This window comes from Stenotrophomonas sp. CCNWLW57 (genome assembly GCF_037203925.1).
In the GTDB taxonomy this organism is placed as follows: Bacteria; Pseudomonadota; Gammaproteobacteria; order Xanthomonadales; family Xanthomonadaceae; genus Stenotrophomonas; species Stenotrophomonas rhizophila_A.
Genome location: NZ_JBBCBJ010000001.1, coordinates 684,966 through 1,056,265 on the forward strand (window position 1 = coordinate 684,966; position 371,300 = coordinate 1,056,265).

The following is a 371,300-nucleotide window of genomic DNA, read 5'->3' on the forward strand; positions in this document are numbered from 1 at the left end:
CGACCGTGGCGGTGTTCACCAGCGGGTTGCGGTAGGCCTGCGCCTGCGCCCCGCTCGCGGCCAGGGTCATCAGCACGATGCCGGCCAGCGGCAGCGCGCGGGCGCGCAGGCAGCGGGCAGCGAGCTGGGAAAGGAAGCGTCGGGCGCTGGCGGTCGACATGCAGGAATCCTCGAAAGCAGCGCGCAGGCATTCGGCCGCGCACCACGTGTTGCGACGTTGCTGTCGGCGCGCCACCGGGCGCGCCGGGTGGATACGGCTAGTACGCGGCAGGGTCGGCGCTGAAGATCACCGGCACGGTGATCGTTGCCTGCCCGCCGTTGATCAGGTCCACACCCAGGCTCACCCCATTGGTTCCCGCCGCACCGCCACTGGCGGCGCTGCAGACGCTTCCCGCCGACGCGATGCAGCTCCATGGCGCGCTCAGCGTGGCGCCGGCCGGCAAGGTGTCGGTCACCTGCGCCGCCGTGACCGGATCGGGCCCGGCATTGCTGACGGTGATGACGTAGCTGGCGGTTCCGCCGGGGGTATAGGAACCGCTGCCATCGGACTTGGTGATCGACAGATCGGCCTGGCGCGTGCGGTTGGTGATGCGGCAGACCACGTTGAGCGGCTGCGCCGACAGGGCCGGCGAGGTGAAGTTGAAGTTCTGCCCGGTACCGCTGGTCAGCGTAGTGCCGGCCTGGTCCTTGCACTCCCAGGTGCTGGCGTAGCGCGCCAGGACGGTAGCGGTGCCCGCGGTTTCGGCCAGCGTGTAGACCGAACCCGGCGTGGTGACCACTGCCGTGGTGGCCCCGTTGTTGCCGACATTGGCCACGCTGGCGAGTACCGTGGCGCCCTGCGCCACACTGAGGTTGAACAGCCCCGGGTCGGTGGTCGGCGCCAGCGTCTTGACCAGCTGCACGGTAGCCGCGCAGCTCTGCGAAATGCTTTCCACCGTGAACACGGCCTGGCCGATGCGGATGCCGAGCAGGCCCAGCAGGTTGTCCACCACGCCGCCCAGCACCGCGCTCAGCACCGGCGCCACCACCGTGTTTACGACCGGCCGCAGGACCGGCAGGAGTGTCTGCACCACCGCATTGACGATGCTGTTCACGGGCAGCGGCAGCTGCACGAGGTTGTTGACCAACCGCACCACCGGCGTGCCACTGGTAATGCTGATGTCCAGGCTGTTGACCAGGCTGGTGACCAGTGCGGTGGCACTGACGGTGCCGGCCGAAAGCGTGCGCGTCTGTGGGTAGGGTCCAGTGAACACCACCGACTGCGTCGACGGCGTCCCCGTGGCAACCGCCCGCAGCGACACCGTCAGCGGCACGTCGACGTCGGCCACCTTCAGCGCGGAAAGCAGGCTTACCGCGACGGTTACGTTGAGCGTGGTCGCATTGATCGGGGTGACGCTGGCGGGGGTCAGCACTGCGGTGCGGTTGAAGAACACGGCATCGCTGATGGTGCCGATGTACAGGTTGACCAGGCCCGGACGGGCCTGCAGGGTCACCGCACTGCTCGCCAGGTTGACGGCATTGATGGTGCCTTCGGCGCGGGCGATGTCGGCATAGACCGACAGGTGCAGCAGCGACGCGGTGATGGTGGTGCCGGACAGCGACACCAGCCCGGCAATGTTCAGCCCATTGAGTGCATTCACCAGCGGCGCGATGGTCAGGCCCTGGGCGATATCGAAGTCGAACTTCAGGCGGATCGCGGCGCTGTGGAAGCCGGTGCCGACCGGGCCGCAGTTGTACACCGGCGGCTCGATCACCTGCGCCCAGATGCGCACATTGGCCAGGCCCCCCAGGCCGAGCGGCGCGAGCTGCGCGGTGGTCAGGGTGATCGGGGTGGGCGTGGTGACCACGTTGCGGAAGTTGTACAGCTGCACGCCACCGGTGATCAGGTCCAGCACGTCCAGGTTGACGTTGGCCAGCGAGCCGGGCGGCAGGCTCACCTGCAGCAGGTCGGCCAGGCGGATGTTGCCGGTCAGGCCGCTGAGCGATGGCGTAAGCAGGTTGAGTGCGTTGGCGGCCAGCGTGTTGCCGTCAGCCTGGAGCACCGAAACCAGCGCGGCCTGCAGCTGGCCCAGGGTGATGTTGGCGTTGAGCACCTGGCTGGGGTCGCTGACCGCGACACCCCCGTTGAGGCGGGTCAGCAGGGCATTGAGATTCACATCGGCACCGGCGATGTGGTTCCAGTCCACTGCGGTGATATTGATATTCGTTCCGGGCAAAAGCGTCGTGAAAAGCAGGTTCAGGACGGGACTCTGGGTGCTGTCCACCTGCGCAAGTCGCGGACCAGCAGAAACACAAGCGCCATTCGCCGTGCACGCATCCTGGGCATTTGCGACAGTGAAAATGCTGGATAACGCGAGCCCCATCACAATTAATGCGGAGATACTGACAATCCTGAACCGCACTAACACCCTTTTCACACCTGAAACATTATCCATCGGCCATCCCCCGGTCGTGGCCGCAGCACTCCATCCCGGGTAGGAAAATGCCTACCATGGGTGACCGGATGCTGGCCTGTCTCGTTCAGATTCTGCCGGCGGACTTTCTGGCCGGCATGGAGGATTAACTACGTGGACGGGCGACAATCGTCAAACCGGCCAGTAGTTTTACTGAGGGAAGTTTGGCTGTCGCTGCGGGTTTTACGGATGGGTAACCCTGCGGTGCCAACGACGGACAGCGATTCTGTACATTCTGTTGAAAGAATTGCTGTCTCGTTAGTATCGATAACCATCCACCACTCAAGGAACGGGAAGGGGATTGCCATGCTCACGATGTCAGACCGGATCCGTGGCGCGCGGACCAGTGCAGGGCTGTCGCAATCGCAACTCGCGAATGAGACTGGCGTGAAAAGAAGTGCGGTAGCGCAATGGGAAAGAAAGGAGGGCACGCATCCGAGCGTGGAGCACCTGGCCCGCATTGCGGTGGTGACGCAGGTGCGTTTCGAGTGGCTGGCCACCGGGCGGGGCTGCGGCAAATCCGATGGCGGCGAGTTGAGCGCGGCGGCGCCCACCGCCGATTACGCGCGCAACGACCTGGAGGGCAACATCCTGTCGCTGTTCCGGCGCCTGCCGCCGCGCAAGCGGCAGGTGGCGCAATCCATCATCGAAATGCTGGGCGTGTAGGTAACGACGGTAGGTAACGACTGTTGGTCGTTACGCCGACAACGGCGGCAACGACCAGTCGATGCCGCCCAGGCCGCGTCGCTCCAGGTACTGGTTGGCCGACGAGAAGTGTCGGCATCCCAGGAAACCGCGATGCGCCGACAACGGCGATGGATGCGGTGCCTTGAGCACGCGGTGGCGGCCGGTATCGATCACCTTGCCCTTCTGCTGGGCGTAGCTGCCCCACAGCAGGAACACCAGGCCCTCGCGCTCGCGGTTGAGGGTGTCCACGACGTGGTCGGTGAACCCTTCCCAGCCGCGTTTCTGGTGGGAGCCGGCCTGCCCCTCTTCAACGGTCAGCACCGCGTTGAGCAGCAGCACGCCACGGCGGGCCCACGGCAGCAGGCAGCCATGGTCCGGGCGTGGCAGGCCGAGGTCGGCTTCCAGTTCCTTGTACATGTTCAACAGCGACGGCGGCACCGGCACGCCGGGCATCACCGAGAAGCTCAGGCCGTGGGCCTGGCCCGCACCGTGGTACGGATCCTGGCCCAGGATGACTACCTTGACCTGGTCGAACGGGGTGGCGTCGAACGCGGCAAAGATCTGTGGGCCTGGCGGGAACACGTGCGCGCCGGCCGCCTTGCGCTGGCGCAGGAAGGCCGCCAGGTCGCGCATCTCGGGGCGCAGCAGGTAATCGCCAATACGCGCCTTCCAGCTCGGTTCAAGCTGGATGGTCGGGTGTACGTCGTCGTTCATCGCACCAGGGGTTTGTCGTTGAGGCGTGACAGGCGCAGCTGGAACAGCACCTTGGTGACCAGCAGGCGTTCTTCGATCGGCTTCTGCACCAGGTCATTGGCGCCGGCCTGCAGCAGCCCGGACTGGTTGAGCGGGTTGCCGTCGCCGGTCATCACCAGCACCGGCAGGCGCCGCTTGCCGTAGCCGAAGTCCACGCGCACGCGCTCGACCACATCCAGCCCACTCAGCTCGCCCTTCAGGGTGACGTCGGTGAGCACCAGGTCGATGCGGTGGCTGCTGCGCCCCAGCGATTCGGCGGTGAGCAGTGCGAACGCCTCTTCGGCGGTCATCACGTGCAGCACGTTCAGGCTCTGCCGTTCGAGCATGCGCTTGGTCGCCTCGGCGACCACGCGGCTGTCTTCCACGTACAGGATGGTGGCGCCGGGAATGGTTTCCGGCTGCACATAGCCACGGATGAACGTCGCCAGGGCTTCATGGCCCAGCGCCTTGTCGAAATAGTCGGTGACGTAATCGGTGAAACGGCGCTGCTCAAGGTGCTGCTGGGCATCACCGGAAACCACGATCACCGGCACGTAGGCCTGCCCGGCGGTTTCGCGTACCAGCCGGGCCAGGTCCAGCCCGTCGCCATCACTGAGCGTCAGCGAGGTGGTGACCAGGTTGACCGGACCGGCGGCCAACGCCATGCGCGCGTCTTCAATGCTGGCGCAGCCCACCACCTCGACCGCCGGCAGCTCGCGCTGCAGCACGTCGGCGATGAGCTTGCGGACCAGCTTGGAACCATCGACCACCATGACGCGAGGTGCGTCGTCGACCAGGTGCTTCAGTACTTGCGGACGCATGCAGGGCAGGCCTCAGGTTTCGGTCGGACGGGTCTGGCGCAGGAAATGCCCCGTCACCAGCCACGCGCCCAGCCAGCCCAGCACGACAGTGCCGACCAGCACGAGCGAAGAATGCAACAGGTCCAGCCCATGCAGCACGAAGGGGCTGGCATAGCTCTGCGACAGCGCGGCCAGTGGCGGGCGCAGCGCGAGCCCGGCCCCACCGACCAGCGCCAGGGCCAGCGCACCGGCGCCCAGCCCGTACCACGCGCCCAGGTAAAGGAACGGGCGGCGGATGAACCCATCGCTGGCGCCCAGCAGCTGCAGCACGCCGATTTCATCGCGGCGCGCCTGGATATCCAGCCGCACCGTGTTGCCGACCACCAGCGCCGCGCCCAGGCCCAGCAGCACCGACAGCACCTGCACCAGGCGCGTGCCGAAGCCCAGCCAGGCATCCAGGCGCTTGCGCCACAGCGCATCGTGCTGGACCAGATCGGCCTGCGGCATGCCTTCCAGCGACTGCGCCAGGCGTGCGTCGTCGGTACCGTTGGCCGGGGTGATGATCAGCAGCGATGGCAACGGGTTGTCTTGCAGCGCATCGATGGCTTCGCCCAGCCCGGCGCTGTCGCGCAGCTCGGCCAGGCCTTCGTCCGGCGAGCGCAGGGTCACCCCGGCCACATCGGCGCGACCGCGCAGCGTGTCGGCGACCTGACGGGCGGCGGCGGCGTCGACGTCGGTCTTCAGGAACAGGTTGATGTCGCGCGACTGCTGCACGCTGCCGGCGAAATGCGTGAGGTTGTCCAGCGCGATCGACAGGCCCAGCGGCAGGGCCAGGGCGAGCGCCATCACCATCACGGTCAACAGCGTGGCCCACGGCTTGCGCCAGGCACGGCCCAGGCTGAACACCACGCTGTGGCCGTGGTGGTGCAGCCACACGCCCAGGCGCGACGGCGCCGCGGCTTCCTTGTTGGTGGCGGTACTCATTCGGCCAGGTCCTGCGGCGAGATGTCGTCAATGAGCTTGCCGTGGTCCAGGATCAGCACGCGCTTGCGCATGGCGCGCAGCAGCGCCAGGTCGTGGCTGACCACCAGCACGCTGGTGCCGCGCTCGGGCAGTTCGGCGAACAGCGCCATGATTTCAGCGGCCAGGGTCGGATCGAGGTTGCCGGTGGGTTCGTCGGCCACCAGCAGCTTGGGCTCGCCGACGATCGCACGGGCGATGCCCACGCGCTGCTGCTCACCCGCCGACAGCTGCGACGGCAGCGCCTTTTCCCGATGGCCAAGGCCCATGCGCTCGAGCACCGAACGCACGCGCTTGCCGATATCGCCCCGCCGGGTACCGCGCAGGATCAGCGGCAGGGCCACGTTTTCGGCAATGCTGCGGTCCATCAGCAGGCGGTGGTCCTGGTAGACCGCACCCACCGCGCGACGGTGGTGCGGGATATCGCCGCCGCGCACCTTGAGCAGGTTGCGCTCGTCGAACACCACCGCGCCACGGCTGGGCCGTTCGTCGAGGTGGATCAACTTGAGCAGGGTGCTCTTGCCGGCGCCGGAGTGCCCGGTCACGAACAGCATTTCACCGGGCGCGACATCGAAGCTGACGTCCACCAGAGCCTGGTGGCCGCCCGCATAGTGTTTGCTGACATTGTCAAAACGCAGGACGCTCATTCCTCCGATTATGCAGGAGGAGGATGGCGGCGTGGGAACGGCGTGTCGCCCGGCCACCGGCCGGGCGCTACCGTTGATCAGATCAACCGCCCGAAAGCATCCGGCGGATCTTGCGGCCGATGCGGGTCAGGAAGCCTGCACCCGGGTCGGCGGCCGGCGCGGTGTTGCGCATCGGCTTGGCGGTGACCTGCACCGGCGTGACCGACTGCGCGGCACCCTCGGCACCTTCCACCGGACGACCGTGGCGACGGCGGCGGCGCTTGCGCGGTGCACGCTCGCCCTCGGCCGCACCTTCCGGCGCACCTTCCGCGCGCGGCGGACGCGGCGCCTGGGCAGGCGTTGCAGCCTCCACCGGCGCGGCGCCTTCCACGGCCACGGCGGGCTGCTCGCCTTCCACGCGCGGCTTGCGCGGGCCACGCGGACGGCGTTCGCCGCTGCGCTCACCACTGCGCTCGCCGCGGCCACCGCCGGAACGGCTGCCGCTGGACGACCGACCGCCGCCGCGACGCTCTTCCTCGGCGGCGCGGGCTTCGCGCGCTTCGCGGAAGATCTGGCCGACGCTTTCGTTCTCGTCGCCTTCCTCGCCCGGCGCGGCCGGCGCGCGTTCCGGACGCGGCAGCGCGGTCAGGATTTCGCTGGTGACCGCTTCCACCGGGATCTTCTGCTCGATGTAGGCCTCGATATCCGGCAGGCCCATCGCGTAGCGTTCGCAGGCGAAGCTGATCGCATCGCCTTCCTCGCCCAGGCGGGCGGTACGGCCGATGCGGTGCACGTAATCTTCGGCGTCGAACGGCAGGTCGTAGTTGTAAACGTACTTGATGCCGTCGATGTGCAGGCCGCGCGCGGCAACATCGGTGGCCACCAGGATTTCCAGCTGGCCCTTCTGGAAGCGGTTGAGCAGGCTCTCGCGCTTTTTCTGCGGCACATCGCCGGAGAGCACGCCGACGCGGTAGCCGGCCTTCTCCAGCGAGCGCGCCACGCGCTCCACGAACACCTTGGTGTTGACGAACACCATGGTGCGCGCGCCTTCGCTGCGCGAGAGCAGGCCCAGCAACAGCGGGATCTTCTCTTCGTCGGCCGGGAAGTAGATGCGCTGGCGCACGCGCGCGGCGGTGATCGATTCGCTTTCCACCACCAGCTTCTGAGGCTCGTTCATGTGCTCATAGGCCAGCTCCAGCACGCGGTGGCTGAGCGTGGCGCTGAACAGCAGGGTCTGCCGGGTGGTGCGCTCGGGCATGCGGCGCAGCAGGAAGCGGATGTCCTTGATGAAGCCCAGGTCGAACATGCGGTCGGCTTCGTCGAGCACGCAGATTTCGCAGGCGTGCAGCGAGACCACCTTGTGCTGCTTGACGTAATCGATCAGGCGGCCCGGGGTGGCGATGATCACGTCCACGCCCTGCTGCAGGAGTTCGCGCTGCTTGTCGTAATCCACGCCGCCGTAGACCAGCGCAAAGCGCAGGCCGAGGTCCGAGCCGAACTTCACCGCATCCTTGTGGATCTGGATGGCCAGTTCGCGGGTGGGCGCCAGGATCAGCGCGCGCGGGTCTTCCGGCTTGCGGTCGGCCAGCGCCGGGCGGGTCAGCAGCCGGTTCACCACGGCCACCAGGAACGCCAGCGTCTTGCCGGTACCGGTCTGGGCCTGGCCGGCGACATCGCCGCCGGGCAGTGCCACGGGCAGGGTCAGCGCCTGGATCGGGGTGCAGCGGGTGAAACCAGCGCCTTCAAGGCCAGCCTGCAGGGCCGGATGCAGCTCGAAGGAGGAGAAGGTCAAATCGGTCAGCGGTTTGTCGCTCATGAGTCCGTCTTGGTAAGGCCAGCCGACAGAGATGCGGGTGGCTTGCAATCTTGGGGGGCACCGTCGCCATTGGGCCCTGCGCCTGGGAAGGCGGAGGCCGGACCGAACCGGTCCCGGGGCGCCGCACAGTGGGCCAGTTTAACGCAAAGCGGCCGGCAAACCGGGGGAGGTCGTCGCAGACCCCCCTGCGACGGCCCGGCCAGCCGTGGAGCCACGCCCTGCGTGGCTGCCTTTCACGGCCCCCACCCCCAGTTGAACGCCGGGATCCAAGGGGCTGGAACCGCCAGAGCCCCACCCGCATGTCGTTCCCGCCAGCCCCGGCAAAGCGCGATGACGGTCACAGGATGATTCTTTCCAACCGGTGTCTGTCGCCCCGCGACGATAGGGGTACACTGCCGGCCGTGAGCGTCCAGGCATCCATCGGACGCACCGCTGGCCGCACCCGCGGCCACGAGGCAGCAGACGCGGACCAGGCCCCCAGCCCTGTCCAGGTTCAACCCCTCCGGCCCTGCCGGGTGCACTCCAAAACGAGAGACCAAGATGAGCGACAAGGTTGTACATGTCGGCGATGCCGACTTCGATAGCACCGTACTGAATTCCAAGGAACCGGTCCTGGTCGATTTCTGGGCCGAATGGTGTGGCCCCTGCAAGATGATCGCCCCGGCCCTCGACGAGCTGGCCGACGCCTACCAGGGCCGCGCCAAGGTCGTGAAGGTCAACGTGGACCACAACCGTGCACTGGCGGCCAAGTACCACGTTCGTTCGATCCCGTACCTGGTGGTGTTCAAGGGCGGTGAGAAGGTTGGCGAGCAGATCGGTGCCGTCGGCAAGGCCCAGCTGGCCGGCCTGCTCGACAAGGCCCTGGCCTGAGCCACCCGGCAGCCGGCCACCCCGGCTGCCCCGCGGGCCCCACGCCCGCATGAATGACCCTGCCCCACCCGGCTTGCGCGCTGCCGCGAGCCGGTGTTAGTGTCGGCATATCCGGCCGCATTCGCGCGCCGCATCTTCTGGACGACGTTTCTTTCCAGAATCCCTTCCCAACGTTCGCCGCCCCTGCCGGGCGCTCGCACCTTCCAGCGAGGAATTCAGCACTTGTCCGATATCACTACTTCCGAACCCGGGAGCGCCGACGCGCCCGCCGAGAAGCGCGTGCGCAAGCCGCGCGTCGCCAAGGCCGCTGCCAGCAGCGCCGACACCGGGTCTTCCCCCGAACAGAACGCCCTGCCCCTGGCTGCCGCGCCCGTCGCGCCGGCGCCGGCTGCACCGGCAGCGCCGCAGCAGCCCCCCCAGGCACCGGCCGCTTCCGGCGGCGATGCCCCGGCCCCGCAGGGCGGTGGCCAGGACGCCGCCGACGGCGGCCAGCGCAACAACAACAACAACAACCCGCAGGGCGGCCAGAACCCCTACCAGCAGGGTCAGAACCAGGGCCAGAACCAAGGCCAGGGCCAGGGCAACCGCCGTGACCGTTTCCGCAATCGCCGTGACCGCGACCGCAATCGCGGCGGTGGTGGTGGTGGCTTCCGCGACGACGGCATGCCGCAGGACAATGGCGAACAGCAGCCGTTCGTGCGCAGCCAGCAGGCCAACGTGCCCGAGGGCTTCCCGGTCTATTCGCTGAGCGACCTCAAGCGCATGCCGGCCCAGAAGCTGCTGGAAATCGCCGAGCAGCTGCAGATCTCCGAAGGCGTCGCCCGCGCCCGCAAGCAGGACGTGATCTTCGCCCTGCTCAAGGTGCTCACCCGCCATGGCGACGGCGTGGCCGCCGACGGCGTGCTGGAAATCCTGCCGGACGGCTTCGGCTTCCTGCGCGCGGCTGAAGCCAGCTACCTGGCCGGGCCGGACGATACCTACATTTCGCCCAGCCAGATCCGCCGCTTCAACCTGCGCACCGGCGACCACCTGTCCGGCCGCATCCGCTTCCCGAAGGACGGCGAGCGCTACTTCGCGCTGTCGATCGTGGACACCATCAACGGTGAGCCGCTGGAAGCGTCCAAGAACAAGGTGCTGTTCGAGAACCTCACCCCGCTGTTCCCGCGCAAGCGCTTCACCCTGGAACGTGGCAACGGTTCGTCCGAAGACATCACCGGCCGCATCATGGATCTGATGGCACCGCAGGGTAAGGGTCAGCGTGCGCTGATCGTCTCCCCGCCCAAGGCCGGTAAGACCATGCTGATGCAGCAGGTGGCGACGGCGATCACCACCAACCACCCGGACGTGCACATGATCGTGCTGCTCATCGACGAGCGTCCGGAAGAAGTGACCGAAATGCAGCGCACCGTGCGCGGCGAAGTCATCAGCTCCACCTTCGATGAACCGGCCGCGCGCCACGTGCAGGTTGCCGAAATGGTGATCGAGCGCGCCAAGCGCCTGGTGGAACACAAGAAGGACGTGGTGATCCTGCTCGACTCGATCACCCGCCTGGCACGCGCCTACAACAACGTGGTGCCCAGCTCCGGCAAGGTGCTCACCGGTGGTGTGGACGCCAACGCCCTGCACCGCCCGAAGCGCTTCTTCGGTGCCGCCCGTAACGTTGAAGAAGGCGGCAGCCTGACCATCATCGCCACCGCGCTGGTCGACACCGGCAGCAAGATGGACGAGGTGATCTACGAAGAGTTCAAGGGCACCGGCAACAGCGAAGTGCACCTGAACCGCCGTATCGCCGAAAAGCGCGTGTACCCGGCCATCGACATCAACCGTTCGGGCACCCGCCGCGAAGACCTGTTGATCGAACCGGAGCTGCTGCAGAAGATCTGGATCCTGCGCAAGCTGCTGCACCCGATGGACGAAATCGCCGCGATGGAGTTCCTGCTCGACAAGATGAAGAACACCAAGTCCAACGACGAGTTCTTCGGTTCGATGAAGCGCTGACCGGCGCCCACATCGAAACAGAAAAAGGCCCCGCACTGCGGGGCCTTTTTCATGGTTTCGGGCCCCAACCGATAGGCGCTGGCTGACGGTAGGTGCCGACCGTTGGTCGGCACACGTCAAGGCCGCATCCGATCCAACAATGGCCCGAAGTGTGGCGCAACCAGCCCTGCTACCGGCTCCTCCACAGCCTCCACCGCGTCCGCAGCGGTTTCTTCCGCAGCGTCCGGAGCCGCTGGTTCCGGACTTCCCCAATCCAACCCGATCCCGGCTCTGATCACCGTGGACACCGCCACCAGGATCAGCAGCGACGCCCCACCCAGGACGTGAACAAGTGTCATAGCCGGTTCCCCGCGTGCGTATGACCCGCACACTACCCGCGATCCGGCAGGCTTTCTTTGAATCTGTTCCTAAAGCGTCACCTCTCCGACAGAGACCGCTCAGCTCGATCCCGGTCGCGCGCGCCGTTGGCCGGCCGTGTGACGCCCCTGATCCACGCATCAACCCGAGCGGCCACACCATTCTCCAAGGTTGCCTTTTCCAAGGCGGCTCAGGGAACCTCCACCGACCACACTGCCTCTTTTCCAACCCCGTAGCGCACGATCGAGAAGTCCTTATGCCGGAATACCACGGCGCTGTCAGCGCCCTCTGGCACGGACTCACGACGCGTCGGGACAGACGCACGGAATGGCACGTCGCCAGCAGGCAACGCCCAGAACGTGTCGCCGGCTCGCCCGATGATCACGTGAACCCGACCGGCAAGATCATTCACCTGGAAGTACGAGATTCCATCGCGCTCAAAGCCGTACACCTGCCAGTTCGGATCCTGGCTCGCGTTACTGGCCATCGGGTGAGATTGCCCCAATCCGTGGGACGCCAACTCGTTCCCATGATGGTCACTCAACTGAGCCGCGGCCGACATCGGCGCCATGGCGAGAAGCAGCACGGACGTCGCGCTGCAGATGGGCAAAAACCTCACGTTGACCTCCATTGGGTGAGTGGCAACAGTGCCGAATGAATCGTAGTTCCTTCAGCAGAGGGTTCCCCTGAAGATCCTCTGATTCATATGCACGATGCCCCTGCGATACAGACGCCGGGAGATCTTCCCGCCCAGATTGAAGATCGACGAGCATCACCAACAGCGTGTGACGTCCCGCAAGAGCACACGATTTCTGCAAGTCTCGTATCTTTCCTATAATTCAAGACAACCATTGCATCGCGCTTATTTCACCGATACCGTCCGCACCCGACGACCACCTGCATCCTCAGAGTGTCGTCTTCGGCAGAACGGAGAATCGCATGCAAACGGAGTGGCTGAAGAACGGACTGCATCTGAACTTTCGCATTCACCCACTGGGCCTTGCCATCGCGCTTGTCTACGCATTTGCGTACTGGGTAGCACGCGAGGTGTCGATGGATCAGTTCTATCTTCCCGCCGGCATACGAATCGCAGCACTCCTTCTCACTCCGCTGCGACTTTGGCCCTACCTTCTCGTCGGCGAGTACTGCTACTTCGCGTTCGCCCGATATCCCTTGATCGACCGCTACGGATGGACGTGGTTCGTCGTCAGCTCGGCCGTGCTGATGCCTGCGGTCATGTTGATCACCCACCTGCATCGGCGGATCATGAATTCACGAGCAGGTGTCTGGCTCATTTGTGTAGCCGCCGTGTCGACTGTCACGGTGACGACATTGAACCTTTTGATCCCATACCTGCTCTGGCCCAACCCTCCGGCGGCGGGGTTTGGTACGGACGCGGTTCGCTTCCTGGTAGGCGATTTCATAGGGATCCTCACGATCGCGCCGCTGGCGCTGCTTTGGACGCATCGGAAAGAGGCGTTTGTCCTGCAGACCGGACTGATGGTGCCGACAGTGATCTGCCTCGTTCTGATGGCCTTCGTTGGATTCGCGGCGCTTTGGATCCCAGCGGCTCCTGGCCCGGCCAAAACCAATATTCTTCTATTGCTCGCCCTGCCTGCCATCGCCTTGACGTGCATGCATGGCTGGAGGGGAGCTGCCGTCAGCGTGCCCACCTGGAGCTTGATCGTGCGCCTGACCATGCCTGCGTCGGGTATGGCGGACTCCTTCGATCCCGCGGCCTTTTCGGCCCAACAGAGCCTGGCGCTGGTTGGGATAGCGCTTCTGGCCGTTGGCACATGCTTCTCCCACTATTACCAAGAGCTCAGAATCCACAAGCTTGAGAAAGAGCGAGCCCTTTGCCACTCCAGAGCGGCTCATACCGCCACTGAGAAGGAACTCCGCTCGCGGGTGCTGGACATACGGCAGCTCAGCGAGGGTTTCGATGCCTCACTGAGCGACGTTGCTGAGTGGCTCAAGACCAAAGGCCACCAGGATCTCGCAGGCGGCCTCTTGAAGGTTACCGCTCTCCACTCCCGAAAATTCCGCGAGCAGGTCACGATGGTCTACCCAACGTCGCTGGAACACGTAGGGCTCTACCTCGCCCTCCAGATTGGCGGTATTGATGAAGCATGGAAGGCAACGGAGCGCGTGGCACCGCATCGACTGACGGGGGACCCATGCAGGCTGAGTGTCGGCCTTCAGCTTGCCGCGTACCGCACCATTATCGATGCAGTTTCCCTGCTGCTGGACCGCGAGCCGGGCCAGATACAGATCCGCGCACGCTGCGGGGCATCGGCCGATATCAGGGGGAATCGTCGTGTCGGTTGCCATACAGGACCCTCACCACAGCCTTTCCAGCGAGACGCTGGCCGCAGCCATCGAACGACTGACGGGAAGACCGCTGGCCTACGGCGGAACCATTCAGTGCCGCCGCAACCGCATCCGAATCCTGTTGCTGGAACAAGCAGACACCGACGCTGACAGCAAGGCCGTAGCAGCTCGGCGCCGATCAGCTCAGCGGTAGAGCCGGGCAATGCCCGGCTGACCCCCACGTCACCTGCACTCCACCACCCCCTCGGCCTTGTCCGCCTTCGTCGCGACCCGCACCTGGGTGAAGGCCGCCGCGAAGGGCTTGTCCGCGCTGACCACGAACGGGGCTTCCACTGCGCCCAGGTCGACTCCCTTGCTGGCGAAGCAGGCCAGCGGAATGGTCACCGTGCGCTTCTGGCCCGGGGTGAGCGTTGCCAGCGCCGGGGCGATATCCACCCCGCCCTCGCAGCCGGTGCCGCACTGCATGGTCACCATTACCGGCGAGGCGGGCGGGTGCTGCACCATCACGTCGAACTGCAACGCGCCGTTGCTGCGCGCCAGCGCGCCCAGGTTGCGCCGCGAGGTGCTGCGCCCGATCAGCTGCGCCGGGGCCAGCCAGGTCACTTCGCGGGCGTCCTGCTGGGTGTTGATCTGCACCGTGCGCACTTCGGCGACCGGCGTGGCGGTGGGCCAGCGCAGGCTGGCGTTGAGATCGTTGCCGAGTGGCTGGGTGGCACCGCCGGCCGCGATGTGCAGCGAGAACGGCGCGGTATCCACGCGGTTGAAGATCGGCAGCGTGGTCACTTCGCCGCAATGGTCCGGGTTGGTTTCGGGCAGGCGCGCGACCTGCGCGGGCTTGGCATAGCTCAGGCCATAGCCGAATTTGAACAGGTCCGGGCGCTTCGGGTCCGGGCGGTCGATCGGTGCCGGGCACGGCACGCCCGGCCACGGGAAGCTGAGCCGGCCGTGGAAGTCGTGCGCGGGCCTGCCGTCCATGCCAGCCACCAGCACGTCGGTGATGCCCTTGCCTTCGGTACCCGGCAGCCACGCGGCAACGAACGCCTGCGACAGGTTGAGCAGGTCGTTGGTGTACATCGGGCGGCCGGAGAAGTACACGGTGACCAGCGGCTTGCCGGTGGCGGCGGCGGCCTTGAGCACGGCCAGGTCCTGTGGCTGCGCACGGCTGTGGCTGACCGTGTCCGAGGCGAGGATGTCGCCGTTGGTTTCGGCGTACGGCGTTTCGCCGATCACCGCGACCACCACGTCGAACGCCGACGCATCGATGCCCTTGGCATCGGCGCTGTAGGTCACCTGCTGCGTGCCCAGTTCGGCGCGCAGCGCACCCAGCACCGAATCGGCATTGGGGAAATCGGCGTTCGTGTTCTCGGTACCCTGCCAGGTCAGCGACCAGCCACCTGCCTGGTCGGACAGGCTGTCGGCACTCTTGCCCACCACCAGCACGCGCGCATCGCGCTTGAGCGGCAGCACCTTGTCCTGGTTCCTGAGCAGCACCAGCGATTCGCGCACGGCTTCACGCGCCAGCTCGCGGTGCTGCACGGCGCTGGCGTCGCCCGCGAAGCGGCTGTCGGACGGCTTGTGCTCGAACAGGCCCGCACGCAGCTTCACCCGCAGGATGCGGGTCACCGCATCGTCGATGCGCGCCATCGGAATCTCGCCGCTCTCCACCTGGGCCATGGTGTTGGTAATGAAGGCCTTCCAGTCATCAGGCACCATCACCATGTCGATGCCGGCGTTGATCGCCTGGGCGCAGCTGTCGTTGCGGCAGCCGGGCACCTGGGCGATGCCGTTCCAGTCGGACACCACGAACCCGTCAAAGCCCATCTTTTCCTTCAGCGCGCCGGTGAGCAGCGCCTGGCTGCCGTGCATCTTGCCGTAGTCCACGCCGCCGGCACGGTCGTTCCAGCTGTTGAACGAGGCCATCACCGTCTGCACGCCTTCGCCCAGCGCACCGAAGTAACCCTGGCCGTGCACGTTGATCATGGTGGCCTTGTCCACCGTGGCCTCGCCCTGGTCGCGGCCGTTGTCGGTGGCCCCATCGCCGATGTAGTGCTTGGCCGTGGCCACCACGTTGCCGTCGCCAGTGAAGCGGCCCTGCGCGCCCTTGACGTAGGCGGTGGCGAATTCGCGCACGATGGACGGGTCGGACGAGAAGCTTTCGTAGGTGCGGCCCCAGCGCGGGTCATGTGCCACGGCCAGCGTGGGCGCGAACACCCAGCCGATGCCGGTGGCCCGGGTGGCGCTGCCGGTGGCGGCGCCGATGCGCTCGATCAACGCGGCATCGCGGGTGGCGCCCAGGCCGATGTTGTGCGGGAACAGCGTGGCGCCGAACACATTGCTGTGGCCGTGCACGGCATCGGTGCCCCAGATCACCGGCACCGGGGTGCGCGCGTCGGTGGCCAGCGAGGCGGCGTGATAGGCATCGGCCAGCTTCACCCAGTCGGCCACGCTGGCGTGCTTGTCCATGCCCGGCCACGAGCCACCGCCATTGAGCACCGAGCCGATGTAGTAGGTACGCACCTGCTCCGGAGTGATCTGCTTGATCTCCGGCTGGGTCATCTGCCCGACCTTCTGGGCCAGGGTCATCTCCGCAAGGATGCTGCGCACGCGGCTTTCGATGGCCGGGTCGGAGGCGATCGCGCTGGTTACCTTCGGCCAGTCCTGCAGGCGCTCGGCGGCGGGCGCGGCATGCGCTTGGGCGGCCAATGCCGTCAGGACACAGACGGTAAGAAGAGTCTTCCGGGCGCTGCTCACGTGCATCTACCTCCAAGAAAATGTGCGGATGATGGACCGGGCGCGGGCTGATTCGGCGCTTCCGGTGACAGCGCTGTCATATAAGCCCGGCGGGGCGCTGTCAACCGGTCGGCGAACGGCTTGTCCTGGTATCCCCGTCGTTGTTGGGCTGGGTCTTTTCGCGCACGCCGGGAATCCGCAGTTGCTGTTGCAGCGCCGCATGGAAATCCAGACCGTGCACGAATACCCCGCAACGTGGCACCATCCGCCTGCTTCGGTAATCCCGAAACGACTCAGGCGCATTACCATCGGCAGCGGCCGGCCGGGCTCTCCAGGAGGATCCATCGCACCATGCGTAGTCGTATCGAGGATGTCGCCGCCATTGCGGGCGTTTCGATCAAGACCGTATCGCGCGTGCTCAACAACGAGCCGAACGTACGGGTGGAAACGCGCGACCGCGTGCTCGCTGCGGTCTCCCGGCTGGGATACAAACCGAACCTGTCGGCGCGCAGCCTGGCCGGGCAGCGCTCGTATGCACTGGCGCTGGTCTACAACAACCCCTCGCGCAACTACCTGATGGAAATCCAGAACGGCATGCTGGAAGCCTGTCATGCCAACCACTACAACCTGATCCTGGGGCCGGTCGGCATCGGCCGGCGCACCCTGCCCGACCTCGCCGCACTGTTCGAGAACTCGAGGCCCGATGGCGTGGTGCTGATCCCGCCGCTGACCGACGATGCGGTGGTGCTGGCGTACCTGGAAGACAACGAGATTCCGTTTTCCAGCATCGCACCGCGCCATCCCGAAGGGCGCATCGGCGTGCGCATGGACGAAACCACCGCAGTGGTGGAACTGATCGGCCATCTGGTCGCGCAGGGCCACCGTCGCATCGCCCACATCAAGGGCCCGCGCGCACATGGCGCCTGCCAGTGGCGCCTGGCCGGCTACCGCCAGGCACTGCGCGAGGCCGGGATCGAGTACGACCCGGCGCTGGTGGTGAACGGCCAGTTCTCGTTCGAGTCGGGCATCGACGCGGCCAATGCGCTGCTGGACCTGCCCGAGCCGCCGACCGCGATCTTCGCGGCCAACGACGACATGGCCGCCGCGGTGTTCCGGGTGGCTGGCCAGCGCGGCCTGCGCGTGCCGCGCGACCTTTCCGTGTGCGGCTTCGATGACACGCCCATTGCCGGGCACATCTATCCGGCCCTGACCACGGTGCGCCAGCCCACCGACACGATGGGCCGGCTGGCCACCGAACAGCTGATCGAACGCATCCGCTCGCCGAACGCCGGCCGCATGGTCACCGTGGACCATGCGGTGCTGGTGCGTGAATCCACCCACGCACCCCGGCGCCGTTGAGCGGTCAGGCGTAGCGGCGCGACCCGCGCCATGCATAGAACACGATGAACAGGTAGCACAGCATCGGCAGCAGGAACGAAGCCTGCAGCCCGTAGTGGTCGGCCAACCAGCCCACCGCCAGCGGAACCACCGCGCCGCCCACGATCGCCATCACCAGCAGGCTGGAGCCCTGCCCGGTGAGCGGGCCCAGGCCGCCGATGGCGAGCGCGAAGATGGTCGGGAACATGATCGAATTGAACAGACCCACGCTGACCACGCTCCACTTGGCCAGCTCGCCGGTGCCGAGCATGGTCACCGCCAGCAGCCCCATCACCACCAGCGCGAACAGCCCGAGCAGGCGGCGCGGATCAAAGCGCGCCAGCAGGAAGGTGCCGACCAGGCGGCCGACCAGCGCACCGCCCCAGTAAAGCGACACATAGCGCGTGGCCGCCTGCTCAGTCAGGCCTTCGCCGATGCCCGGCATGGACAGGAAGTTGACCAGCACGCTGCCGATGGACACTTCCGCACCCACGTAGAAGAAGATCGCCAGCACGCCGAACGCCAGGTGTTTGTGGCGCAGCGCCGCACCGAGCGTGCCCTGCTCCTTGCTGTCTTCCACCCCGGCAATGCTGGGCAGACGGAACATCCAGATTGCGGCGGCCAGCACGAACAAGGCGATGGCCAGGCCGAAGTACGGTACCTGCACCGATTGTGCTTCAGCGGCGCGGTAGGCCAGTGCTTCGGCCTGCGGCAGCAGCGCCAGCTGCTCGGCGCTGCGCGGTTCGGCCGCCAGGATCAGCAGGCCGCCGAACAGCGGGGCGATGGTGGTGCCCAGCGCGTTCATCGACTGGGCCAGGGTGAGCCGGCTCGAGCTGGTCTGCTCCGGCCCCAGCAGCGCCACATACGGATTGGCCGCCACCTGCAGCACGGTGATGCCGGTGGCCAGCACGAACAGCGCGCCCAGGAACAGCCCGTATACATGCAGCGCGGCCGCCGGCCAGAACAGCAGCGCGCCGACCCCGGCGATCGCAAGACCGGCCACGATGCCGCGCTTGTAGCCCACCGCAGCCACCAGCCGGCCCGCCGGCAGCGACATCAGGAAGTACGCGCCGAAGAAGGTGAACTGGATGAGCATCGCCTGCACCCAGGTCAGCGAGAACGCGGCCTTGAGGTGCGGAATCAGGATGTCGTTGAGGCAGGTGATGAAGCCCCACATGAAGAAGATCGCCGTCACCACGGCCAGTGCCATGCGGGTGCTCTGTACGTGCTGCCCGCGAACCACGGTGGAAGTGTCCATTGCCTGTCCTTCTGATGGGAATGCCAGCCATGCGGCGGCCAGACATGGAACCTGCTTGGCGTCCTGTTGTCCAGCGCTGTCAGACAACCGGTCAGAACACGCGACAGTCACCGTAACCTGCCCGAAAACGGGTTTCGCGCAGTTTCGTTCTGCACTGCACAACGAGCAGACCCGACTGAATCGGGCGCTTGACGTCCCGGTAAAACAGGGCTGAAAGGCCCGCATTGCAGGGTTTGGCGCGTATACAGCGACCCGCCCCGGGACACGCAGGGACACCCACGCGCGACACCGCGAACGATGCGCTTCATGGCAGTTTGTTGACAACGCTGTCAGGCATCGGCCCAATCCGCCCACATCGTTGTTGAATCGTGTCAGACGCCGTAGGACTGCCATTACCGATTTCCCTGGGGAGGGAGCTGCAATGAAGACGTACAAGGCCGTACCCCGCAAGGCAATGCTCACTTCCGCGCTGCTCGCCGTGTTGGCCGGGCCGGCGTGGGCCCAGGACACCACCCGCGACGGCGCTGCGTCGTCGTCGGAAGGGCTGGATCCGGCCACGCTTGATACGGTGCAGGTCACCGGTATCCGTGGCAGCCTCACTTCGTCCATGAACCTCAAGCGCGACAGCCAGGGTGTGGTGGACGGCATCGTGGCCGAGGACATCGGCAAGTTCCCCGATACCAACCTGGCCGAATCGCTGCAGCGCATCAGCGGCGTGTCGATCGACCGCACCTCCAGCGGCGAAGGCTCCAAGGTGACCGTGCGCGGCATCGGCCCGGACTTCAACCTGGTGCTGCTCAACGGCCGCCAGATGCCGGCCTCCAATCTGGGCAACGGCGGCGCCGGCCTGTCCGGCTCGCGCTCGTTCGATTTCGCCAACATCGCCTCCGAGTCGATCTCGGCGGTGGAAGTGTTCAAGACCACCCGTGCCGACAACCCGACCGGTGGCATCGGTGCCACGATCAACGTCAAGACCCTGCGCCCGCTCGAATCGGCGCCGGTGGTGAGCGTCGGCCTGAAGGCCGTCAACGACACCTCCAACGACAACCTGCCCAGCACGCTGCAGGGTTCGAAGTACACCGGTGAGATCTCCGGCATCTTCAGTGACACCTATGCCGATGGTCGCGTGGGCGTGATGCTGAGCGGCAGCTACCAGGAGCGCGATTCCGGCTTCAACCAGGCCACAGTGGCCGAAGGTTGGGCCACGTTCGAAGGCGACAACACCACTGACTGGCGCGTGCTGCCGCAGCCGGGCCAGGGCTACGCGGACCGCATCCAGAACCGTCCCGGCCCCGATGACGTGTACGGCCGCCCGCAGAACACCGCCTACAACGTCAACGGCGTGCAGCGCCAGCGCACCAACGGCCAGGCCACCCTGCAGTGGAAGCCGGTCGACAACGTGACCACCACGCTGGATTACACCTATGTGGAAAACAAGGTGCAGCAGCAGCGCAGTGAGCTGTCGGTGTGGTTCAACTACGGCCCCGGCGACAGCATCTGGACCAACGGCCCGGTCGCCGCGCCGATCATCTACAGCGAAGACATGGTCAATTCGGACGTGTCGATGGGGGGTGCGCAGCTGGCCACCAGGAACACGCTGGACTCGCTGGGCTTCAACGTGGAGTGGGAGGTCAACGATGCGTTGACCCTGAACTTCGACGCCCACCACTCCACCGGCGAATCGCAGCCCGACAGCCCGTATGGTTCGGCTGGCGTGCTCGGGGTTGCCGCGTTCGTGCGCGGCAAGACCACGGTCGACTACAGCGGCGACCTGCCGATCATCAACATCGCACTGCCGCCAGGCGGCGTGCAGGCGGCCGATGCCCTGGTCACCGGCTCGGTGTTCCAGAACAGCTACAACAAGTCCGAGGTGGAACAGTACCAGGGCCGCGGTACCTTCACGTTCGCCGACTACTCCGCGTTGGATTTCGGCGTGGGCTACACCGACGTCAAGAACCGCTCGGCCTCGGCGATCATGCAGCGCAACAGCTGGGGCGGCCTCGGCACGCCGGCCGACTACGATGACAGCATCTGGTACGCCGACGACATGGCCAGGTACTTCGATGCGTTCTCGGGGCACAACGATCCGCGCCTGACCGGCCAGTTCCTGGTGTTCGATTTCGACAGGCTGATCAACCGTGCCGCGCAGGTCGGCACCGCGTCCGACCCGGCCTGCCCGACCTGCTACGTGGCTCCCACCGAGTATTCGCAGGACATCCGCACCAACGAAACGTCCAAGAGCGCGTTCCTGCAGTACCGCACCACGTTCGACTGGTCGATGCCGCTGAACGTGGCCGTCGGCGTGCGCTATGAGCAGACCGACGTGGATTCCACCGCGATGGTGCGCGTGCCCAACGGGATCAGCTGGAGTTCGGCCAACGAGCTCAACATCGAATACGCCAGCGAAAGCGGCTTCATCAGCGACAGCGGCAAGTACGACTATGTGCTGCCCAACCTGGACCTGAAGCTGGACATCAGCGATACGCTGGCGCTGCGCGGCAGCTACAGCCGCAGCCTGGGCCGCGCGGGGTGGGACCAGATCCAGAGCGGGCAGTCGCTGGCCGACATCGTGCGCACCCAGGGTGGCAGCGGGTCGCGCGGCAACCCGGCGCTGGAACCGCTGCTGTCGGACAACTTCGACCTGTCGCTGGAGTGGTACTACGGCGAATCCAGCTACGCCTCGGTCGGATTCTTCCGCAAGAACATCAAGAACTTCATCAGCAACACCATCGTCCGCGAGAATACCGGCAACCTGCACACCCCCGTGGGTGGCGCCTACTGGAACGCAGCGCTGGCAGCCGGCTGCGGGGTGAGCGACATGCCCTGCATCCGCGATTACATCTTCACCAACTTCAACGGCCAGCCGGGCGTGACCGCCACCGGCACCAACTCGGCCGGCCAGCTCACCGGCACCATCGTCGGGCAGCCCGGCGACCCGGTCGCCGGCTTCGACATCACCCTGCCGGCCAACCAGCGTTCGGACCATCTCGATGGCTGGGAAGTGGCGGTGCAGCACCTGTTCGGCCAATCCGGCTTCGGCCTGGCGGCGAACTACACCAAGGTGAAGTCGGGGCTGACCTTCGACAACCAGAGCCTGGGCGACCAGTACCCGATGGTGGGCCTGAGCGATTCGGCCAACCTGGTGGCGTTCTACGACAAGCACAACTGGCAGATCCGTGCGGCCTACAACTGGCGCGACAAGTTCCTCAACGGCATCGGCGGCCAGGGTCCCAACCCGAACTACACCGATGATTACGGCCAGCTCGACCTCAACATCAGCTACGCGGTCAGCGAGCAGTTGTCGCTGAGCCTGGAGGCGATCAACCTCACCGACGAGACCATGCGCACCTACGCACGCCATACCAACATGCTGCGCTACGCCACCCAGACCGGCCCGCGCTACATGTTCGGCGTTCGCTACAAGTTCTGAGCAGCAGCGGTGTGGCGGGTCTACACTCGCCACACCGCCACCGCCTGCAAGCGACCCTGCCATGCCTGCCACGCCCGGTCCGATCGACGAAGTGCGCGACCTCGACCGCCACCGGCTGGCCGGGGTTCTCCCGGGCTGGACCACGCCCAAGGTGATCCGCGGGCTGGTGGCGGACTGGCCGATGGTCGGCGCCGCGCGCGACTCGGCCGATGCGGCGGTCGCCCACCTCAAGCAGTACGACCACGGCACCCTGCCGGTCACCGCCACGACCGCGCCGCCCGCAGCAAAGGGGCGGATCTTCTACAACGCGGACATGAGCGGCTTCAACTTCCGCCGCGAGCAGATCGCGCTGAAAGTGGTGCTCGATACGCTGCTCAAGTACCGCAGCACGCCCGAACCGCCCACCATCTACGTGGCCTCGACCACGCTGGACAGCTTCCTGCCCGGCTTCCGCCAGGACAATCCGCTGGCGCTGGGCGTGGACGGACCGCTGGCCAGCATCTGGATCGGCAACCGCTCGCGCATCGCCGCCCACCACGACGTGCCGGACAACCTGGCCTGCGTCGCCGCCGGCCGCCGCCGGGTCACCCTGTTTCCGCCCGATCAGATCGGCAACCTGTATGTCGGTCCGCTGGATTTCACCCCGGCCGGCCAGGCAGTGAGCCTGGTGGACTTCGCCGAACCGGACCTGGACCGCTTCCCGCGCTTTGCCCGGGCCATGGCCAGCGCGCAGGTGGCCGAGCTGGGCCCCGGTGATGCCGTGTTCATTCCTTCCCTGTGGTGGCACCACATGGAAGGGCTGGATGATTTCAACGTGCTGGTGAACTATTGGTGGCGCCCGGTGCCGGCCTGGATGGACCCGCCGATGAACGCCCTGATGCTGTCGCTGCTCGCGCTGCGCGGGCTGCCGCCGGCCCAGCGCAGGCACTGGCGGGCACTGTTCGACCACTACGTGTTCAGCGCCGATGGCGAAGCCAACGCACATATCCCCGACAGCAAGCGCGGCGTGCTGGGTCCGCTGGATGAGGGCATGGCGGCCAATGTGCGCAGCGTGCTGCGCAGGCGGATGGAACGCTGAGTCCGGACCTCCCCCCTTTGGGCGGCGAATCCGTGATAATCCGCGCCGGGACCCCCTCATCCGCCCCGTTGCAGCCTCATCGGTAGGACCGGTTGGCGCAGCATCCTGCCGGTCACTCTGCCATGCCCCTGCTGTCCTCCCGCCTCAACCTGGGCAAGCTGATCCTGGCGCTTGCCCTGCTCAGCGCGCTGGTCGCCCTGGCCAACACCCTGCATGCCAGCTACCGCGTGCAGCGCGAACAGCTGATCGGCACCACGCTCGAATCCAACCGGGTGTACGCCAGCAAGCTGGCCGAGAGCACCCAGAACTTCGTGCTGTCGGCCCAGCAGCAGTTGGCCTATGCCGCCACCGGCCTTAGCCAGCGCGCGCACACCCGGGCCGAGCTGGAAGCCGAAGCGGCGCGCCTGCAGCTGCAGACCAACAGCTTCAACTCGGTACTGATCGTGGACCCGGCCGGCACGGTGCTGGCCACCTCGCCGCTGAGCCTGGCCCTGCAGGGCGTGGTGCTCAACAGCCAAGGCAACAGCGAGGCGCTCAAGCGCCGCGAGCCGTACATCAGCGATCCCTACCAGTCGGCCACCGGCCGCCTGCTGGTCGCCATCTCGCACCCGATCTTCGACCCGCAGGGCCAGTACAAAGGCTATGTGAGCGGCACCATCTACCTGCGCCAGCGCAGCATCCTGCAGAGCCTGCTGGGCAAGCACTACTACCGCGACGGCTCGTATCTGTACGTGGTCGACCGCAATGGCCGCATCCTGTACCACATCGAACCCACCCGGGTTGGCCAGTTCGCCTTGGAGAACCCGGCGGTGAAGGCGGTGAGCCAAGGCCACTCGGGCGCGCAGGAAGTGCGCAACAGCCACGGCGTGCTGATGCTGGCCGGCTACGCGCCGGTGCCCAGCGTGGGCTGGGGCGTGGTGGCACAGCGCCCGACGGAGGCCACGCTGGCGCCGCTGTCGCGCTTGATGAAAGCGGTGATCTGGAATGCCATTCCGCTGGGCGTGCTGTCGCTGCTGGTTACCTGGTGGTTCGCCCGGCGCATTTCGCTGCCGCTGTGGCAGATGGCGCGCAACGTGCAGAACCGCGACACCGGCATCGCCATCCGCCACGTGACCGGCATCAAGGCGTGGTACTACGAGGCCGCGCACCTCAAGCAGGCGCTGCTGTACAGCTTCAACCTGCTGCAGGACCGTATCGGCAAACTCAACCGCGCCAGCATGACCGACCCGCTCACCGGCCTGCAGAACCGCCGCGGCCTGCAGGAGGGGCTGGAAGACTGGCAGGCACGCGGGCAGCCGTTCGGGATCATCGCGCTGGATATCGACCGCTTCAAGACCATCAACGACCGCTTCGGCCATGCGGTGGGCGATGCGGTGATCCTGCGCATCGCCCAGCTGATGCGCGACGATTCGCGCGACACCGACCTGCTGTGCCGCAATGGCGGCGAGGAGTTCCTGATCCTGCTGCCCGGCATCGACGTCACCGCCAGCGCGGGCATCGCCGAGCGCCTGCGCCTGCAGGTGGAAGCAGAAGTGTTCGAACAGGTCGGCACGGTAACGGTATCGCTGGGCGTGGCCCACTACCCGTCCTACCACGAGGACCCGCAGCAGGCGCTGCGTCTGGCCGACAAGGCGCTGTACATGGCCAAGGAACAGGGTCGCAACCGGACCGTGGTGTATCCAGCGCCGGACGGCCCGGCCGGAAGTTGACGCTCAAACCGGATCGACGCGCGGCGCCGATCCGGTATTTCAGCTGCTTACCCGCCCAGCGGGGTCAGCAGGCGCGGGCCATTGCTGACGTCGGTCATGTACACGCCGCCGACCGCCAGCAGGCCAGCCACATCCTGTTCGCCGGGTCCGACCTCCCGCCAGGGCGCATGCGCGCGCGGACCCGGAATGTAGACGTTCCACTGGCCGTAGCCACGCGTGACTTCGCCAAAGTCGAAGCTGACCGGCACGCGCACGGACCAGAACGGTTTGTCCTTCTCGTCACCCGTGCTGGGGGCGCGGAAGCTCCAGCGATGTGCGGCGTCCACGCTCTGCTTCGCGAACGCCTCGCGCAGGCGCTCCATGCGACGCGCATCACCGAGCACGCGCAGGTTGACCTGTTCGGCGATCACATCCATGACCTTGCCGTCACGGCCGACTTTCACGATCAACATCACATCGCCACTTCCGCCCATGTTCAGTGCGACCGAGGGAAACCGCGGCGGCGCCATCTTGATCGAGGTGACCTGGTCGGTGCTTGTGGCGTCGTACCCGCCGAAGGTCGCGGCGTCGAGCGTGACCATGTCCTTGCCGTCGGGCCCAATGTTGGCGACCAGGCGGATGGACACTTGGGTGCGCGCACGCACGGGCTTGCCATCGCGCACGATCGGCTCGAAGCGCCAGGTCTGCACGGAGCGGTCAACGAAGCTGGCCAGTTCTGCCGGCACCTTTTCGCGCTGGTCCAGCACGAAGCCTTCCACCTGCCCTTCGGTACCAATGTTGACCTGCCCGGTCAGCACCATGCTGCCTTCGGCGGTCCTGCGCATTTCGCTGCGTGTCTGTGCGGCGGCGTCCGGTGCGGCGGCGACGATGCTGCCGCCAAGTGCCAGGGCCAGTGCCAGGTAAAGGGAACTACGCATTGCACGACTCCTTGTGATCAGATGCCCAACGGGGTGAGCAGGCGCGGACCGTCATCCAGGTCGGCCATGTAGATGCCGCCCGCAGTCAGCAGGTCCGGTGCGGCGTCCTCGCCGGCCTGCGAGGTGCGCCACGGCGCGCGCTCGCGCGGGCCGGGAATATAGGCTTCCCACGTGCCGTAAGGCGTGCGTTCGCCCATCATGTAGCGGACCGGGATCCGCACGGTCCACGACTCGGCATCCTTGAGCCTGCCGGTGGTCGGCGGGCGGAAGGTCCAGCTGCGCGCCGCGGACACCGATGCACGGGCAAACTCGTTGCGCACCTGCCGCATCTGGTTTTCCTTGCCCACCACGCGCAGGTTCACCTGCTCGGCGACCACATCGTCCACGGTACCGTCGCGGCCGACCTTCACCAGCAGCAGCACTTCGCCCTTGGCGCGAATGGCCGCGAGATTCCTGGGGTAGGCCGGCGAGCGGAGCTCGCTGGAGGTCACCCGGCTGGTGTTTTCCGGGTCGTACTTGCTGAAGCTGGCAGCCGCCACGCGCACGGTGTCGCCCGCGCCGCCCGGACCGGGCTGGGAGAGCAGGCGCAGGGTCACCGGCGTCTGTGTGGCGACCGCCGTGCCGTTGTCTACGACCGGCTGGAACTGCCATGCCTGCACCTGGTGCTGCACGAATGCGGCCAGATCAGCGGACAGCTCGTCGGCATGGTCCAGCTGGAAGCCGGTGACGTGCCCGTCGGTACCGATATCGATCTTGCCGGTCAGCGTCATGCTGGCTTCGGCGGTCTCACGCACCGAACGCGCGGTCTGTGCAGCGGTATCGGTTGTCGCGACCAGCCCGGTGCCGCCCAATGCGAGGGCCAACGCCAGAAAATGGGGATAACGCATCTCACCTGCTCCTTGTGGATGAACCCCGAGGATAGCCCAGTGATGTGTCAGGGGGAAATCAGGCCAGGCGATGATGGGCTGCATAGGGCGGCGTGTCGGGATAGTCGCCGGCCGCGAAACGCGCCTGCAACCCTTGCCACCAGTGCGGATCGAACAGATGCGCATGGTGTTCGCGCACGGCGGCAAGCTCGTCGGCGGGCAACCCCATGAAGGGTGCGAAGCGTTCCGGGAACACATCGCGTGGGCCCACGTGGAACCACGGCTCATCGGCCATGGCTTCGTCCGCATTGCGCGGTGTCGGCCAGGCGCGGAACACGCAGTCGCTGACGAGGCACAGCTCGTCGTAGTCATAGAACACCGCGCGCCCATGCCGCGATACACCAAAGTTCTTGGGCAGCATGTCACCGGGGAAAATGTTGTTGCGTGCCATGTCGGTGATGGCCTGCGCGTAATCCAACGCGGCGGCACGGCGGGCTTCGGCCGTCTGCTCGCGCAGGTACAGGTTGAGCGGGCGGAAACGACGCTGCACATAGCACAGCGCGATCACCAGCGAATCGCCGTCCTCACGCACGCTGGCCGCGCACTGGCTCAGCAGTTCTTCGCGCAGCGCCGGCGAGAAGCGGGCCTTGGGAAAGCGCAGGTGCCGGTAGGGTTGCGCATCCAGCAGGCGCCCGACGCGGTCCAGGTTGAATACCAGCGCGTACTTTTCCTCCACCTGGTGCCGGGTCATGGTCTTGGGCCAGGCGAAGCGGTCGCGGATCAGTTTGAACACCAGTGGGTAACTGGGCAACGTGAACACGGCCATGACCATGCCCGGTGTGCCATCGGCATGCACCAGCTGTTCGTCGGGGTGGTCCTGGAAGTGGCGGAAGAAGGTTCGGTAGCGCTCGGTCTTGCCCTGCTTGGCGCGGCCCAGCACGGTGTAGATCTCATCGATCGGCTTGGCCGGCAGCAGGCTGCGCAGGAACACCACCGCATCTCCCACCGTGGCCAGGTCGGCCTGGAAGTAGCTGCGTGACACGCCGAACAGGTGCGCCACATCGCGACGCCGGGTCAGCACGGCTTCGGCACGCAGGCCGTTGTCGTCGTTGACCAGCGCGATCACGCAGGGGGAGAAGCGGTGTTCGCCGAACACCCGCCCCACCAGGTAGGCGCGACGCTCGCGGTAGAACACGGTATCCAGCAGCTCGATGCTGCGCACGGGCTGGGTACCCCAATGCTGCAGGTCGTCCTGCAGGCGCACGGCAATGGCCGCCGCACAGCGCAACTGGTGCGCATAGGGCACATCGAAGCGATAGTCACCCAGCACCCGCATGAAGGCCTCGGCCGGCCGCGTCGCCGACAGCGCGTAGGTATGCCGCGCGACCGGATGGGTGATGGCGTCGGATGGCTCCACATCCATCGCCATGAACTCCACTGCGGCATCCACGCCTTCAGTAGCGAACAGGCGCCGGGCCAGCGTGTTGTAGAAGGTTTTGTACAGTTCTGCGTCGATCAATCCACCCACCAGGCCTGCGTAGGCCCTCCGGATCTGCAGCCACAGCGCGCGCTCACCCACGGCCTCACGCGCTGCCCGCCGCAGCACATCCACCGTCTCGGCAATGCAGCGGTCATACAGCCCGATGCGTTCCACCGCATCCTGCCGCGCCCCGTTCCAGTCACGGGTCTCGAAGCGCACCCGCGCGCGGCGGGTCACTCCGGCGAAGCGCGCGTGGTAATCCTCGAAGGCATCACGGATCAGTGCCGCCAACCGCGTGGCGAGCGCTTCGTCATCAGGGGATGGGGCAACAGGCATGCAGGGCAACCGGGAAGACCACCCCAACCATAGTGGGGCCGGCCCATGGCCGGCAAGCGATCCCATCCCGGGCTGCCACCGACCACCCGGGGTGGCCGGCAGCAGCGTCAGGTCTTACAGCGCCAGGGACGCCTCCACGTCCTGCACCCGGCGCCGTGCCAGTGCCAGGTTGGACTTGTTGCGGTCCAGCACCAGGTAGAGGAACAGGCCCTTCCTGGAGGCCACCGGGCGCATGATGTGGTACGCCTTGCCCAGCGAGATCAGGATGTCCTCGATGGTGTCGTTGAGGTTCAGCGACGCGGCGGTCTTCATCTTCGCCCGGATCACTTCGGTATTGCCCGCTGCCGCCACTTCCATGTCCATGCCCGAGCCCGCTTCGCCCAGCAGCATGCCGCTTTCATAATCCACCAGTGCCACCGCCTGCGCGCCGTCGATGGTCATCAGCGCGCTCAAGGTTTCGCTCACTCCTGCCATGTTGCACCCCATTTGGTTATCGAGCCCCTAGTTCCCCTGCGGATCGGCTCGTGATCCGCTGAGTTCGGCCATGATGTTGCGGCCACATTCCTTTGCACTCCAAAGCACCTTGCCGGTCACGCAGCGCGTGTCGCAGGCGGCCATCAGCAACAGCGGTGCGGGCGCGCACGGCAGCGCCAGCATCAGCACCTTGCCCTCGCCGGCTTCCAGCATCAGTACTTCCAGTTCGCCCAGCGACAGCTCGCGGCCCACGGCGGCGGCCAGTGCCAGCATCGCGCTGGTCATTGCCGCCAGGCGCTCGCCGTTACCGTGGCTGCCGGCGGCCGGTACCAGCGCGAAGCCATCCACGCTGGCCAGCACCGCGCTGCGCACCCCATTGAGACTGTCGGCGAACGCCTGAAGGTGCTGGGCAACACGGTCGCGCACGGCCGGTTCCAGCCGACGCACATCCTGCCCGTCAGCCATGGGCCAGCACCAGGTCGCGGGTTTCCATCTCGCTCATCAGCACGTCCATCAGGAAGAGTCCTTGTTCGCGTTCGCGTGCGTCCACCGGCATCACCGGCAGCAGGCGGTCATCCCAACCCGCGACCGTCGCGCAGGAATCGAGGTCGAAGTCCGGGGCGAGGTCCATGCGCGAAACGCCAATCACGGCCGGCACCTGCGTGGCATGCTCACGCAGCACACCCAGATAGCTCTGCAGCTCCTCCACCGCCGTGTGACGGGTGGCATCCAGCAGCAGCACCACGCCACTGGCGCCCTTCAGCAGGATCGGCCAGATGAACTCGAAGCGCTGCTGCCCGGGCGTGCCGTAGAGCCGCAGGCGGTCGCCGTTGGGCAGGTCGATATCGGCGTAGTCCATCGCCACCGTGGTAGAGGCCTTGTCGGCGCCGGCGCGGTCGCTGTTGTGCACGTCGGTATCCACCACCGCGCCTGCGGCGATGGCACGCACCAGGGTCGACTTCCCGCACCCCATGCCCCCCAGCACCACGATCTTGTGTTCGCGCATGCTCAGCCCCCGCCACGCTGGCGAACGCTGCGCCACATCCGGGCCAGCAGGGTGCCGCCGCCCTCCCCTGCACGCAGCGGCGCGCTGCTGGCCGGCGCATCTTCCAGCGCGGCGTAGCCACACAGGTACGCCGGGTGCACGAAGCTGCGTACCGCATCCGGTGCCACGTCCAGCAGGGAGGCGCACTCGTCCACGCTGCACGCGCGCTTGAGCAGCAGCGAACACAGCCGGAAGCTGTCGTGCTGGTGGCCCAGCACGCGGAAGTCGGGCCAGCGCAGCAGCTTCACCCGCGCACCGCGTTGCAGCCGGACATCCAGGTCATGCCAATGCGCGGGGCGTTGGCCCCATTGCCACAGCAGCGGGCGCAGCGGCTGGCGCGGCAGCGTGCCGCCCAGTTCCTGGTAGCGGCGTTCGGAAAGCCCGTGCAGTGACAGCGCTTCAAACTGATCTGACAGAAGCTGGGCAAGGCTGCAGGGGTCGGTACCAGGCAGCACCACCATTTGATCCTGCGCGAAATCCAACAGCAGGGTGGGCACTTCGTTGAGCACCAGCACCGCGTGGCCCTGCCGCGCAGGCAGGCGCTCGCGCAGCGCGCGGGTGATCGCCTTGGCGCCCTGCGCCGTGCACGGTTCGTCGATCCGCAGCGGCGCACCCGGCATCTGCCGCAAGGCGTCTTCGATGGCGTGGTCGTCGAGTACGCCGTAATCATCGCCCTGTCCCTGGTGCAACTGCCCGTTCTGGTCTTCCACCCAGACCTGGATGCGCGGTCGCTCGCGCACCATGCGCAGCGCGGCGTTGCGCAGTGCCGGCGTGTCCTTGATCACCAGCAGGTCGCACTCGTCGAGGTCGCGACAGCTGCGTACCGTATCGGCCGGCAACGAGGCGGCCACGCGCAGGCGCTGCAGCAACGCCCGTTCTCCCTGGACATCCGATCCGACCACCAGCACCCTGGCCATGCCCTTCCCCTGGCTTGTGAGAGATCACAGCTACTGCGGAACGCTCGCCGATAGCCTATGCCAAGGATCTCGCGCAGATCGGTGACGGATTGCTCACTTCGCGTTGGCGAAACGGTCGGATCCTTCCGGTGTGCGCGCCCTGGCAGCATGCAGGTTTCATGCCTTCTTTACCTGTTGCGGCTGGCGAGAGAGTGCCAGAACCACCCGGACGGGTGTCACGTATTTGCGGGCAAAAAAAAAAGGAACCCGCGCCAGGCGCGGGTTCCTCGGTTACTGCCTTGGTGCCGGTGGCTGAAGGCTTACAGCGCGGCCAGTGCGTCGTTGAACGTGCCGCTCGGGCGCATCGCCTTGCTGGCCTTGGCCACGTCCGGGCGGTAGTAACCGCCGATGTCGACCGGCTTGCCCTGCGCGGCGATCAGCTCACCGACGATGGCCGCTTCATTGTCCGACAGCGCCTTGGCCAGCGGGGCGAAGCGGGCCTTCAGCGCGGCATCGTCGTCCTGCGCGGCCAGGGCCTGGGCCCAGTACAGCGCGATGTAGAAGTGGCTGCCACGGTTGTCGATGCCACCGAGCTTGCGCGAGGGCGACTTGTCGTTGTCCAGGAACTGGCCATTGGCCTGGTCCAGGGTCTTGGCCAGCACCGTCGCACCGGCATTGTCGTAGCGGTTGCCCAGGTGCTCGAGCGAGGCAGCCAGGGCCAGGAATTCACCCAACGAATCCCAGCGCAGGTAGTCCTCTTCCACGAACTGCTGCACGTGCTTGGGAGCCGAACCACCGGCGCCGGTTTCGAACAGGCCACCACCGGCCATCAGCGGCACGATGGAGAGCATCTTGGCGCTGGTGCCCAGTTCCATGATCGGGAACAGGTCGGTGAGGTAATCGCGCAGCACGTTGCCGGTCACCGAGATGGTGTCTTCACCCTTGCGGATGCGGTCCAGCGAGAACGCGGTCGCTTCCACCGGGGCCAGGATGCGGATGTCCAGGCCGTTGGTATCGTGGTCCTTCAGGTAGGTTTCGACCTTGGCGATCACCTGCGCATCGTGCGCGCGCGAGGCATCCAGCCAGAACACGGCCGGGGTGCTGCTCAGGCGGGCGCGGTTGACGGCCAGCTTGACCCAGTCCTGGATCGGGGCGTCCTTGGTCTGGCACATGCGCCAGATGTCGCCGGTCTGCACGGCGTGTTCGAACACCACGTTGCCGGCATCGTCGGTGACGCGCACGGTGCCGTCGGCCGGAATCTGGAAGGTCTTGTCGTGCGAGCCGTATTCTTCAGCCTTCTGCGCCATCAGGCCGACGTTCGGCACCGAGCCCATGGTGGCCGGGTCGAACGCGCCGTGGGCGATGCAGTCGTCGATCACGGCCTGGTATACACCGGCGTAGCAGCGGTCAGGAATGACAGCCTTGGTGTCCTGCAGCTTGCCATCGGCATTCCACATGCCACCGGAGTCGCGGATCATGGCCGGCATCGAGGCATCGACGATGACGTCGCTGGGCACGTGCAGGTTGGTGATCCCCTTGTCGGAATTGACCATGGCCAGGCCCGGGCGCTTGCCGTATTCGGCAGCCAGGTCGGCCTTGATCGCTTCCTGGGTGGCTTCAGGCAGCTGCGGCAGGCGCGCGTACAGGTCGCCGATGCCGTTGTTGGGGTCGAAGCCGGCCTGCTTGAGCACGTCGGCGTGCTTGGCCAGCACGTCCTTGTAGAACTCTTCGACGACCACGCCGAACATGATCGGGTCGGAGACCTTCATCATGGTGGCCTTCAGGTGCAGCGAGAACAGGACGCCCTTGGCCTTGGCATCGGCGATCTGCGCCTGCACGAACGCGGCCAGCGCGTTGCGGCTCATCACCGCGGCATCGACGATCTCACCAGCTTTAACGGCGGTCTTTTCCTTCAGCACGACGGTGGTGCCGTCGGCCTGCTGCAGTTCGATCTTCAGGTTGCCGGCGGCGGCCAGGGTGGCCGACTTTTCGCTGCCGTAGAAATCGCCGCCGTCCATGTGCGAGACGTGCGACTTCGATTCGTTGGACCACTTGCCCATGCGGTGCGGGTGCTTGCGGGCGTAGTTCTTGACCGACAGCGGCGCGCGGCGGTCGGAGTTGCCTTCGCGCAGCACCGGGTTCACCGCGCTGCCCTTGACCTTGTCATAGCGCGCCTTGATGTCGCGCGAGACGTCGTCAGTGGGCACGTCCGGGTAGTTGGGCAGGGCATAGCCCTGGTCCTGCAGCTCCTTGATGGCCGCCTTGAGCTGCGGCACCGAGGCGCTGATGTTGGGCAGTTTGATGATGTTGGCGTCCGGGGTGGTCGCCAGCTGGCCCAGTTCGGCCAGGTGGTCGGCTTCCTTCTGGTCGTCCTTCAGGAAATCCGGGAACAGCGCCAGGATGCGGCCGGACAGCGAGATGTCACGGGTTTCGACTGCGATGCCGGCGGTGGCAGTGTAGGCCTCGACGATCGGCAGCAGCGACTGGGTGGCCAGGAACGGGGCTTCATCGGTAAGCGTGTACAGAATCTTGGGCGTGTTCGACATGGGGGACAGTGCTCTCCGGGTAACCCCCGCATTGTCGCGGTTTCAGCCCCGGGGAGCAAAGCGGGGCCATACGCGGTGGTATTGGAACGCTGTGTGGCACAAAAAAAGACGCAGCCTCGCGGCTGCGTCCATCGTGAGCCCGTGCCGGGAGAGAGTCGGCGGGACTTACTTGACCTCAAACTCCTGCGGCGTTCCGGCCGCCTTACCATCTACCGTGACCTCCGCGCGGTACTTGCCCGCCGGCCAGCCATTGGCATTCGTGAAGCTGATGTTGGTGGTCTCATCGCCGGTGGTGTTCAGCACCTGGCTCTGTTCACCCGCCACCTGGCCGTCCTGATAGGTCAGCTTGGCGCCAACGTTGGCGTTGGTGGCCGTGCCTGCGGTGCGGACCGAAATGATGATCACGTCTTTCGGAGCAAACAGTGCTGCCGACGCGACGGTCTTGTCGGCCGCGGCGGTCTTGCCGACAGTTACGCCGGAAACGTTGACCGGCGCGGCGGCCGTCATCGGCTGCGGTGCGGCGGGCTCGACCGGCGTCGTCGCTACCGGAGCAGCCGGCTGCGCGTTGTTGTCGACGGTTTCTTCTTTCTTCTTGCAACCGGCCAGCGCAACGGTGGCCAGCAGGGCAGCAAGTACCGCGGTACTGATGGACGTCTTCTTCATGGAATTCCTCCCTGGGAATCAATAATGGACAGCAGGCGGAGCGGGCTTAGTCTTTAGGCGGCAGTTTGAGCGTCTGGCCCGGGAAGATCTTGTCGGGGTCATCCAGCACGTCACGGTTGGCCTCGAAAATCTTCTTCCAGGCGTTGCCATCGCCCAGCTCGTTCTTGGCAATCTTCGACAGCGAGTCACCACTCTTTACGGTGTAGGTGCTACCCCCCACCTTTTCGGCGGTGGTATCCACCGAAGCGGTCACGCCGGAGAAATCTGCCTTTTCCACCTTCTGCGCGGTGGTATCCACGCTGGAGGTGACGCCGGAGAAATCGGCCTTCTTGTCGGTACTCATCCACACGCTCCCGTCTTGAATAGAACGACCTGGATCGCATGGTGTCACAGGCCTTGTTAATGGGGCATGGCGCAGGCGTGAAGACGCTGGACGTATTTCTGAACGGGGCGCTGGAGGGGCCGCCGGCCACGCTAAAATGGCGCCATGAATACCCCCCAGGACTCCAGCCTCGGTCGCGAGGTTGCTTACCCCTCCCAGTACGATCCCGCCCTGCTCTTCCCGATCCCGCGCCGCGCCGCGCGCGAGGAGATCGGCGTGGACGAGGCCAACCTGCCGTTCGTCGGCCATGACCGCTGGCAGGCCTATGAGCTGAGCTGGCTGGACCGGCGCGGCAAGCCACGCGTCGCCGTCGCCACCATCAGCGTGCCGTGCACCTCGCCGAACCTGATCGAATCCAAGTCGTTCAAGCTCTACCTCAACTCGCTCAACAGCACGCGCTTTGACGATGACGAGCAGGCCCGCCAGCGCATTGCCGGTGACCTGTCGGCCTGTGCCGGGGCGGTGGTGAACGTGGTGTTCGGGGTGCCGCTGCTGGTGGAAGCGGCCGAAGGCGAATCACTGGATGAGCTGGATGTGGCGATCGAGCGCTACGGCCCGCCGGCGCCGGAGTACCTGTCGGCCAATGCCGGCCAGGTGGTGACCGAGACCCTGAGTTCGGCGCTGCTCAAGTCCAACTGCCCGGTCACCGGCCAGCCGGACTGGGCCAGCGTGAGCGTGCGCTACCGCGGCCCGCGCATCGACCGCGAAGGCCTGCTGCGCTACCTGGTGAGCTACCGCGAGCATGCCGAATTCCACGAGCAGTGCGTGGAGCGCATCTTCAACGAGCTCACCCTGCGCTGCCAGCCCGAATGGCTGGAAGTAGAGGCGCGCTACACCCGCCGCGGCGGGTTGGACATCAACCCGTGGCGGGCCAGCGCCGGCATCGAGCAGCCGGCGCGGACCGTGCGGGACCTGCGCCAGTAGCGCACGACCGTTGGTCGTGCGACCTCAGCCCGGCTTCGGCGCGTTGAGGAAATCCAGGCTCACCTGCAACAACGCCCGCAGGCCTACATCCAGCGCCTTCTCATCGAGCAGGAACTTCGGGGAGTGGTTGGCCGGGGCCTTGGCCGGGTCAATCCCTTCGCTGGTGGAGCCGACGAAGAAGAACATGCCCGGCACCTGCTGGGCATACAGCGAGAAGTCTTCGGCGCCCATCTGCAGCGGCGGCTCGTAGACGTTGGCTTCGCCGACCACGGCCTGCAGGCTGGGCAGCATGCGCGCGGTCAGGCCCGGGTCGTTGACCGTGGCCGGGTTGCCTTCGGCTTCGAAGATCTCGGTCTCCGCCTTGGCACCATGCGCGGCGGCGGTGTGCTCGGCCACGTTGCGCAGGTCGGCGAAGATCTGCTGACGCATGCCTTCGTCGAAGGTGCGGATGGTGCCCACCATCTCCACTTCGTCGGGAATGATGTTGTAGCGGATGCCGCCCTTGATCGCGCCGAAGGACACCACCGCCGGCTGCTTGGAGATGTTGGAGCGGCGGCTGACGATGGTCTGCGCGGTGCCCACCAGGTCGGCGGTGGCCACGATCGGGTCGACCCCGTTCCACGGCGCAGAACCATGCGTCTGGCGGCCGATCACCTTGATCCCGAAGCGGTCCGAGGCCGCCATCAGCGGGCCACCGCGGACGGCGATCTGCCCGGCCTGGACGCTGGAGAACACGTGCAGGCCGAACACGGCATCCGGTTTGAAGTCGGCAAACAGGCCTTCCTTGAGCATCAACGCGGCACCGCCCTCTTCCGGCGGCGGCGCGCCTTCTTCGGAAGGCTGGAAGATCAGCATCACTTCGCCGGGCAGGTTTTCGCGCATCTTCACCAGCGCGTCGGCCACGCCGAGCAGGGTGGCGGTGTGGGCGTCATGCCCGCAGGCGTGCATCACGCCCACCGGTTCGCCGCGATAGGTGCTGGTGGCCTTGGAGGCAAACGGCAGGCCGGTCTGTTCGGTCACCGGCAGCGCGTCCATGTCCGCGCGCAGGGCGATGCGCGGGCCGGGCTTGCCGCCCTTGATGATGGCCACCACGCCGTGATGGGCGATGCCGGTCCTGGGCTTCAGGCCCATCGCACGCAGCTGTTCGGCCACCTTGGCCGAGGTGCGCTCTTCGCGGTTGGACAGCTCCGGGTGCTGGTGGAAGTCGCGGCGCCACTGCACTACCTGGGCCTGCAGACGAGCGGCGGCGGCGGTGACTTCCGGGCGTTCTGCCGGGGCGGTGGCGGCCAGCGCGGGCGAGGCGAGCAGCAGGGCGGACAGCAGCAGCGACAGACGGGGCATTCGGGTCTCCGACGGGGTTCCAGGGGCTTGAACCTGAATGTAGGGCATCAGGGTGGTTTTCGCTGTAACTTTCGGCGCCCGGGAACGTTGTCCGGGAAAGCAACCGTCGTCAGTTGAACCTTGTCGGCGCTTGCGGGTCTGACCGCCCGTCCCATTTGTCATGCATTAAAGGACACGGGTGGCGGGTATGCTTTGCCACTGCCAACCGGGCCCCGCCCTTCGCCAGCCTCAGGAGTTTTGAATGTCGCGTTTCTGGAAGATCGTGCTGCTGGTGATCGCAGTGCTGGTGGTGGGGCTGGTCGGCATGCACCTGCTCAACGGTGGCAAGGGCAAGGATGCCAAGCCAGGGGCGCAGGCCGAGGTCGGCAAGGACGGCGAACGCGATACCGGCCCGGTGCCGGTGACGGTGATCGACGCGGCCCGCCAGGATGTGCCGGTCTACGCCAGCGCGCTGGGCACGGTGAGCGCGATGAACACCGTGACCGTAAGCCCGCAGGTGGGCGGCCAGCTGATCAGCCTGAACTTCAAGGAAGGCCAGGAAGTGAAGCAGGGCGACCTGCTGGCGCAGATCGATCCGCGCACGCTGCAGGCCAGCTATGACGAAGCGGCGGCGGCCAAGAAGCAGAACCAGGCCCAGCTGGCCACGGCGCGCTCGAACTACCAGCGCTCCAATTCGCCCGAATACCGCCAGTACGTCGCCAAGACCGACCTGGACACCCAGCGCAACCAGGTGGCCCAGTACGAAAGCGCGGTGGCGGCCAATGAGGCCAGCATGCGCGCGGCCCAGGTGCAGCTGCAGTACACCCGCGTGACCGCGCCCATCTCCGGCATCGCCGGCATCCGTGCGGTGGATGCAGGCAACGTGGTCAGCGCCGGTACCGCGCTGGTCACCCTGACCCAGATCCACCCGATCCACGTGGTGTTCAACCTGCCCGAACGCCAGCTGCCGGACGTGCGCCAGGCCCAGCAGGCCGGCCCGGTGACCATCGCCGCGCTGGACCGCAACGACTCGCACGTACTCACCGATGGCGGAACGCTGGACGTGGTGGACAACCAGATCAGCAGCGACAGCGGCACCTTCCGCGCGCGCGCCCTGTTCGATAACCAGGACAACACCCTGTGGCCGGGCCAGTTCGTCAACGTGCGCATGCAGCTGCGCACCATTGCCGGCGGCGTGGTCATCCCCACTCAAGCCGTCATGCGCGGGCCCGATGGCGAGTACGTCTATATCGTCAAGCCGGACAACACGGTGGCCATGCAGACCGTGAAGAGTGGGGTGGAAGTGGGCGACAGCACCATCCAGATCACCGAAGGCCTCAAGGGCGGTGAGCGCGTGGTCAGCGAAGGCCAGTTCCGGCTCAAGCCGGGCAGCAAGGTCACCGCGCTGAAGCCGGGCGAGACGCCGGCCGCGCCGACCGAGGCCGAACTCAAGGCCGCCGCGCAGAAACAGGGCCCCGGTGGGCGTCGTGGCGGCGGCCCGCGCTGACCGCGCACGCCGTGTCCCCAACGCTGGCCAGGTGGCCGGCGTTCGCCTCCCGCATCGCCGTCTGACGTAACAGCAAGGATCCGCCCGTGGGCTTTTCGACGATTTTCATCCGCCGCCCCATCGCCACCTCGCTGCTGATGGCGGGCCTGCTGCTGCTCGGCATCCTCGGCTACCGCCAGCTGCCGGTCTCGGCGCTGCCGGAAATCGACGCGCCCAGCCTGGTGGTCACCACCCAGTACCCGGGTGCCAATGCGACCACCATGGCCTCGCTGGTGACCACGCCGCTGGAGCGCCAGTTCGGGCAGATCTCCGGGCTGGAGCTGATGACCTCCGATTCGTCGGCCGGCCTGTCCACGATCATCCTGCAGTTCTCGATGGACCGGGACATCGACATCGCCGCACAGGACGTGCAGGCCGCGATCCGCCAGGCCACCCTGCCGTCATCGCTGCCCTACCAGCCGGTCTACAACCGGGTGAACCCGGCCGACGCGGCGATCATCACCCTCAAGCTCACCTCCGACACGCGCCCGCTGCGCGATGTGAACAACTACGCCGACTCGATCCTGGCCCAGCGCCTGTCGCAGGTGCAGGGCGTGGGCCTGGTGTCGATCGCCGGCAACGTGCGCCCGGCCGTGCGCATCCAGGTCAACCCGGCGCAGCTGTCCAACATGGGCCTGACCCTGGAAGACCTGCGCAGCGCGCTGACCCAGGCCAACGTCAACGCGCCCAAGGGCTCGCTCAACGGCAAGACCCAGTCCTACAGCATCGGCACCAACGATCAGCTGACCAGCGCGGCGGAGTACCGCGAGACCATCATCAGCTACAAGAACGGCGCGCCGGTTCGGCTGGCGGACGTGGCCGAGGTGGTCGACGGCGTGGAGAACGACCAGCTCGCCGCCTGGGCCGATGGCAAGCCGGCGGTACTGCTGGAAATCCGCCGCCAGCCCGGTGCCAACATCGTGCAGACGGTGGAGCGCATCCGCGCATTGATGCCGCAGCTGCAGAACGTGCTGCCGGCCGACGTGCACCTGGAAGTGTTCTCCGACCGTACCGAGACCATCCGCGCCTCCGTGCATGAAGTGCAGTTCACCCTGATCCTGACCATCGGCCTGGTGGTGGCGGTGATCTTCGTGTTCCTGCGCCGCCTGTGGGCCACGATCATTCCCTCGGTGGCGGTGCCGCTGTCGCTGGCCGGCACGTTCGGGGTGATGGCGTTTGCCGGCATGTCGCTGGACAACCTGTCGCTGATGGCGCTGGTGGTGGCCACCGGCTTCGTGGTTGACGATGCGATCGTGATGATCGAGAACATCGTGCGCTATATCGAACAGGGCAAGAGCGGACCGGAAGCGGCCGAGATCGGCGCGCGCCAGATCGGCTTCACCGTGCTCTCGCTCACCGTGTCGCTGGTGGCGGTGTTCCTGCCGCTGCTGCTGATGCCTGGCGTCACCGGCCGCCTGTTCCACGAGTTCGCGTGGGTGCTGAGCATCGCGGTGGTGCTGTCGATGCTGATCTCGCTGACGCTCACCCCGATGATGTGCGCCTACCTGCTCAAGCCCGACGCGCTGCCCGAAGGCGAGGACGCCCATGAGCGAGCGCATGCGGCCGGAAAGCAGACCGTGTGGAGCCGCACCGTGGGCCTGTACGAACGCAGCCTGGACTGGGTGCTGGACCACCAGCGCATGACCCTGGCGGTGGCCGCCGGCGCGCTGGTGCTGACCGTGGTGCTGTACATCGTCATTCCCAAGGGCCTGCTGCCCGAACAGGACACCGGGCTGATCACCGGCGTGGTCCAGGCCGACCAGAACATCGCGTTCCCGCAGATGGAGCAGCGCACCAAGGCCGTGGCCGAAGCGCTGCGCAAGGACCCGGCAGTGACCGGCGTGGCTGCCTTCATTGGCGCCGGCAGCATGAACCCCACGCTCAACCAGGGCCAGCTGTCGATCGTGCTGAAGGAGCGCGGCGACCGCGACGGGCTGGAAGACATCCTGCCGCGCCTGCAGAAAGCGGTGGCCGGCATCCCCGGCGTGGCGCTGTACCTCAAGCCGGTGCAGGACGTGACCCTGGATACCCGCGTGGCCGCGACCGAGTACCAGTACTCGCTGTCGGACGTGGACAGCGCGCAGGTCGCGCTGCAGGCCACCCGCCTGACCGAGGCGCTGCGCCAGCGTCCGGAACTGGCGGATGTGGACAACAACCTGTCCAACCAGGGCCGCGCGCTGGAGCTGAACATCGACCGCGACAAGGCCAGCGTGCTGGGCGTGCCGATGCAGACCATCGATGACACGCTGTACGACGCCTTCGGCCAGCGCCAGATCTCGACCATCTTCACCGAGCTCAACCAGTACCGCGTGGTGCTGGAAGTGGCGCCGGAGTTCCGCACCAGCACCGCCCTGATGAACCAGTTGGCGGTGGCCTCCAACGGCGCCGGCGCGCTGACCGGCAGCAATGCCACCAACTTCGGCCAGGTCACCTCGTCCAACTCCTCCACCGCCACCGGTATCGGCGCGCAGAACACCGGTATTCCGGTGGGTGCGGGCAACATCATTCCGCTGGCCGCGCTGGCCGAGGGCAAGGTCACCAGCACCCCGCTGGTGGTCAGCCACCAGCAGCAGCTGCCGGCGGTGACGGTCTCGTTCAACATCGCCCCGGGCTATTCGCTGTCCGATGCGGTCAAGGCGATCGAGGAAACGCGCGCCAGCCTGGACATGCCGGCGCAGGTGCACGCGCAGTTCATCGGCAAGGCCGCCGAGTTCACCGGCAGCCAGACCGACGTGGTGTGGCTGCTGCTGGCCTCGCTGGTGGTGATCTACATCGTGCTGGGCGTGCTGTACGAGAGCTACATCCACCCGATCACGATCATCTCCACCCTGCCGCCGGCCGGCGTGGGCGCGCTGCTGGCGCTGATGGTGTGCGGGCTGAGCCTGTCGGTGGATGGCATTGTCGGCATCGTGCTGCTGATCGGCATCGTCAAGAAGAACGGCATCATGATGGTGGACTTCGCCATCGAGGCGCGCCGCGCCGGAGCCAACGCGCACGAAGCGATCCGCCGCGCCTGCCTGCTGCGCTTCCGCCCGATCATGATGACCACCGCCGCGGCCATGCTGGGCGCGTTGCCGCTGGCGCTGGGCACTGGCATCGGTTCGGAGCTGCGCCGCCCGCTGGGCATCGCCATCGTCGGCGGCCTGCTGATCTCGCAGCTGGTCACGCTGTACACCACGCCGGTGATCTACCTGTACATGGAGCGCTACTCCGAATGGTTGCGCCAGCGCCGTGAACAGCGCGCGCTGCGCAATGCCACCGCACAGGACCGCGCGTGAACATCTCCGGCCCGTTCATCCGCCGCCCGATCGGCACCGCGCTGCTGGCCATCGGCCTGTTCGTGGTCGGGTTGATGTGCTACCTGAAGCTGGGGGTGTCGGCGCTGCCAAACATTCAGATCCCGGTGATCTTCGTGCACGCCAGCCAGTCCGGCGCGGACGCCACCACCATGGCCTCCACGGTCACCGCGCCGCTGGAGCGCCACCTCGGCCAGCTGCCCGGCGTGGACCAGATGCGCTCGTCCAGCTCCGAAGGCAGCTCGCTGGTCTTCATGATCTTCCAGAGCGGGGTCGACATCGATTCGGCCGCGCTGGACGTGCAGACCGCGATCAACTCGGCCCAGGCCGACCTGCCCTCCGGGCTGGGTTCGCCGATGTTCCAGAAGGCCAACCCGAACGACGATCCGGTGATCGCCATTGCGTTGACCTCGCAGACGCAGTCGGCCGATGAGCTGTACAACGTGGCCGATTCGCTGCTGGCCCAGCGCATCCGCCAGATCAGCGGGGTGTCGTCGGTGGACATCGCCGGCGCCTCCACCCCGGCGGTGCGGGTGGACGTCAACCTGCGCCTGCTCAATGCGCTCAACCTCACCCCGGATGACCTGCGCAATGCGGTGCGTGCCGCCAATGTGACCTCGCCCACCGGCTTCCTGACCGATGGCAACACCACCACGGCGATCATCGCCAACGATTCAGTGGCGCGCGCGGCCGACTTCGCCAACCTGGTGATCAAGACCCAGGATGATGGCCGGGTGATCCGCCTGAAGGACGTGGCCAACGTCTACGACGGCCAGCAGGATGCCTACCAGGCCGCGTGGTTCGACCACAAACCGGCGGTGGTGATGTACGTGTTCACCCGTGCCGGGGCCAACATCGTGGAGACGGTGGACCGGGTCAAGGCGCAGATCCCGATGCTGCGCGACTACCTGCAGCCGGGCACCACGCTCACCCCGTATTTCGACCGCACCCCGACCATCCGCTCGTCGCTGCACGAAGTGCAGATCACCCTGCTGATCAGCCTGGCGATGGTGATCCTGACCATGGCGCTGTTCCTGCGCCGGCTGGCACCGACCCTGATCGCGGCGATCACCGTGCCGCTGTCGCTGGCCGGTGCGGCACTGGTGATGTACGTGTTCGGGTTCACCCTGAACAACCTGAGCCTGCTGGCGCTGGTGATCGCGATCGGCTTCGTGGTCGATGACGCGATCGTGGTGATCGAAAACATCATGCGCCACCTCGACGAAGGCATGCCGCGCATGCAGGCGGCCTTGACCGGCGCCCGCGAGATCGGCTTCACCATCGTCTCCATCACCGCCTCGCTGGTGGCGGTGTTCATTCCGCTGCTGTTTGCCAGCGGCATGGTCGGTGCGTTCTTCCGCGAGTTCACCGTGACCCTGGTGGCCGCCATCGTGGTCTCGATGATCGTCTCGCTCACGCTCACCCCGGCGCTGTGCAGCCGCTTCCTCAGCGCCCACACGGAGCCGGACAAGCCCTCGCGGATCGGCCGCTTCCTGGATGCCACTCACGACCGCATGCTGCGCGTGTACACCGTCTGCCTGGACTTCTCGCTGCGCCACGCGCTGCTGCTGTCGCTGACCCCGATCCTGCTGATCGTGGCCACGGTGATGCTGGCGGGCGCGGTCAAGAAGGGATCGTTCCCGCCGCAGGACACCGGCCTGATCTGGGGCCGCGCCAACTCCAGCGCGACGGTGTCCTTCGAAGACATGGTCAACCGCCAGCGCCGCATCACCGACATGCTGATGGCCGACCCGGCGGTGAAAACCGTGGGCGTGCGCCTGGGCAGCGGCCGCCAGGGGTCCAGCGCGCAGTTCAACATCGAGCTGAAGACCCGCAAGGAAGGCCGCCGCGAAACCACCGCGCAGGCGCTGGCCCGGCTGAGCGCCAAGGCCGACCGCTACCCCGACCTGGAGCTGCGCCTGCGCGCGATCCAGGATCTTCCCAGCGATGGCGGCGGCGGCAACAGCCAGGGCGCGCAGTACCGCGTGTCGCTGCAGGGCAACGACCTGGCCCAGCTGCAGGAATGGCTGCCCAAGGTGCAGGCCGCACTGAAGAAGAACCCCATGCTGCGCGACGTCGGCACCGACGTGGACACCGCCGGGCTGCGCCAGAACATCGAGATCGACCGGGCCAAGGCCGCGCGCCTGGGCGTGTCGGTCGGCGCGATCGATGGCGCGCTGTATGGCGCGTTTGGCCAGCGGCAGATTTCGACGATCTACTCGGACATCAACCAGTACAGCGTGGTGGTCAACGCGCTGCCGGAGCAGACCGCCACCCCGCGCGCGCTGGATGAGATCCACGTGCGTGCCGGCAATGGCGAGATGATCCCGATCACCGCCGTGGCGCGCCAGGTCCCCGGGCTGGCCCCGCCGCAGATCACCCACCAGAACCAGTACACCACGATGGACCTGAGCTACAACCTGGCCCCGGGCGTGAGCACCGGCGAAGGCGAGGCGATCATCAAGGCCACCGTGGACGGGCTGCGCCTGCCCGGCGACATCCGCATCAGCGATGGCGGCGGCTTCAACGTGCAGCTCAACCCCAATTCGATGCTGATCCTGGTGCTGGCCGCCATCATCACCGTGTACCTGGTGCTGGGCATGCTGTACGAAAGCCTGGTGCACCCGGTGACGATCCTGTCCACGCTGCCGGCGGCGGGCGTGGGCGCGCTGCTGGCGCTGTTCGTGACCAATACCGAGCTGTCGGTGATCTCGATGATTGCGCTGGTGCTGCTGATCGGCATCGTCAAGAAGAACGCGATCATGATGATCGACTTCGCCGTGGTGGCCCAGCGTGAGCACGGCAAGAGCCCGCTGGAAGCGGTGCGCGAGGCCAGCATCGTGCGCTTCCGCCCGATCATGATGACCACCATGGTGGCGATCCTGGCGGCGGTGCCGCTGGCGATCGGCCTGGGCGAAGGGTCCGAGCTGCGTCGCCCGCTGGGCATCGCGATGATCGGCGGGTTGCTGTTCTCGCAGAGCCTGACCCTGCTGAGCACCCCGGCGCTGTATGTGATCTTCTCGTGCCTGCAGCAGCACTGGCGCGGCTGGCGCGCGCGCCGGCGCGAGAAGGCGATGATCAAGCGCGCTGCACGCGCGTAACGCGGCGCACGACCAACGGTCGTGCGCTACCGCGTTCATGACGATCATTTGACGCGCGGCACTCAAAAGAGAACAATTCGCATCAGCCACGGTCCTGCCGCGCCTCGCGCACCGCGCTGACTCCGCCTTCGCGGGCAGTGCCCCGACTCAGCCACGCCCTCTTCTTCCGCTTTCAACTGATCGCGGACGGTGTGCTGCTGTCCGCAGAGGACCCCCACTCGATGCCTGCTTCCGTACTTCCGCTCCACGCCCTGCGCCCGGCCCTGCTTGCCCTGTCTTTGTCCCTGGCCTGCGCGGCCCACGGCCAGTCCCGCTCGGCCACCGAGCTGGACGCGGTGAAAGTCACCGCCGAACGCACCCACGCCGAGACCGGCGCCCTGGGCGACCGCCCGGTACGCGATACCCCGTTCGCGATCTCCGTCATCGGCCGCGAGGACATCGAGAAGCGCCAGGTGGTCTCGCTGGGCGAGGCGTTCCTGACCGACCCGTCGGTGGTCACCCAGGTCAGCGCCTACGCCAGTGGCTGGAGCTCGCCAATCCGCAACCGCGGCATCGATCTCAGCTACGACAGCTACCGCGTCAACGGCCTGCAGGTGTCCTCGTGGGGTACCGAGTGGCCGCTGGAAGTGATGGAACAGGTGGAACTGCTCAAGGGCCCGGGCGGCTTCATGTACGGCTTCGGCCAGCCCGGCGGCATCATCAACTACGTCACGAAGAAGCCCACCGATGCCCCCACCTTCTCCGCGCAGCTCGGCTGGCGCGAACAGGGCATCGTCAGCGGCCAGGTCGATGTCGGCGGCCGCTTCGGCAACGAAGACATGTTCGGCTACCGCTTCAACGCCTACCAGGAGAAGGGCGAAACCTTCAACGGTGGCGAAGTGAACCGCAAGGTCGGTGCGCTGTCGCTGGATGCACGCCTGGGCGATGCGCTCACCTGGACCTTCGATGGCGTGTTCCAGGAGCGCGATCTCAGCGAGGAATCGCCGCAGTACTACTTCATCGGCCTGACCGAACTGCCGCGCCCGATCGCCGGCGATGTCAACAACGCCATTCCGGGCACCTTCTACGACACCCGCTCCAGCTTGCTCTCCACTGCACTGAACTGGCAGATCAACGACGACTGGAAGGCCAGCCTGAGCTATGGCTACACCTCGTCGTGGAACGACGTGAACAAGATCTTCGCCTACATCGACGACGTCAATGGCGACTACGACGTCAACGTCTACGAGCTCGGCGGCAAGAGCGAGTGGAAGCTGGCCCAGGCCATCGTGCAGGGCCGCTTCCAGACCGGCCCGCTGTCGCACCAGCTCGTCGCCGGCGTCTCGCACCAGACCGGGCTGGGCTGGGACCGCCCATACGAATGGAACACCATCGGCCGTGGCAACCTCTACCAGCGCCCCACCCTGCGCCATGACGCCGTCGGTTCGCAGGCGCTCACCCGCGGCAGCGAAACCGTACAGCAGGCGGTGTTCGTCAGCGATACGGTGGATTTCGGCCACGGCTGGTCGGTGCTGGCCGGTGCGCGCTACAACGACTTCGAGACCAAGGGTGCCTACCACACCTACCCGGTCACCCCGACCTACGCGGTGATGTTCAAGCCGGCCGATGCAGTCACGCTCTACACCAGCTACGTCGAATCGCTGGAAGCGGGCAGCCGGGTTGGCAGCGACTACATCAACGCCGGCGACGTGCTCGATCCAACCATCAGCAAGCAGTTCGAGATCGGCGCCAAGATCGAATACCCACGCTGGAACGCCAACGCGGCTGCGTTCCGCCTGGAGCGCGGTGCCAACATCGACCGCCTGACCAGCGGCGGCAAACTGCTGGTGCAGGACGGCATCACCCTGTACGAAGGCGTGGAAGTCAGCGGTGACGTCCGCCTGACCGATGCCTTCACCCTCGGCGGCGGCGTGACCTGGCTGGACCCGACCTACGACAAGCTCTCGCCCGACAGCAGCACCCAGGAAGGCAACCGCACCGCCGGCGCAGCGCGCTGGAACGGCGTGGTGCACGCCGATTACAGCGTGCCGCAGGTGGAAGGCCTTAGCCTGTACGCCCTGGCCCGCTACTACGGCGACGTGTACTACGACGCCGACAACACCCTCAAGCTGCCCGACTACACCCTGGTCAACGCCGGCATCGGTTACCGCATGCAGGCCAACGGTCACCCGGTTACCTGGCGCGCCAGCGTCGAAAACCTCACCAACAGGAAGTACTGGTCCAACGCCGGCATCGGCCTGCCGCGCACGTTCGCGGTGAGCGTCAGGTTTGATCTGTAAGCGAAGGGCGTAACAGCCCGTCATTTCATTCGTTGCGAGCGGTGAGGCCGGCGGGGGTGGGTACCTACCAACCGGCTATGTCGGCTTCACCGCGATGACGCAATAATGAGGCGCCACCGCCCGACGAGTCCGCATGTCCGCCCGAGAATCCCGCCTGAGTCGCCTGTGGGCGCATGAGAAGGCCAGCTACGGGCTGCGGGTGTTCATTGCGTTGTCCGTGGCCATGGGCGTGTGCTGGCACCTGGACCAGCTGCCTGCGCTGCCCGGCGTATTCCTCGGCATCATCGCCAGCGCCATTGCCGAAACCGACGACAACTGGTGGGGCCGCACCAAATCCGTCGCCCTCTCCCTGCTGTGCTTCGTGGTGGCCGCCGCCGCCGTGGTCGAGCTGTTCGCCTGGCCGTGGCTGTTCATTGCAGCCCTGGCCCTGTCCACCTTCAGCCTGACCCTGCTCGGGGCGCTTGGCGAACGCTACGCCTCCATCGCCCAGGCCACCGTCACCCTGGCCATCTACACCATGATCGGTCTGGAACAGCACGGCGCCGACGACCGCGCCCAGGCCATCACCGCCGTCAGCCACCTGCTGGCCGGCGCCGTCTGGTACGGCATGCTGTCCATCCTGTGGACCGCCCTGTTCGCCAACCGCCCCGTGCGCGAACGCCTCGCCCGCCTCTACCTTGAACTCGGCCGCTACCTTCAGCTCAAGGCCGACCTGTTCGAACCGGTGCGCGATGCCGACGTGCAGAAGCGCCAGCTGGCCCTGGCCGAACAGAACCGCCGCGTCGTCGAAGCGCTCAACATCGCCAAGACCGCCATCCTGGCCCGGTTCGGCCGCTCCGGCCGCCCGGGCGTGCAATCCGGCCTGTACCTGCGCCTGTACTACATGGCCCAGGACTTCCACGAACGCGCCAGCTCCTCGCACTACCCCTATGGCGCGCTCACCGATGCCTTCTTCCACAGCGACGTGCTCTACCGCTGCCAGCGCCTGCTCGCCCTGCAGGGCGAAGCGTGTGCCAACCTGGGCACCGCCATCCGCATGCGCCGGCCGTTCCAGTACGGCGACCGGACCCGCCAGGCCACCACCGACCTCACCGATTCCCTCGCCTGGCTGCGCGCCCAGCACAACCCCCAGTGGCAGCGCCTGCTCTCTTCGCTCGAACTGCTCGGCAACAACCTGCAGAGCATCGAACGCCGCCTGTCCGAAGCGGCCCAGTCCGAATCCACCCTGGACAACGTCGACACCCGCCTGCGCGACACCAACCCGCATACCCTGCGTGAGATGGGGGTGCGCATCCGCCAACAGCTCACTCCCGGCTCGCTGCTGTTCCGCCACGGCCTGCGCATGGCGCTGGCGCTGATCGTGGGCTTTGCCGCCATCCGCCTGTTCAATGCCCAGAACGGCTCCTGGGTGCTGCTCACCATCGTGTTCGTGTGCCGCCCCAACTTCGGCGCCACCCGCCAGCGGCTGGCCCAGCGCGTCGCCGGCACCCTGATCGGGCTGGTGCTCACCTGGGCGCTGATGCAGCTGTTCCAGGACCTGCGCATCGAATTGTTGATCGCCCTGCTTTCCGCGCTGCTGTTCTTCTTTACCCGCAGCGACCGCTACCTGGTCGCCTCGGCCGCGATCACCGTGATGGCACTGACCTGCTTCAACCTCATCGGCGATGGCTTCCTGCTGATCTGGCCGCGGCTGGTCGATACCCTGCTGGGCTGCGCGATCGCCGCCGCCGCCGCGTTCCTGATCCTGCCAGACTGGCAGGGCCGCCGCCTCGACCTTGTCATGGCGCGCGTGCTTGAACGCTGCGCCGGCTACCTGCAGGCGGTGCTGGGCCAGTACGGCAGCGGCATGCAGGACGACCTGGCCTACCGCATCGCCCGCCGCGACATGCACAACGCCGATGTCGCCCTGTCCACCGCGCTGTCCAACATGCTGCGCGAACCGGGCCACGTGCGCGGCAACCTGGACGCCGGCTTCCGCTTCCTGGCGCTGTCCAACACCCTGCTCGGCCACCTGTCCGCGCTCGGCGCCCACCGCGCGCAGCTGGACAGCTATGCGCAGGACCCCCTGGCCCGTTCCAGCGGCGAACGCGTGCAGCAGGCCATGCAGCAGATCGCCGGCGCGCTGGAACGGCGCGAACCGGTGGACGAGGCCGCCAACGAGGGCGACCGGGCCCTGGCCGAGCAGCTGGAGCAGCTCAATGATGAGATGCCGCCGAAGCTGCAGCTGATCCGCACCCAGATCGGCCTGATGCTGCGCCTGCTGCCCAAGCTGCGCGCCGCCGCGAACGAAATAGGGACCGGGACCGCGTGATAGGCTGCGCCGGTTCGCAAGGAGATTCCATGTCCGGCCACAGTCAGTTCGCCCTGCTCCGCCAGCGCCGCTTCCTGCCCTTCTTCATCGTGCAGTCGCTGGGGGCGTTCAACGACAACGTATACCGCCAGGCCATCATCGGCCTGCTGTTCTACCTCGGCGTGAGCCAGGCCGAGCAGTCGCTGTACACCACGCTGGCGCCGGCCATCTTCATCCTGCCCTACTTCCTGTTCTCCGCCCTGGCCGGGCAGATCGCCGAGAAGCTGGAGAAATCGCGGCTGATCGTGATCACCACCACGATGGAGATCGGGATCATGACCCTGGCCGCGGTCGGCTTCCTCACCCAGAGCATGCCGATCCTGCTCGTTGCCCTGTTCTGTACCGGCCTGCAGTCCACGCTGTTCGGCCCGGTGAAGTACTCGGTGCTGCCCTCGGTGCTCAAGCCCGAAGAGCTCACCGGCGGCAACGGCCTGGTCGAGATGGGCACCTCCATGTCGATCCTGACCGGCATGATCAGCGGCGGCATCATCTTCACCCTGGCCGGCAGTTTCGGTCCGATCGTGGCGGCAACGGCAGTGATCGCGCTGGCCATTGCCGGCAACATCACCGCGCGCATGATCCCCAAGGTAGATGCCGGCGCGCCCGACCTGAAGATCAACTGGAACCCCATCCCGGAATCGCTGGCGGTGCTGCGCCTGGCCAAGAAACAGAAGGCCGTGGCCAATGCCATCCTCGGCGTGTCGTGGTTCTGGTTCGTCGGCACCATGCTCACCTCGCAGCTGCCCACCTATGCGGTGGTCAACCTGGGCGGCGAACCGACCCTGTACATCTTCGCGCTGGCGCTGTTTTCGATCGGCACCGGCGTGGGCTCGCTGCTGTGCGAAAAGCTGTCCGGCCGCACCGTGGAAATCGGCCTGGTGCCGTTGGGCGCCTTCGGCATGACCGCCTTCATGCTGGACCTGTACTTCGCGCGCGCCGGCACCGCCACCACGGCGGGCCTGGGCGTGGCCGCCTTCGTGGCCGCACCGGGCAGCGTGCGCATCATCGTCGACCTGGTGGGCATCGGTCTGTTCACCGGCTTCTTCGTGGTGCCGTTGTTCGCGCTGATCCAGAGCCGCACGCCCAAGTCGGAAATGTCGCGCGTGTTCGCCGCACTCAACATCCAGAATTCCGGCTTCATCGTCGCCGCAGCGATGATTGCGCTGGCCACGCAGAAATTCCTGCACTGGACGATCCCGCAGCTGTTCCTGGCGCTGGCGATCGCCAATGCGGTGGTGGCGGTCTACATCTTCACCATCGTGCCCGAATTCCTGATGCGGTTCCTCAGCTGGGTGATGGTGCGCTTCCTGTACCGCCTGCGCCCGCATGGCATTGAAGCCAACGTGCCGGATGAAGGCGCCGCGCTGATCGTCTGCAACCATGTCAGCTACATGGACGCGCTGATCCTGTCGGCAACGATCCCGCGCCCGGTGCGCTTCGTCATGTATTACAAGATCTTCAACATCCCGGTGATGCGCTGGATCTTCCGCACCGCCAAGGCCATTCCGATTGCCGGCGCGCGCGAGGACCCGGCGCTGATGCAGGCCGCGTTCGATGAGGTCGACAAGGCGCTGGCCGAAGGCGAACTGGTCTGCATCTTCCCCGAAGGTGCGCTGACCCGCGATGGCGAGATGGCCGCCTTCAAATCCGGCGTGGAGAAAATCCTCGAGCGCCGGCCGGTGCCGGTGGTGCCGATGGCGTTGCGCGGCATGTGGACCAGCATGTGGAGCCGGCGCGATACGCGCCTGGGGCGCATGCGGGTGCCACGCCGCCTGCGCGCCCACGTGGAAGTGTTCGCCGGCCCGCCAGTCGACGGCGCAGCGGCCACCGCCGAGGGGCTGGAAGCGCAGGTCAGAACACTGCGCGGTGATCAAGGCTGAAAGCGACGAGATCAGGGTATTCCGCAAAGAAATCCATTGCGGCGCTCATGTAAACGCATACATCGGCGGAAACATCGGGTAGATTACCGCCCATAGGGGGTGTCGCTTGGCGTTGGGAGATGCCAAGGGACAACCAATGGAATGGAGTCGTACTTGAATCATCTGCCGCCACCGACCCCGTCGGGCGTTGTCGTCCCCAACCATCTGGTCTGGGCGATCCTGACAACGTTGTTCTGCTGCCTGCCGTTGGGCGTGGTGTCGATCGTGTACGCGGCCCAGGTCGATGGCCGCCGCGCGGCCGGCGACCTGGCCGGTGCCTACGACGCATCGCGCAAGGCCGGTGGATGGGCATTGGCATCGGCGCTGGCCCTGCCGGTACTGCTGCTGTTGTGGTTTGGCCTGTTTGGCGGCATGGCCGCGCTGGGCGCTCTTTCCGACCTGTGAAACACCCTTCGTTCAACCCACCCAAGAAAATGGAGCTTCACTGATGAACGCCACTGCCCCGCAAGTCCCCAACCACCTGGTCTGGGCCATCCTGACCACCCTGTTCTGCTGCCTGCCGGCCGGCATCGTCTCGATCGTGTATGCCGCCCAGGTCAATGGCAAGCTGGCCTCGGGTGACATCGCCGGCGCGCAGGAATCGTCGAACAACGCCAAGAAGTGGGCCATGTGGTCGGCCATCATCGGCGTCGTGGCCATCGTGCTGTACATCATCCTGGTGGTGGTGATGGGCGTTGGCGGCGCAATGAGCGGCGGCAACTACTGATCGCCCCCTGGACGGCCCGGTCCGGCGCCCGCGCAGGGTGCCCGGCTCGGGCCGTTCTGCCGTCATGAGCCTGCCTTCCCGTTCCACCCTGTCGCGCTGGGCGCCGCTGGCCGTCACGGCCGGGCTGGCCGTGGGCGCAACCGCGGTGCTGCGTCATGTCAGCCCGTATGCCGGCAACAGCCCGCTGCCGGGTTGCCCGCTGTATGCGTTGACCGGGTTGTACTGTCCCGGCTGTGGCAGCACCCGCTGCCTGTATTCGCTGGTCCACTTCGACTGGTCCGGCGCGATGGCGATGAATCCACTGCTGGTGACCTCGCTGCCCTTCCTGCTGTTGATGCTGCTCAACAACGCAGGCGTGCGCATGCGCGCACTGGACCCGCTGATGCGGGTGCTGGCCAATCCCACCTTCTGGCTGGTGCTGCTGGTCGGCTATGCAGTGCTGCGCAACCTGCCATGGATGCCGTTCGCGCTGTTGGCGCCCTAGGTCACCCAACCGGCGATGACCAGCAACGCAAGCGCTGCCATCCACAACAACAGCATGCGCCAGACCAGGCTCATCGCATCGCGCAGCTCCGGCAGGCGGCGCCACACCGGCACCATGCCCGCGTCGCTGTAATCGTGCGCGTCTTCGCGCAGTTCGGCACTGACACTGGCACGCGCCACGGCGCCCAGAAAATCGGTGGACGCGGCCCAACTATTGCCGTGCGCCTCGCGCCAGGCCTTGAAGGCCGTGTCGAAGTTGCCCACCAGCGCCATCGACAGCGACATCAGCTGCGCCACCGGCCACTCCAGCCACGACAGCACCTGGCGTGCGCCTACCACCGTCTCCACGTCGGCCAACGAGCGCATCGGCCCCACCGCCAGCAGCGCGAGCAGGCGGTACGCCAGCGCGCCTACAGGGCCCAGCAGCAGGAACCAGAACAGCACCGCGAACCAGCGCCGCAGTGCGTTGAGTACGGTGGCTTCCACCAGCGAGGGCACGTCCTCGTGCAGGCTGCCGCCGGCGGACTGCAGCTGGCCGATAGCCGAATGCCGGGCGTGCGCGTCATCGGCGTCGATCACCGCTTCCACGTCACGGTCCAGGTCGCGCGGACCCCAGCACATCACCAGCGTGGCGATGCCCAGCAGCAGCGACGGCAACCCGAACAGACGGTCATGCAGCGCCCATTGCAGCAGGGCCAGCACCAGCACGAACGGAACCACCGCCACCAGCCAGCCGTGGCGCCCACGCCAGAAGCCGGTTTCGGCCGCGTGAGCGTCCAGCCACTGCAGCCAGCGCCGGTAACAGCCGAATCGACGCAGCGCCACGGCCGCGGCAGGCGCGACATGACCCAGGGCCAAGGCGACCAGTACTGCGACCAGGGTGGTGAACATGGCGGCCTCCGTTCGGTTTCTGGGCGCTACTATGCCTTGGGACCCGGCAATTCCCCGGGTCACAGGTAATGTATGCCGCCCCGTGTTCAGGCAGCGGCAACGTGGTGCCCGGCTCAGCTCACCTGGCTGCGGTACCAGTGCTCGATCAGGCTGCGTGAAATCGAGATCGGCGGCGACAGGCGGATGCCCACCCCATCGTCCTCGATGTCACGGGCCAGCGCCGCGCCCACTTCTTCGGCAGTGAACCAGCGCGCGTCTTCCAGCTCGCCATCCACGGTGGGCACGTCGTCTTCGGCCGTAGCGCTGAAGCCGAGCATCAGCGCGCCCGGGAACGGCCACGGCTGGGTACCGAGGTAGCGACAGCTGCGCACCCGTACCTTGCTTTCCTCAAAGACCTCGCGAACCACGGTCTGTTCCAGCGATTCGCCGGGCTCCACGAACCCGGCCAGCACCGAATAACGGCGGGGGGCCCAGTTGGCCTGGCGGCCGAGCAGCAGGCGCCCGTTGCTTTCCACCGCCACGATCACCGCCGGGTCCACGCGCGGGTAGTGTTCGGTGCTGCACGCGACGCAGCGGCCGATGAAGCCCCCCCGGGTGAAGGCCACGGCGCCGCCGCACACGCCGCAGAAGCGGGTGCGGGACTGCCAGTACGACATGCCGCGGGCATAACAGAAGGCGCTGGCATCGGCGGCGGACCAGGTGGTGGCCGATTCGCGCAGGTCCACGCGCTGGGGCGCCGCGATATCGACGGCGGCCGATTCGACCGAGAACCACGCCTGCTCGCCGCGCAGGCCGAGGAAGATGGCCGTGCCGGGGCCGCCCCCGACCTGGGCGCCGGTCAGCGCCAGCAGCTGGCCGTCGTCACCGGCCAGCGCGCGGCCATCGGGATCCAGCACCAGCACGTGCGCCTGCGGCCACAGCCGCAACAACGCATCGGCGTCGTCGCGCAGGGTATCGGCGCGTTCAAGGGGGTCGGTGGTGAAAGCAAAACCGGCAAGCGGCAAAGAGACATTGGACATCCCTGAAGCCTGCCGCGATTCAACCGGAACAGCAAGCGGTGCCGTGCGGCACCGCGGTGGCGATCACATGCTGAAACTGCTGCCGCAGCCGCAGGTGGTCTTCGCATTCGGATTGCGGATCACGAACTGCGCGCCGGTCAGGCTTTCGGTGTAATCCACTTCGGCGCCCATCAGGTACTGCAGGCTGAGCGGATCGACCAGCAGGGTGACGCCGTTGGTGTCCACGGCCAGGTCATCCTCGGCGCGGTTCTCGTCGAACTCGAAGCCGTACTGGAAACCGGAACAGCCGCCGCCCTGGATGTAGACGCGCAGGGCCAATGCATCGCTGGCCTCGTCCTGGATCAGTTCCTTGACCTTGGCCGCAGCGGCTTCGGTGAAGTTCAGGGGACGGTCCAGCGACTGGTAATTCGGCGCAGCGGCGGGGGTGGGGGCGCCGGGCAGGGAAACTAGCGTGCTCATGCCCCCAGCATGGGGGTGCATGGGCACGCTTTCAAGCACCGGCCGTTCAGGCCATGGCTTCGGCCAGCTTCCTGCGCGCGTTGCCGTCCTTGCCGTCCTTGCGGTCGGCACTGTCGTCGGCCGGCGGCGGCAGCGCCATCTGGGCGCCACCATGGATGAGACGCCCGGTGAGCTGGGCACCTGCGTTCATTTCCACCACCTGGTAGTGGACATTGCCGGTGACCCGGGCGCTGGGGGTCAGCTCGACCCGCTCGCTGGCATGCACGTCGCCATCCAGGCGGCCACTGAGCACCACCACGTGGGCGCGGATCTCGCCTTCGATGCTGCCCTGCTCGGCCAGCGTGAGGGTGGCCGTGGTCGCGCCTTCCTGGGCGATCACCTTGCCCAGGATGGTGCCTTCCACATACAGGCCACCGCTGAATTCCACGTCTCCCCGGATCACCACCTGCGCGCCGATCAGCGCGTCCACGACCAGATGCCCGTCGCGGTTGGATTTGTTGCTGCCAAACATGGGCTTACTCCCCTTCTTTTGCCGTTGCTGCAGCCGGTGCTCCGGACTGCTTCCAGTCGAATACCTGGGTGGCGCCCCCTGCGCCGCTTCCCAGCGTGACCCGCACACGTTGCGGGGTGAAGTCCTTGGGCAACATGACGCTGCCGGTGAGCTGCTGGAAGTACCGGAAGGAATACTCCTGGCCCGGCACCTTGGTGCGCTGGTGCAGCTCGTCCCAGCTGACCGAGGTCAACTTGCCGTCCTTGACGCCTTCAACCGTAAACCGCATCTGGCCCTGGCTGATCGCGCCACGGTTGAGGTTCTGGGTCAGCACTACGGCGTACTGCCAGGTGCCCGCCGTTTCCGGCGAAAATTCAATGGAATGGGTGTTCAGGCCCTTGCGCTGGCTGGTGGACCCGACCAGGCGTTCGTAGAAGGCCACGTCGGCACGCAGGCCGGCGATTTCCTCGTCGCGCTCGCCCAGCGAGGTCTGCACCTCGTTGTTGGCCGCGCGGCTGATCCGGTCCGACGCCTGCAGGGTGGCCTGGGTCTGCTGCAGTTCCACCACCTGCTTCTGCAGCGTTTCGGCACGCGCTTGGGCGGCGTCCAGCTGGCGGCCGGCGTCACCGCCGGGGCCGGCGGTCCAGCGCCCCAGCAGCGCGGCCAGGACCAGGCTGGCCAGCCAGATGCCGGCCAGGATCAGCAGCCGGCGGCGATCGGGCGCCACCGGGGTTCCGGGGCGGCGGATCTGGATGCGGGAAGGTGTCGGGTTGTTCATGGCGAATACGGCGGCACCGCAGCTTGGGCGATACCGACACGGCCCCTGTCGGGAAGAGCGACTGCTTAGTGTAAGTCAGGGTTGGCACATTTTTCGCCCCTGACACCCTGCGGGGCAGTAGCGTTCAGGGACGTCATCCCCGATAGTGTGGGCCTGTGCACACTTTCGCCGGAGCGCCTGCCATGACCGAGGCCCACCTGTTCGTGATCGGCATCCTGCTGGCCTGGCTGGCCGGCATCCGCGTGTACCTCACGGTGTTCGGGGTGGGCCTGGCCGGCATGCTGGGCTGGGTCGAGCTGCCGCCGGCGCTGCAGGCGACCGAGTCCTGGTGGGTGCTGGGCACCTCGGCCGCGCTGGCCATCACCGAATTCTTCGCCGACAAGATCCCCGGGGTGGACTCGGCCTGGGACCTGGTGCAGACCCTGGCCCGGGTACCGGCGGGTGCCTTCCTGGCTGCAGCCACGCTCTCGCCCACGGGCGAACTCAGCACCACGGCGCTGGCCGCAGGTGCCGGCGTGGCCCTGGCCAGCCATGGCCTGAAATCGGGTACCCGCGCCCTGCTCAATACCTCGCCCGAACCGGCCAGCAACTGGGTCGCCTCGGCCGCGGAAGACACGGTGGTGGTGGGCGGCCTGGCGTTGGCGCTGGCGCACCCGTGGCTGGCATTGATCGTCGTGGTGGCCTGCAGCCTGGTGGGCGCGCTGGTGGTCTGGCTGGTCTGGCGCACCCTCTGGAAGGGCATGCGCTGGCTGCTGCGGCAACCGGCGGGCAAGCCCGGGGCACTGGCCGACCGCGATGCCGCATAATCGCGCCGCAGACTGGGAGTACTGATGGCCGTCCAAGACAACGCTGTTGCATCCACCCGCGCCACCCGCGCCGAAACCCCGCCCGCCGATCATTGGCAGCGCTGGGCCAGCGCCGACGCGCCCGCCGTGGCGCCCGCGCCCAGCAACGTGGTGCCGCTCAACGCTGCCGCCGCCGCTGCCGTGTCCACCCCGCCGGTGCTGCCGCCATCGCAGTGGCAGCAGGACGATGCCACTACGCCGCCGCTGGGGAGCGAGGCGCCCTACCGTGTGCTGATCGTCGAAGACGACCGCTCGCAGGCCCTGTTCGCACAGAGCGTGCTGCATGGCGCCGGCATGGAAGCGATCGTGCACAGCGACGCCGAAGGCGTGCAGCAGGTGATCAACGAACAGCGCCCGGACCTGATCCTGATGGACCTGCACCTGCCGGGCCTGGATGGCATGCGCCTGACCGCGCTGATCCGCCAGCAGCCCGGTCAGCAGCTGCTGCCGATCGTATTCCTCAGCGGCGACCCGGACCCGGAGCGCCAGTTCGAAGTGCTCGACAGCGGGGCCGATGATTTCCTGAGCAAGCCGATCCGCCCGCGCCACTTGATCGCCGCCGTCTCCAACCGCATCCGCCGCGCCCGCGCGCAGGCGGCGCTGCAGCCGGGTGCGCAGGGCGCGCCGGCCATGAACAACCCGGAGACCGGCCTGCCGACCCGCCACCACGTGATGCATCAGCTCGGCGCGGCGCTGGCGCACGGCGAGCATGGCGGCCTGTTCTTCATCGAAGTAGCCAGTGCCCTGGGCCTGCGCGAGCGCTATGGCTATGCCGCGTTCGAACGATTGATGGTGCAGGCCGCGCAGCGGCTGGCCGACAACGCGCACCCGCACCTGCTGGCGCGCCTGAACGACAACAGCTTCCTGGTCGTGGCGCGTGGCCTGGACGAAGAATCACTGGACGCGATGGCGCACCAGCTGCGCGATGAACTGTCCGCGCGCTCGTTCGTGATCCGCGATGAGGAATCGGTGCACCTGCGCGGCGTGGTCGGGCATGCCCAGCTCTCCGGTGGCTTTGGCGATGCCGGCACGGCGCTGGAAGCGGTGGAGCGCACCACGCTGCAGGCGCGGTTGCTGCCCTCCGGCGTGGCCGCGCACGTGCGCCGCGAGGACGTCGCCGCGCAGGAACACCTGGCCATGCTCGAAGGCCAGCTCGAACCGGCCTACCAGCCGATCGTGGCGGTGGCCGGTGGCAACACCGCCCAGTACCAGGTGCTGCTGCGCCTGCGCCAGGCTGATGGCAGCGTACTCAACGCGGGCCAGGTGATCCCCGCTGCGGAAGCGGCCGGGCGCATCGCCGACCTCGACCAGCAGGTGCTGGACCATGCGCTGGGCCTGCTCGATCTGTACCGGCACGCCACCCAGCCACTGAGCCTGTTCGTGTCGCAGTCGCTGCGCACCCTGGCCCGCGATGCTTTCGCCGACTGGTTGCTGGAAACGCTGCAGCAGCGTGGGCTGCCCGGCAGCGCGCTGGTCATTGACGTGCGCCTGCCCGACGCACTGATCCACACCGTCACCCTGCAGCAGTTCTGCTCGCGCATGAGCGCGGCCGGGGTGCGCTTCTGCCTGAGCCAGTTCGAGCCCAGCGGTGAAGCCAATGCCCTGCTTGGCCAGCTGCCGCTGGCATTCGTGCGCATGGCCGCCCGTTTCTCCAGCAGCCATGCCAACCAGCAGACCCGCGATGAACTGCGTGGCGCGATCGATGCCGCGCACCGTGCCGGGGCACAGATCATCGGCCAGCAGATCGAAGACCCGCAGGCCGCAGCGGCGATGTGGATGGGCGGGGTCGATTTCATCCAGGGCAACATGGTGCAGTCGGCCGGGAGCGAGCTGAACTTCGACTTCCACACCGCGGTGCTCTGACCATGACGGCCCAAGGACGGGTTCCCTTCGCACTGTGGTTGGCGGCGATCGCGGCCGCCCTTGCCGCTACCGCCAGCGGCATGGCCGCAGCCGGCGCCAACGGCCCATGGCCGGTCATTGCCGCCGCCACCGCCGCCGTGGCGCTGATCGCCACGCTGGTGGGCGTGAGCCGCTGGCGCGAGCTGCAGGCGCAGCTGGCCCTGGGGCAGCGCCGCCACGAGGCGCTGGCCGTTGAGCGCGACCACCTGCAGCGCGCCATGCAGCAGCAGGACATGCTGGAACAGGAGCTGCTGCAGGCCAAGCAGGCGGCCGAGGCCGCCGCGCTGGCCAAGGGCGAGTTCCTGGCGACCATGAGCCACGAGATCCGCACGCCGCTCAACGGCATCCTGCCGATGCTGGACCTGATCGCGCGCGGCCAGCTGGGCACCGACCAGCGGCAGATGCTGCAGACCGCCACGGTCAGTTCGCAGCAGCTGCTGCGCATCGTCGATGACATCCTGGATTACTCCCGGCTGGAGGCCAAAGGCCTGGACCTGGAGATCACCACGTTCAACCTGCGCGAGCTGCTGGAAGGCATCGTCCAGCTCATGCAGCGCAGCGCTGAAGCCAAGGGTCTGGCGGTGTCGCTGGAACTGGACCCCGCCGTGCGCCTGTCGGTGCGCGGCGACCCGGTGCGGCTGCGCCAGGTGCTGGGCAACCTGATGGTGAACGCCATCAAATTCACCGAGCGCGGCCAGATCCGCCTGCGCGTGACCCGCCAAGGCGAGACCGCCAGCCAGCACCAGCTGCGCTTCGAAGTCATCGACACCGGCATCGGCATCGACGGTACCCTGCAGGCGCGCCTGTTCCAGTCCTTCAGCCAGGCCGATGCCTCCACCACGCGCATCTACGGCGGCACCGGCCTGGGCCTGGCCATCTGCAAGCGCATCATCGACCTCATGCACGGCAACATCGGGGTGAGTTCGACCCCGCGCCACGGCGCCACGTTCTGGTTCGAGATTCCGCTGCTGAAGGTCGTCGGCGACCTGCCGGCCGCGCCGCTCACCACGCGCGCCCTGCTGGTCAGCGAAGACCCGCTGCTGGTGCAGCGCCTGCAGCGCGTGCTGCAGCACCACGACATCCGCCTGCACACGGTAGACAGCGCATCCGCCGCGCTGGACATCCTGCGCGCGCCGGTACGCCCGGGGATCGAGCCGGACCTTGCCTGGGTGATCGCCGACACCCATGCACTACGCCACGGCGCCACCGCCCTGCACCGCGCGGTGCTGCACGATGCCCGCACGCCCACTCCGCGCCTGCTCTGGCTGCAGGGCGACGAGCAGCTGGCCGCGCTGCTGCGCGAGAACACCTGCGTGCTACCGCGCGAGGCCGGTGACGTGGACCTGCATGCGGTGCTGCGCCCGGCAGTGGCCAGCGCGCGCCCGGCACCCCTGCTGGCCAGCGTGGAGCCCTACAGCGGTCCGGTGGACGCGCCGCAGCTGGGCCTGCGCCTGCTGCTGGTGGAAGACAACAGCGTCAACCTGCTGGTCGCCCAGCGCCTGCTGCAGGTGCTGGGCTGCACCGTCACCACCGCCACCGATGGCGAACAGGGCCTGCAGCAGCTGCAGACCCGCGCCTTCGACCTGGTGCTGATGGATTGCCAGATGCCGGTCCTGGATGGCTACAGCGCCACCCGTCGCTGGCGCGAGCAGGAAGCGGCGGAAGGCCGCCCCCGGCTGCCGATCGTGGCGATGACCGCCAACGCGATGGCCGGCGACCGCGAGCGCTGCCTGCAGGCGGGCATGGACGATTACCTGTCCAAGCCGGTCAACCGCGAGTCGCTGCAGGCGTGCCTGCTGCGCTGGCAGCTCACGATGGAAGACAACGCCGCCGACGCGCGCAATACACCCACCCCATTGCCGCCGCCGCTGCCGCCGCTGGTTGGAGACAACGGCAATGACGACGTCTCGCCCGGGGTGCTCGACACCGGTGTGCTGGATGAGCTGCAGGAGGTGATTGGTGCGGAGACCGCCACCATCATCGCCGTGTTCCTGGAAGACACCCCGCCCTTGATCCGGCAGCTGCAGGACGCGTCGGTGGCCGCCGACCTGGAAACGCTGCGCGCGCTGGCGCACAGCCTGAAGTCGGCCAGTGCGAACGTGGGGGCGATGGCGTTGTCGGTGGCGGCACGTCGGATTGAACACGACGCCCGCGCCGGCACGCTGGAGCGCCCGGCCGTGGCCGTGGCGCTGTTGATTGCCGAATACGCGCGTGCACGGCTGGCGCTGGCCGGCTACCAGGCCGGCATCGGCGCCACGGCCGCGCGCTGAATCAGTCTTCCAGTTTGGTGAGCAGGTAATTCGGCTCGCCGATGCGCTCGATCAGTTCCAGCTGGGTTTCCAGCCAGTCGATATGCTCTTCCTCGTTGTCGAGGATCTTCACGAACAGCTGGCGGCTGACGTAATCGCCGACCGAATCGGCATAAGCCACCGCCTCGCGCAGGGTGACGGTGCCTTCGCGCTCCAGCGCCAGGTCGCACTGCAGGATCTCGGTGGGGTTTTCGCCGATGCGCAGCTTGCCCAGCGCCTGGAAGTTCGGCAGGCCTTCAAGGAACAGGATGCGGTCGGAGAGCACGTCAGCGTGCTTCATCTCCTCGATCGATTCCTTGTATTCGTGGTCGGCCAGTTCCTTCAGACCCCAGTTCTTCAGCATCTTGGCATGCAGGAAGTACTGGTTGATCGCGGTCAGCTCGTTATAGAGGACCTTGTTGAGGAATTCGATGACCTTCGTGTCGCCTTTCATGACCGTGCTCCTGCAGCGTGAAAACGCCGGCACTGTAGCGCGTCCCTGCAGGCAATGAGGGAACGCGAATCATGATCGATCGGTTTACGCGACCTGCGCCAACCCCAGGACAGGCAACGGCAGGTCGTGGGTGTTGCGGGCCTTGGCCAACAGGTCGGCCGCCATGTCCAGGCAGGAACCGCAGGTAGCGCCGCAGCCGGTGCGCATGGTCAGCTCGGACACGCTGGCGACACCGCTCTGGGCGGCTTCGCGGATCTGGTGGTCGGTTACCCCGTTACAGATGCAGACGTACACGTGCGGACTCGGCAGGCAGGCCCGGATCGGCCTGTGCGTATTCCAATCGAAACGAGAATGGTTGTCAATTTCGTAACTGAATCATTCTCGATACGGTTCAGCGTGCCCGTTCAGCCGGCCCGACGCGGAGCAAAAAAAAAGACCGATCTTTCGATCGGTCTCTTTCGTATTTGGCTGCCCCGGATGGATTCGAACCACCGAATGCCTGAGTCAGAGTCAGGTGCCTTACCGCTTGGCGACGGGGCAAAACGTGCGTGCAATTGTTGCACTTTCTCACTGGAAAACCAAGCGGACTTGGTGGCTATGGGTGGACTCGAACCACCGACCCCAGCATTATGAGTGCTGTGCTCTAACCGGCTGAGCTACATAGCCTTAGTGAGCCGGCAATTCTGGACATGTAAACGGAATCTGTCAACACCTTTTCACCGCGCTTGTGAGTGGGCAGCGGGCGTGTCACAGTCCTGACCAGTAGATTTTTCTAGGAGTCCGCATCGTGATCGATCCGGACGGCTATCGACCGAACGTCGGCATCGTGCTGATGCGGCAGGACGGGCAGGTGTTCTGGGCACGACGTGTGCGCCGGGATGGCTGGCAGTTCCCGCAGGGTGGCATGAACACCGACGAGACGCCTGTCGAAGCCATGTATCGCGAGTTGCATGAAGAAACCGGGCTGTTGCCAGAGCACGTCGAAGTGCTGGGTGCGACACCGGGCTGGCTGCGCTATCGCCTGCCCGCCCGTGCCATCCGTCGCAACGAGAAGCAGGTCTGCATCGGACAGAAGCAGGTCTGGTTCCTGCTGCGCCTGTCGGGCGACGAATCGCACGTGAAGCTGGACCATACCGACAGCCCCGAGTTCGACCAGTGGCGCTGGGTGGATTTCTGGTATCCGGTCGAGCACGTGGTGATGTTCAAGCGCGGGGTCTATGCGCGGGCGCTGCGTCACTTGGCGCCGTTGGCCCGGGGCGTGGCCGGCACCGGCGTGGAGTCGATGCCCAAGTCCGCCCAGGAGGCCTGGATGCCGGGGCACGCGGCGGGCCATGACCGCCCGCGCAAGCGCGCGCCGGCACCCAAGCGCGGCGGCGGGTACTGGCCGCGCAGCAAGACCAAGGGTGAGCCGGGGGCGGTGTAACCGTAACCTGCCCCGCTGAAACGACAAAAGCCCGGCCAAAGCCGGGCTTTTGCTTTCCTCCCAGCGGGATCTCGAAGGATCCCACGCCAGGCGCGATGGATCAGCGCTTGGAGAACTGGGTGGCGCGACGTGCCTTATGCAGGCCGACCTTCTTACGCTCGACTTCACGGGCGTCACGGGTCATGAAGCCAGCCTTGCGCAGCTCGGACTTCAGGGTTTCGTCGTACTCGACCAGCGCGCGGGCGATGCCCAGGCGGATCGCACCGGCCTGGCCGGTGGTGCCGCCGCCAGCGGCGGTGACCATGATGTCGAACGATTCGGTGTTCTTGGTCAGTTCCAGCGGCTGACGCACGATCATACGTGCGGTTTCACGGCCAAAGAACTCGTCCAGCGGACGGCCATTGACGGTGATGTTGCCGGCGCCCTTGCGCAGGAACACGCGGGCGGTGGAGGACTTGCGGCGGCCGGTGCCGTAGTTTTGAGTGATAGCCATGATTAGATATCCAGAACCTGGGGCTGCTGAGCGGCGTGCGGGTGCTCGGAACCCGAGTACACCTTGAGCTTGCGGTACATGGCGCGGCCCAGCGGGCCCTTCGGCAGCATGCCCTTGACGGCGGTTTCGATGACGCGCTCCGGGTGGCGCTCCAGCGCCTGGGCCAGAGTTTCGGTCTTCAGGTTGCCGATGTAGCCAGTGAAGCGGTGGTACAGCTTGTCCTGCAGCTTGTTGCCGGTGACGGCAATCTTTTCTGCATTGATGACAACCAGGTAATCACCGGTATCAACGTGAGGGGTGTAGACCGGCTTGTGCTTGCCGCGCAGACGGCGGGCCAGCTCGGTGGACAGACGGCCCAGCGTCTTGCCGGAGGCGTCGACGAGATACCAGTCGCGCTGGACGGTCTCGGACTTTGCAGTGAAAGTGCTCATGGAAGAACTCAGGTAGGTCGGGCTCATTGCGGCCATGGAGCGGCCGGAACTCTGCCACGCGTTGTGAAGAGGCGGGATTGTACTGGCCATTTGGCCCACATGCAAATCGACCGGCGGCATGGCTTGGCAGACCGGCGCCGGGGGGCGAGAATCGATGATCCCCCGCCGCGATGCCCGACCGCATGACCGCGCTCCGCCAGATCACCCCGCTCGACCACCTGCTGACCGAGGCCCAGCGCGCCCTAGACACGGTGTTCGGCAACCCGCCGGCCAGCCGCCCGTACCCGGCCGAGGCGACCCCGGACGCACCGATGCCCGCCCCGGCCCGCCGCCATGCCGCCGGCCTGATGCGGATCAACCATGTCGGCGAGGTCTGCGCGCAGGGCCTGTACTTCGGCCAGGCCGCGGTGGCCCGCGAGCCGGAAACCCGCGCCCACCTGCTCGAGGCGGCCCAGGAAGAGACCGACCACCTGGCCTGGTGCGCCCAGCGGCTGCGCGAGCTGGACAGTCGGCCCAGCCTGTTCAACCCGATCTGGTACGCCGGCAGCTATACCATCGGCACCCTGGCCGGGCTGCGCGGGGATGGCTGGAACCTGGGCTTCGTGGTGGAAACCGAGCGCCAGGTGGAAGCCCACCTGGACGAGCACCTGGACACCCTGCCCCCGACCGACCAGCGCAGCCGCGAGATCCTCAAGGTGATGAAGATCGACGAGGCCCGCCACGCCGACCACGCCGAGCATGCCGGCGCGCGGAAGCTTCCGCCGCCAATTCCGGGCGTGATGGCGCTGGCCTCCAAGGTCATGAAGACCATCGCCTACCGGCTTTAAGGTCAGCCCGAAACGAGTTTGAGGCCGATCACCCCGGCCACGATCAGCCCGATGCAGGCCAGGCGCGGCGCCGAAGCGCTGTCGCCGAACAGGAAGATGCCCAGCGTGGCCACGCCCAGCGCGCCGATGCCGGTCCAGATCGCGTAGGCGGTGCCCACCGGGATGGATTTCATCGCCTGGCTCATCAGGTACAGGCTGACCAGTGCCGCGCCGACCGTGGCGAGCGTGGGCAGCGGCTTGCTGAAGCCGTCCGAATATTTCATTCCGATCGCAAAGCCGATTTCAAAGATGCCGGCCAGCAGCAGGTAGATCCAGGGCATGGGTGCCTCCTAAACAAAAACAAAACGGCCCGGTGTCTTCACACCGGACCGTCGTCGGTAGCTTGCCGTGGAACATTGCTTCTGCGCAAAACATATGTTCCACAGGGCGGGGCGTCCCGCCTTGTGCAGCACCACCCGGGCCAAGGCCCGGGCGGGTGTCGCGTGGTGTTACTCGGACAGGTTGCGGCCGTGGAACAGCTCTTCGATCTCGCGCTTGAGCAGCGCTTCGATCTTCATGCGTTCCTTGAACGAGATGTTCTTGGCCTTTTCCTCGAACAGGTACTGGTCCAGGTCGAAGTCCTTCAGGTGCATCTTCGTGTGGAAGATGTTTTCCTGGTAGACGTTGACGTCGAACATCTCGTAACGCGACTTGATGTTCTTGGCCAGGAAGTTCTGGATCGAGTTGATCTTGTGATCGATGTAGTGCTTCTTGCCCTTCACGTCACGGGTGAAGCCACGGACGCGGTAGTCCATGATCACGATGTCCGATTCCAGGCTCTCGATCAGGTAGTTCAGCGCCTTCAGCGGCGAAATCACGCCACAGGTAGCCACATCGATGTCCGCGCGGAACGTCGCGATGCCTTCCTGCGGGTGGGTTTCGGGGTAGGTATGGACGGTGATGTGGCTCTTGTCCATGTGCGCTACCACGGCATCGGAGATCAACTCCTTGCCCGCCAGCTTCTTGTCGATCACCGGCTCTTCGGAGATCAGGATCGTCACCGACGCGCCCTGCGGATCGTAGTCCTGGCGCGCGACATTAAGGATGTTGGCGCCGATGATCTCGGCGACATCGGTCAAGATTTGAGTCAGCCTATCGGCGTTGTACTCTTCATCGATGTATTCAATGTAACGCTGACGCTCCTCTTCGGTGCGGGCGTAACACACGTCATAGATGTTGAAGCTCAGCGCCTTGGTGAGGTTGTTGAAACCCTGCAACCTCAGGCGAGGCAACGGCTTGACCACGGCGGTCGATCCTGTGTGTGGTGGGAAAGGATCAATTATGGGGCAAAGTGATCGGGGGCGAAACTTGCATTGAAACAAGTTGCTGTGTTGGGGTTTGCCCTTCACAACCCTGATCGTTAAGCTCGCGGCACATAGCCGTGAATTGTTCATGAGCAAAGGGAGCGCCTCAACGTGTCATCTGTGCGCCTTGCCACAAGTCCATTGGCCCTGGACATCGCCACCATTGACCGCTTTCTGGCCCACAGCCACCGACGCCGCTACCCGGCCCGCACGGACGTTTTCCGCCCCGGCGACCCCGCCGGCACCCTGTATTACGTGATCAGCGGCTCTGTTTCCATAATTGCTGAAGAGGAAGACGACCGCGAACTGGTCCTGGGCTACTTCGGCTCCGGGGAGTTCGTCGGCGAGATGGGCCTGTTCGTGGAAACCGACCGCCGCGAGGTGATCCTGCGCACCCGGACCCCCTGCGAGCTGGCCGAGATCAGCTACGAGCGGCTCCACCAGCTGTTCCTTGGCCCGCTGTCCACCGACGCGCCCCGGCTGCTGTACGCACTGGGCCAGCAGGTCTCCAAGCGCCTGCTCGACACCAGCCGCAAGGCCAGCCGCCTGGCGTTCCTGGATGTCACCGACCGCATCGTGCGCACCCTGCATGACCTGTCCCGCGAACCGGAGGCCATGAGCCACCCGCAGGGCACCCAGCTGCGCGTGTCGCGCCAGGAGCTGGCCCGCCTGGTCGGCTGCTCGCGTGAAATGGCCGGCCGCGTGCTGAAAAAGCTGCAGAGCGATGGGCTGCTGCATGCGCGGGGCAAGACCGTCGTCCTGTACGGCACCCGATGACGCCGGATGCCGGCCACCGGCCGGCGCCAACGTCGGCATGACAGCGCCTTTCACGCGCTGCCGCTAGGCTGACGGCATGGCACCTGGCAGCGAATTCTACTGGTTCATCCTGATCGGGCTTGGCGCGCAGCTGGTGGACGGCGCGCTCGGCATGGCCTTCGGGCTCGTCTCATCGTCGGTCATGCTCAGCATGGGCCTGCCGCCGGCGGCGGTCAGCGCAAGCGTGCACACCGCAGAGGTGTTCACGACAGGCGCCTCGGGTGTTTCGCACCTCGTGGCCGGCAACGTGGACAAGCGGTTGTTCCTGCGCCTGGCCCTGCCGGGCGCGGTCGGCGGCGTGCTGGGCGCCTATGTGCTGACCCAGCTGCCCGGTGATGCGATCCGTCCCTTCATCTACGGCTACCTGCTGATCCTGGCGGTCTTCATCCTGCTGCGCGCAGCCGGAAAGCTGGTGCCGCGCCAGGAAGTAAAGCGGGTGCCGGTGCTGGGCTTCGTCGCCGGGCTGCTGGACGCCAGCGGCGGCGGCGGCTGGGGTCCGGTGGCCACCTCCACCCTGCTCGCCCGGGGCGGCCAGGCCCGGACCACCATCGGCACGGTCAACGCGGCCGAGTTCGTGGTGACGCTGGCGGTGTCGATCACCTTCCTGCTCTCGATGGGCCTGCAGTACCTGAACATCGTGGCCGGCCTGCTGATCGGCGGCATGATGGCCGCCCCGCTGGCCGCGGTGCTGGTGAAGCGGGTCAAGGAACGCTGGGTGCTGGTGGCCGTAGGCGTGCTGGTGCTGTCGATCAGCCTGTTCCAGATCAGCGGCGCGGTGCGCGGCTGGCTGGCGGGGTAAAGCGCGGCGCTGTGCGCCGCCGCCCTACCAACGGTAGGGCGCTACCGGCGTGTGGCGCGCCAACGGTAGGTATCGACCGTTGGTCGATACGCCTCAGCGGTCGCCGCCGCGATCCACGCAACCCCAGTTGAGGATCCGCGTGCCGGGCTTCAGCACCTGCCGGAAATACGCGACCTTGGACACCTTCGGGTTCACCACCACCGGCTCCTTGGCTGCCAGCAGCAACGGCAGGTCCGCGGTGCTGTCCGAATAGGCCACATCGATGTCGCCATAGCCGCGCTCGCGCAGCATGCGCATCTTCTCTTCGTTGTGGCAATGGCGCGTGGCACCAACCGCACCGAAGCGCGGCCCCACTTCGCTGCCGATCACCGGCACGCCCTGATGGGCGACAAACGCCAGGATGGCGCGGGCCAGCTCCGGCGGCGCGCCGGTCGCCACCACTACCCGGTCGCCCTGCGCCCGGTGCGTGGCGAATACCGCCAGCGCCTCCGGCAGCAGCTTGGCGCGCAGCTGTGCCTCGTGGGTGAGCACGTAGGCGTCGATCACGCGGTTGAACTCGCGTGCGCGGTGCAGGCCGAACGTGGCGATCCACACATACACCGAAATGCCGGCGCGCCGGGTCGGCAGCATCGCCGCCATCGGGCCGGCAATCGGCGTCACCAGCAGCGCGGCCAGCAGCCGCAGCGGATTGCGCTTGATCAGCGAGGCAAACAGGTGGCTGCCGGAATCGCCGTCATAAAGGGTGTGGTCGAAGTCGAAGACCACCAGCGGCGCGTCGTCACGCGGAGTCGGGTAGATCGCAGTCATGCGCTGAAGAATAGCTGACGCAGGCCCTCGCCGGGCTCTTCGACCCGCATGAAGGCCTCGCCCACCAGGAACGCATGCACGCCGGCGTTGCGCATCAGGCTCACGTCGTCAGCGCCCAGGATGCCGCTCTCGGTCACCAGCAGGCGGTCGCGCGGCACGGCCTGGCGCATGTCCAGGGTGGTCTGCAGCGACACCTCAAAGGTGCGCAGGTTGCGGTTGTTGATGCCGATCAGCGGCACCGGCACCTGGATGGCGCGTTCGAGTTCATCGATGTCGTGCACTTCCACCAGCACGTCCATGCCCAGCTGCATGGCCAGGTCGGACAGCTCAGCCAGCTGGCGGTCTTCCAGCGCGGCCACGATCAGCAGGATGCAGTCGGCACCCAGCACGCGGGCCTCGTAGACCTGGTACGCATCGATCACGAAGTCCTTGCGCAGCACCGGCAGCGTGCAGGCGTCGCGGGCCTGCTGCAGGTAGGCATCGTCGCCTTGGAAGAAATCCACGTCGGTCAGCACCGACAGGCAGCTCGCCCCACCGAACTCGTAGCTCACCGCGATATCGGCCGGGTGGAAGTCCGGGCGGATCACGCCCTTGGACGGGCTGGCCTTCTTCACCTCGGCGATCACCGCCGGGTTGCCGGCGGCAATCGAGGCGCGTAGTGCATCGGCGAAGCCGCGCACCGGCGGGGCGCCGGCCAGGCGTGCCTGCAGCGCTTCCAGGGGAACCCGTGCACGGCGCTCGGCCACTTCAACGGCCTTGCGGGCCAGGATGGTCTCGAGGATGTCGCTCTTGTCGCTCATGTCGTTCAGGGTCCTTCAGGCCGGCCATTATCGGCCAGCCTGCAGCAAAGCGTGAAATCGGGCTCAGCCCGCGCGTCGGATGCGCTGGGTCGCATCCACGTAATCCTGCATGCGCTGGCGTGCGCTGCCGTCGGCGATGGCCGCGCGGGCACGGGCCAGGCCGTCGGCGATGCTGCTGGCCACGCCGGCCACGTACAGCGCCGCCCCGGCGTTGAGCGCCACGATGTCCAGCGCCGGGCCGGGCTGGTCGTCGAGCACCCCACGCAGCATCGCGATGGATTCTTCCGGCCCGCTCACCTTGAGGTTGCGGCTGGCCGACATGGCAATGCCGAAGTCTTCGGGGTGGATCTCGTATTCGCGCACCTTGCCGTCGCGCAGCTCGCCGACCAGGGTACCGGCGCCGAGCGAGATCTCGTCCATGTTGTCGCGGCCCCACACCACCATGGCGCGCTCGGCGCCCAGCTCGCGCAGCACGCGTGCCTGGATGCCGACCAGGTCGGGATGGAACACGCCCATCAGCACGTTGGTGGCGCCAACCGGGTTGGTCAGCGGGCCAAGGATGTTGAAGATGGTGCGCACGCCCATTTCGCGCCGCACCGGGGCCACCACCTTCATGGCAGGGTGGTGCATCGGGGCGAACATGAAGCCGATGCCGGTTTCACTGATCGCGCGGGCCACCTCCTCCGGACGCAGCTCGATGATCGCGCCCAGTGCTTCGATCGCATCGGCACTGCCGGACTTGGACGAGACGCTGCGGTTGCCATGCTTGGCGACCTTCGCGCCCGCCGCCGCCACCACGAACATCGCGCAGGTGGAGATGTTGAAGGTATGCGAGCCGTCGCCCCCGGTACCGACGATGTCGATCAGGTGGGTGCGGTCTTCGACCGGCACGGACAGCGCCAACTCGCGCATCACCGTGGCCGCACCGGCGATCTCGCCCACGGTTTCCTTCTTGACCCGCAGGCCGGTGAGGATCGCAGCGGTCATCACCGGCGAGACTTCACCGCGCATCACCTGGCGCATCAGGTCGACCATCTCGTCGAAGAAGATTTCGCGGTGCTCGATGGTGCGTTGCAGGGCTTCCTGGGGGGAGAAGGTCATGCGGGGTTCCTTTGCAGGAAATTCTTCAGCAGGGCGTGGCCGTGCTCGGTGAGGATCGATTCGGGGTGGAACTGCACGCCTTCCACCGGGTGTTCGCGGTGGCGCAGGCCCATGATCTCTTCCATGGTGCCGTCCTCGTTCTCGGTCCAGGCGGTCACTTCCAGGCAGTCAGGCAGCGTGGTCTTGTCCACCACCAGCGAGTGGTAGCGGGTGGCCTGGTAGCGGTCCGGCAGGCCGGCGAACACGCCCTTGCCCAGGTGGCGGATCGGCGAGGTCTTGCCGTGCATGATGGTACCGGCGCGGATGACATCGCCGCCGTACACCTGGCCAATGCCCTGGTGGCCCAGGCACACGCCCAGGATCGGCGTGGTCGGACCCAGCCGCCGGATCAGCTCCAGCGACACACCCGCTTCGTTGGGCGTGCACGGGCCGGGTGAGATCACGATGCGCTCGGGCGCGAGCGCGGCGATCTCGTCAACACTCAGGGCGTCGTTGCGCACCACCTTTACATCGGCACCCAGGGTCTGCAGGTACTGCACGAGGTTGTAGGTGAAGCTGTCGTAGTTGTCGAGCATCAACAACATGGCAAATTCCTGGAATCAAGGATGCAATACGGAATCGGTAGCGCCGGCCGTTGGCCGGCAACCGGGTGAATTACAGGCCCTTGGCGGCCTGGGCGACGGCGCGGAACAGTGCGCGACCCTTGTTCATGGTCTCGTCCCATTCCTTGCCCGGGTCCGAGTCGTAGACGATGCCGGCGCCGGCCTGCACGTGCAGGCGGCCGTCCTTGATCACCGCGGTGCGGATCGCAATGGCGGTGTCGGCATCGCCGTGCCAGCCGATGTAACCGATGCTGCCGGCGTAGACATTGCGCTTGATCGGCTCCAGCTCACGGATCACTTCCAGCGCGCGGATCTTCGGCGCGCCACTGACCGTGCCGGCCGGGAACGTGGCACGCAGCACATCGGCGTAGCTCAGGCCCGGCTGCAGCTGCCCGGTCACTTCGCTGACGATGTGCATCACGTGGCTGTAGCGTTCAATCACGAACTGCTCGCCCACTTCCACCGTGCCGGCCTTGGACACGCGGCCGGCGTCGTTGCGGCCCAGGTCGATCAGCATCAGGTGCTCGGCGCGTTCCTTCGGATCGGCCAGCAGTTCGGCTTCCAGCGCGTTGTCTTCCTCCACCGTGGCGCCGCGCGGGCGGGTACCGGCGATCGGGCGCACGGTCACTTCCCCGTCCTGCAGGCGCACGAGGATTTCCGGCGAAGAGCCGACCACCTGCACGTCGCCGGTGTCGAGGAAGTACATGTACGGGGAGGGGTTCAGCGCGCGCAGCGCACGGTACACATCCACCGGGCGCGCCTTGAACGGCACGCTCAGGCGCTGGCTGAGCACCACCTGGAAGATGTCGCCGGCGCGGATGTATTCCTTGGACTTGTCCACGGCGGCAATGAAGCCTTCGCGGGTGAAGCCGGACACGAAGTCGTTTTCGTCCAGCACGTCGCGGGTGATCGGCACCGGGTAGCCCGCGCCCGGGGCGCGCAGCTTGGCCACCAGGCCGTCCAGCCGCGCCTGCGCCTCGTCCCACGCACCGGGCTCGCCGGGGTCGGCGTGCACGATCAGATAGAGACGGCCCTTGAGGTTGTCGAACACCGCCAGTTCTTCGGAGTGCAGCAGCAGGATGTCCGGGGTGCCGAGCTCGTCGCGGCCGCGCGGCGGGGCCAGGCGCGGTTCGATGTAGCCGATGCACTCGAACCCGAACCAGCCCACCAGGCCGCCGGTGAAGCCCGGCAGGCCGGCCAGCTTGGGCACCGAATGGGCGCTGCGCAGCGCCTCCACTTCGGTGAACGGGTCGGCGACCTCGCGGGTTTCCACCACCTGGCCAGCTTCGCTGACGGTCAGGGTGTGGCCGTGGAAGGCGTACACGCGGCGGGCCGGCAGGCCGATGATGGAATAGCGCCCGAAGCGTTCGCCGCCTTCGACCGATTCGAACAGGTAGGTATGCGGGCCGTCGGCGAGCTTCAGATAGACCGAAAGCGGCGTGTCCAGGTCGGACAGCACTTCGCGGACGACGGGGATGCGGGTGTGGCCTTCAGCGGCCTGCTGCTGGAACTGCTCGAGCGTGATCAAGACGACTTTCCTTCCGGGAAACGGCGGTGGCGGGACGGACGACGGCAACAGGCCACCATCGCCACCAACGGCGAGCGGAAGAAAGGGTATGCGGGGTCGTCAGAATGGACACCCGGGGACTGTACCGCATTGGCGGCACCGGATGGAACCCGGGCCGTGGCGCGGCCGGATGGACAAAGGCCTCAGGCGGAGGTGGCGGAGGTAGCGCCGACTGTTAGTCGGCTGCCCGGTCAAGCAGCCGACTAACAGTCGGCGCTACCCTCGTTCCAGCCGTTCCAGCGGCCGCCGCCGGTTCCAGCACCCACCCGTCCCGCCTCATCCCATCCGCCGCGCGGCCTGCTGCTCCTGCTCGCGCTGCTGCTCGGCGCCCAGGTCGGCCACCAGCGCCGGGGCAGCGGCCGCGCGTTCCTGCTGGCGGTTGACCTCGGCCACCTGCTCGGTGCTCACGCTGAGCGGCTGCTGCCGGCCAGCCACCACGTCCACCTGGGCCAGGTGGCGGTGCACGGAGGTGAGGTCCTGGGTATCTACCGCGAACACGCGGGTGCGGTCCTCGCTGAGCACGACCCGCTCGATGCGTTCAAGGCCTTCCTGCGTGGCCTTCGCCGCCAACGCACCGGCCAGCTGGTCGCTCTGCAGATCGGGCACGCGGTTGTGGGCGGCATCAATGCCGTGCACGCCTGACTGGGCACCCTGGAACATGTGGTACTGCCTGTGGCCGGGATCATTGATGCCGACCACCAGCGTGGAGGGCTCGGGGGCGACGGCGGCGTGCTTCTCCGCCGGGTGATGGATGCGTTCGTGCTGTTCCAGCAACGCGCGGGCCTGCGCTTCCTGTTTGATGAGCTCGGCGTCCAGGCTGGGAATGACCGTTTCCTTCATCCCGTGGCGCTGCACAGCCTCGCCAAATGCCGGGCCGATGTTTTCGACCAGGCGCTTGGTCTCGATGATGTTGCCGATGTTCTGCGGCGTCAGCGCCGTGGGTACGTAGGTAGCGGCCGCGCCGCGAAGGCCCGCCACTGCCCCGCCAACCGAGGCAAACACCGCCGGCGCCTGCGCCGTGGTGTTCTTGATGTGGTGCGCCGCAAAGTCATAGCCCTGGTCGACATGGGCGCCGGCCGTGGCATACCCATTCTGAAGCTTACCGGCCACCCATTGGCCGTCACGGTCGATGCTCTCGGCGGTGCGCTGGCCGGCGGCGCGGGCCGCATCGGCGTCCTCCCGGGCATCGCGCGTTGCGGCGGTGGCACGCGCCTGGCCCGCGGCGTGTACGGCATCGGCGCGGCTGTCGAGGTCCTTGGAGACGTTGTCGAACCCCAGCTTGCCCGCTCCCCATGAGGCCACCGACAGAATCCCGGACTGCGCGCGAGATTCCACGCGATGCGCCGTGGACTCGATCATGCCGGTCAGTTCGCGGCCCTGGGCGTACACGGTGGTGGTGGCTTTGGCGCTCACCTGCAGCGTGGCCGATCCCATGTCGACTACCTTGCCCACCACCATGCCCTGCACGCGGGCGACCTGCTCGACGGCGTCGCCGGTGCGGTCAAGGACGTGGGCGGCGGTTGCGCCGCCCTTCTCCACCACTTCGCCCACTACCCGGCCGTTGTGCATGCCATGCGCGGCCGAGTGCAGCACCTTGGACAACGGTCCGGCCAGCTCGGCTACCTGGCTGGGGGCATCGGTACGCGCGCGATCCACCAGCCGCTCCTGCGCATCGCGGGTCTTGGGATCGAGCACCAACTCCATGCGCCCCGCCGCGACCGGGATATCGCGAAGGGCCTCGTAGCCCGGTTTGGTGGCCAACTGTTCGACGAATTGCGCGGCTGCGGTCTGCGCACCGGGCGGCAGCATCTCGCGCATCTTCTCGGCCACCTTGGCCTGCATCAGCGGCTCGCGCATCAGCATGCTGGCTTCGTTGGCCAGCAGCCCGTAGGCGTGTCGCTGTTGTTCGTTGAGGCGCCGCATCCCGTTCTGCACATCGTTGAGCACCTCACCGCTGGTCTGGTAGGTGTGTACTGTCTGCTGCGGGTTGAAGGTGGGCAGGCCGTTGTCTTTGGCATAGCGCGCCGGCGTATCCGGGTGCAGACCGGCGGCGTTGAAGGTGGTGGCGCGGGCGCCGGTGACGGCGGAGGCGGCGGAGGCCATGCCGCCGCCGAGGGAGTGGCCGGCGATTTCGAAGCCGCCCGGTAACTCCTGGTTGACGACAGAGGCAAGCTGCATGGCACGATCATAGTAATCGCTGCGCATGCCAATACCTTGCTGGCCATTGTTGAGGAAATCTTCCCCTCCAGATTCTCGCCTCCCCCCTGGAGCCGACGGATCCAAGATTTCTCCGGTGGATCCCTTGTAAACAATGACCGGTTTCGCACTCTCGCCAAAGACGCTCTTGTCTGGAACGTAGATTTCCGCGCGGAAGCCCGAGCCCTTCGGCTGCAACAGCTCCTTGAGATCGGCGTCAGGAATGTTCAGTCCCGCAGCACGCAATGCCGCCGGATTGCTACTGGCTCGTTGCCAGCCAGCAGGGGCATGCCCGTCTTCCTTGGCGGAAAGATAGACGTCAGCGGCCAGCACAGACATCTCACGGGAATGATAGGTTTCCTGAAGGCGATCTGCTTCCTTGCGATTGCCGCTGTCCCGCAGCTGTTGGACCAGCTGATTCTGTTCCTGGATGGCACGCGCACGCGCCTCGATATCCGCACCACTCATGGCAAGCTCCATTGCTCAGTGAAGGACGCGGCACTGGTCCGCTAGGCTTATCGAATAGCAGAAGAGTTTGCTAATGTCACCCAACCAGCGTTTTCACATCAGGACGATCATGCGCCCAAGTCTTCACACCTTGATGACAAAAACGCTCGTAATTGCGGCATGGGTCACACTCTCACTGGCTACCGGCTGCTCCAGCTCTTCTGCACAAGGGGCCGACGACTATTTCGACGGAAAAGCACTGAAGCTCGCGGTGGCTTCTGAAAGAGGTGACTCTGAAACCATTGAGCGCTTGGTCAAGGAAGAAGGAGTCGATCCCGACAAGATATTCGCTCGCCGCGATGGCATACCACTGATTGCGTGGCCACTACGCGCCCGCAGCCTGCCGGGGCTAAGGGCGCTACTTGAGGCGGGCGCTGATCCTAATGTGCGTGAGTCCAAGCACATGAATGGAGAGATGATTCACTTCAACAATGCCATGGTCTACGCAGCCAAAATGGACGATCCAAGCTACCTTGAGCTTCTGCTCAAACATGGCGGCGACCCGAACACACGCAACATCAACAATGAGACCCTCCTGCTTCAGGCATTCCTTAGTGGGAACCAGTGGAAGAACATCCAGACGCTGATTGAGAACGGCGCGAACATCAACGAATCCAGCCTGAGCATGGGCGATGACACGGTTCTGAGCTGGTACACAAGACGAGGGGGATTCGATTCTGCCTACTGGCTGCTTGAGCATGGCGCGGACCCCACGATTTCGAACCAGTCGGCCAGTAGATCGGATGGCACCGCCAGGCAGAAGATGGTCGAAGACATCTACTGGGAAATCACAACACCCGATCTGCTTCCGTGGCAGAAGAAGTGTCAGCATTGGCTGGTCGCACGAGGCATCCCGCGTCCACCGATGCCTGAGCACATCCGCAAGAAGCGCGAAGCCTTTGGGTTCCCAACCAAAGAAGAGGACGTCCCTCTTCTCTGAAGATTTTGGCCATCCTGATCCTTCCGAGCACCAGAGTTGAGACTACTTCCACACCCTCTGTCGACCGTTTCCGTGAAAATTGCACTTGCTGTAATGGCGCTTCTGGCTTTGCTTCTGGTCAGTGGCTGCGCGGCATCGTCTTCGTATGGCGCTGACGACTATTTCAACGGCAAGGCGTTGCAGCTCGCCGTCGCAACCGAGACGGGTGACACGGAAGCCGTCCGCCGCTTGATCAAGGATGAAGGGGTCGATCCCGACAAAACCTTTGCCCGGCGCGACGGCATTCCTCTGATTGCCTGGCCATTGCGTGCACAAAGCCTGGAGGGGCTGCGCGCGTTGCTGGAGAATGGCGCCGACCCCAATGCGCGGATGTTCAAGGAGATTGATGGGCGCAGGCTTGGCTTCAATAACGCGATGGTCTACGCCGCCAAGATGGAGGACCCCCGATTCCTCGAGCTCCTTCTGAAACATGGCGGAGATCCCAACACACGCAACTCCAACAACGAAACGCTGATGTACCAGGCGTTTCTTAGCGGAAACCAGTGGAAGAACGTGCAGCTACTGGTCGAGAATGGCGCTGACGTAAACCAGGCCAATCTTGGATCCGCAGATACCATCTTGAGCCTGTACACCGGACGGGGGGGCTTCAACTCCGCCTACTGGCTTCTGGAGCACGGCGCAGACCCAACCATAAAGACCAAGATTCTGACCGGCTCCGGAGAAGCGCCGCCTATGCGAATGGTCGACGCAATCTATTGGGAAATCACCACGCCAGATCTTCTGCCGTGGCAGAAGAAATGTCAGCAATGGCTGATCGCGCGCAACATCCCGCGTCCGCCGATGCCTGAGCACATTCGCAAGAAGCGGGAGGCGTTTGGCTTCCCGACCAGGGAAGAGGATATTCCGCTGCTCTGAGCAGCCCGGAAGGGGCCGGCTCTACCGCGAGCGGTGCGGCAACAGCCTACTGCAGGAGCGCGCTGTCGAGCGGGAGGTGCATGCGCACGCGTGCTGCCACGCAGTCGATGCGGAAGCGGCGCGCGCGAACCGGTTCGCCGTCCAGGTTGAGGGTCATCGGTTCGTCGGCGTCTATTTCCACCCACGGCGCGCGGGTGCGCTCGGCCACCTGCTCCAGCGCACCCTGCTTGCCGCCACGGATCAATGCGCCCAGCGTCGAGGCGACTTCGCCACTCAGCTCCGGGATCACGGTGAGATCGAGCAGGCCGTCATTGACCAGCGCTTCGGGGCACAGCACCTGGCCACCGCCGGCCTGGCGGCCGTTGCCGATGCCGAGCGCAATGAAGCCCCCTTCCCAGTTGAAGTCCGGGGTGCGCAGCCGGGCCTGGATGGGTTCGATCCGGCCCAGCCGGGAGATGCCCGTCACCAGGTAGGCCAGCCCGCCGAGCACCTTCTTCAGGCCCTCGTCGGTCTCCACCGTAACTTCGGTGCCAAATCCGCCGCTGGCCACGTTGGCGCACCACCACAGGTCACCGTCGGCGTCGATGCGCAGCAGGTCCAGCGGGCACGCCGGCTGGGCCAGGATCATCTGCAGCGCCTGGATCGGCTCCTCGGGAATGCCGGCGGCGGTCGCGAAATCATTGGCGGTACCCAGCGGGACCAGGCCCAGGGTCGGCAGCGCCTCCGCCGCCTCGTCGCGGTGGGCCAGGGTTTCGGCCACTTCGCTCAGGGTGCCGTCGCCACCGGCGGCGATGATGGTATCCACGCCGTGCTCGATGGCTTCGGCCACGTAACGCTCGGCGTCGCCGTCTTCCCAGGTGACCCGGGCCTCGATCGTCACCCCCTGCTCGCGAAGCGCATGCACCGCCTCGCGCAGCTCGACGTTGCCCGTGGACTTGCCATTGAGGATCAGACGCCAGCGAGGACCACGCATACCGCACTTCCATGGGAGGGGGAGGCGCAGGCTATCAGCCCGGTGGCTCAGGGGCAGTGAACGTCATCAAACGGTCACTGATCGCCCGGAGAATGGAAGTCCATAGCAGGGACGATGGATGGAGGCAGGATCAGCCTCCCGCTATTCTCAGGGCCGCATTCGCAAGGGTGCGGTCTTTTTTTTGGGGCCGGGGGCAGACCGAGCGCATCCCGTCTATATGCTCGACCAGGCCTTGCGGAATGGCGGACCACATGGGGTCCAGTACGAAGTCGACGCCTTCGCGCCCCGCCAACTTCGCCGCGGGTACGAAATCAGCGTCACCGGCCATCAGAACGATCTGCCGAACCTGCCGCTTCAGGGCGAGGGAAGAGATGTCGATGCCTATTCGCATGTCGACCCCCTTCTGCCTTATCACTGGATGGACATCTTCAGCCGCAAGATCGGCAAAACGACGACGCCCCTTCAGAAGATCATCAAGTACGCCCGGACTGGCAGACCACGCATTGAAGTCGGTCAAGTGGCCGAGTCGCAGAAAAAAGCCCCCGTTTCGGCCGTCCCGCGATCAGTAGGGGGGCGTACTTGGAGGGCTGGATGGATCGATTCTGTTACGGGAACATCTGCGTGGCAAGGCATTTCTGCCTATCGGCTACAGCTCGAACATTGATAGCCCCGATGATGGCCTTCCCCGCATATGCGTTCAATCTCCGCCGGCGAATGCCTTCAGGGCTTCGCCCTCGAGGCGGTACACCGTCCACTCGCTCTGCGGCTTGGCGCCGGCCGCCTCATAGAACCGGATCGCCGGTTCGTTCCAGTCCAGCACCGACCACTCGAAGCGGCCGCAGCCTTCGGCCACTGCGATGCGGGCGATGTGCTTGAGCAGCGCCTTGCCGGCGCCACTGCCGCGCTGCGCCGGACTCACGTACAGGTCTTCCAGGTAAACGCCGTTGCGGCCCAGCCAGGTGGAGTAGTTGTAGAAATACACCGCGTAGCCGATCGCCTCGCCACCGGCTTCACAGATCAGCGCGCGCGCCTTGGCGCCCTCGCCGAACAGGCTGGCGACGATGCCCGCCTCGTCGGTCTGCACCGACGATTCGGCCTTTTCGTAGATCGCCAGCTCGCGGATGAAGCGCAGGATCAGCGCGGCATCGGCAGCGGTGGCCTCGCGGATCTGCAGCGCCGGCGCCCCCATGCTCAGCCCCGTGCCTTGGCTACGTTGTGGCGCATCTGGTCAATCACGTCCTTGTAGCTGATCGGCGCGTTGAAGATGGCCGAGCCAGCCACGAAGGCGTCGGCGCCGGCCGCGGCAATCGCGCCGATGTTGTCGGCCTTCACCCCGCCGTCGATCTCCAGGCGCACATCGCGGCCGCTCGCATCGATCTTCTGGCGCACCACGCGCAGCTTGTCCAGCGCAGAGGGAATGAAGGCCTGGCCGCCGAAACCGGGGTTGACCGACATCAGCAGCACGAGGTCCAGGTCGTCCAGCACCCAGTCCAGGATGTCCACCGGGGTGCCCGGGTTGAGCACCAGGCCCGGCTTGCAGCCCAGCGAGCGGATCAGCTGGATGGTGCGGTGCACGTGGCGGCTGGCCTCGGGGTGGAAGCTGATATAGGTCGCGCCGGCCTCGGCGAAGTCCGGAATGATGCGGTCCACCGGTTCCACCATCAGGTGCACGTCGATCGGGGCGGTCACGCCATGCTTGCGCAGCGCCTGGCAGACCATCGGGCCGATGGTCAGGTTCGGCACGTAATGGTTGTCCATCACGTCGAAATGCACCCAGTCGGCACCGGCGGCGAGCACGTTGTCCACCTCTTCGCCGAGGCGGGCGAAGTTGGCGGACAGGATGGAGGGGGCAATGATGCAGTTGGACATGGCCGGGGCCTTCAGGACGTAGAGAGGGGGCCGCGCGCGCTCAGCGCTTGCGCAGGGTCTTGATGCGGTCGTAGGCGGCATTGAGCTGGCGCGACTTGCGCTCGGCCTGCTGGCGCAGCTCGGGGGCGGCGCCGACGACCTTGTCGGGGTGGTACTGGGACATCAGCCGCCGGTAGGCCAGGTCGATCTCGGCATCGGTGGCCTCGGAGGTCAGCCCCAGCTCCCGGTACGGGTTCTCCCTGTTCAGCCGGAACCAGTCGGCATCGAAGGCATGGCCGATCAGCAGGCCGACCACGGCACCAAACAGCGGATTGGGCCTGAAAAGCAGGGCGCCGGCGATGAATCCAAGCAGTTTTCCGTACCAGCGCATGGTCGTCGGGGCGGCCGGGGCAACAAAGGAACCTCATTTTACGTCACAGCGGCCCCAACCCGCTTTACACTAGGCCGCCCGCTGTCCCTGCGGGCCCTCCGGGTGCCCTGGACAGCCGTCTCGACGAAGCCCCAGGAGTGCCCGTGCCGACCACGTTGTTGCAATCCGATCTCCCCGGCCTGCCCTTGCGCCATCGCGGCAAGGTGCGTGATGTTTTCGACATTCCGCGCGAACGGCTGCCCGCCGGCACTCCGCCGGGGGACTACCTGCTGATGGTCGCGACCGACCGTCTGTCGGCCTTCGACGTGGTGCTTCCCGATCCGATTCCCGGCAAGGGCGAAATGCTCTGCCAGGTCTCCAACTTCTGGTTCGCCAAGACCGCGCACCTGATGCCCAACCACCTCACCGGCATCGACGTGGCCAGCGTGCTGCCCGAGGGCGTGGACGCGGCGCTGTACGCCAAGCGCGCGGTCGTGACCCGCAAGCTCAAGCCCGTACCGGTGGAAGCCATCGCCCGCGGCTACCTCATCGGCAGCGGCTGGAAGGACTACCAGCGCACCGGCAAGGTCAGCGGCATCGAGCTGCCCGATGGCCTGCGCCAGGCCGAGCAGCTGCCCGAGCCGATCTTCACCCCCTCGACCAAGGCCGCCGTGGGCGACCATGACGAGAACATCGATTTCGATGCGATGGTGAAGGCGGTCGGCGCGGACCTGGCCGAGCGCGTGCGCGATGCCACCCTGCGCATCTACAAGTTCGCCGCCGATTACGCCCGCGAGCACGGCATCATCCTGGCCGACACCAAGTTCGAGTTCGGTACCGATGCCGATGGCCGCCTGTACATCATGGACGAGATGCTGACCCCGGATTCCTCGCGCTACTGGCCGGCCGACGAGTACGAAGTGGGCACCAGCCCGCCGAGCTACGACAAGCAGTTCGTCCGCGATTACCTGGAGACGCTGGACTGGGGCAAGACCGCCCCGGGCCCGAGCATCCCGGCGGACATCATCGAACGCACCCGCGCCAAGTACGCCGAGGCGCTGCAGCGCCTGGCAGGTATCTCGGTGGATTGATGCCGCCGGTAGAGTCCGGCTTGCGCGGTAGAGCCGACTGTTAGTCGGCTTGGGCGGTAGAGCCGACTGTTAGTCGGCTGCGGTGGAGCAGCGGACTAACAGTCCGCTCTACCCGCTCCGCTCTACCCGCTCCGCTTTACCCGCCCCGCCCTACCCGTCCGCTGTCGGGAGTATTCTGTGGTCACTCCGGAGGCTCAATGTCCACGACGACCCAGCTTGTGCGGCCCATCGACCGCTATTTCGCCAGCTATTCAGACGATCACCGCAATACGCTGAACCAGCGCATCCATGTGGTGGCGGTGCCGGCGATCCTGTGGTCGGTCATTGCCCTGCTCTGGTGCCTGCCGCCGCTGATCACCTGGTTCCAGTACGGGGTCTGGGCCGGCCTGGCGATGTTTACCGCGTGGTGCTTCTACAACCGCCTGTCGCGCCGGTTGGGCCTGGGCATGCTCGCCTTCTTCTTTGTATGCGGCTGCACTTGCCGGCTGCTGGAAGCCGAGATCGGGCTGGCCAACCTGGCCTGGCTGGGGCTGGGCGTGTTCGTGGTGGCCTGGGTCGCGCAGTTCATCGGCCACAAGTTCGAGGGGCGCAAGCCCAGCTTCCTGACCGACCTGACCTATCTGCTGATCGGGCCGGCCTGGGTGATGGCCAAGGCGTACCGGAAGTTCGACCTGGCGTATTGACCGGCCCAACCTGAACGAAATGGATGCTCACTCCTGCTGCACGGCAGCGGGTCCAGCATGGCGGTGGACGCGATCCGGGGAGGGTGGTTCGTTCATCTGCGCGGTGGCTGACGCGCGGGCGGAGGCCCTGTCGTTGCTGGGCTGAACGGTAGCGAGATCACTCATGGCGCAAAGTGCCGGCAACGTTTCCATACGGCGCTGAACAACCCCGAATGGACCACCCTGCCGACAGCAAAAAGATGAATCACGCACGTTGCCTGCAGTTGGTGGCGTAATCGGGTATATCGGCGACAAATCCCCGCCTGTTAGACTGAAAGGCCTGCTCGTGAATCCCGCATTCCCTGCATGAATCCCAGCCTTCTCCTGCTGCTCGCCCTGCCCTTCCTGCTGGCGGTGGCGGTCATTGTGTTCCGCCACAGTTCCCGTGCCACGGCCGCCTGGCTGGCCGCGGCCGCCCCCGTGGGCGGGCTGGCGCTGCTCGCCACGATGACCCCCGCGATCCTTGATGGCGGGGTGGTGCGCAGTTTCGGGGACTGGCTGCCGCAGATCGGGCTGGCCTTCTCGGTGCGGCTGGATGGGCTGGCCTGGATGTTCGCCGGCATGGTGCTGGCCATCGGTGCGCTGGTGGTGATGTACGCGCACTACTACCTGAGCGCCAGGGACAACGCGCACCGCTTCTACTGCTACCTGCTGCTGTTCATGGGCGCCATGCTGGGCATGGTGCTGTCCGGCAACCTGTTGTTGCTGATGGTGTTCTGGGAAATGACCAGCATCAGCTCGTTCCTGCTGATCGGCTTCTGGTCGCACCGCCAGGATGCCCGCGAGGGCGCGCGGATGGCGCTGGTGGTCACCGGCGGCGGCGGCCTGGCCCTGCTCGGTGGCGTGCTGCTGATCGGCCGCATCGTCGGCAGTTTTGAACTGGATGCGGTGCTGGCCGCCGGCGATGTGATCCGTGCCAGCCCGCTGTACCCGTGGGCCCTGTTCCTGGTGCTGGCGGGCATCTTCACCAAGAGCGCGCAGTTCCCGTTCCACTTCTGGCTGCCGCATGCCATGGCTGCGCCGACCCCGGTGTCGGCCTACCTGCACTCGGCCACCATGGTGAAGGCCGGCGTGTTCCTGCTGGCGCGGCTGCACCCGGCGCTGGCCGGTACCGACCTGTTCTTCTATACAGTCAGCGGGATCGGCGCACTGACCCTGCTGATCGGCGCCTGGAACGCGATTTTCCAGCACGACCTGAAAGGGCTGCTGGCCTATTCGACGATCTCGCACCTGGGCCTGATCACCCTGCTGTTCGGCCTGTCCACGCCGATGGCGGTGGTGGCCGGCGTGTTCCACATCCTCAACCACGCCACCTTCAAGGCCTCGCTGTTCATGGCCGCCGGCATCATCGACCATGAAACCGGCACGCGCGACATGCGCAAGCTGGGTGGCCTGCGCCGGTTGATGCCGTTCACCAGCGCGCTGGCGATCATCGCCTCGCTGGCCATGGCCGGCATTCCGCTACTCAACGGCTTCCTGTCCAAGGAAATGCTGTTCGCCGAGGCCATTACCGCGCAGGGACCGGAACCGATGCGCATCGCCGTGTCGATCGCCGCGCTGCTGGCCGGCGTGCTGGGCGTGGCCTACAGCCTGCGCTTCGTGCATGACACCTTCTTCGGCCAAGGCCCGCATGACCTGGACCGGGTGCCGCACGAGCCGCCGCGCTTCATGAAGGTGCCGGTGGAGGTCCTGGTGGTGCTGTGCGTGGCGGTGGGCGTAGCCCCGGCGATCACTGTGGCCCCGATCCTGCACGCGGCAGCCTCCTCGATCCTGGGCCCGGCCATGCCGGCCTACAGCCTGTCGGTCTGGCACGGCTTCAACATGCCGCTGATGATGAGCATCGCAGGTGTACTGGGCGGCATCGCCCTGTACTTCGGTCTGCGCCGGCTGATCAACCTGCATGCGGTGGTCAGCCATGCCATCGGGCGCAACCTGTTCCACAAGCAGCTGGACCTGGTGTTCGGCTTCGCCCACCGGCTCACCCAGGGCCTGGCCAACGGCAGCCTGCAGCGCATGCTGATGGCGCTGGTGGTGGTGGCGATCATCGTGGCCGCCGCCCCGTTCGTGGCCAATCCGGTGTCGCCCAACTGGCCTTCGCCGCAGCCGATTCCGTTGCTGGGCTGGGCGCTGTGGGCGGTGATGATGGCCTGCGCGCTGGGCGCGCTGTTCGTCTATCGGCAGCGCCTGCTGGCAGTGCTGGTCGCCGGTGGCGTGGGCCTGATGGTGTCGCTGACCTTCGTGTTCCTGTCCGCGCCGGACCTGGCGTTGACCCAGCTGCTGGTGGAGATGGTGACGCTGGTGCTGATGCTGCTGGGCATGAACTACTTGCCGGCGCAGTCGCCGCCGGAGAAGTCGCGCTGGCGCAAGCGCCGGGACGCATTGATCGCGGTGATCGGTGGTGGCGGCCTGGCCGCCATGGCCTACAGCGCGATGACCCTGCCGCCCAACAGCATGGCCGGCGAACTGCTGGCGCGTGCGCTGCCCGAAGCGTACGGCGAAAACGTGGTCAACGTGATCCTGGTGGACTTCCGTGGCTTCGATACTTTCGGTGAGATCACCGTGTTCGGCATCGCCGCCCTGGTGGTGCACGCCATGCTGCGGCGTTCGCGGATGGCGCCGGAGCAGATCATGCCGGGCCCGCCGATCAAGCTGCCGGTACCGGCCGACCTGGCCCAGGTGATGTTCCCGTTGACGCTGACGGTATCGATCTTCCTGTTCCTGCGCGGCCACAACGCGCCCGGCGGCGGTTTCATCGCCGGCCTGGTGCTGGCGGTGCCGCTGCTGATCCAGTACGTCATCCAGGGCACCACCTCGGTGGAATCGCGCTTCGGCTTCGATTACATCCGTTGCATCGGCGCGGGCCTGCTCATCGCCATCGTCAGCGGCTGTGCCTCGATGCTGTTCGGGGTGCCGTTCCTGACCAGCGGGCACCTGGACCTGGAGCTGCCGCTGATCGGCACGGTGCCGTTGGCCAGCGCGGTCGGCTTCGATACCGGCGTGTACCTGGTGGTGTTCGGCGGGGCGATGCTGATCCTGTCGATGATGGGCACGGTGAAACCGTCGCGCACCCGCAACTCGCGCAAGGGCGAGATCGATCCCAACAACCGTTCGGCACGTACCGGGGAGACCCACTGATGGAACTGGCCCTGGCAAGCGCGATCGGCGTACTGGCTGCGATCGGCATCTACCTGCTGCTGCGCGCGCGCAGCTTCGACGTCATCCTCGGCATGACCTTCCTGTCCTACGCGACCAACCTGCTGATCTTCTCCGGCGGCCGCCTGGTGACCGGGAAGGCGCCGGTGCTGAAGGAAGGCGTGGACAGCACGCTGGGCAACTACACCGATCCGCTGCCGCAGGCACTGGTGCTGACCGCGATCGTCATCGCCTTTGCGATGACTGCCGTGAGCATCGTGCTGGCCATGCGCAGCCGCAGCGACAACCACAGCGACCACGTCGACGCGCACGAGGATGAGGCTGCAGAGCTGGCCGATACCGCGCCCGGCCGGGAGGGTGGCCCGTGAACCATGCGGTGATCCTGCCCATCCTGATTCCACTGTTCGGTGCAGCCTGTTCGCTGTTCGTCGAACACCGCCGCTACGGCCCCAAGGTGCAGCGCACGGTCGCCTGGACCACGCTGGCCGCGCTTGCGGCGTCGGTGGCCCTGCTGTTCGCGCAGACCGCCGATGGGACCATCGCGGTGTACCTGCTGGGCGACTGGCCCTCGCGGCTGGGCATCGCGCTGGTGGCCGACCGCCTGTCCAGCTGGATGCTGCTGACCACGCTGCTGCTGGCCATCCCGTGCCTGCTGCACGCCTGCTCCGGCTGGGACCGGCGCGCACCGCACTTCCATGCGCTGTTCCAGTTCCAGCTGGTGGGCCTCAACGGTGCCTTCCTCACCGGCGACATCTTCAACCTGTTCGTGTTCTTCGAGGTGATGCTGATCGCCTCCTACGGCCTGCTGCTCAGTGGCGGGCGCGGGCTGCGCATGCGCATCGGCCTGCACTACGTGGTGTTCAACGTCACCGCCTCGACCCTGTTCCTGATCGCGCTGGGCCTTCTGTATGCCTCCCTGGGCTCGCTCAACATGGCCGAGTTGTCCCAGCGCATCGCCGAGGTGCCGCCCACCCACCTGACCCTGGTGAAGGCAACGCTCGGCCTGCTGCTGCTGGTGTTCTGCAGCAAGGCCGCACTGATGCCACTGTACCTGTGGCTGCCTGAAGCCTACGCACGCGCACCGGCAGCGGTGGCGGCGCTGTTTGCCATCATGACCAAGGTCGGCCTGTACGCGATGCTGCGGGTGAGCTCGCTGTGGTTCGGCGAAGACGCAGGTGCCATGGCCGGCTATGGCTCCCAGTGGCTGTTCTGGGCCGGCGTGGCCACGCTGATCCTGGGTGGACTGGGCGTGCTTGCCGCCGCGCGCCTGCGCGTGCTGATCTCCTATCTGGTGGTGGTATCGGCGGCCACGCTGTTCATCGCCTTCTCGATCCGCACCCCGCAGGTGCTGTCGGCCGGGTTGTACTACCTGCCGCACAGCACGTTCGTGGCGGCCGCCCTGTTCCTCATCGCCGACCTGATCCGCCGCCGCCGCGGTGGCGCCAGTGACCGCAAGGAAATCATCGCGCCGATGCCCGGCAAGGAAACCCCGGCGGTGCTGTTCCTGATCGCCGCGGTGTCGGTGGCCGGCCTGCCGCCGCTGTCCGGCTTCCTGGCCAAGGCGGCGCTGCTGGCCGGCATGCCGGCCGCCTACACGGGTGTGGTCTGGGCGGCGGTGCTGGGCAGCAGCCTGATGGTGATCGTGGGCATCACCCGCGGCGGCATCCGCCTGTTCTGGCGGGTGCCGGTGCTGGAGGAGGGCGTACCCCCGCCGCGCAAGGCGCCCACCCGCACCGTGGAGCTGTTCGCCGCCGCGCTGCTGCTCTGCTACGGCATCGGCATGAGCGTGTTCGCCAACCCGTTGATGCAGTACACCGACGCCATGGCCACGCAGCTGCTCACGCCGCAGGATTACGTGGGTGAACTGCGTGCGACCACGCCGGAGATCCGCCAGCCATGAGCCGCCGCCCGTTCCTTCGCCGCCTGTTCCCCTCGACCTCGCTGAGCGTGATGGTCACCGGCTTCTGGGTGCTGATGTCCGACAGCTTCACCCTGGGCCAGATCCTGCTCGGCATGCTGCTGGGCGTGGTGGTGCCGCTGTTCGCCGCGCGGCTGGACCGCGAGTTCGCGCGCATCGGCTCGCTGCGACCGTTGCCCAAGCTGATCTGCGTGACGCTGTGGGACATCCTGGTCTCCAACATCCGCGTGGCGGTGCAGGTACTGGGCCCGGAGCGCCGCATCCACCCGGGCTTCATCTGGCTGCCGCTGGACATCGCCAACATCCACGGCATCGCCGCGCTCACCAGCATGATCACCCTGACCCCGGGTACGGTGTCGGCCGCGTTGTCCGATGATCGCCGCTACCTGCTGGTGCATGTGCTGCACCTGGACGATCCCGACGAGCTGATCCGGCAGATCAAGCACCGTTACGAAGCCCCGCTGATGGAGATTTTCCCATGACCGGTTTCACCTTCATCCAGACCACCATGGCCGTGTGCATGCACGTGGTCGGGCTGGCCATGCTGCTGGCCACCTGGCGCCTGCTGCGCGGCCCGACCGTGCCCGACCGCATCCTGGCGCTGGACACGCTGTCGGTGACCGCCATCGCCGAGCTGATGCTGTTCGGCATGTACCTCAATTCGGCGGTGTATTTCGAAGCGGCGCTGGTGATCGCGATGCTGGGCTTTGGCAGCACCGTGGTGCTCAGCAAGTTCGTGCTGCGCCGGGACATCGTCGAATGATCACGTTCATCCAGGTCGCGCTGTCGCTGCTGCTGCTGTTTGGCTGCTTCCTCATCCTGGTCGGCGCGCTGGGGCTGGTGAAGCTGTCCACGTTCTTCAAGCGCCTGCATGCGCCGACCAAGGCAAGCACGCTGGGCGTGGGCTGCGTGCTGGCCGGTTCGGTGCTGTACCACATCTTCCTGGGCGAGGACCCGCAGCCGCGCGAGCTGCTGATCACCGTGTTCCTGTTCATCACCGCACCGATCAGCGCGCACATGATGGCCAAGGCGGCGCTGTCGCTGATGATGGAAAAGCGGCCGAGCCTGCCCGGGCACGAGACCGCGAAGGAAGAGCAGTTGCCGCCGCCGTTGCCGCGCAATGTGGCAGAGGGGCGCGATGACGACGAACGCGTCGCCACGCGCACGGATCCTAGCGCGCCCCCGGAGTCGTAGGGGCACGCCATGCGTGTCCTTACCCGATCAGCGCAAGCTCCAGCGCGATCCACGCCACGAACGCCACCAGCAGGATCCCGCCCTCGCGCCGGCTGATGGCCAGGTCGCCCTTGAGCATCGGGTACAGCACCAGCACGAAGGCGATCGCTGCCGGCAACTCCAGCTTCACGAACGATTCGGGCAGCGCCAGCGGGCGCAGCGCGGCCATGCCGCCGACCACGACCAGCAGGTTGAACAGGCTGGAGCCGATCACGTGGCCAAGCACCATGTCACCCTGGCCACGGCGCGCGGCGATGATCGCGGCAGCGACTTCCGGCAGCGCGGTACCGATGGCCACCGGCAACAGGCCCACCAGCAGCGGCGACCAGCCCAGGCTGGCGCCCATCACCGGCGCGGCACCCACGACCCAGCGCGCGCCGTAGTAGAGGCACACGGCGGCGAACACCACCCGCAGCACATTGAGGAACAGGCCGGTGCGGGTCATCGCATAGCCGGCAATCGCTTCACGTACCGGCTCGGATTCGCGCCGACCGTACCGCAGCACGAAGGCCAGCAGCCCAACGAAGCCGAGCAGCAGCAAGCCGCCTTCCCAGCGCGCGATCACCCCGTCCAACCCGAATACGATCAGCGCCAGGCTGGCGACCGCCAGCAGCACCAGCAACGGCGAGAGCAGGCGTGCCCGCACCAGCAGCGGCGTGGCGAGTGCCGCCAGCGCCAGGGTCAGGCCTACATTCACGATGTTGCTGCCGACCGCGTTGCCCAGCGCCAGCTCCTCGGCGCCGACCACGAACGCGCGGGCGTTGACCACCAGCTCGGGCAGGGAGGTACCGAAGGTGACCAGCAGCAACCCCGCCACGAAAGGAGAAGCACCGAAGCGCTGGGCCAGCCCGGAGGCGGCCTTGACGATGGAGTCGCCCCCGAGTGCAAGCAGCAGCAGGCCCAACAGGAACCAGGCAGTGGCAGCGATCATCAGTGGATCCCCAGGTGGCGTGGCCCGATTCTAGGGCCAGTCATGGCGCGGCGTACAACCCGGCCCCGTGCCGTGGCTCAGGAGCAGCCTTCCACGTAATCCACCTGCGGGGTCTTGCCGACCCGCCAGGCGGTGACGTTGCCATCGCCGTTGATCTCGAAGTTGACGATCGCTCCGCCCTCGGCGGCCGGGCGCACGCGCAGGTTGTGGCCCTTCTCGTCGTACTTGTGCGGGGTCAGGTCGCCGCGGTCTGGGTACAGCGTCTGCAGCTGGCCCAGCGACATGCCGACCTTGCCACCGCCCGGCGCCACGATGCGGTCGTTGCGCACGTCGTAACGCACCAGCCGTTTGCCCTCGAGCATCAGGATCACGTCATCGGCCTGGCTGCCCTGCGGGCGCAGCGCGTGGCAATAGTCATCGGGAACGTCACCCTGCAAGGGCTCCTTCCAGGCGGTGCGGACCTCGTCCAGGCTGGCACCCAGGGTCAGCGGGCCATACCCATCCAGGCGCGCAGGACCCTGCACCGCGGCATCTGCGGCGGGTTTACTGGCCGTGGTGGCGGGTGCCGCAGCTGCCGTCGCGTCCGCGGCCGGCTCCACCACCGCTGCTTCGGCGTCGGCCGACGGGGGCTCTGGATGGCGGTCGCAGCCCGCCAATGCGATTGCGATACCGAATGCCAACACGCTTGCCAGCTGCTTCATATGCACGCCCTCCTGTCAGTGGCTCGCAGGCTAGCGTGGGGGACGTGCAGCGCGTGCATACATATCGTGCTTGTCATCACAGTTACACCTGTGGCGTTCAGGCTCGGCCTGCACCGCTTCGACCCCACGCCCATGCAACCGCGCAAGACCGACCTCGCCCGTGACGCCCTGCAGGCCCATCGCGCGCCCCTGGACATGCGCCAGCGGCGCCTGCTGATCCTGTGCGATGGCCAGCGCGACCTGTCCCAACTCACCGCGATGATCGGGCCGGAAGCATCAGCGATGGTGATCCAGCTGATCCAGGCTGGCTATCTGATGTCCACCGCGCCGCCCGAGCCCATGCCGGCGCCGGTGCCGGATGCACCGACCGCTGCGAGCCCGGTCCCGACCAGTGCTGCGCCCGTCACCGAGCGCCGCCGCTCGCTGGTGGCCGCGCGCATCTACCTGCTGGGAATTCTTGAACTGCAGCGGCACCCGCAGGCCGCCGCGGTGTTGCACACCCTGCAGCAGGCACGCAGCGACGAGCAGGTGGTGGCCGCGCTGGGCAGTGCCCTCGACGCGCTGCCCGCGCTGACCTCCGCAGGCTATTGCGAGCGCGTACGCCAGCGCCTGTTCGAGGTGCTGCCGGAGGCACATCTGGCACAGCTGGAGCAGGCCGGCGCGGTCGCCGGCTGATCGCCGCGGTCGCGTGCGTGGTTACGCCTGGAAGTTCTTCTTCAGGCCCTGCCAGCAGTGCTGATAGCCACGCTGGCGGTGCGCCGCGTCCATGGCCTGCGCGGTGGGGCGAATCACGCCACGCGTTTCGAACATGAAGGCCATGGTGTCCTTGATCACGTCGGGCCGGCTCAGGTCGGCAGCGGACGCCTTCTCGAACGTGGCAGCATCCGGGCCGTGGCCGCTCATGCTGTTATGCAGGGATGCGCCACCGGGCACGAAACCTTCAGCCTTCGCGTCGTAGGCGCCGTGGATCAGCCCCATGAACTCGCTGGCGATGTTGCGATGGAACCACGGCGGCCGGAAGGTGTCCTGGGCCACCAGCCAGCGCGGCGGGAAGATCGCGAAATCCATGTTGCTGGTGCCCGGGGTATCGCTGGGCGAATGCAGCACCAGGAAGATCGACGGGTCCGGGTGGTCGTGGCTGATCGAGCCGATGGTGTTGAAGCGGCGCAGGTCGTAGCGGTAAGGCGCGTAGTTGCCGTGCCAGGCCACCACGTCCAGCGGCGAGTGATCGATGTCCGCACGCCACAGCTGGCCCTGGAATTTGGCGATCAACTCGAAGGCGCCCTCGACGTCTTCGTACGCCGCGTGCGGCGTTTCGAAATCGCGCGGGTTGGCCAGTCCGTTCGACCCGATCGGGCCGAGGTCCGGCAGTTTCAGCAGCGCACCGAAGTTTTCGCAGACGTAACCGCGCGCCTGCCCATCCGGCAGTTCCACGCGGAAGCGCACCCCGCGCGGGATCACCGCGATCTGCTGCGGTTCGATCTCGATCACACCCAGCTCGGTCAGCAATCGCAGGCGTCCCAGTTCCGGCACGATCAGCAGTTCGCCATCGGCGTCGTAGAAGTAGCGCCCCTGCATGTCCGCAGTGGCGGCATACAGGTGGATGCCGACGCCACCATGCGCGTCGGGCGAACCATTGCCGCCCATGGTGTACAGGCCGTCGACGAAGTCGGCCGGCGCGGAGGGCAGCGGCAGCGGATCCCAGCGCAGCTGATTGGGCGACACCGCCCCCTGCGCGAAATCGCCGTGCAGGCGCGGCTGCGCATAGGGCTGGAACTCCCCATGCGTGACCGCCGGGCGGATCCGGTACACCCAGCTGCGCCGGTTGCTGCCGCGCGGCGCGGTGAACGCCGTGCCCGACAGCTGTTCGGCGTACAGGCCATGCGCCACCCGCTGCGGCGAGTTGCGGCCCACCGGCAGCGCGCCGGGAACCGCTTCACTGGCGAATTCGTTGCCGAAACCGGTCTGGTAGCCGCGCGATTCGAGGGAGGTGGGCATGGTCGGAGGTCCGTTTTCGTGGATTACAGCACGCCGCGCTTGATCTGGTCGCGCTCGATGCTTTCGAACAGCGCGGTGAAGTTGCCTTCGCCAAACCCTTCATTGCCCTTGCGCTGGATGATCTCGAAGAAGATCGGGCCGATGCAGTTGGTGGTGAAGATCTGCAGCAGTTTGCGCTGCTTGGTCTCCGGATCCGCATCGATCAGGATCTTGTTCTTCGCCAGCCGCGCCACGTCTTCACCATGGCCGGGCACGCGCATGTCGATGACCTCGAAATACGTTTCCGGCGTATCCAGGAACGCCACGCCCTGCGCACGCATCGCCTCGACGGTGTCGTAGATGTTTTCGGTGAAGCAGGCGATGTGCTGGATGCCCTCGCCCTTGTAGGCGTCCAGGTATTCGTTGATCTGGCTCTTCGGGTCGGACGATTCATTGAGCGGAATGCGCACGATGCCATCCGGTGCGGTCATCGCCTTGGACACCAGGCCGGTCTTGAGGCCCTTGATGTCGAAGTAGCGGATCTCGCGGAAGTTGAACAGGCGCTCGTAGTAGTCCGACCACTGCTGCATGTTGCCGAAGTACAGGTTGTGGGTCAGGTGGTCGATGAAGGTCAGGCCGAAACCGACCGGATTCTGGTCCACGCCGTCGATCGGAGCGTAGTCGGTATCGAACATGCTGCCGGCGGCGCCATAACGGTCCACCAGGTACAGCATGCAGTCGCCGATGCCCTTGATGACCGGGGCCGGCACCGCCTTGGTGTCCGGCTTGAAGTCGATCGCTTCGGCACCGTTGCCGAGCGCCATCTGGAACACCTCATCGCCCGGCTTCTGGAAGCGGATGGCGAAGCCACAGGCGCACGGGCCGTGCTTCTCGGCGAAGTCCGAGGCGAACGAATCGGGCTCTTCGTTGACCAGGAAGTTCACCCCGCCCTGGCGGTACACGGTGATGGCGCGCTGCTTGTGGCGCAGCACGGCGGTGAAGCCCATCTTGCGGAAGTACTCGTGGAGCTCGGCGCCACGACCGGCCGGCGCGGCGAATTCAACGAATTCGAACCCGTCGATGCCCATCGGGTTCTCGAAGGTGGTGACCTGCATGCCCGGGTTGGGGGCGTGCGACGCGGTTGCGGGCTGGCTGCTCATGACGTGGCTCCAAAGCGGCCCACCCCCGGAAAAAAACCAGGTGCGGGCGGAAGGCAGACCCGCGAGAATGCGGAGTCCGGAAAGAAGGTTATAGTTTCACATGAAACCACCATCAAGGTGCACCGCAGCATGAGCCCACCCGATCCCAGCAGCCAGACCATCCGTGCCACGCACGCCCTGCTCGACCTGGAGCAGTTCCTGCCGTACCGGCTGAGCGTTTTGTCCAACCGGGTCAGCGGCAACATCGCCAAGCTGTATGGGGACCGTTACGGCTTGGCGATTCCCGAATGGCGGGTGATCACCATCCTGGCGCTGTACCCGGGCTCATCGGCGAGCGAGGTCTCCGACCGCACCGCGATGGACAAGGTGGCGGTCAGCCGGGCCGTGGCCAGACTGCTCGAACGCGGCTTCATCAAGCGTGAAACCCACGGTGATGACCGCCGTCGTTCGGTGCTGGCGCTGTCGGCGGCCGGGTTCGAGGTCTACGAGACCATCGCCCCGCTGGTGATCGAGATCACCCGCAAGCTGATGTCGGTGCTGAGCGAGGACGAGGAGCAGATGCTGGAGAAGCTGATCCTGCGCCTGGCCGGCGAAGGCCTGCAGCGGATGGATGAAGGCTGACGGATGCGCGTACCGACCAACGGTCGGTACCTACCGAGGGCTTGCCGACGGCGGTCATGCCGTTCGGTAGGTGACGACCGTTGGTCGTCACGCCGTCAGCTGAGGTGCTTGCGCCTCGCGTGTACCCAGGGGGCGGCCAACGCGCCGATGGCGCCGGCGGCCAGGCCGAGTGATGCCGCCACCGCAGCGGCTTCCAGCGCGCCCGGAAGGGCCAGCGCGGCGATCACCAGCAGCGCGGCTGGCAGCGCGATGAAGGTGGCCAGGAAATAGCGCCAGCGCGGCGCCCAGGTGCCCACCTGGAGCAGGCTGACCGGCATCCAGGTTTCGCCCGAGGCATCTTCGGCGATCTTGGCGACCACCTTGGGCAGGTCCACTTCGACCGGGCCCTTGCCGGTCCGCGCGGTGGCCAGCGCGCGCGCCACCTCGTCGACCGCCGGATACGACGTCGGCCACGTCATAGGCGCGGTGACCCCATAGGCGGTCAGCAGCGGCACGCTCAACCACGGCGCCAGCAGCGGCCGCAGCTTGCGCCGGTCCAGCACGCACCAGACCTGGGCGATGCCATTGGCCACCACGCTGTACAGGGCCAACTGGCCCGGCTCCGGGTACGGCAGCACATGTACCCGCGCAGCCATGCTGGTGTAGCCCATATCCCGCAGGAAGCCGGGCCGGGTCCGGCCCTCGTGCGCCCAGGCCAGGCCCAGCGGCGCGACCAGGTAGGCCTCCGCCGGATCCTTCACGCCTGCCGTGGCGCGGTCGTCGCTGGCCAGGAAGAACGCCAGCGATTTCGGTTCGGCCACATCGGCCTGGCCCCAGCGGCCGCTGTCGCCCAGCACGTGTTTGAGCGGCAGCCGCGCGGGCGCGGTTTCGGCCTTGGTGGCGTTGTGCAGGTAAGGCAGCACCGAGAGCACGAAGCTCTGCAGGTCCACCCCGCGCGTGCCGGTGCCCTGCCATTCGCTGGGCAGCAGGCCCACCAGCGCCGGGTTGCGGGCCAGCTGGTCGAGCTGGGTCTTCTGTTCGACCAGCTTCTGCACTGCCGCCTTGAGCAGCACGTTGTCGGGAACCGACACCTGCGGCAGGCGGTACAGGGTGGCGGCAACGTCCGGGATGTCGGTTTCGCCAGCATGGGCCGACGCGTCGTCCAGCAGCACCTCCGCTGGCGGCAGGCTTACGCCGGTCGGTGCGTCCAGGGTGCTATCGGAAGTTCCAGGCTGCATGCGCTTCGATCCATGAGGTCCTTGGAAATAGCGGCAGGAGACCGGGCAACTGTAGAGCGGACCGGTGGTCCGCTGGCGTTGATTCATCCATTGCGCCAAGCGCAGCGGACTGACAGTCCGCTCTACCGGCGTGGTCTGCGGGGTGCGTTTTTCAGGGCGCCGTCGGCGGCGCCCATTCCTTCATGAAGGCGAAGAAGCGTTCGCGGTTGTATCCCTTCGGCTGGCCCTTGTCGGCCTCCAGCTCGCCGGTGAACTGCGAATGCAGCAGCGTGCCCTGCGCATCCAGCACGAACAGGTGCGGGTAGCCCTTGATCTGCGGGAACTGCGACAGGAACGCGGCGTTCTCGTTGTCTTCGCTGTAGTTGACCTTCATCCAGACGTAGTTGGCATCGCGGAAGCTGCGGATCTCCGCATCACCCCCGATGAACGCGTCCAGCAGGTGGCACCACGAGCACCACTCCCCACCCACGTCCAGCACGATCCGCTTGCCGCCGCGCTGGGCCTCGACCTTGGCCGTGGCCAGGTCGGCGACCGGGTCGCGGGCCGGATCGAACTGCGCGTTGAGCCCGGCGACCGCGGCGACATCCGCCGCGGCCGGGGTGTTGCCCGACGCCACCGGCTGGCTGGGATCGGCCACCGGTGCTTTCTGTTCGGTGGTGTCCACCGGCTGCGCAGGCGCGGCGGTGGGTGCCGATGGCGAACAGGCGGCCAGCAGGCCGGCCACGATCATCGGGGACCACCACGTGTTCATGCGCATGGCAGGCCTCACTTGACGCCGTGCATCAGCTTGTTGATCAGCGGGGCGATCAGGAACAGCACCGCGCCCGAACCAATCAACGCCCAGAAGCCGAAGGTGTAGCCCTTCAGCGCGGAATCGACGGTCATGCCGCCTTCGCCGCTCACCGCGCCGGCAAAGATGCCCGACAGGTTGTTGCCGATGCCGGTGGACAGGAACCAGCCGCCCATGCCGAAGCCGACCAGGCGCACCGGTGCCAGCTTGGTCACCATCGACAGGCCGATCGGCGACAGGCACAGCTCACCGACCGACTGGATGACGTAGACCATGAACAGCGTCCAGAACGGGATCTTGCCATCCACGACCATCGACGACAGTGCCAGCATCAGCAGCGCGAAGGCCGCGCCGTTGAACAGCAGGCCCAGGCCGAACTTGCGCGGAATGGACGGATTGGCACGGCCCAGCTTGATCCAGGTCCAGGCCACGATCGGGGCCAGGGTGATGATCGCCACGGAGTTGACCGACTGGAACCACGCCGTCGGGAAGGTCCAGCCACCCAGGTTGCGGTTGACGATGTTGTCGGCCAGGAAGGTGAAGGAGCTGCCGGCCTGTTCGAAGAACATCCAGAACATGACGTTGAAGGCGAAGATGATCAGCATCGCGATCACACGGTCGCGCTGCACCTTGCCCTCGCGGATGCCTTCCACCAGCAACAGCACCGCCAGCGCCACGAACAGCACCCCAAGGATCCAGGCCAGCGCGGTGGCGCCGGTGGACAGCAGGAAGTAGGCGACCGGAATGGCGACCAGCGAACCGACGAACACCATCACCACGCGGCCCATGCCTTCGGCACCGGCCGGCGGCGCACCGATCCCCTTCAGGCCGGCGCGGCCGACGTAGAACCACACCAGGCTGAGCAGCATGCCGATGCCCGAGGCGATGAACACCATCTTGTAGGACGGCATCGCTTCGGTACCGAAGACCTTCTCGGCCAGGAACTGGGTAAGCACCGGGGCGATCATCGCGCCGACGTTGATGCCCATGTAGAAGATGGTGAAGCCCGAATCGCGGCGCTCATCCTTCAGGCCGTACAGCTTGCCGACCATGGTGGAGATGTTCGGCTTGAACAGGCCGTTGCCGATGATGATCGTGGCCAGGCCGAACTCGAACACTTCCTTGTTGGGCATGGCCACCATGAACAGGCCGGCGGCCATGATCACCGCGCCGGTCAGGATCGAGCGCTGGTACCCCAGCACCCGGTCGGCCACGTAGCCACCGAAGATGGCCGCGGCATACACCAGGGCCAGGTAGGCACCGTAGGTACGGCTGGCTGCAGCCTGGCCGGCCGCGTCGCCGTCGAAGAACTGGGCCACGATGTACAGCACCAGCGCCCAGCGGATCCCGTAGAACGCGAAGCGCTCCCAGAACTCGGTCATGAACAGCATCCACAGCGGGCGCGGGTGGCCCAGCGTGGTCTTGAACTCCGGCAACGCCGGTTCGGGAACGGATTTCGCGGCGGCGTCTACGCTCATGCGGGATTCCTGGGTTCGGTGGAAGACATGCACGTCCGATGTGCGAAACAACGCGGGAGAATCCCAGAACAACGGCGTTCACGTCAAATACACACCGATGTGTGCAGCTGGCCGCATGGTCGCTGAACTTGCATCTGCAACTACCGCCCCACAGCCGCCAGCGCAGCAACGGCGGGGCTTCCCGCACCGTACGGTGGATGCCACGGGAATACATGAATAGGCCCGGGAACAGGCCCGCCGGCTCATGCGTCCGGCGGCATCGGGTCGTCGTTGCGGATCGTGGTGCGCACCTGGAACAGTTCCGGGAAGAAGGTCAGCTCCAGCGCCTGGCGCAGGAACCCCACCCCGCTGGAACCACCGGTGCCGCGCTTGAAGCCGATGACCCGCATCACGGTGCGCATGTGGCGGAAGCGCCAGAGCTGGAAGGCGGTTTCCAGGTCCACCAGGTCCTCGCACAGCGCGTACTCGCGCCAGTAGCGGTCGGTGTTCTGGTAGATCCGCTCGAACACCGGATGCAGCGCATCGTCGGCCACGTGCGGCTGCCGCCAGTCGCGGTCGATGTAACCGGCCGGAATGGCGTGCCCGAAGCGGGCCAGGTAGCGCAGGAATTCCTCGTACAGGCTGGGCGCGTCCAGCACCTGCTGCAGCTGTGCCTGGCCTTCCGGGTCGTGCGAGAACACCTGCAGCATCTGCGCGTTCTTGTTGCCCAGCAGGAACTCGATGTAGCGGTACTGCAGCGACTGGAAGCCGGACGACGGGCCGAGCACGTCGCGGAAGCCCATGTATTCCGACGGGGTCAGCGTTTCCAGCACCGACCACTGTTCGGTCAGCTGGCGCAGCACCAGCTTGCTGCGCGCCAGCACCTTCTGGCACTGCCAGACCTGGTCGCGCTGCAGGAACCCGATCGCCGCACGCAGCTCATGCCCCAGCAGCTTCAGCCACAGCTCCGAGGTCTGGTGCTGGATGATGAAGAGCATCTCGTCGTGGTGCGGCGGATTGGACAGCGGCTGCTGCGCCGAGAGCAGCTGGTCCAGCCGCAGGTAGCCGCCGTAGGTCAGGCGCCCCTCCAGGTCGGTGTGGATACCGGCTTCAAGGTCGCGTTGGTTCTTGTCGACAGACATGGCGGGGGCCGCTGGAGGGGGCCAAAAGGGTAGCGCACCACCTGCGCCTGCGGGGGGTGTCTGCCATGCGCAGGCGTGTGGTGATCGGGCGGGGACCCGATTCTGCGCGGCAGGCCGGTGAGGCCCTGCCGCCGACCGCCCTCCGGCACGGTCCGCTCATGCCCCGTTGATACAACTGAATACGTTGAAGCCATTGGCCTTCCGGGCCCCTGATGGGGTATACCGGGCGGATGTCCCCCGGGACAGTTGCTGCGCCGCAGGACGGCTTTTTCGTACGCCTTCCTTAACATGGCAATTCATATCATTTGTAACTTCCTGTCGAAGGTGCAGTACGCAATGACGGTTGCCGCTGAGTTCAAGATCGAATACCTGCAGTACCTGGACACGGACGGCACGCTCGTCCGCGATGACCTGCCCGAAGCCCTGCGCGACCCGCGCGCGCTGCTGCCGATGTTCAAGCAGATGCTGTTCGTGCGCGTGTTCGACGGCAAGTCGATCGCGTTGCAGCGCACCGGCAAGCTGGGTACCTACGCCGCCTGCCTGGGCCACGAAGCCGCGCATGTCGGCATCGGCGCTTCCATGCAGAAGGACGACGTGTTCGCGCCGTCCTACCGCGAGTACGGCGCGATGTTCATGCGTGGCGTGCGCCCGCGCGACGTCCTGATGTATTGGGGCGGCGACGAGCGCGGCAACGACTACGGCGGCAACGCGGCCAAGGACTTCCCGTTCTGCGTGCCGATTTCCACCCAGTGCCTGCACGCCGCCGGTGCGGCGTTGAAGTTCAAGCTCAACCAGGAAAAGCAGATCGCCGTGGCGGTCTGCGGTGACGGTGGCAGCTCCAAGACCGACTTCTATGCCGCACTGAACTCGGCCGGTGCCTACAAGCTCCCGCTGATCCTGTGCATCGTCAACAACGGCTGGGCCATCTCGGTTCCGCGTTCGGCCCAGACCGGTGCCGAAACGCTGGCGCAGAAGGGCCTGGCCGGTGGCCTGCACTGCCTGCAGGTGGACGGCAACGACCTGATCGCGGTGATGGCCGCCATGCTGCAGGCGCGCGAGCGCGCGCTGGCCGGCGACGGCGGCACGGTGCTGGAACTGATGACCTACCGCCTGTCCGACCACACCACCGCCGATGACGCGCGCCGCTACCGCGACGATGCCGAGGTCAAGGATGCCTGGCAGCGCGAGCCGATGCTGCGCCTGCGCAAGTACCTGATCGGTGCCGGCGTGTGGAGCGAGGAAGAGGAACAGGCCTGGACCGTGGAGTGCGGCAAGCGCGTGGATGAAGAGGTGAACCTGTACCTCAACACCCCGGTGCAGCCGGTCGAGGCGATGTTCGACTTCCTGTATGCCGATCCGCCGCAGGACCTGCTGGCCCAGCGCGCACAGGCGATTGCTTTGGAGCAGCGCCATGGATGAGATCAAGAACGGCGCGCCCGGCGCGCAGACCAACGCCGCCGACAGCGCTGCCACCGCGCGCGGAGAAGAGAGCATGACCACCACGCCCATCACCCTCATCGAAGCCATCACCCAGGCGCTGGCGTGGGAGCTGGAACACGACAAATCGGTGCTGGTGCTGGGTGAGGACGTCGGCGTCAACGGCGGCGTGTTCCGCGCCACCGCCGGCCTGCAGCAGCGCTTCGGCGCCGACCGCATCCTGGACACCCCGCTGGATGAAACCACCATCGCCGGCCTGACCATCGGCCTGGCTGCGCAGGGCATGAAGCCGGTGGCCGAAGCCCAATTCGATGGCTTCATGTACCCGATGGTGGACCACATCATCTGCCACGCCGCACGCCTGCGTTACCGCACCCGTGGCCGCCTGCACTGCCCGATGGTGCTGCGCGTGCCGTGGGGCGGCGGCATCCGCGCGCCGGAACACCACAGCGAAGCCAACGAGGCGATCTTCACCAACGTGCCGGGCCTGCGCGTGGTGCTGCCGTCCTCGCCGCAGCGCGCCTATGGCCTGCTGCTGGCCGCGATCCGCGAACCGGATCCGGTGATCTACATGGAACCCAAGCGCATCTACCGCCAGTACAAGGAAGTGGTGGTCAACGATGGCGAAGCGCTGCCGCTGGACGTCTGCTTCGTGCTGCGCGACGGCACCGACGTGACCCTGGTGACCTGGGGCGCGCAGGTGAAGGAAGCGCTGGAAGCGGCTGACAAGCTGGCCGGCGAAGGCATCAGTGCCGAAGTGATCGACGTGGCCACGCTGCGCCCGCTCGACTTCGCCACCATCGCCGAATCGGTGGCCAAGACCGGCCGCTGCGTGATCGTGCAGGAGGCCCCCAAGACCGCGGGCTTCGGCGCGGAGATCGCCGCGCGCCTGGCCGAGGAATCGCTGTACGACCTGCTGGCACCGGTCGAACGTGTCACCGGCTACGACACCCACATTCCGCTGTTCCGCCTGGAAATGAAGTACCTGCCCAGCGTGGACCGGATCGTGAGCGCGGCCAAACGCGCGGTGGCGGCGGGCTGACATGCGGGCCAGACTTCTGGGCCCGTACCGCAGCCAGTACCCCAATCCGCTCCGGTTCCGCACCGGCCAGATCGTCGAACTGGGTGTTCGTGACGAGGAATGGCCGGCGTTTGCCTGGGTACGCACCGATGACGGGCGTGCCGGCTGGGCACCGGTGGCGTGGTTGCAGCTGCTGGACGATGGTCGCGCAGAGGCGCTGCGCGACTATGACGCCCGCGAACTGGACGTGGACAGCGGTGAAATGGTCAAGCTGCATCATGAACACGGCGGCTGGTGGTGGTCCGAACGCGCGAACGGCGCGACGGGCTGGCTGCCGGCCCGCGATCTCGAACTGCTGGAAGAGAACTGCACATGAGTGAGAACAAGAATTTCCACCTGCCCGACCTCGGCGAAGGCCTGCCCGACGCCACCATCGTCGAGTGGTTCGTCAAGGAAGGCGACGTGATCACGCTCGACGAGCCGCTGGTCTCCATGGAGACCGCCAAGGCCGTGGTTGAAGTGCCCTCGCCGTTCTCCGGCAAGGTGCTGAAGCTGGCCGGCGGCGCCGGCGACATCATTCCCACCGGCAGCGTGCTGGCCCAGTTCGAACTGGACCCGAACCTGCCGCAGCGCGCCGATGGCCAGGACACCGGCCACAGCCATGGTCACGCTGCCCCGGCGGCCACGCCGAGCACCGGCCAGCCCGCCCCGGCCCAGCCCGACAAGGTGGTGGCGTCCGATGACGGTGGCGAGATCGCCAAGCCGGGCGCCGAGCGCGATGACGCCGGCACCGTGGTCGGCGCGATGCAGAGCTCCAATGCCGTGCACGCCGAACAGGCGGTGGCGGTCGGCGGGGTCAAGGCCGTGCCGGCCGTGCGTGCCACCGCGCGCAAGCTGGGCGTGGACCTGGGCCGCGTGCGCGCCACCGGTGCCGATGGCGCGGTGACCATGGCCGACGTCAAGCAGGCCGCCGCCGATGGCAGCGCCAAGGTGGGCGCCGCGCCGGCAGCACCGGCCGGTGCACCTGCCGCAGCCGCTGCCCCGGTGGCCGCTGCCGCACCGGTCTCCCGCGCTGCCGATGCCCGCGCCCCGTTGTCGGCTGCGGGCAAGCCGATGCGCACCCAGCCGCCGGGCGTGGTGGCCAAGGGCCAGCCGGAACCGCTGAAGGGCGTGCGCCGCAACATGGCGCGGGTGATGGCCGACGCGCACAGCAAGGTCGTGCCGACCACGCTGAACGACGATGCCGACATCCACGCCTGGGTGCCGGGCAACGACGTCACCGCCCGCCTGGTGCGCGCCATCGTGGTGGGGTGCCAGAAGGTGCCGGCGCTCAATGCCTGGTTCGATGGCGATGCGCTGACCCGCACCCTGCATGCGCACGTGGACGTGGGCATCGCGGTGGACACCGACGATGGCCTGTTCGTGCCCGCCCTGCGCAATGCCGACGTGCTGGACGCGCGTGGCATCCGCGAAGGCGTGAACCGCCTGCGCGAGCAGGTGGAAGCACGTTCGATCGCGGCCTCCGAGCTGAGCGGTTACACCATCTCGCTGTCCAACTTCGGCATGTTCGCCGGCCGCTACGCGACCCCGGTCGTGGTGCCGCCGTGCGTGGCCATCGTCGGTGCCGGGCGCGCCCGCCACCAGATGACCCCGGTGATGGGAGGCGTGGAAGCGCACAAGGTGATCCCGCTGTCGGTCACGTTCGACCACCGCGCTGCCACCGGCGGTGAAGCGGCGCGCTTCCTGCGCGCGATGCTGGACGACCTGGCGCTGGCGAACTGATCCATCCGCCCGGATGTGTCTGATGCGATGACGGCCACCCCAGGGTGGCCGTCATCGTTTTCGCGCATGGCGGATCACGCCAGTTGGGCGGATCCGATCACATGGACGCCAGGCTGTGGTTGCAGTGCCGCTTCGACCATCGCAGCGGCGATGCGCGTGGCGGGATTAATCCGCCATGCGCGAGGCAGCACCGGCCCCAGCGCGCCCAGTACCAAGCTGGCCAGGTGCTCGCCGGTGCGGCGCTCGCTGCGCTCGCCGCCGATCAGCCCCGGTCGCACCAGGGTCAGCGACGGGTAGCCGAGACCGCGCAGGTCCTGCTCCAGCCTTCCCTTCACCTGGTTGTAGAAGATCCGCGAGCCCGGGTCCGCCCCCATCGCCGAATTCAACACGAAGGCATGCGCGCCACGTGCCCGCGCCTGCGTCGCCACCTGGAGCGGGTAGTCATGGTCGATCCGGGCAAACACCTCGCGGCTGCCGGCCTGCCGGATCGTGCTGCCCAAGGCGCAGATCACCGCGTCCACCGCCCACCAGTCCGCATCCAGCGGCAGCTGCTCGAAGTCCACCACCGGGTTGAGCAGCGCGGGGCTGGATATCCCCAGCGCACGCCGTGTCGGCGCCACCACCGCGTCGCAGCGCCCGTCGTCCAGGAGGTGTTGCAGCACCTGCCCGCCGACCAGCCCGGTCGCGCCCACCAGCATCACCTTCATCGCATACTCCTGCCGTCCGATTCCCTACCATCGTGGCACAGCGCCGGGTTCAAGCCCGCGACACCGCCGCCGATACTGTTCCAACGTCTCCCCCCGTCCGGCGCCCGCAGCCGGTGACCCACCAGGACCCGCCGCATGAAGGACCCGCAGGACGCTCTTCCCAGCCCCAGCCCCGGCACCGCCGTGGGTCGGCTGCTGTTGCGCCGGCAGGCGAAGGACAGCGCGGCCGGCGCGGCAGCGGACGCCCCCGCGCTCAAGGGCGGCAGCAGCGCGATGCTGCAGCGCCTGTTCGCCGGGGCCGACCAGCCCGAACCGCTGCTGGCCGCGTTCGCCCACGGCATGTCCACCCTGCCCGGCGAGCTGGGCGACATGGGGCTGCGCCTGCAGTCGGCGCAGCGCAGTGCCGACTGGGTCAGCTATGGCCGCGCCATGCGCCAGCTGATCGACAAGTACATCCGCACCATCGAACAGGACAGCCCCGACGGCCAGCCCGACAGCCTGCGCCTGCGCGAGCTGCTGCGCCTGACCCTGGGCGTGACCGTGGCCAGCCTGCTGCAGAACATGCCCGAACTGAAGGACGAGCCGGTGCAGCTGGCCGCCGACCTGCGCCAATGGCATCCCGGCCAGCCACTGCAGCCGCTGGAACTGCGGCTGCGCGAACTGACCCACCAGATCGGGGTGCGCAGTGATGGCTGGCAGGAACAGCAGGAACTGCTGCTGAGCCTGTTCGACCTGCTGCTGGACAACATCGGCGAGCTGCTCGACGACAGCAGCTGGCTGCACGGCCAGGTGCATGCGGTGCGCGCGCTGATCAGCGGGCCACTGGACCGCGACTCGGTCGAACAGGCGCGCGCCAACCTGCGCGAGGTGATCTACAAGCAGGGCCTGCTCAAGCAGGGCATCGTCGAATCCAAGGCGGCCATGAAGAGCCTGATGGGCGGCTTCATCGAACGCCTGGACGGCATGGCGGTCAGCACCGGCGAGTACCACGACCGGATCAGCAGCTATGCGCTCGCGCTGAAGGAGGCGCGCAGCATCGCCGATCTCAACCAGCTGCTGCAGGACGTGCTGGAGGACACCGGGCGGGTGCAGGAGCAGGCCTTGCAGGCGCGCGACCATCTGGGCAACGCGCGCCGCGAGGTCGAGCAGGCCGAGGCACGCATTGCGGAACTCGAACAGGAACTGCGCGATGTGTCCGGGCTGGTGCGCACCGATCCGCTGACCGGCGCGCTTAACCGGCGCGGCTTTGACGAGCTGCTGGAACGCGAGCTGGCCCGCGCGGAGCGGCACTCACATCCGCTGGCGCTGGCACTGCTGGACCTGGACGATTTCCACCAGACCAACAGCAGCTACGGGCATCCCGGTGGCGACGCGATCCTGCGCCACCTGGTCACGGTCTGCCAGCTGCTGCTGCGCAGTACCGACACCATTGCGCGTATCGGTGGTGACGAGTTCGTGCTGCTGATGCCGGAAACCCCGGGCGCCGACAGCATGTCCACCGTGCTGCGCCTGCAGCGCTCGCTGGCGCAGCGGCCGGTGGAGCTGGACGGGCACCGGGTGCTGGTGCATTTCAGCGCGGGCCTGAGCCAGTGGCAGCCCGGCGAAACCGGCGAGGCCCTGTTGAAGCGCGCGGATGCGGCGCTGTATGCGGCCAAACGCGTAGGCAAGAACCGCGTCCAGGCTGGGTGAATACCACCACGCAACTGGATGGTGACCGGTGACCGTGGACCGATGGTACCGTTGGGTTGTCATTGTGTTGCGTGGTCAATGCGCCGGCGTCTTCCCACGCATCTTCTGGAACGCGGTCACCGCCGCCAGCACGATCGCACCGGCCACCACACCCACCACCAGGTTCGCGCCCGCTTCCACCAGCCAGCCCCACGGCGCGACCTTGCCGGCGATGCCCAGCACGAAGTGATGCACCGCCGGCACGTTATGCACCAGGATGCCGCCGCCGACCAGGAACATGGCCAGGGTGCCGGCCACCGACAGGAACTTCATCAGCCAGGGCGCCGACGCCACCAGGCCACGGCCGAATGCCGCCATCGCCCCACCCTTCTTCGACAGGTACAGGCCCACGTCATCCAGCTTCACGATGCCGGCCACCAGCCCGTAGACGAACACCGTCATGCCCAGCGCGATCACCACCAGCGCGGTGACCTGGTTGAGGAACGGCGCCGCCGATACCACGCCCAGCGACAATACGATGATTTCGGCCGACAGGATGAAGTCGGTGCGGATCGCCCCCTTCACCTTGTCCTTCTCCCACGCCACCATGTCGACCTTCTCGTCGGCCAGCGCCTTGAGCCGCGCCGCCTTCTGCTGCTCGTCTTCCTCCTGCGAATGCAGGAAGCGGTGCGCCAGCTTTTCCACGCCTTCGTAGCAGAGGAACGCGCCGCCGATCATCATCAGCGGCACCACGATCGGGATCGGATAGCCCTTGCCCTTGAGCCAGGCTTCCAGTGCGCTGATCGCCAGCGCCGCCGGCACCAGGATCGCCTTGTTCACCAGCGAGCCCTTCGCCACCGCCCACACCACCGGCAGTTCCCGGTTGGCATTGACCCCGGTCACCTGCTGCGCGTTCAGCGCCAGGTCGTCGCCCAGCACGCCGGCGGTCTTCTTGGCCGCCACCTTGGTCAATATCGAAACGTCGTCCAGCAGGGCGGCAATATCGTCGAGCAACGCAAACAGGCTGGCACCGGCCATGGCAATCCAGAAATCAGAGGGTGGCGCCGATTCTGACCGATCCGGGCACGTTCGTGGAAGATCGGCCGGATTCACCGCCCCACCACCGCCCTGCGGCGACACTGCCGATCTGTCCTGCCCCGGAGCCCTGCTTGAATACCACGCCCGTTGTTCCCGGCTCGCCGTCGCTGGTCAAAGGCATGAACCGCCGCAGCCAGATCCTGCGCCTGCTGCTGCGCTACCGCCATTCCGGGGTGTTTTCCGGGATGAACCTGGATTCGCGCGCGGTCCACGACCTGCCGCCGGAGGGCAACCCCGAGCAGTTCGTCACCGACCTGGAATCGCTCGGCCCGACCTTCGTCAAGCTCGGCCAGATGCTCTCCACCCGCCCGGACATGGTGCCGGTGGAATTCGCCACCGCGCTGGAGCGGATGCAGGAGAAGGTCGCGCCGATCCCGGTCGAGCGCATCTACACCATCATCGAACAGGAGCTGGGCGCGCCGGTGTCCAAGCTGTTTTCCAGCTTCGATCCGGTGCCGCTGGGCTGCGCGTCCATCGCGCAGGTGCACCGCGCGCAGCTGCATGACGGCCGCGAAGTGGCGGTAAAGGTACAGAAGCCGGAAGTGGCAGCACAGCTGCGCTCGGACCTGGAGGTACTGCGCAGCTTCGCATTGGCCGCCGACCACCTCACCCAGGTGGGACGCCGGGTACGCCTGCGCGACTGGCTGAACGAGTTCGCCAAGACGCTCATGCAGGAACTGGACTACCAGGCCGAAGCCGAGAACCTGCAGCGCTTCGGCCAGCACCTGCGTCCGTTCAAGCCGCTGTGGGTGCCGCAGCCGATCTGGGACTACTGCAGCCACCGCGTGCTGACCATGGAGCTGGCGCAGGGCGTGCGCGTGGACATGATTCCCGACGTGCGCCGCACCGAAGAGCCGATGGAACCGCTGGCGGCGGCGCTGATCCGTGGCTATATCGACCAGATCTTCGTGCATGGTGAGATCCATGCCGATCCACATCCGGGCAACCTGCGGGTCACACCCGAAGGCCGGTTGGCAATCTTCGACCTGGGCATGGTGGCGCACATGCCGCCGCGCCTGCGCGAGCGGCTGTTGAAACTGCTGTTCGCCGCCGTGGACGGGCGCGGCGAAGAAGTGGCCGACGAGATCATCGGCATCAGCACGCGACTGGAAGCCTTCGACGAAGAGCGCTACCTGCGCGAAACCGGCCAGGTCATCGCGCGCTATGCCGCCAGCGGCACGTTCTCGGAAGGGCGCGTGGTGCTGGACCTGGTACGCATCGCCACCGCCAGCGGGCTGCGCACGCCGCCGGAGCTGAGCCTGCTTGGCAAGGCGCTGCTGAATCTGGAGACGGTGTGCCGGCTGCTGTCGCCGGACCTGGATACGCGCCGCATCGTCGAGCGCCAACTGCAGCACGTCATGCGTGCGCGCCTGAAGAAGTCGCTGTCGGCCGCCAACCTGGCCAGTGAAGCAATGGAAGTGCAGCAGCTGCTTCGCGAGGGCCCGCGCAAGATGTCGGACATCCTCGCGCTGCTGGCCGAGAACCGCCTGCAGATGAAAGTGACCGGGCTGGAAGAATCCCGGCTGATGGAAAACCTGCAGAAGATCGCCAACCGCGTGTCGGCGGGCATTGTCACTGCAGCCTTGATTCTTGCTGCAGCAATGATGATGAAGGTAGACACCGGGTGGCACCTGTTCGGGTATCCGGCCATCGCATTCACGTTGATGCTGATCGGTGTATTCCTTGGGCTGGGCATCATCCTCAGTGCATTGCTGTTTGATCGGCGCGCACGTTCAAGGGAAGAACGCGGGCATCGGTAGACGCCAGCGCGCCCATGCCAGGTGATGAAGACAGCACGCGAAAGCGTGCTGTCTTCACGTGCGTTTTACCCTTTGCACTGCAATGCGGTGTAAGCGCGAACAGCGCGTTTCCAACAAACATTTCAGTCAGGTTCGTGCAGGCATGATCCAGTCATCGGCCTGTCATGCGGTTGTGGTTGGACAGCCGGTCGGATGGGAATACGCCGTCATGGCGTCCATCACCACCTGTCTCCGCTGCCGATGATGCCCATGCTCTGGATCCTGCTGCTGTCGCTGTTGCTGCTCACCTGGTTGCTGCTCGCTTCAGGTCGCTGGGCATGGTGGAAGGCAAGCCTGATGTCGCTGCTGCTGTTGACGCTCAGTACATGGTGGTTGATCAACAAACTCTCCGGCGATGGCCTGAATGCGGCCACCCTGTACCACCTCGGCGCGGACATGGAAGGCGCCGGCGTCTCCGACTTCAAGGGTTACATCGCCGGCTTCATCGCGCTGGCGCTGCTGTCACTGCTGCCCCTTCTCACTCCACGCATCAAGCGTTGGCACCACACCGCGCACGGTCGGGGCGTGTTCGCCGGTTTCCTCGCGGTGTGGGTGCTGGCGATCGGCGTGAGCCCGCTGTACCGCGACGGCCAGCGCCTGTACCAGCAGATGCGCCCGGTCGACTACAGCATGGTGGCCCCCGAATACCGCGTGCCGCAGCAGCCGCTGCGCAAGCCACGCAACATCGTGTGGATCTACGGCGAAAGCCTGGAACGCACCTATCTGGATGAAGCCACCTTCCCCGGCCTGATGCCCAACCTCAACCGCCTTGCCGGGCAGGCGCTGGATGTGCGCGGGCTGGTGTCGGCCGAAGGCGGTGGCTGGACCATCGCCGGGCTGGTGTCGTCGATGTGCGGCGTACCGCTGACCACCGCGCAGGGCGATGAGAACAGCATGGACCGCATGGGCAGCTTCCTGCCCGAGGCGGTGTGCCTGGGTGATTACCTCAAGCAGCAGGGCTACACCAACCACTACATGGGCGGTGCCAATGGCCTGTTCGCCGGCAAGGGCCAGTTCCTGGCCACGCACGGCTTCGACGCGGTGGATGACCTGGCCTGGTTCAAGCAGCAGAAGATCGCCCGGTCGCATTTCTCCACCTGGGGCGTGCATGACGATGTGCTGCTGGACAAGGCGTATGACCGCTTCATGCAGCTGTCCAAGGCTGGCCAGCCGTTCATGCTGACCACGCTGACGATGGATACCCACCACCCTGCCGGGCATCTGCCGGTGGCGTGCAAGCGAACCCGCTACAGGAGCGACTACGGCGATATAGGCCTGCTCAATGCGCTCAAGTGCACCGATGGGCTGATTTCCAAGCTGGTCGACCGCATCCAGGCCAGCCCGTATGGCGACGACACCTTGATCGTGATCGCGTCCGACCACCTGGCCATGCCCAATGACCTGAGCCACATCCTGGCCAAGCAGAAACGCGAAAACATGCTGCTGTTCCTGGGCAAGGATATCGCCCCGCGCCAGCTGGACGCGCAACACGGGTCGACGCTGGATTCGGGCGCCACGCTGCTCAGCCTGATCGAGCCGGAGATCGGCGAAATCGGGTTTGGCCGCTCGCTGCTGCAGCCCGAGCGCCCCGCCAGCGCCAGCGCGGCGGTGTTCCGCGATGACGGCAGGGACTTCCCGCGCTACCTGGCCTTCTCGCGCTCGCTGTGGCTGGGTGACAAGACCCGCCAGCTGCGTATCGACGAAGAGAACCAGGTGGTGATCGGCCTGCAGCATGTGCAGCCGCCGGTGCTGCTCGAATACGACAAGCAATGGGACCTGAAATCGGTCTACCTGGAAAACACCTCCAAGCAGTTCGACCTGGCCGATCCGGACAATACGCTGGCCTATGTGGACCGCTGCACCGCCTTCGAAGACGGTTCGGCCGATGGCGATTGGTGCGCGATGCTGGTCAACCGCGACAAGGGCATCAAGCTCTACCGCGACGACCAGCTGCGCGAGGGCTTCGCCGTCGATGCGCCGCTGGACCCGTTCAACGGCCCGCGCCCGAGCATCCGCCAGGCACACATGATCACGCAGAAGGGCCGTCGCACCCGTGCCGGCCAGTACATGCTGCAGTTCGTCGCCAAACAGTCGCCTGATCGCGGCTTCTGGATCGAAGCGGTGTCGTCCAAGCGCAAGGTGGTGGTGGCCCAGCAGTGGGTGCAGCCCGATGCGGAAGGGCGTATCAGTGTTCCGTTCGGCCTGGACCATGAAGTGGATGATCTGGAGATCCGCGCGTGGTTGAACCACGCGGAGAAGCTGGCCGTGGACAACTTCGCGCTGATCCCGTCACGTCGCGGCAACCGCGGCTGATCGCGGCAGCGCGGACCTCGCGGCTGCCTGATTCTGCGATGCCACGCACACCCCGGGTCCAGTCAGGTCGGCACAATCGTGCGCCGGCCGATGTCGATCCGGGGAGGCCCTCATTCTGCTGCCATTGCAGGCCGCAGGTCGCCTGGCGACCGCGTCCTTCGCTGCCGCCGGCGCACCGTACGCAACGCAGCACCGCTGCGTTCCCGTCCAGCTGTACAACACGACATCGCACCCTGCGACGGATCGCTGCCGACCGGATGCCCCGCTGCCGCACACGTTGACGCGGCTCCTGCGCCGATGCCCACTGCTGCCGTCGGAGCTCGCCCTGCTGGAAGCCCGTCTGATGGCCCTGCTGGTCGACGCAACACCGGATGAGCTTGCTGCGCACCTTGCCCAGGCCGTACGGGACACACCCGTAGCAGCGCGCCGGCCTGCGCTGTTGCAGGCCATGGCCGGTTGGCAAGCGGCACCCTCGCCTGCGCCCGATGCGTGGCACCGGGAGTGCACGCAGGTGGTCGCTGCCATCGTCAGCGGCCTGGGCCGCCTGCAGTGCCGGCGTGCCGCGGGCATCGCCCTGCACGGCATCGCCAACCTGGCACTCGGGCCGCAGGGCGCCCAGCTGCTGACCTGGACCCAGCAGGCCAGTGCGCTGCCCCGCCTGCTGCAGGAAGGAACCGCGCTGCCCTGGCTGTGCTGGCTCAGCCAGCTTCCGCTCCCGACGTTGCGCGGCGGTGCATGGGTGGAGGCGTTGATCGCGGCGTTTCCCGCCTGGCTGGAGGCACTGCTGCAGCAGGCCGATGCCGCGCACGCGTCCCTGCACGCCCAGCTGCAGTTGCCCGCCTCGCCCCTGCGCCTGGCGCTGCTCGCTACCGCGTGGGCACTGTGGTTCCAGCAGCGGCCCTGCGACCGGCCCGGCACGCGCACCGGACAACGGATTGCCACGCTTCCGGCCGTGCTGGAACGGCTCGACCTGCTTGGTACCGGCGCACGTCGTCTCTGTACGCCCGTGGCTGACGCCACGGCGCTGGCGCCACTGGCACGGGCGATGCAGCGCTTGCCCGCTGCGGCGTCGGGGGCGGAAACCACCCGCCTGCTGGCACCGACCCTGCCGGTTGCGGTCGCTGCGGCGGCGGTGCTTCCTGCCATCGCCGCTGCGCACCCGCAGCGACGCACGGCGGCCGTCTTCGGTACGCTGGCGGCGGCGGCACTGGGGGGCGGCCTGGTGGCCTGGTCGCGGAATCCGTCGGCCGCCGTAGCGACGGCGGGCAGGACGCCACGCGCGGTTGTGCACACCCGCGCCGCGTCAAGCGGCTCCGACATCGGGCCACGCGACGATGCAGGCCTGCAGGACCAGGCAATGCTGCTGCAGGCGTTGTGGACGCTGCGCGATACCGCCTCGGCGGCCGGGACCGCGAGCCTCCCGGAGCACGCGTTCGCACCCGTCGAAGGTTCGCCGTTTGCGTTGGCCGTGCGCGCGGTCCGCCAGCAGTTGATGTGGCTTTACCGGCAGGACGATTTCCTGCAGACCCTGTACGACGAACGCACGCCCCCCTCTTCGCTCGTGGTCGCCAATGGCAGCCTGAGCGGAACGCGTGCCACCTCCGGCATGCGGGTCGTGCTGCATGGGCAGCCGGATGCGCCAGAGCGCATCCTCTGGTCCTCGCCCACCGAAACGATGTTGAACGACCTGCAGCGCACCGTGCGCGAGGCGGGCGGCTGCTTCGACAACGCCGTCAGCGCGCGGCTGGCCTGTGCACTGGGCTTCTATCTCGACCAGGACATGCACGAAGCCGAGTACGCGCCCGCCCTGCTCGACCCGCTCATCCAGCGCCTTGAGCACCGCCTGCAGCAGCAGCCGGACGGACACATCCGCGCGACCAACGAAACCAGCACGCTGTTGCGGTTGAAGCAGCAGGTCCACGCGCTGAAGGCGATCCCGATCCGCGGCATGGAACCCACATGGTCCAGCTGGCGACCGGATCCCCGCTCACACCTGGGCCACAACGCCGCGCTGGCACGCAGCGTGCTGCTGCAGCTGTCGCAGCGCCCGGAGGTGATCGCGTTGTGCTGGCATCACCATGTGGATCCCACCCAGCTGGAGTATCCCGCGCACGGCCCGGTGCGCGCCCGTGCCCTTGGAGGAGCGCGCATGGCGACGTTGTTCGAGGCCGGGCAGCCACCGGCAGTGCTGGCCCCGCTCGACACGATGCTGCGCGGCATCGCCACGCTGCTGCACGCGCCGGTGCGCTCGGACGGTCGGCTTCGGGTGCCGGAAATGCTGGCCTACTACGCCGCGCCGCTGCCTGCGGTGCCGATGGACGATGCGCAGTTCGACGAGTGCCTGGCCGCGCTCGACCGGCAGCTCGCACCCGCGCTTCCAGGCATCCCCGCAAGCGCGCGGCTGGAGGTCGAGTGGGACGACCGCAGCGACTCCCCGCCACAGCAGGATCACCAGCGCCTGCTGGATCGGTTGTGGGAGCGCTTCGACAGCGCACCGGCGACATGGGACGACGCGCTCGCGCACCAGGGCCTGGTACCCGCCGACGGGTCGCCACTGCATGCCGCATGGCAGGCCGGGCAGCAGCGGCTGCAGCAGGTGTTCGAGCAACCCGGGGTGTGGCTGGCGATGCGACAGGCCAATGCGACGTTCCATTCCCTGCGCGTTGGCGCCGACGGCATCACCGCCCGCGTGCGTGGCTCCGGGCGCAGCGTGGTGATCGCCGACGGCCTGACCGACCCGCTACCCGGGCTGCTGCTGGACCAGCTCGACGCTTTGTACCGGATCACGGATCGCCTGGGACGCTTCTCTCCCGGCACAGCCGTGCCCCTGATCAACGCGCTGCAGTTCCATGGCGCGCTTCCCGCGCCTGCCCAGCTGCCGTGCCCAGCCCCGGTAGCGTGCACCCAGGCGCAGCTGCTGGAGGCCATCGCCCGTGTCCACGCAAGCTGGCAGCGCCGCGCCGGCCCCCTGCCGCCGTGGCGGCAGGCCAGCAACGAACTCCAGGACCTGGGCCGCTTGCTTGCGCGGCGCGCCGATGCGGCCACGGTCGTCCATCGCCCTGCGCTGGGCACCGCCACGGCGACCACGCTGCAGGCGGCCCTGCCGGCGTTCGCGCGCCTCATCGCGGACCCGGCGACGCTCGAACTGCTCCAACGCGAGCGTCTCGCTCCACGGTGGATGTCGGTGGATGCGGACGGATCCCTGCGGGTGCAGGACGCGGCAGGTACGCTGCACCTGTTCAACCAGACCCAGGCACTGGACGCGCTGCCCGTCGCACCGTGGGGCGCACTGCGCGAGGTGGCCAGCCAGCTGGGCGGCGTGGTCCGTTCCGATGGCCGGGCCAACGTCTCCGACATACTTGCCGTCCATGGTGGCTGTGGGCCACGCGAGGCCGGCCACCTTGATGGCCCTGCGCGATGCGTGGAACGCCTGCTCGGCGAACTGAGGCTGGGCATGCGCGCCGACCTGCTGCACGCGGCGGACGCGTTGGACGCAGCCGACCTGGACCAGGTAAGGCAAACCACCACCCGATTCCTCGCCCAGCGCGCGCCTGGCGAACAGACCCTGCTGGAGTACCTGGCCCGGCCCCTGCTGCAGCAGGGCGAGATGACCGTGGACCAGTTGCACCGCGCCAGCCACTACCTGGCCGCCATGGCCCGCACCCCGCGTGCGCTCGCCCTGCAGGCGGCGTTGCTGCGGGACCTGGGCTGGTACACGGGTAGCCATGGGGCACCGACCTCGCCGACGCTGCTGGCCAGCCTGACACGCGTGGCGATCGTGCTCGACCTGGGGCCGCCGTCGGATCGCGATGCGCGCGTGCTGCTGGGCTACCGCCTGCACAAGTACCCCAACTGGGGGCGCACCTTTGCCCAGATACGGCTCGATTTCCACGACTACCTGCGGAGCATGGGCCGCATTCCCGCCTCGCTTCTGGACATGGCAGGCACGCTGGCCCTGCAGGACCACGCGCCGGAGCTGCTGGCCGACGACGTGCCCGCCAACCTGGTGTATGGAAACACCATCGCTTCGATCAACTTCGTCAGTGGCGTGCACCTGGCCGAGCGCCTGCGTCGCGGCCTCTCGCAGCAGATGCGGTTCAGTGAGCTGATCACCCTCTCGGCCGAGCTTGCCGGGGACGGCGCGATACCCGACGTGGTCAGGCAGCTGACCCTCGACGCACGCCGCCTGCCCACGCTGGACTGGTATGTGTACCGGCAACTGGAACAGCACGCCGCGCTTTCCTCGCCGCTGTCGCCGAGCGCACGCATCGAGGCCGCGCTGCGTGCGTTCGACCAGCGGGTGAGCGACATCGAACAGGCCATAGGCGATGTACTGGCGCCGCTGCCATATCGCATGCCGCTGGTGGAAGCCGAAATCCGCCGGGTATTCCCACGCTTCCCTGGGGTGCTCGCCGACGAGCCGTGGAACTCCACGGAGTTCCGCCTGTGCAATGACGACAACCATTTCGGACGCAGCTTTCCGTTCCATGAAATCGTCGCGGCCGGTGTACTGCGCGGCGGGGCCGCGGCGTGGCGGCCGTGCCGCACCTTCGTTCCCGACTCCCCGCTCAACCAGGCCCAGGGCAACCCCCGCTACGAAGCGGCGCTGCAGACCGCTTACGCGCGTATGAAGCCGGGCCTGGCCCGGCTGGCTGATATCAACGCGCGTTACCAGAAGCGCTTCGATGCTTACTTCCGCAAGGCCCGACGCGGCTACGGGGTGCTTATCGAGGAGGCGTTGTACCAGCGCCCCGAGGAAGAACGCGCGGCCCTCCTGCGCGGAGATGTGCAGGTGTTCACCCTGCGCACCCACGAACCGGAGCTGGAGGCCGGGCAGGAAACCCGCAACGACACCGATCCCTACCGGGGCCGTTTCGGCGTGGTGTACACGCTGACGCTGGCGGGGCAGCCGCGCCACTTCCAGCTGTTCCCGCTGCAGAGCCGGATACTTCCCCTGCAGCTGGAGGGCGCGCTGCCGCTCGGCGGTGCGCTGCAGAACCGCAAGGTGCGGCTGCGCAGCGGCAACGTCGCCACGGTGCAGGTGCGTCGTGGCACCTCGTTGCCGGTGGACTGGGAGGCCTACGCCTCGGACAGGGCACCGGAAGCGGGGCGCTCCTCGGACGTGATCGTCGAGCCGCTGCTGGCGCCGCCGCTGGGCGGCGGCAGCGCGCCGCGCTCGCCGTTCCATGCCCTGGTCCACCCGGTGCAGGAGGGGTTTTTCTGGCTGGACGCTGCTGCCTTCCTTCGCGAAGGCTGGGCACCCACCAGTTTCGAGGACCACCTGGAAGACGCGCCGCTGTGGCTGAAGACAGTGGACTTCGTCGTGCCGTTCGTCGAAAACGTGCGCCGCATCTCCTCGAAGAACCGCAACGAATTCGCGATGGCCGCCTTCGGGTTGTACCTCGAATGGATCATCGTGGTCGGGCCGGTGATCGGCGGCGTGGCCAAGGTGCTGATGCGGCCCGGCCTGAAGATGACGATGCCGCGCTTCGCCGAGCTGTCGCGGGTGCTGGGCCGGGGCACGCTGGATGCGCTCAATCCTGCCGCAGGCAGCGTGGCACTGGTGCGGGTAGGCGTCAGCGTCGTGCAACGCACTGCGCGCGGCAACCTGCGCTTCCTGTGGTCGTTCCTGGACCCCAACCGCCCCCCGGCGCGCGCCGCGGGCGTGCGCTGGGCCATGCGCGAGGGCATGGCCATTGCCAAGGAAGGCAGCTCGCTGGCATCGCCGCTGTACGAGATCAAGGTACGCACGGTGGACGGCATTCCTGGCGCCATGGTGTCCCCGCCGCCGGTGGCCAGCGGCAGCCGCACCCTGCACCTGGTCGACCCGGCCACGCTCACCCTGTATGGCCCGGCGCTGCAGGAGCGGCTGGGCGAAGGCGGCGGTGCCGCCGGCATGCTGATCAAGGTCGGCGGCAGCCCGCGTACCCCGCATGTCTCACCCGGCAAGGCGCTCAAACCGATCAAACAGGGACCCAAAGCGTCCGACGAAGACAACGGGGACGAGCCGTCACCGCTGCAGCCGCCCGTGGTCCTGCTGCCCGATCAGGGCCCCCTGGGCGTGCCCGCGGCCCGCCCATGAGGGGGGCTGCGGCGTGGCATCACGGTGCCTGGGGCGGGGCCGGATCGCGCACCAGGTGGATGTCGGTCGGCGACGACAGCGCGATACCGGCGGCGGCAAACTTCTGCAGCATCGTGAAGTACAGGTCGCTGCGTACGCCATACACCGCGCGCGGGCCGGAGGTATAGGCGAAGCTGTTGATCGCCACCTGGCCGTTGGCGATGGAATCGATGAACACCGACGGCGCCGGGTCGGCCAGCACGCCCACATGGTCGGTGTATGCATCCAGCAGGGTCTGCCGCACCATCGCCACATCGGTACTGAGCGGCACGGTGAACTGGATCTGGATGCGCCCCTGCGCGTTGCCCATCGTCATGTTGCGGATGGTCTTGGTGATCAGTTCGGAGTTGGGCACGATCAGCGTGGATTTGTCGCCCACCTGGATCTCGGTGGAACGCACGTTGATGCGCCTGATGTCGCCTTCCTGGTCGCCGAGCTTTACCCAGTCACCGATCTTCACCGGTCGCTCGGCCAGCAGGATCAGCCCGGAGACGAAGTTCTGGGTGATCGCCTGCAGGCCGAAACCAATACCCACCGACAGCGCGCTCACCACCAGCGCCAGTTTTTCGAAGCCGATGCCGAGCGCGGTCAGGCTCCACAGCACCGCTGCGATGATGCCCAGGTAGCGGGTCACGGTGCTGATCGAATTGCGCGCGCCCGCATCCAGCTCGGTCTTGGGCAGGTAGGTGTCGGTGAGCCAGCGCTGGAACGCCTGCATCACCGCCCACACCAGCAGGAAGGCCAGCACCGCATACAGCACGCTGCTGGGCTTGAGCACCAGGTTGTCGCCCAGGCTGATGCCCTTGGACAAGGTGTCCAGGCCGCCATACAACGCGCTGAGATTGCCCAGTGGCGCGGTCAGTGCCATTACCGCAAGCAGGATCACGCAGATGCGCAGCCCGGCCGAGAGCAGCACACCGGCCTGCACCACCCGCGATTCGCTCAGCCCGGTGGTCAGCAGCACGGTGCGGCCGACGCTGCTGGTCGGACACAGCAGCCACGTGGCCAGATCGTCGGCGAACTTCATCAGCAGCGACGCCGCCAGCAGCACCACCGCGCCCCAGACCAGCTGTTGGGCCACGAACAGTGCAAGATTGAGGTAGCCCAGCAGCGTGGCGATCACCGCAGCAGCCACCACGATGTGCCCGGCCAGCCGTGCGACCACGATCCAGCCGCTGCGACGCGGCGGGCCCTTGGCCTTGCCGTCCGATTGCGCCTGTGCTTCGAGTTTTGCCTCCGCCTCGTCGGTCTGGCGCCGGTGCAGGCGCGCCAGCGAGACCAGGATGGCGATGATGAGCGCCATGTAGGTGATGGCGATCAGCCCGTCCACCGCCACCGTGGTGATTGCACTGGTGCGCGCGGCGCGGTTGAGCGCCATCAGCACGATGCTGATCCAGGTCAGCGCGGCGGCGCCCCACGCGTACTTGCGCAGGCGCCACGCGGCGGCGTCATCCAGGTTGAGCAGGCGCCACGACGGGCGCTTGGGCACCAGCAGCGCCGCACTCAGCGCGGTGATGAAAGCCGCGATATAGGTGGCCACCTGGATGCTGAACACTACTTTTTCCAGCCGCGGTGGAATCGCTCCGATGGCATCCAGCGCGCCGAAGAACACCACGCAGGCCAGGCCCGGCAGCATCGTGCCCACCACCAGCAGCCACACCGCCAGGCCGGAGCGGCGCAGGCGCCCGTCCGGGGCCCGTTCGGACTGCGCATAGCGGCGCCCAGCCGCACGCAGCCACAGGCGCAGCGGGAAGAACAGCAGCAGCGCCACTGCCAGGCCGGTCAGCGGCGCGGTCCAGCCATGCTGCGCGATCGCCTTGCGGGCCGTGGTTTCGGCCTGCCGGTAAATCTGCCCCAGCTCCTGCAGGTCGGCCGGCACGTCACGGGCGAATTTGCGCCAAAGCGAGGGCGACAGCGGTGAGTTGACCTTGCGGGCCAGGTCCTCGCTGAGCTGGGTGACGCGCATTTTCTCGATATCCGCGCCCAGCTGCTTGGCATCCACCGCGAGCAGCTTGGCCCGCGCAACGGCAGCGGCGATATCGGCACGCTGCTGGGTCAGCGACCTGCGCTGCTGGGCCACTTCGCGCGCTTCCACGGTGCCTTCCGGCACCGTGCCCAACTGGGTCAGGCGGGTATCGAGCTGGTCCAGCTCCGGCTGCAGGGCGGCCTGCGCATCGTCGGCATCGCGCTGCACGGCCATGGCCCGTTCGAACAACGGCGTGAGCGTCTCGCGGGTCTCCGCGTCCGGCAATGCGGTACGGATCGCCTTGAGCTCTTTGTCGGCCTGGTTGAGCTGGGTCTTGGCCTCGGCTGCCGGATCGTCAGGCGCCTGCGCCCAGGCCCCGGGGGCCATGAACAGCCAGGTGAACAACAACAGACCGGCCAGCGGCCGCAGCAGGGGGAAACGATGACGGAAGGACAAAACCAGCACCCAGGGTTCACGCGGACATGCCGGGGACTATAAACCGGGCCTCGTTCACACCGGGTATGCAACTCAGTACTTCAGGCGCAGCTCCTCGACCTGCGGCTGCAGGGCCGCGTACCAGTCCTGGAATTCCTCCTCGCTGATCTCCTCCGGCGCATACACCGCGATCTCGTCCCACGCATGATCGGTCGGCAGCGGTTGGCGCGGGCCGGCCCGCAGCGAGTACGTCACGCCCTCGTGGTCCACCACATCGTCCACCGTTTCCCACTGTGCGCGGGCGAAGCCGCTGTCGCTCTTGAGCAGGATCACCTGGTACATCCGCACCTCCATTGAACGGGTCCGGGCCAGCATAGCGCCGCGTCGGCGCGCCCGGCATGACGCCGCCACAACGTACCGTTCCAGCGCGCGTCTCGGCTTCACTCCGCCATGGCGGCGGCCCGGGCATGTTGGCCACCACCTCTTCGACGATGCCCCCATGACCACCCACCCCGACCTGAAGACCGTTGCCGACCTCAAGCTGCCGCGCTACCTGGGCACCTGGTACGAAATCGCCCGCCTGCCCATGAGCCACGAGCCGGTCGACTGTACCGATGTAACGGCCAACTACACCCTCATCGACGATGGCCACGTCGCCGTGGTCAACAAATGCCGCGTGGATGGTGAGATCGAAGAAGCCCACGGCGAGGCCTGCCCGGTAGACAAGGATCCCGCCCGGCTGCAGGTCACCTTCCTGCCCAAGGGGCTGCGCTGGCTTCCGTTCACCAAGGGCGACTACTGGATCATCCAGGTCGCCCCGGACTACAGCGTGGCGCTGGTCGGCAGCCCGGACCGCAAGTACCTGTGGCTGCTGGCGCGCGAGCCGCACCTGGATGCCACCACCCAGGAGCACTACCTGGCGCAGGCGCGCCAGCAGGACTTCGACCTGACCCCGCTGATCCACACCCCGCAGACCGGCCACCCGACTGCCTGATCCCCAATGGACCTCAAAAGCGGGTATCCCTTCTGGGCGGTCAGCAACGGGCTGATGCACGCCTTCCCACCGCTGCGCGAGGACCGGAGCTGCGACGTGCTGGTGGTGGGCGGCGGCATCAGCGGCGCGCTGATCGCCAACGAGCTGTGCGCGCACGGCCATGACGTGGTGCTGGTCGAGCAGCGCGACATCGGCTGGGGCAGTACCTCCGCCAGTACCGCACTGCTGCAGTACGAAATCGATACGCACCTGGTCGACCTGGCCAGGCAGTACGGAGAGCGCGATGCGGTGCTGGCCTACCGCGCCTGCGCCGAGGCGATCCCGGCGCTGCGCGAGGTGGCCGCCGGTTTCCGCGGCGTGGATTGCCAGCCCATGCAGAGCCTGTACTACGCCAGCAAGCGCCGCCACCGTTCGCCCCTGCAGGACGAGTACGCGCTGCGCCACAAACATGGTTTCGACGTGCGCTGGCTGGATGCCGACGCCGTCCGTGCCGAATATGGCATCGCCGCGCCGGGGGCGATCCTCAGCGCGCTGGCGGCGCGCGTGGACCCCTACCAGCTCACCTACCGGCTGCTCATGCGGCTGGCCAAGGCCGGCTGCGCGGTGCACGACCGCACCGTATTGCACACGCTGCAGCCCACCGCGCGCGGGGTGACCGCTACCACACCCGAGGGCCTGCGCATCCGTGCGCGCCACGTGGTGCTGGCCACCGGCTATGCCGGCCAGCGCTGGCTGAAGCAGAAAGTGGCCCGCAACCGCAGCAGCTACGCCTTCATCACCGACCCGATCGATGCGGCGGCACTGGGGCCATTGGTGGACACCATGGTGTGGGAGTCCGCGCGGCCCTACCTGTACATGCGCAGCACCGGCGACCATCGGCTGCTGGTCGGCGGTGAGGACGACGCAGTGGATATCCCGGCGCGGCGCGACAGCCGGGTGGCCGGCAAGACCGGCACCCTGCTCAAACAGGTGGCCAGGCTGTTCCCGCACCTGCCGCTGCAGCCGGCGTTCTCCTGGGGCGGCACCTTTGCCGAAACCGAAGACGGGCTTCCGTTCTTCGGCCCGCACCCGCAATGGGGGCCCCGGGTGCTGTTCGCGATGGCCTACGGCGGCAACGGCATCACCTACTCGATGATCGGCGCGGGCCTGCTGCGGGCCCGGATCGAGCGCCGAAAGCACCCGCTGGCGGGCCTGTTCGGGTTTGAACGGCTGGGTTGAATGTGGCGACCCACCGTTCCCACGATGGTTCCCCTTGCATGCGGGGCCACGACAGGCATCATTCAAGCAACGGCTGCTAGCGTCAGCGCTGTCGGCCGCCTTGCCTGCCCCGGAGCTTCCCATGATCCGCCCGCTTTCCCTGCTGCTGTGCCTGTTGGCCCCTGGTGTCGCGCTGGCGCAGTCCGCTGCCGGTGCCACCGGCCCGCAGTCGGCGACCGATCTGGACCTGTCGGTGCCGCAGAAGCCAATGCAGTACCTCAACGATCCCACCCTGCGCGGTGACCCGCCCGGCACCTTCTATGGCGACAAGAGCGGCCGCCGCGCGCTCCCGCGCGATGGCGCGGGCAACGGCATCGCGGAGATCGCCGACGACAAGCTGCGGGTCAACGGCAGCATCACCACCGGCATCGGCTACGCCAAGGGCTTTGGCAACACGCACTACAATGCGGCCGAGTTGAACCTCAACAAGAATTACACCAACGACGACGGCAAGACCCGCAACATGAACCTCAACATCCAGATCAGCGAGGGCAAGGGCCCTGGCTTCTATGGACCGTATGGGGGCGGTTACGGGTACGGCCGCGGCTACTGGGACGCCGCCGGTCCCGGTCCGGTGGGCTGGTAACCGGCTGCATATTGCGTCCTGCAGGCGAGGCTCAGTCGAACCAGCCGTCGCGGCGGCTGCTCAGCACCCGGCCATCGTGACCGCTCATGCGCACGTCCACGCGCTGGTTGCGGGCGTTGCGTGCTTCCAGCGTCCAGGTGGCGCCGTCACGCTCCACCGATTCGATGTGGGTCAGCCCGGCCTTGCCGGCCAGGGTGAGGATCTTCCCGGCATCGAGCAGCGCACGGCCATCGCGCGGGTCGAAGATCTCGCCCGTGGCCGGGTCGATGATCACATCGTCGACACTGCCGTCGGCACGGGTGACATCGGCTTCCCACACGCCGTCGTCGCGCTCCAGTTCGTGCACCTGGGTGTAACCGGCAGTGCGCAGCTTGGCCTGCACGTCGGCAGCGGACAGATCGGCAGCGAAGGCCGGGGCGGTGGTGAAGGCGGTCGCCAGGGCGGCGGCAAGGATCAGCTTGTTCATGGGGGAGTTCCTGAAAGAGGCACCGGACCATCCCGGCGCCGCCAGTCTGGCAAGCGCGCTTAAGCGAAGCATGAGCCCGCCTGTCAGGAAACGTTTAAGCACCCCGCGTATACCGTAGGCAGCCCTTTTCCTGACCGGCTTTCCATGACCGCCCTGTCGTTGCTGCTTCCCCTGCTGTTGACCGCCACCGCGCAGGACCCCATGCGGGTCCTCGATGGCGGTGTGCGCCAGCAGCAGGCGGTGCGCCAGGCGGTCGAGCAGGGTCGCTACGTGCCCCTGAAGTCCGTGGTCCAGGACGCGCTGCGCCGATATCCCGGCCAGCTGCTGGAGGTGGAGCTGGATGACGGCAAGTACGAGATCGAGATCCTCGGTGCCAATGGCGTGGTGATGGAGCTGGACTATGATGCGACCAGCGGCCGCCTGATCAAGATGGAAGAGGACTGATGCGACTCCTGCTTGCCGAGGACGATGCCCTGCTCGCCAGCCAGCTGCAACTGCTGCTCGAGGATGCCGGCTACGTGGTGGTCCACAGCAGCGAGGGCATCGATGCGGAGTACCAGGGCCAGGTGGAGGACATCGCCGCGGCGATCGTCGACCTTGGCCTGCCCGGCCTGGACGGCCTGAGCGTGATCGAGCGCTGGCGCGAGGCCGGCCGTGATTTCCCGGTGCTGGTGTTGACCGCGCGCACGCGCTGGCACGACAAGCTGGCCGGCTTCGATGCCGGTGCCGATGACTTCCTGACCAAACCGTTCCAGCCCGAAGAACTGCTGCTGCGGCTGCGCGCGTTGATCCGCCGCAGCGCCGGCCACGCCAGCCCGCGCCTGCAATGCGGACCGCTGCGCCTGGACGTCAACGCCGGCCGCTTCGAACTGGACGGCGTGCTGCTGCCGTTGAGCCCGCAGGAACATCGCATCCTGAGCTACTTCATGCACCACCCGGACGTAGTGATCAGCCGCTCGCGCCTGGGTGAGCACGTGTACGAGGCGGGGTTCGACCCGGATTCCAACACGCTGGATGTGTTGATCGGGCGCATCCGCCGCAAACTCGGCAGCACCCTCATCCATACCCATCGCGGCCAGGGCTTCCGGCTGTCGGCGCAGCCATGAACACCCGCTCGCTGCGCAGCCGCCTGCTGCTGGCCGGTGGCCTGGGCATGGTGCTGGTTTCGGCATTGGCCACATGGTGGCTGGGCGCCATGTACGAGCATTCAGCGCGTACCGCGATGGACCAGCAGCTGGGCAAGGACCTGATCGCGGTGCTTGCGCTGGTGGAAACCGATGCCCAGGGAGGCATGCAGGTGCGCGGCGAGCTGGGCGACGAACACTACCGCCGCGTGTTCTCCGGCGCCTACTGGCAGCTGCAGGACGCGCAGGGCCGCCCGCTGGGCCAGTCGCGCTCGCTGTGGGATGAGACCCTCGCGGTGCCGGCCACACTGCGCACCGGGCCGGCCCAGGCGTTCGACATCACCGGCCCGCTGCAGCAGCCGCTGCGTGCGCTGGCCCAGCAGGTCACCCTGCCCCGCGCAGGCACCCCGTTGCAGGTGGTGGTGGCCACCGACCGCAGCCAGCTCGACGCGCAGGTGACGGCGTTCCGCCAACGCACCGCGCTGGCGCTGATCGTGCTGATCGCGCTGTGGTTCGCGGTGCTGGTCACCCAGGTGCATTACGGGCTGCGTCCTCTCGCGGAACTGGGGCGCATCGCCGAGCAGGTGCGTAATGGCGAGAACGTGCGGTTTCCGCAGCAGGGGCTGGTGAAGGAAGTCGCGCCGTTGGCCGGCGAGCTCAACGCGCTGCTGGACCACCACGGCCGCATGGTGCTGCGTGCGCGGCGCAGCGCCGAGGACCTGGCGCATGCGCTGAAGACACCGCTCACCGTGCTCACCACCGAGGCGGCCGGCGATGGTCGCGACTGGCGGCGCACCCTGCGCGGCGAAACCGCACGCATGCAGGCCAGCATCGACCGCTATCTTGCCGTGGGTGTCGCCGCCGATCACCAGCAGCGCACCCCGGTGGCACCGGTCATCTCGGCGCTGTGTTCGCTGATGCAGCGTGTGCATGCCGAGCGCGAAGTGGTGTTCGCCTGCGACGCGGAAGCGGTCGGCGTGTTCGCCGGTGCACGCGAGGACCTGGAAGAGATGCTGGGCAACCTGCTCGACAACGCAGGCAAGTGGGCCGCGAAGCGGGTGGAGGTTACGGTGGCCCACGCTGGAAACCGCCTGCGCATCGAGGTCAGCGACGATGGCAGTGGCCTGCCGGACGCCGATCTGGAGCGCGTGCTCGGCCGTGGCGTACGACTGGACCAGCGCGCGCCCGGCAGCGGCCTGGGCCTGGCGATCGTGGCGGACATTGCCGAGAGTTACGGCGGCAGCCTGGTGCTGCGCAATGGCGCGCCGGGGTTGCAGGCGATGTTGACGTTGCCAGCGGGTTGACGACCCGACGGTCGATGTTGATGTTGCGAGCGGGTTGGCGGCCCGACGGGTGATGTTGACGTTGCCAGCGGGTTGACGACCCGACGGGTGATGTTGACGTTGCCAGCGGGTTGGCGGCCCGACGGGCGATGTTGACGTTGCAAGCGGGTTGGCGGCCCGACGGGTAGCGCCGACTGTTAGTCGGCTGCCTTTGGCGACAGACAACCAACGCCCGGATCCCGCGCTTCGCGCGGCGGCCGACTAACAGTCGGCACTACCGGGCTGAGCGTTATCGGGTTGAGCGCTACCGGGCTGAGTGCATCCACCAACAATCGATTGCATCCAGCACGATGTGGATGATCAACCCGATTCCAAACAGCCGCGTCTTCTTCGGTACACACAGTCCCGCATACACCGCGATGGCCGGGGCGGTATGCAACGGATGGAAACCGATGCTGCAGCGGTTCGGCGCATAGATCGGGTCTGCCAGCAGATGGTCCAGGTCGATGATCCAGCCCAGCAGCAGCAGCGCCCAGGCCGACAGGAACCGCTTGCGCCAGAACATCCACGCCAGCAGGGCCGGCACGGCCGCGTGCAGGAACAGATGGAAAAAGGCGCGGCTGCTCATCGAACAGCCGCGCCATGCGCCTTGAAGCGGCGCGCGCCGATCAGAGCAGCGGCTCGTCGGACAGGTAGGTGTAGCCGGTCAGGCCCGCCTCCAGCGCCTCGGACAGCTCCTGCGCGCGTTCCGGCGACAGTCTGGCCGCCGCCACCCGCTCGGCATAGCTGGCGCGCAGGTCGGCCAGGCTGTAGCCCACGTAGTCCAGCATCACATCGGTGGTGTCGCCGCGCCGCTGCTGGGTGATCGCGTAACCATCGGCGTCGGCCCGCACTTCGACCGCGTCGGTATCGCCGAACAGGTTGTGGATGTCGCCCAGGATTTCCTGGTAGGCACCGACCATGAAGAAGCCGATACGGTAGCTTTCGCCCGGCCGTACCGCATGCAGCGGCAGCGAGGTATCCAGGCTCTCGTTCTCGACATAGGTCTTGACCATGCCGTCCGAATCGCAGGTCATGTCGGCGATGATGCCGCGGCGCTGCGGCTGCTCGTCCAGGCGCTCGATCGGTACGATCGGGAACACCTGGTCGATCGCCCACGCATCGGGAATCGACTCGAACACGCTGAAGTTGACGAAGTACTTGTCCACCAGCCGCTCGTTCAACTCATCCAGTGCCGGGCGGTGGCTCTTCTCGTCATAGCTCAGGCGTGCACGCACGGCATGGGCGATGGCGTAGAACAGGTCATCGATGCGCGCCCGCTGCGGCAGGTCGATCTGGCCCAGCGCATAGCTGGACAGGCCTTCGGCATGGAAGTGCTGCGCTTCCTGGAACAGCTCCACCGCCGGGCGCTGGTCCAGGTCGTCATGGATTTCACGCAGGTGGCGGATCGCGGCCGGCTCGTCGTCGTGCTGGTCGGGCACGCGGCCTTCCTGCGCTTCTTCGACTTCGGACACGTTGGCGATCAGCACCGCGTGGTGCGCGGTCATCGCGCGGCCGCACTCGGTGACGATCCGCGGCGGGGTCAGGCCGTGCTCTTCGCAGGCATTGGCCAGCGGCTGCACGATGTTGCCGGCATACGAATCCAGCCCGTAATTGATCGAGCAGAAGCTGCGCGAACGGGTGCCTTCGTAATCCACGCCCAGCCCGCCGCCCACGTCCACGTGGGTGATCTTCGCGCCCAGGCGCGACAGCTCCACGAAGTAGCGGGTGGCTTCGCGCATGCCGTTGGCGATGTCGCGCACGTTGGAAATCTGCGACCCCATGTGGAAGTGCAGCAGGCTCAGGCAGTCGGCGTACTCGGTGTCGCGCAGCGACTTCCACAGGTCCAGCAGCTGGCGCGGGGACAGGCCGAACTTGGCCTTGTCGCCGCCGCTGTTCTGCCACTTGCCCGCGCCCAGCGAGGCCAGGCGCATGCGTACGCCCAGGCCCGGCTTCACGTCCAGGGCCTTGGCTTCCTCCAGCACCAGCTTCAGCTCGGAGGGCTTTTCGATGACGATGAAGGTCTGCAGGCCCAGCTTGCGGCCGATCAGGGCCAGGCGGATGTACTCGCGGTCCTTGTAGCCGTTGCAGACGATCAGCCCGCCCGGACGCGACAGCGCCAGCACCGCCATCAGCTCCGGCTTGCTGCCTGCTTCCAGGCCAAAGCCTTCACCGTGGTGGCTGGCCAGGGTGCCGGCCACGCCACGGTGCTGGTTGACCTTGATCGGGTACACCGCCGTATAGCCGCCGGCGTAGTCCCAGTCGGCCTGGGCCTGCCCGAAGGCGGCCTGCAGCTTGCCCAGGCGCTGGCCCAGGATGTCCGGGAAGCGCACCAGCAGCGGCAGCTTGGCCCCGGCTGCGCGCGCGGCGTCCACCACCTTGGGCAGGGACACCACCGGGCCGTCCTGGCCAGTCGGTCTCACCACCATGTGTCCTGCCTGATCCACGTCGAAGTAGCCATCCGCCCAATGCGGAATCGAGTAGGTCTTGCGGGCTTGGTCGAGGGACCAATCGGTCATTGCAGTCGGCCTGGTTGGTAAAAAAGGGGGTGCATGATAACGCCTATATGGCGACAGCTCCGTTATCATGCGCGCCCGCGCCCGTGCCCAGGTTGAAACCTGAACGGGCCTGCCCGGCTCCATCCCCCTCCGAACAGGACCGTTATCCCATGACTGACAACAACAACTGGTACATCGAGCATTTCGAGCGCACCGGCTCGGCCATCGGCTACCGCCTGAAGGGCAAGCTGGATGAAGTGCAGTCGCCGTTCCAGAAGATCGAAATCTTCGCCACCACCGACTGGGGCAACCTGATGACCATCGATGGCGCCATCATGTTGACCAGCAAGGACAACTTCTTCTATCACGAGATGATCAGCCACCCGGTGCTGTTCACCCATGCCGCCCCCAAGCGCGTGGTGATCATCGGCGGCGGCGACTGCGGCACCCTGCGCGAGGTGCTCAAGCACCCGGGCGTGGAGAGCGTGACCCAGTGCGACATCGACGAGCAGGTCACCCGCATGGCCGAGAAGCACTTCCCGGAACTGTGCGACTCCAACGATGACCCGCGCGCCGAACTGATGTTCGACGACGGCGTGGCCTACATGGCCAACTGCCCGGCCGGCAGCGTGGACGTGGTGATCGTCGATTCCACCGATCCGGTCGGCCCGGGTGAGGGCCTGTTCAACAAGGCCTTCTACGAGAGCTGCTTCAAGGCGCTGAAGGAAGACGGCATCCTGGTGCAGCAGTCCGAATCGCCGCTGATGCAGCTGGACCTGATCAACGAAATGCGCACCGAGATGGGCAAGGCCGGCTTCCAGTCGTTCAAGACCCTGCCGTTCCCGCAGCCGTGCTACCCCACCGGCTGGTGGAGCGTGACCCTGGCGCGCAAGGGCCAGAGCAGCTTCGACTTCCGCCAGTCCGATTCGGCCTCGAAGAGCTTCGACACCCTGTACTACACCGCCGCGCTGCACACCGGCGTGCTGGTCACCCCGCCGTTCGTGCAGGCTGCACTGAAGGGCTGATCGAACCGCAGGAAAAGAAAAAAACCCGCGCTGTCGCCAGCGCGGGTTTTTCATTCCGGCAGGTATCGACCGTTGGTCGATACGGGCCTCAAAGGGCCCAGATTCCCGCAATCACCAGCAGCACCAACCCCCACTTGATCGCGTGGTAGGCGAACGCGCTCTTGGCGCGCAGGGCCTTGGCCTTCAGACGCACCTTGTACAGGCCACCGAATGCCTTGTTCACTCCGCCGGTAGGGTCGCCGGGGAAGTTCGGCGAGGCGCCGCCGGCCAGCAGCGTCGATGCCACCGCGCGGTTGAACAGGCCCGGCAGGCCGAATCGCAGCGGGCGGGCGATGTCGCAGAACAGGATCACCCGGTCCGCATCGGTCTCGTTGTGCGCGTGGTGAATGTAGGTTTCATCGAACATCATCCACTCGCCATCGCGCCAGCTTTTGCGGATGCCGTCCACCTCGATGTAGCAGCGGTCATCGTTCGGCGTGGCCAGGCCCAGGTGCAGGCGCAGCGAACCGGCGAACGGGTCGCGGTGCGGGCGCAGCTCGCTGCCCGGCGGCAGTTGGGCGAACATCGCCGCGCGCACGTCCGGGATCGACTCCAGCAACGCCGTGGTCTTCGGGCACAGCTGCTTCGCCGAGGGGTGCGACGGGCCGTACCACTTCAGGTAGAAGCGCTTCCAGCCGCGGCGGAAGAACGAATTGAACCCCGCATCGTTGTAACTGCTCGACGCGGCGATCTTTTCCGCATCGCGCAGCGCCAGCGCCTCGTCGCGGATCATCTGCCAGTTGTCGCGCAGCGGCTGCAGCTGCGGGAACGACTGGCCCGGATCCAGGAACGGCGTGGTCGGCACCTTCGAGAAAAAGTACATGACCACGTTGATCGGGGCCATGAAGCTGGAATGGTCGAGCAGCTGGCGCGACCAGCGCGCGCGTACCTTGCCGCGGTAGTGCACGTACAGCACGCATGCCACGAACAGGGCCACCACAATAATCTTGATCATCAAGCATCCACCGGCCGCTGCCGGACGCCCATACGGGCCAAAAGAGGGGGAGAGCCGGGCGCGACGGAGACGTGCCGTCAGGTGCGGTGCTGCCGCGCAGGCCGTGTTCAACACCGCTATGGTCCGCACCCTTCCTGTCCCGGTCAAGCCGGTCGGACGGGACGTTCATGCCCACCTGTCGAAGCGCCTCGGGGCGGCCGTGGGAACGAGGCATCGGCTCAGGCAGCGGGCACGCAGATACAAGTCATTGATTTTGAATGTTTATCCATGAAGCCACGCGCTGCGCGCCGCGTGAACGCGACAAACTGTTCCACCCCCGGTTATGACATTTTTCCGACAAAGGGTGGTTTGGTGTACTCGCGAGTACTAAAATTAACGAAATCATCACCCTCCCCCATTCAGCAGCACCGGTACGCCTGACGCTTTGCGCCGACCGCCGGGTCGCCCCAGAACGTCATGAATACAATCGTTGCTTCGTGTGTCGACGACACCGCCCCCGCCGAGCTGCTCAAGCGCGGCGAACGCCTGCTTGAACCCGATGTCTACCGCACCTGCCTGAACGGGCAGCCGGCCGTGGTCAAGGACTACACCCGCTACCGCGGCACCCCGCTGTCGCCCATTGCGCGCCTGCTGGTCCGTCGCGAAGCGCGCATCCTGCAGCGCCTGGCCGGCTGGAAACACGCCCCTGCCCTGCTCGGCACCATCGGTGGCCTCGCACTGGGCATGGAGTTCATTCCCGGGCAGACCCTGAGCGCGGCCCAGTCGGTGGGCATCGAAGTGTTCGAGCAGCTGCAGTTCGCGCTCGAGCGCCTGCACGCGGCCGGCATCACCCATAACGACCTGCACGGCACCAACGTGATGGTGAACGGCAACGTGCCGGTGCTGGTGGATTTCACCTCGGCCTGGCGCAGCCCGCGCTGGCTGCCGGTGCACCCGGTATCGCGCCAGCTGCGCCGCAGCGACCGCAAGAACCTGCTGAAGATGCGCCAGCGCCTGACCGGCACCCGCCCCAGCGCCGCCGAAGCGGCCCAGGTGGCCGACCCGCGCTGGGTGGCCAGCGTGCGGGTGGCCTGGAAGCGTTTCTATCGGTGGTTCAAGGGTTAAAGCGCGTCGGCGTCCAGTTCGCCGGTGCGGATCCGCACCACGCTGCCCAGGTCGTAGACGAACACCTTGCCGTCGCCGATCTTGCCGGTGCCGGCGGCCTTGACGATGGCTTCCACCACCTCGTCGACCTGGCCGTCGGTGACTGCCACCTCGATCTTCACCTTCGGCAGGAAATCCACCACGTACTCGGCGCCCCGGTACAGCTCGGTGTGCCCCTTCTGCCGCCCGAAACCCTTGACCTCGGTCACCGTGATCCCGGTGACACCCCGTTCGGCCAGCGCTTCGCGCACGTCATCCAGTTTGAACGGCTTGAGCACCGCCATGACCATCTTCATCTGTTGGCTCCTGTCTTCGCGGCAGAGGATAACGCCTGTCCCCCGGTGAACGCGATGCACCCGCTTCGCACCGGTCCCTGCGCTGCGGATTATCCTTACCCGTGAAGCCTGGCCCGCCTGATGGTGGTTACGGCCTGCCACGCCGAGAATTTCCCCACACGCGGAGACCCCATGATTGACCTCAACCAACTCGATGATCTGGCGCGCCGCCTGAGCGACATGGTCCCACCGGGGCTGCGCCAGTCGCGCGAAGAACTGCAGGCCACCTTCAAGAGCGCGCTCCAGGCCGGCCTGGGCAGGCTGGACCTGGTGACCCGCGAAGAATTCGACGTCCAGCGCGCCGTGCTGCTGCGCACCCGCGAGAAGCTGGAAGCGCTGGAGAAGACCGTGGCCGCGCTGGAAGCCGCCGCCCAACCGCCGGCCGAGCGCCCGGCGCCGTAAGAAGGAAACCCGATGAGCCTGGCGCTGGTGCACAGCCGTGCCCGCGCCGGCGTCCACGCGCCCGCGGTCCGGATCGAAGTCCTCCTCTCCGGCGGTTTGCCGCATACCCAGATCGTCGGCCTGCCCGAAGCGGCGGTGCGCGAGTCGCGCGACCGGGTGCGCGCCGCGCTGGTCTGTGCCCAGTTCGAATACCCGCAGCGGCGCATCCTGATCAACCTGGCCCCGGCTGACCTGCCCAAGGAAGGCGGTCGCTTCGACCTCGCCATCGCGCTGGGCATTCTTGCGGCCAGCGACCAGATCGACCGACAGCTGCTGGCCAACTATGAATTCCTGGGCGAGCTCGCCCTGACCGGGGAGCTGCGTGGCGTGGACGGTGCACTGCCCGCGGCCATCGCGGCAGCGGAGCTGGGCCGGACGCTGATTGTCGCCAGCGCCAACGGCGCCGAGGCCGCGCTCGCCCAGCATGCGGATGTCCGCGTAGCCCGGACCTTGTTGGAGGTGTGCGCCTCGCTGGAAAGCCGCTCGCTGCCCCGTGCCGTGGCGGCGCCGGTGGTGCCGCTGGCGGTGCCCGACCTGCGCGACGTGCGTGGCCAGCAGCAGGCGCGCCGCGCACTGGAAGTGGCCGCTGCTGGGGGGCACCACCTGTTGTTGCTCGGCACACCAGGCTGCGGAAAGACCCTGCTTGCTTCGCGCCTGCCCGGCATCCTGCCCGATGCCAGCGAAGCCGAAGCGCTGGAAACGGCCACCATCGCCTCGTGCAGTGGGGCTGGCATCGACACCGCCCGCTGGCGTCACCGCCCGTACCGCGCGCCCCACCACACCGCCAGCGCCGTGTCGCTGGTCGGCGGCGGCTCGTATCCGCGGCCCGGTGAGATCTCGCTGGCGCACAACGGCGTGCTGTTTCTGGACGAGCTTCCCGAATGGAGCCGGCACACCCTTGAAGTACTACGCGAACCGCTGGAATCGGGAACGGTCATGGTGGCCCGCGCCGCACGCACCCACGCCTTCCCCTCACGCTTCCAGTTGGTGGCGGCGATGAACCCCTGCCCGTGCGGCTGGGCCGGCGACCGCAGCGGTCGCTGCCGCTGCAGCGGCGATGCCATCCAGCGCTATCGCGGGCGCATTTCCGGCCCGCTGCTGGACCGCATCGACCTGCATGTGGTGGTGCCACGGCTGGAGCCGGGTGAGCTGCGCAGCGACGCACCGTGCGGCGAAGACAGCGCCACGGTACGCAGCCGCGTGGTCACGGCGCGCAACGTCCAGCTCGAGCGCAGCGGCAAGGCCAACGCACAACTCCTGCCTTCCGAGCTGGATGCGCACTGCCGCCTGGAGGACAACGACCAGCACCTGCTGGAAGCCGCCGTGGAACAGCTGCAGCTCTCGGCCCGCTCGATGCACCGCATCCTGCGCGTGGCGCGCACGGTGGCGGACCTGGCCAGTTGCGACAAAATCACCACCGCCCATCTGGCCGAGGCCATCGGGTACCGGCAGGTCGACCGGGGCGGAGCGGGCTGATTCACCATCGACCTCAATCCTTGATGACGAACCCTTCGTTGAGGCCCGGCACCTTTCGGAAGCGCCTGCGGAGCCGACGGTACAGTGCGGCCACGCACCACCTTGGCCGCCATGGCTGCTTCGCGGCCTTCGCGGTGCGTGCCTGCGCGGTCATCGCCCGTCTTTCCCGTTCCACTCCCGGTCCCATGCCTGGAACATCAGGACCGGCCAGAGGTGGGTGTGGTACTTCCGGTTGCCGCCGAGGAACGATTTCCATAGTGCCGACACAACCCGCTCATCGAGGATGCCGCGGTTGCGCATGGCAACCGGGTCCAGCAGTTCCTCGGCCCAGTCCCGCAGTGGCCCGTTGAGCCACCGTGCCACCGGGGCACCAAAGCCCTTCTTCGGGCGCCGGGTGTGGTGCTCGGGAAGGAAGCGCTCAAGCGCGCGCTTCAGCACGGCCTTGGTCTCGCCGCGGTGCAGCTTGTGCTCGAACGGAGTGCCCCATGCCGCGCACAGCACCTCATGGTCGAGGAAGGGGCTTCTCGCCTGTACACCGAATGCGCCGAACGCACGGTCCGACTTGGTCATCAGCCCTTCGCTCAGCTCGTTGGTCTGATCCAGGTAGAGCAGCAGCTCACCCGGGTGGCCGCCGGCGGGATGCAGGGTAGTGTCCAGGAACGGATGCGGCGGTTCAGTCGCCGCCTTCAGCGCGCGCGACGGATCGCGCCAGCGCGAGACACGCGCCAGATAGGTTTCGGCAAGCGATCCCGACGTGGCTTCCGCGATAAGCGCCGCAATGCCGCCCAGCCGTGCTCGTTCCGGTGCACGCGAGGCATAGGCCCTGCACACGCTGCGTAGTGGCCCCGGGAGATGCCGGACCAGCCCATGGTTGCGCAGCGCCTTCACGTACGACCCGTGGCCAAAGAAGAGCTCATCGCCGCCATCGCCAGTGAGGATCGTGCTGCACGATGCGCCGGCCGCCTCCGCCGCAAGCAGTGTTGGAATGGCGGACGAGTCGGCATAGGGCTCGCAGAAGACGCGGGGCATCGTCTCGACCAGACGGATCGCATTCGCGTCGTCCATGAGCAGGCGTGTGTGTCGGGTGCCGAGCAACCTGGCCACGTCGGCGGCCCACTCCGATTCGTCATGGCCCGACACATCGAAGCCGACGGAAATCGTCTCCACGGCGTGTGCACTGCGCCGCTGCAGCAACGCTGCAATCAGGCTCGAATCGACGCCACCGGACAGCAAGGTTGCCGTAGCGCCGGCGCGTGACGCGCAGACGGCACGTTCCAGGCTGGCGACCACCCTGTCCACCGAACCGCTCAGCGTTGGCCGCCCGCGCGAGGCGATCTGCGCTTCTGCTTCCTGACGGAGGGCCCAGTAAGGTTCGAATGAGCCTGCCGCATCGCAGGCTGCATCGTGTTCGGGCACGTCGGGCAGGTGGAACACCCGCAAGGCGCCGGCGGGCAGTTTGTAGATGCCACGATAAGCCGTCAGCGGTGCCGGGATGTACCCATGGCGGAACAGCTGGGCGACCGCGCGCGGAGCAACCTCCAGGCACCCGTCGCTTTCCTGCCGGAGCGTCTTCAGCTCGGAGGAGAAGGCCAGCCCGAAGCGGGTGCGCATGAAGTAAAGATCGGATTGGCCCATGCGATCCCGGGCCAGGGTCAGCGTTCGAGCGCGCTCGTCCCAGATGGCCACGCTCACCGGCTCCTGCACGCGGCGCAGGGCATCAACGACGCCCACCGACGCAAGCAGGTTGGCAATGGACCGCGACGCAGAGGTGGGACCTGCTGCCACGCCGGATCCGCCGGTGGCCACGAGGTATCGGCCATCCGGGCTGGAGGCCAGGCAGCGTGCTTCATCGAGCGCCGATACGGTGGCCAGTGCAAGGCCAGCGCCGGGTCGCTCCACTACCTCCGAATGCCGGCCACGGTGCGCCAGGGAATGGGCCAAGCGCCGTGCCGTGGTACTCAACGCGTTGCCGCACACCTCCCTGTGGGCTGTCCAACTTCCTGCAATTGCCGACACGTACTGCTCCACCCGATCAACGCTGCTACTGCCGCATCAGAGCAGGGTGTAGGGCGCGTCCCGCCCGGGCCATGCAAGTACTTTCAAAGCAGCCTTTGGAATGGTGTTGGCGTTCAGGTGGTGGAGGCTTCTGCTCCGTTGCTGGTCATGCGTTACCGGCGGTTGCGCCGTTATCGGCGATTGTTTGGGGACCAACCCTACCGCCGGGGCCCGCGGGGCGTGTGCCGTCGCGATACCTTGGCGGCAGGGTTGGATCCGGTCCTGCTTACTGGAAGTCCAGCGACAGCTCGACGAACATCGAACGGCCGAAGGCGTTGTAGACGCCCTGGTCGTAATACGGCCAGTTGCCGTTGGTGCTGTCCACCGGCGGCCGCTCGTTGGTGAGGTTGTTGGCGGTCAGCAGCACGCTGGCCAGCTTGTTGATGCGGTAGTTGAGCGTGGCGTTCCAGGTCGTCCACGGGCCGATGTTGCGTTCCTCGCCGGTGGCATTCCAGGTCCGCGCGTTGCGCACGCCGTACACGTTGGTGCTGAAAGCACCGATGTTCCAGTTCACGCCCAGCGTTGCGCGGTACTGCAGCTCGTTGGAATAGCCACAGCAGAGCATGTCGTAGACCGGGTCGCCTTCCTGCTGCTGCAGTTCGTGCTTCAGCGGCCGGTAGTAGCCTGCGGTCACCCCGAAATCACCTGCCTGCCCGGCGCTCCAGAGGTAGTCGCCCGATGCCTGGATGCCGGTCTGGCGCTGCTTGGCCAGGTTGATCGGATAGGAGAAGACCTTGGATACGCCGTTGGGATTGAGCGGGTCGGTGGCCGGCAGGCGCTGCACCTGGGCCAGGACCTGGCGACAGGTTGGCGAGTTGATGTCGAATGCCACATCGCCATTCTCGGACGTCCCCAGGCGGCAGTTGGCCTCGGTGGCGAGGATGCTGTCGGTGCCCAGGATGGACACTTCGTTCTCGATCTTCACCGAGTTGTAGTCCAGCGACAGGTTCAGGGCATTGTCCAGCGCCGACCAGACCACGCCATAGGTGAAGGTTTCCGCCGTGATGTCCTTGAGGTCGCGGTTGCCGGTGCTGGAGGACAGCACCGACAGCGATGCCTGCGGGCACTCGTCGAAGTTTTCGGAGGTGTAGCCTGCGCTGCGGCACAGGAAGGTGTCCACGTTGGTGGTGTAGCCGCTGCTCTCGCGCGAATACAGGTAGAACATGTCCGGCGAGCGGAAGGCGGTGGCATAGCTGCCGCGCAGCAGCAGGGAATCGATCGGGCGATATTCCAGGCCGAGCTTCCAGGTCGCCTTGCCGTTGCCACCGCCGCCCTGCAGGGAGTACTTGTCATAGCGCCCCGACAGGTTGGCGCTGAACGTGTCGAAGATCGGTACCTGCAGTTCGGCGCCCACCGCATACAGGTCACGCTGGCCTTCGGCCGAGGTACCTGCGGTCTGGCCACGGAACAGCACGGCGGCATTCGGGTCGGCCGACTGGTTGAAGAACTTCTCGCGGGTGCCCTGCAGGATCATCGCGAAGCCGACATCGCCCGCCGGCAGGCCGAACAACGACGTATTGGTCACCAGCGCGGTCACGCCGGTACGCGACGCCGAAGACGCGGCGCGGTTGGTGCCGCTGAACTGGTCGTACTGCGCGCGGGTGAGGGGCTGGTACAGCACGTCCAGGTTCGGCGCATAGGCTTCATAGCCGTTGACCGTGCCCAGCTGCGGGCCAAGGTAGTAATCGTCAATACCGCCCCTGGCCAGGAAGTCGGTGGACTTGCGGGTGACGTCGGTGCTGGAGCGGTTCACGTACACGTCGTAGTCGAAGCCGGTGTCGCCCAGCCCGCCGCGTGCACCGGCGGTGATGTTCCACGAGCGGGTATAGACGCGCTGGTCCTTCGCGTCCATGCCGACTTCCTCGGGCGCGTAGATGCGCTGCCACTGCTCGTAGTTGCCGGTGGTCTGGTTGTAGAAGGTCTTGTTCCAGAACGGGCTGCCCCCGGAATAGGTGGGCCGGCCGAAGCTGAAGAGGATGTCCGAGTACAGCTCGGTGGTTTCGCTGAGGTGGTAGCGCAGGAAGGTGGTGGCGTTGACGTCCTCGCTCTTGTTGTAGAGCGTGGCGGTGCCGACGTTGTCCGGGCTGCCGCAGTAGTAGCCGGTGCCGGCCGCGTTGCGATGCGCGTAGGTGGTGCTGCCACCGAACAGGTAGGACAGGGGGGCGCAGGTGGCCTGGCCGGGGTCGATGTAGCCGTTGGGGGACATCTGCATGCGCAGGAAGGTGCGCGAGGGGTCCTGCGGCCCGGTCGGGCTGTCGTTGACGCTGTCGATGTAGCTGCGGTCGGAGGCGAAGATGGGCTTCTGCTTGGTGTATTCCAGCCCGTAGCTGAGGTCCAGGTTGCCGAAGGAATGGCCGCTGCTGAAGATGAAGCGCTGGCTGGAGCCGCCGCCATCGCTGTAGCCGCCAGCACGGTAGCGGAAGTGGGTGCCTTCCACCTTGTCCTTCAGCACGATGTTGATCACGCCCGCCACGGCCGACGAGCCGTACACCGACGACTGCCCACCGGTCAGCACGTCGATGCGTTCCACCATGCCCAGCGGAATGTTGGCGATGTCCACGATGCTGGTGTTGCCGTTGTAGGCAAGCGGATAGCTGTTGAGCGGCCGCCCGTTGAGCAGGGTGAGCGTGTAGCTCGGGTCCAGCCCGAACAGGCTGACGGTCTTTGCGCCCGGGGTGTAGAAGCCGGTGCCCTGCGAGTCCTGCACCGAGCCGTTGGCCATCGGCAGCGAGCGCAGCGCATCGAACACCGTGGTGAAGCCCTGTGCCTCGATTTCCTCGGCCGTGATGGTGGTCACCGGCGAAGGCCCTTCGATCTGCGCGCGGGGAATCAGCGAGCCGGTGACGTTCACCGTATCCAGCTGACGGGTGGCCGGCGTAGCGCCTTCTTCGTCGGAGGGGGACGCCTGTGCCTGTGCGGCCAGGGGGTGGAGCAGTACGGATGACACCAGCAACGACAGCAACGTGCGCTTCATCTTGCAGATCTCCAGTACAAGGTCTCCCGGCACCGCATCGGCGCAGGAGAGTTGGGGTGCAGGGGCTTCCGTGGGGCGTGGGGTGCAGCTTTTCTAGATCGATCTAAATGAATTGTCAACAATTTGAAATGAAACCATTTCCAAGCGCTTAGATCGAACGAAATGGCACTTGCGGGCGGCCGTCGCCGTGTTGCAGGATCAGCGCGGTTGCCCATCACGTCCTGGAGTGCCGCGTATGCGTCTGCGCCGTTGCCTGATCGTCCCTGTCGTTGCTGCAACCCTCGCGTTTCCCGCCGCACACGCCGCGGAAATCCAACAGACGCGCGATGGCGTCACCCTGACCTACCAGGACCAGAGCGGATCAACGGTTGCTGCCGTGCGCGACCGCATCATCGCCACCTTCTTCGCCACGTATCCGCGCGAACGCCGCGATTACCATCCCGCTGCGCCGTCCAGCGTGCGTATCGTCATGGACCCGTCGTACGACGGGGTTGCGTATGTAGGTGAGAAGGAGAAGTCGGCCACCATCACCATCAACCCGCGCTGGTTGGAGAAACATCCCAACGACACCGACCTGGTCACCCATGAGGCCATGCACATCGTGCAGGGCTACCCGGGCTATGCCAGCGAACAGGCGCCTTCCTGGTTGGTCGAAGGCATCGCCGACTATGCCCGCGACCATTACGGCGTGGACAACGCCGCCGGCGGCTGGGCGCTGCCTTCGCAGGTCAAGCCGGAGCACAAGGTGGACACCGGCTACCGCGTTACCGGTGCGTTCCTGAAGTGGAGCGAAGCCGGGCATCCGGGGTTGGTGAAGGCGCTGGATGCGGCGCTGCGCAAGGGCACCTATACGCCGGCGTTGTGGAAGGCGCACACCGGCGAAGACCTGGCCGCGCTGTGGGAGGCTTATGTTGCGCAGCAGGGTAATGGTGCGCGCGGCGCTTGATCCCCTAGCACGAAACGCTCGATGGCCAGGGCCACACCGTCTTCGGAATTGGTGGCGGTCTGATGCAGGGCGGTGGCCTTGACGATGTCCACCGCGTTGCCCATCGCCACGCTGGTGCCGGCGTACTGAAGCATGGTCAGGTCGTTTTCCTGGTCGCCGATGGCCATCACCTGGGTGCGGTCGATGCCCAGATGCTCGGCCAGCTTCTGCAGGCTTGGGCCCTTGCCAGCGCGGTGGTCGAACACTTCGAGGAAGAACGCCGCGCTCTTGAGCACGGCGAAGCGTTCGGTCAGCGCCGATGGCAGGCGCGGGATGACAGCGTCCAGGATCTGCGGTTCGTCGACCATCATCAGTTTGATGAAGGACATCGCCGGGTCCATTTCTTCCACGCTGCGATAGGACAACGGCACGCGTGACAGGTGCGAATCGGCCACGGTGTAGATGCTGATGTCGCGGTTGGGCGTGTACAGCCGTTCGCCATCCAGTGCCTGGAAGTGCACGCCCAGCTCGCGCGCCACCTGCTCGCAGAACAGGAAATCATCGAAGCTGAGCGGGTATTCCACCACCACCTCGCCACTGGCAACGCGGGTGACCAGCCCGCCATTGCAGGCGATGCAGTAGTCGTCCGCGCCATTGATGTCCAGTTCCTCCAGGAACGGGGCAAGGCCGGACACCGGGCGCCCGCTGGTCAACACGATCCGCACGCCCTGCGCCCGTGCGCGGGCGATGGCCTGCTTCACGCGCGGGGTGAGCTTGTGCGCCGGGTCCAGCAGCGTGCCATCCATATCGATGGCCACCAGTTCAATGGCCGGCTGGCGGCGTCCCATCTCCATCTCGATCAACCTCGTTCACTGCCAGAAACGCTGCGATGCAGCCGCACGGTAGTTTAAGCCAGGCGCGCCCCGGCAAAGAAAAGGCCAGCCGGGTTGCCCCGGCTGGCCTCCATACCACACACGCTGTTGCGCAGATCGACGGCGGGCTCAGCGGCCCATCGCCACCTTCTGCTGCTCTTCCTGCACCTGTTGCTGCTGGCTGGCGTTGTTGCTCTGCAGCTGGGCGTTGGTGTGCTCCAGCGACGGCGCCTCGCTCAGGTCCACCGCGGTGCGGTAGCCCGGGGTGGTGCCCATCACGAACGCCTTGCCATCCTGCACGGTCACGCTCTGCAGCTTCTCCGGCGAATCAATGCCGGCCTGCTTGGCCTGCAGGGTGACGTTGGCCGCCGCTTCGTTGGAGATGGCGGCCGGCAGCTGGCCACGGATCGCGTTGTGCAGCGGCGTGTCCGCGTGGCCCTTCTCGCCCAGCTGCGGGCCAGTGGCGGTGCGGGTTTCCGCCCCCTGCGCCTGGCTGGCGGCCAGCTTGCCGAAGGTCTCCCGGCCCACGATGCCGTCGTCCTTCAGGCCCTGCTGCTTCTGGAAGGCCTGCACCGCTTCGCGGGTGTTGTCGCCGAACTTGCCGTCTTCGGAAAGGCGGTTGCCGTTGGCATCGCGCACGCCCAGACGGTTCAGTTCTTCCTGCAGCTTGGTCACTTCATCGCTGCGGTCGCCCTTGCGCAGGGTGCCGGCCGGCGCGTGGTCATGGTCGTGCGCATGCCCGTGCTTGCCCGCTTCCTGCTGGATGCCCTTGTTCCAGTAGGTCTCCGGGTTGATCAGCTTCCCGGCCGGATCCTTCATCTGGTAGTGCACGTGCTGGGCGTACTGGTTGGCGCCCTGCGGGCCGCGGCCGCCCATGGTGCCGATCGGATCGCCCGGCTCCACGTGCTGCCCGACCTTCACCTTGGTGTCCTGCATGTGCAGGATCTGGTGCGAGTTGCCCTGCGCGTCCTGGATCATCACCGTGCCGTACTTGCCGCCCACCGAGGTCACGGTGCCGGCGATCGGCGCGTGGATGGTCGGGTGCTGCAGGTTGCGGCCGGTCTGGCCACCAACGTAGTTGAAGTCGCTGCCGCCATGGCTCTTCTCGCCACGGTGCTCACCGAAGTGGCCGGTGATGTGCGGCTTGACCCCGTTCTGCGGCGGCAGCATCACCTGCATGGTGTGCTCGTAGGAGCGCACCTGGGTGGCGGCGGCGCCAACCGCGGCAGCGCCGGCCACGGCAGCGGCGGCGCCCGCAACGGCATGCTGCTGGGCCGGTGCCTGCGCCTGGGTCTGGCTCAGGCGCTGGTTGACGAACTGTTCGTACTCATCCAGGTGCGGCGCGACCTTGCGCTGCGACAGGCCGAGGCCGCCGTAGTCCTTGGTCGGGCCATCGTGGTGGTACTTGTAGATGTAGTCTTCGCCCTGGCCACGGTCGCGTGCCAGGTTGCGGTTGTCGACGAAGTGCGCCACCAGCGCGTCGGATTGTGCGTCGACGTCGAAGCGGTTGGCGTTGTTCAGGCCGTAGTGCTTGCCGGTGCGGTCGATGAACTGGCCCAGGCCGGAGGCCGAGGTGGTGCCGGCGGCGGCATCCGGGTTGAAGCCGGATTCGACGCGGGCGATGGCCAGCACATACGCGGTTTCGCGCGGGGTCAGGCCGGCTTCGCGCGAGGACTCGATCAGCGAGTCGATTACGCGCGACTGTACTTCGGGGGAAGCATCGCCCCAGCGGCGCGATTGGCCGTGCAGCGCGCGGCTTTCGTCGATCGGTTCGCGGTAGTGGCTCCACGATTCGATCTGGTTGCTGCGGTATGCCGCGCCAGGCGGCTGCACCATGTTGGTGTAGATGTCGTTAGGCATGTCTGTGCTATCCATTCTATGAGAAAGGGGCTTTCCTTAAAGGGGTGTATCGACCAACGGTCGATACCTACCGGACATCGTGTCCGGGCAACGCGCATCGACGTCATGTCGATGTACTGCTCAGTCTTCGATGTAGTCCACCTCCGGGTGAGTGATGCCGAGCTTGGCGATCAGCTGCGAATACTCGTCGTTGTTGGGCGACTGCGCATCGGCTTCGCCGCGCAGGGGCGGGGTGTTGTGGGTCAGCTGCCTGCCATCGGCGTCGTACAGCGTGAACCATTCGCAGAACGCGCAGCCGAACGGCAGTTCGCCGTACTGCACCACGAAGTACGAAGCGCCCTGCTTGTCTTCAGCGCAGGCCAGGCCAACAGCGGTGTAATCACCCAGCTCTGCCGGGGTCTCGATGGTACGGCGCTGGCCGTCCTTCTCGATCTCCAGGCGGGTGCGGGTGGTGTCGCCGTCCTTGGTCGGCAACGCGGTCAGGTGCAGCGTGGCACCTGGGCATTCCTTGTGCATGCCTTTCTCTTCCTGCGGTGTGGGTGAAGGGGTAGTCGCCGCTGCGACCGCAGGCGCGGCGGCGGTTTCCGGAGTGGCGACGGTGCCGCCCTCCCCGGTGGGTGCATTGCACGCGGCCATCAACAGCACCAGTGCGGCAGTCGGAACGAAACGCAGTGTGGACATCACCCGCTCCCTGGATCAGATCGACTCATCGGCCATGCGCACCAGCTGCCAGCACGGGCGCTGGGCAAAGTAGTACGACTGCTGGTTGCTGGTATCGGGCGTGCGGATCAGCACCTTCATGCTGCCATCGGCCTCTTTGGTTACCTGCATCTCGCGGCCCACGGCCTTCAGGCCCGAGGGGTTGGGCATGACCGGCCAGGTGACCTCGCTGAGCGGGACCTTCTCGGTGATCAGGGTGGGCTCGCCCTGCCCTTCGGTGTCGTAGCGTTCGCTCAACAGCGGGTCGGCTACCGACTTCTCCTGCAGGGCGATCTTTCTGCCGAACTCCGGCAGGAACGCATCGAAGTCGGCCAGTTCGCAGGTGGCGGAGGCATCGGCGGCAGTGGCCGCTGCGGTGGGCTCGGCAGTGGCGGGTGCGGCGGCCGGGGCGGCAGCAGGTGCTGCGGCAACGGGTGCGGCGGCATCCGCCGGAGCGGTCGGGGCGGCGTCGGGCTTGCACGCGGCCAGCAGGATGCTCAGCGACAGGGCGAGCAGCGTCATGGGACGATGATGGGACAACGGATCCTCCTGATTCGTGTCGTGGCGCGCATCACACTACGCCGGGGGGCGTAGGATAGCTGCGCGCCAATGCCATGGCGTTCACATCCCGCCCACGGACCCGGGCGGTGACGACATGCGTGATGAAACGCACGTAGTTAACGTGAAGCTCATCACATTGTAAGGGCCAAGGGTCCATTCTCCCAACCGGCGATGTCAGCCTTTTGACATCACCTCCTCCTTTCGGTGCCTGGTTCCATGCGCATCCATACGCTCCAGCTTCCCGTTTCCGACGTTGCACAGGTGAGCGCCTACTTCGCAGAAGTGCTGCAGCTGCCGGTGCAGGACGACGTGGTGCGGATCGGCTGGACCAGCGTGCAACTGCGCCCGGCAGGCAGCGACCCGATCGGCGGCGTGCACCTGGCCTTCAACGTGCCGGCCGATCGTTTCGAGGCCGCCACCGCCTGGCTGCTGGCGCGCACGCCGCTGCAGCGCAATGCGAAGGGCGAGGCGCACTTCACCTTCGGCGGTCGCTGGGAGTCGGAGTCCATCTACTTCGATGGCCCCGATGGGCTGATCCTGGAACTGATCGGGCGGCGCCGGCTGCCTGCGTCCGGGCGGGTCGGGGCGTTCCACGGCAGCGAGCTGACCTGCGTGAGCGAGGTAGGGCTGCCTACGGCCGACGTGGCCGCGCTGTCTGCCCGCGCCGAAGCGGCATTCGGGCTGGGCTACCTCAGCCCACCCGTGCCGCACTTCGCTGCGCTGGGCGATGACGAGGGCCTGCTGATCGTGGTGGGTGCCACCCGCCGCTGGTTTCCGGAGGAAAAGGTGCTGCCCAACGCACGGGGCATCGTGGTGACGCTGGGCGACGTGGCGGTGGGCGCGCTGGACGACCCGGCGCAGGGCTGGCACCTGCGCGCGCACGCGCCAGCCTGATCGCCCCATTCACCTGCGCCCAGTACATTTGCTGCCTTCCGGCAGGTAGAAGCGCGGTTGCCGGGGCAGCCCGCTCCCAACACAGTGGGAGGGTGCTCAAGCCAGGGTACCGCCGTGGAAAAGGTCACGTCCCCCTCCTGCCCCGACCCAACCCAGGCGGACCCTGCGCTTGCGCCTTTACTGGAAGTGGATGCGCGGCTGGCCAAGCTTGGCAACAGGATCCGCGTGCTGTCCGGGCTGGCGTGGCCGATCGAGATGGAAACCCGCTTCCTGGCCTCCTGGCGCGCCGGAGCGCCGGAGATGCCGGCCCCGCCGACCCAGCCGGTTGACCACACCGACACCATTGCGGCGCTGGACGACATCCTGCAGCACCTGGACCGGGGCCATCCCGTGGGCGACTGGCTGTACCGCACCGCGTGGAGCTACCGCGTGGCCGCCAGCATGCTGGCCAACATCGGCAAGACGCACTTCACCGCGTGCTCCACGCTGCTGTACGGCCAGCCCAGCACCCGGTACCGCTCGCAGACCACCACCACCGCGCAGTCGGCCGCGCAGATGCTGGCCATCACCGACCAGCTGATCGGCTCGCAGTACGTGCCGCGCATCCAGTACGACATTCCAGCGCCGGACTTCTCCATGCTGCTGCGCCAGCGCATCGAGCCGTTCTTCACCGACGACGAAGTGAAAGTGGTGCTGGATACCGAGCTGGCCTCCAAGGCCGCCGCCGGCAGCAAGGTGATCCGCCTGCGCGCCGATGCGTTGTTCTCGCAGCTGGATCTGGACCAGCTGGTCGAGCATGAGGCCTTCATCCACTCGGCCACCCTGCTCAACGGCAAGCATCAGCCGTGGCTGCGCTGCCTCGGCGCGGGTGCGCCCCGCACAACGCGCACGCAGGAGGGGCTGGCCACGTTCTCGGAGATCATCACCGGGGCGATGGACATCAACCGCCTGCGCCGGTTGGCATTGCGGGTGGTGCGGTTGCAGGAAGCCCTGGAGGGCGCGGACTTCATCGAGGTGTTCCGCGCGTTCCTCGCTGCGGGTCAATCGGAGGTGGACAGCTACCGCAGTGCGGCCCGCATCTTCCGGGGCGGCGATGTACGCGGGCGGGCGTGCTTCACCAAGGATGGCGCCTACCTGGAAGGGCTGCTGCTGGTGACCGCCTTCATCAAGCGCGCCCTGCATGAGAACCGGGGCGATACGCTGCGGCTGCTGTTCTGTGGGCGGGTTGATCTGGGTGACCTGGTCACCCTGGCCCCTTACCGGGACAGCGGGCTGATTGCAGCGCCACGTTATGTACCCCCGTGGGCACAGCACCCCGAGCGGGTGCTGGCGACGCTGGCGTTCTCCACGGCCGCGCAGGCGATGCGGCTGGATACGTTCGACCTGCAGCGGTTCTCCGCGGTGGAGGATGAACTGATGGCGGGCGCTGCACTCGCTGACGCGCAATAGAAAGGCCCCGCCGAAGCGGGGCCCTCATGGTTCGGCAGTACAGCCAGCCGTCACTCTTCCTCGTCCTTCCAGCCCTGCTGCTGATTCTGGTTGCGCTGCTGCTGCTCCTGCTGCTGTTGCTGCTGCTGGTCGCGTCCGCGCTCCTGCTGCTCACCACGCTGGTTCTGGGAACTCTGATTGCGCTGCTGGGCCATGACGGGTCTCCGGATGCCGCGAGCGGTATGCCGCGGTCGAGGCAATCGTGTGCAGGGGCTCGTTAAAACCATGTGGCAATTTGCAGACAGAATTGTCAATCCGCGCGCGTGGACTGCGGGAATCCGCTTGTATTTCAATGCTTTCTGCCGCCACCGCATTGCTTATGCGAAGACGGAATCCTGATATTCCCGACGTGGAGGAAAGCGTAGTCAGTACGATGAATGTGGGCCGTTGCGACGACCCCAGACGCGATGATTTGCGCAACCTGTTTTTCGCGATTGATCCGGCCTACCCATATGCGTGGAATCAAACGCTTTGCCTCTCGAAGTTTGCGGTGCAGGTATCACTTTCCGGGGGTCCCGCTGCACCATTCCGAATGGTGCGAAACGCTCATTTGACGTTCGAATTCCGTCCGCGCATGGTCCGTTGCATGAACAACTCTCGACGCAGTGCGAAGCTCTCGGACATCGCCAGCATCCGCCAGGGACATCCGTTCCGGGGTGCAATCACCGCCTTCCCCGATGGGCCGGTCCGCGTGATCCAGTTGAAGAACCTCAGCGCATCGGGCGTGCACGATCCGTGCGACCTGCTGCGTACGCGGCTGCACCCGCGCAAGGCGCCGGACTGGGTCCAGGAGGGCGACGTCCTGCTCGCCGCACGCGGCGCCCATCCACTCGCGGTGCTGCTGTGCAACCCACCCGCCGACACGGTCTGCAGCCCTCACCTGTATGTCATCCGGGTGAGCGACCACGAACGGATCATGCCCGCCTTCCTCGCGTGGCAGCTCAACCAGGAAGGCGCACAGGAGTACCTGCGCCGGCAATCAGCGGGATCGCGTCAGCAGAGCCTCCGCAAGGCAGCCATCGAGGAGTTGCGCGTGCAGCTGCCGCCCCTGCTCCTCCAGCAACGCATCGTGTCCATCGCGCGGGCGGCGCAGCTTGAGAAGCTTCACTGCGAGCAGATGATCGCCGCAAGGCACCAGGAGGTCGCCCGTTATGCGGCGCACATTCTGGACGAGCGGCCACGATGACCGCGTGCGTCAGGGCTTCCCCTGATTATCTGAATTTTGGATATCCGAACCGTGGACATACTGTTGGTGTCCGCTCTCAATCTGTACGCGGCCATGACCCACACGATCCACAGTTCTGACCTTCCTGCTCCTCGAACCAATGTCACGTGCCGGCTGCGGCCAGATGTTCCCGCCACGCTCGCCGCCCTCGTCCACGCCCGCGACGCGCTCGATGGGGGCAAACGGCCCGACGCCGATACCTGCCTGATCCTCTCGTTGCTGTTGCTGAAAGTGGCCAGCGACGCCACGTACTACGGCAACCCGGACATTCCGTACTCGCCGGGCGAGCCGCCGCGCTGCGTGCCTTACAGCGTTCCGCTCCAGGCCCGCTTCGACACGCTGTTCCGGCAGCGTCATGCGGAAGGCAATGGCCTGAGGGTGATGAACGCGCTGCGTGTGTTCACCCTGGCCAATCCGCGCAAGCTGGGTGGCCTGTTCCCGACGTTGAAGCTGGAAGATGCGCTGCCCGACGACCCGCTGGTGCGCGATGCCGTGCTGCTGCAGGTGCTGGAGCGGCTTGCACTGCCGGCATTGGACTTCCGCCAGCAGCGCGGGGTACCCCGCCCGGACGTTGGCGACGCGGTGGACGCCCTGCTCCCTGCGCAGGTGCCCGCAGGGGTGAGTTGGCTGATGGCTGCGCTCACCCACCCCTGCGCGGATGAGGCGGTCTACGACCCCAGCTGTCGGCAGGGAGCCGTGCTGCGGGCAGCGGCCAGCTGGATGCGCGATGCGGAAAGTGTGATTGGCCCGGCAGGCCCCGCCCGCTACCCACTGTATGGCCAGGAGCCGGATGCCATGCAATGCGCGGTGGCCCGGCTGCGCCTGCTGCTGCAGGGCACGGACACCCCGCGCCTCCATGTCCGCGACCCGCTGGAGGAACCGCTGCTGCAGGACGGCGAACTGCAGCGCTTCCATGTGGCACTGGCGTGCCCGCCGCTTTCGCTGAAGTGGGCGCCAGCGCAGGCCAGCCACGACCCCTACTTCCGCTTCCTGCAGGGCGTTCCGTCCCGGCAGTGGGCGCACACCGCGCTTATCCAGCACATGTTGGCCACGCTGGAACCGGTGCGTGGGCGCATGGCGATCGTGGTGCCGCATGGCGTGCTGTTCCGCGATGGCGAGGAAGCGCGCATCCGGCAGTGCTGGCTGGATGCGAACCTGGTGGAGATGGTGATCGGCCTGCCTGACCGGCTGTTCGCCGGTGCGTCGGTTGCGACCGCGTTGCTGGTGTTGCGCAAGGTGCGCCGGCATGACGCCGTGCTGTTTGTCGATGCGCGCGGCCTTGCCACGCGTGGGAAGCGCGGTCCGCGGCTTGGTGATCAGGCGGCGCGCACCCTGCACCGCCTCTGCAGCGAGCGCAGAACCGTACCCGGCGTGGCGTATCTGGCCAGCTCCGAGGAGCTTGCCCGCAATGGCGGCAACCTGAGTGTTGCCCGCTATGTGCAGCCGGTGGCCCGCTGCCCCGCTGCGGATCTTGCGACATTGCGTGCGCAGCGTGCGGAGCTGTCCGCGCGGTTCGTGGCGCTCCAGGCGGCGTTGAATGCCGAGCTGGATGCGCTGGAGCGGGAACTGTCGGATCTGACCTGAAGCCGCCGCTTCAACCTCTCATCAATTGACCGAAGCTATCTCGATTGGAATATGCATCGAGAATGCGTTACGCGCTGCGCTCGCCGAACGCATGAAACGGAATGATGCACACAGCAACGGCAGCATTCGTTCGTCCAGACTGGTGCCATGAACATCATTCGCCAGAAATTCGACGCTCTCTGCGTGCTTGTCTTCGGTTCACAACATGGAGGGCGCGCATGAACACCCCCCACAGCAGGTTCGGCGTGCGCGATTCCGTGCTGGGTTGGCTGCGGCGGCTGGGCTGGAACCCTCTGGATGAGGGTGCGGTGGCGGCGTTACGCGGCGAACATCACAGCGCATTGCTGGAGAAGCGGCTGCTGCCGTGGCTGCGTCGCTATCGGTACGAGTGGGAAGGCGAGCGCGTGGCGCTTTCGCCCACTTCATTCGACCGGATCATTGCCGAGGCCGAAACGTGCTGCCACAGCCTGGATTGGGTGGCATCGAGCAGCGCTGTGCACCGGCTGCTGGTCCACGGCGTTCATACCGAACTGGAATTGCCCAACGGGCGTCGGATCTCGGTCCCGGTTCCGTTGATCGATTGGGAGCATGTGCAACGCAACCATTGGGATGTGGCTGACGCGGTGCGTACCGACCTGCGGTTGGCAGCGCCCGGAGATCCGTCCGACGGCCATGTTCGCGAGCTGGTCGGTTACGTCAACGGCATTCCCCTGGTGGTGCTGGCCTGCGTGGAGCGCGATGCGTACAAGCGATGGGGAACCGTGGAGGATGGTATCCGGCACCTGTTGCGCGGCCTGGGCAGCATGCCGATCAATCCTCCGGTGCAGCACGCGCAGCTGCTGCTGAGCCTGGACCGTCGTGGCGGCCGCCATGCCGCTGTCGGCACCCCTTCACATGCGTGGGTGAAATGGCGGGAGCATGGCTGGAGCCCGGCCGCGCAGACGCAGCTGCGCGATACCGCGTTGCCCTTCTCCGATGTCCCGCTGGACCCACCGTGGGCCACGCATGCCGAACTGCTGCATGGCGTGCTGTCGCCGCCCCGGTTCCTGCAGCTGATACGGCATTTCCTGCGAGAGGGCCGAAGTGGCCGACGCTGTCTGGTCCGGTCCCACCAGTTCTTTGCGGTGCAGTGCGCGCTGCAGGCACTAAGCACCCGCGACGCCAGCGACCGTCGTACCGGCGGCCAGCTGTGCCTGGCAACCGGCAGCGGGCTGCAGCGGACGCGGCAGTGGCTGTTGCAGGCCATGCGGACCGATGCGGCGTTCAGGCCGATTCGCGTGCTGCAGCCCCTGACCCGGCTCACACCGCCCCCCGAGGACCGGCGCCAGCGGCCTGGTCCACTGCCTGCTGACCAGCTCACCGAGTTCCTGGCCGGCAGGGGTCCCTCGCTGCATGAGGTGCCGCTGCGCATCCTGCGTGGTTGGGCGCGCAGGACCAGGCTGCCCGACGGCGCTGATGAAATGCCCGCCACCGACGACGACATCGTGCTGCTGGTGGATGCCGATTTCTGGGACAGCGATCCCGTCCTTCTGCGTCGTCTGCGCCGTTGCCTGCCGCAGGCGACCTGGCTGACGCTGGTGGCCACACCGGTTACCGCACCGGTGCCCGGTCTGGACCCTGGCCCGAGGCTGTACGAGTATCCGCCCGAGCATGCCGTCGCCGATGGCGTGGTGGTGCAGGCATGGCGCGACGTCGGCCCGAAGCCCGAGGGGGATTCGCCCTCCCGACGCGTGGCCCAGGTCGCCACCGCCATCAGCCAGCATTTCCACGATCTGGTCCGGCTGGCGGAACGCGGCCTGCGCGGCGCGCTTCTGGTGAGAACGGTCCACCAGGCGTTGGACTACCAGCGCGCGCTCGCGGTGGATGGGCGGTTGAAGACCCATGTGGCGGGCTTCGACAACCGCGGCCTGCCCATGGACCGCGGCTCGGAGCGCATCCCGCCGGAGGTGGAACTGGTGATCGTGCATGGTGAGCTGCCGGCAACCCAGGATGCGCGATGGGCCGTGCTGTATGTGGATCGCGCCCTCACTGCACCGGAGCGGCTGCGCGCGGTGGGCATGATCAACGCGCCGCATCCCGACAAGCGCACCGCGATGCTGGTGGATTTCCACACCGACGACCGCCCGGCGGCAGCACCACCCGAGTGGCTGCCGCTACCGGTGCAGGACAATCATCCGGCATTGGGCATACAGCGCCAACGCCTGCACAGCCTGCTGCCGGCCGATGCCGCCGAGGACTTCCACGCCTGTCGTGATTACCTCGTGCCCGACTGGGACATCGGCCCGCATGGTGATGACATCGACCTGCACCGGCACCGGCGCGACCTGCTGCATGGCCGGGTCACTGCATTCGGGCAGCGGCTGCAGGTGGCCATCTCGGCCGAGACCGCACTGACCGGCAAGCCATCGCTGCTGGGCGGACAGTACCGCGCCCTGCTGCACCGGTTCTCACTACTGCGCGATGCGGTGAGCCGGCTGGCACTGGAGGACGATCGTTTCAACGCCGAAGACCGAAGGGTGCGCCACTGGGCGCGCGAGCAGGCCGCGCAAGTGTGTGAGCAGCCGATCGATTACCAGCTGCTGGGTCCCCTCGAGCCGGTCGAACCAACGGCGGCGCAGAGCGCCAACCAGCTGTACACCCGCCTGCGCCAGCGCCTGGAGGCAGGTGGGCTGGACGCTGATGCCGTGGAACGTGGCCGCACCACGTTGCGCCAGGTGCTGGTGGATTTCGGCACCGCACAGGCGCGGTTTGCCGCGTTGCAGGCGCTGGAGCCAGCGCTGGAGAACCCACTGCAGGCCAGTGACACGGAGGCGCCGTCCTCGCGCGGCCTGTTGGTGCTGCGCAGCCTGTTCGACACCACGCTGAACGCGGAAATGTACGAGCAGCTTGGTCGCCGGATCGACGCGTTGGTCGCCATCGGGCAGCAACAACCGCTGCACCAGTTCGATGCGTACGTTCGGGACCGGCTGGAGCAGATGCTGCGCGGCCACCTGCGGGACCCGCAGCTGGCGGCCGTGGTGCACGCGGTGGTGCTGTGCGGACCGCATTGGCCGTGTCACGGCATGACAGGGGGCACGTAGGTCAGGGTCATGCCAAGCAGCCACAGCAGGCCCAGCACCAGCGGGATGTGGACCAGCAACTGGATGAAGGTGAAGCCGACAATATCCCGCGCCTTCAGCCCCAACACGCCCAGCAGCGGCAGCATCCAGAACGGGTTGATCAGGTTGGGCAGAGCTTCGGCGGCGTTGTAGACCTGTACGGCCCAGCCCAGGTGCGCATGCAGTTCGTTGGCCGCCTGCATCACGTAGGGCGCTTCGATGATCCACTTGCCGCCACCGGAGGGCACGAAGAAGCCCAGCACCGCCGAATAGATGCCCATCACCAGCGCGAAGGTGTCGGTGGTGGCGATGTGCACGAACACGGTGGAGAGCCGATGCGCCAGCGTTTCTCCGCCACTGCCAACGGCATGGGTGAGGATCATCGCGATGCCGCCGTACAGCGGGAACTGGATCAGCACCCCGGTGGTGCTGGGCACGGCCTTGGCTACCGCGTTGAGAAAGCTGCGCGGTCGCCAGTGCAGCAGCAGGCCCAGCGAAATAAACAGGAAGTTGTAGGTGTTGAGGTTGGCGATGGCGGTCACCACCGGCTTGCTGGCGAATTCGCTGAACAACCAGCCGAAGGCCAGCAGCGACAGCAGCACGGTCAACAGCGGGCTGTACTCCAGCCATTCGCCGGCGCGCGTGCGCGGCGGCAGCGGTTCCGGTTCGGCCTGCGCGGCCCCGGCGAAATCGCTGGCGGTGCGTGCGGTGGCTGGGCCGGGGGCGGTCAGCCACGCGATCAGCAGCGAGACCAGGATCAACGCGGCGGTAAGCGCGATGGACTGCCACAGGAAGATGGTTTCGGTGAAAGGCAGCACCCCGGTGATTTCCACCAGGCCGGGCGGCATGCTGGCCGGGTTGGCCTGCAGCTGGGCGGCCGAGGAACTCAGGCCCATCGCCCACACCGCGCCCAGGCCCAGGTAGGCCGAGGCGCCGGCGGCGCGGTAATCCATCTGCAGTTCCTGGCGGCGCGCCAGTGCACGTACCAGCAGCCCGCCGAACACCAGCGAAAAGCCCCAGCTCAGCAGCGAGGCCAGCATGCTGATCAGGCCGACGTACACCACCGCGCCCCGGCCGGTGCGCGGCACCCGCGCCAGCAGTTCGATGAAGCGCGCCACCACCGGGGCGGTGGCCACGGCATATCCGCCGATGACCACGAAGGCCATCTGCATGGTGAAGGGAATCAGGCTCCAGAAGCCGTCGCCGAACGCTTTGGCGGTGGCCTGCGGGGTGGCGCCGAAGCCCATGGCGGCCACTGCCACGATCACCACGCCGAGCACCGCGAACACATACGCGTCGGGGAACCATTTTTCCGCCCAGGCCGCCGACCGCAGCGCTGCGCGTGCCATCCAGCCGTCCCGTGCCGGCGCTGATGTGGTGCTGGCCATGCCCTACCCTCCCAGGTTCATTGGGGGGCAGTGTGCAGGAGAGGGACAAGGCTGTCAGTCACCTATTGGTAGCAACCCGGTGTCACGAACGCGGCCGGACCGCGGCGTCACGACCAACGGTCGTGACCTACCGGCCAGGCGCCAGCGCGCACGGATCGGGTAGCGCCCGACCGTTGGTCGGGCGACCCGGCAGCTCAACCCAGCGCCAGTGCCGCCGCAATACCCGCAAACAACGCCGCGCCCACCCAGTTGTTGTGCAGGAACGCCTTGAAGCAGGGGTCGCGCTCACGCTTTCGCGCGATCCAGAATTCGTAAGCAATCAGCCCGGCAGCCACCGCCACGCCCAACCAGTAGTAAAGACCCAGCCCGCCGCGCACGCCCACCAGCGCCATCGTGCCGAGGAACAGCGTGTACAGGATTCCCTGGATCACCAGGTCCAGATCGCCGAACAGGATGGCGGTGGAGTGCGAGCCCATCTTCAGGTCGTCGTCGCGATCGACCATGGCGTACCAGGTGTCGTACGCGGTGGACCAGAGGATGTTGGCGCCATACAGCAGCCAGCCGATCACCGGCACTTCGCCCTGGATGGCGGCGAACGCCATCGGGATGCCCCAGCCGAAGGCCATGCCCAGGTACACCTGCGGCAGGTGCGTGTAGCGCTTCAGGTACGGGTAGCTGGCGGCGAGGAAGATGCCGATGAAGCTCATGCCGATGGTCAGCGCGTTCAGGGTCAGCACCAGCGCGAACGCCACCAGCATCAACCCGGCGAACAACACCAGCGCCTCGCGGCCGGACACCCGGCCGCTGGCTAGCGGGCGGTCCTTGGTGCGCTTCACGTGCGGGTCCAGCCAGCGGTCGGCGTAGTCGTTGATCACACAGCCGGCCGAACGCGTCAGCCATACCCCGGCGGTGAACACGAACAGGATCCACAGCGGCGGCAGCCCGCCGGCGGCCAGCCACAGCGCCCACCAGGTGGGCCACAGCAGCAGCAGGGTGCCGATCGGGCGATCGGCGCGCATGAGTTTCCAGTACTGGCCCCAGCGCGAGGGCGGTTCGCCCGCGGGGGCGTCAAAACGTTCGTAAGCCATGCGCAAAGGATACCGCCAAGGCCCGTGCCCCGGCGCCGGAAGCGCTGTTTCGTCCAAGGGGGCAGACCTGCGCCGCGTTTACGGATAGAATGCCCGTCCCGCACCGCCTCATGGCGCTGCGATGCCCGCCCCGGCCCGCCGGTGGTGCGGCGGTTCTTCAAAGATGCGCCCGTAGCTCAGCCGGATAGAGTAGTGGCTTCCGAAGCCATTGGTCGGGGGTTCGAATCCCTCCGGGCGCACCATCTTCTTTGCTTTCCCGTCAGTAGGTCCCGTCGAAGGCGAAGATCGGCTTGCGCTGCTGCCACAGGCCGGCGGTGAAGTCCGGGAACTCCAGGGTCTGGAAGCTGTTGGCGATGGACTGCTCCGACAGCGGGGTAATCGCGCTCCAGGTGATGGCGTCGTAGATGTCGATCGGCATCGGGGCCTTGGCCTTCAGGGCTTCGACGAAGGCGTGGATCACGAACCAGTCCATGCCGCCGTGGCCCGCGCTGGCTGCGGTGTCGGCGTGCTGCTTCCACAGCGGGTGTTCGTACTGGTCCTGGTAGGCCTTGAACGCTTCCCACTTGTGCGGCGGGCTGCGGCCTTCGATGTGGATGGACTGGTTCACGTCCATCCACAACCCCTTGGTGCCCTGCACGCGGAAGCCCATCGAGTACGGGCGCGGCAGCGAGGTGTCGTGCTGCAGCAGGATGGTTTCGCCGTTCTCGCAGGCCAGCGTGGTGGTGACGATGTCGCCGAGCTTGAAGTTCACCTTGGTGCTGGGGTGGGTGGTGCCGCCACTCTTGGCCACGGTGTACTCATGCAGGCCGCGCGCCTTGCTGGCGAACGCGTTGATATGGGTGAAACGGTTGCCGCGGTTGATGCCGGTGTACATGGCGCACGGGCCGATGCCGTGGCTGGGGTACAGCTCGCCGTTGCGGTCCACCGAATGCTGGGTGCGCCAGCGCGCTTCGGACCACGCATGCGGGCCGAATTCCACGCCACTGTCGTACGGCTGGGAAGGATCGCCGGAGTTGAACTTCACCCCGCGCAGGTCGTGCTGGTAGCCGGCCTGCAGGTGCACCAGTTCACCGAACAGGCCGTTGCGCACCATCTGCAGGGTCGCCATCACGTCGCGGCGGTAGCAGACGTTCTCCAGCAGCATGTACGGGGTGCCCGTGGAAAGCTGGGTCTTGAGGACGTCCCAGTGGTCCTGCAGGGTGATGCCGGCGACCACTTCACAACCCACCGCGATTTTGGCCTGCATGGCGGCAATCGCCATCGGGGCGTGATACTCCCACGGCGTGGCGATGATCACGCCATCCAGGCCGCGCTGTTCGAGCAGGCGCTTCCACGCATTGCGGTCGCCGTCCTGGCCGTAGGCGGTGGGCGCCTTCCTGCCGGCCTTGGCCACCATGTCCATGCCGCGCTTGAGCATGATCGGTTCAATGTCGCACAGCGCGACCACTTCAACGTCGTCGCGGCGGACCAGCTCCTTCAGCAGCACCTGCCCGCGCATGCCGGTGCCAATCAGGCCCAGGCGCAGCGTGCGCCCGCGTGCCCAGGCCGGCGTTTCCGGCAGCAGGCTGGTGGCGGCCAGGGCCGCACCGGCGGCAATGAATTCCCTACGCTTCATGAAACGTTACTCCCTTTGGAAGCGCGCCGGCCGGGACCGGCGCGCTGGAACAATCAGAACTTGTAGCCGACCTGCAGACTGTAGCTGCGGCCGAAGATGCTGGCATAGTCACTGGAGTCACCCAGGAAACTGTTCGGGTCGTAGAACGGCAGGCGGTTGAACAGATTCTTGACCGTGAAGCCCAGGCTCCAGTGGTCATCCGGGCGCCAGCCCACGCTCAGGTTGGCGGTCCACCACGACGGCACGCCATCGCACTGGGCCGGATTCACCGGCAGCGAGCCGGCGGTGCAGGTGTCCGGGTTGTTGTCTTCGGCATCGACGCGGTCCCACGCCCACTTGGTGCCGCCCACATAGTTGACGAAGAAGCTGGTGGTGACCTGCTTGTAGGACCAGTCCGCGTTGAACGTGGCACGCATGCGCGGGTTGCCGTAGTAACCGATGGTGTTGCCGTAGTACCAGCGATCGGTGTCGTCGATGTAGGCCTCCTTGCGGCGCGCGATGGTGGCGGCCACGCCGATGTTCAGCGCGCCCCACTCACCGAGCATGAAGCGACCGCGCGCGTCGATGTCGAAACCGTCCACCAAGGTGCGGCCCTGGTTCTTGTACTGGCCCACCACGGCGGCCACGTTGCCCACGCTGTAGCCGGGCAAGGCGCCCGGGCAGCTCACGCCGCTGGCCGGGTCGGCGCACATCTGCGCAAGCGCAGCCTCGGCCGCCCGATCGGAGTCGCTGATCGGGTTGCGGGTCATCGACAGGATGTCCTGTTCCTTGCTGTAGTCCGGCGCGGCGATCTCGTTGCGGCGGTAGATGAACCAGTAGTCGGCCGAGATCGACATCCAGCTCGCCGGCTCATAGACGAAACCCAGCGTGGAGATCTTGGCCTTCTCCGGCTTCAGGTCCGGATTGGGCTGGGTCATGCGCGCCACGGTACGGCTGCAGTCGGCGTTGAGCAGCGAGTTGCCCAGGTCCACGTCGCCCGGGCGGTTGGACTGGCGCAGCAGGTTGGCGATGGCATTGGTTTCATCGCAGCGGATGTCGTCCTCGAAGCCACCGAGCTGGGCGAACACGCCGCCGGTGCCCGCTTCGGCCAGGCTGGGCGCACGGAAGCCTTCGGAATAGGTGCCGCGCAGCAGCAGCTGCGGCAGCACTTGGTACTTCAGGCCGATCTTCGGGGCCAGGTTGGCGCTGAAGTTGGGGTACTTGTCCACGCGCAGCGCGGCATCCAGTTCCAGCTTGTCGGTGAGCGGGGCCACGGCTTCGGCAAACAGCGCGTAGGTGTTGCGCTTGCCGTCGAACCAGGAGCCGCCCTGCTGGGTGATCAGGCCGTTGGCGGCGTCTTCGTTGCCCGGGGTGTAGAAGGTTTCGCGGGTGGCATTGAAGCCGAACGCGGCACGCACGTCGCCGGCCGGCATGCCGAACAGCGGGCCTTCGATCTTGCCGTCCAACGTATGCAGGCGCGTCCACGACTGGATGTCGAAGGTGGGGTATGCCTCGCGGATCAGCTTGGCGTTGGCGTCACTGATGACGCCGAACTGGTAGGCCGGATTGTCGGAGATGATCACCCGCCCGGTGCCCGGGTCGATGGTGTAGGGTCCAAACGCGCGCTCGAAGCCTTCCAGGTTCACGTTGACGGTCTGGTAGGTGACCGAATGGCTTCCGGCGGTGGCGAACGCGGTTTCCCAGTTCCAGTCGTCGCCCAGGGCACCGCGCAGGCCGGCCAGCACCCGGTAGCTCTGGTCGGTGTTGCGCTGGCCGAAGTGGCCATCGCCTACATCCTGCATCAGGTAGTTCAGGCCCACCACGCCGCCCATGAGCGCCTTAAGTTCCGGGCTGGCCAGGTTGTAGACGTTGTTCGGTCCCAGATACGGCGTGCGGAACTGGTTGACCACGTTGCCGGTGTTGCGCGAGTACCAGCTGGACGGATTGCCGGTCGTGGTGTTGTAGGCAGAGGGCGTACCACCGTTGGCAGTCAGGTCGATGTCGGTATAGGTGACTTCAGCGAAGGCTTCGGTGGTGTCGCCGATCAGGAAGTGCGAGCTGATGTACGCCGTGGCGCGCTCGGTCTTTGCACCCGCGTCGACTTCGCGGTTCATCCATTGTTCCCACGCGCAGCTCGTGCCGGCGGCCTGGGTGATGGGAGTGGTGCAGCCGGGCGCCGCTTCCTGGCGGCGCGCGTTGGTCATCGGATCGAACGCGAAGTAGGTGCCCGGGTTGAACTCACCCGGTCGGCTGCCGACGCCCAGGCGGAAGTTGCTGATGTAATTGGGGTTGTTGACGTAGAACTGGCTGGGCCGCTTGTCGTAGAAGTCGCTGATCGGAATCGCGTCGCGGCGATACAGGTTCACCGAGGCGTAGACGTTGTATCGGTCTTCGTCCAGGTCGCCGAAGCCGGCGGTGATGCTGCCCTGCTGCTCGCCGTAGGAGTCGATGCGCGAGGACTTATCGGCGGTGATGTTGATCTCCGCGCCCTGGTAGGAGCGTTTGGTGATCACGTTGATCACGCCGGCCACCGCGTCGGTGCCGTACACGGCCGAGGCGCCGTCGGTCAGCACTTCCATGCGTTCGATGGCAGCGGCCGGAATGGCGTCGATGTTGACGAACTGGGTCTGGAACCCGGCCGGTGCACCGTAGTACGACAGCCGCCGGCCATTGAGCAGCACCAGCGTGCCCTGCGCGCCAAGGCCGCGCAGATTCGCCTGCGAAGCGCCGTCGGAACCGGTGAACAGCGAGCGCGAATCCTGCTGGCCCGGGCGTGCGGCGGGCAGGTTGTCGAGCACCTGCAGCAACGTACGCGCGCCCATGTTCTCGATGTCCTGCTTGCTGATCACCTGCACCGGCGAGGAGGTTTCCACATCGCTGCGGCGGATGTTGGACCCGGTGACCTGCACGCGCGCCAGTTCGGTGGCGTTGGCTTTTGCCTTGACATCAACGGCCGTGTCGTCGTCCTGGGCAAACGCCGGACCGGTTACGGCCAGGGCAAGCCCCAGCGCGACGGACAAGGGTGTAGCGGGGATGCGGCGATGGCGATGGCGTTCGTTCAACATCTTTGGCTCCTTGTGCTTCCGCAGCGTGGGGCTGCCTGGGTGGGTTTTTTCGGCAACAGTCACCCGCACCACGGCCGGCGGGCCGTAGTCGGGAAACGGTGGGGAATTCTGTTTTTCGGTACGTCCCTGGGTTACGGCGACACGATGGTGGCGGTATCGCCCTCCTGTCCGATCAGTGCGGCGTTGGCCCAGTTGCCACACACCTGTGCGGGCTGCGTGCCTTGTGCGCCCAGCGTGCGCAGGCTCAGGCGCTGCAGGCCGCGGATATCCAGTTCTGGCTTGACCACGCCCGGTGCCTTCACCAGGCCGCTGTCGTAGAGCAGGCGGTCATCGCCCCAGACCTGGAACTGCATGCCGCCGGCGCTGCGGCACGCATCGTCGATGCCCAGGTCCGCGCGCAGCAGGCGCCACTGGCCCTGAAGCTGCAGGTCGATGCGGCTGGCTGGGCCCACGCCCAGGCCACGGCGGAACAGCAGGCCGTTCATGCGCATGGGTTGCCCGCCGTGGAAGGCGAGGTCGGCGCGCACCTGTGCGTTGGCCGCGGCCGGCAAGGTCAGTTCGGACAGGTAGCGCTGCTGCGCCGGGCGCTCTGCAACCTGGTGTTCCAGGATCTGGAACGTGGACAGGGTGATCGGACCGACATCACGCGGCTGCAGTGCATCCACCGCACGCGCGACGTTGCCCTGCGCCGCAGTGACCATCGGGTCGCTGCCAGCGGCCCCATCACCGTCCGGGTTGTGCACGCTGAGCACGCGGAAGCGCAGCAGCCGGCCGGCGCGCGCAGGGAAGTCGATCTGCTGCAGGTCCTGCTTCAGCGCCAGGCGGCCGCGCTTGATCGGCTCGCCCCATTCGCCATTGGTGTCGGCCAGATAGATCTCGTAGTCGCGGATCTGCCCGCTCTTCCAGTGCTGGTCATTGCGTGGTGCCAGTGCGATGCCGTCGATCAGGCGGCGCTCGCCAAAGCCGATCACCCATTCGTGGGCGCCGGTGCGCACGGCCTGGTTGCGCACGGTGCGGAACCAAGTGGCCGGGTCGTCGTCGAATGCCTTTTCCAGTTCGTAGCCGCGCTCTTCGGCCGGGCGGTTGACCACCAGCAGGCTGTCGGCCGGCAATGCGCGGCCCAGCACCGGTGCGGCGGGGAACACATCATCGGCAGCTGCCGGTGCCTGCGCGATATCGAGCTGGAAGGCCAGCGGCTGGCGGACATCGGTGGGTACGGTACGCACATGCACGGTGCCACGGCGTTCGCCTGCATCGAAGTACCAGCCTTCCGGCGCGGCCTGCCACGCGGCCGCATCTGTGAGCATCGGCAGCACGCGGCCATCAAGACTGACCGCTGCCGGCTTGTGCCGGCTGAGTACGCGCAGCGCGTAGCGGCGCTGTGCCAGCTGCCCCTGGTACTGACCGCGCACGCCATCAATGTTCACCTGCACCCGGCCACTGCCCTGCGCCGGCGCCTGCATGGTGACCTGCTGCTGGCTGGATTCGCCCTTCTCGTAGCGGCGCGTGTTGCCATCGTCTTCGTACAGCGTGTACTGCGAGCTGCCCTGCGGGTAGAGGTCGAAGGTGACCTCATCCAGCGGTTTCTGGCCGTCGTACAGCATCTCTGGATACATCGGCACGATGGCACCGGCCCGCACGAACAAGGGGATTGTTGCCAGATCGACCGGGCGGTCCAGCTGACGGCCTTCGGCACCGGCCTGCAGCGCGCGGCCATCCCAGTAATCGATCCAGCGGCCCTGCGGCAGGTGGATGTCGCGGCGCCAGCCACGGCTGGCGGCCAGGCTGCGGTACACCGGCGCCACGAGCAGGTCGCGGCCGAGCAGGAACTGGTACTTCCAGGTTTCGTTCCAGGCGTTGGGGTCCTGCGGGTAATCCCACATCAGCGCGCGCAGGATCGGCGCGCCGGTCGTCGCCGCGTCGTGGGCCAGCCCGTACATGTACGGGGTCATGCGCATTTTCAGCTTGAGGTAATCGCGGTTGACGCTGCGGTAGGGCTCGTCGAACCACCACGGGTGCTTGCGCGCACTGCCCGACCAGCCCGACATGCCCATCAGCACCGGGGTGAAGCTCTTCCACTGCAGGTCGCGGGTGAACGTTTCGGCGCTGCCGCCGAAGATCGCATCCACATCGCCACTGGCGTAGGCCATGCCCGAGAGGCCCGATCCGACCAGGGTGGGAATGTGCCAGCGGATGTAATCCCAACTGCTGCTCTGGTCGCCGGTCCAGGCGACCGCGTAGCGCTGGATGCCGGCCCAGCCCATCACCGTCCACAGGAACGGGCGCGAATCGGAGTTGTGCAGGATGCCGTTGAACGCGGACTGGTTGGCATCCATCGCGAACTGGTAGCCCTTGCCGGTCCAGGCCACGTCCAGCTTCTGCACGCGGCTGCCGGCGGTGTCGACTTCCCAGGCGATCTTGTCCACGCCGTTCTCGGTCCACAGCCCGGTCTTGAAGCCGTAGCCAGCCAGGCCCTTCACCGTTTCCGGCAGGGCCTTGTAGCCGCAGCCGTAGCCGTCGTTGGGGAGGATCCAGCCGCCGGGCATGTCGTGCTCGCGGTACTGTTTTGCCACGCTGTCGACCACGTCCGGGGTGGTGCCGGTGGGGCCATCGCTCCAGCCTTCGGGCACGCTGCCGGGCTTCTTGATGTTGTCGCCATCGTTGTAGCAATCTGCGTCGCCGTACGAGAACGCCCAGCGCGGCAGCAAGGCGGCGCGCCCGGTCAGTGCGGTGTAGCGGTCCAGCAGCGCGGGCAGGCCGGCGCCGACGAAGTAGTAGGCATCGAAGCGGTCTTCGCGGTGCAGCAGCGTGGCCTGGTCGGCCTGGCGCAGGTCGTAGCTGCCATCGCTCCAGGTGTTGCGCAGCATGCCCCAGCCGCGTGAGCTGAGCAGCATCGGCGCCGGGTTGGGGCGGTCGCCCTCTTCCCAGCCACCGGAGTAGGAGACCTCCAGCTCACGCCCCTTGAAAGCGAAGCGCCCGTTCTGCTGGCCACCGCCGACGAACTGTTCGTCGGCCTGGCTGCTCAGGACCTGCACGCTCTGTGCGGTATCCAGGTCCAGCGGCTGCAGTTCGCGCCAGAGCGGCACGTCCTTGCCGGCCTCGCGCCGGTCCAGTGCCAGGCGCAGCGGCTGGCGCTGGATGTGCAGCACCAGCGCGTCGGTGCGGATGCGCACCTCGTTGCCGTCTTCTTCCAGTTGGAATGGCACGGCCGCAGTAGCCTGCGGCAGCACGATGGGGGCGGCCTTGTCGCCGGCCGGCAGCAGTTTGCCGGTGCGGCTGGCCTGCACGCGCAGCATGTCGGGGCGCAGCAGGTCCACGCGCACGGTCATGCCGTTATCGGTGGTCAGCGTCCAGGCCGTGGCCGACGCGGCCGGCTCGGCACGTAGTGCGCTCAGGTTGCCCAACGGCGCTGCCAGCGCCGGTGTGGCCGCCAGCAGCGACAGAAGAGAGATGGCCAGTACGGTGCGTCGACAACGGGTAACCACTTCGCCCCCAAAGCCCGCGTTCGGCGGGTGTCCGAAACCAGTGCGGCCGACTATGGGGCAGGCTATCGAAAGATGTCAAGAAATTGAAAAGAAAAAGGATTAGGAATTCTATCAAAACGAAAGATGATGCAAAGCACCACTTTCTTTCTGCCGGCTGAATGCGATGGTTTTTCCGTTGCAGGACGCGCAGATAGACCCAGTTAATCGCGCAAGAACCGACAGCAATAGTGAAGAATGTGATCCAGATATCTTATTTTAATCTTTCGATATTTGACATTTCGAAAGAAAACACTGATCGTGCGGTCGCCCAACAGGAATAGCGAATGGACGTCACTCTGCTCCCCGATATGCCCGCCTGGCAGCGCCTGGGTGGCGCGCACACCGCAGAAGAGATCGCGCAACAACCCGCCCTCTGGTCAGCGTTGGCCGACGTGCTGGAGGCCACCCGCGACCGCATCGACGCGTTCCTGGGTGACGCGCTGCGCCAGCCGGGCCAGCGGGTCATCTTCACCGGTGCCGGCAGTTCGGGCTTCATCGCCGAGATGGTCGCCGACCAGATCAATGCGCAGTGGCCGGCAGACGTCCGCGCCATCCACACCACCAGCCTGCTCACCCACCCGGCGCTGTACCTGCAGCGCGACCGACCGACCCTGCTGGTGTCGTTCGGGCGCAGCGGCTCCAGCCCGGAAAGCGTGGCGGCGGTGGACCTGGTGCGGGCGCAGGTGGACGACGCGCGCTTCCTGGACATCACCTGCAATGCCGATGGCGCGTTGGCACAGCGCGGCCAGGGCCGCAGCGACACGCTGTCGCTGCTGATGCCGCCGGCCAGCTGCGACCGCGCCTTTGCCATGACCAGCAGCCTGAGCTGCATGCTGCTGGCCGCGTTGAGTGTGTTCGATGGCGCGCCGTGGGCCGAGCGCATCGCGCGCCTGCGCAGCCTGGCCGAGCGCGGTACGCAGGCCGTGAGCAACTGGGACGCCCCGGTCGCAGCGCTCGCGCGCACCGATATCTCGCGGGTGATCTACCTGGGCAGTGGCCCGCTGGAAGCGACCGCGCGCGAAGCGGCGTTGAAGGTGCTGGAACTCACTGCCGGCCGGGTGCTGGCGCTGGCCAACACCCCGCTCGGGTTCCGCCACGGGCCGAAATCCACGCTCAACGGCACCACGCTGGTGGTGGTACTGCGCAGCGCGCAGCCGCTGGCGCGACGCTACGAGCAGGACCTGCTGGAAGAGCTGCGCCGCGATGGCATCGCCGCCCGCGTGATCTCGGTCGGCCCGGCCGGCAGCGACAGTGCCGACGGCGATTTCCTGCTGCAGGTACCTGCCCTGCCCGATCCGTGGCTGGCCCCGCTGTGGCTGGTGATGGCGCAGTGCTTCGCGCTGCAGCGTTCGGCCGTGCTCGGCCTGACCCCCGACAACCCGTTCCCGGATGGCACGGTCAACCGCGTGGTGCAGGGCGTGACGATCCACGACCATGGCTGAGCAGCGCATGCAGACCTGGTACGGCATCGATATCGGCGGCACCAAGATTGAACTGGTGGCCTGCGACGCTGCGTTGAACGTGCATTATCGCCAGCGCGTGGCGACGCCCACGAATGACTACGCCGCCTTCGTGGCGGCGATCGGCCAGCTGGTGGATGACGCCGATGCAGCCGTTGGCACGCGTGCCGTCGCGGTAGGCCTGGGCCTGCCCGGTGTGCGCGATCGGGACAGCGGCCGCCAGTTGAGCGCCAACGTGCCCGCGCTGAGCGGCCACACGGTGGGGCATGACCTGGAAGCACGGCTGCAGCGCCCGCTGGCACTGGGTAACGACCTGCAGTGTTTTGCCCTTTCCGAAGCGCACGACGGCGCCGCCGCCGGCTACCCCAGCATGTTCGGAGTGATCCTGGGCACCGGCGCGGGCGGTGGCTACTGCCTGGGCGGAAAGCTCGTCGCGGGCAACAACGGCATTGCCGGTGAGTGGGGCCACTGGAGCCTGCCGGCCACGCTGCAGCTGCGCCATGACCTGCCGCTGCTGGACTGCGGCTGCGGGCTGCGCGGCTGCCTGGAGCGCTATGTCTCCGGCAGCGGCCTGGCGTTGATCCATGAACGCCATGGCGGCCTGGCCTGCGACGCCACCGCCGTGGTGGAGCAGGCGCAGGCCGGCGATCCGATCGCGCTGCAGGCACTGGCCATCCACCGCGACCTTCTCGGCTACAGCTTCGCCAGCCTGATCCTGGCGCTGGACCCGCACGTGATCGTGCTGGGGGGCGGGCTGTCGAAACTGGAGCAGCTGTACCGCGACCTGCCTGCCGCCATTGCGCCCTACCTGTTCAACGGGGTGCGCGTACCGCCGATCCTGCCCCCAGCCTTCGGCGATGCCGGCGGTGCACGCGGCGCGGCGCTGCTGGCGCGCCAGCACCATCCCGCGCCCTGAATCCCTTCTTTCCGTTCCGCTGCACCTGGAGTGTTGCCATGTCTGCCGTCCAATCGTTGATCGCCGCCCATCGCCAGGGCCAGCCCGTTGGCCTGTACAGCGTGTGCTGCAGCAACGAGCAGGTGCTGCTGGCCGCCATGCAGGTCGCGCGCGAACACGACACGGTGCTGCTGATCGAAGCCACCTCCAACCAGGTGGACCAGTTCGGCGGCTACACCGGCATGACCCCGCCGCAGTACCGCGATTACGTGCTGCAGCTGGCGCGAAGCCAGGGCTTCCCGGCGGAGCGGCTGATCCTGGGCGGCGACCATCTCGGCCCGAACGCCTGGCAGAAGGGGCCGGCCGACGTCGCGATGGCCAACGCGCGCACGCTGGTTGCCGCCTACGTGGCCGCCGGCTTCCACAAGATCCACCTGGACTGCAGCATGTCCTGCGCCGACGACCCGACCCCGCTGCCGGATGCGGTCGTGGCCGCGCGCTCGGCCGAACTGGCGCGCATTGCCGAACGCACGGCCGCGGAGAACGGGCTGCCGCCACCGGTCTACGTGATCGGTACCGAAGTGCCTGTTCCCGGTGGCGAAGCCTCCCTGGAAGGTGGCTTGGCCGTGACCACGCCCACCGCTGCCGCCGTCACGCTGGCGATTCACCGCGAGGCATTCTCCGCACCGGACCTGGTGCCGGCCTGGGAGCGCGTGATCGCGATGGTGGTGCAGCCCGGCGTGGATTTCGACCACAGCAGCGTGCACCACTACGACCCGGCCGCCGCCCGCGAGCTCTCGGCGTTCGTGGAAACCCAGCCGCGCATCGTGTTCGAAGCCCATTCCACCGATTACCAGACCGAAGCCGGCCTGCATGCGCTGGTGCGCGACCACTTCGCCATCCTCAAGGTGGGTCCGGCGGCGACCTACGCGTTCCGCGAGGCGGTGTTCGCGCTGGCGATGATCGAACGCGAGCTCCTTCCTGGGGAGGAAGCGTCACGGATCATCGAGGTCCTGGACCGCTGCATGCTCGACAAGCCGTCCAGCTGGGCCAGCTACTACCAGGGCGATGCGCACGAACAGCGCCTGCTGCGCGCCTATTCCCTGAGCGACCGCAGCCGCTACTACTGGGGCGAACCGGCCGTGCAGGCCGCACTGGCCACCCTGGTCGACAACCTCACCCGCCAGGCACCCCCGCTCATGCTGCTCAGCCAGTACCTGCCCGAGCAGCTGCGCGCGGTGCAGGCAGGTGAGCTGGCGGCCGAACCGCTGGCGCTGATCCGGCACAAGGTGGGGCTGCGCCTGGCGGAATACGCCCGGGCTTGCGCTCGCAATGCGTTCGGCGCGGATAACGAAGCTTTTTCTGCCACGGAGCTTTCGGAACGGTAAGCTTCGGCTTTCCTTCCGAACGGAATCGCCCCATGCGCAACACACGGCAGCGCCGCCAACAGATCCTGCAGCTGCTGGTCGAACACGGCAACGTGCAGGTCAGCGAACTGGTGGAGCGCTTCGGCGTTTCGGCAGTGACCATTCGCGCCGACCTGACCCACATCGAAGCGCAGGGCCTGGCCACGCGTACCCACGGCGGCGCCACCCTGGTGCGCAAGCCCCCGCTGGAGCAGGACATCCATGAAAAGGACACGCTGAACCTGCCGCTGAAAGACAGCATCGGCGCGCATGCCGCGCGGCTGGTACGCGCTGGCGACAACATCATCATCGATTCCGGTTCCACCACCATGACGCTGGCGCGCCACCTGCGCGAACACCGCGACGTGACGGTGATGACCAACGGGCTGAACATCGCCTGGGAGCTGGCCAATGCACCGGGCGTGGAACTGCTGCTCACCGGGGGCCTGCTGCGCAAGCAGTCACTGTCGCTGCAGGGCAGCCAGGCCGAGGCCAGCCTCAATACCTACAGCTTCGACACCCTGTTCCTGGGCGTGGACGGGCTGGACCTGCAGTTCGGGCTCACCACCCACCATGAAGCCGAGGCCCGCCTCAACCACCGCATGGTGGAGCGCGCACGGCGCGTGGTGGTGCTCACCGACGCCTCCAAGTTCGGCCACGTCAGCCTGCACCGCATCGCCCGCCTGGACCAGGTCCACACCATCATCACCGATGCCAGCATCGATGCGGAGTACCTGGAAGGGCTGCAGAAGCTGGGCATCGAAGTGATCATTGCCGAGTCGCCGCCTTGAACCCGGTTTCCACCCTGCATGGCCGCATCCTGACCCCGTCCGGGTGGGTGCGCGGCGACATAGCGTTTGGCCAGCGCATCGTGTCGATCAGCAGCGACCACGCTGACCCGCGTGGCGATGACGAGGTGCCGCTGATCCTGCCCGGCTTCATCGACCTGCATGTGCATGGCGGTGCCGGGGTGGACATCATGCAGGGCGGAAATACCGCGCAGACGGTGGCACGCGCGCACGCGCGGCATGGCACCACCGCGCTGCTGGGCACCACCATGACCGCCGAGGCAGGCGACATCGTGCGTGCGCTGCAGGGCCTGTCCACCGCGATTGCGCAGCGCGATACCGGCATGGCGCGCGTGCTGGGCGTGCACCTGGAAGGCCCGTTCATCAGCGCCGAGCGGCTGGGTGCGCAGCCGCCGCTGGTGGTGGAAGCCACGCTTGATGATGTGCGCCGCCTGCACGCCATCGCACCGATCAAGGTGCTGACCCTGGCACCGGAAATCGGCCAGCACCTTGCATTGATCCCGGCATTGAACGCGCTCGGCATCCGCGTGCAGCTGGGCCACAGCGCAGGCAGTTACGAGCAGGGCGTGGCCGCGCTGGAGGCAGGCGCCGCCGGCTTCACCCATCTGTTCAACGGCATGACCGGCGTGGACCACTACCATCCCGGCATCGCCACGGCAGCGCTGGCGCATGCCGAGTACGCCGAACTCATTCCCGACCTCCAGCACGTGCACCCCGGCGCGATCCGCACCGCGCTGCGCGCGATTCCGCGCCTGTACTGCGTGACCGACGCCACCGCGGCCACCGGCATGCCCGATGGCGAATACGCGCTCGGCGTGCAGCGCGTGCACAAGTGTCTGGGCTGCGTGCGCCTGGAAAGTGGCTCGCTGGCCGGCAGCGCGCTGACCATGGACCAGGCACTGCGCAACCTGGTTGCGCTGGGTCTGGCGTTGGATGACGCATCCAACCGCGTTTCACGCAACCCCGCCGACTATCTGGGCCTGGATGACCGCGGCCGCCTGCAACCGGGCGCGTGGGCGGACCTGGTCGTGCTCGATCATGACCTGCGCGTGCAGCAGGTAGTGGTGGAAGGCGAACGCATCACGCTTGACTGAGTGATTCCGCGCCCCGTGCGGCGCGTTCCAACGTAGACAGGACCGCACCATGAACGACGCTTCCGCCGTGATGCCCGTGCCCGCTTCCGCCAATGCGCCGCGTTGGCCGGTGCGCTATCTGCTCTTCATCGGCGGCATGGGCGGCCTGCTCTACGGCATCGACATCGGCATCATCGCCGGCGCCCTGCCTTACCTCGAGGCCACGGCCACCGCCAGCTGGCACCTGACCACCCAGCAGCTTGGCTTCGTGGTGGCTGCGGTGCTGCTGGGCAGCGTGCTGTCCTCGCTGTTTGCCGGCGCCGTGGCCGACCTGATCGGCCGGCGCGGCGCGATGGTGCTGGCCGGCGTGCTGTTCACCGCCAGCATTCCGGTGATGGCGCTGTCCGAAGGCTATGGACCGCTGTTGATGGGGCGCCTGCTGCAGGGCATCAGCGGCGGCCTGATCGGCGTGGTGGTGCCGCTGTACCTCGCCGAAGTGTTGAGTCCCGAACGACGCGGGCGTGGCGCGGCGATGTTCCAGCTGCTGCTCACCATCGGACTGGTACTGGCGGCGGTGATCGGGCTGTATCACGCCCACAGCGTGGACGCCGCCACTGCCGCCGTGCGCCACCTGCCGGGCGAGGAGCAGCAGCGCATGTTGTTCGCGGTGAAGGATCACGCCTGGCGCACCATCTTCTGGAGTTGCCTGCTGCCCGGGTTGGTGTTCACCGGCGGCGCGTTGCTGATCAGCGAATCGCCCCGTTGGCTGGTGCGGCGCGGCCGCATTGAGAAAGCACGCAGCGCCCTGCAGCGCACGGTGGCGCCGGCGGAGGTGGAAGCCACGCTGGCGCGCATGCAGGCGCCCGATGCACCGGCCAGCGATGGCAGCCCGGCCAGGCGCGATCCGCTGCTGAGCCGCCGCTATGTGTGGCCCTTCGTGCTGGCCTGCCTGGTGCTGGCCTTCACCCAGGCGACCGGCATCAACTCGGTACTGGCCTATGCGGTGAACATCCTCCACCAGGCGGGGCTGCCCGGCGCAGTGGCCAACTGGGCCGATGTCTCCATCAAGCTGCTCAATGCGCTGATGACCATCGTCGCGCTGGTGCTGGTGGATCGCAAAGGCCGCAAGTTCCTGTTGATGCTGGGCACCGGCGGCATCACCATCGCGCTGCTGGGCGCCGCGCTGCTGTTCGTTCGCAGCGAACACGGGCGGTTGGATGTACAGCCCGCGCTACAGCAGCAGGTGTATGGGCAGTCGCTGTCACTGCCAATGGATGCCGCGCAGTGGCGGCGGCTGGATGGCAACGCCGACGGTCAGCCGCTGCAGCTCACGGTGTCCTACGCCTACGGCGGCTTCAGCAACGTGCGTTCGCTGCGCAGCGACAACCCCATCGACGCCACGCTGCAGATCCGCCGCGAAGACGCGGTGTCGGCTGACAGCGTGATCGGCGCGTTCTTCCGCCGCCTCAACCTCAACCCGTTCCCGGATCCGGCCGCCGCCGTCCAGGCACCGCTGGTGATCGAGCGCGCGGTCATCGGCCCGGTGCCCTCGCCCACGCACGGCTGGCTGGTGGCCGGCTGCATCCTGTTGTTCGTGGCGTTCTTCGCGGTGGGCCCGGGCGTCTGCGTGTGGCTTGCGCTGTCGGAGCTGATGCCTACCCGCATCCGCTCCAACGGCATGAGCATCGCGCTGCTGATCAACCAGTTCGTATCCACGGTGATCGCGGCGATCTTCCTGCCCACGGTGGGCCACCACGGCTACGCCAGCATGTTCTTCTTCTGGGCCGGCTGCACGCTGCTGTACTTCCTGGTGGCCGCGTTCCTGCTGCCGGAAACCAAGGGCAAGACGCTGGAGGAGATCGAAGCGCGGTTCCGCTAGACAGCGCTACGGTCGCCCGGTGATCCGGGTAACCAGCGCGGTGGCTTCGTCCGCCTCAAGGCCCGAGGTCATCATGCTCTCGCCGAAGGGGCCGCTGAGGTTCGCCCGGGAGATCGGTTCGCCATCGACGGTGAGCACCATCGTCCGTCCGACCAGGCGCTCGGTGGCGCTGTGGATGCGGGGCGCGGCGGCGTCGGTGAACGCGTAGTACACGTTGGCCTTTCCGTCCTCGTTGACCACTTGGCGCACGCTGGCAATTGCGCCGGTCGTGAACACGGGCGGGTTGGCCAGCTTGACGGTCTCCCCGTGTGCGAAGCGGACCTCGACGCCCGGCTCGCCGACCTCCGCGACCGGGCGCATTTCGATGCGTACATCGGCGAGCGGCGGGTTGCCCTGCGCTGCAGGGTTCAACGCCGCGCCGTTGTGCTGGTTGCATGCCGTGACCAGCAGCAGGCTCGCTGCCGCCAGGCTCCATCGCCATCCGTTGCGCATTGCCGTACTCCCATTGTTTGAAGCATTGTGGCCCGAACCGGAGCCGTCAGCGCAACTTCCTGAGCCGGAACGCCACCACGACCTGCAGTACGCCGTAGATCAGGCTGCCGATGCCGATCCACAGCGTGGTCACCGCCACCCCGCCGAGCGGGTTGCCGAACATCATGACGCCCAGCACGATGGCCAGCAGGCCGCTGACGATCAGCAGCCATTCGCCTTCTATCTGCCTGCGTACGCGGATGGCGAACACGATGCGGTACACACCGGCCAGGATCAGCCAGATCGCCAGCAGCAGCACCAGCACCTTGGCCGTCACCAGGGGGTTGATCACTGCCAGCGCGCCAAAACCGATCGAGGCCAGCGCGTAGACCAGTGCCCAGCCGCGCGGCGCACCGCTGTTGCCGCTGAATACCGCGAACAGGCTGACCAGGCCTTCCACCAGCGCCATCACGCCGATGGCCCAGGCCAGCCCGGCGGCGGCGGACAGCGGCCGGACGATGGCGATCAGGCCGAAGCCGATCGCAATCAAGCCATACAGCAGCACCACCCACCAGCTGCGGCCCACCAGCGACAACAGCGACGTAGTGCGCAGTTCCGGAGCCTGGCTCATGACGGTGTTCCTGGGAGGAGAGTCAACCGCGATGCTAGGCCCAGCCCCTGTGCAGGCCATGGCAAGGTGTCACGGCGCCCGGGCGCAGACCCACAGCGTGGCCTCCTGCAGGCCAGACCGGCGCAGCGCCCTCACGCCCGCGTCCAGGGTGGCGCCGGTGGTCATCACATCGTCCACGAGGGTCAGCCGGGACGGCGGGGTGGCCCGCACGGCGAAGGCGCCTTTGAGGTTCTGGCGACGTGCGTCCGCGTCCAGCGTGGATTGAGCCAGGGTCGCCCGGCTGCGGCACAGCCCGGTCCAGAGCGGCAACTGGAGCTCCCGCGCCAACGGGCGGGCCAGTTCCCGGGCCTGGTCGTAGCCCCGCTCGCGAAGGCGGCGCCCATGCAGCGGCATTGGCAGCAGCGGGTACTCCGCGAAGTCCGGCACGGCGTGCAGCATCAGCTGCGAGAGCAGCCGCCCTGCGGCCAGGTCCTGGTGGAACTTGAAGCGCAGCACCAGCCGGTCGATCGGCGGCGCGTACAGGAAGGTCGCCGCCGCCCCGGCCTGCCGCGGCGGCTCGGCCAGGCAGCCACCGCACACCTTGGCCGGTTCATCCGGCGGCAGCGGCAGCGCGCACAACGGGCAGGCATGGTCGTTCCACGGAAGCTCGGCGTAGCAGGCGGCGCACAGATCCAGCCCGTCATTTCCCGGATTGGCGCAGACCAGGCAGCGCAGCGGCAGCGCCTGCAATGTCAGCCACGAAAGTGCATCAAGCAGTTTTGGGAACATGCAGTTGGTCCAACCTGGCCCGGCCGCCCAGCTTCTGGGCCGCGCCCAATTGGCGGTATCAGGACAGTTCCCTACCGAGCGTCACGGAGGTCCGTGCGCGCAGTCTCAACGGCGACAATCTCAGCGGTGAGGGTCGATGACAGCATCCATTCGATCGATCTCGCCTCGCGTGGCGCCGTGCGCGCGTGCCACGCTGCGCCACGTTTCTACAACGCGGCGCACTTCAGCTTCAATGCCAGCCGCTCGTTCTGAGGTCAGCTGGTAGTACGCCGCGGTCGCCATTACATGTCCCGTGCTGGGAGTAGGGTCTGCAGCATCGAGTGCAAGCACATGGGTCTCGCTTGCCGTATTCGGATTGATGTCGTAAGCCGGAGAGAGCACCCAGCCTGTCTGTCTGCGGATGAAACCATGGTTGCGCAGGTGGTCGTCGCGATTGCCGATGAGTACGTTGAACAGCACCCTTCGGAACAGTTGCTCCAGATCCTCCACGATCTGACCTTGGGCTCCACTTTCTTCGATGATACCCGCGAGATCCAGATAGCTGTGGTCTTCGCTGTGCTCGGCGTCGAGCAGGGTGTGTGCGGACGCAAAGTAGACGCGATCGTTCCCGGTCCTGTCGAAACGTTTGACTGCGAAGGTGTGTCCCCGGGGCGAGAGGTTCAAAAGCGCTGCCGGCGGCATGGCGACACCCGCTGCGGTGGCGAGTTCGTAGGTGATGTATTCCCATAGGCCAACGTCATGACCATCGTCGCGGCCGGGAAACTTTGCCAGCCACAACGAGCCGTCGGTGTCCCGGTAACCCGCCTTGGGCCGTGCCCCGCCAAGCGAAGCGCCGGGTGCGACCAGTTGCGCCAACCCGTGGTCCTCCTCGTCCCTGGCCAGCTTGGCTCCAGACTCGATCTTGCACGCAATGCTCTCCAGCCGACGCAGATCGGTGATGGGAGGTGTAGAAGGATGGACGGACGCCAACCAGGTTCGCGTGTCGGGGTCGCACAACCGGATGGCGCCCATGCGGGTCGCGTCATCCACACCCATCAGGTAGTCCCACGCACGCAGGCTTTTGAGTTTTTCACCTTCGCGACGGGCCCTTGCTGCCTCACGGCGGTCCATCAGCAGTCGCCCCCATCGGTCAGGCGCGCTGTCGTGGAAAGCCGGAGACACCTCTCCTGCATCTCTACGGGCATACTGCCGGCCCTCCACGAGCGGCAGATTTCCATCGAGCGCAAACGGGTTGATGCCCATTGCCCCACTCAACCAGAGGTCGGTGTACTCAAAGGCGACGATGTCGCCTGCCCGGCCTGCGCTCTTGCTGAGCCAGCCCAGCTGCACGGGACGGCAAAGCGCTGGCGCATCCAGCCAGACCTCCCGGTCAACCTGCTCAGACGCTGCCATCGCTATTTGCCGCCACGAGGTTTCGAGCCTCGCACGGGAATGGCCGGAACGTTGATCGGCGACGGTCTGCGGCTGGCGCGCAGTGCGTATCTTTCAGCTTCCGGCTCTGCTACCGCGTGGGTCTGGGTCAGTGGAGCTGCGGTCAGTGCCGGCGGGAGGACCGCGTGGGCGGGCTTACGCTGCCTGGAGGAGGGCCGACGCAGACTGCGGGTGGCCAGCTGCAGCCCCACGTCATCATCCGCCGCGATCCTGTCGATGTCCTGGTCGAGCCCAAGCGTCGACAACACCCGCAACACGGTTGAAAGGCTGGTACTGGGATCGCCTGCTTCAAGCTTGCCGATCGTGGTCCGATCAACGCCTACGCGTTCGGCGAGGTTGACCTGTGTCATCCCCCTTGCGACCCGGGCGGTACGAAGCCGCTGCCCCAGCGCTTCGATGCGTTTGGCGTGTTGCGGCCTGACAGGGGGTACTCGCTTTGCCATGTCAAATATATCCATCACTTAGCGCGCTTACGTTGCTTTTATCTCACATTTTTAGCGCATGAGCCAATTGACCTCGTTGATGTAGCATTAAAGCTGCATAGCATCGCTTTAGGTTGCTTTTATTCATCATACAGACACCTCCGCGCAGCCATGTAAACCATTGATGGATCTTGCAGGTTGACAGTCTGCGCTGCGTTTCACCAGACTGCCGCCCCTTCGTTCTCCAATCTGTCAGGACACTGCCATGGCTTCTGTCATCCGCCACGACTGGCACCCCGAGGAGCTGCTGGCGTTGTTCGAGCTGCCCTTCCCGGAGCTGCTGTACCGGGCGGCGGGCGTGCACCGGGAGCACTTTGATCCCACCGAGGTGCAGGTCTCGACCCTGCTCTCGGTCAAGACCGGCGGCTGCCCGGAGGACTGCGCATACTGCCCGCAGGCCCAGCGCTACGACACCGGGGTGAGCGCACAGAAGCTGATGGCCACCGACGACGTGGTCGCCAAGGCCCGCCAGGCCAAGGCCGCCGGGGCGTCGCGGTTCTGCATGGGCGCGGCGTGGCGGTCGCCCAAGGACCGCGACATCCCCAAGGTGGCGGCGATGATCCGCGAGGTGAAGGCACTGGGGCTGGAAACCTGCGCCACGCTGGGCATGCTCGACGGCGCGCAGGCCGTGGCCCTGCGCGAGGCCGGGCTGGACTACTACAACCACAACCTGGATACCGCGCCGGATTACTACGACTCGATCATCCACACCCGCCAGTACCAGGACCGGCTGGATACACTGCAACACGTGCGCGAGGCGGGGCTGAAGACCTGCTGCGGCGGCATCGTCGGCATGGGCGAAACCCGCGCGCACCGCGCCGGGCTGCTGCTGGCGCTGGCCAACCTGCCGGCGCACCCCGATTCGGTGCCGATCAACCGGCTGGTGCAGGTGGCGGGCACGCCGTTGCATGGCAGTGCCGAACTGGACCCGTTCGAGTTCGTGCGGATGATCGCGGTGGCCCGCATCGTGATGCCCAGGGCAATGGTGCGGCTGTCGGCCGGGCGCGAAGCAATGAGCGATGAGCTGCAGGCGCTGTGCTTCCTGGCCGGGGCCAACTCGATCTTTTACGGCGAAAAGCTGCTGACCACCGGCAATCCGGACACCGAACGCGACCTGGCCCTGTTCAGCCGGCTGGGCCTGCGCCCGATGGCGGTGCAGGTGGATGCGGCCGGGCATGACCACCCCGGCACCGTGCATGCCGACATCACCTGTGGCGCTGGTTGCGGACAAGCGGCCTGAGCCCTGCCCCGGGCGGTGCAGCGCAGTGCCCGGCAACCGGGTACGCTAGCTGCCCTGCCTGCCCATGACATTGACGACCATGGCCCGTACCGACCTGCACGACCGCATCCAGTCCCAGCGCAAGCTTCGCGAAGCGCAGGGCCGTATCCGCGTGCGTCGCACGGTAACCCGGCGCGATGGCGTGCGCCTGGAGGTCAATGGCCAGTGGCTCACCGGCTTCTGCAGCAATGATTACCTGGGCCTGTCCCAGCAGTTCGGCGTGGTCAGCGCGCTGCAGGATGCCGCCGCGCGCGAAGGTGCCGGGGCGGGCGCCTCCCACCTGATCTGCGGCCACCATGCGCTGCATGAAGCGCTGGAACAGGAAGTGGCCGACTGGTTGGGCTACCCGCGTGCGCTGCTGTTTGGCAGCGGCTTTGCCGCCAACCTGGCGGTGCAGCAGGCACTGCTCAGCGAAGAAGACGATGTGTGCGTGCAGGACCGGCTCAACCACGCCAGCCTGCTCGATGCCACGCGCCTGGCCGGCTGCCGCCTGCGCCGCTACCCGCACCTGGATACCGAAGGTGCGCTGCGCCAGCTCAAGCACGCACCCGACGGCGCGGCGATGCTGGTCACCGATGGTGTCTTCAGCATGGATGGCGACATCGCCCCGCTGCGCTCGCTCTCGCTGGTGGCGCGCATGCAGGAAGCGGTGTTGTACGTGGACGACGCACACGGCGTGGGCGTGATCGGCGAGCACGGCCGCGGCTGCGTGGCCGACGCCGGGCTGGGCGTGGCCGACGTGCCGCTGCAGCTGGTCACGCTGGGCAAGGCCTTGGGTGGCAGTGGCGCGCTGGTGGTGGGCGACGAGGCGATGATCCAGCACCTGGCCGAAACCGCACGCCCCTACATCTACACCACGGCGCTGCCGCCGGCGCAGGCGGCTGCGGCATTGGCCGCGGTGAAGCTGGCACGCCGCGACGACTGGCGCCGCGAAAAGCTGGCCGAACTGGTCGGCGTGTTCCGTGCCGGCGCGCGCCAGCATGGGCTGGAACTGATGCCGTCGGACACGCCGATCCAGCCGCTGCTGTGCGGGGCCGAATCGACCGTGATGGGCTTGTCGGCCGCGCTTGAAGCGGCTGGTTTCCTGGTCAGCGCGATCCGTCCACCGACCGTGCCCGAAGGCAAGGCACGCCTGCGCGTGACCCTGTCGGCGCTGCACACGGTGCCGGAAGTACGTGCGCTCACCGATGCCATCGCCCACGCACGCGACCAGGTGCTGCGCCAGCAGGCACTGGATGCGCTGAGCGCGTGATGCACGGCGGTTGGGTGTGAGCATGCATATCGAGGTGGTCGGCAGCGGGCCGGCGCTGGTACTGATCCACGGCTGGGCCCTGCATGGCGGTGTGTTCGCGCCGCTGGTCGAGCGGTTGTCGGCGCAGTTCGAGCTGCACCTGGTCGACCTGCCCGGGCACGGCAACAGCCGCGACGATGCCACCCCGCTGCGCCTGCCGTTCGTGGTCGGTGCGATTGCCGCCGCGACCCCGCCGGCCGTGTGGTGTGGCTGGTCGCTGGGTGGGCTGTTCGCGCTGCATGCGGCGGCCACGCTGCCCAAGGTGCGTGGGCTGGCGATGATCGCAGCCACACCGCGCTTCGTGCGTGGCGAGGACTGGCCATACGCCGTGGAAACCGCGGTCTTCGAACAGTTCGGCCAGGACCTGGCGCAGGACTATCGCGGCACGCTGGAGCGCTTCCTGGCCCTGGATGCGATGGGCTCCGAACACGCCCGGCAGGAACTGCGCAGCTTGCGCGCGGCGCTGGTAGCGCGCGGTGAGCCCGCCCCGCGTGCCCTGCAGGAAGGCCTTCGCCTCCTGGAAAGCGCTGACCTGCGTGGCGCCCTGCCCCGCCTGCCCGTGCCCAGCCTGTGGTTGGCCGGTCAGCGCGACCGGCTGGTGTCGGCGCGGGCCATGCAGGCTGCTGCCGCGCTCGCACCGCGTTCCAGCGTGCATGTAGTGGCCCATGGCGGACACGCGCCGTTCCTGGGCCACACCGACGAGGTGGCGGCGCAGCTGCAACACTTCGTTGCCTCGCTTTCCTGACCCACCGGCGCGCGCATCGCCGATCATGTACGCCTGTCCCCCACTACGGAACTGATGCATGGACCTTGGAATCGCCGGCCGCTGGGCCCTCGTCTGCGCTGCCAGCAAAGGCCTGGGACTGGGCTGCGCCCGCGCGCTGGCGCGCGAGGGCGTGAACGTGGTGATCGCCGCCCGGGGTGAGGAAGCCCTCGCCCACGCCGGTGAAGAACTCCGGGCGCTGCCGGGCGCCGGCAAAGTAATCACGGTGGTCGCCGATGTCACCACCGAGGCCGGCCGCGCGGCGGCGCTGGCCGCCTGCCCGCAGGTGGACATCCTGGTCAACAACGCCGGTGGGCCGCCGGCGGGCGACTTCCGCCAGTTCGAGCGCGAGGACTGGATCGCTGCGCTGGACGCGAACATGCTGGCGCCGATCGCGCTGATCCGTGCCACCGTGGATGGCATGATCGAACGTGGCTTCGGGCGCGTGGTCAACATCACCTCCTCGTCGGTGAAGGCACCCATCGACATCCTGGGCCTGTCCAATGGCGCGCGCTCGGGCCTGACCGGCTTCGTCGCCGGGCTGGCGCGCCGCACCGTGGCGCACAACGTCACGCTCAACAACCTGCTGCCCGGCCAGTTCGACACCGACCGGCTGCGCGGCAACTTCGCGTACATGGCGCAGCAACAGGGCGTGGATGCGGGGCAGATCGCCGAGCGCAAGCGCACCCACATTCCGGCCGGGCGCTTCGGCACCGCCGATGAATTCGGCGCGGCGTGCGCGTTCCTGTGCAGTGCGCAGTCGGGTTACATCACCGGGCAGAACCTGTTGATTGATGGCGGGGCTTACCCCGGTACGTTCTGAGTTTCCGGCGCACGACCAACGGTCGTGCGCTACCGCATAGTGAGCCTTACATGACCGCCAGCTTTGATCCCCAGCACGTCCGCCGCGCGTTTTCGCGCGCCGCCAGCAGTTACGACGCCGCCGCTGCGCTGCAGCGCGAGGTGGAGAAGCGGCTGCTCGAATCGCTGGACTATCTCGAAAGCCGGCAGCCGGAGGTGGTGCTGGACGTGGGCAGCGGCACCGGCCACGCCAGTGCGGCGATGAAGAAGCGATGGCCGAAGGCGCAGGTGATCGCGCTGGACATGGCCGAGCCGATGCTGCGCGAAGCGAAGAAGCAGGCCGGCTGGTGGAAGCCCTTCACCCGGGTGTGCGGTGATGCGCAGGCGTTGCCTCTGCGCGACCAGAGCGTGGATGTGATCTACAGCAACCTGTGCCTGCAGTGGGTGGAGGACCTGCCCGCGGTGTTCGCCGGCTTCCGTCGCGTGCTCAAGCCGGGCGGGCTGCTGGTGTGTTCCACGTTCGGCCCGGAAACGCTGATCGAGCTGCGCGACGCGTTCGCCAGCGCCGATGACACCTCGCACGTGAGCCGGTTCCCGCCGATTGCGCAGTTCGGCGACGCGCTGATGATGTCCGGCTTCCGCGACCCGGTGCTGGACCGCGACCTGTTCACGCTCACCTATTCCGACATGGATGCACTGATGCGCGAGCTGCGCGCCATTGGCGCAACCAATGCACGCCAGGATCGCCGGCATACGTTGACCGGGCGCGGCAGGTTCGCTGCAGCGCGCGCCGCCTATGAACCGCTGCGTCGCGAGGACGGCACGCTGCCCAGCAGCTGGGAAGTGATTTACGCGCACGCGTGGGCGCCGGATGCGGGCGCGCCGATCCGCGAGCGCGGGCAGGATGTGGCCAGCGTGCCGGTGTCGGCGATTCCGATCCGGCGCAAGACCACCTGACCAACCAGAAATATCGGTCAGGAGCCGTTCGACGACGGGAACATGTCCCGATGGAAGAAATAGATTTCCTGCGCCAGGAACTTCCAGCTGGTATGGAAGCTGCGGAACCGCGTGCTCGGCGTTGACGAGGCCAGTGCATCGATGCCCAGTTCGCGGGCCAGGCGCAGCGCGCGCGCCATGTGCAGCGGGTCGCTGACGATGATCACCCGGTGCAGCTTGTGCTGGTCCATCAACAGCCGCGCTTCGGCCAGGTTCTGGCGGGTGGTGCGCGAGGCGGTTTCAATCAGGATCGCGTCGTCCGGCACGCCCTGTTTCAAGGCGTAACGGCGCGCGACCTGCGATTCGGAAAAGCGCGCGCCGGTGCCGCCGTAGCCGCCGGTGAAGATCAGCAATGGCGCGTAGCCCTGGCGGTACAGATCCAGCCCATGCCGGATGCGCTCTTCGAACACCGGCGACGGCTTGGCGTCGTAGGCCGCCGCGCCCAGCACGATGATCGCATCGGCCTTGGCCGCCTGGTCGCGCTCACCGACCCAGACGATCCATGCGGTGACACAGAGCAGCCAGGCCGCCAACAGCATGCACAGCCGCCACAGCCAGCCCCCCAGCCCGACCCGTGCGCGCCGGGTCATGCCGCGGCCCAGGGCAGGGCATCCAGGTCGACGTTGCCGCCGGACAGCACCACGCCCACCCGCTGCCCGGCAAACCGCGCGGGCTGGGACAGGATCGCGGCCAGCGCAATCGCCGAGGACGGTTCCACCACCTGCTTGAGCACCTGCCACAGCAGGCGCATGGCCGCGACGGTGGCCGCATCGTCCACGGTGATCACCTCGGCCGCGCCCTGCAGCAGCGCGAAGTTCGGCGCGCCGAGCGTGCCTCGCAGGCCATCGCAGATCGTGTCGGGGGTGAAGTCCAGCCGGCGCTCGCCGGCGTGCAGCGAACGGGCCGTATCGGCGGCGCCCTCCGGTTCGGCCAGTACCAGCCGCGTGACCGGACTCACCGCCTGCAGCGCCAGCCGGGTTCCAGCCGCCAGGCCACCGCCGCCCACCGGGACCACCAGCGTATCGAACGGACCGTGGCTGCCCAGCAGCTCCAGCGCCGCCGTGCCCTGCCCGGCAATGACGTGGGAATCGGCATAGGGATGGACCAGGGTGGCGCCGGTCTCGGCCTCGACCTGGGCGCACATCGCCTCGCGCGCGGCGATGGTCGAGTCGCAGCGCCACAGGGTGGCGCCATGACGCACGATGTTGGCCAGCTTGGCCGCTACCGCGCCTTCCGGCACCACCACATGGCAGGCAATGCCACGGGTGCGCGCGGCGAGCGCCAGCGCCGCACCGTGGTTGCCCGACGAATGGGTGACCACCCCGCGTGCGGCGACGGCCTCGGGCAGCGCCCAGACCGCGTTGCAGGCGCCGCGGAACTTGAAGGCACCGCCGCGCTGCAGATGCTCGGCCTTGAACGCCAGCCGAGCCCCGCTCAACGCGCCCAGCACCTGCGACTGCAGCACCGGGGTGACGCTGGCATGCGGCGCGATGCGCGCGGCGGCGGCCAAAAGGTCATCGACGCAGGGCAAGGATGAATCGGTCATGACACAAGATTAACGTGCCACGATGGCAACCGTTCATCCGGCCTGGGCAAAATTAAGGGCCGATTCAATGCGGCGGCCTGAAGCTGGGCCATACCCTAGGGGGACCCTTCCATGAAAATGCGCCTCATGCTTGCCGGCAGCCTGTTGCTGACGCTGTCTGGCTGCGCGACTTACGACTACGTGGGCGGCGGTGGTGGTGGCAACGGCTACTACCATGGCGCCCCGTCGGTGGAGTACCGCTATCCGGCCGGCTATCCGTACGGCTACGGCAGCGGCTACTACGGTGGCGGTGGCTATTACGGTTATGGCGGCTACGGTGGTTACAGCAACTACCCGATCTACCGGCCGTACCCGAACTACCGCCCGCCGCACAACCACCGCCCGCCGCCCCGCCCGGGCAACGGCAATGGTGGCCAGGTGCGCCCGCCGGACCGTCCGCGCCCGCCCTACAACGGCGGTTCACCGTGGCGGAACATGGATTCGGTCGGCCGCCCACCGCGTCCGGACCGCCCGCCGCAGCAGCGTCCCCAGCCGCAGCAGCAACAGCGTCCGGTGAGCGCGCCGCAGTCCCGACCCAGCCCGCCGGCCCAGCGCAGCAATGGCTCTCCCTGGCGAAATATGAATAAGTTGAACCAGCGCACACATGAGAACTAAGACCGCTTGATTTTCACCTGCCTGGCAGGTCAATCTAGCCGGGCAGTGACGGCCTCGGTCGAAAAGTGACAAAAACGACATACGGCGTCACATTGAGCTCTATGTCGATATCCGACAGGAACATCTGGATCCCCCCTGTTCCGGCCCTGTCGGATGTCGGCACCTACAACGCAGAAGGCCCCGCCAATGGCGGGGCCTTTTGTTCTATGGGGATAAAAAAACAGGGCCGACAGTCCCCCGACTGCCGGCCCTTCTGCTTCCCCGGGATGCGCATGGATCGGCCCCTGTTCCAATTCCGATCCGTAGCGCCTTTCGGCGCCTGCCATCCTGGGTGCTATTGGGTTATCTGCAGAGAACGTGCCAACTTTAGGGTTGATTGCGAATTTTTTTGCAGGCCCCCGTTCACGGACCCAGCGCGAACGGCGCTAAAATGACCACCCTGCCCTGTCCCAGGGCGGTTCCGGGCCGTACCGGCCCTGCCCCAGAGCACCCCATGACCGATTCTTTCTACGGCTACGACGTCATCGTGATCGGCGGCGGCCATGCCGGCACCGAAGCCGCGCTGGCAGCTGCCCGCAGCGGCGTACGCACCCTGCTGCTGACCCACAACGTGGAAACCATCGGCGCGATGAGCTGCAACCCGGCCATCGGCGGGATCGGCAAGGGCCATCTGGTCAAGGAGATCGACGCCTTGGGCGGTGCGATGGCGCATGCCGCCGACCGCGCCGGCATCCAGTGGCGCACGCTCAATGCCTCCAAGGGCCCGGCCGTGCGCGCCACTCGCTGCCAGGCCGACCGCAACCTGTACCGGATGGCCATCCGTGGGATCGTCGAGGCGCAGCCCAACCTGACCGTGTTCCAGGCCGCCGTGGATGACCTGGTCATCGAAGGTGACGCCGTGCGTGGCGTGATCACCCAGACCGGGCTGCAGTTCAACGCCCCGGCCGTGGTGCTTACCGCCGGCACCTTCCTGGCCGGCAAGATCCACGTCGGCCAGACCCAGTACGCCGCCGGCCGCATGGGCGACCCGCCGGCCACCACGCTGGCCGCGCGCCTGCGCGAGCGTCCGTTCGCGATCGACCGGCTCAAGACCGGCACCCCGCCGCGCATCGATGGCCGCTCGCTGGACTACAGCGTGATGGACGAGCAGCCCGGCGACAACCCGCGCCCGGTGATGTCCTTCCTGGGCAGCGTGGCCGAGCACCCGGCCCAGGTGAGCTGCTGGATCACCCACACCAGCGAGCACACCCACGAGATCATCCGCAGCGCGCTGCACCGCTCGCCGCTGTACAGCGGCCAGATCGAAGGCATCGGCCCGCGCTACTGCCCGTCCATCGAAGACAAGGTGGTGCGCTTTGCCGAGAAGGCCAGCCACCAGATCTTCGTCGAGCCCGAAGGGCTGGACGTGGTGGAGATCTACCCCAACGGCATTTCCACCTCGCTGCCGTTCGATGTGCAGCTGGCGCTGGTGCGCAGCATCCGTGGCTTCGAGAACGCGCACATCACGCGGCCCGGCTATGCCATCGAATACGACTTCTTCGACCCGCGCGGGTTGAACAACACGCTGGAAACCAAGGCGGTGTCCGGGCTGTTCTTCGCCGGGCAGATCAACGGCACCACCGGCTATGAAGAGGCGGCCGCGCAGGGCCTGCTGGCGGGCCTCAACGCCGCCCGCCGCGTGCGCGACGAGGCGGGCTGGTGCCCGCGCCGCGACGAGGCCTACCTGGGCGTGCTGGTGGATGACCTGATCACCCATGGCACCACCGAGCCGTACCGCATGTTCACCAGCCGCGCCGAGTATCGGCTGCAGCTGCGCGAAGACAACGCCGACGTGCGCCTGACCGGCATCGGCCGTGAGCTGGGCGTGGTCGACGACCGGCGCTGGGCGGCCTTCCAGGCCAAGCAGGAGGCAGTGGCGCAGGAATCGGCACGCCTGCGTGCACTGTGGGCGACCCCGGCCAACGCGCTGGGCCGCGAAGTGGAAGCCGCGCTGGGCGTGGCGGTCAGCCGCGAAACCAACGTGCTGGACCTGATCAAGCGCCCGGAACTGGATTACGCCAAGCTGATGCAGGTGCCCTCGCTGGGCCCAGGCGTGGCGGATGCGAAGGTGGCCGAGCAGGTCGAGATCGGGGTGAAGTACGCCGGCTACCTGGACCGCCAGCGCGAGGAGATCGAACGCCAGCAGCGCCATGAGAACACCGCCATCGATGCGGCGTTCGATTACGCCGGCGTGCGCGGGTTGTCGGCCGAAGTGCAGCAGAAGCTGGAGCGGGTACGCCCGCAGACCATCGGCCAGGCCCAGCGCATCCCGGGCATGACCCCGGCGGCGATCTCGCTGCTGCTGGTGCACCTGGAACGCGCCCGGCGCAGCCGGGTGGCGTAACCACGGCGGTATCATGGTGGCCTGCCTCGTGGAGCGTCACCATGTCCCCCCTTCGTCCCTTCCTCGATACCTTCCCCGTCGTTGGCGAGCGCGCCTGGATAGACCCGGCCTGCACGATCATCGGTGACGTGGTGCTCGGGGACGATGTGTCGGTGTGGCCGGGCACGGTGATCCGCGGCGACGTCAACCATGTGCGGATCGGCGCGCGCAGCAACATCCAGGATGGCACCATCATCCATGTCAGCCACCACAGCCCCTACAACAAGGGCGGCTACCCGACCCTGATCGGTGAGGGCGTCACTGTAGGCCACGGCACCATCATCCATGCCTGCACCATCGGCGAGTACAGCCTGATCGGGATGGGGGCGTGCATCCTCGATGGCGCCACCGTGAGCCGGCACAGCTTTGTCGGCGCCGGCGCGGTGATCGGACCGGGCAAGGTGGTGGGCGAAGGCGAGCTGTGGGTCGGCAACCCGGCCCGACCGGTGCGTACGCTCAGTGATCAGGAGATCGAGTCGCTGCATTACTCGGCCGACCACTACGTGCGGTTGAAGGACAAGTACTTGGGGATGTGACCCCGCACACGGTAAAGTCGGTCTCCGACCCAGGAAGCAGTCGAGAACCGCATGCCGTTGGCAGCCGTCCGGAGGGACGCGTGCGCATGAGCGCACCCATGCTGGACACCTACCGTGAAGTGATCACGCCCGAAGGCGTGCCGCTGCACCTGCCGGCAGCCGGCCCGGTGCCGCGTGCGCTGGCCTGGGCCATCGACTTCATGATCCGCGTGGCGGCGCTGATGCTGCTGAGCATTCCGCTCACCCTGCTGGGCGAATTCGGCCAGGGCCTCTACCTGGGCCTGATGTTCCTGCTGATGTGGGCGTACACCATCGTGCAGGAGGCCTGCTGGGGCCGCACCCTGGGCAAGCGGGTGATGAGCCTGCGCGTGGTGGCCCAGGACGGCGCGCCGATCGGCTGGATGGCCTCCATCACCCGCAACCTGCTGCGCACCGTGGACATGCTGCCGTTCGGCTATGCGCTGGGGCTGCTGTCGAGCCTGTTCGACCGCAATGGCCGGCGCCTGGGCGACCTGGTGGCCGGCACCGTAGTGGTGCATGACAGCGGCCGGCCGTGGTCGGCCAGCGTGGCCATCGATACCGTGCTGGCCCCGCCGCAGCCGCTGCAGCCGGCCGAACAGGCGGCGATCATTGCCTTCGCCGAACGCGCGCCGCGCCTGTCCGGCCCCCGCCAGCAGGAGCTGGCCGCAGTGGCCGCGCCGATCAGCGGTGGCCAGGGCCAGGTGGGCGTGCTGCGCCTGTATGCCATGGCCAACTGGCTGCTGGGGCGCCGATGAGGCAGGAACAGTTCGTTGCCCGCTACCAGGCCGAATGGCAGGCGCTGGAACGTTGGCTGGCGCTGCGCGGTGACCGGCCGCGGCATGCGGGCCCTTCGCCCGATGCGTCCGCGCTCAACGATGAAGACATTCCGCAGCACTACCGCCGGCTGTGCCAGCAGCTCGCGCTTGCGCGCAAGCGCGGCTACAGCCCGCAGCTGGTGGCACGCCTGCAGCTGCTGATGCAGCAGGGCCATGGCCTGCTGTACCGCACGCCGCCGCCGCGCTGGCGCCGCGCGCTGGAGTTCCTGCTGGCCGATTTCCCGCAGCTGGTGCGCAGCCAGGCGCGCAGCATGTGGGTGGCCACCGCGCTGTTCGTGCTGCCGCTGGTGGGCAGCTTCGCGGTGATCCAGTGGCACCCGGACGTGATCCACATGCTGATGGACAACGGCGCGATCGCCTCGCTGGAGCGCATGTACAACCCGGCCTCGCCGAACCTGGGCCGCGACAGCGGCACGGACTGGATGATGTTCGGCTACTACATCATGAACAACATCAGCATCGGCCTGCGTACGTTCGCCAGCGGGCTGCTGGCCGGCCTGGGCACGGTGCTGGTGCTGCTGTTCAACGGGCTCACCATCGGTGCGGCGGCCGGCCACCTGCAGCACATCGGCCATGGCGACCCGTTCTGGCGTTTCGTCTGCGGCCATGGCGCGTTCGAGCTCACCGCGATCGTCATCGCCGGCGGTGCCGGCCTGCAGCTGGGCATGAAGCTGCTGGCGCCCGGCCGCCGCCGGCGCATCGATGCACTCGTCGAGGGCGGGGTGATTGGCGCAAAACTCTGCCTGGGCATCGCCGCGATGCTGCTGATCGCCGCCTTCATCGAAGCGTTCTGGTCGTCCATCGCCGCGATCCCGGCCTGGGGCAAGTACAGCGTGGCTGCGGTGCTGTGGACGCTGGTGTTCGTGTGGCTGTGGCGCGGTGGGCGCGGGAGCGGTCATGCGGATTGACCAGCTCAACGTCGCCCTGCGGGCGCGCTCCGAATGGGAAGCGATGGAGCTGGGCACCGCCCTGGTGCGCCGCCATGCGCGCGCCATCTGGCTGCCGGTCATCGCCGTGTCGCTGCCGTTGTTCGCCTTGATCAATGCCGCTGCATGGTGGGCCGATGCGTTCGGCTGGGCCTGGCTGCTGATGTGGTGGCTCAAACCGGTATCGGACCGGATCGCGCTGTATGTGATCTCACGCGGTGTGTTCGGCGACGAACCACGTCCGTTGCAGACCCTGCGCGCGCAGCGGCACTGGGGCTGGAGCGGGTTCTGGGGCTACCTGGGCTGGCGCCGCTTCAGCCCGTTCCGCTCGCTGCTGCTGCCGGTGAACCTGCTGGAAGGCAGCGATGCCTCGCAGCGCAGCGTGCGCCGCCGCGCCGTGCTCAGCGGCACGTTCGGGCATGCCGTGCTGCTCACCCTGATGTGCATGGTGTTCGAGCTGGTGATTGTCAGCGGCTGCATCGCGGCGATCTTCCTGTTCGTGCCGCTGGAACTGCTGTCCGATTCGTGGCGCGCGGCGTGGGAAATGGTCAGCGAAAACATGCCGGCGTGGGCACAGCTGGGGGTGAATGCCCTGTTCTGGCTCGCCGCCACGTTGATCGGGCCGTTCTACGCCGGCGCCGGCTTCGCGCTGTACCTCAACCGCCGCACGGAAATGGAAGCCTGGGACGTGGAGATCGCGTTCCGGCGCATGCGTGATCGGCTGCAGCAGGCCGCGCCGCTGCTGGTCCTGGCGCTGGTGCTGTGCTGGCCGATGGGTGGGCTGCATGCGGAAGAACCTGCGCAGGCGCCGAGCTGCGCTGCACCCGCTGGCATGGATGACGATGCTGGTGATGAGGAAGAAGAAGCATCTGATGCAGTGCCCGCCGACGATCCGTCGAACACCCCGTCCGTGATCTTCGGTGGCACGCCCGACACCGCCGGCTTCCGCCAGGCCGTGCAGCGCGCGTACGAAGATCCCCTGGTGGCGCCCACCCGCGAAGTGAAACGCTGGGAGCGCACCCTGAGCGAGGCCGAGAAGAACAAGAAGAAGGACGATGCGGACAAGAACCGCAATCCGCTCGGGCGCGGCCCGCGCCTGCCCGCGCAGATTGCCGAATGGATCCTGTGGGGCCTGGTCGGTTTGCTGGTGCTGGGGCTGATCGCCACCGCGCCGTGGTGGCTGCGCTGGCTGCGCGGCACCGGGGTGAGGCGGCGCAAGGCCACCGATCCGGTGGTCGAGGAAGCGGTGGAACTGCCCGAGGTGATTCCGCCGGATCCCGCCGCGCGCGCGCGCGACCTGTGGCAGCAGGGCCGGCCGCGCCAGGCGCTGGCGCTGCTGTACCGGGCCAGCGTGGAATCGATGAGCGAACGCGCCGAGGTGGTGCTGCCACCGGGCGCAACCGAAGCACAGTGCCTGCGCGCGTCGCGGCGCATGCCGGTCGAGGCTGACCGCACCCTGTTCGCCCGCATCGTGCGGGTCTGGCAGTACGCCGCGTACGCCGGCCGCCTGCCCGAGCCGGACGAGTTCGACGATCTGGCCACCACCCTGCAGACCCAGTTCCGGTGGCGCGCATGAGTGCCCGTCTGCGCTGGTTGGTGGTGCTGGCCGTGCTGCTGGTGGTGGGCGTGCCATTGGCGATCCTGTTCCTGCGCAGCCATGAACGCGTGGTCCATACCGAGCGCCTGCCGCCGCAGGGCGAGGCCAGCTACAACCCGCTGTACGTGCTGGGCCAGGCGCTGCGTGCCGACGGCATCACCGTGCATTCCAGCCCGCGCCTCGACCTGCCGCGCATGCAGCTCAAGCCGGCCGATACCGTGCTGTTGCTGCAGGACACCGCCGATGTGCCTGCCCCCACCGCGCAGGCGCTGCTGGCGTGGGTGGAACGCGGCGGCCACCTGCTGCTGCGCACGCCGCCGCCGTTCAAGGACGAAGACGCCGCGCAGGGGCCGCTGCTCGACGGGCTGGGCGTGGATACCGCGTACTACGAGAGCAACTGCAAGGCCTTCCACATTGCCGACGACCCGGGCCATTCCGAGTTCTGCAGTGGCCGCCGTTTCGGCGTGGACGTGCCCGAAGGCGTACGTGTCGAACGCGAATGGGGCGATGACGAGGGCCTGGTGTTCTCGCGGCTGCGCAAGGGCAATGGCACCGTCGATGTGCTCTCGGACATGGAGTTCCTGAAGGGCACCCCGCGGGTCTTCAACGCGGATGACCCCGCAGGCAGCCTGGCCGACGGCCTGCACGACATCGCGCACCGCGACCTGACCCGCCACGTGCTCGACCCGAACTACGCCGAAGGCACGGTGTGGCTGATCTACGGCTCGCGCCCGCCCACGCTGTGGTCACGCATCTTCTACCAGGGCTGGCCGGTGTGGGTGCCGTTGCTGCTGGCCCTGCTGGCATGGCTGTGGCAGCGCGCGCAGCGGCTGGGCAGCCTGCTGCCGGCACCCGCCACCGAACGCCGTTCGCTGCTGGAACACGTGCGTGCCAGCGGCGAGCACCTGCTGCGCTATGGCAAGGCACCGCTGTTGTACGACGCCACCCGCCGCGCCTTCCTGGCCCGGCTGCGGCGGCGCGCACCCACCGCTGCCGCGCTCAGCGGCGAGGCGCAGGTGCACGCCATCGCCAGCCTGCTGCAGTGGCCGCATTCCCGAGTCCAGACCGCTTTACAGGTGCCGCCATCGAAGGATGTGGTGGCCCTGCGTGAGCGCATCCGCCTGCTGATCCAGATGAGAAACCTGCTATGACCGACCACTCCGCTCCGCCGCCGTTGTCCCCGCCCGCGCTGACCGGGCAGAGCCTGGTTGAACGCGTCGATGCCGTGCGCGACGCCGTCGGCCGCGCCTTCATCGGCCAGCCCGAGGTGCTCGACCAGATCCTGATCGCGCTGCTGGCCGGTGGCCATGTGCTGATCGAAGGCGTGCCCGGGCTGGGCAAGACCCTGCTGGTGCGCGCCCTGGCGCAGGCACTGGAGCTGGACTACGGCCGCGTGCAGTTCACCCCGGACCTGATGCCCAGCGACGTCAGCGGCCACGCGGTGTACGACCCGAAATCGGAGAGCTTCAAGATCCGCCGCGGCCCGGTGTTCACCAACCTGCTGCTGGCCGATGAAATCAACCGCGCCCCGGCCAAGACCCAGTCGGCCCTGCTGGAAGTGATGCAGGAAGGCCAGGTCACCATCGAAGGCAAGGCGTTCGCGCTGACCCCGCCGTTCCTGGCGCTGGCCACGCAGAACCCGGTCGAACAGGAAGGCACCTACCCGCTGCCCGAAGCCCAGCTGGACCGCTTCCTGCTCAAGGTCATCATCGATTACCCGGCGCTGGAGGACGAGAAGCGGATGGTCGATGCAATCACTACCGGCCGCAGCGCGGCCGACTTTGACCTGTCGCAGGTACCGCGCGTGCTCAACGCCGCCGAGGTGATCGCGTTGCAGCAGGCGACCGCGGCGATCACGGTGGATCCGGAAGTGGTGGACTACGCGGTGCGCATCGTGGCGGCCACCCGCCAGTTCCCTGGCATCGCGCTCGGCGCCGGCCCGCGCGGCAGCATCGCGCTGGTGCGTGCGGCGCGTGCGCAGGCGGTGCTTGCCGGCCGCGACTTCGTCACCCCCGATGACGTGCGCGAGATCGCCCGCCCGGCACTGCGCCACCGTATTGCGCTGGCCCCGGAACTGCAGATCGAAGGCCAGTCGGCCGACGATGCGTTGACCGCGTTGCTGGCCAAGGTGGAAGCCCCGCGCAAATGAGGCCAGGCCCGCTGCTGCTGATACTGCTGGCCGGCTGGGCGCTGCTCGGGATGCCGGTGGCCTTCGGGCTGCTGCCGGTGTCGGCGTGGTGGGCATCCGCAGCGGCGATCGCGGTGCTGGCACTGGTGGATCTGCTGCGGCTGCGCGCACAGCCCTCGCCCACGGTGCAGCGCGAACTGCCGGAGGCGCTGGCGTTGAACGTCGAGCGGCGCACCACGCTGCGCTTCGAGTCCAGCCGCCGCCAACGCGTGGAGGTGTTCGACCTGGTGCCGGGAGCATGGTCGCTGCAGGGCCTGCCGCGTGCATTGACGCTCAAGCCACTGGTGGCCAGCAGCGTGGAGTACACGTTGACCCCGACCGCGCGCGGCCGCTTCGTGTTCGACGGCGTGCACCTGCGCCTGCATGCACCGTGGCGGTTGTGGCGCCAGCGCCGCCTGCTGCCGCCGGCGCTGACCGTGCGCGTGTACCCCAACTTCGCCCCGCTCACCCGCTTCGCGTTGTTCAGTGCCGAACAAGCCTCGCGCCTGGTCGGTGCGCACCTCAAGCGCCGCCGTGGCGAGGGTACCGATTTCCACCAGATGCGCGAGTACCGCATCGGCGACAGCCTGCGCCAGATCGACTGGAAAGCCACCTCGCGCGCACGCAAGCTGATCTCGCGTGAGTACCAGGATGAAAAGAACCAGCAGCTGGTGCTGATGATCGACACCGGCCGCCGCATGATGGCCAGCGAAGGCGGGCTGTCGCACTTCGACCATGTGCTCAACGCGGCGCTGGTGGTGTCCTACCTGGCGCTGCGCCAGGGCGATGGCGTAGGCCTGTTCGCCAGTGGTGGCGAAAGCCGCTGGGTGGCACCCCAGCGCGGCATGGGCGCGATCGACGCGCTGCTGCGCGCCAGCTACGACCTGCAGGCGCAGCCGGTGGCCACCGACTATCTGGCTGCTGCCACCGAACTCAGCCTGCGCCAGCGCCGGCGCTCGCTGGTGATGCTGGTCACCAACGTGCGCGATGAGGACATCGAAGACCTGCTGGTGGCGGTGCGTCTGCTGCAGCGACAGCACCTGGTGTGCGTGGCCAGCCTGCGCGAGCGCGAGCTGGACGTGGCGCTGGAGCAGGAAGTGGAGACGCTGCAGGACGCGACCCAGGCCGGTGCCATCGCGCGCTACCTGCAGCAACGCAACGACGCGCATGAAGCACTGCGCAGCCACCGGGTGATGGTGCTGGACGTGACGGCCGATGCGCTGCCCGGGGCGCTGGTGGAGCGCTACCTCGCCGTCAAGCGTGATGGGTTGCTGTAGGCACGTATCGACCAACGGTCGATACCTACCGGCGGGGTTTGGTGCGGTCGGCCGGACCGGCCGCAGCGCCGGTTTGATCCGGCAAACGGCCGCTTCGCCGGTAGGTCACGACCGTTGGTCGTGACGCCGGTAACCCATCAGACGTAAATCCGCGTTGGTGCTTCGTCGATGATGGCGTGCGGGACGAACCGGGCGCTGTCGCGGGTGATCCGGCTGTCATCTTCGCGGATGCCCATGCCGCAGGCCTGGTCGCCCACGATCCAGCTGCCGATCAACGGGTAACCGCCGTCGAACGACGTGAGCGGATGCGCGGCCTGGCGGATCGCCGGGCCGTTGTACGGACCTTCGCTCTCCTGCCAGCTGCCGTCGGCCAAATGCATGGCCACGTTGGCACCTTCGCGCGAGAACAGCGGCTTGCGCACCCAGCCGGCCGGCAGCGCGCTGCCGTCATCGAACTCGGCCGCCAGCAGGTTCGGGTGGCCACGGTGGCGCTGCCACAGCAGCGGCAGCACGCCCTTGTTGCTCAGGATCGCCTTCCACGCCGGTTCCAGCAGCTGCACGCCCGAGGTGGGCAGCGCCTGCCCGAACGATTCGGTCATCAGGTCTTCCAGCGGGTACAGCTTGAACAGGCTGCCGATCACCGTGTCGTCGAGCGCGGTGAAGCGCCCGTCTTCGGACAGGCCGATGTCTTCGATTGCGATCGCCTCGCCACGCAGCCCGGCCTGGGCCGCGCAGTCGCGCAGGTAGGCCACGGTGCCCTGGTCTTCTTCGGAACTGCCCACGGCACTGAAGTACAGTGGCGGCGGCAACTGCGCCGACAGCTGCCCGAAGCGCTCCACCAGCGCCTCGTGGATGGCGTTGAACTGGTCGGCGTGCGGCGGCAGGCGATTCTGGTTGCGCTGGTCTTCCAGCCACTGCCATTGGAAGAACGAGGCCTCGAACAGCGAGGTCGGCGTGTCGTAATTGAGCTCGTAGAGCTTGGCCGGACCGGTGCCGTCATAGGCGAAGTCCAACCGGCCGTACAGGTGCGGTTCGCCGCGGCGCCAGCTGTTGGCGATCCAGTCGCGGAACGCGGGCGGAATCGCCAGCTGGTCCATCAGCTGTTCGCTGCGCACCACCTCGTCCACCAGTTCCATCGCCATCGCATGCAGCTCGGCGCTGGGGTCTTCGATCTCCTGCTCGATCTGGCGCAGGGTGAAGGCGTAGTACGCGGTTTCATCCCAGTACGGCAGGCCGTCGATGGTGTGGAAGCGGAAACCGGACTCGGCGGCACGCGCGCGCCACTGGCTGCGCTCGTCGATTCGCACACGCTTCATTGCATCAACCGCCGTAGCTGCTGCGGCTGCTGCTGGTGTTGCCAAAGCCGCCACGACTGGCGGTGACGGCGCGGTTCGGGGTGGCGTTCACCGGGGCGAGGCCCGCCTTGCCGGCGCCGATGCCGCTGGCGGTGTTGAGGCCGCCGCTGCCGCCCGGGGCCGGGCGCGCCCAGCCCTTGGCCTTGTCCTGGTAGGCCGGGCTGGCCGCCGGGGCCTGCGCCAGGCCGGCGCCGCCACGGTTGCTGAGCATCTGCGACATGAAGAAGCCCATCATCATCGGGCCGATGAACGAATGGCCGGTGGAGGTCTTCTGTTCCACGCACTGCTCGGCGTTGTACTCGGCTTCGCATTCGGCACGCGAGGCGTACTTGGGGGCCGCATCAGCGGACTGCTTCTGCGCTTCGGCGAACGCCGTGCGGCAGGCGGACGGGTCACCGGTGGCGTCGGTACAGGCCTGCACCGAGGTGTACAGCCCCTCCTGCACCTGCACGGCCTCATCCTTCTGGCACGCGGTGAACAGCAGCGGCGCGGCGCTCATCAGCAGCAGTGCGGTGGTCCTGGAACGTTTCATGGCGGCATGCCCCCTGTGTACGGTTATCGCCTCAATCATGCCTGATCGCCGCCAACAACCAAAACCGGGAAAGTGAAAAAGATGAACGGCGTTTCAGGATCGCCCGTCCGGACGGTTGCAACAGCAACCGGAATTTTTGGGCAGAATCGAGTAGCAACGCGCCCCCACGGCCCGCCAGATCCTGCCAGCCCCCATGCCTGAATACCGCTCCCGTACCTCCACCGCCGGCCGCAACATGGCCGGCGCCCGCGCCCTGTGGCGCGCCACCGGCATGACCGATGCGGACTTCCACAAGCCGATCATCGCCATCGCCAATTCATTTACCCAGTTCGTGCCCGGCCACGTGCACCTCAAGGACCTGGGCCAATTGGTGGCGCGCGAGATCGAACAGGTCGGCGGGGTGGCCAAGGAGTTCAACACCATCGCGGTGGATGACGGCATCGCCATGGGCCACGACGGCATGCTGTATTCGCTGCCCAGCCGCGAGATCATCGCCGACTCGGTGGAGTACATGGTCAACGCGCACTGCGCCGATGCGCTGGTGTGCATTTCCAACTGCGACAAGATCACCCCCGGCATGCTGATGGCCGCCCTGCGGTTGAACATCCCGGTGGTGTTCGTTTCCGGTGGGCCGATGGAAGCGGGCAAGACCCGGCTGGCCGAGCACAAGCTGGACCTGGTGGATGCAATGGTGATCGCCGCCGATGCCAGCGCCTCCGATGAAAAGGTGGCCGAGTACGAACGCAGCGCCTGTCCTACCTGCGGGTCGTGTTCGGGCATGTTCACCGCGAACTCGATGAACTGCCTGACCGAAGCGCTGGGCCTGTCGCTGCCAGGCAACGGGTCGACCCTGGCCACCCACGCCGACCGCGAGCAGCTGTTCCGCCGTGCCGGTCGGCTGGTGGTGGAGCTGTGCCACCGCTGGTATGGCGGCGAAGATGCCAGCGCGCTGCCGCGCGGGATCGCCACGCGTGCGGCATTCGAGAATGCGATGACGCTGGATATCGCCATGGGCGGTTCCACCAACACCATCCTGCATCTGCTGGCGGCCGCGCAGGAAGCGGAGGTGGACTTCGACCTGCACGCCATCGACGCGCTGTCGCGACGGGTGCCGCAGTTGTGCAAGGTGGCGCCGAATACGCCGAAGTACCACATGGAGGATGTGCACCGCGCCGGTGGCGTGTTCGCAATCCTCGGGTCACTGGCACGCGGCGGGCTGCTGCATGTAGATGTGCCGACCGTGCACAGCCGCACCCTGGCCGATGCCATTGCGCGCTGGGATGTAGCGGTGACCGACGATGCGGGCGTGCATGAATTCTTCAGTGCCGGCCCGGCCGGCATTCCGACCCAGGTGGCTTTCAGCCAGGCGACGCGCTGGCCTTCGTTGGACCTGGACCGCGCCGAGGGGTGTATCCGCGATGTAGCAAACGCGTATTCGGCCGAAGGTGGGCTGGCGGTGCTGCGCGGCAACCTGGCCGAGGATGGCTGCGTGGTGAAGACCGCCGGCGTGGATGAGTCCATCCACGTGTTCGAGGGCAATGCGAAGGTGTTCGAAAGCCAGGACGCGGCCGTGCAGGGCATCCTGGCCGACGAGGTGCGGGCCGGCGACGTGGTGGTGATCCGCTATGAGGGCCCGCGTGGCGGGCCTGGCATGCAGGAGATGCTGTACCCGACCAGCTACCTGAAATCGAAGGGACTGGGCAAACAGTGTGCGCTGCTGACCGATGGGCGGTTCTCGGGTGGTACGTCCGGGCTGTCGATCGGGCATGCGTCACCCGAAGCGGCGGCGGGCGGCACGATTGGATTGGTGCGGGATGGCGACCGGATCCGGATCGATATTCCGGCGCGGCGGATTGATGTGCTGGTGGATGCCGCTACCTTGGCGACGCGGCGTGCGGAGCAGGATGCGTTGGGGTGGAAGCCACGGGAGGCGCGTCCGCGCAAGGTGACCGGGGCGCTCAAGGCCTATGCGTTGTTGGCGACCAGCGCGGACAAGGGCGCGGTGCGGGATCTGGGCAAGCTGTAGCTGGACAGCCGGGCTGGGCCCGGCTCTACTGGGTGCCTGTTGATACGCAGCCACGCATGGCGTGGCTCTACGCCATGGGGCCACCCCGCCAATTGTTGACCGATGCGCCGCCGCGACCCCCGCGCCAACCGCTGATCGATGCGCTGCGCGGCTTCGCGCTGCTGGGCGTGTTCCTGGTCAACCTGCGGTTCTATTCGCTGGATGCCTTGCTGGATGAGGCCGCGCAGCAGGCGCTGCGGAGTGCCACGCTGGATCATGTGGTGCGCACCGGGATGGGGTGGCTGCTGGATATGAAGGCGGTGACGATCTTCTCGCTGCTGTTCGGCATGGGCTTTGCCATGCAGATGGAGAGACAGCCCGGGCTGGTTCCGCATCTGCGCCGGATGGGGGCGTTGGCCCTGATCGGGCTGCTGCATGCCACGGTGCTGTGGTGGGGCGACATCCTGCTGACCTATGCCGTCGTCGGCCTGCTGCTGCCGCTGTTCCGGCACCTGGGCAACCGCGGGTTGCTGGTGGCCGGCCTGGTGGCGGCGCTGTTCCTGCCACCGCTGCTGTCGCCGTGGATGCGCGAGTGGGTGCTGACGCTGACGCCGCGCACGCAGATGTATGGGAATGCGCTGGATGCGCTGTCCAGCGGCACGCTCTGGCAGGCGTGGTGGCAGAACCTGGTGCTGGGCGGCTGGGTGCGGCTGACCAACTGGGCCCTGCTGCTGTTCGTGCTGGGCCGCTTCCTGCTGGGCTACTGGGCGGGGCGCCGGGGGCTGTTGCAGCGGCCCGAACAGCACCTGTCGCTGCTGTGGGGCCTGTGCGTCGGCGGCGCGGTGGTTGGGGTGGTGTTCCTGTGCATCGAGGCCGCTGCGCCCGCGCTGAAGGCGCAATGGCCGCTGCTGCGCGATGGGGTACCGGGCTATCTGCTGCGGGTGAGCTACCGGGTGGCACCGCTGGCGCTGGGCATCGCCATCGCCTGCGGATTCGCGCTGCTGTACCTGCGGCCGTGGGCCGAGCGCGGGTTGCGCGTGCTGGTGCCGGCCGGGCGCATGACGTTGAGCAACTACCTGCTGCAGAGCCTGGTGTGCGTACCGCTGTTTGCCGGGTTCGGGCTCGGTATCGGACCCTCGCACGGCCTGTGGCCAGTGCTGCTGGTGGCGGCCATCGTGTTTCCGCTGCAGCTGTGGCTGAGTGCGTGGTGGCTGCGGCGGTATTACTTCGGCCCGGCGGAGTGGCTGTGGCGCAGCCTGAGCGATGGGGAACGGCTGCCGATGCGTCGCGCGTAGCGCGTGCTCGTCAGCCGATGACGCGCTTGAAGGGCGGCAACGCATCGATGATGCGCTTGCCGTAACGGCGGCTGATCAGGCGCGAGTCGAGGATGATCACGCGGCCGGTGTCGGTGGAGGTGCGGATCAGGCGGCCGGCGAACTGGGTCAGCGTGCGCAGCGCGTGCGGAATGGCGATCAGGTTGAAGGCGTTCAACCCACGGCTCTCGAACCATTCGCTCAACGTGGAGGTCTGCGGATCGGTCGGCACCGCGAACGGTACCTGGGTGATCACCACCGTGGTGCAGGCTTCGCCGGGCAGGTCGAGGCCTTCGCCGAACGAGTTCAGCCCGAACAGCACCGAGCCCTCGCCCGCCGAGGTGCGGCGCAGGTGCTCGTCGATCATCTTCTGCTTGGCGGTCTCGCCCTGCACCAGCACCTGCTTGCGCTGCGCGGCCGGCATCAGCTCGGCCACCTTTTCCATCTTCCAGCGCGAGGTGAACAGCACGATGCTGCCCTTGCTCCAGTCCAGTTCCTTGACCAGGTACTTGGCCACTTCCTTCGGGTGCCGGTCGCGGTCGTCCGGTGTGACCGGGAAGTTGGGCACGATCAGCTCGGCCTGGTTGGGCAGGTCGAACGGGGACGCCAGCGAGACCATCTCTGCTTCGTTGGGAATGCCGTTGTCGATCGCGAGCGCCTGGAAATCGCCACCGCCGGTGAGCGTGGCCGAGGTCATCACCACTGAATCCACTTCGTCCCACAGCAGCTTTCGCAGCACGTTGGCGGCCGACACGGGCGAGCCGTGCAGGATCAGGTCACCATCGCGCGAGAGGGTGACCCAGCGCGCGAACGGCGGCTGGCCTTCCTTGTCTTCGCGGCGCCAGGCGGTCCACAGGTTGTGCTGCTGTTCGATCATTTCCAGCGCCATGCCCAGCGTGCGCTGCAGGCGCTCGCGCGCGGCGTCTTCGGGCTTGCCCTTGGCCACCTGCGACTGCGCGGCGTGGGCCCAGTTGAACAGCGCGCGGGTATCATCGGCCAGCGCCTCGATGTCGGCCATCCAGATGTCCGGCAGCCGCCCGTTCGGCGCGCGCCACATCGGTTCCTGCGCGGTCGGGTCCGGTTGCCAGCTGCGGTCGATCACGTCGCGGAACGCGCGCAGCTGCTTGCTGACCCGCGCGGCCACGTCGATGGCTTCGTTGGGCAGCAGGTTGCCCAGCTTGTCCTTGTCCACCGCGCGGTAGGCGGCGGCGATGAGGATCTGCAGGCGGCCGGTGCGCTTGGCCATCTCATCCAGGGCCAGGCTGGCCGCGCCCTGGTCGATGGCCACGTTGCCGATGTGGTGGCCTTCGTCGAGCACCAGCAGCATGTCCGACGGGGGGGCGATCAATGGCTGGCCGTTGTCGCTTTCGCCAATGGACAAGGCCGACAGCAGCAACGCGTGATTGGTGACCACGATCTGGGCGTCGCGCACGGTGTTGCGCGCGCGCAGCACGGCGCACTGGGCGGAGTAGGCGCACTTGCGTCCGGCACAGCCGGAGGCCGGGGTGGTGATGCGCGAACGCAGCGAGGGGCTGATGGTATCCGGCGCGTTGTCCAGGTCGCCGTTCCAGCGGCCTTCGATGAAGTCCTTGCTCAGCTTCTGCGCCAGGTCCATTTCAATCGGCGCCAGCGGGCGGTCGAACAGCGGCTGCTCATCCTCGAACATGCCTTCCTGCGCGCCATCGCCATGCGCTTCGGCGGCATTGCGCGTGCACAGGTAGCGGGTGCGGCCCTTGGCCAGCGCCACGGTGGCCTCCAGGCCGGTGGCCTTGAGGAAGTTCGGGATGTCGCGCTCGACCAGCTGCGACTGCAGCGCCACCGTGCCGGTGCTGATCACCAGCTTTTTCTTCGTGGCCAGCGCAATCGGCACGCCGGCGGTGAGGTAGCCCAGGCTCTTACCCACGCCGGTGGGCGCCTCGACCACGCCTACCCCGCCGCTCTGCGACAGCGCACGCGAGACCACGCCGATCATCTGGCTCTGCGAACGCCGCGTGCTGAAGCCGGGGGTATTGGCCTGCAGCTTGGCGTAGGCATCGCGGATGACGGTCTTGAGCTCGTCGTTCAGCGCGCGCGGGGCTTCAACTTTTTCGGTCACGCCGGGGAGGTCCTGCCTGGATCAGGCGGGTATTTTCTCATGCTCCGGGGTCCGGACCGGCGCGGTTTTTTCCGCGCCGGTTCAGATCCGTGACCGGGGTCGCCCGGTCAGGCCGCCGGGGCGGCGCGGTTGCGCAGCGCACGGGTCATCGCCCACACCAGCAGCACCGTGGCCAGGGCATCCACCAGGCCCAGCGCGAAGTGGCCGCCGCGCAGCCAGTACGACAGCATCTGTACGTTGCCGTAGTCGCCGGTCTGGACCAGCCAGGTCGGGACGATGTTCAGCGCCAGCCCGCCCAGGGTGCCGGCCAGCAGCAGGCCCAGCGCCCACAGGGCGACACTGCGGATGGCGCCGCGCGGGGTATCCACCACCCACACCAGCGACACCGCCAGCGCGATCAGCACCGGCAGGCGCAGCGCGGCCATGCCCAGCAGGCTGAGCAGCAGGTCCATGTTCACGCTTCACCCGCCAGCACGTAGTTCGCGCGCAGCTCGTCATAGACCGGGCCGGTTTCCGGACGCACCTCGTGCCACTGCTGGAAGCTGGTGGCGGCCTGCTCGACCAGCATGCCAAGGCCGTCGACGATGTTGCGGCACTGTGCCGCGCGGGCCCAGGCCAGGAACGCGAAGGAGGCCTCGCCATAGTTCAGGTCCACGGCGGTGGTCATGCTGTTGACCAGTGACAGCGGCAGCTTGAACTCTTCATTGCGGTCACGGCCCGCGGACGTGGCATTGACGATCAGCTCGAAGTCGCCGAGTTCGTCCATGCGGTCCCAGTACTGTGTCAGCACGCGGCCGGGCTCGCCGATCGCATCGCTCAGCTCGTCGGCACGCTCGGGGGTACGATTGACCACCACCAGTTCGCGGATGCCGGCATCCAGCAGCGCCGGGGCGACGCTGCGTGCCGAGCCGCCCGCGCCCAGCAGCAGCACGCGGCGGCCGCGCAGGTCCAGGCTGTGGCGGTCGGTGAGGTCACGCACCAGGCCTACGCCGTCGGTGGTGTCGCCGTGCCAGTAGTCGCCCTTGCGCAGCAGCGTGTTGACCGAACCGGCCAACTTGGCGCGCGAAGTGAACGTCTTGCACAGCCCGAAGGCGATTTCCTTCAGTGGCGCGGTGACGTTGGCGCCCACGCCACCGTCGGCGGCGAACGCCTCCAGCGCAGCCGGGAAATCGGCCGGCGCCGCTTCAATGGCGCGGTAATCCAGCGCGATGCCTTCCTGGCGGGCGAACGCGGCGTGGATGTGCGGCGACTGCGAGTGGGCGATGGGCTGGCCGAATACGGCGTAACGGGCGGTCATGGGTGTCTTAAACTCCGGGCCTGGATTGAAACGCAAACCCCAATGGAAGCGACTATGCGCACTCCCTTGTCTCTGCTCGCGCTGAGCCTGAGTTTACTCTCCGCACCGGGCGCGATGGCGCTTTCCGAGTTCGGCATCGAAGGCATGGGGGTGGTGTCGACCAAGGCCAACGAGGCCCAGGCGACCATCGCGCCGGATGGCAAGCGCATCATCTGGGCCAGCGACCGGCCCGGCGGCGCCGGCGGCTGGGACCTGTGGCAGGCCACGCTGCGCGACGGGCGCTGGCAGGACCCGGCGCCGCTGGCGTTCAACACTGCCGGGGATGAGGTGGATCCGTTCTTCAGCCACGACGGGGCCTGGCTGTACTTCGCCTCCAACGGCGGCAGCGGGCGCGGTGGGTTCGACCTGTATGGGGTGATGATCCGCGAGGACGGCAGCTTCGGCACCGTGCTGGCGATGCCGGTGACGGTCAACACGGCAGCCGACGAGCGCCGCCCGGCGCTGCGGCCGGATGGGCAGGTGCTGCTGTTTGCCCGCAATGGCAAGGGCACCCAGGGTGGGTTCGACCTGTTCGTGGCGACCGCGCAGGGCCGGGGTTTCAACGCCGCGACGCCGCTCCCGGCGCCGCTCAACAGCGCGGCCGACGAGCTGGGCGGTGATTGGCTGGGCAATGGCGGGGCGCTCGTGTTTACCCGCGTGGCCGGTGGGCATTCGCAGGTGTGGCAGGTGGGCTGCGACTACGGCGCGGCGGCGGTGCCGCTGGGGTTGTCGTTCAATACCGCCGACGGGCAGACCGGTGCGCCGGTGGTGGATGCGTCCAAGCCCAGCGAGATGGTGGTGGCTGGGCAGGCAAAGTCGCCGAAGGCCGGCGGGTTGGATCTGTACAGGTTGCGCACACCAGCGGTGGCTGGCTGCGGGTAAGGATGGTAGGTACCGACCGTTGGTCGGTACGCTTTTCCTTCAGTACGCGCGCAGCAAGGCGGCGCGCTGCTCTTCGTACTCGGTTTCGCTGATCTCGCCGTTGTCCTTGCGCTGGTTCAGCGCGGCCAGCTGGGCCTGCACGGCCGGCGGCAGGTTGGCTTCGCGGGCCAGGCGGGCGGCGGCCGAGGGTTGCTCGGGCGCGCGGCGGGCGGCACGCAGCACGCCGCGGATGACCAGGCCGATCACCACCGCGAACACCAGCACGCCGGTGCCCCAGGTCAGCCACTGCACCCATCCCATCGTCTGCATCATCCTGCTCCTGTCTGCGTGTTGACGCGTATTGTCAGCGTTCGCGCAGCCAACGCGCCACCTGCGGTGCGAAATAGGTCAGCACGCCATCGGCACCGGCGCGCTTGAAGCCGATCAGCGACTCCAGCACGCAGGCGCGTTCGTCCAGCCAACCGTTGGCGAAGGCCGCTTTCATCATCGCGTACTCGCCGCTGACCTGGTACGCGAAGGTCGGCACGCCGAACTGCTGCTTCACCCGGCGCACCAGGTCCAGATAGGGCATGCCCGGCTTGACCATCACCATGTCCGCGCCCTCTTCCAAGTCCAGCGCGATTTCGCGCATGGCCTCGTCGCCGTTGGCCGGGTCCATCTGGTAGGTCTTCTTGTCGGCCTTGCCGAGGCTGGCCGAGCTGCCCACCGCGTCGCGGAACGGGCCGTAGAACGCCGAGGCGTACTTGGCCGAATAGGCCATGATGCGAACGTTGACGTGGCTCTGTGCGTCCAGCGCGCGGCGGATCGCGCCGATGCGGCCATCCATCATGTCCGACGGCGAAATGATGTCCACGCCGGCTTCGGCGTGCGAGAGCGACTGCTTGACCAGCGCGGCCACGGTGATGTCGTTGAGCACGTAGCCCTTGTCGTCGATGATCCCGTCCTGGCCGTGGGTGGTGTACGGATCCAGCGCCACGTCGGTCATCACCCCCAGCTCGGGGAAGCGCGATTTCAGCGCTCGGATCGCCCGCTGCGCCAGGCCGTTCTCGTCCCAGGCGGCGGCCGCATCCAGGCTCTTGCCGGCCGGGTCGATCACCGGGAACAGGTCGATCACCGGAATGCCAAGTTCCAAGGCTTCCTCGGCCACTTTCAGCAGCTCATCGATCGACAGCCGTTCCACGCCCGGCATCGAAGCGACCGGCGCTCGGCCGGCCAGCTCGTGCACGAACACCGGGTAGATCAGGTCGTCGGTGGTCAGCGTGTTTTCGCGCATCAGCCGGCGCGAGAACTCGTCGTGGCGCATGCGGCGGGGGCGATAGTCGGGGTGGGCCATGGGATGCTCCAGACAATATTCGGTTACTGCAGCAGGTAGCGCTGCGGTTGCAGGGGTTCCGGCAGCGGGCGCACGCCCAGGCTGTCGAGCAGGTCGATTTCGATGGTGCGGACCATCGCATCCAGCGGCAGGTCGTTGGGTTCCAGCCCGAACGGTTCTTCCATTTCCTCGCCCAACTGGTCCAGCCCGAAGAAGGCATAGGCCAGCACCGCTGACACCACTGGAGTGGCCCAGCCCAGCGAACTGGCCAGGCCGAACGGCAGGAGCACGCAGAACATCCACGCGCAGCGGTGCAGCAGCAGGGTGTAGGCGAACGGCAGCGGGGTCAGCAGGATGCGCTCGCAGCCGGCCTGGATGCTGGACAACGCATGCAGGCGGGTTTCGAACTGGGCATACAGGATGCTGTCGACCTCGCCGGCATGCAGCGCGGCGGTGGTTTCCACCGCGATCATCGCCAGCAGCTGGTCCGGCACGTTCTGGCGTTGCGCGTAGCGCTCGCGGTCGGCCTCGGTTACCCAGGGCAGCCCGGCCAGCGCGGCGTCCTGCCCGCGCAGGCGTGCGGCCAGTGCATGTGCGAAGGCGATGGCCAGGCGGCAGATGCGGTCGGCGCGCGCCGGCTCTCCGGCCAGCAGCGTGCTGCACAGCCGCGCCAGGCTGCGCGATTCATAGATGAGCTGGCCCCACAGCTTGCGCCCTTCCCACCAGCGGTCGAAGCAGGCGTTGTTGCGGAAGCTCAGGAAGATGGACAGCACCAGGCCCAGCAGCGTGAACGGCGCCACCGACACACGCTCGATGCCCGGCGGGTGGGCCAGTTCGGCGAAGGTGGCCACCGCGACGGCCAGCACGAAGATGGCGGCCACTTTCGGCGCGATGGCAGGCACGATGGAGCCGCGCAGGATGTACAGCAGCTGCCAGCCGTGTGGGCGGGGACGAATGATCATGGGGCGGTCATTCTACGCCCTTGCCCGCGACATCCCGGCAGGTGCGACGGGGTGTCGCAGTCAGAGGATCCCGCCGCCGATGGACAGGCGGACGATGCCCACCACCACCACGACCGCGTTGAGCAGCAGGCCGGTCCACGCGCGGCCGCGTTTGGTCGGGTGGGTGAACAGGATGCCCAGCGCGCCGATGACCGCACCGACTGCGGCGAACGGGATCAGGAACCAGTTGCCCCAGCCCAGCAGCGGGATCAGGGCCAGGATCATCCACAACAGGGCCACGACGCCCCACAACAAACTGATCAATCCCATGCCCCGCTCCCCTTGCCTGAAAATGCTGGCGGCAGCGTAGCGACCCCCGCGCCAGTGGCGCGTGATGGCGGCGGCAAGATCGGGATGCGGCAGGCTCACCCCGGCGGTGTTAACGTTCGCCAGAACGGGGTTGGCGCCGATTCAGTGGCCGGCCCGGATGATCCAGGCGCAGGCCGACCAGGCCAAACAAGGGTGAACCCATGAACATTCGACTCCTTCCGCTGCTCGGCGTGCTGCTGGCCGTGACCGGCTGCGCCAGCACCTCCAAGGTGATGCTGGGCCAGACCCGTGCACCCACCGATCCGGCGCTGGTTCAGATCTATTCCACTCCACCGCCGGGTTCGATTGAAATCGCCCAGCTGGAGTCCACCAGCGCGGCAGGCTTCGGCACCCAGGGCCAGACCGATGCGGCGGTGATGCGGCTGAAGAAGGAAGCGGCCGCGCTCGGCGCCAACGGGGTGATCCTGATGGGCGTGGAGTCCAGCAGTTCGGGCGGCGGCCTGTCCGTAGGCGGCGGCAGCTACGGTTCGCACAGTGGCGGCGGCGTGGGCATCGGCATTCCGACCACGCAGAAGCGCGCGGCCGGCGTGGCCATCTGGGTTCCCAACCCGCCACCGGCGGAGCGCCTGCCGGTGCAGACGATCACCCCAACACGATAACGCAGCGCGTCACCGTGCCCCCGGTAGCGCCGGCCGTTGGCCGGCCCTCAGGGAACCTTCTACCGCTTGGGCCGGCCAACGGCCGGCGCTACCGGTTTTCCGGCACCGTTACCGGTGCTTGGGGATGAACACCTCGTTGACCGCCTTGGCCAGCTGGTCCGGCGGGAGCAGGCCCTGGTCGAGCAGGAAGTTGTTGAAGGCCAGGCGGTCGAACTTCGCGCCCAGCGCCAGTTCGGTCTGCATGCGCAGTTCCAGGATCCGGGTGTAGCCGTAGAAGTAGCTGCCCGCCTGGCCCGGCGACCGCACCATGTAACGGTCCAGTTCCTGGGTGGCCATGGCCTGCGACAGGCCCACTTCGTCGATCAGCACGCGCTCGGCCTTGGCCCGGTCGATAAGCCCCAGGTTGAGCATCGGATCAAGCATCGCGCGCGCGGCGCGCAGCAGGCGGAACTGCAGGGCGATCAACTGCCCGTCCAGCGGCTCATACGGCACCATTTCGGCTTCTGCATACAGCGCCCAGCCTTCCACGTTGACCGAATTGAACGCGAACATCGTGCGCGCCAGCGATACGCCGCGCTCCACCATCGCGGTGAACTGCAGCTCATGGCCCGGGCGACCTTCGTGCGCGCTCAGCGTCCACGCGGCCGAGCCGAAGTTGAAGTCGTCATACTGCGCGGCCTTGTCGCCGGCGGCCGGGTTGCCCAGCGGCAACACGAAGGTGCCCTGCTGGCCGGTGTTGCCCACCAGCGGCGCCGGCAGGAAGTGCGGGGCCGGCGAGGCAGCGCTTTCGGCGGCCGAGCCCAGCCGCATCTGCATCGGGCGCTGCGGCACGTCCACGATCTTCTGGGCGCGGATGATCGGGTCGATCGCATCGATCACGCCGCGGTAGTGGTGCTCCAGCTGGTCGTTGGCGATCTTGTCACCCTTCAGCGCGCGGATCACTGCCACCGGGTCGGTCGGGTCGGCCACCTTCAGGCCCTTGGCCTTCACCACCAGCGGGGCCAGCTGACGCATCGCCGAACGCGTTTCCATGAATTCCAGCTGCGCACGCTGCATCAGCAGCTTCGGGTCGATGTCGATGCCCACGCGCTTGAGCTGGAAGGCGTACAGCGGCTCGGGCAGGCGCGCATCGGCACGTGCCTTGGGCAGCACCTCCGCCTTGGTCCAGTCGCGGTACTCGCGCAGCTGGGTGGCGATGGTCTTCAGCGCTTCGTCGGCGCCGGCGACCTTGTACTTGTCGAACAGCTTTTCGATGCCGGTGATGTAGGTATCGACGTTGGCCAGCGACTGCTCGACCTCGATCTTCGTCGGCTGCAGCAGGGTCTTGTCGGCCAGGCGCTCTTCATAGCGCTGGCGCGACAGCGTGGTGATGGCGGTGGTGCCCGGCGCCAGGCCGGCATACGCCTTCAGGCGGTCCAGCGCCTTGGCGCGGCGCTCGGCCGGCACCTGGTCGGACAGCAGCAGGTTGATGCCGCTGAACACCGTCTGCGGGGTATCGCTCCACGGCAGCAGGTACTTTTCGTTGAGTTCGCTGCCTTCGATGTTCTCGTCGGCGGCGGCGATCATGATCGCCAGGTCCTGGCGCACGTTCGGGTCGCGCTCGCTGGCGAGCTTTGCCTTGAGCTGGTCGCGCGCCTTGGCCATCGCGGCGCGGTAGCGCTTGGCGTTGTCCGGCCCGAAATCGGCCACCTTGTCGTCGTAGCCCGGCACGCCGAAGAAGCCGGTCTCTTCCGGCTGGAACGGGCCCTGCGCATCGAGCAGGATCTGCGCCAGTTCGTTGCTGCGGGTCACCCAGGCCGCACTGGCCGGGGCCTTGGTGGCGGCAGGAGCGGCAGCGAAGGCCGGCGGCGCACTGAGCGCGGCGGGGACGGAAAGGGCCAACGCGACGGCAAGGGCAAGCGGCTTCATGCAGGACTCCAGTGAGCGGGTGCCTGCGACCCTACGCACTCGGGGAGGCAGCGGCAATCGGCCGGAGGTCATGGCCGCCGCCCGGCGGGCCCCCGCCCGCGCCCCACCGGCACTGACGGCGCCAGGTGGGGCTCCCGGAAGCGTGCGTTACGGCTTGAGGCAGCGGCCCAGGAAATCCTCGGCCAGGCGGTAACGGTGCAGCGCGTTGCTGCCCGACAGGCCGTGCTTGGCGCCCGGGTAGGTCATCAGTTCGAACGGCTGGCCGCGCTTCTGCAGCGCGCTCATCAATTCGGTGGAATTGGTGAACAGCACGTTGTCGTCGGCCATGCCGTGGATCAGCAGCAGGCGCGAGCGCAGGCCGTCGATGTGGGCCAGCACCCGCGCTTCTTCATAGCCCTTGGCGTTGCGCGCCGGCAGGTCCATGTAGCGTTCGGTGTAATGGGTGTCGTACAGGCCCCAGTCGGTAACCGGCGCGCCGGCCACGCCGCAGGCGTACTGGTCCGACGCCTTGGCCAGCAGCATCAGGGTCATGTAGCCGCCGTTGGACCAGCCCTGCACGCCGATGCGCGCCGGGTCCACCCACGGCTGCTGCTTGAGCCATTCCACGCCCTTGAGCTGGTCGGCCACTTCCACCGTGCCCTGCACGCCGTACAGCGCACCGCCGAAATCGCGGCCACGGCGCGGGGTGCCGCGGTTGTCCAGCGAGAACACCAGATAGCCCTGCTGGGCCAGGTACTGGTTGAACAGGTGGTCGCCACGGCCGGGCCAGCTGTCGGTGACGGTCTGGCTGGCCGGGCCGCCATACACGTACACCACCACCGGATAGCGCTTGGCCGGGTCGAAGCCAGCGGGCTTGATCAGGCTGTAGTTCAGCGCGGTGCGGCCGTCGGCCGCGGTGAGGGTGCCGAACTCCACCGGGCGCTGCGCATCCAGGTAGCGCGCGTACGGGTGGCTGGGATCTTCCAGGTTGTTCTCCACCAGCGTGGCGATCTTTTCGCCATTGGCACGGTGCAGCGCGATCTGCGGCGGCGTGGTGGTGTTGGACCAGCTGTCCACGTACACGCTGGCGTTCTTCGCGAAACTGGCGCTGTGCATGCCCGGTTCGCTGGACAGGCGCTGCAGCGCCCCGCCCTGCAGCGGCACGGCGTAGAGCTGGCTTTCGCGCGAGGAATCCACCCCGGCGCGGAAGTAGACCTTGCCGGCGTCTTCGTCCACGGCCAGCAGTTCGTCCACCGGCCAGTTGCCGCTGGTGAGTGCGGTCACGCTCTTGCCGTCATCGGACACGCGGTACAGGTGCTGGAAACCGCTGCGCTCGGACGACCACAGGAAACCGCCCTGCTTGAGGAAATGCAGGCTGTTGTGCAGCGGCACCCAGGTCGGCGACGTTTCAGTGACCAGGGTGCGCTGCTTGCCGCTTTCCAGGTCGGCCTGGATCAGTTCCAGGGTCTTCTGGTCGCGCGACTGGCGCTGGAAGGTGAGGTGCTGCGGGTCGCGCCAATCGACGCGGGCCAGGTAGATGTCCGCGTTGCGGCCCAGATCGACCCAGCGCGCGGCGGCATCGGCGCGCGGGGCGATCACGCCCAGCTTGACGGTGACGTTGTGGTCGCCGGCGGCCGGGTAGCGCTGTTCGATCATCTCGATGCGGTCGGCGTACATCTCATAGCGCTTCTGCACCGGCACCGGCGATTCGTCGATGCGCGCAAAGGCGATGGCCGAGTCGTCCGGCGCCCACCAGTAACCGGTGTGGCGGTCCATTTCCTCGTCGGCGACGAATTCGGCCACGCCATTGCCGATGGTCTCGCTGCCATCGCGGGTGAGCTGGATCTGGCGACCGCTGGCCAGGTCGATCACCCACAGGTTGCGGTCGCGCACGAAGCTGACGAAGCCGCCCTTGGGCGACAGCTTGGCATCGGTGGCGAAGCCCTCACCGTGGGTGAGCTGGCGCACGGCGGCCTGGCCCTGCTTGTCCAGGTCGTACAGATACAGTTCGCCGCCCAGCGGGAACAGCAGGGTGCGCGCGTCGGGCGACCACTGGTAATCCACGATGCCGGTCATGGCGGCAATGCGCTGGCGCTCGCGGCGGGCCTTCTCGGCATCGCTCAGGGTTTCATCGCCGGGCAGCACCACCTTCGAATCGACCAGCAGGCGGGTCTGGCCGCTGGCGATGTCATACGCCCACAGGTCCAGCTGGTTGCGGTCGGCCTCTTTGCCGCGCAGGAAGCTCACGCGCGAGCCATCCGGCGCCACCTTGGGCTTCATCAGGGTCGGGCCGGACAGCGGCAGCGGCCCGGTGATGGCATCCAGGGTGAGCTTTTCGGCGTGGGCGATGGTGGTCGAAGCGAGCATGAGGGCGAGCGAGGCAACAAAGTGGCGCATGGAAGGGTCCGGCGACGGCAGGCGGACATCCTAACGCAGGCGGCTGGGGGCGGCCTCGGAATCGGTCGCGCTGTCTGACGGGTCCCTTGGTTGGGGGAAAACGTCGGGACGGCGGCAGCGAGCCGCGTTGGATCGGTTTCGGATGACTTCGTCCGGCCAACGGCCGGGGCTACGAATTTTTACGGACGAATTGGGATTGGGATCAATCGACCATGGGGCCCATCAGAATCGGGGACCATCCGCCGTGACCATTGGGATCAGGGCGCATGCGCCGGTCGCGCCGGCCGTTGGCCGGCCCAGGTGGTGCCGGCCATTGCGATGTCACCCGACCCGCCTCAGCGCTGGCCGAACAGGTGCTTGCGCTCTTCGTCGGACAGCGGCTTGCCGGCATCCGGGTTGACCTGATGCTTCAGCGCGTAGGCCCGCTGGGTCGCCGGGCGCGCGGCAATGGCGTCGTGCCAGCGCTTCAGGTTCGGGAACGCGGCGAAATCGGGCGGCAGCTTGTCGTACGCGCCGATCCACGGGTAGCTGGCCATGTCGGCGATGCTGTAATCATCGCCGCCCAGATAGGGGCTGGTGGCCAGGCGCTTGTCCATCACCCCGTGCAGGCGGCGCACTTCGTTGCCGTAGCGCTCGATGGCATACGGAATCTGCTCCGGCGCATACACATTGAAATGGCCCATCTGGCCGCTCATCGGGCCCAGCCCGGCCATCTGCCAGAACAGCCATTCCAGTACCGCCACCCGGCCGCGGGTGTCGGCCGGCAGGAATTTCCCCGTCTTCTCGGCCAGGTACAGCAGGATCGCCCCGGACTCGAACACGCTCTGCGGCGCGCCCCCGTCGGTGGGCTGGTGGTCGACCAGCGCCGGCATCTTGTTGTTGGGGGAAATGGCGAGGAATTCGGGCTTGAACTGGTCGCCGCTGCCGATGTTCACCGGCTTGATGGTGTACGGCAGGCCCAGCTCTTCCAGCAGCAGGGTGACTTTGTGGCCGTTCGGGGTAGGCCAGTAATACAGATCGATCATGACAGGACCCAGCGGTTCAGGAATCCCGAGTCTAGTGCGTCAGCTGGCTTGGCAGGGTCATGCCGGCCCGCTACTCTGCGGCGTCCCCCGCAACGCAGCATCCCAGCATGAGCTCGACCGAAAAGCCCATCAGCCCCCTGTCGTCCCTGATCTTCGCCTCGCGCTGGCTGCAGCTGCCGCTGTACCTGGGCCTGATCCTGGCGCAGTGCGTCTACGTGTTCCTGTTCGGCAAGGAGCTGTGGCACCTGGTCCACAAGGCCAACAGCATGGGCGAGCAGGAAATCATGCTGCTGGTGCTGGGCCTGATCGACGTGGTGATGATCTCCAACCTGCTGGTGATGGTGATCGTGGGCGGCTACGAAACCTTCGTTTCGCGCCTGCGCCTGGAAAACCACCCGGACCAGCCGGAGTGGCTGAGCCACGTCAATGCCAGCGTGCTGAAGGTGAAGCTGGCGCTGTCGATCATCGGCATCTCCTCGATCCACCTGCTCAAGACCTTCATCGGCGCCGGCAACCTGGACGGCCTGCCGGCGTGCAACAGCCCGGAGTACGTCACCGCGGTGCTGGATGCCGTGGCCAAGTACGGCCCGGCCGTGGAAGCCTCGTTCAAGTGCTCCACCATGACCGGCAGCGGCGTGATGTGGCAGACCATCATCCACGCCGCATTCATCCTGTCGGCCATCGGCATTGCCTACACCGACAAGCTGATGGCCCACACCCCGAGCAAGTCGCTGGCGCACTAAGCGCCCGCCCTGCCCGCCCCGGCCCTGCAAAGCAGGGCGCGGGGATGCTAGATTGGGCACCTGCTGCACCGCGCCGGACGCTGGGAAACGTACCGGGGCTTCGGTCGGCCTGACCGCATCAGGCCTTACGTATCGTCGTTCTTCAAAGGGGAGTTGGATGTCGCACGTCAACACGAACGCCAAGGCGCGCCTGCTGGTGCCGCTGACCCTGGTGGTGGCTCTGGCCGCCTGCTCGGGCAAGGACGAAACGGCTCCGGCCGCGCCGACCGCACCGGCTGCCACGGCCGCCGCACCTGCCGCCGCGCCGCCGGCACCGGCGGTTTCGGCCAAGGTCCAGTCAATGGGGACCGAGGAACTGCGTGACCTCGCCAGCAAGGCCCTGCGCGAAAACCGCATGTACGGCCCGGCCGGCGACAACGCCATGGAGTACTACCTGGCGCTGCGCGAGAAGACCCCGGACGATGCCTCGATCAAGAGCGCGTTGTCGGACCTGCTGCCGTACACGCTGATTGCCGCCGAGCAGAGCCTGACCCGCGAGGACTTCACCGAAGGCCAGCGCCTGGTGGCGCTGATCGAGAAGGTGGACCCCACCGCACCGGCGCTGCCGCGCCTGAAGTCGGGCATCACCAACGGCATGCAGACCGCCCTCAAGCGCACCCAGGAAGAGACCGACAAGGTCAAGAAGGACGCTGAGAACAAGGTCAAGCTGCTGGCCGACCAGCAGCGCCAGCAGCAGGCCACCGAAGCGGAAGCGGCCAAGCAGATCGCTGCGCAGCAGGATGCCGCCCGCCGCGAAAGCGAGCGCCAGGACACCGAGCGCCAGGCAGCGGCCCGCCGCGAAGCCGAACAGCGCCAGCAGGCTGCCGCTGCCGCCCAGGCCGCTGCTGCCCGCCAGCCCACCGCCGCACCGGCCGCTGCCGCCGCCCTGCGTCCGATCAGCACCCCGGCGCCGCGCTACCCGACCGACGCACTGCGCGCCGGTACCTCGGGCGAAGTGCTGGTGGAAATCACCGTGGGCACCGACGGTTCGGTCACCAGCTCGCGCGTGCTGCGCGCCACCCCGGCCCGCATCTTCGACCGCGAGGCGCTCAACGCGGTCAAGCGCTGGAAGTTCGAACCGGTCAGCGCCCCGGTCACCACCCGCCGCACACTGTCGTTCGCACCGGGCGGTTGATCCACTGCTGATGGATACAACAAAAAACCCCGGAGCGATCCGGGGTTTTTTGTGGCCTCAACCGGAGATCGCGAGGCGCTCCTGGTGGTAACGGCGTACGGCGGCGTACCACAGCAGCCCGGCCAGGCCGAAGCCTGCCACCAGGTACACCGCCCACATCTGCGGGCTGATCGGTTCGTGGCGGATGATCTTCAGCAGCATCTGGTTCTGCGCCAGGAACGGCACCGCCAGCTGCCACAGCTCGGACTTCACCGGGTACACCATCAACGCGTAACCGGGCAGCATCGGCAGCAGCATCAGCCAGGTCATGTGGCTCTGCGCCTCCTTCATGCTCTTGGCCGCTGCCGAGAGGAAGGTCAGCAGCGAGGTGCCGATGAACAGGATCGGCATCATCACGAACAGCATCTGCAGCATCGACAGCAGGCCCATGTTGAGCTGCCGCGCGGCCGCACCAGTGGACAGCTGCGCGCTGAGCTTGAACGCCGCCAGCGTGAGCAGCAGCGACACCACGCCCACCACGCAGGCGGCGGCGATCTTGCCGCTGACGATGGCGCTGCGCCGGGCCGGGGTGGCCAGCAACGGCTCCAGTGACTGCCGCTCACGCTCGCCCGCGGTGGTGTCCATCACCAGGTAGGCACCGCCCAGGAACGAGGTGATGGTGAGCAGGATCGGCAACAGCAGCGACAGCATCACACCGCGCTTGGCCTCGGCCGTGGCCAGGTCCTGGGTAGCCACGTCCAGCGGGCGTGCCACCTGCGCGTCGATACCGCGCGCCAGCAAGCGCAGCGCGCCCACCTGCTGGCTGTAACCGCTGAGTGCCGCCTTCAGGCGTGCGGTGGGAATGTCGGCATCGCGGCGGGTGCTGTCCTGCACGATCTCCACCAGTGCCGGGCGCCCCTCTGCCCAGTCCTTGCCGAACTCCGGGCTGATGCGCAGTGCGATGTCGATCTTCTGGTCACGGATCTCCGCGGTCAGGTCCTTCGGCGGGTCCACCGCGTTGAGTCCCTGCGAGGCCAGGAAGCGCACCAGGTTGGGGGCGTGCTCGCGGCCGATGGTGGGAATGTCCAGCGGGGTGTCGATCTGGGTCTTGAACCGGGTCTCGGCCAGCTTGCCCATGCCCAGGATCAGCACCGGGTACAGCAACGGCCCGAGCAGCAGGGTGAGCGCCAAGGTACGGCGGTCACGCGAGAGGTCGCGCAGTTCCTTGCGCATGACGGTCAACAACGTGGCAAACGCGCTCATGCGTGCAGTCCTTCTTCATTGCCGATCGCCTTCACGAAGGCATCTTCCAGGTTCGCTTCGCCGGTCAGCGCGCGCAGCTCATCGGCCGTGCCGGCGGCCATCACCGTGCCCTTGGCAATGATCACGATCGTGTCGCACAGCGCGGCCACCTCCTGCATGATGTGGCTGGAGAAGATCACGCAGCGGCCTTCGTCGCGCAGCTCGCGCAGGAACCCCCGCAGCGCGCGGGTGGTCATCACGTCCAGGCCGTTGGTGGGTTCGTCCAGGATCACGTTGCGTGGGTCGTGCACCAGCGCGCGCGCAATGGCGGTCTTGGTGCGCTGCCCCTGGGAGAAGCCGTCGGTCTGGCGGTCCAGGATGTCTTCCATGTCCAGCGCCTTGGAGAGCACCTTGGTGCGCTCGCGGATGTGCGCGGCACTCATGCCGTGCAGCTCGCCGAAGTAGGCGATGTTCTCGCGCGCGGTCAGCCGCTTGTACACGCCGCGTGCGTCGGGCAGCACGCCCAGGCGGCGACGGACCTCCACCGGGTGGGTGGCCACGTCCAGTCCATCCACCAGCACCCGGCCCTGGTCGGGTGACATCAGGGTGTAGAGCATGCGCATGGTGGTGGTCTTGCCGGCGCCGTTGGGGCCCAGCAGGCCGGTGATGCGACCGTCCTCGGCCTGGAAGCCGACGTTGTCCACCGCCTTGATCAGGCCGGTCTTGGTCTTGAACGCTTTATGCAGGTTCTCGGCGACGATCATGGTTCCCATCCGTTGAACGAGGTGAAGGCCGGCACCGCGGTGAGGGTATCCAGGCAGGAGGCGTCGAGTGCCTTGGCGTCGGCCTTGTCCATGAACTGCGCCAGCAGGCGCGGCATGCAGCCGGCGCCGAGCGTGCCATGGCCCTGGCCCTTGGCCACGATGTGGCGGCCGTTGGGCAGGTGCTTGAGCACCTGTTCGGCGTAGCGCGGCGGGGTGACCGGGTCGAATTCGCCCGACAGCAGCAGCACCGGCACGTCGGTGCTCAACGGCGCGGTGAAGTTCTTCGGGCGCGTGCCCACGTTCCACACCGGGCAGGCCGCGAAGAACATGCGTGCCACTTCCGGGCCGAGCAGGCGGTCGCCGGCCGGGGCTTCCTGGTAGCGGTCGGCGTCTTCGGCGCAGATCACCGACCACTGCATGCCCTGGTTCATCTGCCCGGCCATGTTGCGGGTAGCCAGGCTGTTGAGCGACATCAGCGGCGCGTAACGGCCCTGCGCGGCTTCGTCCAGCACCACCGGCAGCAGCGAGGACAGTTCCGGCATGTACGAGAACATGAAAGCCAGGCTGGTCACGGTGTTGGCGCTGATCGGGTCGCGGCGTACTGCAGCGGTGCCCGGGTCACGGTATTCCACCTCCACCGGGGCCTTGGCAAGCGTGGTCATCACGTTGCGCAGCTGGGTGCGGGTATCGACCGGGAAACGCTTGGCGCAGGCCGGGTCCTTGCGGCATTGGGCCGACTGCAGCTCGATCGCCGATTCGAAGGTGTTGGCGAAATCGCCGCCCACCGCCAGGTCGTTCGGCGCCACCCCGTCGATCACCACCGTACGGGTGTGCTGCGGGAAGCGCGCGGCGTACTGCTGGGCCACGCGGGTACCGTAGGAACCGCCGACCAGGTTGACCTTGTCCACGCCCAGCGCAGCACGCACCGCGTCCAGGTCACCAATGGCCTGGGTGGTGGTGTAGAACCGGGTGTCGGCACGCTCGGCCAGCGCGGCAGCGCAGCGGGTGGCGAACTCGGCGATCACCTCGGGCGTGGCCGCCGCGTTCTCGTCGAACGAAAGCTCCTTGCCGTCGGCATCCACGCAGCTGAGCGGGTTGGATTTGCCGGTGCCGCGCTGGTCCACCAGGATGATGTCGCGCTTCTTGCGCACGTCGCGCAGCGACTGGTTGATGATGGCCGCCACCTGCGTGGCCGACTGGCCCGGCCCGCCGGCCAGGAAGAACACCGGGTCCTGCTTGCCCTCGCCTTCGTTGGCAGTATCCAGCAGGGCGATGTTGAGTCCGATCTTGCGGCCTTCGGGCGCCTCGGGGTTCTCGGGCACCTGCAGCGTGGCGCACTCGGCTTCCACGTTGTTGCTGGCCTGGGCGCTGGTAAGGGTGCAGGGCTTGAACGTCAGTGTTCCGTACTGGCGCTCGGCTCCTTCCGGCGGTGCATCCGGAGTGGCCTGGCAGGCCGCCAGCAGCAGCAACGCCGCACTGGTGGCCAGGGGACGGCAGGAAAGTCGCATTTCGATCGCATCCTGGATTGAAGGGTCTCAGCATGCCATGACGGATGGGCGGGCTGGATGTGACATGCCCGATTCGACGAGGGGTTTCGTCCCTGCGCCAGCGCGAGGAGACCGACCAGGATAGGGTGCTGAACTTGCCGGAGACGGGCCCGAAACCGGATTTGCAGTGGTGCGTGGTGCGAACACTTACATGGCAACGCGCTCCGGGTAGCGGTGGCGTTGCTACCTCTTCACCGGGAGCGCTGCCGGTTCGGCTGCCTCGTCGCTTCACCTTCCAGCGGGAAGCAATCGCCCCAAACCTCAATATCAAGGCCATTGAGGTTCCGATCCAGGGACACGCAGTTCTGGATCAACGACCGAAGCACGTAGCTGGGTGATCGTTCGCTGCGCCACGCGGAGAGCTGGAACGCGCGGCGTAGGGCGGGATCCAACTTCACCCGCAAGTAGACCTGCTTCTTCATGGGATGACGTCCTCGGGCAGGAACTGCCCCAAGTCGGCGTTGACCTCGCCGTGGAAGATCGTGCGTTCCACGAACCTGGGCACCCGTGGATCTTCGACTGCCGGCGTGCCCAGCAGCTTGATGGTGATGACGCCAGCGCAGGCTTCAATCTGCAGCTTGCGGCCCACGTTGAAGCCCATCTGCCGCAGCCACTGGCCGCGGATCTTGAGGTAGGGAACCTTCAGCTCTTCGTGGAAGTGTGCGGGTGGGGTGCACGGCGGGGATTGCGTACGGCGTTCGCGTGCGCGCCGGGCAATCGCGGATTGGGAAGGGTAGTCGTTGTAGCAGTCGTCGGGTAGTTGCCTTTTCATGGTCTGCCTCCAGCAGGAAGATCCCTCGCCGGGATGGCGAGGGAGTCGGGAGGTTAGAAACCGTAGACATGGAAAGCCGGCGGGCGTATTCCCCAGAGGGTGTTGTATTAGCCACCCTCCCGACACAACGCATACATTTTCCACGTCTTGGAGTTTCTACGCTCCGGAACACACCATGCGCGCCGCTGCCAACGATGGGAAATTGTTTGTGTCTCTTGATTTCGGGACTTCGGTAGACCAAACCTTCTCAATGACGCGAATGGCGCTGAAGGCGCAGCTACCAAGAGTCTGCGCATATGATGAAGATGAGTTCGGTAGGAACAATCGATCCAACTAGCTCTACGTAGGACTGAGAGCTACTGAGCGCTGCGGCGTAGCAGCCCGGCTCCCGTCCGGCGTCCATCAGACCACCTTCGGCGGACTTGATCGCCGTGCACGTCCGCTCGAACTACACAGGAGATCGCAAATAGCAGAGGGGATTCGTTAGTCGTCGCCGGTACGCACTCACGTATTCCCTGCGAACCGGCCCGCCAGGTGCATCACATCCAAGGGTTGAAGTCCTTATGACGTCATCAAGTTGCTAGTTCGGCGCAAGCCTGATTGACAGGAGGAAAACCCAGAATTGTCCGGCAAATACTCCAAGTGACAGTGATACTTGCCTGCTGCGAACAGATCCCAATCTCGTACTGCCTCCCCTGTCAGGGGATTGAGGTCCCCGCCTCCAATTCGAATGGGGTCGCCAAGCTTGGATCGCGCGACCGAGCGCGAATCGGACATCAGCAGCTCCGATGGAAGCAGAAGTGCACTGGGGCCATAGGCCGAGCTTTCGCCATGCATCTGAACAGTGTCGATTGATTCCCCGTCATCGGACACCAAGGAAAAGCCAAGGTCACCGGAAGTTACGTAAGTGCGACCTGCAATCCTGGTGGTTACTACGTCGACAGCCTCGTACCTGGTGAGGACACGATCCAGGAATGGAGCAAGCAGGGAGCCAACCAAAGTTTCAGCGGGCAGCATATTAACCTCCACGAGCGACCGCGCGTCGTTTGCCCGGTACCGGGCCAGGCGAGCGCTGTTGTAAAGAGAAAATGGCAACGACAACGTTGCCGGCGCGGCGGATCCCCGCAGCAGGAATCTCTCTACCGAATCGACCATTTCAGCCTCGCTTGCATTCAGCCATGAATTCTTTACGCCAATCAATGAATGCATCTCGACGTGGACTTCCTTTCAGCACCAAGTAGTACTGAACTCTGAGCGCCATCCCGAGAACTCCCTCGTGGAAGAAAAAGTCGTGATCCTGCACGCGCATCCCTATTGATGAGCAGAAGATCGGATCAGTGAACTTGCGGTAATACTCCCTTACCAAGTCTTCCGATTGCGACAAGCAGTAGCCAAAGCTTAAGCTCAAGCTTCCGACTATCATGTCGAAATAATCGTTGACATCCTCATCCATGGAAACACCAGGATCCATCTCACTGCCTCATGTTGAGAAATCACGCGGGGAAGGCTAACGCGACCCGGTCAGTGTCATCAGAGAACCCCACTTCCGCCTTGTTATGTGGTGTCGGCTCCGTCGTCCAGTGTCTCAGCGTCAAGAGCGATATCCGGTTTCTAAGAGCGTCAGTCAGCGGCCGCTTCATATGTACGACCTGCCGCACTTCTGCCCACCCCTCCGACACGCTCAAGATCTCGTTCCCTTCCGCGCTGGCAAGTTCGACGGCCTTGGCGATCTCGGAGGACATGATTCTTGGATGGTGCATGTAATCACCTCTTGGCCGCACGCCCCGATGAGCCGACGCTTCGGGAGAAATACCGCTGGAAAAATCGGAAGGGTCACTTGCCGTATTTCCAGTGTTCACCATGTTCACCACGTCCAGGTTTCCGTAGGGAAACATTCTGTCGCCGCATTCTCGTTCGCCCAAAGGATGCATGTCCAGCACGCATTCGCCGGCCTGATGCCCGACCGCAATCGATGGTCGCGGCACCGCCGATGATCCAGTGCAAGCGACCGCCCGTCGCCAGCTGGTCGATCGGCTGCGCGAGCTCGGCTATAAGGAGCGAAATGACAACGACAACGATTCCGGCGCGGCAGATCCGCGCCCAGTACGACGCTTCCACTCTCCGCGTTTACCAGGCCTACTCGGACGCCATCGCCGACAGCGCCCTCAAACACCAGACCTTCGTCGCCCCGCCCTTCAAGATGGAGCGGATGACGTGGATCAAGCCCTCCTTCCTATGGATGATGTATCGCGCCGGATGGGGCTACAAGGATGCGGGTCAGTCCCGCATCCTGGCCATCGACATCACCCATGAGGGCTTCGCATGGGCGCTGGCTCACGGCTGTACCAGCCACCCCGAACCGGGCATGGACGCACAGGAATGGGAGGCGCTCAAGAGCCGCTCACCGGTCCGCGTGCAATGGGACCCGGAGCGCGACCTGCATCACCGGCCGCTGGAACACCGTGCCATCCAGATAGGACTGAGTGGCGAGGCCGTGCGCCTGTACATCGGAGAGTGGACCCAGCGTGTCACCGATGTCACGCCGCTGGCTCATCGGATCTGCGGGTTGGTACGGGAAGACAGGCTGGATGAGGCCAAGGCGGCGCTGCCAAGTGAATCGCCGTACACGCCGACGTGAAGAAGTAGCCATATGACAAAGCAACTCGTAGAGACCAGCAAGTTCCTGAGCTACGTGCTGCGTCATCAGCCCGAGGCAATTGGGCTGACGCTGGACGCCGAAGGGTGGGCTGACGTTGATGCACTGATCGCCGGCGCAGCGTCCGCTGGCCGAGAGCTGGATCGGGCACTTATCCAGCAGATCGTGAGCACTAACGACAAGAAGCGCTTCACGCTCTCCGATGACAACAGCCGCATTCGTGCAGTGCAAGGCCACTCCACAGATAGCGTTGCCATACAGCACATTGCGAAGGTTCCCCCTGCACTGCTCTATCACGGAACGGCGACGCGGAACCTTGACTCGATCCTGGCTGAAGGCCTACGCCCGGGCCAGCGACACCATGTGCACCTTTCCGAAGACACCACCACCGCCACGACCGTTGGCCAGCGTTACGGCAGTCCTATCGTGCTGACAGTTGATGCGCTTCGCATGCATCATCAGGGCTATACGTTCTTCCAGGCTGACAATGGCGTCTGGCTGACCGACCACGTGCCGACGGAATTTGTAGAGCGGAGTGCGATCAAGGGCTAAGCCCCGGGTGAATGGTACGCCCTGATGCGTACAACAGTTCAACCTTCGGCACGGTTCAGCTCAGCCATGAGCCTGGATAACAATGCCCTGTGAACACCAGAGCCAGCTGTCTCGTTCATCACCGTCATGGTGTTCAGCTACCTAAGCTGCGTCTTGAGATGACATCTCACGGATCGACTTGGCTTGTTCGATGATTTCGGCATCAACCATGGATCTCGCGTGACAAGGGACAACTGCGCTTTCAAGCGGACTAATAGTGATGCTGCCGCCATTCGACGAAGGATTCATGGCCCGGTTCCAACTTCAGCACCAGGCAGTAGTAGATCCTCATCGCGATCCCGCCGGCTCCTTCATGGAAGAAGTAATCATCGTCCTGCACCGGAATACCGATGGAATGGCAGTAGTCCCGATTGCTGAACTTGACGTAGTACTCACTCGCGAGGCGTTCCGCTACCTCAATTGTGCAGCCATAGTTCCAGTACAGGGCCTTCACTATCCCGGCGAAGTACCAGTTCACATCGTCATCTGGCGACAGATCTGGTTTCACCATCTCCAGGAATACGTCAGGCAAGTCAATCAACCTCATGTTCGCAGCTCGCTCTATTCTGCGAGGCAGCAAGGTGCGCCGAAGATGGCTCTCGACTCCCTTGAGCGATTCCCTGATTTCGCGCTCGCCAAGCGCCTTCTTTCCGCCCCCCAAGCGATAGAGCGCCAACTTGTCCGCCACCTCCTGAAGGTGCACGTCATCTGGATAGAGTTCGTCCAGCAGAGCTTTGATCGCTCCTGCAGCCTCAGGACTCACGTTCGTTCGCGCCAGGAACTGCTGGACCGCGCCGAAAAGCCTCCGTACTGCTGCGCCGTTGGCGCCCATCCCGCCGATGTCGAAGACTGTCACGCTCGCCTCGGATAGTTCGGGTTAGCGAAGAATTTCCCGGTGAGCTTTCCGTTGGGGTCAACTTCCCAAGCACCGACGATGGCTTCGGGCGGAACGGCGTCATCAGGGCCGAAGCTACCCTCGATCTTGTATACGAAGCCGCCCGGGTGTTCCCGAGCCGCCTGGATCACCTCTTCGGCTACTTCGTGCTCCATGCTCCCCTCTCGGCATCCCCGCGTTACGGCGCGTTCGCGCAATCGTAGCGGAGTTGCGTTCCCCCACACAGGCCGAGCTGCAGGTGCAGGCTCACTTTCTGGAACTGTGCTCTGAGTCGGGCGCTGGCGTATCTGGCCCAACCCTTTTGCGGGAAGGGTCACAGCACTTCTCCACGAATCATGGCATCTTATGAAGGAAATCATAATTATGGTTTTGGCCATAAAGATCCATAATGAATACGCTTGCCGACATCCACTACTTCCCCCGCGAGGATCTGGTCCACACGGTCCATCAGGCGCTGGGCTCCGGGCTTACCCATGCCATCACCATGTTCGCCGCGCGGCGTATGGGGAAGACCCTCTTCGTGAGGAACGACCTCGTCCCGGCGGCTGAGGCGTGGGGCTGGCGGGCGTGCTACATCGATCTATGGGTCAGGCGGGACCATCCGGAAGTAGCTCTTGTGGAGGAGCTGGAAGCCGCCGCGCGGCCCAAGGGCCTTTTGTCCAAGGCGATCAAGCCTGACAAGGTGACCGCCAAGGCGGCTTACGCCGGATCTGGGGTACACGCGGAGTGGACAAAGACGGGTGCGCAAGCTGACCTGCAAGGCAGGCTCAGAACCGCAATGCAGAATCTGGCGCAGGCCAGCAACAAGCCGGTTCTGCTCATCCTGGATGAATTCCAGACGCTCGCTGCTGGAATGCACGAGGATTTCGTCGCCTGCTTCCGCGCTTCGATGCTTGAGCTGCAGCCGAAGTTGAAGCTCTTCTTTACGGGATCCTCCTGCGACGCACTCAATGAAATGTTCCGCAAGCGTAGAGCGCCGTTGTTTGATGCGGCGCTTTCACTGCCTCTGCCGCAGCTGGGCGACGACTTTGTGGCCAACCGCGCCCACATCTTTGCGCAGATGACCGGACGCAAGGTTGATCAGGTGGAGTTGGCCAGGGTCTTCGAACGCATTGCCCGGGTGCCGCTCTACCTCAACCAGATCATCCTGCACATGGTGGTTGGCATCACATCCGACCCGTGGGATGGCTTGCGCCGCTGGCAGCACGAGATAGGCGAAACCGGTCTACGCGAGCAGTGGCTGAGGTTGAAACCGATCGACAGGATCATCCTGCAACACCTGGCTACCCAACAGCCGGAGAGCCTGTTCAGTACGGACTTCAGCGCCATGGTCACGGATCGACTGGAAGAGAAGAACGCGTGCAACCCGCAGCGGGTTCAAACCGCCGTCAATCGACTGGTGAAGAACCTGGTGCTGGCAACCAAGGGTGAAAAGGGCGAGTACGAGATCGAAGACCGCACGTTGGCAACGTACCTCGCGAGTGGGTCGATTCCAGCCCGCTGAAGCTCCCTGCGCATATGCCCGAACGTCAGCCGCCCAGCCGCTCGTCGACAGAATCAAGCAGTCTCTTACCGTGAAGGACTGCGAGTACTGCAATCTGGTCAGCGCGAATTTCGTAAATGACTCGATAGCTGTAGAGGAAGCGCTCTCGCAGGCTTGTACTGCCAACCTCTGGCACTACCCTACCCGCAGAGGGATGGACCTCAATCACATTGCCCAGCTCAAACAGCGCTTCGATGATCCGTCTGGCGTGGCGCGGGGAGTCTCGTGCAATGAACTCTGCGATGGCGTCGATATCTTCGAGCGCCTCGCTCGTCCAGTTCAGCGGTCCAGCCATTTACCCAGCCGCTCGCGCGCCTGTTCTGTGGTGTGGACCCGGCCAGCATCCACATCCGCGCGGCCGCGCTGGATCTTCTCCAATACATAGACGTGGTACTGGATGTCTTCAAGCGTGGAATCGTCCGGCAGTTGATTCAGCAACTGGGCGACTTCCTGCTTGGCAGTCACGGGGGGCGTCATGGCGGTAGCTCCGGATCTGATGGGGCCATTCTAGCCCCCTTACTCCAGCCCAGCGTCACTTGCTGCTGACGTACTTCTCCCGCCGCACCTGCGGCGTCGGCAACCCAGCCTCCTTCAATGCCTCGAAGGTCGCATCCACCATGTCCGGGTTGCCGCACAGGTAGGCGATGTCGGTGGCCGGGTTCGGGGCGAATTCGGCCAGGTGCTGCTGCACGTAGCCGTGGCGGACGTCCGGGTGCGGGTTCTCGGGCAGCTCGCGGGACAGGCACGGCACGTAGCGGAAGCCCGGGTGGGCGGCGGCGAAGGCGTAGAAGTCTTCGCTGTAGAGCAGCTCTTCCGGGGTCCGGGCGCCCTGCAGCAGCACCACTTCCACCCCGCGCTCGGCCATGGCGGTGGCCAGCAGCGGCAGCATGGAGCGGTACGGGGTGACCCCGGTGCCGGTGGCGATGAGCAGGTAGCGGGCGTTGTGGTCGCCCGGCATCAGGCAGAACCGGCCGAACGGGCCGCTGGCGGTCACGTGGCCGCCCAGGTCCAGGCCCTCGAACAGGGCCGTGGCGGCGCCGCCGGGCACAAAGCTGACTGCAATATCAACGGCTTCGCCCGGGGCCATGGCGTGGTCGTGGATCGTGGCCAGGGAGTAGCTGCGCTTGGTGGCGGTGCCGTCGGCGTACTCGAAATGGACCTGGATGAACTGTCCGGGCTGGAAATCCAGCGGTTGGCCGTCATCACGCAGGAACTGGTAGTGGCCGACGGTGGGGGCCAGCATGCGCCGGTCGATCAGCTTGAGGGGGAATTGAACAGGCACGAATTTGGGAAACAGTGTGTAGCCGGGGCAGACCCTCGGGGGCTTCTATAATAGCCGCTCCCCCGCCCCTATCCAGCGCCGTCCCATGGGCGCGAAGGCAAGAGCTTGGCATCCCAGAACACTCCCGCGACCAGTACCGCCCCCGCCCTGCGGGTGCGCGACCTCCGCAAGACCTATGACAACGGCACCCAGGCCCTGAAAGGGGTTTCGCTGGACGTTGCCCCGGGCGACTTCTTCGCGCTGCTGGGCCCGAACGGGGCCGGCAAGTCCACCCTGATCGGGATCATCAGCTCGCTGGTGAACCTCAGCGAGGGCCAGGTGGAGGTATTCGGCAGCGACCTGGTGCGCAACCGCAGCGCCACCATGCGCCTGATCGGCCTGGTGCCGCAGGAAATCAACTTCAACCTGTTCGAGAAGCCCTTCGACATCCTGGTCAACTACGCCGGTTTCTATGGCGTGGCCCGTGCCGAGGCCGAGAAGATGGCCGAGGAGGAGCTCAAGCGCGCCCACCTGTGGGAAAAGGCGCAGGTGATGAGCCGGACGCTGTCGGGCGGCATGAAGCGCCGGCTGATGATCGCCCGGGCGATGATGACCCGCCCGCGCCTGCTGATCCTGGATGAGCCCACCGCGGGCGTGGATATCGAGATCCGCCGCGACATGTGGCGGGTGCTGAAGGAGATCAACGCGGCCGGCACCACGATCATCCTCACCACCCATTACCTGGAAGAGGCCGAGCACCTGTGCCGCAACCTGGCCATCATCAACCACGGCCAGATCGTGACCCAGGGGCCGATGCGCGAGCTGCTGGCCAAGCTGGACGTGGAAGGCTTCCTGTTCGATATCGACGGTGAGCTGCCGGCGCAGCTGCCGGTGATCGAGGGCACCACGATGGTGGCCATCGACGGGCACACGCTGGACGTGGACATGCCGCGCGCGATGGATCTGAACCGGGTGTTCGCGGCGCTGAACGCGTCGGGCATCCGGGTGCGGTCGATGCGGACCAAGAGCAACCGCCTGGAGGAGCTGTTCGTGCGCCTCACCGGCAACCAGGAGAACGCGGCATGAGCAGCACCCCGACCCCGGTCCTGACCGACGGCCAGCGCAACCGGATTGCGCTGATGACGATCGTGCGCCGCGAAGTGGCGCGCATCCTGCGCATCTGGGGCCAGACGCTGGTGCCGCCGGCGATCACGATGACGCTGTACTTCCTGATCTTCGGCGGGCTGATCGGTTCACGCGTGGGCGAGATGGGCGGCTACAGCTACATGCAGTTCATCGTGCCGGGCCTGGTGATGATGAGCGTGATCCAGAACAGCTACGGCAACATCAGTTCGTCGTTCTTCGGGGCGAAGTTCGGGCGCCACGTGGAAGAGCTGCTGGTAAGCCCGATGCCGAACTGGGTGATCCTGTGGGGCTACGTGGCCGGTGCGGTGCTGCGCGGGTTGATGGTGGGCGTGATCGTGCTGCTCATCGCGATGTTCTTCACGCCGGTGCGCATTCCGCACCCGCTGGTGACGCTGACCACGGTGCTGCTGGGCGCGACGATCTTCTCGCTGGCCGGTTTCATCAATGCGGTGTACGCCAAGAAGTTCGATGACGTGGCGATCGTGCCGACCTTCATCCTGACCCCGCTGACCTACCTGGGCGGCGTGTTCTATTCGGTGAAGCTGCTGCCGACGTGGGCGGAAGCGGCCACGCACGCCAACCCGATCTTCTACATGGTGAACGCGTTCCGCTACGGCCTGCTGGGTACGAGCGACGTACCGCTGTGGGTGGCGTACGCGCTGATGATCGGTTTCGTGGTGGTGCTGACCGCGCTGGCGCTGTGGCTGCTGAAGCGCGGCGTAGGCATGCGGAGCTGACCTGCCCCGGTAGCGCCGGCCGTTGGCCGGCCCTCGAAGTAGTTGGAGAAACGCATGCGCATACTTGTATTGGGTGCCGGTGGTACCGGCGGTTACTTCGGCGGTCGCCTGGCCCAGGCGGGGGTCGACGTGACCTTCCTGGTCCGCCCTGCCCGCGCAGCTCAGCTGGACAGCGAGGGCCTGGTGATTCGCAGCCCGCTGGGTGATGCGAGCTTCCCGGTAGCCCACGTCACCGCCGATGCGTTGCCTGCGCTTGCCGCAGAGCAGCCCTTCGATCTGGTGATTCTCAGCTGCAAGGCCTACGACCTGGACAGCTCCATCGAGGCGATTGCACCTGCGGTGTCGTCGCGTACGACGGTGCTGCCGATCCTCAACGGGCTGCGCCACTACGCGGCACTGGATGCGCGCTTTGGCCGCGATGCGGTGCTGGGTGGGCTGTGCTTCATCAGTGCGACCAAGGCCGCCGATGGGGCAGTGCTGCACCTGGCGCCAGCGGCGAAGCTGACCTTTGGCGAGCGTGACACGCCCGGCAACAGTGCGCGGGTACTGGCGCTGGCGGCGGCGTGCGTGCAGGCCGGGGTGGACCATGTGGCCAGCGATGCCATTGGGCAGGAGCAGTGGGTCAAGTACACGTTCCTGGCCACGCTGGCGGCGGCAACCTGCCTGATGCGGGCGGATGTGGGCACGATCGTGGCTACGGACGATGGTGCGGAGATCGTACGCGGGCTGTATGCCGAATGCCTGGCGGTAGCCGAGGAAGCGGGTGAACCGATTCCGGAGAAGGCGCAGGCCGTGGCACTGGCGGCGACCACGCAGGAAGGCTCGGCGCTGAAGGCGTCGATGCTGCGCGATCTGGAGGCCGGCCAGCAGGTGGAGGCCGAGCAGATCGTGGGCGACATGCTGGTGCGGGCACGCGCGGCCGGCCAGGCGGCGCCGCTGCTGGCGGTGGCGTATGCGCATCTGCAGGCTTACCAGCGCCAGCGCGCGGGCTGAGCATGGCTGCCGGCGCTGCACCGACGCGGGTTCTGGTGCTGGGGCTTGGCTACGGCGGGCGGCACGTGGCGGCGCTGTTACAGGCCCAGGGTGTGGCCTGCAGTGGGACGGTGCGGGAGCCGGAGGCGGCGCCCGACGATGGTGTTGTCCGCCACCGGCTGGTGGCGGGACAGCCTGTTGATGATGCGCTGCGTGAGGCCATCCGCAGCGCGGAGGCGGTGATCTGTACGGTGCCTCCGGATGATGCCGGTGACCCTGCGTTGCGGTTGGTGGCCGAAGCGCTGCGTGCCAGCACGGTACTTCGCTGGGTGGGCTATCTCTCTTCAACGGCGGTGTACGCCGACCGCGAGGGAGGCTGGATCGACGAGTCGTCGCTGGCCGATGCGGTGGATGACACGGCGCGGCGGCGGTTGCTGGCCGAGGCGCAGTGGCGCGGGTTCGCGCATGACAAGGGCGTGGCGTCTGCCGTGTTCCGGCTGCCCGGGATCTATGGGCCCGGGCGCAATGCGCTGGTTCAACTGGCGGAAGGCCGCGCGCGGCATGTGCTGCGGCCGGGGTTGGTGTTCAACCGGCTGCATGTGGAGGATCTGGCGGCGGTCGTTGTTGCCGCGATGGGTCGCCCGGGCGAGGCGTTGTATCTGCCCGCCGACGACGAGCCGGCGCCGCCGCAGGAGGTGCTGGCGTTCGCGGCGGAGCTGGGCGGGTTTGCAATGCCACCTGCGGTGGCGTGGGATGACCCGTCGGTAAGCCCGGCGTTGCGGCGGTTCTACGCCAGCAACAAGCGCATCAACAGCCGGGGCACGCGCGAAGCGTTGGGGTGGAAGCCGAAGTTCGCCACATACCGCGAAGGCCTTCAGGACGCCATCCGGTAGGGTTGGTTCCCAAACAACCGCCGATAGGAGTGATCGGTGCTTTGACGCATTGACCTCTCCGGCGACGTGCCTTCGGCATCGGTCATGCCTTCTACGGCCTGCCCATTGGTATCGGCGGTCGATCGGGATGCGACCCTACCAAGGCAGCGACACGGCAGGCCCGGGTCAGCGCGCGTCTGGCAGGCGGAAGAACGTGCGCGTCGCTGCGGTGGCGTTCGCTGCAGTCAGCTCCACATCCTCGCCGCGATCCCGCGCCAGTTCCTCGACGATATGCGCCAGGAACATCGGCTCATTGCGCCGATCCTTCGGCATCGGCTTCAAACTGCGCGGCAGCAGGTACGGCGCGTCGGTTTCAATCATCAGCCGCTCGGCCGGAATGTGCTTGACCAGCTCGCGCAGGTGCGCGCCACGGCGCTCGTCGCACAGCCAGCCGGTAATGCCGATGTACCAGTCCTGGTCCAGGTAATCGAACAGCTCCTGGCGCTCGCCGGTGAAGCAATGCACCACCGCGGCGCCGATGCGGCCGTCGAAGTTCTTCATCTGCGCCATGAAATCGGCATGCGCGTCGCGCTGGTGCAGGAACAGTGGCTTGCGCTGTCCATCGGCGGCGCGCACCTCGCTGGCCAGCTGCAGCTGGCGCTCGAAGGCACGGTGTTGGGCCGGGCGCGGGGCGAAATCGCGGAAATAGTCCAGGCCGCACTCGCCCACCGCCACCACTTCGGCGTGGGCGTGCAGCGCGCGCATTTCGGCATCGCATTCGTCGGTGTATTCCACCGCGTGGTGCGGGTGCACGCCGGCGGTGGCGTACAGGAAGCCCGGGTGCTGGCGCGCCAGGTCGAGGGCCATCGGCGAATGCTCGCGGCTGGCGCCGGTCAGCACCATCTGCACCACGCCGGCGTCGCGGGCGCGGGCCAGCACGGCATCGCGGTCGCGGTCGAAGGAATCGTGGGTGAGGTTGGCGCCGATATCGATCAGTTGCATGGGGCAGCTACAGGGCGATGAATCGCGCCATTGTAGCCCGGCCGGCTCGCCGGCCCTGCCGCCGGCCCGTATCCTTGCGCCATGAGTACGTCGAGTTTTCCGATTTCCGAGCTGCTGCCGCAGATCGCCACGCAGCTGGCCACGCACCCGCGCCTGGTGCTGGAAGCGCCCCCGGGCGCGGGCAAGACCACCCAGGTGCCGTTGGCGCTGCTGGACGCGCCGTGGCTGGAAGGCCGGAAGGTCATCATGCTGGAACCACGCCGGGTAGCCGCGCGCAGCGCCGCGCAGTTCATGGCGCGGCAGCTGGGCGAAGAGGTCGGCGGCACGGTGGGCTACCGCATCCGCTTCGAGAACAAGGTGTCCGCGCGCACCCGGGTGGAGGTGGTCACCGAGGGCATCCTCACCCGGATGCTGCAGGACGACCCGATGCTGGACGGCGTGGGCGCGCTGCTGTTCGATGAATTCCATGAGCGCCACCTGGCCGCCGATCTGGGGCTGGCGCTGGCGCTGGATGTGCAGGCGCAATTGCGCGAGGACCTGCGCATCGTGGTGATGTCGGCGACGCTGGATGGCGAGCGGCTGGCACAGTTTCTGGACGCCCCGCGCCTGAGCAGCGCCGGCCGCAGCTTCCCGGTGGCGGTGAGCCATTTCCCGGCCCGTCGCGATGAATCGCTGGAGGCGCAGGCACGGCGCGCGGTGGAGCAGGCCTTGGTCGAGCACCCCGGGGATGTGCTGGTGTTCCTGCCGGGCCAACGCGAGATCGCGCGCACCCAGGCGGCGCTGGAACAGGCGTTGCCGGCCGATATCCAGGTGTTGCCGCTGCACGGCGAGCTGCCGGTGGAGCAGCAGTCGCGCGTGCTGCAGCCCGATCCGCAGGGCCAGCGCCGGGTGGTGCTGGCCACCAACGTGGCCGAATCCTCGGTGACCCTGCCCGGGGTGCGCGTGGTGGTGGATGCGGGGCTGGCGCGCGAGCCGCGCTATGACCCCAACAGCGGTTTTTCGCGGCTGGACGTGGTGAACATCGCGCAGGCCTCGGCCGACCAGCGCGCCGGCCGCGCCGGGCGCGTGGCCGAAGGCTGGGCCTGGCGGCTGTGGCCGCAGTCGCAGCGGCTGGAAGCGCAGCGCCGGCCGGAGATCGCACAGGTGGAGCTGGCCGCGCTGGCGCTGGAGCTGGCTGCATGGGGCAGCGAGGACCTGCGTTTCGTGGATGCGCCGCCGGTGGGCGCGATGGCCGCCGCGCGCGAGCTGCTGCAGCGGTTGGGTGCGCTGGGCGATAGCGGCGCGCTCTCCGCGCTGGGCCGGCGCATGCTCACCCTGGGCACGCACCCACGGCTGTCGGCGATGTTGCTGGCGGCCGGCAACGGCACCGAGCAGGCGCTGGCCTGCGACCTGGCCGCGCTGGTGGAAGCGCGGGATCCGCTGCGCCACGGCGGCGATGCGTTGGCCGCGCGGTGGCGGGCGCTGGCCGCATTCCGGCAGGGACGCGTGCCGCAGGACGCCAATCGCGGCGCGCTGGCGGCCATCGATGCGGCCAGCAAGCAGTGGCGGCGGCGCCTGCGCTGCGACACCGCGCCGCCGTCTTCAGTGGAGGCCCACCAGCTGGGCGACCTGCTGGCGCACGCCTTCCCGGACCGGATCGCGGCGCGGCATCCCACCGACCCGCTGCGTTACCTGTTGGCCAATGGGCGCAGCGCGCGCTTGTTCGACCCCAGCGACCTGCGCGGTGAGCCGTGGCTGGTGGCGGTGGAACTGCGCTACGAAGCCCGCGATGCGCTGCTGCAGCGCGCCGCGCCGGTGGATGAGAACCGCCTGCGCCGGGATTTCCCGCAGCGCTTCCAGCAGCAGGACGTGGTGCGCTGGGACGCGGACAAGCGGGCGCTGGTGGCGCGCCGCGAAAGCCGCTTCGACCGCATCGTGCTGGACAGCCGATCGGCCGGGCGGGTGGATCCGGCGCAGGCCGCGCAGGCCTTGACCGAGGCGGTGCGCGAGCTGGGACTGGAGGCATTGCCATGGACCGACGGCTTGCGCCAGTGGCAGGCGCGAGCGCTCTCGCTGCGTGCGTGGATGCCGGAGCTGGACCTGCCGGAGGTGTCGGATGCGGCGCTGATGGAGACGCTCGCGACATGGCTGACGCCGGCGTTCAATGGCAAGACGCGCCTGGATGCGCTGGATGAGTCCACGCTGGGCGAGGCGCTGAAATCGCCGATGCCGTGGGCGCAGCGCCAGCTGATCGACCGGCATGCGCCGGTGCGCATTGCGGTGCCCTCGGGCATGGAGCGGCCGATCACGTATGCGCTGGAGGCCGATGGCAGCACGCCGCAGCCACCGGTGCTGGCGGTGAAGTTGCAGGAGCTGTTCGGGCTGGCCGATACGCCGCGCATCGCCGATGGCCGCGTGCCGCTCACGCTGCACCTGCTGTCGCCCGGTGGCCGCCCGCTGCAGGTGACCCAGGACCTGCGCAACTTCTGGGCCAACACCTATGCCGAGGTCAAAAAGGAAATGAAGGGGCGCTACCCACGGCACCCGTGGCCGGATGATCCGTGGACCGCCAGCGCCACCCATCGCGCCAAGCCGCGCGGGACGTAACGCCGGCTGACCGTGCGCCGCCGGTCCACCTGAATGGATCGCGCGGATTGGTTATCGTCGTGACCATACCGTGCCTGGCGGATAACACGCCCTACACGGCCCCCGCGCGACACTGGATTTCGAACCGAGGCAAAGGACCCCCCAATGAGCAGACTGACCGTGATTACCGACCGCGCCCTGGAGCGTGCACTGGATCTGGCAAGCAGCGCAGGCGATGGCCTGAAGCACGCCGGCAGCAACCTGCGCCACCTCGGCCCGCAGGCGACGGACTGGATCAAGACCGGTGCGGCGCTGGGTGCGGTGAAGACCGGCAGCAAGGTGGCCGCGAAGGCCGTGCGCCGTAATCCGGCGGCCACCATCGCCGTGGCCGCAGTAGGTGTAGGCCTGCTGGGCTACGCGCTGTACCGCAAGCAGCAGAAGAAGAAGCTGGCCAACGGCAGCGTGGTGAATGGGCAGGCCGAGCGCATCAGCGCGCGCAACCGCCGCAATACCACGGTGGTGGATGAGCACAGCGATATCGGCAGCGACGCCTGATCCATCAGGCACGTTGCAGTAGACGAAAACCGCCGGCCTGTCCGGCGGTTTTTGTTTGGATCAATCGATCCGCCGCCACTGGCCGGGCTGCAGGTCCTTCAACCCGTGCGGGCCCATCGCCACGCGGACCAGCCGCAGTGTGGGCAGACCCACCGCCGCCGTCATCCGCCGCACCTGGCGGTTGCGCCCTTCGCGCAGGGTGATGGCCAGCCAGGCATCGGGCACGGTCTTGCGGAACCGCACCGGCGGCGTGCGCTCCCACAACGTTGGGGTTTCCAGGTACTCCACGCGTGCGGGCAGGGTCGGGCCGTCGTTCAACTGCACGCCCCTGCGCAACGCCTGTACCTGCTCGTCGGTCGGCGTGCCTTCCACCTGCACCCAGTAGGTCTTGTCTTCCTTGTGGCGCGGGTCGGTCAGCCGATGCGCCAGCCTGCCGTCGTCGGTGAGCAGCAGCAGGCCCTCGCTGTCGTAGTCCAGGCGACCTGCCGCGTATACGTCAGGCGGCAGGCCGAAGCCGGCCAGGGTCGCGCGTGGCGGCTGGCTGCTGTCGGTGAACTGGCACAGGACGTTGAAGGGCTTGTTGAGAGCGATCAGCATGGGGCGGGACAGAAGTGACGAGGTGTCATTGTCCCATTACACGGCTTCGGACGCCGTGGTACCGACCAACGGTCGGTACCTACCGCTATCTCAACCGGTAGCGCACGACCGTTGGTCGTGCGCCCGCGTACCGGGCAGGGCCCGGCACTACTTCACGAAACGAAGGGTCATGCGATCGCTTTCACCGATCGCCTTGTACTTGGCATCATCGGCGGCGTCATGGTTGTTCACCGGCGGCAGGGTCCACACGCCGTTCGGGTGGTCCTTGGTATCGCGCGGGTTGGCGTTGATCTCGCTGCTGCCGGCAAGCTTGAAGCCGGCCGCTTCGGCCATGGCGATGACCTGGGCCTGGCCCACGTAGCCGCTCTTGTCGTCGGCCGGCACGTCGGCCTTGGCACGGTGTTCGACCACGCCGAGCACGCCACCGGGCTTGAGCACGCTGTAGAAGCCCTTGAACATGCCTTCGGCCTGGTTGGCGCTGCGCCAGTTGTGCACGTTGCGGAAGGTCAGCACGACATCGGCGGAGTTGTCGGGGCCGAACTTGGGGGCTTTGGGGTCGTAGCCCACGATCTTGGCCTTGTCGTAGAGCGACGGGGTGCCGGCGAACTTCTTTTCCAGCCCGTCGCGGCCGCGCTGCTGGTAATCGCGGGCCTTGCCTTCAGCAACCGCCATCGGGTCGACCACCGCCGCGACGTAGGTGCCCTTGTCACGCAGCAGCGGGGCGAGGATTTCCGAGTACCAGCCGCCACCGGGGGTGATTTCCACCACGGTCTTGCCCGGTTCCACGCCGAAGAACGACAACGTCTGCGCCGGGTGCCGGTAGGCGTCGCGCTTCACGTTGTCCGGCGTGCGGCCCTTGCCGTCGACGGCAGCCTGGACGGCGGCGGTGATGGCGGGCTGGGCGTTGGGGCCGGCTGGCTTGATGGCCATGGCGGGGGCGGCAAGCAGCAGCGTGGACACGGTGAACAGGCAGGCACAGCTGAGCGAACGGGCTTTCATCGGATCACCTACGGTGGCGGGATGCGGCGAGCCTAGCAGTCGCGATGTCAAAGGTGTTCACAAAACGTTAGTGCAGTGCAGCGAAGCGGAACACTGTTTTGTGGCCCGCGCCGCAGCGGTGTCATGGACAGGCACTTATGCTGTGACATTGGATTTGACTGGAGGATTGCCCATGACTGAACCGCGCGAACTCGGCCGTTCCGGCCTGAAAGTGCTTCCCATCGCGTTCGGCGGCAACGTCTTCGGCTGGGGCGCGGACGAGAAGACCTCGTTCGCCCTGCTCGATGCGTTCGTCGATGCCGGCTACAGCCTGGTCGATACCGCCGATGTGTATTCGGCCTGGGTGCCCGGGAACAAGGGCGGTGAATCGGAAACGATCCTGGGCCGCTGGTTCCAGCGCAGCGGCAAGCGCGACAAGGTGGTGCTGGCCACAAAGGTGGCCAAGTGGGCCGAACACCCGGGGCTGTCCGCCGACAACATCAGCGCGGCCGTGGAAGATTCGCTGCGCCGCCTGCAGACCGATGTGATCGATCTCTACCAGGCGCACGAGGATGACGAGTCCACGCCGCTGGAAACCACGCTGGCCGCGTTTGGCCGGTTGATCGAACAGGGCAAGGTACGTGCGATTGGCGCCTCCAACTACAGCGCCGAGCGGTTGCAGGCCGCGCTGAAGGTATCGGCGGACTACAAGCTGCCCCGCTACGAGACGCTGCAGCCGGAGTACAACCTGTATGACCGTGCCGGTTACGAAAGCGGGCTGGAAGCGGTGGCGCGCGAGCACGGGCTGGGCGTGATCAGCTACTACTCGCTGGCCAGCGGCTTCCTCAGCGGCAAGTACCGCAGTGCCGATGATGCGGCCAAGAGCAGTTCGCGCGGCAGCAGCGTGGTGGCCAAGTACGTCAATCCGCGTGGCCTGCGCATCCTGCAGGCGCTGGATGACGTGGCCGGCACCTACAACGCGACCCCCGCCCAGGTCGCCATTGCCTGGTTGATCGCCCGCCCGGGCATCACCGCGCCGATCGTCAGCGCGACCCGCGTGGAACAGCTGCACGACGTCCTCGCCGCTGCCCAGGTAGACCTGACCGCCGAAGACATCGCACAGCTGGAAAGTGCCAGCGCCGCCTGACCACGCCTCCGGAATAGACCGTACCAGCAACGGCCACCCCAGGGTGGCCGTTTCCGTATCACCCCACCACTGCCCCATCCTCGGCCACCAGCGCGTGATGCATGCTGACCCCGGCGCGCACGCCCTCCGCACTGGCCAGCGTGATGTTGCCCATCAACGTTGCATCACCCGCCGCGTAGACACCGGGCACCGTGGTCTGCTTCTGCGCATCCACCCGAACCAGCACACCGACCGGGCTCTCTTCCAGTTCACAGCCGAGCTGCTCCACCAGCGCCGAACCCATTTCCTGGCGCGCACTGACGAACAGCGCGCGCAGGTCGATGTGGCGTCCATCGGCCAGCAAGGCCCCACTCAACTGCGGCGGGTCGCCTTCCAGTGCCACCACCGTTTCCGTTTCGATCTGCACCCCGCGCCGCTGCAGCGTGCCCCGCTGCTCGTCGTCCAGTGCCATGCCCTGCGTGAAAAAGGTGACCTGGCCCCAGTCGGCGATCAGCGCGGCCATGATCGGCGACATCGGATGTCCCCCCAGCAGCCCGATCGCGCCACCGCCCACTTCATAGCCATGGCAGTACGGGCAGTGCAGCACGCTGTGGCCCCAGCGTTCGGCGAGGCCGGGCAGCCCGGGCAACACATCGCGGATGCCGGTGGCCAGCAGCAGCTTGCGCGCCGCCCATGTATCCCCGGCCGCCGTGCTTACCGCGAAACCATCCACGGTCGGCTGCGCGTCGGTGGCGGTGTCGTTGGCCCAGCGCACGCTGGGGTAATCCAGCAGCTGTGCCTTGGCCTGGCGCAGCAGGTCGCCGCCGGAGATGCCATCCAGACCCAGCACGCCATGCGAGTGGCTGGAGAAGCGGTTGCGCGGCAGCCCGCTGTCGATCACCAGCACGCTGCGGCGCGCACGCGCCAGCATCATGGCGGCGGAGAGCCCGGCGAAACTGCCGCCGACGATCACGGCATCAAAGGTCATGCGGAACTCCCTTGCTGTGCTGGGCCAGGTGCTGGGCAAAGGCGTCGCCCAGGGTCGCCAGCGTGGTGGCATGCAGGCGCTGTTCGAGCAGCGCCTGCGCCTGTTGGTAGCTCTCATCCAGCGCGGCATTCACCACCTGCTGCACCGGGCAGCCGCGCCCGGTTTCGCGCGCGCCGGTATGCAGCAGCGCCGGCGAGCCGATGGCGAGATAGACGTCGTGCAGGGTGATGGTGGCCGGGTCGCGCGCCAGCTGGCTGCCGCCACCATGGCCGCGGGCGGTGCGGACCAGCCCGCCCTTCTGCAGCGCGGCGAGCAGGCGGCGGATCACCACCGGGTGGGTCGGCAGGCAGGCAGCGAGCTGTTCGGAGGTGCGCGGTCCGTCCTGGCCGACCAGGTGGGCCATGATGTGGAGCGCGTCGGAGAATTGATTGCTGGATTTCATGTAACAACAATAGTTACATAATTTGACAGCGGCGGGTAGCCCCGGCCGTTGGCCGGCCCATGCACCGCTTTCAGCGGAGGAACGCCCGCCCGGTCATGGATTCGGCGAGATAGTCCAGGAAGCTGCTGATCCGCGCCGATACGGCAGTGTTGCGGTAGTACACGGCGTGGATGGGCTGGCGCACTTCCACGGTGAGCGCCGGCAGCACCTGCACCAGCGTGCCCGCATCGCGGTCGCGGTGGGTCATGAAGTCGGACAGGCAGACCACGCCCGCGCCTTCGAGGGCCAAGCGGCGCAGGGTTTCGCCGCTGGAGACCGCCACTGCCGGGCGGACGTGCAGGAGCGCGTCGGTGCGCCCGGGAAGCGGCCAGTGGTTGAGCGAATCCGGTTCGTTGAAGCCGAGCAGCGCGTGGCCGTCCAGTTCTTCAACCGTCTTCGGCGTGCCGTACTGGGCGAGGTAGGCCGGGCTGGCCAATACGCGAAGGCGGCTGTGCGCGAGCGGGCGCGCGTGCAGAGTGGAATCGGCCAGCGGGCCAATGCGGATGGCGACGTCGGTGCGGCGTTCCAGCAGATCGATGTAGCGCTCGCTGCTGTTGAGCTCCAGCTGCACGTCCGGGTACAGCGCCCGGTACCCGGCGACCATCGGCGCGATGACGTGCAGCACGAAGGGGGTGGCCGCATCCACGCGCAGGCGCCCGGCCGGGCGCTGCCGCCGCGCCGTCATGTGCTCTTCGGCCGCTTCCACCGAGGCCACGATGGCGCGTGCCTGGGCGAGGAAGGCATCGCCTTCTTCGGTGAGCTGAAGGCGCCGGGTGGTGCGGGTCAGCAGGGTGGTGCCCAGCTTTTCCTCCAGCCGGCCCAGCGCGCGGCTGACCCCGGAGGTGGTCTGGCCCAGTTCCTCGGCGGCGGCGGTGATCGAGCCGCTGTCGATGACGGCGATGAACGCCTGCATTTCGTCCAGGGTGGTCTTCATGGCCCCATTATTGACCATGAAGCAAGAGTCATTGGCGTGAAGACCGGTTTTTCCGCAAGAGTGCGGCGCGCAGACTGCGCACCTTCTTCTTCCACCGGTAACGCTCATGTCCCGTGGCATCCCCTTGGCCCTGTTGGCGCTTACGCTGGGTGCGTACGCCATCGGCACCACAGAATTCGTCATCGTCGGGCTGATCCCGACCATTGCCGCCGACCTCGGCGTGTCCCTGCCCTCCGCAGGCCTGCTGGTCTCGCTGTACGCGCTGGGTGTGGCGGTCGGCGCGCCGGTGTTGACCGCACTGACCGGCCGGGTGCCGCGCAAGACCCTGCTGGTGGCCCTGATGGTGCTGTTCACCCTGGGCAACGTGATTGCCTGGATGGCGCCCAGTTATGGCTCGCTGATCGTGGCGCGCGTGCTCACCGGGTTGGCCCATGGGGTGTTCTTCTCGATCGGCTCGATCATCGCCACGTCGGTGGTGCCGAAGGAAAAGGCGGCCAGCGCGATTGCGATCATGTTCACCGGACTGACCGTGGCACTGGTCACCGGGGTGCCGCTGGGCACGTTCATCGGCCAGCACCTGGGCTGGCGGGCGACCTTCCTGGCAGTGGCGGCGCTGGGCGTGGTCGCGCTGATCGGCAGCCTGCTGTTCGTGCCGCGCAACCTGCAGCGCAGCGAGCCAGCGACGTTCGGCCAGCAGCTTTCGGTACTGGCGCAGCCGCGCCTGCTGCTGGTGTATGCGATCACCGCGCTGGGCTATGGCGGTACGTTCCTGTCCTTTACCTATCTTGCGTCGATCCTGCAGGACGTCACCGGTTTCTCGCCGAACGCGGTGAGCGGCGTGCTGCTGGTGTACGGCGTGTCGGTGGCGATCGGCAACCTGTGGGGTGGCCGCCTGGCCGACCGCCGTGGGCCGATTCCGGCGCTGAAGCTGATCTTCGGGCTGCTGGCGCTGGTGCTGTTCGCCCTGACCTTCACCGCACACAACACTTGGCTGGTGCTGCTGACGGTGCTGGCACTGGGCGCGGTGGCGTTCGGCAACGTGCCGGGGCTGCAGGTGTACGTGGTGAAGCAGGCGCAGCGCTTTGCGCCGCAGGCCGCTGATGTCGCCTCTGGCCTGAACATCGCCGCGTTCAACGTGGGCATCGCAATGGGTGCTTCGCTGGGCGGGCTGGTGGTGGATCACCTGGGCCTGATGCATACGCCGTGGCTGGGCGCGCTGGTGGTGTTGGGTGCGCTGGGGCTGACCGTGCTGAGCGGGCGGCTGGACCGGCGTGACGGGATCGAGGATCGCGCCGAGGGCGTGGTTGTCGCCTCCCATTGAGCCTTCTCATTTGATTCGTTTAACGGTGCACGGCGTAGCCTGCACTCCCCCACTGAAGGAGTTTTCCATGAGCATTCCCGCATTCGGCCTTGGCACGTTCCGCCTGAAGGACCAGACCGTCATCGATTCGGTCCGCAACGCACTGGACGTGGGCTACCGCGCCATCGATACGGCGCAGATCTACGGCAACGAAGCCGAGGTCGGGCAGGCCATCGCCGAGTCTGGCGTGGCGCGTGAGGACCTGTTCCTGACCACCAAGATCTGGATCGCCAGCTTCCAGCACGATGCCCTGCTGGAGAGCCTGCGCGAAAGCCTGCGCAAGCTGCGTACCGATCATGTCGACCTGACCCTGATTCATTGGCCGTCGCCGAACGACGCGGCGCCGATGGCCGAGTACCTGGGCGCGCTGGCGCAGGCCAAGGCCGAAGGCCTGACCCGGCAGATCGGCATTTCCAATTTCACGATTGACCTCACCCGCCAGGCGATTGCGATCCTCGGTGCCGATGCGATCGCGACCAACCAGATCGAGGTGCATCCGTACCTGCAGAATCGGGCGTTGATTGCGTTCCTGCGTGAGCAGGGCATCCATGTGACGGCCTACATGAGCCTGGCCTATGGCGAGGTGCTGAAGGATCCGGTGATCCAGGCCATTGCCGAACGCCACGACGCCACCCCGGCGCAGGTCGCACTGGCTTGGGCGCTGCAGCAGGGCTTTGCGGTGATTCCGTCGTCGACCAAGCGCGAGAACCTGGCCAGCAACCTGCTCGCTGCGGACCTGCGGTTGAGCGACGAGGACATGGCGCAGATTGCCACGCTGGATCGTGGACAGCGGCTGGCGAACCCGGAAGGTATCGCGCCGGCGTGGGATTGACCTTTCGCTCAGGGGTCGCCGGACGCCTGGGTTGGTAGGGTTGGATCCCGATCAACCGCCGACCACGAGGATCGGCGCGGCGAACGCATGACCTCTGCCGAAGAGCGCTTCTTCGGCGGAGGTCATGCCACTACAGAACGCGGCACCGTTATCGGCGGTCGATTGGGATGCGACCCTACCAGCAGGCGAGCAACCACTCACGCATGGCAGCGCTTACTTCCTCGGGCTTTTCCATTGGCGCGAGGTGGCCGCAATCGGGCAGCACGACCAGGGTTGAGCCGGGTACCAGGGCATGCATCTCCTCGCTGATCGCCAGCGGGGTGATGCGGTCGTTGGCGCCGCAGATGATCAACAGCGGGTCGCGGTAGCCGGCAAGCACGTCGTGGCCGTCAACGCGATCGAGCGCGCTCTGGCGCAGGAACACTTCGGCACCCAGGCGTGCGGTCATGTCACGCACGCGTTGGACCAGCACGTAGTCGTCCAGCCGCGAGGCATCGATGTAGCTGCGCATCAGCTTGTCGCCGAAGCCATGGAAGGTGCCGGGCAGGCGCACGCTGGAACGCTGCGACTGGCGCTGGGCGGCGCGCTCGGGCGAGTCGGCATGGATGGAGGTGTCGATCAGCGCCAGCCGCAGTACCCGCTCCGGGGCCACGCGCAGGATCTGCTGGGCGACGAAGCCACCGAGCGAGAAGCCGGCCAGGGCGAAGCGTTCCGGGGCCTGGGCCAGTACGTCCTCCACCACCGCCTGCATGGTGTCGCCTCGGGTCTGGTCGCCTACGGTGCAGTCGGCGATATCAGACAGCGCAGCAATCTGCGCGCGCCAGAGTTCGGCGTCGTTGAGCAGGCCGGGCAGCAGCAACAGCGGTACACGATCGGTCATGCCGCTATTGTCCGCGATCCGGGTGGCCATGGAGTGTCGTGTGTGGCCCGGTGTGTTGCGCGGCGGGAGGTGAGAGCGCCACATGAAACAGTCACTTGGCGCAGTAGCGTGACTCAGTACCAGTCCGGTACCCCGGGCTGGCTAGGCTCAGGCACTTCCCTTTCCAGTGAGCCCTGCATGGATTCCATTCCCGGTATCACCGCCGCCACGCCAACCCCGGCGTCCACCAGTACGCCGAGTCTACCCTCAGCACCGACAGATGCCGGCACGCTGCCGTTGGAAACCATCATGCAGCGTGAGCTGGCCTATTACGAGGTGGTCACTCCTGCGCTGAAACCGGCGGTACAGGACGCGAAGCTGGATTCAGGCGAAAAGCGGCTGGCAGCCCTGGGGGACCAGCTGCGCTACATCACCAACCGCTGCACGGTCGGCAGCATCACGCTGGAAGCCTTCATCAAGCAGCACCCAGACGTGCTGGAGCGCGGCCGGGCGTTGATGGCTGCGTTGCCGGCGCCGGATGATGCGAAATTCACGTTTGGCTCGCTGGCCTATCAGACGATGCTGACCAACGCTGCCTTCCCGGATGACCGCTTGGGACCCATACCCCGCGAGCACTCGGCATTGTTCCTGATGCAGGCAACTGACCGGCCGGCAGAGTGACAGGCGCCGGTGTTCACTCAGTGGGTGACACCTTCGGGCGGTAACGCGACGTTGGCGTCCTTCACCGGCAGGGTCACCACCATGACGGTGGAGTCGTCGGGATCGAGCTTCGTCTTGAAGCCCAGGCTCTGGCACATCGCCAGCATGGTGCTGTTCTCGCGCAGCACCTGGCCTTCGACGATGTTCAGGCCCAGCCACTGGGCGTACTCGATCATGATGGTCATCAGGCGCCAGCCGATGCCATGGCCCTTGAGGTCGGAGCGGATCAGGATGCCGTACTCGCCGCGATCGTAATCGGCGTCCGCATGCAGGCGCACCGCGCCGAGCATGTCGCCACTGCGCGGGTCGATCGCCACCAGCGCGATGGAACGGGCGTAGTCGAGCTGGGTCAGGCGCGCGATGAATTCGTGGCTGAAATGCTTCACCGACTGGAAGAAGCGCAGGCGCAGGTCGTCGTCCGTGACGCGGGCGAAGAAGGCACGGAACAGCGCGTCGTCTTCCGGCCGCACCGGGCGTACGAACGCGGGCGCGCCGTCGGACAAGGTGATGGTGCGCTCCCACTCCTTCGGGTACGGGAACACCGCGAAGCGCGGATGGCCTCGGCCCTTGTGCAGCTTGCGCGAGGGCGCGATGGCCACGCGCGCGTCCAGTGCGATGACGCCGTCGCGGTCGGCCAGCAGCGGGTTGATGTCCAGCGTGCGCACTTCGGGAATGTCGGCGGCCAGCTGCGCCAGCTTGACCAGGATCAACGCGACGGCGCGTTCGTCTGCCGCCGGGACATCGCGGTAGGCCTTGAGGATGCGCGACACGCGGGTGCGGCCGATCAGCTCATGGGCCAGGCGCAGGTCCAGCGGCGGCAGGGCCAACGCCTTGTCGTCGATCACTTCCACGGCGGTGCCGCCACGGCCGAACACCACCACCGGGCCGAAGGTCGGGTCGTCGGCGATGCCGGCAATCAATTCGCGTGCCTTGGGCCGCACGATGGTGGGCTGCACCAGCACGCCATCGATGCGTGCGTTGGGACGCATCTCGTGGGCGCGGGCGAGGATGGAGCTGGCGGCGGCCTGCACGGACTGCAGGGTGCCCAGGTTGAGGCGCACGCCATCGACATCGGATTTGTGCGGGATGTCGGCCGAGAACACCTTAACTGCCACGGTGGCGCCCTGCTCCAGCAGCGGCTGGGCCAGGTCCATGGCTTCGTGCGGGTCGCGCGCCTGCATCACCGGCGCGGAGGGAATGCCATAGGCCGAGAGCAGCTGGTGGGTGGCGATGGGGTCCAGCCACTGCTGGCCGGCGGCGAGCGCGGCCTCGACGATGGCGCGCGCGGCGGCGGTATCCACCACGAAATCCTGCGGCAGGCTGGGCGGGGTCTCCATCAGCGCCGCCTGCGCATCGCGGTAGCGCACCAGGTGCTGGAAGCCGCGCACGGCTTCGGCCTCGGTCGGGTAGGTCGGCACGCGGGCGGCGTTGAGGGTGGCGGTGGCACGGTCGTCGTTGCCCAGCCACACCGCGAACACCGGCTTGTCGCGATGGTGGCGCGGGCGCAGGCCGAGGGTGCGGGTGAGTGCCTGCGCGGCGTCTGCCGATGAGGTGAACGCGGTGGGCACGTTGACCACCAGCACGGCATCGTTGCCGCTGTCGGACATCAGCGCGTCGATGGCGGCGGCGTAGCGGTCACCGTCTGCGTCGACCACGATGTCGACCGGATTGCTGCGCGACCAGCCTTCGGGCAACACGGCGTCCAGCTCGGCGATGGTGCCGGGCGAGAGTTCGGCCAGGCTGCCGCGCAGGGCCAGCAGCTGGTCCACGGCCAGCCGCCCTACCCCGCCGCCGTTGCTGAGGATGGCCAGCCGGCGGCCCGGGAAGGTGCCGAGGCGGCCGAGCGTTTCGGCGGCGGTGAACAGCTCATCCAGCGCGCTCACCCGCAGCAGGCCGGCGCGGTTGAACGCGGCGCCGTACACCGCGTCGGAGCTGGCCAGCGCCTGCACGTGGGTGTCGCCATCGGGATCGATTCGGATATGACGGCCGGATTTGACCACCACCACCGGCTTGGCACGCGCGGCGGCGCGCGCGGCGGACATGAACTTGCGCGCGTCGCGGATGTGTTCGACGTAGAGCAGGATGGCGCGGGTGCGGTAATCGGTGGCGAAATAGTCGAGCAGGTCGCCGAAGTCGACATCGAGCGCGTCGCCCAGCGAGACCACGGCGGAAAAACCGACCGAGCGCGCCACGCCCCATTCCACCAGGGCAGCGGCAATGGCGCTGGATTCGGAGATCAGCGCGAGGTCGCCCGCCTGCGGGAAGTGCGCGGCGATGCTGGCGTTGAGCCGTGCATGCGGGGCGATCACGCCCAGGCAATGCGGGCCGAGGATGCGCAGGCCCTTGGGCCGTGCCGCCGCTTCAACCTGCTCGCTGAGCGAACCCGGGCCGTGGCCGAGGTTGGCGGTGAGGATGATGGCCGCGGCCACGCCGCGTTCGGCGGCGGTGGCCACCACCTGCGGCACGATGCTGGCCGGGGCGGTGATGACGACGAGTTCGGGCACCCAGTCGAGGTCCTTCAGCCGTTTGACCGTGCTGATGCCGTCGATTTCGCCGTAGCGCGGATTGATCCAGGCGACCTTGCCGGGAAAGCCGGTGGCGCGCAGGTTGCGCATGACCGCGCGGCCGGCGGAACGCTCGCGCGGGCTGCCGCCGACGACGGCCACCGACTGCGGGCGGAATACGGATTGCAGGTGGTAGGTGCTCATGGGGTCGAACAGTCACCGGGACACGTGGTGACACGGTACACGGCTGGCGGTCGCGTTGGGATGATCTGGCGCAAGGATCGGCTGCCGCCGCATCGCCACGCCGCACGCGGCGTGGCGACATGGTGCGGTTACAGCAACGTGCCGCGCAGGATCATCGCGGCGATGCTGAAGTAGATCACCAGGCCGGTGACGTCGACCAGGGTGGCCACGAACGGTGCCGAGGCACTGGCCGGGTCGAAGCCCAGGCGCTTGAGGATGAACGGCAGCATCGAACCGGACAGCGAACCGAACGTTACGATGCCGACCAGCGCCGCACCGATGGTGAGCGCCAGCAGCTGCCAGTGCTCGCCGTAGTCGTGCAGGCCGAGCAGCTGCCAGGACACGATGCGGATGATCGCCAGCACGCCGAGGATGGCGCCCAGGGTGATGCCGGTAGGCACTTCGCGCAGCGCCACCTTCCACCAGTCGCGTAGGCGCAGTTCGCGCAGGGCCAGGCTGCGGATCAGCAGCGAGGTGGCCTGCGAACCGGAATTGCCGCCGGAGCTCATGATCAGCGGAATGAACAGCGTGAGCACCACGGCGCGGGCCAGCTCGTCCTCGTAATGCTGCATGGCGCTGGCGGTAAGCATTTCGCCGAGGAACAGCACGCTCAACCAGCCGGCGCGCTTGCGCAGCATCTCGAAGAAGCCAATCTGCATGTACGGCTTTTCCAGCGCTTCCATGCCGCCGAACTTGTGCGCGTCCTCGGTGGATTCTTCAATCAGCGCATCCAGGATGTCATCCACGGTGACGATGCCCAGCACCTGCTGGCGCGCATCGACCACCGGGATGGCGAGCAGGTCGTGGCGGCGGATCAGCTGGGCCACTTCTTCCTGGTCGAGCATGGCATCGACGGTCACCGGCGGATTGACCTGGGCCACCTCCAGGATCGGCTCGTCCGGCAGGCCGGTGATCAGCCGGCGCATGGTGACCACCTGCTGCAGGGCCTGGGTGACCGGGTCCAGCACGTAGATGGCGTACACGGTCTCGCGGGTGCGCTCGACTTCGCGGATGTGCTGCAGGGTGCGGCCCACGGTCCAGTCGGCGGGCACGCTGACGAATTCGGTGGTCATCAGCGCGCCGGCGGTGTGCGCCGGGTAGCTGAGCAGCTGCTGGATGGCCTGGCGCGAATCGGCGCTGAGCAATGGGATCAGGCGCGCGCGTTCGTCCTCGTCCAGCTCATGGACGATGTCGGTGGCACGGTCGTCGGCCATCAGGCCCAGCAGCGCGGCGGCCTTGGCCACCGGCAGCGCGGCCACGAGGTCACCGCTGCGGGTGAGCTCGGGCTGCTCGAGCATTTTCACCGCGCGCGGCAACGGCAACGCGGCCAGGGTGTCGGCGGCGCGCGGCAGGGCCAGGGTGTTGAGGTATTCCACCGCGTCGGCGGTGTTGAAGTCCTGCAGGGGTGCGCTCAGGGCGGCGGCATCCGCCACCGGGCGCAGGAGGTCTTTCTGGTTCATGGGGTTCGCCTTGTGGATCGCGATCGCGCGACGCCAACGCTGGCGAACCGTCCCGTGTCAGGCGGTGGCCATCGCTGGCGTCGAGCAAGGTCGACTTCTACTGTCGCTGGACATGGGTGTGGACTCCGGAAGGGTTTCGCTGGGCGCACCGTGCTGGCGCGGTCAGCGGGCGGCAGTCTGGACCCGCACGCAGACCGGGTCAACCCCTGACGGGCCCTCGTTCGGGCCCGGTTGAAGGTCATTGACGCGCGGGGCCGCATAATAGGCCGCCGGCGACAGGCCGATGATGCGATGCGCAGGTTTCCCCATGCATAGCGGTGCGCTGGTCCTGGCCCTGGTGCTGCTGCTGGCCGCGGTGATCGCGGTGCCGGTATTCAAGAAGCTCGGGCTGGGTGCCGTGCTGGGCTACCTGGCAGCGGGCGTGGTGCTCGGACCCGACGGGCTGGGCTTCGTGCAGGATGCCGACCGGATCCTCGGCGCGGCCGAGATCGGCGTGGTGATGCTGCTGTTCGTGATCGGGCTGGAGCTGTCGCCCACGCGGCTGAAGGTGATGCGGCGCTCGGTGTTCGGCGCCGGCACCGCGCAGGTGGCGCTGAGCGCGCTGGTGCTGGGCGGCCTGCTGATGCTGGACCACTTCCACTGGAAGGGAGCGCTGATCGTGGGCATCGCGCTGGCGCTGTCGTCCACTGCCGTGGGCCTGCAGCTGCTATCCGAACACAAGGGGCTCAACACGGATTACGGCCGGCTGGGCTTTGCCATCCTGCTGTTCCAGGACCTGATCGCGATTCCGCTGCTGGCGGCGATTCCGCTGCTGGGCGGGGCGCGCAATGAAACCCTGCAATGGAACGACGTGGCGGTGGCGCTGGGCGCGCTGGCGGTGGTGATCCTGTGCGGGCGACCGGTGCTGCGCTGGCTGTTCAACACCGTGGCGCGTACGCGCAGCCCGGAGGTGTTCACCGCGATGGCGCTGCTGGTGGTGCTGGGCACGGCGTGGTTCATGCAGACGGTGGGCCTGAGCCCCAGCCTGGGCGCGTTCCTGGCCGGCGTGCTGCTCTCGGATTCGGAATTCCGGCATGAACTGGAATCGCAGATCGAGCCGTTCAAGGGGCTGCTGCTGGGCCTGTTCTTCATCGCCGTGGGCATGGGCATCGACCTGGACCGGGTGGTGGCCGAGCCGTGGGCGATCGCGATCGGGGTGGCGGTGCTGCTGGTGGTGAAGTTCAGCCTGCTGTTCGGCATCGGCAAGCTGGCCAGGCTGAGCACGCGGCACGCGCTGCTGCTCGGCAGCGTGCTGTGGCTGGGCGGTGAATTCGCGTTCGTGGTGTTCAACGAAGCGCAGCGCGCGAACCTGCTGGGCAATGCCAACCACGACCGGCTGGTGGCGATCGTAGGCCTGTCGATGGCGCTCACGCCGCTGCTGTTGATCGCGTTGCTGCGCCTGCTGGGGCGCGAACACGAGGTGGCGCGCGACAGGCCCGCGGCCGACACCATCGACAACGGCGGCACCGAACCCAGCGTGATGATCGCTGGCATGGGCCGCTTCGGCCAGGTGGTGGCACGCCTGCTGACCGCACAGAAAATCCCGTTCGTGGCGCTGGAAGCGAACCCGGATACGGTGTCGGACCTGCGCCGCTTCGGCAACAAGCTGTACTACGGCGACCCGACCCGGCCGGAGATCCTGCGCGCGGCCGGCGGCGAGCATGTGCGGGTCTACGTGATCACGCTGGACGACCCGGAAGCGAACATGCGCGCCACGCGGCTGATCCGGCGCCTGTACCCGGACGCGGTGGTGCTGGCCCGGGCGCGCAATCGCCAGCATGCATGGCGGTTGATGGACATGTCGGCCGAACCGTTCCGCGAGGTGTTCGGCAGCAGCCTGGACATGAGCGAGCGGGTGCTGACCGCGTTGGGCCTTCCCACGGAGACGGCGCGCAACCATGTGCAGCGCTTCCGCGAGCACGATGAAAAACTGCTGCGCGACCAGTACCTGGTCTACGACGACGATGCCGCGGTCATGCAGACCTCACGCGATGCGAGGGCAGATTTGATGCGCCTGTTCGAAGCCGATGCGGAACGCGACGAAAAGCCAGACAACCAACGCGAAAATTGAACGGAACCGATCGAACGTATCCAACTCCCCCATCGTTCGCCAGCAATTCGTAGCGCCGACTGTTAGTCGGCGACGCGCGCAGCGCAGCCCGAAGATCCGAAGACACGCACCCAACGTCTGCGACGCACCGATCGCGGTTGATAACTGTCCGAAGCCGCGTGTCAGGGGTTCATCCCCGCCGCCGTTACCCGTTATCGCGCAGGAACCGGGCCATCGACGAAACGCCCGGCACGCGCGGTTCGAACTCACCGGCCACGTCGATGAAACCGCGCATCACCGCGATCTCGCGCGGGCTGCGGTTCAACGCGTCGCGTACGTCCGGATCCGCGCCTGCGCGCAGCAGGCGTTGCACCAGCAGCGGCAGGCCGTGCAATGCCGCCAGGTGCAGCGGACCGAACCCACGCGGATCGCGCGCATCCAATGACACGTCTTCATCGAGCAGCCGCTCCACGGCGGCCAGCACGATCTGCTCATCGCACGCGGTACCCGGCTCGGCGCGCGCGCCCAGCAGCAACAGCAGCGGGGTCACCGAACCGGCTGCAGCCTGGTCCGGCTCGGCACCGGCCAGCAACAGGGTGTCCAGCAGCGCCAGCAGGCGCGAACGATCCCGCGCACCAAAGCCGTACAGGGCCGCACAATGCAGCGGCCCCAGTTGCTGCGCATCGCCCGCATGCACGTTGGCACCGGCGGTCAGCAGGCGCGCGGCGATGTCCGGCAGGCCCAGCGCCGATGCCAGCATCAGCACGGTCACGCCACCGGGCAGCTTGTATTCCAGTTCCGCACCGGCATCCAGCAGCGCCGACACGATGTCGATCTGGCGCATGCTCACCGCCGCCGACAACGGCGTGGCACCACTGGCTGCAGCGTGCTGCGGGTTGGCGCCACGCGCCAGCAGCAGGTCGACCACGGCCAGGTGGCCGCCACCGGCGGCACGCAGCAGCGCGGTGCAGCCCTGCGCATCCACCACGTCCACGGCGAAGCCCAAGTCGTTCAACCGGCGCACGGCGTCGGCATCGCCGGCCATCGCGGCGGCGGGGAGATCGGCGGCACGCAGCGCGCGGCGCGGCAGCTGCCACACGCGCCAATCCAGCCAATCGGCCAGGTCGCGGCGGCCGATCGACAGCGCCACGCCCAGCGGGGTCTGGCCATCGGCAGCGCGGGCTTCGGGCGAGGCGCCCTGCTGCACCAGCAGCTTCAACGAGCCTTCGCGGGCCAGCGCGGTGGCCAGGTGCAGCGCGGTCATGCCGTGGCTGTCGCGCGCTTCACGGTCCACGCCGAGGGTGAGCAGGGCCTGCTGCAGACGCAGCCAGCCCAGGCGAACGGCGAGGGACAGCGGCGGATCGCCGGCCGGCGAGGCCGCAAACGGATCGGCACCGCGTTCGAGCAGTTCCAATGCAAGCTGTTCCAGCCCGCGCGCGGCCTGGTCGTGCTGGGCACAGGCGCTGAGCAGGCGCGCCAGGCCGCCGGCACCGGTCGGCGATACGCCCCGGCGCAGCAGCACCTGCAGCGCGGGCACCGCATCGATGCCACGCGCCAGCAGCGCGAACATCGGGGTATCGCCGCAGGCATCCAGGACCTCCGGCGCGGCACCATGCGCCAGCAGCCACTCCACCGCGTGCGGGTCCAGCGCCAGTTCGCCGTCGTGGAGCAGGCCGCCCAGTTCGTCCGGGCTGCACAGGCGGGCCAGCGAGGCCATGCCATCCACGTTGCCGAATCCCAGCGCTTCGCGCAGCAGGTCCAGCGGCGGGCGGTCCGGCAGTGCCGGGCTGCCCTGCCCGCTGTCATCCTCGCCCGCGCTGGCCAAGCCATCGCTCACTGCGGTGGGCAGCGGGTAGCTGCGGTCCAGCAGCGAGACGATCGCCCAGCGCCCGGCGGCGGCCGCGATATCCACGGCGCGGCGTCCCTGCGGATCGGACACGTCGGCGGCAATGCCCAGGTCCAACAGGCGGCGGACCAGCAACGGCGAGACGTTGTCGGCCATGCAGGCCAGCAGCACCGCGTTGCGGCCTTCCACGTCGACCGCATGCAGGTCGGGCTTGTGCGGCAGCAGGTGTTCGACCACGCCGGCCCGGCCACCGCGCGCGGCTTCCAGCCACGGCGTACGAGACAGCGCATCGCGCGATTCAAGGTTGGCGCCGGCCGCCAGCAGCACATCGATGATGTCCACGTGGCCGGCCAATGCCGCTTCATGCAGGGCGCTGCGGCGTTGGCGGTCGCGCGCGTCGGCGCGCGCCTTGTGCTTGAGCAGCAGCTGCACGCCGGCCGGATCGTCTTCTTCGGTGCCGGCCGCGGCCAGCAGCACGGGGGTGCCCTCGGCCGGCTCGGTGCGCGCACCGCGCTCCAGCAGGAACCGCGCCAGCCGCCAGTTGCCGACCTGGCAGGCCACTGCCAGTGGCGACCAGCCGTCATTGTTCAGTGCATCCACTTCGGCCGCGGCATCGCGCAGCAATGCGGCCACGCCGGGGTCGGAACTGCGCGCGGCGTGGTGCAGCGGGGTGTTGCCGTCGCTGTCTACCGCGCGCGAATCGGCGCCGTTGGCCAGCAGGGTCATCACCGCTTCGGGGCGGCCGTGCCAGCTGTCGCGGGTGGCGGCCAGCAGCGGGGTCATGCCCTTGTGCGGGGTGTTGACGCCTACGCCACGGGCGATCAGCTCGCGCAGCAGGCGCAGGTCGGGCAGCACGGCGGCCAGCACCACCAGGCTGCGCTGGTCGCGCCAGGTGGGATCGGGCAGACCCTGCGGGTCGGCACCTGCCGCCAGCAGCTGCAGGGCGCGGTCGACCCGGCCGCTGCGCGCGGCTTCGTACAGCGCCGGCAGGCGTTCGTGCTGGGCCAGCGGCTCCAGCGGCTGGCCCGGGTCGTCGTGCTGGGCGGCGGCGGCGAACGGGTCGCTGCCCAGGTCGAGCACGCTGCGGCTGCCCAGCGGATCGGCCGGCGCAACGCGCTGCAGGGCCAGATGGGCCAGCGGCGAACCGATCAGCACCACCAGCGCGAACGGCCAGCGCAGGCCATCGGGCACCAGCCCCGGCCATGCAGGAACCACCACCAGCGCGCAGATCGCCACCACCAGCGCGGCCACGACCAGCCCGCGCCAGGCGCTGAGATCTCGGCCGGCCAGGGTGCGCCAATGGCGCGCCAGGCTGCCGTCACTGCGTTCGATTTCATTCCACAGCGGCCAGGTGCGCCAGACGCCGAGCAGCGCGGCACTGACCGCCACGCTCAGGCCAAGCACGGCCGCCAGGCTGCCGCTGTCGTGCAGCGCGGCCAGCGGCCAGGCCACCAGCAGCGCCAGCAGGGCCGGGCCCACCGACCACAGCGCGAGCAGCGCCGGAAGGTCCTGGCGGCCCAGCTGGGGCAGCGCCGGCACGGCGCGGCTGCGCCGCCACCAGGACATGCCCAGCGCGAACGCCGGCTGCGCCAGTGCGGCACCCAGCGCAGCCGGCACCCCGCCCAGCACTGCTGCCAGCGACAGCAGGCCGCCCGTGGCGAAGGCGATGGCGGCAGCGCGGGTGCGCGGAATATCAGTCATCGCGGCGCGGCACCTTCACGGGCGCGACCAGCGGCGGTGGCATCTGCAGGTGGAAGCCGCGCGCCTGGAGATTGGCGCGCACTTGATCAGCGTCGGCCAGGGCGAGGCGACGGTCGGGGGTCAGGGCAACTTCCAGCACGAATGCGAACGGCGCCAGCGTGGCCTTCAGCGCATCGGGGATGGCATCGAAGGCGTCGCGGGCGGCGAGGTAGACGTAAGTGTCCTGCTTGCGTTGGCTTTTGTAGACGTAGGCTTGCATTGCCCGCGGGGCTTGGCCCTGGGAATAGATACGCCGATTGTGGAGTAAAGCAGGCAACTACGAAAGCCGGGCAGGCGCCAAGGTGTCGGTTTGCTGGCGCGCGGCAGATTCAGGTTCATCAATGTCGCGGCGGTGTTCAGGTCGGGCGGCCACCGCCGTTCCGGGGGAACGGCGGCGGCGATGCCAGCCGACTAACAGTCGGCTGCTACCGGTGAAGTGCTGCGAAGCGTCACTTCACCTTTGCGTAGGTGCCCTTCAGGGCGACGCCGGCCAGGATGGCGCCTGCGTAGCATTCGAAGTTGGTGGTGCTCTTGAACTCGTTCTTCTTGTAGTAGCTGACGACGTCGACCACGGCGTTGGCGCCGCGCGACTTGGCGCCGTCCTGCAGCGCCTTCAGCGCCGACAGGGCCACCCAGTTGCAGGCCTCGGCATCGCTCTTGTTGGCGGCATTGGTCTTCTTGTTGGTCACGTCTTCGCCGAGGCGCTGCTGGACGTTGACCTTTTCGCCGGCCAGGAAGAAGCGGACGCTGCCGTCGATGCCGGCGGCTTTTGCCTCCGGGGAGTTGATCAGGTCATGCAGCGGCAGCTCGACCCGGGTTTCACGGGCATTGGCGGTGCTGGCAACAGCAAGCAGGGCGGTGGCGGCAATCAGGGCAAAACGACGCATTCAAACATCTCCTTGTTGGTAAGGCGGGGTGTTGCTCGGGGGAAAGTCAGTCCTGCCAGCGGCGGAAGATCAACGAGGTGTTGATGCCGCCGAAGGCGAAGTTGTTGCTCATCACGTACTCGGGCTGCATCTGCCGGCCTTCGCCGCGGATGAAATCGAGCGCGCCGCAGCGCGGGTCGACCTCGTGCAGGTTCAGGGTCGGGGCGAACCAGCCTTCGCGCATCATTTCGATGGTCACCCAGGCCTCGAACGCGCCGCACGCGCCGAGCATGTGGCCGACATAGCTCTTCAGCGAGCTGATCGGCATGCCTGCGCCGAACACCTGGGCGGTGGCCTGGGTTTCGGCGATGTCGCCGTGTTCGGTGGCGGTGCCATGTGCGTTGACGTAGCCGATCTGGCCCGGTTCCAGCCCCGCGTCCTCCAGCGCCAGGCGCATGGCCTGGGCCATGGTGTCGGCGGTGGGCTGGGTGACGTGCTGGCCGTCGCTGTTGGTGCCGTAGCCGACCACTTCGGCCAGGATGGTGGCGCCGCGCGCCTGCGCGTGTTCCAGCTCTTCCAGGATCAGGGTGCCGGCGCCCTCGCCCAGCACCAGGCCGTCGCGGTGGGCATCAAACGGGCTGGGGGTGGTCTTCGGCGCATCGTTGCGCACGCTGGTGGCGAACAGGGTGTCGAACACCGCCGCGGCGGTGGCGTCGAGCTGTTCGGCGCCGCCGGTGACCATCACCGTCTGCTTGCCGCTGCGGATCGCCTCGTAACCGGACCCCACGCCCTGGCTGCCGGAGGTGCAGGCGCTGGAGGTGGTGTACACGCGACCGGACAAGCCGAAAAACACGCCGATGTTCACCGGCGAGGTGTGGCTCATCATCTTCAGGTAGGTGGTGGCGCTGATGCCTTCGGTGGTGTGCTCGTGGAGCATGCGGCCGAATTCGGCAGTGGCTTCATGGCTGCCCGACGACGACCCGTAGGCCACCCCGGCCAGGCCGCTGCGCAGCACCGGATGGCCGAGCAGGCCGGCCGCTTCCAGCGCCAGTTCGGTAGCGCGCACCGACATCACCGCCACCTTGCCCATGCTGCGGGTGGTCTTGCGGTTGTAGTTCGAGGGCAGCTCGTAGTCTTCGGCCGGTGCAGCCAGGCGCGTGTTGAGGCCGTCGAACACTTCCCAGCCGGGGATGTAGCGCACCGCGTTTTCCTGGGCATGCAGGCGCGCGCGGATGCTCGGCCAGTCGTGGCCCAGCGGGCTGATGGCGGCGGCACCGGTCACCACGACGCGACGATCGGGTCGGCTCATCAGACCATCCCTCCGTTGACCGAGATCACCTGGCGGGTGATGTAGCCGGCCGATTCAGAGAGCAGGAACGAGACCGCGTGCGCGACTTCGTCCGGCTGGCCCATGCGCCCGGCGGGAATGAGTTTCAGGGCGTGCTCAAGCACTTCTTCGTTGACCATCTCGGTCTCGATCAGGCCCGGTGCCACGCAGTTGACGGTGATCGCGCGGCTGGCCAGTTCCAGCGCCAGCGCCTTGGTGGCGCCGATGATGCCGGCCTTGGCCGCGCTGTAGTTGGTCTGCCCGCGGTTGCCGACCAGCCCCGACACCGAAGACAGGGTGACGATGCGGCCGGGCTTGCGCCGCCGCACCATCGGCATCACCAGCGGGTGCAGCACGTTGTAGAAGCTGTCCAGGTTGGTGTGCACCACCGCGTCCCAGTCCTCGGCGGGCATGGCCGGGAAGGCGCCGTCACGGGCGATGCCGGCGTTGCAGACCACGCCGTAGTAGGCGCCGTGCGCCTCGACATCGGCCTCCAGCGCGGTGCGGGCGGCCTCGCGGTCGGACACGTCGAACACCAGCACGCGGGCCTGGCGGCCCAGTGCCTGGATCTCCGCGACCACCTGCTGCGCTTCGTCGATCCTGCTGCGGCAATGCACCACTACGTCGAAGCCATCGCGCGCGATCCGCAGCGCCACGGCGCGGCCGATGCCCCGGCTGGCGCCGGTCACCAGCACGGTGAGATTCCCTGTCATGCCTCTCCACTCTCCAGATAAGCCATCGCATCGCGTGGTTCGAACACCGATACGTTGGCGACCGCCAATTCAACATCCCCTGCCAGGATCCGGCAGGCGAACATGCCCAGTCCATTTTCGCCCATCAGCTCGCAGTGTGCCTCCACCCGCAGGCAGCTGCCCGGCGTGAAGGCCGGTTGGTGGGCGGTATAGCGGCGGGTGCCGAGCAGGAACCCGATCGACGGCTCGCGCCCTTCGGCGCGCGCGCGGCAGCCGGCCCAGGCCGCAATCGCCTGTGCCATGTACTCGACGCCCACCCAGGCGGGCACCCCGGCAGGGGTGGAGAACAGGCCGTGCGTGGGCACGTCCACTTCCACCACGATGGATTCCGGCTGCCATTCGATGACCCGGTCGATCAGCCGCAGGCTGTCGCGATGCGGCAGCACGCTTTCGATATCGGTCGGCAACTGCATGCTCATCCCCGCGCCAGCGCCAGCACGGCATTGCTGCCGCCGAAGGCGAACGAATGGCTGAGCACATGCTGCAGCGGCTGCGCCGCGCGCGTGCCAGGCGCCACCAGGGCCAGCGCCGGCAGCGCCTCGTCGCCCTGCCCGTCCCACCAGTGCGTGGGCAGGCGCTGGTCCGGGTTGTCGGCCAAGGTCATCCAGCACAGCGCCGCTTCGATCGCACCCGAGGCGCCCAGGGTGTGCCCGGTCAGCGGCTTGGTCGAGCTGGCAGGCACCTGCGTGCCCAGCACGCTGGCCACGGCCAGGCTTTCCATGGCGTCGTTGTGGCCGGTGGCGGTGCCGTGCAGGTTGACGTAATCAATCTGGTCGGGGGCCAGGCCGGCGCGGTCCAGCGCCTGCTGGATGGCCTCGATGGCGCCGCGCGCCTGCGGGTCCGGCGCGGACATGTGGTGCGCGTCGGAGGATTCGCCCCAGCCGGACAGGCGCACTGGTCCCGGCTCGCGGGTCATCAGGAACAGCGCGGCGCCCTCGCCGATGTTGATGCCGTTGCGGTGGCGCGAGAACGGGTTGCAGCGCGCGGCCGACACCGATTCGAGCGCGCAGAAGCCGGCCACGGTGAAGCGGCACAGCGAATCGGCGCCACCGGCCACCACCGCGTCGACCACTCCCGAACGCAGCAGGCGCGCGGCGGACATCAGCGCCTTGGCGCTGGACGAGCAGGCGGTGGAAATGGTCCAGGCCGGGCCATCGCTGCCGATCCGCTCGCGCACGAAGCGCGCCGAGGTGCCCATTTCCTGCTGCGCGTAGTCGAAACCGTCCGGCCAACGGCCTTCGTCGGCCTGCAGGCGCAGCGCGCCTTCGGATTCGCCGATGCCCGAGGTGCTGGTGCCGATGATCACTGCGACGCGCTCGGCGCCGAAGCGCGCGATCGCCGCTTCCACCGCCGGGCGGATCTGCAGCAGCGCGGTTTCCAGCAGCGCGTTGTTGCGTCCGCGCAGCGCCACCGGCAACGACGACAGGTCCGGCAGCGGCCCGCTCACTTCGCCCAGCGCCAGGGTGCGGCCGGCGATCAGGGTGTCGTTGCCGCGCAGGCCCCCGGGCTGGTCGGCAAACAGCGCGTCGCGCACCTGCGCGCGCCCGCTGCCCAGTGCGCAGACCACGCCCAGTTCGTTCAGATAAACCGCGGTACTGCTCACTGTCGTGCCTGTCCCATGTCCAACGATTCAATCACCAGGTCATAGCCTTCGGCCAGGTTGCGCAGGCGCAGGCGGCCGCCGTCGAGCGGTTCCAGTACCAGCCACGCCTTGCCACCCTGCTCCAGGCGGCGGCCTCCGTCGGCCTCGACCAGGCTCCATCCCGCGGGAAGCTTCGCCCGGATGGCATCGGCCGGCCACAGCGCGAACTGAAGGTCATCCAGCACGCGTTCGCCACGAACCTGCGGCGGCAGCCACGGGGCGCGGGTCTGTTCCAGGGTGTGCCCGTCCCAGACCATGCGCACGCCGGTCTGGCCCATCGCCTGCACCGCCAACCGCACCTGCTCGCCATCGGCCTCGAGCAGCGCATCCAGCTCGCGCTCGTGGCTGCCGAAGCGGAACTGCAGGCGCTGCTGCAGCTGCAGCGGTTCGGCCAGCGCCGAGGGCGCCAGCTGCAGGGTCGGCAGCTGCACCAGGGGAGCGGGCATGCGGGTGCTGGCGCAGGCCGCCAGCAACACGCTCAACAGCAACGTCAGGATCAGCCGGTGCACAGTTCCTCCAGCACCCGCAGGCGGCGGCCGGTGTCATCGGCCACGTACGGATTGTTGGTGTCCCACGCGTAGCCGGCCAGGATCGCGGAGATCATGCGGCGCACATCCGGCTGCGGGTCGGGGTGGTAGATGATCTTCTGGAAGCCACCGGCGTACCAGGCCTCGACGAAACGGCGGAAGGTCTTCACCCCGGCGCGCAGCGGAATGGCGAATTCGCGCTCCCAGTCCACCTGCTCACCGGCATGCCGGCGCGCCAGGCAGTCGCTGGCCAGCTGCGCGGACTTGAAGGCGATGGTCACGCCGGAGGAGAACACCGGGTCGAGGAACTCGCCGGCGTTGCCCAGCAGCGCGTAGCCCTCGCCCCACAGCGAGCTGACGTTGGCCGAATAGCCGGTGATGGTGCGCACCGGCAGCACCGCCCATTCGGCGTTCTTCAGCAGGCGGGTCAGGTTCGGGTCTTCGCCGACGATGGCCTGCAGCTTCTCCAGGTCGGTGCCGTCGTACTTCTCGAAGAAGCTCGGCTCGGCCACCACGCCCAGCGAACAGCAGCCGTTGGAGAACGGGATGGTCCAGTACCACACGTCCACGTGTTCGGGATGGGTGGTGATCAGGATCTTGTTGCGGTCGAAACCGGCATCGGCCGGAATGTGGTCGCGCACGTGGCAGAAGATCGCGCCGCGCACCGGGAAGTTCGACGGTGATTCCAGGTTGAGCAGGCGCGGCAGCAGGCGCGCGAAGCCGCTGGCATCGAGAATGAAGCCAGCTTCGATGGTGTACTCGCTGCCATCCGGGCGGCGCACCTGCACGCGCGCCGGGCTGCCGGGCTCGACCGACAGCACTTCGTCGCCGAAGCGCAGGGTGGTTCCCATGCGCTCGGCACCGCGCGCCAGCACGTCGTCGAAATTGGCGCGCTGCACCTGGTAGGTGGTGCCCCAGCCCGGCGAGAACTTGTCGCGGAAGTCGAACTCGGTGGTGCGCTCGCCGCGCACGAAGGCCGCGCCGTTCTTGTACTGGAAGCCGGCTTCGACCACGTCCTGCAGCAGGCCGGCCGCTTCGATGTACTCCATGCTCTGCGGCAGCAGGCTCTCGCCGATGGAGAAGCGCGGGAACTGCTGGCGCTCCAGCATCAGCACCTGGCGGCCCTGCTGGCGCAGCATGGCGGCGGCCACGGAGCCGGCAGGGCCGGCGCCGATCACCAGGATTTCAGTTGTTTCCAGTGCTGCGGTCATCGATGCATCCTTGATCAAGAAGTAGGGGGAGTCCGGCGCGGGCGCTCAGTGCGGTGCGTCGTGCGGTGGCGGGCGGAACAGCGGCGAGATCAACCAGACCAGGCCGATGCCGAACAGCAGTGTGAGACCGAACGCGCGCAGCGCCGGCGTGGCCGACAGGCCCAACAGGCCGAACGACAGCCAGGTGCTGGCCGCGCCGACGCAGACCGCCAGCCAGGCGCTGGCATCGCCGCGGTGTTCGATCAGGAAGATGCCGTAATCGATGCCCATGCCGAGCAGCAGCATCAACGCCAATACATTGAACAGCTGCAGCGGCTGCCCGAACAGGCCCAGCAGGCCCAGGGTGAGCGCGCCGGCCGCCAGCGTGGGAGCGAACACGCGCCATGCCTGCGCGCGGTAGCGCCAGTACAGCACCGCGAACACCAGCACGATGCCCACCAGCAGCAGCGCGCTCATCAGCTTGCGGTAGTGCTTGAGCAGCGCGGAAAAATCGGCGGTGCGGTCGACCCAGCGCACGCCGTCGATACCCTTGGCCTGCGCTTCCAGCAGCGTCAGCGCATCGGCGCGGGAGAGGTCATCGACCATCACCACCGATGCCATGCCCTTGCCCACTTCGCCCAGCCACAAGTGGCGGAACGGCATGGCGGCGGGCGACGCCAGGAACGCTTCTGCCTGCAGGTCGTGTGCCGCGTAGTCCGGGCGCTGCAGGGTTTCGCCGACGGTGTCGCTGACGGCAGCCAGTACCTGCGGCTCGACCCGCGCGGTCAGCGCGGCATCGGCATGCTGGCGCTGTACCGACGGCAGCCACTCGCTGATCGCGCGGTAGCCGCCGATCTGCTTGTTGGCCGAGAGCACGCGCAGGCGCTCGATCAGCGCTTCTTCGCGTTCCAGCACCTGTTCGGCGGTGTCGCCCTGCACCAGGTAGAACTGCGCAGGGCTGGGCATGCCCAGCATCTGGCTGATGCGGATCTGCTGGTTGATCAGCGACATCGGCGAGGACTGCAGACTGCGCAGGTTGTCGTCCGCGGTCAAGCGCAGCATGCCAAGGCCCGACAGCACCACCACCGCACCCAGGAACAACCCGACCGGGCGGCGCCCGTGCAGGCGCGGCCAGCGCTCCAGCGTGGCGCCCAGCCAGCGCGCGAAGCGGGTACTGCGGATTTCGCCGCCATCCAGCCACGGGAACCAGAAGATCACGGTCAGGAACGCACCGGCCAGGCCCACTACGGAGAACAGCGCCATCTGGCGCAGGCCGGGGAACGGCGCCAGGCCCAGCGCGAGGTAGGCCAGCGCGCTGGTCACCAGGGCCAGCCACAGGCCGGGCAGCAGGTGCCGCAGCAGTTTCCAGCGGCGGTCAGCCGGCTCGGCCTGGCGTGAGGCGAACCAGTGGATGCCGTAATCCTCGGCGACGCCGACCAGCGAGGCGCCGAACACCAGGGTCAGCACGTGCACCTTGCCGAACACCAGCACGGTCACCGCCAGCGCCACGCCGCAGCCGATCAGCAGCGAGGCGGCCACCAGCAGGATCGGGCGCAGCGAACGGAACGCAAGCCACACCAGCAGCAGCACCGCCGCCAGCGAACCCCAGCCGATGGTGTTGATTTCCCAGTTGGCCTGCACCGCAGCGGCTTCGGCGTGCAGCGGCACCCCGGCGCGCAGTACTTCCAGGCCGGGCGCATGCTTGGCCGCAGCGGCGGTGGCGGCATCGAGCAGCAGGTCGATATGGCGCTCACCATCGAGCTGGAACGCGGAACCCAGCGTTTCGTACTGGATGACCGACCAGTGCTTGCCATCGGCGTCGAGCAGGCCGTCGTCGCCCATGCGCAGGCCGGAGGCGGCCGCCCGCTCCTGCCACCACTGCGGCCACAGCGACAGCGGGTCCTGCCGCCATTCGGTCAGGCGCGGCGCGCCCATCGGGCCGTACAACGCGGCCAGCGCGGATTCGGACAGGCTTTCGGCGGACTCATCCTGCAGGCGCTGGCGCTGCTGCCCGGTCAGCAGGCGGTCGCGGTACGGCGCGTAGAACGCGCGCGCCTGGTCGAACCAGCCTTCGATGGAGCCGCTTTCCTGCAACAACGCCTTGCCCTGCGGATCGTCGCGCAGGCGCTGGCGGAAAGCCTGTTCGGCGGCCTTGGTGGCCGCGCCGTCGGCGCTGCCGAGCAGCACCACGATCTGCCGCGCATTCGCATCGGCGATGCGCCGGGTTACATCGGACAGCAGGCGGTCGTGCGCATCCTGCGGCAGCAGCGCCAGGATGTCGGTGTCGATCCGCGATTCCTTCGACCACAGCTGCCACTGCTGCACGCCCAGCCCGACCAGCACCAGCAGCCACGCCACCGCCAGCCAGCGCCATGCGCGCTGCAGCCGGCCGTTCTCGCGCCAGGCCGAATTCAACGACTCATTCAAACCGGCGGTCCTCGTCGGCGCTGAGCTGCGCCGGGGTTTCGCCCAGGGCGGTGAAGTGGATGCGGGTGACATCCTGGTTCGCTTCGGTGATCTGCACCTCGCGCACGTAACGGTCGCCGCTCAGTTCGAGCGCGCTGAACACCTTGGCCAGCATCGGCGAGCGCGGGGTAAGGTGCATGCGCCAGCCGTTGTCGGGCAGCGCGTCGACCTTCACCGTGAACTGCGCGGACAGCGCCTGCGCATCGCCGCTCATCAGCGCGAACATGATCGCGTTGACCGAGCGCATCGCCGGCTGCTGGCGGCCATCCAGTTCAACCCGGCTGCTGCCATCGCGCTGGCGGCTGAGGATGCGGTCGCGGGTGACCACCACTTCGGAGGGGAACGGCTTGAGCGTGGTCCAGATCACGCCACGGTCCTGGGCCAGCACGAAGCGGCCCTGGGAGCGCAGCGGATTCTTGAAGCCGGAAACCTGCTTGTCCTGGCTGAATTCGCCGCGCAGCACGTTGACCTTGGCCACGCGCTGCTTGACCAGGTCCACGCTGGCGGCCGGCGCGGCGAGCACGGGGCTGGCCACGGCCAGCAGCACCAGCACGCCCAGCGTGCGCAGGAAACGGATCATGGCACCTGTACTCCCAGCCGTTCCCAGAGCACCGACGGGCACAGGTACAGCATTTCGTTGGTGGCCGCGTCGACCGCGACCTGGATGGTGTGGGCGCGGGTGAGCACCTGGCCGCTGTCGGCGTCGAAGATCTCGTAGGCGATCTTCAGGCGGTTTTCCCACTCGGTGATGGTGGCGCGCACGCGCAGCGCCTGGCCGTACAGCAGCGGGCGGATGTACTTCACCCGCGCGTCGACCACCGGCCAGATGTAGCCGGAATCGCGCATCTGCGGGTAGTCGTAGTCATAGCGTTGCAGCAGCGCGCAGCGCGCCACTTCGAAGTACTTGAAGTAGTTGCCGTGCCACACCACGTGCATCGGATCGCAGTCGTGGAAGGTCGGCGACAGCGCGACCTCGAAGCTCAGGTCAGGGACGGTCATACAGGCTCCAGCGCTGGCCACGGATATCGTCGAGCAGGCTGCGCAGCTCGCCGTCCAGGGCGCGGTCTTCTTCCACCAGCGCGATGCGTCCGCACAGGTCCTGGTACATGCCGGCCAGGTCGCCGTGCAGGGTGGCGTTCATGCCGACCCGCTCGCGCAGGGCCACGCCCTGGCGCGCGGCGATCAGCATGCCGGCCACCACCTGTTCGGTCAGCTCGATCACGCGCAGGCAGTCGCGCGCGGCGATGGTGCCCATGCTGACCTTGTCCTGGTTGTGGCATTCGGTGGAACGCGAGAACACCGAGGCCGGCATGGTCTGCTTGAGCGCTTCGGCGGTCCACGCCGAGACACTGATCTGCAGCGCCTTCAGGCCGTGGTTGATCGCCGCACGCTCACCGGTGGAAGCCGACAGGTTGGCCGGCAGGCCATGGTTGAAGCGCGCGTCCACCACCAGAGCGAGCTGGCGGTCGAGCAGGTCGGCCAGGTTGGCGATGGTGTTCTTCAGCGCATCCATGGCGAAGGCGATGTGGCCACCGTAGAAATGGCCGCCGTGCAGGATGCGCTCGCCATCGGCGTCGATCAGCGGGTTGTCGTTGGCGCTGTTGAGTTCGGTTTCGATGAACTGGCGCAGGAACGGCAGCGCATCCTGGACCACGCCGATCACGTGCGGGGCGCAGCGCAGCGAGTAGCGATCCTGCAGGCGCTGCTCGTTGCGGGGCGGGCGGTCGCTGTGCAGGTCGTCGCGCAGGCGCGCGGCGATCTGCATCTGGCCCGGATGTGGCTTGGCGGCGAACAGCATTTCATCGAAATGGTGTGCGTTGCCGTCGCTGGCCAGCACGTTGAAGGCGGTCAAGCGGGTCGCCAGCCTGGTCAGGTAATCGGCGCGGTCGTAGGCCAGGCAGGCCAGCGCGGTCATCACCGCGGTCCCGTTCATGATCGCCAGGCCTTCCTTCGGCCGCAGCCGCAGCGGGGCCATGCCGATCTCGGCCAGCACCTCGGCGGCCGGGCGGCGTGCGCCCTGGTACATCACTTCGCGTTCGCCGCAGAGCACGGCGGCCACGTAGGACAGCGGAGTGAGGTCGCCACTGGCGCCGACCGATCCTTCGGCCGGAATCAGCGGCAGCACGTCGTGGCGCAGCAGCGTGGCCAGGCCCTGCAGCAGCGGATGGCTCACGCCCGACATGCCACGCACCAGCGAGGCCAGGCGCGCGGCGATGACCGCACGGGTCTCCTGTTCGTCCAGGAAGCGGCCCAGGCCACAGCCGTGGTAGGTGAACAGATGGTGCGGCAGTTCGGCCACCAGTGCCGGTGGAATGTTGACCGTGCACGAATCGCCGTAGCCAGTGGTCACGCCGTAGATCACCCCGTCCTCGCGCAGCAGGCGATCGAGGAAATCGGCGCCGCGCTGGATGCGCGCGGTGAATGCCGGGTCGTCGCTGACCACGGCGTCGGCCTGGCGCTGCGACAGCGCGACCACGTCTTCAATGGTCAGCGGCGCATCGCCGAAGCGGAGCGTCCGGGCCGGGGTGGAGCCTGCATTACGTGCCATGAGATGCCTGATCCCAGAAGGGGAAGAAGTTGAACCAGTCCAAGGGGGCTTCGGTGACCTGGAGTTCCAGCCACCGGGCGAAATGTTCGGCCTGCGCGGTCAGCGCGGCATCGCGCGAGCCGCGCGGCAGGGTGATGCGGTCGCTGAAGTGCTCGAAGCGCACGCGGTAGCCCTTGCCTTCGTGCAGGCAGGCCATGGTGTACACGGGGCAGGCCAGCGCCGAGGCGAGTACATAGGCGCCGATCGGAAACTGCGCGGTATGGCCCAGGAACGGTGCCGGCACGGTGCGCCCGCCGCGCAGCGGCACGCGGTCGCCGACGATGGCCACGAATCCGCCGGCCTGCACGCGGCGCTGCAGCTCCACGGCGGTGGCCGGGCCCATGTCGGTGACCTGCATCAGTTCGACCGAGGCCAGCGGATCCAGCCGCTGCATGAGCCGGTTGAAGCGCTGCGCATGCGCGGTGTGCACCAGCACGGTGATGTGGAAGCCGGGCACCTGCTCGGCCAGCACCTGGCACAGTTCCAGGCAGCCGATGTGCGCGGTGAGGATCAGCCCGCCTTCGCGGCGTGCGATCTTTTCCAGCATCAGGTCGCGCTGCAGCTGGATGCGCTCGGGCGGGTAGCGCCCGCCCAGGCCGAGCAGCTTGTCCAGCAGCGTGTCGGCGAACAGCGCGAAGTGTTTCAGGCTGGTCCAGCGCCCCGGCGTACCGCCGAGCACCCCGGTGTGCGCCTGCAGCCGCTGCAGGTACTGCAGCGAGGCGCGGCGCGCCACGCCGTTGCTCAACCAATGGCACAGCACCACCGGGTATACGCACAGGCGGAACGGCCAGCGTCCGAACCAGCGGTGCACCCAGCACAGGAACAGCACCCCGGCGGCCGAGGTGGTCTCGCCCAGGTCGGCCCAGTGCGGGGCGTTGGCCGGTGCCGGTGCGTTCATGCCGCCCCGGTTCCTGCGACGCGGCGCCACAGCAGGCGCGGGGCGCGCCGCAGCATGCCGAAGAAAAGGCGGGTGTGCATGCGGCTGATGCGCACGTTGTCGCGCCACACATCGAAGTGCGACACGCCATCGCTGGGATAGGTCACCCGGGTGGGCAGGCTGATCACCTGCACGCCACGCCAGAACAGCCGCACCAGGATCTCGCTGTCGAAATCCATGCGCCGGCCGATGGTTTCCTCGCCCACCAGGCGGGTGACCGGGGCCAGCGGATACAGCCGGAAGCCGCACATTGAATCGCGGATCTGCAGCGACAGCGTATTGATCCAGACCCAGATATGGGTGGCATAGCGCCCGTACAGGCGTGCCTTGGGCACGCTGTCGTCGTAGACCGGAATGCCGCAGATCACCGCCTGCGGGTGCTGCGTGGCCAAGCTCACGAAGCGCGGAATATCGGCCGGGTCGTGCTGGCCGTCGGCATCGATCTGCAGCACGTGGGTATGACCACGCCGCGCCGCCTCAGCGAAGCCGGCCAGCATCGCGCCGCCCTTGCCCTGGTTCGCCGCCAGGCGCAGCAGGCTGACCTGGTCCGGGTGTGCCTGCGCCAACGCCTGCAGCACCTGCGCGCAGGCCGGGTGCGAGCCATCATCCACCAGCAGGCACGGCAGGCCACTGGCGCGCACGCCCCGCACCACCGCGCCGATGGCGTGTTCGTGGTCGTAGACGGGAATCACCACCAGCGGCTCAAGCATCGCCGAACACCACCCGCCCGCTGGCATGCACGCCGTGGTCGGAGACATAGCGGAAGCTCAGCACCGATTTCAGCGCATCCCAGCCCAACGTCAGCTGCAGGCGGTCACCCGGCCGCGCCACGTGCTGGAACTTCAGGGCGTCCATCCGCTCGAAACGCGGCGGCATGGCGAAGGCTTCGCGCGCGTAATGGATCGCCCAGTCCAGCTGGACCACCCCGGGCAGGATCTTCGCCTGCGGGAAGTGGCCATCGAAGGCGACCAGGTCCGGTTCGAGCGGGAGCACCAGCACGGCCGCGTCGGCGGCGCGCTGCTGCCACTGTGCCACCGGCAGCAGTGGCCGGAACAACGCTTCCAGCGCGGCGGCGGTGATCTTGCCCTGCGCGTTGTACGGCAGTTCGTCGATGAAGCGCCAGCGCCGCGGGCGGGTCACCGCATCATGGCTGTGGGCCAGGTGCGCACCCAGCGCCTGCGACAGCTGGCGGCGCTGTGCATCGGTCCACTGCGCCACGCCACCGTTGTGCGGCACCACCACGGCGGCAAGCTGTTCGCGCGCGCCCTGCAGCACCAGCACGCGCACGTCCTGTACCTGCGGGTGCGCGCGCAGCTGCTGTTCCAACGCGTCGAGCGAGACCCGGCGTTCTTCGATCTTGACGATGCGGTCGGCGCGCCCGAGCAGGCGGAAGCTGCGCCCGGCATCGGCCTCCACGCGGTCCTGGGTCTGCCACCAGCCGTCGTCGACCAGGTGCGGCGAGGACACGGCCAGGCAGCCTTCCTCGATCCGCCAGGACACGCCCGGCAGCGGGTGCCACTGCGGCTGTTCGGCGCTCCATTGGCGCCAGGCGATGCCACCGGTTTCGCTGCTGCCGAACACTTCGGTGGGTGCCACGCCGAGCAGCGCGCGGGCCTGCAGCGCGGCCTCGCTGGGCAGCGGGCCGCCAGAGGAAAACACCGCGCGCAGCTGGCCGCTCAGCGATGACCAGTCCAGCTGTTCGGGCAGGCGCTTGAGATGGGCCGGGGTGGCGACCAGCACCGAGGGCTGGTGCGCCAGAGCGCTGACCAGGTCTTCATGGAAGAAGCGGCGCGGCTGGATCGAGCGACCCGCCGCCAATGGCCACAGCACCCGGAACAGCAGGCCGTAGATGTGCTGGTGCGAGACCGTGCCGTGTACCTGCGCGCCATCGAGCTGCGCACCGAACGCGGCCTGCAGCGCATCCACCTCGCGGGTCAGCTGGCGCATGCGCTTGCTGATCGCGCTGGGCGCGCCGGTGCTGCCGGAGGTGAACACCACCAGTTCCAGCGCGTCTTCGTCCAGCACGGCCAGCTCGGCCTGAGGGTCGGCGGCGTCGCGCGGCTGCAGCGGCGCGAAATGCGCCGGCACGTCACCGGCGAAGCCGGCCACGCGCGGGGCCAGCCCGTCCAGGGTGGCCGGCAGGTTGTCGCCGCCCAGGAACACCCGCTTGCCGGCATGCCAGGCACCAAAAAGCGCGGCGGCGAAATCCAGGGTGTCGTCGAAATAGAGCGCCCAGTCGCGGCCAGGCGCGGCGGCGAACGCCTGCTGCCAGCCGATGACCCGGGTGCGGAACTGCGGGTGCGCCACGGCACTGCCCGCTGCATCGATGCCGACAATGCGTTCGGCCCGGGGCAGCTGCGCCAACCGGTCCAGCGCGATCCACTCAGCCATGCGCGTGTGCCGCCTTCACCCGCCGCCGCACCAGCCATTCACCACCAAACAGGACACCCATCATCACGTACGCCAACAATCCGTTGTAGAGCGCCCAGACCTGGTTGGAGGCCCAGAACGCCGTGAGCAGGGCCAGGCCCCCGTTGAGAACAAAAAAGCCGCACCACACCTGGGTGACACGGCGGGTATAGACCACGGCGAACGGCGGCAGTTCCGGCTCGGTCAAGCGCGCCAGCCGCTCCACCGCGCTGGGCGGGAAACGCAGGCTGGTGGCAAAGATCACCAGCATCACCGCATTGACCAGCGCCGGGTACAGCTTCAACGGCAGCGCCTGGTTGAACGCGGTGGCCAGCAGGGCCAGCACGCCGGCGCCGATCGCGGCGGCCCACCACACCGGCTGGCGGGTGGTCAGTGCGCGCAGCGCGGCCAAGGCGAACAGCAGCAGGGCCATCCAGCGCGGCTCGAAGCGTCCCAGCGAGAGATACACCACCAGCGGGTACGCCAGCGACAGCACTGCAAACGCCGCGACGCGTACCCGGACCATGGTCGATCTTCAGCGGCGGCCGTCAGGCGGCCGCTTGCCCGGGCAGCAGCCCATGCACCACATCGACGATGTCCTGCACGGTGCGGACCGCCTTGAAGGCTTCCGGCTGCAGGTTGCGGCCGAGCAGCGGCTTGAGCTGCACGATCAGGTCCACGGCATCGATGCTGTCGATGTCCAGGTCGTCGTACAGGCGGGCCTGGGGCGTGATGCGCACCGGTTCGATCTCAAAGCTGTCCTTGAGGATCTTGACGATGCGATCGAAAAGTTCGTTCTTGGTCATGGCAAATCCTGAGACGCCGTTAAGACTGCTGGCGTGCGGCGACAAACTCGCCAAGGGCACGCACGCTGGAAAAATGGCGACGGGTCTCTTCCGAGTCGGCGGACAGGCTGACACCGTACTTTTTCTGCAGGGCCAAACCAAGTTCAAGCGCGTCGATCGAATCCAGGCCCAGCCCCTCCACGAACAGGGGTGCGGCGGCGTCGATGTCGTCCGGAGTGATGTCTTCCAATGAAAGCGATGAAATGATCAATTCCTTGATCTCGTGCTCAAGTGCCTGCACGGCTTGGTTCTCCAGCGAAGTCAAAGTAGTGGGCAAGGTGATCGGTCACGCGCCGGGCCGCCAAGGCATCCCCCCTGGGCGTATCGTCGGCCCCGGTCAGGAACGGGGCGATCGGGAGATCTTCCCCGACTTCCAGCTGAACGTGAAAACGCCGTGATGGCACACGATACCATTTCTGGCCCTTGGTCAGGGTAGGCGGGGTGCAGGTGATCCTGACCGGGGTAATGTCCAGCCGGCCCCGCACGGCAATGTTGGCGGCGCCGCGTTGCAGCCGCAGCGGCTGTCCCGGGACAGTGCGGGTGCCCTCCGGGAAGATCACCAGGGTGCCCCCGGCCTTGACGGCGGCGATGCAGTCATCGATCAGCCCCGCCCCGTCGCTATTGGCCACGTAGCCGGCCGCGCGGACCGGGCCGCGCATGAAGGGGTTGCAGGCGACAGCCTGCTTCACGACGCAATCGGCGTTGGGCAGCTGGGCGATCAGCAGCACCACGTCGATCAGGGTGGGATGGTTGGCCAGGATCAGCAGACCGTTGCGCTGCAGGCGTTCCGCGCCCCGGATCTCGTACGTCATCACCCCCAGCCAGCGCATCAGCGCGACATGGCTGGCGAAACTGAATTGGACCAGCCGGCGCGCCAGGGTGCGCCGCCGGGCCGTGTGACGGACCAGCAGCAGCAGCGGAAACAGCAGCCCACCCAGCAGCAGCCCGCCGATCCCGAAGGCGGCGAAACTGACGCCGGTGCCGACCACGCGCCAGGCGTGGTCGAGGCGGGCGCGCCAGCGCTCAGCCATGGCGCTGCCAGGACCACTGCTGGCCATCGGCCTGGAACTGCAGCGCCGGCTCGCCAGACAGCAGGAAGCGCAGCGCGTCCAGGCTGTGCGGCAGCGCGCCGGGCGGGCTGTCCTGCCCGCCCCGGCCCCAGCCCAGCGACAGCCGGGTGCCCGGCGCATCGGCGCGGGCCAGCCGCCAGCACCAGGCGAAGAAGGGGTCAGGCTCATCGGCGAACCCGGCGTACACCGCCGGCAGCGGCGATTCGTAGGCGATCACGCGCACTTCCGGGGCGCCATCGGCGAGCAGCCCGAAGGCCTCCACGCAGGCGGCCTCCACCGTGCCCCGGCCGCCGGCCAGGGCCAGGTAGTTGCCGCGCTGGCCGCGCGCGATCGAATACAGCGCCGCCACCGCGTTATGCACCGACAGGCCGAAGCCGGTGGGCGACATCGGGGAATCCTGGCGCAGGGTATCGAGCAGTTCCATCGAACGGGCCACGTCGCCATGCCGGGACGCGAACACCAGCGGCACCTGGCCGGCATCGTCGGGCTGTTCGCACCAGCACGCGGCCTGGATGGCCATGCGGCCCAAGCGCTCGATGCGGCGGCGTTGCATGGCCGGCACTTCCGGCAACGCGGGCGTGTCGTCGCCTTCGGGCAACGTCGGTGCGTGGGCCCACGCCTGCCAATCCGATTTCGTGGTCAGTCCCGGTGCCCAGGCCGACCAATCCACAACAGAGAACTCGATCATTCACGCCAACATGGTTATGGGCACCTGGACAGCACGAGCCTTGGCGGCAACGCGGATCGGCTCCCCCATTCCAGCCGGCCCACGCCTGTCTTCGACATCGTCCGGCGTGTTCGGCACGCCGCGAAAGGAGCGCACGCTATCATGACACCCTCGGCACTGGCAGTTTTCACAATCTGAAATGAGTAGCACGATCCACAGCGTAGCGGCCGCGCAGGTCCTTTCTCCCTCGGCAGACCCCGCGCTGTTCCGTGCGTTTTATGCCCCCGCTGCTGAACGCGATGCCGCCCTGGCCGACCCGCGCACGCTGGCCGTGTTCGGCTTTTCAACCGCTGCCGCGCCCTGCGACGATCCGCGCTGGCTGCAGGTACCGCTGGCCGAACAGGGCCCGGCGCAGGTCGAGATCTGGCAGGGCTCCAGCCCGGTGCAGCACGGCGAGCGCGACGGCGTGCGCTGGTCGGCCAACGACACGTTGCTGTTCGGCGCGATCGAAATTGACGAGGTCGCCGGCGATATCGAGTCGGCCGCGGCAGACGCCTACGCTCGGATGAGTGGCTTTCTGGCCAACTGCGGTTTCCCGCACCTGCTGCGCACCTGGAACTACCTGGACGCGGTGACCGAAGGCGACGGCGACCAGGAACGCTACCGGCGCTTCTGCGTGGGCCGGGTGCGTGGGCTGCGCGAGCTGGACGAGGCCGCCCTGCCGGCGGCCACCTGCATTGGCCGTTTCGATGGCGTACGCCGCCTGCAGGTGTACTGGCTGGCGGCCCGCGAGGCCGGCCTGCCGCTGGAGAACCCGCGCCAGGTCAGCGCGTTCCGCTACCCGCGCCAGTACGGCCCGCAGTCGCCCAGCTTCTCGCGCGCCCTCCTGCCGCCGCTGGCGACCGGGCTGCCGCTGTTGCAGTCGGGCACGGCCGCCATCGTTGGCCATGTCTCGCAGCACACCGGGTCGGTGGCCGAGCAGCTGGAAGAGACCCTGACCAACCTGCAGAGCCTGGTGGACGCCGCGCGCCTGCAAAGGCCGGGGTTGCCGGCTGCGCTGGGCGCGGAATCCGTGTTGAAGGTGTATGTGCGCCGGGCCGAGGACATGCCGGCGGTTGCAGCGCGGTTGGCCGGACTGCCGGGCAGCCCTGCCTTCGTGGTGCTGCACGCCGAGGTGTGCCGCGCCGAATTGCTGGTCGAGATCGAAGGCCTGCACGGGTGACGCGCGTGACGACCAACGGTCGTCACGCGGACCCGGTCAATGGTATCCGGCGTCCGCGCGGACCTTGCCGCGGAATACGCGGTACGACCACGCCGTGTAGCCCAGAATCACCGGCAGCAGCACCACCAGCCCGACCAGGCTGAAGCCCATCGACGAGGCCGGCGCCGCCGCCTGCCACAGGGTCATGCTGGGCGGCAGCAGGTAGGGCCACATGCCCAGCACCAGCCCGATGAAGCCGAGCACGAACAGCGCCAGCGTCAGCAGGAACGGCGGCAGGTCGCGGCGCGGGTGCATGGCGCTGCGCCACAGCGCCACCGCTACGCCAAGGGTGAGCAGCGGCACCGGCGACAGCCACCAGAAGTTGCCGTCGCTGAACCAGCGCGCCATCAGGCGCGAATCCAGGAACGGCAGCCACGCACTGACCAGCCCCATGAACACGATCACCGCCACCACCAGCGGCCGGGTCAGGGTGCGGGCGAAGGTCTGCTCGCGGCCTTCGGTCTTCAGGATCAGCCAGGTGCTGCCCAGCAACGCATAGCCGAACACCACCGCCGCGCCGGTCAGCATCGAGAATGGGCTGAACCAGCCGAACGGCCCGCCCACGTACTGCCCGTCCACCACCTGCAGGCCCTGCACCAGCGCACCCAGGATCACGCCCTGGGCAAACGCGGCCAGCACCGAGCCCAGCCCGAAGGCCACGCTCCACAGCCGCCGCGAACGGTGCGCCTTGAAGCGGAATTCAAACGCCACCCCGCGGAACACCAGCGCCACCACCAGCAGCAGCACCGGCAGGTACAGCGCCGACAGCAACGCCGCATAGGCCTTGGGGAAGGCGGCCATCAGCCCTGCCCCGCCCAGCACCAGCCAGGTTTCGTTGCCGTCCCAGATCGGCGCGGCGGTATTCATCATCACGTCGAGCTGTTCTTCATCCTCGGCCATCGGCGCGAGGATGCCGATGCCCAGCACGAAGCCATCCAGCACCACGTACATCAGCACGCCAAAGCCGATCACCGCGAACCATGCCACCGGCAGCCAGGTCGTCATCTCCATGTCAGCGCTCCTCCAGCGGTTCGTCGGCACCGGACAGCGGCCGCGCCGGGGTGTGGCTGCCGTCTTCGATCGGCGGTTGCTGGTCGTGCGGCTTGGGCCCGGTACGGATGATCTTGACCAGGTACCAGATGCCCCAGCCGAACACGAACGCGTAGCCGACGACGTACACGCCCAGCGACAGCGCGGTCATCCATGCGCTCTGCGGGCCCACCGCATCGGCGGTGCGCAGCACGCCGTAGACCACCCACGGCTGGCGGCCCATTTCGGTGACGAACCAGCCCGACACCAGCGCGATGAAGCCGCTGGGCAGCATCCAGTTCCAGCCGCGCACCAGCCAGCGCGATTCCAGCAGGCGGCCGCGCCACCACTGGAAGGCCGAAGCCCAAGCCAGCAGCAGCATCAGCGTGCCCAGCCCGACCATGATGCGGAAGGCGAAGAACACCGGCACCACCGGCGGCCGCTCGCTGGCCGGAACCGAGGTGAGCGGCTCAAAGGTGCCATCGAAGGAATGGGTCAGGATGAGGCTGCCCAGGCGCGGAATGGCAATCTCGAAGTCGTTGCGCTCGGCCTTCTCGTTGGGCACCGCGAACACCACCAGCGGCACGCCTTCGCCCTCGCCTTCGGCATGCCAGTGCGCTTCCACCGCCGCGATCTTCATCGGCTGGTGCTTGAGCGTGTTCAGACCATGCATGTCGCCCACGAAGATCTGCACCGGCACGGTGAGCGCGGCGAAGGCCACCGCCGCCAGCAGCATGGTGCGCCCGGCTTCAACATGCCTGCCCTTGCGCAGGTACCACGCCCCCACCCCGCCGATCACGAAACAGGTGGTGATGAACGAGCCCAGCGCCATGTGCGCCAGCCGGTACGGGAAGGAGGGGTTGAACACGACCTGCCACCAGTCCTGCGGCACCACGATGCCATCGATGATGGCGTGCCCGGCCGGGGTCTGCAGCCAGCTGTTGGACGAGAGGATCCAGAAGGTGGACACCAGCGTGCCCAGCGCCACCATGCAGGTGGACAGGAAATGCAGGCGCGGCGAGACCTTGCCCCAGCCGAACATCATCACGCCCAGGAAGCTGGCCTCCAGGAAGAACGCGGTGAGCACTTCATAGGTGAGCAGCGGCCCGATCACGCTGCCGGCCACCTGGCTCAGCCGCGGCCAGTTGGTGCCGAACTGGAAGGCCATGACGATGCCGCTGACCACGCCCATGCCGAAGGACACCGCGAAGATCTTCTGCCAGAAGAAGTACAGCTCGCGCCAGATGGGCTTCTTCGTGCGCAGCCACTGGCCCTCCACGAAGGCCAGCCAGCTGGCCGTGCCGATGGTGAAGGCCGGAAACAGCACATGGAAACTGATGACGAACCCGAACTGGATCCGCGACAACAACAACGCGTCCACGCGACGCCTCCGCAGCATTCTCTGGAATCCGCACCAGTCTGGGCCGATTTCCGTGAAGAGGGCATGCGACCCGGTGACGCGCTGCTTCACTTTGTCGCAGCCGGTAGGTATCGACCGTTGGTCGATACGGCGTGTCCGGCGCCAGGAGCCCGGCGCGGTGCGCCGCCGCACGACCAACGGTCGTGCGCTACCGGTGGGGAGCCGATCATGGCGGGCATGGCCCATGACCTGTGGCCCCTTCCTCACCTCGTTGCGGCTGCTACGCTTGGCGGGTTTTCCTTTACGGTGCTGCCCGCAATGCCCAGAACGCTGCCCTTGTCCCTGCTGCTGCTTGCCGCCCTTGGCGGCGCGGCCCACGCGGCACCGACGCCGATCACCATCGAACAGGCCATGGCCGACCCGGACTGGATCGGTCCGCCGGTCGAGAGCGCCTGGTGGTCGTGGAACAGCCAGCAGGTGGAGTACCAGCTCAAGCGCACCGGCAGCCCGGTCCGCGATACCTTCCGCCAGCCGGTCAACGGCGGTACCGCCACCCAGGTCGCCGATGACCAGCGCGGCAGCCTGGACGTGGACGCCCCGGTGTACGACAGCGCCCGCCAGCGCAGCGTGTTCGTGCGCAACGGAGACGTGTTCCTGCGCGACCTGCGCAGCGGCGCGCTGACCCAGCTCACCCGCAGCACCGAGAAGGCCAGCGCGGTCAACTTCGCCCGCGACGGCGGGGTGATCTGGCGCACGGGCCAGAACTGGTTCCACTGGACCGCCGCCGGTGGCGTGCAGCAGGTGGCCAGCCTGAAGGCCGAAAAGAATCCGGACGATGCGCCCAAGGCCGACGTGCTGCGCGACCAGCAGCTGCGCACCCTGGCCACGCTGCGCAACGACCGCGCCCAGCGCGACGCACTGAAGGAGCAGGAAGCCAGCTGGCGCCGCGCCGACAGCACCCGCGCGCCGGGCCCGGTGTACCTGGGCGCCGATGTGGAGATCGTCGACAGCGCGCTGTCGCCCGATACCCGCAGCCTGATCGTGGTGACCAAGCCGAAGAGCTTCGATGAAGGCCGCGGCGGCAAGATGCCCAAGTACGTGACCGAATCGGGCTACGAGGAGTTCGAGGACACCCGTACCCGCGTGGGCCGCAACGACCCGGAACCGAACGCGCTGTGGCTGGTAGACGCCGTCACCGGCACGGTCAAGCCGCTGTCGCTGGACAGCCTGCCGGGCATCGGCACCGACCCGCTGGCCGCGCTGCGCAAGGCCGCCGGCAAGGACGCGCTGAAGGGCAGCCGCCCGGTGCAGGTGCTGGGTGGCCCCGGCGCGCCGGGCATCCGCTGGAGCAATGACGGCCAGCAGGCCGCGATCCTGCTGCGCGCCAACGACAACAAGGACCGCTGGATCGCCAGCGTCAGCCCGGCCGAGGCCAAGCTGCAGACCCGCCACCGGCTCACCGACGCGGCCTGGATCAACTGGAGCTTCAACGACTTCGGCTGGTCCAACGACAACCGCACGCTGTGGCTGCTGTCCGAAGAGTCCGGCTACTCGCACCTGTACACCCAGCAGGGCACGGCCAAGCCGCAGGCGATCACCAGCGGCAAGTGGGAAACCTCGATGCCGGTGCCCAGCGCCGATGGCCGTGGCTTCTACGTGCTGTGCAACCAGCAGGCCCCGGGCGACTACGAGGTGTGCGCGGTGGATACCGCTTCGCGCCAGGTGCGTGAGCTGACCTCGCTCAACGGCGTGGAAGACTTCTCGCTGTCCCCGGACGGCCAGCAGCTGCTGGTGCGCTACTCCGGCGCCTACCTGCCGGCGCAGCTGGCGGTGGTGCCCACCGCGGGCGGCCAGGCCAAGGTCCTGACCGACACCCGCACTGCTGCCTTCAAGGCCCGCGAGTGGATCCAGCCCAAGCTGGTGCAGGTGCCGTCCAAGCACGGCGCGGGCGTGGTCTGGGCCAAGTACTACGGCCCGGAGAACCTGGAGCCGGGCAAGAAGTACCCGATCGCCATGTTCGTGCACGGCGCCGGTTACCTGCAGAACGTGCACCAGCGCTACCCGGCCTACTTCCGCGAGCAGATGTTCCACAACCTGCTGGTGCAGCAGGGCTACGTGGTGCTGGACATGGATTACCGCGGCAGCGAGGGCTACGGCCGCGACTGGCGCACGGCGATCTACCGCAACATGGGCCACCCGGAGCTGGAAGACTACAAGGACGGCTTGGACTGGCTGGTGGCCACCCAGCAGGGTGACCGCGACCACGCCGGCATCTACGGCGGCTCCTACGGCGGCTTCATGACCTTCATGGCGCTGTTCCGTTCGCCGGGCACCTTCAAGGCCGGCGCCGCGCTGCGCCCGGTGGTGGATTGGCACCAGTACAACCACGGCTACACCGCCAACATCCTCAACACCCCGGACATCGACCCGGAGGCCTACCGCGTCTCCTCGCCGATCGAATATGCCGAGGGCCTGCAGGACCACCTGCTGATCGCGCACGGGATGATGGACGACAACGTGTTCTTCCAGGACTCGGTCAACCTCACCCAGAAGCTGATCGAGCTGCACAAGGACAACTGGAGCATCGCGCCCTACCCGCTGGAACGCCACGGCTACGTGCGTGCCGATTCCTGGCTGGACCAGTACAAGCGCATCCTCAAGCTGTTCGAAGAGAACCTGAAGTGAGCCACGACGCGGCGACGATACGGATCGTCGCCGCGGTCATCACCGATGCCGCCCGGCGCGTGCTGGTGGTGCGCAAGCACGGCTCGGCGGTGTTCATCCAGCCGGGCGGCAAGCCCGAGCCGGGCGAGGCACCGCTGGCCGCGCTGGCGCGCGAGCTGGACGAGGAACTGGGCGTGCAGCTGGACCCCGCCACGGCGGTGCCGCTGGGCGCCTACAGCGACTGGGCGGTGCATGAAACCGGCTGCCGGGTGCACGCCGAAGCCTGGTGGGTACAGGTGCTGGGCACCCCACAGGCGCGGGCGGAGATTGCCGAACTGGCCTGGGTGCCGTTGCGGCCACCGCACGGGCGCCGCTTGGCACCGTTGAGCGAAGACCATATCCTGCCGGCGGCCGCGCGCGTGATCGCGCCGGGCTGACCCCACCGCACACTGCCAGGACACCGGATGTCTTCGATTACGCCCCCGCTGCTGCCCGTTGCCCATCCGCGCCCGAAGGGGGATGGCACCCCGACCTTCCTTGCCCCGCTGGCCAAGTCGGTGTTGGTGGTGTGCATCGTGTCGGCCGTGTGCTGGGCCGGTGGCGCAGTGCTCGCCGCGCTGCTCGCCCAGTCGGCCTGGTTGAAGGACCTGCTGGACGGCGCCGACCTGTCCTGGATGCCGTCGTCGCTGCGCTGGTTCGGCCGGCATGCGGTCGCGGTGAACGTGGGCATGCTGGTCCTTTCCCTGGTGGGGGCTGCGGCATGCTGGGGCCTGCTGCGGCGCAACCGCTGGGCACTGTGGACCTTCATCGTGCTGCTGGTGGTCACCGCGCTGCTGAATTTCGTCGGTGCGTGGGTGATCGACGAGGTATTCCGCCAGCTGATCGTGCACCTGCCGCCGCACGCAGACGCCGATGCCGGCCAGCTGCGCCGCGACCTGCAGATGCAGCGCGTGATCTACACCGGCCTGACCGTGCTCACCGCGCTGGCGTTCGCCGCACTGCACGCCTGGCTGGTGGCCCGCGTGCTGCGCCCGGACGTACGGCGATGGTTCGCCGCAAAGGCCCGGTAGATCGAGGCCTGCCTCGCTGCCCTGCGGTAAAGTAGCCGCATGAACGAATTCGAGCGCGTACGCAGCTACCTGACCGACCTGCAGGACCGCATCTGCGGCGCGGTCGAGACCGCCGACGGCCAGGCCCGCTTCACCGAAGACCTCTGGCAGCGCGCCGAGGGCGGCGGTGGCCGTACCCGCATCCTGCGCGATGGCGCGGTGTTCGAGCAGGCCGGTATCGGCTTCTCCGACGTCTCCGGCACGCGTCTGCCGCCGTCGGCCTCGGCAAACCGGCCGGAGCTGGCCGGCGCCTCGTGGCGCGCCACCGGCGTGTCGCTGGTGTTCCACCCGCTCAATCCGTACCTGCCCACCACCCACGCCAACGTGCGCTACTTCAGCGCCGAGCGTGATGGGCAGCAGGTCGCGTCCTGGTTCGGCGGCGGCTTCGACCTGACCCCGTTCTACCCGTTCGACGAGGACGTGCAGCAGTGGCACCAGGCCGCCCACGACCTGTGCGCCCCGTTCGGCGAAGAACGCTATGCGGCGCACAAGCGCTGGTGCGACGAGTACTTCTTCCTGCGCCACCGCAATGAAACGCGCGGCGTGGGCGGGTTGTTCTTCGACGACCTGCATGGCGACTTCGAACGCGACTTCGCCTACCTGCGCGCGGTGGGCGATGGCTTCCTGCAGGCCTACCTGCCGATCGTGGAACGCCGCAAGCACACCCCGTACGGCGAACGCGAGCGCGAGTTCCAGCTGTACCGGCGGGGCCGGTACGTGGAGTTCAACCTGGTGTACGACCGCGGCACGCTGTTCGGGCTGCAGAGCGGCGGGCGCAGCGAAAGCATCCTGATGAGCCTGCCGCCGCGCGTGCGCTGGGAGTACGGGTTCCAGCCCGAGCCCGGCAGCGCCGAAGCGCGTCTGGGCGATTACCTGGTGCCGCGCGACTGGGTGGCGGGCGCGTAGCGCGGGCGGGTTACGAGGGGCGCAGCCACGCAGGGCGTGGCGCTACGGGCGTTGGAGCATGGCCGCGTACTCGGCCTGCAATTTCGGCAGCTTTTTCGCGTAGTGCAGGTAATTGCGTTCGGCCATGGATCTGTCTTCGCTGGCGCTGTCATCGAACAATCCGCCACCGCAGAAGTTGCGCAGCACCTGGTGGCGAACGAAGCGGTCCACAGCATCCTCGAGCATGATGTCGTGGGCCTTGACCAGCTTGATTTCATTGCGCGCGATGCGTTTCAGCAGCTTGTTCAGTTCGCGGGCCTGGACCTGCGGGTGTTCGGGGGCGGTGGACGCATACGCGTACGCGTACGACGGCGAGGACGATGCGCCCGGCTCGTTGGCGACGTTCTGTGGAATGGCGCGCGAGTCCGGCAGTCGTCTTGAGGCGTCCTGCCCCGCCGCCTGGGCGTAAGTGGGCAGTCCCCCGTCTGGCCCGATGACCTGGTCATACGTCGGAGGCGTATCGTCCGTATGCGGCGTATCGTTCCCGTGCAGAACTGCACCCGGGCGTTCCAGATAGACAGAGACCCACCGCCGGGTCGTGGAGCTCGATGAGAGCGTAGTGGTAACGGCATCAAGGGGCATCGCAGGCATCTCCATTGCGCGGGCCGACCGGACGGCGGCCGCTGATACCGGCGATTCCAGCAGCAGGCTTCCGGCTGCGCTTCCAGGTTTTGATCGTTGGCGGCCGACGGTACCCGGGCGAGGATGACCAGCCTGGGCCGGCCAACGGCCGGCGCTACCGCTTCTGGGTCACGATGGTGATGTGGCCGTTGATTTCCAGCAGCGCCATGGAGACTTCGCTGATGTGTGCGCAGCCCTGCTGGCGCATCGCCGCCTCCACGTCGGCACGGGTCACCAGTTCGCGCCGCAGCACCGAGTCCAGCAGCTTGCCGTCGCGGGCGATCAGCACCGGTTCGCCTTCCACCAGCGCTTCAACGCGGCGGCTGCGCTGGCTCAGCCAGCCCACGGCGTAGTTCAGGGAGATCAGGGTGGCCGCCAGCAGCAGCCCGCCGCCCAGCGAGGTGTCCTTGCCAAGCAGCGCGTTCTGCACCGCGTTGCCCAGCAGCACGATCAGCAGCACGTCGAACGGGGTGATCTGGCCCAGGGCGCGCTTGCCCGACAGGCGGACCATGCCGAGCACGACCACATACACCACGACGGCGCGCAGGATGAATTCCCACCAGGGCATGGCCAGGTCGAACAGGTCGCTCATGCGAACCCCGCAGAAGAGAGAGTGCCTGAAGCATACGGGTAGCGCCGGCCGTTGGCCGGGCTCCTGAAAATAAAAAGCCCCGCCGACCAGGGGGAGGTCAGCGGGGCCGGGGAACGGGCGCTTGGGGAGGAGCCCCCGTTCCGAGATCTGCTCCAGGGGATGGGAGAGATCCACAACAGGCATTGCGCCTGTCGAGGTCTATAAAAGCACCTCGAACATTGATAGTTCGTGAAGGGCGCCAATTAATACTGCGGTGAAACCTAAAACATTCATCGAAGAGTCAGTTTATCGGCCCGCAATGAACCAATTCAGCTTATTCAACGTGATTCACGTCTCAATGCGCCTCATCCCAGTTATCCCCGACCCCGGCATCCACCACCAGCGGGACGCGTAATTGAGCTGAAGACGACATAAGCTCGACCACCTGCGTGCGCAAGGTTTCCAGAAACTCGCTTTCGGTTTCGAATACCAGTTCATCGTGCACCTGCAGAATTATCCGGGCGCGGCCGCCCTGGCCCTGCAGCCAGTCGTCCACCTTCACCATGGCCCGTTTGATGATGTCCGCGGCGGTGCCCTGCATGGGTGCATTGATCGCCGCGCGCTCGGCGCCGGCGCGCAGGCCCTGGTTGCGCGCGTGAATATCGTTCAGATACAGCCGGCGGCCTTCGATGGTTTCCACATACCCCTGGTCGCGGGCCTGCTGGCGCATGCGCTCCATGAAGTCGCGCACGCCGGGGTAGCGACTGAAGTACAGCGCCACGTAATCCTGCGCCTGGCCCCGGTCGATGCCCAGGTTACGGGCCAGCCCGAACGCGCTCATGCCGTACATCAGGCCGAAGTTGATGGCCTTGGCGGCGCGGCGCTCGTTCGGGGTGACCTCGTCCAGCGCGCGGCTGAATACCTCCGCCGCGGTGGCACGGTGCACATCCACCCCCTGTTCGAAGGCGCGCACCAGGCCCGGGTCCTCGGACAGGTGGGCCATGATCCGCAGCTCGATCTGCGAGTAATCGCAGGCCAGCAGCTTGTATCCGGGCGGGGCCACGAAGGCGCGGCGGATGCGGCGGCCGTCCTCGGTGCGGATCGGGATGTTCTGCAGGTTCGGGTCCGACGAGGACAGCCGGCCGGTGGCCGCGCCGGACTGGTGGTAGCTGGTGTGGACCCGGCCGGTGTCGGGGTTGACCATCTCCGGCAGTTTGTCGGTGTAGGTGCTGCGCAGCTTGGCCAGCCCGCGGTACTCCAGGATCACCCGCGGCAGCTCGTGCTGTTCGGCGATCGCCTCCAGCGCCTCTTCGTTGGTGCTGGGCTGGCCTTTGGGTGTCTTCACCAGCGCGGGCAGCTTCAGCTCGTCGAACAGCACTGCCTGCAGCTGCTTGGGCGAGTCCAGGCTGAAGGTGCGCCCGGCCAGTTCGGTGGCCTTCTGCTGGGCGGCCAGCATGCGCGCGCCCAGGTCCTGGCTCTGCCGGCGCAGCTCGGCGCTGTCGATGTACACGCCGTTGGCTTCGATCCGGGCCAGAACCGGCACCAGCGGCATTTCGATGCTGCGGTACACATTGTCCAGCGCGGCCGATTCCAGCAGCTGCGGGTGCAGCACGCGGTGCAGGCGCAGGGTGATGTCGGCATCTTCGGCCGCATAGCGGCTGGCTTCGTCCAGCCCCACCTGCGAGAACGGGATCTGCTTGGCCCCCTTGCCGGCGACGTCCTCGAACTTGATCGTGGTGTAGCCGAGGTAGCGCATCGCCAGCGAATCCATGTCGTGGCGGGTGGCGGTGGAATTGAGCACGAAGCTTTCGAGCATGGTGTCGTCGTGGTAGCCCTGCACGTCCACGCCGTGCCGGCGCAGCACGTGCAGGTCGTACTTGCCATGCTGGCCCACCTTCTTCTTTTCCGGGTTCTCGAGCAAAGGCCGCAGCGCATCAAGCACCTGCTGGCGCGGCAGCTGCGCAGGGGCGCCGGGGTAGTCATGCCCGACCGGAATGTAGGCCGCACGGCCTGGCTCCACCGCCAGGCTGATGCCGACCAGGTTGGCGCGCATGGCATCGAGCGCGTCGGTCTCGGTGTCGAAGGCGATCAGCTCGGCCGCCTCGGCGCGGGCCACCCAGGCCTGCAGCTGCTCGGTGGTGAGCACGGTCTCGTATTCGCCCGGGGCCGACAGGGCCGCATCCAGGGCCGGGGCCGGCTCGCTGGCCGCGCCGCGCGCGTAGCCGGCGGCGGTGCCGCGCAGGCTCACCGGCGCGTCGCTGGCCGCCGCAGGGGCCGGGACCGGGCCACCCAGCTCCTTCAGCGCCTGGGTGAAGCCGTAGCGCAGGTAGAGCTCGCCCAGTGCCGGCACGTCCGGGTCGCGCAGCGCCAGGGTCTGCGGGGTGGCGTCCAGCGCCACGTCGGTGCGGATGGTGACCAGTTCGCGGTTGAGCGGCAGACGCTCCAGCGCGGCACGCAGGTTTTCGCCGATCTTGCCCTTCATGCCAGGCGCTGCGGCCATCACCCCGTCCAGGGTCTGGTACTCGGCCAGCCACTTGGCGGCCGTCTTGGGGCCGCACTTCTCCACGCCGGGCACGTTGTCCACGGCGTCGCCCATCAGCGCCAGCAGGTCGACGATCTGGTCGGCGCGCACGCCGAACTTGTCCATCACGGTAGCGTCCGAATCCATGCGGCTGCCGGTCATGGTGTTGACCAGCTCGATGCCCGGGCGGACCAGCTGGGCGAAGTCCTTGTCGCCGGTGGAGATGGTGACGGTCATCCCGTCGCGGTGGCCCTGCAGCGCCAGCGTGCCGATCACATCGTCGGCTTCCACCCCGGGAATGCGCAGGATGGTCAGGCCCAGCGCCTCGACGATCTGGCACATCGGCTCGATCTGCGGGCGCAGGTCGTCGGGCATCGGCGGCCGGTTGGCCTTGTAGTCGGCGTACAGGTCGTCACGGAAGGTCTTGCCCGGCGCGTCGACCACGAAGGCCACGTACTCGGGGCGCTCCTTCAGGGTGGCGCGCAGCATGTTGACCACACCGAACAGCGCGCCGGTGGGTTCACCGGCCGCGTTGGTCAGCGGCGGAAGCGCGTGGAACGCGCGATACAGGTAACTGGACCCGTCAATCAGGACTAATCGGCTCATGCGACGATTCTACGCGCCCCGCTGGGGCCATTCCCGGCACCGGCATCACAGGGCATCGGGCATAATCCAGACTCCCCCGACCCAGGAACCGTGGCCCATGAAAACTCTGCTGCTGGCTGGACTGCTTGTGCTGGCGGGTTGTGCCACCACCGGCGGCGGCGCTGGCGTGCCCCCGGTCGATGTGCGGGGCGCCGATATCGCCAAGCGCGTGATGGACAATGGCGATGTGATCGAGGAGTACCGGGTCAGTGGCCAGCTGCGCATGGTCAAGGTCACCCCGTCGCGTGGCGCGCCGTACTACATGTACGAAGGCAGCCAGCACGGCGGCGTGGACCGGAGCAAGGATGGCACCTCGCCGGTGTACTGGAAGCTCTACAGCTGGTGAGTTGGCCCTGCCGTACCCGATGACGACTCCTGAACGACGCAAACCCATCGACCCCGCCGCCCTGCGTGCGGGGCTGAATGACGAGCAGCGCCAGGCCGTGGACACCCTGGAGCATTTCGGCTGGTCGCTGCGCTTCGTGCGCCGGCCGCTGTTCCGCGACCCGATCCCGGTGCTGTTTGACCGGGCCGGGGAACGCTACGTGGTGGTGCAGCCGGACGGCAGCCTGGACGAGTCCATGGCGTTGAAGCTGCGCCCTTAGATCACCGGATGACCAGCACCGGCACGGTGCTGCGTGCGAGCACTTCGGCGGTCTGGCTGCCGAGCAGGACCCGGGTCACGCCGCGGCGGCCGTGCGAGGTCATCACGATCAGGTCGCTGTTGCGTTCCATGGCCGTGTCGATGATGCCGTCGGCGGCATAGCGGTCCAGCACGTGCACGGTGGTGGCGCGCAGGCCCTGCGCTTCGCAGGCGGCCTTGGCCGGCGCCAGCACTTTCTCTGCGGTCTCTTCGCGGTCGGCCTTGTACTCAGGACTGTTCATGTAGCCCACGCTCCAGCCCATGGCGTCATACATGCCGACGGCCCAAGGCTCGGAGACAGTGACGATATCGATTTCGGCGTTGAGGTCGCGGGCCAGTTCCAGCCCCTTGAGCAGGCCCTTTTCGGACAGCTCGGAGCCATCGGTGGCAATCAGGATCCGCTTGTACATGGCACGCTCCTTGGCAAAGGCAGTGGGGACACCATTGCACACCCGGCGTGGAGAGCGTGCCTTGAGGCGGATCAATCCGGGCGGTCGGCCGGGGCGCGGAGCATGGCCTGCGCGGCGTCGGTGAGTTCCTGCCGGACCCTCGCCGCGCGGTCGGGATCGGCGTGCACCCAGTCGGCGATCTGCGCCGGATCGAACCGTGCCAGCAGGGCGTCGCGGCGGCGGAGCAGGTGTGCGGCCAGCTCGTCTGCCGTGGGCCACGCCGGCGCCGCCCCGCCAGGGCCTTCCGGCCAGTGGCGCTCGATGACGGCGGTGAGCGCAGGCACCGGCAGCAGCCCCAGCCGGTAGCCCATTTCGGCAAGCGTATCGGCCACAGCAGGATCGAGGGCGAGCGGTGGCCGGAACAAGCTGGCGATGCTCTCGGACTGGAACCCGTAGGGCCACGCGGTAACGTCCTGCAACGGCCCACAATCGCCACACATTACGTCGAAATGACCGACGTTGCTGACATATGAAAGAGGAACAGGGAACAGCGACGGGGGCCGTTGGGCGATGGCCACCGCCTGGCTGGCCGCTTTGGGCAGCATCGCGCCCGTCTGGAGGTCGCGGAACCCGAGCGGCCCGCAGGCGCCGAAATCCAGCGACATGCCCACCCGCACCCCGTTCCGGAGGGTGTAGCCGAAGTTCTCCAGCCGGTAGTTGAGCTGGTCCCAGTTGCACAACCAGCGCGAGGCGATGAAATGACGCAGCTGTTCGCAGCGCAGCGGTCGCGGCAGCAGGCGGTTCATCGCGTCCAGCGCGTTGAACCGGCGCTGGTCGTTGGCGGCATGCTGTTGGGCGTCCTCGCCGCGCAGTGCCCACCACTCGACACCGGCGTCGTTCAGCAGCCTGGCGTTGTCGGATACGGCCTGCGCATGGTCGGCCCGCAGCGCCTCGTAGGTGCTGCGCGCTGAAGGATCGGCTGCCGCGACCAGCGCCGCAGCCGCGTCACTGACCAGGAAATCGCCCAGGTCCTGGAAGTCCGCCTCGAAGCGTGAGCCGACATGCCGGGACCCGGTCGGCAGGCCCTCGACAGCCGCCACCAGCCCGGTGTCGGGAGCGACCAGCCCGGTGAGCTGGAACAGTTTGCCCAGCGTGACTTCCATGGCGCTGCAGGTGGCGTCGGCCGTCGCCTTCACCCGCCAGCACTCGTCGCCCCGGGTGACGATCATGGCCGGCTGGCTGCCCGCTCCCCGCCAGGGCCGCGCTGGACAGTCGGCCAGATCGAGCATCTGCGGCACCCGGGCCGGTGCGTTGTGCAGATGTGACACCACCAACGCCGGCAGCGACCGGCGCGGCGTGCGGGCCGGCTCTGGAATGCCGGCAAGGGAAGGAAGCGAAGAGGTCCGCTGGATCGCGCTGGTGATCAAGGCCCGTGCCACGGCTGGAGTGGGCACGGACACTATCAGTGTTCGGCCCGCCCGCCGCTCGGACTGGTTGCAAAGCTCACTGCGGGAGGGACGAACGCCGGCGCGGCGGACCTGTGCGGGTCAGCACCAGCGCTACCGCCGCGACCGCCGCCGCAGTCACCCAGAAGCCCCACCCCTGCAGCAGCAGATCGCGCGCTGCACTGGGCGGCGTGCAGCGCATCCGCAGCAGGTCCAGGCTGCCGCCGCTGTCCAGGCAGGCGGCAGCATGTTCGAACAGGGCCAGCACCGGTGCCGCCCAGCCCGCCGACAGCGTCAGCGCGACCAGTGCCGCCATCAGGTACGGAATTCCCTTGTTCATGTGTGTGCTCCCAGCAGACAGCGCCAGACTCTGGGCGCACGACCGGGGACCGACAAGCGGCACGCGACGAAGCGGGGGAAAACGGGGATGAGTCGCGTTCGAGCGGAGGTAGAGCCGACTGTCAGTCGGCTGCTCTCCCGTCGAATGCGCGGCCAATGGGGTGGTTGCCCCATTGCCCGGTTGCTGCGTTGCCGACCAACGGTCGGCGCTACCGCAGCTCAGGCGATCTTGATTACCCGTGCGCCCTGGCACAGCGGGTAGGTCGCCACCAGCTCGGCGATGCGCTCGCGCAGGGTGTCGAACGAAGCGCCATACAGGTACAGCGCGGTTTCGCTCGGGCCCTGCCACCAGCTGCACACTTCGCCGTGGCCGTCGATGCGCTCGACGATCTGGTCGAACACATAGTTCGAATCGCACTGTTCGTAGACCTCGTCGGGCAGGTCGGTGCCGTTGAGGTACAGGCCCAGGCCTTCGGTGATGCCGAACGAAACGTCGGGCTCGCCTTCGCGCTGGATCAGCGAACCCTTGGGGGCGCCGAGCTGTTCGAGCAGTTCGATGACGGTCGGCAATGCGGCCGCGTCATGCAGCTGGATTTCCAGGTCGCCGTATTCCACCTCGCCCTCTTCGGTCAGCGCGGTGCCACCCCCCATGATTTCGCCGACGCCGGCTGCTTCAAGCATCGCCTCGAGCGGGTCTTCGAACAGCTGCAGGCGGTGCTCGGGCTGGAGCCGGGCATTGAGTTTGACGTTGATGGCGACGGGGGTGGTGGACATGGGGATACCTGGAATCTGGTGGGAAATTGTAGCGCCACGCATGGCGTGGCCCTACAGGTGCGGAACTACCTTCTTTTTCAGCAGCTCCACCAGCTCCGACTGCATGAAGTCGTAGTCATCCGGAATATCCAGGCAGATCACCCGCTTCCCGTTCAACCACTGCCGGTACCGGCTGGCCAGCCGCGTGCGGTGCGCCTGCTCCATCACGAAGATGACATCCGCCCACTGCAGCAGCTCGGGGCTGACCGGCACATCCGCATCGGCCAGCACGCCGGCCGAGGCGGTTTCCACGCCCGGCCAGTCGGCGAACACCTGCTCGGCCGTGGGGCTGCGCAGGCGGTTCTGGCTGCAGAGGAAGAGCACATGGCGGGTCATCCGTGACACGCCCGCTCAGATCACGGTGAGATTGGCGTAGGCCATCACCAGCCACTTGCTGCCGGCCTCGGCGAACTCCACCTGCACGCGCGCGTGCGCGCCGCTGCCTTCGTAGTCGGTGACCATGCCTTCGCCGAACTTTGCATGGGTGACCATCGCGCCCAGCTTGAGCGGCGGCGCTTCCATCGCGGCGTGGCCGGCCGGGCGGCTGGCGCCGAGCGAGGCGCCCCGCGAGACCTGCACCTTGGGGCGCACTTCGTTGAGCAGCTCACGTGGGATCTCGCGCAGGAAGCGCGAAGGCACGTTGTAGTTTTCCTGGCCGTGGATGCGGCGCGATTCGGCGTAGCTGAGCACCAGCTTCTGGCGCGCGCGGGTGATGCCCACGTACGCCAGGCGGCGCTCCTCTTCCAACCGGCCGCTTTCTTCCAGCGAACGCGCGCTGGGGAACAGGCCGTCTTCCATGCCGGCCAGGAACACCAGCGGGAATTCCAGGCCCTTGGCCGAATGCAGGGTCATCAGCTGCACCCCCTCTTCGCCCGCCTGGGCCTGCCCTTCGCCGGCTTCCAGCGAGGCGTAGGACAGGAAGGCGACCAGCTCACTCATGTTTTCCGCGCCTTCCTCGACGTCGTCCTCGCGCCGGGTGAAGCGCGAGGCCACCGAGACCAGTTCGTCCAGGTTGTCCGCGCGCGATTCCGAATCCAGCGCGTTGCGGCTTTCCTTCGACCAGTGTTCGCGCAGGCCGGAACGGATCAGCACATGGTCGATGCGTTCGGCCAGCGTCATCTCACCGGCTTCATGGTGCAGCTGGTTCACCAGGCTGAGGAAACCAGCCAGCGCGTTGCGCGCGCGGGCGGCCAGCTCGTTGCCCTGGGTGGTGAGCATGGTCGCTTCCCACAGCGAGATCGCCTGGTGGCGCGCCAACCGGCGCACTTCATCCAGGGTGCGGTCGCCGATGCCACGCGTGGGCGTGTTGACCGCGCGCTCGAAGGCGGCGTCGTCGTTGCGGTTGGTCATCAGCCGCAGGTAGGCCAGCGCATCCTTGATTTCGGCGCGCTCGAAGAAGCGCATACCGCCGTACACGCGGTACGGCACCTGCTCGGAGAGCAGCGCTTCTTCAAAGGCCCGCGACTGCGCGTTGCTGCGGTAGAGCACGGCGGCGTCACCGTAACTGCCACCGTCGCGCACCCACTGGCGTGCGCGCTCGACCACGTAACGCGCCTCGTCCATTTCGTTGTAGGCCGCGTACAGGTCGATGGGGTCGCCATCGCCGCTGTCGGTCCACAGCTCCTTGCCGATCCGGTCCGGGTTGTGCGCGATCACCGCATTGGCCGCGCCCAGGATGTTGGCGCTGGAGCGGTAGTTCTGCTCCAGGCGCACGGTCTGCGCGCCCGGGAAATCCTTCAGGAAGCGCTGTACGTTCTCGACCTTGGCGCCGCGCCAGCCGTAGATGGCCTGGTCATCGTCGCCGACCACGAACACGTGGCCGCTGTCGCCGGCCAACACGCGCACGAAGGCGTACTGGATGGCGTTGGTGTCCTGGAACTCGTCCACCAGGATCTCGCGGAAACGCGAGCGGTAGTGGGCCAGCAGCGCCGGGTTGTCGCGCAGCAGTTCGTGCGCGCGCAGCAGCAGCTCGGCAAAGTCGACCAGTCCGGCGCGGTCGCAGCGTTCCTGATAGGCCGCGTAGGCCTGGCGCATGGTTTCCAGCCAGGCATCGTTCGGCTCGGGCTGGATGTGCTGCGGGCGGCGGCCTTCGTCCTTCTGCTCGTTGATCCACCAGGCGATCTGCTTGGGCGGATGCTTGCTGTCGTCGATTTCCAGCTGCTGCACCACGCGCTTGACCAGCCGCAGCTGGTCGTCCGAATCCAGCACCTGGAAGCTGTCGGGCAGCTTGGCCTCCTGGTAGTGCAGGCGCAGCAGGCGATGGGCCAGGCCGTGGAAGGTGCCGATCCACGCGCCACGGCTGCCCTGCGGCAGCTGCACGTCGATGCGGTGGCGCATTTCGCCGGCGGCCTTGTTGGTGAAGGTCACCGCGAAAATGCCGTGCATGGGCACGCCGCAGACTTCGTTGAGCCAGGCGATGCGGTGGATCAGTACGCGGGTCTTGCCGGAACCGGCACCGGCAAGCACCAGATGGTGGCCGGGCGGGGCGGACACAGCTTCGCGCTGAGCGGGGTTGAGCCCGTCGAGCAGGTGGGAGACATCCATGGCCTCATTTTACCCCGCCCGCCGCCAAGCAGGGGCAGGTCAGCCAACCGGTTCAGCCGCCACCCGGTAGGTCACGACCGTTGGTCGTGGCGCATCAGCGCGGCCGTTGCCGCCTGCTGGGCCTGCACGCGCAGTTCCGGAATGGCCAGGCTTTCCCACAAGGTGCCGATACGCAGGCTGCCGACGACCTGCACGCCCGGCTGCGGCCTGCCCTGCCCGTTCAGCAGGAAACCCGCACTGTCACTATCCAACCCCAGCCCATGCGGGCCGGGACGCGCATGGCCATCGGCCAGCAGCTGCTGCAACAGCGGGTTGCGCATGGCCAGCGCGCGGGTTTCCACGCCGGTGGCGTTGATTACGGCGCCCACATTCAACGGCGGCAGGCCACCCGCGGCGCCGTGTGCATGCAGCTGCAGGGTGCTGTCCAGCACCAGCAGTGCATCCAGCCGCGCGCGGTGGCGCTGCAGCTGACCCGATTCCTCCAGTTCCGCCAGCTGCGCATGCACCGTTTCGGCGATGCGGTGGCGGTGCACGTCCCAGTACCGCACCACGTGGCGCAGGAAACGGCGCTGGTCAGCTGCATTGAGTCCCTGCCACAGCGCCTGGCCCAGTGGGCGGATACGGTCCATCACGCCCTGCCACGGAATACCCTTCGCCGCTGCGTCGCGCACATGGCCGCGCAGCGCGCGCATGCGGGCGCGCAATGGCATCGCCAGCAGCGGCTGGGGATCGAACTTGGCGATGCCGCCGTGCGCATGTGGCAGCGGCAGCAGTGCGTGCCGCGACAGCACGTGGATGCGGCCGCGATGACCCGCCGTGGCTAATGCCACCACGCTGTCGGCCATGCTCAGGCCCGAGCCGATGATGGCCACGTCGCCATCGCCGGCCAGCAGGCGCACGCCGTCGTAATCCCACGCATCCACCACGCGGCCGGGCGGCAGGGCCTCGGCACCGGGCGCGGGCAACGGGCGCATGCTGTTGCCGCAGGCCAGCACCACCTGGCGTGACTGCCATTGCTGGCCATCGGCCAGCCGCAACGCGTTCCGTGGCGTGCCCGGCTGCAGCGCGATGACCGGCACGTGCACCACGTGCAGCGTCGCCGGGCTCTGCGCCTGCGCTTCTGCAAGGCGATGCTGCAGGTACGCCGCGTAATGGCGGCGCGGAACGAACGTCTCGGTCAGTACGTCGCGCGGGACGCCTGGCAGTGCATCGGCCTGCAGCAGGTAGTCGACGAAATCACCCGGCTGTTCGGGCAGGCCGCTCATCTTGCCGGCCGGCACGTTGAGCAGGTGCTCCGGCCACGGCGTGGCGTAGGCGATGCCTTGGGCCAGCGTGGACGCGGGCTCGAACAGGACCACCTGCAGCGGCGCGGTGGCGCTGCGCAGCGCGTTGAGCGCGACCAGCGCACCGGCCGCACCGCCGCCGATGATGGCCAGGTCGGCCTGGAGCATGAGTTCGGAGTCGGTCATGGCCGCATTGTAGGACATGCGCCCGCAACGCCCCGTGCGCTACATCAGCGCATCGGCCAGCCGCGCGATGCCTTCGCGGCTGCGTCGCCACGCAGGCCGCAGCCGCCACGCCTTCAGGTCGAGCTGGCGCGACTGCCGCAGGTAGTCGTCTTCGATCTCGATCAACTGTCGTACCAGCCCCCGGTCGTAGCAGAGCATGCCGATCTCGGCGTTGAGCGCGAACGAGCGGATGTCCAGGTTGATCGAGCCGACCAGCGCGATGTCCTCGTCCACGGTGAGGTGCTTGGCATGCAGGAAATGCGGTTCGTACAGCGCAACGCGCACGCCGGCGCGCAGCAGTTCGTCGTAGTACGCCTCCTGCGCCCAGGCGGTGAGGTGCTGGTTGTTGCTGGCCGACAGGATCAGCTGCACCTGCACCCCCGACAGCGCGGCGATGCGCAGCGCACTCAGCGTGGCCTCGTCCGGTACGAAGTACGGGGTGACCAGCACGATGCGGCGGCGTGCCAGGTGGATCAGCGCATTCACCGCATCGCGGGCGTTGCTGAAGGGGTAGGCCGGGCCGCTGGGCAGCAGCTGGGTGGGCACGTCATCGGCGCAGACCGGCTCGACCATCATCACCTCCAGGCGCTGGCCGGTTTCCATGTACCAGTCGCTGGCGAACACCGCCTCCAGGTGGGCGACTGCGGGGCCGCGCACCCGCGCCACCAGTTCGCGGTTCGGGTAGCCGGGCACGAAGCCGGGCTGGGCCAGGTTCTGCGAGCCGATGTAGCCCACCCGGTTGTCGATCACCGCGATCTTGCGGTGGTTGCGCAGGTCCATGCGCCCGCTGCGGCGCCAGCGCAGCCCGCCGGGCAGCATGGCGCGCACGTCCACGCCCAGCGCCTGCAGGCGGTGGCGGTAGCGGCGCAGGCCACGCTTGGCGCCCACCGCATCCAGCAGCAGGCGGCAGTGCACGCCGCGAGCGGCGGCGCGCTGCAGCGCCTGCACCACGGCTTCGCCCACCGCGTCGTCGAACATCAGGTAGTACAGCAGGTGCACGCGGTCGCGGGCCTGGTCGATATCGTCGATCAGTGCCTGCAGCGAGGCGTCGTAGTCGGTCAGCAGCTCCACCGCGTTGCCGTGCACGGGCATGAAGTCGCCCTGGCGTTCGATCAGCGGCACCATTTCGGCGGTGGCGGTATCGGGCATCGGGTTCCAGCGCAGCGGCGGCTGCAGGGCCTGCTCCTCGCGGATCACCTGGGAGGCCTCGGCCTGGCGCTGCACGCGCTGGCGCGACAGCCAGGGGTGGCCGAACAGCAGGTACAGCGGCAGGCCCAGCAGGGGCACGAAGCCGACCAGCAGCAGCCAGCTGCGGGCGGCGCCGGGCGTGGTGCGGCTGGGAATCCAGAACAGCGCGGCCAGCCGGATCAGCCAGTCCAGCATCAACAACCATGAACCCAGCAGCCATTCGAACAGCATCGGTTCGCCCGTTTGGGGGTGTGCCGGCATTCTGCCATGGCCGGCGTGCACGGCCACGGAAACGAAAAAACCCGCCGTGAGGCGGGTTCTTCGTTGGCCATCGAGCAACCCCGTGAGGGATTACTTGATCTTGCCTTCCTTGTACGGGACGTGCTTGCGCACGACCGGATCGTACTTCGAGAATTCCATCTTCCCGGGGGTGTTCTTCTTGTTCTTGTCGGTCGTGTAGAAGTGACCGGTACCGGCGGTCGAAATCATACGGACCTTATCGCGCTTGCCTGCCATGATCGTCTACTCCTCAGACCTTTTCGCCGCGCGCACGCAGCTCAGCCAGAACGGAATCGATGCCGTTCTTGTCGATGGTGCGCAGTGCATGCGCGGAAACACGAAGCTTGACCCAGCGGTTTTCGCTGGCGACCCAGAAGCGGCGCTCGTGCAGGTTGGGCAGGAAACGACGACGGGTCTTGTTGTTGGCGTGCGAGACGTTGTTACCCGTCTGCACTCGCTTGCCGGAAACTTGGCATACGCGGGACATTGCGCACCTCGATGAAAGTATGTGTCAGCCCATAGCCCGGGCGACGGCGGCCTCGACGGTTTCCCGCCACACGTCATGAGAATCAAAGGGTTACGCTGACGAGGGCAGACCGGATGACGTGTTCCCGGCCACCAATCCGGACAAATCCGGACACAGCGAGCCGCGCATTATGCCGGAGCCGCCCTTTGGGTGCAAGTTGTCCACAACGGGCCCGGCCAGCCATGGCTGAACGGCCTGACCCTGCACGCTACGGTCGCAGCGGCTGGCGATACTGGCCCCTCTACCCGGGAGGATGGCGATGCGGCTGTTGGCGGTGACCTATGGAACGGAAGGCGACACCCGGCCGCTGGTGATGTTGTGCCATGGGCTGCAGGCAGCTGGACATGAGGTAATGGTGCTGGCCGAGGGTGGCACGCTGGGCAGCGCCCAAGCGCTGGGCGTTCCGCATGCGGCGCTCGAAGGCGACATCCACGACGAGGTGGTGGCGCTGGTGTCGCGGGGTAACAACATGGCGGCGGCATCGCGGGGCCTGGCGCGGATGGCGCAGCGGCACGTGCCGGCATGGATGCGACAGGCCGACGCGGCCGCGGCCGGTTGCGACGCGGTGTTGACGGGCGGGCTTGCCGCCTTCGTGGGCATGACGGTGGCCGAGCACCACGGCATACCGGTGATCGGAACCGGCATGATTCCACTCACGCCCACGCGCGCATTCGCCTCGCCCTTCCTGCCACGGCTGCGCCTCCCCGGTGTGCTCAACAAACTCAGCTACGGGCTGGTCAACGATGCCGTGTGGCGCACCTTCCGTCGGCCCATCAACGAAGCGCGGCGTGCGATGGGCATGCCGGCCCGGCGCACCCTGTGGCGTGACGTTCCAATGCTGTACGGGATTTCGCCGAGCCTGATGCCGCCGCCTGCCGACTGGCCGGCCAATCACCATGTGTGCGGGCAATGGCGTGCACCCGATGCGCCTTGGCAGCCGACGCCGGAACTGCAGGCCTTTCTCGATGAAGGCCCGCCGCCCGTATACGTCGGCTTTGGAAGCATGACGGGATTTGATCGCAACACGGTGTTGCCGGCACTGCTGCAGGCGCTGGCACCGCGGCGCGTGCTGCTGTTCCCGGGCTGGGCAGGCCTTCCAGACGGTCCGCTGCCAACGAATGTGTTTGTCATCGGCCCTGCACCGCACGAAGCGCTGTTCCCCCGCTGTTCGCTGGTGATCCACCACGGCGGCAGCGGCACCACGCATTCGGCCTGCCGTGCGGGGGTGCCTTCATTGGTGATGCCGTTTGCGGCAGATCAGTTTTTCTGGGCGGCGCGATTGCGGGAGATCGGCGTAGCTGCCGAACCGCTGTCGCCGAAACGCCTGGACACCGGGACGTTGGGGCGTGCTATTGCCGTTGCCGAGCATGTGGACACGCGGGCACGTGCAGCTGCATTGGGACGGGCCATGGCGACGGAGGATGGTGTGGCGACGGCCGTTCGGCTTATCGAGCAGGGGCAACGCCCGACCAACGGTCGGGCGCTACCCGCGTAGCGCTACTGCCTGCGGTGCAGCCAGCGGTACAGCACTGGCAGCACCAGCAGGGTGAGCAGCGTGGACGACACGATGCCGCCGATCACCACGGTGGCCAGCGGGCGCTGCACTTCCGCGCCGGCGCCGACGTTGAAGGCCATCGGCACGAAGCCGAGCGAGGCCACCAGCGCGGTCATCAGCACCGGACGCAGCCGGCCCAGCGCGCCGTCCCGTACCGCATCGGCCAGGGGCATACCGCCCTCGCGCAGGCTGCGCACGAAGCTGATCATCACCAGGCCGTTGAGTACCGCGACACCCGAAAGCGCGATGAAGCCGACGCCCGCGGAGATGGAAAGCGGAATGCCTCGTGCGGCCAATGCAAGCACGCCACCGGTGAGCGCCAGCGGTACACCGCTGAACACGATGGCGGCGTCCTTGACCGAGCCGAACGCCCAGAACAACAGCGCGAAGATCAGGATCAGGGTCACCGGCACCACGACCGCCAGGCGCTGGCTGGCCGAGATCAGCTGCTCGAAGCTGCCGCCGTATTCGATCCAGTAACCGCTGGGAACCTGCACATCACGGTTGACCGCCTGCTGCAGGTCACTGACGAAGCTGCCCAGGTCACGATCGCGCACGTTGGCGGTGACCACGATGCGGCGCTTGCCGTTTTCGCGGTTGATCTGGTTCGGCCCTTCGCTGTTGGCCAGCGTGGCCAGCTCGCGCAGCGGCACGGTGCGTGCGGTGCCGCTGGTCCAGCTGCCGGCCTGGCTGGATTCGTCGGCATCGCCTTCCAGTGCCGGGGCCAGCGATACCGGCAGGTCGGCCAGTGCGGCCGGGTCCTGGCGCAGGGCCTCGGGCAGGCGCACCACGATGTCGAAGCGGCGGTCGCCTTCGAACAGCTGCCCGGCGACCTGCCCGCCCACCGCAGTTGCCACGGTGGACTGCACCTGGCCCGGGTTGAGCCCGTAGCCGGCCAGCGCGCTGCGGTTGGGAGTGACGGTGAGCAGCGGCAGGCCGCTGGTTTCCTCCACGCGCACATCCGCCGCGCCGGGCACGCTGCCGGCCACGCTGGCGATGCGCCTGCCCACCTTCAGCAGCGTCTCCAGATCGTCGCCGAACAGCATTACCGCCACGTCGGCACGCACGCCGGAGATGAGCTCGTTGGTGCGCATCTGGATCGGCTGGGTGAACTCGTAGTTGTTGCCGGGCAGCTGTTCCACCGCTGCTTCCAGTTCCGCCAGCAGCGCCGCGCGCGGCTTGCGCGGATCCGGCCAGTCCTTGCGCGGTTTCATCATGATGAAGGTATCGGCCACTGACGGCGGCATCGGGTCCGAAGCGACCTCGGGCGTGCCGATCTTGGAAAACACCTTGCTCACCTCCGGGAACTGGACCAGTCGGTTCTCGATAAGCTTCTGCATCTCGATCGACTGGCTCAGGCTGGTGCCGGGAATGCGCATGGCGTGCATGGCCACGTCGCCTTCGTCCAGGTTGGGCACGAACTCGCTGCCCAACCGTGTCGCGAGCAGGCCGCAGCCCACCACCAGCACCAGCGCGCCACCGACCATCCAGCGCCCGCGCCGCAGCGAGAACGCCAGCAGGGGCTCGTAACGTCGGCGCACCCAGGTCATCACCCGGTTTTCCTTCTCCTGCATGTGGCCGCCCAGGAACAGGGCGATGGCTGCCGGCACGAAGGTCAGCGCCAGTACCATCGCGCCGCTCAACGCGAGCACCACGGTAATGGCCATGGGGTGGAACATTTTTCCTTCCACGCCCGACAACGCGAAGATCGGCAGGTATACGGCAGTGATGATGCCCAGCCCGAACAGGCTGGGGCGGATCACTTCGGCGGTGGCGCTGGCGGTTTCGGTAAAGCGCTCTTCGCGGGTCATGGCGCGGCCCAGCGCGTGCTGGCGCTCGCCGAAGCGGCGCAGGCAGTTTTCGATGATGATCACCGCGCCATCGACGATCAGGCCGAAGTCCAGCGCGCCCAGGCTCATCAGGTTCGCTGATACGCCCCCGCGCGCCATGCCGGTGAGGGTGAACAGCATCGCCAGCGGAATCACCGCGGCCGTGATCAATGCGGCGCGGAAATTTCCGAGCAGCAGGAACAGCACCACGATCACCAGCAGTGCGCCCTCCACCAGGTTCTTGGCCACGGTCTGGATGGTGCGGTCCACCAGGGTGGTGCGGTCGTAGCTGGCGGTGGCGGTGACGCCGGGCGGCAGGCTGCGTTGCGCCTGCTCCAGCCGCGCGGCGGCCGCCTGCGCCACATCCCGGCTGTTGGCGCCGATCAGCATCACCACCGTGCCCATCACCACTTCATGGCCGTTCTGGGTGGCAGCGCCGCTGCGCAGTTCGGGGCCGTCGGCGACGTCGGCCACGTCGTGTACGTGGATCGGCACGCCTTCCCGCCGGGCCAGCACGATGTTGCCGATTTCCTCCAGGTTGGCCACCTGGCCGGGAATGCGCACCAGGAACTGCTGCCCGTTGCGTTCGATGTAGCCGGCGCCGACGTTCTGGTTGTTGCTTTCCACGGCCTGGACCACGTCTTCCAGGGTGAAACCCAGCGCACGCAGGCGGGCCGGATCGGGCGTGATGTGCACCTGGCGCTGGAAGCCACCGATGGTATTGACCTCGGTCACGCCCGGCACGTTGCGCAGCTGTGGGCGGATCACCCAGTCCTGCAGGGTGCGCAGGTCGGTGGCGGTGTAGGCGCTGCCATCGGGTTTACGCGCCGCCGGATCGGCGTCGATGGTGTACATGAAGATCTCGCCCAGACCGGTGGAGATCGGCCCCAGCTGCGGGTCCAGCCCGGCCGGGATCTGCGATTTCACCTGCTGCAGGCGTTCGGCCACCTGTTGCCGCGCGAAGTAGATGTCGGTGCCGTCTTCGAACACCACCGTGACCTGCGACAGCCCATAGCGCGACAGCGAGCGCGCCTGCTCCATCCGCGGCAACCCGGCCATCACCGTTTCCACCGGGTAGGTAATGCGCTGTTCGGCTTCAAGCGGCGAATAGCCCGGGGCGGCGGTGTTGATCTGCACCTGGACGTTGGTGATGTCCGGGGTGGCATCGATGGGCAGCTTGGTGAAGCTCCACGCGCCCACGGCGATCAACGCCAGGGTCAGGCTCATCATCAGCCAGCGATGGGCGATGGAGGCGGCAATGATGCGCTCAAGCATGGCGATGCCCTCCACGCCCGGGGATGGTTGCGTGCTCAATGCTCATGCGACGCTCCCGCCTTGCCGATGTCGGCCTTCACCACGTAGCTCTGCCCGGTGACGACGTCATCGCCGAGGGTGAGGCCGTCCAGCACTTCCACCTGGTTGGCGTCGCGCGCGCCGAGGCGCACTGGACGGGCGGTGTAGGTCTCGCCGGTGCGTACGAACACCACGTCCTTGCCTTCCATCGTCTGCAGCGCGCTGAGCGGCACCACCTGCGAAGCGGGCCGGGTGGCGACCACGATGCGCGCCTTCACCGCCGCGCCCGGCCGCCACAGGCCGTCGTCGTTGCGCAGCGTGGCGCGGGCCACGGTGCTCTGGCTGGCGGTGGCGGTGCCGGGCAGCACGCGTTCCAGCATGGTGGCCTGGGTGACCCCGTCGGTCATCCGCGACACGGTGACCGGTACGCCGGCAGTGATGTGCTGGGTGTCGTTGCCGAAGATGTGCAGGTCCACCCACAGCGTGGACAGGTCGCCGATCTCGAACAGCGGCGTGCCCTCGCCCGCCACCCCGCCGACCTGCGCCTGGCGGGCCAGCACCACGCCGCTGATGGGAGCGCTGACCGTGTAGGTGGTCAGGCTGAGGTTGCTTTCGATGCTGGCCAGTACCTGGCCGGTCTTGATGGTGTCGCCCACGTTGGCGCGCAACGAGCGGATCGGGCCGGGGAACCGGGCCATCACCTGGGCCACGCGGCCGTCGACCGGGGTCAGCAGGCCCTGCACGTCGTGTTCGTCGGCGATGGTGCCGGCCGCGACCGGGGTGACCTTGATACCGGACTGCTCGGCCATCGCAGCAGGGATGGTGGTGCTGTCCGATGCGTCGTCGTGGTCCTCGCCCGCTTCGGTGTGGCGGGGTTCGCCGTGGCCGGCGTCCGGGCTGGCCGGTGCCGTGGGCGCTTCCTTGGCACAGCCGGCCACTGCGAGCAGGCACAGCAGGAGGGCGGCGATGCGCGCCGCGCGGGGGATCGAAAGGTTCATCGGCGGTCCTCCGTGGACACGGTCGCGGTAGCGGGAGCGGTGCTGGCATGGGCAAGCAGGCCTTGGCCGGTCAGCCGTTGCAGTTCGATGAGTGCGGTCTGCGCGGCGATGGCGGCATCGAGCTGGCGCTGCCGCGCCTCGATGCGCATGGCCTGCAGCTGCGCCCACTCCATGTAGCTGATGGCACCGGCACGCCAGGCCTTTTCGGCGGCGTTCTCGGCACGCCGCAGCTGCGGCAGTACATCGCTCGCCATGCGGGTGACTTCCAGCCGCGACGTTTCATAGCGTCCGTGCGCTTCGGCCAGGGTGGTGTACAGCTGCAGCGCGCGCGCATCGCGTTCCACCCCGTTGAGGGCGAGCTCGGCTTCGGCTGCGCGGATCTCCGGACCGGCGCGGCGCATGCTCCCCAGTGGCAGGCTGAAGCCGCCGACCAGCGCGGTATCGCGGCTGTCGCGGCTGTTGCGCACGCCGACCTGCCAGCTGATATCCGGCCGTGCCTGGGTGCGCGCCAGCTGCAGCTGGGCCTCGCGCACGCGGCGTTCGCCGGCCAGCACGGCCAGTTCCGAGGTGCGCTGCAGTTCGTCGGCGAGGATATCGAAGGGTTGCAGGGCGGGCAGCTGCAGCGGGTCGCCGCTGACCGCGTCGAAGCCGGGCTCGCGCTCACGCCACAGCGCCGACAGCGCGAGACGCGCGGCGCGGTCGGCCTGCATGGCGCGATCGCGATCCACTTCCGCCTGCGCCAACATCGCCTGCGCGGTCATCAGCACCGATTCGGGCGATGCGCCGGCCTGCAGCCGTAGACGCGCTGCCGCTACCGCACGCCGACGCTGGTCAATGTCGGTTTCGGCAATGGCAAGACGCGCGCGCGCCTCGGTAATGGCGAGGTAGCGCTGCGCGACGGCGGCCAACAGGTCCAAGCGCGCGGTTTCGCGCTGCGGTGCGAGGGCATCCAGGTTGGCCTGGGCCAGCACGCGGCGCGCATCCAGCTTGCCACCGCGCTCAAGCACGCCGGCCAGGGTCACGGTCAGCTCGGCGGCATCGAAGCCGCGACTGCTGCCGGTGCCGAGCGCGTTTTCCAGCTCGACGCCGACCGACAACGGTGGACCGAACCCGGCCGCAGCGCGGCGGGCCTCCAGGATCGGGCGCTGGGCATCGATCACGCGCAGGTCCGGGTGCTGGCGCGCCACGCGGGCGATGGCCTCATCCAGAGTCAGCGGCGCTGCCGACGGCGATACCGCCGGTGGCGGGGAATCAGGTAAGGGGGTAACAGGCGCGGTGCCCTGCGCAGACGCGCACGGCACGAACGCAATGGCAGCAACGGCTGCCAGACGCATCCACATGGGAATCTCCAGAAAGCGGTTCAGAGGTGAAGCCGCGGCAAGGCGCCGCGTGGCATCACACCGCTATCGGGGGGCGCAGCAGGCTCTCAGGCGGCTGGGCGAGCAGCTGCGCGGTCAGGCCGGCCGGCACGGCGTGCGCCGGTGCGGCCGGTAGCGACCAGGCCGATGCCGCCAGCGGCAGCACGCCGCCATGACCATGGCAGTGTCCGCAATGGACCAGCGCGTGCAGCAGGCGCGCGCCGTCATCCTCGTCCGCATGGTCAGCCTCTGAAGCGGCCGCGGCCACGTCGACCGGTTCGGCATGCGACACCGCATGCGACAGACCGGCGACCCCGGCGTGCGACAGCGCATGCAGGTCGCCCAGTGCCGACGCGAGCGCGCCACCGGCCGTGCCGAACAGCACCACCGCCAGCATCAGCAGGCGGACAGGCAGCGACAGGCGGTGGCGCAGGCGGGACATCATGGCCGCAGGGTAACGACGGCCGCCCCCGTTACACAATCGCAGCGGCGGCGCGCGTTCATGCCGTACGGGCCGGCGGTGGCGCGTGGTGCGCCTGGCGCAGCGCGCGCAGCCGCAGCGCATCGGCCGCACTGCAGGGTGCGGGCGTGTCCGGCCGCGCGCGACCGTCAGCCGCCGGCACCTTGAGCAGGTAGTCGCACTGCAGTTCGCCGCCGCTGCTGCGCACGGCGGGCGGCACGGTCCGGCCAGGATCGCAGCCTGCCTGCAGCCGCTGGCTCCAACCGGGGCTGGTCTCTTCCACGCGAAGGCTGGGCACGCCCAGGCGCTCGGCGATGCCGACAATGTCGTTGAAGGTACCGGCGTGGGCGTTGCCTACCAGCGCCACCCAGCGCTGCGGTCCCGGCTTGCCGGCCTGCCTGCGCTGGTCGTGCGCGATCCGCGCGGCCGCGACGTGGTTCAAGAGCTTGACCCGGATGTCCGGAAGGGCGGCCGCGCTGATTCCGGCGTGGTCGTGGACACCCCGCAGGTGGTAGCTGGCCATCAGGTCGAGCGCGACGACGCGCATGCCGACCTTGAAGGCGGCGTCGACCAGATCGCGGAAGGTCGCGCCGCAAGGCGCGTGGGTCAGGTGGCCGCTCTGCTGCCCCGCCAGGAAGCGCGCCAGGTCGGGGGAAAGCGTGCCACTGCGGTGCAGGCGGTCGAGGTCGGCCTGGTGGAGGTCGCCCTGGAGGTGCTCCAGGTACAGGGTGTCGACCCCAAGGTGGCGCAGCAACGCCATGTGATCGATCAGCAGGCGCCTGCTGGACGGGCTGCACGGAACCTCGCCCAGCACCAGTCCTTTCGCGCTGCCGAGCAGCTGCCGCAGCAGGTCCGCCTGCGTGCGTGCCGGTGCGAGATCGGGCGGGTCATGCCGACCGGTACACGCCGGTGGCGGGCTGTCGAGGGCGACCTCCGCCAGCTGCGCGCGTTTGGCGAAGAAGCTGTCGAGCGCCGCGCGCTCGGGGGCTGCAAACGGCATGGTGTAGTCGGGGTCGAGCAGCCTGCGGTGCCGCTGCAGCAACGCGGCCAGGGCCTGGCCGTGCTCGGGGGCGAGCGTGAAACGCTGCAGAGGATCCGGGCCGGCTGCACCCGCGGACGTGGAGGCACGGGTGGGCGGTGGACGCGGGCCGTCAGGCAGGTTGCGCAGGCTCAGCAGGGTCGGTTCCGCGTGGCGATGGGCCGCCTTGTTCGCGGTGGTGTGGCAGAACAGGCGGTGGTGCAGTGCGGACAGGGCATCCAGCATGGTCAGGCTCCTTGGGGGGAAATGCGCGCCCGGGGGCGCGCCCTGACCAGCCTAGTCATCTGCTACTGCAGCGCTGCGACGCGCTATGCAGTTTCGTCATCGCGGCGCAGGCCGTGTGCCGATGCGTGCGCGAGCGCACATCGGCACCGACCAGTTGCGACATCAGGGCGCGCGGCGCGCGTCGATGTACGCGCGGATCTGCGCATCCAGCACCGGCAACGGCACCGAGCCCTGGCTGAGTACCGCGTCATGGAACGACTTGACGTCGAAGCGGTCGCCCAGCGCCTTTTCGGCCTCGCCGCGCAGGCGCACGATCGCGATCTCACCCAGCTTGTAACTGAGTGCCTGGCCCGGCCACGAGATGTAGCGGTCCACTTCGGTGGTCACTTCGTGCTCGCTCAGCGCGGTGTGGTCGCGCAGGTACGCCAGCGCCTTCTCGCGGGTCCAGCCCTTGTGGTGCACGCCGGTATCGATCACCAGGCGCGCGGCACGCCACATTTCATAGGTCAGGCGGCCGAAATCCTCGTACGGGGTTTCGTAGATGCCCATTTCCACGCCAAGCTTCTCGCTGTACAGGCCCCAGCCTTCGCCATAGGCGGAGATGTAGGCGTTGCGGCGGAACTCGGGCTGTTCGCCCTGCTCTGCCGCCAGCGCACCCTGCAGAGCGTGGCCCGGGTCGGACTCATGCAGGGTCAGCGCCGGCAGGTTGTACAGCGGGCGCGCTGGCAGGTTGTAGGTGTTGACCCAGTAAGTGCCCATGCCGCCACGGCCGGCGGTCCAGAACGGGGCGATATCCGGCGGCACCGGCACGATGGTGAAGCGTGCGCGCGGCAGGGTCATGTACTTGCCGATCACGCCGTCCACGCGCTTGGAGATCCAGGCGGCGCGGTGCAGCAGTTCGTCAGGGGTCTTGGCGTAGAACTGCGGGTCGGTGCGCAGGAAAGCCAGGAAGTCGGCGAAGCTGCCCTTGAACTTCACCTCCTTGATGACGTCGTTCATTTCCTTCTGGATGCGCGCCACTTCCTTCAGGCCGATCTCGTGGATCTGCTGCGGGGTGAGGTCCAGCGTGGTGTATTCGTGGATCTGCTGCTGGTAGTACGCCTTGCCATCGGGCAGCGCTTCGGCGGCCAGGGTGGTGCGCGCCTGCGGCACGTACTCGCCGACGAAGAAGGTGCGCAGCTTGACGAAGGCCGGCACCACGCTGGCGCTGATGGCCTGGCGGGCCTGCGCCTGCAGCTCGGCCTGTTCGGCGGCGGGAATGCTGGCCGGCAGTTTCTTGAACGGCGCATACAGCGGCGACTGGGTCGGGTCCTTCAGCTCGGCCACGGTGGCGATCGAGACTTCACGGCCATCGAGCACCGCGCGCGGCACGCTGAAGCCGCGCTTCAGGCCGGCGCGCATGTTGTCGGTCTGCTGGTCAAAGTAGCGGGGTACGTCGTTGAGCCGGGCGATGTAGTTGCGGTAGTCCGCGGCGGTCTTCAGCTCGCGACGCGCCATGAACGAAAGGTTGGACCAGAACGAAGAATCCGAGTTGAACGGCATCTCGTAGCCGCGCAGGCGCACTTCTTCGGCCAGGTTGAACACCTGGTCGCGGTAGATCGCGTAGTTGACCTGGTTGGTGGGCGAGAGCGCCTTGGTATCGACCTTGCCGAGCTGGGCCAGCACGTCATCCCACACCGCAAGGCGTGCCTGCTGCGCGGCCGCGCCCACGTCCGGCATGCGGGTGGCCGTGGCCGGGCCATCACCGTCTTCACTGGCTTCGCCGCCACCGGCCTGGCGCCAGGCCCATTCCTTCTCGTAGATGGCGCGGAACGCCGCGTCGGCCGGCGATTCGGTGGCCAGGCTGGCCGGCGCGACCGCCGGTGCCGCAGGGGGTGCGGCCAGTGCCGCATGGGCAGGAAGGGCCAGGGCGAGCAGCAACGCAGCAACGAGCGGTGATTTCACGAGCAGGGGTTCCCGGGGGACGGCAAACCCCGATCATGGCACCCCGATCCAGCGCGCGCATGGATCAAAGGTCCTGCCCGCAAAGCGGGCAGGACCGGGGATCGGCCGCAGGCCGAGACCCGAGCGCCGAAGGCGCGGGTAGCGCCGACTGTTAGTCGGATGCTCTTGATCTTGATGTTGTTCCTGATTCCCGCGAAGAGCAGCCGACTAACAGTCGGCGCTACCGGGCGGGCACCGGGTATCGGGTAGGCGCCGGGTATCCGCCGGGTACGGGGCGTACCGGGTAGGCGCCGGGTATCCGCCGGGTACGGACCGTACCGGGTGTACGCCGGGTACGCGCCGATACCAGCGAGGTTCGCAGCCCTCAATGTTCCGCCTTGTCCCGCTTCCACCCACGGTGCTGGATATCCAGCTTCAAGCTGTAAAGCGCGGTAAACGCCGGAAACAGGTTCTGCAGTACCCCCACCGAATCCTGCTTGGCCGAAAACAGGAAGTAGCTCAGCGTCATCAGGCTGCCCACCACGCTCATGTACCAGAACAGGCGCGGGATCACCGGCTTGCCGGCCCGGCGCGAGGCGACGAACTGCACCAGCCAGCGGCCGCCGAACATCAGCGCGCCGGTATAGCCGATCAGCTTCCAGCCGGTCACGTGCAGCCCGGTCCAGAACAGCCAGCTCAGCGGTTGGTCGAGCCAGTGCAGTTCCATCAGCGTTCTTCCACGGCCGTGCGCTTGCTGCGCGTGATCAGCCAGGCCACCCCGCGCAGGTCGCGGATCCCGACCAGCGCGCGGCCGAGGTTGTTGTACTTGGACACCCCGGCGGTGCGGTGGCGGTGGTTGACCGGCACGCTCACCGTCTTCCAGCCCGCCCGCTGCATCAGCGCGGGCAGGTAGCGGTGCATGTGGTCGAAGTACGGCAGCTCCAGGAACGCGGCACGCTCGAACAGCTTGATGCCGCAGCCGGTATCGGGGGTGTCGTCACGCAGCATGCGGGCGCGGATCGCGTTGGCCCACTTGCTGGCCCAGCGCTTGCTGCCGCTGTCCTGGCGGTTGACGCGCCAGCCAGCGAACAGCTTCACCTGCGGCTCGGCGGACGCCCGCGCGGCCAGCAGCTTCGGAATGTCCGCCGGGTCGTTCTGGCCGTCGCCATCCAGCGTGGCGATCCACGGTGCGCGGGCGTGCTTGACCCCGTTCTTCACCGCGGTGCTCTGCCCGCTCTGGCTGACATGGTGCAGGACCCGCAATTCGGGGTTGGCCGGCTTCAACGACTCCAGCACGGCCAGGGTGTCGTCGCGCGAGTGATCGTCGACGTAGACGATCTCGAAGTCCACCTGGCCGCGCAGCGCCGCGGTGATCTCTTCGATCAGGGGCTGTACGTTGTCGCGTTCATTGAATACCGGGACGACGACCGACAACTGGGGTTGGCTCATGATCGGGCTCTGCGAAAGGCCAGGAATGAAAAAGACCGCGCATTTTCCGAGATCAAGGTTATCCGAAGATGAACCCGGCGATGTGAGTCAGGCGCGATCACCGAAATAGTCGCGGCACCAGGCCACCACCGGCGGCAGGCCGCGCTCGATCGGGGTGACCGGTTCATAGCCGAAAGCGTCATGGGCACGACGGGTGTCGGCCATGGTGCGGACCATGTCGCCGGGCTGCATCGGCTTGTAGACCTTCTGTGCCGGGCGTCCAGCGGCGGCCTCGATGACCCCGATGAAGTGTTCCAGCTCGATCGGGGTGTGGTTGCCCAGGTTGAAGACACGGTGCGGTACGTCCTCGCTGGACGGATGCGCCAGCGCGCCGAGGATACCGGCCACGATGTCGGAAACATGTGTGAAATCGCGCTGCATCCTGCCGTCGTTGAACACGTCGATGGGGCGCCCGGCCAGCACCGCGCGCGAGAACAGCAGCGGCGCCATGTCGGGGCGGCCCCACGGGCCGTACACGGTGAAGAAGCGCAGGCCGGTGGCGTGCAGGCCATACAACTGCGCGTAGGTGTAGGCCATCAACTCGTTGGCCGCCTTGGTCGCCGCGTACAGCGAGCGCGGCTTGTCGATGCGCTGGTCTTCGGAGAACGGCGGGGTGGCCGAATCACCGTAGACCGAGCTGCTGGAGGCATACACCAGGTGGGCCACGCCGCGATGGCGGCACAGTTCCAGGATGTTGACGAACCCGGTCAGGTTGCTGTCCACGTAGGCGTACGGGTTTTCCAGCGAATAGCGCACACCGGCCTGCGCGGCCAGGTGGATCACCCGGGTCGGCTGCACCTCGTCGAACAGCGCGGCCAAGCCATCGCGGTCGGTCAGGTCCAGCGCGCGGATATCGGCGTCCGGGCACAGTGCCGCCACGCGATCGCGCTTGATCTGCGGGTCGTAGTAGTCGTTGTAATTGTCCAGGCCGACCACCGTGTGCCCGGCATCGAGCAGGGCACGCACGGTATTGGCGCCGATGAAGCCTGCAGCGCCGGTCACAAGAAGGGTCATGGCAGTCGTCCCGGAAAATCCAGGCGACAGAATAGCGCCGTTACCGATACGTCACTACAGGCTCAGCGGCGCTTCGCGCGCCAGCGTGGCCTTGCGTTCCTTGCTGAAATCCCACCAGGGACGGGGGGCTTCGCCCTGCATGAAGCGCACGATGGACAGGAACACATCGATCACGCACGGGTCGTGCAGCACCCCGGTGCGCATGCACAGCTGCGCGTACATGTCGTAGGCATCGCGGCCGCGCACGTGCGCGGGGACACGGATCCCGATCAGACGAAGATCCTTCTCACAGGCCGGCCCGACATTTGGCAGGTCGGTCAGGCGCAACAGATTGTTGCGATCGACCTTGGTGGGGTTCATCAGGTGAGTGGGTTCCTCTTGCGTGGTGGGGGACTCAGCCCTTGCGTACGCGGAGCTTCTCGAGCACGCCGTCCAGCGTGTCCAGGTCGGTGTAATGGATGATCAACTTGCCCTTGCCGCCACGGCCGTGGTTGATCGCCACGCGGGCGCCCAGCGATTCGGACAGCTCGGTTTCCAGCGAAGCGATGTCGGCCTGCGGGGCGGCCGCGCTCGGCTTGCGGCGCAGCGAGGCAGGCACCTTGCCGGCAGCGAACTGCTGCGCACGGTGTTCGACCTCACGCACCGACCAGCCCTGGTCGGCTGCTTCCTGGGCCAGCTTGCTGGCCAGTTCCGGCGCCAGGGTCAGCAGCGCGCGGGCATGGCCCATTTCCAGCCGGCGGGTTTCCAGCAGCAGGCGGATCGCCACCGGCAGCTCCAGCAGGCGCAGCAGGTTGGACACCGCCGCGCGCGAGCGACCGACGGCCTGGGCGGCTTCGGCGTGGGTCAGCGCGAACTCGCTGATGAGCCGCTGCAGCGCTTCGGCTTCTTCGAGCGGGTTGAGGTCTTCGCGCTGGATGTTCTCGATCAGCGCCATCGCGATGACGGTGCGGTCTTCCAGCTCGCGCACCACCACCGGCACTTCGTCCAGGCCGGCCAGCTGCGACGCGCGCCAGCGGCGTTCGCCGGCCACGATCTCGAAGCTGTCCGGGCCCAGCTGGCGGACCAGGATGGGCTGGATCACGCCCTGCGCCTTGATGGAATCGGCCAGCTCGGCGAGCTTGGTTTCGTCCATGTCGCGGCGCGGCTGGTACTTGCCCGGCTGCAGGTGCTTGACCGGCAGCTTGCGCAGCACTTCACCCGGCAGCGGTTCGATCACGGCCGCGGCCTGCACCTGTGTCACCGCGCCCTTGGGCCCCAGCAGCGCATCGAGGCCACGGCCGAGGCCGCGTTTCTTGCCGGGGGCGGGCTTGGTGCTCATCAGGCGGTCTCCATGGCCTTGCCGGCCGTGTTGCGTTGGTGGTGGCGGCGGATGATCTCGCCGGCCAGGCCGAGGTAGGCGACGCCGCCGCGCGAGGCGCGGTCGTAGCCGACGATGCTCTGCCCGTGGCTGGGCGCCTCGGCCAGGCGCACGTTGCGCGGCACGATGGTGCGGAACACGCGGTCGCCGAAGTGGTCGGTCAGTTCGGCCGACACGGCATTGGCGAGGTTGTTGCGCACATCGAACATGGTGCGCAGCACGCCCTCGATCTCCAGGCTGGGATTGAGGTTGGCGCGCAGCGCATCGATGGTTTCCACCAGCGCGCTCAGGCCTTCCAGCGCGTAGTACTCGCACTGCATCGGCACGATCACCGAATCGGCGGCGGCCAACGCGTTGAGGGTCAGCAGCGACAGCGCCGGCGGGCAGTCGATCAGGATGAAGTCGTACTCGTCCTGGATCGGGGCCAGCGCGCGCTTGAGCCGCTGTTCGCGTTCGCCCTGGTCCATCAGCTGGATCTCGGCGGCGGTCAGGTCGATGTTGCCCGGCAGCAGGTCGAAGCCTTCCGGGGTGGTCACCCGGACTTCGGCCGCGGTGCTTTCGCCCAGCAGCAGGTCGCAGGTGGAGGCGGCAACTTCGCGCTTGTCCACGCCGCTGCCCATGGTCGCATTGCCCTGGGAATCGAGGTCGACCAGCAGCACGCGCTTGGGCGCAGCAGCCAGGGCGGCGGCCAGATTGACGGCAGTCGTGGTCTTGCCGACGCCACCTTTCTGGTTGGCGATGGCGATGATGCGGGCCATGCGGGTGAGCCTCATCGGCAGGGGGTGGGACTGGGCATTATGCGGGCATGGGGCGTGTCGTGTCTCACGGACCGGCCACCACCACCAGATGGCGCTCGCCGGTCAGGCCCGGAACATGCAGTGGCAGCACCTGCTCAACCCGCCAGCCGGCCGGCAGCTGGGCGATCTCGTCATGCGGGTGGACGCCCTTCATGGCCAGCAGGCGTCCGCCGGGGCGCAGCAGGTGGCCGCCGACGGCGATGATGCCGGCCAGGGTGTCCATGGCGCGGGCGGTGAGGTTGTCATAGGCGCCCGGCTCTGCCAGCGCTTCAGCACGGGATTCGGCCACGCGGGCATTGGTCAGGCCCAGCTGGCGCACCGCTTCGCGCATGAAGCGGGCCTTCTTGCCGTTGCTTTCCACCAGGGTCACCTGCAGCTGCGGGCGGGCGATGGCCAGCGGAATGCCGGGGAGCCCTGGGCCGGTGCCCAGGTCGGCCAGGGTGCCCTGCTCCAGGTAAGGCTGCATCGCCAGCGAATCGAGCAGGTGGCGGGTCACCATCTCCATCGGGTCGCGGATGGCGGTGAGGTTGTAGGTGCGGTTCCAGCGGTCCAGCAGGGCCAGGTAGGTCAGCAGGGGCGGCGCCAGGGTGGCATCCAGGCCCATGGCAGCCAGGCCGCGCTCAAGCGCATCGGCCACGCCGGCCGGGAGTGTGTGTTCGGTCATGCGCCCATTATCGCAGGCTGCGGACCTGCTGACTGCGCGGATTCGGTGCGCTCAGAGCGCGTGCCAGGCCAGTGCGGCGCGGAAATCGTCCGCGGCCTGCCATTCGTGCAGGTGCCAGCGCTGGGCGGGGCCGAGTTCCGGGTCGCACCAGGCCAGGTGCAGGGCGCCGTCGGCGGCGGGCGCCAGCTGCAGGCGGTGCAGGCCGAACGAGATGCCCTGCCCCTGCGCCTTGAGGATGGCCTCCTTGGCGCACCAGACCCGGAAGAACCAATGGGTGCGGGCGTCTTCGTCCAGCCCGAGCAGCCATGCCACTTCGGTCGGGTGGAAGAAGCGCTCGATGATTTCGGCCATGCGCGGCCGTGGGCGCAGCGGCTCCAGATCCACGCCCAGCCGCACGCCCTCGCCCAGCCCCACCAGCAGCAGGCCATGGCTGTGACTCCAGCCGGTGCCGATATGCGCCAGCGGGCCGTGCAGCTCCGGGCGGCCGCGCGGATCGCGCTGCAGCGGCAGGTCTTCGGGGCTGCCCCCCAGCTGCTCAGCCAGCAACACCCGCGCCTGCGGCTCGCCACGGGTACCGGGCACGTGCGGCAGGCGCCAGACGGTGACCGGGCCGAACCGCCAGGGCCCGTCCAGGGTCGCCGGCAGGCTCATGCGAACACCCCGCCAATGCGGCTGCACGACGACTTCACGGGGGCTGCCGTCAACTGGCTCCGTCTCATCGGCACACAAACTCTGGAGTGGACAACATGGGCATCATCATCTGGTTGATCGTCGGTGGCATCGTGGGCTGGCTTGCCAGCATCATCATGCGCCGCGACGCGCAGCAGGGCATCATCCTCAACATCGTGGTCGGCATCGTCGGCGCGCTGATCGCCGGCTTCCTGTTCGGCGGTGGCATCAACGAAGCGATCACCATCCGCACGTTCCTGTTCTCGCTGATCGGGGCCGTGATCCTGCTGGCGATCGTGAATCTCTTCACCCGCCGCAGCGTTCGATAACCCCACAGGGCAGGTAACGACCGTTGGTCGTTACGCCTTTCCAGCAAGGCCCGGCACCCGCCGGGCCTTGTGCGTTTCAGCCCAGCTGCACCCACGCCGGGGCGTGGTCGCTCGGCCGGTCCCAGGTGCGCGGCTCGCGGTCGATGCCCGAAGCCAGCGCACGCGCCTTGAGGGCATCCGACACCAGGGTCAGGTCGATGCGCAGGCCCAGGTTGCGGCGGAACCCGGCGGCGCGGTAATCCCACCAGCTGAACACGCCCTCTTCTTCGCTGTGCAGCCGGAAGGCATCGTGCAGCCCCAGCTGCAGCAGCTTGTTGAGCGCGCCGCGTTCGGCGGTCGAGGTCAGGATGTGGTTCTCGTTCCAGACCAGCGGGTCGTGCACATCGCGCGCGTCCGGGGCGATGTTGAAGTCGCCCATCACCACCAGCTCCGGGTATTTCTGCAGTTCCGAGGCCACCCAGGCGTGCACCGCTTCCAGCCAGCGCAGCTTGTAGGCGTACTTGTCGGTGTCCACGTCCTGGCCGTTGACCACGTACAGGTTGATGATGCGCACCCCGTTGACGGTGCCGGCGATCACCCGCTTCTGCTCGTCCTCGAAGCCTGGAATGCCGATCTGCACGTCCTGCGCCGGCTCGCGCGACAGCAGCGCCACGCCGTTGTAGGTCTTCTGCCCGGCGAACACGCTGCGGTAGCCCAGCCCGGCCAGCACCGCGTCGGGGAACTTGTGGTCCTCCATCTTGGTTTCCTGGATGCCGACCACGTCCGGCGCGAACGCGGTGAGCCACTGTTCCAGGTGCGGCAGGCGCACGTTGAGCGAATTGACGTTCCAGGAGGCGATTTTCATGGGCGCATTGTAGCGGGTCGGCGGTTCCGTACCGACCAACGGTCGGTACCTACCGGTCGACCGCGAGCCTCGGCCGCGACGCATGCGGAGCGGTGCTGCCCCTCGGGTAGGTACCGACCGTTGGTCGGTACCTCCATCAGCGCAGAATCACCCTGAGCAGGCCGGCAATGCGTGAATACGGCGGTTTAAGCATATCGCTCGCCGCCCACCGCGACTGCCACAGGATCGGCAGCTGCTTGCTCATCGCATCGAACCCGGCACGCCCGTGGTAGGCGCCCATCCCGCTGGGGCCGACGCCGCCGAACGGCAGGCCGTTGATGGCGAAATGCAGCAGGGTGTCGTTGACGGTGACGCCGCCGGCCACGATCTGGCCGAGCACGCGCTCCACCACGGGCCGCTGTTCGCTGAAAACGTACAGCGCCAGCGGCCGGTCGCGGCCCTGCACTGATTCCAGGGCGGCATCCAGGTCGGGATAGGCGCACACGGGCAGGATCGGGCCGAAGATTTCCTCCTGCATCAGGTCCAGGTCGGCCGGCGGGTCGAGCACGATGGTGGGCACGATCAGCCGCTCGCGGCGCGTGCGCTCGGGATCGATGCTGGCCAGTTCGATCACCGGCACGCCGCGTTCGCGCGCCTGGGCCAGGTAGCCGAGCAGGCGCTGGTACTGGCCTTCATTGATGATGCGGGTGTAATCGTCGGTATTGCTGAAGTCACCGTAGCGCGCGCGCACCTGGGTCTGCAGCTGCTGCACCAGCTCGCGCTGGCGGCGGCTGTCGACCAGCACATAGTCCGGCGCGATGCAGGTCTGGCCGGCATTGAACCACTTGCCGGTAGCCAGCCGCGCGGCGGCCTTGTCCAGCGGGTAGTCGCTGCACACGATGGCCGGTGACTTGCCGCCCAGTTCCAGGGTGAGCGGGGTCAGGTGCTGCGCGGCGGCGGCCATGACCTTGCGGCCCACCGCCGTGGAGCCGGTGAACACCAGGTGGTCCAGCGGCGAGCCGGCCAGCGCCGAGGCCAGCGCGGCGTCGCCCTGTACTACCGCTACGCGCTCGGCCGGGAACACGTCGGCCAGCAGGTCGTGCAGGAAGGCGCTGGTGCGCGGGGTGTGCTCGGAGGGTTTCAGGACGACGTGATTGCCTGCCGCGATGGCAGTGGCCAGCGGAATCAGCGCCAGGTTCACCGGGTAGTTCCAGGGCGAGATCACCCCGACCACGCCCAGCGGTACCGGCCGCACCTGCGCCCGCGCCGGCCAGAACCGCCAGCCCACCCCGACCCGGCGCGGGCGCATCCACCCGCGCAGGTGCGCCAGCAGGTGGTCGATCTCATTGAGCACGGTCATGCCGTCGGCGATCAGCGACTCATGGGTGGAGCGGTGGCCGAAATCGGCTGCGATGGCCTCGGCCATCTGCGGCAGGCGTGTCTTCAACGCAGCGCGCAGGCGCTGCAGGTCGCTGCGGCGCTGTTCCAGCGACGGGCGGTTGGCCTGCCAGGCGTGGCGCAGGGTATGCAGAATGGCCTGTAGGGCGGCAGTGTCGGTGCTGGGGTGGTCCATGGCCGGAATATAGCAATGGTTGGAGCCGACACCGCGAGGGCACGCATGGCGTGTCGCTACACATCGGACGCACTGTAGCGACACGCCATGCGTGTCCTCGCGGACCCAAACGAAGAAGGGCCGTGGCAATGCCACGGCCCTTCTGGTTCACACCATCACCGGGTTACTTGGTGATGTCCACACCCTTGGTTTCATGCAGGAACAGGCCGCCGACCACGACCGTCATCAGCGCGATGATGATCGGGTACCACAGGCCGTAGTACAGGTTGCCGGTGCCGGCCACCAGCGCGAACGAGATCGCCGGCAGGAAGCCACCGAACCAGCCGTTGCCGATGTGGTACGGCAGCGACATCGAGGTGTAGCGGATGCGGGTCGGGAACAGCTCGACCAGGTAGGCCGCGATCGGGCCGTAGACCATGGTCACGTACAGCACCAGGATCCACAGCATGAGCACGGTGCCGGCGATGTTGATGCGCGCGTTGTCGGCCTTGGCCGGGTAACCGGCTGCGGTCAGCGCCGCCTTGAGTTCGCCACCGAAGGCATCGCCCTTGGCCTTGAGCTCATCCTTGGTCAGGCCAGCGGCCTCGAACGAGGTCACCTGGCTGTTACCCACGCTCACCAGCGCCAGCGAACCGGCGGCGGCAGGCTGCACGTCGTACGGCACACCGGCCTTGGTCAGCGCGGCGGTGGCCACGTCGCAGGAGCTGGTGAACTTGCGCAGGCCGACCGGATCGAACTGGAACGAGCAGGTGTTCGGATCGGCGATGACCAGGGCCGGCGAGCTGCTGCGGGCTTCTTCGATGGCCGGGTTGGCGAAGTGGGTCAGGCCCTTGAACACCGGGATGTAGGTCACCGCGGCCAACAGGCAGCCGGCCAGGATGATCTTCTTGCGGCCGATGCGATCGGACAGCCAGCCGAAGAAGATGAAGAACGGCGTACCCAGGGCCAGCGCGCCGGCAATCAGCAGGTAGGAGGTGGTGGCATCGACCTTGAGCATGCTGCTCAGGAAGAACAGCGCGTAGAACTGGCCGCCATACCACACCACGGCCTGGCCGGCTGCGGCGCCGAGCAGGACCAGCAGCATCAGCTTGAGGTTGCCGTCCTTGAGGCTGTCACGGAACGGGGTCTTGGAGCCCTTGCCTTCGGCCTTCATCTGCTGGAACAGCGGCGACTCGCTCAGCTGCAGGCGGATCCACACCGAAATGCCCAGCAGGATGATCGAGACCAGGAACGGAATGCGCCAGCCCCAGGCTTCAAATGCCTCGTTGCCCAAGAAGTAGCGGCAGGCCAGGATGATCAGCAGCGACATGAACAGGCCAAGCGTGGCCGTGCACTGGATGAAGCTGGTGTACAGGCCACGCTTGTCGGCCGGTGCATGCTCGGCCACGTAGGTCGCCGCGCCACCGTACTCGCCACCCATCGCCAGGCCCTGGGCCAGGCGCAGGACGATCAGGATCACCGGCGCCGCGAAGCCGATCGACGCGTAGTTGGGCAGCACGCCGACCAGGAAGGTCGAGATGCCCATGATCAGGATCGTGACCAGGAAGGTGTACTTGCGGCCGATGCGGTCGCCGAGGCTGCCGAAGAAGGCCGCGCCGAACGGACGCACGAAGAAGCCGGCCGCGAAGGCCAGCAGGGCGAAGATCATGCCCGTGGTTTCGTTGACCCCGCTGAAGAACTGCTTGGCGATGATCGCCGCCAGCGAGCCATACAGGAAGAAGTCATACCATTCGAACACGGTGCCAAGGCTGGACGCGAAGATGACCTTCTTGTGGCCCTTGGTAAGTTCTGCTTTTGCAGGTACGGGTGTGGTGGACATAAGACGCTTCCCCTCCGAAGCAATCATTGGTGGCAGGTGCCGACAATGCGTCGGCACCCATGCTTAAAAACTGTACTTCGTGGTGAACTGCACGCGGTTGATGTCGCCCTTGCGGCCATCTTCGATCTCGCGCACGCCGTACATGTACTCCGCGCCGATATCGACCTTGGGCATCGGCGTGTAGAAGATGTTGCCGCGGATGCTCTGCACGCTCTTGGTGACCAGCGGGCCCAGCACGCTGTCGTTGTCGTAGTCGCTGCGGGCGTAGATCAGGTTGGTGCGCAGCTTCGGGGTGAAGGCGTGGCGCCAGCCGACATAGCCGGCCAGCACGCCAGTGGGGTTGAGTTCGTCCTGGGCCACGTCGTAAGCCGTATCGGCGGTGACGCCCAGGCCAACGTAACGGGCGATGCCTTCGCCACCGCTGATCTGGTAGTGCAGCTGGTCGCTGCCGCCCATCACCCACTTGCCGCCCAGGGTCAGGCCGCCGCCGATCTTGTCGGCGTCGGCACCGGTGGCCTGGTTGTCGACCTTGAGCTGACGCACGATACCGCCCACCCCGAAGGTGCCCCAGTCGCCCTTCCAGCCATAGCGCAGGGTCAGGTCCGGCAGGGAGCCACGGTCGCTGTTGCTGGCCACGTTGGTCCACGCCCCGGTGACGGGATTGCGGGTGCCGGTGAGCACGGTGGTTTCCGGGTTTTCCAGCGCGACGCTGAAGCCGCCCTGGGTGTAGCGGATCTGCGCCTGGCGCACGAACAGCACGCCGTCGGTCGGACCGACGAAGTCGGCCGCTTCCGGCAGCGAGGCGGCGTCCATGAAGTTCGACCAGGTCTGGCCGGCCATCCAGTTGTTCCAATACATATACGCGTGGCGCAGGGTCACGCCGTAAGTATTGGTGGCGGTCTGGTTGCCCAGCGAGTTGCCGAAGAAGTCCATCTCGAAGAACGCGCCGGACTTGTTGCCCTTGTCCGAGACGTTGTCGATGCCCAGGTTGAAGCGCGAGAACTTGGCGTGGGCATTGAAGTCCACGTCGGAACGCTCGCCGCTGCCGCCGGCACCGGCCACCGGGGTCTGGCCCGGCAGGTACAGCGCGCGACCGGTAGCATCGTCGGCCAGCTGGCCATCGCCGGTCTGGGTGGCCAGGAAGTCGGCCTTGATGAAGCCGCCGATCTTGACCGTGGTGCCCGGCGCGGCGCCCGGGGTGATGGTGGTGACCTGGATCGGCTGCTTGCCGGCGGGCACGGTGGCGGCGGCAGGCTGTTGCGCCTGCACGGTCTTCACCGCAGTCACGTCGGTCTGGGCCTGGCTGATCTGGGTCTGTTGCTGCTGGGTGGTGGACAGCAGCAGCTGCACCTGGCGTTCCAGCTCGGCAACGCGCGCTTCCAGTTGCTTCTCTTTGGCGGTTTCGGCAAACGCCATGCCAGGCGCCACCAACGCGACCAACAGGCAGGTCGCCAACGGCTTGCGCATGGTCTTCAACATACGGGTACTCATGTTGCCCTCTCTCCCGGGTGGCAAAGTGATCGCCGCGTGTGGGGTCACGGTCGAGCCGAGCGTGCGGCCGGTTGACGCACCCCGGCTATTGGCAATTGGTCGAACCCGCTGTCACGACCAACGGCCGTGACCCGCCGGCAATCGCTCGTTACGACCAAGGTCTAACCATTCCCTTACCTCGTGGCGCGGTGGATGCGGCAAACTGAGCGGGATGAATCGCGGGTTATGCTGCGATCGCACAACCCAGTCCTAGTGCAAGTGAGGGTGCCATGGCCGATCTTTACCCCGTCAAGGCGGACGTTGCCGCCAAGGCGCGCATTGACAAGAACACTTACCAGCAGCTCTACCGCGAATCGGTGGACAACCCCGACGCGTTCTGGGGCAAGGCCGCCGAGCGGCTGGACTGGTACAAGAAGCCGTCCACGATCCGCAACGTCAGCTACCAGCTCGACGATTTCCGCATCAAGTGGTTCGAAGACGGCGAACTCAACGCCAGCGTGAACTGCCTGGACCGCCAGATGGACAAGCGCGGCGACAAGGTTGCGCTGCTGTTCGAACCGGACAGCCCGGATGCGCCGGCGCAGGGCGTGACCTACCGCGAGCTGTATGAGCGCACCTGCCGACTCGGCAACGCGCTGCGCAACCTGGGCGTCAAGAAGGGCGACCGGGTCACCATCTACCTGCCGATGATCGTCGACGCGGCCGTGGCCATGCTGGCCTGCGCGCGCATCGGTGCGATCCACTCGGTGGTGTTCGGCGGCTTCGCGCCCAATTCGATCGCCGACCGCGTGATCGACTGCGGCAGCAAGCTGATCATCACCGCCGACGAAGGCCTGCGTGGCGGGCGGAAGATCCCGCTGAAGGCCAACGTGGATGCCGCGCTGAAGCTGCCCGGCACCACCACGGTGGAAACCGTGCTGGTGGTGCGCCATACCGGCGGCGCGGTGGACATGCAGGCCCCGCGCGACCGCTGGTTCCACGACGTGGTGGACCCGCAGCCGGCACAGTGCGAACCGGAGCGGATGAACGCCGAAGATCCGCTGTTCATCCTCTACACCTCCGGTTCCACCGGCAAGCCCAAGGGCGTGCTGCACACCACCGGCGGTTACCTGCTGTACGCGGCCTACACCCATGAAGCGGTGTTCGACCTGCGCGAAGAGGATATCTACTGGTGCACCGCCGATGTGGGCTGGGTCACCGGGCACAGCTACATCGTGTACGGCCCGCTGGCCAACGGCGCCACCTCGCTGATGTTCGAAGGCGTGCCGAACTACCCCGACACCTCGCGCTTCTGGCAGGTGATCGACAAGCACCAGGTCAGCATCTTCTACACCGCACCTACCGCGATCCGTGCGTTGATGCGCGAAGGCGATGCGCCGGTCAAGCGCACTTCGCGCGCCTCGCTGCGCCTGCTGGGCAGCGTCGGCGAGCCGATCAACCCGGAAGCCTGGCGCTGGTACTACGACGTGGTCGGCGATGGCCGCTGCCCGATCGTGGATACCTGGTGGCAGACCGAAACCGGCGGCATCCTGATTTCGCCACTGCCCGGCGCGATCGATCTCAAGCCCGGGTCGGCCACCCTGCCCTTCTTCGGCGTGCAGCCGGCGCTGGTCAACGCCGATGGCGAGATCAAGGACGGCGCCACCGAAGGCAACCTGATCATCCGCGATTCGTGGCCGGGCCAGATGCGCACCGTCTACGGCGACCACCAGCGCTTCATCGACACCTACTTCCGCACCTACCCGGGCAGCTACTTCACCGGTGACGGCTGCCGTCGCGACGAGGACGGCTACTACTGGATCACCGGCCGCGTGGACGATGTCATCAACGTGTCCGGCCACCGCATCGGCACCGCCGAAGTGGAAAGCGCACTGGTCTCCCACCCGAAGGTGGCCGAAGCGGCCGTGGTCGGCTTCCCGCACGACATCAAGGGCCAGGGCATCTATGCCTACGTGACCCTGGTGGCCGACGAAACGCCGAGCGAGGAACTGCACAAGGAGCTGGTGGCGTGGGTGCGCAAGGAGATCGGCCCGATCGCCTCACCCGACCACCTGCAGTGGGCACCGGGGCTGCCGAAGACACGCTCGGGCAAGATCATGCGCCGCATCCTGCGCAAGATCGCCGAGAACGCGCCCGACCAGCTGGGTGACACCTCGACCCTTGCCGACCCGTCGGTGGTGGCATCGCTGGTGGAAGAGCGTAAGGTCAAGTAATTGGTTCCCACCTCCCCCATGACAACCCTGCTGATCGCCGATGACCACCCCCTGTTCCGTGAAGCCCTGCGCGGCGCGGTGCAGCGGGTGATGCCGGGCGTGCTGCTGTACGAGGCCGACAGCGTGGAAGCGCTGTACCAGCTGGCCGACCAGCATGCCGATGCCGACCTGGTCCTGATGGACCTCAACATGCCCGGTGCGCAGGGCTTCAACGCGCTGGTGCACATGCGGGCGCTGCACCCCCAGTTGCCGGTGGTGGTGGTGTCCGCGCGCGAAGAGCCCACCGTGATGCGGCGGGCGCTGGACCACGGCGCGTTCGGGTTCATTCCCAAATCGGCCGACTCGGACACGATCGGGCATGCGCTGGGCACGATCCTGGACGGCGAAACCTGGGCCCCGCCGGAGGCGCACAACGTGCCGCCGACCGGGCGCGAGGAACGCGAGGTCGGCCAGCGCCTGCGCGAGCTCACCCCGCAGCAGTTCCGGGTGCTGCAGATGCTCGGCGCCGGGCGGCTCAACAAGCAGATTGCGTATGACCTCAACGTGTCCGAGGCCACCATCAAAGCGCATGTGACCGCGATCCTGCGCAAGCTGGGCGTGACCAACCGCACCCAGGCGGTGTTGATGGCCGGCAAGCTGACGCTGGATGACGAGCCGTTGGTGTTGCCGCCGGAAGAGGATTGACCGCGGGTTGCGTGGCCGCGTGGCTGCGTCGTTGCGTCGTTACGGTAGAGCCGACTGTTAGTCGGCTGCGGAGACATGCAGCGGACTAACAGTCCGCTCTACCTTCGGCTGCGGAGACATGCAGCGGACTGACAGTCCGCTCTACCTGCTTCGGCTTATAGCCGAAGCTATACATCCCAGCACGCCCTGCGCAATTCGGCGATTTGGGCGGTAAACCGCGTTCGCGGTGCTAAGCTTCGCGTCCCCTTGGGGAGTAGCCTGTTTCCTGCTGAAGGAAACGCCCGTATCAACATGCTCGGCCAGTGCGCCGTGGTGCGGGCAGCCAGTGATGGTTGGCGAGACCAGCGGTCCGCGTGCGCAACGACAGGTTGGGCGCGAACGTGGGCCGTTGTCCGTCATCGCCCAACCTGCACTGTCGTGTGATGTCCCCCATTTCGATGCTGTTGATCGGCTTTGCCATGTCCACCGATGCCTTCGCCGCGGCGATCGGCAAAGGCGCTGCCATGCGCAAGCCGCGTTTTCCCGATGCGCTGCGCGCCGGCCTCATCTTCGGTGTGATCGAAGGCCTTACGCCGGTGATCGGCTGGTTGCTCGGTCGCGCCGCGTCGTCCTACGTGCAGGCCTTCGATCACTGGATCGCCTTCGTGCTGCTCGGTGCACTGGGCGTGCACATGATCATCAACGGCGTGCGGCACGACCCGGACGCTGACAGCGACGACCCCGAAAAGCACCACGGTTTCTGGCACCTGGCCGTCACCGGCTTTGCCACCAGCATCGACGCCCTGGCCGTCGGCGTGGGCCTGGCCTTCCTGGACGTGCATATCGGCGTGATGGCGACGGTGATCGGCCTGTGCACGCTGGTGATGGTCACCACCGGCATCATGCTGGGTCGGGTGCTGGGCGACATGATCGGCAAGCGTGCCGAGATCGCTGGCGGCGTAATCCTGATCATCGTCGGCAGCGCCATCCTGTATGAGCATCTTTCTGGCGCCGTCGGCTAGATCAGGTGCGTGGGCGGTGGTAGTCGACGATGTCGACCAGCACGTAGCCATGTGGAGTTTTACGGTACAGCAGGCGCTCCGTGTTACGGCCCGGGCTCTGCCGGCCTTCCCAGTGGATGTCGGTCGCTTGATACGGCATGCCCTGGTAGCGCACCGGGTGGCCGCAAGGACGGCGGTCGGCCAAGTCACCTTTGATCCGGTCCAGTTCCCGCAAGGTGCGGCTGTCGGCGGCCAGTCCACGCAGCTTGGCGCGCAGCAGCGGTCCCAGGTGGACCTCGGCGCGGGCGTGATGGACTGAGCCGGCTGACTCCGCCGCCGGTGTCGGCGTCGCTGCCGATGCCGATGCATCACCGGATTCACAGTGTCGCCGCGTCTGGCGACGATGGGTGACGCCGACCAGTGCGCTGGGCTTCAGTGTCTCCAGCCTGTGCCCTGTCCGGGTGGGAGCAGAATGCACGCGCATCTCGCCCTGGCATTCGTCGGTGGTGAACGCATGCGCATCACGCAGCGCGGTATTGGCAAGGTCCACGCGCAGGTACGGGCAGTGCAGCTGGCGCAGCACGGTGCCGGCGCGCGTGCCTGCCTGGTTCAGCGCGGTCGCGATGGCCGTGCCCTGCCCTTCGCGCGCGGCCACCAGGTAACACGCGGTGGCATTGCGCTTGGCGAGCAGCATCACCGCACGATCGCGGCAATGGGTCAGGTAGAAATGACGGATGACGCCTGCAATGAGCGGATTCGGTGGCACCCTGCGGGTCTGGCAGTATGCATTGAATTCACGGGCGACCCGGCTGAAATCCCGCTCCAGCTGCGCGGCGAGAGACTTCAACGCGTCCAGGTCATCAACGCTGGTGCCGGCCTCATGGAGCAGCTCGCGGACGGCCGGGTAGTCGACCAGCGCCTTCTCATGCGGCTGCAATTGCCGCGCAGGCTTGTCGGGGTCCAGCCATCGCATCGCGTTGGTGCAGCCGATCCCCATCCAGCCGGAGATCAACGCGGGCTTCACGATCTCGGCAACGCTCCATGCGGGACCGGCGGCATTGGTGCAACCGCGGAATACCAGCTCGAATCCTGCGCCCACCACGACACCCAACGTGCCTGCGAGGGGAATCGCCGCGCCGGAATGCAGCGGGGTGGCAAGAAGGGAACGCAGCGAGGGAACGGGCACGGAAACTCCGCAGCAGGTGGTCGGCTGCGCAGCATAGACAGCGCGACGGCACGAGCGTGCCGCAGCTGTCGCCTTCAACCTTGCAGGGTCGAGTGCGCCGCCAGGTACGCGCGCAGCGAGGCCGGCTTGATTGGCTTGGTCAGCAGGCGGTACCCCCGCTCGCGCGCCATGCGCTTGAGTTCGTCGCGCCCATCGGCAGTGAGTAGCGCGCCGGGAATGTCGCGCCCGGCGCGCTCGCGCAGCGCCACCAGCGTGTCCAGTCCATCCAGGCGGTCGTGCAGGTGGTAATCGACCAGCATCACGTCCGGCTGTGCCTGCACTTCCTCCAGCGCCTGGTCCACGGTGCTGGCAGTGATCACCTGCACCTGCCAGCGGCCGAGCAGCGCGCGCATGCCGTCGAGGATTTCCTGGTCGTTGTCCACGCACAGCACGCGCATGCCGGCCAGCGAATCGGTGCGGGTGCTGTGCTCGGGCACGCTGGCCTGCGCGTCGCTGGCCGGTAGATCCGGCACCTGCGCACGGGGCAGCAGGATCGAGAACATGCTGCCGCTGCCCACCTGGCTGCGCGCGTTGAGGCGGTGGTCGAGCAGGCGCGAGATGCGCTGGCAGATCGACAGGCCCAGCCCCAGCCCCTGCTCGCCCCAGTCGAATGGCTGCTGGTAGCGATGGAACTCGTTGAAGATCTGCTGCATGTGGTGCTCGGGGATGCCCGGCCCGGTATCCCACACCTGCAGTTCGATCTCGTCGCGGCGATGGCGCACGGCAAGCACGATGCGGCCCTGGCGGGTGTAGCGAAGCGCATTGGCCAGGAAGTTCTGCAGCACCCGGCGCAGCAGGCGGCGGTCACTGCGCACCCAGGCCGGGCGCGCGAACAGGTCGAGGCGCAGGCCGCGCCCGGCCGCCACCGGCGAGTACTGCGCGGCCAGTTCGCGCATCAGCAGGCTCACGTCGAAATCGCCTATCACCGGGTGCAGGCCGCCGGCATCCAGCCGGGACACGTCCAGCAGCCCGTCCAGCAGTTCTTCGGCGGCACGCAGGGAGGCGTCCACGCGCTCTGCCAGGTGCCGCTGTTCATCGTTGTTGTGGTGGCTGTCGCGCAATGCCGAGGCGAACAGGCGCGCTGCGTTCAGCGGCTGCAGCACGTCATGGCTGATTGCGGCCAGGAAACGGGTCTTGGACTGCTGCGCCACTTCGGCTTCATGCGAACGTTCGGCCACGCGCTGTTCCAGCGTCTCGTTGGCTTCCAGCAGCGCGGTCTCGGCGTGCTTGTAGTCGGTGATGTCGTTGTAGCTGGTGACATAGCCGCCGCCGGGCAGCGCCTGGCCGCGCATCTCGATCACCCGGCCATCGCTGCGGGTGCGCTCGAAGATGTGCGGCGAACCGGCGCGCATGTAGCCGATGCGGCGGTTGATCTGCACGTCGATATCGCCCTCGCCCAGCTCGCCGCGCTCGGCGTTGTAGCGGATCAGGTCGGCCACCGGGCGGCCCACGTACAACATGCCATCGGGGTAGCCGAACATCTGCTGGTAGCGGCGGTTCCACGCGGTCAGGCGCATGTCCGGATCAACCACGCTGACCCCGGCGCTGATGTTTTCCAGCGTGGTGGACAGGATCTCGCGGTTGAAGCGCAGTTCCTGCCCGGCCTCATCGAGTACCGCCACCACTTCGCCCAGGTCCATGCCCGAGCCGCGCAGCAGGCTGGTCAGCAGCAGGCGCGCGGAGGCCGCGCCGATCGAGGCGGCCAGCAGGCGTTCGGTGAACTGCACCCAGGCCCGGTCCGCCGGGGCCGAGGCCTGCAGCTCGCGGCCCAACGACTGCGCCTGCTCGAAGAACGACCGGCGCGCATGGCGGTCGCCGACCACGCGCGAGGCCAGCGCCAGCAGGTCGCCCACATGCACATGGCCCGGCCAGGCACCGGCCACGGAGGGACGCTCGGCATACGGGTCCAGGAACGGCGCGGCGCGTAGGCGCTCGTCCACGCCCGGGCGCCAGCGCACCGACACCAGCAGCATCGCGGCGGCGTTGATCAGCAGCGACCAGAACGTGCCATGGGTGAGCGGGTCCCAGCTGGTCATGCCGAACAGCCCCTGCGGCCGCAGCCAGGCAATGCCGAACGGTCCGTCGCTCAGCCAGGCCGCATCCATCCAGCCGGCGTGGGTCAGCGCCGGCAGCAGCAGGGTGTAGATCCAGGTGCCGAAGCCGAGCAGGATGCCGGTCTCCACGCCCCGGCGGCTGGCACCGCGCCAGTACAGGCCGCCGATCAGGCCCGGCGCAAACTGGGCCACCGCGGCGAATGCCATCAGCCCGTACGAGGCCAGCGTGCTGTCGTTGCTGCTGCCGCGGTAGTAGCTGTACGCGGCCAGCGCCAGCAGCAGGATCGCCATGCGGCGGATCCACAACACCCGCGAAGCGACGTCGGCCGCTTCCTGGTGGTCGCCACTGCGGCGCAGCAGCACCGGCATCACCAGGTCGTTGCTGACCATGGTGGCCAGCGCGATGGAGGACACGATGACCATGCCGGTGGCAGCCGAGAAGCCGCCCACGTAGGCCACCAGCGCCAGGAATTTACGGCCTTCGGCCAACGGCAGGGCCAGCACCATGCTGTCGTCGGCGATGCTGCCGCCGGTGCCGAACAGGGTCACACCGGCCGTGGCGATCGGAATCACCATCGCCGAAATGATGATCAGGTAGCCGCCGAACATCCACCGCGCGCGGCGCACATCGCGCACGTCGCCGCATTCCACCACCGCCACGTGGAACTGGCGCGGCAGGCACACGATGGCCAGGAAGCTGAGCAGGGTCTGCGAGATGAAGCCCACCGGCGGCAGCCCGGTGAACAGCGTATGTGCGCTGCGCACCACGGTTTCGCCACGGTCGGCCAGCCACAGGTAGGCGAACAGGCCCAGCGCCACCATCGCGATCAGCTTGATCATCGATTCCAGCGCGATGGCGAGCATCATGCCGTGGTGGTGTTCAGTGGCGTCGACCTGGCGCGTGCCGAACAGCGTGGCGAACAGCGCCATCAACAGCGCCACGTACAGCGCCGGGTCGCTGAACCAGCCGGTGGGCCCGACGCTGCCCGTCAGCACCTGCAGGCTCATGGCCACGGCTTTGTACTGCAGGGCGAGGTAGGGAACGATGCCGATCAGCGCGATCACCGCCACCAGCGCGGCCAGCCGTCGCGAGCGGCCGAACCGCGAGGAGATGAAATCGGCGATGGACACCACGTTCTGGCTGCGCGCGATCAGCGCCAGGCGTTCGATGATGCGCCAGCCAAACAGCAGCAGCAGCAGCGGACCGAGGTAGATCGGCAGGTAGCCGATGCCGTTACGCACCGCCGTGCCCACCGCCCCGTAGAAGGTCCACGACGAGCAGTACACCGCCAGCGCCAGGCTGTAGACCACCGGGCGCAGCCACGGGCGATCGGGGTACATGGGACGGCGGTCGCCCCACCAGGCCACGCCGAACAACAGGGCGGCGTAGGCCACCGACACCAGCAGCAGGATCCAGCTAGAAACCACGGGCATGTTTCCGCAAGCGCAGGCCGCAGTGTAGCCGCTGCACGCCCCTGCTCACGCCGCCAGCGGACGCGACGGCAGCTGCAGATCGATCCGGGTGCCCTCGCCCGGGCGGCTGTGCACCTGCACGGCACCGCCGGCCGCCTCCACCAGGCTGGCGGTCACCGCCAGGCCCAGGCCGGTACCCTGTCCCACCGGCTTGGTGGTGAAGAACGGTTCCAGGCAGCGCGCGCGCACCGTTTCGCTCATGCCTTTGCCGGTGTCCTGCAGTTGCAGGACCACGCGTCCGTCGGTATCGGGCGGCTGCAGGCGCAGCGTGAACCGGCCACCGTCGGGCATGGCCTGGCTGGCATTGACCGCCAGGCTGAGCAGGATCGATTCGAGCTGGGCCGGGTCGAAGTGGATCAGCCGCTGCACGTCGCCGGTTTCCACTTCGCAGTGCACGCGGTCATCGAACACCTGCTGCAGCGTGGGCGCCATCGCCGCCAGCGTGGCGGCCGCGTCCAAGAGCTGCGGTCGGCCCGGCTCGAGCCGGCTGAAATCCAGCAGGCGCCGGCTCACCGCGCTGGCCCGCCGGGTCGCCGAATCCGCGCCCTGCAGGGCCGCCTGCTGGGTCTCGCCCTCGCTGCGCCGCGCCTTGGCCACGTAGCCCTGGATGAGCGTCAGCAGGTGGTTGAAATCGTGCGCGATGCCGCTGGCCAGGCGACCTACGTTGTCCATCTTCATGGCATGCACGAGCTGGTCGCGTGAACGCTCGCGGGCCTGCATCTCCACCTGCAGCTCGTCGCGCTTGCGGGCCAGTTCCTGGCTGCGCTGGTGGGCCTCCTGCAGGCTTTCCCGCAGGCCGGTCACGCTGTGGTGGAGCAGCCAGGCAGTCATGACGGTGCCGAATGCCGACACTGCCAGGTCACTGGTCGCGTGCAGCACCCGGTCGGTCCGGAACAGGCCCGACGCCGCGTCGACCCAGCCGCCCAGCGCCATCAGCCCACACAGCCATGCCGCGGTCCAGGCCAGCGGACGGCGGCCAAGCACCGCCGCCACCAGCAGCACCGGCACCAGCTGCACCAGCTGCACCCGCAGCTGGGCGGCCAGTCCCCAGTACCCGTAGGCCAGCACCAGCAGCAGCAGTTCACCGGCCAGGAACACCACGGCGGCATGCAGGCTGCGGCCGGCCCGGTGCTCGATCAGGCACAGCAGGCACAACAGCAGGTGGGCCGCGGCCATGGCCGGGACCATCATGTCCAGGCCCGCCCCGAGCCGAAACGCCGTCCACGCCGCCAGCAACGGGTGGTACAGCCCCACCAGCAGCAGCAGGCCGCCCAGCATGGCATCGGTACGCCGACCAAGCCCGGCAGGGCGTTCAGCAGCGGCGGCGCGGGTGGAAGGCGACGACTCGGGCATGCGGCAGGGAATGGCGGGCGGCGCCGGCGCGCGGCGGCAACATCGGTATATTAGCAGTGCGCTGTAGATCGTCTGCACTCGACCGGGGAAGTCGTTGTCGCCATGCCTATGTTGTCGCTAGTCCGGCGCGGACTGCCTGCGCTTGCCGTTGTGCTGTCCTTGGCCGCGCCGCCCGCCCAGGCACAGCGCCCGCTCGACGCAGCGCCGCAGATGGCGCAGGTGGAACAGTGCCATGCCCTGCTCACCAGCGAACCGCAGGCCTCGCTGCAGCTCGCACGCAGCCTGTTGGCCGCGCCCTCGCTGTCCACCTCGATGGAAATCGGCGCGGTCGGCTGCCTGGGGGTGGCGCTGCGGGCGCTGGGGCAGCTGGACCAGACCACCGACCTGCCCGACCGACTGCTGGCGGCCGCGGCGCGCGCCGACGCCAGCCCCGACGATATCCAGCGCGCCCGGACCATGGCCGCGCACCTGCTGCTGTGGCGCGGCGATCACGCGCGCGCGCTCGGCTTGACCGGCACCCTGCTGGACGATGCGGTGCGGCAACGCGACGTGCAGGGCCAGATCGGCGCGTTGATGCAGATCGCGATGATCCGTGGCGACGCGATGGGCGATGCCGAAGGCGCCCTCACCTACCTGCACAAGGCCACGCAGCTCAGCGACCACCTGCACCGGCCGCCGAACCCGGGCGACCTGATCCTGTACTACAACTATGGGTATGCGCTGCTGATGCTGCAGCGGTACGAGGAAGCCTCCGCAGCCTTCAAGCGCGCTGAAGCGATCGGAACGCGGCTGAGCGGCCAGGACGTGTTCCTGCATCGCATCGCCAGCCATCGCGCCGAAATCCTGCGCGTGTCGGGGCAGCGGGAGGCCGCCGAGGCAGCGCTGCGCGGCGTGCTGGCCTGGCAGGGAAAGCAGGATCCGCAGGGCCAGGTGGTGACCCTGCAGCGCCTGGCACGGCTGGCGATGGACCGGGGCAACGCCGCGGTGGCGCTGCCGCTGGCCACCCAGGCACAGGGCCTGGCAGAGCACGGGCGGTTCGTGGAAGAAGTCCGCAACGGCCTGGACCTGCTCGGTGACATCCACACCCTGCTGGGTCACCGCGAGGAGGCGCTGCAGTACGTGCGCCAGGGCCGCGCAATGGACCAGGCGCGCAGCAAGGGCGAGACCCTCACCCAGCTGGCCAGACTGCAGGCCTCGGCCGAACGCAGCATCCATCCCGCCCAGGTCAATGCCGAACAGGACCTGGGCCGGGTGCGCGTGCTGCGCAACAGCGCGGTGATCGCTTTCCTCACCGTCGCGGTGATTGCCACGGTGCTCGTGCTGCGGCTGCGCCAGCAGCGCGGCCAGCTCACCGCGCTCAGCCGGACCGACAGCGTCACCGGGCTGCCCAACCGCCGCGAGGCCGAGCGCAGGCTCGACGAACGCGCCGCAGGCCACGACGGCGCAGCGCGCAGCGCGCTGCTGCTGATTGAACTGGACGACTTCAAAGCGCTGAACGAGCGCCATGGACAAGCAGCCGGCGACAGCGTGCTGCGTGCCGTGGGCGAATGCCTGCGTGCGGCCTGCGACCGGCACGACCTGCTGGCACGCTGGGGCGGCGCGGCCTTCCTGGTGGCGCGCCACGACACCGGCGCGGAAGCGGCACAGGCCCTGGCCGGGCACCTGCGGCTGGCCATCGAGCGGCTGGTGGTGGATCTCGCCCCCGGTCAGCACCTGACCCTGACCGCCAGCGTGGGCATGGCACCCCTGCCGTTGTTCGGCGATGCACCGGCGGAGCGGGATGACAGCCTGCGCGCTGCCGACCGTGCACTGCAGGGCGCCCGCCAGGGCGGGCGCAATGCATGGGCAGGGATATGGGGCGAAGACGGGACGCAGGCACCGCATCTGTATGCGGTGCTGGGAAATCCGGAAGAGGCCGCGGCAGCCGGGTGGGTGCGACTCAGCGGCAGCCGGCCCATTCGCTGGGATGTGTGATGGATCCGACGTCAGCGGATGACGTCGAACCGCACTTCCACCCGCCGGTTGGGCAGCAGGCATTCCAGCAGCGCCGCGCGCGGGCGCACGCCGTCGCACTGCTGCACCTGCTGCGTGTCACCCCGGTACTCGTAACGGATCGTCGCCGGGTCCAGCCCGCGTCCGATCAGCAGCTCGCGCACCGTGCGCGCGCGCCGCTCGGAGAGCGCCTGGTTGGCGTCGAACCCGCGCCCCTGCAGGCGGTCGGCATGCCCGACCAGCGTGACGCGCTGCAGCTTCAGCTTCTCCGCGGCGATGCTGGCCAGCGCGCGGTCGATGCTCTCCAGCGAGTAGGTGCGGATGTCGCGGTAGCCGTCGCGGTCGAACTCGAACAGCACGTTGGCCACCAGTGGGCCCGGTGCGGCGATGGCCGCCGGGGCCGCGTCGCACTGGCGGGCCAGCGCTTCGGCGTCGTTGACCAGCTCCTCGGCAATCTGGATGTACGGCTTGGAGTGCCGCCACTGCTGCTGGTTGAATTCGTTGCCGGCGTGCACCAGCTCAACCTCGCCGCAGGCCACCTGCTGCGCCGCGCAGGCAAAGCCCGGCGTGCCATGCAGCACGCGCAGGCGCTGCCACAGGTCGTCGCGCAGGTACTTCGCGTTGTTGACCAGCGGCGTGTCGGTGGGCAGCGGGCTGGCGCCCTGTTCCATGCCGATGATCAGCCGCTCGGATTCACCCAGCGCCGCCTGCGGGAAATCGCTGCGGTCATTGCGGCTGTATTCGTGGAAGGACACGTCCAGCCAGCACTGTGCCTTGGACAGGTGGTAGTCGCGGATCGGGCGGCCGCCATCGTTGAGCGCCTGGATGCGGCCCTGGGTGGCCTCATACGTGGCATGGTCGGCATGGATCGCCTCGTCGGTGATGCGCTGCTGCTGCGGCAGCAGTTGCGCCGTCTGGGCGTGTGCGGCACCGGCAAGCGCGGCAAGGACCGCCGCGCCCAGCAGCGGGCGCGCAGAACGGAAGATCGGGTTGGCGTTGTTCATCAGGGCATCCTCAGCGTGCCGGGTCGCGGTAGCGGACGGGGTCCGGCCGGAAAAGGTCTTCGTCGAACTTGAAGCGCAGGCGCACGAACATGCCCTGCTGGGTGTACTCATATCCGTTCAGGTCGCGGTCGCCGGCAAAGCCGGTCCAGTTGTAGCCGGCCGACAACCACAGGTTCTGGCGCAGCAGGCGGCCGACTTCCATGCCGTAGGCGTACTGGTTGGCGCCGCTCTGGCCGCGGAAAGTGGAGCCGAGCACGCCGATGTCCCAGTTCTCGGTGATGTCATAGACCACCCGCCCGGACAGCAGCGTGGCGCGGAAGTCACTGTTGACCCGACCCCCGTCGGCGTAGGCGAACTGATCCTGCTGCCACTTGCCGGCCACGCGCCCGGTGAACCACCACGGCCGCGACGGATGCCAATCGGCATGGGCAGAGACAATGTGCGCGCGGGTGCGCACGTCCTGGCTGCTGCCATCCACGGTGCTGCCGTCGACCAGGGTCAGCCCGCTCTCGTCGCGCTCGAGCTTGTACTCGTAACGGGCCAGCGCGTTGATCCGGTTGCGGTCGGTATCGCGGTAGGCCACGCCCAGCTGGAAGCGGTCCTGCAGCACGTCGCCGCGTGCGTCATACCGCGTGCTCAGCAGGTAGTTGCGGGCCAGCAGGGTCCAGTCGCGGCTGAGCTTGCGGGCCAGCATGAACTGCAGCAGCGTGGTGTTGAACGCCTCGTTGGTGTCGGTATCCGGCACGTCTTCGGAGATACGGTGTTCGGCCCGTATTGCACCGCGCCACAGCGGGTTGGCGCCGTAGTCCAAGGCCAGCGCCAGGCCGGTGCTGTCACCGGTGCTGCCGTCGATCACCTTCACGTGCTCGGCCGAACTGGACAGGCGCAGGCCCTCGGCGATGTCCCAGTTGTTGCGGATACCCGAGGCGGCCTGTACGTCGCGGCCACTGATCGCGTCGCGCAGGCGGTACTCGCTGAAGGTCTGGGTATCGCGCAGGTAGCTGCTGTCGATACCGAACACCAGCGCGTCGGCCTCGCGGTCGGTGGTGGTGATGCCGTAGGCGCTGGTCAGGCCGGTCTGCTTTTCGTAGCGGCCGTACAGGCGGCTGCGTTCGAACACCTGGTAGTCCAACCCGGCGGCCAGGCGCCGACGTTCTTCGCCGCTCACGCTGTGCTCGATCTCGGCACCACTGCTGAGCTTGTCGCTCAGGCGATAGCCCAGGCCGAAGCGGGCGCTGTCCGATTCCAGCTCGGTGCCCACCGGCAGGTCGCTTGTGATCGGGCTGCCGGTGCTGCTGCCGTTGATCACCATCAGCCCGGTGGCCGGGTCCAGCGCCTGCTGGCCGTAGCCGAGCGCGCCGCCACCGGCACCGGTGGCGAAACCGCCGGTCAGCCCGCCGGCATTGCCGAACGGTACCCCGGACGACCACGGCGAGGTCACGCCGATGGTCTCGCGGATGCTGCGCACGCCCAGGTCCACGGTCAGTCGTTCAGTAGCCCCAATGCGCACGCCGGCGCCGCCAGCATCGCGCTTGCCACCGTCCGGGTTGCGGTCTTCGCTGCGCAGGCCTTCCACGTACAGCTCCAGCCGCGGCCCAAGCTGGTAGGCCACCCGCGCGTTGTACTCACCGCGGCCGCCGTACAGCGGCGCGGCCGGGTTGTTGAACGCCGGATCGGTACGGGCGGCAAACAGGCGCGCTTCCAGCTTTTCGGTCTGGTGCGCGAATTCCACGCGCCAGGCATCACCTTCCACGTCGCCGGTGACGTCCTTCAGGCCCTGCGAGGTGATCTGGTTGATGCTGTTGGTATTGACCTCGCTCTGGGTGCGCGCGAACTCGGCCACCAGCAGCGTGTTGTCGCCGAAGCGGTAGCTGGCATTGGCGCTGCCCATGCGGAATTCCGCGTACGGATTGCGGTCGTCGACCGCCGCCGCGCCGACTTCCAGCCGGTCGGTGAGCTTCACCTGCGCGTCGGCTCCCACCACCCAGAACTTCTCTGTGTCCTGGTCCAGTTCATAGGTGATGCGCAGCGAGACCGGGTTGAGGTCGCTGTCGAAGGCCGGCAGGAACTGGTTGAGCAGGATGCGGCCGGAGAACGGCTCGAAGCTGTAGTCCACCAGCCGCGCCAGCGGCCGCACCGACACGATGCGGGTGGGCTGGTTGCGGTCGCGCGAGATGACTTCGACACGCTCACTGCCTTCCAGCACCGCGTTGTTGCGCAGCGCGTAGGGACCACTGCCCTGGCTGCGGAACTCTTCGATCACCTGGCGCAGGGAATCTTCAATGGCGAACACGTTGCTGCGCACGCGCTCGCTTTCGAAATGCCAGCCCAGCCCGGTGGCGGTGCGGTTGTAGGTCCCCAGGCTGCGCTGCGGAATCGGACCGCTGCCGCCGATGCCGGTGGCCGTGGCCAGCCCGTCGCCGGTCTGGAAGTCGCCGTAGAGCAGGTAGCTGCGCTTGTTGTCGATGCGCACGTACAGGCGCTCGGCCGAGCGCGCGTCGAAGCCGCGCAGCGACGCGTCGCCGTAGACCGGGTAGAACTCCTCGGGCTGGATGTCACGCAGCAGGCGGCCGCGGGTGTCCTTGTCGGAATCGTAGGCGGCAGTGAGCAGCGCATCGCCCTTGATCCGGCCCTTGACGAAGAACGCGGTGCGCGCGGCGGCGTTGGCCTTGCCGTTGTTGAACTGGCGCTCCCAGCGACGGATGTCGCGGTCGAACGCGTCGTTGTGCTCCACCGGCGAAACCAGGCTGCCATTGCCGTGGCGACGGAAGTTGACCACGCCTTCGATGAGGCCGGTGGCGATCATCTCGCGCATCTCCGGCACGAAGCCGATGCTGCCCTGCGCGGTTTCGGCCCCGGCGGTGATCCGCAGCAGCACATCCTGGGGCTCGTGCGGCGCGACCAGGTCGAACTCGGCCACGCCATCGACCACCTGCAGCTGCACGCCGGGGGTGACCTTGTCGGCATCCAGTGCGCCCGGGCCGAGCTCATCGGTGCGCGAGCCGGGCAGGCGGATCCGGCCGCCACTGTTTTCAATCGTCGCGTAGCTGGTGCCGGCCAGCGGCAGGCCGCTGGGGTCCAGCAGCTGCACGCGCACGTGCACCGGGCTCTGGCCATCGGCCGGCACGCCGTCGCGGTCTAGTTCGACCACGATGCGGTCCAGCGTGCCCGCTGCGGCGCGCACCGCAGCCGGCGCGGCGTCCAGGCTGGCGGGGCTGCGCGGGTACAGCGTGCTGGCATCGCCCAGCACCGGGGTGAAGCGGCCCGGGGTGCCCACGCTCTGCGCCATGGCGGGCAGGGTCGCCAGCGCACAGGCCAGCAGGCTCAGGCGCGGCAGCTGGCGCACTACGGAAGCACGGCTCATGGCTGGCCCTCCGTGGCGGCGGGCGGTGTGGCTCTGGGATGCACGATCGGTCTCTGGTTGGCCGTATCGGTCGCCTGCTGCGGCGCCCGTGCGGGTTTGCTCTCGAAGCGCAGCGGCGCCTGGCCCGGTTCGGTTTCCGGCGCCTGCACCTCACCCTGGGTGCGGCGTGCTTTGACCTGCTCCAGCACCGGGTTGGCGCAGCTGCCTTCGATGAAGTCGGCGCGGTGCAGCTCGCCGTTCTTCAGGTCGAGCAGCAGGCTGTCGGCGTCGCCCAGGTTGCGGTTGCTGCTGGTGGTCAGGCGCGCGCCGACCGGCAACGTGCTGGCGTCCACCTTCAGCGTGTGACTCTGCGGCGGCAGGCCGCAGAAGCTGTACTTGCCTTCCGAATCGCTGATCACCCAGGTGCCGTCGGAGAAGTACAGGCGCACCCCCGGAATGCCCAGCTCTTCGCGGTCCTGCAGGTGGTTGTTGTTGCAGTCCATGAACACCTTGCCGAGCACACAGGCCTGTTCGGTGAACACGCCACCGGTGACACGTACGCGGTATTCGGCACGGTTGGAGGCCAGCGAACCGGGCAGCGGGGTGACCGCCACCGGGTCGATGCAGCCGCCGCTGATCGAACAGCCATGGGCCTGCGCCCGGTTGATGCCGTCGCCCTGCTGCGCGCCCACGCCCACGCGGACCCGGTAGGTCAGCACGATCTGGCCACCGACAGTGATCGGCCCCAGCGCAAACCCCAGCAGCGGGCCGGGCTTGCCGGCCGGGTCGGCCACCGCACGGCCGTCGGCACGCGCGGTGCCGTCGATGTAGGTGAAGCCACGCGGCAGGCGGTCGATCACGTTCAACGCGGCCAGCGCACTGCCGGCGGTCTGGCGCACGGTGATGGTGTACTGCACGGTGTCGCCGATTTCGGCGGTCTGGCGGTCGCCGGTCTTGGTGATCGCCAGGCCCGTGGCCACCGCCGTATCCAGCGGCAGATGGTTGTGCACGATCGCTGCGGTGGCCGAACCCGCGAACAGGGTCAGGTAGTACTCGGTCGCCGTACCCACCGCGCCGGTCGGCGCCTGGGTGTTGGTCTGCACGACATGGTTGGCACCGCCACCGCCGGCCGGCGACAACGCGCCCGCCTGCGGCGGAATCATCGTCGACACGAAGGTGTAACCCCCCGGCGGCGTGACGGTCAGCTTGAACTCGCAGCGGGCCGGCGCGGCCGGCGCGAAGGCGAACTGGTAGAAGCCTTCGCTGCCGACGGTCATCGCAATCGTGTTGCCGTCAATGCGATAGCCACCACCGGCTGCATTGAGCACGCTGGTTCGCGGGTCATACCCGCTGCACAGGCCAACCGGCGCCAGGGTCACCACCGAACCGGGAACCGGGTCGCGGGTGGTGGCGTCGTACACCACGCCTGACGGGTCCACCGGCAGGCTCTGCTGCGCGAGGTGGTCGCCGGCGCGCAGCACCACTTCCAGCTGGCTGGTGCCGTTGTCGGTGGTGCGGCAGGCGCTGACGCCGCCGCGCGCGATCGCCGCGTCGGCGTCGCAGGCTTCCTGCACGCCGCCGGCATTTTCGCGGGTGACCGGGAACGGCCACAGCACGGTGGAGCGCGGGTCGCGGAAGCGGATGTTCCACTTCACGCCTGGCACCACATCGCCGAAGCGGTAGCTGCCATCGGCCGCACTCACGGTGGTCTTCACCACCTGGCCGTTGGCGGGGTCCACCAGCTCCACGATCCAGGCCGACAGACGACGGTCGCCGCCATCCAGCAGCTGGTCATCGCTGCCCACGTCGAACCACACGGTTCCACCGACCGACGCGGCCAGCTGCACGCTGTTGGGCACGCGGCAGGCGTTGTGGATGATGGTGTCCACGCACGCCGGCAGGTTGCCCACTTCGCCCTCGAACGCAGCGCGTTCGGTTGCGGTCGGGGCGCGGAACGGGTTCTCGCCGCCGCCTTCCACCAGCACGGCGTTGTTGACTGTGCCGGCCTCGGCCGCTGCGGCGGCCACGCGCACCACCACGGCGATGCTGTCCGGCGATACCGCACCGGCAGCCAGCACGCGCTGGCTGGTGCAGCTGAAGCGGGTTGCGCCGGGTTCGCCGGTGCAGGTCCAGCCGGTCCCCACCGGCAGGCTGTCCAGGCTCAGGCCCGTCGGCAGGCGGTCGTGCACCGTGTACTCGCCACGGCTCGGCTGTTGGCCGGCGTTGCGCACCTGGATGGTGTAACCGGCCAGGTTGTTGACCGTGAAGCGCGTGCTGGTGGACGCCTTGCTGACCATCAGGTCGGGCGAATCGCCGATCTCACCGAAGTTGTACTCCATCGCGTCCATGCCCAGTGGCAGCACGATCTGGCTGATCGCCGACGGCACGCTGGCGCGGTCGCTGGCCGCACCGACCAGGGCGGCGTTGACGGTGCCGACGCTGGTGATGCCGTTGAGCGTCTGCGGCGGCTGGGTCGGCTCGGTCACGGTGTAGGTGCCCGGGCGCAGGCCCTCGAAGCGGTAGCGGCCTTCGGCATCGGTGTTCAACGTGAGCGATACCGGCTGGCCGAGGTCATCGGTGCCGGTCAGCACCACGCTGACCCCGGAGATGCCGCCTTCGCCGCTGTCGACGCTGCCGTTGTCGTTACTGTCGTTGTAGACGCGGCCGGCAATGCTGGCGGTCGGAATCTCCCCGAAGTTGTTGTTCACCGACTGCTGGTTCACGCCCAGCACCAGCGCAGTGATCTGCGAAGGCGCCGTGCCCGGCGCGGTCACGCTGCCACCGGTGCTGCCGGCCACGGTGCGGCCATCGCGGGTGCCGGTGGGCTGCTCCGGTTCGGTCACCACGTAGGTGCCCGGCGGCAGCTCGGCGAAGCTGTAGCTGCCGTCGGCGTCGGTCACGGTCTCGCGGCTGATCGGATTGCCGGCCAGGTCGGTGCCGGTCAGGGTGACCCGCACATTGGCCAGGCCGGTTTCGCCCGGGTCGACCACGCCGTCATTGTTGCGGTCGGTCCAGACCTTGCCGCTGATGCCGCTGTTGAGCGGAATCTCGCCGAACAGGTTGTCCACCGAGGCGCTGCCCGGGGTGCTCAGATCGATGGTGCTGATCGCGCTGGGCACGGTGGTGATCGGGGTGGCAGTGCCACGCGGCGTGCCGCCCACGGTGCCGGCGGTGGTGATGCCGTTGCTGGTGCCGGCCGGCTGCTGCGGTTCAACAAGCGTGTAGGTGCCCGGGCGCAGCCCTTCGAACACGAAGCGGCCATCGGCACCGGTCTGCACGCTGACCGAGACGCTGGCGCCGGTGTCGTCGGTACCGGTGACCTGCACGGTCACCGCTTCGATGCCGGTTTCAGCGGCACCGTTGCGCACGCCATCGTTGTCGACGTCGAAGAACACCGCGCCGGCGATGGACACCGGCAGGATCTCGCCGAAGTCATAGGCGGTCCCTGCCTTGCCGGCCGGCAGCGTGATCGCGTTGATCGCGCTCGGCACGCTGGCCACGGCCGTGGACACGCCCACGATGGCGCCGTCGATGCTGCCGGCACGGGTGAGGCCGTTGAGGGTCGGGCCGCCATTGAACGACGGCTGCGTGGCCTGCTCGGTCACGCTGTAGGTGCCGGCCAGCAGGTGGTCGAAGCGGTAGCGGCCGTCGGCATCGGTCGCCACGGTGACCACGGCGTTGCCCAGCGCATCGACCGTGCCGGCCGGCAGCTGCAGCTGCACGCCCGGCAGGCCCGGCTCGCCGGCGTCCTGCACGCCGTTGTTGTTGCGGTCCAGGAACACGGTGCCGGACAGCGACGCGGCCAGCTCGCCGAAGTCGTTGCCGCTGGCGCCGGCGGCGGGCAGGTTGGCGATCAGGATGACGTTGCCCGGCTGCTCGCGGCCTTCGCCCAGCCCGGTCGGCTGGGTTTCGGTGATGCGGTAGGCCTGGCCGGCGATCGCGCCAGGGTAGCTGTACTGGCCATCGGCATTGGTGACCAGGGTGACAGTGGTGTCGTCGGGCGTGCCGAACACGCCGTCGGCGCCATTGCCGACGATGGTCACCTGCACGCCGGGCACGCCGATGTCGCCGGCGGTGTTGTCGCCGTCGTCGTTGCGGTCCAGGTACACCGTGCCGCTGATCGGCGCATTGGCCAGTTCGCCAAACAGGTAGCCGCTGGCGTCCTGCCCGGCGTTGATGGCGATCGCGGAAATGACGTTGGCCACGGCCGTGCTGCCGGGGGTGGCCGCATTGCCGGCCGCATGCTTGCCGTCCAGGTAACCGGCCGGCTGCGTTTCGGTCAGGGTGTAGCCGGTGCCGGCCTGCGGCGGCAACAGGTCACTGAAGCGGTAGCCGCCGTTGGCATCGGTGGTGGTGGTCAGCGCGACCGGATTGCCAAGCACGTCCGTGCCCGACAGGGTCACGGTGACGTTGGCGATGGCGTTTTCACCGGCGTCGCGGCGGCCGTTGTTGTTGTTGGCCGCCACGTTGGAGAAGTCTTCGTAGACCTCGCCGCTGAGCGAACCGAGCGCCTCGCCGAAATCGTTGCCACTGGAACCGGTCAACGGCAGCGCGTTGAGGGTGATGCTGTTGGTCGCGTTTTCGGCGGCGTTCGCATACCCCTGCGGCTGCGTCTCAGTGATGCGGTAGTTCTGCCCGACCACCAGGCCATCGAAATCGTAGCGGCCCTGCGCGTCGGTCTGCACCACCACCGGTGGCAGGTCGTCGCCCGTACCGAACACGCCGTCGGGGCCCGCGCCGATGAGGGTGACGGTGACGCCCTGCAGGCCGCCATTGGCCTGCGAATTGCGCGTACCGGCATCGCCGGCGTCGAAGTCGCCGTTGCCGTTGCGGTCCAGGTACACATGGCCGGAGATGGCGGTGACCGCGTCTTCGCCGAAGTTGAACGCAGTGGCATCTTCGCCGCGCGACAGGTCGATGTTGCCGATCCGGTCGGTGGTGGCGGCATCGCCGGCCGCGCCGGTGGCCACGGTGCAGCCTGCGCACGCCGCCGTACCCACCAGGCCCGGATTGATCGCGCTGGGACGGTTGCGGTAGCTGCCGGTCGGCAGCACTTCGCGCAGCGTGTACACCTGCAGCGGATTCAGCCCGGGGAAGCTGTAGCTGCCATCGGCAGCGGTGGTGGCACTGGCCACCACGGTGCCGGCCGCGTCGAGCAGTTCGACGGTGGCATTGGCAATCGGGGCGTCGCCGGTGTTGCGGGTGTTGCTGTAGTTGCTGTCGACGTAGACGAAGCCGGACAACGCCGGGCGGCGCACTTCCGGGAAGTTGTAGCGCACGGCGTCCACCCCCGCGCCCAGCGCGATGGCGGTATAGAGCGAGTTGGCGCTGATCGCCGGATCGACTACGGCATAGGCACCGCCGGCCGACGGCGCCAGGCCGCCCGACGCGGGCGGTGCCACCGGGCCATTGACGTAGGCGGCCGGCTGCACCTGGGTCAGCGTGTAGCCGTCCGTGCCGGCCGGTGCGAGGTTGTCGAAGCGGTAGGCGCCGTTGCCGTCGGTGGTGGTGGTGAGCGTCACCGCGTTGCCGTAGGCATCGGTGCCGGTGAGGCGCACTTCGACACCGGAAATGGTCGGTTCGCCGGCCTGCGGCGTGCCGCCATCGGTGCCGCTGCGCTCGCGGTCCTGGAACACCACGCCGGTCAGCGAGGACCGCACCACGGTATGGGTGCTGGTGCCTTCGTCATTGCCGGGGGTCGGGTCGAGCTGGTCGCTGGTGGCGCGCGCGGTGTTGATGCCGGCGCCGTTGGCCGGCAGCGTGGTCCAGCGCGCGGGCACCAGCACGCGGACGCGGCCGTCCAGCGCCAGGTCACCCATGCGGCAGGTAAGGTTGCGACCGGTCACCACGCAGCTGCCGGTGCCGTTGCTGACCACGCCGGCGTCGGCGGTGTTGCCGGCCTTCTGCCAGCTGGTGCCTTCGCCGCCGCCGATCACCTCCAGCCCTGCCGGCAGCGTATCGGTCACCACCACGCCATCGCCGCGCAGCGGATTGTCGCCGCTGCGGTCGCGCGACAGGCTGTGGCCGGGGCCGTTGTTGACCACGTCCAGCACGTACCAGAACGGCTGGCGCAGGCTGATCGTGGCGGCAGCCGCGGGCAGCGGCTGGGTCGGGTTGGCATTCGGCGCCAGCACCACGCTGGTCTTGGTCATTGCCAGATCCGAGCGCGTGCGGATGCTGGTTTCCTGCACCGCGCTGTTGTTGCTGGTATCGCGCTCGGTTTCGGCCGAGCGCGCGGTGACCGCGTTCAGCAGCGTGGCGCCGGTGGCCGGCGGCGCGCTGAGATACTGGTACACCAGGTACAGGTAGCTGGTCTGATTGGCGGCGATCGCGCCCTGCTCGGTGGTGGACACGCCCACGCTGGGCATGCTGCACGACAGGGTCTGCGGCGCCGTGGTGGGGTTGCTGCTGCCCGGGGCAACCGTACAGCGGACACCCGGTGCTTCCATCGCGCCCTGCGGCGTGGTGTTGGTGCCGGTGCGACTGCCTACGAAGGCCACGTTGGCCCCGCTCGCGGGGGTGATGGTGTCTTCAATCACGGTGCGGGTGGCCAGCGATGGGCCGTCGTTGCGCACGCTCACCTGGTAGGTGATGTAGTTGTTGGCTTCCTGCCCGACACGCGAGTCGTAGCCCAGTGGATCCACCGCGCCGTCGAAGTTCTGGTCGATCTTGTTGACGATCAGGTCGACTTCACCGGCGGTGAAATCCAGCGCGGCGGCACGCAGGTCATCGTCGGTGCGGCTGTTGTAGTTATAGCTGCGCCCGCTGCCGTCGACGCCGCTGGCTGGTACGGGGCTGCCGGTGTTGTCCGGATCGAAATGGAACGAGCCATCGTTGGTGAAACGGCGGCCCGTGTTACCGCTGTTGACGTTCGGGCGGATCACCACCGTCATGGTCTGGGTGGAGTTGTTGGCCATGTCCTGCGGCGCACAGGTCAGCCGCAGCGTGGCGGGCGCGCCGCCGGTGTTGAACCACGAGGTGCCGCCCGGGGCGGGCGCCGAGCTGATCGCCGCATCGTTGGAGGTCACGCTGCACGCGGTGCTGCCGCTGCCGGTGCGCACCGCGGAAATCAATACGAAACCGGCGTCATTGGCCGGCAGGGTGAAGGTATCGCTGAACACCACGCCGCGGGCCGTGGACGGACCCCGGTTCTGGTAGGTGATGCGGTAGGTGGTGTTGACGCCGGCGCGGCCCGGGCTGCCGGAGGTGATGTCCTTGGCAGTGGTGGCCATGTTGGCCACCGGGTCGATCTGCACCCAGTCCGAGGCGCTGTTGTTGCCCGGGTTGGCTTCGCCGATCGACCCGCTCACGGTCGGATCGATGCTGACGCCTGCGGTGTTGCAGAAGCGGCCGGCTGGCATCGCCACGCCACCGCAGGTACCAGCGCCCTGGCTCTGGCTGTCGAACAGGCCGCGGTTGACGGTGAACACGATGGTGGCGGTGGCGCCGGCCGCCAGCGCGGTGCCGGCGGAGCGGCAGATGTAGCCGCTGCCGACCACATCGCAGGTCCAGCCGGCCGGCACGGTGTTCTTGGTGACGGTGGTGCTGCCGGTGACAAAGCCCGGGATGGGGTCGTTGACCACCACGCCGGTGGTGGTTGCGCCGTTGTTGGTGACCTGCAGCGTGTAGCTGACCCCACCATCCGCTTCCCGGATCACGTTGTCGGCGTCGCCAGCGCCATTGGTGCGCTTGGTGATGGACAGGTCCGCTCGGGCGTCGGTGGCGCGGCTCTGCCCGCCGGTGCAGTCATTGCCGGTGTTCGGATCCAGGTTGATGCCACCGGCGGTGGTCGGTTCGGCCGAACCGCCGCTGCCGCCGGTACAGGCGGTATTGGCCAGCGTGCCCTGCAGGCGCGCAAGCGTGTACAGGGTCAGCGCGGCGGAGTTGCCGTTGACCGCGACCGGGTAGCCACCAGTCTGGGTGCAGGTGACGACCTGCGCCGGGGCCCCGCTCCAGGCGCGGTCCACGCTGCAGCTGAAACCGCCCACGGTCACGGGCACGCCCGCCGGGTAGGGCTGCCCACTGGCATCGACCCATTCCTCGCCCACGGCAAGCGTATCGACCAGCTGCAGGTTGCCGGTGACCGTGCGCGGGCCCAGGTTCTGCGCGCGCAGGGTGCTGGTCATCACGCTGTCGGTGCGCAGCCCGGTGTTGTTCCACACCGGTACCAGCGCCGGGGTCTTGGTCTTGGTCATGCGCAGATCGGCGCCGTCGGGGATGACGGTCAGGCCGACGCTGCCTTCGTTGTTGGTCAGCACCGGGTCCGGCGTTGCGGCGCTGATCTGGGCGGTGTTGGTCACCGTGCCGCTGCTGTTGGTGCCGGTGGACGGCACCTGCGCCTGGATCGCGATCTGCGCCTGCGCGCCCGGTGCGAAGCTCGCGGCGTTGCAGGTGACCACGGTGCGCTCGGCGTTGTTGGTGCACGACCAGCCGCCGGGTCCGGATACCCCGTTGACCTGGAAGCCTTCCGGCAACGCATCGCGCAGGACCACGGTGGTGGCCGCGCTGGGACCATCGTTGCGCGCGGTCAGCGTATAGGTGACCACCGAACCGGCGGCTGCCGGCGCGGGCGATACCGACTTGGACACCAGCAGGTCCGCACCGGCGGTCACCTGCGTGGTTACCTGGGCAGCGTTGTTGTCCGGCACCGGGTCGGGCACGTTGCCAGCGTTGACCACCGCCGAATTGACGATGTTGCCGGTGCCGACATTGACCTTGCCGCGGAACGAATAGCTGGTGCTCGCGCCTACCGCCAGGGTGCCGTTGTAGGTGCCGTTCTGCTGGGTGAAGGCCCAGTCCGCACCGGTCGGCGCGCCGACCAGGGTGACATTCGGCGGCAGCGTATCGGCCACCCGGAAGCCGGTGGTGACGCTGGGGCCGGCGTTGCGCACGGTCAGGGTATAGGTGATTTCGCCGCCGCCGATCACCGGATCGGGCGTGGCGCTCTTGCTGAGTTCCAGGTCGGCCGCCGCCTGGATGGTGGTGTTCTGGCTGGTGCGGTTGTTGGCAACGTTGGTATCGCTGCCGAAGAACGGGTCGGTGTTCTGCAGCGTGCTGATCGGCGTGGTCGCCGGCGGCAGCGCGCTGGCGAAGCCGATCGCGGCGCGCACGGTGATGGTGGCCGGCTGCGAGGCGATGGTGGTGACCGGCAGCTTGAATTCGTAGGGCGCCGTGGAAGCATTCAATGCCGGGTTCGTGCACACCACGCGGGTGGTGCCGGCAGCGCCCGCCGAGGCGCTGCAGCCCGCCGGGGCGGTGCCGCCCAGCGCGGTGCCGGCGGGCAGGTCGAACAGGGTCACGCTGCCGCTGGCGGTATCGTTGGCGCCGTTTTCGACCTTGACGTTGTAGATCACCGTGGTGCCGGCCGGCACCGGGTCGTAACCGGTGTCGGAGAAGTCGGTGATCTGCAGGTCGATGGCGAGTGCGGGTAGTGGCAGCACCATCACCAGGGCCAGCAGGGCGCGGCGCAGCGACAACCGCCAGGACTGCGCCTGCGTGCGCTCAAACGGCGTTGCCGCCGCGCAGATACCTGCGCGATCGCTCTGGATGGACATGCGTTTTCCCCTGTTCCGGTCGTTGCAGCGTTCACAGGGAACGCCGCACGATGCGTACCCAACGCAACCGGTCCAGACGTCCCCTGTCAGATGAATCCCAGGCCTGCAGGCGACAGACGTCGCCGACGGTGCCGGGCGGGGCGGATTGTGATGTTGCCGTGAAGGCAAGTCAGTGCCGGCGGCTCACGCACGCTCACACCGGCTCACACAGACCCGCGCGGATCAGGCGGTAAGCAGGTAGCCCTGGCCGCGCAGCGCGCGGATCGGCAGCTCGACATCGGTGGCGCTGCGCACGCGCGTGCGCAGGCGATGGACCAGCACATCCAGGCGGTGCGGATCGAAATCCCACGGGGTGTCGGTGATGTTGGCGATCAGCTGCTCGCGGGTGACGGCGCCGCCGTTGGCCGCGAACAGCAACTGCAGCACGCCGCGCTCCATCATCGTCAGTGCCAGTGTGGCGGCGGTCGGTGCGTGCAGGGTCCAGCCGTCATCGGCCAATCGCCAGCGTGGCTGCGCCGTGGCGGGGGCCGGCGCGGTGGAAGGAGGCGACAGGCGGCGGCGCAGGCTGTGCAGGCCGGCTGCCAGCACATCCAGGTCCGGTGGCTTGACCAGATACAGGTCGGCGCCCTGGGTCAGGCCCAGCGCCATGTCGCGCGGATCGCCACGGCCGGTCAGCATCACGATGCCGATCGAGGCCGAAGCGCGAAGGTGGCTCGCCACCGTGTAGCCGTCTTCGCCAGGCAGGCCCACGTCCAGCACCACGATGTCGCAGCGGTCGCTCAGCAGCGCGCGGTACAGGGCTTCGGCGCTGTCGAGGCCACGCACGGTCGCGCCGCGCCAGGCCAAGTCGTCCAGCAGCAGTGCAAGCAGCTCCGGGTCGTCTTCAACCACCCAGACCTTCAGCCCTTCAAGTTCCCGTACTGCAGTCACGTGGTGCGTCGCTTCCTCCGGATCCAGCCTGCAGTCTAGCCGCCGCCCGGGAACCCGCCAAATGCTACAAAAGCCGCAGTGCGGGGGCGTGTGGGTGCAAGCGACAGTGGGGCGTCGTGGTTGCCGCTTGTTCGTGTGGATCGGGGCAGGCAGCGTTGACCGCCCCTCGTTCCCACGGAGTTCCAGCATGCCCGTAGCCACCTCGCCGCCCGCCATACTCACCCCGCTCTTGCGCCACCGCCTGGAAACCTCGCTGCCCGCGGACCAACGCGAGGTCACCTGCAACGCGCTCAGCAACCTGCTGTATTCGGTCTGGAACGCCCGAGCCGTCACTGAAACCCCTCCGCCGGCTGACCGTACCAGTCGTTGGCCGATGGCGCAGATCTACCAGCGGCTGGCGGTTCCGGTAGCCGGTTCCCCTTTCGGTCCGCTCAGTGCGGATGAACACCGCACGCTGCAGCTGGTGCACTACCTGCACGAAGTGGAAGCGGCACTGCCGCTTGATCCCGGAGGCGATCCCGCCGTGCGGCGGCCGCAGAGCCAGATCCATGCCCACGTGCTGCATGAACTACGCCGCGAGTTCTCGTTGCTGCCGGTGCCGGTAACGTTGACCTGGCGCGAGCTGGCAGTCAGCGATATTGCCGTCAAGCTGCTGGCCAAGGCCGAGCGGCTGGGCTTTCAGCCCACAGAAGTACGCGCACTGGGTGCGCAGCAGTTGGACGCGGTGACAGGTGTTCACCGCGGCGGCATGAAGCTGACCCTGGTGGCGTGGAACGGCGCCGCGCCTCCCGAGCGCTCGCACGCTGCAGCCAACCCCAACGTCTGGGACCCCGGCAACCCGCTGGGCAACGAACTGGATCTACTGCTCGCGCCCCTGCAGATGGACTGGACCGGCCTGACGCCGCTGCCCCGTTGAAGGGCGACGGCCTACTCGGCCGGCACGCCCATTTCCTTCAACAGTGCCGGCGCCGGGTAGACCTTGGCCAGCAGCCAGCGCAGGTAACGCATGTCCACGTGCACGGCGCGCTTGAAGCGCGGGTCGAACCACCAGCTTGCGCTGACCGATTCCCAGTTGCTGTCGAAGTTCAGCCCGATCAGCTCGCCGCGTGCGTTCAGCACCGGCGAGCCGGAGTTGCCGCCGGTGGTATCCAGGTTGGTCAGGAAGTTGACCGTCTGGGTCTTCAGCACCGGGTCGGCGGTGCTGCCGAAATCGCCCTTGGCGATGGCCGCCAGCAACGGCTTGGGCGCATCGAACGGGAATGCATTGGTGTTCTTCTCGACGATGCCGGCCACGGTGGTCACCGGATCGAAATGCACCGCATCGCGCGGCGACAGCGCTTCCACCTTGCCGTAGCTGATGCGCAGCGTACGGTTGGCGTCCGGGTAAACCGCCCTGCCCTGCTTTGCCCGCCACGCAAACAGGGCCTGCATGTAGGCCGGGCGCAGGCGCAGCTGCTCACCTTCGCGCTCCTTGCGCTCACCCTCCAGGCGCAGCTGCGCGGCCACCAGCGGGCCGGCCAGGTCGATCAGCGGGTCGTGCGCCAATGCCTTGCCTTCCTTGGCAGCGGCGAAGCGGCTCAGGCGTTCGGCTTCATCACCCAGCCGGGTGCCGCTGTACAGCGTGTCCAACGCCTTGGCCAGCGCGGCCGGGGTACGGCCGAATGCGGCGTCGAACTCGGGCACGCGCTGCGCATCGGGCAGCTGCTGGTAGCGGGTGAGCAGATTCGTCAGCAGCGCCTTCTCGACCTCCGGCGCATAGCGCCGCTGGACCTGCTTGAGGGTGCCTTCAATCAGCGCCTGATCACGCTGCTGGTAGCCGCTCTCGCGCTGGGCGTCGGGCTTGGCCGATTCGATGCGCAGGCGCTCCAGCAGCAACGCCGAACGCAGCAGCTGGCTCTGCGCGGCGGCCTGTTCCAGCACGAAATCGCGCTCGCCCATCGACGCGCCCTGCGACAGCGAGCCCAGCAGCGCCTGGATGTCCGGCTGCCAGGTCGCATCGGTGGCCTTCAGCATCGCCGCCTCGTCGGTCGCGCGCTGGGTCTTGGCATCGCTGCGCAGCAGGCCTTCGAGCTCACCGGCGGCACGCTTGCGGTTGTTCTTCAGTGACTGCAGCTGCGCGGCATAGCGGGTGCGCGCCTGCGCATCCTTGGCCGTGGTCGCTTCGATGGTGTCGATCATCTGCTGGAACACCGCCACCCGGCGCGGCAGCACCGCATCGATCTGGCCGGCGAACTCGGCTGCCGTGCGGTGGCGGTAGGTGATGCCCGGGTAACCGGCCAGCATGGCGAAATCGCCGGTCTTCGGGCCATCGATGGCCATCTTCAGGTGCGCCGGCGGGTGGTAAGGCACGTTGTCCGGGCTGTACGCAGCCGGCTTGCCGTCCTTGCCCACGTAGGCGCGCAACAGGGTGAAATCGCCGGTGTGGCGCGGCCACATGAAGTTGTCGATCTCATCGCCGTAGTTGCCGATCGCGCGCGGCGGCGCGTACACCAACCGCACATCGCTCAGTTCCAGCTGGCGGATGCGGTAGAAATCGGTGCCGTAGTACATGTCGGCCACGCTGCAGCGCACGTTGCCTTCCTGCTCGCACTCGGCCACCAGCCGCTTGCTGGCGCGGTCCACTGCGTCGAAGTAGGCGCGGCCGGTCTTGCCGCGCGCGTCGCGCAGCACCTCATCGGTGACCTTGTCGAAGCCGGTGGTGACCAGCACGCGGAAATCCGGGTTGGACGGGCGCTCGTCGCTGCGGCCCTGGGCGATGAAGCCGCCGTCGATCAGGTTGTGCTCGGCGGTGCTGTTGTACTGGATCACGCCCATGGCCACATGGTGGTTGGTCAGCAGCAGGCCATCGTCGGAGACGAACGAACCGGTGCCGCCACCGGCACGCACCACGGCGCTCAGCGGCGCGGCGGTCACGTTGGCCAGGTCAGCCGGGTTGCCCTTGAACCCGGCGGCCTTCAGCGGCTTGGCCAGGTCCGGCAGCTGGGTCGGCATCCACATGCCTTCGTCGGCGTGGGCGCCGGCGGCGAGGGTGAGGCCAAGGGCCAGGGCGGCGCTGAGGGGCTTGCGTGCGGGCATGGGTGCATCCAGTACGGCGGAACGAGCGGGCACCTTAGCCACTGGGCGCGCGCGGGGCAACGCCCGATGGTCAGGGGTGGGCGGCAGCGCCCATTCAGCGGAGGTGCGCTTCCGACGATCGTAGTGCCATCACCGGCTCAATCGTTGATGGGTACAACGATTCCCGGCAAGTTCGGATCCGTTGAGAAGATGAAACGACTCTCATGGAGGTTGCCGACTTGTTCCATTGCACTCATGTGACCAAAAACGCGCGTCGAATCGGCCTCCAGGAACCGTAGGGTCCATTGCTCGTTGTCTACCTCCTTTCGAGTCTGCACCGTCCCCATGCACATACTTAATCCACAGGAAAAGCTGGCCACCGCGCCATCTGCGCCGACTGCCTGCGTCAACGCACTGCGATAGTGAGCTGCCTGATCCTGCGCCTCCATGCTCTTGGCGGCGTCGGAACTCATTTCATCCAGTGCACGGAAGAATTGTTCGCGTGATTCAAGAACCTCGTCGGCGCGGACGCGGGATAGACCACCATGTTCGATGAACCTGGTCTCTGTCGCCAGGTAGACGGAGTTGGGAGGTTCCAAGGACTGCTGGCCGACAGCACGCGTCTGCGCGTTGATGTCAGGCCGCTCGTCTCCAGCACGAGCATCCTTGATCTCCAGTTGATTGGCGTACCCTGCACTCGACTTGGGCTCCAGATTCACGGCGTTTGGATTGGCAGCCTCCTCGTGCGAGCAGCCAGCACACTGGCTCAGGACGAGGAGTAGCGTGGCGCGTATCGCGCGGGGCATCGCAACGCCCCGCTCCATGCGGCTCGGAATCAAGTTTTCCATCTCACCTCCACGGACAACCGTACGCTTCACAGGTCCCAGGCGGGTAAGTAGGAATCGGGCGTCGCGAAGGTCCCTGAACCCAGCCGCCCGCCGCATCCACTACCCATGCATTTCCGCCCGACACTGCGACCTGACAACTTGTTTGGCAATAGTATCGATCCCCCTTGAATACGATCGTAGATGCTGCCTCCACTCCCCCTGCGCTGAGGGCCAAACCCGTCCCGACCAGTAATCCGCTGACGACACTGGATTTCATTGTCTTCTCCATCTTCGTGGACGAATTGCCACGGGAGAAGTGTTCGGGCAGCCCGTCGCTTGCTCACTCGTACTACTCCTAAATTCGGCGTGTTACGTTCAAGTTGTGGCCTCGATCTCATCTCACCAACGCGCGTCGGATGGATCATGGTCCAATGACCAACATTCGTCGCATCTTTGTTCAGATTCCCAGCTACCGAGACCCACAGCTTGTTCCGACGCTCATTGACATTGCCCAACAGGCACGCGCTCCGAGACAGCTTCGTATTGTGATTTGCTGGCAACATGACGCTGAGGAATCAATCGACACCTTTACCTGCCAGGGCTTTCAGTTCCTGTCCTCGCAATCAAATGGCCCCTACGACGTGCACTTTCTGGAGTTCATTGGGGTCCAGATCGAGCTTATCGACGTTCCCTTCCTGGAGGCGAAGGGCGCTGGCTGGGCGAGGAGCATTGCTCAGCACAGATTTGAAGGTGAGAAGTACAACTTGCAGATCGATGCCCACCACCGGTTCGTCTCCAATTGGGATGGCCAGATGGTCGCAATGCTTGAGGACTTGAGAAGCCGCTCCGCCAAACCGCTACTGACGGGCTATCCACCTTCTTTCTCGCCTGCATCCTACCCAAGTGGCCGACAGGAGCAGTCGGCCGTAATGCTGGCTGACGAGTTCACACCTATGGGCATAGTCAGGTTCAAGTCGGTGATGCTTCCAGGTGATGGAAGGTTCTCAGCTCCATTGAGGGCTCGATTCATGAGCGGCGGATTTGTCTTCTCGGACGGGATGTTTGTTGACGAAGTCGGACAAGATCCGAACCACTTCTTCTTCACAGAAGAGATAGTCATGGCGGTACGAGCTCATAGCCATGGCTATGACTTCTTTCATCCCCACGTGCCGCTTCTCTGGCACGACTACGAGTCGTCCGCACCAGAGGTATGGGAAGATCTCACAGAGGACCTGAAGGTTGGTGGCTCCATCGCCAAGAGCGCTGACGATATGGCGCATGTCTCGGTCCAGCATGCGAGATTCCTGCTCGCGATCGATTCTCCGAGCTCAGTGACAAGATCGCCGTATGGGCTGGGTAGCCGTCGGTCACTTCACCACTACGAGCGATTTGCGGGACTCAGCTTCTCGCATCGCGGCGTTCATCGAGACTCCTTGCTACCCGGCGAGCCGGACGAAGCGCACGTTCTCCTGGGCACCAAAGACTGGGAGTCCGGCTTGATATGCAGGCGGATGTTGCGAATCTCAGTTTTCCTCACACTGATCGACGACATTGAGGTTCATGAGGTTGAAATCATGATGCAGAATCATTCGGGTGCTGAATCCCTCGTCAGACGACTAACTTCGACTGATATCCTGGCCTTGGTCGAGCAACGTGCCCTTACGTTTGTTCGTAACTTCTCGGCGAGCCCAGATCAGTTGCCGACCAAGCTTCTGCTCAACTGCCGTACTAACCATGCAGGTGCGGAGCGCTTCTTCTCCATCACAGCAGACGAAGTGAGTTCTTGACGGACGCGGGCCGTGACTTGTCCGGTCCACGCGTTGATTGTCTGCCGGTGCGTTCATTCTGGGGTCGATTCCCAAACGACCGCCGACTCTTGTCGCGATCTCTTTGGCGCATGGACCGGCGCCATCGCACGGCTGGCGGAGGCGCGATGCCGATCATCGCAATGCCATCACCGAATGCGGATGCAGAGCCGGCGGTCGATTGGGATGCGACCCTACCAGCGCGCGCGGGTGGAATCCTGCGCGGCCTGGTACCAGCCCGGGCGGCAGGCGACGCGTACTACCGGGTTGACCATGCGCAGCAGCAGGCAGCCGGGTGCGATGTGCAGGCTCACGCGCGAGCCGGTTTCCATGCCGGCGGTGGTCATCCACATGCCGCGCAGGTGCAGTGGGGGGATCAGCACTTCGCCGGGCCTGGGTTCGTCGTCGTCTTGACGGTCTGCGCCGATGAGGACGGTGCGGGGCATGCGCCAGTGGTAGGTGACGCGGGATCGGGCGTCGGCGCGAGAATCATCGTTGTTGTCGTGCATGGTAGGCCTCTCCTGGATGTCTCCCTCGCCGGGATGGCGAGGGAGTCGGGAGGCTGATAGCCGTGTAGAACTGAACGGTGCGACGTATTTCCACGAGGGTGTTGTATTCGGTCACCCTCCCGACGCATTACATCCACTTTCCGGAGCTATCAGACTCCTCAACCCACCATGCGGACACGACGACCATAACGGAATTCGGTTGTATCTGTTGATTTGACCGAACCGGTAGGCGGTGCCTAACACTGTGTCGGGAATGAACTGCGAGTGCCCTGCATCCATTGCGGTGCAAGCACATTGCGAAGTGTGATGCGGTAGGCGAACTTTCTTTCTGTGCGCTCTGCGCAGCATGAAACGCCAGGATTTCCATGCCGCATTCGGCATGCCCCGCGCGGTAGGGTCGGTTCCCAAACGACTGCCGACAATGTGGGCGATCGCTTTGACGCATGGACCTGTGCAATTGCATGGCTGACGGAGGCGTGATGCCGATCATTGCAATGCCATCAACGGTCGCGGATGCCGCGTCGGCGGTCGATTTGGATGCGACCCTACCGGTGTCGGACTCGCAATCACACGGGCTGACGGAGGCGCGCTGCCGATCATTGCAATGCCAGTACCGGACGCGGGTGGCCTATCGGCGGTCGATTGGGATGCGACCCTACCGATGCCAGGTCCCCACACGTCCGGTGGGCAGTGGCGCCGATCATTGTCTGCAGCCAGGCAGGGCCTGGCTCTACTTTTCTTTTCGCCAGTTGAGCGAGCCGCGGTTTTCCACCGTGCTGGATTCGATTTCGATGTCGAAGCCGCGGCGCAGCAGGTACTTCAGCGTGAGTACCGAGCCGCTGCCTACCAGCGAGACGCCGTAGCCGACGTACAGCTTGGGCGAGATGTACTTGCCCACGCCGATCACCGAGCCGCCCAGCGCGCGTGACTGGCTGACGCCGGCGTCGTCCAGGCCGAGCTTGGCGCCCAGCTGCGAGGCCAGCAGGCCGCTGCCGGCCGACAGCGCCGCCGAGGCCGCGTTCACCTGCTGGGTCTGGTCGCTGCTGGCGCCGGTAAGGCTGCGCCCCAGCACCAGGAACGCCAGTGCTTCGGACTGCGACATCGACGGGTCCGACCACACGTCCACCCGGGGCGACTGCGCGCGGCCGGTCACGTCGATGCCGGCGGTGACATCACCCACCCGGCGCTCTGCACGGATGTTGATGCGCGGGTCGGACACCGCGTTGAAGTTCCAGTTGAGGTTGCCGCGGGTGATGGTCAGGTCCTGGCCATAGGCCTTGTAGCGGCCACTCACTTCCAGCGCACCGTTGGCGGTCATCTCGCGACCGGGCCGCGCCCACACCTGCATCTTGCCGCCCAGCCCGCCCTTGAGGCCGAAGCCGGCCATGCGGACCTTGTCGCCCAGGCTCACGGTCAGGTCCATGTCCAGCGGCAGGCTCGGGCCTTCTTCCGGATCGGCCGGGTCCAGCACCACCACGTCTTCGGACACCGAGGTGCCGCGATCCAGCCGCTCCAGGTCCAGGTCGGCTTCGGGCACGTGCACGGTGCCGCGCAGCTGCATGGCCGCCTTGGCCAGGGTGAAGTCGAGGTTGGGGTTGGCCACGATGCGCAGTTCCGGCGTGTTGGACAGCAGCACGTTTTCGCCGTGGATATGCAGCTGCAGCGGCTGTGCATCGCCGAACCACGACAGCCCGCCGTCGACGTACAGCGTGCCCTTGCCCGAGTTCGCCTGTGCGGTGATCTTCGCCGAACCATCCGGCTGCGCGGTGAAGCTGCCGCTGCCCTGGTCGAAGGTCAGCCCCAGCGCCGGGAATTCAGCCTTGAAGTTGCTCAGCTTGGCGTCGCCGCCCAACGACGGCGTGCCGCGCGTACCGCGCAGGCTGACGTGGCCTTCGATCAGGCCGGTGGGGCGCACGATGTCCGGCGAGAACAGCTCGATCCAGTACAGCCGCGACATGTTGAGGTACAGCTCGCCGTTGAGTGGCGCGTTGGCATCCCAGCCGGTCTGCACCTTGGCATCGACGAAGCCGTTGCCCTGGAAGCCGACACCGAGCTTGGCGTTGATCTGCGCCGGGGTCATTTCCAGCGTGGCCGAGAACTGGTCGTAGCGCACCAGTTCGCCGCGCGCGTTGTCGCCCAGGCGGATGCCGCCCTCCAGCGAGGCGATCCTGGCGCTGCCTTCCCACGCGTTGCCGCGCGGGCGGATCTGCCCATCCAGGGTGATTTCGCCGCGCAGGTGCAGGCGGCGCCCGGATTGCGGCGGCAGCCACGGCTGCACCAGCGCCAGCGGCAGCGCATCGCCGCGCACCTTCAACCCATCACGCGGCCAGTTGGCGCTGGCGCACAGCGCGCCGCCGGTGGCCGCGCCCAGGCAGGTGTCGGTCAGGGTGAAGGTGCTGCCCTGGATACCGAAGGTGGCCGGTGCGCGCAACGCCCATGCATCGCCCTTGATCGGTGCGATCCGCAGCGCGGCGATATCGCCCCGCCATGCATTGCCCTGCTGGCGTACCCCGCCCTCCAGCGCCACCGCACCCAGTTCGTTCTTCGCCTGCGCATCCAGCCGCAGGTTGGACACGCTGCCGCGCGCGTCCACGTTGATCGTGTCCAGCAGCATGCCGGCCTGCACCTTGGTGCCCTGCAGCGCCAGGGTGCCGTTGCTGCCCTGCCACGGCAGGCGGCCACGGATGCTGAGCGCTTCAGCGCTGTAATCGGCATAGCGCAGCCCGCTGCCGACCAGGTCGGCGGTGATGTCCGGCGCGGTGCGCGGTCCGCGCACCTGCACCTGGCCACGCAGCGTGCCGGTGCTGCCGGGCATCAGGTCATCCAGTTGCACCGGTTCCAGCTGCGCCTGCACATCGAGGCGGTCGCCGACGCTGCCGCGCGCGGTCAGGCGGCTGTTGCCCACCGCCAGGCGCACGTTGCCTTCGCCCTGCTGCCCGCGCAGCGCGAAGCGGCCCTGCGCATCCACGCGGCGGTTGCGCAGCATGCCGTTGATGCCGGGCACGTCCACGGTGGCTTCGTAGATCCCGGCGGTACCGGCCGGGCTGCCCGCCGGCGGCGGCAGCTGGCGGCCCTTGGAGGCCACGTTGCCGGACAGGCGGCCATCCCACCCGGGCACGAAGTAGCCGGGATCGAATGCAGCCAGCTTGGCGGCCACGTCCCAATCCAGCTGCGGCGCCCACGCCACCTGGCCGGTCACGTCGAGCGCGCCGCCGGGGGTCTTGGCCTGCAGCTGCTTGATCCGGGCGGCGGTGTCGCTGCCGCGCACATCGAACGTCAGGTCGGCCGATTGCTGTTCGCGCTCCACCGAGGCCGTGCCGACCGCCGCCCAGTTCTTGAGCGTGCCGGCCAGGCCCATGCGCGCTTGGTTGAGCGTCACCGGTACCGGTTTGGCGGCGCCCGGCGTGGTGGGATCGGCCTCGGGCACGAAGGTCAGGTCGTTGGCGACGATCGCAAAGCGCAGGCTGGCATTTTCGCGGTCACGGAAATCGGCGGTGCCCTGCAGCCGGGCCTGGCCACCGAAGCCCTTCACCACCAGCGGTGAGACGGTCAGTACCTGGTCGGCCAGGCCGACATTGGATGGCGCCAGCTCCACCGCCAGGTCGCCCTGCTGGATGCGGCCCTGCAGGTTGGCCTGCCCGCCCTTGCCGGTGGCCTGGAAATCCAGCGACAGCGGCGTGCTGGTACTGGCATCCATGCCCGGCACCAGCAGTGCCAGGTCCAGTTCCTTGCTGCGCGCACTGGCCTTCCACACCGGTTCGTCGCGGCCGTCGAAGACCAGGCTGGCCTGCAGCGGCGCGGGGGCATGCCCGGCCAGCGCGATTTCCATGCGGTCCAGGTTGCCACGGGCCACCAGCCCAAGCCGCGCCGGGGTGCGCCCGCGCGGTGCCGGCAGCACCGCGCCGATGGTGATGTCGGTGGAATAGTCGTTGCGCGGCACATAGCGGCCGTCCACACGGAAGTCGCCCAGGTCGCTGTCCACCTTGAGCTGGCGCGCGCGGAATTCGCCGTTGGCAATTTCCAGCCCACCGCGCAGCCTGGTGATGTCGATCAACGGTTCCTGCGCCTGGGTGATGCGGAAGCCATCGATGATGATGGTGTCGGCCTGGATCGCCAGCGGCATTTCGATCTGCGGCAGCGAATCGGGCCACGAGGGCATTTCGAACGGTTCATCGCTCTTGGCCAGGTTCAACGTGGCGTTCTTGATCTGCAGCGCATCCAGCTGCAGCTTGCGGCCCAGCAGCGGGCGGATATCCGGATCCAGGTACGCGCGCTCTGCGGTGAAGTGGATGTCGTCGTAGCGGAAATCCAGGTTGTGCAGCACCAGCGGCCCGGCCACCGGGCCATCCACCTTGCTCCAGGTCAGCGTGGCGCCCACCGGCAGCCGCGCCACCACCTGGGCCAGCAGCACATCGCGGCCGGCCACGGTCTGCAGCAGCCAGTACACCAGCAGCAGCGCCAGCAGCACCAGCCCCAGCACGGTGAAGCCGGACCATGCCCAGAAGCGACGCTTGCGGTAGAAGCGCACGCGCGGCGGCGGCGGGGTCGGCGTGGTCGGGGTCGGCGTGCTCACAGGTCCGCTCCCACGCTCAGGTAGAGCTGGAACTTCGAATCCGGATTGTTCAGACCGTGCGCGATGTCCACGCGCACCGGGCCCACCGGTGATTTCCAGCGCACGCCGAAGCCCACGCCGGTATGCAGGTCGATGGTGTTGTCGAACGCGCTGCCGGTATCGACGAACACCGCGCCGCCCCACGGCCCGCCCTTGAAGTAGTGCTCGTACTCGGCCGAGGCGGTCACCAGGTTCTTGGCACCCAGTGCGAATTTATCCGGCGGAGGCGTGCGCGGGCCTACTTCACGGAACGCGTAACCGCGGATGCTGCGGTCGCCACCGGCGAAGAAGCGCAGGCTGGGCGGCATCGCCACCAGGTCGCTGGTCCAGGTGGTACCACCTTCGCCGCGCAGGATCAGGCGGTCGGCATCGCCGACCGGGATGAACCAGCGCAGCATCACGCTGGCCTGCACGAAGCTGGTATCCGAACCTGCGCCTTCGATGCCGCCACGCATGGTCGCGCTTCCACTGATGCCCTTGCGCGGGGCCAGGCGGTCATCGACATTCACGTAGTCGGCCACCAGCTGCGGATACACCAGCGTGGAGGTGTTGTAGATCGCGTTGGTGAATTCGGTGCCCGAGGCATAGCGCCAGCGCTCGCGCAGGGCGTTGATCGAGGCGATGGCCGTCCAGTTCTCGTTGATCTCGCCGCTGCGGCTGCCGATCAGCTTGAAGTTGCGAAGGTCGATGTAGTCGGTCTGCTCGTCATACGCGCTGGCAGTGAGCCCGTACCACCCGTCCAGCCACTTGAACGCCGGGATCCGGTAGGTGGTGACAAGACTCTTGCGCTTCTGCGCGTAGTCCAGCTGGGTGTTCATCTTGTGGCCGCGGCTGTTGAGGAAGCGCCGCTCCAGGCCGCCGCGCACACCGGCGCCGCTTTCGCTGCCGTAGCTGATACCTGCCGTATAGATGCTGCGCTTGGCCCGGGTCAGGGTGACATCCACCGGCACGTTGCCGTTCTCGTCGGCCTGGTCCGGCTGCGGCTGGATGTCGATGACGCTGAAGTAATCCAGCTTGGTCAGCGATTCGCGCAGGCGGTCCAGCTTGCCTTCGTGGAAGTAGCTGCCCTTTTCCCAGTACACCAGCGGGTCGAACAGGCGCTCCACGAAGTAATCCTGGTGGAAGCGGATATCGCCCATGTTGTAGCGGCGGCCGCTGTCCCAGGTGAGATCGATGTCGGCGGCATTCTCGGCGCGGGTGATCTCGACCCGGCGCTGGGTGAAATCGGCATCGAAGTAGCCACGTTCGGCCAGGCGCCGGGTGATGGTCACGCGGCTGGCGTCGTACAGCGTGTGCTCGAAGCGCTGGCCCTTGCGCGGCCGGAAGTTCTCCAGGTCTTCCTGCAGGTACTGGTCCAGCTGCGCCGGACCGGTGATGTCGATGTTCTCGCGGCGTACCAGGGTGGGCGGACCACGATCGACATGGATCACCACGCGCAGGTTCTCACCTTCGCGCGGGCTTTCCACCGTGATCACCGGGTTGTAGTAGCCGAACGGTTCCAGCGCGCGCCGGGTCTGGCGCTCGGCCTGCGACAGCAGGTATTCCAGCCGCGACTCGCCCTGTTCCTTGCCAATGGTGTCGTACAGCGACAGCGAGACTTCGATGTTCTCGATCATCTCGGCATCGTCGCCCCTGTCCAGGCCGGTGATGTCCACCTTCTCGATGGTGCCGCGCGCATGCGCGGTCGAGGCGATGGCCAGCGACAGGAACAACAGCGGCAGGAAATATTTCAAAGGCGGCATGGGCACAGGATAGCGGGATCGTGCCAAAAACGAAGCCCGTCGCTGCGGTGCATGCGGCCTCGAGCATCACGCCATATTCACGCAGGCGGAAGGTGAGCCAGAAATTGTGACCAGTCCATCGAGGGGGACACTGAGATTTCGTAGGCCTCACCGCTGTCTACGCCGGACTCGATGCAGATGCTGAAGAACGCAGGCGCCCCCCTGCCCGGCACGCAGGCGTAATAGCAGTCGCCGTTACCGTGGTTGTTGTAGCGGCCGAAGATCAGCACCCCGTCGCGCAGGGTCAGATTCCCGCCGCAGGCATCGAGCCCGTGATCGCGGTCCCCGGGCGCCAGGTTCCGTTGCACCGGCCCGCTGGCATCAGCGTCGTGCAGGAACCCCTGTTCGAGATAGGCGCGCAGGTCGTCGGCGATCCCGCTGCGGAACAGGTCGCGGGCGAACGCGGTGGCCTGGCTGCCGAACAGCAGGAAATCGTGCTCGCGCGTGCCCAGGGCCTGCTCGCGGTCGGCCCCGAGAACGGAGGCGTCCGCTGCGGTGAGGCCCGGTGTGCTGGAAAGTGCGGCAGGACGGCCGGCGCCGTTGATGATCATTGCAAGTGCTCCCGGAATCGGTGGTCCAGCGGCGGCCGGGGCTCGCACCCCGGCCGTCGCACCTTGACATGGTGCCGCATCCGCATGCGGCGCGCCTCAGAATCCCTCGGCTTCATACTCCGTCCGCGTCCAGAGCCGCGGCACCGGCCGCGGCGGCGGCGATGCCAGCAGCTGCTCCTCGGCCCATTGGCGGACATCGGGCTTCTTCAACTCGGCGGCGGCCATCTGCCGAATGTCGTTTTCGGAATGGCCTGCACCCTCCCATGCGACGCGGTGCTTCTCCATCACCCGCAGCATGGCCTGCTCCGACCGCCACTCCAGAGCCTCGGTCGGCGTGTCGAAGTGATAGAACAGGGTAAGTTTGACACCGGGCAGCATCTCCTCCAACTCGGCCAGGCGGCGATCACAGCTGTAGGAACAGGGGTTGCTGTCGGACAGGATGCCGACCTTTCCCTTGACCTTCGGTATCGGGCCCCTTCCATCGAGAAGGTCCGCGATCGCAGGCACCGCCTTCTTCAATGCGTCAAACCAGCCCTTCAGGATCTTGCTCTCGCTGCATGAGCGGATCTGATACAGGTAGTAGTCGCCGGGAGTCAGGGATTTTGCATTGCTTGCCAGCAGACTTCCCTCGCCAACGTACTGCCGCATTGCCTCCGAGAGCGACTTGCCATCCAGTGCGTCGAACTCCGCGTCGGTCAGCTCGGCGAACGACCGGGCCTGCTTCCCGCCCGGCACCGTCACCTGCAGGTCGCGCTCGGTCAGGGTAATCTTCTTCGACGCCTGCCCCGGTTCGGCCAGCTTGCCTACCGACGGCATCAGGTCTGCACCCAGCGGATAGTCCGCACGGAACAGGCCGCTCTGCATCGGCTTGCCCTCGGCCTGTGCAGCGGGCAGGAACACGCGGCGCACCGGCACCGGCTTGACGAAGTTTTCCGGGTGCATCCATGCCCGCGGCACGGTACTCAAGGCGAAACCACTGTCCGGGAAGTCCGGTGATGGACCCAGCGGCACCCCGTCGTACGCGATGTCGTCGAGACGGTAGTAGGCCGCGTTCATCAGGTCGTAGCCGTTCAAGGTGCGGAAGTTCTTCTTCTGCAGCTCCTTCATGCGTGCGGCGTCGACCGCTGGCAGGGATTGCTTCTCCAGCTTGAGCTGCATCATGCGGCTGGTCAGCGCCTTCAGTTCGCGTTCTTCCGCGCGCAGGCCGGTGTAGGTCCGGTCCAGTTCGTGCCGCATCGCGCCCAGGCTGCGCTGCATGTCGTCACGCAGTGCAATCATGTCCGGACCCAGCGAGATGCTGTCCGGGGGATCGCAGTCCGCCGAACGGCGGGTGCGTTCGTGGGGCCGTGCCTCACTGTTGGGGCTGCTGTCGGGCACCGGCTTGAGCGGTCCCCTCAGGCTGCAGCGCTGCGCGATCGGCATCTGCTTCATCTGCTCGACCACTTCGCGCCGCAGCGTGGTTGCGTCGCCCAACCGTCGTTTTTCGGGTGCGGCAAGCTGTTCGAACAACGCGTCCTGCCAGTGCGTATGTGCCTTGTGCTGCGCATCCGACACGATCAGTGCGCCGCCCGTGCCAGGGCTGAAGACCAGCCGTGCTTCGGCAACCCCGGGCGTTGCCGAGCCGACCAGCAGCACAGAACCGCCCGGGCCATCGTCACGCACCTTGATGGTGCGGCCCGGCAGTGCCGACTGCAGGTGGGTGCCCAGTTGCTGCACATCGGCAAGTGTTCCGAAGGCGTCGTTCACCACCGCCTGGCGTTGCTGCCGCTGCGTCCGGCTGGTGAGCGTGTCGGCCACGATCGCGCGGATGTCCGTGGAGAATATCCACGATTCCACCTCGCGCTTCTGCAGGCCGTTGGAGCGGGTGATGATCTCTTCCGCCTCGGCCTTGGTGAGATCGGGGAAGTGTTTGACCAGGTTGTCCGCTGCCGTTGGCAGGCGGTGCTGGGCGGCGATCCAGCGTTGCCAGGTGAGGCGGCTCTGCGCCGGGTCGGCCTTGATCACCCTGCCCAGCTCGTTGCGCACCGCCTGCAGCAGCGCGTCGCGGCCGGTGTCCGCCGGTAGTTTCAGCCGCGTGGCCAGGGCGGTTGCGTCGGCAGCGTCGACCAGGGCCTCGATGCCGGGCAAGGTGCGCGTGTCGGCCACTTCCACCATCAGCCCGACGGGACCGCGGCCGAAACGTGCGCCTCGGGTCCACTCGCCGATGGTGTCGACATAGGTTTCCACACCCTTGCCGTTGCCCAGTACAGGGCTGTCGGCCCAGGCGCGCATGATGATCGCCTCGTCGCCGGGCATGCCCAGCGATTCAGGGTCGCCGAGAATGCGCTGCACACGCTGGTCGATGGTGAGCTCCTGCACCACGTGGCGCAGGTCGGCACTGGGTGAGGAATCACGCGAACGCACGCCGAACACCGCCTCCAGCTCGTCCAGCTTCTCCGGCGGCAGGTTTTCCGCCTCCGGCAGGCGGCTCACCCACCCGCGCCCGCCCACCGGCGACAGCGTGGTGGTGCCGCGGTGCGTCGGCGGGCGCTCCTGCCGGTACCAGGCGTTGTTCCTGAATTCCACCGGCGGACCTGGCGCCTCGGATGCATCAGGCATGCGCAGGCGCACATCGCGGCCATCGGTCACCGCTTCGACGAAAAGACCTTCCTGCCGGATATATGTACGGTCCCGCTGCCGGTACAGCAGGCCGCCACCGGCGAGCGGTTGTTCCAGCATGGGCAGCGCTGCGGTCGCCAATGCGTTGTCCGACACCGCGAAGCCCTGGTTGACCAGTCCGTCGGCGCTGAACCCCCGCCGCTGCAGGCGCAGCTGGCGCACTGCAGCGGTCGCCTCGGCGATGCTGCCCAGGCTGCGCTTGCCGAGCTGGTACAGCAGGCCTGGGATCGCGGTGATCTGGGCCGGGTCGAGCAGGTCGACCACCCCCCCGCCGATCTCGAGGATGCCGTCATCGACCAGGCCGCGCTCCAGGTAAACCAGGCCCCGGTGGAAACTATCGACCACCACCCCCAGCGTGCCGGCCAGGCACAGCAGCGTGCCGGTGCCGCCACTGGCGAGAGAACACAACGCGCCCACGCCGATCGTGCCGATCATCCTGAGCGTCTCGGCCAGCTGCTCGTGCGGGCTCACCGTAAGCTCGTCCACATCGTCGATACGCGCGGCGATCAGCGTGGCCGCCGCCGCCTGCGGCCCACGCGTGGCCGCGAAGCCGAACGGGATGCCGCGCGAGCTGGCGGTATGCTCGAACGCCCCGGCCAGGTCCGGGTGGTAGCGATACTGCGCGCGGGCGCGAACGTAGGCTTCGGCCTCGGGTCGGCGCAGCCAGAGGGCAAAGGCGCGCTCGTCCAGCACCTGGTCGCCGTAGGGGGTATCGGGCAGGAACACATGGCGACCGGCAGGCGTCTGGATCGCCCACAGCCCCACCAGCGGGTGGCCTTTGAGCGTCACTACCTGCAGGGTCGAGGTCTGCTTGCCGACCGGGTCGAGCTGCGTGTGCGCCGTTTGCAGCGCGGCGTGGGTGGCGGCGTCCAGCAGGCCGTCCTGTCGGGCCACCTCGATCATCCACGCGGTACGCGCGCGGATCTGGTTGCCCAGCGCAGCGGCGAAGGCCCTGCCCTCCCCGGTGCGCGGCAGCGCGCGCAGGTGCTCAATGTAGGCCGTGGCCAGCCGGTTGCTGGTGGCGAAGCTCTCCAGCTCGCCACAGATCGCCCGGCGCAGCGCCGGGTCGGCCAGCCGCGCGGTGAGCTCGGTGTCCACCCCGCCCTGCGCGTCACCGCGCCACGCCACCAGCTGCATCGCGTCCAGCGTCGCATCGTCCAGCCAGGTGGCTTGCGGCAGCCGGGCATTGGGCATGCCGGCCGCGTCGGGCGCCCAGTCCGGGGCATTCAGCGGTACCGGCGGCCGGGGCAGCCCGTGCTGCTGCCAGCCGCGGGTCGCCCAACGGGTCAGGTCCATGTGCTGCTCGCCCAGCTGCAGGCGGACCCGGCTCGGATCGAAGCCCGCCAGCGAGCCTTCGAAACCGGCCATCCGCAGCGCGCCCACCATGGCGTCGGTAACGCTGGGCTGCGCGTGCGTGTCCAGGGTCTGCAGGGCGCTGTCGCGGCGCTGCTCGTAGGCGGCGTCCGCCGCTACGTTGGCAATGCCCAGCGGGCTCCAGCGCAGCAGGTTGCGGCCCAGCTGTTGCTGCGCCAGCGCCTGCCCGTGATTGACCAGCGTGTCGGCCCACTGCTGGCGCGCCCCGTCGGCGTGGTCGACCGGAGTGAAGGCAAGGGTGAAGCTTGCGGCCGGGTTCCATGCCTGCGGCCCGCGCTGGCCGCTCTGGTAAAGCGCGAGGCGCTTTTCCCAGTCATCGACCAGTTTCAGCAGTTCGCGACGGTGCTCCGGCGGCGCGGCCTGCACGATGTCGTCGCCCAGGCTGCGTTGCACCCCGCCTTCGGCGGCGAAGGCACCGCTGCGGGCGCGCTGGGTATCCAGGAACTCGCGGAACGCGTCTTCGTCGCCGAATGCCTGGAAACGCGACAGGTCCGAGCGGTACAGCACCACCTGGCCGCGCAGCCCCTCGTCCTTGGCGGCGCTGCGCAGCACCAGGTAGTTCGGCACCGGCACCGTAATCGCGCTGCCGTCGGGCAGCCGGTCCACATAGGTCAACGTGGCGCGTTCGACCGCGCCGGTGCCCTGCAGGAAGCCCAGCACCACCTCCGCACCGCGCCGATGCGCGTCGCCGCTGCCCAGCCGGCCCAGCGCCTTGGCCTTGAGCGCGTCCAGCACCAGCTGCGCCTGCACGGCTGCACTGAGCGCCGGCCGCGCCTGTTCGACTCGGGCGGCGATGTCCACGCGCAGGCGGCTGGCGTCGGCACTGGCCAGCGCCTGCCTGAGCTGGGCCCACTCACGCGGGGTGACCGGCAGGTCATCGCGCAGGAACGACGCCTCACCGGCGCGCGGCCGCGACAGGCAGTACGCGAGCAGCGGCAGGCGGTCGTCCACCTGCATCCCGGCCACGTCCTTGTGCGGCAGACGCACTTCGATGTCCATCCAGTTTCCCTGCCACCCCGCTTTCTGCAGCAGTTCTTCCATCACCGCATCAGCCGCGTTGTCCACCGCGTCCAGGGTGGGGGCGATCCTGCGAAGCGCCTGCCAGTGGCCGACCAGCAGTTCCTGTTCCGAGGCCGACAATCGCGCCACCCATTCCCAGCCGGGCTGCGTGGCGATGTCGCGCGCTACCGCTACCGACCACAGACGCATCGACTGCAGCTGCTGCATCAGGGCGGGATCGGCGCGCAGTGCATCCAGCTGCGCGGTCGACACACCGTGCCGCTGCAGGTCGGTTTCCTGTTCGCCTGCGCTGTAGGCGGTGGCGGCGGGTGCCGCGCGCCGCGCGCGACCGCTACGCTGAGTGGGCTCCAGTTCGCCCAGCAACAGGTCCAGCCCGGTACCCCAGTGGCCGTCCCGCAACCCAACCACCTCGCCGGCCAGCTGTTCGGCGAGCGCGATCGGCGTGGCGGCGGAGGTGTCGGGCCAGAAATAGCGCTTCAAGCCAATCACTGCCGCACCCGCACCGGTTACCGTCGCTGCCGCTGCCAGCGCCAGCGGCGTCCGTCGCAGATTGGGGAACATGCGCGCGGTGGTAGCCGCTCCCGTCGCCACTTCAACTGTTTCGGGCGACATCAGCGGCTCGGTGACCACCTCGCGCAGTGCCGAGCCACTCATCAAGGTCATTTCCACTGAGGGTGCGGCCTGTGGCACCGACTGGAAGCCACCCCGTGCCGCATGGCCCAAGGTGGCAATGCCGGCGCCCAGCCACGCAAGCCAACCGCTCTGCGGGCGGCTGCCCGGTGACGTCGCCGCATCGGCCGGCTGCGGTGCGGCAAGCGCGGCGGCAGGTTCGCGGGTCGGCCCCCCTGCCTGCAGGGTGCCGGGCGCGCGTGACGCTTCAAACGTCACCGGCTCAAGGCTGTCGATGGTCGGGCGGATTCGTGGCGGGCCCGACCGCATGCCCCGGTCCGCCCAGCGCTGGAACTCGATCCGTTGTGCCTTTTCCTCCGGGCCTGGACGCAGTGCGCGTTGGTCGCGTTCGACCGGCGCGTCTGTTTCCCCATTGGCGGCCACCGCGCCCGGTGCAAGCAGCGCCCCGCCCACGCCGTTGAGCACGGCGATGCGTTGCCAATGCAACGGCAGTTCGGCGATGAAGCGACCGATCCCCTGCAGCTTCCCCGCCGGCTTTGGCAGCGAGCGTTGCACCTGCCAGAGCAGCGCGGCCACCGCCAGCGCCGACACCAGGTGTCCGCCGCCGAGGTTGGGGCGCAGCTGCGCGTCGGCTTGGCCAATCTGCTCATGCAGGTTCCACAACCCGGTCCGGATCGCCTCCGGCAGCGACTGCACCAGTGCGTCGAACTGGTCATGTGTGCGCAGCGACGGCAATGCCGCTGCCAACGATGGCAGAACCGCCGCGAGGCTGCTCCAGCTGCCGTTGATGGCGGCGCGGGCGAGCTGTCCCGCCGTCAACGCATTGCCGGCCCAGCTGGGCAGTTCGGCCAACAGGGTGCCCCAGGCCGCGCGACCGAGCACGCCATCCAGCAGGTTGATGCCGAGGTCGCGCAGGACGGCCACGTCATGGCCACGCGCGGCAAGTGCCTGCTCCATACGCTCGGTCACCACGTCGCGCGCTTCCACGGTGTTGGCAGCAGCGAGGTGCGTTTCCAGCATGCGTACCAGCGCGCGGCTTTCAGGCGCGCCGGTGGCGAGGATTGCATCCCTCACCGCGGCTTCGCGCGGACTCAGCGGTACCGCCCGCGAGGAAACCGCCGGTCTCTTCGGCGCCGTCGCATTGCCGACCCTGGTGGGTGTATGTGTGTTGTGCACGTCCTTCTCCGCATCGGTATCGGCCAGCGCGGCGAAGCGGTTGAGGGTAGAAACGGCGGGAACGACGTGGGGCAGCTTGGGCATGCGGCGGTACTTCCGTGCAAAGCGGGGGCGAGCCGCGCAGGACGCACGCGACGTGTCGGTGCCGCGTGGAAGTGCGGCGCCGGATGATCACGCGGCGCTGGGAAATACCGATTGCACGAATTTATCGTTTTCTGATTTTTCCTAAGAAACGCTCAATCAATATTCAGATTGATTGCAGTTTTCGTCGCATTCGAGCAAATGCGCATAAAAAGAAAGCGCCCGAACCAGTCGGGCGCTTTCAAGGGTGAGACGCGATCAGGCTGTTGCCGTCAGCTGGACAGATGCTCGATCGCCGCCACGCTGCCCAGGCGGTCGCCCAGGCGCTTGAGCAGCGCCAGACGGTTGCCGCGCAGTGCGGGATCTTCCGCGTTGACCATCACCGCATCGAAGAACGCATCCACCTGCGGGCGCAGGCGGGCCAGGCGCGCCAGCACGCTGACGTAGTCCTTCTGGTGCAGGCTGGCATTGCTGTCGTCGATGGCCGCTTCGACGGCTTCAGCCAGTTCGCTCTCGGCCGGTTCGGCCAGCAGGGCCGGATCGACCATGCCGTGAATCGCCCCCTCGGCCTTGCGCAGGATGTTGCGGATGCGCTTGTTGGCGGCGGCCAGCGCTTCGGCTTCCGGCAGCGCGGCGAAGATGCCGATGGCGTCGATGCGGCGGTCGAAGTCGTACAGCGAGGCCGGCTTCAGTTCGGCCACGGCGTTGAAGTGCGTGGCCGGCACACCCTTGTCGGCGTAGTAGCCGCGCAGGCGGTCGATGATGAAGTCGTACAGCTCCTCCGGCATGGCCTCGGTCTTACGCTCGGCACTGGGCTGCACCGCCGCCGGCAGGCCGGCAAAGGCCGTTTCCAGCAGCGCGCGCAGGTCCAGCTCGAAGCCGGATTCAATGATCGTGCGCGCCAGGCCCAGCGCGTTGCGGCGCAGTGCGAACGGGTCCTTGTTGCCGGTCGGCTTCAAGCCTGCGGCAAAACCACCGGCCAGGGTGTCGGCACGCTCGGCGATGGCCAGTACCTTGCCCAGGTCCGACAGCGCGATGTCATCGCCACCGAAGCGCGGCTGGTAGGCCTCATCGATCGCCAGCGCGACGTCGGGCGATTCGCCACCCGTCACCGCGTAATGGCGGCCGGCAATGCCCTGCAGCTCGGGGAACTCGTTGACCATGCGCGACTGCAGGTCGTTCTTGGCGAGCACCGCGGCGCGCCTGGCCAGTACCGGATCCGCGCCCACCTGCGGTGCAATAAGCCCGGCCAGTGCCACCACGCGCTGCACCTTGTCGGCCACTGAGCCGAGCTTGGCCTGGTAGGTGACGGTCTTGAGACCCTCGCCCATGGATTCCAGGCCCTGCTTGAGGTCTTCGTCGAAGAAGAACTTGGCATCGGCAAAGCGCGGGCGGATCACCCGCTCGTAGCCCTTGGCCACTTCGGCCACGTTCTTCGATTCGATGTTGGCGATGCCGATGAACTTCTCGGTCAGCTTGCCGCTGTTGTCCAGTACCGGGAAGAACTTCTGGTTGATTTCCATCGTCTCGATCAGCGCTTCCTGCGGGACCGCCAGGAAATCGCGTTCGAAACTGCACAGCACCGGCGCCGGCCATTCAACCAGGTTGACCACCTGTTCCAGGTTGTCATCGGTGATGCGCGCCTGGCCACCGGCGGCGGTGGCTTGGGCATTTACCGCCTCCACGATGCGGCTGCGGCGCGCGTCGGCGTCCACCAGCACATAAGCGGCCTGCAGCGAACTGACGTAGTCGTCCGGCGAGGACAGCCACACGGTCTTGTCGTGCATGAAACGATGGCCGCGGCTCATGCGGTCGGACTTCAGGCCCAGCACTTCGGCCTCGATCACGTCCTTGCCGTGCAGCAGCACCAGCCAATGCACCGGGCGAGCGAAGCCGTAGGCGTGCCTGCCCCAGCGCATCGGCTTGGGAATGGGCATGGCGGCAATCGCTTCGGCCAGGATCTCCGGCAGCAGCGCCGCGGTGCGCGCACCCGGGGTCACCGAACGGTGCACGAAACGCTCGCCCTTGGCATCGCTGGTGCGCTCCAGCGCGGTCCAGTCGATCCCGGCCTTGGCCGCGAAACCCTGCAGCGCCTTGGTCGGCTGGCCATCGGCGTCCAGCGCGATGTTCAGGTACGGGCCCAGCACTTCACCGCGCTGTTCCGGCTGCTCCACGGCCACGCCGGGCAGCAGCACCGCCAGCCGGCGCGGGGTGGACAGCGGCTTGGCGTCGCCGCGTTCCACTTCCACGCCACGCTTGGCCAGGCCGTCCACCACGCCATCGAAGAATGCCTGGGCCAGGCCCGGCAGCGCCTTCACGGGCAGTTCTTCGGTACCCAGTTCAATCAGCAGCGGCAGCATCGTGCTCATGCCCGCACCTCCTTGGCCGCCACCGCTTCGAGGCGCTTGGCTTCATACAGTTTCGCCACCGCCTGGGCCAGCGCGCGCACGCGCAGGATGTAGCGCTGGCGCTCGGTCACGCTGATCGCGCGGCGCGCATCCAGCAGGTTGAACGAATGGCTGGCCTTGCACACCTGCTCGTAGGCCGGCAGCGGCAGGCCCACCTCCACCAGCTTCTGCGCTTCCTTCTCGCACGCGTCGAAGCGGTGGAACAGTTCTTCCACGTCGGCGTACTCGAAGTTGTAGGTGCTCTGCTCCACTTCGTTCTGCAGGTACACATCGCCGTAGGTCACCGGCGTGCCGTCGGGCCCGTAGGTCCAGACCAGGTCATACACGTTGTCGCAGTTCTGCAGGTACATGCACAGGCGTTCAAGACCGTAGGTGATCTCGCCCAGCACCGGCTTGCACTCCAGGCCACCGGCCTGCTGGAAGTAGGTGAACTGGGTCACCTCCATGCCGTTGAGCCAGACTTCCCAGCCCAGGCCCCAGGCGCCCAGGGTCGGCGATTCCCAGTTGTCCTCGACGAAACGCAGGTCGTGCACCAGCGGGTCGATGCCCAGTGCCTTCAGCGAATCCAGGTACAGCTGCTGGATGTTGTCCGGGCTGGGCTTCATCGCCACCTGGTACTGGTAGTAGCGCTGCAGGCGGTTGGGGTTTTCGCCGTAGCGGCCATCGGTCGGGCGGCGCGAGGGCTGCACGTACGCGGCATTCCAGCTTTCCGGGCCGATCGAGCGCAGGAAGGTGGCCGGGTGGAAGGTGCCGGCACCGACCTCCAGGTCCAGCGGCTGGATCAGCACGCAGCCCTGCTGCGCCCAATACTGGTTGAGGGTCTGGATCAGGCCCTGGAAAGTGATCGGAACGTTCTGGGTCGCGGACATGCGGCGGAGTCTTGCCTGCTCAGGGGGTGCGCTAGTATAGCGACGGACCGCCCGCCGGCATTCCAGGCAAGCTGCCATCACGCCGTGCAGGCCCCGCTCCGAGGATTCTGGCGCCATGGAACACCGCTCACCGGCAACGCTCGCCCCCGTTCCTGCTCCGGGGCCCCTGCCGCCGGGCCGGCTGGATTTCGATCAGGTGGCGGCCGCCATGGTGGCCGACGGGCTGGTCGCGGCCAGTGATGTGGAGCGCATCCGCTTTTCCGGTCAAGGCGCCCGCAATGCCAGCGAGGTGCACCCGCTGGTGCTGCTGGCCAACCTGAAGCTGGCGGCCGCCTCCGGCGGAGAGCTGGGCCTGGAACGGCTGACCGATTGGCTGGCCACCCGAACCGGCACCCGCTACCTGCGCATCGATCCCACCCGGGTGGACGTGGCGGCGGTGACCGCGCTGGTCTCCCATGCCTATGCCCGCCGCCATCGGTTCCTGCCGCTGGCGGTGGACAGCGAGCGGCTGCTGGTGGCCACCAGCGAGCCGCTGGCCCAGGAGTGGCTGCTCGACCTGCAGCACCTGGCCCGGCGCCGGATCGAGCTGGCCATGGTCAACCCGCTGGACCTGCACCGCTACACGATGGAGTTCTACGGGGTGACCCGGTCGGTGCGCGGGGCGCGCGGCGATGTGCGCGGCGAGGCCAGCGGCATCCTGCCCAGCTTCGAGCAGCTGGTGGAGCTGGGCCGCTCCGGCGATGTGAACGCCGATGACCAGCACGTGGTGCACATCGTGGACTGGCTGCTGCAGTACGCCTTCGAGCAGCGCGCCTCGGACATCCACCTGGAACCGCGCCGTGACATGGGGCGCATGCGTTTCCGCATCGACGGCGTGCTGCACAAGGTGTTCGAGGTGCCGCCGGCGGTGATGACCGCCATGGTCAGCCGGATCAAAGTGCTGGGCCGCATGGACCTGGCCGAGCGTCGACGGCCGCAGGATGGCCGCATCAAGACCCGCTCGCCGGGTGGGCGCGAGGTGGAAATGCGCCTGTCGACCATGCCCACCGCCTTTGGCGAGAAGTGCGTGATGCGCATCTTCGACCCGGATGCGGCCTTCAAGAGCATCGACCAGCTCGGTTTCAGCCCACAGGAAGCGGCTGGCTGGACCGCGCTGGTGGAGCGCCCGCACGGCATCGTGCTGGTCACCGGCCCGACCGGTTCGGGCAAGACCACCACCCTGTATTCCACCCTGAAGCGGCTGGCAACCCCGGACGTGAACGTGTGCACGGTGGAGGATCCGATCGAGATGATCGCGCCGGAATTCAACCAGATGCAGGTGCAGACCAACATCGACCTGGACTTCGCCGCCGGCGTACGCACCCTGCTGCGGCAGGATCCGGACATCATCATGATCGGCGAAATCCGCGACCTGGAAACGGCCCAGATGGCCGTGCAGGCGTCGCTGACCGGCCATCTGGTGCTGTCCACGCTGCACACCAACGATGCGCCTTCGGCGATCACCCGGCTGCTCGACCTGGGCGTGCCGCATTACCTGTTGGCCAGCACCATCAACGGGGTCCTGGCCCAGCGCCTGGTCCGCACGTTGTGCCCGCACTGCAAGGTGCCCAAGCCGCTCAGCGCGGCCCAATGGGCGGTGCTGGCTGATGCCGATGAGGCATTACCAGAGTCACCCACGCCATATGCGCCGGCCGGTTGCCTCGACTGCCGGCGCACCGGCTACATGGGCCGGGTAGGCCTGTATGAGTTGCTGCCATTGAGTTCGCGGCTGCGCGGGCTGATCCGGGCGGACATGGATCTGGCCGGTTTCAACCGGGCCGCACGTGCTGAAGGAGTACGAACCCTTCGCCGCGCGGGGCTTGAAAAGGTGGCGGCAGGGCTGACTACAATCGAGGAAGTCCTCAGCGTGCTGCCTCCCCCCGATGAACCGCTCGCCTTTCCTGATTCTTGAAACCGGCCAACCGGTCGCTTCGCTGCGCCGGTACGGCCGTTTTCCGCACTGGATCCGGGTCGCGGCGGGGCTGGATGCGGACGAGACGGTGGTGGTGGACGTGGAGCACGGCGGCGAGCTGCCCGACCACCGCGATTTCGCCGGGGTGATCATCAGCGGCTCGGCCGCCTACGTGACCGACCGCGCCGACTGGAGCGAGCGCAGCGCGCAGTGGCTGCGCACCGCCGCGCATGACAACCGCCCGGTGTTCGGCATCTGCTACGGCCACCAGCTGCTTGCACATGCGCTGGGCGGTGAGGTGGCCTACAACCCGGCGGGGCGCGAGTCGGGCACGATCGAGCTGGCGCTGGAGCCCTCGGCGGTGGACGACCCGCTATTCGCGGGCCTGCCGGCGCGCTTCCCGGCCCATGCCACCCACCTGCAGACGGTGCTGCGCGCGCCGGAGGGCGCGGCCATCCTGGCGCGCTCGGCGCAGGACAACTGCCACGCCTTCCGCTGGGGCCAGCAGGCCTGGGGCGTGCAGTTCCACCCGGAGTTCGCCACCCACCACATGCGCGGCTACGTGCGGGCGCGTGCCGAGTGCATCGGTCGCCACGGCGGCTGCGCGCGCAGCGTGGCGCGCGGGGTCAGTGCGGCCCCGCTGGCCCGCCAGCTGCTGCGCCGGTTCGTCCGCCAGGCGCGCAACAACTGAAAGACCGCCGGGAGCGACCTTTCCTTCAGGTGATGGGCACGGAAAACAGGGATAATCGTTGGTATTCGGGGCGTACGCGCCCTTCCCCCTGTTCCGGAATGGTATGAGCGAAATTCGCAAGCTGCCCGCCTCGGCGGGCGCCCAATGGCTGCTGGACGCGTTCACCCTGTATCGCCGCGCACCGCTGCAGCTGGCGGTCCTTGGCGTGATCGGCATGCTGGTCAGTTCGCTGATCCTGGTGCTGGCGCAGGCATTGCCGAGCTGGCTCGGCGTGTTGCTGCAGCTGGTGTCGGTGGCGGTAGGCCCGCTGGTGTTCGGCGGCATGCTGGTGGCGGTGAGCGAAGTGGCCCAGGGCCACCGCGCCATGCCGACCCACCTGCTGCAGCCGATCCGCGACCGCCGCGTGAGCCACCTGCTGGTGCCGCTGGCGATCCAGCTGATCGCGGTGATTGCGCTGGGTACGCTGTTGTACGTGATGATGGGCCCCGACGGCCTGACTGCCACGGCCGAGATGTTCCGCAAAATGCAGGAGCTGCAGCAGTCCGGCGCCACGCCGAGCAATGAGCAGACCATGGCGCTGATGGCCGGCGTACCGGTGGTGCGCATCCTGCTGTGGCTGCTGATTGCATTCGGCACGTTCGTGGCGCTGAGCATGGCGATGTTCACCCAGCCGGCGCTGGTGGTGTTCGACCACCAGAGCGGCATGCACGCGCTGCGCATGAGCCTGCAGGGCTGCATCCGCAATTTCGGCGCGATGGCGGTGTTCATGCTGCTGGGCCTGATCGCGGCGATGTGCATCTACTTCGTGATGATCATCGTGATGCAGCTGGCGCTGATGGCCGGCGGCGCCGGTGCAGCCGCGTTCGTGATGCAGCTGACCAACACCGCGGTGATCATGCCGCTGTACGTAGGTGCGGTATACGCCGCCTGGAACCAGATGTTCGCCCACCGCGGCCGCGCCGCCCCACCGCCGGTACCGCCGTCGAACGGGCCTGGGAATATTTTCGCTGCTTGATTGAGAGCAACAGCGACAGCAACAGCAGCGTTTCAGTTGCTGCGGGCTGGGGCCGGGCGACGGGCAGCCCCCTCCGGGACACGCCGTGAATCCATCCCTGGAGGCTTGTCAAAAACATCCATGTTTTTGACAGTCCCTCCGGGGGCTACCCGCCGCCCGGCCCCGTCATGCATCGCGCTGTGCGGAGGGAAGAGCAGCGTCGCATGGCGTCGCTCTACCGTGCGCGTGCGTATCCGGTAATGCATTGAAAGAATCAAAGACGTAGAGCGACGCCCTGCGTCGCTGCTTTGCTTTGTTTTTGCTCTGCTTTCGTATCCGCACCCGCAATGCACGAGAGGGGAGGCCGGCGGGCAGCCCCTGTAGGGACTGTCAAAAACATGGATGTTTTTGCCAAGCCCCCATGGATGGGTTTACGGCGTGTCCCGTAAGGGGCTGCCCGTCGGCCTCCCCAGCACGTAGCAACCGAAACGCTGCTGTTGAAGCTTAAGAAGCCTGAGGCTCATCGCTCTTCGCGGGCACCAACCACCGCGAAGCATGTATCCCAAGCTCATAAAGCAGGCACATGGGAATCGCCAGCATCAACTGGGAAACCACATCCGGCGGCGTCAGCACCGCAGCCAACACGAAGATGCCCACGATCGCGTACCCACGGCCGTCCTTGAACTGCTGCGGCGTAATCCACCCCAGCAGAGTCAGGATCACCATCGCCACCGGCAGTTCGAAACTGCTGCCGAACGCGAAGAAGATCGCCAGCACGAAATCCAGGTATGCATTCGCATCCGGGGTGATCGCAATCACTTCCGGGCGGAACGTGGTCAGGAAGTGGAAGACCGCCGGCAGCACCAGGAAGTATGCGAACGCGCAGCCGATGTAGAACAGCAACACCGAGGTTGCCAGCAACGGCACCGCCAGGCGCTTTTCGCGCGCATACAGGCCCGGCGCCACGAACGCCCACAGCTGGTACAGCAACCACGGCACCGCGATGAACACGGCCACGAAGAAGGTCAGCTTGAGCGGCGCGAAGAATGCACCGGCCGGGTTGGTCGCGATCATCGACTGCCCGTTGGGCAGCTGAGAGATCAACGGCTGCGCCAACCACGTGTAGATCTGCCGCGAGAACGGCATCAGCCCCAGCAGCACCACGCCCAGCCCGATCAGCGCCCGCATCAGGCGCGCGCGCAGTTCGATCAGGTGTTCGATCAACCCGCTTTCCGGCGACTCGTTACCGCTCATCGCGGGGCCTCCGTCGTCGCAGGCGGCGGATCGCGCGGCGCCTGCCCGTCGATGCCCGGCGGTGCCATCGCATCACGCGGCTCTTCAGGCACGGCCTCAGGCTCGGGTGCCACCACGTGCTGGGCCACGCTCGCCGGCGAACCCGGCGCGGGCCCGGTCATGACCGGCTCGTCGGTGCTGGCTGGCGTATCGCCATCGCGCTGCACCTGGTTGCGCACCTGCTCGGCTTCGCGGCGTACCGCCTCACCACTCGCACGCAGCTGCGCCTCGGTATCGCGCACCGAATCCTGCGCATCGCGGAACTGGCGCTTGATCTCGTCTGCGTGCAGCTCGCGTTCCAGCTCCTGCTTCACCGAATCCCACTGGTTGCGCGCGCGCCGCACCCACAGCCCCGCGAAGCGGGCTGCCTTGGGCAGACGCTCGGGACCCAGCACGACCAACGCTACTACCGCGATGACCAGCAGTTCACTGAAACCGATGTCGAACACGCCATGCCGCCCAGATCAACGCCGGTCGCGGTCGTGCTCGTTCTGCGATGTCGTCGTCGGATCCTGCGGACGCGACTCATCGCTCAGGTGCGCGGTCGGCTTGTCCTCGTCGCGCATGCCCTTCTTGAATTCCTTCACGGCACTGCCAAGGTCCTTGGCGCCACTGGTCAGCTTCTTGGTGCCGAACACCAGCAGAACGATGACCAGTACCACCACCCAATGCCACAAGCTCATACTGCCCATGATGTTCTGCTCGCATTACCCGGTTACAAGGACCTGAGCATAGCGCACCGCCGGTAGGGCGGCGCGCGTGACGAAAGTCAGTTGCCGTCCAGCGATTCGGTACGCACTTCGCCTTCGCCCACCGGCTGGAAGCCCTGCTGCGGTGCCGGCTGCGCCGGAACGGCCTGCAACGGCGCGGTGGTGGCACCGGCATTGGCCTGTTCAGTTACGACCGGCGCTGCCTGGGGCTGCGGGGCCGCCGCACGTGGGGCCGGTGCACTGCCAGCGGTGCCGCGCTTTTCACGTGCCGAATACGTCGCCTCTTCCAGACGGTCGCGGAAGGCCACCACGTCCATCGACGGCGCTTCGCCCATGCGGCCCTCGAACACCATGCGCGGCGTGGTGTTGCTGCCGTACGCGTCCAGGTTCGCCTTATCGTCGATCTGCAGCACCGCACCATCCAGCGCCACGCCGGCAAACAGGCCGCGCGCGCGCGACCACGACCAGATCTCGGCCTTCAGCTGGCCGTCGGTGGCCGCAGCGGCATTGCGGCCCACGGGACCGGCCGCCACGCCGGCATCGGCGCCCAGCGTGAATTTGCCGTTGACGAGATTGTCCAGGCTGCGGTCGTTGCGGAACACCAGCACCACGTCCGAAGACTGCACACCGGCCTGGAAGCCGATGCTGCCGCCGGTGAGCTTCATGAACACCGGGTTGGACCAGCTGCCATCGGCGTTCTTGACCGACATCAGACCGTGGCCACGGCGGCCGCCGATCACCAGGCCTGCCTTGATCGTGTCGGGAATGACCACGATCGCACGGCCTTCGTCCAGCAATTTGTCCGGAATGCCCTGCTCGGGAATATCCTGGATGTCATTCAACACGCGCACCGCGTTGCGGGCGCGCTGGTCCTCCTCCGGCCCGGCCATCGCCTGGGTCGACAACAGGCTGGCGGAGATCAGCAGTACAAGGCTCAAGCGGCGCATGGGTGCTCCAGAAAGGGGAAATACGGACAGCGTCGATACGCTTTCCCCGAAATTAGTGGGGTTCTGATGAATCCGCAATGAGTATGTTCGGTTCAATCGAGCCGCTCGATAGCGGTGATGGCGCGATTCGATCCCGGCCGTCGCGCAGACCTGCGAGAATGGTCCCATGCTCGACGCACCCGATACCGCCGTGCTGGCGGTCAATCTAGGCACACCCGAGACGCCCACCGCCCCGGCGGTGCGGCGTTACCTGGCTGAGTTCCTCAGCGATCGGCGCGTGGTCGCGATTCCGCCGCTGCTGTGGAAGCCCCTGCTGTTCGGGCTGATCCTGCCGCTGCGCAGTGGCCGCTCGGCAGCCAAGTACGCCCAGGTCTGGCTGCCCGACGGCTCTCCCTTGATGGTCTACACGCGCCGCCTGGCCGAAGCCATGCAGCAGCTGATGCCCAATGTGCGCGTACGCCACGCCATGCGTTACGGCGCGCCCGCGCTCACCGCCGAGCTGGACCGGCTGGCTGCCGAAGGCATGCGCCGGATCGTGGTGCTGCCGTTGTACCCGCAGTATTCGACCACCACCACCGCCTCCATCGAAGACCAGGTGCGTGACTGGCAGCCCCGCCATCCGGGCGTCACCGTCACCCTGGTACGCGATTACGCGGTGGACCCGGACTGGGTAGCGGCAGTGGCCGGCAGCATCCGGCAATGGTGGGAGCAGCACGGCCGCGGCGAGCAGCTGGTGTTTTCCTTCCATGGCATTCCGCAGCGCCTCGCCGATGCCGGCGACCCCTATCCGCAGCGCTGCGAAGCCAGTGCGCAGGCGATCGCGCAGGCACTGGGCCTGGCGGATGGCGAGTGGAAGCTCACCTACCAGTCGCGCTTCGGTCGCGAGAAGTGGCTGCAGCCCTATGCCGAACCCACGCTGTGGGCGATGGCCGAACGCGGCGTCAAACAGATCGACGTGGTCTGCCCGGGCTTCGCCACCGACTGCCTGGAAACGCTGGAAGAAGTAGCGATGGGCTTCACCGAAACCGTCGCCGCGCGCGGTGCGCAGATGCGTTACATCCCTTGCCTCAACGCCGATCCCGCGCACGCGCTGGCGTTGTCGCGGCTGAGCATCACGGCGTTGGCATGACGCTCGAACCGTTTGTACTGCCGGTGGCGGGCACCCGCGTGGCCGGCCTGCGTTCGACGCCGACGGCAGGCACGCGTGTGCTGGCGCTGCACGGCTGGCTCGACAACGCCGCCAGCTTCGTGCCGTTGGCCGCAGCACTGCCCGGGCTGGACCTGGTGGCCATCGACCTGCCCGGGCACGGCCACAGCTCGCATATGCCGCCGGGCACGCAGTACAACACCCCGGGCGCGATCTGCCATGTGCTCGACGTAGCCGATGCATTGGGCTGGGAGCGCTTTACGCTGCTCGGCCATTCAATGGGCGCCGGCATTGCCAGCCTCACCGCTGCCGCCGCGCCCGAGCGCGTGGAGCGGTTGATCGCCATTGAAGCGCTCGGTGGCCTGCGTGGGCCGGAAGATGAAACCGCGCAGCGCCTTCGCGAGCATGTGCGCGCCGTGCGCGCGTTGCCATCGAAGAAGCTGCGCGTGTTTTCCGATCTGGCCGCACCGGTGCGCGCGCGCATGATGGCCAACCAGCTCAGCGAGCCCTGCGCGCGCCTGCTGGTTGAACGCGGCGTCATGCCGGTGGAAGGCGGCTACAGCTGGTGCAGCGACCAGCGCCTGATGCTGCCCACCGCGATGCGGTTGAGCGAAGCGCAGATCGACGACCTGCTGGCGGCGATCGAATGCCCCACCCAGGTGATCTACGCGACGCCGGCACAGTCGTACTACCCTGAGCCGCTGCGCAGTGAACGCATCAAGCTGCTTCGCGACGGCCGCCTGGATGTGTTCCCCGGCACCCATCACCTGCACATGGAGCACCCGGCACTGGTGGCCGACGTGATCACGCGCTTCCTCGCCGGCTGACCGCTGCGACACCCTGTCGCACTCAACTTCCAGCGGCGCCAACCGATACCGATGCAGCAGGCACGCGCAGCGTGCCTGTGTCGTCGCTTGCTCCGCCGTGTGCGAAGCCGCGTGTCATCCGGCTTCCAAGGAAGGAGTGCTCTCCCCCATCCACGTCTGTGCAAGGTCTTCCGCCGCTGGGTCGCCGGGCCTCGCATCCGTTTGTCCGCGTTTCAGCGGATGACGTTCCGTTCCGAATTGCTTCTGGAGTTGTCATGTCTGCCAGTCCCCACCCCTCCTCACGTCCACCCGACGCCATGCTGCTGTCACCTGCGTTGCACCCGCGCGGGCAGCGCATCCTCGCGGGGTTGCTCTCCACCGGGCTGGTTTGCGGCCTTGCCGGCGCCCTCTGGCAACACCAGTCCGTCACCGTGCTTGGCATCGCGATGGCGACCGGCGCGCTGGTGGTGCTGGCGCCGCGGGTGCGGCGCAGCAGGGACGCGCTGCGCGCCGAGCTGGCGCGCGTATCAGCAGGTCATGCGCAGCTGCAGGCGCATTGCACCCGCCAGCATGCCGGCGCTGCGGCCGACGCTACCCTGCGCCTGGCATTGGAGGTCTCGCACACGGCGGTGATGATTGCCGATGCGTCCCACGTGATCCGTTATGTAAACCCCGCCGTGGTGCGTCTGCTGCGCAACCAGCAGGCCACCCTGCGCGAGGCGTTTCCGGATTTCGACGCTGACGCCCTCGTGGGCACCAGCATCCATCGCTTCCACGCCAACCCGGATCGCATCCGCGCCATCCTGGACACCCTGCAGGCCACGCACCATGGACGCGTGCGGATCGGCCCCGTGCACTTTGCCCAGGTGGTGAGCCCGATGTTCGACGCGGCCGGAGCGCGCGTCGGCTTCGCCGTGGAATGGCACGACCGTACCCAGGAGCTGGTGCTGGAGACGGCCGTGGCCGAGATCGTCGATGCCGCGGCGCGCGGCGACCTGGACCGGCGCCTGCCACGCGCCGACAGCGGTGCCGCCTTCATGGATGGCCTCACCACCGGCATCAACCAACTGCTGGAGCGGGTGGGCAGCACCGTCGGCGATCTTCGCCGCGTGTTGTCGGCCTTGGCTGAGGGTGATCTGGGCCAGCGCATGGAGGGCGACTACGAGGGATCGTTCGCCGCCATGCAGCGCGATGCGAATGCGACGGCGATCCAGCTGGGCAGCATGGTCGAACGCATCCGGCGCAGTGCCGGCGCCATCGCGCTGGGCGCTGAGGAAATCGCAAGTGGCAACCATGACCTCTCCACCCGTACGGAGCGGCAGGCAGCACATCTCGAGGAAACGGCCTGTTCGATGGAAGAGCTTACGGCCACGGTTCGACAGAACGCCGAGCATGCACACAAGGCCAGCGCGCTCGCGCGAGGGGCGCAGGAAGTGGCCGAGCGTGGCAGCGCCGTGGTGGGGCGCGTGGTCAGCACCATGGACAGCATCCACGGCGCATCCAAGCGGATCGGCGAGATCACCGGCGTCATCGATGGGATCGCCTTCCAGACCAACATCCTTGCCCTCAATGCGGCGGTGGAAGCGGCGCGCGCCGGTGACCAGGGCCGTGGCTTCGCGGTGGTGGCCAGCGAAGTACGCAGCCTGGCACAACGTTCGGCCGAGGCGGCGCGTGAGATCCGGCAGTTGATCGATGCATCGGTCAGCGAGGTCGCCGATGGCGCCCGGTTGGCGCAGGACGCCGGCCACACCATGCAGGAAATCGTGGGCAGCGTGGCGGGGGTCAGCGAGATCATGGCGAGCATTGCGTCGGCCTCGCAGGAGCAGGCCGCCGGCATCGACCAGATCAACCAGACCGTGGTGCAGATGGACGAAGCCACCCAGCAGAACGCCGCGCTGGTCGAAGAAGCCAGCGCTGCCGCGCGCGAGCTGGAGCAGCAGGCAGCAGGCCTGACCGAGGCCGTTGCAGCGTTCCGTTGAGGGGTTGTGCGTATCGACTGACAGTCGATACCGACCTGGTAGATCACGACCGTTGGTCGTGATGCGCGAAAGGCGCCCTGCGGGGCGCCTTTTTCATGCGTTGGGCGGGTGCCACTGTTGGTCGGCACGCTTTGACGCAAAGAAAAAACCCCGCTGCGTAAGCAGCGGGGTTTTTGGGGTGTAAACCCTGGCGATGACCTACTCTCGCATGGCTTGAGCCACACTACCATCGGCGCAGCTGCGTTTCACTTCC

The 371,300-nt window shown here is 67.4% G+C and carries 306 protein-coding genes, 3 tRNA genes and 2 pseudogenes (1 of these 311 only partly in view); 123 read left to right on the forward strand and 188 right to left on the reverse strand.

Annotation, left to right across the window (positions count from 1 at the left end):
- On the reverse strand, positions 1 to 160 hold the 5' portion of the coding sequence (locus V9K91_RS03015) for an Ig-like domain-containing protein (RefSeq protein WP_336442661.1). Its footprint begins 10,841 nt before the window's first position; the window shows 160 of its 11,001 coding nt (coding positions 1–160); it begins with the start codon at positions 158 to 160; the stop codon falls past the left edge of the window.
- Positions 161 to 257: 97 nt separating this feature from the next.
- Positions 258 to 2,186, reverse strand: coding sequence for a DUF11 domain-containing protein (locus V9K91_RS03020; RefSeq protein ID WP_176472602.1), 1,929 nt, complete (start codon positions 2,184 to 2,186; stop codon positions 258 to 260).
- 582 nt (positions 2,187 to 2,768) lie between these two features.
- Between V9K91_RS03020 and V9K91_RS03025 the strand changes: the two genes are divergently transcribed.
- Entirely contained in the window at positions 2,769 to 3,119 is a 351-nt protein-coding gene (locus V9K91_RS03025) for a helix-turn-helix transcriptional regulator (RefSeq protein ID WP_176472603.1), read from the forward strand.
- A 30-nt stretch (positions 3,120 to 3,149) separates the two neighbouring features.
- On the opposite strand, the gene ung is transcribed toward V9K91_RS03025, so the two are convergent.
- From ung to rhlB, 5 genes are all read right to left on the reverse strand, one after another.
- A complete protein-coding gene (ung, locus tag V9K91_RS03030; RefSeq protein ID WP_095363117.1) occupies positions 3,150 to 3,854 on the reverse strand; it encodes a uracil-DNA glycosylase in 705 nt (234 codons plus the stop codon).
- Positions 3,851 to 4,693, reverse strand: coding sequence for a response regulator (locus V9K91_RS03035; protein ID WP_068854238.1), 843 nt, complete (start codon positions 4,691 to 4,693; stop codon positions 3,851 to 3,853). The genes ung and V9K91_RS03035 overlap by 4 nt, the downstream gene beginning before the upstream one ends.
- A gap of 12 nt (positions 4,694 to 4,705) precedes the next feature.
- A complete protein-coding gene (ftsX, locus tag V9K91_RS03040) occupies positions 4,706 to 5,656 on the reverse strand; it encodes a permease-like cell division protein FtsX (protein ID WP_336442662.1) in 951 nt (316 codons plus the stop codon).
- A complete protein-coding gene (gene ftsE, locus V9K91_RS03045; RefSeq protein WP_068854240.1) occupies positions 5,653 to 6,339 on the reverse strand; it encodes a cell division ATP-binding protein FtsE in 687 nt (228 codons plus the stop codon). Before ftsE ends, ftsX begins: the two co-directional genes overlap by 4 nt.
- 82 nt (positions 6,340 to 6,421) lie before the next feature.
- Positions 6,422 to 8,134: an ATP-dependent RNA helicase RhlB gene (gene rhlB, locus V9K91_RS03050; RefSeq protein ID WP_093534858.1), complete on the reverse strand. Its 1,713-nt coding sequence runs from the start codon at positions 8,132 to 8,134 to the stop codon at positions 6,422 to 6,424.
- Between the two features lie 540 nt (positions 8,135 to 8,674).
- On the opposite strand from rhlB, the gene trxA reads away from it, so the two are divergent.
- Complete coding sequence (trxA, locus tag V9K91_RS03055; RefSeq protein ID WP_336442663.1) at positions 8,675 to 9,004, forward strand: thioredoxin; 330 nt, start codon at positions 8,675 to 8,677, stop codon at positions 9,002 to 9,004.
- 222 nt (positions 9,005 to 9,226) lie between these two features.
- Entirely contained in the window at positions 9,227 to 11,002 is a 1,776-nt protein-coding gene (gene rho, locus V9K91_RS03060) for a transcription termination factor Rho (protein ID WP_336442664.1), read from the forward strand.
- Positions 11,003 to 11,549: 547 nt separating this feature from the next.
- On the opposite strand, the gene V9K91_RS03065 is transcribed toward rho, so the two are convergent.
- On the reverse strand, positions 11,550 to 11,978 hold the full coding sequence (locus tag V9K91_RS03065; protein ID WP_337308173.1) for a hypothetical protein: 429 nt from the start codon (positions 11,976 to 11,978) through the stop codon (positions 11,550 to 11,552).
- 320 nt (positions 11,979 to 12,298) lie between these two features.
- Here V9K91_RS03065 and V9K91_RS03070 point away from each other — a divergent pair, with 320 nt between their 5' ends.
- Positions 12,299 to 13,840, forward strand: a complete 1,542-nt coding sequence (locus tag V9K91_RS03070; protein WP_336442666.1) for an MASE1 domain-containing protein — start codon at positions 12,299 to 12,301, stop codon at positions 13,838 to 13,840.
- A 72-nt stretch (positions 13,841 to 13,912) separates the two neighbouring features.
- Here V9K91_RS03070 and V9K91_RS03075 read toward each other — a convergent pair whose 3' ends face one another.
- Positions 13,913 to 16,441 carry an exo 1,3/1,4-beta-D-glucan glucohydrolase gene (locus V9K91_RS03075; RefSeq protein ID WP_336442667.1) on the reverse strand — a complete coding sequence of 843 codons (2,529 nt, stop codon included), beginning with the start codon at positions 16,439 to 16,441 and terminating at the stop codon, positions 13,913 to 13,915.
- A 330-nt stretch (positions 16,442 to 16,771) separates the two neighbouring features.
- On the opposite strand from V9K91_RS03075, the gene V9K91_RS03080 reads away from it, so the two are divergent.
- Positions 16,772 to 17,779: a LacI family DNA-binding transcriptional regulator gene (locus V9K91_RS03080; RefSeq protein WP_336442668.1), complete on the forward strand. Its 1,008-nt coding sequence runs from the start codon at positions 16,772 to 16,774 to the stop codon at positions 17,777 to 17,779.
- A gap of 4 nt (positions 17,780 to 17,783) precedes the next feature.
- Here V9K91_RS03080 and V9K91_RS03085 read toward each other — a convergent pair whose 3' ends face one another.
- Complete coding sequence (locus V9K91_RS03085) at positions 17,784 to 19,055, reverse strand: sugar MFS transporter (RefSeq protein WP_336442669.1); 1,272 nt, start codon at positions 19,053 to 19,055, stop codon at positions 17,784 to 17,786.
- Between the two features lie 421 nt (positions 19,056 to 19,476).
- Here V9K91_RS03085 and V9K91_RS03090 point away from each other — a divergent pair, with 421 nt between their 5' ends.
- The 3 genes from V9K91_RS03090 to V9K91_RS03100 all read left to right on the forward strand — a co-directional run bounded on the left by V9K91_RS03090 (position 19,477) and on the right by V9K91_RS03100 (position 25,272).
- Positions 19,477 to 22,485, forward strand: coding sequence for a TonB-dependent receptor (locus V9K91_RS03090; RefSeq protein WP_210131198.1), 3,009 nt, complete (start codon positions 19,477 to 19,479; stop codon positions 22,483 to 22,485).
- Positions 22,486 to 22,546: 61 nt separating this feature from the next.
- Positions 22,547 to 23,563, forward strand: coding sequence for a cupin-like domain-containing protein (locus tag V9K91_RS03095; RefSeq protein ID WP_095363124.1), 1,017 nt, complete (start codon positions 22,547 to 22,549; stop codon positions 23,561 to 23,563).
- 122 nt (positions 23,564 to 23,685) lie between these two features.
- The gene (locus V9K91_RS03100; RefSeq protein WP_095363125.1) at positions 23,686 to 25,272 is read left to right on the forward strand and encodes a sensor domain-containing diguanylate cyclase; all 1,587 of its coding nucleotides are present in this window, start codon (positions 23,686 to 23,688) and stop codon (positions 25,270 to 25,272) included.
- A 47-nt stretch (positions 25,273 to 25,319) separates the two neighbouring features.
- Here V9K91_RS03100 and V9K91_RS03105 read toward each other — a convergent pair whose 3' ends face one another.
- From V9K91_RS03105 to V9K91_RS03150, 10 genes are all read right to left on the reverse strand, one after another.
- On the reverse strand, positions 25,320 to 26,189 hold the full coding sequence (locus V9K91_RS03105; RefSeq protein WP_249833228.1) for an energy transducer TonB: 870 nt from the start codon (positions 26,187 to 26,189) through the stop codon (positions 25,320 to 25,322).
- A 17-nt stretch (positions 26,190 to 26,206) separates the two neighbouring features.
- Positions 26,207 to 27,076 carry an energy transducer TonB gene (locus V9K91_RS03110; RefSeq protein WP_249833229.1) on the reverse strand — a complete coding sequence of 290 codons (870 nt, stop codon included), beginning with the start codon at positions 27,074 to 27,076 and terminating at the stop codon, positions 26,207 to 26,209.
- Positions 27,077 to 27,134: 58 nt separating this feature from the next.
- Positions 27,135 to 28,871: a bifunctional isocitrate dehydrogenase kinase/phosphatase gene (gene aceK, locus V9K91_RS03115; protein ID WP_336442670.1), complete on the reverse strand. Its 1,737-nt coding sequence runs from the start codon at positions 28,869 to 28,871 to the stop codon at positions 27,135 to 27,137.
- Between the two features lie 114 nt (positions 28,872 to 28,985).
- Positions 28,986 to 29,345: a hypothetical protein gene (locus V9K91_RS03120; RefSeq protein ID WP_068854836.1), complete on the reverse strand. Its 360-nt coding sequence runs from the start codon at positions 29,343 to 29,345 to the stop codon at positions 28,986 to 28,988.
- Positions 29,346 to 29,372: 27 nt separating this feature from the next.
- On the reverse strand, positions 29,373 to 29,810 hold the full coding sequence (locus V9K91_RS03125; protein WP_068854254.1) for a roadblock/LC7 domain-containing protein: 438 nt from the start codon (positions 29,808 to 29,810) through the stop codon (positions 29,373 to 29,375).
- Positions 29,803 to 30,351, reverse strand: coding sequence for an ATP/GTP-binding protein (locus V9K91_RS03130; protein WP_336442671.1), 549 nt, complete (start codon positions 30,349 to 30,351; stop codon positions 29,803 to 29,805). The genes V9K91_RS03125 and V9K91_RS03130 overlap by 8 nt, the downstream gene beginning before the upstream one ends.
- Positions 30,352 to 30,353: 2 nt before the next feature.
- The gene (locus V9K91_RS03135; RefSeq protein WP_336442672.1) at positions 30,354 to 31,307 is read right to left on the reverse strand and encodes a hypothetical protein; all 954 of its coding nucleotides are present in this window, start codon (positions 31,305 to 31,307) and stop codon (positions 30,354 to 30,356) included.
- Positions 31,308 to 31,606: 299 nt separating this feature from the next.
- The gene (locus V9K91_RS03140) at positions 31,607 to 33,832 is read right to left on the reverse strand and encodes an NADP-dependent isocitrate dehydrogenase (RefSeq protein WP_249833234.1); all 2,226 of its coding nucleotides are present in this window, start codon (positions 33,830 to 33,832) and stop codon (positions 31,607 to 31,609) included.
- A 165-nt stretch (positions 33,833 to 33,997) separates the two neighbouring features.
- Positions 33,998 to 34,495, reverse strand: a complete 498-nt coding sequence (locus tag V9K91_RS03145; RefSeq protein WP_093534890.1) for a hypothetical protein — start codon at positions 34,493 to 34,495, stop codon at positions 33,998 to 34,000.
- A gap of 46 nt (positions 34,496 to 34,541) precedes the next feature.
- Entirely contained in the window at positions 34,542 to 34,838 is a 297-nt protein-coding gene (locus V9K91_RS03150; protein ID WP_068854260.1) for a LysM peptidoglycan-binding domain-containing protein, read from the reverse strand.
- Positions 34,839 to 34,982: 144 nt separating this feature from the next.
- On the opposite strand from V9K91_RS03150, the gene queF reads away from it, so the two are divergent.
- Positions 34,983 to 35,801 carry an NADPH-dependent 7-cyano-7-deazaguanine reductase QueF gene (gene queF, locus V9K91_RS03155; RefSeq protein WP_095363132.1) on the forward strand — a complete coding sequence of 273 codons (819 nt, stop codon included), beginning with the start codon at positions 34,983 to 34,985 and terminating at the stop codon, positions 35,799 to 35,801.
- Between the two features lie 24 nt (positions 35,802 to 35,825).
- Here queF and V9K91_RS03160 read toward each other — a convergent pair whose 3' ends face one another.
- Positions 35,826 to 37,142, reverse strand: coding sequence for a M20 family metallopeptidase (locus V9K91_RS03160; RefSeq protein WP_093534894.1), 1,317 nt, complete (start codon positions 37,140 to 37,142; stop codon positions 35,826 to 35,828).
- 241 nt (positions 37,143 to 37,383) lie between these two features.
- Here V9K91_RS03160 and V9K91_RS03165 point away from each other — a divergent pair, with 241 nt between their 5' ends.
- From V9K91_RS03165 to V9K91_RS03205, 9 genes are all read left to right on the forward strand, one after another.
- Positions 37,384 to 38,628 (forward strand): efflux RND transporter periplasmic adaptor subunit, encoded by a 1,245-nt coding sequence (locus V9K91_RS03165; RefSeq protein WP_336442673.1) that lies wholly within the window; start codon positions 37,384 to 37,386, stop codon positions 38,626 to 38,628.
- A gap of 86 nt (positions 38,629 to 38,714) precedes the next feature.
- Complete coding sequence (locus tag V9K91_RS03170; protein WP_336442674.1) at positions 38,715 to 41,945, forward strand: efflux RND transporter permease subunit; 3,231 nt, start codon at positions 38,715 to 38,717, stop codon at positions 41,943 to 41,945.
- Positions 41,942 to 45,064 (forward strand): efflux RND transporter permease subunit, encoded by a 3,123-nt coding sequence (locus V9K91_RS03175; RefSeq protein ID WP_068854265.1) that lies wholly within the window; start codon positions 41,942 to 41,944, stop codon positions 45,062 to 45,064. Before V9K91_RS03170 ends, V9K91_RS03175 begins: the two co-directional genes overlap by 4 nt.
- A gap of 221 nt (positions 45,065 to 45,285) precedes the next feature.
- Positions 45,286 to 47,343 carry a TonB-dependent receptor gene (locus V9K91_RS03180; protein WP_336442675.1) on the forward strand — a complete coding sequence of 686 codons (2,058 nt, stop codon included), beginning with the start codon at positions 45,286 to 45,288 and terminating at the stop codon, positions 47,341 to 47,343.
- Positions 47,344 to 47,476: 133 nt separating this feature from the next.
- A complete protein-coding gene (gene yccS, locus V9K91_RS03185) occupies positions 47,477 to 49,654 on the forward strand; it encodes a YccS family putative transporter (RefSeq protein WP_336442676.1) in 2,178 nt (725 codons plus the stop codon).
- Positions 49,655 to 49,683: 29 nt separating this feature from the next.
- Complete coding sequence (locus V9K91_RS03190; protein WP_336442677.1) at positions 49,684 to 51,573, forward strand: MFS transporter; 1,890 nt, start codon at positions 49,684 to 49,686, stop codon at positions 51,571 to 51,573.
- A 162-nt stretch (positions 51,574 to 51,735) separates the two neighbouring features.
- Entirely contained in the window at positions 51,736 to 52,017 is a 282-nt protein-coding gene (locus tag V9K91_RS03195) for a CD225/dispanin family protein (protein ID WP_237334373.1), read from the forward strand.
- 43 nt (positions 52,018 to 52,060) lie between these two features.
- Positions 52,061 to 52,339, forward strand: coding sequence for a CD225/dispanin family protein (locus V9K91_RS03200; RefSeq protein ID WP_068854269.1), 279 nt, complete (start codon positions 52,061 to 52,063; stop codon positions 52,337 to 52,339).
- Between the two features lie 64 nt (positions 52,340 to 52,403).
- The gene (locus V9K91_RS03205) at positions 52,404 to 52,823 is read left to right on the forward strand and encodes a DUF2752 domain-containing protein (RefSeq protein WP_095363138.1); all 420 of its coding nucleotides are present in this window, start codon (positions 52,404 to 52,406) and stop codon (positions 52,821 to 52,823) included.
- On the opposite strand, the gene ampE is transcribed toward V9K91_RS03205, so the two are convergent.
- The 5 genes from ampE to V9K91_RS03230 form a co-directional block, all read right to left on the reverse strand.
- Complete coding sequence (gene ampE / locus V9K91_RS03210) at positions 52,820 to 53,713, reverse strand: regulatory signaling modulator protein AmpE (RefSeq protein ID WP_336442678.1); 894 nt, start codon at positions 53,711 to 53,713, stop codon at positions 52,820 to 52,822. The genes V9K91_RS03205 and ampE overlap by 4 nt on opposite strands.
- 113 nt (positions 53,714 to 53,826) lie before the next feature.
- Complete coding sequence (gene nudC / locus V9K91_RS03215; RefSeq protein WP_336442679.1) at positions 53,827 to 54,732, reverse strand: NAD(+) diphosphatase; 906 nt, start codon at positions 54,730 to 54,732, stop codon at positions 53,827 to 53,829.
- A gap of 63 nt (positions 54,733 to 54,795) precedes the next feature.
- Positions 54,796 to 55,191, reverse strand: coding sequence for an iron-sulfur cluster insertion protein ErpA (gene erpA / locus V9K91_RS03220; RefSeq protein WP_068854273.1), 396 nt, complete (start codon positions 55,189 to 55,191; stop codon positions 54,796 to 54,798).
- Between the two features lie 46 nt (positions 55,192 to 55,237).
- The gene (locus V9K91_RS03225) at positions 55,238 to 55,702 is read right to left on the reverse strand and encodes a polymer-forming cytoskeletal protein (protein ID WP_093534912.1); all 465 of its coding nucleotides are present in this window, start codon (positions 55,700 to 55,702) and stop codon (positions 55,238 to 55,240) included.
- A gap of 4 nt (positions 55,703 to 55,706) precedes the next feature.
- Positions 55,707 to 56,459 carry a DUF6776 family protein gene (locus tag V9K91_RS03230; RefSeq protein WP_068854275.1) on the reverse strand — a complete coding sequence of 251 codons (753 nt, stop codon included), beginning with the start codon at positions 56,457 to 56,459 and terminating at the stop codon, positions 55,707 to 55,709.
- Positions 56,460 to 56,641: 182 nt separating this feature from the next.
- Between V9K91_RS03230 and V9K91_RS03235 the strand changes: the two genes are divergently transcribed.
- The 3 genes from V9K91_RS03235 to V9K91_RS03245 are packed head-to-tail and all read left to right on the forward strand — an operon-like array spanning position 56,642 to position 61,476.
- Entirely contained in the window at positions 56,642 to 57,265 is a 624-nt protein-coding gene (locus tag V9K91_RS03235; RefSeq protein ID WP_068854276.1) for a DUF4126 domain-containing protein, read from the forward strand.
- Positions 57,266 to 57,289: 24 nt separating this feature from the next.
- Positions 57,290 to 59,167 (forward strand): EAL domain-containing response regulator, encoded by a 1,878-nt coding sequence (locus tag V9K91_RS03240; protein WP_217537779.1) that lies wholly within the window; start codon positions 57,290 to 57,292, stop codon positions 59,165 to 59,167.
- Positions 59,168 to 59,205: 38 nt separating this feature from the next.
- The gene (locus tag V9K91_RS03245; protein WP_336442795.1) at positions 59,206 to 61,476 is read left to right on the forward strand and encodes an ATP-binding protein; all 2,271 of its coding nucleotides are present in this window, start codon (positions 59,206 to 59,208) and stop codon (positions 61,474 to 61,476) included.
- A gap of 1 nt (position 61,477) precedes the next feature.
- Here the strand turns inward: V9K91_RS03245 and bfr are convergent, their stop codons facing one another.
- The 4 genes from bfr to V9K91_RS03265 all read right to left on the reverse strand — a co-directional run bounded on the left by bfr (position 61,478) and on the right by V9K91_RS03265 (position 62,614).
- A complete protein-coding gene (bfr, locus tag V9K91_RS03250) occupies positions 61,478 to 61,948 on the reverse strand; it encodes a bacterioferritin (protein ID WP_068854278.1) in 471 nt (156 codons plus the stop codon).
- A gap of 84 nt (positions 61,949 to 62,032) precedes the next feature.
- Positions 62,033 to 62,242, reverse strand: a complete 210-nt coding sequence (locus V9K91_RS03255; RefSeq protein ID WP_068854279.1) for a bacterioferritin-associated ferredoxin — start codon at positions 62,240 to 62,242, stop codon at positions 62,033 to 62,035.
- A 171-nt stretch (positions 62,243 to 62,413) separates the two neighbouring features.
- Positions 62,414 to 62,488: transfer RNA gene (locus V9K91_RS03260), tRNA-Gln, on the reverse strand.
- A 49-nt stretch (positions 62,489 to 62,537) separates the two neighbouring features.
- Positions 62,538 to 62,614 (reverse strand) — tRNA-Met (locus tag V9K91_RS03265).
- Between the two features lie 121 nt (positions 62,615 to 62,735).
- Here V9K91_RS03265 and V9K91_RS03270 point away from each other — a divergent pair.
- Positions 62,736 to 63,371, forward strand: a complete 636-nt coding sequence (locus tag V9K91_RS03270) for an RNA pyrophosphohydrolase (RefSeq protein WP_336442680.1) — start codon at positions 62,736 to 62,738, stop codon at positions 63,369 to 63,371.
- A 100-nt stretch (positions 63,372 to 63,471) separates the two neighbouring features.
- On the opposite strand, the gene rpsI is transcribed toward V9K91_RS03270, so the two are convergent.
- Both rpsI and rplM read right to left on the reverse strand, forming a co-directional pair.
- Complete coding sequence (rpsI, locus tag V9K91_RS03275) at positions 63,472 to 63,864, reverse strand: 30S ribosomal protein S9 (protein WP_017354549.1); 393 nt, start codon at positions 63,862 to 63,864, stop codon at positions 63,472 to 63,474.
- Between the two features lie 2 nt (positions 63,865 to 63,866).
- A complete protein-coding gene (rplM, locus tag V9K91_RS03280) occupies positions 63,867 to 64,295 on the reverse strand; it encodes a 50S ribosomal protein L13 (RefSeq protein WP_017354548.1) in 429 nt (142 codons plus the stop codon).
- 182 nt (positions 64,296 to 64,477) lie between these two features.
- On the opposite strand from rplM, the gene coq7 reads away from it, so the two are divergent.
- On the forward strand, positions 64,478 to 65,122 hold the full coding sequence (coq7, locus tag V9K91_RS03285; RefSeq protein WP_093534963.1) for a 2-polyprenyl-3-methyl-6-methoxy-1,4-benzoquinone monooxygenase: 645 nt from the start codon (positions 64,478 to 64,480) through the stop codon (positions 65,120 to 65,122).
- Between the two features lie 2 nt (positions 65,123 to 65,124).
- On the opposite strand, the gene sugE is transcribed toward coq7, so the two are convergent.
- A complete protein-coding gene (sugE, locus tag V9K91_RS03290; RefSeq protein ID WP_068854281.1) occupies positions 65,125 to 65,442 on the reverse strand; it encodes a quaternary ammonium compound efflux SMR transporter SugE in 318 nt (105 codons plus the stop codon).
- A 168-nt stretch (positions 65,443 to 65,610) separates the two neighbouring features.
- Positions 65,611 to 66,405 (reverse strand): adenosylmethionine decarboxylase, encoded by a 795-nt coding sequence (gene speD / locus V9K91_RS03295; protein ID WP_017354544.1) that lies wholly within the window; start codon positions 66,403 to 66,405, stop codon positions 65,611 to 65,613.
- 171 nt (positions 66,406 to 66,576) lie between these two features.
- Here speD and crp point away from each other — a divergent pair, with 171 nt between their 5' ends.
- Both crp and V9K91_RS03305 read left to right on the forward strand, forming a co-directional pair.
- Entirely contained in the window at positions 66,577 to 67,242 is a 666-nt protein-coding gene (gene crp / locus V9K91_RS03300; RefSeq protein ID WP_068854282.1) for a cAMP-activated global transcriptional regulator CRP, read from the forward strand.
- 76 nt (positions 67,243 to 67,318) lie between these two features.
- Positions 67,319 to 68,080, forward strand: a complete 762-nt coding sequence (locus V9K91_RS03305) for a sulfite exporter TauE/SafE family protein (protein ID WP_093534922.1) — start codon at positions 67,319 to 67,321, stop codon at positions 68,078 to 68,080.
- Positions 68,081 to 68,173: 93 nt separating this feature from the next.
- Here V9K91_RS03305 and V9K91_RS03310 read toward each other — a convergent pair whose 3' ends face one another.
- The 6 genes from V9K91_RS03310 to V9K91_RS03335 all read right to left on the reverse strand — a co-directional run bounded on the left by V9K91_RS03310 (position 68,174) and on the right by V9K91_RS03335 (position 75,633).
- On the reverse strand, positions 68,174 to 68,887 hold the full coding sequence (locus V9K91_RS03310) for a haloacid dehalogenase-like hydrolase (RefSeq protein ID WP_336442681.1): 714 nt from the start codon (positions 68,885 to 68,887) through the stop codon (positions 68,174 to 68,176).
- Positions 68,884 to 69,687 carry an indole-3-glycerol phosphate synthase TrpC gene (trpC, locus tag V9K91_RS03315; RefSeq protein WP_068854285.1) on the reverse strand — a complete coding sequence of 268 codons (804 nt, stop codon included), beginning with the start codon at positions 69,685 to 69,687 and terminating at the stop codon, positions 68,884 to 68,886. Before trpC ends, V9K91_RS03310 begins: the two co-directional genes overlap by 4 nt.
- A 63-nt stretch (positions 69,688 to 69,750) precedes the next feature.
- Positions 69,751 to 70,788 (reverse strand): anthranilate phosphoribosyltransferase, encoded by a 1,038-nt coding sequence (trpD, locus tag V9K91_RS03320; protein ID WP_336442682.1) that lies wholly within the window; start codon positions 70,786 to 70,788, stop codon positions 69,751 to 69,753.
- Positions 70,785 to 71,372 carry an aminodeoxychorismate/anthranilate synthase component II gene (locus V9K91_RS03325; protein WP_068854287.1) on the reverse strand — a complete coding sequence of 196 codons (588 nt, stop codon included), beginning with the start codon at positions 71,370 to 71,372 and terminating at the stop codon, positions 70,785 to 70,787. The genes trpD and V9K91_RS03325 overlap by 4 nt, the downstream gene beginning before the upstream one ends.
- A 70-nt stretch (positions 71,373 to 71,442) precedes the next feature.
- Complete coding sequence (gene trpE, locus V9K91_RS03330) at positions 71,443 to 72,918, reverse strand: anthranilate synthase component I (RefSeq protein ID WP_336442683.1); 1,476 nt, start codon at positions 72,916 to 72,918, stop codon at positions 71,443 to 71,445.
- A gap of 315 nt (positions 72,919 to 73,233) precedes the next feature.
- Entirely contained in the window at positions 73,234 to 75,633 is a 2,400-nt protein-coding gene (locus V9K91_RS03335; RefSeq protein WP_336442684.1) for an XVIPCD domain-containing protein, read from the reverse strand.
- 61 nt (positions 75,634 to 75,694) lie between these two features.
- On the opposite strand from V9K91_RS03335, the gene V9K91_RS03340 reads away from it, so the two are divergent.
- The gene (locus V9K91_RS03340) at positions 75,695 to 76,600 is read left to right on the forward strand and encodes an ankyrin repeat domain-containing protein (RefSeq protein WP_249833246.1); all 906 of its coding nucleotides are present in this window, start codon (positions 75,695 to 75,697) and stop codon (positions 76,598 to 76,600) included.
- Between the two features lie 72 nt (positions 76,601 to 76,672).
- The gene (locus V9K91_RS03345) at positions 76,673 to 77,515 is read left to right on the forward strand and encodes an ankyrin repeat domain-containing protein (protein ID WP_249833247.1); all 843 of its coding nucleotides are present in this window, start codon (positions 76,673 to 76,675) and stop codon (positions 77,513 to 77,515) included.
- Between the two features lie 46 nt (positions 77,516 to 77,561).
- Here the strand turns inward: V9K91_RS03345 and yegS are convergent, their stop codons facing one another.
- From yegS to V9K91_RS03370, 5 genes and pseudogenes are all read right to left on the reverse strand, one after another.
- The gene (yegS, locus tag V9K91_RS03350; protein WP_068854290.1) at positions 77,562 to 78,488 is read right to left on the reverse strand and encodes a lipid kinase YegS; all 927 of its coding nucleotides are present in this window, start codon (positions 78,486 to 78,488) and stop codon (positions 77,562 to 77,564) included.
- 130 nt (positions 78,489 to 78,618) lie between these two features.
- Positions 78,619 to 79,020: pseudogene (locus V9K91_RS03355) on the reverse strand (NYN domain-containing protein); the annotation flags it as partial.
- A gap of 165 nt (positions 79,021 to 79,185) precedes the next feature.
- Positions 79,186 to 79,677 (reverse strand): GNAT family N-acetyltransferase, encoded by a 492-nt coding sequence (locus tag V9K91_RS03360; protein WP_095363150.1) that lies wholly within the window; start codon positions 79,675 to 79,677, stop codon positions 79,186 to 79,188.
- Positions 79,678 to 79,679: 2 nt separating this feature from the next.
- Positions 79,680 to 80,357 (reverse strand): ribulose-phosphate 3-epimerase, encoded by a 678-nt coding sequence (rpe, locus tag V9K91_RS03365; RefSeq protein WP_068854293.1) that lies wholly within the window; start codon positions 80,355 to 80,357, stop codon positions 79,680 to 79,682.
- Between the two features lie 40 nt (positions 80,358 to 80,397).
- Positions 80,398 to 80,727, reverse strand: coding sequence for a DnaJ domain-containing protein (locus V9K91_RS03370; RefSeq protein ID WP_095363151.1), 330 nt, complete (start codon positions 80,725 to 80,727; stop codon positions 80,398 to 80,400).
- Positions 80,728 to 80,870: 143 nt separating this feature from the next.
- On the opposite strand from V9K91_RS03370, the gene V9K91_RS03375 reads away from it, so the two are divergent.
- The 8 genes from V9K91_RS03375 (at position 80,871) to V9K91_RS03410 (ending at position 88,784) form a co-directional block, all read left to right on the forward strand.
- Positions 80,871 to 81,797 (forward strand): phosphoribosylaminoimidazolesuccinocarboxamide synthase, encoded by a 927-nt coding sequence (locus V9K91_RS03375; protein ID WP_176472605.1) that lies wholly within the window; start codon positions 80,871 to 80,873, stop codon positions 81,795 to 81,797.
- Positions 81,798 to 81,994: 197 nt separating this feature from the next.
- A complete protein-coding gene (locus tag V9K91_RS03380; RefSeq protein WP_095363152.1) occupies positions 81,995 to 82,480 on the forward strand; it encodes an Mpo1-like protein in 486 nt (161 codons plus the stop codon).
- A 345-nt stretch (positions 82,481 to 82,825) separates the two neighbouring features.
- On the forward strand, positions 82,826 to 85,654 hold the full coding sequence (locus V9K91_RS03385) for a monovalent cation/H+ antiporter subunit A (RefSeq protein ID WP_336442685.1): 2,829 nt from the start codon (positions 82,826 to 82,828) through the stop codon (positions 85,652 to 85,654).
- The gene (locus V9K91_RS03390; RefSeq protein ID WP_068854297.1) at positions 85,654 to 86,040 is read left to right on the forward strand and encodes a Na+/H+ antiporter subunit C; all 387 of its coding nucleotides are present in this window, start codon (positions 85,654 to 85,656) and stop codon (positions 86,038 to 86,040) included. The genes V9K91_RS03385 and V9K91_RS03390 overlap by 1 nt, the downstream gene beginning before the upstream one ends.
- On the forward strand, positions 86,037 to 87,572 hold the full coding sequence (locus tag V9K91_RS03395) for a monovalent cation/H+ antiporter subunit D (RefSeq protein ID WP_095363154.1): 1,536 nt from the start codon (positions 86,037 to 86,039) through the stop codon (positions 87,570 to 87,572). The genes V9K91_RS03390 and V9K91_RS03395 overlap by 4 nt, the downstream gene beginning before the upstream one ends.
- Complete coding sequence (locus tag V9K91_RS03400; RefSeq protein WP_068854299.1) at positions 87,569 to 88,072, forward strand: Na+/H+ antiporter subunit E; 504 nt, start codon at positions 87,569 to 87,571, stop codon at positions 88,070 to 88,072. Before V9K91_RS03395 ends, V9K91_RS03400 begins: the two co-directional genes overlap by 4 nt.
- Complete coding sequence (locus tag V9K91_RS03405) at positions 88,069 to 88,353, forward strand: K+/H+ antiporter subunit F (RefSeq protein ID WP_068854300.1); 285 nt, start codon at positions 88,069 to 88,071, stop codon at positions 88,351 to 88,353. The genes V9K91_RS03400 and V9K91_RS03405 overlap by 4 nt, the downstream gene beginning before the upstream one ends.
- A complete protein-coding gene (locus tag V9K91_RS03410) occupies positions 88,350 to 88,784 on the forward strand; it encodes a Na+/H+ antiporter subunit G (RefSeq protein ID WP_336442686.1) in 435 nt (144 codons plus the stop codon). Before V9K91_RS03405 ends, V9K91_RS03410 begins: the two co-directional genes overlap by 4 nt.
- A gap of 19 nt (positions 88,785 to 88,803) precedes the next feature.
- Here the strand turns inward: V9K91_RS03410 and V9K91_RS03415 are convergent, their stop codons facing one another.
- A complete protein-coding gene (locus V9K91_RS03415; protein ID WP_336442687.1) occupies positions 88,804 to 89,754 on the reverse strand; it encodes a sodium:calcium antiporter in 951 nt (316 codons plus the stop codon).
- A gap of 77 nt (positions 89,755 to 89,831) precedes the next feature.
- Positions 89,832 to 90,455, reverse strand: coding sequence for a hypothetical protein (locus tag V9K91_RS03420; protein WP_336442688.1), 624 nt, complete (start codon positions 90,453 to 90,455; stop codon positions 89,832 to 89,834).
- A gap of 132 nt (positions 90,456 to 90,587) precedes the next feature.
- Between V9K91_RS03420 and V9K91_RS03425 the strand changes: the two genes are divergently transcribed.
- On the forward strand, positions 90,588 to 91,130 hold the full coding sequence (locus V9K91_RS03425) for a hypothetical protein (RefSeq protein ID WP_336442796.1): 543 nt from the start codon (positions 90,588 to 90,590) through the stop codon (positions 91,128 to 91,130).
- Between the two features lie 21 nt (positions 91,131 to 91,151).
- Here the strand turns inward: V9K91_RS03425 and hmgA are convergent, their stop codons facing one another.
- Together hmgA and hppD are read right to left on the reverse strand one after the other, a co-directional pair.
- Positions 91,152 to 92,453, reverse strand: coding sequence for a homogentisate 1,2-dioxygenase (hmgA, locus tag V9K91_RS03430; RefSeq protein ID WP_336442689.1), 1,302 nt, complete (start codon positions 92,451 to 92,453; stop codon positions 91,152 to 91,154).
- A gap of 23 nt (positions 92,454 to 92,476) precedes the next feature.
- Entirely contained in the window at positions 92,477 to 93,592 is a 1,116-nt protein-coding gene (hppD, locus tag V9K91_RS03435) for a 4-hydroxyphenylpyruvate dioxygenase (RefSeq protein ID WP_176472606.1), read from the reverse strand.
- A 129-nt stretch (positions 93,593 to 93,721) separates the two neighbouring features.
- Here hppD and V9K91_RS03440 point away from each other — a divergent pair, with 129 nt between their 5' ends.
- Entirely contained in the window at positions 93,722 to 94,213 is a 492-nt protein-coding gene (locus V9K91_RS03440; RefSeq protein ID WP_068854306.1) for a MarR family winged helix-turn-helix transcriptional regulator, read from the forward strand.
- A 95-nt stretch (positions 94,214 to 94,308) separates the two neighbouring features.
- Here V9K91_RS03440 and V9K91_RS03445 read toward each other — a convergent pair whose 3' ends face one another.
- The 4 genes from V9K91_RS03445 to V9K91_RS03460 all read right to left on the reverse strand — a co-directional run bounded on the left by V9K91_RS03445 (position 94,309) and on the right by V9K91_RS03460 (position 98,819).
- The gene (locus V9K91_RS03445) at positions 94,309 to 95,430 is read right to left on the reverse strand and encodes a hypothetical protein (RefSeq protein WP_249833254.1); all 1,122 of its coding nucleotides are present in this window, start codon (positions 95,428 to 95,430) and stop codon (positions 94,309 to 94,311) included.
- Positions 95,431 to 95,581: 151 nt separating this feature from the next.
- The gene (locus V9K91_RS03450) at positions 95,582 to 96,187 is read right to left on the reverse strand and encodes a thioredoxin family protein (protein ID WP_095363159.1); all 606 of its coding nucleotides are present in this window, start codon (positions 96,185 to 96,187) and stop codon (positions 95,582 to 95,584) included.
- An 8-nt stretch (positions 96,188 to 96,195) separates the two neighbouring features.
- Positions 96,196 to 97,698 carry an oligopeptide:H+ symporter gene (locus V9K91_RS03455; protein WP_095363160.1) on the reverse strand — a complete coding sequence of 501 codons (1,503 nt, stop codon included), beginning with the start codon at positions 97,696 to 97,698 and terminating at the stop codon, positions 96,196 to 96,198.
- 242 nt (positions 97,699 to 97,940) lie between these two features.
- Complete coding sequence (locus tag V9K91_RS03460) at positions 97,941 to 98,819, reverse strand: tryptophan 2,3-dioxygenase family protein (protein WP_093532748.1); 879 nt, start codon at positions 98,817 to 98,819, stop codon at positions 97,941 to 97,943.
- Between the two features lie 336 nt (positions 98,820 to 99,155).
- Here V9K91_RS03460 and pdhA point away from each other — a divergent pair, with 336 nt between their 5' ends.
- The 4 genes from pdhA to V9K91_RS03480 are packed head-to-tail and all read left to right on the forward strand — an operon-like array spanning position 99,156 to position 103,059.
- Complete coding sequence (pdhA, locus tag V9K91_RS03465; protein WP_068854311.1) at positions 99,156 to 100,238, forward strand: pyruvate dehydrogenase (acetyl-transferring) E1 component subunit alpha; 1,083 nt, start codon at positions 99,156 to 99,158, stop codon at positions 100,236 to 100,238.
- The gene (locus V9K91_RS03470) at positions 100,231 to 101,298 is read left to right on the forward strand and encodes an alpha-ketoacid dehydrogenase subunit beta (protein ID WP_336442690.1); all 1,068 of its coding nucleotides are present in this window, start codon (positions 100,231 to 100,233) and stop codon (positions 101,296 to 101,298) included. Before pdhA ends, V9K91_RS03470 begins: the two co-directional genes overlap by 8 nt.
- Position 101,299: 1 nt before the next feature.
- Positions 101,300 to 101,653: an SH3 domain-containing protein gene (locus V9K91_RS03475; RefSeq protein WP_068854313.1), complete on the forward strand. Its 354-nt coding sequence runs from the start codon at positions 101,300 to 101,302 to the stop codon at positions 101,651 to 101,653.
- Positions 101,650 to 103,059 (forward strand): dihydrolipoamide acetyltransferase family protein, encoded by a 1,410-nt coding sequence (locus V9K91_RS03480; protein ID WP_249833255.1) that lies wholly within the window; start codon positions 101,650 to 101,652, stop codon positions 103,057 to 103,059. Before V9K91_RS03475 ends, V9K91_RS03480 begins: the two co-directional genes overlap by 4 nt.
- 74 nt (positions 103,060 to 103,133) lie before the next feature.
- Here the strand turns inward: V9K91_RS03480 and V9K91_RS03485 are convergent, their stop codons facing one another.
- A complete protein-coding gene (locus V9K91_RS03485; protein WP_336442691.1) occupies positions 103,134 to 103,766 on the reverse strand; it encodes an NAD-dependent dehydratase in 633 nt (210 codons plus the stop codon).
- A gap of 135 nt (positions 103,767 to 103,901) precedes the next feature.
- Here V9K91_RS03485 and V9K91_RS03490 point away from each other — a divergent pair, with 135 nt between their 5' ends.
- On the forward strand, positions 103,902 to 105,455 hold the full coding sequence (locus V9K91_RS03490; protein WP_249833257.1) for a GGDEF domain-containing protein: 1,554 nt from the start codon (positions 103,902 to 103,904) through the stop codon (positions 105,453 to 105,455).
- 75 nt (positions 105,456 to 105,530) lie between these two features.
- Here V9K91_RS03490 and V9K91_RS03495 read toward each other — a convergent pair whose 3' ends face one another.
- Complete coding sequence (locus V9K91_RS03495; protein WP_210131234.1) at positions 105,531 to 106,472, reverse strand: DUF808 domain-containing protein; 942 nt, start codon at positions 106,470 to 106,472, stop codon at positions 105,531 to 105,533.
- 164 nt (positions 106,473 to 106,636) lie between these two features.
- Between V9K91_RS03495 and V9K91_RS03500 the strand changes: the two are divergent.
- From V9K91_RS03500 to V9K91_RS03510, 3 genes and pseudogenes are all read left to right on the forward strand, one after another.
- Positions 106,637 to 108,292 (forward strand): annotated as a pseudogene (locus V9K91_RS03500) (AarF/UbiB family protein); the annotation flags it as partial.
- 249 nt (positions 108,293 to 108,541) lie between these two features.
- A complete protein-coding gene (locus V9K91_RS03505; RefSeq protein ID WP_336442692.1) occupies positions 108,542 to 110,644 on the forward strand; it encodes a phosphoglycerol transferase I in 2,103 nt (700 codons plus the stop codon).
- Positions 110,645 to 110,987: 343 nt separating this feature from the next.
- A complete protein-coding gene (locus V9K91_RS03510) occupies positions 110,988 to 116,726 on the forward strand; it encodes a hypothetical protein (protein ID WP_336442693.1) in 5,739 nt (1,912 codons plus the stop codon).
- A gap of 19 nt (positions 116,727 to 116,745) precedes the next feature.
- On the opposite strand, the gene V9K91_RS03515 is transcribed toward V9K91_RS03510, so the two are convergent.
- Positions 116,746 to 119,118, reverse strand: coding sequence for a DUF3772 domain-containing protein (locus V9K91_RS03515; RefSeq protein WP_083214292.1), 2,373 nt, complete (start codon positions 119,116 to 119,118; stop codon positions 116,746 to 116,748).
- Between the two features lie 141 nt (positions 119,119 to 119,259).
- On the reverse strand, positions 119,260 to 119,508 hold the full coding sequence (locus tag V9K91_RS03520; protein ID WP_068854856.1) for a hypothetical protein: 249 nt from the start codon (positions 119,506 to 119,508) through the stop codon (positions 119,260 to 119,262).
- Positions 119,509 to 119,665: 157 nt separating this feature from the next.
- Here V9K91_RS03520 and V9K91_RS03525 point away from each other — a divergent pair, with 157 nt between their 5' ends.
- The 3 genes from V9K91_RS03525 to V9K91_RS03535 all read left to right on the forward strand — a co-directional run bounded on the left by V9K91_RS03525 (position 119,666) and on the right by V9K91_RS03535 (position 122,003).
- Positions 119,666 to 120,160 carry a lipocalin family protein gene (locus tag V9K91_RS03525; protein WP_336442694.1) on the forward strand — a complete coding sequence of 165 codons (495 nt, stop codon included), beginning with the start codon at positions 119,666 to 119,668 and terminating at the stop codon, positions 120,158 to 120,160.
- Positions 120,161 to 120,166: 6 nt separating this feature from the next.
- On the forward strand, positions 120,167 to 121,378 hold the full coding sequence (locus V9K91_RS03530) for an FAD-dependent oxidoreductase (RefSeq protein WP_210131238.1): 1,212 nt from the start codon (positions 120,167 to 120,169) through the stop codon (positions 121,376 to 121,378).
- Between the two features lie 121 nt (positions 121,379 to 121,499).
- Entirely contained in the window at positions 121,500 to 122,003 is a 504-nt protein-coding gene (locus V9K91_RS03535) for a hypothetical protein (RefSeq protein ID WP_068854323.1), read from the forward strand.
- Positions 122,004 to 122,034: 31 nt separating this feature from the next.
- Here the strand turns inward: V9K91_RS03535 and V9K91_RS03540 are convergent, their stop codons facing one another.
- Entirely contained in the window at positions 122,035 to 122,469 is a 435-nt protein-coding gene (locus V9K91_RS03540) for a PepSY domain-containing protein (protein ID WP_210131239.1), read from the reverse strand.
- A 201-nt stretch (positions 122,470 to 122,670) separates the two neighbouring features.
- Here V9K91_RS03540 and V9K91_RS03545 point away from each other — a divergent pair, with 201 nt between their 5' ends.
- From V9K91_RS03545 to V9K91_RS03555, 3 genes are read left to right on the forward strand one after another with little or no spacing between them, the layout of a single operon-like run.
- Positions 122,671 to 122,913, forward strand: a complete 243-nt coding sequence (locus tag V9K91_RS03545; RefSeq protein WP_336442797.1) for a PepSY domain-containing protein — start codon at positions 122,671 to 122,673, stop codon at positions 122,911 to 122,913.
- On the forward strand, positions 122,913 to 123,575 hold the full coding sequence (locus V9K91_RS03550; protein WP_068854324.1) for a response regulator transcription factor: 663 nt from the start codon (positions 122,913 to 122,915) through the stop codon (positions 123,573 to 123,575). The genes V9K91_RS03545 and V9K91_RS03550 overlap by 1 nt, the downstream gene beginning before the upstream one ends.
- Entirely contained in the window at positions 123,572 to 124,897 is a 1,326-nt protein-coding gene (locus tag V9K91_RS03555; RefSeq protein ID WP_336442695.1) for a sensor histidine kinase, read from the forward strand. The genes V9K91_RS03550 and V9K91_RS03555 overlap by 4 nt, the downstream gene beginning before the upstream one ends.
- A gap of 283 nt (positions 124,898 to 125,180) precedes the next feature.
- Here the strand turns inward: V9K91_RS03555 and V9K91_RS03560 are convergent, their stop codons facing one another.
- Together V9K91_RS03560 and speA are read right to left on the reverse strand one after the other, a co-directional pair.
- Positions 125,181 to 125,504, reverse strand: a complete 324-nt coding sequence (locus tag V9K91_RS03560) for a DUF6122 family protein (protein ID WP_068854326.1) — start codon at positions 125,502 to 125,504, stop codon at positions 125,181 to 125,183.
- Between the two features lie 40 nt (positions 125,505 to 125,544).
- The gene (speA, locus tag V9K91_RS03565) at positions 125,545 to 127,434 is read right to left on the reverse strand and encodes an arginine decarboxylase (RefSeq protein ID WP_068854327.1); all 1,890 of its coding nucleotides are present in this window, start codon (positions 127,432 to 127,434) and stop codon (positions 125,545 to 125,547) included.
- A gap of 149 nt (positions 127,435 to 127,583) precedes the next feature.
- On the opposite strand from speA, the gene speE reads away from it, so the two are divergent.
- On the forward strand, positions 127,584 to 128,438 hold the full coding sequence (speE, locus tag V9K91_RS03570; RefSeq protein WP_068854328.1) for a polyamine aminopropyltransferase: 855 nt from the start codon (positions 127,584 to 127,586) through the stop codon (positions 128,436 to 128,438).
- 88 nt (positions 128,439 to 128,526) lie between these two features.
- Here speE and V9K91_RS03575 read toward each other — a convergent pair whose 3' ends face one another.
- Positions 128,527 to 129,432 (reverse strand): aspartyl/asparaginyl beta-hydroxylase domain-containing protein, encoded by a 906-nt coding sequence (locus tag V9K91_RS03575; protein WP_176472607.1) that lies wholly within the window; start codon positions 129,430 to 129,432, stop codon positions 128,527 to 128,529.
- 456 nt (positions 129,433 to 129,888) lie between these two features.
- Here V9K91_RS03575 and V9K91_RS03580 point away from each other — a divergent pair, with 456 nt between their 5' ends.
- On the forward strand, positions 129,889 to 130,536 hold the full coding sequence (locus tag V9K91_RS03580; RefSeq protein WP_184125935.1) for an RIO1 family regulatory kinase/ATPase: 648 nt from the start codon (positions 129,889 to 129,891) through the stop codon (positions 130,534 to 130,536).
- Here the strand turns inward: V9K91_RS03580 and V9K91_RS03585 are convergent.
- Entirely contained in the window at positions 130,533 to 130,871 is a 339-nt protein-coding gene (locus tag V9K91_RS03585; RefSeq protein WP_068854331.1) for a P-II family nitrogen regulator, read from the reverse strand. The two genes, V9K91_RS03580 and V9K91_RS03585, sit on opposite strands and share 4 nt — an antisense overlap.
- Before the next feature lie 171 nt (positions 130,872 to 131,042).
- Here V9K91_RS03585 and V9K91_RS03590 point away from each other — a divergent pair, with 171 nt between their 5' ends.
- Both V9K91_RS03590 and V9K91_RS03595 read left to right on the forward strand, forming a co-directional pair.
- The gene (locus tag V9K91_RS03590; protein ID WP_336442696.1) at positions 131,043 to 131,312 is read left to right on the forward strand and encodes an accessory factor UbiK family protein; all 270 of its coding nucleotides are present in this window, start codon (positions 131,043 to 131,045) and stop codon (positions 131,310 to 131,312) included.
- Between the two features lie 12 nt (positions 131,313 to 131,324).
- Complete coding sequence (locus tag V9K91_RS03595) at positions 131,325 to 132,827, forward strand: YifB family Mg chelatase-like AAA ATPase (protein WP_336442697.1); 1,503 nt, start codon at positions 131,325 to 131,327, stop codon at positions 132,825 to 132,827.
- Positions 132,828 to 132,977: 150 nt separating this feature from the next.
- On the opposite strand, the gene V9K91_RS03600 is transcribed toward V9K91_RS03595, so the two are convergent.
- Positions 132,978 to 134,768 carry an asparagine synthase-related protein gene (locus V9K91_RS03600; protein ID WP_336442698.1) on the reverse strand — a complete coding sequence of 597 codons (1,791 nt, stop codon included), beginning with the start codon at positions 134,766 to 134,768 and terminating at the stop codon, positions 132,978 to 132,980.
- Between the two features lie 340 nt (positions 134,769 to 135,108).
- Positions 135,109 to 137,856 carry a TonB-dependent receptor gene (locus tag V9K91_RS03605; protein WP_336442699.1) on the reverse strand — a complete coding sequence of 916 codons (2,748 nt, stop codon included), beginning with the start codon at positions 137,854 to 137,856 and terminating at the stop codon, positions 135,109 to 135,111.
- A gap of 235 nt (positions 137,857 to 138,091) precedes the next feature.
- On the opposite strand from V9K91_RS03605, the gene V9K91_RS03610 reads away from it, so the two are divergent.
- Entirely contained in the window at positions 138,092 to 138,802 is a 711-nt protein-coding gene (locus V9K91_RS03610) for a basic secretory protein-like protein (RefSeq protein ID WP_068854334.1), read from the forward strand.
- Here the strand turns inward: V9K91_RS03610 and yidA are convergent.
- From yidA to V9K91_RS03630, 4 genes are all read right to left on the reverse strand, one after another.
- Entirely contained in the window at positions 138,763 to 139,635 is an 873-nt protein-coding gene (gene yidA / locus V9K91_RS03615; RefSeq protein ID WP_336442700.1) for a sugar-phosphatase, read from the reverse strand. The genes V9K91_RS03610 and yidA overlap by 40 nt on opposite strands.
- Before the next feature lie 147 nt (positions 139,636 to 139,782).
- On the reverse strand, positions 139,783 to 141,513 hold the full coding sequence (locus tag V9K91_RS03620) for a peptidoglycan-binding protein (RefSeq protein ID WP_336442701.1): 1,731 nt from the start codon (positions 141,511 to 141,513) through the stop codon (positions 139,783 to 139,785).
- A gap of 120 nt (positions 141,514 to 141,633) precedes the next feature.
- On the reverse strand, positions 141,634 to 142,194 hold the full coding sequence (locus V9K91_RS03625; RefSeq protein WP_336442702.1) for a hypothetical protein: 561 nt from the start codon (positions 142,192 to 142,194) through the stop codon (positions 141,634 to 141,636).
- Positions 142,195 to 142,209: 15 nt separating this feature from the next.
- Entirely contained in the window at positions 142,210 to 142,734 is a 525-nt protein-coding gene (locus tag V9K91_RS03630) for a hypothetical protein (RefSeq protein ID WP_320457791.1), read from the reverse strand.
- A 255-nt stretch (positions 142,735 to 142,989) separates the two neighbouring features.
- On the opposite strand from V9K91_RS03630, the gene V9K91_RS03635 reads away from it, so the two are divergent.
- Both V9K91_RS03635 and V9K91_RS03640 read left to right on the forward strand, forming a co-directional pair.
- Positions 142,990 to 143,667, forward strand: a complete 678-nt coding sequence (locus V9K91_RS03635) for a VOC family protein (RefSeq protein WP_336442703.1) — start codon at positions 142,990 to 142,992, stop codon at positions 143,665 to 143,667.
- Between the two features lie 114 nt (positions 143,668 to 143,781).
- A complete protein-coding gene (locus V9K91_RS03640; RefSeq protein WP_336442704.1) occupies positions 143,782 to 145,116 on the forward strand; it encodes a flavohemoglobin expression-modulating QEGLA motif protein in 1,335 nt (444 codons plus the stop codon).
- A gap of 50 nt (positions 145,117 to 145,166) precedes the next feature.
- Here V9K91_RS03640 and V9K91_RS03645 read toward each other — a convergent pair whose 3' ends face one another.
- Entirely contained in the window at positions 145,167 to 145,310 is a 144-nt protein-coding gene (locus V9K91_RS03645) for a hypothetical protein (RefSeq protein ID WP_167693310.1), read from the reverse strand.
- A gap of 431 nt (positions 145,311 to 145,741) precedes the next feature.
- Between V9K91_RS03645 and V9K91_RS03650 the strand changes: the two genes are divergently transcribed.
- The 3 genes from V9K91_RS03650 to V9K91_RS03660 all read left to right on the forward strand — a co-directional run bounded on the left by V9K91_RS03650 (position 145,742) and on the right by V9K91_RS03660 (position 151,044).
- A complete protein-coding gene (locus tag V9K91_RS03650; RefSeq protein ID WP_336442705.1) occupies positions 145,742 to 146,341 on the forward strand; it encodes a restriction endonuclease subunit S in 600 nt (199 codons plus the stop codon).
- 255 nt (positions 146,342 to 146,596) lie between these two features.
- Positions 146,597 to 147,964 carry an N-6 DNA methylase gene (locus V9K91_RS03655; protein ID WP_336442706.1) on the forward strand — a complete coding sequence of 456 codons (1,368 nt, stop codon included), beginning with the start codon at positions 146,597 to 146,599 and terminating at the stop codon, positions 147,962 to 147,964.
- Between the two features lie 218 nt (positions 147,965 to 148,182).
- On the forward strand, positions 148,183 to 151,044 hold the full coding sequence (locus tag V9K91_RS03660) for a type I restriction endonuclease (protein WP_336442707.1): 2,862 nt from the start codon (positions 148,183 to 148,185) through the stop codon (positions 151,042 to 151,044).
- On the opposite strand, the gene V9K91_RS03665 is transcribed toward V9K91_RS03660, so the two are convergent.
- Together V9K91_RS03665 and ubiA are read right to left on the reverse strand one after the other, a co-directional pair.
- A complete protein-coding gene (locus tag V9K91_RS03665; protein WP_176472613.1) occupies positions 151,020 to 152,450 on the reverse strand; it encodes a TIGR00366 family protein in 1,431 nt (476 codons plus the stop codon). The genes V9K91_RS03660 and V9K91_RS03665 overlap by 25 nt on opposite strands.
- Before the next feature lie 194 nt (positions 152,451 to 152,644).
- A complete protein-coding gene (ubiA, locus tag V9K91_RS03670; RefSeq protein ID WP_336442708.1) occupies positions 152,645 to 153,538 on the reverse strand; it encodes a 4-hydroxybenzoate octaprenyltransferase in 894 nt (297 codons plus the stop codon).
- Between the two features lie 165 nt (positions 153,539 to 153,703).
- On the opposite strand from ubiA, the gene V9K91_RS03675 reads away from it, so the two are divergent.
- A tRNA-Arg gene (locus V9K91_RS03675) sits at positions 153,704 to 153,780 on the forward strand.
- A 17-nt stretch (positions 153,781 to 153,797) separates the two neighbouring features.
- On the opposite strand, the gene V9K91_RS03680 is transcribed toward V9K91_RS03675, so the two are convergent.
- The 3 genes from V9K91_RS03680 to V9K91_RS03690 all read right to left on the reverse strand — a co-directional run bounded on the left by V9K91_RS03680 (position 153,798) and on the right by V9K91_RS03690 (position 161,682).
- Positions 153,798 to 155,153: a Gfo/Idh/MocA family oxidoreductase gene (locus tag V9K91_RS03680; protein WP_336442709.1), complete on the reverse strand. Its 1,356-nt coding sequence runs from the start codon at positions 155,151 to 155,153 to the stop codon at positions 153,798 to 153,800.
- Positions 155,154 to 155,206: 53 nt separating this feature from the next.
- On the reverse strand, positions 155,207 to 158,197 hold the full coding sequence (locus tag V9K91_RS03685) for a TonB-dependent receptor (protein ID WP_336442710.1): 2,991 nt from the start codon (positions 158,195 to 158,197) through the stop codon (positions 155,207 to 155,209).
- 131 nt (positions 158,198 to 158,328) lie between these two features.
- Positions 158,329 to 161,682 (reverse strand): TIM-barrel domain-containing protein, encoded by a 3,354-nt coding sequence (locus V9K91_RS03690; RefSeq protein ID WP_336442711.1) that lies wholly within the window; start codon positions 161,680 to 161,682, stop codon positions 158,329 to 158,331.
- Between the two features lie 323 nt (positions 161,683 to 162,005).
- Here V9K91_RS03690 and V9K91_RS03695 point away from each other — a divergent pair, with 323 nt between their 5' ends.
- Genes V9K91_RS03695 through V9K91_RS03720 form a run of 6 tightly spaced genes read left to right on the forward strand, consistent with a single transcriptional unit; the run spans position 162,006 to position 169,243 of the window.
- On the forward strand, positions 162,006 to 163,163 hold the full coding sequence (locus tag V9K91_RS03695) for an SIS domain-containing protein (RefSeq protein WP_336442712.1): 1,158 nt from the start codon (positions 162,006 to 162,008) through the stop codon (positions 163,161 to 163,163).
- On the forward strand, positions 163,156 to 164,097 hold the full coding sequence (locus tag V9K91_RS03700; RefSeq protein WP_336442713.1) for an ROK family protein: 942 nt from the start codon (positions 163,156 to 163,158) through the stop codon (positions 164,095 to 164,097). Before V9K91_RS03695 ends, V9K91_RS03700 begins: the two co-directional genes overlap by 8 nt.
- Positions 164,098 to 164,135: 38 nt before the next feature.
- Positions 164,136 to 165,464: a D-tagatose-bisphosphate aldolase, class II, non-catalytic subunit gene (locus V9K91_RS03705; RefSeq protein WP_336442714.1), complete on the forward strand. Its 1,329-nt coding sequence runs from the start codon at positions 164,136 to 164,138 to the stop codon at positions 165,462 to 165,464.
- A 32-nt stretch (positions 165,465 to 165,496) separates the two neighbouring features.
- Positions 165,497 to 166,273, forward strand: coding sequence for a DeoR family transcriptional regulator (locus tag V9K91_RS03710; protein ID WP_068854349.1), 777 nt, complete (start codon positions 165,497 to 165,499; stop codon positions 166,271 to 166,273).
- Positions 166,270 to 167,385, forward strand: coding sequence for an N-acetylglucosamine-6-phosphate deacetylase (gene nagA / locus V9K91_RS03715; protein ID WP_336442715.1), 1,116 nt, complete (start codon positions 166,270 to 166,272; stop codon positions 167,383 to 167,385). The genes V9K91_RS03710 and nagA overlap by 4 nt, the downstream gene beginning before the upstream one ends.
- A gap of 49 nt (positions 167,386 to 167,434) precedes the next feature.
- Entirely contained in the window at positions 167,435 to 169,243 is a 1,809-nt protein-coding gene (locus V9K91_RS03720) for an MFS transporter (protein ID WP_306987306.1), read from the forward strand.
- A gap of 6 nt (positions 169,244 to 169,249) precedes the next feature.
- Here V9K91_RS03720 and V9K91_RS03725 read toward each other — a convergent pair whose 3' ends face one another.
- The 5 genes from V9K91_RS03725 to V9K91_RS03745 all read right to left on the reverse strand — a co-directional run bounded on the left by V9K91_RS03725 (position 169,250) and on the right by V9K91_RS03745 (position 173,002).
- Positions 169,250 to 169,735 carry a hypothetical protein gene (locus tag V9K91_RS03725; protein WP_068854352.1) on the reverse strand — a complete coding sequence of 162 codons (486 nt, stop codon included), beginning with the start codon at positions 169,733 to 169,735 and terminating at the stop codon, positions 169,250 to 169,252.
- A 46-nt stretch (positions 169,736 to 169,781) separates the two neighbouring features.
- Complete coding sequence (locus tag V9K91_RS03730) at positions 169,782 to 170,345, reverse strand: DUF308 domain-containing protein (RefSeq protein WP_068854353.1); 564 nt, start codon at positions 170,343 to 170,345, stop codon at positions 169,782 to 169,784.
- A gap of 69 nt (positions 170,346 to 170,414) precedes the next feature.
- Positions 170,415 to 171,113, reverse strand: coding sequence for a ComF family protein (locus tag V9K91_RS03735; protein ID WP_249833285.1), 699 nt, complete (start codon positions 171,111 to 171,113; stop codon positions 170,415 to 170,417).
- A gap of 120 nt (positions 171,114 to 171,233) precedes the next feature.
- Positions 171,234 to 172,505, reverse strand: a complete 1,272-nt coding sequence (locus V9K91_RS03740) for a HipA domain-containing protein (protein WP_336442716.1) — start codon at positions 172,503 to 172,505, stop codon at positions 171,234 to 171,236.
- A gap of 2 nt (positions 172,506 to 172,507) precedes the next feature.
- Entirely contained in the window at positions 172,508 to 173,002 is a 495-nt protein-coding gene (locus tag V9K91_RS03745; RefSeq protein WP_336442717.1) for a helix-turn-helix transcriptional regulator, read from the reverse strand.
- A 229-nt stretch (positions 173,003 to 173,231) separates the two neighbouring features.
- Between V9K91_RS03745 and bioB the strand changes: the two genes are divergently transcribed.
- From bioB to bioC, 5 genes are all read left to right on the forward strand, one after another.
- Positions 173,232 to 174,266 (forward strand): biotin synthase BioB, encoded by a 1,035-nt coding sequence (bioB, locus tag V9K91_RS03750; RefSeq protein WP_336442718.1) that lies wholly within the window; start codon positions 173,232 to 173,234, stop codon positions 174,264 to 174,266.
- A gap of 79 nt (positions 174,267 to 174,345) precedes the next feature.
- Positions 174,346 to 175,557 (forward strand): 8-amino-7-oxononanoate synthase, encoded by a 1,212-nt coding sequence (bioF, locus tag V9K91_RS03755; protein ID WP_210131266.1) that lies wholly within the window; start codon positions 174,346 to 174,348, stop codon positions 175,555 to 175,557.
- Between the two features lie 22 nt (positions 175,558 to 175,579).
- Positions 175,580 to 176,341 carry a pimeloyl-ACP methyl ester esterase BioH gene (gene bioH / locus V9K91_RS03760; RefSeq protein ID WP_210131449.1) on the forward strand — a complete coding sequence of 254 codons (762 nt, stop codon included), beginning with the start codon at positions 175,580 to 175,582 and terminating at the stop codon, positions 176,339 to 176,341.
- 58 nt (positions 176,342 to 176,399) lie between these two features.
- The gene (locus tag V9K91_RS03765; protein WP_068854358.1) at positions 176,400 to 177,182 is read left to right on the forward strand and encodes an SDR family oxidoreductase; all 783 of its coding nucleotides are present in this window, start codon (positions 176,400 to 176,402) and stop codon (positions 177,180 to 177,182) included.
- Positions 177,183 to 177,232: 50 nt separating this feature from the next.
- Positions 177,233 to 178,117: a malonyl-ACP O-methyltransferase BioC gene (gene bioC / locus V9K91_RS03770; protein WP_068854359.1), complete on the forward strand. Its 885-nt coding sequence runs from the start codon at positions 177,233 to 177,235 to the stop codon at positions 178,115 to 178,117.
- A gap of 17 nt (positions 178,118 to 178,134) precedes the next feature.
- On the opposite strand, the gene V9K91_RS03775 is transcribed toward bioC, so the two are convergent.
- Together V9K91_RS03775 and V9K91_RS03780 are read right to left on the reverse strand one after the other, a co-directional pair.
- Positions 178,135 to 178,758: a YdcF family protein gene (locus tag V9K91_RS03775; RefSeq protein WP_095363317.1), complete on the reverse strand. Its 624-nt coding sequence runs from the start codon at positions 178,756 to 178,758 to the stop codon at positions 178,135 to 178,137.
- Complete coding sequence (locus tag V9K91_RS03780) at positions 178,743 to 179,702, reverse strand: pyridoxal-phosphate dependent enzyme (RefSeq protein ID WP_306987302.1); 960 nt, start codon at positions 179,700 to 179,702, stop codon at positions 178,743 to 178,745. Before V9K91_RS03780 ends, V9K91_RS03775 begins: the two co-directional genes overlap by 16 nt.
- Before the next feature lie 111 nt (positions 179,703 to 179,813).
- On the opposite strand from V9K91_RS03780, the gene V9K91_RS03785 reads away from it, so the two are divergent.
- From V9K91_RS03785 to V9K91_RS03825, 9 genes are all read left to right on the forward strand, one after another.
- A complete protein-coding gene (locus V9K91_RS03785) occupies positions 179,814 to 180,356 on the forward strand; it encodes a hypothetical protein (RefSeq protein ID WP_095363194.1) in 543 nt (180 codons plus the stop codon).
- Positions 180,357 to 180,849: 493 nt separating this feature from the next.
- Positions 180,850 to 182,739: a tRNA uridine-5-carboxymethylaminomethyl(34) synthesis enzyme MnmG gene (gene mnmG / locus V9K91_RS03790; protein WP_336442719.1), complete on the forward strand. Its 1,890-nt coding sequence runs from the start codon at positions 180,850 to 180,852 to the stop codon at positions 182,737 to 182,739.
- A gap of 41 nt (positions 182,740 to 182,780) precedes the next feature.
- Positions 182,781 to 183,314: a gamma carbonic anhydrase family protein gene (locus tag V9K91_RS03795; RefSeq protein ID WP_068854363.1), complete on the forward strand. Its 534-nt coding sequence runs from the start codon at positions 182,781 to 182,783 to the stop codon at positions 183,312 to 183,314.
- Between the two features lie 86 nt (positions 183,315 to 183,400).
- Positions 183,401 to 184,090, forward strand: a complete 690-nt coding sequence (locus tag V9K91_RS03800; RefSeq protein WP_068854364.1) for an RDD family protein — start codon at positions 183,401 to 183,403, stop codon at positions 184,088 to 184,090.
- Complete coding sequence (locus V9K91_RS03805; RefSeq protein ID WP_336442720.1) at positions 184,087 to 185,079, forward strand: stage II sporulation protein M; 993 nt, start codon at positions 184,087 to 184,089, stop codon at positions 185,077 to 185,079. Before V9K91_RS03800 ends, V9K91_RS03805 begins: the two co-directional genes overlap by 4 nt.
- Complete coding sequence (locus tag V9K91_RS03810) at positions 185,069 to 186,673, forward strand: DUF4129 domain-containing protein (protein ID WP_336442721.1); 1,605 nt, start codon at positions 185,069 to 185,071, stop codon at positions 186,671 to 186,673. The genes V9K91_RS03805 and V9K91_RS03810 overlap by 11 nt, the downstream gene beginning before the upstream one ends.
- A complete protein-coding gene (locus tag V9K91_RS03815; protein WP_336442722.1) occupies positions 186,670 to 187,845 on the forward strand; it encodes a DUF4350 domain-containing protein in 1,176 nt (391 codons plus the stop codon). Before V9K91_RS03810 ends, V9K91_RS03815 begins: the two co-directional genes overlap by 4 nt.
- Positions 187,842 to 188,843, forward strand: coding sequence for a MoxR family ATPase (locus V9K91_RS03820; protein ID WP_068854367.1), 1,002 nt, complete (start codon positions 187,842 to 187,844; stop codon positions 188,841 to 188,843). Before V9K91_RS03815 ends, V9K91_RS03820 begins: the two co-directional genes overlap by 4 nt.
- Entirely contained in the window at positions 188,840 to 190,138 is a 1,299-nt protein-coding gene (locus tag V9K91_RS03825; RefSeq protein ID WP_336442723.1) for a DUF58 domain-containing protein, read from the forward strand. The genes V9K91_RS03820 and V9K91_RS03825 overlap by 4 nt, the downstream gene beginning before the upstream one ends.
- Before the next feature lie 137 nt (positions 190,139 to 190,275).
- On the opposite strand, the gene V9K91_RS03830 is transcribed toward V9K91_RS03825, so the two are convergent.
- A complete protein-coding gene (locus V9K91_RS03830) occupies positions 190,276 to 191,454 on the reverse strand; it encodes a glutathionylspermidine synthase family protein (RefSeq protein ID WP_095363200.1) in 1,179 nt (392 codons plus the stop codon).
- Positions 191,455 to 191,458: 4 nt separating this feature from the next.
- Positions 191,459 to 192,025, reverse strand: coding sequence for a DUF1190 domain-containing protein (locus V9K91_RS03835; RefSeq protein ID WP_095363201.1), 567 nt, complete (start codon positions 192,023 to 192,025; stop codon positions 191,459 to 191,461).
- Positions 192,026 to 192,218: 193 nt separating this feature from the next.
- Here V9K91_RS03835 and ilvD point away from each other — a divergent pair, with 193 nt between their 5' ends.
- Positions 192,219 to 194,051 carry a dihydroxy-acid dehydratase gene (gene ilvD, locus V9K91_RS03840; protein WP_095363202.1) on the forward strand — a complete coding sequence of 611 codons (1,833 nt, stop codon included), beginning with the start codon at positions 192,219 to 192,221 and terminating at the stop codon, positions 194,049 to 194,051.
- Positions 194,052 to 194,107: 56 nt separating this feature from the next.
- Positions 194,108 to 195,325, forward strand: a complete 1,218-nt coding sequence (locus V9K91_RS03845; protein ID WP_249833293.1) for a DUF418 domain-containing protein — start codon at positions 194,108 to 194,110, stop codon at positions 195,323 to 195,325.
- A gap of 10 nt (positions 195,326 to 195,335) precedes the next feature.
- Here the strand turns inward: V9K91_RS03845 and dinG are convergent, their stop codons facing one another.
- From dinG to aroE, 3 genes are all read right to left on the reverse strand, one after another.
- Complete coding sequence (gene dinG, locus V9K91_RS03850) at positions 195,336 to 197,438, reverse strand: ATP-dependent DNA helicase DinG (protein ID WP_093532690.1); 2,103 nt, start codon at positions 197,436 to 197,438, stop codon at positions 195,336 to 195,338.
- Between the two features lie 107 nt (positions 197,439 to 197,545).
- Positions 197,546 to 197,890: a hypothetical protein gene (locus V9K91_RS03855; protein WP_307105648.1), complete on the reverse strand. Its 345-nt coding sequence runs from the start codon at positions 197,888 to 197,890 to the stop codon at positions 197,546 to 197,548.
- 2 nt (positions 197,891 to 197,892) lie between these two features.
- On the reverse strand, positions 197,893 to 198,735 hold the full coding sequence (gene aroE, locus V9K91_RS03860) for a shikimate dehydrogenase (protein WP_336442724.1): 843 nt from the start codon (positions 198,733 to 198,735) through the stop codon (positions 197,893 to 197,895).
- Positions 198,736 to 198,789: 54 nt separating this feature from the next.
- Here aroE and V9K91_RS03865 point away from each other — a divergent pair, with 54 nt between their 5' ends.
- The gene (locus V9K91_RS03865; RefSeq protein ID WP_336442725.1) at positions 198,790 to 199,656 is read left to right on the forward strand and encodes a TolB-like protein; all 867 of its coding nucleotides are present in this window, start codon (positions 198,790 to 198,792) and stop codon (positions 199,654 to 199,656) included.
- Between the two features lie 39 nt (positions 199,657 to 199,695).
- Here the strand turns inward: V9K91_RS03865 and V9K91_RS03870 are convergent, their stop codons facing one another.
- From V9K91_RS03870 to V9K91_RS03885, 4 genes are read right to left on the reverse strand one after another with little or no spacing between them, the layout of a single operon-like run.
- Positions 199,696 to 199,968 (reverse strand): SHOCT domain-containing protein, encoded by a 273-nt coding sequence (locus V9K91_RS03870; protein ID WP_093532686.1) that lies wholly within the window; start codon positions 199,966 to 199,968, stop codon positions 199,696 to 199,698.
- 31 nt (positions 199,969 to 199,999) lie between these two features.
- Entirely contained in the window at positions 200,000 to 200,989 is a 990-nt protein-coding gene (hemB, locus tag V9K91_RS03875; RefSeq protein WP_336442726.1) for a porphobilinogen synthase, read from the reverse strand.
- A 23-nt stretch (positions 200,990 to 201,012) separates the two neighbouring features.
- Entirely contained in the window at positions 201,013 to 201,930 is a 918-nt protein-coding gene (locus V9K91_RS03880; RefSeq protein WP_336442727.1) for a bestrophin family protein, read from the reverse strand.
- A gap of 60 nt (positions 201,931 to 201,990) precedes the next feature.
- Positions 201,991 to 202,239, reverse strand: coding sequence for a hypothetical protein (locus V9K91_RS03885; RefSeq protein ID WP_184125975.1), 249 nt, complete (start codon positions 202,237 to 202,239; stop codon positions 201,991 to 201,993).
- A 200-nt stretch (positions 202,240 to 202,439) separates the two neighbouring features.
- On the opposite strand from V9K91_RS03885, the gene V9K91_RS03890 reads away from it, so the two are divergent.
- Complete coding sequence (locus V9K91_RS03890; protein ID WP_068854381.1) at positions 202,440 to 202,898, forward strand: hypothetical protein; 459 nt, start codon at positions 202,440 to 202,442, stop codon at positions 202,896 to 202,898.
- Positions 202,899 to 203,006: 108 nt separating this feature from the next.
- On the opposite strand, the gene V9K91_RS03895 is transcribed toward V9K91_RS03890, so the two are convergent.
- From V9K91_RS03895 to V9K91_RS03905, 3 genes are all read right to left on the reverse strand, one after another.
- Positions 203,007 to 204,806 (reverse strand): DUF885 domain-containing protein, encoded by a 1,800-nt coding sequence (locus V9K91_RS03895; RefSeq protein WP_336442728.1) that lies wholly within the window; start codon positions 204,804 to 204,806, stop codon positions 203,007 to 203,009.
- Between the two features lie 147 nt (positions 204,807 to 204,953).
- Complete coding sequence (locus V9K91_RS03900) at positions 204,954 to 207,182, reverse strand: S9 family peptidase (RefSeq protein WP_336442729.1); 2,229 nt, start codon at positions 207,180 to 207,182, stop codon at positions 204,954 to 204,956.
- Positions 207,183 to 207,517: 335 nt separating this feature from the next.
- Complete coding sequence (locus V9K91_RS03905) at positions 207,518 to 208,207, reverse strand: glutathione S-transferase N-terminal domain-containing protein (protein WP_095363210.1); 690 nt, start codon at positions 208,205 to 208,207, stop codon at positions 207,518 to 207,520.
- Positions 208,208 to 208,314: 107 nt separating this feature from the next.
- Here V9K91_RS03905 and V9K91_RS03910 point away from each other — a divergent pair, with 107 nt between their 5' ends.
- A complete protein-coding gene (locus V9K91_RS03910; RefSeq protein WP_336442730.1) occupies positions 208,315 to 208,950 on the forward strand; it encodes a TIGR00645 family protein in 636 nt (211 codons plus the stop codon).
- A gap of 157 nt (positions 208,951 to 209,107) precedes the next feature.
- Positions 209,108 to 210,124, forward strand: a complete 1,017-nt coding sequence (locus tag V9K91_RS03915; protein ID WP_068854386.1) for an energy transducer TonB — start codon at positions 209,108 to 209,110, stop codon at positions 210,122 to 210,124.
- A 57-nt stretch (positions 210,125 to 210,181) separates the two neighbouring features.
- Here the strand turns inward: V9K91_RS03915 and V9K91_RS03920 are convergent, their stop codons facing one another.
- The 7 genes from V9K91_RS03920 to V9K91_RS03950 form a co-directional block, all read right to left on the reverse strand.
- A complete protein-coding gene (locus V9K91_RS03920) occupies positions 210,182 to 211,366 on the reverse strand; it encodes an ABC transporter permease (protein ID WP_336442731.1) in 1,185 nt (394 codons plus the stop codon).
- Positions 211,363 to 212,109, reverse strand: a complete 747-nt coding sequence (locus V9K91_RS03925; RefSeq protein WP_068854388.1) for an ATP-binding cassette domain-containing protein — start codon at positions 212,107 to 212,109, stop codon at positions 211,363 to 211,365. The genes V9K91_RS03920 and V9K91_RS03925 overlap by 4 nt, the downstream gene beginning before the upstream one ends.
- Positions 212,106 to 213,617: an alpha/beta hydrolase gene (locus V9K91_RS03930; RefSeq protein WP_336442732.1), complete on the reverse strand. Its 1,512-nt coding sequence runs from the start codon at positions 213,615 to 213,617 to the stop codon at positions 212,106 to 212,108. Before V9K91_RS03930 ends, V9K91_RS03925 begins: the two co-directional genes overlap by 4 nt.
- A gap of 230 nt (positions 213,618 to 213,847) precedes the next feature.
- Complete coding sequence (locus V9K91_RS03935) at positions 213,848 to 214,078, reverse strand: hypothetical protein (protein WP_095363213.1); 231 nt, start codon at positions 214,076 to 214,078, stop codon at positions 213,848 to 213,850.
- A complete protein-coding gene (locus V9K91_RS03940) occupies positions 214,075 to 214,428 on the reverse strand; it encodes a SymE family type I addiction module toxin (RefSeq protein WP_095363214.1) in 354 nt (117 codons plus the stop codon). The genes V9K91_RS03935 and V9K91_RS03940 overlap by 4 nt, the downstream gene beginning before the upstream one ends.
- 1,156 nt (positions 214,429 to 215,584) lie before the next feature.
- Positions 215,585 to 215,899, reverse strand: a complete 315-nt coding sequence (locus tag V9K91_RS03945; RefSeq protein ID WP_306987285.1) for a hypothetical protein — start codon at positions 215,897 to 215,899, stop codon at positions 215,585 to 215,587.
- A 22-nt stretch (positions 215,900 to 215,921) separates the two neighbouring features.
- Positions 215,922 to 216,413 carry a hypothetical protein gene (locus V9K91_RS03950; RefSeq protein ID WP_141236211.1) on the reverse strand — a complete coding sequence of 164 codons (492 nt, stop codon included), beginning with the start codon at positions 216,411 to 216,413 and terminating at the stop codon, positions 215,922 to 215,924.
- A 77-nt stretch (positions 216,414 to 216,490) separates the two neighbouring features.
- Between V9K91_RS03950 and V9K91_RS03955 the strand changes: the two genes are divergently transcribed.
- Together V9K91_RS03955 and V9K91_RS03960 are read left to right on the forward strand one after the other, a co-directional pair.
- Positions 216,491 to 217,066: a DUF4291 domain-containing protein gene (locus tag V9K91_RS03955; protein ID WP_336442798.1), complete on the forward strand. Its 576-nt coding sequence runs from the start codon at positions 216,491 to 216,493 to the stop codon at positions 217,064 to 217,066.
- Between the two features lie 12 nt (positions 217,067 to 217,078).
- Entirely contained in the window at positions 217,079 to 217,636 is a 558-nt protein-coding gene (locus tag V9K91_RS03960) for an RNA 2'-phosphotransferase (RefSeq protein ID WP_336442733.1), read from the forward strand.
- Positions 217,637 to 217,886: 250 nt separating this feature from the next.
- Here the strand turns inward: V9K91_RS03960 and V9K91_RS03965 are convergent, their stop codons facing one another.
- Positions 217,887 to 218,531 (reverse strand): hypothetical protein, encoded by a 645-nt coding sequence (locus V9K91_RS03965; RefSeq protein WP_095363218.1) that lies wholly within the window; start codon positions 218,529 to 218,531, stop codon positions 217,887 to 217,889.
- Positions 218,528 to 218,725 carry a hypothetical protein gene (locus tag V9K91_RS03970; protein ID WP_095363219.1) on the reverse strand — a complete coding sequence of 66 codons (198 nt, stop codon included), beginning with the start codon at positions 218,723 to 218,725 and terminating at the stop codon, positions 218,528 to 218,530. The genes V9K91_RS03965 and V9K91_RS03970 overlap by 4 nt, the downstream gene beginning before the upstream one ends.
- A 233-nt stretch (positions 218,726 to 218,958) precedes the next feature.
- Between V9K91_RS03970 and V9K91_RS03975 the strand changes: the two genes are divergently transcribed.
- Positions 218,959 to 220,074: a hypothetical protein gene (locus tag V9K91_RS03975; protein WP_306987283.1), complete on the forward strand. Its 1,116-nt coding sequence runs from the start codon at positions 218,959 to 218,961 to the stop codon at positions 220,072 to 220,074.
- A gap of 25 nt (positions 220,075 to 220,099) precedes the next feature.
- Here V9K91_RS03975 and V9K91_RS03980 read toward each other — a convergent pair whose 3' ends face one another.
- The 3 genes from V9K91_RS03980 to V9K91_RS03990 are packed head-to-tail and all read right to left on the reverse strand — an operon-like array spanning position 220,100 to position 221,395.
- Positions 220,100 to 220,408, reverse strand: coding sequence for a type II toxin-antitoxin system RelE/ParE family toxin (locus V9K91_RS03980; RefSeq protein WP_336442734.1), 309 nt, complete (start codon positions 220,406 to 220,408; stop codon positions 220,100 to 220,102).
- Positions 220,393 to 220,590: a hypothetical protein gene (locus tag V9K91_RS03985; RefSeq protein WP_095363222.1), complete on the reverse strand. Its 198-nt coding sequence runs from the start codon at positions 220,588 to 220,590 to the stop codon at positions 220,393 to 220,395. The genes V9K91_RS03980 and V9K91_RS03985 overlap by 16 nt, the downstream gene beginning before the upstream one ends.
- 55 nt (positions 220,591 to 220,645) lie before the next feature.
- Positions 220,646 to 221,395 carry a ferredoxin--NADP reductase gene (locus tag V9K91_RS03990; protein WP_083214238.1) on the reverse strand — a complete coding sequence of 250 codons (750 nt, stop codon included), beginning with the start codon at positions 221,393 to 221,395 and terminating at the stop codon, positions 220,646 to 220,648.
- Positions 221,396 to 221,500: 105 nt separating this feature from the next.
- Between V9K91_RS03990 and V9K91_RS03995 the strand changes: the two genes are divergently transcribed.
- From V9K91_RS03995 to V9K91_RS04010, 4 genes are read left to right on the forward strand one after another with little or no spacing between them, the layout of a single operon-like run.
- The gene (locus V9K91_RS03995; protein ID WP_068854421.1) at positions 221,501 to 222,460 is read left to right on the forward strand and encodes an ABC transporter ATP-binding protein; all 960 of its coding nucleotides are present in this window, start codon (positions 221,501 to 221,503) and stop codon (positions 222,458 to 222,460) included.
- On the forward strand, positions 222,457 to 223,257 hold the full coding sequence (locus V9K91_RS04000) for an ABC transporter permease (RefSeq protein ID WP_068854422.1): 801 nt from the start codon (positions 222,457 to 222,459) through the stop codon (positions 223,255 to 223,257). The genes V9K91_RS03995 and V9K91_RS04000 overlap by 4 nt, the downstream gene beginning before the upstream one ends.
- Positions 223,258 to 223,311: 54 nt before the next feature.
- Positions 223,312 to 224,250 carry a 2-dehydropantoate 2-reductase gene (gene panE, locus V9K91_RS04005; protein ID WP_336442735.1) on the forward strand — a complete coding sequence of 313 codons (939 nt, stop codon included), beginning with the start codon at positions 223,312 to 223,314 and terminating at the stop codon, positions 224,248 to 224,250.
- A 2-nt stretch (positions 224,251 to 224,252) separates the two neighbouring features.
- A complete protein-coding gene (locus V9K91_RS04010) occupies positions 224,253 to 225,122 on the forward strand; it encodes an NAD(P)H-binding protein (protein ID WP_095363226.1) in 870 nt (289 codons plus the stop codon).
- Between the two features lie 165 nt (positions 225,123 to 225,287).
- Here the strand turns inward: V9K91_RS04010 and V9K91_RS04015 are convergent, their stop codons facing one another.
- Positions 225,288 to 226,103 (reverse strand): TatD family hydrolase, encoded by an 816-nt coding sequence (locus tag V9K91_RS04015; protein ID WP_093532671.1) that lies wholly within the window; start codon positions 226,101 to 226,103, stop codon positions 225,288 to 225,290.
- 81 nt (positions 226,104 to 226,184) lie between these two features.
- Between V9K91_RS04015 and hrpB the strand changes: the two genes are divergently transcribed.
- Positions 226,185 to 228,689 carry an ATP-dependent helicase HrpB gene (gene hrpB, locus V9K91_RS04020; RefSeq protein ID WP_336442736.1) on the forward strand — a complete coding sequence of 835 codons (2,505 nt, stop codon included), beginning with the start codon at positions 226,185 to 226,187 and terminating at the stop codon, positions 228,687 to 228,689.
- A 144-nt stretch (positions 228,690 to 228,833) separates the two neighbouring features.
- Positions 228,834 to 229,223, forward strand: coding sequence for a hypothetical protein (locus tag V9K91_RS04025; protein ID WP_068854427.1), 390 nt, complete (start codon positions 228,834 to 228,836; stop codon positions 229,221 to 229,223).
- 60 nt (positions 229,224 to 229,283) lie between these two features.
- Here V9K91_RS04025 and V9K91_RS04030 read toward each other — a convergent pair whose 3' ends face one another.
- Both V9K91_RS04030 and V9K91_RS04035 read right to left on the reverse strand, forming a co-directional pair.
- Positions 229,284 to 229,820, reverse strand: coding sequence for a pseudouridine synthase (locus V9K91_RS04030; RefSeq protein ID WP_336442737.1), 537 nt, complete (start codon positions 229,818 to 229,820; stop codon positions 229,284 to 229,286).
- A 147-nt stretch (positions 229,821 to 229,967) separates the two neighbouring features.
- Positions 229,968 to 230,819, reverse strand: coding sequence for a class I SAM-dependent methyltransferase (locus V9K91_RS04035; protein ID WP_093532668.1), 852 nt, complete (start codon positions 230,817 to 230,819; stop codon positions 229,968 to 229,970).
- Between the two features lie 172 nt (positions 230,820 to 230,991).
- Between V9K91_RS04035 and V9K91_RS04040 the strand changes: the two genes are divergently transcribed.
- Positions 230,992 to 231,945, forward strand: a complete 954-nt coding sequence (locus V9K91_RS04040) for an aldo/keto reductase (RefSeq protein ID WP_336442738.1) — start codon at positions 230,992 to 230,994, stop codon at positions 231,943 to 231,945.
- Positions 231,946 to 232,003: 58 nt separating this feature from the next.
- Here V9K91_RS04040 and V9K91_RS04045 read toward each other — a convergent pair whose 3' ends face one another.
- The 3 genes from V9K91_RS04045 to V9K91_RS04055 form a co-directional block, all read right to left on the reverse strand.
- Complete coding sequence (locus V9K91_RS04045; protein ID WP_336442739.1) at positions 232,004 to 232,912, reverse strand: NAD(P)/FAD-dependent oxidoreductase; 909 nt, start codon at positions 232,910 to 232,912, stop codon at positions 232,004 to 232,006.
- On the reverse strand, positions 232,902 to 233,354 hold the full coding sequence (locus V9K91_RS04050) for an Rrf2 family transcriptional regulator (protein WP_249833315.1): 453 nt from the start codon (positions 233,352 to 233,354) through the stop codon (positions 232,902 to 232,904). The genes V9K91_RS04045 and V9K91_RS04050 overlap by 11 nt, the downstream gene beginning before the upstream one ends.
- A gap of 70 nt (positions 233,355 to 233,424) precedes the next feature.
- Entirely contained in the window at positions 233,425 to 234,327 is a 903-nt protein-coding gene (locus V9K91_RS04055; protein ID WP_336442740.1) for a LysR family transcriptional regulator, read from the reverse strand.
- 106 nt (positions 234,328 to 234,433) lie between these two features.
- Here V9K91_RS04055 and V9K91_RS04060 point away from each other — a divergent pair, with 106 nt between their 5' ends.
- The gene (locus tag V9K91_RS04060) at positions 234,434 to 235,648 is read left to right on the forward strand and encodes an MFS transporter (protein WP_095363234.1); all 1,215 of its coding nucleotides are present in this window, start codon (positions 234,434 to 234,436) and stop codon (positions 235,646 to 235,648) included.
- 67 nt (positions 235,649 to 235,715) lie between these two features.
- Positions 235,716 to 236,519 carry a 2,5-didehydrogluconate reductase DkgB gene (dkgB, locus tag V9K91_RS04065; RefSeq protein WP_306987272.1) on the forward strand — a complete coding sequence of 268 codons (804 nt, stop codon included), beginning with the start codon at positions 235,716 to 235,718 and terminating at the stop codon, positions 236,517 to 236,519.
- A gap of 175 nt (positions 236,520 to 236,694) precedes the next feature.
- Here the strand turns inward: dkgB and V9K91_RS04070 are convergent, their stop codons facing one another.
- Positions 236,695 to 237,399 (reverse strand): alpha/beta fold hydrolase, encoded by a 705-nt coding sequence (locus V9K91_RS04070; RefSeq protein WP_336442741.1) that lies wholly within the window; start codon positions 237,397 to 237,399, stop codon positions 236,695 to 236,697.
- Between the two features lie 177 nt (positions 237,400 to 237,576).
- On the opposite strand from V9K91_RS04070, the gene V9K91_RS04075 reads away from it, so the two are divergent.
- The gene (locus V9K91_RS04075) at positions 237,577 to 238,059 is read left to right on the forward strand and encodes a hypothetical protein (protein ID WP_336442742.1); all 483 of its coding nucleotides are present in this window, start codon (positions 237,577 to 237,579) and stop codon (positions 238,057 to 238,059) included.
- A gap of 17 nt (positions 238,060 to 238,076) precedes the next feature.
- On the opposite strand, the gene V9K91_RS04080 is transcribed toward V9K91_RS04075, so the two are convergent.
- Complete coding sequence (locus tag V9K91_RS04080; protein WP_336442743.1) at positions 238,077 to 240,806, reverse strand: bifunctional acetate--CoA ligase family protein/GNAT family N-acetyltransferase; 2,730 nt, start codon at positions 240,804 to 240,806, stop codon at positions 238,077 to 238,079.
- A gap of 128 nt (positions 240,807 to 240,934) precedes the next feature.
- Complete coding sequence (mgtE, locus tag V9K91_RS04085) at positions 240,935 to 242,305, reverse strand: magnesium transporter (protein WP_068854439.1); 1,371 nt, start codon at positions 242,303 to 242,305, stop codon at positions 240,935 to 240,937.
- Between the two features lie 307 nt (positions 242,306 to 242,612).
- Here mgtE and V9K91_RS04090 point away from each other — a divergent pair, with 307 nt between their 5' ends.
- The gene (locus V9K91_RS04090; RefSeq protein WP_336442744.1) at positions 242,613 to 244,415 is read left to right on the forward strand and encodes a monovalent cation:proton antiporter-2 (CPA2) family protein; all 1,803 of its coding nucleotides are present in this window, start codon (positions 242,613 to 242,615) and stop codon (positions 244,413 to 244,415) included.
- A gap of 184 nt (positions 244,416 to 244,599) precedes the next feature.
- Here the strand turns inward: V9K91_RS04090 and V9K91_RS04095 are convergent, their stop codons facing one another.
- From V9K91_RS04095 to V9K91_RS04195, 21 genes are all read right to left on the reverse strand, one after another.
- Positions 244,600 to 247,941, reverse strand: a complete 3,342-nt coding sequence (locus V9K91_RS04095) for an ankyrin repeat domain-containing protein (RefSeq protein WP_336442745.1) — start codon at positions 247,939 to 247,941, stop codon at positions 244,600 to 244,602.
- A complete protein-coding gene (locus V9K91_RS04100; protein WP_095363240.1) occupies positions 247,934 to 248,200 on the reverse strand; it encodes a YcgL domain-containing protein in 267 nt (88 codons plus the stop codon). Before V9K91_RS04100 ends, V9K91_RS04095 begins: the two co-directional genes overlap by 8 nt.
- 229 nt (positions 248,201 to 248,429) lie before the next feature.
- A complete protein-coding gene (locus V9K91_RS04105; protein WP_093532656.1) occupies positions 248,430 to 248,867 on the reverse strand; it encodes an excinuclease ATPase subunit in 438 nt (145 codons plus the stop codon).
- Positions 248,868 to 248,913: 46 nt separating this feature from the next.
- On the reverse strand, positions 248,914 to 250,155 hold the full coding sequence (locus V9K91_RS04110; protein WP_095363241.1) for a beta-ketoacyl-ACP synthase: 1,242 nt from the start codon (positions 250,153 to 250,155) through the stop codon (positions 248,914 to 248,916).
- On the reverse strand, positions 250,155 to 250,886 hold the full coding sequence (gene fabG / locus V9K91_RS04115) for a 3-oxoacyl-ACP reductase FabG (RefSeq protein WP_095363242.1): 732 nt from the start codon (positions 250,884 to 250,886) through the stop codon (positions 250,155 to 250,157). Before fabG ends, V9K91_RS04110 begins: the two co-directional genes overlap by 1 nt.
- Positions 250,883 to 251,344: a hotdog family protein gene (locus V9K91_RS04120; RefSeq protein ID WP_176472616.1), complete on the reverse strand. Its 462-nt coding sequence runs from the start codon at positions 251,342 to 251,344 to the stop codon at positions 250,883 to 250,885. The genes fabG and V9K91_RS04120 overlap by 4 nt, the downstream gene beginning before the upstream one ends.
- Entirely contained in the window at positions 251,341 to 252,528 is a 1,188-nt protein-coding gene (locus tag V9K91_RS04125; RefSeq protein WP_095363244.1) for a beta-ketoacyl-[acyl-carrier-protein] synthase family protein, read from the reverse strand. Before V9K91_RS04125 ends, V9K91_RS04120 begins: the two co-directional genes overlap by 4 nt.
- Complete coding sequence (locus tag V9K91_RS04130) at positions 252,525 to 253,076, reverse strand: DUF3261 domain-containing protein (protein WP_336442746.1); 552 nt, start codon at positions 253,074 to 253,076, stop codon at positions 252,525 to 252,527. The genes V9K91_RS04125 and V9K91_RS04130 overlap by 4 nt, the downstream gene beginning before the upstream one ends.
- A complete protein-coding gene (locus V9K91_RS04135; RefSeq protein WP_336442747.1) occupies positions 253,064 to 254,305 on the reverse strand; it encodes an NAD(P)/FAD-dependent oxidoreductase in 1,242 nt (413 codons plus the stop codon). Before V9K91_RS04135 ends, V9K91_RS04130 begins: the two co-directional genes overlap by 13 nt.
- Positions 254,306 to 254,350: 45 nt before the next feature.
- Complete coding sequence (locus tag V9K91_RS04140; protein WP_306987269.1) at positions 254,351 to 256,783, reverse strand: MMPL family transporter; 2,433 nt, start codon at positions 256,781 to 256,783, stop codon at positions 254,351 to 254,353.
- Positions 256,704 to 257,330, reverse strand: a complete 627-nt coding sequence (locus V9K91_RS04145) for an outer membrane lipoprotein carrier protein LolA (protein ID WP_068854451.1) — start codon at positions 257,328 to 257,330, stop codon at positions 256,704 to 256,706. The genes V9K91_RS04140 and V9K91_RS04145 overlap by 80 nt, the downstream gene beginning before the upstream one ends.
- Positions 257,327 to 257,749 carry an acyl-CoA thioesterase gene (locus tag V9K91_RS04150; RefSeq protein WP_210131343.1) on the reverse strand — a complete coding sequence of 141 codons (423 nt, stop codon included), beginning with the start codon at positions 257,747 to 257,749 and terminating at the stop codon, positions 257,327 to 257,329. The genes V9K91_RS04145 and V9K91_RS04150 overlap by 4 nt, the downstream gene beginning before the upstream one ends.
- The gene (locus V9K91_RS04155) at positions 257,736 to 259,298 is read right to left on the reverse strand and encodes an aromatic amino acid ammonia-lyase (RefSeq protein WP_249833325.1); all 1,563 of its coding nucleotides are present in this window, start codon (positions 259,296 to 259,298) and stop codon (positions 257,736 to 257,738) included. The genes V9K91_RS04150 and V9K91_RS04155 overlap by 14 nt, the downstream gene beginning before the upstream one ends.
- Complete coding sequence (locus tag V9K91_RS04160) at positions 259,288 to 260,235, reverse strand: acyltransferase (protein WP_249833326.1); 948 nt, start codon at positions 260,233 to 260,235, stop codon at positions 259,288 to 259,290. Before V9K91_RS04160 ends, V9K91_RS04155 begins: the two co-directional genes overlap by 11 nt.
- Positions 260,232 to 260,984 (reverse strand): glycosyltransferase family 2 protein, encoded by a 753-nt coding sequence (locus tag V9K91_RS04165; RefSeq protein WP_336442748.1) that lies wholly within the window; start codon positions 260,982 to 260,984, stop codon positions 260,232 to 260,234. The genes V9K91_RS04160 and V9K91_RS04165 overlap by 4 nt, the downstream gene beginning before the upstream one ends.
- Positions 260,977 to 262,665 (reverse strand): AMP-binding protein, encoded by a 1,689-nt coding sequence (locus tag V9K91_RS04170; protein ID WP_336442749.1) that lies wholly within the window; start codon positions 262,663 to 262,665, stop codon positions 260,977 to 260,979. Before V9K91_RS04170 ends, V9K91_RS04165 begins: the two co-directional genes overlap by 8 nt.
- The gene (locus V9K91_RS04175; protein WP_210131347.1) at positions 262,658 to 263,209 is read right to left on the reverse strand and encodes a hypothetical protein; all 552 of its coding nucleotides are present in this window, start codon (positions 263,207 to 263,209) and stop codon (positions 262,658 to 262,660) included. The genes V9K91_RS04170 and V9K91_RS04175 overlap by 8 nt, the downstream gene beginning before the upstream one ends.
- Positions 263,210 to 263,231: 22 nt before the next feature.
- Complete coding sequence (locus V9K91_RS04180; RefSeq protein ID WP_068854458.1) at positions 263,232 to 263,489, reverse strand: acyl carrier protein; 258 nt, start codon at positions 263,487 to 263,489, stop codon at positions 263,232 to 263,234.
- A 19-nt stretch (positions 263,490 to 263,508) separates the two neighbouring features.
- Positions 263,509 to 263,769 (reverse strand): phosphopantetheine-binding protein, encoded by a 261-nt coding sequence (locus tag V9K91_RS04185; RefSeq protein ID WP_068854459.1) that lies wholly within the window; start codon positions 263,767 to 263,769, stop codon positions 263,509 to 263,511.
- The gene (locus V9K91_RS04190) at positions 263,756 to 264,559 is read right to left on the reverse strand and encodes a lysophospholipid acyltransferase family protein (RefSeq protein WP_336442750.1); all 804 of its coding nucleotides are present in this window, start codon (positions 264,557 to 264,559) and stop codon (positions 263,756 to 263,758) included. The genes V9K91_RS04185 and V9K91_RS04190 overlap by 14 nt, the downstream gene beginning before the upstream one ends.
- Complete coding sequence (locus V9K91_RS04195; protein ID WP_336442751.1) at positions 264,552 to 265,286, reverse strand: beta-ketoacyl synthase chain length factor; 735 nt, start codon at positions 265,284 to 265,286, stop codon at positions 264,552 to 264,554. Before V9K91_RS04195 ends, V9K91_RS04190 begins: the two co-directional genes overlap by 8 nt.
- 178 nt (positions 265,287 to 265,464) lie before the next feature.
- Here V9K91_RS04195 and V9K91_RS04200 point away from each other — a divergent pair, with 178 nt between their 5' ends.
- On the forward strand, positions 265,465 to 266,487 hold the full coding sequence (locus V9K91_RS04200) for a pteridine-dependent deoxygenase (protein ID WP_336442752.1): 1,023 nt from the start codon (positions 265,465 to 265,467) through the stop codon (positions 266,485 to 266,487).
- Positions 266,488 to 266,523: 36 nt separating this feature from the next.
- Here V9K91_RS04200 and cydB read toward each other — a convergent pair whose 3' ends face one another.
- Positions 266,524 to 267,537: a cytochrome d ubiquinol oxidase subunit II gene (gene cydB / locus V9K91_RS04205; RefSeq protein ID WP_068854461.1), complete on the reverse strand. Its 1,014-nt coding sequence runs from the start codon at positions 267,535 to 267,537 to the stop codon at positions 266,524 to 266,526.
- 1 nt (position 267,538) lies between these two features.
- Positions 267,539 to 268,936: a cytochrome ubiquinol oxidase subunit I gene (locus V9K91_RS04210; RefSeq protein ID WP_068854462.1), complete on the reverse strand. Its 1,398-nt coding sequence runs from the start codon at positions 268,934 to 268,936 to the stop codon at positions 267,539 to 267,541.
- 297 nt (positions 268,937 to 269,233) lie between these two features.
- Here V9K91_RS04210 and V9K91_RS04215 point away from each other — a divergent pair, with 297 nt between their 5' ends.
- From V9K91_RS04215 to hemF, 4 genes are read left to right on the forward strand one after another with little or no spacing between them, the layout of a single operon-like run.
- The gene (locus V9K91_RS04215; RefSeq protein WP_336442753.1) at positions 269,234 to 271,600 is read left to right on the forward strand and encodes a S9 family peptidase; all 2,367 of its coding nucleotides are present in this window, start codon (positions 269,234 to 269,236) and stop codon (positions 271,598 to 271,600) included.
- A complete protein-coding gene (locus tag V9K91_RS04220; protein WP_306987261.1) occupies positions 271,597 to 272,016 on the forward strand; it encodes an NUDIX domain-containing protein in 420 nt (139 codons plus the stop codon). Before V9K91_RS04215 ends, V9K91_RS04220 begins: the two co-directional genes overlap by 4 nt.
- A gap of 27 nt (positions 272,017 to 272,043) precedes the next feature.
- The gene (locus tag V9K91_RS04225; protein ID WP_336442754.1) at positions 272,044 to 272,649 is read left to right on the forward strand and encodes a tetraspanin family protein; all 606 of its coding nucleotides are present in this window, start codon (positions 272,044 to 272,046) and stop codon (positions 272,647 to 272,649) included.
- A 39-nt stretch (positions 272,650 to 272,688) separates the two neighbouring features.
- On the forward strand, positions 272,689 to 273,594 hold the full coding sequence (gene hemF / locus V9K91_RS04230) for an oxygen-dependent coproporphyrinogen oxidase (RefSeq protein WP_217537503.1): 906 nt from the start codon (positions 272,689 to 272,691) through the stop codon (positions 273,592 to 273,594).
- Between the two features lie 42 nt (positions 273,595 to 273,636).
- On the opposite strand, the gene V9K91_RS04235 is transcribed toward hemF, so the two are convergent.
- The 3 genes from V9K91_RS04235 to polA all read right to left on the reverse strand — a co-directional run bounded on the left by V9K91_RS04235 (position 273,637) and on the right by polA (position 277,952).
- Entirely contained in the window at positions 273,637 to 274,215 is a 579-nt protein-coding gene (locus V9K91_RS04235; protein WP_336442755.1) for a hypothetical protein, read from the reverse strand.
- A 154-nt stretch (positions 274,216 to 274,369) separates the two neighbouring features.
- A complete protein-coding gene (locus V9K91_RS04240) occupies positions 274,370 to 274,846 on the reverse strand; it encodes a YetF domain-containing protein (protein WP_068847823.1) in 477 nt (158 codons plus the stop codon).
- 334 nt (positions 274,847 to 275,180) lie between these two features.
- A complete protein-coding gene (gene polA / locus V9K91_RS04245) occupies positions 275,181 to 277,952 on the reverse strand; it encodes a DNA polymerase I (RefSeq protein WP_336442756.1) in 2,772 nt (923 codons plus the stop codon).
- Positions 277,953 to 278,049: 97 nt separating this feature from the next.
- On the opposite strand from polA, the gene V9K91_RS04250 reads away from it, so the two are divergent.
- Positions 278,050 to 278,337, forward strand: coding sequence for a DUF2782 domain-containing protein (locus V9K91_RS04250; RefSeq protein ID WP_068847828.1), 288 nt, complete (start codon positions 278,050 to 278,052; stop codon positions 278,335 to 278,337).
- 19 nt (positions 278,338 to 278,356) lie between these two features.
- Positions 278,357 to 278,596, forward strand: a complete 240-nt coding sequence (locus V9K91_RS04255) for a hypothetical protein (RefSeq protein WP_068854463.1) — start codon at positions 278,357 to 278,359, stop codon at positions 278,594 to 278,596.
- Between the two features lies 1 nt (position 278,597).
- Here the strand turns inward: V9K91_RS04255 and V9K91_RS04260 are convergent, their stop codons facing one another.
- The 10 genes from V9K91_RS04260 to rpmB all read right to left on the reverse strand — a co-directional run bounded on the left by V9K91_RS04260 (position 278,598) and on the right by rpmB (position 287,626).
- Positions 278,598 to 279,044: a universal stress protein gene (locus V9K91_RS04260; RefSeq protein WP_068847830.1), complete on the reverse strand. Its 447-nt coding sequence runs from the start codon at positions 279,042 to 279,044 to the stop codon at positions 278,598 to 278,600.
- Between the two features lie 71 nt (positions 279,045 to 279,115).
- A complete protein-coding gene (locus V9K91_RS04265; protein WP_336442757.1) occupies positions 279,116 to 280,477 on the reverse strand; it encodes a hypothetical protein in 1,362 nt (453 codons plus the stop codon).
- A gap of 49 nt (positions 280,478 to 280,526) precedes the next feature.
- Complete coding sequence (locus tag V9K91_RS04270) at positions 280,527 to 280,808, reverse strand: hypothetical protein (protein WP_336442758.1); 282 nt, start codon at positions 280,806 to 280,808, stop codon at positions 280,527 to 280,529.
- Positions 280,809 to 281,026: 218 nt separating this feature from the next.
- Positions 281,027 to 281,581, reverse strand: a complete 555-nt coding sequence (locus V9K91_RS04275) for a hypothetical protein (RefSeq protein ID WP_336442759.1) — start codon at positions 281,579 to 281,581, stop codon at positions 281,027 to 281,029.
- 51 nt (positions 281,582 to 281,632) lie between these two features.
- Positions 281,633 to 281,956 carry a low molecular weight protein tyrosine phosphatase family protein gene (locus V9K91_RS04280; RefSeq protein WP_336442799.1) on the reverse strand — a complete coding sequence of 108 codons (324 nt, stop codon included), beginning with the start codon at positions 281,954 to 281,956 and terminating at the stop codon, positions 281,633 to 281,635.
- 15 nt (positions 281,957 to 281,971) lie between these two features.
- Positions 281,972 to 284,164 carry a DNA helicase II gene (gene uvrD / locus V9K91_RS04285; RefSeq protein ID WP_068847841.1) on the reverse strand — a complete coding sequence of 731 codons (2,193 nt, stop codon included), beginning with the start codon at positions 284,162 to 284,164 and terminating at the stop codon, positions 281,972 to 281,974.
- Positions 284,165 to 284,235: 71 nt separating this feature from the next.
- Positions 284,236 to 285,651, reverse strand: a complete 1,416-nt coding sequence (locus V9K91_RS04290) for an FAD/NAD(P)-binding protein (RefSeq protein ID WP_336442760.1) — start codon at positions 285,649 to 285,651, stop codon at positions 284,236 to 284,238.
- A 21-nt stretch (positions 285,652 to 285,672) separates the two neighbouring features.
- Positions 285,673 to 287,091, reverse strand: coding sequence for a cardiolipin synthase (cls, locus tag V9K91_RS04295; protein ID WP_184126031.1), 1,419 nt, complete (start codon positions 287,089 to 287,091; stop codon positions 285,673 to 285,675).
- 120 nt (positions 287,092 to 287,211) lie between these two features.
- Positions 287,212 to 287,379: a 50S ribosomal protein L33 gene (rpmG, locus tag V9K91_RS04300; protein WP_170272460.1), complete on the reverse strand. Its 168-nt coding sequence runs from the start codon at positions 287,377 to 287,379 to the stop codon at positions 287,212 to 287,214.
- Between the two features lie 10 nt (positions 287,380 to 287,389).
- Positions 287,390 to 287,626, reverse strand: coding sequence for a 50S ribosomal protein L28 (gene rpmB / locus V9K91_RS04305; RefSeq protein ID WP_005411638.1), 237 nt, complete (start codon positions 287,624 to 287,626; stop codon positions 287,390 to 287,392).
- Positions 287,627 to 287,924: 298 nt separating this feature from the next.
- Between rpmB and V9K91_RS04310 the strand changes: the two genes are divergently transcribed.
- A complete protein-coding gene (locus V9K91_RS04310) occupies positions 287,925 to 289,160 on the forward strand; it encodes a glycosyltransferase (RefSeq protein WP_336442762.1) in 1,236 nt (411 codons plus the stop codon).
- Between the two features lie 2 nt (positions 289,161 to 289,162).
- Here V9K91_RS04310 and V9K91_RS04315 read toward each other — a convergent pair whose 3' ends face one another.
- From V9K91_RS04315 to V9K91_RS04380, 14 genes are all read right to left on the reverse strand, one after another.
- On the reverse strand, positions 289,163 to 292,324 hold the full coding sequence (locus tag V9K91_RS04315) for a CusA/CzcA family heavy metal efflux RND transporter (RefSeq protein WP_336442763.1): 3,162 nt from the start codon (positions 292,322 to 292,324) through the stop codon (positions 289,163 to 289,165).
- 35 nt (positions 292,325 to 292,359) lie between these two features.
- Positions 292,360 to 293,340: an efflux RND transporter periplasmic adaptor subunit gene (locus tag V9K91_RS04320; protein ID WP_336442764.1), complete on the reverse strand. Its 981-nt coding sequence runs from the start codon at positions 293,338 to 293,340 to the stop codon at positions 292,360 to 292,362.
- Entirely contained in the window at positions 293,337 to 294,680 is a 1,344-nt protein-coding gene (locus tag V9K91_RS04325) for a TolC family protein (protein ID WP_336442765.1), read from the reverse strand. Before V9K91_RS04325 ends, V9K91_RS04320 begins: the two co-directional genes overlap by 4 nt.
- A gap of 55 nt (positions 294,681 to 294,735) precedes the next feature.
- Complete coding sequence (locus V9K91_RS04330; RefSeq protein ID WP_141236217.1) at positions 294,736 to 295,140, reverse strand: DUF2946 family protein; 405 nt, start codon at positions 295,138 to 295,140, stop codon at positions 294,736 to 294,738.
- Positions 295,141 to 295,198: 58 nt separating this feature from the next.
- Entirely contained in the window at positions 295,199 to 296,422 is a 1,224-nt protein-coding gene (locus tag V9K91_RS04335) for a hypothetical protein (protein ID WP_336442766.1), read from the reverse strand.
- A gap of 162 nt (positions 296,423 to 296,584) precedes the next feature.
- The gene (locus V9K91_RS04340; protein ID WP_210131368.1) at positions 296,585 to 298,366 is read right to left on the reverse strand and encodes a DUF885 family protein; all 1,782 of its coding nucleotides are present in this window, start codon (positions 298,364 to 298,366) and stop codon (positions 296,585 to 296,587) included.
- 364 nt (positions 298,367 to 298,730) lie between these two features.
- Positions 298,731 to 299,072 (reverse strand): lipid-A-disaccharide synthase N-terminal domain-containing protein, encoded by a 342-nt coding sequence (locus V9K91_RS04345; RefSeq protein ID WP_068847856.1) that lies wholly within the window; start codon positions 299,070 to 299,072, stop codon positions 298,731 to 298,733.
- Complete coding sequence (locus V9K91_RS04350; RefSeq protein ID WP_095363278.1) at positions 299,072 to 299,794, reverse strand: glycosyltransferase family 2 protein; 723 nt, start codon at positions 299,792 to 299,794, stop codon at positions 299,072 to 299,074. The genes V9K91_RS04345 and V9K91_RS04350 overlap by 1 nt, the downstream gene beginning before the upstream one ends.
- An 87-nt stretch (positions 299,795 to 299,881) precedes the next feature.
- Positions 299,882 to 300,847 carry an NAD-dependent epimerase/dehydratase family protein gene (locus V9K91_RS04355; RefSeq protein WP_068847860.1) on the reverse strand — a complete coding sequence of 322 codons (966 nt, stop codon included), beginning with the start codon at positions 300,845 to 300,847 and terminating at the stop codon, positions 299,882 to 299,884.
- Positions 300,848 to 300,901: 54 nt separating this feature from the next.
- The gene (locus V9K91_RS04360) at positions 300,902 to 301,207 is read right to left on the reverse strand and encodes a helix-hairpin-helix domain-containing protein (protein ID WP_210131369.1); all 306 of its coding nucleotides are present in this window, start codon (positions 301,205 to 301,207) and stop codon (positions 300,902 to 300,904) included.
- Between the two features lie 34 nt (positions 301,208 to 301,241).
- Positions 301,242 to 302,165, reverse strand: coding sequence for a ParB/RepB/Spo0J family partition protein (locus V9K91_RS04365; RefSeq protein WP_068847864.1), 924 nt, complete (start codon positions 302,163 to 302,165; stop codon positions 301,242 to 301,244).
- Positions 302,165 to 302,962, reverse strand: a complete 798-nt coding sequence (locus V9K91_RS04370) for a ParA family protein (RefSeq protein ID WP_068847867.1) — start codon at positions 302,960 to 302,962, stop codon at positions 302,165 to 302,167. Before V9K91_RS04370 ends, V9K91_RS04365 begins: the two co-directional genes overlap by 1 nt.
- Positions 302,963 to 303,026: 64 nt before the next feature.
- Positions 303,027 to 303,665, reverse strand: coding sequence for a 16S rRNA (guanine(527)-N(7))-methyltransferase RsmG (rsmG, locus tag V9K91_RS04375; protein WP_068847869.1), 639 nt, complete (start codon positions 303,663 to 303,665; stop codon positions 303,027 to 303,029).
- Between the two features lie 51 nt (positions 303,666 to 303,716).
- A complete protein-coding gene (locus tag V9K91_RS04380) occupies positions 303,717 to 304,316 on the reverse strand; it encodes a 4'-phosphopantetheinyl transferase superfamily protein (RefSeq protein WP_336442767.1) in 600 nt (199 codons plus the stop codon).
- 95 nt (positions 304,317 to 304,411) lie between these two features.
- Here V9K91_RS04380 and V9K91_RS04385 point away from each other — a divergent pair, with 95 nt between their 5' ends.
- Positions 304,412 to 304,663, forward strand: coding sequence for a GlsB/YeaQ/YmgE family stress response membrane protein (locus V9K91_RS04385; protein WP_068854466.1), 252 nt, complete (start codon positions 304,412 to 304,414; stop codon positions 304,661 to 304,663).
- A gap of 76 nt (positions 304,664 to 304,739) precedes the next feature.
- Here the strand turns inward: V9K91_RS04385 and xth are convergent, their stop codons facing one another.
- From xth to V9K91_RS04405, 4 genes are all read right to left on the reverse strand, one after another.
- Complete coding sequence (xth, locus tag V9K91_RS04390; RefSeq protein WP_068847873.1) at positions 304,740 to 305,507, reverse strand: exodeoxyribonuclease III; 768 nt, start codon at positions 305,505 to 305,507, stop codon at positions 304,740 to 304,742.
- Positions 305,508 to 305,643: 136 nt separating this feature from the next.
- Complete coding sequence (locus tag V9K91_RS04395) at positions 305,644 to 307,059, reverse strand: coniferyl aldehyde dehydrogenase (protein ID WP_336442768.1); 1,416 nt, start codon at positions 307,057 to 307,059, stop codon at positions 305,644 to 305,646.
- A 163-nt stretch (positions 307,060 to 307,222) separates the two neighbouring features.
- Positions 307,223 to 308,878, reverse strand: a complete 1,656-nt coding sequence (locus tag V9K91_RS04400) for an MFS transporter (RefSeq protein ID WP_068847877.1) — start codon at positions 308,876 to 308,878, stop codon at positions 307,223 to 307,225.
- A gap of 63 nt (positions 308,879 to 308,941) precedes the next feature.
- Positions 308,942 to 310,369 (reverse strand): DcaP family trimeric outer membrane transporter, encoded by a 1,428-nt coding sequence (locus tag V9K91_RS04405; RefSeq protein WP_210131374.1) that lies wholly within the window; start codon positions 310,367 to 310,369, stop codon positions 308,942 to 308,944.
- Positions 310,370 to 310,638: 269 nt separating this feature from the next.
- On the opposite strand from V9K91_RS04405, the gene acs reads away from it, so the two are divergent.
- The 3 genes from acs to mntP all read left to right on the forward strand — a co-directional run bounded on the left by acs (position 310,639) and on the right by mntP (position 314,267).
- Positions 310,639 to 312,582 (forward strand): acetate--CoA ligase, encoded by a 1,944-nt coding sequence (gene acs / locus V9K91_RS04410; RefSeq protein ID WP_336442769.1) that lies wholly within the window; start codon positions 310,639 to 310,641, stop codon positions 312,580 to 312,582.
- An 18-nt stretch (positions 312,583 to 312,600) separates the two neighbouring features.
- Positions 312,601 to 313,266: a response regulator transcription factor gene (locus tag V9K91_RS04415; protein WP_068847883.1), complete on the forward strand. Its 666-nt coding sequence runs from the start codon at positions 312,601 to 312,603 to the stop codon at positions 313,264 to 313,266.
- Positions 313,267 to 313,688: 422 nt separating this feature from the next.
- Positions 313,689 to 314,267 carry a manganese efflux pump MntP gene (mntP, locus tag V9K91_RS04420; protein WP_336442770.1) on the forward strand — a complete coding sequence of 193 codons (579 nt, stop codon included), beginning with the start codon at positions 313,689 to 313,691 and terminating at the stop codon, positions 314,265 to 314,267.
- Between the two features lies 1 nt (position 314,268).
- Here mntP and V9K91_RS04425 read toward each other — a convergent pair whose 3' ends face one another.
- The 3 genes from V9K91_RS04425 to V9K91_RS04435 form a co-directional block, all read right to left on the reverse strand.
- Positions 314,269 to 315,432, reverse strand: a complete 1,164-nt coding sequence (locus tag V9K91_RS04425) for a hypothetical protein (RefSeq protein WP_336442771.1) — start codon at positions 315,430 to 315,432, stop codon at positions 314,269 to 314,271.
- Positions 315,433 to 315,506: 74 nt separating this feature from the next.
- Positions 315,507 to 318,953, reverse strand: a complete 3,447-nt coding sequence (locus V9K91_RS04430) for a PAS domain-containing hybrid sensor histidine kinase/response regulator (protein WP_068847889.1) — start codon at positions 318,951 to 318,953, stop codon at positions 315,507 to 315,509.
- Between the two features lie 51 nt (positions 318,954 to 319,004).
- Complete coding sequence (locus V9K91_RS04435; RefSeq protein WP_336442772.1) at positions 319,005 to 320,351, reverse strand: ATP-binding protein; 1,347 nt, start codon at positions 320,349 to 320,351, stop codon at positions 319,005 to 319,007.
- A 159-nt stretch (positions 320,352 to 320,510) separates the two neighbouring features.
- On the opposite strand from V9K91_RS04435, the gene V9K91_RS04440 reads away from it, so the two are divergent.
- A complete protein-coding gene (locus V9K91_RS04440) occupies positions 320,511 to 322,325 on the forward strand; it encodes a tetratricopeptide repeat-containing diguanylate cyclase (protein WP_336442773.1) in 1,815 nt (604 codons plus the stop codon).
- 11 nt (positions 322,326 to 322,336) lie between these two features.
- Here the strand turns inward: V9K91_RS04440 and V9K91_RS04445 are convergent, their stop codons facing one another.
- The 4 genes from V9K91_RS04445 to V9K91_RS04460 form a co-directional block, all read right to left on the reverse strand.
- A complete protein-coding gene (locus V9K91_RS04445) occupies positions 322,337 to 323,347 on the reverse strand; it encodes an OmpA family protein (protein ID WP_336442774.1) in 1,011 nt (336 codons plus the stop codon).
- A 10-nt stretch (positions 323,348 to 323,357) separates the two neighbouring features.
- Positions 323,358 to 326,711: a hypothetical protein gene (locus tag V9K91_RS04450; protein ID WP_336442775.1), complete on the reverse strand. Its 3,354-nt coding sequence runs from the start codon at positions 326,709 to 326,711 to the stop codon at positions 323,358 to 323,360.
- Positions 326,708 to 336,244, reverse strand: coding sequence for an SdrD B-like domain-containing protein (locus tag V9K91_RS04455; protein ID WP_336442776.1), 9,537 nt, complete (start codon positions 336,242 to 336,244; stop codon positions 326,708 to 326,710). Before V9K91_RS04455 ends, V9K91_RS04450 begins: the two co-directional genes overlap by 4 nt.
- A gap of 222 nt (positions 336,245 to 336,466) precedes the next feature.
- Complete coding sequence (locus V9K91_RS04460; protein WP_068847901.1) at positions 336,467 to 337,174, reverse strand: response regulator transcription factor; 708 nt, start codon at positions 337,172 to 337,174, stop codon at positions 336,467 to 336,469.
- Between the two features lie 187 nt (positions 337,175 to 337,361).
- Between V9K91_RS04460 and V9K91_RS04465 the strand changes: the two genes are divergently transcribed.
- Positions 337,362 to 338,090, forward strand: coding sequence for a hypothetical protein (locus V9K91_RS04465; RefSeq protein ID WP_336442777.1), 729 nt, complete (start codon positions 337,362 to 337,364; stop codon positions 338,088 to 338,090).
- Positions 338,091 to 338,101: 11 nt separating this feature from the next.
- Here the strand turns inward: V9K91_RS04465 and V9K91_RS04470 are convergent, their stop codons facing one another.
- Together V9K91_RS04470 and V9K91_RS04475 are read right to left on the reverse strand one after the other, a co-directional pair.
- Positions 338,102 to 340,249 carry a S46 family peptidase gene (locus V9K91_RS04470; protein WP_336442778.1) on the reverse strand — a complete coding sequence of 716 codons (2,148 nt, stop codon included), beginning with the start codon at positions 340,247 to 340,249 and terminating at the stop codon, positions 338,102 to 338,104.
- Positions 340,250 to 340,386: 137 nt separating this feature from the next.
- Positions 340,387 to 341,076: a hypothetical protein gene (locus V9K91_RS04475; protein ID WP_336442779.1), complete on the reverse strand. Its 690-nt coding sequence runs from the start codon at positions 341,074 to 341,076 to the stop codon at positions 340,387 to 340,389.
- 410 nt (positions 341,077 to 341,486) lie between these two features.
- Between V9K91_RS04475 and V9K91_RS04480 the strand changes: the two genes are divergently transcribed.
- Positions 341,487 to 342,842, forward strand: a complete 1,356-nt coding sequence (locus V9K91_RS04480; protein WP_336442780.1) for a GlcNAc-transferase family protein — start codon at positions 341,487 to 341,489, stop codon at positions 342,840 to 342,842.
- A 212-nt stretch (positions 342,843 to 343,054) separates the two neighbouring features.
- Here the strand turns inward: V9K91_RS04480 and V9K91_RS04485 are convergent, their stop codons facing one another.
- The 7 genes from V9K91_RS04485 to glyQ all read right to left on the reverse strand — a co-directional run bounded on the left by V9K91_RS04485 (position 343,055) and on the right by glyQ (position 360,529).
- A complete protein-coding gene (locus tag V9K91_RS04485; RefSeq protein WP_337308174.1) occupies positions 343,055 to 343,369 on the reverse strand; it encodes a hypothetical protein in 315 nt (104 codons plus the stop codon).
- A 730-nt stretch (positions 343,370 to 344,099) separates the two neighbouring features.
- Complete coding sequence (locus tag V9K91_RS04490) at positions 344,100 to 347,942, reverse strand: translocation/assembly module TamB domain-containing protein (RefSeq protein WP_336442782.1); 3,843 nt, start codon at positions 347,940 to 347,942, stop codon at positions 344,100 to 344,102.
- The gene (locus tag V9K91_RS04495; protein ID WP_336442783.1) at positions 347,939 to 349,723 is read right to left on the reverse strand and encodes an autotransporter assembly complex family protein; all 1,785 of its coding nucleotides are present in this window, start codon (positions 349,721 to 349,723) and stop codon (positions 347,939 to 347,941) included. The genes V9K91_RS04490 and V9K91_RS04495 overlap by 4 nt, the downstream gene beginning before the upstream one ends.
- 77 nt (positions 349,724 to 349,800) lie before the next feature.
- Positions 349,801 to 350,313: a hypothetical protein gene (locus tag V9K91_RS04500; RefSeq protein WP_336442784.1), complete on the reverse strand. Its 513-nt coding sequence runs from the start codon at positions 350,311 to 350,313 to the stop codon at positions 349,801 to 349,803.
- A gap of 96 nt (positions 350,314 to 350,409) precedes the next feature.
- The gene (locus V9K91_RS04505) at positions 350,410 to 357,255 is read right to left on the reverse strand and encodes a hypothetical protein (RefSeq protein ID WP_336442785.1); all 6,846 of its coding nucleotides are present in this window, start codon (positions 357,253 to 357,255) and stop codon (positions 350,410 to 350,412) included.
- A gap of 269 nt (positions 357,256 to 357,524) precedes the next feature.
- Entirely contained in the window at positions 357,525 to 359,621 is a 2,097-nt protein-coding gene (glyS, locus tag V9K91_RS04510) for a glycine--tRNA ligase subunit beta (RefSeq protein WP_336442786.1), read from the reverse strand.
- A complete protein-coding gene (gene glyQ / locus V9K91_RS04515) occupies positions 359,618 to 360,529 on the reverse strand; it encodes a glycine--tRNA ligase subunit alpha (protein WP_306987225.1) in 912 nt (303 codons plus the stop codon). The genes glyS and glyQ overlap by 4 nt, the downstream gene beginning before the upstream one ends.
- 115 nt (positions 360,530 to 360,644) lie before the next feature.
- Here glyQ and V9K91_RS04520 point away from each other — a divergent pair, with 115 nt between their 5' ends.
- The 3 genes from V9K91_RS04520 to V9K91_RS04530 all read left to right on the forward strand — a co-directional run bounded on the left by V9K91_RS04520 (position 360,645) and on the right by V9K91_RS04530 (position 364,186).
- Positions 360,645 to 362,480, forward strand: coding sequence for a GspE/PulE family protein (locus V9K91_RS04520; RefSeq protein WP_306987224.1), 1,836 nt, complete (start codon positions 360,645 to 360,647; stop codon positions 362,478 to 362,480).
- The gene (locus V9K91_RS04525) at positions 362,452 to 363,171 is read left to right on the forward strand and encodes a glutamine amidotransferase (protein WP_068847921.1); all 720 of its coding nucleotides are present in this window, start codon (positions 362,452 to 362,454) and stop codon (positions 363,169 to 363,171) included. Before V9K91_RS04520 ends, V9K91_RS04525 begins: the two co-directional genes overlap by 29 nt.
- A gap of 103 nt (positions 363,172 to 363,274) precedes the next feature.
- Positions 363,275 to 364,186: a BPSS1780 family membrane protein gene (locus tag V9K91_RS04530; protein ID WP_184126062.1), complete on the forward strand. Its 912-nt coding sequence runs from the start codon at positions 363,275 to 363,277 to the stop codon at positions 364,184 to 364,186.
- 483 nt (positions 364,187 to 364,669) lie between these two features.
- Here the strand turns inward: V9K91_RS04530 and tatC are convergent, their stop codons facing one another.
- The 4 genes from tatC to V9K91_RS04550 form a co-directional block, all read right to left on the reverse strand.
- On the reverse strand, positions 364,670 to 365,419 hold the full coding sequence (gene tatC / locus V9K91_RS04535) for a twin-arginine translocase subunit TatC (protein WP_249833366.1): 750 nt from the start codon (positions 365,417 to 365,419) through the stop codon (positions 364,670 to 364,672).
- Positions 365,416 to 365,907, reverse strand: a complete 492-nt coding sequence (tatB, locus tag V9K91_RS04540; protein ID WP_068847927.1) for a Sec-independent protein translocase protein TatB — start codon at positions 365,905 to 365,907, stop codon at positions 365,416 to 365,418. The genes tatC and tatB overlap by 4 nt, the downstream gene beginning before the upstream one ends.
- Positions 365,908 to 365,922: 15 nt before the next feature.
- Positions 365,923 to 366,150, reverse strand: a complete 228-nt coding sequence (gene tatA, locus V9K91_RS04545; RefSeq protein WP_068847929.1) for a Sec-independent protein translocase subunit TatA — start codon at positions 366,148 to 366,150, stop codon at positions 365,923 to 365,925.
- Between the two features lie 77 nt (positions 366,151 to 366,227).
- The gene (locus tag V9K91_RS04550; protein WP_249833367.1) at positions 366,228 to 367,115 is read right to left on the reverse strand and encodes a YSC84-related protein; all 888 of its coding nucleotides are present in this window, start codon (positions 367,113 to 367,115) and stop codon (positions 366,228 to 366,230) included.
- A 166-nt stretch (positions 367,116 to 367,281) separates the two neighbouring features.
- Between V9K91_RS04550 and hemH the strand changes: the two genes are divergently transcribed.
- The 3 genes from hemH to V9K91_RS04565 all read left to right on the forward strand — a co-directional run bounded on the left by hemH (position 367,282) and on the right by V9K91_RS04565 (position 371,047).
- Entirely contained in the window at positions 367,282 to 368,244 is a 963-nt protein-coding gene (hemH, locus tag V9K91_RS04555) for a ferrochelatase (protein ID WP_217538945.1), read from the forward strand.
- Positions 368,241 to 369,089 carry an alpha/beta hydrolase gene (locus tag V9K91_RS04560; protein WP_320457668.1) on the forward strand — a complete coding sequence of 283 codons (849 nt, stop codon included), beginning with the start codon at positions 368,241 to 368,243 and terminating at the stop codon, positions 369,087 to 369,089. The genes hemH and V9K91_RS04560 overlap by 4 nt, the downstream gene beginning before the upstream one ends.
- A 254-nt stretch (positions 369,090 to 369,343) precedes the next feature.
- Positions 369,344 to 371,047 carry a methyl-accepting chemotaxis protein gene (locus V9K91_RS04565; protein WP_336442787.1) on the forward strand — a complete coding sequence of 568 codons (1,704 nt, stop codon included), beginning with the start codon at positions 369,344 to 369,346 and terminating at the stop codon, positions 371,045 to 371,047.
- Positions 371,048 to 371,300: the final 253 nt, after the last annotated feature.

Bases quoted from the DNA above. Each gene is read 5' to 3' on its own strand.
- V9K91_RS04480 (WP_336442780.1), top strand. From the start codon at position 341,487: ATGACCAACATTCGTCGCATCTTTGTTCAGATTCCCAGCTACCGAGAC.
- V9K91_RS03910 (WP_336442730.1), top strand. From the start codon at position 208,315: ATGAGCTCGACCGAAAAGCCCATCAGCCCCCTGTCGTCCCTGATCTTC.
- aroE (WP_336442724.1), bottom strand. From the start codon at position 198,735: ATGACCGCCCGTTACGCCGTATTCGGCCAGCCCATCGCCCACTCGCAG.
- glyS (WP_336442786.1), bottom strand. From the start codon at position 359,621: ATGAGCACGATGCTGCCGCTGCTGATTGAACTGGGTACCGAAGAACTG.
- V9K91_RS04325 (WP_336442765.1), bottom strand. From the start codon at position 294,680: ATGTGGATGCGTCTGGCAGCCGTTGCTGCCATTGCGTTCGTGCCGTGC.
- speA (WP_068854327.1), bottom strand. From the start codon at position 127,434: ATGACCGATTGGTCCCTCGACCAAGCCCGCAAGACCTACTCGATTCCG.
- V9K91_RS03085 (WP_336442669.1), bottom strand. From the start codon at position 19,055: ATGGACACTTCCACCGTGGTTCGCGGGCAGCACGTACAGAGCACCCGC.
- V9K91_RS03165 (WP_336442673.1), top strand. From the start codon at position 37,384: ATGTCGCGTTTCTGGAAGATCGTGCTGCTGGTGATCGCAGTGCTGGTG.
- V9K91_RS03390 (WP_068854297.1), top strand. From the start codon at position 85,654: ATGGAACTGGCCCTGGCAAGCGCGATCGGCGTACTGGCTGCGATCGGC.
- V9K91_RS04110 (WP_095363241.1), bottom strand. From the start codon at position 250,155: ATGAGCCGACCCGATCGTCGCGTCGTGGTGACCGGTGCCGCCGCCATC.
- speE (WP_068854328.1), top strand. From the start codon at position 127,584: ATGACTGACAACAACAACTGGTACATCGAGCATTTCGAGCGCACCGGC.
- V9K91_RS04470 (WP_336442778.1), bottom strand. From the start codon at position 340,249: ATGCCCGCACGCAAGCCCCTCAGCGCCGCCCTGGCCCTTGGCCTCACC.
- V9K91_RS04055 (WP_336442740.1), bottom strand. From the start codon at position 234,327: ATGAAGACCACCCTGGACGAAATGCAGGCGTTCATCGCCGTCATCGAC.
- V9K91_RS03070 (WP_336442666.1), top strand. From the start codon at position 12,299: ATGCAAACGGAGTGGCTGAAGAACGGACTGCATCTGAACTTTCGCATT.
- V9K91_RS03410 (WP_336442686.1), top strand. From the start codon at position 88,350: ATGATCACGTTCATCCAGGTCGCGCTGTCGCTGCTGCTGCTGTTTGGC.
- V9K91_RS03145 (WP_093534890.1), bottom strand. From the start codon at position 34,495: ATGAAGAAGACGTCCATCAGTACCGCGGTACTTGCTGCCCTGCTGGCC.
- V9K91_RS03785 (WP_095363194.1), top strand. From the start codon at position 179,814: ATGAAAATGCGCCTCATGCTTGCCGGCAGCCTGTTGCTGACGCTGTCT.
- V9K91_RS04025 (WP_068854427.1), top strand. From the start codon at position 228,834: ATGAGCAGACTGACCGTGATTACCGACCGCGCCCTGGAGCGTGCACTG.
- V9K91_RS03880 (WP_336442727.1), bottom strand. From the start codon at position 201,930: ATGATCATTCGTCCCCGCCCACACGGCTGGCAGCTGCTGTACATCCTG.
- uvrD (WP_068847841.1), bottom strand. From the start codon at position 284,164: ATGGATGTCTCCCACCTGCTCGACGGGCTCAACCCCGCTCAGCGCGAA.
- V9K91_RS03985 (WP_095363222.1), bottom strand. From the start codon at position 220,590: ATGACGCCCCCCGTGACTGCCAAGCAGGAAGTCGCCCAGTTGCTGAAT.
- V9K91_RS03575 (WP_176472607.1), bottom strand. From the start codon at position 129,432: ATGATCAAGATTATTGTGGTGGCCCTGTTCGTGGCATGCGTGCTGTAC.
- V9K91_RS04195 (WP_336442751.1), bottom strand. From the start codon at position 265,286: ATGATCGAGTTCTCTGTTGTGGATTGGTCGGCCTGGGCACCGGGACTG.
- V9K91_RS04455 (WP_336442776.1), bottom strand. From the start codon at position 336,244: ATGTCCATCCAGAGCGATCGCGCAGGTATCTGCGCGGCGGCAACGCCG.
- mntP (WP_336442770.1), top strand. From the start codon at position 313,689: ATGTCCCCCATTTCGATGCTGTTGATCGGCTTTGCCATGTCCACCGAT.
- V9K91_RS03450 (WP_095363159.1), bottom strand. From the start codon at position 96,187: ATGCGCATGAACACGTGGTGGTCCCCGATGATCGTGGCCGGCCTGCTG.
- hemB (WP_336442726.1), bottom strand. From the start codon at position 200,989: ATGGCCCACCCCGACTATCGCCCCCGCCGCATGCGCCACGACGAGTTC.
- V9K91_RS03845 (WP_249833293.1), top strand. From the start codon at position 194,108: ATGGCGTGGCTCTACGCCATGGGGCCACCCCGCCAATTGTTGACCGAT.
- V9K91_RS03200 (WP_068854269.1), top strand. From the start codon at position 52,061: ATGAACGCCACTGCCCCGCAAGTCCCCAACCACCTGGTCTGGGCCATC.
- V9K91_RS04040 (WP_336442738.1), top strand. From the start codon at position 230,992: ATGACTGAACCGCGCGAACTCGGCCGTTCCGGCCTGAAAGTGCTTCCC.
- V9K91_RS04550 (WP_249833367.1), bottom strand. From the start codon at position 367,115: ATGCGCCGCTTGAGCCTTGTACTGCTGATCTCCGCCAGCCTGTTGTCG.
- panE (WP_336442735.1), top strand. From the start codon at position 223,312: ATGCGCATACTTGTATTGGGTGCCGGTGGTACCGGCGGTTACTTCGGC.
- yccS (WP_336442676.1), top strand. From the start codon at position 47,477: ATGTCCGCCCGAGAATCCCGCCTGAGTCGCCTGTGGGCGCATGAGAAG.
- V9K91_RS04345 (WP_068847856.1), bottom strand. From the start codon at position 299,072: ATGGAACTGCACTGGCTCGACCAACCGCTGAGCTGGCTGTTCTGGACC.
- V9K91_RS03885 (WP_184125975.1), bottom strand. From the start codon at position 202,239: ATGGGATTGATCAGTTTGTTGTGGGGCGTCGTGGCCCTGTTGTGGATG.
- V9K91_RS04290 (WP_336442760.1), bottom strand. From the start codon at position 285,651: ATGTCCTACAATGCGGCCATGACCGACTCCGAACTCATGCTCCAGGCC.
- V9K91_RS03590 (WP_336442696.1), top strand. From the start codon at position 131,043: ATGATTGACCTCAACCAACTCGATGATCTGGCGCGCCGCCTGAGCGAC.
- V9K91_RS04465 (WP_336442777.1), top strand. From the start codon at position 337,362: ATGCCCGTAGCCACCTCGCCGCCCGCCATACTCACCCCGCTCTTGCGC.
- acs (WP_336442769.1), top strand. From the start codon at position 310,639: ATGGCCGATCTTTACCCCGTCAAGGCGGACGTTGCCGCCAAGGCGCGC.
- V9K91_RS04030 (WP_336442737.1), bottom strand. From the start codon at position 229,820: ATGCTGATCGCTCTCAACAAGCCCTTCAACGTCCTGTGCCAGTTCACC.
- V9K91_RS03765 (WP_068854358.1), top strand. From the start codon at position 176,400: ATGGACCTTGGAATCGCCGGCCGCTGGGCCCTCGTCTGCGCTGCCAGC.
- V9K91_RS04435 (WP_336442772.1), bottom strand. From the start codon at position 320,351: ATGCCCGAGTCGTCGCCTTCCACCCGCGCCGCCGCTGCTGAACGCCCT.
- V9K91_RS03335 (WP_336442684.1), bottom strand. From the start codon at position 75,633: ATGGAGCTTGCCATGAGTGGTGCGGATATCGAGGCGCGTGCGCGTGCC.
- V9K91_RS04215 (WP_336442753.1), top strand. From the start codon at position 269,234: ATGCCCAGAACGCTGCCCTTGTCCCTGCTGCTGCTTGCCGCCCTTGGC.
- V9K91_RS03380 (WP_095363152.1), top strand. From the start codon at position 81,995: ATGTCCACGACGACCCAGCTTGTGCGGCCCATCGACCGCTATTTCGCC.
- V9K91_RS03305 (WP_093534922.1), top strand. From the start codon at position 67,319: ATGGCACCTGGCAGCGAATTCTACTGGTTCATCCTGATCGGGCTTGGC.
- V9K91_RS04405 (WP_210131374.1), bottom strand. From the start codon at position 310,369: ATGAGTACCCGTATGTTGAAGACCATGCGCAAGCCGTTGGCGACCTGC.
- V9K91_RS04525 (WP_068847921.1), top strand. From the start codon at position 362,452: ATGAACCGCTCGCCTTTCCTGATTCTTGAAACCGGCCAACCGGTCGCT.
- V9K91_RS04520 (WP_306987224.1), top strand. From the start codon at position 360,645: ATGGAACACCGCTCACCGGCAACGCTCGCCCCCGTTCCTGCTCCGGGG.
- V9K91_RS03795 (WP_068854363.1), top strand. From the start codon at position 182,781: ATGTCCCCCCTTCGTCCCTTCCTCGATACCTTCCCCGTCGTTGGCGAG.
- V9K91_RS03865 (WP_336442725.1), top strand. From the start codon at position 198,790: ATGCGCACTCCCTTGTCTCTGCTCGCGCTGAGCCTGAGTTTACTCTCC.
- V9K91_RS03855 (WP_307105648.1), bottom strand. From the start codon at position 197,890: ATGGACCTGCTGCTCAGCCTGCTGGGCATGGCCGCGCTGCGCCTGCCG.
- V9K91_RS03825 (WP_336442723.1), top strand. From the start codon at position 188,840: ATGAGGCCAGGCCCGCTGCTGCTGATACTGCTGGCCGGCTGGGCGCTG.
- V9K91_RS03700 (WP_336442713.1), top strand. From the start codon at position 163,156: ATGGCTGAGCAGCGCATGCAGACCTGGTACGGCATCGATATCGGCGGC.
- V9K91_RS03140 (WP_249833234.1), bottom strand. From the start codon at position 33,832: ATGTCGAACACGCCCAAGATTCTGTACACGCTTACCGATGAAGCCCCG.
- V9K91_RS04370 (WP_068847867.1), bottom strand. From the start codon at position 302,962: ATGGCCCGCATCATCGCCATCGCCAACCAGAAAGGTGGCGTCGGCAAG.
- V9K91_RS03535 (WP_068854323.1), top strand. From the start codon at position 121,500: ATGATCCGCCCGCTTTCCCTGCTGCTGTGCCTGTTGGCCCCTGGTGTC.
- aceK (WP_336442670.1), bottom strand. From the start codon at position 28,871: ATGCCTGTTGCCCCATCCCCTGATGACGAAGCGCTCGCCACGCGGTTG.
- V9K91_RS03480 (WP_249833255.1), top strand. From the start codon at position 101,650: ATGAGTGAGAACAAGAATTTCCACCTGCCCGACCTCGGCGAAGGCCTG.
- bioH (WP_210131449.1), top strand. From the start codon at position 175,580: ATGCATATCGAGGTGGTCGGCAGCGGGCCGGCGCTGGTACTGATCCAC.
- V9K91_RS04380 (WP_336442767.1), bottom strand. From the start codon at position 304,316: ATGAGCCTGCCGGCGACCCTGGACGGGCCCTGGCGGTTCGGCCCGGTC.
- V9K91_RS04560 (WP_320457668.1), top strand. From the start codon at position 368,241: ATGACGCTCGAACCGTTTGTACTGCCGGTGGCGGGCACCCGCGTGGCC.
- V9K91_RS03735 (WP_249833285.1), bottom strand. From the start codon at position 171,113: ATGTTCCCAAAACTGCTTGATGCACTTTCGTGGCTGACATTGCAGGCG.
- V9K91_RS03100 (WP_095363125.1), top strand. From the start codon at position 23,686: ATGCCCCTGCTGTCCTCCCGCCTCAACCTGGGCAAGCTGATCCTGGCG.
- V9K91_RS03420 (WP_336442688.1), bottom strand. From the start codon at position 90,455: ATGAAGCAGCTGGCAAGCGTGTTGGCATTCGGTATCGCAATCGCATTG.
- V9K91_RS03525 (WP_336442694.1), top strand. From the start codon at position 119,666: ATGACCACCCACCCCGACCTGAAGACCGTTGCCGACCTCAAGCTGCCG.
- V9K91_RS04530 (WP_184126062.1), top strand. From the start codon at position 363,275: ATGAGCGAAATTCGCAAGCTGCCCGCCTCGGCGGGCGCCCAATGGCTG.
- V9K91_RS03230 (WP_068854275.1), bottom strand. From the start codon at position 56,459: ATGAACAACCCGACACCTTCCCGCATCCAGATCCGCCGCCCCGGAACC.
- rpe (WP_068854293.1), bottom strand. From the start codon at position 80,357: ATGTCCAACTGCATCATTGCCCCCTCCATCCTGTCCGCCAACTTCGCC.
- V9K91_RS03370 (WP_095363151.1), bottom strand. From the start codon at position 80,727: ATGCGCTGGTACGGAAAACTGCTTGGATTCATCGCCGGCGCCCTGCTT.
- V9K91_RS03740 (WP_336442716.1), bottom strand. From the start codon at position 172,505: ATGGCAGCGTCTGAGCAGGTTGACCGGGAGGTCTGGCTGGATGCGCCA.
- V9K91_RS03530 (WP_210131238.1), top strand. From the start codon at position 120,167: ATGGACCTCAAAAGCGGGTATCCCTTCTGGGCGGTCAGCAACGGGCTG.
- erpA (WP_068854273.1), bottom strand. From the start codon at position 55,191: ATGAGCACGCTAGTTTCCCTGCCCGGCGCCCCCACCCCCGCCGCTGCG.
- V9K91_RS04010 (WP_095363226.1), top strand. From the start codon at position 224,253: ATGGCTGCCGGCGCTGCACCGACGCGGGTTCTGGTGCTGGGGCTTGGC.
- V9K91_RS04250 (WP_068847828.1), top strand. From the start codon at position 278,050: ATGAAAACTCTGCTGCTGGCTGGACTGCTTGTGCTGGCGGGTTGTGCC.
- V9K91_RS04450 (WP_336442775.1), bottom strand. From the start codon at position 326,711: ATGAGCCGTGCTTCCGTAGTGCGCCAGCTGCCGCGCCTGAGCCTGCTG.
- V9K91_RS03470 (WP_336442690.1), top strand. From the start codon at position 100,231: ATGGATGAGATCAAGAACGGCGCGCCCGGCGCGCAGACCAACGCCGCC.
- mgtE (WP_068854439.1), bottom strand. From the start codon at position 242,305: ATGAACCAGAAAGACCTCCTGCGCCCGGTGGCGGATGCCGCCGCCCTG.
- V9K91_RS03090 (WP_210131198.1), top strand. From the start codon at position 19,477: ATGAAGACGTACAAGGCCGTACCCCGCAAGGCAATGCTCACTTCCGCG.
- V9K91_RS04505 (WP_336442785.1), bottom strand. From the start codon at position 357,255: ATGCCCAAGCTGCCCCACGTCGTTCCCGCCGTTTCTACCCTCAACCGC.
- V9K91_RS04015 (WP_093532671.1), bottom strand. From the start codon at position 226,103: ATGCAACTGATCGATATCGGCGCCAACCTCACCCACGATTCCTTCGAC.
- V9K91_RS03620 (WP_336442701.1), bottom strand. From the start codon at position 141,513: ATGCCTAACGACATCTACACCAACATGGTGCAGCCGCCTGGCGCGGCA.
- V9K91_RS03440 (WP_068854306.1), top strand. From the start codon at position 93,722: ATGAGCCCACCCGATCCCAGCAGCCAGACCATCCGTGCCACGCACGCC.
- V9K91_RS03485 (WP_336442691.1), bottom strand. From the start codon at position 103,766: ATGAAGGTGATGCTGGTGGGCGCGACCGGGCTGGTCGGCGGGCAGGTG.
- V9K91_RS04090 (WP_336442744.1), top strand. From the start codon at position 242,613: ATGCATAGCGGTGCGCTGGTCCTGGCCCTGGTGCTGCTGCTGGCCGCG.
- queF (WP_095363132.1), top strand. From the start codon at position 34,983: ATGAATACCCCCCAGGACTCCAGCCTCGGTCGCGAGGTTGCTTACCCC.
- yegS (WP_068854290.1), bottom strand. From the start codon at position 78,488: ATGCGTGGTCCTCGCTGGCGTCTGATCCTCAATGGCAAGTCCACGGGC.
- V9K91_RS04060 (WP_095363234.1), top strand. From the start codon at position 234,434: ATGTCCCGTGGCATCCCCTTGGCCCTGTTGGCGCTTACGCTGGGTGCG.
- V9K91_RS03555 (WP_336442695.1), top strand. From the start codon at position 123,572: ATGAACACCCGCTCGCTGCGCAGCCGCCTGCTGCTGGCCGGTGGCCTG.
- V9K91_RS04495 (WP_336442783.1), bottom strand. From the start codon at position 349,723: ATGCCGCCTTTGAAATATTTCCTGCCGCTGTTGTTCCTGTCGCTGGCC.
- V9K91_RS03415 (WP_336442687.1), bottom strand. From the start codon at position 89,754: ATGATCGCTGCCACTGCCTGGTTCCTGTTGGGCCTGCTGCTGCTTGCA.
- V9K91_RS03815 (WP_336442722.1), top strand. From the start codon at position 186,670: ATGAGTGCCCGTCTGCGCTGGTTGGTGGTGCTGGCCGTGCTGCTGGTG.
- V9K91_RS03870 (WP_093532686.1), bottom strand. From the start codon at position 199,968: ATGATGCAGACGATGGGATGGGTGCAGTGGCTGACCTGGGGCACCGGC.
- hmgA (WP_336442689.1), bottom strand. From the start codon at position 92,453: ATGCCCACCTCCCTCGAATCGCGCGGCTACCAGACCGGTTTCGGCAAC.
- V9K91_RS03635 (WP_336442703.1), top strand. From the start codon at position 142,990: ATGCGCATCCATACGCTCCAGCTTCCCGTTTCCGACGTTGCACAGGTG.
- V9K91_RS03940 (WP_095363214.1), bottom strand. From the start codon at position 214,428: ATGAAAAGGCAACTACCCGACGACTGCTACAACGACTACCCTTCCCAA.
- V9K91_RS04120 (WP_176472616.1), bottom strand. From the start codon at position 251,344: ATGAGCATGCAGTTGCCGACCGATATCGAAAGCGTGCTGCCGCATCGC.
- V9K91_RS03925 (WP_068854388.1), bottom strand. From the start codon at position 212,109: ATGATCGTCGCCGAGAACCTGCATAAAGCGTTCAAGACCAAGACCGGC.
- V9K91_RS04035 (WP_093532668.1), bottom strand. From the start codon at position 230,819: ATGAAAGCCCGTTCGCTCAGCTGTGCCTGCCTGTTCACCGTGTCCACG.
- V9K91_RS03780 (WP_306987302.1), bottom strand. From the start codon at position 179,702: ATGACCGATTCATCCTTGCCCTGCGTCGATGACCTTTTGGCCGCCGCC.
- V9K91_RS03970 (WP_095363219.1), bottom strand. From the start codon at position 218,725: ATGGAGCACGAAGTAGCCGAAGAGGTGATCCAGGCGGCTCGGGAACAC.
- V9K91_RS03830 (WP_095363200.1), bottom strand. From the start codon at position 191,454: ATGAAGCGTGTGCGAATCGACGAGCGCAGCCAGTGGCGCGCGCGTGCC.
- V9K91_RS03580 (WP_184125935.1), top strand. From the start codon at position 129,889: ATGAATACAATCGTTGCTTCGTGTGTCGACGACACCGCCCCCGCCGAG.
- V9K91_RS03190 (WP_336442677.1), top strand. From the start codon at position 49,684: ATGTCCGGCCACAGTCAGTTCGCCCTGCTCCGCCAGCGCCGCTTCCTG.
- V9K91_RS04200 (WP_336442752.1), top strand. From the start codon at position 265,465: ATGAGTAGCACGATCCACAGCGTAGCGGCCGCGCAGGTCCTTTCTCCC.
- trxA (WP_336442663.1), top strand. From the start codon at position 8,675: ATGAGCGACAAGGTTGTACATGTCGGCGATGCCGACTTCGATAGCACC.
- sugE (WP_068854281.1), bottom strand. From the start codon at position 65,442: ATGCCCTGGATCTACCTGCTGCTGGCCGGCATCTTTGAAATCGGCTTT.
- tatC (WP_249833366.1), bottom strand. From the start codon at position 365,419: ATGAGCGGTAACGAGTCGCCGGAAAGCGGGTTGATCGAACACCTGATC.
- xth (WP_068847873.1), bottom strand. From the start codon at position 305,507: ATGAAAATCGCCTCCTGGAACGTCAATTCGCTCAACGTGCGCCTGCCG.
- V9K91_RS03550 (WP_068854324.1), top strand. From the start codon at position 122,913: ATGCGACTCCTGCTTGCCGAGGACGATGCCCTGCTCGCCAGCCAGCTG.
- bfr (WP_068854278.1), bottom strand. From the start codon at position 61,948: ATGAAAGGCGACACGAAGGTCATCGAATTCCTCAACAAGGTCCTCTAT.
- V9K91_RS03180 (WP_336442675.1), top strand. From the start codon at position 45,286: ATGCCTGCTTCCGTACTTCCGCTCCACGCCCTGCGCCCGGCCCTGCTT.
- V9K91_RS04400 (WP_068847877.1), bottom strand. From the start codon at position 308,878: ATGTCCACCACACCCGTACCTGCAAAAGCAGAACTTACCAAGGGCCAC.
- V9K91_RS04080 (WP_336442743.1), bottom strand. From the start codon at position 240,806: ATGAGCACCTACCACCTGCAATCCGTATTCCGCCCGCAGTCGGTGGCC.
- V9K91_RS04240 (WP_068847823.1), bottom strand. From the start codon at position 274,846: ATGAGCGACCTGTTCGACCTGGCCATGCCCTGGTGGGAATTCATCCTG.
- V9K91_RS03895 (WP_336442728.1), bottom strand. From the start codon at position 204,806: ATGAAGCCGCTTGCCCTTGCCGTCGCGTTGGCCCTTTCCGTCCCCGCC.
- V9K91_RS03385 (WP_336442685.1), top strand. From the start codon at position 82,826: ATGAATCCCAGCCTTCTCCTGCTGCTCGCCCTGCCCTTCCTGCTGGCG.
- ung (WP_095363117.1), bottom strand. From the start codon at position 3,854: ATGAACGACGACGTACACCCGACCATCCAGCTTGAACCGAGCTGGAAG.
- V9K91_RS03460 (WP_093532748.1), bottom strand. From the start codon at position 98,819: ATGTCTGTCGACAAGAACCAACGCGACCTTGAAGCCGGTATCCACACC.
- V9K91_RS03650 (WP_336442705.1), top strand. From the start codon at position 145,742: ATGAACAACTCTCGACGCAGTGCGAAGCTCTCGGACATCGCCAGCATC.
- V9K91_RS03095 (WP_095363124.1), top strand. From the start codon at position 22,547: ATGCCTGCCACGCCCGGTCCGATCGACGAAGTGCGCGACCTCGACCGC.
- V9K91_RS03820 (WP_068854367.1), top strand. From the start codon at position 187,842: ATGACCGACCACTCCGCTCCGCCGCCGTTGTCCCCGCCCGCGCTGACC.
- V9K91_RS04070 (WP_336442741.1), bottom strand. From the start codon at position 237,399: ATGACCGATCGTGTACCGCTGTTGCTGCTGCCCGGCCTGCTCAACGAC.
- V9K91_RS04075 (WP_336442742.1), top strand. From the start codon at position 237,577: ATGGATTCCATTCCCGGTATCACCGCCGCCACGCCAACCCCGGCGTCC.
- rsmG (WP_068847869.1), bottom strand. From the start codon at position 303,665: ATGACCGAACACACACTCCCGGCCGGCGTGGCCGATGCGCTTGAGCGC.
- V9K91_RS03930 (WP_336442732.1), bottom strand. From the start codon at position 213,617: ATGCGACTTTCCTGCCGTCCCCTGGCCACCAGTGCGGCGTTGCTGCTG.
- hppD (WP_176472606.1), bottom strand. From the start codon at position 93,592: ATGAGCAGCCAGCCCGCAACCGCGTCGCACGCCCCCAACCCGGGCATG.
- V9K91_RS03225 (WP_093534912.1), bottom strand. From the start codon at position 55,702: ATGTTTGGCAGCAACAAATCCAACCGCGACGGGCATCTGGTCGTGGAC.
- V9K91_RS04140 (WP_306987269.1), bottom strand. From the start codon at position 256,783: ATGTCACCCGCATCCACTTCACCGCCCTGGGCGAAACCCCGGCGCAGC.
- rpsI (WP_017354549.1), bottom strand. From the start codon at position 63,864: ATGGCTATCACTCAAAACTACGGCACCGGCCGCCGCAAGTCCTCCACC.
- trpD (WP_336442682.1), bottom strand. From the start codon at position 70,788: ATGACCTTCTCCCCCCAGGAAGCCCTGCAACGCACCATCGAGCACCGC.
- trpC (WP_068854285.1), bottom strand. From the start codon at position 69,687: ATGAGCGACAAGAGCGACATCCTCGAGACCATCCTGGCCCGCAAGGCC.
- V9K91_RS04355 (WP_068847860.1), bottom strand. From the start codon at position 300,847: ATGACCCTTCTTGTGACCGGCGCTGCAGGCTTCATCGGCGCCAATACC.
- V9K91_RS03340 (WP_249833246.1), top strand. From the start codon at position 75,695: ATGTCACCCAACCAGCGTTTTCACATCAGGACGATCATGCGCCCAAGT.
- bioF (WP_210131266.1), top strand. From the start codon at position 174,346: ATGGCCCGTACCGACCTGCACGACCGCATCCAGTCCCAGCGCAAGCTT.
- bioC (WP_068854359.1), top strand. From the start codon at position 177,233: ATGACCGCCAGCTTTGATCCCCAGCACGTCCGCCGCGCGTTTTCGCGC.
- V9K91_RS04255 (WP_068854463.1), top strand. From the start codon at position 278,357: ATGACGACTCCTGAACGACGCAAACCCATCGACCCCGCCGCCCTGCGT.
- cls (WP_184126031.1), bottom strand. From the start codon at position 287,091: ATGCTGTTCGAATGGCTGCTGGGTTCATGGTTGTTGATGCTGGACTGG.
- V9K91_RS04045 (WP_336442739.1), bottom strand. From the start codon at position 232,912: ATGACCTTTGATGCCGTGATCGTCGGCGGCAGTTTCGCCGGGCTCTCC.
- polA (WP_336442756.1), bottom strand. From the start codon at position 277,952: ATGAGCCGATTAGTCCTGATTGACGGGTCCAGTTACCTGTATCGCGCG.
- V9K91_RS03660 (WP_336442707.1), top strand. From the start codon at position 148,183: ATGAACACCCCCCACAGCAGGTTCGGCGTGCGCGATTCCGTGCTGGGT.
- V9K91_RS03805 (WP_336442720.1), top strand. From the start codon at position 184,087: ATGAGGCAGGAACAGTTCGTTGCCCGCTACCAGGCCGAATGGCAGGCG.
- V9K91_RS03665 (WP_176472613.1), bottom strand. From the start codon at position 152,450: ATGGCCAGCACCACATCAGCGCCGGCACGGGACGGCTGGATGGCACGC.
- V9K91_RS03710 (WP_068854349.1), top strand. From the start codon at position 165,497: ATGCGCAACACACGGCAGCGCCGCCAACAGATCCTGCAGCTGCTGGTC.
- V9K91_RS03135 (WP_336442672.1), bottom strand. From the start codon at position 31,307: ATGGCCAGGGTGCTGGTGGTCGGATCGGATGTCCAGGGAGAACGGGCG.
- ftsE (WP_068854240.1), bottom strand. From the start codon at position 6,339: ATGAGCGTCCTGCGTTTTGACAATGTCAGCAAACACTATGCGGGCGGC.
- V9K91_RS04365 (WP_068847864.1), bottom strand. From the start codon at position 302,165: ATGAGCACCAAGCCCGCCCCCGGCAAGAAACGCGGCCTCGGCCGTGGC.
- V9K91_RS03455 (WP_095363160.1), bottom strand. From the start codon at position 97,698: ATGAGCGTAGACGCCGCCGCGAAATCCGTTCCCGAACCGGCGTTGCCG.
- V9K91_RS03105 (WP_249833228.1), bottom strand. From the start codon at position 26,189: ATGCGTAGTTCCCTTTACCTGGCACTGGCCCTGGCACTTGGCGGCAGC.
- V9K91_RS03035 (WP_068854238.1), bottom strand. From the start codon at position 4,693: ATGCGTCCGCAAGTACTGAAGCACCTGGTCGACGACGCACCTCGCGTC.
- V9K91_RS03325 (WP_068854287.1), bottom strand. From the start codon at position 71,372: ATGTTGTTGATGCTCGACAACTACGACAGCTTCACCTACAACCTCGTG.
- pdhA (WP_068854311.1), top strand. From the start codon at position 99,156: ATGACGGTTGCCGCTGAGTTCAAGATCGAATACCTGCAGTACCTGGAC.
- V9K91_RS03975 (WP_306987283.1), top strand. From the start codon at position 218,959: ATGAATACGCTTGCCGACATCCACTACTTCCCCCGCGAGGATCTGGTC.
- V9K91_RS03920 (WP_336442731.1), bottom strand. From the start codon at position 211,366: ATGAGCGCGTTTGCCACGTTGTTGACCGTCATGCGCAAGGAACTGCGC.
- tatA (WP_068847929.1), bottom strand. From the start codon at position 366,150: ATGGGCAGTATGAGCTTGTGGCATTGGGTGGTGGTACTGGTCATCGTT.
- V9K91_RS03120 (WP_068854836.1), bottom strand. From the start codon at position 29,345: ATGGCAGGAGTGAGCGAAACCTTGAGCGCGCTGATGACCATCGACGGC.
- V9K91_RS03400 (WP_068854299.1), top strand. From the start codon at position 87,569: ATGAGCCGCCGCCCGTTCCTTCGCCGCCTGTTCCCCTCGACCTCGCTG.
- hrpB (WP_336442736.1), top strand. From the start codon at position 226,185: ATGAGTACGTCGAGTTTTCCGATTTCCGAGCTGCTGCCGCAGATCGCC.
- V9K91_RS03905 (WP_095363210.1), bottom strand. From the start codon at position 208,207: ATGATCGATCTGTATTACTGGCCTACCCCGAACGGCCACAAAGTCACC.
- V9K91_RS03725 (WP_068854352.1), bottom strand. From the start codon at position 169,735: ATGCGCAACGGATGGCGATGGAGCCTGGCGGCAGCGAGCCTGCTGCTG.
- V9K91_RS03495 (WP_210131234.1), bottom strand. From the start codon at position 106,472: ATGGCCGGTGCCAGCCTGTTTGCGTTGCTCGACGATATTGCCGCCCTG.
- V9K91_RS03515 (WP_083214292.1), bottom strand. From the start codon at position 119,118: ATGGCCCCCGGGGCCTGGGCGCAGGCGCCTGACGATCCGGCAGCCGAG.
- V9K91_RS03360 (WP_095363150.1), bottom strand. From the start codon at position 79,677: ATGGGGGCGCCGGCGCTGCAGATCCGCGAGGCCACCGCTGCCGATGCC.
- V9K91_RS04330 (WP_141236217.1), bottom strand. From the start codon at position 295,140: ATGTCCCGCCTGCGCCACCGCCTGTCGCTGCCTGTCCGCCTGCTGATG.
- V9K91_RS04310 (WP_336442762.1), top strand. From the start codon at position 287,925: ATGCGGCTGTTGGCGGTGACCTATGGAACGGAAGGCGACACCCGGCCG.
- V9K91_RS03835 (WP_095363201.1), bottom strand. From the start codon at position 192,025: ATGAAACGTTCCAGGACCACCGCACTGCTGCTGATGAGCGCCGCGCCG.
- V9K91_RS04160 (WP_249833326.1), bottom strand. From the start codon at position 260,235: ATGAACGCACCGGCACCGGCCAACGCCCCGCACTGGGCCGACCTGGGC.
- V9K91_RS03425 (WP_336442796.1), top strand. From the start codon at position 90,588: ATGCAACCGCGCAAGACCGACCTCGCCCGTGACGCCCTGCAGGCCCAT.
- V9K91_RS03595 (WP_336442697.1), top strand. From the start codon at position 131,325: ATGAGCCTGGCGCTGGTGCACAGCCGTGCCCGCGCCGGCGTCCACGCG.
- V9K91_RS04360 (WP_210131369.1), bottom strand. From the start codon at position 301,207: ATGAACCCCACCAAGGTCGATCGCAACAATCTGTTGCGCCTGACCGAC.
- V9K91_RS04350 (WP_095363278.1), bottom strand. From the start codon at position 299,794: ATGAGCCAACCCCAGTTGTCGGTCGTCGTCCCGGTATTCAATGAACGC.
- V9K91_RS03130 (WP_336442671.1), bottom strand. From the start codon at position 30,351: ATGCGCGAACACAAGATCGTGGTGCTGGGGGGCATGGGGTGCGGGAAG.
- V9K91_RS03545 (WP_336442797.1), top strand. From the start codon at position 122,671: ATGCGGGTCCTCGATGGCGGTGTGCGCCAGCAGCAGGCGGTGCGCCAG.
- V9K91_RS04225 (WP_336442754.1), top strand. From the start codon at position 272,044: ATGTCTTCGATTACGCCCCCGCTGCTGCCCGTTGCCCATCCGCGCCCG.
- coq7 (WP_093534963.1), top strand. From the start codon at position 64,478: ATGACCGCGCTCCGCCAGATCACCCCGCTCGACCACCTGCTGACCGAG.
- V9K91_RS04280 (WP_336442799.1), bottom strand. From the start codon at position 281,956: ATGACCCGCCATGTGCTCTTCCTCTGCAGCCAGAACCGCCTGCGCAGC.
- V9K91_RS03955 (WP_336442798.1), top strand. From the start codon at position 216,491: ATGACAACGACAACGATTCCGGCGCGGCAGATCCGCGCCCAGTACGAC.
- V9K91_RS03980 (WP_336442734.1), bottom strand. From the start codon at position 220,408: ATGGCTGGACCGCTGAACTGGACGAGCGAGGCGCTCGAAGATATCGAC.
- rhlB (WP_093534858.1), bottom strand. From the start codon at position 8,134: ATGAGCGACAAACCGCTGACCGATTTGACCTTCTCCTCCTTCGAGCTG.
- V9K91_RS04095 (WP_336442745.1), bottom strand. From the start codon at position 247,941: ATGACTGATATTCCGCGCACCCGCGCTGCCGCCATCGCCTTCGCCACG.
- V9K91_RS04180 (WP_068854458.1), bottom strand. From the start codon at position 263,489: ATGACCAAGAACGAACTTTTCGATCGCATCGTCAAGATCCTCAAGGAC.
- V9K91_RS04105 (WP_093532656.1), bottom strand. From the start codon at position 248,867: ATGCGTCGTTTTGCCCTGATTGCCGCCACCGCCCTGCTTGCTGTTGCC.
- V9K91_RS04050 (WP_249833315.1), bottom strand. From the start codon at position 233,354: ATGAAATCCAGCAATCAATTCTCCGACGCGCTCCACATCATGGCCCAC.
- V9K91_RS03630 (WP_320457791.1), bottom strand. From the start codon at position 142,734: ATGACGCTGCTCGCCCTGTCGCTGAGCATCCTGCTGGCCGCGTGCAAG.
- V9K91_RS03505 (WP_336442692.1), top strand. From the start codon at position 108,542: ATGCTCTGGATCCTGCTGCTGTCGCTGTTGCTGCTCACCTGGTTGCTG.
- V9K91_RS03890 (WP_068854381.1), top strand. From the start codon at position 202,440: ATGAACATTCGACTCCTTCCGCTGCTCGGCGTGCTGCTGGCCGTGACC.
- cydB (WP_068854461.1), bottom strand. From the start codon at position 267,537: ATGGAGATGACGACCTGGCTGCCGGTGGCATGGTTCGCGGTGATCGGC.
- V9K91_RS04135 (WP_336442747.1), bottom strand. From the start codon at position 254,305: ATGACCGCAGCACTGGAAACAACTGAAATCCTGGTGATCGGCGCCGGC.
- rpmB (WP_005411638.1), bottom strand. From the start codon at position 287,626: ATGTCCCGCGTATGCCAAGTTTCCGGCAAGCGAGTGCAGACGGGTAAC.
- V9K91_RS03540 (WP_210131239.1), bottom strand. From the start codon at position 122,469: ATGAACAAGCTGATCCTTGCCGCCGCCCTGGCGACCGCCTTCACCACC.
- V9K91_RS04165 (WP_336442748.1), bottom strand. From the start codon at position 260,984: ATGCTTGAGCCGCTGGTGGTGATTCCCGTCTACGACCACGAACACGCC.
- glyQ (WP_306987225.1), bottom strand. From the start codon at position 360,529: ATGTCCGCGACCCAGAACGTTCCGATCACTTTCCAGGGCCTGATCCAG.
- V9K91_RS03110 (WP_249833229.1), bottom strand. From the start codon at position 27,076: ATGCGTTATCCCCATTTTCTGGCGTTGGCCCTCGCATTGGGCGGCACC.
- V9K91_RS04190 (WP_336442750.1), bottom strand. From the start codon at position 264,559: ATGGCTGAGCGCTGGCGCGCCCGCCTCGACCACGCCTGGCGCGTGGTC.
- V9K91_RS03680 (WP_336442709.1), bottom strand. From the start codon at position 155,153: ATGAAGCGTAGGGAATTCATTGCCGCCGGTGCGGCCCTGGCCGCCACC.
- V9K91_RS03685 (WP_336442710.1), bottom strand. From the start codon at position 158,197: ATGTTGAACGAACGCCATCGCCATCGCCGCATCCCCGCTACACCCTTG.
- V9K91_RS03730 (WP_068854353.1), bottom strand. From the start codon at position 170,345: ATGAGCCAGGCTCCGGAACTGCGCACTACGTCGCTGTTGTCGCTGGTG.
- V9K91_RS03240 (WP_217537779.1), top strand. From the start codon at position 57,290: ATGGCCGTCCAAGACAACGCTGTTGCATCCACCCGCGCCACCCGCGCC.
- V9K91_RS04270 (WP_336442758.1), bottom strand. From the start codon at position 280,808: ATGAACAAGGGAATTCCGTACCTGATGGCGGCACTGGTCGCGCTGACG.
- hemF (WP_217537503.1), top strand. From the start codon at position 272,689: ATGAACGAATTCGAGCGCGTACGCAGCTACCTGACCGACCTGCAGGAC.
- V9K91_RS03605 (WP_336442699.1), bottom strand. From the start codon at position 137,856: ATGAAGCGCACGTTGCTGTCGTTGCTGGTGTCATCCGTACTGCTCCAC.
- V9K91_RS03960 (WP_336442733.1), top strand. From the start codon at position 217,079: ATGACAAAGCAACTCGTAGAGACCAGCAAGTTCCTGAGCTACGTGCTG.
- V9K91_RS04175 (WP_210131347.1), bottom strand. From the start codon at position 263,209: ATGGTCCGGGTACGCGTCGCGGCGTTTGCAGTGCTGTCGCTGGCGTAC.
- V9K91_RS03645 (WP_167693310.1), bottom strand. From the start codon at position 145,310: ATGGCCCAGCAGCGCAATCAGAGTTCCCAGAACCAGCGTGGTGAGCAG.
- V9K91_RS03720 (WP_306987306.1), top strand. From the start codon at position 167,435: ATGAACGACGCTTCCGCCGTGATGCCCGTGCCCGCTTCCGCCAATGCG.
- V9K91_RS04415 (WP_068847883.1), top strand. From the start codon at position 312,601: ATGACAACCCTGCTGATCGCCGATGACCACCCCCTGTTCCGTGAAGCC.
- bioB (WP_336442718.1), top strand. From the start codon at position 173,232: ATGGCTTCTGTCATCCGCCACGACTGGCACCCCGAGGAGCTGCTGGCG.
- V9K91_RS04315 (WP_336442763.1), bottom strand. From the start codon at position 292,324: ATGCTTGAGCGCATCATTGCCGCCTCCATCGCCCATCGCTGGCTGATG.
- V9K91_RS03915 (WP_068854386.1), top strand. From the start codon at position 209,108: ATGTCGCACGTCAACACGAACGCCAAGGCGCGCCTGCTGGTGCCGCTG.
- V9K91_RS03510 (WP_336442693.1), top strand. From the start codon at position 110,988: ATGGCCCTGCTGGTCGACGCAACACCGGATGAGCTTGCTGCGCACCTT.
- V9K91_RS03745 (WP_336442717.1), bottom strand. From the start codon at position 173,002: ATGGATATATTTGACATGGCAAAGCGAGTACCCCCTGTCAGGCCGCAA.
- V9K91_RS03935 (WP_095363213.1), bottom strand. From the start codon at position 214,078: ATGAAGAAGCAGGTCTACTTGCGGGTGAAGTTGGATCCCGCCCTACGC.
- V9K91_RS03025 (WP_176472603.1), top strand. From the start codon at position 2,769: ATGTCAGACCGGATCCGTGGCGCGCGGACCAGTGCAGGGCTGTCGCAA.
- V9K91_RS03125 (WP_068854254.1), bottom strand. From the start codon at position 29,810: ATGGCTGACGGGCAGGATGTGCGTCGGCTGGAACCGGCCGTGCGCGAC.
- V9K91_RS03205 (WP_095363138.1), top strand. From the start codon at position 52,404: ATGAGCCTGCCTTCCCGTTCCACCCTGTCGCGCTGGGCGCCGCTGGCC.
- V9K91_RS03800 (WP_068854364.1), top strand. From the start codon at position 183,401: ATGAGCGCACCCATGCTGGACACCTACCGTGAAGTGATCACGCCCGAA.
- V9K91_RS04385 (WP_068854466.1), top strand. From the start codon at position 304,412: ATGGGCATCATCATCTGGTTGATCGTCGGTGGCATCGTGGGCTGGCTT.
- nudC (WP_336442679.1), bottom strand. From the start codon at position 54,732: ATGTCCAATGTCTCTTTGCCGCTTGCCGGTTTTGCTTTCACCACCGAC.
- V9K91_RS04475 (WP_336442779.1), bottom strand. From the start codon at position 341,076: ATGGAAAACTTGATTCCGAGCCGCATGGAGCGGGGCGTTGCGATGCCC.
- V9K91_RS04320 (WP_336442764.1), bottom strand. From the start codon at position 293,340: ATGAACCTTTCGATCCCCCGCGCGGCGCGCATCGCCGCCCTCCTGCTG.
- V9K91_RS03490 (WP_249833257.1), top strand. From the start codon at position 103,902: ATGAAGGACCCGCAGGACGCTCTTCCCAGCCCCAGCCCCGGCACCGCC.
- V9K91_RS03475 (WP_068854313.1), top strand. From the start codon at position 101,300: ATGCGGGCCAGACTTCTGGGCCCGTACCGCAGCCAGTACCCCAATCCG.
- V9K91_RS04335 (WP_336442766.1), bottom strand. From the start codon at position 296,422: ATGCTGGATGCCCTGTCCGCACTGCACCACCGCCTGTTCTGCCACACC.
- V9K91_RS03610 (WP_068854334.1), top strand. From the start codon at position 138,092: ATGCGTCTGCGCCGTTGCCTGATCGTCCCTGTCGTTGCTGCAACCCTC.
- V9K91_RS03520 (WP_068854856.1), bottom strand. From the start codon at position 119,508: ATGTACCAGGTGATCCTGCTCAAGAGCGACAGCGGCTTCGCCCGCGCA.
- V9K91_RS04145 (WP_068854451.1), bottom strand. From the start codon at position 257,330: ATGATCCGTTTCCTGCGCACGCTGGGCGTGCTGGTGCTGCTGGCCGTG.
- V9K91_RS04150 (WP_210131343.1), bottom strand. From the start codon at position 257,749: ATGACCGTCCCTGACCTGAGCTTCGAGGTCGCGCTGTCGCCGACCTTC.
- dkgB (WP_306987272.1), top strand. From the start codon at position 235,716: ATGAGCATTCCCGCATTCGGCCTTGGCACGTTCCGCCTGAAGGACCAG.
- fabG (WP_095363242.1), bottom strand. From the start codon at position 250,886: ATGACAGGGAATCTCACCGTGCTGGTGACCGGCGCCAGCCGGGGCATC.
- ampE (WP_336442678.1), bottom strand. From the start codon at position 53,713: ATGTTCACCACCCTGGTCGCAGTACTGGTCGCCTTGGCCCTGGGTCAT.
- V9K91_RS04170 (WP_336442749.1), bottom strand. From the start codon at position 262,665: ATGGCTGAGTGGATCGCGCTGGACCGGTTGGCGCAGCTGCCCCGGGCC.
- V9K91_RS03160 (WP_093534894.1), bottom strand. From the start codon at position 37,142: ATGCCCCGTCTGTCGCTGCTGCTGTCCGCCCTGCTGCTCGCCTCGCCC.
- ilvD (WP_095363202.1), top strand. From the start codon at position 192,219: ATGCCTGAATACCGCTCCCGTACCTCCACCGCCGGCCGCAACATGGCC.
- V9K91_RS03810 (WP_336442721.1), top strand. From the start codon at position 185,069: ATGCGGATTGACCAGCTCAACGTCGCCCTGCGGGCGCGCTCCGAATGG.
- V9K91_RS04235 (WP_336442755.1), bottom strand. From the start codon at position 274,215: ATGCCCCTTGATGCCGTTACCACTACGCTCTCATCGAGCTCCACGACC.
- V9K91_RS03310 (WP_336442681.1), bottom strand. From the start codon at position 68,887: ATGACTGCGATCTACCCGACTCCGCGTGACGACGCGCCGCTGGTGGTC.
- V9K91_RS04445 (WP_336442774.1), bottom strand. From the start codon at position 323,347: ATGAACAACGCCAACCCGATCTTCCGTTCTGCGCGCCCGCTGCTGGGC.
- V9K91_RS04565 (WP_336442787.1), top strand. From the start codon at position 369,344: ATGTCTGCCAGTCCCCACCCCTCCTCACGTCCACCCGACGCCATGCTG.
- V9K91_RS04275 (WP_336442759.1), bottom strand. From the start codon at position 281,581: ATGTCCACCACCCCCGTCGCCATCAACGTCAAACTCAATGCCCGGCTC.
- V9K91_RS04500 (WP_336442784.1), bottom strand. From the start codon at position 350,313: ATGATCATCAACGGCGCCGGCCGTCCTGCCGCACTTTCCAGCACACCG.
- V9K91_RS04485 (WP_337308174.1), bottom strand. From the start codon at position 343,369: ATGCACGACAACAACGATGATTCTCGCGCCGACGCCCGATCCCGCGTC.
- V9K91_RS04260 (WP_068847830.1), bottom strand. From the start codon at position 279,044: ATGTACAAGCGGATCCTGATTGCCACCGATGGCTCCGAGCTGTCCGAA.
- ftsX (WP_336442662.1), bottom strand. From the start codon at position 5,656: ATGAGTACCGCCACCAACAAGGAAGCCGCGGCGCCGTCGCGCCTGGGC.
- ubiA (WP_336442708.1), bottom strand. From the start codon at position 153,538: ATGGCTTACGAACGTTTTGACGCCCCCGCGGGCGAACCGCCCTCGCGC.
- V9K91_RS03695 (WP_336442712.1), top strand. From the start codon at position 162,006: ATGGACGTCACTCTGCTCCCCGATATGCCCGCCTGGCAGCGCCTGGGT.
- mnmG (WP_336442719.1), top strand. From the start codon at position 180,850: ATGACCGATTCTTTCTACGGCTACGACGTCATCGTGATCGGCGGCGGC.
- V9K91_RS03405 (WP_068854300.1), top strand. From the start codon at position 88,069: ATGACCGGTTTCACCTTCATCCAGACCACCATGGCCGTGTGCATGCAC.
- V9K91_RS03625 (WP_336442702.1), bottom strand. From the start codon at position 142,194: ATGTCCACACTGCGTTTCGTTCCGACTGCCGCACTGGTGCTGTTGATG.
- V9K91_RS03585 (WP_068854331.1), bottom strand. From the start codon at position 130,871: ATGAAGATGGTCATGGCGGTGCTCAAGCCGTTCAAACTGGATGACGTG.
- V9K91_RS04100 (WP_095363240.1), bottom strand. From the start codon at position 248,200: ATGCAAGCCTACGTCTACAAAAGCCAACGCAAGCAGGACACTTACGTC.
- V9K91_RS03560 (WP_068854326.1), bottom strand. From the start codon at position 125,504: ATGAGCAGCCGCGCCTTTTTCCATCTGTTCCTGCACGCGGCCGTGCCG.
- rplM (WP_017354548.1), bottom strand. From the start codon at position 64,295: ATGAGCACTTTCACTGCAAAGTCCGAGACCGTCCAGCGCGACTGGTAT.
- V9K91_RS03235 (WP_068854276.1), top strand. From the start codon at position 56,642: ATGACCGAGGCCCACCTGTTCGTGATCGGCATCCTGCTGGCCTGGCTG.
- yidA (WP_336442700.1), bottom strand. From the start codon at position 139,635: ATGGAGATGGGACGCCGCCAGCCGGCCATTGAACTGGTGGCCATCGAT.
- V9K91_RS03900 (WP_336442729.1), bottom strand. From the start codon at position 207,182: ATGCGCCACTTTGTTGCCTCGCTCGCCCTCATGCTCGCTTCGACCACC.
- V9K91_RS04000 (WP_068854422.1), top strand. From the start codon at position 222,457: ATGAGCAGCACCCCGACCCCGGTCCTGACCGACGGCCAGCGCAACCGG.
- V9K91_RS03080 (WP_336442668.1), top strand. From the start codon at position 16,772: ATGCGTAGTCGTATCGAGGATGTCGCCGCCATTGCGGGCGTTTCGATC.
- V9K91_RS03150 (WP_068854260.1), bottom strand. From the start codon at position 34,838: ATGAGTACCGACAAGAAGGCCGATTTCTCCGGCGTCACCTCCAGCGTG.
- V9K91_RS04155 (WP_249833325.1), bottom strand. From the start codon at position 259,298: ATGGCACGTAATGCAGGCTCCACCCCGGCCCGGACGCTCCGCTTCGGC.
- V9K91_RS04395 (WP_336442768.1), bottom strand. From the start codon at position 307,059: ATGGACCACCCCAGCACCGACACTGCCGCCCTACAGGCCATTCTGCAT.
- V9K91_RS03445 (WP_249833254.1), bottom strand. From the start codon at position 95,430: ATGCAGCCTGGAACTTCCGATAGCACCCTGGACGCACCGACCGGCGTA.
- V9K91_RS03945 (WP_306987285.1), bottom strand. From the start codon at position 215,899: ATGGATCCTGGTGTTTCCATGGATGAGGATGTCAACGATTATTTCGAC.
- hemH (WP_217538945.1), top strand. From the start codon at position 367,282: ATGCTCGACGCACCCGATACCGCCGTGCTGGCGGTCAATCTAGGCACA.
- V9K91_RS03705 (WP_336442714.1), top strand. From the start codon at position 164,136: ATGTCTGCCGTCCAATCGTTGATCGCCGCCCATCGCCAGGGCCAGCCC.